The sequence below is a fragment of the Streptomyces sp. NPDC053493 genome (genome assembly GCF_044544825.1).
GTDB lineage: Bacteria > Actinomycetota > Actinomycetes > Streptomycetales > Streptomycetaceae > Streptomyces.
The window spans coordinates 168,764-619,546 of sequence record NZ_JBITXS010000004.1 but is presented as its reverse complement, the minus strand read 5'-3'; the positions used below and the strand labels follow the sequence as shown (position 1 = coordinate 619,546).

413 protein-coding genes, 6 tRNA genes, 2 pseudogenes and 2 riboswitches (2 of these 423 only partly in view) are annotated in these 450,783 nt (G+C 72.5%); of the genes and pseudogenes, 188 read left to right on the top strand and 233 right to left on the bottom strand.

Annotation, left to right across the window (positions count from 1 at the left end; translation table 11 throughout):
• The 4 genes from ilvD to ACIGO8_RS16190 all read right to left on the bottom strand — a co-directional run.
• Positions 1-1,761, bottom strand: partial view of a dihydroxy-acid dehydratase gene (ilvD, locus tag ACIGO8_RS16205; protein WP_399730000.1) — the 5' portion only. Its footprint begins 93 nt before the window's first position; 1,761 of the gene's 1,854 nt are visible here — the first part of the coding sequence; the start codon lies at positions 1,759-1,761; its stop codon lies off the left edge, out of view.
• A gap of 225 nt (positions 1,762-1,986) precedes the next feature.
• Positions 1,987-2,601, bottom strand: a complete 615-nt coding sequence (locus ACIGO8_RS16200) for a TetR family transcriptional regulator (RefSeq protein ID WP_399729997.1) — start codon at positions 2,599-2,601, stop codon at positions 1,987-1,989.
• Positions 2,598-3,422: a sugar phosphate isomerase/epimerase family protein gene (locus tag ACIGO8_RS16195; protein ID WP_399729994.1), complete on the bottom strand. Its 825-nt coding sequence runs from the start codon at positions 3,420-3,422 to the stop codon at positions 2,598-2,600. Before ACIGO8_RS16195 ends, ACIGO8_RS16200 begins: the two co-directional genes overlap by 4 nt.
• A 236-nt stretch (positions 3,423-3,658) precedes the next feature.
• Positions 3,659-4,585, bottom strand: a complete 927-nt coding sequence (locus ACIGO8_RS16190) for a Ppx/GppA family phosphatase (protein ID WP_399729991.1) — start codon at positions 4,583-4,585, stop codon at positions 3,659-3,661.
• A 130-nt stretch (positions 4,586-4,715) separates the two neighbouring features.
• On the opposite strand from ACIGO8_RS16190, the gene ACIGO8_RS16185 reads away from it, so the two are divergent.
• Positions 4,716-5,552, top strand: coding sequence for a hypothetical protein (locus ACIGO8_RS16185; protein WP_399730128.1), 837 nt, complete (start codon positions 4,716-4,718; stop codon positions 5,550-5,552).
• 8 nt (positions 5,553-5,560) lie between these two features.
• Here the strand turns inward: ACIGO8_RS16185 and ACIGO8_RS16180 are convergent, their stop codons facing one another.
• Positions 5,561-7,300, bottom strand: coding sequence for a hypothetical protein (locus ACIGO8_RS16180; RefSeq protein WP_399729988.1), 1,740 nt, complete (start codon positions 7,298-7,300; stop codon positions 5,561-5,563).
• A gap of 162 nt (positions 7,301-7,462) precedes the next feature.
• Between ACIGO8_RS16180 and radA the strand changes: the two genes are divergently transcribed.
• Complete coding sequence (gene radA, locus ACIGO8_RS16175) at positions 7,463-8,866, top strand: DNA repair protein RadA (protein WP_399729986.1); 1,404 nt, start codon at positions 7,463-7,465, stop codon at positions 8,864-8,866.
• A gap of 335 nt (positions 8,867-9,201) precedes the next feature.
• A complete protein-coding gene (gene disA / locus ACIGO8_RS16170) occupies positions 9,202-10,260 on the top strand; it encodes a DNA integrity scanning diadenylate cyclase DisA (protein WP_399730125.1) in 1,059 nt (352 codons plus the stop codon).
• Positions 10,261-10,374: 114 nt separating this feature from the next.
• Here the strand turns inward: disA and ACIGO8_RS16165 are convergent, their stop codons facing one another.
• Positions 10,375-11,193, bottom strand: coding sequence for a hypothetical protein (locus tag ACIGO8_RS16165; protein WP_399729983.1), 819 nt, complete (start codon positions 11,191-11,193; stop codon positions 10,375-10,377).
• 185 nt (positions 11,194-11,378) lie between these two features.
• On the opposite strand from ACIGO8_RS16165, the gene ACIGO8_RS16160 reads away from it, so the two are divergent.
• From ACIGO8_RS16160 to cseC, 6 genes are all read left to right on the top strand, one after another.
• Positions 11,379-12,041 (top strand): phosphatase PAP2 family protein, encoded by a 663-nt coding sequence (locus ACIGO8_RS16160; protein ID WP_399729980.1) that lies wholly within the window; start codon positions 11,379-11,381, stop codon positions 12,039-12,041.
• A 33-nt stretch (positions 12,042-12,074) separates the two neighbouring features.
• On the top strand, positions 12,075-13,064 hold the full coding sequence (locus ACIGO8_RS16155; RefSeq protein WP_399729977.1) for an A/G-specific adenine glycosylase: 990 nt from the start codon (positions 12,075-12,077) through the stop codon (positions 13,062-13,064).
• A gap of 175 nt (positions 13,065-13,239) precedes the next feature.
• Entirely contained in the window at positions 13,240-13,827 is a 588-nt protein-coding gene (locus ACIGO8_RS16150; protein WP_399729974.1) for a SigE family RNA polymerase sigma factor, read from the top strand.
• A 44-nt stretch (positions 13,828-13,871) separates the two neighbouring features.
• The gene (locus tag ACIGO8_RS16145; RefSeq protein ID WP_399729971.1) at positions 13,872-14,504 is read left to right on the top strand and encodes a hypothetical protein; all 633 of its coding nucleotides are present in this window, start codon (positions 13,872-13,874) and stop codon (positions 14,502-14,504) included.
• A 40-nt stretch (positions 14,505-14,544) separates the two neighbouring features.
• Positions 14,545-15,249 carry a two-component system response regulator CseB gene (gene cseB / locus ACIGO8_RS16140; RefSeq protein WP_399729968.1) on the top strand — a complete coding sequence of 235 codons (705 nt, stop codon included), beginning with the start codon at positions 14,545-14,547 and terminating at the stop codon, positions 15,247-15,249.
• Between the two features lie 53 nt (positions 15,250-15,302).
• Positions 15,303-16,622 carry a two-component system sensor histidine kinase CseC gene (gene cseC, locus ACIGO8_RS16135; RefSeq protein ID WP_399730122.1) on the top strand — a complete coding sequence of 440 codons (1,320 nt, stop codon included), beginning with the start codon at positions 15,303-15,305 and terminating at the stop codon, positions 16,620-16,622.
• A 61-nt stretch (positions 16,623-16,683) separates the two neighbouring features.
• Here cseC and ACIGO8_RS16130 read toward each other — a convergent pair whose 3' ends face one another.
• From ACIGO8_RS16130 to ACIGO8_RS16120, 3 genes are all read right to left on the bottom strand, one after another.
• Entirely contained in the window at positions 16,684-17,133 is a 450-nt protein-coding gene (locus ACIGO8_RS16130) for a VOC family protein (RefSeq protein ID WP_399729965.1), read from the bottom strand.
• A 25-nt stretch (positions 17,134-17,158) separates the two neighbouring features.
• Positions 17,159-17,587: a helix-turn-helix transcriptional regulator gene (locus ACIGO8_RS16125; protein WP_399730119.1), complete on the bottom strand. Its 429-nt coding sequence runs from the start codon at positions 17,585-17,587 to the stop codon at positions 17,159-17,161.
• A 245-nt stretch (positions 17,588-17,832) separates the two neighbouring features.
• Positions 17,833-19,410, bottom strand: a complete 1,578-nt coding sequence (locus tag ACIGO8_RS16120; RefSeq protein WP_399729962.1) for an MDR family MFS transporter — start codon at positions 19,408-19,410, stop codon at positions 17,833-17,835.
• 100 nt (positions 19,411-19,510) lie between these two features.
• Between ACIGO8_RS16120 and ACIGO8_RS16115 the strand changes: the two genes are divergently transcribed.
• Positions 19,511-20,074, top strand: a complete 564-nt coding sequence (locus tag ACIGO8_RS16115) for a TetR/AcrR family transcriptional regulator (protein WP_399729959.1) — start codon at positions 19,511-19,513, stop codon at positions 20,072-20,074.
• 37 nt (positions 20,075-20,111) lie between these two features.
• On the opposite strand, the gene ACIGO8_RS16110 is transcribed toward ACIGO8_RS16115, so the two are convergent.
• Entirely contained in the window at positions 20,112-20,810 is a 699-nt protein-coding gene (locus ACIGO8_RS16110; protein WP_399729956.1) for a M23 family metallopeptidase, read from the bottom strand.
• 483 nt (positions 20,811-21,293) lie between these two features.
• Between ACIGO8_RS16110 and ACIGO8_RS16105 the strand changes: the two genes are divergently transcribed.
• The gene (locus ACIGO8_RS16105) at positions 21,294-24,209 is read left to right on the top strand and encodes an NACHT domain-containing protein (protein WP_399729954.1); all 2,916 of its coding nucleotides are present in this window, start codon (positions 21,294-21,296) and stop codon (positions 24,207-24,209) included.
• 69 nt (positions 24,210-24,278) lie between these two features.
• Here the strand turns inward: ACIGO8_RS16105 and ACIGO8_RS16100 are convergent, their stop codons facing one another.
• A complete protein-coding gene (locus tag ACIGO8_RS16100) occupies positions 24,279-26,801 on the bottom strand; it encodes an ATP-dependent Clp protease ATP-binding subunit (RefSeq protein WP_399729951.1) in 2,523 nt (840 codons plus the stop codon).
• A gap of 464 nt (positions 26,802-27,265) precedes the next feature.
• On the opposite strand from ACIGO8_RS16100, the gene ACIGO8_RS16095 reads away from it, so the two are divergent.
• Entirely contained in the window at positions 27,266-27,910 is a 645-nt protein-coding gene (locus ACIGO8_RS16095) for an SCO3374 family protein (RefSeq protein ID WP_399729948.1), read from the top strand.
• Here ACIGO8_RS16095 and ACIGO8_RS16090 read toward each other — a convergent pair.
• The 10 genes from ACIGO8_RS16090 to ACIGO8_RS16045 form a co-directional block, all read right to left on the bottom strand.
• Positions 27,889-28,227, bottom strand: coding sequence for an Lsr2 family protein (locus ACIGO8_RS16090; RefSeq protein ID WP_399729945.1), 339 nt, complete (start codon positions 28,225-28,227; stop codon positions 27,889-27,891). The genes ACIGO8_RS16095 and ACIGO8_RS16090 overlap by 22 nt on opposite strands.
• Before the next feature lie 144 nt (positions 28,228-28,371).
• On the bottom strand, positions 28,372-28,893 hold the full coding sequence (locus tag ACIGO8_RS16085) for an amino-acid N-acetyltransferase (RefSeq protein WP_399729942.1): 522 nt from the start codon (positions 28,891-28,893) through the stop codon (positions 28,372-28,374).
• Between the two features lie 9 nt (positions 28,894-28,902).
• A complete protein-coding gene (locus ACIGO8_RS16080; RefSeq protein WP_399729940.1) occupies positions 28,903-29,391 on the bottom strand; it encodes a BlaI/MecI/CopY family transcriptional regulator in 489 nt (162 codons plus the stop codon).
• 167 nt (positions 29,392-29,558) lie between these two features.
• Positions 29,559-29,738 (bottom strand): hypothetical protein, encoded by a 180-nt coding sequence (locus ACIGO8_RS16075; RefSeq protein ID WP_399729937.1) that lies wholly within the window; start codon positions 29,736-29,738, stop codon positions 29,559-29,561.
• 14 nt (positions 29,739-29,752) lie between these two features.
• Positions 29,753-30,439, bottom strand: coding sequence for a hypothetical protein (locus ACIGO8_RS16070; protein ID WP_399730117.1), 687 nt, complete (start codon positions 30,437-30,439; stop codon positions 29,753-29,755).
• 156 nt (positions 30,440-30,595) lie between these two features.
• Positions 30,596-31,402 carry a type III pantothenate kinase gene (locus ACIGO8_RS16065; RefSeq protein WP_399729935.1) on the bottom strand — a complete coding sequence of 269 codons (807 nt, stop codon included), beginning with the start codon at positions 31,400-31,402 and terminating at the stop codon, positions 30,596-30,598.
• Entirely contained in the window at positions 31,402-32,418 is a 1,017-nt protein-coding gene (gene nadC, locus ACIGO8_RS16060; RefSeq protein ID WP_399729932.1) for a carboxylating nicotinate-nucleotide diphosphorylase, read from the bottom strand. The genes ACIGO8_RS16065 and nadC overlap by 1 nt, the downstream gene beginning before the upstream one ends.
• Complete coding sequence (locus ACIGO8_RS16055; RefSeq protein ID WP_399729929.1) at positions 32,415-34,160, bottom strand: L-aspartate oxidase; 1,746 nt, start codon at positions 34,158-34,160, stop codon at positions 32,415-32,417. Before ACIGO8_RS16055 ends, nadC begins: the two co-directional genes overlap by 4 nt.
• Positions 34,157-35,227, bottom strand: a complete 1,071-nt coding sequence (gene panC / locus ACIGO8_RS16050; protein WP_399729925.1) for a pantoate--beta-alanine ligase — start codon at positions 35,225-35,227, stop codon at positions 34,157-34,159. The genes ACIGO8_RS16055 and panC overlap by 4 nt, the downstream gene beginning before the upstream one ends.
• A complete protein-coding gene (locus tag ACIGO8_RS16045) occupies positions 35,224-36,252 on the bottom strand; it encodes a Rossmann-like and DUF2520 domain-containing protein (protein WP_399729922.1) in 1,029 nt (342 codons plus the stop codon). Before ACIGO8_RS16045 ends, panC begins: the two co-directional genes overlap by 4 nt.
• Positions 36,253-36,375: 123 nt before the next feature.
• On the opposite strand from ACIGO8_RS16045, the gene ACIGO8_RS16040 reads away from it, so the two are divergent.
• The gene (locus ACIGO8_RS16040; RefSeq protein WP_399729919.1) at positions 36,376-37,548 is read left to right on the top strand and encodes a threonine aldolase family protein; all 1,173 of its coding nucleotides are present in this window, start codon (positions 36,376-36,378) and stop codon (positions 37,546-37,548) included.
• A 74-nt stretch (positions 37,549-37,622) separates the two neighbouring features.
• Here the strand turns inward: ACIGO8_RS16040 and ACIGO8_RS16035 are convergent, their stop codons facing one another.
• Positions 37,623-37,832: a hypothetical protein gene (locus ACIGO8_RS16035; protein WP_399729916.1), complete on the bottom strand. Its 210-nt coding sequence runs from the start codon at positions 37,830-37,832 to the stop codon at positions 37,623-37,625.
• A 100-nt stretch (positions 37,833-37,932) separates the two neighbouring features.
• On the opposite strand from ACIGO8_RS16035, the gene ACIGO8_RS16030 reads away from it, so the two are divergent.
• Complete coding sequence (locus ACIGO8_RS16030) at positions 37,933-39,021, top strand: DUF5937 family protein (RefSeq protein ID WP_399729913.1); 1,089 nt, start codon at positions 37,933-37,935, stop codon at positions 39,019-39,021.
• A gap of 228 nt (positions 39,022-39,249) precedes the next feature.
• Here the strand turns inward: ACIGO8_RS16030 and ACIGO8_RS16025 are convergent, their stop codons facing one another.
• The 3 genes from ACIGO8_RS16025 to ACIGO8_RS16015 are packed head-to-tail and all read right to left on the bottom strand — an operon-like array spanning position 39,250 to position 41,752.
• Positions 39,250-39,858 (bottom strand): ATP-binding protein, encoded by a 609-nt coding sequence (locus tag ACIGO8_RS16025; protein WP_399729909.1) that lies wholly within the window; start codon positions 39,856-39,858, stop codon positions 39,250-39,252.
• Between the two features lies 1 nt (position 39,859).
• The gene (locus tag ACIGO8_RS16020) at positions 39,860-40,528 is read right to left on the bottom strand and encodes a response regulator (RefSeq protein ID WP_399729907.1); all 669 of its coding nucleotides are present in this window, start codon (positions 40,526-40,528) and stop codon (positions 39,860-39,862) included.
• A gap of 18 nt (positions 40,529-40,546) precedes the next feature.
• Positions 40,547-41,752, bottom strand: a complete 1,206-nt coding sequence (locus ACIGO8_RS16015) for a sensor histidine kinase (protein WP_399729904.1) — start codon at positions 41,750-41,752, stop codon at positions 40,547-40,549.
• 331 nt (positions 41,753-42,083) lie between these two features.
• Here ACIGO8_RS16015 and ACIGO8_RS16010 point away from each other — a divergent pair, with 331 nt between their 5' ends.
• Complete coding sequence (locus ACIGO8_RS16010) at positions 42,084-43,019, top strand: SAM-dependent methyltransferase (protein WP_399730114.1); 936 nt, start codon at positions 42,084-42,086, stop codon at positions 43,017-43,019.
• Positions 43,020-43,024: 5 nt separating this feature from the next.
• Positions 43,025-44,167, top strand: coding sequence for an NADH-quinone oxidoreductase subunit D (locus ACIGO8_RS16005; RefSeq protein ID WP_399729900.1), 1,143 nt, complete (start codon positions 43,025-43,027; stop codon positions 44,165-44,167).
• 103 nt (positions 44,168-44,270) lie between these two features.
• Here ACIGO8_RS16005 and ACIGO8_RS16000 read toward each other — a convergent pair whose 3' ends face one another.
• From ACIGO8_RS16000 to ACIGO8_RS15985, 4 genes are all read right to left on the bottom strand, one after another.
• Positions 44,271-45,374, bottom strand: a complete 1,104-nt coding sequence (locus tag ACIGO8_RS16000; RefSeq protein ID WP_399729897.1) for a hypothetical protein — start codon at positions 45,372-45,374, stop codon at positions 44,271-44,273.
• 130 nt (positions 45,375-45,504) lie between these two features.
• Positions 45,505-46,503 carry an ABC transporter substrate-binding protein gene (locus ACIGO8_RS15995; RefSeq protein ID WP_399729894.1) on the bottom strand — a complete coding sequence of 333 codons (999 nt, stop codon included), beginning with the start codon at positions 46,501-46,503 and terminating at the stop codon, positions 45,505-45,507.
• A 4-nt stretch (positions 46,504-46,507) separates the two neighbouring features.
• Positions 46,508-47,179, bottom strand: coding sequence for an ABC transporter permease (locus ACIGO8_RS15990; protein WP_399729891.1), 672 nt, complete (start codon positions 47,177-47,179; stop codon positions 46,508-46,510).
• Positions 47,176-47,871 (bottom strand): ABC transporter permease, encoded by a 696-nt coding sequence (locus ACIGO8_RS15985; protein WP_399729889.1) that lies wholly within the window; start codon positions 47,869-47,871, stop codon positions 47,176-47,178. Before ACIGO8_RS15985 ends, ACIGO8_RS15990 begins: the two co-directional genes overlap by 4 nt.
• 141 nt (positions 47,872-48,012) lie before the next feature.
• Here ACIGO8_RS15985 and ACIGO8_RS15980 point away from each other — a divergent pair, with 141 nt between their 5' ends.
• Positions 48,013-49,026: an ABC transporter ATP-binding protein gene (locus ACIGO8_RS15980; protein ID WP_399729886.1), complete on the top strand. Its 1,014-nt coding sequence runs from the start codon at positions 48,013-48,015 to the stop codon at positions 49,024-49,026.
• Here the strand turns inward: ACIGO8_RS15980 and ACIGO8_RS15975 are convergent.
• A complete protein-coding gene (locus ACIGO8_RS15975; RefSeq protein WP_399729883.1) occupies positions 49,013-50,125 on the bottom strand; it encodes an alpha/beta hydrolase in 1,113 nt (370 codons plus the stop codon). The two genes, ACIGO8_RS15980 and ACIGO8_RS15975, sit on opposite strands and share 14 nt — an antisense overlap.
• A 173-nt stretch (positions 50,126-50,298) precedes the next feature.
• Here ACIGO8_RS15975 and ACIGO8_RS15970 point away from each other — a divergent pair, with 173 nt between their 5' ends.
• The 7 genes from ACIGO8_RS15970 (at position 50,299) to ACIGO8_RS15940 (ending at position 55,539) form a co-directional block, all read left to right on the top strand.
• Positions 50,299-52,143 (top strand): phosphatidylglycerol lysyltransferase domain-containing protein, encoded by a 1,845-nt coding sequence (locus ACIGO8_RS15970; RefSeq protein ID WP_399729881.1) that lies wholly within the window; start codon positions 50,299-50,301, stop codon positions 52,141-52,143.
• A gap of 165 nt (positions 52,144-52,308) precedes the next feature.
• The gene (gene folP, locus ACIGO8_RS15965) at positions 52,309-53,169 is read left to right on the top strand and encodes a dihydropteroate synthase (RefSeq protein WP_399729877.1); all 861 of its coding nucleotides are present in this window, start codon (positions 52,309-52,311) and stop codon (positions 53,167-53,169) included.
• 62 nt (positions 53,170-53,231) lie between these two features.
• On the top strand, positions 53,232-53,630 hold the full coding sequence (locus ACIGO8_RS15960) for a nuclear transport factor 2 family protein (protein WP_399730111.1): 399 nt from the start codon (positions 53,232-53,234) through the stop codon (positions 53,628-53,630).
• A 166-nt stretch (positions 53,631-53,796) separates the two neighbouring features.
• Positions 53,797-54,156: a dihydroneopterin aldolase gene (gene folB, locus ACIGO8_RS15955; protein ID WP_356698728.1), complete on the top strand. Its 360-nt coding sequence runs from the start codon at positions 53,797-53,799 to the stop codon at positions 54,154-54,156.
• Complete coding sequence (folK, locus tag ACIGO8_RS15950) at positions 54,153-54,752, top strand: 2-amino-4-hydroxy-6-hydroxymethyldihydropteridine diphosphokinase (RefSeq protein ID WP_399729874.1); 600 nt, start codon at positions 54,153-54,155, stop codon at positions 54,750-54,752. Before folB ends, folK begins: the two co-directional genes overlap by 4 nt.
• 49 nt (positions 54,753-54,801) lie before the next feature.
• Positions 54,802-55,290, top strand: coding sequence for a DUF3180 domain-containing protein (locus tag ACIGO8_RS15945; RefSeq protein WP_399729872.1), 489 nt, complete (start codon positions 54,802-54,804; stop codon positions 55,288-55,290).
• Between the two features lie 54 nt (positions 55,291-55,344).
• Positions 55,345-55,539: a hypothetical protein gene (locus tag ACIGO8_RS15940; protein ID WP_399729870.1), complete on the top strand. Its 195-nt coding sequence runs from the start codon at positions 55,345-55,347 to the stop codon at positions 55,537-55,539.
• A gap of 222 nt (positions 55,540-55,761) precedes the next feature.
• On the opposite strand, the gene ACIGO8_RS15935 is transcribed toward ACIGO8_RS15940, so the two are convergent.
• From ACIGO8_RS15935 to dacB, 7 genes are all read right to left on the bottom strand, one after another.
• On the bottom strand, positions 55,762-56,754 hold the full coding sequence (locus ACIGO8_RS15935) for a hypothetical protein (RefSeq protein WP_399729868.1): 993 nt from the start codon (positions 56,752-56,754) through the stop codon (positions 55,762-55,764).
• 71 nt (positions 56,755-56,825) lie between these two features.
• Positions 56,826-57,431, bottom strand: a complete 606-nt coding sequence (gene folE, locus ACIGO8_RS15930; protein ID WP_399729866.1) for a GTP cyclohydrolase I FolE — start codon at positions 57,429-57,431, stop codon at positions 56,826-56,828.
• A 99-nt stretch (positions 57,432-57,530) separates the two neighbouring features.
• A complete protein-coding gene (gene ftsH / locus ACIGO8_RS15925) occupies positions 57,531-59,555 on the bottom strand; it encodes an ATP-dependent zinc metalloprotease FtsH (RefSeq protein ID WP_399729863.1) in 2,025 nt (674 codons plus the stop codon).
• 166 nt (positions 59,556-59,721) lie between these two features.
• Positions 59,722-60,261: a hypoxanthine phosphoribosyltransferase gene (gene hpt / locus ACIGO8_RS15920; protein WP_132917781.1), complete on the bottom strand. Its 540-nt coding sequence runs from the start codon at positions 60,259-60,261 to the stop codon at positions 59,722-59,724.
• A 42-nt stretch (positions 60,262-60,303) separates the two neighbouring features.
• Positions 60,304-61,353, bottom strand: a complete 1,050-nt coding sequence (tilS, locus tag ACIGO8_RS15915) for a tRNA lysidine(34) synthetase TilS (RefSeq protein WP_399729860.1) — start codon at positions 61,351-61,353, stop codon at positions 60,304-60,306.
• Positions 61,354-61,549: 196 nt separating this feature from the next.
• Entirely contained in the window at positions 61,550-62,698 is a 1,149-nt protein-coding gene (locus tag ACIGO8_RS15910; RefSeq protein ID WP_399729857.1) for a zinc-dependent metalloprotease, read from the bottom strand.
• Between the two features lie 60 nt (positions 62,699-62,758).
• Entirely contained in the window at positions 62,759-64,270 is a 1,512-nt protein-coding gene (gene dacB, locus ACIGO8_RS15905) for a D-alanyl-D-alanine carboxypeptidase/D-alanyl-D-alanine-endopeptidase (RefSeq protein ID WP_399729854.1), read from the bottom strand.
• Between the two features lie 105 nt (positions 64,271-64,375).
• Between dacB and ACIGO8_RS15900 the strand changes: the two genes are divergently transcribed.
• Positions 64,376-64,867: an inorganic diphosphatase gene (locus ACIGO8_RS15900; RefSeq protein ID WP_128984413.1), complete on the top strand. Its 492-nt coding sequence runs from the start codon at positions 64,376-64,378 to the stop codon at positions 64,865-64,867.
• A 137-nt stretch (positions 64,868-65,004) separates the two neighbouring features.
• Positions 65,005-66,663: a threonine/serine exporter ThrE family protein gene (locus ACIGO8_RS15895; protein WP_399730106.1), complete on the top strand. Its 1,659-nt coding sequence runs from the start codon at positions 65,005-65,007 to the stop codon at positions 66,661-66,663.
• A gap of 105 nt (positions 66,664-66,768) precedes the next feature.
• Here the strand turns inward: ACIGO8_RS15895 and ACIGO8_RS15890 are convergent, their stop codons facing one another.
• A complete protein-coding gene (locus ACIGO8_RS15890; RefSeq protein WP_399729851.1) occupies positions 66,769-67,491 on the bottom strand; it encodes a DedA family protein in 723 nt (240 codons plus the stop codon).
• 214 nt (positions 67,492-67,705) lie between these two features.
• On the opposite strand from ACIGO8_RS15890, the gene ACIGO8_RS15885 reads away from it, so the two are divergent.
• Positions 67,706-68,074: a YbjQ family protein gene (locus tag ACIGO8_RS15885; protein WP_399729848.1), complete on the top strand. Its 369-nt coding sequence runs from the start codon at positions 67,706-67,708 to the stop codon at positions 68,072-68,074.
• A 7-nt stretch (positions 68,075-68,081) separates the two neighbouring features.
• Here ACIGO8_RS15885 and ACIGO8_RS15880 read toward each other — a convergent pair whose 3' ends face one another.
• Complete coding sequence (locus ACIGO8_RS15880; protein ID WP_399729846.1) at positions 68,082-68,852, bottom strand: MerR family transcriptional regulator; 771 nt, start codon at positions 68,850-68,852, stop codon at positions 68,082-68,084.
• A gap of 112 nt (positions 68,853-68,964) precedes the next feature.
• Between ACIGO8_RS15880 and ACIGO8_RS15875 the strand changes: the two genes are divergently transcribed.
• Together ACIGO8_RS15875 and ACIGO8_RS15870 are read left to right on the top strand one after the other, a co-directional pair.
• The gene (locus tag ACIGO8_RS15875) at positions 68,965-70,233 is read left to right on the top strand and encodes an ion channel protein (protein WP_399729843.1); all 1,269 of its coding nucleotides are present in this window, start codon (positions 68,965-68,967) and stop codon (positions 70,231-70,233) included.
• Between the two features lie 35 nt (positions 70,234-70,268).
• Positions 70,269-71,684, top strand: coding sequence for a glutamate decarboxylase (locus ACIGO8_RS15870; RefSeq protein ID WP_399729840.1), 1,416 nt, complete (start codon positions 70,269-70,271; stop codon positions 71,682-71,684).
• A 14-nt stretch (positions 71,685-71,698) separates the two neighbouring features.
• Here the strand turns inward: ACIGO8_RS15870 and ACIGO8_RS15865 are convergent, their stop codons facing one another.
• The 7 genes from ACIGO8_RS15865 to ACIGO8_RS15835 form a co-directional block, all read right to left on the bottom strand.
• Positions 71,699-72,964 (bottom strand): WD40/YVTN/BNR-like repeat-containing protein, encoded by a 1,266-nt coding sequence (locus tag ACIGO8_RS15865; protein WP_399729838.1) that lies wholly within the window; start codon positions 72,962-72,964, stop codon positions 71,699-71,701.
• A 95-nt stretch (positions 72,965-73,059) separates the two neighbouring features.
• Positions 73,060-73,824 (bottom strand): ABC transporter permease, encoded by a 765-nt coding sequence (locus ACIGO8_RS15860; RefSeq protein WP_399729835.1) that lies wholly within the window; start codon positions 73,822-73,824, stop codon positions 73,060-73,062.
• Positions 73,825-73,856: 32 nt separating this feature from the next.
• On the bottom strand, positions 73,857-74,828 hold the full coding sequence (locus tag ACIGO8_RS15855) for an ATP-binding cassette domain-containing protein (protein WP_399729832.1): 972 nt from the start codon (positions 74,826-74,828) through the stop codon (positions 73,857-73,859).
• A 178-nt stretch (positions 74,829-75,006) separates the two neighbouring features.
• The gene (locus ACIGO8_RS15850) at positions 75,007-75,648 is read right to left on the bottom strand and encodes a PadR family transcriptional regulator (protein WP_399729829.1); all 642 of its coding nucleotides are present in this window, start codon (positions 75,646-75,648) and stop codon (positions 75,007-75,009) included.
• 41 nt (positions 75,649-75,689) lie between these two features.
• Positions 75,690-76,229: a DinB family protein gene (locus tag ACIGO8_RS15845; RefSeq protein WP_399729826.1), complete on the bottom strand. Its 540-nt coding sequence runs from the start codon at positions 76,227-76,229 to the stop codon at positions 75,690-75,692.
• A gap of 115 nt (positions 76,230-76,344) precedes the next feature.
• A complete protein-coding gene (locus ACIGO8_RS15840; protein ID WP_399729823.1) occupies positions 76,345-77,811 on the bottom strand; it encodes an aldehyde dehydrogenase family protein in 1,467 nt (488 codons plus the stop codon).
• A 95-nt stretch (positions 77,812-77,906) separates the two neighbouring features.
• A complete protein-coding gene (locus tag ACIGO8_RS15835) occupies positions 77,907-78,779 on the bottom strand; it encodes a helix-turn-helix domain-containing protein (RefSeq protein ID WP_399729820.1) in 873 nt (290 codons plus the stop codon).
• A gap of 325 nt (positions 78,780-79,104) precedes the next feature.
• On the opposite strand from ACIGO8_RS15835, the gene ACIGO8_RS15830 reads away from it, so the two are divergent.
• Positions 79,105-79,617, top strand: coding sequence for an ATP-binding protein (locus tag ACIGO8_RS15830; RefSeq protein WP_399729818.1), 513 nt, complete (start codon positions 79,105-79,107; stop codon positions 79,615-79,617).
• A 74-nt stretch (positions 79,618-79,691) separates the two neighbouring features.
• Here the strand turns inward: ACIGO8_RS15830 and ACIGO8_RS15825 are convergent, their stop codons facing one another.
• The 7 genes from ACIGO8_RS15825 to ACIGO8_RS15795 form a co-directional block, all read right to left on the bottom strand.
• Positions 79,692-79,904: a DUF397 domain-containing protein gene (locus ACIGO8_RS15825; RefSeq protein ID WP_399730104.1), complete on the bottom strand. Its 213-nt coding sequence runs from the start codon at positions 79,902-79,904 to the stop codon at positions 79,692-79,694.
• A gap of 214 nt (positions 79,905-80,118) precedes the next feature.
• Positions 80,119-81,003, bottom strand: a complete 885-nt coding sequence (locus ACIGO8_RS15820) for a hypothetical protein (RefSeq protein WP_399729815.1) — start codon at positions 81,001-81,003, stop codon at positions 80,119-80,121.
• Positions 81,000-81,674 (bottom strand): SigE family RNA polymerase sigma factor, encoded by a 675-nt coding sequence (locus ACIGO8_RS15815; protein WP_399729812.1) that lies wholly within the window; start codon positions 81,672-81,674, stop codon positions 81,000-81,002. Before ACIGO8_RS15815 ends, ACIGO8_RS15820 begins: the two co-directional genes overlap by 4 nt.
• Positions 81,675-81,757: 83 nt before the next feature.
• On the bottom strand, positions 81,758-82,366 hold the full coding sequence (locus ACIGO8_RS15810) for a hypothetical protein (RefSeq protein ID WP_399729809.1): 609 nt from the start codon (positions 82,364-82,366) through the stop codon (positions 81,758-81,760).
• Between the two features lie 101 nt (positions 82,367-82,467).
• Positions 82,468-84,516: an FUSC family protein gene (locus tag ACIGO8_RS15805; protein WP_399729806.1), complete on the bottom strand. Its 2,049-nt coding sequence runs from the start codon at positions 84,514-84,516 to the stop codon at positions 82,468-82,470.
• A 346-nt stretch (positions 84,517-84,862) separates the two neighbouring features.
• The gene (locus tag ACIGO8_RS15800; RefSeq protein WP_399729803.1) at positions 84,863-85,999 is read right to left on the bottom strand and encodes a DUF2786 domain-containing protein; all 1,137 of its coding nucleotides are present in this window, start codon (positions 85,997-85,999) and stop codon (positions 84,863-84,865) included.
• Positions 85,996-86,388 (bottom strand): winged helix-turn-helix transcriptional regulator, encoded by a 393-nt coding sequence (locus ACIGO8_RS15795; RefSeq protein ID WP_399729800.1) that lies wholly within the window; start codon positions 86,386-86,388, stop codon positions 85,996-85,998. The genes ACIGO8_RS15800 and ACIGO8_RS15795 overlap by 4 nt, the downstream gene beginning before the upstream one ends.
• Before the next feature lie 116 nt (positions 86,389-86,504).
• Here ACIGO8_RS15795 and ACIGO8_RS15790 point away from each other — a divergent pair, with 116 nt between their 5' ends.
• The 4 genes from ACIGO8_RS15790 (at position 86,505) to ACIGO8_RS15775 (ending at position 91,321) form a co-directional block, all read left to right on the top strand.
• Entirely contained in the window at positions 86,505-87,368 is an 864-nt protein-coding gene (locus tag ACIGO8_RS15790) for an NAD(P)H-binding protein (protein WP_399729797.1), read from the top strand.
• Positions 87,369-87,438: 70 nt separating this feature from the next.
• Positions 87,439-88,341 (top strand): ABC transporter ATP-binding protein, encoded by a 903-nt coding sequence (locus ACIGO8_RS15785; protein ID WP_399729794.1) that lies wholly within the window; start codon positions 87,439-87,441, stop codon positions 88,339-88,341.
• Complete coding sequence (locus tag ACIGO8_RS15780) at positions 88,335-90,635, top strand: FtsX-like permease family protein (protein WP_399729791.1); 2,301 nt, start codon at positions 88,335-88,337, stop codon at positions 90,633-90,635. The genes ACIGO8_RS15785 and ACIGO8_RS15780 overlap by 7 nt, the downstream gene beginning before the upstream one ends.
• A 203-nt stretch (positions 90,636-90,838) precedes the next feature.
• Positions 90,839-91,321 carry a DUF1877 family protein gene (locus ACIGO8_RS15775; protein ID WP_399729789.1) on the top strand — a complete coding sequence of 161 codons (483 nt, stop codon included), beginning with the start codon at positions 90,839-90,841 and terminating at the stop codon, positions 91,319-91,321.
• A 146-nt stretch (positions 91,322-91,467) separates the two neighbouring features.
• Here ACIGO8_RS15775 and ACIGO8_RS15770 read toward each other — a convergent pair whose 3' ends face one another.
• A complete protein-coding gene (locus ACIGO8_RS15770; RefSeq protein ID WP_399730101.1) occupies positions 91,468-91,944 on the bottom strand; it encodes a DUF4265 domain-containing protein in 477 nt (158 codons plus the stop codon).
• Positions 91,945-91,970: 26 nt separating this feature from the next.
• Complete coding sequence (locus ACIGO8_RS15765; RefSeq protein ID WP_399729786.1) at positions 91,971-92,888, bottom strand: NADP-dependent oxidoreductase; 918 nt, start codon at positions 92,886-92,888, stop codon at positions 91,971-91,973.
• Positions 92,889-93,065: 177 nt separating this feature from the next.
• Between ACIGO8_RS15765 and ACIGO8_RS15760 the strand changes: the two genes are divergently transcribed.
• Together ACIGO8_RS15760 and ACIGO8_RS15755 are read left to right on the top strand one after the other, a co-directional pair.
• Entirely contained in the window at positions 93,066-94,331 is a 1,266-nt protein-coding gene (locus tag ACIGO8_RS15760) for a LuxR C-terminal-related transcriptional regulator (RefSeq protein WP_399729783.1), read from the top strand.
• Between the two features lie 309 nt (positions 94,332-94,640).
• The gene (locus tag ACIGO8_RS15755) at positions 94,641-96,305 is read left to right on the top strand and encodes a bifunctional 3'-5' exonuclease/DNA polymerase (RefSeq protein ID WP_399730098.1); all 1,665 of its coding nucleotides are present in this window, start codon (positions 94,641-94,643) and stop codon (positions 96,303-96,305) included.
• Positions 96,306-96,476: 171 nt separating this feature from the next.
• Here ACIGO8_RS15755 and ACIGO8_RS15750 read toward each other — a convergent pair whose 3' ends face one another.
• Positions 96,477-97,799, bottom strand: a complete 1,323-nt coding sequence (locus ACIGO8_RS15750; protein ID WP_399729781.1) for a hypothetical protein — start codon at positions 97,797-97,799, stop codon at positions 96,477-96,479.
• A gap of 83 nt (positions 97,800-97,882) precedes the next feature.
• Positions 97,883-98,392, bottom strand: a complete 510-nt coding sequence (locus tag ACIGO8_RS15745; RefSeq protein WP_399729778.1) for a SigE family RNA polymerase sigma factor — start codon at positions 98,390-98,392, stop codon at positions 97,883-97,885.
• Positions 98,393-98,543: 151 nt separating this feature from the next.
• Between ACIGO8_RS15745 and ACIGO8_RS15740 the strand changes: the two genes are divergently transcribed.
• Together ACIGO8_RS15740 and ACIGO8_RS15735 are read left to right on the top strand one after the other, a co-directional pair.
• A complete protein-coding gene (locus ACIGO8_RS15740) occupies positions 98,544-98,933 on the top strand; it encodes a DUF6479 family protein (protein WP_399729775.1) in 390 nt (129 codons plus the stop codon).
• Positions 98,934-98,937: 4 nt separating this feature from the next.
• Positions 98,938-99,804: a sigma factor-like helix-turn-helix DNA-binding protein gene (locus ACIGO8_RS15735; protein WP_399729772.1), complete on the top strand. Its 867-nt coding sequence runs from the start codon at positions 98,938-98,940 to the stop codon at positions 99,802-99,804.
• A 44-nt stretch (positions 99,805-99,848) separates the two neighbouring features.
• Here the strand turns inward: ACIGO8_RS15735 and ACIGO8_RS15730 are convergent, their stop codons facing one another.
• The 14 genes from ACIGO8_RS15730 to ACIGO8_RS15665 all read right to left on the bottom strand — a co-directional run bounded on the left by ACIGO8_RS15730 (position 99,849) and on the right by ACIGO8_RS15665 (position 117,882).
• Positions 99,849-100,481 (bottom strand): pyridoxamine 5'-phosphate oxidase family protein, encoded by a 633-nt coding sequence (locus tag ACIGO8_RS15730; protein ID WP_399730095.1) that lies wholly within the window; start codon positions 100,479-100,481, stop codon positions 99,849-99,851.
• Positions 100,482-100,601: 120 nt separating this feature from the next.
• Positions 100,602-100,678: transfer RNA gene (locus tag ACIGO8_RS15725), tRNA-Thr, on the bottom strand.
• A gap of 96 nt (positions 100,679-100,774) precedes the next feature.
• Complete coding sequence (locus tag ACIGO8_RS15720) at positions 100,775-102,322, bottom strand: alpha/beta hydrolase (RefSeq protein ID WP_399729769.1); 1,548 nt, start codon at positions 102,320-102,322, stop codon at positions 100,775-100,777.
• Between the two features lie 164 nt (positions 102,323-102,486).
• Positions 102,487-103,689, bottom strand: coding sequence for a DNA polymerase III subunit delta' (locus tag ACIGO8_RS15715; protein WP_399729767.1), 1,203 nt, complete (start codon positions 103,687-103,689; stop codon positions 102,487-102,489).
• 147 nt (positions 103,690-103,836) lie between these two features.
• Complete coding sequence (tmk, locus tag ACIGO8_RS15710; RefSeq protein ID WP_399729764.1) at positions 103,837-107,103, bottom strand: dTMP kinase; 3,267 nt, start codon at positions 107,101-107,103, stop codon at positions 103,837-103,839.
• Between the two features lie 106 nt (positions 107,104-107,209).
• Positions 107,210-110,053, bottom strand: coding sequence for a type I DNA topoisomerase (topA, locus tag ACIGO8_RS15705; RefSeq protein ID WP_399729761.1), 2,844 nt, complete (start codon positions 110,051-110,053; stop codon positions 107,210-107,212).
• Positions 110,054-110,312: 259 nt separating this feature from the next.
• Positions 110,313-110,510, bottom strand: coding sequence for a hypothetical protein (locus ACIGO8_RS15700; protein ID WP_399729758.1), 198 nt, complete (start codon positions 110,508-110,510; stop codon positions 110,313-110,315).
• A gap of 242 nt (positions 110,511-110,752) precedes the next feature.
• On the bottom strand, positions 110,753-110,989 hold the full coding sequence (locus ACIGO8_RS15695) for an ABC transporter permease (RefSeq protein WP_399729755.1): 237 nt from the start codon (positions 110,987-110,989) through the stop codon (positions 110,753-110,755).
• Between the two features lie 427 nt (positions 110,990-111,416).
• Positions 111,417-111,638 carry a hypothetical protein gene (locus tag ACIGO8_RS15690; protein ID WP_399729752.1) on the bottom strand — a complete coding sequence of 74 codons (222 nt, stop codon included), beginning with the start codon at positions 111,636-111,638 and terminating at the stop codon, positions 111,417-111,419.
• A 94-nt stretch (positions 111,639-111,732) separates the two neighbouring features.
• On the bottom strand, positions 111,733-113,280 hold the full coding sequence (locus tag ACIGO8_RS15685; protein WP_399729750.1) for a methyltransferase: 1,548 nt from the start codon (positions 113,278-113,280) through the stop codon (positions 111,733-111,735).
• 154 nt (positions 113,281-113,434) lie between these two features.
• The gene (locus ACIGO8_RS15680) at positions 113,435-114,073 is read right to left on the bottom strand and encodes a small secreted protein (RefSeq protein WP_399729748.1); all 639 of its coding nucleotides are present in this window, start codon (positions 114,071-114,073) and stop codon (positions 113,435-113,437) included.
• 190 nt (positions 114,074-114,263) lie between these two features.
• Positions 114,264-116,618, bottom strand: a complete 2,355-nt coding sequence (locus ACIGO8_RS15675) for a sodium-translocating pyrophosphatase (RefSeq protein ID WP_399729746.1) — start codon at positions 116,616-116,618, stop codon at positions 114,264-114,266.
• 367 nt (positions 116,619-116,985) lie between these two features.
• Positions 116,986-117,450, bottom strand: coding sequence for an ATP-binding protein (locus ACIGO8_RS15670; protein ID WP_399729743.1), 465 nt, complete (start codon positions 117,448-117,450; stop codon positions 116,986-116,988).
• Positions 117,451-117,528: 78 nt separating this feature from the next.
• Positions 117,529-117,882, bottom strand: coding sequence for an STAS domain-containing protein (locus ACIGO8_RS15665; RefSeq protein WP_345487142.1), 354 nt, complete (start codon positions 117,880-117,882; stop codon positions 117,529-117,531).
• A 79-nt stretch (positions 117,883-117,961) separates the two neighbouring features.
• Between ACIGO8_RS15665 and ACIGO8_RS15660 the strand changes: the two genes are divergently transcribed.
• Positions 117,962-120,523, top strand: coding sequence for a DEAD/DEAH box helicase (locus ACIGO8_RS15660; protein ID WP_399729740.1), 2,562 nt, complete (start codon positions 117,962-117,964; stop codon positions 120,521-120,523).
• 202 nt (positions 120,524-120,725) lie between these two features.
• On the opposite strand, the gene ACIGO8_RS15655 is transcribed toward ACIGO8_RS15660, so the two are convergent.
• The 7 genes from ACIGO8_RS15655 to ssd are packed head-to-tail and all read right to left on the bottom strand — an operon-like array spanning position 120,726 to position 125,666.
• Entirely contained in the window at positions 120,726-121,136 is a 411-nt protein-coding gene (locus ACIGO8_RS15655; RefSeq protein WP_399729737.1) for an Rv3654c family TadE-like protein, read from the bottom strand.
• 35 nt (positions 121,137-121,171) lie between these two features.
• The gene (locus tag ACIGO8_RS15650) at positions 121,172-121,528 is read right to left on the bottom strand and encodes a TadE family type IV pilus minor pilin (protein WP_399729734.1); all 357 of its coding nucleotides are present in this window, start codon (positions 121,526-121,528) and stop codon (positions 121,172-121,174) included.
• Entirely contained in the window at positions 121,515-121,733 is a 219-nt protein-coding gene (locus ACIGO8_RS15645; protein WP_399730092.1) for a DUF4244 domain-containing protein, read from the bottom strand. The genes ACIGO8_RS15650 and ACIGO8_RS15645 overlap by 14 nt, the downstream gene beginning before the upstream one ends.
• A 45-nt stretch (positions 121,734-121,778) precedes the next feature.
• Positions 121,779-122,498, bottom strand: coding sequence for a type II secretion system F family protein (locus ACIGO8_RS15640; RefSeq protein ID WP_399730089.1), 720 nt, complete (start codon positions 122,496-122,498; stop codon positions 121,779-121,781).
• A gap of 41 nt (positions 122,499-122,539) precedes the next feature.
• Positions 122,540-123,409 carry a type II secretion system F family protein gene (locus ACIGO8_RS15635; protein ID WP_399729731.1) on the bottom strand — a complete coding sequence of 290 codons (870 nt, stop codon included), beginning with the start codon at positions 123,407-123,409 and terminating at the stop codon, positions 122,540-122,542.
• On the bottom strand, positions 123,406-124,557 hold the full coding sequence (locus ACIGO8_RS15630; RefSeq protein WP_399729728.1) for a TadA family conjugal transfer-associated ATPase: 1,152 nt from the start codon (positions 124,555-124,557) through the stop codon (positions 123,406-123,408). The genes ACIGO8_RS15635 and ACIGO8_RS15630 overlap by 4 nt, the downstream gene beginning before the upstream one ends.
• Positions 124,554-125,666: a septum site-determining protein Ssd gene (ssd, locus tag ACIGO8_RS15625; protein ID WP_399729726.1), complete on the bottom strand. Its 1,113-nt coding sequence runs from the start codon at positions 125,664-125,666 to the stop codon at positions 124,554-124,556. The genes ACIGO8_RS15630 and ssd overlap by 4 nt, the downstream gene beginning before the upstream one ends.
• Before the next feature lie 450 nt (positions 125,667-126,116).
• On the opposite strand from ssd, the gene ACIGO8_RS15620 reads away from it, so the two are divergent.
• On the top strand, positions 126,117-126,986 hold the full coding sequence (locus tag ACIGO8_RS15620; RefSeq protein ID WP_399729723.1) for an HAD family hydrolase: 870 nt from the start codon (positions 126,117-126,119) through the stop codon (positions 126,984-126,986).
• A 339-nt stretch (positions 126,987-127,325) separates the two neighbouring features.
• On the opposite strand, the gene ACIGO8_RS15615 is transcribed toward ACIGO8_RS15620, so the two are convergent.
• Positions 127,326-128,144, bottom strand: coding sequence for an oxidoreductase (locus tag ACIGO8_RS15615; RefSeq protein ID WP_399729721.1), 819 nt, complete (start codon positions 128,142-128,144; stop codon positions 127,326-127,328).
• Between the two features lie 102 nt (positions 128,145-128,246).
• On the opposite strand from ACIGO8_RS15615, the gene ACIGO8_RS15610 reads away from it, so the two are divergent.
• Positions 128,247-129,233, top strand: coding sequence for an ATP-binding protein (locus tag ACIGO8_RS15610; protein WP_399729718.1), 987 nt, complete (start codon positions 128,247-128,249; stop codon positions 129,231-129,233).
• A 7-nt stretch (positions 129,234-129,240) separates the two neighbouring features.
• On the opposite strand, the gene ACIGO8_RS15605 is transcribed toward ACIGO8_RS15610, so the two are convergent.
• Positions 129,241-130,542, bottom strand: coding sequence for a hypothetical protein (locus ACIGO8_RS15605; protein WP_399729715.1), 1,302 nt, complete (start codon positions 130,540-130,542; stop codon positions 129,241-129,243).
• A 256-nt stretch (positions 130,543-130,798) separates the two neighbouring features.
• Between ACIGO8_RS15605 and ACIGO8_RS15600 the strand changes: the two genes are divergently transcribed.
• The 6 genes from ACIGO8_RS15600 (at position 130,799) to ACIGO8_RS15575 (ending at position 138,854) form a co-directional block, all read left to right on the top strand.
• Positions 130,799-133,258, top strand: a complete 2,460-nt coding sequence (locus ACIGO8_RS15600; RefSeq protein ID WP_399729713.1) for a bifunctional SulP family inorganic anion transporter/carbonic anhydrase — start codon at positions 130,799-130,801, stop codon at positions 133,256-133,258.
• A gap of 194 nt (positions 133,259-133,452) precedes the next feature.
• Entirely contained in the window at positions 133,453-135,408 is a 1,956-nt protein-coding gene (acs, locus tag ACIGO8_RS15595; RefSeq protein WP_399729710.1) for an acetate--CoA ligase, read from the top strand.
• Between the two features lie 272 nt (positions 135,409-135,680).
• Positions 135,681-137,090, top strand: a complete 1,410-nt coding sequence (gene nhaA / locus ACIGO8_RS15590; RefSeq protein WP_399729707.1) for a Na+/H+ antiporter NhaA — start codon at positions 135,681-135,683, stop codon at positions 137,088-137,090.
• Between the two features lie 37 nt (positions 137,091-137,127).
• Entirely contained in the window at positions 137,128-137,622 is a 495-nt protein-coding gene (locus ACIGO8_RS15585; RefSeq protein ID WP_399729704.1) for a phage holin family protein, read from the top strand.
• Positions 137,619-138,566: an alpha/beta fold hydrolase gene (locus tag ACIGO8_RS15580; protein WP_399729701.1), complete on the top strand. Its 948-nt coding sequence runs from the start codon at positions 137,619-137,621 to the stop codon at positions 138,564-138,566. The genes ACIGO8_RS15585 and ACIGO8_RS15580 overlap by 4 nt, the downstream gene beginning before the upstream one ends.
• A gap of 99 nt (positions 138,567-138,665) precedes the next feature.
• Positions 138,666-138,854 carry a hypothetical protein gene (locus tag ACIGO8_RS15575; RefSeq protein WP_399729698.1) on the top strand — a complete coding sequence of 63 codons (189 nt, stop codon included), beginning with the start codon at positions 138,666-138,668 and terminating at the stop codon, positions 138,852-138,854.
• A gap of 99 nt (positions 138,855-138,953) precedes the next feature.
• Here the strand turns inward: ACIGO8_RS15575 and ACIGO8_RS15570 are convergent, their stop codons facing one another.
• The 3 genes from ACIGO8_RS15570 to nth are packed head-to-tail and all read right to left on the bottom strand — an operon-like array spanning position 138,954 to position 141,872.
• Positions 138,954-140,153 carry a MarP family serine protease gene (locus tag ACIGO8_RS15570; protein WP_399729695.1) on the bottom strand — a complete coding sequence of 400 codons (1,200 nt, stop codon included), beginning with the start codon at positions 140,151-140,153 and terminating at the stop codon, positions 138,954-138,956.
• Between the two features lie 49 nt (positions 140,154-140,202).
• Positions 140,203-140,901 carry an NUDIX hydrolase gene (locus tag ACIGO8_RS15565; RefSeq protein WP_399729692.1) on the bottom strand — a complete coding sequence of 233 codons (699 nt, stop codon included), beginning with the start codon at positions 140,899-140,901 and terminating at the stop codon, positions 140,203-140,205.
• A gap of 59 nt (positions 140,902-140,960) precedes the next feature.
• The gene (gene nth / locus ACIGO8_RS15560) at positions 140,961-141,872 is read right to left on the bottom strand and encodes an endonuclease III (protein WP_399729689.1); all 912 of its coding nucleotides are present in this window, start codon (positions 141,870-141,872) and stop codon (positions 140,961-140,963) included.
• 246 nt (positions 141,873-142,118) lie between these two features.
• Here nth and ACIGO8_RS15555 point away from each other — a divergent pair, with 246 nt between their 5' ends.
• Positions 142,119-142,793: a Crp/Fnr family transcriptional regulator gene (locus ACIGO8_RS15555; RefSeq protein WP_046910193.1), complete on the top strand. Its 675-nt coding sequence runs from the start codon at positions 142,119-142,121 to the stop codon at positions 142,791-142,793.
• 126 nt (positions 142,794-142,919) lie between these two features.
• On the opposite strand, the gene ACIGO8_RS15550 is transcribed toward ACIGO8_RS15555, so the two are convergent.
• The 5 genes from ACIGO8_RS15550 to ACIGO8_RS15530 form a co-directional block, all read right to left on the bottom strand.
• On the bottom strand, positions 142,920-143,804 hold the full coding sequence (locus tag ACIGO8_RS15550) for an SPFH domain-containing protein (protein ID WP_399729684.1): 885 nt from the start codon (positions 143,802-143,804) through the stop codon (positions 142,920-142,922).
• An 83-nt stretch (positions 143,805-143,887) separates the two neighbouring features.
• Complete coding sequence (locus ACIGO8_RS15545; protein WP_399729681.1) at positions 143,888-144,718, bottom strand: MBL fold metallo-hydrolase; 831 nt, start codon at positions 144,716-144,718, stop codon at positions 143,888-143,890.
• Positions 144,715-145,617, bottom strand: a complete 903-nt coding sequence (locus tag ACIGO8_RS15540) for an NUDIX hydrolase (protein WP_399729678.1) — start codon at positions 145,615-145,617, stop codon at positions 144,715-144,717. Before ACIGO8_RS15540 ends, ACIGO8_RS15545 begins: the two co-directional genes overlap by 4 nt.
• Before the next feature lie 84 nt (positions 145,618-145,701).
• Positions 145,702-146,178 (bottom strand): RidA family protein, encoded by a 477-nt coding sequence (locus tag ACIGO8_RS15535; RefSeq protein ID WP_399729675.1) that lies wholly within the window; start codon positions 146,176-146,178, stop codon positions 145,702-145,704.
• Entirely contained in the window at positions 146,175-146,336 is a 162-nt protein-coding gene (locus tag ACIGO8_RS15530) for a DUF4177 domain-containing protein (protein WP_005314434.1), read from the bottom strand. Before ACIGO8_RS15530 ends, ACIGO8_RS15535 begins: the two co-directional genes overlap by 4 nt.
• A gap of 142 nt (positions 146,337-146,478) precedes the next feature.
• Here ACIGO8_RS15530 and ACIGO8_RS15525 point away from each other — a divergent pair, with 142 nt between their 5' ends.
• The gene (locus tag ACIGO8_RS15525) at positions 146,479-147,441 is read left to right on the top strand and encodes an ArsA family ATPase (RefSeq protein ID WP_399729672.1); all 963 of its coding nucleotides are present in this window, start codon (positions 146,479-146,481) and stop codon (positions 147,439-147,441) included.
• Positions 147,438-148,745 (top strand): ArsA family ATPase, encoded by a 1,308-nt coding sequence (locus ACIGO8_RS15520; protein ID WP_399729669.1) that lies wholly within the window; start codon positions 147,438-147,440, stop codon positions 148,743-148,745. The genes ACIGO8_RS15525 and ACIGO8_RS15520 overlap by 4 nt, the downstream gene beginning before the upstream one ends.
• Before the next feature lie 59 nt (positions 148,746-148,804).
• On the opposite strand, the gene ACIGO8_RS15515 is transcribed toward ACIGO8_RS15520, so the two are convergent.
• Positions 148,805-149,149, bottom strand: a complete 345-nt coding sequence (locus ACIGO8_RS15515; RefSeq protein ID WP_046910200.1) for a WhiB family transcriptional regulator — start codon at positions 149,147-149,149, stop codon at positions 148,805-148,807.
• A gap of 361 nt (positions 149,150-149,510) precedes the next feature.
• On the opposite strand from ACIGO8_RS15515, the gene ACIGO8_RS15510 reads away from it, so the two are divergent.
• Complete coding sequence (locus tag ACIGO8_RS15510) at positions 149,511-151,748, top strand: transglycosylase domain-containing protein (RefSeq protein ID WP_399729665.1); 2,238 nt, start codon at positions 149,511-149,513, stop codon at positions 151,746-151,748.
• An 89-nt stretch (positions 151,749-151,837) separates the two neighbouring features.
• Here the strand turns inward: ACIGO8_RS15510 and ACIGO8_RS15505 are convergent, their stop codons facing one another.
• Complete coding sequence (locus ACIGO8_RS15505; protein WP_399729662.1) at positions 151,838-152,302, bottom strand: GatB/YqeY domain-containing protein; 465 nt, start codon at positions 152,300-152,302, stop codon at positions 151,838-151,840.
• 74 nt (positions 152,303-152,376) lie between these two features.
• On the opposite strand from ACIGO8_RS15505, the gene ACIGO8_RS15500 reads away from it, so the two are divergent.
• The 3 genes from ACIGO8_RS15500 to ACIGO8_RS15490 all read left to right on the top strand — a co-directional run bounded on the left by ACIGO8_RS15500 (position 152,377) and on the right by ACIGO8_RS15490 (position 154,844).
• Entirely contained in the window at positions 152,377-153,315 is a 939-nt protein-coding gene (locus ACIGO8_RS15500; RefSeq protein ID WP_399729659.1) for a metallophosphoesterase, read from the top strand.
• A 170-nt stretch (positions 153,316-153,485) separates the two neighbouring features.
• Positions 153,486-153,559 (top strand) — tRNA-Pro (locus ACIGO8_RS15495).
• Positions 153,560-153,725: 166 nt separating this feature from the next.
• Complete coding sequence (locus ACIGO8_RS15490; RefSeq protein WP_399729656.1) at positions 153,726-154,844, top strand: serine/threonine-protein kinase; 1,119 nt, start codon at positions 153,726-153,728, stop codon at positions 154,842-154,844.
• Between the two features lie 25 nt (positions 154,845-154,869).
• Here the strand turns inward: ACIGO8_RS15490 and ACIGO8_RS15485 are convergent, their stop codons facing one another.
• The 3 genes from ACIGO8_RS15485 to ACIGO8_RS15475 all read right to left on the bottom strand — a co-directional run bounded on the left by ACIGO8_RS15485 (position 154,870) and on the right by ACIGO8_RS15475 (position 158,298).
• Entirely contained in the window at positions 154,870-155,151 is a 282-nt protein-coding gene (locus ACIGO8_RS15485) for a hypothetical protein (RefSeq protein ID WP_399729653.1), read from the bottom strand.
• A 45-nt stretch (positions 155,152-155,196) separates the two neighbouring features.
• The gene (locus ACIGO8_RS15480; protein ID WP_399729650.1) at positions 155,197-156,210 is read right to left on the bottom strand and encodes a YdcF family protein; all 1,014 of its coding nucleotides are present in this window, start codon (positions 156,208-156,210) and stop codon (positions 155,197-155,199) included.
• A gap of 189 nt (positions 156,211-156,399) precedes the next feature.
• The gene (locus ACIGO8_RS15475) at positions 156,400-158,298 is read right to left on the bottom strand and encodes a hypothetical protein (protein WP_399729647.1); all 1,899 of its coding nucleotides are present in this window, start codon (positions 158,296-158,298) and stop codon (positions 156,400-156,402) included.
• Between the two features lie 157 nt (positions 158,299-158,455).
• Between ACIGO8_RS15475 and ACIGO8_RS15470 the strand changes: the two genes are divergently transcribed.
• The gene (locus ACIGO8_RS15470; RefSeq protein ID WP_399729644.1) at positions 158,456-159,481 is read left to right on the top strand and encodes an Lrp/AsnC family transcriptional regulator; all 1,026 of its coding nucleotides are present in this window, start codon (positions 158,456-158,458) and stop codon (positions 159,479-159,481) included.
• Positions 159,482-159,520: 39 nt separating this feature from the next.
• Here the strand turns inward: ACIGO8_RS15470 and ACIGO8_RS15465 are convergent, their stop codons facing one another.
• On the bottom strand, positions 159,521-160,363 hold the full coding sequence (locus tag ACIGO8_RS15465; protein WP_399729642.1) for a class I SAM-dependent methyltransferase: 843 nt from the start codon (positions 160,361-160,363) through the stop codon (positions 159,521-159,523).
• Positions 160,364-160,433: 70 nt separating this feature from the next.
• Between ACIGO8_RS15465 and ACIGO8_RS15460 the strand changes: the two genes are divergently transcribed.
• Complete coding sequence (locus tag ACIGO8_RS15460) at positions 160,434-162,323, top strand: prolyl oligopeptidase family serine peptidase (protein ID WP_399729639.1); 1,890 nt, start codon at positions 160,434-160,436, stop codon at positions 162,321-162,323.
• 23 nt (positions 162,324-162,346) lie between these two features.
• Positions 162,347-163,087, top strand: a complete 741-nt coding sequence (locus ACIGO8_RS15455; RefSeq protein ID WP_399729636.1) for an SURF1 family protein — start codon at positions 162,347-162,349, stop codon at positions 163,085-163,087.
• 446 nt (positions 163,088-163,533) lie between these two features.
• Here the strand turns inward: ACIGO8_RS15455 and ACIGO8_RS15450 are convergent, their stop codons facing one another.
• From ACIGO8_RS15450 to ACIGO8_RS15435, 4 genes and pseudogenes are all read right to left on the bottom strand, one after another.
• Positions 163,534-164,631, bottom strand: coding sequence for a hypothetical protein (locus ACIGO8_RS15450; RefSeq protein ID WP_399729634.1), 1,098 nt, complete (start codon positions 164,629-164,631; stop codon positions 163,534-163,536).
• Positions 164,628-165,386: a SigE family RNA polymerase sigma factor gene (locus ACIGO8_RS15445; RefSeq protein ID WP_399729630.1), complete on the bottom strand. Its 759-nt coding sequence runs from the start codon at positions 165,384-165,386 to the stop codon at positions 164,628-164,630. Before ACIGO8_RS15445 ends, ACIGO8_RS15450 begins: the two co-directional genes overlap by 4 nt.
• 327 nt (positions 165,387-165,713) lie before the next feature.
• Positions 165,714-166,933 (bottom strand): annotated as a pseudogene (locus ACIGO8_RS15440) (aspartate-semialdehyde dehydrogenase).
• A 1-nt stretch (position 166,934) separates the two neighbouring features.
• The gene (locus tag ACIGO8_RS15435; protein ID WP_399729628.1) at positions 166,935-168,206 is read right to left on the bottom strand and encodes an aspartate kinase; all 1,272 of its coding nucleotides are present in this window, start codon (positions 168,204-168,206) and stop codon (positions 166,935-166,937) included.
• Positions 168,207-168,609: 403 nt separating this feature from the next.
• On the opposite strand from ACIGO8_RS15435, the gene ACIGO8_RS15430 reads away from it, so the two are divergent.
• The 3 genes from ACIGO8_RS15430 to ACIGO8_RS15420 all read left to right on the top strand — a co-directional run bounded on the left by ACIGO8_RS15430 (position 168,610) and on the right by ACIGO8_RS15420 (position 171,217).
• Positions 168,610-169,509 carry an ABC transporter substrate-binding protein gene (locus ACIGO8_RS15430; protein WP_399729625.1) on the top strand — a complete coding sequence of 300 codons (900 nt, stop codon included), beginning with the start codon at positions 168,610-168,612 and terminating at the stop codon, positions 169,507-169,509.
• A gap of 137 nt (positions 169,510-169,646) precedes the next feature.
• Entirely contained in the window at positions 169,647-170,468 is an 822-nt protein-coding gene (locus tag ACIGO8_RS15425) for an amino acid ABC transporter permease (protein ID WP_399730086.1), read from the top strand.
• A complete protein-coding gene (locus ACIGO8_RS15420) occupies positions 170,465-171,217 on the top strand; it encodes an amino acid ABC transporter ATP-binding protein (protein WP_399729622.1) in 753 nt (250 codons plus the stop codon). The genes ACIGO8_RS15425 and ACIGO8_RS15420 overlap by 4 nt, the downstream gene beginning before the upstream one ends.
• 148 nt (positions 171,218-171,365) lie before the next feature.
• On the opposite strand, the gene ACIGO8_RS15415 is transcribed toward ACIGO8_RS15420, so the two are convergent.
• The 3 genes from ACIGO8_RS15415 to ACIGO8_RS15405 all read right to left on the bottom strand — a co-directional run bounded on the left by ACIGO8_RS15415 (position 171,366) and on the right by ACIGO8_RS15405 (position 173,104).
• Positions 171,366-172,028 (bottom strand): DUF5063 domain-containing protein, encoded by a 663-nt coding sequence (locus ACIGO8_RS15415; RefSeq protein WP_399729619.1) that lies wholly within the window; start codon positions 172,026-172,028, stop codon positions 171,366-171,368.
• Between the two features lie 65 nt (positions 172,029-172,093).
• The gene (recR, locus tag ACIGO8_RS15410; protein ID WP_399729617.1) at positions 172,094-172,693 is read right to left on the bottom strand and encodes a recombination mediator RecR; all 600 of its coding nucleotides are present in this window, start codon (positions 172,691-172,693) and stop codon (positions 172,094-172,096) included.
• Between the two features lie 72 nt (positions 172,694-172,765).
• On the bottom strand, positions 172,766-173,104 hold the full coding sequence (locus ACIGO8_RS15405) for a YbaB/EbfC family nucleoid-associated protein (RefSeq protein WP_399730083.1): 339 nt from the start codon (positions 173,102-173,104) through the stop codon (positions 172,766-172,768).
• A 265-nt stretch (positions 173,105-173,369) separates the two neighbouring features.
• Here ACIGO8_RS15405 and ACIGO8_RS15400 point away from each other — a divergent pair, with 265 nt between their 5' ends.
• Entirely contained in the window at positions 173,370-174,125 is a 756-nt protein-coding gene (locus ACIGO8_RS15400; protein WP_399730080.1) for an SLATT domain-containing protein, read from the top strand.
• 115 nt (positions 174,126-174,240) lie between these two features.
• Here the strand turns inward: ACIGO8_RS15400 and ACIGO8_RS15395 are convergent, their stop codons facing one another.
• The 4 genes from ACIGO8_RS15395 to ACIGO8_RS15380 form a co-directional block, all read right to left on the bottom strand.
• On the bottom strand, positions 174,241-174,894 hold the full coding sequence (locus tag ACIGO8_RS15395; protein WP_399729614.1) for a hypothetical protein: 654 nt from the start codon (positions 174,892-174,894) through the stop codon (positions 174,241-174,243).
• Positions 174,895-175,002: 108 nt separating this feature from the next.
• Positions 175,003-175,698, bottom strand: a complete 696-nt coding sequence (locus ACIGO8_RS15390) for a GntR family transcriptional regulator (protein WP_399729612.1) — start codon at positions 175,696-175,698, stop codon at positions 175,003-175,005.
• 76 nt (positions 175,699-175,774) lie between these two features.
• Positions 175,775-177,136 (bottom strand): aspartate aminotransferase family protein, encoded by a 1,362-nt coding sequence (locus tag ACIGO8_RS15385; protein WP_399729609.1) that lies wholly within the window; start codon positions 177,134-177,136, stop codon positions 175,775-175,777.
• Positions 177,137-177,405: 269 nt separating this feature from the next.
• Positions 177,406-177,867 (bottom strand): MarR family winged helix-turn-helix transcriptional regulator, encoded by a 462-nt coding sequence (locus ACIGO8_RS15380; RefSeq protein ID WP_399729607.1) that lies wholly within the window; start codon positions 177,865-177,867, stop codon positions 177,406-177,408.
• 210 nt (positions 177,868-178,077) lie between these two features.
• On the opposite strand from ACIGO8_RS15380, the gene ACIGO8_RS15375 reads away from it, so the two are divergent.
• Positions 178,078-178,488, top strand: coding sequence for a MarR family transcriptional regulator (locus ACIGO8_RS15375; protein WP_399730077.1), 411 nt, complete (start codon positions 178,078-178,080; stop codon positions 178,486-178,488).
• Positions 178,489-178,593: 105 nt separating this feature from the next.
• Here ACIGO8_RS15375 and ACIGO8_RS15370 read toward each other — a convergent pair whose 3' ends face one another.
• Positions 178,594-179,559 carry an NADP-dependent oxidoreductase gene (locus tag ACIGO8_RS15370; protein WP_399729604.1) on the bottom strand — a complete coding sequence of 322 codons (966 nt, stop codon included), beginning with the start codon at positions 179,557-179,559 and terminating at the stop codon, positions 178,594-178,596.
• 216 nt (positions 179,560-179,775) lie between these two features.
• On the opposite strand from ACIGO8_RS15370, the gene ACIGO8_RS15365 reads away from it, so the two are divergent.
• Together ACIGO8_RS15365 and ACIGO8_RS15360 are read left to right on the top strand one after the other, a co-directional pair.
• A complete protein-coding gene (locus tag ACIGO8_RS15365; protein WP_399729601.1) occupies positions 179,776-181,269 on the top strand; it encodes a substrate-binding domain-containing protein in 1,494 nt (497 codons plus the stop codon).
• Positions 181,270-181,295: 26 nt separating this feature from the next.
• Entirely contained in the window at positions 181,296-183,167 is a 1,872-nt protein-coding gene (locus ACIGO8_RS15360) for a serine/threonine-protein kinase (RefSeq protein WP_399729598.1), read from the top strand.
• A gap of 13 nt (positions 183,168-183,180) precedes the next feature.
• Here ACIGO8_RS15360 and ACIGO8_RS15355 read toward each other — a convergent pair whose 3' ends face one another.
• Entirely contained in the window at positions 183,181-184,080 is a 900-nt protein-coding gene (locus tag ACIGO8_RS15355; RefSeq protein ID WP_399729595.1) for a LysR substrate-binding domain-containing protein, read from the bottom strand.
• A 106-nt stretch (positions 184,081-184,186) separates the two neighbouring features.
• Here ACIGO8_RS15355 and ACIGO8_RS15350 point away from each other — a divergent pair, with 106 nt between their 5' ends.
• A complete protein-coding gene (locus ACIGO8_RS15350; RefSeq protein WP_399729592.1) occupies positions 184,187-185,017 on the top strand; it encodes an oxidoreductase in 831 nt (276 codons plus the stop codon).
• Between the two features lie 76 nt (positions 185,018-185,093).
• Here the strand turns inward: ACIGO8_RS15350 and ACIGO8_RS15345 are convergent, their stop codons facing one another.
• Positions 185,094-186,377, bottom strand: coding sequence for an adenylosuccinate synthase (locus ACIGO8_RS15345; protein ID WP_399729589.1), 1,284 nt, complete (start codon positions 186,375-186,377; stop codon positions 185,094-185,096).
• Positions 186,378-186,520: 143 nt separating this feature from the next.
• Between ACIGO8_RS15345 and ACIGO8_RS15340 the strand changes: the two genes are divergently transcribed.
• Together ACIGO8_RS15340 and ACIGO8_RS15335 are read left to right on the top strand one after the other, a co-directional pair.
• Complete coding sequence (locus ACIGO8_RS15340; protein ID WP_399729586.1) at positions 186,521-187,318, top strand: diacylglycerol kinase; 798 nt, start codon at positions 186,521-186,523, stop codon at positions 187,316-187,318.
• A 175-nt stretch (positions 187,319-187,493) separates the two neighbouring features.
• On the top strand, positions 187,494-188,162 hold the full coding sequence (locus ACIGO8_RS15335; RefSeq protein ID WP_399729583.1) for a hypothetical protein: 669 nt from the start codon (positions 187,494-187,496) through the stop codon (positions 188,160-188,162).
• A 79-nt stretch (positions 188,163-188,241) separates the two neighbouring features.
• On the opposite strand, the gene ACIGO8_RS15330 is transcribed toward ACIGO8_RS15335, so the two are convergent.
• Positions 188,242-188,748 (bottom strand): GbsR/MarR family transcriptional regulator, encoded by a 507-nt coding sequence (locus tag ACIGO8_RS15330; RefSeq protein WP_399729580.1) that lies wholly within the window; start codon positions 188,746-188,748, stop codon positions 188,242-188,244.
• Positions 188,749-188,810: 62 nt separating this feature from the next.
• Between ACIGO8_RS15330 and ACIGO8_RS15325 the strand changes: the two genes are divergently transcribed.
• The 3 genes from ACIGO8_RS15325 (at position 188,811) to ACIGO8_RS15315 (ending at position 191,964) form a co-directional block, all read left to right on the top strand.
• Entirely contained in the window at positions 188,811-189,707 is an 897-nt protein-coding gene (locus tag ACIGO8_RS15325; RefSeq protein ID WP_399729577.1) for an ATP-binding cassette domain-containing protein, read from the top strand.
• Complete coding sequence (locus ACIGO8_RS15320; RefSeq protein ID WP_399729575.1) at positions 189,704-191,278, top strand: ABC transporter permease; 1,575 nt, start codon at positions 189,704-189,706, stop codon at positions 191,276-191,278. The genes ACIGO8_RS15325 and ACIGO8_RS15320 overlap by 4 nt, the downstream gene beginning before the upstream one ends.
• A gap of 212 nt (positions 191,279-191,490) precedes the next feature.
• Positions 191,491-191,964 carry a YybH family protein gene (locus ACIGO8_RS15315; RefSeq protein ID WP_399729572.1) on the top strand — a complete coding sequence of 158 codons (474 nt, stop codon included), beginning with the start codon at positions 191,491-191,493 and terminating at the stop codon, positions 191,962-191,964.
• Here ACIGO8_RS15315 and ACIGO8_RS15310 read toward each other — a convergent pair.
• The 16 genes and pseudogenes from ACIGO8_RS15310 to ACIGO8_RS15235 all read right to left on the bottom strand — a co-directional run bounded on the left by ACIGO8_RS15310 (position 191,947) and on the right by ACIGO8_RS15235 (position 208,917).
• A complete protein-coding gene (locus tag ACIGO8_RS15310; protein WP_399729568.1) occupies positions 191,947-193,212 on the bottom strand; it encodes a cytochrome P450 in 1,266 nt (421 codons plus the stop codon). The genes ACIGO8_RS15315 and ACIGO8_RS15310 overlap by 18 nt on opposite strands.
• A 9-nt stretch (positions 193,213-193,221) precedes the next feature.
• Positions 193,222-193,884: a response regulator gene (locus ACIGO8_RS15305; protein WP_399729566.1), complete on the bottom strand. Its 663-nt coding sequence runs from the start codon at positions 193,882-193,884 to the stop codon at positions 193,222-193,224.
• Complete coding sequence (locus ACIGO8_RS15300) at positions 193,881-195,200, bottom strand: sensor histidine kinase (RefSeq protein ID WP_399729563.1); 1,320 nt, start codon at positions 195,198-195,200, stop codon at positions 193,881-193,883. The genes ACIGO8_RS15305 and ACIGO8_RS15300 overlap by 4 nt, the downstream gene beginning before the upstream one ends.
• Before the next feature lie 179 nt (positions 195,201-195,379).
• A complete protein-coding gene (locus ACIGO8_RS15295) occupies positions 195,380-196,231 on the bottom strand; it encodes an alpha/beta hydrolase family protein (protein WP_399729561.1) in 852 nt (283 codons plus the stop codon).
• Between the two features lie 94 nt (positions 196,232-196,325).
• Positions 196,326-197,648: a kynureninase gene (gene kynU / locus ACIGO8_RS15290; protein ID WP_399729558.1), complete on the bottom strand. Its 1,323-nt coding sequence runs from the start codon at positions 197,646-197,648 to the stop codon at positions 196,326-196,328.
• Positions 197,641-198,513: a tryptophan 2,3-dioxygenase family protein gene (locus ACIGO8_RS15285; protein ID WP_399729555.1), complete on the bottom strand. Its 873-nt coding sequence runs from the start codon at positions 198,511-198,513 to the stop codon at positions 197,641-197,643. Before ACIGO8_RS15285 ends, kynU begins: the two co-directional genes overlap by 8 nt.
• Before the next feature lie 112 nt (positions 198,514-198,625).
• Positions 198,626-199,195, bottom strand: coding sequence for a DUF3152 domain-containing protein (locus ACIGO8_RS15280; RefSeq protein WP_399729552.1), 570 nt, complete (start codon positions 199,193-199,195; stop codon positions 198,626-198,628).
• Positions 199,196-199,744: 549 nt separating this feature from the next.
• Positions 199,745-200,158: a DUF3151 domain-containing protein gene (locus ACIGO8_RS15275; protein ID WP_399729549.1), complete on the bottom strand. Its 414-nt coding sequence runs from the start codon at positions 200,156-200,158 to the stop codon at positions 199,745-199,747.
• A gap of 14 nt (positions 200,159-200,172) precedes the next feature.
• Positions 200,173-201,696: an MFS transporter gene (locus ACIGO8_RS15270; RefSeq protein ID WP_399729546.1), complete on the bottom strand. Its 1,524-nt coding sequence runs from the start codon at positions 201,694-201,696 to the stop codon at positions 200,173-200,175.
• A 48-nt stretch (positions 201,697-201,744) separates the two neighbouring features.
• Positions 201,745-202,938: a MalY/PatB family protein gene (locus tag ACIGO8_RS15265; protein ID WP_399729543.1), complete on the bottom strand. Its 1,194-nt coding sequence runs from the start codon at positions 202,936-202,938 to the stop codon at positions 201,745-201,747.
• Positions 202,939-203,011: 73 nt separating this feature from the next.
• The gene (fbaA, locus tag ACIGO8_RS15260) at positions 203,012-204,034 is read right to left on the bottom strand and encodes a class II fructose-bisphosphate aldolase (RefSeq protein ID WP_399729540.1); all 1,023 of its coding nucleotides are present in this window, start codon (positions 204,032-204,034) and stop codon (positions 203,012-203,014) included.
• Between the two features lie 232 nt (positions 204,035-204,266).
• A complete protein-coding gene (gene pyrE, locus ACIGO8_RS15255) occupies positions 204,267-204,806 on the bottom strand; it encodes an orotate phosphoribosyltransferase (protein WP_399729537.1) in 540 nt (179 codons plus the stop codon).
• Between the two features lie 24 nt (positions 204,807-204,830).
• A complete protein-coding gene (locus ACIGO8_RS15250; RefSeq protein WP_399729534.1) occupies positions 204,831-205,628 on the bottom strand; it encodes an aldose 1-epimerase in 798 nt (265 codons plus the stop codon).
• A gap of 28 nt (positions 205,629-205,656) precedes the next feature.
• Complete coding sequence (locus ACIGO8_RS15245; protein ID WP_399729531.1) at positions 205,657-206,556, bottom strand: SRPBCC domain-containing protein; 900 nt, start codon at positions 206,554-206,556, stop codon at positions 205,657-205,659.
• Positions 206,557-206,612: 56 nt separating this feature from the next.
• A pseudogene (locus ACIGO8_RS15240) lies at positions 206,613-208,301 on the bottom strand (polyamine aminopropyltransferase).
• Between the two features lie 97 nt (positions 208,302-208,398).
• Positions 208,399-208,917, bottom strand: a complete 519-nt coding sequence (locus ACIGO8_RS15235) for a DUF2617 family protein (RefSeq protein ID WP_399729528.1) — start codon at positions 208,915-208,917, stop codon at positions 208,399-208,401.
• Positions 208,918-209,560: 643 nt separating this feature from the next.
• Here ACIGO8_RS15235 and ACIGO8_RS15230 point away from each other — a divergent pair.
• From ACIGO8_RS15230 to ACIGO8_RS15220, 3 genes are all read left to right on the top strand, one after another.
• Positions 209,561-210,745: a pyridoxal phosphate-dependent aminotransferase gene (locus tag ACIGO8_RS15230; RefSeq protein ID WP_399729525.1), complete on the top strand. Its 1,185-nt coding sequence runs from the start codon at positions 209,561-209,563 to the stop codon at positions 210,743-210,745.
• A gap of 74 nt (positions 210,746-210,819) precedes the next feature.
• Positions 210,820-212,625, top strand: coding sequence for an NlpC/P60 family protein (locus ACIGO8_RS15225; protein ID WP_399729522.1), 1,806 nt, complete (start codon positions 210,820-210,822; stop codon positions 212,623-212,625).
• 127 nt (positions 212,626-212,752) lie between these two features.
• On the top strand, positions 212,753-213,895 hold the full coding sequence (locus ACIGO8_RS15220; RefSeq protein ID WP_399729519.1) for a glycosyltransferase family 39 protein: 1,143 nt from the start codon (positions 212,753-212,755) through the stop codon (positions 213,893-213,895).
• A gap of 46 nt (positions 213,896-213,941) precedes the next feature.
• Here ACIGO8_RS15220 and ACIGO8_RS15215 read toward each other — a convergent pair whose 3' ends face one another.
• Together ACIGO8_RS15215 and clpB are read right to left on the bottom strand one after the other, a co-directional pair.
• Positions 213,942-214,481: a YbjN domain-containing protein gene (locus tag ACIGO8_RS15215; protein ID WP_399729516.1), complete on the bottom strand. Its 540-nt coding sequence runs from the start codon at positions 214,479-214,481 to the stop codon at positions 213,942-213,944.
• Positions 214,482-214,694: 213 nt separating this feature from the next.
• Complete coding sequence (clpB, locus tag ACIGO8_RS15210; protein WP_399729513.1) at positions 214,695-217,295, bottom strand: ATP-dependent chaperone ClpB; 2,601 nt, start codon at positions 217,293-217,295, stop codon at positions 214,695-214,697.
• Between the two features lie 117 nt (positions 217,296-217,412).
• Between clpB and ACIGO8_RS15205 the strand changes: the two genes are divergently transcribed.
• A complete protein-coding gene (locus ACIGO8_RS15205; protein WP_399729510.1) occupies positions 217,413-217,826 on the top strand; it encodes a pyridoxamine 5'-phosphate oxidase family protein in 414 nt (137 codons plus the stop codon).
• 194 nt (positions 217,827-218,020) lie between these two features.
• On the opposite strand, the gene ACIGO8_RS15200 is transcribed toward ACIGO8_RS15205, so the two are convergent.
• Positions 218,021-218,353, bottom strand: coding sequence for a (2Fe-2S)-binding protein (locus ACIGO8_RS15200; RefSeq protein ID WP_356698506.1), 333 nt, complete (start codon positions 218,351-218,353; stop codon positions 218,021-218,023).
• Positions 218,350-218,601: a hypothetical protein gene (locus ACIGO8_RS15195; protein WP_399729507.1), complete on the bottom strand. Its 252-nt coding sequence runs from the start codon at positions 218,599-218,601 to the stop codon at positions 218,350-218,352. The genes ACIGO8_RS15200 and ACIGO8_RS15195 overlap by 4 nt, the downstream gene beginning before the upstream one ends.
• Before the next feature lie 133 nt (positions 218,602-218,734).
• On the opposite strand from ACIGO8_RS15195, the gene ACIGO8_RS15190 reads away from it, so the two are divergent.
• The gene (locus ACIGO8_RS15190) at positions 218,735-219,715 is read left to right on the top strand and encodes a helix-turn-helix transcriptional regulator (RefSeq protein ID WP_399729504.1); all 981 of its coding nucleotides are present in this window, start codon (positions 218,735-218,737) and stop codon (positions 219,713-219,715) included.
• Between the two features lie 157 nt (positions 219,716-219,872).
• On the opposite strand, the gene ACIGO8_RS15185 is transcribed toward ACIGO8_RS15190, so the two are convergent.
• From ACIGO8_RS15185 to dnaK, 4 genes are read right to left on the bottom strand one after another with little or no spacing between them, the layout of a single operon-like run.
• A complete protein-coding gene (locus ACIGO8_RS15185; protein WP_399729501.1) occupies positions 219,873-220,322 on the bottom strand; it encodes a heat shock protein transcriptional repressor HspR in 450 nt (149 codons plus the stop codon).
• A 4-nt stretch (positions 220,323-220,326) separates the two neighbouring features.
• Positions 220,327-221,505, bottom strand: a complete 1,179-nt coding sequence (dnaJ, locus tag ACIGO8_RS15180) for a molecular chaperone DnaJ (protein ID WP_399729499.1) — start codon at positions 221,503-221,505, stop codon at positions 220,327-220,329.
• Positions 221,506-221,535: 30 nt separating this feature from the next.
• Entirely contained in the window at positions 221,536-222,177 is a 642-nt protein-coding gene (gene grpE, locus ACIGO8_RS15175; RefSeq protein ID WP_399729495.1) for a nucleotide exchange factor GrpE, read from the bottom strand.
• Positions 222,177-224,021, bottom strand: a complete 1,845-nt coding sequence (dnaK, locus tag ACIGO8_RS15170; RefSeq protein ID WP_399729493.1) for a molecular chaperone DnaK — start codon at positions 224,019-224,021, stop codon at positions 222,177-222,179. Before dnaK ends, grpE begins: the two co-directional genes overlap by 1 nt.
• A gap of 217 nt (positions 224,022-224,238) precedes the next feature.
• On the opposite strand from dnaK, the gene ACIGO8_RS15165 reads away from it, so the two are divergent.
• From ACIGO8_RS15165 to ACIGO8_RS15155, 3 genes are all read left to right on the top strand, one after another.
• Positions 224,239-224,763 carry a sugar transferase gene (locus ACIGO8_RS15165; RefSeq protein WP_399729490.1) on the top strand — a complete coding sequence of 175 codons (525 nt, stop codon included), beginning with the start codon at positions 224,239-224,241 and terminating at the stop codon, positions 224,761-224,763.
• Positions 224,764-224,880: 117 nt separating this feature from the next.
• Complete coding sequence (locus ACIGO8_RS15160; RefSeq protein ID WP_399729487.1) at positions 224,881-227,145, top strand: (Fe-S)-binding protein; 2,265 nt, start codon at positions 224,881-224,883, stop codon at positions 227,143-227,145.
• A 186-nt stretch (positions 227,146-227,331) separates the two neighbouring features.
• Positions 227,332-228,192 (top strand): Yip1 family protein, encoded by an 861-nt coding sequence (locus tag ACIGO8_RS15155; protein ID WP_399729484.1) that lies wholly within the window; start codon positions 227,332-227,334, stop codon positions 228,190-228,192.
• Between the two features lie 104 nt (positions 228,193-228,296).
• Here the strand turns inward: ACIGO8_RS15155 and ACIGO8_RS15150 are convergent, their stop codons facing one another.
• Together ACIGO8_RS15150 and dcd are read right to left on the bottom strand one after the other, a co-directional pair.
• Positions 228,297-228,794 carry a phosphoribosyltransferase gene (locus ACIGO8_RS15150; RefSeq protein ID WP_352077073.1) on the bottom strand — a complete coding sequence of 166 codons (498 nt, stop codon included), beginning with the start codon at positions 228,792-228,794 and terminating at the stop codon, positions 228,297-228,299.
• Between the two features lie 13 nt (positions 228,795-228,807).
• Positions 228,808-229,383, bottom strand: coding sequence for a dCTP deaminase (gene dcd, locus ACIGO8_RS15145; RefSeq protein WP_399729480.1), 576 nt, complete (start codon positions 229,381-229,383; stop codon positions 228,808-228,810).
• Between the two features lie 403 nt (positions 229,384-229,786).
• On the opposite strand from dcd, the gene ACIGO8_RS15140 reads away from it, so the two are divergent.
• Together ACIGO8_RS15140 and ACIGO8_RS15135 are read left to right on the top strand one after the other, a co-directional pair.
• Positions 229,787-229,860, top strand: a tRNA-Gly gene (locus tag ACIGO8_RS15140).
• An 815-nt stretch (positions 229,861-230,675) separates the two neighbouring features.
• Positions 230,676-230,843, top strand: a complete 168-nt coding sequence (locus ACIGO8_RS15135) for a hypothetical protein (protein ID WP_399729476.1) — start codon at positions 230,676-230,678, stop codon at positions 230,841-230,843.
• A gap of 339 nt (positions 230,844-231,182) precedes the next feature.
• Here ACIGO8_RS15135 and ACIGO8_RS15130 read toward each other — a convergent pair whose 3' ends face one another.
• The 4 genes from ACIGO8_RS15130 to ACIGO8_RS15115 are packed head-to-tail and all read right to left on the bottom strand — an operon-like array spanning position 231,183 to position 233,250.
• Positions 231,183-231,656, bottom strand: coding sequence for a GNAT family N-acetyltransferase (locus tag ACIGO8_RS15130; protein ID WP_399730074.1), 474 nt, complete (start codon positions 231,654-231,656; stop codon positions 231,183-231,185).
• 23 nt (positions 231,657-231,679) lie between these two features.
• Positions 231,680-232,099, bottom strand: a complete 420-nt coding sequence (locus ACIGO8_RS15125) for an arsenate reductase ArsC (RefSeq protein WP_399729473.1) — start codon at positions 232,097-232,099, stop codon at positions 231,680-231,682.
• A gap of 27 nt (positions 232,100-232,126) precedes the next feature.
• Complete coding sequence (locus tag ACIGO8_RS15120) at positions 232,127-232,867, bottom strand: aquaporin (protein WP_399729470.1); 741 nt, start codon at positions 232,865-232,867, stop codon at positions 232,127-232,129.
• Complete coding sequence (locus tag ACIGO8_RS15115) at positions 232,864-233,250, bottom strand: ArsR/SmtB family transcription factor (protein ID WP_399729467.1); 387 nt, start codon at positions 233,248-233,250, stop codon at positions 232,864-232,866. The genes ACIGO8_RS15120 and ACIGO8_RS15115 overlap by 4 nt, the downstream gene beginning before the upstream one ends.
• 87 nt (positions 233,251-233,337) lie before the next feature.
• On the opposite strand from ACIGO8_RS15115, the gene ACIGO8_RS15110 reads away from it, so the two are divergent.
• The 3 genes from ACIGO8_RS15110 (at position 233,338) to ACIGO8_RS15100 (ending at position 235,131) form a co-directional block, all read left to right on the top strand.
• Entirely contained in the window at positions 233,338-233,847 is a 510-nt protein-coding gene (locus ACIGO8_RS15110) for an ArsI/CadI family heavy metal resistance metalloenzyme (RefSeq protein ID WP_399729464.1), read from the top strand.
• A 268-nt stretch (positions 233,848-234,115) separates the two neighbouring features.
• Complete coding sequence (locus tag ACIGO8_RS15105) at positions 234,116-234,463, top strand: transcriptional regulator (protein ID WP_399729461.1); 348 nt, start codon at positions 234,116-234,118, stop codon at positions 234,461-234,463.
• Positions 234,460-235,131, top strand: a complete 672-nt coding sequence (locus ACIGO8_RS15100) for a nucleotidyl transferase AbiEii/AbiGii toxin family protein (protein ID WP_399729459.1) — start codon at positions 234,460-234,462, stop codon at positions 235,129-235,131. The genes ACIGO8_RS15105 and ACIGO8_RS15100 overlap by 4 nt, the downstream gene beginning before the upstream one ends.
• A gap of 76 nt (positions 235,132-235,207) precedes the next feature.
• Here the strand turns inward: ACIGO8_RS15100 and ACIGO8_RS15095 are convergent, their stop codons facing one another.
• Entirely contained in the window at positions 235,208-236,482 is a 1,275-nt protein-coding gene (locus tag ACIGO8_RS15095) for a M23 family metallopeptidase (RefSeq protein ID WP_399729456.1), read from the bottom strand.
• A gap of 512 nt (positions 236,483-236,994) precedes the next feature.
• Here ACIGO8_RS15095 and ACIGO8_RS15090 point away from each other — a divergent pair.
• The 5 genes from ACIGO8_RS15090 to ACIGO8_RS15070 all read left to right on the top strand — a co-directional run bounded on the left by ACIGO8_RS15090 (position 236,995) and on the right by ACIGO8_RS15070 (position 240,569).
• Positions 236,995-237,198 carry a cold-shock protein gene (locus ACIGO8_RS15090; RefSeq protein WP_399729453.1) on the top strand — a complete coding sequence of 68 codons (204 nt, stop codon included), beginning with the start codon at positions 236,995-236,997 and terminating at the stop codon, positions 237,196-237,198.
• A 246-nt stretch (positions 237,199-237,444) separates the two neighbouring features.
• Complete coding sequence (locus tag ACIGO8_RS15085; protein WP_399729451.1) at positions 237,445-238,953, top strand: DEAD/DEAH box helicase; 1,509 nt, start codon at positions 237,445-237,447, stop codon at positions 238,951-238,953.
• Between the two features lie 115 nt (positions 238,954-239,068).
• Positions 239,069-239,386 (top strand): CBS domain-containing protein, encoded by a 318-nt coding sequence (locus tag ACIGO8_RS15080; protein ID WP_399729449.1) that lies wholly within the window; start codon positions 239,069-239,071, stop codon positions 239,384-239,386.
• Positions 239,387-239,437: 51 nt separating this feature from the next.
• Positions 239,438-239,749 (top strand): SCO5918 family protein, encoded by a 312-nt coding sequence (locus tag ACIGO8_RS15075; RefSeq protein ID WP_399729447.1) that lies wholly within the window; start codon positions 239,438-239,440, stop codon positions 239,747-239,749.
• Positions 239,750-240,227: 478 nt separating this feature from the next.
• Positions 240,228-240,569: a MerR family transcriptional regulator gene (locus ACIGO8_RS15070; RefSeq protein ID WP_399729444.1), complete on the top strand. Its 342-nt coding sequence runs from the start codon at positions 240,228-240,230 to the stop codon at positions 240,567-240,569.
• Between the two features lie 192 nt (positions 240,570-240,761).
• On the opposite strand, the gene ACIGO8_RS15065 is transcribed toward ACIGO8_RS15070, so the two are convergent.
• Positions 240,762-241,709 carry a zinc-binding alcohol dehydrogenase family protein gene (locus ACIGO8_RS15065; RefSeq protein WP_399729442.1) on the bottom strand — a complete coding sequence of 316 codons (948 nt, stop codon included), beginning with the start codon at positions 241,707-241,709 and terminating at the stop codon, positions 240,762-240,764.
• A 98-nt stretch (positions 241,710-241,807) separates the two neighbouring features.
• On the opposite strand from ACIGO8_RS15065, the gene ACIGO8_RS15060 reads away from it, so the two are divergent.
• Entirely contained in the window at positions 241,808-242,275 is a 468-nt protein-coding gene (locus tag ACIGO8_RS15060) for a MarR family winged helix-turn-helix transcriptional regulator (RefSeq protein ID WP_399729439.1), read from the top strand.
• A gap of 49 nt (positions 242,276-242,324) precedes the next feature.
• On the opposite strand, the gene ACIGO8_RS15055 is transcribed toward ACIGO8_RS15060, so the two are convergent.
• Positions 242,325-243,320, bottom strand: coding sequence for a LuxR C-terminal-related transcriptional regulator (locus tag ACIGO8_RS15055; protein WP_399729436.1), 996 nt, complete (start codon positions 243,318-243,320; stop codon positions 242,325-242,327).
• Positions 243,321-243,502: 182 nt separating this feature from the next.
• Between ACIGO8_RS15055 and ACIGO8_RS15050 the strand changes: the two genes are divergently transcribed.
• From ACIGO8_RS15050 to ACIGO8_RS15030, 5 genes are all read left to right on the top strand, one after another.
• Positions 243,503-243,826 carry a hypothetical protein gene (locus ACIGO8_RS15050; protein ID WP_399729433.1) on the top strand — a complete coding sequence of 108 codons (324 nt, stop codon included), beginning with the start codon at positions 243,503-243,505 and terminating at the stop codon, positions 243,824-243,826.
• A 165-nt stretch (positions 243,827-243,991) separates the two neighbouring features.
• Positions 243,992-244,165: a hypothetical protein gene (locus tag ACIGO8_RS15045; RefSeq protein WP_399729431.1), complete on the top strand. Its 174-nt coding sequence runs from the start codon at positions 243,992-243,994 to the stop codon at positions 244,163-244,165.
• A 161-nt stretch (positions 244,166-244,326) separates the two neighbouring features.
• Positions 244,327-245,790, top strand: a complete 1,464-nt coding sequence (locus tag ACIGO8_RS15040; protein ID WP_399729429.1) for an FG-GAP repeat domain-containing protein — start codon at positions 244,327-244,329, stop codon at positions 245,788-245,790.
• A gap of 176 nt (positions 245,791-245,966) precedes the next feature.
• Positions 245,967-247,091: an FG-GAP-like repeat-containing protein gene (locus ACIGO8_RS15035; RefSeq protein WP_399729426.1), complete on the top strand. Its 1,125-nt coding sequence runs from the start codon at positions 245,967-245,969 to the stop codon at positions 247,089-247,091.
• Between the two features lie 70 nt (positions 247,092-247,161).
• Entirely contained in the window at positions 247,162-249,738 is a 2,577-nt protein-coding gene (locus tag ACIGO8_RS15030) for an FG-GAP-like repeat-containing protein (protein ID WP_399729423.1), read from the top strand.
• 192 nt (positions 249,739-249,930) lie between these two features.
• Here the strand turns inward: ACIGO8_RS15030 and ACIGO8_RS15025 are convergent, their stop codons facing one another.
• The 5 genes from ACIGO8_RS15025 to ACIGO8_RS15005 form a co-directional block, all read right to left on the bottom strand.
• On the bottom strand, positions 249,931-251,280 hold the full coding sequence (locus tag ACIGO8_RS15025) for an MFS transporter (RefSeq protein ID WP_399730071.1): 1,350 nt from the start codon (positions 251,278-251,280) through the stop codon (positions 249,931-249,933).
• A 105-nt stretch (positions 251,281-251,385) separates the two neighbouring features.
• Complete coding sequence (locus ACIGO8_RS15020) at positions 251,386-253,332, bottom strand: glycoside hydrolase family 15 protein (RefSeq protein ID WP_399729421.1); 1,947 nt, start codon at positions 253,330-253,332, stop codon at positions 251,386-251,388.
• Between the two features lie 124 nt (positions 253,333-253,456).
• The gene (locus ACIGO8_RS15015) at positions 253,457-254,155 is read right to left on the bottom strand and encodes a DUF998 domain-containing protein (protein ID WP_399729418.1); all 699 of its coding nucleotides are present in this window, start codon (positions 254,153-254,155) and stop codon (positions 253,457-253,459) included.
• Between the two features lie 102 nt (positions 254,156-254,257).
• Positions 254,258-254,602: a hypothetical protein gene (locus tag ACIGO8_RS15010; protein WP_399729416.1), complete on the bottom strand. Its 345-nt coding sequence runs from the start codon at positions 254,600-254,602 to the stop codon at positions 254,258-254,260.
• Positions 254,603-254,760: 158 nt separating this feature from the next.
• Positions 254,761-256,203 (bottom strand): hypothetical protein, encoded by a 1,443-nt coding sequence (locus tag ACIGO8_RS15005; protein ID WP_399729413.1) that lies wholly within the window; start codon positions 256,201-256,203, stop codon positions 254,761-254,763.
• A gap of 174 nt (positions 256,204-256,377) precedes the next feature.
• Between ACIGO8_RS15005 and ACIGO8_RS15000 the strand changes: the two genes are divergently transcribed.
• Positions 256,378-256,782: an SHOCT domain-containing protein gene (locus ACIGO8_RS15000; protein WP_399729410.1), complete on the top strand. Its 405-nt coding sequence runs from the start codon at positions 256,378-256,380 to the stop codon at positions 256,780-256,782.
• A gap of 182 nt (positions 256,783-256,964) precedes the next feature.
• Here ACIGO8_RS15000 and ACIGO8_RS14995 read toward each other — a convergent pair whose 3' ends face one another.
• The gene (locus ACIGO8_RS14995) at positions 256,965-257,810 is read right to left on the bottom strand and encodes an alpha/beta fold hydrolase (RefSeq protein ID WP_399729407.1); all 846 of its coding nucleotides are present in this window, start codon (positions 257,808-257,810) and stop codon (positions 256,965-256,967) included.
• Positions 257,811-257,931: 121 nt separating this feature from the next.
• Between ACIGO8_RS14995 and ACIGO8_RS14990 the strand changes: the two genes are divergently transcribed.
• The 7 genes from ACIGO8_RS14990 to ACIGO8_RS14960 all read left to right on the top strand — a co-directional run bounded on the left by ACIGO8_RS14990 (position 257,932) and on the right by ACIGO8_RS14960 (position 266,819).
• Positions 257,932-258,573: a glyoxalase gene (locus tag ACIGO8_RS14990; protein WP_399729404.1), complete on the top strand. Its 642-nt coding sequence runs from the start codon at positions 257,932-257,934 to the stop codon at positions 258,571-258,573.
• Between the two features lie 202 nt (positions 258,574-258,775).
• Positions 258,776-259,261: a hypothetical protein gene (locus tag ACIGO8_RS14985; RefSeq protein WP_399729401.1), complete on the top strand. Its 486-nt coding sequence runs from the start codon at positions 258,776-258,778 to the stop codon at positions 259,259-259,261.
• Positions 259,261-259,908 (top strand): hypothetical protein, encoded by a 648-nt coding sequence (locus tag ACIGO8_RS14980; protein WP_399729398.1) that lies wholly within the window; start codon positions 259,261-259,263, stop codon positions 259,906-259,908. Before ACIGO8_RS14985 ends, ACIGO8_RS14980 begins: the two co-directional genes overlap by 1 nt.
• 3 nt (positions 259,909-259,911) lie before the next feature.
• Positions 259,912-264,636 (top strand): putative T7SS-secreted protein, encoded by a 4,725-nt coding sequence (locus ACIGO8_RS14975; protein WP_399729395.1) that lies wholly within the window; start codon positions 259,912-259,914, stop codon positions 264,634-264,636.
• A 5-nt stretch (positions 264,637-264,641) separates the two neighbouring features.
• A complete protein-coding gene (locus tag ACIGO8_RS14970; protein WP_399729393.1) occupies positions 264,642-265,241 on the top strand; it encodes a pentapeptide repeat-containing protein in 600 nt (199 codons plus the stop codon).
• 19 nt (positions 265,242-265,260) lie between these two features.
• Entirely contained in the window at positions 265,261-265,863 is a 603-nt protein-coding gene (locus ACIGO8_RS14965; protein ID WP_399729390.1) for a hypothetical protein, read from the top strand.
• Positions 265,860-266,819, top strand: coding sequence for a D-2-hydroxyacid dehydrogenase family protein (locus tag ACIGO8_RS14960; protein WP_399729387.1), 960 nt, complete (start codon positions 265,860-265,862; stop codon positions 266,817-266,819). Before ACIGO8_RS14965 ends, ACIGO8_RS14960 begins: the two co-directional genes overlap by 4 nt.
• Positions 266,820-266,922: 103 nt before the next feature.
• Here ACIGO8_RS14960 and ACIGO8_RS14955 read toward each other — a convergent pair whose 3' ends face one another.
• Both ACIGO8_RS14955 and ACIGO8_RS14950 read right to left on the bottom strand, forming a co-directional pair.
• Positions 266,923-267,786 carry a CbtA family protein gene (locus tag ACIGO8_RS14955; protein ID WP_399729385.1) on the bottom strand — a complete coding sequence of 288 codons (864 nt, stop codon included), beginning with the start codon at positions 267,784-267,786 and terminating at the stop codon, positions 266,923-266,925.
• Positions 267,787-267,801: 15 nt separating this feature from the next.
• Positions 267,802-268,032, bottom strand: a complete 231-nt coding sequence (locus ACIGO8_RS14950) for a CbtB-domain containing protein (RefSeq protein WP_399729382.1) — start codon at positions 268,030-268,032, stop codon at positions 267,802-267,804.
• Between the two features lie 58 nt (positions 268,033-268,090).
• Positions 268,091-268,173: riboswitch (cobalamin riboswitch) on the bottom strand.
• A 108-nt stretch (positions 268,174-268,281) separates the two neighbouring features.
• Here ACIGO8_RS14950 and ACIGO8_RS14945 point away from each other — a divergent pair.
• The 3 genes from ACIGO8_RS14945 to ACIGO8_RS14935 all read left to right on the top strand — a co-directional run bounded on the left by ACIGO8_RS14945 (position 268,282) and on the right by ACIGO8_RS14935 (position 271,246).
• Positions 268,282-268,848, top strand: a complete 567-nt coding sequence (locus tag ACIGO8_RS14945) for a histidine phosphatase family protein (protein ID WP_399729379.1) — start codon at positions 268,282-268,284, stop codon at positions 268,846-268,848.
• Positions 268,849-269,042: 194 nt separating this feature from the next.
• Positions 269,043-270,737, top strand: a complete 1,695-nt coding sequence (gene abc-f, locus ACIGO8_RS14940; protein WP_399729376.1) for a ribosomal protection-like ABC-F family protein — start codon at positions 269,043-269,045, stop codon at positions 270,735-270,737.
• A complete protein-coding gene (locus ACIGO8_RS14935; RefSeq protein WP_399729373.1) occupies positions 270,710-271,246 on the top strand; it encodes a hypothetical protein in 537 nt (178 codons plus the stop codon). Before abc-f ends, ACIGO8_RS14935 begins: the two co-directional genes overlap by 28 nt.
• A 1-nt stretch (position 271,247) precedes the next feature.
• On the opposite strand, the gene cobN is transcribed toward ACIGO8_RS14935, so the two are convergent.
• Positions 271,248-274,877: a cobaltochelatase subunit CobN gene (gene cobN / locus ACIGO8_RS14930; RefSeq protein WP_399729371.1), complete on the bottom strand. Its 3,630-nt coding sequence runs from the start codon at positions 274,875-274,877 to the stop codon at positions 271,248-271,250.
• A 59-nt stretch (positions 274,878-274,936) separates the two neighbouring features.
• A riboswitch (cobalamin riboswitch) is annotated at positions 274,937-275,017 on the bottom strand.
• 145 nt (positions 275,018-275,162) lie between these two features.
• Here cobN and ACIGO8_RS14925 point away from each other — a divergent pair.
• Genes ACIGO8_RS14925 through cobJ form a run of 3 tightly spaced genes read left to right on the top strand, consistent with a single transcriptional unit; the run spans position 275,163 to position 278,637 of the window.
• Entirely contained in the window at positions 275,163-276,473 is a 1,311-nt protein-coding gene (locus ACIGO8_RS14925) for a cobalamin biosynthesis protein CobG (protein ID WP_399729368.1), read from the top strand.
• Positions 276,470-277,123 (top strand): precorrin-8X methylmutase, encoded by a 654-nt coding sequence (locus tag ACIGO8_RS14920; RefSeq protein ID WP_399729366.1) that lies wholly within the window; start codon positions 276,470-276,472, stop codon positions 277,121-277,123. Before ACIGO8_RS14925 ends, ACIGO8_RS14920 begins: the two co-directional genes overlap by 4 nt.
• On the top strand, positions 277,120-278,637 hold the full coding sequence (gene cobJ, locus ACIGO8_RS14915) for a precorrin-3B C(17)-methyltransferase (protein ID WP_399729363.1): 1,518 nt from the start codon (positions 277,120-277,122) through the stop codon (positions 278,635-278,637). Before ACIGO8_RS14920 ends, cobJ begins: the two co-directional genes overlap by 4 nt.
• On the opposite strand, the gene ACIGO8_RS14910 is transcribed toward cobJ, so the two are convergent.
• A complete protein-coding gene (locus ACIGO8_RS14910) occupies positions 278,609-280,216 on the bottom strand; it encodes a serine hydrolase (RefSeq protein ID WP_399729360.1) in 1,608 nt (535 codons plus the stop codon). The genes cobJ and ACIGO8_RS14910 overlap by 29 nt on opposite strands.
• Positions 280,213-280,980: a cobalt-precorrin-6A reductase gene (locus ACIGO8_RS14905; protein WP_399729357.1), complete on the bottom strand. Its 768-nt coding sequence runs from the start codon at positions 280,978-280,980 to the stop codon at positions 280,213-280,215. Before ACIGO8_RS14905 ends, ACIGO8_RS14910 begins: the two co-directional genes overlap by 4 nt.
• 21 nt (positions 280,981-281,001) lie before the next feature.
• Between ACIGO8_RS14905 and ACIGO8_RS14900 the strand changes: the two genes are divergently transcribed.
• Positions 281,002-282,189, top strand: a complete 1,188-nt coding sequence (locus ACIGO8_RS14900) for a cobalt-precorrin-5B (C(1))-methyltransferase (protein WP_399729355.1) — start codon at positions 281,002-281,004, stop codon at positions 282,187-282,189.
• Positions 282,190-282,230: 41 nt separating this feature from the next.
• Positions 282,231-282,809, top strand: a complete 579-nt coding sequence (locus ACIGO8_RS14895) for a GNAT family N-acetyltransferase (protein WP_399729352.1) — start codon at positions 282,231-282,233, stop codon at positions 282,807-282,809.
• On the opposite strand, the gene ACIGO8_RS14890 is transcribed toward ACIGO8_RS14895, so the two are convergent.
• Positions 282,806-283,498 (bottom strand): hypothetical protein, encoded by a 693-nt coding sequence (locus ACIGO8_RS14890; RefSeq protein ID WP_399729349.1) that lies wholly within the window; start codon positions 283,496-283,498, stop codon positions 282,806-282,808. The two genes, ACIGO8_RS14895 and ACIGO8_RS14890, sit on opposite strands and share 4 nt — an antisense overlap.
• Positions 283,499-283,609: 111 nt before the next feature.
• Here ACIGO8_RS14890 and ACIGO8_RS14885 point away from each other — a divergent pair, with 111 nt between their 5' ends.
• Complete coding sequence (locus ACIGO8_RS14885) at positions 283,610-283,684, top strand: 50S ribosomal protein bL37 (protein ID WP_099895366.1); 75 nt, start codon at positions 283,610-283,612, stop codon at positions 283,682-283,684.
• Between the two features lie 21 nt (positions 283,685-283,705).
• Here the strand turns inward: ACIGO8_RS14885 and cobM are convergent, their stop codons facing one another.
• From cobM to ACIGO8_RS14870, 3 genes are read right to left on the bottom strand one after another with little or no spacing between them, the layout of a single operon-like run.
• Positions 283,706-284,455 (bottom strand): precorrin-4 C(11)-methyltransferase, encoded by a 750-nt coding sequence (gene cobM, locus ACIGO8_RS14880; RefSeq protein ID WP_399729347.1) that lies wholly within the window; start codon positions 284,453-284,455, stop codon positions 283,706-283,708.
• Positions 284,452-285,687, bottom strand: coding sequence for a precorrin-6y C5,15-methyltransferase (decarboxylating) subunit CbiE (cbiE, locus tag ACIGO8_RS14875; RefSeq protein WP_399729344.1), 1,236 nt, complete (start codon positions 285,685-285,687; stop codon positions 284,452-284,454). Before cbiE ends, cobM begins: the two co-directional genes overlap by 4 nt.
• 43 nt (positions 285,688-285,730) lie before the next feature.
• Positions 285,731-285,823, bottom strand: a complete 93-nt coding sequence (locus ACIGO8_RS14870; RefSeq protein WP_399730068.1) for a DUF6126 family protein — start codon at positions 285,821-285,823, stop codon at positions 285,731-285,733.
• A 194-nt stretch (positions 285,824-286,017) separates the two neighbouring features.
• Here ACIGO8_RS14870 and ACIGO8_RS14865 point away from each other — a divergent pair, with 194 nt between their 5' ends.
• The 3 genes from ACIGO8_RS14865 (at position 286,018) to ACIGO8_RS14855 (ending at position 288,319) form a co-directional block, all read left to right on the top strand.
• Complete coding sequence (locus ACIGO8_RS14865; RefSeq protein WP_399730064.1) at positions 286,018-287,097, top strand: LLM class flavin-dependent oxidoreductase; 1,080 nt, start codon at positions 286,018-286,020, stop codon at positions 287,095-287,097.
• 4 nt (positions 287,098-287,101) lie between these two features.
• On the top strand, positions 287,102-287,725 hold the full coding sequence (locus ACIGO8_RS14860) for an FMN reductase (protein ID WP_399729342.1): 624 nt from the start codon (positions 287,102-287,104) through the stop codon (positions 287,723-287,725).
• A 78-nt stretch (positions 287,726-287,803) separates the two neighbouring features.
• Positions 287,804-288,319, top strand: coding sequence for a universal stress protein (locus ACIGO8_RS14855; protein ID WP_399729339.1), 516 nt, complete (start codon positions 287,804-287,806; stop codon positions 288,317-288,319).
• Between the two features lie 189 nt (positions 288,320-288,508).
• On the opposite strand, the gene ACIGO8_RS14850 is transcribed toward ACIGO8_RS14855, so the two are convergent.
• Positions 288,509-289,597 (bottom strand): MerR family transcriptional regulator, encoded by a 1,089-nt coding sequence (locus tag ACIGO8_RS14850; RefSeq protein WP_399729337.1) that lies wholly within the window; start codon positions 289,595-289,597, stop codon positions 288,509-288,511.
• Between the two features lie 94 nt (positions 289,598-289,691).
• Between ACIGO8_RS14850 and ACIGO8_RS14845 the strand changes: the two genes are divergently transcribed.
• Together ACIGO8_RS14845 and ACIGO8_RS14840 are read left to right on the top strand one after the other, a co-directional pair.
• Complete coding sequence (locus ACIGO8_RS14845) at positions 289,692-290,063, top strand: VOC family protein (protein ID WP_399729334.1); 372 nt, start codon at positions 289,692-289,694, stop codon at positions 290,061-290,063.
• Between the two features lie 96 nt (positions 290,064-290,159).
• Positions 290,160-290,696, top strand: a complete 537-nt coding sequence (locus ACIGO8_RS14840; RefSeq protein WP_399729331.1) for a hypothetical protein — start codon at positions 290,160-290,162, stop codon at positions 290,694-290,696.
• Here the strand turns inward: ACIGO8_RS14840 and ACIGO8_RS14835 are convergent.
• Positions 290,654-291,058, bottom strand: a complete 405-nt coding sequence (locus ACIGO8_RS14835; RefSeq protein ID WP_399729328.1) for a hypothetical protein — start codon at positions 291,056-291,058, stop codon at positions 290,654-290,656. The two genes, ACIGO8_RS14840 and ACIGO8_RS14835, sit on opposite strands and share 43 nt — an antisense overlap.
• 164 nt (positions 291,059-291,222) lie before the next feature.
• On the opposite strand from ACIGO8_RS14835, the gene ACIGO8_RS14830 reads away from it, so the two are divergent.
• The 6 genes from ACIGO8_RS14830 to ACIGO8_RS14805 all read left to right on the top strand — a co-directional run bounded on the left by ACIGO8_RS14830 (position 291,223) and on the right by ACIGO8_RS14805 (position 297,609).
• Positions 291,223-291,666 carry a hypothetical protein gene (locus ACIGO8_RS14830; RefSeq protein WP_399729325.1) on the top strand — a complete coding sequence of 148 codons (444 nt, stop codon included), beginning with the start codon at positions 291,223-291,225 and terminating at the stop codon, positions 291,664-291,666.
• Complete coding sequence (locus ACIGO8_RS14825) at positions 291,663-292,118, top strand: FxLYD domain-containing protein (protein WP_399729322.1); 456 nt, start codon at positions 291,663-291,665, stop codon at positions 292,116-292,118. Before ACIGO8_RS14830 ends, ACIGO8_RS14825 begins: the two co-directional genes overlap by 4 nt.
• Before the next feature lie 55 nt (positions 292,119-292,173).
• Positions 292,174-292,410: a DUF2630 family protein gene (locus ACIGO8_RS14820; RefSeq protein WP_399729320.1), complete on the top strand. Its 237-nt coding sequence runs from the start codon at positions 292,174-292,176 to the stop codon at positions 292,408-292,410.
• A 293-nt stretch (positions 292,411-292,703) separates the two neighbouring features.
• A complete protein-coding gene (locus tag ACIGO8_RS14815; RefSeq protein WP_399729317.1) occupies positions 292,704-294,749 on the top strand; it encodes an FUSC family protein in 2,046 nt (681 codons plus the stop codon).
• Between the two features lie 298 nt (positions 294,750-295,047).
• Complete coding sequence (locus tag ACIGO8_RS14810) at positions 295,048-296,547, top strand: APC family permease (RefSeq protein ID WP_399729314.1); 1,500 nt, start codon at positions 295,048-295,050, stop codon at positions 296,545-296,547.
• A 54-nt stretch (positions 296,548-296,601) separates the two neighbouring features.
• Positions 296,602-297,609 carry a hypothetical protein gene (locus tag ACIGO8_RS14805; RefSeq protein ID WP_399729311.1) on the top strand — a complete coding sequence of 336 codons (1,008 nt, stop codon included), beginning with the start codon at positions 296,602-296,604 and terminating at the stop codon, positions 297,607-297,609.
• Positions 297,610-297,832: 223 nt separating this feature from the next.
• On the opposite strand, the gene ACIGO8_RS14800 is transcribed toward ACIGO8_RS14805, so the two are convergent.
• Positions 297,833-299,902 (bottom strand): PhoX family protein, encoded by a 2,070-nt coding sequence (locus ACIGO8_RS14800; protein WP_399729309.1) that lies wholly within the window; start codon positions 299,900-299,902, stop codon positions 297,833-297,835.
• Positions 299,903-300,115: 213 nt separating this feature from the next.
• Between ACIGO8_RS14800 and ACIGO8_RS14795 the strand changes: the two genes are divergently transcribed.
• From ACIGO8_RS14795 to ACIGO8_RS14755, 9 genes are all read left to right on the top strand, one after another.
• Positions 300,116-301,909: a VWA domain-containing protein gene (locus ACIGO8_RS14795; protein ID WP_399729307.1), complete on the top strand. Its 1,794-nt coding sequence runs from the start codon at positions 300,116-300,118 to the stop codon at positions 301,907-301,909.
• A 139-nt stretch (positions 301,910-302,048) separates the two neighbouring features.
• Positions 302,049-303,656: a methionine--tRNA ligase gene (metG, locus tag ACIGO8_RS14790; RefSeq protein ID WP_399729304.1), complete on the top strand. Its 1,608-nt coding sequence runs from the start codon at positions 302,049-302,051 to the stop codon at positions 303,654-303,656.
• A gap of 163 nt (positions 303,657-303,819) precedes the next feature.
• On the top strand, positions 303,820-304,011 hold the full coding sequence (locus tag ACIGO8_RS14785) for a hypothetical protein (protein ID WP_399729301.1): 192 nt from the start codon (positions 303,820-303,822) through the stop codon (positions 304,009-304,011).
• Positions 304,008-304,316, top strand: a complete 309-nt coding sequence (locus ACIGO8_RS14780) for a colicin immunity domain-containing protein (RefSeq protein ID WP_399729299.1) — start codon at positions 304,008-304,010, stop codon at positions 304,314-304,316. Before ACIGO8_RS14785 ends, ACIGO8_RS14780 begins: the two co-directional genes overlap by 4 nt.
• Complete coding sequence (locus ACIGO8_RS14775) at positions 304,313-304,816, top strand: Imm50 family immunity protein (protein WP_399729296.1); 504 nt, start codon at positions 304,313-304,315, stop codon at positions 304,814-304,816. The genes ACIGO8_RS14780 and ACIGO8_RS14775 overlap by 4 nt, the downstream gene beginning before the upstream one ends.
• Entirely contained in the window at positions 304,803-305,204 is a 402-nt protein-coding gene (locus tag ACIGO8_RS14770; RefSeq protein WP_399729293.1) for an Imm50 family immunity protein, read from the top strand. The genes ACIGO8_RS14775 and ACIGO8_RS14770 overlap by 14 nt, the downstream gene beginning before the upstream one ends.
• A gap of 21 nt (positions 305,205-305,225) precedes the next feature.
• A complete protein-coding gene (locus ACIGO8_RS14765; protein WP_399729290.1) occupies positions 305,226-305,669 on the top strand; it encodes a hypothetical protein in 444 nt (147 codons plus the stop codon).
• 175 nt (positions 305,670-305,844) lie between these two features.
• Positions 305,845-306,285: a hypothetical protein gene (locus ACIGO8_RS14760; protein WP_399729287.1), complete on the top strand. Its 441-nt coding sequence runs from the start codon at positions 305,845-305,847 to the stop codon at positions 306,283-306,285.
• 96 nt (positions 306,286-306,381) lie between these two features.
• Entirely contained in the window at positions 306,382-306,744 is a 363-nt protein-coding gene (locus ACIGO8_RS14755) for a hypothetical protein (protein WP_399729285.1), read from the top strand.
• A 66-nt stretch (positions 306,745-306,810) separates the two neighbouring features.
• Here the strand turns inward: ACIGO8_RS14755 and aspS are convergent, their stop codons facing one another.
• The gene (gene aspS, locus ACIGO8_RS14750; RefSeq protein WP_399729282.1) at positions 306,811-308,631 is read right to left on the bottom strand and encodes an aspartate--tRNA ligase; all 1,821 of its coding nucleotides are present in this window, start codon (positions 308,629-308,631) and stop codon (positions 306,811-306,813) included.
• 142 nt (positions 308,632-308,773) lie between these two features.
• Between aspS and ACIGO8_RS14745 the strand changes: the two genes are divergently transcribed.
• Positions 308,774-311,020, top strand: coding sequence for a SpoIIE family protein phosphatase (locus ACIGO8_RS14745; protein ID WP_399729279.1), 2,247 nt, complete (start codon positions 308,774-308,776; stop codon positions 311,018-311,020).
• A 237-nt stretch (positions 311,021-311,257) separates the two neighbouring features.
• Complete coding sequence (locus ACIGO8_RS14740) at positions 311,258-312,079, top strand: MBL fold metallo-hydrolase (protein ID WP_399729277.1); 822 nt, start codon at positions 311,258-311,260, stop codon at positions 312,077-312,079.
• Positions 312,080-312,117: 38 nt separating this feature from the next.
• Here the strand turns inward: ACIGO8_RS14740 and ACIGO8_RS14735 are convergent, their stop codons facing one another.
• The 3 genes from ACIGO8_RS14735 to ACIGO8_RS14725 form a co-directional block, all read right to left on the bottom strand.
• Positions 312,118-313,170: an AI-2E family transporter gene (locus tag ACIGO8_RS14735; protein ID WP_399729274.1), complete on the bottom strand. Its 1,053-nt coding sequence runs from the start codon at positions 313,168-313,170 to the stop codon at positions 312,118-312,120.
• Positions 313,171-313,318: 148 nt separating this feature from the next.
• On the bottom strand, positions 313,319-314,299 hold the full coding sequence (locus ACIGO8_RS14730) for a pirin family protein (RefSeq protein WP_399729271.1): 981 nt from the start codon (positions 314,297-314,299) through the stop codon (positions 313,319-313,321).
• Between the two features lie 187 nt (positions 314,300-314,486).
• A complete protein-coding gene (locus ACIGO8_RS14725) occupies positions 314,487-314,981 on the bottom strand; it encodes an SseB family protein (protein WP_399729269.1) in 495 nt (164 codons plus the stop codon).
• Positions 314,982-315,124: 143 nt separating this feature from the next.
• Here ACIGO8_RS14725 and ACIGO8_RS14720 point away from each other — a divergent pair, with 143 nt between their 5' ends.
• From ACIGO8_RS14720 to ACIGO8_RS14710, 3 genes are all read left to right on the top strand, one after another.
• A complete protein-coding gene (locus ACIGO8_RS14720) occupies positions 315,125-316,954 on the top strand; it encodes an acyl-CoA dehydrogenase (protein ID WP_399729266.1) in 1,830 nt (609 codons plus the stop codon).
• Positions 316,955-317,142: 188 nt separating this feature from the next.
• Positions 317,143-318,462: a M18 family aminopeptidase gene (locus tag ACIGO8_RS14715; protein ID WP_399729263.1), complete on the top strand. Its 1,320-nt coding sequence runs from the start codon at positions 317,143-317,145 to the stop codon at positions 318,460-318,462.
• 4 nt (positions 318,463-318,466) lie between these two features.
• Positions 318,467-319,042 carry a DUF6434 domain-containing protein gene (locus tag ACIGO8_RS14710; protein WP_399729260.1) on the top strand — a complete coding sequence of 192 codons (576 nt, stop codon included), beginning with the start codon at positions 318,467-318,469 and terminating at the stop codon, positions 319,040-319,042.
• A gap of 111 nt (positions 319,043-319,153) precedes the next feature.
• Here the strand turns inward: ACIGO8_RS14710 and ACIGO8_RS14705 are convergent, their stop codons facing one another.
• A complete protein-coding gene (locus ACIGO8_RS14705; protein WP_399729257.1) occupies positions 319,154-320,941 on the bottom strand; it encodes an NHL domain-containing thioredoxin family protein in 1,788 nt (595 codons plus the stop codon).
• 150 nt (positions 320,942-321,091) lie between these two features.
• On the opposite strand from ACIGO8_RS14705, the gene ACIGO8_RS14700 reads away from it, so the two are divergent.
• From ACIGO8_RS14700 to ACIGO8_RS14690, 3 genes are read left to right on the top strand one after another with little or no spacing between them, the layout of a single operon-like run.
• Positions 321,092-322,591, top strand: coding sequence for a hypothetical protein (locus tag ACIGO8_RS14700; protein WP_399729254.1), 1,500 nt, complete (start codon positions 321,092-321,094; stop codon positions 322,589-322,591).
• 20 nt (positions 322,592-322,611) lie between these two features.
• Positions 322,612-323,364, top strand: coding sequence for a hypothetical protein (locus tag ACIGO8_RS14695; RefSeq protein ID WP_399729251.1), 753 nt, complete (start codon positions 322,612-322,614; stop codon positions 323,362-323,364).
• Between the two features lie 19 nt (positions 323,365-323,383).
• Entirely contained in the window at positions 323,384-323,878 is a 495-nt protein-coding gene (locus ACIGO8_RS14690) for an LURP-one-related/scramblase family protein (RefSeq protein ID WP_399729248.1), read from the top strand.
• Between the two features lie 73 nt (positions 323,879-323,951).
• Here ACIGO8_RS14690 and ACIGO8_RS14685 read toward each other — a convergent pair whose 3' ends face one another.
• On the bottom strand, positions 323,952-325,160 hold the full coding sequence (locus ACIGO8_RS14685) for a trans-sulfuration enzyme family protein (RefSeq protein ID WP_399729245.1): 1,209 nt from the start codon (positions 325,158-325,160) through the stop codon (positions 323,952-323,954).
• Between the two features lie 73 nt (positions 325,161-325,233).
• Between ACIGO8_RS14685 and ACIGO8_RS14680 the strand changes: the two genes are divergently transcribed.
• Positions 325,234-326,763 (top strand): PLP-dependent aminotransferase family protein, encoded by a 1,530-nt coding sequence (locus tag ACIGO8_RS14680; protein ID WP_399729242.1) that lies wholly within the window; start codon positions 325,234-325,236, stop codon positions 326,761-326,763.
• Positions 326,764-326,774: 11 nt separating this feature from the next.
• Positions 326,775-327,383 carry a hypothetical protein gene (locus ACIGO8_RS14675; RefSeq protein ID WP_399729240.1) on the top strand — a complete coding sequence of 203 codons (609 nt, stop codon included), beginning with the start codon at positions 326,775-326,777 and terminating at the stop codon, positions 327,381-327,383.
• A gap of 86 nt (positions 327,384-327,469) precedes the next feature.
• Here the strand turns inward: ACIGO8_RS14675 and ACIGO8_RS14670 are convergent, their stop codons facing one another.
• Complete coding sequence (locus ACIGO8_RS14670) at positions 327,470-328,261, bottom strand: carbon-nitrogen family hydrolase (protein WP_399729237.1); 792 nt, start codon at positions 328,259-328,261, stop codon at positions 327,470-327,472.
• Between the two features lie 197 nt (positions 328,262-328,458).
• On the opposite strand from ACIGO8_RS14670, the gene ACIGO8_RS14665 reads away from it, so the two are divergent.
• The gene (locus tag ACIGO8_RS14665) at positions 328,459-329,286 is read left to right on the top strand and encodes a maleylpyruvate isomerase family mycothiol-dependent enzyme (RefSeq protein ID WP_399729234.1); all 828 of its coding nucleotides are present in this window, start codon (positions 328,459-328,461) and stop codon (positions 329,284-329,286) included.
• 52 nt (positions 329,287-329,338) lie between these two features.
• Here the strand turns inward: ACIGO8_RS14665 and ACIGO8_RS14660 are convergent, their stop codons facing one another.
• The 5 genes from ACIGO8_RS14660 to pdhA (ACIGO8_RS14640) form a co-directional block, all read right to left on the bottom strand.
• Positions 329,339-330,652, bottom strand: coding sequence for a nitrate/nitrite transporter (locus ACIGO8_RS14660; protein ID WP_399729231.1), 1,314 nt, complete (start codon positions 330,650-330,652; stop codon positions 329,339-329,341).
• Positions 330,649-331,323, bottom strand: a complete 675-nt coding sequence (locus ACIGO8_RS14655) for a GntR family transcriptional regulator (protein WP_399729228.1) — start codon at positions 331,321-331,323, stop codon at positions 330,649-330,651. Before ACIGO8_RS14655 ends, ACIGO8_RS14660 begins: the two co-directional genes overlap by 4 nt.
• Positions 331,324-331,413: 90 nt before the next feature.
• Complete coding sequence (locus ACIGO8_RS14650; protein ID WP_399730061.1) at positions 331,414-332,856, bottom strand: dihydrolipoamide acetyltransferase family protein; 1,443 nt, start codon at positions 332,854-332,856, stop codon at positions 331,414-331,416.
• A 31-nt stretch (positions 332,857-332,887) separates the two neighbouring features.
• A complete protein-coding gene (locus tag ACIGO8_RS14645) occupies positions 332,888-333,868 on the bottom strand; it encodes an alpha-ketoacid dehydrogenase subunit beta (protein ID WP_399729225.1) in 981 nt (326 codons plus the stop codon).
• Positions 333,869-333,870: 2 nt separating this feature from the next.
• Positions 333,871-335,046: a pyruvate dehydrogenase (acetyl-transferring) E1 component subunit alpha gene (gene pdhA / locus ACIGO8_RS14640; protein ID WP_399729223.1), complete on the bottom strand. Its 1,176-nt coding sequence runs from the start codon at positions 335,044-335,046 to the stop codon at positions 333,871-333,873.
• Positions 335,047-335,384: 338 nt separating this feature from the next.
• On the opposite strand from pdhA (ACIGO8_RS14640), the gene ACIGO8_RS14635 reads away from it, so the two are divergent.
• The 3 genes from ACIGO8_RS14635 to ACIGO8_RS14625 all read left to right on the top strand — a co-directional run bounded on the left by ACIGO8_RS14635 (position 335,385) and on the right by ACIGO8_RS14625 (position 337,731).
• Entirely contained in the window at positions 335,385-336,044 is a 660-nt protein-coding gene (locus ACIGO8_RS14635; RefSeq protein WP_399729220.1) for a response regulator, read from the top strand.
• A gap of 184 nt (positions 336,045-336,228) precedes the next feature.
• Positions 336,229-336,675: a pyridoxamine 5'-phosphate oxidase family protein gene (locus ACIGO8_RS14630; RefSeq protein ID WP_399729218.1), complete on the top strand. Its 447-nt coding sequence runs from the start codon at positions 336,229-336,231 to the stop codon at positions 336,673-336,675.
• Between the two features lie 15 nt (positions 336,676-336,690).
• Positions 336,691-337,731 carry a phosphotransferase gene (locus ACIGO8_RS14625; RefSeq protein WP_399729215.1) on the top strand — a complete coding sequence of 347 codons (1,041 nt, stop codon included), beginning with the start codon at positions 336,691-336,693 and terminating at the stop codon, positions 337,729-337,731.
• A 57-nt stretch (positions 337,732-337,788) separates the two neighbouring features.
• Here ACIGO8_RS14625 and ACIGO8_RS14620 read toward each other — a convergent pair whose 3' ends face one another.
• A complete protein-coding gene (locus tag ACIGO8_RS14620; protein ID WP_399729212.1) occupies positions 337,789-339,465 on the bottom strand; it encodes a protein kinase in 1,677 nt (558 codons plus the stop codon).
• A gap of 287 nt (positions 339,466-339,752) precedes the next feature.
• Here ACIGO8_RS14620 and ACIGO8_RS14615 point away from each other — a divergent pair, with 287 nt between their 5' ends.
• The 6 genes from ACIGO8_RS14615 to ACIGO8_RS14590 all read left to right on the top strand — a co-directional run bounded on the left by ACIGO8_RS14615 (position 339,753) and on the right by ACIGO8_RS14590 (position 347,682).
• Positions 339,753-341,384: a protein kinase gene (locus tag ACIGO8_RS14615; RefSeq protein WP_399729209.1), complete on the top strand. Its 1,632-nt coding sequence runs from the start codon at positions 339,753-339,755 to the stop codon at positions 341,382-341,384.
• Positions 341,385-341,720: 336 nt separating this feature from the next.
• Positions 341,721-342,437, top strand: coding sequence for a hypothetical protein (locus ACIGO8_RS14610; RefSeq protein WP_399729206.1), 717 nt, complete (start codon positions 341,721-341,723; stop codon positions 342,435-342,437).
• A 96-nt stretch (positions 342,438-342,533) separates the two neighbouring features.
• A complete protein-coding gene (locus ACIGO8_RS14605; RefSeq protein WP_399729204.1) occupies positions 342,534-343,217 on the top strand; it encodes a PadR family transcriptional regulator in 684 nt (227 codons plus the stop codon).
• 225 nt (positions 343,218-343,442) lie between these two features.
• Positions 343,443-344,180 (top strand): ABC transporter ATP-binding protein, encoded by a 738-nt coding sequence (locus ACIGO8_RS14600; RefSeq protein WP_399729202.1) that lies wholly within the window; start codon positions 343,443-343,445, stop codon positions 344,178-344,180.
• On the top strand, positions 344,177-347,044 hold the full coding sequence (locus ACIGO8_RS14595) for an FtsX-like permease family protein (RefSeq protein ID WP_399729199.1): 2,868 nt from the start codon (positions 344,177-344,179) through the stop codon (positions 347,042-347,044). The genes ACIGO8_RS14600 and ACIGO8_RS14595 overlap by 4 nt, the downstream gene beginning before the upstream one ends.
• An 80-nt stretch (positions 347,045-347,124) precedes the next feature.
• The gene (locus ACIGO8_RS14590; RefSeq protein ID WP_399729196.1) at positions 347,125-347,682 is read left to right on the top strand and encodes a bacterial proteasome activator family protein; all 558 of its coding nucleotides are present in this window, start codon (positions 347,125-347,127) and stop codon (positions 347,680-347,682) included.
• A 160-nt stretch (positions 347,683-347,842) separates the two neighbouring features.
• Here the strand turns inward: ACIGO8_RS14590 and ACIGO8_RS14585 are convergent, their stop codons facing one another.
• From ACIGO8_RS14585 to pdhA (ACIGO8_RS14555), 7 genes are all read right to left on the bottom strand, one after another.
• A complete protein-coding gene (locus tag ACIGO8_RS14585; protein ID WP_399729194.1) occupies positions 347,843-348,823 on the bottom strand; it encodes an NAD(P)H-quinone oxidoreductase in 981 nt (326 codons plus the stop codon).
• A 169-nt stretch (positions 348,824-348,992) separates the two neighbouring features.
• The gene (locus ACIGO8_RS14580; protein WP_399729192.1) at positions 348,993-350,078 is read right to left on the bottom strand and encodes a potassium channel family protein; all 1,086 of its coding nucleotides are present in this window, start codon (positions 350,076-350,078) and stop codon (positions 348,993-348,995) included.
• Positions 350,075-351,550, bottom strand: a complete 1,476-nt coding sequence (locus tag ACIGO8_RS14575; RefSeq protein WP_399729189.1) for a molybdopterin molybdotransferase MoeA — start codon at positions 351,548-351,550, stop codon at positions 350,075-350,077. The genes ACIGO8_RS14580 and ACIGO8_RS14575 overlap by 4 nt, the downstream gene beginning before the upstream one ends.
• Positions 351,547-352,455, bottom strand: a complete 909-nt coding sequence (locus ACIGO8_RS14570; RefSeq protein WP_399729187.1) for an NTP transferase domain-containing protein — start codon at positions 352,453-352,455, stop codon at positions 351,547-351,549. Before ACIGO8_RS14570 ends, ACIGO8_RS14575 begins: the two co-directional genes overlap by 4 nt.
• A gap of 185 nt (positions 352,456-352,640) precedes the next feature.
• On the bottom strand, positions 352,641-353,999 hold the full coding sequence (locus ACIGO8_RS14565) for a dihydrolipoamide acetyltransferase family protein (RefSeq protein ID WP_399729185.1): 1,359 nt from the start codon (positions 353,997-353,999) through the stop codon (positions 352,641-352,643).
• On the bottom strand, positions 353,999-355,030 hold the full coding sequence (locus ACIGO8_RS14560; protein WP_399729182.1) for an alpha-ketoacid dehydrogenase subunit beta: 1,032 nt from the start codon (positions 355,028-355,030) through the stop codon (positions 353,999-354,001). Before ACIGO8_RS14560 ends, ACIGO8_RS14565 begins: the two co-directional genes overlap by 1 nt.
• Positions 355,027-356,190 (bottom strand): pyruvate dehydrogenase (acetyl-transferring) E1 component subunit alpha, encoded by a 1,164-nt coding sequence (pdhA, locus tag ACIGO8_RS14555; protein WP_399729180.1) that lies wholly within the window; start codon positions 356,188-356,190, stop codon positions 355,027-355,029. Before pdhA (ACIGO8_RS14555) ends, ACIGO8_RS14560 begins: the two co-directional genes overlap by 4 nt.
• Before the next feature lie 193 nt (positions 356,191-356,383).
• Between pdhA (ACIGO8_RS14555) and ACIGO8_RS14550 the strand changes: the two genes are divergently transcribed.
• Complete coding sequence (locus tag ACIGO8_RS14550) at positions 356,384-356,944, top strand: Lrp/AsnC family transcriptional regulator (RefSeq protein ID WP_399730058.1); 561 nt, start codon at positions 356,384-356,386, stop codon at positions 356,942-356,944.
• A gap of 168 nt (positions 356,945-357,112) precedes the next feature.
• On the opposite strand, the gene ACIGO8_RS14545 is transcribed toward ACIGO8_RS14550, so the two are convergent.
• Positions 357,113-357,706, bottom strand: a complete 594-nt coding sequence (locus tag ACIGO8_RS14545) for a TetR/AcrR family transcriptional regulator (RefSeq protein WP_399729177.1) — start codon at positions 357,704-357,706, stop codon at positions 357,113-357,115.
• On the bottom strand, positions 357,703-359,268 hold the full coding sequence (locus ACIGO8_RS14540) for a 3-hydroxyacyl-CoA dehydrogenase (RefSeq protein WP_399729175.1): 1,566 nt from the start codon (positions 359,266-359,268) through the stop codon (positions 357,703-357,705). Before ACIGO8_RS14540 ends, ACIGO8_RS14545 begins: the two co-directional genes overlap by 4 nt.
• 124 nt (positions 359,269-359,392) lie before the next feature.
• Here ACIGO8_RS14540 and paaN point away from each other — a divergent pair, with 124 nt between their 5' ends.
• A complete protein-coding gene (gene paaN / locus ACIGO8_RS14535) occupies positions 359,393-361,090 on the top strand; it encodes a phenylacetic acid degradation protein PaaN (RefSeq protein ID WP_399729173.1) in 1,698 nt (565 codons plus the stop codon).
• A gap of 81 nt (positions 361,091-361,171) precedes the next feature.
• Here the strand turns inward: paaN and ACIGO8_RS14530 are convergent, their stop codons facing one another.
• Genes ACIGO8_RS14530 through ACIGO8_RS14520 form a run of 3 tightly spaced genes read right to left on the bottom strand, consistent with a single transcriptional unit; the run spans position 361,172 to position 364,067 of the window.
• The gene (locus tag ACIGO8_RS14530; RefSeq protein ID WP_399729170.1) at positions 361,172-361,849 is read right to left on the bottom strand and encodes a TrmH family RNA methyltransferase; all 678 of its coding nucleotides are present in this window, start codon (positions 361,847-361,849) and stop codon (positions 361,172-361,174) included.
• Positions 361,846-363,093, bottom strand: coding sequence for an HTTM domain-containing protein (locus tag ACIGO8_RS14525; RefSeq protein ID WP_399729167.1), 1,248 nt, complete (start codon positions 363,091-363,093; stop codon positions 361,846-361,848). The genes ACIGO8_RS14530 and ACIGO8_RS14525 overlap by 4 nt, the downstream gene beginning before the upstream one ends.
• The gene (locus ACIGO8_RS14520) at positions 363,090-364,067 is read right to left on the bottom strand and encodes a DUF5819 family protein (RefSeq protein WP_399729164.1); all 978 of its coding nucleotides are present in this window, start codon (positions 364,065-364,067) and stop codon (positions 363,090-363,092) included. The genes ACIGO8_RS14525 and ACIGO8_RS14520 overlap by 4 nt, the downstream gene beginning before the upstream one ends.
• A gap of 110 nt (positions 364,068-364,177) precedes the next feature.
• Between ACIGO8_RS14520 and paaA the strand changes: the two genes are divergently transcribed.
• The 6 genes from paaA to ACIGO8_RS14490 all read left to right on the top strand — a co-directional run bounded on the left by paaA (position 364,178) and on the right by ACIGO8_RS14490 (position 369,084).
• Positions 364,178-365,212: a 1,2-phenylacetyl-CoA epoxidase subunit PaaA gene (gene paaA, locus ACIGO8_RS14515; RefSeq protein WP_399729161.1), complete on the top strand. Its 1,035-nt coding sequence runs from the start codon at positions 364,178-364,180 to the stop codon at positions 365,210-365,212.
• Positions 365,209-365,496 (top strand): 1,2-phenylacetyl-CoA epoxidase subunit PaaB, encoded by a 288-nt coding sequence (paaB, locus tag ACIGO8_RS14510; RefSeq protein WP_399729158.1) that lies wholly within the window; start codon positions 365,209-365,211, stop codon positions 365,494-365,496. Before paaA ends, paaB begins: the two co-directional genes overlap by 4 nt.
• A complete protein-coding gene (paaC, locus tag ACIGO8_RS14505) occupies positions 365,493-366,218 on the top strand; it encodes a 1,2-phenylacetyl-CoA epoxidase subunit PaaC (RefSeq protein WP_399729155.1) in 726 nt (241 codons plus the stop codon). The genes paaB and paaC overlap by 4 nt, the downstream gene beginning before the upstream one ends.
• Positions 366,212-366,715, top strand: a complete 504-nt coding sequence (paaD, locus tag ACIGO8_RS14500) for a 1,2-phenylacetyl-CoA epoxidase subunit PaaD (RefSeq protein ID WP_399729153.1) — start codon at positions 366,212-366,214, stop codon at positions 366,713-366,715. Before paaC ends, paaD begins: the two co-directional genes overlap by 7 nt.
• Positions 366,716-367,804, top strand: coding sequence for a 2Fe-2S iron-sulfur cluster-binding protein (locus ACIGO8_RS14495; protein ID WP_399729150.1), 1,089 nt, complete (start codon positions 366,716-366,718; stop codon positions 367,802-367,804).
• A 146-nt stretch (positions 367,805-367,950) separates the two neighbouring features.
• Positions 367,951-369,084: an acyl-CoA dehydrogenase family protein gene (locus ACIGO8_RS14490; RefSeq protein ID WP_399729148.1), complete on the top strand. Its 1,134-nt coding sequence runs from the start codon at positions 367,951-367,953 to the stop codon at positions 369,082-369,084.
• A gap of 13 nt (positions 369,085-369,097) precedes the next feature.
• Here the strand turns inward: ACIGO8_RS14490 and ACIGO8_RS14485 are convergent, their stop codons facing one another.
• The 4 genes from ACIGO8_RS14485 to ACIGO8_RS14470 all read right to left on the bottom strand — a co-directional run bounded on the left by ACIGO8_RS14485 (position 369,098) and on the right by ACIGO8_RS14470 (position 373,513).
• Positions 369,098-369,442: a rhodanese-like domain-containing protein gene (locus ACIGO8_RS14485; RefSeq protein ID WP_399729145.1), complete on the bottom strand. Its 345-nt coding sequence runs from the start codon at positions 369,440-369,442 to the stop codon at positions 369,098-369,100.
• A gap of 69 nt (positions 369,443-369,511) precedes the next feature.
• Positions 369,512-370,318 (bottom strand): J domain-containing protein, encoded by an 807-nt coding sequence (locus tag ACIGO8_RS14480; RefSeq protein WP_399729142.1) that lies wholly within the window; start codon positions 370,316-370,318, stop codon positions 369,512-369,514.
• Positions 370,319-370,728: 410 nt separating this feature from the next.
• The gene (locus tag ACIGO8_RS14475) at positions 370,729-372,189 is read right to left on the bottom strand and encodes a DUF2252 domain-containing protein (RefSeq protein WP_399729139.1); all 1,461 of its coding nucleotides are present in this window, start codon (positions 372,187-372,189) and stop codon (positions 370,729-370,731) included.
• A gap of 124 nt (positions 372,190-372,313) precedes the next feature.
• Positions 372,314-373,513: a hypothetical protein gene (locus ACIGO8_RS14470; RefSeq protein WP_399729136.1), complete on the bottom strand. Its 1,200-nt coding sequence runs from the start codon at positions 373,511-373,513 to the stop codon at positions 372,314-372,316.
• 106 nt (positions 373,514-373,619) lie between these two features.
• Between ACIGO8_RS14470 and ACIGO8_RS14465 the strand changes: the two genes are divergently transcribed.
• Positions 373,620-374,075, top strand: a complete 456-nt coding sequence (locus ACIGO8_RS14465; protein WP_399729134.1) for a MarR family winged helix-turn-helix transcriptional regulator — start codon at positions 373,620-373,622, stop codon at positions 374,073-374,075.
• A gap of 67 nt (positions 374,076-374,142) precedes the next feature.
• On the opposite strand, the gene ACIGO8_RS14460 is transcribed toward ACIGO8_RS14465, so the two are convergent.
• The 3 genes from ACIGO8_RS14460 to ACIGO8_RS14450 all read right to left on the bottom strand — a co-directional run bounded on the left by ACIGO8_RS14460 (position 374,143) and on the right by ACIGO8_RS14450 (position 377,057).
• Positions 374,143-374,787 carry a response regulator gene (locus tag ACIGO8_RS14460; protein ID WP_399730055.1) on the bottom strand — a complete coding sequence of 215 codons (645 nt, stop codon included), beginning with the start codon at positions 374,785-374,787 and terminating at the stop codon, positions 374,143-374,145.
• A 114-nt stretch (positions 374,788-374,901) separates the two neighbouring features.
• Complete coding sequence (locus ACIGO8_RS14455; RefSeq protein ID WP_399730052.1) at positions 374,902-376,704, bottom strand: sensor histidine kinase; 1,803 nt, start codon at positions 376,702-376,704, stop codon at positions 374,902-374,904.
• 266 nt (positions 376,705-376,970) lie between these two features.
• A tRNA-Leu gene (locus tag ACIGO8_RS14450) sits at positions 376,971-377,057 on the bottom strand.
• A gap of 480 nt (positions 377,058-377,537) precedes the next feature.
• Here ACIGO8_RS14450 and ACIGO8_RS14445 point away from each other — a divergent pair.
• The 6 genes from ACIGO8_RS14445 (at position 377,538) to pknB (ending at position 385,699) form a co-directional block, all read left to right on the top strand.
• Entirely contained in the window at positions 377,538-378,434 is an 897-nt protein-coding gene (locus ACIGO8_RS14445; RefSeq protein WP_399729131.1) for an FhaA domain-containing protein, read from the top strand.
• Positions 378,435-378,444: 10 nt separating this feature from the next.
• Positions 378,445-378,969 carry an FHA domain-containing protein gene (locus ACIGO8_RS14440; RefSeq protein WP_399729128.1) on the top strand — a complete coding sequence of 175 codons (525 nt, stop codon included), beginning with the start codon at positions 378,445-378,447 and terminating at the stop codon, positions 378,967-378,969.
• Between the two features lie 182 nt (positions 378,970-379,151).
• Positions 379,152-380,639: a Stp1/IreP family PP2C-type Ser/Thr phosphatase gene (locus tag ACIGO8_RS14435; protein ID WP_399729124.1), complete on the top strand. Its 1,488-nt coding sequence runs from the start codon at positions 379,152-379,154 to the stop codon at positions 380,637-380,639.
• A 28-nt stretch (positions 380,640-380,667) separates the two neighbouring features.
• A complete protein-coding gene (locus ACIGO8_RS14430) occupies positions 380,668-382,110 on the top strand; it encodes an FtsW/RodA/SpoVE family cell cycle protein (RefSeq protein ID WP_399729122.1) in 1,443 nt (480 codons plus the stop codon).
• On the top strand, positions 382,107-383,573 hold the full coding sequence (locus ACIGO8_RS14425; protein WP_399729120.1) for a peptidoglycan D,D-transpeptidase FtsI family protein: 1,467 nt from the start codon (positions 382,107-382,109) through the stop codon (positions 383,571-383,573). Before ACIGO8_RS14430 ends, ACIGO8_RS14425 begins: the two co-directional genes overlap by 4 nt.
• Positions 383,574-383,743: 170 nt before the next feature.
• Positions 383,744-385,699: a Stk1 family PASTA domain-containing Ser/Thr kinase gene (pknB, locus tag ACIGO8_RS14420; protein ID WP_399729118.1), complete on the top strand. Its 1,956-nt coding sequence runs from the start codon at positions 383,744-383,746 to the stop codon at positions 385,697-385,699.
• A 78-nt stretch (positions 385,700-385,777) separates the two neighbouring features.
• On the opposite strand, the gene ACIGO8_RS14415 is transcribed toward pknB, so the two are convergent.
• The 6 genes from ACIGO8_RS14415 to ACIGO8_RS14390 all read right to left on the bottom strand — a co-directional run bounded on the left by ACIGO8_RS14415 (position 385,778) and on the right by ACIGO8_RS14390 (position 390,243).
• Positions 385,778-386,455 carry a class E sortase gene (locus ACIGO8_RS14415; RefSeq protein ID WP_399729115.1) on the bottom strand — a complete coding sequence of 226 codons (678 nt, stop codon included), beginning with the start codon at positions 386,453-386,455 and terminating at the stop codon, positions 385,778-385,780.
• Positions 386,456-386,497: 42 nt separating this feature from the next.
• The gene (locus ACIGO8_RS14410) at positions 386,498-387,856 is read right to left on the bottom strand and encodes a class E sortase (RefSeq protein ID WP_399729112.1); all 1,359 of its coding nucleotides are present in this window, start codon (positions 387,854-387,856) and stop codon (positions 386,498-386,500) included.
• Positions 387,853-388,491 (bottom strand): aminodeoxychorismate/anthranilate synthase component II, encoded by a 639-nt coding sequence (locus ACIGO8_RS14405; protein WP_399729109.1) that lies wholly within the window; start codon positions 388,489-388,491, stop codon positions 387,853-387,855. The genes ACIGO8_RS14410 and ACIGO8_RS14405 overlap by 4 nt, the downstream gene beginning before the upstream one ends.
• Positions 388,488-388,649, bottom strand: coding sequence for a hypothetical protein (locus tag ACIGO8_RS14400; RefSeq protein WP_399729107.1), 162 nt, complete (start codon positions 388,647-388,649; stop codon positions 388,488-388,490). Before ACIGO8_RS14400 ends, ACIGO8_RS14405 begins: the two co-directional genes overlap by 4 nt.
• A 63-nt stretch (positions 388,650-388,712) precedes the next feature.
• Positions 388,713-389,444 carry a class E sortase gene (locus ACIGO8_RS14395; RefSeq protein WP_399729105.1) on the bottom strand — a complete coding sequence of 244 codons (732 nt, stop codon included), beginning with the start codon at positions 389,442-389,444 and terminating at the stop codon, positions 388,713-388,715.
• Between the two features lie 31 nt (positions 389,445-389,475).
• Positions 389,476-390,243, bottom strand: a complete 768-nt coding sequence (locus ACIGO8_RS14390; RefSeq protein ID WP_399729102.1) for a DUF881 domain-containing protein — start codon at positions 390,241-390,243, stop codon at positions 389,476-389,478.
• 152 nt (positions 390,244-390,395) lie between these two features.
• On the opposite strand from ACIGO8_RS14390, the gene crgA reads away from it, so the two are divergent.
• Positions 390,396-390,653, top strand: a complete 258-nt coding sequence (gene crgA, locus ACIGO8_RS14385; protein WP_399729099.1) for a cell division protein CrgA — start codon at positions 390,396-390,398, stop codon at positions 390,651-390,653.
• 267 nt (positions 390,654-390,920) lie between these two features.
• Here the strand turns inward: crgA and ACIGO8_RS14380 are convergent, their stop codons facing one another.
• Positions 390,921-391,766 (bottom strand): rhomboid family intramembrane serine protease, encoded by an 846-nt coding sequence (locus tag ACIGO8_RS14380; RefSeq protein WP_399729096.1) that lies wholly within the window; start codon positions 391,764-391,766, stop codon positions 390,921-390,923.
• Between the two features lie 117 nt (positions 391,767-391,883).
• On the bottom strand, positions 391,884-392,411 hold the full coding sequence (locus ACIGO8_RS14375) for a peptidylprolyl isomerase (protein WP_399729093.1): 528 nt from the start codon (positions 392,409-392,411) through the stop codon (positions 391,884-391,886).
• Positions 392,412-392,576: 165 nt separating this feature from the next.
• On the opposite strand from ACIGO8_RS14375, the gene ACIGO8_RS14370 reads away from it, so the two are divergent.
• The gene (locus tag ACIGO8_RS14370; protein WP_399729090.1) at positions 392,577-393,248 is read left to right on the top strand and encodes a DUF5324 family protein; all 672 of its coding nucleotides are present in this window, start codon (positions 392,577-392,579) and stop codon (positions 393,246-393,248) included.
• 61 nt (positions 393,249-393,309) lie between these two features.
• Here ACIGO8_RS14370 and ACIGO8_RS14365 read toward each other — a convergent pair whose 3' ends face one another.
• The 3 genes from ACIGO8_RS14365 to ACIGO8_RS14355 all read right to left on the bottom strand — a co-directional run bounded on the left by ACIGO8_RS14365 (position 393,310) and on the right by ACIGO8_RS14355 (position 395,415).
• Positions 393,310-393,741, bottom strand: coding sequence for a DUF6344 domain-containing protein (locus ACIGO8_RS14365; protein ID WP_399729088.1), 432 nt, complete (start codon positions 393,739-393,741; stop codon positions 393,310-393,312).
• 154 nt (positions 393,742-393,895) lie between these two features.
• Positions 393,896-395,197, bottom strand: coding sequence for an MFS transporter (locus ACIGO8_RS14360; RefSeq protein ID WP_399729085.1), 1,302 nt, complete (start codon positions 395,195-395,197; stop codon positions 393,896-393,898).
• 145 nt (positions 395,198-395,342) lie between these two features.
• A tRNA-Ala gene (locus ACIGO8_RS14355) sits at positions 395,343-395,415 on the bottom strand.
• 132 nt (positions 395,416-395,547) lie between these two features.
• Between ACIGO8_RS14355 and ACIGO8_RS14350 the strand changes: the two genes are divergently transcribed.
• Together ACIGO8_RS14350 and ACIGO8_RS14345 are read left to right on the top strand one after the other, a co-directional pair.
• Positions 395,548-396,096, top strand: a complete 549-nt coding sequence (locus tag ACIGO8_RS14350; RefSeq protein WP_399729082.1) for a helix-turn-helix domain-containing protein — start codon at positions 395,548-395,550, stop codon at positions 396,094-396,096.
• A gap of 31 nt (positions 396,097-396,127) precedes the next feature.
• Positions 396,128-397,624: a protein kinase gene (locus tag ACIGO8_RS14345; RefSeq protein ID WP_399729079.1), complete on the top strand. Its 1,497-nt coding sequence runs from the start codon at positions 396,128-396,130 to the stop codon at positions 397,622-397,624.
• Here the strand turns inward: ACIGO8_RS14345 and ACIGO8_RS14340 are convergent.
• From ACIGO8_RS14340 to dnaA, 11 genes are all read right to left on the bottom strand, one after another.
• Complete coding sequence (locus ACIGO8_RS14340; RefSeq protein WP_399730049.1) at positions 397,611-398,972, bottom strand: hypothetical protein; 1,362 nt, start codon at positions 398,970-398,972, stop codon at positions 397,611-397,613. The two genes, ACIGO8_RS14345 and ACIGO8_RS14340, sit on opposite strands and share 14 nt — an antisense overlap.
• A gap of 153 nt (positions 398,973-399,125) precedes the next feature.
• Positions 399,126-399,260, bottom strand: a complete 135-nt coding sequence (locus ACIGO8_RS14335) for a DLW-39 family protein (RefSeq protein WP_003958712.1) — start codon at positions 399,258-399,260, stop codon at positions 399,126-399,128.
• A 146-nt stretch (positions 399,261-399,406) separates the two neighbouring features.
• Positions 399,407-399,480 (bottom strand) — tRNA-Ile (locus ACIGO8_RS14330).
• Positions 399,481-399,578: 98 nt separating this feature from the next.
• Positions 399,579-400,157 carry a DUF3566 domain-containing protein gene (locus tag ACIGO8_RS14325; protein WP_399729076.1) on the bottom strand — a complete coding sequence of 193 codons (579 nt, stop codon included), beginning with the start codon at positions 400,155-400,157 and terminating at the stop codon, positions 399,579-399,581.
• Positions 400,158-400,253: 96 nt separating this feature from the next.
• Positions 400,254-402,848 carry a DNA gyrase subunit A gene (gyrA, locus tag ACIGO8_RS14320; RefSeq protein WP_399729073.1) on the bottom strand — a complete coding sequence of 865 codons (2,595 nt, stop codon included), beginning with the start codon at positions 402,846-402,848 and terminating at the stop codon, positions 400,254-400,256.
• 41 nt (positions 402,849-402,889) lie between these two features.
• On the bottom strand, positions 402,890-404,920 hold the full coding sequence (gene gyrB / locus ACIGO8_RS14315) for a DNA topoisomerase (ATP-hydrolyzing) subunit B (RefSeq protein ID WP_399729071.1): 2,031 nt from the start codon (positions 404,918-404,920) through the stop codon (positions 402,890-402,892).
• Positions 404,921-405,175: 255 nt separating this feature from the next.
• Positions 405,176-405,739, bottom strand: a complete 564-nt coding sequence (locus tag ACIGO8_RS14310; RefSeq protein WP_399729068.1) for a DUF721 domain-containing protein — start codon at positions 405,737-405,739, stop codon at positions 405,176-405,178.
• Entirely contained in the window at positions 405,736-406,866 is a 1,131-nt protein-coding gene (gene recF, locus ACIGO8_RS14305; RefSeq protein WP_399729065.1) for a DNA replication/repair protein RecF, read from the bottom strand. Before recF ends, ACIGO8_RS14310 begins: the two co-directional genes overlap by 4 nt.
• Before the next feature lie 56 nt (positions 406,867-406,922).
• Positions 406,923-407,801 carry a phosphogluconate dehydrogenase (NAD(+)-dependent, decarboxylating) gene (gene gnd / locus ACIGO8_RS14300; RefSeq protein ID WP_399729062.1) on the bottom strand — a complete coding sequence of 293 codons (879 nt, stop codon included), beginning with the start codon at positions 407,799-407,801 and terminating at the stop codon, positions 406,923-406,925.
• Positions 407,802-407,900: 99 nt separating this feature from the next.
• Positions 407,901-409,031 (bottom strand): DNA polymerase III subunit beta, encoded by a 1,131-nt coding sequence (gene dnaN / locus ACIGO8_RS14295; RefSeq protein WP_399730046.1) that lies wholly within the window; start codon positions 409,029-409,031, stop codon positions 407,901-407,903.
• An 818-nt stretch (positions 409,032-409,849) separates the two neighbouring features.
• Positions 409,850-411,646 carry a chromosomal replication initiator protein DnaA gene (gene dnaA, locus ACIGO8_RS14290; protein ID WP_399729059.1) on the bottom strand — a complete coding sequence of 599 codons (1,797 nt, stop codon included), beginning with the start codon at positions 411,644-411,646 and terminating at the stop codon, positions 409,850-409,852.
• A 379-nt stretch (positions 411,647-412,025) separates the two neighbouring features.
• Between dnaA and rpmH the strand changes: the two genes are divergently transcribed.
• From rpmH to ACIGO8_RS14245, 9 genes are all read left to right on the top strand, one after another.
• Complete coding sequence (rpmH, locus tag ACIGO8_RS14285; protein ID WP_015659252.1) at positions 412,026-412,163, top strand: 50S ribosomal protein L34; 138 nt, start codon at positions 412,026-412,028, stop codon at positions 412,161-412,163.
• Between the two features lie 21 nt (positions 412,164-412,184).
• Positions 412,185-412,556 (top strand): ribonuclease P protein component, encoded by a 372-nt coding sequence (rnpA, locus tag ACIGO8_RS14280; protein ID WP_389654892.1) that lies wholly within the window; start codon positions 412,185-412,187, stop codon positions 412,554-412,556.
• Positions 412,553-412,879: a membrane protein insertion efficiency factor YidD gene (gene yidD / locus ACIGO8_RS14275; protein ID WP_376627304.1), complete on the top strand. Its 327-nt coding sequence runs from the start codon at positions 412,553-412,555 to the stop codon at positions 412,877-412,879. The genes rnpA and yidD overlap by 4 nt, the downstream gene beginning before the upstream one ends.
• Before the next feature lie 3 nt (positions 412,880-412,882).
• Complete coding sequence (yidC, locus tag ACIGO8_RS14270) at positions 412,883-414,214, top strand: membrane protein insertase YidC (protein ID WP_399729054.1); 1,332 nt, start codon at positions 412,883-412,885, stop codon at positions 414,212-414,214.
• 29 nt (positions 414,215-414,243) lie between these two features.
• Positions 414,244-414,756: a protein jag gene (locus ACIGO8_RS14265; protein WP_399729051.1), complete on the top strand. Its 513-nt coding sequence runs from the start codon at positions 414,244-414,246 to the stop codon at positions 414,754-414,756.
• Between the two features lie 117 nt (positions 414,757-414,873).
• Positions 414,874-415,590 (top strand): 16S rRNA (guanine(527)-N(7))-methyltransferase RsmG, encoded by a 717-nt coding sequence (rsmG, locus tag ACIGO8_RS14260; protein ID WP_399729049.1) that lies wholly within the window; start codon positions 414,874-414,876, stop codon positions 415,588-415,590.
• A 272-nt stretch (positions 415,591-415,862) separates the two neighbouring features.
• Positions 415,863-416,951 (top strand): ParA family protein, encoded by a 1,089-nt coding sequence (locus ACIGO8_RS14255; RefSeq protein WP_399729047.1) that lies wholly within the window; start codon positions 415,863-415,865, stop codon positions 416,949-416,951.
• Entirely contained in the window at positions 416,948-418,051 is a 1,104-nt protein-coding gene (locus tag ACIGO8_RS14250; protein ID WP_399729044.1) for a ParB/RepB/Spo0J family partition protein, read from the top strand. The genes ACIGO8_RS14255 and ACIGO8_RS14250 overlap by 4 nt, the downstream gene beginning before the upstream one ends.
• Positions 418,052-418,202: 151 nt before the next feature.
• A complete protein-coding gene (locus ACIGO8_RS14245; RefSeq protein ID WP_399729041.1) occupies positions 418,203-418,820 on the top strand; it encodes a GNAT family N-acetyltransferase in 618 nt (205 codons plus the stop codon).
• Positions 418,821-418,901: 81 nt separating this feature from the next.
• On the opposite strand, the gene trxA is transcribed toward ACIGO8_RS14245, so the two are convergent.
• The 7 genes from trxA to ACIGO8_RS14210 form a co-directional block, all read right to left on the bottom strand.
• Positions 418,902-419,237: a thioredoxin gene (gene trxA / locus ACIGO8_RS14240; protein WP_382539053.1), complete on the bottom strand. Its 336-nt coding sequence runs from the start codon at positions 419,235-419,237 to the stop codon at positions 418,902-418,904.
• Positions 419,238-419,290: 53 nt separating this feature from the next.
• Complete coding sequence (gene trxB, locus ACIGO8_RS14235) at positions 419,291-420,256, bottom strand: thioredoxin-disulfide reductase (protein ID WP_399729037.1); 966 nt, start codon at positions 420,254-420,256, stop codon at positions 419,291-419,293.
• 126 nt (positions 420,257-420,382) lie between these two features.
• A complete protein-coding gene (locus tag ACIGO8_RS14230) occupies positions 420,383-421,282 on the bottom strand; it encodes an anti-sigma factor family protein (RefSeq protein ID WP_399729034.1) in 900 nt (299 codons plus the stop codon).
• Entirely contained in the window at positions 421,279-421,983 is a 705-nt protein-coding gene (gene sigM / locus ACIGO8_RS14225; RefSeq protein ID WP_399729031.1) for an RNA polymerase sigma factor SigM, read from the bottom strand. The genes ACIGO8_RS14230 and sigM overlap by 4 nt, the downstream gene beginning before the upstream one ends.
• A gap of 26 nt (positions 421,984-422,009) precedes the next feature.
• Entirely contained in the window at positions 422,010-423,719 is a 1,710-nt protein-coding gene (locus ACIGO8_RS14220) for a serine/threonine protein kinase (protein WP_399729028.1), read from the bottom strand.
• A gap of 128 nt (positions 423,720-423,847) precedes the next feature.
• Positions 423,848-426,061, bottom strand: coding sequence for a murein biosynthesis integral membrane protein MurJ (murJ, locus tag ACIGO8_RS14215; protein WP_399729026.1), 2,214 nt, complete (start codon positions 426,059-426,061; stop codon positions 423,848-423,850).
• A 45-nt stretch (positions 426,062-426,106) separates the two neighbouring features.
• A complete protein-coding gene (locus tag ACIGO8_RS14210) occupies positions 426,107-428,503 on the bottom strand; it encodes a DUF6049 family protein (protein WP_399729023.1) in 2,397 nt (798 codons plus the stop codon).
• 225 nt (positions 428,504-428,728) lie between these two features.
• On the opposite strand from ACIGO8_RS14210, the gene ACIGO8_RS14205 reads away from it, so the two are divergent.
• Entirely contained in the window at positions 428,729-430,198 is a 1,470-nt protein-coding gene (locus tag ACIGO8_RS14205) for a CCA tRNA nucleotidyltransferase (protein ID WP_399729020.1), read from the top strand.
• Positions 430,199-430,282: 84 nt separating this feature from the next.
• Here the strand turns inward: ACIGO8_RS14205 and ACIGO8_RS14200 are convergent, their stop codons facing one another.
• From ACIGO8_RS14200 to ACIGO8_RS14190, 3 genes are all read right to left on the bottom strand, one after another.
• Positions 430,283-431,566, bottom strand: coding sequence for an MFS transporter (locus tag ACIGO8_RS14200; protein ID WP_399729017.1), 1,284 nt, complete (start codon positions 431,564-431,566; stop codon positions 430,283-430,285).
• A 79-nt stretch (positions 431,567-431,645) separates the two neighbouring features.
• Complete coding sequence (locus ACIGO8_RS14195) at positions 431,646-432,728, bottom strand: inositol-3-phosphate synthase (protein ID WP_399729013.1); 1,083 nt, start codon at positions 432,726-432,728, stop codon at positions 431,646-431,648.
• A gap of 47 nt (positions 432,729-432,775) precedes the next feature.
• Positions 432,776-433,465, bottom strand: a complete 690-nt coding sequence (locus tag ACIGO8_RS14190; protein WP_399729010.1) for a helix-turn-helix transcriptional regulator — start codon at positions 433,463-433,465, stop codon at positions 432,776-432,778.
• A 411-nt stretch (positions 433,466-433,876) separates the two neighbouring features.
• On the opposite strand from ACIGO8_RS14190, the gene ACIGO8_RS14185 reads away from it, so the two are divergent.
• Positions 433,877-436,612, top strand: a complete 2,736-nt coding sequence (locus ACIGO8_RS14185) for a transglycosylase domain-containing protein (protein WP_399729007.1) — start codon at positions 433,877-433,879, stop codon at positions 436,610-436,612.
• A 119-nt stretch (positions 436,613-436,731) separates the two neighbouring features.
• Positions 436,732-438,210 (top strand): glycosyltransferase family 87 protein, encoded by a 1,479-nt coding sequence (locus tag ACIGO8_RS14180; protein ID WP_399729004.1) that lies wholly within the window; start codon positions 436,732-436,734, stop codon positions 438,208-438,210.
• Between the two features lie 120 nt (positions 438,211-438,330).
• Here the strand turns inward: ACIGO8_RS14180 and ACIGO8_RS14175 are convergent, their stop codons facing one another.
• From ACIGO8_RS14175 to ACIGO8_RS14165, 3 genes are all read right to left on the bottom strand, one after another.
• A complete protein-coding gene (locus ACIGO8_RS14175; protein WP_399729001.1) occupies positions 438,331-439,362 on the bottom strand; it encodes an alanine racemase in 1,032 nt (343 codons plus the stop codon).
• 77 nt (positions 439,363-439,439) lie between these two features.
• Positions 439,440-440,558 carry a lipid II:glycine glycyltransferase FemX gene (locus tag ACIGO8_RS14170; RefSeq protein WP_399728999.1) on the bottom strand — a complete coding sequence of 373 codons (1,119 nt, stop codon included), beginning with the start codon at positions 440,556-440,558 and terminating at the stop codon, positions 439,440-439,442.
• A gap of 129 nt (positions 440,559-440,687) precedes the next feature.
• Entirely contained in the window at positions 440,688-441,002 is a 315-nt protein-coding gene (locus tag ACIGO8_RS14165; protein WP_399728996.1) for a hypothetical protein, read from the bottom strand.
• Positions 441,003-441,287: 285 nt separating this feature from the next.
• Between ACIGO8_RS14165 and rpsF the strand changes: the two genes are divergently transcribed.
• The 4 genes from rpsF (at position 441,288) to rplI (ending at position 442,990) form a co-directional block, all read left to right on the top strand.
• A complete protein-coding gene (gene rpsF / locus ACIGO8_RS14160; protein ID WP_004950685.1) occupies positions 441,288-441,578 on the top strand; it encodes a 30S ribosomal protein S6 in 291 nt (96 codons plus the stop codon).
• Between the two features lie 73 nt (positions 441,579-441,651).
• Complete coding sequence (locus ACIGO8_RS14155) at positions 441,652-442,230, top strand: single-stranded DNA-binding protein (protein WP_399728993.1); 579 nt, start codon at positions 441,652-441,654, stop codon at positions 442,228-442,230.
• A 58-nt stretch (positions 442,231-442,288) separates the two neighbouring features.
• Complete coding sequence (rpsR, locus tag ACIGO8_RS14150) at positions 442,289-442,525, top strand: 30S ribosomal protein S18 (RefSeq protein ID WP_128983236.1); 237 nt, start codon at positions 442,289-442,291, stop codon at positions 442,523-442,525.
• A gap of 18 nt (positions 442,526-442,543) precedes the next feature.
• On the top strand, positions 442,544-442,990 hold the full coding sequence (rplI, locus tag ACIGO8_RS14145; RefSeq protein WP_399728990.1) for a 50S ribosomal protein L9: 447 nt from the start codon (positions 442,544-442,546) through the stop codon (positions 442,988-442,990).
• A gap of 85 nt (positions 442,991-443,075) precedes the next feature.
• Here rplI and ACIGO8_RS14140 read toward each other — a convergent pair whose 3' ends face one another.
• A complete protein-coding gene (locus tag ACIGO8_RS14140; protein ID WP_399728987.1) occupies positions 443,076-444,413 on the bottom strand; it encodes an MATE family efflux transporter in 1,338 nt (445 codons plus the stop codon).
• 442 nt (positions 444,414-444,855) lie between these two features.
• Between ACIGO8_RS14140 and dnaB the strand changes: the two genes are divergently transcribed.
• Positions 444,856-446,319: a replicative DNA helicase gene (dnaB, locus tag ACIGO8_RS14135; RefSeq protein ID WP_399730044.1), complete on the top strand. Its 1,464-nt coding sequence runs from the start codon at positions 444,856-444,858 to the stop codon at positions 446,317-446,319.
• A 33-nt stretch (positions 446,320-446,352) separates the two neighbouring features.
• Here the strand turns inward: dnaB and ACIGO8_RS14130 are convergent, their stop codons facing one another.
• Positions 446,353-446,919 carry a dihydrofolate reductase family protein gene (locus ACIGO8_RS14130; protein WP_399728985.1) on the bottom strand — a complete coding sequence of 189 codons (567 nt, stop codon included), beginning with the start codon at positions 446,917-446,919 and terminating at the stop codon, positions 446,353-446,355.
• Between the two features lie 113 nt (positions 446,920-447,032).
• On the opposite strand from ACIGO8_RS14130, the gene ACIGO8_RS14125 reads away from it, so the two are divergent.
• Entirely contained in the window at positions 447,033-448,415 is a 1,383-nt protein-coding gene (locus ACIGO8_RS14125) for a serine hydrolase domain-containing protein (RefSeq protein WP_399728982.1), read from the top strand.
• Positions 448,416-448,463: 48 nt separating this feature from the next.
• On the opposite strand, the gene ACIGO8_RS14120 is transcribed toward ACIGO8_RS14125, so the two are convergent.
• From ACIGO8_RS14120 to ACIGO8_RS14105, 4 genes are all read right to left on the bottom strand, one after another.
• Positions 448,464-448,916, bottom strand: a complete 453-nt coding sequence (locus ACIGO8_RS14120; protein ID WP_399728979.1) for a GNAT family N-acetyltransferase — start codon at positions 448,914-448,916, stop codon at positions 448,464-448,466.
• 36 nt (positions 448,917-448,952) lie between these two features.
• Positions 448,953-449,411, bottom strand: a complete 459-nt coding sequence (locus ACIGO8_RS14115) for a MarR family winged helix-turn-helix transcriptional regulator (RefSeq protein WP_399728977.1) — start codon at positions 449,409-449,411, stop codon at positions 448,953-448,955.
• 82 nt (positions 449,412-449,493) lie between these two features.
• Positions 449,494-450,357 (bottom strand): GNAT family N-acetyltransferase, encoded by an 864-nt coding sequence (locus ACIGO8_RS14110; protein WP_399728975.1) that lies wholly within the window; start codon positions 450,355-450,357, stop codon positions 449,494-449,496.
• A 5-nt stretch (positions 450,358-450,362) separates the two neighbouring features.
• Positions 450,363-450,783, bottom strand: the 3' portion of a protein-coding gene (locus ACIGO8_RS14105) for a DUF2269 domain-containing protein (RefSeq protein ID WP_399728972.1). 134 nt of this gene lie beyond the right edge of the window; 421 of the gene's 555 nt are visible here — the last part of the coding sequence; the start codon falls outside the window, past its right edge; it ends in the stop codon at positions 450,363-450,365.

The following is a 450,783-nucleotide window of genomic DNA, read 5'->3' as shown; positions in this document are numbered from 1 at the left end:
GCGGTTCTTCGGGGCGTAGACGCCGCCCAGGGCCTCGCGGCGGGCGGCCAGGGTGGCCTCGTCGACCAGGAGCTCGATCGCCCGGCTCGGGATGTCGATGCGGATGCGGTCGCCGTCCTCGACCAGGGCGATGGTGCCGCCCGAGGCCGCCTCCGGAGAGGCGTGGCCGATGGAGAGGCCCGAGGTGCCGCCGGAGAAGCGGCCGTCGGTCACCAGGGCGCAGGTCCTGCCCAGGCCCCGGCCCTTGAGGAAGGAGGTCGGGTAGAGCATCTCCTGCATGCCGGGGCCGCCCTTGGGGCCCTCGTAGCGGATGACGACCACGTCGCCGTCCTTGACCTGCTTGTTGAGGATCTTCTCGACGGCCTCCTCCTGCGAGTCGCAGACGACCGCCGGGCCCTCGAAGGTCCAGATCGACTCGTCGACACCGGCCGTCTTCACGACGCAGCCGTCGACGGCGATGTTGCCGCGGAGCACGGCGAGGCCGCCGTCCTTGGAGTAGGCGTGGGCGCCGTCGCGGATGCAGCCGCCCTCGGCGTCCGTGTCGAGGGTGTCCCAGCGCTCGGACTGGGAGAAGGCCTCGGCCGAGCGGACGCAGCCGGGCGCCGCGTGCCACAGCTCGACGGCCTCCTCGGACGGCGAGCCGCCGCGGACGTCCCAGTTCTTCAGCCAGTCCCCGAGGGAGGGGCTGTGGACGGCGTGGACGTCCTCGTTGAGCAGGCCCGCGCGGTGCAGCTCGCCGAGGATAGCGGGGATGCCGCCGGCCCGGTGCACGTCCTCCATGTAGTACGTGCCGCGCGGGGCGACGTTCGGGGCGACCTTGGCCAGGCACGGGACGCGGCGCGAGACGGCGTCCATGTCGGTCAGGCCGTAGTCCAGCTCGGCCTCCTGGGCGGCGGCGAGCAGGTGCAGGATCGTGTTCGTGGAGCCGCCCATGGCGATGTCGAGGGCCATGGCGTTCTCGAACGCGGCGCGGGTGGCGATGCTCCGCGGCAGGACGGAGGCGTCGTCCTCGTCGTAGTAGCGACGGGTGAGGTCGACGACCGTGCGGGCGGCGTTCTCGTACAGCGCGCGGCGGGCGGTGTGGGTGGCGAGGGTGGTGCCGTTGCCGGGCAGGGAGAGGCCGATGGCCTCGGTCAGGCAGTTCATCGAGTTGGCGGTGAACATGCCGGAACAGGACCCGCAGGTCGGACAGGCGTTCTCCTCGATGCGGAGGATGTCCTCGTCGGAGACCTTGTCGTTGACGGCCTCGGAGATCGCGTCGACCAGGTCGAGGGTGCGGACGGTGCCGTCGACGAGGGTGGCGCGGCCGGACTCCATCGGGCCGCCGGAGACGAAGACCGTCGGGATGTTGAGGCGCAGGGCGGCCATCAGCATGCCGGGCGTGATCTTGTCGCAGTTGGAGATGCAGATCAGGGCGTCGGCGCAGTGCGCCTCGACCATGTACTCCACGCTGTCGGCGATCAGGTCGCGGGAGGGCAGGCTGTAGAGCATGCCACCGTGGCCCATGGCGATGCCGTCGTCGACGGCGATCGTGTTGAACTCGCGGGCGATGCCGCCGGCGGCCGTGATGGCCTCGGAGACGATCCGGCCCACCGGCTGGAGGTGGGTGTGGCCGGGCACGAACTCGGTGAAGGAGTTCGCCACCGCGATGATGGGCTTCCGTCCGATGTCCGCGCCCGGTACACCGGAGGCGCGCATAAGGGCGCGGGCGCCCGCCATGTTGCGGCCGTGGGTGACTGTGCGGGACCTCAGCTGGGGCATCGTCGCTCGCTCCTCGTGATGGGTGTGTCTGAAGTCGAGCGTACGCTTCGGCTCCAAGATCTGGACGCGTTGTCCGTATGGCGGACGCGCCGTTCAGCTTTCGGTCAGGCGGCCGTGCGGCCTGCGGACCCGGCGCGGAAGGCGGCGGGACCGGCGGGACCGGCGCGGAACCGGTGCCGGCTCAGGGCCGGCTCACGGCCGGCTCACGGCCGGCTCACGGCCGGCTCACGGCTGGGTCAGATAGCGCTGGAGGGTCGGCGACACCTGGGCGACGATCTCCTCCGGGTCCGCCGAGGCCAGCGGCTCCACCTGGATCACGTAGCGCAGGATCGCGATCCCGATCATGTGCGAGGCCGCCAGCTCGGCGCGGAGCTTCGGCTCCGGTACGTCCAGCTCGGCGGCGATCCGCTCCAGGAGCCGCCGCAGCACGAAGGCCCGCAGCACCTTGGCCGCCGCCTCGTGGGTGAGCGCGGACCGGACGACCGCGAGCAGCGGGGCGCGGGTCGCCGGGTTCTCCCACACGGAGATGAAGAAGCGGGCCAGGCGCTCGCCGATGGCCTCCCGCGGGCCGCCCACGATCAGCGGGACCGCGTTCGCCGGCTCGAAGGAGACCTCGATCGCCGCGGCGAAGATCTCGTCCTTCGTCCCGAAGTAGTGGTGCACGAGCGCCGGGTCGACGCCGGCGGCCTTGGCGATGCCGCGTACGGACGTCTTGTCGTAGCCGCGCTCGGCGAACTGCCCCCGCGCCGCCTCCAGGATCCGCTCGCGCGCGCCCGGTCCGCCGTCCTGCGTCGCCGTACGGGAGGGGCGGCCGCGCCGCCGGGGCGTCTCGTCGCTCACGCGTGCGTGCCCCGCGCGGCGGCGGCCAGGTGGAGCCGGGTGAAGGCGAGGGCCTCGGCGAGGTCGGCCTCGCGTTCGGCTGAGGACATGGCCCGGCGGGTGTTGACCTCGATGACGACGTGGCCGTCGTAGCCGTTGCGGGCCAGGCGCTCCAGAAGTTCGGCGCAGGGCTGGTTGCCCCGGCCCGGCACCAGGTGCTCGTCCTTGGCGGAGCCGCGCCCGTCGGCGAGGTGGACGTGGCCGAGGCGGTCGCCCATGCGGTCGACCATGGCGAGGGTGTCGGTGCGGGCGGTCGCGGTGTGCGAGAGGTCCAGCGTGAAGTGCCGGTAGTCGTCCTTGGTGACGTCCCACTCGGGCGCGTACGCGAGCATCTCGCGGTCCTTGTACCGCCACGGGTACATGTTCTCGACGGCGAAGCGGACGTCGGTCTCGTCGGCCATCCGCCAGATGCCGGTCACGAAGTCCCGCGCGTACTGGCGCTGCCAGCGGAACGGCGGGTGCACGACGACGGTCGAGGCGCCCAGCTTCTCGGCCGCCGCCTGCGCGCGCTGGAGCTTGACCCACGGGTCGGTGGACCAGACGCGCTGGGTGATCAGGAGGCAGGGGGCGTGGACGGCGAGGATCGGCACCTGGTGGTAGTCGGAGAGCCGGCGCAGGGCCTCGATGTCCTGGCTGACCGGGTCGGTCCACACCATGATCTCGACGCCGTCGTAACCGAGGCGCGCGGCGACCTCGAAGGCCGTCGCCGTCGACTCCGGATAGACCGAGGCCGTCGACAGCGCGACCTTCGCATCCGGGATGCGCACCGCTGGTTCTGCCACGGAGACAGCGTACGGGGCGGGCCGCGGGCCCGGGGCGTGGTTCCGGTCACCCCGGCCGCGACCGGCGAGGACCTGCCCGGCCCGGCCGGGCGCACCCGGAGCGCCCGAACCGCCGAACCGCGCCCGCACCGCGCCGCCCGCTCGCCGCGACCGCACCGCCCGCCCGCTTCGCCCAGACCGCGACCGCACCGCCCAGACCGCGACCGCACCGCCGGCCCGCGTCGTACGACCGGCGCCTACACCAGGTGGTCCAGGCGGCGCAGGATCACGCCCTCGCGCAGGGCCCAGGGGCAGATCTCCAGCTCCTCGACGCCGAAGAGGTCCATCGCGCCCTCGGCGACCAGCGCGCCGGCGAGCAGCTGGGCGGCGCGGCCCTCGGAGACGCCGGGCAGCGTGGCCCGGTCGGAGGCGGTCATCTCGGCCAGCCGCGGCACCCACTCCTCCAGCGACTTGCGGGACAGGTGCCGCGGCACGTAGAGGCCGAAGCCCGAGCCGGGTGCGCCGGCGATGCGGGCCAGCTGCTTGAACGTCTTGGACGTGGCCACCACGTGGTCGGGCCGGCCGAAGCGGCTGAACTCGCCGACCGTACGGGCGATCTGCGCCCGCACATGGCGGCGCAGCGACTTCACGTCGCTCATCTCCGGCGGGTCGCCCGGCAGCCAGCCGGTGGTGAGCCGGCCCGCGCCGAGCGGCAGGGAGACGGCCGCGTCGGGCTCCTCGTCGATGCCGAAGGCGATCTCGAGGGAGCCGCCGCCGATGTCCAGGAGGAACAGCTTGCCCGCCGACCAGCCGAACCAGCGCCGGGCGGCCAGGAAGGTGAGCCGGGCCTCCTCCGAGCCGGTGAGGACCTGCAGGGCGATGCCGGTCTCCTCGTACACCCGGGCGAGGACCGCGTCGGCGTTGCTGGCCTCGCGCACCGCCGAGGTCGCGAACGGCAGCACCTCCTCGCAGCCCTTGTCCTCGGCGGCGGTGAGCGCGTCGCGGACCGTGGCGACGAGGCGCTCTATCCCCGCCTCGGCGATCGCCCCGCGCTCGTCGAGGAGCTCGGCCAGCCGCAGCTCGGCCTTGTGGGAATGGGCGGGCAGCGGCCGGGCGCCGGGGTGGGCGTCCACCACCAGCAGGTGCACCGTGTTCGAACCGACGTCGAGGACTCCGAGTCTCATGGCGGAAACGCTACTGCGCGCGCCGCATACGCTTGGTGTTGTGCCAAAGACGAAAAAGGCGAAGCCGGGCAAAGGCAAGGCCGGCGAGAGCGCCACGAAGACGGCCAGGGCCGCACACGCCGCCAAGGCGGTGAAGGCCGTCAAGGCCGGGAAGAAGCGGGCCGAGGGCGAGGAGCCCGACGAGAAGGGCCTGGACTTCCCGCGCGCCTGGGTGGAGTTCGCCGACCCGGACGACGAGGAGCAGGTCTACCGCTGCGACCTGACCTGGCTCACCTCGCGCTGGACCTGCATCTTCGGCAACGGCTGCCAGGGCATCCAGGAGGGCCGGGCGGACGACGGCTGCTGCACGCTCGGCGCGCACTTCTCCGACGAGGACGACGAGAAGCGGGTCGCCGAGCACGTGGCGCGGCTGACGCCGGAGCTGTGGCAGTTCCACGACGTCGGTACGGAGACGGGCTGGGTGCAGGTCGACGAGGACGGCGACCGGCAGACCCGCCGCTGGCAGGGCTCCTGCATCTTCCAGAACCGCCCCGGCTTCGCGGGCGGCGCGGGCTGCTCGCTGCACATCCTGGCCATGCAGGAGGGCCGGGAGCCGCTGGAGACCAAGCCGGACGTGTGCTGGCAGCTGCCGGTGCGGCGCACCTATGACTGGGTCGAGCGCCCGGACGACACCAAGGTCCTCCAGGTGTCGATCGGCGAGTACGACCGGCGCGGCTGGGGCCCGGGCGGCCACGACCTGCACTGGTACTGCACGACCGCGAGCTCGGCGCACGTCGGCAAGGAGCCGGTGTACGTCTCGTACCGGCCGGAGCTCGTCGAGATGATGGGCGAGGCGGCGTACGAGGTGCTGGCCGGCCTGTGCGAGGCGCGGCTCGCGGCGCAGCTGCCGCTGGTCGCGCCGCATCCGGCGGACCCGGTCGAGCCGGCCGGCCCGGCGGACCGGGGCCCGACCGGCCCGGCCTCGTAACTCCTGCCTTACGGGGACGAGGGCGCCGGTTCGCCGCTCGGGGAGCCGGTCGTCGAGGAGTCGGTGGGCGCCGGCGTGGGCTCGGTGGTCGGGTCCGTCGTCGGCTCGCCGGTCGGCGGCGGGGTCGTCGGCCCGGTCGTGTCCGGCGGAGTGGTCGGCGGTTCGCTGGTGGGCGGCGGAGTCGTCGGCTCCGTCGTCGACGGCGGTGTGGTGGGCCGCGTGGTGGTGGGCGGCGGCGCCCCGTGGCCGTCGATCCGCACCACCGCGCCCGAGGGATTGACGCCGACCCGGGCGCTCCAGGCGCCGGCCGGCTGGTGGGAGCGGTCGACGAAGATCCGGACCGTGACCGACTCGCCGGGGCGCAGGGTGCCGGAGGCCTGGCTCACGTACAGCCAGGGCGCGTCGGACCAGAGCGACCAGGCGGCCGGCGAGCCGCCCTCGTTGGTGAGGGTGAGCAGGGTCGTCGCGCCGCTGCCGCGCGCGGTGACGGTGATCCGGGCGGGCGCGGGCTGTCCCGGCAGGGCCGGGGCGGCGGGCGCGCCGGGGCTGATCACCTCGACCGCGACGTCCGGGGAGCGGCTGCCGCGGGTGAACCGGGGATCGGGTGTGGTGCGGGCGTTGCCCGCGTTCTCGTAGCGCCCGCCCGGGCGGCCGTCCGTGGCGCCCCGCGAGCCGCCGGGCCCGTCCGCCTCCCGCGCGCTGATCCGGGCGCCGTCCTGGCCCTCTTGGGCGACCGGCGTGCCGCGGTACGAGGTCCACAGTGCGAGGACCGGGGCGGCGACGACCGCAGCGACCACCGTGGTGGTCACCGCGCGGGCCCGCATCCGGTCGCGGCGGGCCGCGTGGTCCTTGGGGTCGAGCGGGAAGCCGGTGGGGCCGAAGCGCGGGGCGGCGGCGCGGGCGCGCGGGACGTGCAGCATCGCCACGTACGCGGCGGCGCGCGGCGCCTCGACGACGGGCAGCCGGCCGGCGACGAGCCCGGCGGCGAAGCCCGCGCCGGCCGGGCCGGACGCGGTCGCGGAGCCCGGCCAGGGCCCGGCGGCGCCGGCGCGTTCGGCGACGCGGCGGCAGCGCGGGCAGTCGTCGACGTGCCGGACCAGCTCGGCGCGCAGCGCGGCGGAGAGCAGCACCTCGTGGTCGCCGGTGAGCCGGGCGACGGTGGGACAGTCGCCGGTCTCGACGACGGCGAGCGCGGCGCGGGTGCGCTCGACCTCGCAGCCCGCGGTGGCGAGCAGCTCGCGGGCGGCGATCGGGTCGAGGGACAGCACGGCGGCGACCTCGCGGTGGCCGAGGCCGTGGCGTACGGCGAGTTCCAGGGCCTCGCGCTGCTCGGGCGTGGTGCCGGCGGCCTCGGGCCAGGCGAGCGCGGCGAGCTCGGCCCGGCGCCGCTCGGCGACCTCGGGCGCGAGGCGGGGCGGCTCGGGCGCGGTGACGACCGGGCGTCCGGAGTGGGCGCCCTGCCGCTTGCGGCGCTGCTCGCCCAGGCTGCGCAGACAGGCCCAGCGGGCCAGCGCGTAGAGCCAGGCGCGGCGGCCGGTCCCGTCGGCGGGACAGCGGGCGTGGTGGCGCTCGGCGACGGCCAGGACGTCGCCGAGGACGGCGGTGGCCGTGTCGTGGTCGCAGAGCACCGAGAGGCAATAGGTGAACAGCCCGTCCAGGTACTCCTCGTACCGGGCGGGAGGCCGCCGGCCCAGGGTGCGGGGGCCGCCGTCGCTTCTCGTGGGGTGGTCCAGGCTGCTGCTCGTCACTGGGCGACCGTAGGGGGGCGCGAGGGGCGTCTTCGCACCGCTTGCACACTTTTAATCCATACGGGTGAAACCATCGCCCGAAAGGGGACACGAATCCGGTCCTCCGCCCGGTTCCGCCTCGGGCGGGCCGGGCTGTCAGTGGCGGCCGATACGGTGTCGCCCATGGCTGCTCGTACCAAAACCGCCAAGGACCGGCCGTCCTACCGCTGCACCGAGTGCGGCTGGCAGACCGCCAAGTGGCTCGGCCGCTGCCCCGAGTGCCAGGCCTGGGGCACGGTCGAGGAGTACGGTGCGCCCGCCGTGCGGACCACGGCGGCCGGGCGGGTGTCGACGGCCGCGCTGCCGATCGGCCAGGTCGACGGCCGGCAGGCGACCGCCCGCACCACCGGCGTCGACGAGCTGGACCGGGTCCTCGGCGGCGGGCTCGTGCCCGGGGCGGTGGTGCTGCTCGCCGGCGAGCCCGGCGTCGGCAAGTCCACGCTGCTGCTCGACGTGGCCGCCAAGGCCGCCAGCGACGAGCACCGCACGCTGTACGTGACGGGCGAGGAGTCCGCCAGCCAGGTCCGGCTGCGCGCCGACCGGATCGACGCGCTCAGCGAGCACCTCTATCTGGCGGCCGAGACCGACCTGTCCGCCGTCCTCGGCCATCTGGACGCGGTGAAGCCCTCGCTGCTGATCCTGGACTCGGTGCAGACCGTCGCCTCGCCCGAGATCGACGGCGCGCCCGGCGGCATGGCCCAGGTCCGCGAGGTGGCCGGCGCGCTGATCCGCGCCTCCAAGGAGCGGGGCATGTCGACGCTGCTCGTCGGCCACGTCACCAAGGACGGCGCCATCGCCGGGCCCCGGCTCCTGGAGCACCTGGTCGACGTGGTGCTGCACTTCGAGGGCGACCGGCACGCCCGGCTCCGGCTGGTCCGCGGTGTGAAGAACAGGTACGGGGCGACGGACGAGGTCGGCTGCTTCGAGCTGCACGACGAGGGCATCACCGGGCTCGCCGACCCGTCGGGCCTGTTCCTGACCCGCCGCGACACGGCCGTGCCCGGCACCTGTCTGACCGTGACGCTGGAAGGCCGCCGGCCGCTGGTGGCCGAGGTGCAGGCGCTGACGGTGGACTCGCAGATCCCGTCGCCGCGCCGCACCACCTCCGGGCTCGAGACCTCCCGGGTCTCGATGATGCTGGCCGTCCTGGAGCAGCGCGGCCGGATCAGCGCGCTCGGCAAGCGCGACATCTACAGCGCGACGGTGGGCGGCGTGAAGCTGTCCGAGCCGGCCGCCGACCTGGCGATCGCGCTCGCGCTCGCCTCCGCCGCCAGCGACACCCCGCTGCCGAAGAACCTGGTCGCGATCGGCGAGGTGGGCCTGGCGGGCGAGGTCCGCCGGGTGACGGGCGTCCAGCGCCGCCTCGCCGAGGCGCACCGGCTGGGCTTCACGCACGCGCTGGTCCCGTCCGACCCGGGCAAGGTGCCGCCGGGCATGAAGGTCACCGAGGTCGCGGACATGGGCGACGCCCTGCGGGTCCTGCCGCGCAGCCGCCGCGCCCGCGCGCCCCAGGAGCAGGAGGGCTAGCGCGCACGGCGGCGAGGGCCGGGCGGCCCCGGCGGCCGGGCGGCGGCGAGCGCCGTACCGCGGCGGGGCACGGCGCCGCGGCGGCCCGGCGGTGGGTACGGCCCGGCGGCCTGGCGGCGGCGCGACGGGGCACGGCGGCGGGCACGACGCCTTGGCGGGGCCCGGCGGTGGGTACGGCCCGGCGATAGGTACGGCGATGGATACGGGGCGGTGCTCGCCGTGGCTTGCGGCGCGCGGCGGAGGGCGGCGGGGCGGTGTCGCTAGACTTTGCCCTGGTCTCGCCCATCCGTACGAGCCGGAGGAGTGCAGTGGCAGCCAAGGACAACGAGGCACTGATGCGTGCGTCGCTCAGCGCCGTCGCCCCCGGCACCGCGCTCCGCGACGGGCTCGAACGCATCCTCCGCGGCAACACCGGCGGTCTGATCGTGCTCGGCATGGACAAGACCGTCGAGTCGATGTGCACCGGCGGCTTCGTCCTGGACGTCGAGTTCACCGCCACCCGGCTGCGCGAGCTGTGCAAGCTCGACGGGGCGCTCATCCTCGACAAGGACATCACCAAGATCCTGCGGGCCGGCGTGCAGCTGGTGCCCGACGCGTCCATCCCGACCGAGGAGACCGGCACCCGGCACCGTACGGCCGACCGGGTGTCCAAGCAGTGCGGCTTCCCGGTGGTGTCCGTCTCCCAGTCGATGCGCCTGATCGCCCTGTACGTCAACGGCGAGCGCCGCGTCCTGGAGGAGTCGGCGGCGATCCTGTCCCGCGCCAACCAGGCCCTCGCGACCCTGGAACGCTACAAGCTGCGGCTCGACGAGGTGGCCGGCACGCTCTCCGCCCTGGAGATCGAGGACCTGGTGACCGTCCGGGACGTGACGGCCGTCGCCCAGCGTCTGGAGATGGTGCGCCGGATCGCCACCGAGATCGCCGAGTACGTGGTCGAGCTCGGCACCGACGGCCGGCTGCTCTCGCTCCAGCTGGACGAGCTGATCGCGGGCGTGGAGCCGGAGCGCGAGCTGGTCGTCCGCGACTACGTGCCGGAGCCCACGGCCAAGCGGTCCCGCACGGTCGCCGAGGCGCTCACCGAGCTGGACGCGCTGACCCACGCCGAGCTCCTCGAACTGCCGATAGTGGCCCGGGCCCTCGGCTACAGCGGCTCGCCCGAGACCCTGGACTCGGCGGTCTCGCCGCGCGGCTACCGTCTCCTCGCCAAGGTGCCCCGGCTGCCCGGCGCGATCATCGAGCGGCTCGTGGAGCACTTCGGCGGCCTGCAGAAGCTGCTCGCGGCGAGCGTGGACGACCTCCAGACCGTCGACGGCGTCGGCGAGGCCCGCGCACGCAGCGTCCGCGAGGGCCTCTCCCGCCTCGCGGAGTCCTCGATCCTGGAGCGCTACGTCTAGGACCGCCCGAAGACGCGGCTGACGCACGGGCCCGGGCCGACGTGCCCGGCGTGCGGCCGCGCGTCGCGCGCGGCCCCGTGCCGCGGCTCCGTACCGCGGCTCCGGGCCGAGGCCTCAGTCCTTGTCCAGGCGGAAGGCGACCGGCGACACCGACATGCCCGGCACCGACGCCTCCGCCAGGTAGCTGCCCGGGCCGGCCGTGCCGGGTGGGGCGGTCGCGCACTGCGGGGCGCTGCGGTGGCGGTCCCACTCCACGGTGTGGGTGATGGCCGACCTCGCCGGGATCTTCAGGAGCAGCGGGCCGGTGCGCGGGCAGTCCTTGGAGGACCACAGCACGCCCTTGGCGTCACGGATCGTCAACACCGCGGTCCTCGGGCCGAGATCGGTCTTGCAGTCGACGGCCGAGGTGTTGGTGAGGACCAGCTGGAAGCGGGGCTTGGCGCCCGGCTCGTAGGCGACCTCGGTGCTGCGGAAGGTCAACTTCAGTTCGGCGGGTGCGCAGTTCGGCAGCGGGGAGCCGGCCGGGACCTGCTGTCCGGCGACCGTGCCCGCGCCGCCGTCGCCGCCCGCGCCGTCCGTGTCGCCGTTCTTGCCGCCGGCCGAGGCCCCGGCGTCGGTGCCCGCGCCCGCGTCCGTACCGCCGTCGCCGGCGCCCGTGCCGTCGCCGCCCTCGGTGTCGCCGGAGCCCGACTCGTCGCGGCCACCGGGCTGTTGGCTGATCGCGGGACCGGACCCGGACGGGCCGGGCGTGATCGAGGGCGCGGGAGAGGAGCCGTTGGCGGAGTCGTTCGTCTTCTTCTGGTCACCGCCGCCGGAGGTGACGGCCCACACGGCGAGCACCGCGAGCAGGGCGATCAGGCACAGCGCCACGGCCCTCCGACGCCAGTAGATGGAGGAGGGAAGCGGCCCGACCGGATTGCGCAGAGATCCCACGCCACGAACCTTACGAGAGATCGGGCCCAACTCCCGCCCCCCATGCCGCTCCAGGCGTCAAGTTTTGCCGATGATCACATCCGTCGGTTCCGGGAACTTCCGCCCCACCCCCTACTTCGGTCGGGGTCGGCTGTCGTCCTTCGGCCGGGGCGGAGCACTCCGGACGCCGGTTAACGTCGTTGACCATGGACAACCTGCCTCACCTCTCCGACGGCCTTTACCTCGACATCGCGGAGTTCGCCCACTCCACCCCGCACTGGTTCCAGAAACTCGCGGAGGTGTGGACCGAGCTCGGGCTGCTGCTCTTCGGGGTGCTGTTCGTGGCGGGCTGGTGGCGCACGCGCCGGGGCTCCTCCGACGCGATGGCGCTCGCGCTGCTCGCCCCGCTCGCGACGGCCTTCGGTTACGTGGTGAGCGAGGGCCTGAAGTCGCTGATCGACGAGGAGCGGCCGTGCCGGGCGGTGGCCGGGGCGCCCGTGTCGCTCGTCACGTGCCCGCCGCACGGCGACTGGTCCTTCCCCAGCAACCACTCGGCCATCGCCGGGGCCGCCGCCGTCGCGCTCGCCCTGTCGTGGCGCGGCCTCGGGTGGCTGACCGCCCCGATGGCGCTGCTCATGGCCTTCTCGCGGGTCTTCGTCGGCGTCCACTACCCGCACGACGTGACGGTCGGCCTGCTGGCCGGCGGCGCGGTCGCGTTCCTCGTCGTCAAGGCGGGCAGGCGTCCGGTTCGCTCGCTGGTGGACACCGCCCGGTCGAGCGGGAACGGCGCGGTGGTGTGGTGCGTGGGGCGCGGGGTGCGCTCGCGCGCCTCCGCGCGCCCCGAGGGCGTGCGCCACGGCGCGTACTGATCGTCTCGGGAACATGCCAGGATCGGAGATGCCATGACTACCGCTTCCCACGCTTCCCCCGATTCCCCCGAGACCTCCGCCGCGTCCGTCGCGGCGGCCTCCGGTCCCGCGGCCGCCGACATCTCGACGGCCGCCGACCTCTCCACGGCCCCGGCCGAGCTGCACGGGCCCGTCCTCGCCTGGTTCGACCGGCATGCCCGCGATCTGCCGTGGCGCCGGCCGGAGGCCGGGGCGTGGGGCGTGATGGTCAGCGAGTTCATGCTCCAGCAGACCCCGGTGGTGCGAGTGCTGCCGGTGTACGAGCAGTGGCTGGCCCGCTGGCCGCGCCCCGCCGACCTGGCCGGTGAGGCGCCGGGCGAGGCCGTCCGCGCCTGGGGCCGCCTCGGCTATCCGCGCCGGGCGCTGCGGCTGCACGCGGCGGCCGTGGCGATAACGGAACGGCACGGCGGTGACGTGCCCCGCGACCACGGGCAGCTGCTCGCGCTGCCCGGAATCGGGGAGTACACGGCCGCCGCGGTGGCCTCCTTCGCGTACGGGCAGCGCCACGCGGTGCTCGACACCAATGTGCGCCGGGTCTTCGCGCGGGCGGCGACCGGCGTGCAGTACCCGCCGAACGCCACCACGGCCGCCGAGCGCCGGCTGGCCCGGGCGCTGCTGCCGGAGGACGAGCCGACGGCGGCGCGCTGGGCGGCGGCCTCGATGGAGCTGGGCGCGCTAGTGTGCACGGCGAAGAACGAGGACTGCGGGCGCTGCCCGCTGGCCACGGTCTGCAGCTGGCGGCTGGCCGGGAAGCCGGCCCACGACGGGCCGCCGCGCCGCGGCCAGACGTACGCGGGCACGGACCGGCAGGTGCGGGGCAAGCTGCTCGCCGTGCTGCGGGAGGCCGTGGACCCGGTGCCGCAGGCGGACCTCGACGCGGTGTGGGACGAGCCGGTGCAGCGCGCCCGGGCGCTGGACGGCCTGGTCGCGGACGGGCTGGTGGAGCCGCTGGAGGACGGCCACTACCGGCTCCCACTGGCCTGAGTCACGTACCGCCTTCGATCCGAAGGATCCGGAACCTTTGGATCCGCTGTTACACAACCGATGGGCAGCCGTGCGTCCGCCGACGGCTGCCCCGCACAGCCCCGTGACAACCGCTCCGTAGCGTCGTCGACGTAACGGAAACAGAGCAGGTCACGGGGATCGGAGGCGGTTCGGGATGGCGCACGGCGAGGTGCTCGATTTCGAGGAGTACGTACGCACGCGGCAGGACGCGCTGCTGCGCAGCGCCCGCCGTCTCGTGCCCGACCCGGTGGACGCTCAGGACCTGCTCCAGACCGCGCTGGTCCGCACCTACGGCCGCTGGGACGGCATCGCCGACAAGTCGCTGGCCGACGCGTACCTCCGCCGGGTCATGATCAACACCCGGACCGAGTGGTGGCGGGCCCGCAAGCTGGAGGAGGTGCCCACCGAGCAGCTGCCCGACGCGAGCGTCGACGACGCCACCGAGCAGCACGCCGACCGGGCCCTGCTCATGGACATCCTCAAGGTGCTCGCGCCCAAGCAGCGCAGCGTGGTCGTGCTGCGCCACTGGGAGCAGATGAGCACCGAGGAGACCGCCGCCGCGCTCGGCATGTCGACCGGTACGGTGAAGAGCACGCTCCACCGCGCCCTGGCCCGACTGCGCCAGGAACTGGAGAGCCGGGCCGCCGACGGTGACACCCGGGCTCTGGACGCGGGTGTCCTGGGGCGGACGGCGACGGCCGTACGAGGCGACGAGCGGAAGCAGGAGCGGTGCGCGGCCTAAGACCGGCTTGGGGTGCCAGGGAGCGGGCGGCGAGCGTCACGGCGATGGCCGGGCTCGCCGCCGTCGGCGTGCTCGTGGCCGGCTGCTCGACCGGTGGCACCGGCTCGCGTGACGAGGGCGCGGCCCGCTCCGACGAGGCCGCCTCGACCGCCCCGGTCACTCCCACACCGTCGGCGTCGCTCGGCAAGGACGGCACCCGCGCCTTCAAGAAGGTCGACCCGATCGCGCTGCTCAAGTCCGACCCCAAGATCGGCGAGCGGGTCAAGGCCGACCTGAAGCCGTGCGCGGCGGACAGCTACCCGGTGGACACCTCCTACGGCAACCTCACCAACTCCACCGCACCCGACGTGGTCGTCAACCTGATGACCTGCGGTGACTCGGTGGGCATCGGCACGTACGTGTTCCGCGAGGAGAACGACCGGTACACGAACATCTTCATGGCCGAGGACGCCGCGGTGTACGCGACGATCGACCGGGGCGACCTGATCGTCACCAAGCAGGTCTACGCGAAGGGCGACCCGGTCGCGTATCCCTCGGGCGAGGACGTGATCACGTACCGCTGGACGGGGAACAAGTTCACCCAGCACGACTGGGTGCACAACGACTTCAGCAAGGCGGTGGGCGACGGCGGCATCGACGGGGCCGTCCCCGCGCCGAGCGAGTCGCCCTCGAACTGACCCCCTCCGACTTCGACGTACCCGGAAGGCGCACGCACCCATGGCCGAGACCCACGTCCTGTTCGTCGAGGACGACGACGTCATCCGTGAGGCCACCCAGCTCGCACTGGAGCGGGACGGCTTCACGGTCACCGCGATGCCCGACGGGCTGTCCGGCCTGGAGGCCTTCCGGGCCGACCGGCCCGACATCGCGCTCCTGGACGTCATGCTTCCCGGAATGGACGGCGTCAGCCTGTGCCGGCGCATCCGCGACGAGTCGACCGTGCCCGTGATCATGCTGTCCGCGCGGGCCGACTCGATCGACGTCGTCCTCGGCCTGGAGGCAGGTGCCGACGACTACGTCACCAAGCCCTTCGACGGCTCCGTGCTCATGGCCCGGATCCGCGCCGTGCTGCGCCGCTTCAACCACGCCGGCGACGCCGGCGCCGGTGACGGCGGGCGCGCGGAGGAGGCCGCCGGCGGCGTGCTGGCCTTCGGCGACCTGGAGGTCGACACCGAGGGCATGGAGGTGCGCAAGGGCGGGGCGACGGTCGCGCTCACGCCGACCGAGATGCGGCTGCTGCTGGAGTTCTCGTCGGCGCCGGGCACGGTGCTGTCCCGTGACAAGCTCCTGGAGCGGGTCTGGGACTACGGCTGGGGCGGCGACACCCGGGTCGTGGACGTCCATGTGCAGCGGCTGCGCACCAAGATCGGCCAGGACCGGATCGAGACGGTCCGCGGCTTCGGCTACAAGCTCAAGGGATGAGGCTCCGGACCGAGCGGGTCGGAGGTCGAGCAGGTCAGGCAGGTCAGCAGGTGGTGAAGGGGCTCGCCCTCCGTACGGGAGTCCGCTGGAAGATCGCCGTCGCCATCGCGGCGGTCGGCGCGCTCATCGCGGTCACGCTCAGCCTGGTCGTCCACAACGCGGCCCGCGTCTCCATGCTCGACAACGCCCGTGACGTCCAGATGTGGCGGCTGGTGTTCGCCCAGCGGGTGTACGAGACCTCCAAGCCGAAGGAGCCGCGCTTCGGCACCAAGGTCAACGACCCGGCGCTGCCGCCGCAGCTCGACGAGCTGATGCGCGACGGGCGCCGCGGCACGTACGTCCAGGAGCACCGCAGCGGCCCGCCGGACGTGTGGGCGGCCGTGCCGCTCGCCAACGGCGACGTGCTCTCGCTGCACGTGCCCTTCGCCGACCGCAGCGCCACGATCATGAAGGACCTCGACCGGGCCCTGATCATCGGCTCGGTGTCGGTGGTCTTCGGCGGCTGCGCGCTCGGCGTGCTCATCGGCGGCCAGCTCTCGCGCCGGCTGCGCAAGGCCGCCGCGGCGGCCGGCCGGGTCGCGCAGGGCAACACCGACGTGCGGGTGCGGGAGGCCATCGGCGGTGTCGTCCGCGACGAGACCGACGAGCTGGCCCGGGCGGTCGACGCCCTCACCGACGCGCTGCAGGAGCGGATCGAGGCCGAACGCCGGGTCACCGCGGACATCGCGCACGAGCTGCGGACACCGGTGACCGGGCTGCTCACGGCGGCCGAGCTGCTGCCGCCGGGCCGCCCGACCGAGCTGGTGCGCGACCGGGCGCAGGCCATGCGGACCCTGGTCGAGGACGTCCTGGAGGTGGCCAGGCTCGACAGCGCGTCGGAGCGGGCCGAGCTCCAGGAGATCGCCCTCGGCGAGTTCGTCGAGCGCCGGGTGCGGGCGCTCGACCCGGACGCGGTGGTCCGGGTCGTCCACGAGTCCTGGGTCAACACCGACCCGCGCCGCCTGGAACGCATCCTGGGCAATCTGCTCGCCAACGCCGCCAAGCACGGCAAGGGCCCGGGTCCGGTGGAGGTCACCGTGGAGGGCCGTGTGCTGCGGGTCAGGGACCACGGGCCCGGTTTCCCCGAGGCGCTGCTGCGGGAGGGCCCGAGCCGCTTCCGCACCGGCAGCAGCGACCGCGCGGGCCAGGGCCACGGCCTGGGCCTGACCATCGCGGCCGGCCAGGCCCGCGTCCTCGGCGCCCGGCTCACCTTCCGCAACGCGGCCCCCGAGGGCACGCCCGGCGGGGCGGGCGGCGCCATCGCGGTGCTGTGGCTGCCGGAACACGCGCCGACGGCCACCGGAAGCTTCCCGGTCCTGCGGCTCGCGGACTGACCTCCGCGGGCGCGCGGACGGACCTCCGGGGGCTCGGGGGCTGACCTCCGGGGGCTCGGGGTCACCGCTCGGGCGGGGCCGCGAACTCCTTGGAGAAGTCCAGCTCCTCGCTGCGCTGCGTCAGCGAGTACCAGTTGCCGTTGTCGTCACGGAAGATCGCCTCGATGCCGTACGGCCGCTCCTGCGGCTCCTGGATGAACTCCACCCCCTTCGCCTTGAACTCCTCGTAGTCCCCGCGGCAGTCGTCGGTGCGGAAGGCACCGGCGCCCAGCACGCCCTTGCTGACGAGCGTCTTCAGGGCCGCCGCGGACTCCTCGTCCATGGCGGGCCCTTCCGGGCTCATCAGCGCCAGTTCGACGTCCGGCTGGTCCTTGGCGCCGACGGTGATCCAGCGCATGGGTCCCATGGCGAGGTCGGTCCGCACCTCGAAGCCCAGCTTCTCGGTGAAGAACTTCCTGGTCCGCTCCTGGTCGAGCGTCCAGACGGTGGTGATGCCCAGTCCCTTGATCATGCGTCCACCGTAGGCAGCGAGGCCCTCACTCCGCTTCTCCGGAATTGCGCTCCTCGGACGCGCTCTCCGCGGAAGCCCGCACCTGCTCCGCGCCCGCGGGCCGGCGGCCGGGGAAGCCGCCCGCGTACAGCAGCGCGAAGCAGCCGGGTATGAGCGCGGCGCCCCGGCCCACGTGCCGGGCGCGGTACTCGGTCGGCGTGAGGCCGGTCTGCCGCTTGAAGCGGGCGGAGAAGGTGCCGAGGCTGCTGAATCCGACCAGGCCGCATATCTCGGTGACGGTCAGGCCGGCCGTACGCAGCATCTCCTCGGCCCGCTCGATGCGGCGCCGCGAGAGGTACTGCCCGGGCGTCTCGCCGTACGCCGTCTTGAAGGCGCGGACGAAGTGGAACCGCGAATAGCCGGCATGGGCGGCCACCGCGTCCAGGTCGAGCGGCTCGGCCCAGTCGCGGTCCATGGCGTCCTTGGCGAGGCGCAGCCGGCGCAGCAGGGCCAGCCGCGCACCCGCCGGGGTGCTGGTCTCCACGTACGCAAGAGTGGCACGCGGCACCGACAACGGCCCTCGTCGTCCACAGGACGTCGAGGGCCGTCGGATGATCGGATCATCAGGCCGTCGTGAGAGTGGCCGAGCCGCCGGGCCGCCGGGGCGGCGGCCGGCGGGCCGGCCTTCCGGGGCCGGCCTTGCGGGGCCGGCCTTGCGGGTCAGACCTTCTCGGCCAGCTGCGGGGCCGCGTCGGCGGCGGCCTCGTCCTTCTTCGGCAGGCCGGTGCCGCGCAGCGCGACCTCCTTGACGAAGAAGGCGAGCACGAAGCCGAGGACGGCGACGGCCGAGCCCACCAGGAAGGCGGAGTGGGTGCCGGCGGCGACCGCGTGCTGATAGGCCTCGCGGAGCGCGACCGGCAGCTTGGCGAGGCTGGCCGCGTCGAGCTGGGCCGAGCGCTCGGTCAGACCGGCGCCGCCGCGGGCCGCCATCTCGTCCTGGACCTGGCTGTTGAACAGCGCGCCCATGATCGCGACACCGAAGGAGGAGCCCAGGGTGCGGAACAGGGTGGTCGAGGAGGAGGCGACGCCCATGTCCTTCATCTCCACGCTGTTCTGCGCGACGAGCATCGTGATCTGCATCAGGAAGCCCATGCCGGCGCCGAGCACGGCCATGTAGAGGCCGGAGGTGAAGCGGGTGGTGTCGGTGTCCATCGTGGAGAGCAGGTACAGGCCGACGGTCATCAGCGCGCCGCCGACGATCGGGAAGATCTTGTACTTGCCGCTGCTGGTGGTGACGCGGCCGGCGACCATCGAGACGACCATCATCGACAGCAGCATCGGCAGGAGCAGCAGACCGGAGTTGGTCGCGGACGCGCCCTGCACGGACTGCTGGAACAGCGGCAGGAAGAGGACCGCGCCGAACATCACGAAGCCGGTGAGGAAGCCGATCACGGACATCAGGGTGAAGTTGCGGCTGCGGAAGATGTGCAGCGGCATGATCGGGTCGCTCGCGCGGGTCTCGGCGAAGAGGAAGGCCGCGAGGGCGAGGACGCCGCCGACCGCGAGGCCGACGATGGTGGCCGAGCCCCAGGCGTACTCGGTGCCGCCCCAGGTGGTGACGAGGACGATGGCGGTGATGCCGAGGGTCAGCAGGGCCGCGCCGGCGAAGTCGATCCGCGTGCCGGCGGTGCGCTCCTTCTTCGGCAGGTGGAGCACGGTGGCGAGCATCGCGAGGGCGACGACGCCGAGCGGCAGGTTGATGTAGAAGGACCAGCGCCAGCCCCAGTGGTCGGTGATGGTGCCGCCGACCAGCGGTCCGCCGATCATGGCGAGGGCCATGATGCCCGCCATCATGCCCTGGTACTTGCCGCGGTCCCGCGGCGGGATCAGGTCGCCGATGATCGCCATCACGCCGACCATCAGACCGCCGGCGCCCAGGCCCTGGACGGCGCGGAAGCCGATGAGCTGGCCCATGTCCTGGGCCATGCCGCTGAGCGCGGAGCCGATCAGGAAGATGACGATCGAGGTGAGGAAGACGCCCTTGCGGCCGAACATGTCGCCGAGCTTGCCCCAGATCGGGGTGGAGGCGGCGGTGGCCAGGGTGTAGGCGGTGACGACCCAGGAGAGGTGCTCCAGGCCGCCGAGCTCACCGACGATCGTCGGCATCGCGGTGCCGATGATCATGTTGTCCAGCATCGCGAGGAGCATCGCGATCATCAGGGCGAGGAGGACGACACGGACGCTGCGCGGCTGTTCCTTGTCCCCCGGGGCCGTCTGGGCTGTCTGTTTCGTCTCCATGTCATTCCCTTACTTGCCGCCCGGCTAGTTACTACACTGGGGAAAGTAGACCGGTAACTAGCCGGTCGTCAAGTAAGTTTTGTTGTGGAAGCGAGAGACCATGGCCCAGGCCCGAGGCAACACCCGCCAGCGCATCCAGGACGTGGCCCTCGAACTCTTCGCCGAGCAGGGCTACGAGAAGACGTCCCTGCGTGAGATCGCCGAGCGCCTCGACGTCACCAAGGCCGCGCTCTACTACCACTTCAAGACCAAGGAAGACATCATCATCGGGATCTTCCAGGACCTCACCCGCCCGATGGACGAGCTGATCGAGTGGGCCGCCGAGCAGCCGCGCACCCTGGAGACCAAGCGGGAGATCCTGCGCCGCTACCAGAAGGCCCTGCTGGCCGCGGCGCCGCTGTTCCGCTTCATGCACGAGAACCAGGCGACCGTGCGCGACCTGAGCATCGGCCTCACCTTCAAGGAGCGCTTCCTCGCGCTCAACGAGTTCATCCAGGAGCCGGACTCCTCGGTGAAGGACAAGGTCCGCGCCGTCAGCGCGGTCTTCGCGATGCACGCGGGCGCGTTCTTCATGGAGAACGTCGAGGGCGACCCCGAGGAGAAGCACGCGGCTGTCCTCGAGGTCGCCCTCGATCTGATCGAACAGGCCCAGTCGGGCCGGTGACTCCGGTGACCCGTCGGCCGGGTCAGGAGCGGTGGCGTCAGACGGAGACGCCGTGGGCGCGCAGGAACGCGACCGGGTTCACGGCGGAGCCGTAGTTCGGGGTCGTACGGATCTCGAAGTGCAGGTGCGGGCCCGAGGAGTTGCCGGTGTTGCCGGAGAGGCCGATGATCTGGCCGACGGTGACCTTCTGGCCGATGCTGACCTTGATCTTCGACAGGTGGGCGTACTGCGAGTAGGTGCCGTTGGCGTGCTTCACGACGATCGCGTTGCCGTACGCCGGGCCGTCGCCGCCACCGTAGGGGCCGGCCTTCACGACGGTGCCGGTGGCCGCGGCCTTGACCGGGGTGCCGACCGGGACGGCGAAGTCCTGGCCGGAGTGCTTGTGGGCCCACATGGCGCCGCCCTGGTTGAAGGTGGCGGACAGGGTGTAGGCGCTGACCGGCTTGACCCAGCCGGTGACCTTCTTGGCGGCCTTCTTGGCGACGACCGGCTTGGCGGCGGCCTTGGCGGCCGCGGCCTTGACCTGGGCGGCGAGCTGGGCGGCGGCCTTGGCCTGGACGTCGGCCTGCTTGGCGACGGCGGCGGACGCGGTGACGTGGGTGGCGCCCGCGACGGCGGCCTGGCCCTCGGCGGCGAACGCGGAGCCGGCTCCGGCCACCAGCGACGCTCCCAGACCCGCGGCGGCGAGGGCGACGGCGGTGGTACGGATGCTGGGCTTCATGACGCGCTTCGACATACGGGGGAGAACCTCCGGACAGAACGGGACCCGGCACCAGAGCGGTGGGCGCCGGGCTTGCTCATCCTTGGTAACCCGGACACCCATCCAGCCCAAAACACCCCATCTACGACATCACGTCGTAGCGATCTCGCCGAAAGTTCAGGTCTTGACGACCACCGACGGGCGGTTCGAAATCGGACAAAGCGGCCCACCGGATGCGGTTTAACCGCACGTCGGCCCCGCCCCGTACCGCCCGAATCGCAGCCGACCGCCCCCTTCGCCCGCTCCGGGACCAAAGTCCCGAAGGTTCCGTCCTGAACGTCCCGAATCACGACCAAAAGTCGCCACTATTCCGGCTAGTACCCTTCGAAACCCCTGTGCGCCTTGTCACCACGGCCCGCCCGCGAATGCGACCTGGGTCACGCGCCCGAGGCCTCCCATACGCCTCCGCGCACTACGCTGACGGCTCCGGGATCATCACGTGGAGCACAGGGGGACACCATGGATCCGGCGCTCATCGGCACCCGCCTCGCCTCCGGCGCGGCCGCCCCGCTGCTGAGGAAACTGCTGGCCGGCGACGGTCCCGGCGCCGGTCTGCCCGGCGGAGCGCGGCGCGTGCGGCTCTCCGGCCTGGTCTCCTTCCGCGGCGAGAAGCGCACCCTCACCGAGAAGGACGTCCGCCGCCTCGCCGCCACCCTGGTCGAACGGGCCGCCACCGGCCCCGGCGAGCCGCCGTTCCCGGCCGACGAGACCGAGGCCGTCACCGACGCCCTCGCCCGGACCCTGCTGGCCCTCGGCGACCTCGACATGGACGACGTCCAGGCCGTACGCCTCGGCCACCACGCCCTCGCCCAGCGCCTGCGCGCCGCCGCGCCGCCGGACGGGCTGGCCACGGCCTCCGTCCTCTTCCTCGACTCCGTCACCACCTGGGCCTGCCGCCACATCCTGGAGTTCTTCACCCAGCGCTCCACCTTCGTGGCCCGCACGCTCGTCGAGCAGTCCCGCGGCCAGGCCGGCCTCGAGGCCAAGGTCGACGCCCTGACCGCCCGCGTCCCGCACCCGGACGTGCGGGACGCCGACTTCGAGCGCCGCTACCTGGACCACCTGGCCAGGAAGCACGGCCGGCTGACCATCTACGGCATCGACCTGCACCACTCGCCCGACGAGTGGCCGCTGGACATGGCGTACCTCTCGCTGGAGGCGACCGGCGGGACGTCCGGGCCCTGGAGCACGACGCCCGACCCGGACTCCCCCGACGACCCCACCGTCGTCTTCGGCACCGCGTCCGTACGCGCCGACCGCGCCCTCACGCGGCACGACCGGATCCTCCTGCGCGGCCTCGCCGGCTCCGGCAAGACCACGCTCGTCCAGTGGCTGACCGTCTCGGCCGCCACCGAGGGCCGGACGGACGGCATGGCCTACCTCCACGGCCGCATCCCCTTCGTCCTCCCGCTCCGCACCCTCACCCGCCACGGCGAGCGGCTCCCCGCCGCCGGCCACTTCCTCTCCGCCGCCGGATGCCCGCTCACCGCGCCCGACGGCTGGGTCGACCGGGTCCTGAGCGCCGGGCGGGCGCTGGTCCTGATCGACGGCATCGACGAGATCCCCGAGGCCGAACGCGGCCGGGCCCGCGAGTGGCTCCGCGACCTGCTCGCCGCCTACGGCGAGGGCAACCGCTGGCTGGTGACCTCACGCCCCAGCGCCGTACGCGACGACTGGCTGGCCCCCGACGGCTTCACCGAACTCACCCTCGCCCCCATGTCCCGCGCCGAGGTCACCACCTTCGTGCAGCGCTGGCACAAGGCCGCCGGACCCGCGGCCGCCTCGTACGAGCAGCCGCTCCTCACCGCCCTGCGCACCGTCGAGGACGTCGCCCAGCTCGCCACCAACCCGCTGATGTGCGGCCTCATCTGCGCCCTCCACCGCGACCGACGCGGCTTTCTGCCGCGCGGCCGGAAGGCGCTGTACGAGGCCGCCCTGTCCATGCTGCTCAGCCGCCGCGACCGGGAGCGCGACATGGGCAGCCCGTCGGGGATCGAGCTCGGCGAGGCCGCGCAGGTCCAGCTGATCCAGCGCCTCGCCTACTGGCTGACGGTCAACGGCCGCACCGAGATGGACCAGCACCACGCGCGGACGACGATCGCCGAGGCCGTGCCCGCCGTGCCCGAGGCCGCCGCCTGCGGGGACCTGGAGAAGGTCTTCTCCCATCTGCTCCACCGCAGCGGGCTGCTGCGCCAGCCGACGGCCGAGACGGTCGAGTTCGTCCACCGCACCTTCCAGGACTACCTGGCCGCCAAGCACCTGGTCGACCGGTGGGACATCGGCGTGCTCGTGAACCACGCCGCCGACGACCAGTGGGAGGACGTCATCCGCATGGCCCTCGGCCATGCCCGCCCGCGCGAGTGCGACGAGCTGCTGCGCGAACTCCTGGCGGCCGCCGACGCCGCCCCGGACCGCCGGGCGCATCTGCGCGTCCTGGTCCTGGCCGCGACCGCGCTCGAGCAGGTGACCGAGGTGTCCCCGGCGGTACGGGAGGAGGTCTTGGCCCGCACCGCCGAGATCATTCCGCCGCGCACGCCGGAGGAGGCCAGGGAGCTGGCGAAGGTGGGCCGGCTGGTCCTGGACCTGCTGCCGGGACCGGAGGGCCTGAGCACCGTGGGGGCCCGCCTGGTGGTGACGGCCGCCACGCACGTCACGGTCGACGCGGCCATCCCGTACCTGGGCAGGTTCGCCACCCATGAGTCGCTGGAGGTCCGGTCCCAGCTGATGTGGGGCTGGAAGCGGTTCGAGCCACGGCCGTACGCGGAGGAGGTGATCGCCCGCCTCACCGCGGACGATCTCACCTTCACCGTCCCGGGAGACGCCCACGCGGCCGAGCTGCTCCGCCTTGGCATCCGCCCGGCTTCGCTCGACATCGCGAAGGACGTCTCCGACGAGTCCCTGAAAGCGCTGCTCGAGGCCACCGATCCTGTTCGGCTGACCCTGCGGCGGGCCAGGTCGTCGCCGACGCCGCTCCGGTCGTTGACGAGCGTGGGTGCCCTCCGGCAGCTGCAGAAGCTCGTCCTCGTCCAGGCCGGGGTGACGGCCGACGAATGGCGCGCTCTCGCAAGCCGGGAGACGCTCCGGGAGCTGCGAGTGGAGCTCGAGGACCTGGAGTCCTGCCCCGACGAGCTCTTCCTGCCGTCGGTCGACACGCTGTGGCTCGCTCTGGAGGTCGCCTCGGAGCCGTCGCTGGCGAGCGTCCCGCGCGCCTTCCCGGGGCTGCGCGTGCTCGTGCTCTACTCAACGTCGTCGCCCACCTCGGTCGACGTCGCGCCGCTGGCCGCGGCGAGCGGGCCGCTGGAGCTGCGCTACTCGCGCGTCGACCTGCGCGGGACCGAGCGCCTCCCCGCGTCCGTCGGCATCCTCGAAGTATGACCAAAGGGGCGGCTCCGGGACCTTCAGGTCCCGGGGCCGCCCCTTCAGCGCTACAGCCTCAGCGCGGCGTCACGCGTCCTTCGACAGGTTCGGGCCCGTGCCGCCGGCCGCCTCCACCGGAGGGACGTCCGGCAGAGCGGACTTCTCCTCGCCGCGGAAGGTGAACTTGCGCTCCTCGCCCTCGCCCTCCGTGTCCACGACCACGATGTGGCCCGGACGGAGGTCGCCGAAGAGGATCTTCTCCGACAGGGTGTCCTCGATCTCGCGCTGGATCGTCCGGCGGAGCGGACGGGCGCCGAGCACCGGGTCGTAACCCTTCTTCGCGAGGAGTTCCTTCGCGGACTGGGAGAGCTCGATGCCCATGTCCCGGTCCTTCAGGCGCTCGTCGACGCGGCTGATCATCAGGTCGACGATCTGCAGAATGTCGTCCTGCGTCAGCTGCGGGAAGACGATGATGTCGTCCACACGGTTGAGGAACTCCGGGCGGAAGTGCTGCTTCAGCTCGTCGCTGACCTTGGCCTTCATCCGCTCGTAGTTGGACTTCGTGTCGCCCTGGGCCGCGAAGCCGAGGTTGAAGCCCTTCGAGATGTCCCTGGTCCCGAGGTTGGTCGTCATGATGATGACCGTGTTCTTGAAGTCCACGACCCGGCCCTGGGAGTCGGTCAGACGACCGTCCTCAAGGATCTGGAGAAGGGAATTGAAGATATCGGGATGGGCCTTCTCGACCTCGTCGAAGAGGACCACGGAGAACGGCTTGCGGCGCACCTTCTCGGTGAGCTGGCCGCCCTCTTCGTAGCCCACGTATCCGGGCGGGGAACCGAAGAGACGGGAGACCGTGTGCTTCTCGCTGAACTCCGACATGTCGAGGGAGATCATCGCGTCCTCGTCGCCGAAGAGGAATTCGGCGAGCGCCTTGGACAGCTCGGTCTTACCGACACCGGACGGGCCGGCGAAGATGAACGAGCCACCGGGGCGCTTCGGGTCCTTCAGACCGGCGCGCGTACGGCGGATGGCGCGCGACAGGCCGATGACGGCGTCCTTCTGGCCGATGACGCGCTTGTGGAGCTCGTCCTCCATGCGCAGCAGCCGGCTGGACTCCTCCTCGGTCAGCTTGAAGACCGGGATGCCGGTGGCGGTCGCGAGGACCTCGGCGATCAGCTCGCCGTCGACCTCGGCGACGACGTCCATGTCGCCGGCCTTCCACTCCTTCTCGCGCTTGGCCTTCGCGGCGAGGAGCTGCTTCTCCTTGTCGCGCAGGGACGCGGCCTTCTCGAAGTCCTGCGAGTCGATCGCGGACTCCTTGTCCCGGCGGACGGAGGCGATCTTCTCGTCGAACTCGCGGAGGTCCGGCGGCGCGGTCATCCGGCGGATGCGCATCCGGGAGCCGGCCTCGTCGATCAGGTCGATGGCCTTGTCCGGGAGGAAGCGGTCCGAGATGTAGCGGTCGGCCAGGGTCGCGGCCTGGACGAGGGCCTCGTCCGTGATGGAGACCCGGTGGTGGGCCTCGTAGCGGTCGCGCAGGCCCTTGAGGATCTCGATGGTGTGCGGCAGCGACGGCTCGGCGACCTGGATGGGCTGGAAGCGGCGCTCGAGGGCCGCGTCCTTCTCCAGGTACTTCCGGTACTCGTCGAGCGTGGTGGCACCGATGGTCTGGAGCTCACCGCGGGCCAGCATCGGCTTGAGGATGCTGGCGGCGTCGATCGCGCCCTCGGCGGCGCCCGCACCCACCAGGGTGTGGAGCTCGTCGATGAACAGGATGATGTCGCCGCGGGTGCGGATCTCCTTGAGGACCTTCTTCAGGCGCTCCTCGAAGTCACCGCGGTAGCGGGAGCCGGCGACCAGCGCACCGAGGTCGAGGGTGTAGAGGTGCTTGTCCTTGAGGGTCTCGGGCACCTCGCCCTTGACGATGGCCTGGGCCAGGCCCTCGACGACCGCCGTCTTGCCGACGCCGGGCTCGCCGATGAGGACCGGGTTGTTCTTCGTGCGGCGGGACAGCACCTGCATGACCCGCTCGATCTCCTTCTCGCGCCCGATGACCGGGTCGAGCTTGGACTCGCGGGCCGCCTGCGTGAGGTTGCGGCCGAACTGGTCGAGGACCAGGGACGTCGAGGGAGTGCCCTCGGCGGGTCCGCCGGCGGTGGCCGTCTCACCCTTCTGGTAACCGGAGAGCAGCTGGATGACCTGCTGCCGGACCCGGTTGAGGTCGGCGCCCAGCTTCACGAGGACCTGGGCGGCGACGCCCTCGCCCTCGCGGATCAGGCCGAGCAGGATGTGCTCGGTGCCGATGTAGTTGTGGCCGAGCTGGAGGGCCTCGCGGAGCGACAGCTCCAGGACCTTCTTGGCACGAGGGGTGAAGGGGATGTGCCCGGACGGGGCCTGCTGGCCCTGGCCGATGATCTCCTCCACCTGCTGGCGGACCGCCTCGAGCGAAATCCCGAGGCTCTCCAGGGCCTTAGCGGCGACACCCTCACCCTCGTGGATAAGGCCCAGGAGGATGTGCTCGGTGCCGATGTAGTTGTGGTTGAGCATCCGGGCTTCTTCCTGAGCCAGGACGACAACCCGCCGCGCGCGGTCGGTGAACCTCTCGAACATCGTTTATCGCTCCTCAGAGCGGTCAGTCAGTTAGGGGTCGATCCCCTCCCTGTCCTTCCGCAGCTTAGTCCCGCAAGCGGGGACCGCTCATTCCAACTGCCGACATCCGTCCGGATCACCCCCTTACTTCTGAGGGGGACCTGCTGCCGAACAGCCGACAAATGCTCCAACTCGATGGTGCGAGACGATGTTCCCGCAGGCCAAGCAGTTACCCGCACCTCCAGTACGCCGATGGCGAACGTGAGACGCTTCTGCCCGCGAGACGCCCCTCCTCACATGGAATGTCTTACCCGTAAGCACCGACACTCCATGCGGCGCACCCCGGGTCCCTCCGCTACGGGCGAACAACCTTGCGCGCTCGAATGCACGCGTACGCCCTCATCACGGACACCCTGCGCACCGGGCCGGAGACTCTGCGTCACCGGCGGGCGTAACCCGGGTGCCCTCGCGGGCGTTCCTCCGGTATGGCCCTCACCGTCCCGCCTCCCCGCTCGCCGCTCGACGGCGACCACGCGACGGCGCGGTGGTACGAGCGTGAGCTCGGCTGGACGACGGTGCCCGGGCCGCCCGCGCAGCTGGTGACGGGGCTGCGGTTCGACGTCCTGGAGCTGCCGGCGACGGCCGGCCGGGGCGTGCTGCGGCGGCTGGGCCGGGCGACCGGTCCGGTGGCGCTCATGGGCCGGCGGATGCGGCTGCTCGTGGCCGCGGGGAGCGCTGAGGAGCTGCCGGGGCTGCTCGACTGGCTCGAGTGGGGCGGGATCTCACTGGATCTGGGGATGCTCGGTGCCGACGGCCGGATGACCGCGCCCGAACCGCCCGTACGGCCTGGGCCGCCCGTGCCGCCCGGCCGGCGGCCCGCCGGTCGGAGCGGTCCCGGCGCGCCGGGCGCCGCGGTGTGGCTGAGGGCCCCGGAGCCGGGGCGCGAGGTCGAGTCCTCGCTGCCGGCCCTGCGGCCCTCGCTGCGGGTGCGCGCCGCGGCCGAGGGGGAGGCCCCCTGTCTGGTGCGGCTGGTGGCCGCGGCCGCCGCCGAGTGCCATCGGGAGCGGCTGCTGAGTGCCGCCGGGGGCGCCGCCCGGCAGCGGGCGGTTCAGCGGTTCGCGTCCTCGTAGGCGGCCTTGATCTCGGCGGGCACGCGGCCTCGGTCGTTCACGTTGTAGCCGTTCTCCTTGGCCCACGCGCGGATCTTCGCGGTGTCCGGGCTGCCGCCGGAGGCGACGGCACGGCCCTTGCCGCGGGCGGTGGTGCTGCGCCCGCCGGTGCGGCGGCCACTCTTGGTGTACGGCTCGAGCAGGCCGCGGAGCTTGTCCGCGTTGGCGGTGGTGAGGTCGATCTCGTAGGACTTGCCGTCCAGCGCGAACGTCACGGTCTCGTCCGCCTCGCCGCCGTCGAGGTCGTCGACAAGAAGGACCTGAACCTTCTGTGCCACCGGATTTCCTTTCATCGAAAATGCAGTACGCGGAAAGGAAACCGCTTTTCCCGGAAAAACACAAACCCCTGGCAGAGGTTCAGAACCCCGGCAACGCGGGAAACGTGCGCGATTCGGACATAGGCCCTGCGATCCGTGCTCGGGTCACAGGTGCAGAAGCATCCGGCTGTTGCCCAAGGTGTTCGGCTTCACCCGTTCGAGACCGAGGAACTCGGCGACACCCTCGTCATAGGAACGCAGGAGCTCGCTGTAGACATCTCCGTCGACCGGAGTCTCGCCGATCTCGACGAAGCCGTGCTTCGCGAAGAAGTCGACTTCGAAGGTGAGGCAGAAAACGCGGCGCACACCGAGCCATCGGGCGGTGTGCAGCAACTTGTCGAGCACCTGATGTCCCACTCCGGCGCCCTTGAAGTCCGGGTCGACCGCGAGAGTGCGTACTTCGGCGAGGTCTTCCCACATCACGTGGAGGGCGCCGCAGCCGACGACCGTGGCGTCGTCGTCGCGTTCGGCGACCCAGAACTCCTGGATGTCCTCGAAAAGGGTCACGTTCGCCTTGTCGAGCAGGATGCCGCGGCGCACGTAGGGATCGACGAGACGGCGCAGTGCGGCGACATCGGAGGTACGGGCCCGGCGCACGGTGACGGCGTGAGAGGAAGCGGTTGACATGGAGGGACGTTATCGCCCGGAGCCCCCGCGGGCCTCGTCAGCCTGGTCGCCCGGCGCCTCCCGGCCGGCTTCGGCGGTCCCGCCGCCTTCGGTGACCTGGGCGGATTCCGCCGGGGCAGGGGCCGCCGCGGCGGCGGGCGGGGTGGCGGGCGCGACGGGCGGCGCCTCGGGGACGTCGCGCTGGACGATGCGGATGGCGTCGTTCAGCGCCTCGCGCTGTTCCTGCGACATCATGCCGAAGAAGGCGATGAGGGCCGCCGCGGGGTTGTCGCTCTGCGCCCAGGCCTCGTTCATCAGTGCGGCCGAGTAGGCGGCCCGGGTGGAGACCGCCGTATATCGATAGGCACGGCCTTCGACTTCCCTGCGCACCCAGCCCTTCTGATGGAGATTGTCCAATACCGTCATGACGGTGGTGTAGGCGATGGACCGTTCCTGCTGGAGATCCTCCAGGACTTCCCGGACGGTCACGGGGCGGTTCCATTGCCAGACGCGCGTCATGACGGCGTCTTCCAGCTCTCCCAATTGACGGGGCACAGCGCCACCTTAGTGCGAGAGGGCCGAATATTCGTCCATTTCTGGAGGAAACACCTCGGAGGGCAGCAAAAAGGACGCACGGCCGGGTGGCGGTCGTACGTCCTCGGGGGCAGGCCTGGGGCCGGGCCGGGTTACGGAGCGGTGCTGCCGCCCTGCCGCGGGGCGGCCTCGGCCCGGGCGAGGGCGGCGTCCACGGCCGCGTCCTCCTTGGCCTTGTTCGGCCCGCCCTGGCTCTTGACGATCGTGACGACGAGGCCGATGAAGAACGCGGCCATCACGACGGGGGGCAGGAGCGCGGATACGTAGTCCATGGCGTCCAGAGTAGCTAGCCGGCGGCGCGTTCCTCGGGCGGGGGCGGCGGTACGGGGCGTCGGCGTGGCGGGAACACCTCGGACGGCTTGGGCACCGGGCGCTCGCCGGGCGGCGGCGCGGAAGGCTTGGGCGCGGGCTTGCCGGGAGTGTTCGGCGCGGGCGGTTCGGGGCCCTCCTCGGCGGCCCGGCCGCCGGGCAGCGCGAGCAGCCGGACGCGGGCCGCCACGGGCCCGCGGGCCGGGCCGACGGCCGGGACCCGGGCCGCGGTACGGGCCGGCACCCGGGCCGCGGTGCGGGAGGCCGTATGGGCCGGGGCCTGGGCCTGGGAGACGCGGGCGAGACGGGCGCGGACGGATCGTTCCGCCAGCACCTGGCAGCGGGCCAGGAGCACGGCCGCCGCCGGGTTGCCGCGCAGGGCGCGGAGCGCGGCGAGGTCGTCGGCGCCGGGGTCGTAACCGGCGGCCAGGGCGTCCTGGAGGAGCGCCAGGTAGCCGGTGACCGAGCCGGGCAGGGCCTGCCGGTAGCGGCCCAGGTCGGCGTGGAGGAAGGCGCGCAGCCGGCCGGCCTCGTGGACCGCCTCGTCCACGGCATCGGCCAGACGCAGGCAGTCCTGGACGTCGTCGTCCTGAAGGGGGGCAGGGTTGAGTGCGGTGGCGAGGGCGCGGCGGAGCACACGCAGCTCGTCCGCGCTGAACGCCATGCCGCCGCGGGGTCCGTAGGGCGTGGGCATGGACCGACGATACGAGCTAATCGGACAATTCCGTCGCTTTTCGATCTTCCCGGCGGGTCGGTCCGCGGGCGGCCCGGCCCGTCGCCCCGAAGGGCCCCGGCCGGCCCTCACCGGTGCGGGCGGCGGCTACATCCGCGAGACGTTCCGCTCGTACACCAGCCGCAGGCCGATCAGCGTCAGCCACGGCTCGTGCTCGCCGATCTCCTGGGAGTCGGAGAGCACCATGGGCGCCAGGCCGCCGGTCGCGATCACCGTCACGGACGACGGGTCGCCGTTCGGGCCGGCCAGCTCGCGCTTCATCCGCGCGACCACGCCGTCCACCTGGCCGGCGTAACCGAAGACGATGCCGGACTGCATCGCCTCGACCGTGTTCTTGCCGATCACGCTGCGCGGGCGGGCCAGCTCGATCTTGCGGAGCATGGCGCCCTTCACGCCGAGCGCCTCGACCGAGATCTCGATGCCCGGCGCGATGGCGCCGCCCGCGTACTCGCCGCGCGCGGTGATCGCGTCGTAGGTCGTCGCCGTGCCGAAGTCGACCACGATCGCCGGACCGCCGTACAGCTCGACGGCGGCGACCGCGTTGATGATCCGGTCGGCGCCGACCTCCTTGGGGTTGTCCGTGAGGACCGGGACGCCCGTCTTGACGCCCGGCTCCACCAGGACGGCGGGGACGTCGCCGTAGTAGCGGCGCGTCACCTCGCGCAGTTCGTGCAGCACCGAGGGAACGGTCGCGCAGATCGCGATGCCCCCGATGCCGTCGCTCAGCTCGACGCCGAGCAGCGGATGCATGCCCATCAGGCCCTGCAGCAGGACCGCCCACTCGTCGGCGGTGCGGCGCGGGTCGGTGGAGATGCGCCAGTGCTCGACGATCTCCTCGCCGTCGAAGAGACCGAGCACGGTCTGGGTGTTGCCGACGTCGATGGTGAGCAGCATCAGACGGCCGCCTCGCGCAGGTCGAGGCCGATGTCGAGGATCGGGGAGGAGTGGGTGAGGCCGCCGACCGCCAGGTAGTCCACGCCGGTCGACGCGTACGCCGCCGCGTTCTCCAGCGTGAGCCGGCCGGAGGACTCGAGCATCGCCCGGCCGGCGACCAGGGCGACCGCCTCCTCGGTCTCGATCGGGGTGAAGTTGTCGAGCAGGATCAGGTCGGCGCCGGCGTCGAGGACCTCGCGGACCTGGTGCATCGTGTCGACCTCGACCTCGATCGGCAGGTCGGGGAACTGCTCGCGGACCAGCTTGAAGGCCTCGGCCACACCGCCGGCGGCGACCACGTGGTTGTCCTTGACCAGGGCCGCGTCCGACAGCGACATGCGGTGGTTGACGCCGCCGCCGCAGCGCACCGCGTACTTCTCCAGGGCGCGCAGGCCGGGCGTGGTCTTGCGGGTGTCGCGGACCTTGGCCCGGGTGCCCTCCAGGGCGTCGGCCCAGGCGCGCGTGGCGGTGGCGATGCCGGAGAGGCGGCACAGGATGTTCAGGGCGCTGCGCTCGCCGGTGAGCAGGTCGCGGGTGCGGGCGGTGACGCTGAGCAGCTTGTCGCCGGCCTCGACGCGCTCGCCGTCCTCGACGTGCCGCTCGACCTCGAACTCGTCGGTGCAGACGATCGACAGGACCGCCTCGGCGACCCGCAGACCGGCCACGACACCGGCCTCGCGGGCGGTGAAGTCGCCGGTCGCGACGGCGTCCTCGGGGACGGTCGCCACGCTCGTGACGTCCACGCCGCCGTCGAGGTCCTCGGCGATGGCCAGGTGCGCGATGTCCTCGACCTGGACCGGGTCGAGCCCGGCGTCGGCGAGGAGCTGGGCGAGCGCCGGGTCGAGGCCGCACTCGTACGCCTCGGCATCGCCGCAGGCGCAGCCGTCGCCGCAGCCGCCGCCGGTCTCGGCGGGCGCGTTGATGTGGATCAGCGGCACGTCCACGGGCTCCGGACGTGCTTCTTCGGGCGTGCTCACGGCTGCGGCTCCCTGGGTGCGTCGGGGTTTACGGCGTCGGGTGTCTCGGCGCCGGAGGTGAGGGCGCCGGGTGTCACGGGCGGAAAGTCTGCGCCGGTGGTGCGGTGCACCGCCAGTCGGCGGTCGGACGTCAGGCGTACGACGAGGTGGCGGCGCCAGTCCTGGTCGTCCCGGTCGGGGAAGTCCTCGCGCCAGTGGCAGCCGCGGGTCTCCTCGCGCTCGGCGGCGGCGGCCACCAGGACCCGGGCCACGCACAGGAGGTTGGTGGTCTCCCAGGCGTCGACGCCCGGCTCGGCGGCCTTGTGGTCCTCCTCGGCGCCGCGCCGCAGCAGGTCGAGGGCGCCGGCCGCCTCGGCCAGGCTCTCGGCGGAGCGCAGCACGCCCGCGCCGCGGGTCATGATCCGCTGGACGGCGCGGCGGGCCTCCGGGGCGAGCAGCGGCAGCACGGTGGCGGCGGCCGCGGCGGCCGGGACGGCGGGCCGGCCCTCGCGCTGCGGGCCGTGGGCCAGGATGTCGTCGACGATCCGCTCGGCGAAGACCAGGCCCTCCAGGAGGGAGTTGGAGGCGAGGCGGTTCGCGCCGTGCACGCCGGTGCAGGCGACCTCGCCGCACGCGTAGAGGCCCGGCACGGTGGTGCGGCCGTGCAGGTCGGTGCGCACGCCGCCGGAGGCGTAGTGGGCGGCCGGGGCGACCGGGATCGGCTCGGTGACCGGATCGATGCCGTGGGACCGGCAGGCGGCCAGGATCGTCGGGAAGCGGCTCTCCCACATCTCGGCGCCGAAGTGGCGGGCGTCGAGGTACATGTGCTCGGTGCCGCGCTCCTGCATCCGGCGGGTGATCGCCTTGGCGACGATGTCGCGGGGCGCCAGCTCGGCCAGCTCGTGCTGCCCGGCCATGAAGCGGACGCCGTCGGCGTCGACGAGGTGGGCGCCCTCGCCCCGTACCGCCTCGGAGACCAGCGGCTGCTGGCCCTCGGAGCCGGCGCCGAGGAAGAGCACCGTCGGGTGGAACTGGACGAACTCCAGGTCGGACACCTCGGCCCCGGCGCGCAGCGCCAGCGCGACGCCGTCGCCGGTGGACACGGCCGGGTTGGTGGTGGCGGAGAAGACCTGGCCCATGCCGCCGGTGGCGAGCACCACGGCGGGCGCGTGGACGGCGCCGACGCCGTCGTGCTGGCCCTCGCCCATGACGTGCAGGGTGACGCCGGCCGTGCGGCCCTCGGCGTCCTTGAGGAGGTCCAGGACGAGGGCGTGCTCGATGGTGCGCACGCCCCGGTCGCGTATCGCCTCCACCAGGGCGCGGGAGATCTCGGCGCCGGTCGCGTCGCCGCCGGCGTGCGCGATCCGGCGGCGGTGGTGGCCGCCCTCCCGGGTCAGGGCGATCTCGCCGTCGTCGGTGCGGTCGAAGTCGGCGCCGGTGGCGATGAGCCGCTGCACGGCGCCCGGGCCCTCGGTGACCAGGGCGCGCACGGCGTGCTCGTCGCACAGGCCCGCGCCGGCGACGAGCGTGTCGTCGAGGTGCTGCTCCGGGGTGTCGCCGTCGCCGAGGGCGGCGGCGATGCCGCCCTGCGCCCAGCGGGTGGAGCCGTCGTCGAGCCGGGCCTTGGTGACCACGACCGTGCGCAGCCCGGCGGCGGTGCAGCGCAGGGCCGCGGTGAGGCCCGCGACGCCGGAGCCGACCACGACGACGTCGGCGTCGACGGTCCAGCCGGGAGCGGGCGCGTGCAGCCGTATACCGGTCACTTGGTGGCTCCGAAGGTCAGGGGGACGTTGTCGATGAGCCGCGTGGTCCCCACCCGCGCGGCGACGGCGAGGATCGCCTCTCCGTCGTGGCCGTCGTCGACCTCGGTGAAGTCGGCCGGGTCGACCAGGGCCAGATAGTCCAGGACGAGCGGCGGCTCGGCCTTGGCCGCGTCGTCGAGCACGGCCCGGGCGGCGGCGCGCACGGCCTCGGCGCCGCCGGCCTCGGCCGCCTGGGCGACGGCGTGGGCGTCGGCGGCGGCCCGGGCCTCGCCGAGCCGGGACAGCGCCTCGGCGCGGGTCTCGGCCCGCCCGTGGGCGCCGGGCAGGGCGGCGGCGCGGGCGCGCAGCGCCTCCTGGGCGGCGAGCCGGTCGCTCGCGGCGAACAGGGCGCGGGACAGGGCGAGGGCGGTGCCGCGCTCCGCGGCCGACAGGTAGCGGTTGCGGCTGGACAGGGCCAGGCCGTCGGGCTCGCGGACGGTCGGCACGCCGACGATCTCGACCGGGAAGTTCAGGTCGCGGACCATGCGGCGGATCAGGGCCAGTTGCTGGGCGTCCTTCTGGCCGAAGAAGGCCAGGTCGGGCGCGGTGAGGTGGAGGAGTTTGGCGACGACGGTGAGCATGCCGTCGAAGTGGCCGGGACGGGAGGCGCCTTCGAGGCGCTCGCCCATGGGTCCCGCGGTGATCCGGACCTGCGGCTCGCCGCCCGGGTAGACCTCGTCGGCGGACGGCGCGAAGACGGCGCTCGCGCCGGCGGCGAAGGCCAGCTCGAGGTCGGCGTCGAGCGTGCGCGGATAGCGGTCGAGGTCCTCGCCCGCGCCGAACTGGAGCGGGTTGACGAAGACGGTGACGACGACGAAGCCGTCGGCCCCGACGCGCTCGCGGGCGGCGCGGATCAGGGTGGCGTGGCCCTCGTGGAGGGCGCCCATCGTCATGACCACGGCGTTGCGGCCGGGCACGCCCCAGCGGGCCGCCGCGGCGGCCAGGTCGCCGGCCGTGGGCAGGAGCTCGGCCGGCTGGTGCCGTACGGACCGGGCGCCGTCGGCACGGTCGGGGGCGGACAGGTTCATCGGTCGTCTCCTTGCGGGCCGTCGGTGGTCCCGGCGGCGCCCGCCGCCGTGCCGTCGGCGAGCACGCCCAGCAGGTCCTCGGCCAGCTCGGGCTTGAGCAGGCCGTGTGCGAGCGCCCGGTCGGCGGTGGCGCGGGCCATCGCGAGATAGCCGGCGACGGTGCCGGGCGCGTGCTTGTGCAGTTCGGCGACGTGGGCGGCGACGGTGCCGGCGTCACCGCGGGCGACGGGCCCGGTCAGGGCCGCGTCACCGGACCGGAGCGCGTTGTCCAGGGCGGCGCCGAGCAGCGGGCCGAGCATCCGGTCGGGCGCGCCGACGCCGGCCGAGCGGAGCAGGTCCATCGCCTGGGCCACCAGGGTGACGAGGTGGTTCGCGCCGAGGGCGAGGGCCGCGTGATAGAGCGGGCGGTTCTGCTCGGCGATCCACTCGGGCTCGCCGCCCATCTCGATGACCAGGGCCTCGGCGGCGAGCCGCAGCTCCTCGGGCGCGGTGACGCCGAACGAGCAGCCGGCGAGCCGCTGGACGTCGACGGAGGTGCCGGTGAAGGTCATGGCGGGGTGCAGGGCCAGCGGCAGCGCGCCGGCCCGGCGGGCCGGGTCGAGGACCCGCACGCCGTAGCGGCCGGAGGTGTGCACCAGGAGCTGGCCGGGCCGCACAGCGCCGGTGTCGGCGAGGCCCTCGACGAGGCCGGGCAGGGCGTCGTCGGGAACGGTGAGCAGGACCAGGTCGGCGAGGGCGAGCACGCGGGCGGGCTCGACGACGGGCACGTCCGGCAGCAGGGTCGCGGCGCGGCGCCGGGAGGCGTCGGAGACCGCGGAGACGGCCACCGGGCGGTGTCCGGCGAGCTGGAGGGCGGCGGCGAGTGCGGGGCCCACGCGGCCCGCGCCGACGACTCCGACGGTGAGCCGGGCGGGGCGGTCCTCGGCCCGCTCTGCCTGGGGGTGCCGGGGTTCTGGTGGTGCGTTCACGGTTCGGGGCGGCCTTCCGTTCCAGTCCGCGGGGGGTACCGGACGATTTCTGGTCATGCTACGCCAGCGTTCGGTGCCGTCTCGCGGCTGTCCACAGGGTGTGGGCGGCGGTATGACGATCGGTTCGGCGCTGGGGAAAACTCCGTGAGGGCGACCGGCCGGATGCCGCATGATCGGCCCATGGAATCCGATCAGCTCGACGACGAGCAGCGAACCGAGGAGCCCGACCGGGCGTACCGGGCCCGGGTGTGGGGCGGTGCGCCGCGCAGACTGTGGGACCACCCGGCGGACGGCACGGTGGGCGCCGGGCTGCGCGGGCTCGCCGACTGGGCCGCGACGTCACCGTTCGCGGACGGTCAGGTCGATCTGTACGGCGACGGGGTCGTCGAGGAGCTGGAGCGCCGGGTCGCCGCCGAGCTGGGCTTTCCCTCCGCCGTCTTCTTCCCCACCGGCACCATGGCCCAGCAGGTCGCGCTGCGCTGCTGGGCGGGGCGGACCGGCAACCCGGTCGTGGCGCTGCACCCGCTCGGCCATCCGGAGCTCCACGAGGACGGGGCCTTCGCAGCGGTCAGCGGCCTGCGCACGGTCCACCCGACCGACGAGCCGCGGCTGCCCACGGCCGAGGAGGTGCGGGCGTTCCCGGAGCCTTTCGGGGCGCTGATGCTGGAGCTGCCGCTGCGGGACGCCGGCTTCGTGCTGCCGGCCTGGGACGAGCTGGTCGAGGTGGTCGAGGCGGCCCGGGAGCGGGACGCGGTGGTCCACTTCGACGGGGCGCGGCTATGGGACTGCCCGACCTGGTTCGGCCGGCCGCTCGCCGAGATCGCGGGGCTCGCGGACAGCGTCTACGTGTCGTTCTACAAGTCGCTCGGCGGCCTCTCGGGCGCGGCGCTGGCCGGCCCCGAGGAGCTGGTGGAGGAGGCGCGGCTGTGGCGTCACCGGTACGGCGGCATGCTCTTCCAGCAGTATCCGGCGGCCCTCTCGGCGCTGCGCGGCCTGGAGACGGAGCTGCCCCGGCTGCCCTCGTACGTCGCGCACGCGCGGGTGGTGGCCGAGGCCCTGCGGGAGGCGTTCGCGGAGGCGGGCACGCCCTGGTTCCGGGTCCACCCGGAGGTCCCGCACACCCATCAGTTCCAGGTCTGGCTGCCGTACGGCCACGAGACCCTGACCGCGGCCTCGCTCGCCCTCACCGAGGACACCGGCGCGGCCCTCTTCCGCCGCTGGTCACCGGCTCCGGCGGGCGGTCCGCCGGGTGTGGCGGTGACGGAGGTGACGGTGAGCGCGCCGGGTCTGGAGTGGACCGCGGCGGACGTGAAGGAGGCGGTGGCGGCCTTCCTGACGCACCTGGGCTCCTGACGCACCCGGGCTCCCGACGCACCTGCGCCGAGCGGGCTTCGCCGCGCGGGCCGCTCCCGGCGGGCGGGAGGCGGTCAGCAGGCCCGGAGGTGGAGAAGGCGGCGCAGCGAGGTGCGCAGCCGGTCCACCGCCGGGCGCCGGCCGGCGAGGACCGCTTCGAAGCGGTGGTGGTCACGGACCGCGCGCAGGGCGGCGACGTCGTGGGCGCCGGGGACGGGCGGCGCCGGGTCGCCGTGCTGCGCGGCCCGGTAGCTGTCGAAGAGGTACTGGTGGAGTGCGTTCATGCCCTCACCGTGCGCCCGCCCCGGCCCGCCCGGCGCGCCGATTGACGGCCCTCGTCAAATGGCACGACACGAACCCCGCCGCGCCCCGCACCATAGGCGGGTGAGCGTGACCATCGACATCACCGGACTGCCGCACGAGCGGATCGCCTTCTGCCCCTCGCCGCTGGCCGAGCTCGGCAACGCCCTGCACGCCCTGGCCGAGCCGGCCCACCACGCCCGGCTGCACGCCTGGACGACCGCGACCTCCGCCGGCCTGAAGCCGGAGCTCGCCGACCGGCTCCACGAGGCCGACTTCATGTGGCGCTCCACCCGCTCCGACTTCCTGCTGCCCGCCCAGCCCCGCGAGACCCTCGCCGAGGAGCTGGACGACCTCGACCGCATGGACGACGAGACGTTCGTCGGCGCGGCCCTGGAGATCTCCTGCAGCAGCCGCTACACCGAGGGCATCCCGTCGCCGCTCGTCGACGAGCGGTCCCGCCGCCGCGCGCTCGACCTGGCCGCCGCGCGCGGCCCGCGCCAGGCCGCGTTCGTGGAGCGGATGCTGGCCGAGCCCACCGCCACCCGGGCGTGGATCCGCCGGCTCCTGGAGGACTGCGACGACGCGTTCTTCGCCGACACCTGGCGCCGGGTCCGCGTCCAACTCGCCGCCGACGCCCGCCACAAGACGGAGCTGCTGCGCCGCAAGGGCCTGGCCGAGGCGCTCGCGGCCGCCTCGCCCGCGCTGAGCCTGGACGAGGGGCCGCACGGCAGCCGGATCGTCGTCGACAAGCTCGTCCACGGCCGGACCGAGGCGCGCGGCGGCGCGGTGACGCTGGTGCCGACGGCGTTCGGCTGGCCGCACCTGTTCGCCACCAGCCAGCCCGGCTGGCAGCCGGTGATCCAGTACCCGGCGGCCGCCCGCGAGGTCGGCGGCGCCGAGCCCGTCGAGACGGTGAAGCTGCGCCTGGAGGCCATCGCCCACCCGATGCGGATGCGGCTGTGCCGGAACCTGGCGCGCGGCCCGTACTCGACGAGCGAGCTGGCCGACGCGTACGGGATCAGCGCGCCCGAGGTCTCCCGCCACCTGTCCGTCCTGAAGAAGGCCGGGCTGCTGACCACCCAGCGCCGGGGCCGCTACGTGCTGCACCAGCTGGACTTCTCGGTCGTCGCCCGCCTGGGCAGCGACTTCCTGGAGTCGGTCCTGCGCTGACCGGCGGCACGAATCCGGCGCCGCCCCGGCGACGGCCGCGGAGGCCGTGTCGACCGGCCCCGGCGGCGGCCGCGGCCCCGGTCACGGCGCGGCGGCCGCGGCGGCCGGCCCGGCGCACGCACCCTGCCTCCGACGGCCGTGACCACCGGCCGGGCGCGCGTACCCGACCCCCGACGGCCGTGGCCCCGGCCCCGGTCCGGTCGACGCGGCCTCTGCCCCGGCCCCGTGTCAGTCGAAGCGGAGGTGGGCGAGGCCGACCCGGATCCGGCGCAGCCGGTGCCGCAGCGGGCCGTCCGTGTTCGGCGCGAGCCGCAGCCCGGCCAGCTGCGCGATCCGGTCGGCGACCCGCGGCACGGTCAGATCGTCCGTACGGATGTGGTGGGCGAACTCCGGGGCCGAAAGCCGCTCCAGGCACTCGTCCAGCTTCCGCACGGCGAAGCTCTCCCGCTTCAGCCCGCGGCCCAGGCCCCGCTCCGTGAGCCGCTTCAGGACCGTCCCCCGGTCCGCGAGCAGCGCGAAGTGCCGCACCCGCTCCTCGCCGTGGGCCCGGCGCAGCCGGGCCACCGTCTCCGCGAAGTACACCGGATCCGTGACGGTCATCGGGACGAGGACCGGGCCCTCGTGGCGCCGCAGCGCCAGGTCGAGCACCTCGTACACGCCCTGCCGCCACGCGGGCAGGTCCTGGAAGTCGCCGCGCAGGCCCGGCGGCAGCGCCCGGTGCAGCCCGAAGCCGATGTGCTCCGGGTCGCAGACCACACCGCCCGGCAGCCGGCGGCGCAGCTCGTACGCGGTCTGGGTCTTGCCGCCGCCGAAAGGTCCGTTCAGCCAGAGCAGCACGTCAGCGCCCGCCGGCCCGGACCAGGCCCGTCTCGTACGCGAGGACGACGACCTGCACCCGGTCGCGCAGGTCCAGCTTGGTGAGGATCCGGCCCACATGGGTCTTCACGGTCGCCTCGGACAGCACCAGCCGGGCCGCGATCTCACCGTTGGACAGGCCCTGCGCCACCAGGAGCATGACCTCGCGCTCCCGTTCGGTGAGCCGGTCGAGCTCCGCGTGGCGCGGCTCGCGGCCGGACGACGGCAGCATCGGCGAGAAGCGGTCGAGCAGGCGCCGGGTCGTGGACGGGGCGACGACGGCGTCGCCGCTGTGCACGGACCGGATCGCGCCCAGCAGCTCGCCCGGCGGCACGTCCTTCAGCATGAAGCCGCTCGCGCCCGCCTTGAGCCCGGAGAACGCGTACTCGTCGAGGTCGAAGGTGGTCAGGATCAGCACCTTGGGCGCGTCGGGCTCCCCGCAGATCCGCCGGGTCGTCTCCACACCGTCCAGCTTGGGCATCCGCACGTCCATCAGGACCACGTCCACCGCGGTGCTCCGCAGGACCTCCAGGGCCTCCACCCCGTCGCCCGCCTCGGCCACGACCTCCATGTCCGGCTGGGCGGCCAGCACCATGCGGAAACCGGTGCGCAGCAGCACCTGGTCGTCGACGAGCATCACGCGGATGGACATGAAGATCCTTAAGGGTCGTCAGTGGGCGGGCTTGAGGGGAAGCAGGGCGCTGATGCGGAAGCCGCCGCCGGGGCGCGGACCGGCGTCCAGGGTGCCGCCGACCATGCCGACCCGCTCGCGCATGCCGATCAGGCCGTGGCCGCGCCCGTCGGCGCCGCCGTCCTCGTACATCTCCTGCGGCGCGCCCCGCCCGTCGTCCTCGACGAGCAGTCCGAGGCCGTCGTCGAAGTAGACCAGGCGGACGCTGGCGCCGGCGTCGGGACCGCCGTGCTTGCGGGTGTTGGTGAGGGCTTCCTGGACGATCCGGTACGCGGTGAGCTCGACGCCGCTGGGCAGCGGGCGCGGCGTGCCCTCGACCTTGAAGTCGACGGCGAGCCCGGCGCCGCGGACCGTGTCGACCAGGTCGCCGATCTGCTGGACGTCGGGCTGGGGCACGTACTCGCCGGCCTCCTGGTGCTCGCCGGTGCGCAGGATGCCCAGCAGCCGGCGCATCTCGGCGAGGGCCTGGCGGCCGGTGGAGGAGATGGTCTCCAGGGCCTGCTTGGCGGTCTCGGGCGAGGAGTCCATGACGTACGCGGCGCCGTCGGCCTGCACGACCATCACGGACACGTTGTGCGCGACCACGTCGTGCAGCTCGCGGGCGATCCGGGCGCGCTCGGCGGCGACGGCGACCTTGGCCTGCGCCTCGCGCTCCTTCTCCAGGCGGGAGGCGCGCTCCTCCAGCTGCGCGAAGTAGGCGCGGCGGGTGCGCAGGGAGTCGCCGAGGACCCAGGCGAGCGCGAAGGGCACGGTCATGATGACCGTGAAGAAGACCTTGGCCGCGGACGACGACTCGTTCTCGAGCGGCCAGCGCAGCTGGGAGAGCGTGGCGGCGCTCAGTCCGCCGGCCAGCGCGAGGCGGGAGGCCCAGCGGGGGCCGTCGTGCGCGGCGACGGTGTAGATGATCACGAGCATGGCGAAGTCGGCCATGAACGGCACGAGCCCGGCGGCGAGCTGGAGCAGTCCCAGCGCGACCGTGAGGACCAGCATCTTCTCCGGCATGCGCCGGCGCAGCGCGACGACCAGGGAGAACAGCGCGGCGACGGCCACATAGGCGAGGGCCGCCCCGCCGGTGGACGAGGGGGCCGAAACCACCCACAGCAGGGAGAACCCGAACAGGACGACGGCCCAGAAGGTGTCGACGCCCGTCGGGTGTCTGCGGAGGAAGTCGTAGAGACGCTGCACGTGACCCAGCGTAGGGAAAGCGGATAGGTGCAGGGGTCAACCGTGGGGTCGATCCTTCCCGTCAAGCCCCTACTCCGCAAGGTGGAGACTGGGGCGCGTGACGGATGAGACGTGTCAGTGGGACGGATCGGACGGGCGGGACGGCGCGGCCCGCGGCCCGGACAGGCGGGACGACGGCACCCGCGGTCCGCACGGGCGGCAGGGCGGGACGGGCGGCCGGGACGACCGGACCGGCGGGACGGACGGCCGGGACGACCGGACCGGCGGGACGGGCGGCCGGGACGACCGGACCGGCGGTACGGACGGCCGGTGGCGGGGCTGGCGGGCGGCGATGGAGCAGGCGCTGTACGGCCCCGAGGGCTTCTTCCTGCGCCCCGAGGGCCCGGCCGGCCACTTCCGCACCTCGGTGCACGCCTCGCCGCTCTTCGCGGGCGCCGTGGCCCGGCTCCTCGTGCGGGTCGCGGAGGAGCTCGGCACGGACGAGGTGGCCTTCGTGGACGTGGGCGCGGGACGCGGCGAGCTGCTGACCGGTGTCCTCGCGGCGGTGCCCGCAGGCCTGCGGGTACGGCCCTACGGCGTGGAGCGCGCCGCCCGGCCGGCGGGTCTGGACCCGCGGATCACCTGGACCGGGCGGGTGCCGGACGGGGAGCGGGGGCTGCTGTTCGCCAACGAGTGGCTGGACAACGTGCCGGTCGACGTGGCCGAGGCCGACGAGACGGGCACGGCCCGCTACGTCGAGGTGCGCGCCGACGGCACCGAACGCCTCGGCGCGGCCGTCACGGGGCCGGACGCCGCCTGGCTGGAGCGGTGGTGGCCGCTCGCCGGGCCGGGCGAGCGCGCGGAGATCGGGCGTCCGCGCGACGAGGCCTGGGCGGCGGCGGTCGGCGCGCTCGCGGCCGGCACGGCCGTGGCCGTCGACTACGCCCACCTGGCGCCCGCCCGGCCGCCCTTCGGCACCCTCACCGCCTTCCGCCGGGGCCGCGAGGTCCCGCCGGTCCCGGACGGCAGCTGCGACCTGACGGCGCACGTGGCGCTCGACGCGTGCGCCGCGCCCTGGCCCGGGGCCGCGATCGTCTCCCAGCGCGAGGCGCTGCGCGGGCTCGGCGTCAGCGGCGGCCGCCCGCCGCTCTCGCTCGCCTCCACCGACCCGGCGGCCTACGTCCGCGCCCTGGCGGCCGCCGGCGAGGCCGCGGAACTCACCTCTCCGGGCGGCCTCGGGGACTTCCTGTGGCTGATGCAGCGGGTCGCGGGGCCCGAGGGATACTGAGCGGCATGACGGAGACGACGGTCGGAATCGGCGGGGCGGCGGAGAGCACCGACATGGTGCTGAACATCGGGCCGCAGCATCCCTCGACGCACGGGGTGCTCCGGCTGCGGCTGGTGCTCGACGGCGAGGTGGTGCGCGAGGCCGAGCCGGTGATCGGCTACATGCACCGCGGCGCCGAGAAGCTGTTCGAGGCGCGGGACTACCGGCAGATCATCATGCTGGCCAACCGGCACGACTGGCTCTCGGCGTTCTCCAACGAGCTCGGCGTCGTCATGGCCGTCGAGCGGATGCTCGGCATGGAGGTGCCGGAGCGGGCCGTGTGGACGCGGACGCTGCTCGCCGAGCTGAACCGGGTGCTGAACCACCTGATGTTCCTCGGCTCGTACCCGCTGGAGCTGGGCGGCATCACGCCCGTCTTCCACGCCTTCCGCGAGCGCGAGGAGCTCCAGACGGTCATGGAGGAGGTCTCCGGCGGCCGGATGCACTACATGTTCAACCGGGTCGGCGGCCTCAAGGAGGACCTGCCGGCCGGCTGGCTGGGCCGGGCCCGGCAGGCCGTCGCGGACGTGCGGTCGCGGATGGACGTGTACGACCGGCTGGTGCTCGGCAACGAGATCTTCCGGGGCCGCACGCGCGGCGTCGGCGTGCTGCGGCAGGAGACCGTGCACGCGTACGGGGTGTCGGGGCCCATCGCCCGCGCCTCGGGCGTCGACTTCGACCTGCGCCGCGACGAGCCCTACCTGGCGTACGGGGAGCTCCAGGACACCCTGCGGGTGGTGACCCGCACCGAGGGCGACTGCCTGGCCCGCTTCGAGTGCCTGCTCGAGCAGACCCACAACTCCCTGGACCTCGCGGACGCCTGCCTGGACCGGATCGACGAGCTGCCGCAGGGGCCGATCAACCAGCGGCTGCCGAAGGTCCTCAAGGCGCCCGAGGGCCACACGTACGCCTGGACCGAGAACCCGCTCGGCATCAACGGCTACTACCTGGTCTCGAAGGGCGAGAAGACGCCGTACCGGCTCAAGCTGCGCTCGGCGTCGTACAACAACATCCAGGCGCTGACGGAGCTGCTGCCGGGGACGCTCGTCGCCGACATGGTGGCGATCCTGGGCTCGCTGTTCTTCGTGGTCGGCGACATCGACAAGTAGCGGCGGCGCGGGGCGCCCGGGGCCGGGGCGCCCGGCTGCTCGTACGGCGAAGGCGCCGGTGGACCTGGTCCACCGGCGCCTTCGCCGTCGCCACACGTGGCGGCTACGAGTTGACCGCTCCGCGCAGTTCCGCCACGTCGAGCTGCTCGGTCTCGTCGTGCGCCGTCAGGTCGATGACCTGGCCGATCGCGCGCGGTTCGGCGGGCCGCTCGGCGACCGCGGCGGCGAGGACCTCCTCGCCCACCACGTCGGCGAGGTCCGCGTGCTGCACGGCCTCGATCGCGGCCGCCGCCTTCTTCGCGCCCTGGGTGCCGAAGTAGTCGAAACCGCCCGTGGGACGCGGGGCGGGACGGCGGGAGGCGTACGGGGCGATCGCGGACGCGGCGGGGACGTGCCGCATGGCGGCGGCCGTGAGGTGCTGCCGGCCGTCCTGCGCCGTCGCGACCTCGGCCTCGGAGACCTCGGGCGCCTCGGGCGCTTCCGACGCCTGGGACTGCTGGTGCTGCTGGGATGCCTGAGGCGCGGTGGCCTCCGGCTCGGGCTCGTCGTCGGCGTCCGACGCGGCCTCCGCCGTCGCCTCGGCCTCCGCTTCCGCCTCCGGGCCCTTGTCCGCCTTCGCCGCCTTCACCGCCAGGTTCCGCAGCGCCTCCGCGGCCTTCCGGTACGCCTCCGGGCTCACGCCGGTCCCGCCGGTCGAGTCGGTCGCGCCGGAACCGGTCGCGGCCGGCAGCGCCTTCGGCTCCGGGGCGGCGGACGCCTCGAGCGCGAGCACGCGGCGGCCCTCCAGCGCGCTGGCCCGCTCGGTCTCGGCGGTGGCGTACCGGCGCAGCAGGTCGGCGTGCTCGCTGCGCAGGCCGGCCAGCTCGACGCGCTTGGCGCGCAGCTTGGCGTCGAGGCGGGCGCGCAGCTCGCGCGACTCCTCGAGGTCGGACTCCAGCTCGGCGATCCGCTCCTCGGTCTTCCACTGGTCCGCGGCGCGGGCCCGGGTCAGCTCGGCGACCTGGCGGCCCGCGCCGCGGTCCCAACTGCGCATGAGGACGGCGCCCGTGACGGCCGAGGCCGCCGCGGCCGCGACGAGCAGCCGCAGCACCAGGGCGTCACCGATCAGCCAGGCGCCCGCGGCACAGACGACCGACGCCCCGGCGACCGCGGAGGGCGGCAGGAGCTTGTGCAGTGGTGGGGAATGGCGGTGACGTCCACGTGGCATGGCCTGAAATTTACCGTGCGTAGGGGCCGAATGGGGGACCGCCCCGGCAATCTCTTGGCGAGTTCTCGCCGCCGCCGGGTGCGCCTCGCCGAATCCGGAGCGATTCCCTCCGACTCCCCTTGCCCGGCTCCTACTTCTTGAGCAGCCCCTTCGACTCCAGATAGGCCTTCGCCACGTCCTGCGGCTTCGCCCGCTCGGCGTCCACCTTGCGGTTGAGTTCGGCGAGATCCGCCGTCGTCAGGACCTTGGTGATCTTGTCGAGGGCGGCGGCTATCTCCGGGGATCCGGCGTCCTTGGCATTGACGACGGGCAGCACGTTGTCCGCGTTCTGCAGCTTCTTGTCGTCCTGCAGGAAGACGAGTCCGAAGGACTCCACGGTGGCGTCCGTGGTCGTGGTCAGGACGAGCTGGTCGACGCCGTCCTTCACGGCCTGCTTGGCCTGCGGCGTGCCGACTCCCTTGGGGTCCACACCGGCGACGTCGATCCCGTAGGTCTTCTTCAGGCCCGGCGCGCAGAAGGGCCGGATCTCGCATTCGTCACCGGCCGCGATCTTCACCTTGAGCTTCGCGCGGCCGAGATCGGAAAGCGTCTTCAGCTTGTTCTTCTCGGCGAATTCCCGGCTGACGGCGAAGGCGTTCTGGTCGACGGCCTCGCCGACCGCGAGCACCTTCAGGCCGCGCGGCTCGGCGAGCTTCTTCAGCGCCTCGGTGGTGGCGGCCGGGTCGCCGGAGGCGACCGGCTTCTCCTCGGGGGCCTTCGGGCCGTTCACCTTGGCGTTGAGGAATTCCGCGAGCGTGGCCGCGTATTCCGCCACGACGTCGATCTCGCCCTTCTCCAGGGACGGTTCGTACAGCTCGCGATTCTTCACGGTGGTGACGCTCGCGGAGTATCCGGCGTCGTCGAGGACCTGCGCGTACAGCTCGGCGAGCACCTTCGACTCGGTGAACGCGGCCGCGCCGACCACCACCGAGCCCTTCGCCCCGCCCGTACCGCCCGTGCCGCCCGTGCCGCCCGCCGAGGAGCCGGCGTCCTTCGACTTCTCCAGGCTGTCGCCGCCGCACGCGGCCAGCGAGACGGCCAGCGCCGCCGTGCCCAGTACCGCGCCCGTGATGCGCAAGGTCCTGCTCACAAGATCACCCTTTCAGTCGTCCGCCGCGGCCGAGGAGCCGGTCCGCGGCCACCAGCAGTGCCTCCACGAGGAGGGCGAGCAGGGCCACGAGCAGAGCGCCGGCGACCACCTGCGGTGTGTTGTACGTGTTGAATCCGGCGGTGATGATCCGGCCGAGGCCGCCCTGGCCGACCATGGCCGCGATCGTCGCGGTGGCGACCACCTGCACCGCCGCCGAGCGCAGACCGGCCATCAGCATCGGCCGGGCCAGCGGGAGTTCCACGCCGCGGAAGAGCTGTCCGCCGGACATGCCCATGCCCCGGGCGGCCTCCACGACCGCGCGGTCGACCTCCCGCACGCCCACGTAGGCGTGGGTGAGCAGCGGCGGTATCGCGAACAGGACGAGCGCGATCACCGCGGGCACGTCACCGGCGTTGCGCAGCGGCGACAGCATGAACAGGGCGAGCACCGCGAAGACCGGGATCGCCCGGCCGGCGTTGGAGACGTTGACGGCGACCGTGCCGCCCTTGCCCAGGTGGCCGAGCCACAGGCCCAGCGGCAGGGCCACGGCGCAGGCCAGCAGCAGCGCGGCCCCGCTCACGTACAGGTGCTCGGCGAGCCGGTGCCAGACCCCGCTCTCGCCCGACCAGTTGGCGCCGGTGGTCAGCCAGCTCCAGGCGTCCACGAGGACCGTCATCCCGCGGCACCTCCCGCCCGCCCGGCCCGGACCCGGGTCCAGGGTGTGAGGAGCCGCTGCAGGCCGAGGAGCAGCAGGTCGGCGACGATCGCGAGCAGCACGCACAGCACGGAGGCGGCGAGCACCTGCGCCTTGAAGAAGGTGGGCAGCGCGTCCTCGATCAGATTGCCCAGGCCGCCGCGGCCGACGATGGAACCGACCGTGGTGAGCGCGACCGTGGAGACCGTCGCGATCCGGACGCCGGCCATCAACGCGGGCAGTGCCAGCGGCAGTTCGACCTCCCACAGCAGCCGGCCCGCGCCGTATCCCATGCCCTTCGCGGCCTCCCGGGTCTCGGCGGGCACGGCGGCGAGGCCGGCCAGGATGCCGCGCACCAGGATCGTCAGCGAATACAGCACCAGGCCGGTCACGACCAGCGCCGACGACAGCCCCAGGAAGGGCAGGAGCAGCGAGAACATCGCGAGCGAGGGAACCGTGTAGAGCAGGGTGGTCAGCCCGAGGACGGGCCCGGCGAATCCCGGCCGCGCCCGCACGAGCAGGGCGAGCGGGAAGGCGACGAGGAGTCCGAGGAGCACCGACACGGCGGTGATTCCCACATGCTGGACGGTGGCGTCGGTCAGCTCCTGGGAGCGGGTGCGCAGATACTCGCCGCAGATCCAGTCGTTCGTCACCAGGCAGTTCGTCGCGGCCATGCCCACCCCCCGTCGCCAGCGCTCCGAACCTGTGTCTGACGGCGACCCTAACGCCCGCCACCGACAATCACCGGGGACCGCCACGATGTGGAAATACTTCCTTCACACAACGCGGCCGGCGAAGAGCCAGAATGGGGAACCATGATCCGGTTCGAGCACGTGACCAAGCGGTACGAGGACGGCACCACCGCCGTCGACGACCTCTCCTTCGACGTGGCCGAAGGCGAACTGGTCACGCTCGTCGGCCCGTCCGGCTGCGGCAAGACCACCACCATGAAGATGGTGAACCGGCTCGTCGAACCCACCGAGGGCCGCGTGCTGCTCGGCGGCGAGGACGTCGCCTCCGTCGACCCGGTCCGGCTGCGCCGCACCATCGGCTACGTCATCCAGCAGGTCGGCCTCTTCCCGCACCGCACCGTCCTCGACAACACCGCCACCGTGCCGGCCCTCCTCGGCTGGAAGAAGGCCAGGGCCCGCGAGCGCGCCGCCGAACTGCTCGACCTGGTCGGCCTCGACCCCGGCACGTACGGGCACCGCTATCCCGAGCAGCTCTCCGGCGGCCAGCGGCAACGGGTCGGCGTGGCCCGGGCGCTCGCCGCCGACCCGCCCGTGCTGCTCATGGACGAGCCCTTCGGCGCCGTCGACCCGGTGGTCCGCGAACGGCTCCAGACGGAGTTCCTGAACCTCCAGGCCACCGTCCGCAAGACGGTGCTGCTCGTCACCCACGACCTGGAGGAGGCGGTCCGGCTCGGCGACCGCATCGCCGTCTACGGAGAGGGCCGCATCGAGCAGTTCGACACGCCCGCCACCGTGCTCGCCGCCCCGGCCACCCCGTACGTCGCCGACTTCGTCGGCGCGGACCGCGGCCTGCGCCGGCTCGCCGTCACCCCGGTCACCGAGGCCGACCTGGAGCGGCCCGCCGCGGACGCGGGCCCGGCCGTCCCGCTCGGCGCCTCCCTCAAGGACGCCCTCGCCGCGCTGCTCCAGCACGACGCCGGACGGGTCACCGTGCACGCGCCCGACGACCCGGGCCGCGTGCTCGGCTCGCTCACCGCCGCGGGCGTCCACCGCGCCCTGCGCCGTACCGGCCCCGCGGAGGCGACGGACCCGGCGGACCGGGCGAGCACCGAGGACGAGGGCGTCAGTTCGCGCTGAGCCGCCCGCTCATCCACACCAGGCCCGGCGGGATCTCCCGGTTCCAGGTGTTGAAGTTGTGGCCGCCGCTCTCCAGCGTGATCGACGAGACCTTCGCCGGGGCCTTCACCTTCTTGATGAAGGCGAGCGTCCCCTTGAGGTTGCCCTCGCCGTGCTTCGACGTCGTCACCAGGAACGACGAATTCCCCTGCGGCAGATGGCCCAGGCTCCACAGCAGGTCGGCCCGCCTACGCGCCGCCTTGTCGCCGTGGAACAGATCGCCGGTCGTCACGTCGTCGGCCGCGTCGTAGTACGCCGAGAAGCCTGCGGCCGCCGCGAAGCGGTCCGGGTGGTGCAGCGCGATCTTCAGCGCGCAGTAGCCGCCGGTCGAGTTGCCCATGAAGCCCCAGTTCCGCGGCTTCGTGCCCACCCGGTACGTCTCCGAGACCGCCTTCGGCAGGTCCTCGGCGAAGAAGGTCTCCGTCTGCGGGCCGCCCGGTACGTTCACGCACTCGGTGTCCCTCGGCGGCGCGACCGTCGGCCGCAGCATCACCAGGATCATCGGCCGCATCTTCTTGTCCTTGGCCTGCTGATAGGCCGTCTTCGGGTACTTCAGGCCTTTCAGCAGGTTCTCCGCCGTGCCCGGATAGCCCGTCAGCACCACCGAGGCCGGGAAGGTCGACTTCGCGTACCGGGCCTGGAAGTACTCCGGCGGCAGATACACGTACGCCGGCGAGTCGATCCCCGACTTCTCGCCCGCTATGACGACCTTCTGTATCTGTCCGCCGACCGAGGGACGCCCGGCACCCGGCACGTCCAGCGCCTGCGTGCCGACGACCTTCACGTCCCTGGAGCCGGCCGAGTGGTCCACGACCACACCCATGTCCTGCTCCTGGCCGAACAGGTCCGCCCACGAGCCGTAGAACAGGAACGACTTGTTCGCCGCCAGACCGACCGAGGCGAACAGGGCCAGCTGGGTGGCGAGCAGCAGCCCGATCCGCCCCAGGACGGACCTCCAGCCGCCGCGCGCGAGCCGCGGCCACAGCCAGACCGTGGCGACGAACAGCACCACGGCCAGCGCAACCGCCACCGCGAGGACTTTGTTGCTGGTGAGACCCATGAGACGTCTGAGCTTTCTTCCTGATTTTTCCCTGAGATTTCCCCGAGAGCGAGTGAACCCGCCCCATCGCTGCTCCGTCCTAGAAGGCGCAAACCTCCGGCACGGCCCGCACACCAGCCGTGGCCCTGCCGGACCAACGATCTCTCGCGGAGCCACGGGAAGCACGGGAAGCGATGTCTGTCACGGTAGATGGGGACAAATCCGGATCGGTTCCGGGTCGCGCACGACGGATTCTGCGCGGCCCCCGACCTGAGCGGGTACCCGCACTCGTCGGTACGGCCTGCACGCTCATCGGCCTGATCGACATCGCCGCGGGCGTCTTCCCGCGGTTCCGCGCCAGCCGCATGCACAACCTCGCCGAGGTCCTCCCCGGCACCCTCGGACCGCTCTCCGCGGCCCTCTCCCTCAGCGCCGGCGTCCTGCTGCTGCTCCTCGCCCACGGCCTCAAGCGCCACAAGCGCCGCGCCTGGCGCGCCGCCGTCGTCCTGCTGCCGCTCGGCGCCCTCGCCCAGTTCGCCTGGCGCCACTCCGTCACCGGCGCCGTCCTCTCCCTCGCCCTGCTCGCCCTGCTCGTCCGGCACCGCGACCAGTTCGCCGCCCTGCCCGACCCGCGCAGCCGCTGGCGCGCCCTCGCCAACTTCGTCGTCATGGGCGCCGGATCCATCGCCCTCGGCCTCGTCATCGTCAGCGCCCACCCGCGCCGCGTCATCGGCAGCCCCAGCCTCACCGACCGCCTCGAACACGTCCTCTACGGCCTGTTCGGCTTCGAAGGCCCCGTCGCCTACACCGGCGGCACCGACTGGACCGTCGGCTACTCCCTCGGCGCCCTCGGCATGCTGACCGCCCTCACCACCATCTACCTCGCCTTCCGGCCCGAGCACCCGGCCGCCCGGCTCACCGAGGACGACGAGACCAAGCTCCGCGCCCTGCTCGACAAGCACGGCGCCCGCGACTCCCTCGGCCACTTCGCGCTCCGCCGCGACAAGGGCGTCGTCTTCTCACCCAGCGGCAAGGCCGCCGTCTGCTACCGCGTCGTCTCCGGCGTCATGCTCGCCAGCGGCGACCCCATCGGCGACGTCGAAGCCTGGCCCGGCGCCATCGAACGCTTCATGGACGAGGCCAAGGCCCACTCCTGGACCCCCGCCGTCATGGGCTGCTCCGAGACCGGCGGCCAGGTCTGGACCCGAGAGACCGGCCTCGACGCCCTCGAACTCGGCGACGAAGCGGTCGTCGACGTCGCCGGCTTCTCCCTCTCCGGCCGCGCCATGCGCAACGTACGCCAGATGGTCAAGCGCATCGAACGGAACGGCTACACCACCAAGGTCCGCCGCGTCGCCGACCTCAGCGACGGCGAACTCGCCCGCGTCCGCCGCGCCGCCGAGGACTGGCGCGGCACCGACACCGAACGCGGCTTCTCCATGGCCCTCGGCCGCATCGGCGGCCCCGGCGACGGCGAGGCGGTCATAGCGACCGCACACAAAGAGGACCCCGAAGACAGCGCCGACTCCCCCTACGGCGACCTGAAGGCGATCATCCACTTCGTCCCGTGGGGCACCGACGGCATGTCCCTGGAACTCATGCGCCGCGACCGCAGCGCCGACCCCGGCATGAACGAGCTCCTCATCGTCGCCGCCCTCCAGGACGCACCCCGCCTCGGCATCGAACGCGTCTCCCTCAACTTCGCCATGTTCCGGGCCGCCCTCGCCCGCGGCGAGAAGATCGGCGCCGGCCCCGTCCTGCGCGTCTGGCGCGGACTCCTCGTCTTCCTCTCCCGCTGGTTCCAGATCGAGTCCCTCTACAAGTTCAACGCCAAGTTCCAGCCACGCTGGGAACCCCGCTTCGTCGTCTACCGCACCAGCCGCGACCTGCCCCGCATCGGCTTCGCCGCCATGCAGGCCGAAGGCTTCGTGAACTTCACCCTGCCCCGCCCCTTCACCCGACGCCGCCGCGCAGCCGAGCCCCACCCCTGCGCCCACATCGTGCCCTCCCAGACCGAGCACGAGATCCGCGCCGCCTGAGCACCCGCCCCGCCCGGCCCGGCCCTGAGCGCCCGCCCCGCCCGGCCCGGCCCTGAGCGCCCGCCCCGCCCGGCTCCGCCCGGCCGCGCCCGCCCGGCCCGGCTCCGCCCGGCCCGACGCCGCACACACGGCACAAGGCCGGAAAGCACCCCCTACGCTGGAGGCATGAGTACGACGATCGGCCGGGGCACGGCACTCGGCCTGCCGGAGTGGGACCGCTGCGCGGTCATGGGCGTGGTCAACGTGACCCCCGACTCCTTCTCCGACGGCGGCCGCTGGTTCGACACCACGGCCGCCGTCAAACACGGCCTCGACCTCGTCTCCGAAGGCGCCGACCTCGTCGACGTCGGCGGCGAATCCACCCGCCCCGGCGCCACCCGCGTCGACGAGGACGAAGAACTCCGCCGCGTCATCCCCGTCGTCCGCGGCCTCGCCGCCGAAGGCGTCACCGTCTCCGTCGACACCATGCGCGCCACCGTCGCCGCCCAGGCCGTCGCCGCCGGCGCCGTACTCGTCAACGACGTCAGCGGCGGCCTCGCCGACCCCGCCATGATCCCCGCCGTCGCCGCCGCCGAGGTCCCCTTCGTCGTCATGCACTGGCGCGGCTTCAGCGACAACATGAACAGCCTCGCCGTCTACGACGACGTCGTCCACGAAGTCCTCACCGAACTGCGCACCCGCATGGAAGCCGTCGTCGACGGCGGCATCGCCCCCGAACGCATCGTCGTCGACCCCGGCCTCGGCTTCGCCAAACTCGCACCCCACGACCTCGCCCTCGTCGCCCACCTCCCCGAGCTGCGCGCCCTCGGCCGGCCCCTCCTCGTCGCCGCCTCCCGCAAGCGCTTCCTCGGCCACGTCCTCGCCCACGACGGCGCCGCACCGCCACCCGCCCGCGAACGCGACGCCGCCACCGCCGCCGTCTCCGCCATCGCCGCCCACGAAGGCGCCTGGGCCGTCCGCGTCCACGAGGTCCGCGCCACCGCCGACGCCGTACGAGTCGCCAGAGCCGTCGAGGGAGCCAGGTGACCCGCGCCCGCGAGGCCGACCGGGCGGCCGTCGAAGCCGCCAACACCGCCTTCTACGAGGCGATGGAAGAGGGAGACTTCGACCGCATCACCGAACTCTGGCTCGACGACGGCGCCACACCCGTCTCCTGCGTCCACCCCGGCTGGCCCGTCCTCAGCGGCCGCGGCGAGGTGCTCCGCTCGTACGCCCTGATCATGGCCAACACCGACTACATCCAGTTCTTCCTCACCGACGTCGAGATCTCCCTCACCGACGACGTGGCGATCGTCACCTGCACCGAGAACATCCTCAGCGGCGGACCCGCCGAGGACGGCGCCGAACTCGGACCCCTCGTCGGCCAGCTCGTCGTCGCCACCAACGTCTTCCGCCGCACGTCGGAGGGCTGGCGCGTCTGGTCCCACCACGGCTCGCCCGTCATCCCCGAAGGCGACTCCGAAGACGAGCCCGACACCGCCGACTGAGCCCCTCCACCCGCCCCTCACCCGCCGTGAACCCGCCCCGCACCGGCCCTCCGGCGGAGCCCCTCGGTCCGGCTGTCGGTGCCCGCAGGTAGATTCGATGGTGGACACCCGGCCGTCCGCACCCGGCTGCGTGGCCACCCGAACTACGACAGCAGGAGTGATTCGCGTGGATCGTGTCGCGCTGCGCGGCCTCAAGGCCCGAGGCCACCACGGCGTCTTCCCCAAGGAGCGCGAGGAAGGCCAGACGTTCATCGTCGACCTCACCCTCGGCCTCGACACCCGCGCCGCGGCCGCCGACGACGACCTGACGAAGACCGTGCACTACGGCGTGGTCGCCGAAGAGGTCGTGGACGTCGTCCAGGGCGAGCCCGTCGACCTCATCGAAACCCTCGCCGAGCGGATCGCCCAGCAGTGCCTCAAGCACGCCGGCGTCCAGGAGGTCGAGGTCGTCGTCCACAAGCCCGACGCGCCCATCACCGTCCCCTTCGACGACGTCACCGTCACCATCACCCGGAGCCGCGCATGAAGCCCCAGCACAGCGACCCCACCGTGCAGCCCGTACCGGCCGCGGTGACCGCCGCCGTCGACGCGGCCGACGTCACCCTCTCCAACCCCAAATGGGCCGTCCTCGCCCTCGGCGCCAACCTCGGCAACCGCCTGGAGACCCTCCAGGGCGCCGTCGACGCCCTCGAGGACACTCCCGGCCTCCGGGTCAAGGCCGTCTCCCCCGTCTACGAGACCGAGCCCTGGGGCGTCGACCCCGACAGCCAGCCCTCGTACCTCAACGCCGTCCTCCTCGTGAAGACCACCCTCCCGCCCGCCTCCCTCCTGGAGCGGGCCCACGCCGTCGAGGAGGCCTTCCACCGCGTCCGCGAGGAGCGCTGGGGCGCCCGCACCATCGACGTCGACATCGTGGCCTACGCCGACGTGGTCTCCGACGACCCCGTCCTCACCCTCCCCCACCCGCGCGCCCACCAGCGCGCCTTCGTCCTCGCCCCCTGGCACGACGTCGACCCCGCCGCCCAGCTGCCCGGCCACGGCCCCGTCGCCGACCTCCTCACCGGCGTCGGCCACGAGGGAATCGTGCCGCGCGTCGACCTGGAACTCCGGCTGCCCGAGTAATCGTTAGGCTCGTGGCAGACCACTGCACGGACCACACGAAGGACACCCGGTGAAACAACTGCGGCTCAAGGTTCTCGCCGGACTGTTCATCGCCGCCGGGGTCCTCTCCTGGGGCGCCGCCCGCCTGTGGGACGCCGTCGGCACGCTGCCCAGCGTGCCGCTCGCCGCACCCATCGTCCTGGCGGCCATCGCCGTGGTCCTCACCGCCACCGCCCTCTCCCTGCGCGCCCGCCTCAAGGCCCAGCGCGAACGCCGCCCCGGAGCCAAGGGCGTCGAACCCCTGATGGCCGCCCGCGCCGTCGTCTTCGGCCAGGCCAGCGCCCTCGTCGCCGCCCTGGTCGCCGGCATGTACGGCGGCACGGGCGTCTTCCTCCTCGGCTCCCTCGACGTCCCGGCCCGCCGCGACCAGGCCATCTACGCCGCCTTCTCCGTCCTCGCCGCCATCGGCGTCATCGCCGCCGCCCTCTTCCTGGAACACGTCTGCAAGCTCCCGGAGGACGAGGACGACAACGGCCCGAACCGCGCCCCCGTGAACTAGGCCCGTTCGTTCGAATCACCTCCGCCGGCCGAGGTCGTCGCTGATGATGTCCGTATGACTCACCGCATCAGCGCTCTGATCTCGGCCTTCGGCGTCCTTGCCAGCGTGATGCTGCTCGTTCTTGCCGTTCGTGAGTACCGCTCTGGGGCGTCGGTCCTCTGGCTCGTGGCTGGAGTTGTGATCTTCCTCGGCGCTTCGTACACGCTCGTGCGGGACGTGCGGCGGCTCCGTGCTGGGCTGACCGCCTGACACCGGCGCCGCTCCGGCCAGCCCTGCCGGTCGTTGTGGGTGTGCGCCGTTGACTGACGCGCAGGGGGTGCGGATCGAGCCGCTGCTGCCGGACCGAAGACCAGAGCGGGGCGGACGGTGGCGTGATCACCGGCAGAGTGATCAACGCGATCGCATGCTCATCCCGTCACCCACTCGCACTCTGCAACATCAGCGCGACCCACCTACGAGGCATGGTCTCCACTACCAGGGCTCACGCACCAGGTGCCCGTTGACCAGAAAGGTGGGGTGCGGGGCGAGCCGGTAGCTGTAGAAGGTGAAGGGCTTAGCACCGGCCGCGGGGCGCGGACGAACCTCGCGGACCTGGACCCAGGAACGCTCGGGCGGGTCCAGGCGGTGCCGCTCAGGGCTGAAGGTGCCGCGGTCTTGCCAGCGGTCCGAGATGCACAGCTGTGAGGCCAGGCCACGTCGCGACGGAGTGAACCGTGCTCCGATGATCAGAGCGAGATCGGCTAGGAACGGAACGTTGGCGCTCACAATCATCCGTCCCGACCACTGTTTGATCCGGCAACCGTCGCCTTCGACGTATCCGTCAAGGAACCCGCTGAATGTGTCGACGTCTCGGAGAACCACCCGCGGGAACCTTTGCCGCATGTGGTGAGCATCTCCGCCAACGTAGTGCCGCATCGCATCGGCGAGAAACGAGGACACCACCCGCACGCGAAAGCCCCGCAGGTTCCGCTTCAGATAGCCCGAAGGGCGGCTCACCGCCTCCAGCCGCGCGGGAAGCCCGGTGCAGGCAGTCAGAGCCGTCGCGTACCGAGTGGCGAAGTGCTCCTCGTTCACCACCAGCGACACATAGTTCTTGCCGACCGTGCCGTCGGCGCACGTGGCGCCGACGAAGTAGCCGAACTCGTATCCCGGCCGGATGGCGAATCGCTCCCGATGAAGCTTCCGCGCGGGCGTCCACGCGATCACCGCCCCCGCCGCGTCCCGCGCGTGCGTCCAGCCCTCCGGCGTCGCCAGCAGCAGATCCGGGCTGGCCGTGAACGTCATGTGGTCCGTGACCACGTCGACGGCCTGACGGCCCTTGACCGACGCCACCTCCACCACAGCGGTCCGCGCCGTGCGGTCGCCGTCCAGCGTCCACGTCACGCTGCCGGCTGCCACGTTCCTCGCCTGGACGCAGCCGTCCACCAGGTTCACCAGCATCTTGCTGGAAAGCCCGTAGCCCATACCGATCCCCCTTGATCAGCGATCAACTCCACTGATCGGGGACGGTATGGAGCAAGGCAGGCAGCTCGCTACTAACGGGCCAATATCAGGGACATAGCCTCGGCTCGTGTAGTAGCGTCACGAAGTTGCCCACGTACCGCCGAGGTCGTCGTTTTCGCCCCGGGCTTGCGGACGCCACGCAGCGCCATGCACATGTGCTCGGCCTCGATCACGACGATCGCGCCACGCGCGTCGAGAATCCTCATCAGCGAATCGGCGATCTGGGTCGTCAGGCGCTCCTGAACCTGCGGGCGGCGGGCAAAGACATCGACCAGACGGGCCAATTTCGACAGCCCGGTAATTTTGCCTGATTCAGCCGGAATGTAACCAATGTGAGCTACGCCATGGAATGGCAGCAAATGATGTTCACACTGAGATACCAGTTCGATATCCTTCACGAGCACCATTTCGTCGTGCCCGAGATCGAACGTCGTCGTCAGGACGTCTTCGGGCTTCTGCCAGAGCCCAGCGAAAAGCTCCTTGTACGCCCGCGCCACGCGCGCCGGCGTCTCTCGGAGGCCCTCGCGGTCCGGGTCCTCGCCGACCGCGATGAGGAGCTCTCGTACGGCGTTCTCGGCGCGCTTCTCGTCGAAATCGCCGATCGTGCCCTCGCCGTCCAGCGTCACCGGGTCGGTCATCTGTGCCTCGTTCCGTCTGTCTGACTTGGCGCGAAAATGCCGCGCCCCCACAGGCTAGAACCTGCGGGGGCGTGGCATCCATTCCGGGGCCCGTGGAGCCTACGGCTCCGGGGTGTCCTCCGGGGCGATCTCGATCGGCTTGGTGGTGTCGACCGGGGTCGTCGCCGAGGAGGAGCCGTTGGCGCTGTTGGTCAGGGCCAGCTCCTTCGGGGAGAGGACCGGCGGGCGGGTGGACGGGGTGCGGCGGGCCGAGCCCGTCCAGGCCGGGCGGGCCGGGCGCTTGACGATGGGCGCGAAGATCTCGGCGATCTCCTCCTTGCCCAGGGTCTCCTTCTCGAGGAGCGCGAGGACCAGGTTGTCGAGGACGTCGCGGTTCTCGACCAGGATCTCCCAGGCCTCGTTGTGCGCGGTCTCGATGAGCTTCTTGACCTCTTCGTCGACCAGCGCGGCGACCTCTTCCGAGTAGTCGCGCTGGTGCGCCATCTCACGGCCGAGGAAGGGCTCGGTGTTGTCGCCGCCGAACTTGATGGCGCCGAGCCGCTCGGTCATGCCGTACTGGGTGACCATCGCGCGGGCCGTGGCGGTGGCCTTCTCGATGTCGTTCGCGGCGCCGGTGGTCGGGTCGTGGAAGACCAGTTCCTCGGCGGCGCGGCCGCCCAGCATGTAGGCCAGCTGGTCGAGCATCTCGTTGCGCGTGGTCGAGTACTTGTCCTCGTCGGGGAGGACCATGGTGTAGCCCAGGGCCCGGCCGCGGGACAGGATGGTGATCTTGTGGACCGGGTCGGAGTTCGGCGAGGCCGCCGCGACCAGGGCGTGGCCGCCCTCGTGGTACGCGGTGATCTTCTTCTCCTTGTCCGACATGATCCGGGTCCGCTTCTGCGGGCCCGCGACCACGCGGTCGATCGCCTCGTCGAGCGCCTTGTTGTCGATCAGCTTCTTGTCCGAGCGGGCGGTCAGGAGGGCCGCTTCGTTCAGGACGTTCGACAGGTCGGCGCCGGTGAAGCCGGGGGTGCGGCGGGCGACGGCGCCGAGGTCGACGTCCGGCGCGACCGGCTTGCCCTTCTGGTGGACCTTGAGGATCTCCAGGCGGCCCTGCATGTCGGGGCGGTCGACGGCGATCTGCCGGTCGAAGCGGCCCGGGCGCAGGAGGGCGGGGTCGAGGATGTCGGGCCGGTTGGTGGCGGCGATGAGGATGACGCCGCCCTTGACGTCGAAGCCGTCCATCTCGACAAGGAGCTGGTTGAGGGTCTGCTCGCGCTCGTCGTGTCCGCCGCCGAGGCCGGCGCCGCGGTGGCGGCCGACGGCGTCGATCTCGTCGACGAAGACGATGGCGGGGGCGTTGGCCTTGGCCTGCTCGAAGAGGTCGCGGACGCGGGAGGCGCCGACGCCGACGAACATCTCGACGAAGTCGGAGCCGGAGATCGAGTAGAACGGGACCCCGGCCTCGCCGGCGACGGCGCGGGCGAGGAGGGTCTTGCCGGTTCCGGGCGGGCCGTAGAGCAGCACGCCCTTGGGGATCTTGGCGCCGACGGCCTGGAACTTGGCGGGCTCCTGGAGGAATTCCTTGATCTCGTGGAGTTCCTCGACCGCCTCGTCCGAGCCGGCGACGTCGGCGAAGGTCGTCTTGGGGGTGTCCTTGGTGATGAGCTTGGCCTTGGACTTCCCGAAGTTCATGACGCGGGAGCCGCCGCCCTGCATCTGGTTCATCAGGAAGAGGAAGACGACCACGATGAGGACGAAGGGCAGCAGGGAGAGCAGGACCGAGAGGAACGGGGACTGCTTCTCCGGGGAGACGGTGTAGCCGTCCTTGATCTGCCCGGCCTCGAACTTCTCCTGGAGCTTGTCGGCGAGGTCTGCGCCCTGGGTGCCGATGTAGCTGGCCTGGACCTTGCTGCTCTTGTCGATCTTCTGGCCGTCGGTGAGCTCGATCTTGACGACCTGCTCGTCACCGGTGGTGAGCTTTGCGGATTTGACCTGGTTCTTGTCGATCGCCTGGACGACCTTGCCGGTGTCCACCGTCTTGTAGCCCTCGGACGAGCCGACGACCTGCATCAGCACGACCACGGCGAGGACGGCCAGCACGATCCACATGACCGGCCCGCGGAAGTATCGCTTCACGTCCATCCATACGGGGCGTGCTCGACGCCCCGTCCCTCCTGCCCGTAGGTAAATGCTGCTGTGTGAGAAAAGAACTGTTCTTCGGACGGTACCCCAGCATTGTCACCCGTGGCCGTCTTCCCTTGCTTCAACGGAGGGAAGACGGGGCGGGTTCCCTGTGCCGGCTGTTGTGTCAGCCGCCGTAGACGTGCGGGGCGAGGGTGCCGACGAAGGGGAGGTTGCGGTACTTCTCGGCGTAGTCCAGGCCGTATCCGACGACGAACTCGTTGGGGATGTCGAAGCCGATCCACTTGACGTCGATGGCGACCTTGGCGGCGTCCGGCTTGCGCAGGAGGGTGCAGACCTCCAGGGAGGCCGGCTCGCGGGAGCCGAGGTTGGACAGGAGCCAGGACAGGGTCAGGCCCGAGTCGATGATGTCCTCGACGATCAGGACGTGCTTGCCCTTGATGTCGGTGTCGAGGTCCTTGAGGATGCGGACCACGCCGGAGGACTGGGTGCCGGCTCCGTAGGAGGAGACGGCCATCCAGTCCATGGTGACGGGGGTGGACAGCGCGCGCGCCAGGTCCGCCATCACCATCACGGCGCCCTTGAGGACGCCGACGATGAGCAGGTCCTTGCCCGCGTACTCCGCGTCGATCTTCGCGGCCAGCTCGGCCAGCTTCGCGTCGATCTCTTCCTTGGTGATGAGCACCGACTTGAGGTCGGTGCCCATGTCCTTCTCGTTCACCCGGGTCACTTTCGTTGCAGCCTTGCGTCAGCCTTGCCGAATGACCAGTCTGCCACCCTGGCGGCGTGCCTCGACGCGGCCGGGCAGGTTGATGGCTCCTTGGCCGCGCCAGCCGGTGATGAGCCGGTCGACCTCTTCGATGTGGCGGGCGAAGAGGGAGCCGGCGGGTGCGCCTTCGGCGATGACGGCGCGGCGCAGGACGCGGCGGCGGACGGCGGGCGGGAGTCCGTGGAGCTTGGCGCATTCGAGGCGGCCGGCTTCGTCGCGTACGGCGGCCTCGGCGTCGGCGGCCCAGGAGTCGAGGGCGTCGGCGTCGTCGCGGGAGAGCTGGGCGGTGCGGGCGAGGGCTTCGACGACGCCTTTGCCGAGGGCTTTCTCGAGGGCGGGGAGGCCTTCGTGGCGGAGCCGGGAGCGGGTGTAGGCGGGGTCGGTGTTGTGCGGGTCGTCCCAGACGGCGAGTTCCTGGGCGATGCAGGCCTTGCGTACGGTCTGCCGGTCGAGCTCCAGGAAGGGGCGGCGGTAGCGGCGTGCGGTGCCGGAGACGGCGGCCATGCCGGAGAGGGAGCGGATGCCGGAGCCGCGGGCGAGGCCGAGGAGGACGGTTTCGGCCTGGTCGTCGCGGGTGTGGCCGAGCAGGATGGCGGTGGCGCCGTGGCGTTCGGCGGCGGCGTCGAGGGCGGCGTAGCGGGCGTCGCGGGCGGCGGCTTCGGGTCCGCCGTCGCGGCCGACGGTGACGGCGACGGCTTCGACGGGGTCGAGGCCGAGGGCGGTCATGCGGTCGGCGACTTCGCGGGCGCGCTGTTCGGAGCCGGTCTGGAGGCCGTGGTCGACGGTGATGCCGCCGGCGCGGAGGTCGAGTTTGCGGGCTTCGAAGGCGAGCGCGGAGGCGAGTGCCATGGAGTCGGCGCCGCCGGAGCAGGCGACGAGCACGAGGGGGCGTGGGCGGCCTGTGTCGTCGGGGCGGGTGCCGTCGGCGCGGGTGCCGTCGGGGCCGGTGGTGGTGTGCTCGGTGAGGACGTCGTGGAGTACGCGGCGGACCGCCAGGCGTATCGCCGCGACCGCAGGATGGGGACCCATGTCCGGTGCCCTTCGTGGTGTGTGTGGGTGCCTCGGTCGGTGTCTTAACGGTCGGAAGTGGGGGTTCGGTCACTGAGAGTGCGTCGATGGTGACAGAACCTGGCCGTTAGCCGAGCATTGCACGCCTCACCCGCCGTCTACGGTCCCTCGGATGGGTGATTGGTGGGGTGTTCTTTCGTCATCCGACGCACCTGTCTCAGGAGTCTGCCTTACGGTGCACCCTCGCCACCCAGTCGGCCGGTTGGGCGATCTCGGCCTTGGTGGGGAGGGTGTTGGGCGAGGTCCAGACGCGGTTGAAGCCGTCCATGCCGACCTGGTCGACGACGCCGCGGACGAAGCGTTCGCCGTCGCGGTACTGGCGGAGCTTGGCGTCGAGGCCGAGGAGGCGGCGCAGGGCGAGGTCGAGGCGGGAGGCACCGCGGGCGCGGCGCTGCTGGAACTTCTCGCGGATCTCGGTGACGGAGGGCACGACGTCGGGTCCGACGCCGTCCATGACGTGGTCGGCGTGGCCTTCGAGGAGGGACATGACGGCGGTGAGGCGGCCGAGGATCTCGCGCTGTTCGGGGGTCTGGACGAGTTCGACGAGGGAGGGGGCGGGTTCGCCCTCTTCTCCTTCGGGCCGGCCGCCGACGAGGGTCTGGGCGGCTTCGCGGAGGCGTTCGACGACGGTGGAGGGGTCGACGTCGGTGGCGGCGAGGAATGACTGGATCTCGCCCTGGAGGTGGTCGCGGAGCCAGGGGACGGCGGTGAACTGGGTGCGGTGGGTCTCCTCGTGGAGGCAGACCCAGAGGCGGAAGTCGTGCGGGGAGACGTCGAGCTCGCGTTCGACGTGGACGATGTTGGGGGCGACGAGGAGGAGGCGTCCGCCGCCTTCGGTGCCGGCGGGCAGCTCGCGGGTGGCGGGCGCGAAGGTCTCGTACTGGCCGAGGATGCGGGAGGCGAGGAACGACAGGAGCATGCCGAGTTCGACGCCGGTGACCTTGCCGCCGACGGCGCTGAGGACGGTGCCGCCCGGGGTGGTGGCGCGGCGTTCGCGCATCTTCTCGAGGAGCGGGGAGAGCAGTTCGCGGAAGCCGGCGACGTTGGCCTTGATCCAGCCGGCCCGGTCGACGACGAGGACGGGCGTGTCGGGGGTTTCGGCGGGGTCGCGGTCCTCGGGGATCATGCGGGTGTAGCCGCGGACGTGTGCCTCGGCGGCTTTGGCGTGTTTGCGGAGCTCGGCGACGACGGCGCGGGCCTCGTCGCGGCTCACTTCGGGGCCCGGGCGTACCAGGCGGGTCGCCGTCGCGACGGCGAGATTCCAGTCGACCATCCCCGATGTGCCTGCACCACCGATGCTCGTCATGCGTCAACCGTACGTTCTCGACGCCCGTTCGGTGAGGGTTCGGGCGAGTATTCGCCGGGGTCAGGGGCGTGGCGTGGGTCGTTTCGCCGGGCCGGCGGCGAGGGCGGCGGAGAGCCGGTCGAGGGCGGCCTGGGCGGTGTCGGGCGAGCTGGTCCGGCCGGCGAGGAAGGCGAAGGCGAGGAGCCGGCCGTCGGCGGTGACGACGGTGCCGGCGAGGGTGTTGACGCCGGTCAGGGTGCCGGTCTTGGCGCGGACGAGGCCGGCGCCGGGTGCGGCGTCGGTGCTGTCGAAGCGGGTGGCGAGGGTGCCGCTGAAGCCGCCGACGGGCAGTCCGGTGAGGACGGGGCGCAGGGTGGGGCGGGCGGGGTCGGCCGCTCGGGTGAGGATGCCGGTGAGGAGGGCGGCGGAGACGCGGTCGCGCCGGTCGAGGCCGCTGCCGTCGGTGAAGCGGGCTCCGGCGAGGGGCAGGCCGAGGCGGGCGAGTTCGTCGTGGACGGCTTTGCCGGCGCCGGCGAAGCTGGCGGGCTGTTTGCGGGCGAGGGCGGTCTGCCGGGCGAGGGCTTCGGCGAGGTCGTTGTCGCTGTGGGTGAGGGTGCGTTCGACGAGGTCGGCGAGGGGCGCGGAGTCGGTACGGGCGAGGAGGGCGGTCTTGTCGCCCAGGGCGGCCTTGCCGTTCGTGGCGGTCTTGCCGTTCGCGGCGGTCTTGGGCGCCTTGCCGGGTGCGGGGGCGCCCTCGACGGTGATTCCGGCGTCGGCGAGGAGGCCGGCGAAGGTGCCGGCGGTGTCGGCGGCCGGGTCGGCGGCGCGCGGGGCGGGACCGCTGCGGCTGTCGTCGAGGCGGCCTTCGCGGGTCATGAGGGCGCTGACGGGCGCGAGGTTCTCGTTGGGTCCGATGGGGTGGAGCGCGGGGCCCTGGTAGAGGCTGGTGTCGTACGTGAGGCGGACGGGTGCGGTGGCGCCGCGGGCCTTGAGGGCGCGGGCGGTGGCGTCGGCGAGCGTCTTGAGGCGGGCCCGGTCGAGGGTGGGGTCGCCGCCGCCGACGAGGGTGACGGTGCGGCCGTCGGGACCGGCGAGGGTGGTGGTGGCGATGCGGTGGTCGGGGCCGAGGGCGGAGAGCGCGGCGGTGGCGGTGGCGATCTTGACGGTGGAGGCGGGTGTCATCGGGGTGGTGGCGCCTTCGCCGTAGAGCTGTCGGCCGGTGGTGGCGTCGACGACGGAGGCGGTGCGCAGCGGGCCGAGGCCGGGGTCGCCGAGCAGGGGGACGAGGACGGCGGCGAGGTCGTCACCCGCGCGGGTGGTCTGTGGGGTGCCGGGCGCGTCGGGTCCGGCGGGGACGCCGAGGGCGGGCAGGACGCCGGGAGCGCTGGGTGCGGGGGCCGGGCGGCGGGGCCCGGCGGCGGGGGCGGCGGCGTGATGTGCGCCACCTGTCGTTCCGGCGGCGACCGCGCGGGCCCGCTCGGCCTTACGCTGACCGTTGTCCCACGGGCCGGCCGCGGCCACCGCTCCGGCGGCCAGGGCCAGACCGAGTACGGCGGAGCCCGCCGCGAGCTGCCAGGTTCTCGGCTCCGGCATGTGATGACCAGCCCCTTTCGCGATCAGGACCCTGCGTGAGGGACACTTAACCACCGCGCGTCGTCGCGAGCATTGACATGTGTTGATTCAGGAGGAGATCCACCCGTGGAGTTCGACGTCACCATCGAGATCCCGAAGGGGTCGCGGAACAAGTACGAGGTCGACCACGAGACCGGTCGGATCCGCCTGGACCGCCGTCTCTTCACGTCGACGGCCTACCCGACGGACTACGGCTTCGTCGAGAACACGCTGGGCGAGGACGGCGACCCGCTGGACGCGCTGGTCATCCTGGACGAGCCGACGTTCCCGGGCTGCCTGATCAAGTGCCGCGCCATCGGCATGTTCCGCATGACGGACGAGGCCGGCGGCGACGACAAGCTGCTGTGCGTCCCGGCGACCGACCCGCGCATGGAGCACCTGCGCGACATCCACCACGTGGCCGAGTTCGACCGCCTGGAGATCCAGCACTTCTTCGAGGTCTACAAGGACCTGGAGCCGGGCAAGTCCGTCGAGGGCGCCGACTGGGTCGGCCGCGCCGAGGCCGAGGCCGAGATCGAGAAGTCGTACAAGCGCTTCAAGGAGTCGGGCGGCCACTGAGCCGGCTTGATCCCTGCTTGTGAGAGGGCGGCGCACCTGCTGAGGTGCGCCGCCCTTCGCGCGTCCATACTGGCCTTCAGCCGGGTCCGTATGGGGCCGGGACGTGCGGGTAGCAGGCCGGAATGAGGGCGAACAGAGTGGTGGCGATGCCGGACGGGCCCGAGGAGGCGCCGGAGGACCGGAAGCCGCCGTCGGACGAGGCGCGCAGCGCGTTCGCCCCGCCGCCCGGGGTGGAGCCGCCCGAGCCGCCGGAGGAGGAGCATCCGACCTCCGAGTTCGCGCTGCCGGAGGGCCTGGCGCCGGAGCCGCCGCCGGAGCAGGAAGGTTCCGCCTTCGCGCCTCCGTCGACCTACTCGGCGAAGACGTCTCCGCCCGCTTTCACTCCCGCGCACGGGATACCGCTGGTCAGGATGTCGCAGGACGCGCCGTGGCAGGACCGGATGCGGACGATGCTGCGGCTGCCGGTGGGTGAGCGGCCGGTGCCGGAGTCGGTCCGGAAGGCGGACGAGGGCGGGCCGCCGGTGCCGCGCGTGCTGGACCTGACCTTGCGTATCGGCGAGCTGCTGCTCGCGGGCGGTCAGGGCGCGGAGGACGTCGAGGCGGCGATGTTCGCGATCTGCCGGTCGTACGGTCTGGACCGCTGCGAGCCGACGGTGACGTTCACGCTGCTGTCGATCACGTACCAGCCGTCGCTGGTGGACGATCCGGTGACGGCGAACCGTACGGTACGGCGCCGGGGCACGGACTACACCCGGCTGGAGGCGGTCTACCAGCTGCTGGCGGACATCAACGACCCGGACCACGACGTGTCGGCGGAGGACGCCTACCGGCGGCTGGCGGAGATCCGGCGCAACCGGCACCCGTATCCGGGCTGGGTCCTGACGGGCGCGGCCGGGGTCCTCGCCGGGGCGGCGTCGGTGCTGCTCGGCGGCGGTCTGACGGTGTTCGTGGTGGCGGCGCTGGGCGCGATGCTGGGCGACCGGCTGGCGTGGCTGTGCGCGGGGCGCGGGCTGCCGGAGTTCTACCAGTTCCTGGTGGCGGCGATGCCGCCGGCGGCGGTGGGTGTGGCGCTGACGCTGCTGCACACGGATCTGCGGCCGTCGGCGGTGATCACGGGTGGCCTGTTCGCGCTGATCCCGGGGCGGGCGCTGGTGGCGGCGGTGCAGGACGGTCTGACCGGTTTCTACATCACGGCCTCGGCGCGGCTCCTGGAGGTCGGCTACTTCTTCGTGGCGATCGTGGTGGGCGTGCTGTCGGTGCTGTACCTGGCGGTGCAGTTCGGCGCCGAGCTCAATCCGGAGGGGGCGCTGAAGCCGGTCGAGCGGCCGGTGACGCAGATCGTGGCGTCGATGGTGCTGTGCGCGACCTTCGCGATCCTGTTGCAGCAGTCGCGGGCGACGGTGCTGTTCGCGACGCTGAACGGCGGTGTGGCGTGGGTGATCTACGCGTCGATCGCGGTGACGGCGGACGGTTCCGCGGTGATGGCGACGGCGGTGGCGGCGGGTCTGGTGGGTCTGTTCGGGCAGCTGATCGCCCGCTATCACCACACGTCGTCGCTGCCGTACGTGACGGCGGCGATCGGTCCGCTGCTGCCTGGTTCCGCGACGTACTTCGGGGTGCTCGCGATCGCCCAGAACAACCTGGACGACGGCTTCACCTCGCTGGCGAAGGCGGCGGCCCTGGCGCTGGCGATCGCGATCGGGGTGAACCTGGGTGGCGAGCTGGCCCGGCTGTTCATGCAGGCTCCGCGCGCGGCGGCGGCGCGCCGCGCGGCGAAGCGGACGAGGGGCTTCTGAGGCCCGGGCCCAAGGCCTGAGGGCCGGGCCCGAGGTCCGGGGGCCGGGCCGGGCCCAAGGCCCGAGGGCCGGGCCGGGGCGCCTCAGGCCCGGCCGGGGGCCGGGTCAGCGCTTGGCGTGGCGGCCGCGCTCGGCCGGCGGGTTCGGGGTGCCGGGGCCGTCGTGGTGGCCGCCGTCGCCGCCGCCGTTGCCGTTGCCGGGGTTCTTCTTGGACTGGGAGCGGGCCCGCAGCAGCTCGACGGCGACCGGGATCACCGAGATCAGCACGATGGCGACCAGGATCAGCTCGATGTGCTTGTGGACGAACTCGACCTTGCCGAGCGCGGAGCCCAGCAGCGTCACGCCCGCGCCCCACAGCAGGCCGCCGATGACGTTGAACGTGATGAAGGAGCGGTAGTTCATCCGGCTGACGCCGGCGATGATCGGCGTGAACGTGCGGACGATCGGCACGAAACGGGCCAGGATCAGCGACTTCGGGCCGTGCTTCTCGAAGAACTCGTGCGCCTTCTCGACGTTCTCCTGCTTGAAGAGCTTGGAGTCGGGGCGCTTGAAGAGGGCCGGGCCGACCTTGCGGCCGAAGAGATAGCCCACCTGGTCGCCGATGACCGCGGCGGCGACCACCAGCGTGCACACCATCCACAGCGGATAGTCCAGCTTGCCGGTGGTGACGAGCAGGCCGGTGGTGAAGAGCAGCGAGTCACCGGGCAGGAAGAAGCCGATGAGCAGTCCGGACTCGGCGAAGACGATGACGAGGACACCGATCAGACCAAAGGTCTGGATCAGATAGTCCGGGTCCAGCCAGCTCGGTCCGAGGGCAAGCGTGTTCACGGGTTCCGGGCTCCTGCGGTCGGTGGGGGCGGGGGATGTCGTACGGGACTGGCGCCCCAAGCTATCAACGCGAGGTGAACCCGCCGGGTTCCACCCGGCTCCGACCGGCCTCCGACCGGCCTCCGACCGGGCTCCGACCGGGCTCCGATCGGGCTTTGTCGGGATGCGGCCGGTCCCGCCGGGCCCCAGGCTGTGGGCCAGGAGGTGGATGCGCATGGGCATCGACGACTACGGCGGCGGCCAGACGTCCCCGTCGGACGTGCTGGTGGTCACGACCAACGACGTACCCGGCTACCAGGTGCAGCAGGTGATCGGCGAGGTCTTCGGGCTGACCGTGCGGTCCCGGCACCTGGGCAGCCAGATCGGCGCGGGCCTGAAGTCGATGGTCGGCGGAGAGCTGAAGGGCCTGACGAAGACCCTGGTGGAGACCCGTAACCAGGCGATGGACCGGCTGGTGGAGCAGGCGAAGGCGCGCGGCGCGAACGCGGTGCTGATGTTCCGCTTCGACGTCACGGCGGCCGCCGACGTGGGCACCGAGGTGTGCGCCTACGGCACGGCCGTGGTCATCGCGCCGCGCCCCTGACCCGCTCCTAGCGGTCCCGCACGCCCAGGCGCCGCGCGTTCGCGTGGATCGCGGCGCGCAGGTGCTCGGCGAGGCCCTCGTGGATCGACTCGTAGAAGGCCCGGTAGTTCTCGTCGGAGACGTACATCTCGGCGAGGCCCTGGTGGATCTTCGGGTGGCAGTCGAAGAACCACTTGGTGACGTGGGCGCGGTGGGCCTCGGCCAGCTCGGTCGCGGCCGCCGAGGCCGGGGCCTCGCCGGCGTCCATGAGGGCTCCGTAGGCGGCGCCCCAGGCGTCGATCTCCTCCTTCATGCGCTGCCAGTCGTCCTTGGTGTACGTCGCGACACGGGCCTGGGTCTCCTCGTACGTGTGGGTGCCGCCCCAGCGTCGGGCGGACTCCTCCGCGTACCGCTCGGGGTCCTTGTGGCCGAAGACCTCGAACTTCTCCTCGGGCGTGAGGTTGATGCCCATTCTTCTCGCCTCCATGGCGTGCTCGACGGCCGCCGCCATCCTTCGCAGTTCCCCGATGCGCGCGGTGAGCAGCCGGTGCTGCCGCCGCAGGTGCTCCTGCGGGTCGGCGCGCGGGTCGTCGAGGAGGACGGCGACCTCTTCGAGGGGAAAGCCGAGCTCCCGGTAGAACAGGATCTGCTGGAGCCGGTCGAGGTCCGCGTCGTCGTAGCGGCGGTGACCCGCCGCGCTGCGGCCGCCCGGCGAGAGCAGTCCGATCGCGTCGTAGTGGTGCAGGGTGCGCACCGTGACCCCGGCGAAGCCGGCGACCTGTCCCACGGACCAGCCCATCGGCCTCCCCCTTCCTCGTTGGTTCACCCGTCAGCCTGGGTCCTGACGCGACGTGAGGTGCAAGCCCTAATTTCGTCATGTTCTGCGGCATTTGCTCACTTATGGTGGAGCGGTGGCCACCGAGACACCCGCCTCCGAGGCGCCCGTGAGGGTCCTGCTGCCCCAGATCCTGCCCGCGCTCGTGGTGGGCGTGGGATCGGGGCTGCTGTTCCTGGGGATCAGCGCCGTCGCGGACCGGCTCAAGGACGTCCTGTGGGACACCCTTCCGGACGCGCTCGGCATCGGGCACTACTCCTCGCTGTGGATGATCGTGATGCTGACGGCGAGCGGCATCGCCGTCGGCCTGGTCGTCTGGAAGGTCCCCGGGCACGCCGGCCCGGACCCGGCCTCGGTGGGGCTCGGCGGACCGCCGATCGCACCCGTGGTGGTGCCCGGTCTGCTGCTGGCCAGCATCCTCACGCTCGCCGGCGGCGTCAGCCTCGGCCCGGAGAGCCCGACGATCGAGGCCGCCATCGCCCTGACCTACTGGGCGGGGCGCAAACTGCTGCCGGCCGTGCCGGGCCTGTTCTGGGTCCAGCTGGCCGCCGCCGCCACCCTGGGCGCCCTGTTCGGTACGCCGGTGGCGGCCGCCCTCGTCATCTCCGAGGCCCTGGTCGGCAAGCCCGGGCCCGGCTCGCTGTGGGACCGGCTGTTCGCCCCGCTGCTGGCCGCCGGGGCGGGCGCCCTCACCACCCAGCTGATCGCCCGCCCCACCTTCGCCATGGGACTGCCGGGGCTGGACGACACCGGATACGAGGACCTGCTCGCCGCGCTCGTCGTCGCGCCGCTCGCCGCCGCCTTCGGGCTCCTCGCCTGCTACGCCTTCCCGCTCGTCCACCGCGCCTTCGGGCGGCTGAGGCACCCGATGCTGGCACTGCCGCTCGGCGGTCTGGTCCTGGGGCTGCTCGGCGCGCTCGGCGGGTCCCTGACCCTGTTCAAGGGGCTGGACGAGACGAAGGAACTGGTCGCGTCGATCGGCACCCTCGGCTCGGGCGAGCTCGCCAGGCTCGCCGTGGTGAAGCTGGTGGCCCTGGTGGTCGCCGCCTCCTGCGGCTTCCGCGGCGGCCGGGTCTTCCCCGCCGTCTTCGTCGGCACCGCGTTCGGTCTGACGGCCCAGGCGCTCGTCCCCGAGATGAACCCCACGGTCGCCGTCTCCTGCGCCGTCCTCGGCATCGTGCTCGCCACCACCCGGCAGGGCTGGATCAGCCTGTTCATCGCCGCCGTGATCGCCTCCTCACCCTCGATGCTCGTCCTGCTGTGTCTCGCCTCCCTGCCCGCCTGGCTGGTCGTCACCGGCCGCCCCCAGCTCGAACTCGACGAACACGGCCACGCCCTGCGCTGAGCCGCATCCACCGTCCCGCACCGAAGGAGCCCACCGTGGCGCTGCACCAGGGTCCCGACCGGCCGAAGGCCGAACCCTCCCGCCGCCTCGCCCTCAACCCGTTCTACGGCGAGGCCAACCCGGTCGGCGGCATGACCGAGGCCCCGCCGCACCACCGGCTGCCGGACCGGCCGCTGCCGCCGATGAGCGCCTATCAGCTCGTGCACGACGAGCTGATGCTCGACGGAAACTCCCGCCTCAACCTGGCGACCTTCGTCACCACCTGGATGGAGCCGCAGGCCGGAGTCCTGATGGCCGAGTGCCGCGACAAGAACATGATCGACAAGGACGAGTACCCGCGCACCGCCGAGCTGGAGCGCCGCTGCGTCGCCATGCTCGCCGACCTGTGGAACGCGCCCGACCCCGCCGCCGTCGTCGGCTGCTCCACCACCGGTTCGAGCGAGGCCTGCATGCTCGCCGGCATGGCCCTCAAGCGCCGCTGGGCCGCGCGCAACGCCGACCGCTACCCGGGCGCCCGCCCCAACCTGGTGATGGGCGTCAACGTCCAGGTCTGCTGGGAGAAGTTCTGCAACTTCTGGGAGGTCGAGCCGCGGCTCGTGCCCATGGACGGCGACCGCTTCCACCTCGACGCGGCCTCCGCCGCGGCGCTGTGCGACGAGAACACCATCGGTGTCGTCGCCGTGCTCGGCTCGACCTTCGACGGCTCCTACGAGCCGGTCGCCGACATCTGCGCCGCCCTCGACGACCTGCAGGCCCGCACCGGTCTCGACATCCCCGTCCACGTCGACGGCGCCTCCGGCGCCATGATCGCCCCCTTCCTCGACGAGGACCTCGTCTGGGACTTCCGGCTCCCCCGCGTCTCCTCCATCAACACCTCCGGCCACAAGTACGGACTGGTCTATCCGGGCGTCGGCTGGGCGCTGTGGCGCTCGCCCGCCGAACTCCCCGAGGAACTCGTCTTCCGGGTCAACTACCTGGGCGGCGACATGCCGACCTTCGCCCTCAACTTCTCCCGGCCCGGCGCCCAGGTCGTCGCGCAGTACTACACGTTCCTCCGGCTGGGCCGGGAGGGCTACCGGGCCGTCCAGCAGGCCACCCGGGACGTGGCCCGGGGCCTCGCCGAACGCATCGACGCCATGGGCGACTTCCAGCTCCTCACCCGCGGCTCCCAGCTGCCCGTGTTCGCCTTCACCACCGCTCCCGACGTCACCTCCTTCGACGTCTTCGACGTCTCACGGCGGCTTCGCGAACAGGGCTGGCTCGTCCCCGCCTACACCTTCCCCGCGAACCGGGAGGACCTGTCGGTGCTGCGGGTCGTCTGCCGCAACGGCTTCTCCGCCGACCTGGCGGACCTCTTCGTCGAGGACCTGAGCCGCCTCCTTCCCGAACTGCGGCGCCAGTCACGCCCCTTCACCCACGACAAGGACGCCGCGACCGCCTTTCACCACTGACCGCCCGGCCGCGGCTACCCGCCGGCGCCGCCGTCCTCGCAGGCCAGCGAGAACTCCGACCAGCGCAGCCCGTCCCGGCTCGTCGCGTACCGGCAGCGGTCGCTCTCGCGCAGCAGCCCGACGCCGGTGCGCCGTATCCAGGACGTGCCCTCGCCGGCGGGCCGGAAGGTGCGGCCGCCGTCCGTGCTCACGTACGCCGACAGCTCGCCGTGCACCGTCACCCGGCCGCCCGGCCCCGGCACCGGCAGGCCCAGGAGCGTGCGCGGCTCCCCGGCCCGGCCCGTGGTCCGCATCCGGGTCCAGGTCCGGCCGCCGTCGAGCGAACGGTGCAGCGCCCGCACCGGGTTCTTCACCGGCTCGCCCGGCAGCTCGCCCAGCTCCGCCGCGTACACCGCGTCCGGCCCGACCGCCACCGACACACCCCGCCCCGGAGCGCCCCGGCCGGGCGCGCCGGCACCGTCGCCCGGCAGCCGGCTCACCGTCCAACTGCGGCCCGCGTCACGGGAGAAGGCGACCGCGACCCGGCCCGACGGGTCGGTGCCCGACACCCACCAGGAGCCGTCGGGCTCCGCCCCGGCCGCCGGCAGCGGCCGGTCCCCGAGCGCCGGCACCCGGGCCAGGGCCCGGCGCCGCCCGTCCTGCGGCGAGATCACCACCAGCCGCGCGCGGACGCACTCGTCCGGCGTGCCTCCGGCCGGCGCCACGCACTCCGTGGCGAGGGCCGCGCCCTCGGGTATCAGCGGGGCCGTGCCGACCGAGCGCCGCTCGACCGCGCGCCAGCTCCGGCCGCCGTCGCCGGTGAACCAGGTCCGCTCCGGCTCCTCCCCGCCGCCGTCCTCGATCACTGCGCGCCCCGGCCCCAGCACCGTGAGCCCCGCGGTGACACCTCGCGACGGCGGTATCTCGGGCAGCGGCGTGGCGCGCAGCGCCCATGCCCGCGCGCCCGGGTCCAGGGCGGCGACCTGCTGCCGGCAGAAGCCGTCCGCCGGCCGGGCCTCGTCCGTCACGCACCCGACGAGCAGCGCGAACCCGCTGCCGTCGGCGGCGAAGCCCACGCTGTGCGCCCAGCCGGGAAGCCCCGGCGCGGACGCTATCCGCGCCGGAGCGCCGAAGGCGCCGCCGGGCGACGGAGCCGCCGGCCGCGCGGGCGAGGACGCCCCCGGCCTCGACTCCGCCCCCGGCCCCGGCCCCGGGCGCTCGGACGGCGCCGTGCACGCCGCCGTCGCCGACATCACCATCAGAAGCAGAGCGGCCCAGGCCGCCGTGAAGGAACCGCGCATCGAACTCCCCCTGCTCTCCTCCGCGTTCTTCGTCTGCCTCTGTTACACCGCTCACCGCCTCCGGGTTCCCACCCGCGCCGCACCGATTTCCGCGATCACCTCCCGAGCCGCCCGAACCTCCGCACCGCCAGCGGGAAGAACACCGCGAACAGCGCCACCGGCCACAGGACCGCCGCGCCCACCCAGCCCGGCTCGCCGCCGGGCGAGCCGAACAGATCGCGCACCGCCGTCGCCGTCGCCGACATCGGGTTCCACTCCACGACCGCGCCCAGCCAGCCCGGCATGGCCTCGGGCGTGGCGAAGGCGTTGGAGAGGAAACCGGCCGGCCAGACCAGGATCTGCACCGCCTGCACCAGCTCCGGCCGCCCCGCGACCAGCGCCAGGAAGATCCCGATCCACAGCATCGCGAAGCGCAGCAGGAGCAGCAGCCCCAGCGCGCCCACGAACGCGCCGGCGCCGCCGTGCGCCCGCCACCCGATCGCGTATCCGACGCCGACCATCACCAGCAGCCCGACCGTCGACTGGAGCATGTCCGCCGCCGCCCGCCCGACCAGCACCGCGCCGTCGGTCATCGGCATGGCGCGGAAGCGGTCGATCACGCCCTTGTTCAGGTCCTGCGTGACCGCCGTCATCGTGCCCTCGAGCCCGAAGACCATGGTCAGCGTGAGCATCCCGGGCACGAGGAAGTCGACGTAGTCGCCCTCGATGCCGCGCCCTCCGCCGACCAGGTAGCCGAACATCAGCAGCATCATGACCGGGAAGACGAGCCCGACGACGACCTGCCCGGGCCGCCGCCCCCAGTGCGCCAGCTCCCGCCGGGTCATGGTCCAGCAGTCGCTCACCGCGTACGCCGCGCTCATGCGGCCACCTTCCCGACCCGCGTACGCCGCGCTCATGCGGCCACCTCCTCCTCGGCCCGTGTGCCGTTCGTCAGTCGCAGGAACACCTCGTCGAGCGTGGGCCGGCGCAGGGCCACGTCCTCCGCCTCGATGCCGGCCGCCTCCAGGGCCCGTACGGTCTGCGCCAGCGACGCCATCCGGTCCCGTACGGGCACGCTGATCCGCCGCCGGTCCCGGTCGACGTCCATCTCGGCGCCGTCCTGCGGCTCGCACGGCAGCAGCCGCACCGCCTCGTCGAGCCGGGCCCCGTCCCGTACGACGACGTCGATACGGTCCCGGCCGGCCAGGGCCTTCAGTTCGTCCGGCGTGCCGTCGGCGACCACCCGGCCGCGGTCGACGACCGAGATCCGGTCGGCCAGCTGGTCGGCCTCCTCCAGGTACTGGGTGGTCAGGAGCACGGTCGTGCCGCCGCCGACCAGGGACCGCACGGACTCCCACACCTCGCCGCGCCCGCGCGGGTCGAGCCCGGTGGTCGGCTCGTCGAGGAACAGCACCTCCGGGTCGGTGATCAGCGAGGCGGCCAAGTCGAGCCGCCGCCGCATGCCGCCGCTGTAGTGCCGTACGGACGTGCGGCCGGTGCCCGCGAGCCCGAACCGCTCCAGGAGCTCGTCCGCGCGCCGCCCCGCGCCCCGCGCGCCCAGGTGGTGGAGGCGCCCGAACATCTCCAGGTTCTGCCGCCCGGACAGCTCCTCGTCGAGCGCCGCGTGCTGGCCGAGCAGTCCGATCCGGCGCCGCACCTCGGCGGCCTGGCGCCGTACGTCGTGACCGGCCACCCGCACCACGCCCTCGTCGTGCCGGAGCAGCGTGGCCAGGACCCGGACGCTCGTGGTCTTGCCGGCGCCGTTGGGGCCGAGCAGGCCGTGCACCGTGCCGCGGCGGACGGCCAGGTCGAGGCCGTCGAGCGCGGGCTTGTCGCCGTAGCGCTTGCGCGCGCCTTCCATGAGGATCGCTTCGTCCCTTGACATTCGTTTCCTCCCGTAAACCACTTAGTCAAATTTGACCAGTCGCTCGGCGGAGAGGCTATGCCCACCACGACAGCTAGTCAAACTTGATTACGAGACGAGGACAGCGGGCGCCGACGGCCTGGGAGTCGGCCCAGGAGTCGGCCCAGGAGTCGGCCCAGGAGTCGGTCCAGGAGTCGGTCTAGGAGTCGAAGGAGTCGTCCTCGCGCCCCGTCGCGTACGGATTCTCCTGGCCCTCCGCCAGCACTCCCACGAAGGGCTCGCCCTCGCCCGCGAACACGTACGCCCCGCCCTCGATCCGCTCGATCAGGCCCAGCGTCCACTCCCGGCCCGCGTCCGCCGTGGACACCCAGAAGTGCATGATCTCGCCGATGTGGCCGAGCGGCTCCGGACCGCCCTCGGGCGTGTAGTACCCGGTCACCGCGGCCCGCCACTCGTCCAGGCCCCGCACCCGGGCCCGCAGCAGCTCCACCGCCTCCGCGCGCGGCAGGTCCACCACGAAGCCGAGCGCCGCCGACAGGACGTCCGTCGCCTGGTCGTACGTGGACAGGGCCTCGCGCAGCAGCCGGAGGTACTCCTCCCGCCCGGCGTCCGTGATCTCGTACTCGACCCGCGGCGGGCCGCCCGCCGTGCTCGGCGCGCTCTCGTCGGCGGTGAGCAGTCCCTGCTTCGCCATCTGCTTGAGCGCGTGGTAGATCGAGCCCGGCTTGGCGTTGGACCACTCGTGCGCGCCCCAGTACTCCAGGTCGTTGCGCACCTGGTAGCCATGGGCGCGGCCGTGCATCTTGACCGCGCCCAGGACGAGAAGGCGGATCGCCGACATCCCACGGACCTCCCTAGTCAATTTTGACAAGGGTAGATGCGCTATGCCCTGCTCTCCAGCTCGATCAGCTCGAAGGAGCCCTTGCCGTCCAGGGACTCCCGGACGATGTCCGCGTGCCCGGCGTGCCGGCCCATCTCCTGGACCAGGTGCAGCAGCATCCAGCGCACCGAGACCCGCCCGTCCTTGGGGAACCAGGGCGCCGGCGGCAGCGGGAAGGTGTCGTCCAGGCTGGGCACGCTCCGGACGAAGTCCTCCGTCTCCTTGGCCACGCCCCGCCAGAAGGCCACGGTCTCCTCGACCGTCTCGCCTTCGAGGAGCCGGAAGGCGTCGCCCCAGGTCTCCTGGCTGCGCTGCCGCTCGTTCGGCCGCTGCTGCGCGAGCCGCAGCCAGTTGAGCTCGACCTCGGCGACGTGCTTGATCAGGCCGGAGAGGCTCAGCTCGCTGGCGCTGGGGCGGCTCGCCGCCTGCTCCTCGGTGAGCCCGAAGGCCGCCCGGACGATCGCGGCGCGCTGCGCCTCGATGAAGTTGAGGAACGCGCCGCGCTCGTCGCCGGGGTTCTCCGGGGGAACAAGAGCAACCATGACTGCCGCCTTCCGTCGTACGTGGGTGTTCTCTTTCCGACACCGACCACGCTACGGACCCTTGCGGACAACTACGGTCCTCAACGCAGAAAAGGCGGTGAGGAAAGGCGGTGGCCTAGAAGGGGAACCTGCTGCGGCCGTGCTGGATGGAGATCCACTTGCGGGTGGTGAAGACCTCGATCATGGCGTCGCCGTTCAGCCGGCCGACGCCCGAGTGCTTCTCGCCGCCGAACGGCACGATCGGCTCGTCGTGCACGGTGCCGTCGTTGATGTGGATCATGCCGGTGTGGATGCGCTTGGCGATCCGTACGCCCCGCTCGACGTCGCCCGTGTGCACGGCGCCGCTCAGCCCGTACGGGGTGTCGTTGGCAATCCGTACGGCCTCGTCCTCGCCGTCGAAGGGCACGATCAGGGCCACCGGGCCGAAGATCTCCTGGCCGAGGACGGGCGCGTCGGCGGTGATGCCGGTGAGGACGGACGGCGACACCAGGCTGCCGTCGACCGAGCCGTGCAGGAGGGCGGTCGCGCCGTCCGCGACCGTCTGGTCGACGAGCGCCGAGACGGCCTCGGCCTGCTGGGAGTTGATCAGCGGACCGATGTGGGTCGCCGGGTCGGCCGGGTCGCCGACCCGCAGGCCCTTCACCTTCGCGACGAACTTCTCGGTGAACTCCGCCTCCAGGGTGCGGTCCACCAGGATCCGGTTGGCGGCCATGCAGACCTGCCCCTGGTGCACGAACCGGCTGAAGACGGCCGCGTCGACCGCGTAGTCGACGTCGGCGTCGTCGAGGACGATCAGGGCGCTGTTGCCGCCGAGTTCGAGCACGGCGTGCTTGAAGTGCTGGGCGCAGACGGTGGCGACGTGACGGCCGGTGCGGTCGGAGCCGGTGAAGGAGATGACCTTCGGGACCGGGTGGGTGAGCAGGGCGTCGCCGATCTCGGCGATGTCCGTGACGACGACGTTGAGCAGGCCGGCCGGGAGGCCGGCGTCCTCCAGCACCTTGGCGACGAGGGTGCCGCCGCAGATCGGCGTGTTCTGGTGGGGCTTGAGCACGACGGCGTTGCCGAGGGCGAGGGCCGGGGCCACCGACTTGAGGGAGAGGAGGAAGGGGAAGTTGAAGGGCGAGATGACGCCGACGACGCCGACCGGGAGGCGATAGACGCGGTTCTCCTTGCCGTCCACCGGCGAGGGCAGGATGCTGCCCTCGGGGCGCAGCGCCAGATGGACCGCCTCGCGCAGGAACTCCTTCGCCAGGTGCAGCTCGAAGGCGGCCTTCAGGCGGGTACCGCCGAGCTCGGCGACGATCGCCTCCGCGATCTCCTCCTCGCGCTCCTCGATGATCCGCAGCGCCCGCTCGAAGACGAGCCGGCGGGCGTACGGGTTGGTCTCGGCCCAGGCCGCCTGGGCGCGCTCGGCGGCCCGGTAGGCGCGGTCGACCTCGGCGACGGTGGCGATCGTGATGGCCGCCAGCTTCTCCCCGGTGTACGGGTTGAAGTCGATGATGTCCCAGGAGCCGCTGCCGGGCTTCCACTCGCCGTCGATGTACTGGTGGGCCAGTTCGGTGAAGTAGGACGAGGCAGCCATGGAACGAGACCCCTTACCCGCGGTGGCGGACGTCGGCACGGGACAGCTGACGCGTCCCAGCTGCCTCACTGATGTCCCGTCATCGTACTTATGTCTTACGAGAGTTGCAGGAGTCCTCGAAGGAGATCCCGGCTTTCCGCCGGGTCCGGGCTGTCCGCCTGCAGACGCTCCATCACGCGCCCGTACTGGCCGACCTCCTCGCGCTTGTCGAGGTACAGCGCGCTGGTCAGCTGCTCCAGGTAGACGACGTCGGACAGGTCGGACTCGGGGAAGCTCAGCATGGTGAAGGCGCCGCTCTCGCCCGCGTGCCCGCCGAAGCTGAAGGGCATGACCTGGAGCGTCACGTTGGGGTGCTCCGAGATCTCGATGAGGTGCCGCAACTGACCCCGCATGACGGCGCGGTCACCGTACGGGCGGCGCAGCGCCGCCTCGTCGAGGACGGCGTGGACGTGCGGGGCGTTCTCCGAGACGAGGACCTTCTGCCGCTCCAGACGCAGCGCGACCCGGCGCTCGATCTCGGCGCGCGGGGCGCCGGGCATGCCCCGGGTCACGACGGCCTGGGCGTAGGCCTCGGTCTGCAACAGGCCGTGCACGAACTGCACTTCGTAGAAGCGGATGAGGGAGGCGGCACCCTCGAGGCCGATGTACGTCTGGAACCAGCCCGGGAGCACGTCGCCGAAGCTGTGCCACCAGCCGGCCACGTTGGCCTCGCGGACGAGGCTGAGGAGCGCGCCGCGCTCGTTCTCCTCGCTGACTCCGTAGAGCGTGAGCAGATCCTCGACGTCCCTGGCCTTGAAGCTCACCCGTCCCAACTCCATACGGCTGATCTTGGATTCGGACGCCCGGATCGAGTAACCGGCGGCTTCCCGGGTGATGCCACGCGATTCGCGCAGTCGCCTCAACTGGGAGCCCAGCAGGATGCGGCGCACCACGCTCCCGCTTGCCCCGCTCGATTCGCCTGCCGTCACGGCTCCAGCCTCCCCTTCACGGTGCTGCTCCCACTCCCGAGCCCCCGTCGAGCCCCGGATTCTGCCACTAAACGCTTCAGCGCGTACACATTCGATTACGGATAGAGGGCGGGTTCCGGGCAGCTTCGGCAAGACGTGTGAACGACTTATCCACCGAATCGGCACGTGGCAGGACAGGTCCGGCGCGTGCACGTGCATCTGCCCTTGCATCCCTTCGGCGCATTCGGAACCATGGTGCTCGCGCCGCCCGCGTACTCGCGTGCTGCCGCACCGTTGTCGCACCGCCTTTGTCGCACCACCGCCGCGATTCCCGGGAGTGCCTCGCATGGGACCGAATGGATCGACCATGCTCGAGCCGTTACGGCAGGGGCTTCCGCCGATCGACCCGGCGACCGTCTCCAACTCGGCCTCCTGCGCACTGCCGCCCCGCTACGAAGCGGTGCGCGGCGCCCGGAAGTTCACGAGCCAGACGCTCGACAACTGGAATTTGGCCGACCGTTTCGACGACGTCGCCCTCGTCGTGTCCGAGCTCGTCACCAACGCGTTGCGGCACGCGCTGCCGAAGGAGTCGGCCGGAACGGACGCGGGCTTCGAGGAAGGCCTGAACCCGCCCGTCCGGCTGCACCTGATGCGCTGGGCCTCACGCCTGGTGTGCGCCGTGCGCGACCCCAGCAAGGAGAGCCCGGAGGCCCGCGAGGGCGCCGAGGACTTCGCCGCCGAGTCGGGCCGGGGCCTGTTCCTGGTGGAGTCGTTCAGCGACAGCTGGGGCTGGCACCCGCTCGCGGGGACGCTGCAGGGCAAGGTGGTGTGGGCGCTGTTCCGGCTGGGACCGGAGTAGGAGTGATGACGGGAAGGGGCCCCGGTGCGGTCGTCACCGGGGCCCCTTCGCGTACCGCCACGCCGCCACGGGCGTCACACCAGGTGGTCGAACTCGCCGGCCTTGGCGCCCGCGATCATGGCCTCGATCTCGGCGGGCGTGTAGACGAGCGCGGGGCCCTCGGGATGGCGCGAGTTGCGCACGGCGACGTTCCCGCCGGGCAGCTTCGCGAACTCCACGCACGCGCCCTGGGAGTTGCTGAGCCTGCTCTTCTGCCACACGACACCACGAAGCTCCGTGGCCGCCATGCCGTTGTACGCGTGGTCCGCGTGATGCACTGGTAGCTCCCCGAGATCTTGGTGCACGTGTCAACTTCCTCGGATCATAGCTGTGTTCATATGCCGATGCATGAGCAGATGCACGTGCACGAGGGGTGGCGTAGCGACTACACGACTCAGCGTGCTACCGGTCGGTAAGCCCGTGTCGGCCCGGGAGCTGAGACGCGCCGCGGGCCGATCCGGTTCACCTTCCGGCGAGTTGGGAGAGACGCGTGCCCGAGCGGTCGTAGAGGGCCACGCTCGGCGTCGGGTCCGGGCCTTCGACCCGGTCGCCCGGCGACGCCGGCGTGTAGACGTACCAGACGCCCCAGCCCGGCCGCCCCGGCAGCTCCAGGAGCGCGGCGGGGACGGTCCGGCCGTCCGCGTACCTCAGCTCGACCCGGCCCGCGGCGCGCGTGCCGTAGTAGAGGCCGGAATGGAAGGTGCCCTTCTGGTCGCCCTCCGACTGGTACGTGACGCCCGGCTCGGACGTCTCCACGTTGCCGTCCGTGACGCTGCGGGAGTTCTCGTAGCCGTCCGGCCCCGCCCAGTGCTTGCCCTCGCCCGTCAGCCACACCTTCCAGCCCCGGCCCACGTCCAGCCGCTGCCCCGGCTGCACCACGCGCACGGCCGTCACCGGAGGCGCGACGGGCGGTGCGGGCCGGCTCGGTGCGGCCACGGCGGTACGGGACAGGGCCGGCGGCGCCGCCGGCCCGGCCGCACCTCGCGAGCCGGGCAGCGACAGGGCCACGACCGTGGCCGCGCCCGAGACCGAGAGCACCGCGAGGGTCGCGAACGTGACGGCCCGGCGGCGCCGGTGGGCCCGGCCCCGACGGCGGACGGCCGCGAGCGGCACCGGCCCCGGCGTGACGTCGTGTGCGGCGCGCGCGAGCGCGGCGCGGAGCCGGCGCTCCACATCGGGATCGTGGTCGGACTCGGGGGCGGGGCCGTGCTCGGAGGCAGGGCCGTGCTCGCGGGCGCGGGCGGGATCGTCGTTTGGGCCGTGCTCGGAGGCGGGGGCGGGGCCGCGGTCGGGACCGCGGGCGGAGTCGTACGCGGGACCGCGGTCGGAGTCGTACGCGGGAGTCATCGGCGGGCTCCGGTGGGGATGTGGGGGCCGCTGGGGGCTGCGGATGCGCTGGAGGCGGGAAGGTCCGCGAGGGCGAGACCGGGATGGCCGCGCAGGGCCGCGAGGCCGCGCCGGGCATGCGTCTTCACCGTGCCGATCGAGCAGTTGAGCACCGTCGCGATCTCCTGCTCGCTCAGGTCCTCCCAGTACCGCAGCACCATCACCGCCCGCTGCCGCGCCGGCAGGTCTCCGAGCGCCGCCACGAGCGCGGTGCGCCGTTCGACCGCCTCGGCGTGACCGGCGTACGCGTGCCGCACCGACTCCGGAAGCACCGGCGTCAGCAGGTGGACCACGCGCTTGCGGCGCAGCCGGCTGAGGTTGTTGTTGACCAGGGCGCGCCGCACGTACAAGTCGATCTCGCCGCGCGGGACGCGGCGCCAGCGGCCGTACACCTTGGCGAGGGTCGTCTGCACCAGGTCCTCGGCCTCGTGGAAGTCGCCGGTCAGAAGTTGCGCCGTGCGGACGAGGCGCGGCCAGGCGGCGACCGCGAAGGCGGCGAAGCCGTCGTCCTCGTCGGCGGGCGCGAGGACGGGCGCCTGGGCGGGCGGCTGGACCGGTGGGAGGGCGGGTGCCGGTGTGGCGGGCTCGGCGGGCTTGGCGGGCTTGGCGGGCTCGTACGACTCGTACGACACGGTGACGGTCCTCGTACTCGCTGAGGGAAGGGGGCAGGGCCCGCCCCGTGCCGGGCCCTGCCAGGAGACACGCACGCTCGGGATCAGCCGTTCCGGCCGTCCCGGCCGTCCCAGCCCGGGAGTTCGGCGAGCAGCCGGCCCTGCCGGTCGTAGAGCGCGACGGCGGCTCCGCCCTTGCCCTCCGCTGCGGCGTGCGCGTACCAGACGCCCCAGCCGGGACGGCCGGGGAGTTCGAGCAGAACGGCCGTGGTCGTCGTGCCGTCCTGACCGGTCAGGACGACCTTCCCGGCCTTCCGGGTGCCGTAGTAGAGGCCGGAGTGGAAGACGCCGTTCTGGTCACCCTCCGACTGGTGGCTGACGCCGGGCTCGGAGGGGTCGATGTTGCCGTCGACGACGCTGCGGAAGTTCTCGAAGCCGTCGGGCCCGGCCCAGTGCTTGCCCTCGCGCGTCAGCCACACCGTCCAGCCGCGGCCTGCGTCGACGCGCTCGCCGGACCGGACGACGCGGACAGGCGACTTGGTGACGGCGGTGGTGGAGGTGGAGGCGGTGGGGGTGGAGGCGGTGGTGGCCGCCGGTTTCCCGGGCGCGGGCGCGAACGCGGGGGTGGCCATGGCCGTGGGCGCGGCGGTCGCGGCCACGGCCGCGAAAGCCACGGCGGCGGCCACGGCGACGGCCGGCAGGTATCTCTTCATTCGTCGGCTCCTGACGATGACGGACGGTCGAGCGGTGAGCGGTCCTCATCTCTTCCAACTCCCGCCGGCCCGCCGACGGATGACACGGCCGGCCGGGATTCTCAGCGCTCCAGCGCCGCCGACAGCTCGTCGAGCGCCTCCAGGAGCAGCACCGCTCCCTTGTGGAGCAGGAAGTGGTCCGGCGCGCCCTCGCCGCGGTCCCAGGCCTCGACCGTCTCCCGCAGCTCGCCCCAGCCCGGCACCTGGCGTTCCCGCAGCGCCTTCGCGCCCCGCTCCGTCGCCCGCCGCAGGGCCTCCGCGAGGGCCGCGGCGGCCGGTACGGGCGGGGCGCCGCGCTCCGGAAGATGGGCCTCCAGGAGCATCGCGACCCGCCCGAACTGGGCCATCGCGTGCTCCGCGTCGCCCGCCGCCGTGTGCGAGAGGCCGCGGTGCCGCACCGGTTCGTGGGTCGCCCGGGCCACGCCCTCCTGCCAGGCGATCCGGGCCGTACGGGTGTCCAGCAGGGCCTCGCGGACGTCGGGGCTGGCGGGGCCGCCGGCCGGTTCGGCGTAGTGGGCGACGACGCGGGCCGCGTACCGCCCGTTCGCCGTCAGCCAGTCCGCCAGGCGGCCTCGCAGCCGAGGTGTCTCCCAGGCCGGATAGACGGCGTACGACGCCATCGCGAGCACTCCGCCGAGCAGGGTGAGGAGCACCCGCTCGCGGACCGTCTGGGTGAGGCCCTCGCCGACCATGCCCAGGAGGAAGACGACGTACGCGGCGACGAAGGCCTGGCTCACCGCGTAACCCGTCCGCATGAACAGGTACATGCCGAAGGCGCACACCACCGCGAGCGTCGCCGACAGATACGTGCCCGGGTGGGCGGCCTGCACGATCCCGGTCGCCAGGGCCACCCCGACGAGCGTGCCGCCGAACCGGGCCACGGACCGCGCGTACGTCTGCGTGAAGTCCGGGCGCATCACCATGACGGAGGCCATGGGCGCCCAGTAGCCGTGGCCGAGCGGCAGGGCGGTGCCGAGGAGATAGCCGGAGGTGGCCACCGCCGTGACCCGCACCGCGTGCCGCAGGACCGGCGAGTCGTGCCGCAGCTCCGCCCGCATGCGGCCGAGCGCGACCGGGACGAGCCGGAGCAGGGTCGGGCGGGCGCGGGCCTCGGCCGCCGTCTCCGTACGCGGCTCCGCCGTCTCGACGACGTCGCCGAGCAGCGCGGCGAGCCGGGCGGCGGCACGGCGGGGCGCGCCGGCCAGGACGGCGCCGGTGTCGGGCGTACGGAGCGCGGCCACGGCCGGCGGCGGGAGGTCCACCGGTTCGCCGTGCCGGATGGCGTGCGCGCAGGCGTCCAGGACCTGGCCCGCCGCACCGAGCAGCTCCCGCACCCGGGCCCGCTGCGGACCCTCGGCCGGCGCCCCGACCGCCGGGTCCGCGAGCGAGGCGAGCACCGGCCTGATCCGCTCGGCCAGACCGCGCGCGCCGTGCAGTTCGCCGGGGCGGCGGCGGGCCTGGCGCGGGGTGACGGCGGCGGCGCTGCGGGCCGTCATCAGCGGGACGGGATCGAAGGGCGCGGTCGGGTCGTGGCGCAGCCGGCGGGCGTAGTCCGCCTCCGCGGCGAGCGCGTCGGCGAGCGCGTCGCGCTGGGCGCCCCAGCGGCGCACGGGCAGCAGCACGATCAGCACGGCCTGCACCAGGCCGCCGACCGCGATCATCGCGGCGTGGCCGGCGGCGGTGGCGACGGAGGTGGGCAGGGTGACCGTGACCAGCATGATCGCCACGTTGGACGAGGCGATGATGCCGACGGTCGGGCCCACGGCCCAGGCGAGCCCGGCGAGGAACGTCCACAGCGCGAGGAGCAGGAGGAACAGCACGAGGTGCGCGCCGGTCAGATAGCCGAGGAACGTCGACAGGGCGAGACTCGCGCCGGAGGCGAGGGCGAGGGTGGGGCGGGGGCGGTAGGAGCGCTGGAAGGTCGCGATGGCCGCCTGGAAGGCGCCGAACGCGGAGGAGGCCGCGACCGACGGGCCGAACAGGGCGAGCGTCGCTCCGACGACGAGCGCGAGGCCGAGGGCGCCGCGGGCGGCGACGAGCGGCTCGAGCCGGCGCCGCTCGAGGGCGAGCCCGGAACGGGCGGTCTCCTTCAACGCCCTGAGCCAACTCATGCGCCCGACCTTATCGAGGACCTGCACAAACCATCCGCTTCCACCACATCTGCGGTGCGGGCGCCGCCTGGGCGGCGCCCACCGTGTTGTGGGCATTCGTTCCGCTGGGGCGGAACGGGTGGGCACAACGGACGGCGCCCCTTGCCGGGCCTAGGCTCCCGCGCCTGGGCCCGCACCACGAGGGCGCCGCGCTCCGGGTGCGGGTTCAGGCGCAGGTGCGGAACGCGCCCGCAAGGGCGCCGTCCCGTGTGCCCACCCGTCCCGCCCCAGCGGGACGAATGCCCACACGGCGGGTGGGCAAGGCGCGCCGCGAGGGCAGGCGACGGGCCGCGCGGGCGCGGCGGGGCTACGGGTGGAGTTTGCGGCGGGCGGGTGGGGTCGAGAGGCCCGCGCGGTCGGCGGCCGACGTCCCGTGCGTCCACCCCGCCTCGTCCCACGCCCCCCGCACCCTCGTCGCCCGCGTCTCCGGAAAGAGCTCGTCCGTGCGCGCCGCGACCGCCACCTCGCGGGAGGCGAGCGCCGGCAGCAGCGTCGGTACCTCCGCGGCCACCCGCCGGCTCGTCGCGGCGAGCCGCGCGCCGAGCCGGTTCGCGTACGCGAGGAGGAAGGACTGCCGGAAGGACTTGGTCCGTTTGCGCCCGCCCGCCCGCTGTTCCGCCTCGGCCCGCGTCATCGCCGCCGTGCCCTGCACGAGCAGCGAGGTGTAGAGCAGCTCGACCGCTTCGAGGTCGGCCTCGAAGCCGACGACCGTCGAGAAACCGAAGGCCTCGTTCCACACCGCCCGGCAGTGGTTCGCGGTCGCGACCGCGTCGAGGAGGATCGCCTTGGCCTGCTCGTACGGCGGGTCCACGCCGATCCGCACCGCGCCCGGCGTCTCCGGCGACGGCGCGCCCGCGGCGAGCGTGGCCTCGTCGAGGCTGTGCCGGGCCATCAGCTCCTGGGCCTTGGCGGTCAGGGCCTCGGCCTCCTCCGCGTACGTCGTCGCCTCGGCCTTCGCCAGCAGCGCCCTGATCCTGGTCAGCGTCTTCGGCTCGCCCACGGCGGCGGGCGGCAGGGCCTCGCCGGGCACGGGTCCGACGGCGTCGAGGCGAGGCAGCCGGACCAGGAGCCGGTAGAGCTCCAGGACGGCCGTCGCGTACGAGAAGCGGTCGGGCGCCTTCCAGGCGGTGAGGTCGTCGAGCGCGTCGATCTGGGCCTGCCAGCGGTGCGGGAGGCGTTCGTAGCCGGCGGTCTGCGAGCGGACGAGGCCGGCCAGCAACCGCACGTGCTCGTCGGACAGTTCGCGGCGGGCCGTACGGACGAGGTCGGCCGGCTGCCAGCCGCGCGTCCACAGGGTGCGAACGAACTCCTCTCCTCTCCGCGCCAGTTCGGCGTCGACCGCGCCGGTGCGGTCCGCGGCGAGCAGGGAGGCGGCGGTGTCGAGGGCGTGGGCGTCGCCCTCGTCCGCGTACAGCGCCTTCAGAGCGTCGGTGACCGTGCTCATGCCGGGTGCCTCGCGTCCCACTCCTCGCGGGCGCGGCTGATGGTGGCGCGATGGTCGAGCGACCAGTCGATCAGCTGCTTGATCAGGTGGGTCATGCTGTGTCCGGTCTCGGTGAGGGCGTACTCGACCTGCGGCGGAATGGTGGGAAAGACCTCCCGGGAGACGAGTCCGTCCCGTTCGAGGCGGCGCAGGGTGAAGGTCAGCATGCGCTGCGAGACGCCGTCGACCAGCCGCTGGAGCTCCTTGAACCGCCGTGGCCCGGCGGCGAGTTCGACGACGACGTGGACCGTCCACTTGTCGCCGAGCCGGTCCTGGACGTCCCGTACGCCGCACTCCTCGGCGCAGCTGACCACCGGGGTGGTGGTTACGTCCGTGTGCCTCTCCGACATCAATGTGCCTCCTTCCGTGGTCGCGCCCGCCTCGTCACGATGGTCACCGGCACCTCGCCGTCACCACCGTCACCACTCTCACCACTGTCACCACCATTCATTCTCGGGGGGAAACCATGCTGCTCGTCACCGGAGTCTCCGGCGCACTCGGTTCGCTCGTCGCCGAGCGCCTCGCCGGCCGCGACGACGTCGTCCTCGGCACCCGCGCCGGACTGCCCGGCACCCGGCTCGTCGACTTCGACGACCCGTCGACCCTGCCGGACGCCTTCGCCGGGATCGACACGCTGCTGCTGATATCGGCCGGTTACGGGGAGGACGACGTCGTCGTGGCCCGTCACGAGGCCGCGATCTCCGCCGCCGAGCGGGCCGGTGTCGGGCACATCGTCTACACCAGCCTCTCCGGCGACGGCGACCACCTCACGTACGCCCTCGCCCACCGCTGGACCGAGCGGCGCCTGAAGCGCTCCGGCTCGAGCACGAACTGGACGATCCTGCGCAACGGCCTCTACGCCGAGCTCCTGACCTGGATCGCCTCGCCCGACGCCGACCACCGCATCACCGGGCCGCTCGGCGACGGCACGATCGCCGTCGTCGCCCGCGCCGACCTGGCCGATGTCGCCGTCTCCGTCGCGACCGACCCGGCGCCGCACGCGGGCCGCGTCTACGAGCTCGTCGGCGAGCGTCCACTGGGCGGCGCCGACCTGGCGGCGGCGCTGGGCGCCACGTACGCGCCGACGACGCTCGCGGAGGCCCGTACCGCGATCGCCGCGTCCGGGGCGCAGGCCTTCCAGGTGCCGATGCTGGCGAGCACGTACTCGGCGATCGCGCACGGCTTCCTGGACGGCTCCGGGGTGGCGAAGAGCGATCTGCGCGAACTGCTGGGCGGGCGGGAGCCGCGGGACCCGCTGGAGGTGTTCGTAGCGGCCGTACGGGAGTCCGCCGGGGAGTCCGTACGGGAGCAGTCGGTACGGGAAGGGTAGGGCCAGGCCTACCTGCCGGACGCCCGCTGGTGGTCGTGATCGGGGCGGGCGGAAACGGTTCGCTTGAGGCATGACCTCGAAGAACCCCACCTCGCCCGGCACGACCGCCACCGGCACGGCCTCCACCGGTGCGCACACCGTCGCCGTACGGCTCCGTGACCTGCGCCGGCACCACCGCAACGTGCGCGCCCTCGACGGCGTCGACCTCGACTTCCCCACCGGGACGTTCACCGCCGTCATGGGCCCTTCCGGGTCCGGGAAGTCCACGCTGCTGCGGTGCGCGGCCGGGCTCGACCGGCCGACGGCCGGCAGCGTGGAGATCGACGGCATCGCGCTGGCGGGTCTGAGCGAGCGGCGGCTGACCCTGCTGCGGCGGGACCGGATCGGCTTCGTCTTCCAGGCCTTCAATCTGCTCCCGTCGCTCACCGCCGCCCAGAACGTGGCCCTCCCGCTCCGGCTCGCCGGCCGCCGCCCTTCCCGTACGCAGGTGCGGGACGCGCTCGCCCGGGTCGGCCTCGCGGGCCGCGAACGGCACCGGCCGGGCGAACTGTCCGGCGGGCAGCAGCAGCGGGTCGCCCTCGCCCGCGCGCTCATCACCCGGCCCGCGGTGCTCTTCGGCGACGAACCGACCGGCGCGCTCGACTCCACCACCGGCCGCGAGGTCCTGGACATGCTGCGCGCCCTCGTCGACGACGACGGGCAGACGGTCGTCATGGTGACCCACGACCCGGTGGCGGCGGCCCGGGCCGACCGGGTGGTGTTCCTGGCCGACGGGCGGGTGCGCGGCGAGCTGACCGCGCCGACCGCGGAGGCGGTCGCCGCCCGGATGGCAGGCCTCGAGGCCCTCGATGCTCCGGACACCCTCGCGCCCGCCACGCCCGCCACGCCTGTCTCGCCCGCTGCGCCTGTCTCGCCCGCTGCGCCCGTCGCGTCCGCCGTGTCCGTCTCGCCCGTGGCCGGTGTCGCGTGCTGACCGTCGTCGTCGCCGGGCTGCGGGCCCGCTGGGCCTCCTTCCTCGGCGGTTTCACCGCGCTCGCGCTGGGCGTCGGGCTCGTCGCCGTCATGGGGCTCGGGCTGTCCGCCACCCTGGGCGCGCCCGAGCGCGCGCCGGTGCGATTCGCGTCCGCGCCCGTCGTCGTGCAGGGTCAGGACCGGCTCGCGGTGGAGGTGCGGCGCGGGCCGGAGAAGGTGGTCGTGACCGCTCCGCTCGACCGTCCACAGCCTGTGGACGACGAACTCCTGCGCGAACTGCGCGCCCGCTGGACCACCGTCACGGACAAAGCCGCTGGAACAGCCGGAGCCGGTGGCGCGGCTGGAGCAGCCGGAGCCGGTGGCGCAACGCCCGCCGGCCCCGACGCCGTCGGCGTCGACGGCCCGGCCGCCGAGGTCCGGGCCCTGGTCGGTGACCGGGCCCGGGTGCTCACCGGCGCCGAGCGGCGGGCCGCGGACCCGGAGGCCGCCCGCGACGACCAGGCCCTCGTCACCCTCAACGCCCTGCTCGGCACCGCCGGCGGCGTCACCGCCTTCGTCTCCGTCTTCGTCGTCGCCTCCACCTTCGCCTTCGCCGTGGCCCTGCGCCGGCGCGAGTACGGGCTGCTGCGCACCGCCGGCGCCACTCCCGGCCAGGTACGGCGGATGCTGCTGGCCGAGGCGGCGGGCGTCGGCGTCCTCGCCTCCGCCGCCGGCTGCCTGCTCGGCGCGTGGGGCGCGCCCCGGCTGGCCCGGGCGCTGGTGGACGGCGGGGTGGCACCGCCCTGGTTCACGATCGAGGCGGGCGGGGCGGCCGGGGGCGGGGCCGGCGCGGTGCCGTGGCCGTACCACGCCGCCTTCTGGACCGGCGTGACCGTTGCCCTCGTGGGCGCGGCCGCCGCCTCACGGCGCGCCGGGCGGGTCGGCCCGACGGCAGCCCTGCAGGAGGCGGACGTCGACACCGACGTCCTGCCCCGCGGCCGGGCCCTGTGCGGCGCGGCCCTGCTGCTCGGGGGCCTGAGCCTGCTGGTGTGGACGTACGCGACCGAGCCGGCCGAACTGCTCAAACGCAAGACGTACACGACCCAGCCCATGCTCCTGATCAGCGGCATCGCGCTGCTCGCCCCGCTCCTCGTGCGGCCGGCGGCCCGGGCGGTGCGGCTGCCCGGGGCGACCGGGATGCTCGTGCGCGCGAACGCGGCGGCCGCCGTACGCCGTACCGCCGCCGTCGCCGCGCCCGTCCTCGTGACGGTCGCCCTCGCGGGCACGCTCCTCGGCTCGGCGGCGACGGTGACGGCCGCGAAGGCGGCGGAGGCGCGGCAGCAGACGACCGCGGCGTACGTGACGACGGGCGGCGGCGGGCGGAGCCTGCCCCGGGCCGCCGGAGCCACGGGCGCGACCTCCGTGTTCGTACGGGACGGGGCCGAGGCCCTGGTCAAGTACGGCGCCCGCGCCGTGGCCGACCCCGTCGTCTGGGCCTCGCACGCCCGCCTGCCGGTCGTCGCGGGCGACCCGCGCGACCTCGACGACCGTTCGATCGTCGTCAACGAGGAGTTCGAGCGGCGGACGGTCGGCGAGACGGTCGAGGTCTGGCTCGCGGACGGCCGCGGCCCGGTCCAGCTGCGGATCGCCGCCGTCCTCGCCCCGGGCACCGGCTCCAACGGGCCCTACGTGACCTGGGCGAACGCCCCGGGCGCAACCGTGGACCGGATCGACACGGACCGCCGCCCGACCACGGCACCCGGCGACGGCCAGGCCCCGCCCGCCGCGACCGGCCGAACGACCGCCACCGCGACCGCGACCGCCCGAACCGTCGCGACCGCCCCGGCCGGCGCCGCCTCGCCGGGCGCCCCGCCCGCCCCCACCGCCGCAACCGTCCGGACCGTCGACGAATGGGCCGCGGCCACCCACCCGGCCACCACTCCGCAGACCCGGCTCGGCCTGCTCCTGGTCCTCGGCATCGCGCTCGTCTACACGGTGATCGCGCTCGCCAACACCCAGCTCATGGCCACCTCGGTCCGCGGCCCGGAACTGACCGCACTCCGCCTCGCGGGCGCCACCCGCGCCCAGGTGCTGCGGGTCGTCGCGGGCGAGGCGCTCCTCGCGGTCGCGGTCGGCGCCGTCCTCGGGCTCGCCGTCACGGCCGTCTGCCTCGGCGGCCTGGGCGCCGCGCTCGCGGCCCTCTCCGCGCCGGTCGCCCTGACCGTTCCCTGGACCACGATCGGCGCGGCGACGGCGGTGTGCGCGGGCGTCGCGACCGCGGCCGCCGTCCTCCCCGCGTGGCGGCTGGGCCGCTGAGGGGTGAGGCTGGGAAGTCGGGACGGGACAGGGACCGGGGTCGGAGCCGGGTCCCCGTCCCGGCCCGCCTCCGTGGCCGTCACCGGCTCCCGCCTCCGTCTGCATCGCCGCCTTCCGCCGCCGTCTCAGGCGCTGGCCGCCCGTCACTGTCAGTGGCGAGAGCTAGCTTTGCCTCATCCGGTGGAACACAAGGGGGAACCGGGATGCATCTGCACCTGAGGGCCGCGGCCGAGCGGGACATACAGGACGACCATGCGTGGCTCAGCGCGTTCATGGGCGCGTCCTGGGACCACATCGAGATCGAGCACGCGGCGGGTGTCGCCGACGCCGTCGAGAAGGACTTCTCCACGCTCCACGGGCTCTACGGGACGAGTCCCGACACGGACGCCGGCCTGCCGGTCCTCGGCGGCCGTCAGCCGGCCGGCGCGCCCGCGGACCGGTATCCGGACCCGCCGCTGATGCTGCTCGCGCCGGACGAGGTGGGCCGGGCGGCCGCGTTCCTCGCGGGCGCGTCGTTCGACGGCCTGTGGTCCCGTGCGGGCGCCGGGATCCACCGCTCGTTCGGCCCCGACTGGCCGGAGGAACAGGTGCGGAAGATATTCGAGGACCACCACGAGAGCCTGTCGGCGTTCTACGCGAGAGCCGCCGCCGCGGGCCACACGGTGATCAAGGCCGGCTGGTTCTAGACCGCCCCGCCTGCTCCGCCCGCCCGGCCCGGCACGCCGAGTCCCGCACACCCCGTCCCGGGCATACCCGGACCCGGTTCAAGCCCCGGCTCGCGGCCGGCCCACGCTCCAGGCCACGGGCCGGCTCACGGCCGTCTCCGCGCCCGTCACGCCGCCTGCCACGCGTCCGTCCCGCAGCCGGTCTCCCAGTGCCACCAGCCGTCCTCCGTGCCCCGGTCGAGCAGCGCCTTGATCTCGGTCATGGGCGCGTCGGCCGGGACGGTGAGGGCCACCAGCGGGAACTCCTCGCTGAACGACTCGCCGCCGAGACCGTACGGCGCGAGCCGTTCGTGGACGGCCCGGGCGCTCGGCCCGAGCGGGCCGGAGCGGACGGGCAGGACGCGGATCGTGACGTTGCCGGAGGCGTTGGTCCGTCCGGTGGCCCAGTGCAGGCCCTCGGCGTCCGTGCGGTAGCGCACGACGTCGCCTTCGGCCACGCCGTCCTGGAGGAAGGGCACGTTGGCCACCCGGGCCGTGTCCGAGCCCACGGGCTCGGCCCACAGGCCCTCCGTGTCCTGCGGGAGCCAGCCCTCGCGGGGGACGAAGCGGAACCAGATCTTGATGCGCTCGGGCACGGTCTCCATCACCCGGCGAGGGTAGCCTCCGGCGGCTACGGCAGCAGCACGAGCTTGCCCCGCACGTGGCCCGCCTCGCTCAGCTCCTGCGCGCGGGCGGCCTCCTTCAGCGGGAGCGTCTCCGCGATGTCGAGCCGGAGGCGGCCCTCCACCGCCAGCCGGGCGTGCTCCTCGAGCCCGCGGCGGGCGGCGGCCGGCTCCACGGTGACGCCGGAGAAGACGACGCCGTGGTCGGCCGCGTCGGGCGCGGCGATGGTGACGACGCGGGAGGTGTCGCCGCCCAGCAGCTCGATCGAGACCGGCAGGGTGTCGCGGCCGGCCGCGTCGAAGACCGCGTCGACGCCCTGCGGCGCCGCCGCGCGGACCCGGTCGCCGAGCCCCTCGCCGTACGTCACGGGAGTGACGCCCAGCTCGCGCAGGAAGGCGTGGTTGCGTTCCGAGGCCGTGCCGATCACGGTCACGCCCGCCGCCACGGCCAGCTGCGCGGCCACGGCGCCGACGGCGCCCGCGGCGCCGTGCAGGAGCAGGGTCTCGCCGGCGCGGACGCCGAGCAGGTCGAGGACCCGCTGCGCGGTCTCGCCGGCGACCGGGATGCTCGCGGCCCGCTCCCAGGAGAGGCCGGCGGGCTTGGCGGCGACGACGCCGGCGATGGCGTACTCGGCGTAGGAACCGGTCTTCGTCCAGCCGAACACCTCGTCGCCGACAGCGAGTTCGGTCACGCCCTCGCCGAGCGCGTCGACCGTGCCCGCGAACTCCAGGCCTGGGACGGCGGGGAAGGTCGTCGGGTAGAACTCCTCGACCCAGCCGTTGCGGCGCTTCCAGTCCACCGGGTTGACGCCGACGGCCGCCACCTTGACGCGCACCTCGCCGGCACCGGGCTCCGGGACCTCGACGCCCGACTCGTGGCGCAGCACCTCGGGGCCGCCGAACTCCTCGTACACGATCGCTTCCATGATTCCCCGTCTCCAAGTCCCTTGATCCGTGACCCGTAACCCCTGGCCCGTGATCCGTGATCCGTCGTTATGGATCAAGCTTCGGTCCCGCGGCACCGTCTCCCGGCCAGCCGAACGGACAGTCCCACCTGACCGAAAGGACGGCCGAACGGCCGACGTCCCGCCTAACCTGTCCTCATGGAACTCACCGCGACCGGCGCGCTGTTGGCCGCCTACGACGTCATCCGCCAGCCGCTGGGCGCGATCCTGCCCCGCCTCTCCGAGGTCCTGAACCCGCTGATCCCGCACCACACCGCCGCCGAGCTGTCCACGCACTGCGCGCACTCGCCGTTCAAGCGGACCGGCGATCCCGGACTGCTGGTCACCGCCACCGAACTCGCCCCGCTGCTCGCCGGCGGCACGCCCGGCCGGCCCCGGCAGGGCCGCGCGACGGTCGGCGGCGCGGAGCGCGAAGTGGTGTTGATACGGAGTGACGCCACGCCCCGCGGTTCGGTCCTGGTCCTCGTACGGGAGGACGGCGCCGCACCGGTCGGTGAGCCCGAACTGGCCCTGGCGCAGGCCCTGTGGGACCTGGTGACCAGCCACTTCGACCGGTTCGCGAGCGAGGCGCTGCCGGGCGCGCTGGCGCGTTCGCGGGCGGCGGCCGACACCCGGGCGCGGGTGACCGCCGAGCTGAACACCGCGCACGCCGCCGCGCTGTCCGGTGTCCTCGGCGTGCTGCGCAGCCGTTCGCTCGACGACGCGGCCGCCCGCGCGACCGCGACCGATCTCGCGGTGTCGGCGCTGATCGAGCTGCGGGCCGAGTCGCAGCACGACCGGTCGGTCGCCGAGGAGGAGGCCTTCGAAGCCTTCGCGCGGCTCGCGGACGGGCTGCGCCCGATGCTGCGGCACAGCCCCGTACGCCTCGAACTCGGGCCGCCGGACGGCCCCGACGCCACGCGCACGCTGCCGGCCGACGTCGCCCACGGCGTCCGGGCGATCGTCCGCGCGCTGCTGCTGGTGGTCCTGGAGCAGGAGTCGGTCTCCCGCGTCCACGTCGGCTGGTCGCTGACCGAACACGAGCTGCGCGCCGCCGTCCGGGACGACGGCCCCGGACTCCTGGATCCCTGCCCGCTGGGCGCGGGCAGCATCACCGACCGGCTGGGCGTCCTGGGCGGGCGCCTCGACGTCGACGCGGTCCCGGGCTGGGGCACGACGATCACCGCCACCGTGCCGCTGGCCATGCCCGAGGCCCCGGTCGCCGCGCTGAACCCGCTGAGCGGCCTCGGCGAACGCGAGATCGAGGTCCTCACCCACCTGGCCCTCGGGCACCGCAACCGGCAGATCGCCGCGGAGCTCCACATCAGCGAGTCCACGGTGAAGTTCCACGTCGCCAACATCCTGAACAAGCTCGGCGTGGGCTCCCGGGGCGAGGCGGCGGCACTTTTCCACAAGGCCGCGTGAGGCGCCGGGCCGTTGTCAGTGGCGGGTGCCAGACTCGCACCCGTGAACGAAAGGCCCGCCGAAAGGCCGGACGACAGGCCCGTGGGCGGACGGCCCGGAAGCGAAAGTCCCGCGCCGCACAAGCCCGCGTCCGACAGGCCCGCGCCCCACAGGGTCGCGTCCGACAGGCCCGGCAGCGAAAGTCCCGCGCCCGCCCAGCCCGGCAGCGACGAGCCCGCGCCCCACAGGGCCGCGCCCGCCCAGCCCGGCAGCGACAGGCCCAGGGGCGAGCGATGGGCCCTCGCGCCCGAGCCGGACGGGGACGGGGCTCTGCTCGTCCCGCTCGGGCCCGACGGGCTGCCCGCCGGTGAGGTGCGGCGCGAGCCGGACCTCGTCGCGGCCGTCCGCGCCCGCCCGCAGGCCGCGCGATGGGTCTGGCGCAGCACGGCCGAGGTGTATCCGCGGCTGCTCGCCGCCGGAGTGCGGGTCGAGCGGTGTTACGACGTGGAGGCGGCCGAGCAGCTCCTCCTCGGCCACGAGGGCCGGCTCGGCGAGCCGCGGTCGGCCGCCGCGGCCTGGGCCCGGATGCACCACGCGCCCGTGCCGCCCGACCCACCGCTGCGCGCCGCCGGGCCCACCACGCAGGACTCGCTCTTCGAACCGGCGGCCGCCACCGCCGCGCTTCCCTTCGCCGCGCTCCTGGAGGTCTACGCCGAGCAGCAGCGGCGCCACGACCGGGCCGAACACCCGGGCCGGATGCGGCTGCTGACCGCCGCCGAGTCGGCGGGCATGCTGGTGGCCGCCGAGATGCACCGGGCCGGCCTGCCCTGGCGGGCCGACGTGCACCGGGAGGTGCTGCACGGGCTGCTCGGCGAGCGGTACGCGGGCGGCGGCGAGCCGCGCCGCTTGGCGGAGCTGGCGGACGACGTGTCCGCGGCGTTCGGCCGCCGGGTGCGTCCCGACCTGCCCGCGGACGTGGTCAGGGCCTTCGCCCAGGCCGGGATCCGGGTGCGGTCGACCCGGCGCTGGGAGCTGGAGGGCATCGACCATCCGGCGGTCGCGCCGCTCCTCGCGTACAAGACGCTGTACCGGATCTGGACCGCGCACGGCTGGTCCTGGCTGGCCGACTGGGTGCGCGACGGCCGCTTCCGGCCCGAGTATCTGCCGGGCGGCACGGTCTCCGGCCGCTGGACCACCAACGGCGGCGGAGCGCTGCAGATCCCGAAGGTCATCCGGCAGGCGGTGGTCGCCGACGAGGGCTGGCGGCTGGTCGTGGCCGACGCCGACCAGATGGAGCCGCGCGTGCTCGCCGCGATCTCCCGCGACCCGGGCCTGATGGAGGTCGCCGGGCATCCCGACGACCTCTACACCCGGCTCTCCGACCGGGCCTTCTCCGGCGACCGCGACCACGCCAAGCTGGCGCTGCTCGGCGCGATCTACGGGCAGACCAGCGGCGACGGCCTGAAGAACCTGGCGGCGCTGCGCCGCCGCTTCCCGCGCGCGGTGGCGTACGTGGACGACGCGGCGCGCGCCGGTGAGGAGGGCCGGCTCGTACGGACCTGGCTCGGCCGCACCAGCCCGCGGGCGGCGGGCGGGGACGAGGACGGCGAGGCGGGCCTGCCGCAGGGCGGCGGGACGCGGGAGGACGGCTCCGGCGGCGCGGACGGCGCCGATCAGTACGTGCCCGGCTACGCGTCGACCGACGCCCGGGCGCGCGGCCGCTTCACCCGTAACTTCGTCGTCCAGGGCAGCGGTGCCGACTGGGCGCTGCTGATGCTGGCGGCGCTGCGGCGCGCCACCGCCGGGATGCGGGCCGAGCTGGTGTTCTTCCAGCACGACGAGGTGATCGTGCACTGTCCGGCGGAGGAGGCGGAGGCGGTCACGGAGGCGATCCGGGCGGCGGGCGACGAGGCGGGCCGGATCGCGTTCGGGGACACTCCGGTGCGGTTCCCGTTCACGACGGCGACGGTCGAGCGCTACTCCGACGCGAAGTGAGGTCAGAGGGCCGGGAAGAGGGAGGAAGAGAGAGGCGACGGGTGACGGTCCGGGTCCCCGCCGGGACCCGGACCGTCGCTCAAGGGCGCCCTCTCACGGCGCTGCTCGTCCCTTCGCGCTCTCCGTCCCTTCGCGCTCTTCGTCTCTTCGCGCTCTTCGTCTCTTCGCGCGCTACTTCCCGGTCAGCGCGCGCCACTTCGGGCTGAGGGCGATCGCCTTCAGCTGCTCCGTGGTCAGCGCCGGCTCGGCGCGGGTGGCCGCCTCGTGCTGCGTACCGGCGTTGAAGGCGGAGACGACGACCCGGAACCCGTCGGCGGCCAGGGTGTCGGCGCTCCACCAGACGACGCCCTGGCCGCCCTTCTCGCCGGGCTGCTTCGTCAGCTTCACGCGCGTGTCGTCGGGCATGACCTCGACGTCGCTGCCGGTGAAGAGCTCGCCGCGGATGTCGTCCATGTTCGGCTGGACGTTGATCTGGACGAGGCTGCGGCCCTTGCCGTCGTCGACGACCAGGTAGCCGTAGTCGCTCTGGCCGCCCTTGTCGACGACCTTGAGGCCCTGGCCCTTGGGCAGCAGCGAGCGCAGCGTCGCCTGGAGTTCGGCGGCGCTCGGCCCCGGCGGCGGCGCGACGTGGGAGGCGCCGGGCTTCAGCTGCACCGGCACGGGGAGCTTCTTGAACAGCGGGCGCCAGCCCTCCGCCGTGACCAGGGCCTTGAGCTGCGCCGGGTCGAAGGGCGGGTTCTCGCGGCTGATCTCGGCGTCCTTCTCGGCCGCCGCGTTGTACTCGCTCGCGTCGACGACGAAGCCGTCCTTGGTGAGCAGCACCGCGCGCCAGTTCTTGGTCTCGACGCGCTTGTCCGGGTACTCGTAGCCCTGGAGGACCATGAGGCGTCCGCCGCCCGGCAGCCGCTCGCTGGTGCAGTCGTCGTAGGGCACGGCCACCTTGTCGGGGCAGGTCACCTGGCCGACGCCCGACTCCTGGGTGTTGCCGGCGCGGTAGAGGCCGACGGAGACGCCGGCCTTGCCCTTGCCGTCGTCGTAGACGCCCGTGACGGCCTGGCCGACACCGTCCGCGCCGTCGATCTGCCAGGTGCCGGCGGGGGTGTTGGCCTTGAGGACGGCGGCGAGCTCGGCCACGGGGATCCGGGCCTCCTCCGGGGCCCCTTCCTTGGGGTTCCGGCCGCTCTGCCCGCTCTGGGCGCTCTGGCCGCCGCCGGACGGCTTGGGGCCCGCGACCGAGACCTGCTCCACGCCGCCGCCGGCGCCGAGCAGGGACCCGCCGTAGACGCCGCCGACGCCGATCGCGGCGAGGGCGAGCGCGCCGCCGACGGTGGCGACGCGGCGGCGCAGGAGCCTGCGGCGGCCGCGGGTGAGGCCGCCGGTGACGAGCTCACGGCGGTCGTCGGCCGCGAAGCCCTGGCCGGTGCGGCGCAGCACCGCGCCCAGTTCCTCCTCGAATCGTCCGTTCGTCGCTTCGTGCTCTTCGTGCTGAGGCATGGCGGAATCCCGTCTCCGGTCAGGTCGAAAAGAAAAGATCAAGGGTGCCGAGGGAGTGTGCGGCCGGTGCCGTGCGCGGCCCGTCAGCGCAGGGCGAACTCGGCGATGCTGCCGCCGAGGCCCGTCCGCAGCTTCGCGAGGGCCCGGGTCGAGCGGGTGCGGACGGCCGCGGAGCTGACGTGCAGCGCGGCCGCGGTCTCCTCGATGCTGCGGTCCTCCCAGTAGCGCAGCACCACCACCGCCCGGTCCTTGGGCGCGAGACCGGCGAGGGCGTCGAGCAGGGCGATGCGCAGGGCCGGGTCCTCGCCGTTCTCGGGCGCCCGGTCCGGCAGCTCGCCGAGGGGGCGCTCGGTGGCCGAGCGGCGCCTCTGCTGGCTGAGGAAGGTCCGTACGAGGACGGTCTGTGCGTAGCCCGCGGGGTTGCCGATCCGCGCGACCCGGCCCCACAGGGCGTACATCCGGCCGAGGGTCTCCTGCACGAGGTCTTCGGCGAGATGCGTGTCTCCGCTGGTCAGCAGGCATGCCGAGCGGAACAGATGGCCCGAGCGGGCCGTGGCGAACTCCAGGAACTCGTCCGCGCGGGACGTTCTCATGTCCCTCCCCTCCGTCGCGTCGCGCTTACACCTCACTGACGCGATGGCCCCGGAGAAATGTTTCAGACCGTTTTCCGGGTACCGGAGCAGTGCGCGCGAGACAGTCGGAGACAGGAGGCACATTCCGGTCGAAACGGGGTAATGCTGGAGTATGAACACTTTCCTCGTGGATTCGGCCCAGGTCACCACGGCGGCCGGTGTCTGGCAGTCGGGCCTGGCCCAGGTGCTGGGCGGACTGATCGTCGTCGCCGTGCTCATCGGCGCGTTCGCTCTCGGGATCAGGGTCAAGAACAAGGAGCTCCCGCCACCGGACCCGAAGTCCCAGCCGCATCGCCCGGAGGACGGCGGACTGCCCGGAGAGACGTCGGAGTACCGCCGGCCGGCGGAGATGCCGCAGACCGACGGTGAGCACCGGCTCATGCCGTACCAGCTGAAGGACGGCGGCGAGACCCAGCCGGACCCGCCGAGCGAGGAGAAGCGCAAGTGGGGCGGCATCTCCAGCGGCGGCTTCGGCAGCGGTGGTCCGGGCCACGGCGACTGAACCGGTGGAGGCGCACACCGCCCCGCCGACGGCGGAGGCGGTCGCGCACCGCCTGCTCGGCTCGTCCGCCGAGGCGGACGAGGCCGTGCGGGCGGTGACGCATGTCGTCACCGGAACGGCCCCGGGCGCGGGCACGGCTCCGGCTGCTGCTCCGGCCCGGTCCGCGGCCACGGGCTCAGGCGACTCAGCCCCGGCCTCGGGCGACTCGGCCGACGACCTGCTTGCCGTCGCCCGCTTCTGCCTGGACCGGTTGCGCTCGCGCGAGGCGATGCGCCCGGCGCCGCGCGATCCCTGGGACCAGTGGCCGGAGCGCGGCACGGACGGGACCGGCCAGGACGTCCTCGACACGCTGACGCCCTCCGAACGGGTCGCGTTCGTCCTGCACGAGGACTTCTCCCTGCCGTACGAGGAGATCGCCCCGCTCGTCGACCGCACGCCCACCGCCGCCCGCCGTCTGGTCGCCCGCGCCCGCCGCCGGGTCGAGGGCACGGAGGAGATGCCGGAACCGGATCTGCCGCGCCAGCGCGAGGTGGTCCTGGCCTTCCTGGCCGCCGCCCGCGCCGGCGGCACCGAGGCGCTGCTGGCGCTGCTCGACCCGGACGTGGTGCTGCGCGCCGACGCCGAGGCCGTACGCAACGGGGCGGCGCCCGCGCACGGCGCGCCGGCCGTGGCGCACCGCGTGGCGGGCCGCGCGCAGGAGGCCCGCCCGGCGCTCGTGGACGGCGCGACCGGCCTGATGTGGACCACGCCGGAGGGCGAACCGAAGGCCGTCCTGCGCTTCACCGTCCTGGAGGGCCACGTCACGGCGATCGACGCCCTCGCCGACCGCTCCCACCTGGACCGCCTGGACCTGCGCCCGACGGAGTCCTAGGCAAGCGGAGTCCTAAGCGGGCGGAGTCCTAGACGGTCGGAGTCCTAGGCGGGCGGGCCGCCGGCCACTCGCCCGGCCCGCTCCGCGATGTGCGCGGGCGGCTCGATCCCGGCGGGCAGGAGCGGATCGGCGACCGGCTCCCCGAACCGCGTGACCAGCGGCAGCACGCCGGCCCACACACCGAGCTCCGCGTCCGGCCCGTCCCCGTCGTCCGGCGGCCCGCTCGCGATCTTCACCGACGCCTCGGTCAGCTCCAGCGACACCAGCGCGGTCGCCGCGAGCTCCTTGCGGCTCGGCCGGCGCACGTACTCCCACTGCCCCGGCGCGGACTGCTCCGTGAGCGCCCGCAGGCCCCGCAGCTTCTCGTCCGGATCGGTCACCAGCCGCGGTACGCCGTAGATCATCGCGCTGCGGTAGTTCACCCCGTGCTCGAACACCGACCGCGCCAGCACGAGCCCGTCGACATGCGTCACGCTCACGCACACCACCCCGTCGGGCGCCTGCACCAGACTCCGGCTCGCGACGGACCCGTGCACGTATATCCGGTCGCCCTCGACCCCGTACACGGTCGGCACCACCATCGGCGCCCCGTCCACGACCACGCCCAGATGACACAGGAACCCGGCCGCCAGCACGGCGTCCAGATCCGCCCGCCGATGGCTCCCCTTCTCCTTCATCCGCCGCAACCGCGTCCGCTCCGTCACCCGAAGCTCCTCACCCACGCCGCTCCCCTCCCTCTCCTAGCCTGCGCAAACCAAAGAACCCCAGCTCAGACACGGTCTGAGCTGGGGTTCCAGTGGAGCCGCCTTCGGGATTCGAACCCGAGACCTACGCATTACGAGTGCGTTGCTCTGGCCAACTGAGCTAAGGCGGCATGCCGTGCGGTCCCATGGTGGGCGCAGCGGCCTCGCCAAGTCTACACAGTTTCCGGGGGTGCTCCGACCACCCCCGGATCGGCGGCGGGCACGGGCTATGAGCAGCGCTTTCCGTCCTGGGGCGCGGTGCCTTCGAGGAGGTAGGCGTTGATCGCGGTGTCGATGCAGTCGCTGCCGCGGCCGTAGGCGGTGTGGCCGTCGCCGTCGTAGGTGAGGAGGGTGCCGGAGGAGAGCTGGTCGGCGAGGGACCTGGCCCAGCGGTACGGCGTGGCGGGGTCGCGGGTGGTGCCGACGACGACGATCGGCGGGGCGCCCTCGGCGGTGATGCGGTGCGGGCGGCCGGTGGCCGGGGTGGGCCAGTAGGTGCAGTTGAGGGCGGCCCAGGCGAGGTTGCGGCCGAAGACCGGGGAGGCCTTCTCGAAGGACGGCACCGCCTTCTCGACGGCCGTCGGGCCGGCGGAGAAGGCGGGCGGCAGGTCGAGGCAGTTCACGGCGGTGTTGGCGAACATCAGGTTCGCGTACGTGCCGTCCGCCTCCCGCTCGTAGTAGCTGTCGGCCAGGGCGAGCAGGTCCGCGCCCTGGCCGCTCATCGCCGCCGTGAGCGCCTCCCGCAGCTGCGGCCAGGCGCCCTCGTCGTACATCGCGGCGATCACGCCGGTGGTGGCGAGGGACTCGCCCAGGGCGCGCTTCTCGCCGGTCGGCACCGGCTTGACGTCGGTGGCGCGGAAGAAGCCCCGGAGGGCTTCGAGGGCCGCCGGGACCGAGGACGAGCCGAGCGGGCAGTCCGTCTTCTTCACACAGTCGGCGGCGAAGGCGTTGATGGCGGTCTCGAAGCCGGCCGTCTGTTCGCGGTTGAGCTGCTCCGCGCTCAGCGACGGGTCCATGGCACCGTCCAGGACGAGCCGCCCGGTCCGCTGCGGGAACAGCTCGGCGTAGGTGGCGCCGAGGAAGGTGCCGTAGGAGGCGCCCACGTAGGTGAGCTTCTCGTCGCCCAGGGCCGCCCGGACAACGTCCATGTCGCGGGCCGCCTCCACGGTGGACACGTGCGGCAGGACCTTGGGCGAGCGCTTCTGGCAGGCCGCCGCGAAGTCCTTGTAGGAGGCGGCGAGGGCGTTCTGCTCGGCCGCGCTGTCGGGCGTCATGTCGACCTGGGTGTACGTGTCCATCTGCGGGCCCGTCAGGCACTCGACCGGCTCGCTGCGGGCCACGCCGCGCGGGTCGACGCCCACGATGTCGTAGCGCGCCCGGACCGGGGCCGGGTAGCCGATGCCCGCGTAACCCTGGAGATAGCCGACGGCCGAGCCGCCGGGACCGCCCGGGTTCACGAGGAGCGAGCCGAGCCGCTTGCCCGGGCCGGTGGCCTTGACCCGGGAGACGGCGAGCTTCACCTGCTCGCCGGCCGGCTTCGCGTAGTCCAGCGGGACGCGCACGGTGCCGCACTGGAAGCCCGGGACGCCGCAGTCCCGCCAGGAGATCTTCTGCTCGTAGAACTTCCCGAGGGCGGCCGAGCCGGCCGCGCCCGACGGGCCTGTCGGATGCGGCGAGGGCGCGGCGGCGCCGCTCCCGCCCGTGCACCCGGAGAGGACGAGGCCACCGACCGCGAGGGCGGTGGCGGAGATGCGAAGCAGCCGCCTGGAGTCCATTCCCGGAGCGTATCGGGCCGGGTACGGAACGTGTCCAATCGCGCCCTCGATCTGCGGACAACAGCCTGTGGACGACCACGCCTGGGTGCGGCGGCGCTCACGGACCGCCACGGCCCGGCCCCCGAGCAGCCGGGCCGCGGGCTCCGCCCGCCTCAGTCGCCGTCTCAGTCGCGCAGCGCCATCGTCATCGCCTCCACCGCGAGCAGCGGCGCCACGTTCCGGTCCAAGGCCTCGCGGCAGGCGAGCACCGCCTCGATCCGGCGCAGGGTGCGCTCGGGGGTGGTGTCCCGCGCGATCCGCTCCAGCGCGTCGCGCACGTCCTCGTTGGCCAGGGCCGTCGCCGCGCGCAGCTGCAGGGCGAGCACGTCGCGGTAGAAGCCGGTCAGATCGGTGAGCGCCAGGTCCAGGCTGTCGCGCTGGGTTCTCGTACGCCGCCGCTTCTGGCGCTCCTCCAGCTCCTTCATCGCCCCGGCCGTGCCCCGCGGCATCCGGCCGCCCTGGGCCGCACCGAGGGCCGCCTTCAGCTCGTCGGTCTCCTTGGCGTCGATCTCCTCCGCCATCTGCTTGGCGTCCTCGGCCGCCGCGTCGATCAGCTCCTGCGCCGCCCGCAGCCCGCCGCCGACGTCCCCGACCCGCAGCGGCAGCTTCAGGACCACGGCGCGCCGGGCGCGCGCCCGCTCGTCCGTCGCGAGCCGCCGCGCGCGGTCGATGTGGCCCTGGGTGGCGCGGGCCGCGGCGTGCGCCGCCTCCGGCTCGACGCCGTCGCGGCGGATCAGCACGTCGGCCACCGCGTCCACCGAAGGAGTGCTCAGCGTCAGGTGCCGGCAGCGGGACCGGATCGTCGGCAGCACGTCCTCGAGCGACGGCGCGCAGAGCAGCCACACCGTGCGCGGCGCGGGCTCCTCCACGGCCTTCAGGAGCACGTTGGCCGCGCCCTCGGTCAGCCGGTCGGCGTCCTCCAGGACGATCACCTGCCAGCGGCCGACGGCGGGCGACAGCTGAGCGCGCCGTACCAGGTCGCGGGTCTCCTTCACACCGATCGACAGCAGGTCCGTGCGGACCACCTGGACATCGGCGTGCGTACCGATCAGGGCCGTGTGGCAGCCGTCGCAGAATCCGCAGCCCGGCGCCCCGCCGAGCGCCCGGTCCGGGCTGACGCACTGCAGCGCCGCCGCGAACGCCCGGGCCGCCGTGTCCCGTCCCGAGCCCGGAGGGCCGGTGAACAGCCAGGCGTGCGTCATCTTCGACGCCTCGGGAGCGGGCTCGCCGGCGGCCTGGGCGGTCACGAGCGCGTCGGCGTCGCGCGCGGCGGCCGCCAGCTGCTCCTCGACCCGCGCCTGTCCGACCAGGTCGTCCCATACGGCCATGTCTGCTGCCCCTCCTCAGGTACGCCTCCCATTGTGGGGCACCCGACTGACAGCCCACGGCGACGAGCGCGGCGCACGGCGCACTTCCGCAGGGGCGACGACGCCGGCGGCCCGAGGCCTCTCGGGCAGCCGGCTCGCGGCAGGGCCTCAGCGGCGCGGGCCGCCGCGCCGCCGGTCGCCGTCCTCGTCGCCGTCGTCGAAGGAGCCCAGCAGTTCGTCGGCGAGCGTTGGCAGGTCGTCGAGCGGAGTCTCCTCGGCCCAGTCGGAGCGGCGCCGGGGCCGGCCCTGCTCGTCCAGCTGGGGCAGCTCGCGGGTCCGGTCGTCGGAGCCGGCCGGCTCCTCGTGTCCGCCCCGCTCCTCCCGCTCCTCGCGCTCCTCGCGGAAGAAGTCCTGCGGCACCCGGTCGGCCGGGTCGGCGTCGCGTACGGCCGGAAGCACGGCCGTCTCCTCGACGTCGCGGATCCGCGGGATGACGGTGGTCTCCTCGTCGAGCCGCACGATCGGCGTCGGGACGGTCACCTCGTTCGGCGACACGCCCGACGGCTCCTCCGGCTTCACCAGGGGCGTCGGGACCGTGATCTCGTTCGCCGACTCGGAAGCAGACGTCGACCTCGAAGCCGACGTCGACCCCGACGCGGATCCCCGCTCCGCAGCAGCCCGCGCCTCGGCCGCCTTCTCCGCAGCAGCCCGCGCCTCGGCGGCCTTCTCCGCGGCAGCCCTCTCCGCGGCGGCCTTCTGCTCCGCCGCCCGCGCCGCCGCCACCCGCCGGGCCTCGGCCTCAGCCGCCTCGGCGCGCGCGATCTCGGCCTCCTCCGCGGCAGCCTTGCGCGCCGCCTCCTCGGCGGCCTTCGCCGCGGCCGCCTCCGCGAGCCGGCGGGCCTCCTCGGCGCGGATCAGCGCCTCCTCGGCCTTGCGCTGCTTCTCCTTGCGCCGCTCCTCGGCCTCGGCCCGCAGCCGGGCCTCCTCCTCGGCCTGCTTGCGGCGCCGTTCCTCCTCCTCGCGGCGGGCCTTCTCCTCGGCCTCGCGCCGCCTGCGCTCCTCCTCGGCGGCGATCCGGGCCTCCTCGGCCCGCTGCCGGGCCTCCTCCGCCTGCCGCTCGGCCTCCAGACGGCGCGCCTCTTCCTCCTCGCGCCGCTTGCGCTCCTCCTCCTCGGCGCGCAGCCTGGCCAGCTGCTCCTGGCGCTCGCGCTCCAGGCGCTCCTCCTCGGCCTTGCGCGCGGCCTCTTCCTCGGCGCGCCTGCGCGCCTCCTCCTCGGCCTTGCGGCGGGCCTCCTCCTGGGCCTTCACCTCGGCCTCGGACAGCGGCAGCATCCGGTCGAGCCGGTGGCGTACGACGGTGGTGACGGCCTCGGGCTCCTGGCCGGCGTCGACGACCAGGTAGCGGCCCGGGTCACCGGCCGCGAGGGCGAGGAAACCGGCCCGCACGCGCGCGTGGAACTCGGGCGGCTCCGACTCGAGCCGGTCGGGAGCCTCGGTGAAGCGCTCCCGGGCGGTCTCCGGGGAGACGTCGAGGAGCACGGTGAGGTGCGGGACGAGGCCGCCGGTGGCCCAGCGGTTGATGCGGGCGATCTCGGTCGGGGAGAGGTCGCGGCCGGCGCCCTGATAGGCGACGGACGAGTCGATGTACCGGTCGGAGATCACCACCGCGCCCCGCTCCAGGGCGGGCCGGACCAGCGAGTCGACGTGCTCGGCGCGGTCGGCCGCGTACAGCAGCGCCTCGGCCCGGTTGGACAGGCCGGCGCTGGAGACGTCGAGCAGGATCGAGCGCAGCCGCTTGCCGATCGGGGTGGCGCCCGGTTCGCGGGTGACGACGACCTCGTGGCCCTTGGCGCGGATCCACTCGGCGAGCGCCTCGACCTGGGTGGACTTGCCGGCGCCGTCGCCGCCCTCGAGGGCGATGAAGAAGCCGGTCGGCGAGGGCGCCTGGGCCGGGTCGGCGCCGCGCAGCGCGTCGCGCAGGTCGCGGCGCAGCGGGACGCCCGAGCGGTCGTCGGTCCTGGCGAGGACGAGCGCGGCGACCGGCAGCAGCAGCGCGCCGACCAGCATCAGGGTGAAGGCCGCGCCGCCGTGGGCGAAGACGAAGCTGCCGGAGGCGAGCCGGTGCGGGCCGATCGCGGCGGCGAGCAGCGGGGCGCCGAGGGCGCCGACGCCGATGCCGACCCGGGCGACGGCCTGCAGGTGCTCGGTGACTCGGGGCCTGCGGGCCTCCTCGGTCTCCTGGTCGACGAGGCTGTGGCCGGTGCGGGCGGCGACACCGGCGGCGTAACCGGCCAGCGCGGCGAGCGCGAGGACGGTCGCGGTGTCCGGCACGAGGCCCATCGCGAGCAGCGCGACGCCGGTGACGGCGAGCGCGAGGGCCAGCAGGCGGCGCCGGGAGAGGACGGTGAGGACGGATCCGGCGGTGCGGATGCCGACGGCGGTGGCGCCGCTGAGCGCGAGGATCAGCAGGGCATACGTGACGGGCCCGCCGCCCAGGTCGAAGGCGTGGAGCACGGCGACGGCCGCGGCGGCGGCGATGGCGCCGGCGACGGTGGCGCAGGCCAGGACGAGCAGTCCGAGCGCGCCGGTGCGGCCCTTGTCGACGCCCTGGTCGGTCGACGGCCGGCGCAGGCCCTCCAGCGGCGAGCGGGGCCGCGGGGTGGCGTCGCCGGGCAGCTCGACGAACCAGAGCACGGAGACGGAGGCGGCGAACAGCCCGGCGGCGACGTAGGCGCCGAGGGCGGCCTGGTGCACGGTGAACCAGTCGATGCCGCTGCCGAGGAGGTTTCCGACGAGCGTGGCGAGCAGCAGCACGGCCGCACCGGCGGGCACCGCCAGGAAGCCGGTGCGCAGGCTGAGCGTGCGCAGCGCGGTCAGGTGGTCGGGCAGCGGCCGGACGGCGGCGCCCTCGATCGGCGGGGCGGGCAGCAGCGCGGGCGCGGCGCCTTCCCTGGCGATCGTCGACAGGCGTTCGGCGGCGCCGGCCACGAAGACGGTGCCGAGCAGGAACCACAGGGCGTTGTCGGCGGTCCAGTCGACCCACAGCGGTGCGACGACGAGCAGCGCGAGCCGCAGGCCGTCGGCGCCGATCATGGTCCAGCGGCGGTCGAGCGGGCCGCCGGGCGCGGTCAGCGCGGTGAGCGGACCGAGCAGGACGGCGCCGAAGAGGACCGCGGCGAGCATCCGGGCGCCGATCACGGCGGCCACGGCGAACGCGGCGCCGCGGTATCCGCCGCCGAGCGTCCCCGCGCCGACGGCCGCCTGGAGGCCGAGCAGGATCAGCGCGAGGAGGGCGAGGGCGTCGCCCGTACCTCCGACGGCCTGGGCGCTCCACAGCCTTCGCAGAGGCTGATGGCGCAAGAGGGCCCGTACGGCGCGTTCGCGGGAATCGGCGACGAGTGCGGCGTCGGTGTCTGGCTGCTCTGCTCGCGTCATCCGTCCACCCTATCCGGACGCCCTTGCTCCCCGCGGCGTTCGCCCGAACAAACAGACGGAGGGTGCGGGCCCCGCGGGCCCGCACCCTCCTGTCGTGCGACGAGCGTCACTCCGGCTTGGCGGCCGCCGTCTTCTTCGCCGCCGCGGCGGTCGTCTTCTTGGCCGCCGTCTTGGCGGTCGTGGTCTTCTTGGCCGCCGCCTTCTTGGTGGTGGTGGCCTTCGCGGTGGCCTTCTTCGCCGTGGTCTTCTTGGCGGCGGTCTTCTTCGCCGGCGCCTTCTTGGCCGTCTTCTTCGCCGGTCCCTTGGCCCGCTTCTCGGCGAGCAGCTCGTAACCGCGCTCGGGCGTGATCGTCTCCACGCTGTCGCCGGTGCGCAGGGTGGCGTTGGTCTCGCCGTCCGTCACGTACGGGCCGAAGCGGCCGTCCTTGACGACGACGGGCTTCTCGCTGACGGGGTCCGTGCCGAGCTCCTTCAGCGGCGGCTTGGCGGCCGCCCGGCCACGCTGCTTGGGCTGGGCGTAGATCGCCAGCGCCTCCTCCAGCGTGATCGTGAACAGCTGCTCCTCGTCGGTGAGGGAGCGCGAGTCCGTGCCCTTCTTCAGATACGGGCCGTAGCGGCCGTTCTGGGCCGTGATCTCGACGCCCTCGGCGTCGGCGCCGACGACGCGCGGCAGCGACATCAGCTTGAGGGCCTCCTCCAGGGTCACCGTGTCGATCGACATCGACTTGAAGAGCGAGGCGGTGCGCGGCTTGACCGCGTTCTTGCCGGTCTTCGGGGTGTCCTCGGGAAGGATCTCGGTGACGTACGGGCCGTAGCGGCCGTCCTTGGCGACGATCTTGTTGCCGCTGACGGGGTCGGTGCCCAGCTCGAAGTCGCCGCTCGGCTTGGCGAGCAGCTCCTCGGCGTAGGCGACGGTCAGCTCGTCGGGCGCGAGGTCGTCGGGGACGTCGGCGCGCTGGTGGCCTTCCTGGTCCTTCTCGCCGCGCTCGACGTACGGGCCGTAGCGGCCGACGCGCAGCACGATGCCGTCGCCGACGGGGAAGGAGGAGATCTCCCGGGCGTCGATGGCGCCGAGGTCGGTGACCAGCTCCTTCAGGCCGCCGAGGTGGTCGCCGTCGCCGTTGCCGGCGTCGGCGGCAGCACCGGAGCCCTCGCCCTCGCCGAAGTAGAAACGCTTCAGCCACGGCACCGCCTGGGCCTCGCCGCGCGCGATGCGGTCGAGGTCGTCCTCCATCCTGGCGGTGAAGTCGTAGTCGACGAGCCGCCCGAAGTGCTTCTCCAGGAGGTTGACGACGGCGAAGGAGAGGAACGACGGCACGAGCGCCGTCCCCTTCTTGAAGACGTAGCCGCGGTCGAGGATGGTGCCGATGATCGACGCGTACGTCGACGGGCGGCCGATCTCGCGCTCCTCGAGCTCCTTGACCAGGCTGGCCTCGGTGTAGCGGGCCGGCGGCTTGGTGGCGTGGCCGTCCGCGGTGATCTCCTCGGCGGTGAGCGCGTCGCCCTCGGAGACCTGCGGCAGACGCCTCTCACGGTCGTCGAGCTCCGCGTTCGGGTCGTCGGCGCCCTCCACGTAGGCCTTCATGAAGCCGTGGAAGGTGATCGTCTTGCCGGAGGCCGAGAACTCGGCGTCACGGCCGTCGGCGGCGGTGCCGGCGATCTTCACCGTGACCGAGTTTCCGGTCGCGTCCTTCATCTGGGAGGCGACGGTCCGCTTCCAGATCAGCTCGTAGAGCTTGAACTGGTCGCCGGTCAGTCCGGTCTCCGCGGGCGTGCGGAAACGATCACCCGAAGGCCGGATCGCCTCGTGCGCCTCCTGCGCGTTCTTGACCTTGCCGGCGTAGACGCGCGGCTGGTCCGGCAGGTACTGGGCGCCGTAGAGCTGGGTGACCTGCGCACGGGCCGCGGAGACGGCGGTCTCGGACAGCACCGTGGAGTCCGTACGCATGTAGGTGATGAAGCCGTTCTCGTACAGCTTCTGCGCGACCTGCATGGTCGCCTTCGCACCGAAGCCGAGCTTGCGGCTGGCCTCCTGCTGGAGGGTGGTGGTGCGGAAGGGCGCGTACGGCGAGCGGCGGTACGGCTTCGACTCGACCGAGCGGACGGTGAAGCGGGTGTCGGCGAGCGAGGCCGCGAGCGCGCGGGCCTTCTCCTCGTCGAGGTGGAGCACGTTCTCGCTCTTCAGCCGCCCGTCGGCGCCGAAGTCACGGCCCTGCGCGACCCGCTTGCCGTCGACCGCCGCGAGGCGGGCGGTCAGCGAGGACGGGTCGGACGGGTCGCCGGCGCGGCCGGTACCGAAGGTGCCGGTCAGGTCCCAGTACTCGGCGGAGCGGAAGGCGATGCGCTCGCGCTCGCGCTCGACGACGAGGCGGGTGGCGACGGACTGCACGCGGCCGGCGGACAGGCCGCGCATGACCTTCTTCCACAGGACCGGCGAGACCTCGTAGCCGTAGAGCCGGTCGAGGATACGGCGGGTCTCCTGGGCGTCGACCATCCGCTTGTTGAGCTCGCGCGGGTTGCGCACGGCCTGCTGGATCGCGTCCTTGGTGATCTCGTGGAAGACCATCCGGTGGACCGGGACCTTGGGCTTCAGGACTTCCTGGAGGTGCCACGCGATGGCCTCGCCCTCGCGGTCCTCATCGGTGGCGAGGAAGAGCTCGTCGGACTCGGCGAGCAGGTCCTTGAGCTTCTTGACCTGCGCCTTCTTGTCGGCGTTGACGACGTAGATCGGCTGGAAGTCGTGATCGACGTCCACGCCGAGCCGGCGCACCTCGCCGGTGTACTTCTCGGGCACCTCGGCGGCGCCGCTCGGGAGGTCGCGGATGTGCCCGACGCTCGCCTCGACGACGTAGCCGGGGCCGAGGTAGCCCTTGATCGTCTTCGCCTTGGCAGGCGACTCGACGATGACGAGTCGGCGGCCGCCCTGTGCGGTCTCGCTGGTCGGGGACAACTTCGCTCTTCTCTCCGGTCGACGCTCTCTGGCACGTACTGACGGCGTTGCGTACGGCGCGACGCACGCAACGGCGCTGGCACGCACGGCAGCGGCACGGACGGTGACACTGTCGTCGCTGCGGAGTGTGACGGTACAACCCGCCCCCGTGTCAAACGGCAAAAGCCCGCAACGGCCACTCGAACGGTAACCCGACTTCTGCCCTTCCTGCCGCCCGGACTCCCGGACGTGGCGGAACGCCCGTCCGGCCGGGCCCTCCTCACAGCCGCCCGAAGCACCAGATCCCGAGCAGCAGGAAAACGGCGCCGAACAGCGTCGTGATCACGGCGGCAGCGCGCGGCGCGACACCCAGCGCGACGGGAACGCCGTGCCGCACCCGGACGCCCGTCCAGAGCAGCAGCGCGGCCCCGAACAGCGTGAACGCCGCTCCCGCGAAGATCGCCGGCCCGCTCTCCATGCCCGTACCCCGTTCTTTCGCCGTTCCTCGCCGGTGGCTCGTGTGCCCCCGCAGCCGAGGCTGGCACCTCCCGGCGTCAGCAGGGCGAATTCCCGGTGAACGGCGCGGGCGGTCCCGAACGGTTTCACGAGGATGGCCGGTACTCCCCTCCCGATCCCCCGCCCCCACCCCCTCCCGCCCCCGTCCCTCCCGCTCGCTCCTCTTTCTCCTCCCTGCGGCCGTCTCCGCGCTTCTTCGTCACATCACGGCGAGTGTGGCGCGGCGCCCGCGGTGAGCCGGCGCGCCGCGTCCGCCGCGTGGATCAGCGGCACCAGCTCGCGGGCCGTGCGCATCCAGCCCGGCAGGGTCTCCCAGGGCACGGCGGCGCCCGTCAGGTGCAGCCGGGCCGAGCTCGCCACGTTCGACACCAGGAACACGTCGCGGAAGCGCAGCCCGAGCGCCCCGAGCGCGAGCCCGAAGGCCGAAGGCCGAGCAGGCACCGGCCCCGGTGAGCAGCGGGCGCGGGGCGAGAGCAGGACGGCGCCGAGCGTGCCGTACGGCGCTCGTTGGCGACGGCCAACGTGCAGCCGTACACGCAGGAGGCGGAAGCTGCGAGGACGGCGTTCCCGACAAGAGGGAAACGGTCGTCCGCGACGCCGAGTTCCCGTCCGAGAAAGACGAAGAAGAAAACCTTAAACAGCGGCCCCACCAGCGGAGTTCCGATGGACATGGGCGGGGTCGTCCAGTTGAACAGGGCGCGGTACGAGAGGGCTCCGCCGACGAGGACGAGCCGCGCGGAACCGAGGAAGCGGAACATCGCTGAGGCCTTCCGGACGAGGTGTCAGGCAGGTGCCGCCGGCGGCGAGATCCACGACGGTACGGCGCAGGTCGCGGGTGGCGACCGGGTCGACGCCGGCAGGTGCTTGGTCAGTTCCAGGACCGGCCGCTCCCAACGGGCCCAGCCCTCCAGGCCGCTGAACAGCGCGCGTCGACGCCCGCGGTGGCGAAGGTCCTGGCCCGGACGAGCACCTCGTCCTCGACGAGCCGGCGCATGACCGGCCAGTACGGGGCGACGGCCTCCTCCCGCCAGGCGGCGTACGCGTCGGCGAGCGCGGCGCACGCGGCCTGCGGGTCCGTCAGATAGGCCACCGGAGCTGCGGGTACAGGGCGCGGAAGGCGTCCCGCAGCGGGCTCGTCGCGATCCGGGTCGCGCCGCGCGCGGCCTCGTCCGGTTCGATCCGTGTCAAGCGGTCTCCTCCGCGGCGGCGGGCAGCAGGAAGCCCTCCTCGACCAGGAGCCGGATGGCCTGCGGTGTGCGGTCCCGCAGCACCACCGGGTCCTCGCCGGTGAGCTGGGCGATGGCGTCGAGGATGCGCCCGGCGCTCAGCGAGCCGTCGCACACGCCCGCGAACCCGGCGGCGACGTGGTCGACGCGGGTGGCCCGGCGCATGCCGCGGTTCTGCCGCAGCAGCACGTGCTCGGGGTCCTCGGCGCCCGGCAGTCCGACCTGTTCCTGCACGACCTCGGGCGCGAGGACGAAGTGGTCGGCGAGCAGGGCGGCGTCGTCGCGGCCGCGCAGATAGTCCTGGCGCTCGAAGTGGGCCCGTACGGTGTCGCCCAGCGGCTGCTCGACGGGGTGCGGCCACTCCTCCAGGACGACGGACGGCTCGACGGCGCCGGAGGCGACGGCGGGATTCCGGCGCAGGGTGATCCAGCCGAAGCCGATCGCCTTCGTCTTGCGGGCCTCGAACTCGTCGAGCCAGCGCTCGTACGCCCGGCGGTACTCCTCCGGGTCGCCGCGGTGCTCGCCGCTGTCGCGCAGCCACAGCTCGGTGTACTGGGTGACGTCCTGGACCTCGCGCTGCACGATCCAGGCGTCGCAGCCGCGCGGCACCCAGGAGCGCAGCCGGTCCTGCCACTCCTCGCCCTCGACGTGCTGCCAGTTGGCGAGGAACTGGGCGTATCCGCCGTCGTTGAGCCGCTCTCCGGCCTGCTGCACGAGCGTGCGGCACAGGTCGTCGCCGCCCATGCCGCCGTCGCGGTAGGTGAGCCCGGCGCCGGGCGAGATCACGAACGGCGGGTTGGAGACGATCAGGTCGTACGTGTCGCCGTCGACGGGCTCGAAGAGCGAGCCCTGGAGCAGTTCGGCCCCGCGCGCGCCGGACAGGGCGAGGGTGAGGCGGGTGAAGTCGAGAGCGCGCGGGTTGAGGTCGGTGGCGGTGACCAGGGTGGCGTGCTGGGCGGCGTGCAGCGCCTGGATGCCGGAGCCGGTGCCGAGGTCGAGGGCGGTGGCGACGGGGACGCGGACGGTGATCCCGGCGAGGGTGGTGGAGGCGCCGCCGACGCCGAGGACGACGCCTTCGTCCTTCTTCCCGATCCCGCCCGCGCCGCCGACGGCGCACCCGAGGTCGGAGACGATGAACCAGTCCTCGCCGTCCGGCCCGCCGTACGGCCGTACGTCGACCGTGGCCCGCACCTGGCCGTCCTCCCGGACGACCCACCCGTCGGCGAGCGCGTCCTCCAGAGGCAGCGCGGCGGCGGCCCGCTCCTCCGCGACGGCCTGCTGGAGCAGGAAGACGCGGACGAGCGTCTCCAGCGGGGAGTCCCCGCGGGTGGCCCGCAGCGCGGGCACGGTCTCGCTGCGGGCGAGCGCGGCATAGGCCTGCGCACCGAGCAGTTCGAGCAGCCCGTCGGCGGTGAAGTCGGCGGCGAGCAGTGCCTCGCGCACTCGTGCGGCGTGCGTGGGCACCGGAAGGCTGGGGGTCGTGCTGGTCGTACTCACGTGCCCCATTGTGACGGCCGCCACCGACAACGCCCGCCACCGACATCGGGCGGCCGCCTCGGCGGGTCCGGACACGGCCGGCCCCGGACGGATGACGGCCGCGACCGACGACGGCCGCGACCGACGGCCAAGGCTTGGCGGAGGCCTAAGCCTTGACGGAGGCCTAAGGCTTGGCGGAGGCGGAGGGCTTGGCGGAGGGCGAGGTCGCCGGGGTGGTCGCCGGTGCGCCGGCCTTGGGAGAGCCGCTCGGCGGCACGGAGCCCTTCGGCGTCTGGCAGCCCGGCTGTTTGGCCATGGCCTGTCCGAGCTCGCCGGCCTGGAGCTTGGCCACGGCGTCCTGGTCCATGTTCTGGATCTTCGCCAGGTTGTCGGAGACGACCTTGAGGCCGTCGGCGAACTTCTGCTGGTTCGACGTGTCGAGCGCGTCGACCTGCTTCTTCAGCCCGTCGTAGGCCACGGCCGTGGCGTTGAGCTCCTTGATGGCGTCCTGCTGGACCTTCTCGCCGTTGTCGACGGGCGGCGCCCCGGCGCTCTCGACGGCCTTGGCGAGGGCCCGGTCGGCGGCGGCGATGTCCTGGAAGGCCTTCGAGTCGGCGGCCTGGATCGTGGCCGGCTTGCTGTCGGCGGCCGTGGAGATGATCAGCTGGTTCGCGTTGGCCCGCTTCTGGATCTGTGGCTGCGCCTGGTCGCAGAACGTCTTGGCCCAGTCGTTCACCTTGTCGCCCTCGTCGTCGCTGCAACCGGACAGCACGAGCACCATCACCGCGCCGCCAGACAGCGCGGCCGCAAGCTTCTTGTTCACCGGATCGGTCCCTTCCAAGGCTCTCGGCCCCGGAACATACACGCCGCACGCGCATCATCCACCGATCGTGCGACCGATTCATCCGATATTGCAGCCGTTTGACCCAAGCAGACAGGGGCGGACGTCACGTCAGAACGTGCCGCCCGCCCCCTTTTTGACGCGACCTCAACAAGGCTGTCGCTTCACACACCTAGTGCGTGGCCGTCGCGTCCGCCGAGGAACCGTTTCGCTCCGCCGAACCCTCGCCGACGGCCACCGACCGCCGCTTCGAGACGCGCACCGCCGCCACGATCACGACGATCGCCACGACCGCGACCAGCGCCCGCAGCCAGGGGCTCGCGTCGTCCCCGTAACTGAACTGCACGACCGCCGGCGCGATCAGCAGCGCCACCAGGTTCATCACCTTCAGGAGCGGGTTGATCGCCGGGCCCGCGGTGTCCTTGAACGGGTCGCCGACGGTGTCGCCGATCACGGTCGCGGCGTGGGCGTCGCTGCCCTTGCCGCCGTGGTGCCCGTCCTCGACCAGCTTCTTCGCGTTGTCCCATGCACCGCCCGAGTTGGCGAGGAAGACGGCCATCAGCGCACCGGTACCGATGGCGCCCGCGAGATACGAGCCGAGAGCGCCGACACCGAGCGTGAAGCCGACCGCGATCGGGGCCATCACGGCGAGCAGCCCGGGCGTGGCGAGTTCGCGCAGCGCGTCCTTGGTGCAGATGTCGACGACCCGTCCGTACTCGGGCGTCTCGCTGTAGTCCATGATCCCGGGATGCTCGCGGAACTGCCGCCGCACCTCGTAGACCACCGCACCGGCCGACCGGGAGACGGCGTTGATCGCGAGCCCGGAGAACAGGAACACCACCGCGGCGCCGAGCACCATCCCGAACAGGTTGTTGGGCTGGGAGATGTTCATGGACAGATTCGTCTCGGTCGCCTTCGCCCCGACGTCGGCGACGGCGGTCGCGATGGCGTCCCGGTAGGAGCCGAAGAGGGCGGAGGCGGCCAGGACGGCCGTGGCGATCGCGATGCCCTTGGTGATCGCCTTGGTGGTGTTGCCGACCGCGTCGAGGTCGGTGAGGACCTGCGCGCCGGCGCCCTCGACGTCGCCGGACATCTCGGCGATGCCCTGCGCGTTGTCCGAGACCGGCCCGAAGGTGTCCATGGCGACGATCACGCCGACCGTGGTGAGCAGACCGGTGCCGGCGAGGGCGACCGCGAACAGCGCCAGCATGATCGAGGCGCCGCCCAGCAGGAACGCGCCGTAGACGGCGAGGCCGATCAGCAGCGCCGTGTAGACGGCGGACTCCAGGCCGATGGAGATGCCGGCGAGGACGACGGTGGCGGGACCGGTCAGCGAGGACTTGCCGATGTCCCGGACGGGGCGCCGGCCGGTCTCGGTGAAGTAGCCGGTGAGCTGCTGGATCAGGGCGGCGAGCACGATGCCGATGGCGACGGCGACCAGGGCGAGGATCCGCGGGTCGCCGCTGTGGGTGGGGATGCCGGGCTCGGTGACGCCCTTGAGGTCGGCGTAGGAGGACGGGAGGTAGGCGAAGACGGCGACGGCGACCAGGGCGAGCGAGATCAGCGCGGAGAGGAAGAAACCGCGGTTGATGGCGGTCATCCCGCTGCGGTCGGCGCGCCGCGGGGCGACCGCGAAGATCCCGATCATCGCGGTGACCACGCCGATCGCCGGCACGATCAGAGGGAAGGCGAGGCCGAGGTCGCCGAAGGCCGCCTTGCCGAGGATGAGCGCGGCGACGAGCGTCACGGCGTACGACTCGAAGAGGTCGGCGGCCATGCCGGCGCAGTCGCCGACGTTGTCGCCCACGTTGTCGGCGATGGTGGCGGCGTTGCGCGGGTCGTCCTCGGGGATGCCCTGCTCGACCTTGCCGACCAGGTCGGCGCCGACGTCGGCGGCCTTGGTGAAGATGCCGCCGCCGACCCTCATGAACATCGCGATGAGGGCGGCGCCGAGGCCGAAGCCCTCCAGCACCTTGGGCGCGTCGGCGGCGTAGACGAGCACGACGCAGGACGCGCCGAGCAGGCCAAGGCCGACGGTGAACATCCCGACGACGCCACCCGTACGAAACGCGATCTTCATCGCCCGGTGGGAGACATCCGTCAGGTCCTTCGCCGGCTCGCCCTCCGCGGGCGTGGCCTCCCGGGCCGCCGCGGCGACGCGTACGTTCGCGCGCACCGCGAGCCGCATGCCGATGTATCCGGTGACCGCCGAGAAAAGCGCGCCCACCAGGAAGAACAGTGAACGTCCGGCCCGCTGCGACCAGGTGTCGGCCGGCAGCAGGAACAGCAGGAAGAACACGACGATCGCGAAAATTCCGAGAGTGCGCAGCTGCCGGGCGAGATACGCGTTCGCGCCCTCCTGCACGGCTGCCGCGATCCTCTTCATGGCGTCGGTGCCCTCTCCTGCCGCCAGGACCTGGCGTACGAGGAGCTGGGCCACGACCAGCGCCGCGAGCGCGACGGCCGCGACGACGACCACGATCACGCGGTTCTCCTGAGTGAGCACCGCGGCTGCAAGACCCGCCATTCCGTCCTCCTTGACGTCGCGTGGTCAAGACAAGCCGGATTGTAAGGACGGATAACTGATCAAAACAGGTCGCGGCATGAGGAATTCCCGAATACCTCACAAGTACCGCCGAATGCGGTAATGGCCCCAAAGCATTCGCGTCCGATCGAGGTCCGATCGAGGTCCGGCCGAAGGTGCGGTCGAGCGGCGTCCGGAAGTCGTCGGGACATGAAAAAGAGGCCCTGCGGATGCAGGGCCTCTTTTTCGGGATCTACGGCGTGGGGCGGGGTCGGGGCGTGGGACCACGGGCCACGTACGGCGCGGCGCGGTCCGTCCCGCGGTCGCTACGTGGCTCGGGTGCCGCGGTCGCTCGGACCCGCGCGGGGCGTCAGGCGAGCGCGGCGTCCGGGTTGGCCGGCCAGCTCATCCTGATGGTGCCGCCGTCCTCGCCTGCGCTCACCTCGACGTCGTCGACGAGCCCGCGGATCACCGCGAGCCCCATCTCGTCCTCGCCGCCGGCGTCGTCGAAGTCCTCGGCCGGGGCCGGGGCCGCGTCGCGCTCGCCGGGCACGCCGACGGCGTCGGCCGCCGCCACGCCCGCGCCCGGCACCTCGTCGCCGACCGCGATGGAGAAGCTCTTCTCCTCCTCGATCAGCACGACCCGGACGGGAGTGGTGACGCCGTTGCTGCGGTGCAGCCCGACCGCGCGGGAACAGGCCTCGCCGACGGCCAGCCGGACCTCGTCGAGGACCGCCTCGTCGACCCCGGCCCGGCGGGCCACAGCGGCCGCCACCAGGCGGGCCGTGCGGACGTGCTCGGGCTGGGCGCTGAAGAGGAGTTCAACGGTGGCCATGCGATCCCCCTGGGACGGTCGGCGGCTGCACGGAGCGACGACGCCGCGACGACGGCGCGGCGTCGGCTGGGCGTGGCCTCAGTCGGCGGCGTTGATCGCCTCGTCGACCGAGGTGTGGATCGGGAACACCTTGGTCAGTCCGGTGATCCGGAAGATCTTCAGGATGCGCTCCTGGTTGCAGACCAGACGCAGCGATCCTTCGTGCGCGCGAACGCGCTTCAGTCCGCCCACCAGCACGCCGAGGCCGGTCGAGTCGAGGAAGTCCACGCCTTCCATGTCGACAACCAGGTGGTAGCTGCCGTCGTTCACCAACTCGACCAACTGCTCGCGCAGCTTGGGCGCGGTATACACATCAATCTCGCCACCGACCTCGACGACCGTACGGTCGCCGTTGGGGCCGGGCACAGTGCGAGTCGACAGAGACAGGTCCACGGGTCCTCCAGCACCTAGCTATCGAGCGGCCGTCCCTCGGGACTCCCGTGCGGAGCCACGGGACGGATCGCCGGCCGCGATGGCATTCAATCACTTACCGGCAGCGATGCACGACGCCTTGGAGGCATTGTCCGTCACGCCGGTGACACACTCGGTGCCGATGGCAAAGAATCACCGCCCCAGCCGACCCACCGGAGACACGGGCATGCGCCCCTCTCCCGGCGAGGTCCTTGACCGGCTCTCCCGAGGCGAGAGCCGGGCCTCGCGCATCACTCATACGGAGCATCTGCCCGCCCGTGCGGGTCGGCATGCCGTCTGGCCGCACCGCATCCGCGCGGAAGTGATCGACGCCATCCAGCAGGCCGGGATCGAGCATCCCTGGGCCCACCAGGCGGAAGCCGCCGAGCACGCCCTGGACGGCACGTCGGTGGTGATCGCCACGGGAACGGCCTCGGGCAAGTCGCTCGCCTATCTCACGCCCGTCCTGTCCACCCTCCTCGACGGCGCCGAGGCCGCGAACGGGCGCGGCGCCACCGCCCTGTACCTGGCCCCCACCAAGGCGCTCGCCGCCGACCAGCGGCGCGCCGTGCGCGAGCTGGCCGCCCCGCTCGGCAACCGGATGCGGGCCGCCGTCTACGACGGCGACACGCCGGTCGAGGAGCGCGAGTGGGTCCGCCAGTACGCGAACTACGTGCTCACCAATCCCGACATGCTGCACAGGGGCATACTTCCCTCCCATCCACGCTGGTCCTCCTTCCTTCGCTCGCTGCGCTACGTCGTCATCGACGAGTGCCACACCTACCGCGGCGTGTTCGGCTCCCACGTCGCCCAGGTGCTGCGGCGGCTGCGGCGGGTCTGCGCCCGCTACGGCTCCGAGCCGGTGTTCCTGCTCGCCTCGGCCACCTCCGCCTCGCCGGCCCTCGCCGCCGGCCGGCTGACCGGCCTGCCCGTCACCGAGGTCTCCGACGACGCCTCCCCGCGCGGCGAACTGGTCTTCGCCCTGTGGGAGCCGCCGCTGACCGAACTCCACGGCGAGCAGGGCGCCCCGGTGCGCCGCACAGCCACCGCCGAGACGGCCGACCTGCTGACCGACCTGACGGTCCAGGGCGTCCGCTCGGTCGCCTTCGTGCGCTCCCGGCGCGGCGCCGAGCTGATCTCGGTGATCGCCCAGGAACGCCTGGCCGAGGTCGACCGCTCCCTGGCCCGCCGGGTCGCCGCCTACCGGGGCGGCTACCTGCCCGAGGAGCGCCGCGCCCTGGAGCGGGCCCTGCACTCCGGCGAACTCCTCGGCCTGGCCGCGACGACCGCCCTGGAGCTCGGCGTGGACGTCTCGGGCCTCGACGCCGTGGTGATCGCCGGCTATCCGGGCACCCGCGCCTCCCTGTGGCAGCAGGCGGGCCGCGCCGGCCGCTCCGGCGAGGGCGCGCTCGCGGTGCTGGTCGCCCGGGACGACCCGCTGGACACCTTCCTGGTCCACCACCCGGAGGCGATCTTCCGGCAGCCCGTCGAGTCGACCGTCCTGGATCCCGACAATCCCTACGTCCTCGCCCCCCATCTGTGCGCCGCCGCCGCGGAGCTGCCGCTGACCGAGTCCGACCTGAGGCTCTTCGGCCCGGCCGTGCCGGAACTGCTGCCCCAGCTGGAGTCCGCCGGCCTGCTGCGCCGCCGCTCCACCGGCTGGTACTGGACCCGCAGGGAGCGGGCCGCCGACCTGACCGACATCCGGGGCGGCGGCGGCAGCCCCGTGCGCATCGTCGAGGCCGGCACCGGCCGGCTGCTCGGCACGGTCGACGAGGCCGCCTCCCACGCCTCCGTCCACGAGGGCGCCGTCCACCTCCACCAGGGCCGCACCTATCTGGTCCGCGAGCTCGACCTGAAGGACTCGGTGGCCCTCGTCGAGGAGGCGAACCCGCCCTACTCCACCACCGCCCGCGACACCACCTCCATCTCCGTCCTGTCCACCGACACCGAGATCCCCTGGGGAGCCGGCCGCCTCTGCTACGGCTCCGTCGAGGTCACCAACCAGGTCGTCTCCTTCCTCCGCCGCCGGCTGATCACGGGCGAGGTGCTCGGCGAGACCAAGCTCGACCTGCCGCCCCGCACGCTGCGCACCCGGGCCGTGTGGTGGACGGTCACCGAGGACCAGCTCGACGCCGCCCGGATCCACCCGGAGATCCTCGGCGGCGCCCTGCACGCCGCCGAACACGCCTCCATCGGCATGCTGCCGCTGTTCGCCACCTGCGACCGCTGGGACATCGGCGGCGTCTCCGTCCCCCTGCACCCCGACACGCTGCTCCCGACCGTCTTCGTCTACGACGGCCACCCCGGCGGCGCCGGCTTCGCCGAGCGCGCCTTCCACACCGCGCGCGCCTGGCTCTCCGCCACCCGCGAGGCGATCGCCTCCTGCGAGTGCGACGCGGGCTGCCCCTCCTGCATCCAGTCCCCCAAGTGCGGCAACGGCAACGACCCGCTCCACAAGCGCGGCGCCGTCCGCCTCCTCACGGAACTCCTCCGCGCAGCCCCCGAGGACGACAAGCCCGAGGAGGAGAACGCGGTGACGGAGGGCGGCTCCGGGTCCGGAAAGGCCCGTCCGGGGCGCCCGGGGCGAAGCTCCGGGCAGGAGGCGGGCCCCGACCACTGAGCCGCAGGGCGGGCCGGTACGTGGTCACGGCGAGCCCGCCGGGGCCGGGAGGCCTGGGTGACCTGGGCCTGGGAGGTCGCCAGGAGCGGCCGGCGTACGTGCCTGCCGGGACGGCGGTGTACGGGTCACGGCCAGCCCGCCGAGGCCGGGAGGCCCGGGAGGCCGTCCGGAGCGGCCGGCGCGCCGGACGGCGCTGTACGGGTCACGGCCAACCTGCCGGGGCCTGGAGGCCCTGGGGGCCCGGGAGGCCCGGGAGGCCGTCCGGAGCGGCCGGCGGGCCTGCCGAGGTTTGGAGGCCCGGGAGGCCGTCCGGAGTGGGCGGGCCGGCGCGGGAGCGGGATTCAGGGGCCCAGGGGCCGGCGGTGGCGCGGGCGGTGACGTCCGCGATGTCCTGACGGACCCGGCAGCCGACCAGGGTCGCGCCCTGGGCGGCGGCGACCCGGGCCGCGGCCGCGCAGGCGTCCGGCTCGCCCCACAGGGCACGGTCGGCCGCCGCGAGGGCGGCGAGGTCCGCGGCGGCGCCGGCGCGATGCCGCGCGGTCACCGCCTGGCCGAGCGCGAGCACGGCGCCGAACACCACGCACAGGGCGCACGCCGCGACCGCGGTCCACACCGTCGCCGCTCCTCGATCGGCCGTCCGGCGGCGCCTCACGGCGTCACCTCCCCGACCGTGTCCTCGGCGAGCGCCGCCGCCCCGGCCCGCAGCGTGAGTCCCAGGCCGCCGGGGCCGGGCGCCGTCGCCTCCACGGTCACCCGCCACAGCTCGCCCTCCCGGACCACGGTGACCCTGCTGCCCTCCGGTGCGGCGGCCCTGGCCGCGGCCTCGGCCGCCGGGACCGGCTCGGACCGGGCCACCACCCGAGCCCCGGCCCTGGCCGCGTCCACGCACCGGATCTGTGCGGCGGCCGCGGCCAGCCCCCACAGCAGGGCCGCCGTGAACAGGACCAGGGCCGGCAGCGCGACCGCCGTCTCCGCGGTGACCGAACCCCGGTCAGAACGGCGCATCGAGGGCCTTCCCGATCACCGACTCCAGCGCCTTGCTCACCGTGCCGCTCGTGAGGACCTTGTAGAGCACGGCCGCAAAGGCCGCCGCCGCGATCGTGCCCATGGCGTACTCCGTCGTGCTCATTCCGGTGTCCCTCCGGGCCGCAGCCCTCCGAACCCGCCACCATCCGCGCACGCGGACCGCGGCCTTCCTCGCCACCGTCATCTCCGAACCTTCCTTGTGTCGTTCGCTCTTGTCTTCGTTCACCGCTCACCGGCCGCCGAGCAGTCCGCTCGCCAGACCGATCACCACCGGCGCCACGCCCACCGCCAGGAAGGCCGGCAGGAAGCACAGCCCGACCGGGGCGGTGATCAGCACCTGCGCGCGCTGTGCCCGGGCCGACGCCTCACGGGCGCGGGCCGCCCGCAGGGCCTCGGCGTGACGGGCCACGGCCTCGGCCGCCGGTGCTCCCGAGGAGGCGGCCCGTTCCAGGCAGCGGGCCAGCGCGGCCGCTCCGGGTATCGCGCCGAACCTCCGCCACACCTCGGCCGGTTCGCCGCCGAGCCGCAGTTCCGCGGCCGTACGGATCAGCCGCTCCCCGACCGGCCCGCCCAGGGACCGCCCGACCGCCTCGGCCGACTCCTCCGGCCCGGCCCCGGCCGAGGCGCAGGCGGCCAGCAGATCCGCCGCGAGCGGCAGCTGACGCGCCGTCTCGCCCTCGCTCCCGCCACCCGGGCCCGTGTTCGGGGTCCGGCGCGCCTGCCACCGTCGGAGCGCCCAGGCGGCTCCGGCCCCCGCGAGGAGGCCGAGGAACCCGCCGAGCAGCACGTATCCGGCGAGTCCTGCCGCGCCCGGCACGCTCCAGGCACGCAGCCGGGCCGGAATCACCACCGGCGCGCGTCGCCTCGCGGACGTCGCCGGCTGCGGACCGAGCAGTTCGCCGACCCGCCGCCGCTCCCGACCTCTGCGGCGCCGGTCGGCCACCGTCATGATCGCGGCCGCGAGGGCGCACAGCACCGCGAGCAGCGTCGTCACGGCCGCTCACCGCCCCGGACGATCCGGGCCGCCCACCACAGTCCCAGGGCCTCCAGCACGCCGCCGGCCACCAGGCACCCCAGTCCTGCGGGCGTGTGGAGCAGCACCCACAGCGGGCGGGCGCCGAGCGCCGCGCCCAGCCCGAGCCCGGCCAACGGCAGGACGGCGAGGACGGCGACCGTCGCCCAGGCTCCGGCCAGTTGGGCCCGCAGCCGCTCCCGCTGCTCCTGCTGGGACCGCAGCGCGGCCTCCAGCCGGTCGAGGCCGGCGGCCAGACCCGCCCCGCCGTCGACGGCCACCTGCCAGCAGGCGGCCATCCCGGCCAGGCCGTCCGCTCCGTCCTGGCGGGCCGCCCGGCGCAGCGCCTCGGGCACGTCGCCCCCGAAGCGGGCAGCCGCGACGACCGCGGCCTCCCGGTCGCCGAGCGCGCCCGTCGTGCGGGCCGCGAACGCCAGCGCCTGCGCGGGCTGCCACCCGGCTCTCAGCTCTCCCGCCACCGTCCCGCACAAGGCCACCACTCCGTCGGCGCGCGCCTCCCGCTCCTTGCGCGCCCGGGCCGCCCGCAGTCTGCGCCCGACCAACGGCACGGCAAGCGCACCGGCGAGCAGGGGCAGCGGAGAGGCGCCCCAGAGCGCGAACACCGCCGACACCGGCAGACAGAGCCATTCGCGCTTTCCGCGCACCGACGCCCACCAGCGCCCGGCCGCCGCCGGACGAAGCACCCCCGGGCCGGCCGGCAGCGCCAGGACGGACCGCGCCCGGCGGATCGTCCTTTGCCGATCGGCCGTCCACCACAGCGCCAGCACCGCGCACAGGGCCGCCGCGCCCTGCGCGGGAAGGCCGGCCGCCACCGTCGTCGCCGTCACCGCTCTCCTCCGATCAGCGACCTCAGCCGCTCCCAGCCCCGCTCCCTTTCGAACTCGTCCGCCGTCCAGCGCAGCGCGGGCACGGTCACCACGAGCCCGTCCCGGTCCCGTTCGAGGACGTGCACCTCGGCGATCCGCCGGCGCCCCGACCGGTCCCGCACCAGGTGCAGCACCGCCGAGAGTCCGGCGCCCAACTGGCTGTGCAGGGCGGCCCGGTCGAGCCCCGCCGCCGTCCCCAGCGCCTCCAGCCGGGCGGGCACGTCCGCCGCGGTGTTGGCATGGACGGTGCCGCAGCCTCCTTCGTGGCCCGTATTAAGGGCGGCCAGCAGGTCGACGGCCTCGGGCCCGCGCACCTCGCCGACGACAAGACGGTCCGGCCGCATCCGCAGCGCCTGCCGCACCAGATCCCGCAGGGTCACGAGCCCGGCGCCCTCCTGGTTGGGCGGGCGTGCCTCCAGGCGCACCACATGCGGGTGGTCGGGGCGCAGTTCGGCCGAGTCCTCGGCGATCACGATCCGCTCCCGCGGGCCCACGAGTCCGAGAAGGGTGCTCAGCAGGGTCGTCTTGCCCGATCCGGTGCCGCCGCTGACGAGGAACGACACACGGGCCTCGACGAGCGCCCGCAGCACCGGCTCGCCGCCCGGCGGGACGGTGCCGGCTTCGGCCAGTTCGCCCACGGAGAAGGCCCTGGGCCGGACCACCCGCAGCGAGAGGCAGGTCGATCCGACGGCGACCGGCGGGAGCACGGCGTGCATCCGGGTGCCGTCCGGCAGCCGGGCGTCCACCCAGGGCCGGGCGTCGTCGAGCCGGCGTCCCGCCACGGCCGCGAGGCGCTGTGCCAGCCTCCGTACCGCTGCCGCGTCCGGGAAGGTGACGCCGGTCGCTTCGAGACCGGCGCCGCGGTCCACCCAGACCCGGTCGGGTGACGAGACGAGGACGTCGGTGACGAGTGGGTCGGCGAGCAGTGGTTCCAGCGGGCCGGTGCCGATCAGTTCGCAGCGCAACTCCTCGGCCGCACCGAGGACTTCGGTGTCGCCCAGCAGCCGGCCCTGGGCCCGCAGCGCCGCCGCGACCCGGGCCGGAGTCGGCTCGGCCCCGCTCTCGGCGAGCCGCTGGCGGACGGCTTCGAGCAGTCCCGCCCCGCTCATGCCGCACGCTCCGGGACGAGCACGCGCTCCCAGAAGGCGGTGCAGAACCGGGCCAGTGCGCCGCGGGCGTCGGCACCCGGCGGTCCGCCGTCTCCGCTGTCCGACATCCCGGGGTCGTAAGGGAGTTCGCCGACGAGTGGCAGCCGCAGGGCGTCGGCGATCCACCGTTCGTCGAGTCCGGGCGCGTACGGCCCGCGCACGACGGTGCGCAGGTCGCGCAGCACCGTGCCGACCGCGCCGGCCACCCGGTGGGCGGCGGCGACGGCCCGCAGCTCGCCGGGAACGAGCAGCAGCCCGAGGTCGAGCTGGGCGAGGGCCTCGGCAACCGTGTCGTCGAGCCGCCGCGGCAGGTCGACCACGACGACACCGTCGCGCCGGCGGGCGGCGGCGAGGACCGAACGCATCGCCTCGGGCGGCACGAGGACGGGATCGCCGCGGTCCCAGCTGAGCACGCGGAGGCCTCGCACCGAGGGCAGCGACTCCTCCAGCGCCGCGCCGGCCACTCGTCCCTTCGACGTGGCGAAGTCGGGCCAGCGGCGGCCTTCGGCGCGCTCGCCGCCGAGCAGTACGTCGAGTCCGCCGCCGAGCGGGTCGCCGTCGACGAGGAGGGTGCGCCGGCCGGCGCGGGCGGCGGCGAGCGCGAGCGCGCAGGCGAGGGTGGAGGCGCCGGCTCCGCCGCGCCCGCCGATGACGCCGACGGTCAGCGCCTGTCCTCGGCGGCCTTCGACCGCGTCGGCGATCAGGTCGACGAGCCGGCTCTCGGCGGCGGGCAGGACCAGGACCTCTTCCGCTCCGGTTTCGACGGCGCGCCGCCACACGCCGGGATCGTCGGGCTCCCGGCCGACCAGCAGCACGCCGGGCCTGCGGACGGCGACGCGGCAGCGGGCCGCCGCGTCGTCGCCGACGAGGACGAGCGGCGGATCGCTCCAGGCCGCCCGCCGTTCGGGCACGGTGTGGTGCACCTCGGGCTCGGCGCCCGCGGCGGCGCACAGCCGCAGCAGGTCGTCGAGGAGCACGAGATCCTCGGTGACGATCAGCGGCCGGGCCGGCCGCGCTCCTTCCGCCGTTCCGCCTCGCACCGGCGTTCCGGAAGCCTTCGGTCCTTCCACGGCACACACCCCTCACGTGATTCCTGCGGGCCGCGAACTTCGCGACCGGAATCACCGTGCAGCCGTCTCGGAAATCTTGTGGATCTTGGTGAAAAACTGTGGATAACCCGGCGCCTGTGAATAACTTCGCCACCCAATCAGGTACTGCCCGGAGAGCAGCCTGTCGACTACGCTGAGTGACGAAACGGGTGGCGCGCGGCCGCCCGTGCGACGCCCGTGCGCGGGCGGAGAGGAGAGGCGGAGATGGTGCAACCGCGGACCAAAACGGGTCCGGACATGCGACGACCCCCGCCGGGGGGGAGAGCGGGGGTCGTCTCTCCGGCCGACTCGGGGGGGGAGGAGCCGGTCCGGGTTAGCACGGTCGCGAACGATCCGTGACTTCCATGGTGTACCCGAGAGCCTTCTCAGGCAAACCCACGCGCCCCAGCGTACGCCGAATGGCGGGCACCTATGCTCGGGCTCGTGGAAAACCACTCGATGCCGCGCTCAGCCGCCTTCTTTGACCTGGACAAGACGGTCATTGCGAAGTCCTCGACGCTGACCTTCAGCAAGTCCTTCTACCGGGGCGGACTGATCAGTCGCCGTGCCGCACTGCGGACGGCGTACATCCAGTTCGTGTACCTGGTGGGCGGAGCCGATCACGACCAGATGGAGCGGATGCGCGAATATCTTTCCGCGCTCTGCAAAGGCTGGAACGTCGCGCAGGTCAAGGAACTCGTCGCGGAGACCCTGCACGATCTGATCGACCCGCTGATCTACGACGAGGCGGCCTCGCTCATCGAGGACCACCACGCCGCCGGCCGCGATGTCGTGATCGTCTCCACCTCCGGGGCCGAGGTGGTGGAGCCCATCGGCGAGATGCTCGGCGCCGACCGGGTGGTCGCCACCCGCATGGTGGTCGGCGAGGACGGCTGCTTCACCGGCGAGGTGGAGTACTACGCGTACGGACCGACCAAGGCCGAGGCGGTCCGCGAGCTGGCGGAGTCCGAGGGATACGACCTGTCCCGCTGCTACGCGTACAGCGACTCCGCCACGGACCTGCCGATGCTGGAGGCCGTGGGCCACCCGTACGCGGTGAACCCCGACCGGGCGCTGCGCCGCGAGGCGGTCGCCCGGGACTGGCCGGTCCTGGCCTTCGAGAAGCCGGTCCGGCTCAAGCAGCGGCTGCCGGAATTCCGTATGCCGCCGCGTCCGGCACTCGTCGCCGCGGCGGCCGTGGGAGCGGCGGCCGCGACCGCCGGACTCGTCTGGTACGCCAGCCGACGACGGCAGGCCGCGCAGTCCCGAGACGCTCTTGCCGATGCCTTTGCCCGGATTTGAGACGAAAGCAAAGAAGCGGAGTCAGCACTTTCGCTTCGATCGGGACAGGAGTAGAAAGGAATCAGGCCCGCGAGACCTGGGACATCCGAGAGGATCACCTGTTGAGCAAGAAGGCCCCACGGACCTAAGCACAGAAACCTGGCACCCACGCGACGTCGACCCTTCGATTAAGGGCCAGCCGCACCAGGCGACGGGCAAAGTTCCCCGCCTGATGGGCACATATCGAGGACGCTTGGTAACTGGGTAGACGTGCCAGCGGCGGTACCGAAGTCTGGTACCGCCGCAACCCATGTCAGGGCCCTCCGCCCGAGAGCGGCGAAGGCCTCCGAGGCGCTGGGCTCAGGCCGCGCCGCGCTGGAGCGCCTCACAGACGGCCGTCGACTCACGGACACCGAGCTCCACCGCGCGCCCGCAGTGCGCGATCCAGGCGGCCATGCCCTCCGGCGTGCCGGAGAGGTATCCGTCGAAGGCGGCCAGGTAGGCCGCGCGCCCCAGCTCCGCGTGGCCGACCTCGGCCGGGCAGATCGCCTTGGGGTCGAGGCCGCTGCCGACCAGCACGATCCGCTCCGCGGCCCGCGCGACCAGGCCGTTGCGCGAGGTGAAGGGCCGCAGCGCGAGCAGCTCGCCGTGCACGACGGCGGCCGTGACCAGGGCCGGTGCCTCGCCGCCCGCGATGATCAGCTCCGCGAGTCCGTCGAGCCGGCCCGCGACCTCCGCCGGATCCGGCAGCGGCGCCTCGATCAGAGGCTCGTCGACGGTCTCGCCCGCCTGCCGCGGCCGGCCCGTCGAGTCACGCGGCTCGCCCTCCGCGACCAGGTGCAGCCTCGCGAGCACCCGCAGCGGCGACTGGCGCCAGATGGAGAGCAGCTGCCCGCACTCCGCGCCCAGCCGCAGGGCCGCGCCGACCGTGCGCGCCTCCGGGTCCGCGCTGAAGTCGGTACGCCGGCGGACCTCTTCCAGGGCCCAGTCGGCACCCGCGAGGGCGGCGGAACCGCGCGCCCCGCGCAGCGCCGCCTCGGAGGTGATCTCGTTGCTGCGGCGGCGCATCACGCGGTGGCCGTAGACCCGGTCGACGGCCTTGCGTACGGAGTCCACCGATTCGGCGACGCCCGGGAGCGAGCCGAGGGCGGCCAGGGGGTCAGAGGCGTGCGTACTCATAAGTAGGGAGGCTACGCGTCCGGGGCCCGGGCCCCACCTTGGAGTGGTCTTCTTCACGCACCTTGACCACACGCCGCACACGTGCCACTACGCTAGGTGAACATGAAGATCGCTTTCGTGGGGAAGGGCGGCAGTGGGAAGACCACGCTGTCCTCGCTTTTCATCCGACACCTCGCCGCCGCCGGGGCTCCGGTCGTCGCGGTCGACGCCGACATCAACCAGCACCTCGGGGCGGCGTTGGGCCTCTCCGACGACGAGGCCGCGGCGCTGCCCGCGATGGGAGCGCACCTGCCGCTGATCAAGGAGTACCTGCGCGGCTCCAACCCGCGGATCGCCTCCGCGGACACCATGATCAAGACGACTCCGCCCGGGGAGGGCTCGCGGCTGCTGAGGGTCCGCGAGGACAACCCGGTCTACGACGCCTGCGCCCGTCCGGTGGCGGTCGACGACGGCCAGGTCCGGCTGATGGCCACCGGCCCGTTCACCGAGTCGGACCTCGGCGTGGCCTGCTACCACTCGAAGGTCGGCGCGGTCGAGCTGTGCCTGAACCACCTGGTGGACGGCCCGGACGAGTACGTCGTCGTCGACATGACCGCGGGCTCCGACTCGTTCGCGTCCGGCATGTTCACCCGCTTCGACATGACCTTCCTGGTCGCCGAGCCGACCCGCAAGGGCGTGTCCGTCTACCGCCAGTACAAGGAGTACGCGCGGGACTTCGGCGTCGCGCTGAAGGTCGTCGGCAACAAGGTGCAGGGCCCGGACGACGTGGACTTCCTGCGCGCCGAGGTCGGCGACGACCTCCTGGTGACGGTCGGCCACTCCGACTGGGTCCGCGCCATGGAGAAGGGCCGCCCGCCCCGCTTCGAGCTCCTGGAGGCCACCAACCGCACGGCCCTGCAGACCCTGCGGAACGCGGCCGACGACTCGTACGCGCACCGGGACTGGGAGCGCTACACACGCCAGATGGTCCACTTCCACCTGAGGAACGCGGAGAGCTGGGGCAACGCCAAGACCGGGGCCGACCTGGCAGCGCAGGTCGACCCCGGCTTCGTCCTCGACGAGCGCCTGGCGATGCCGCAGCCTTCGTGACAGAGGCTCAGCGCCCCGCAGCCGGCTTGGCCGGGGATGCCGGGGCGCCGGCCGGGGCGGCCGGCTGGGGGGACAGGAAGGCCTTCCAGCCGGCTGGCGGGGCCTCGCCGACCTTCAGGGTGCGGAGCTTGGCGACGACCTCCGGGTCCTGGGCGTCGAGCCAGTCGGCGAGCTGGCGGAAGGAGACGCACTTGACGTCCTTCTGGACGCAGACCGTGGCGATCGTCTCCTCGACGGCCCGCATGTAGGTGCCGCCGTTCCAGGACTCGAAGTGGTTGCCGATGATCAGCGGCGCGCGGTTGCCCCGGTACGAGCGCTCGAAGGCCTGCACCAGGCCGTCGCGCATCTGGTTGCCCCAGTACTCGTGCCGGGACGGGTCGCCCTGCGTCGTACCGGACTGGTTGACCAGGAAGTTGTAGTCCATGGACAGGGTCTGGAAGGCGCGGCCCGGGACCGGGACGAGCTGCATCGACAGGTCCCACAGGCCCTTGTCCTTCTTGGGCCAGATCTGGTCGTTGACGCCGCTGGTGTCGTAGCGGAAGCCCATCTGGGCCGCCGCCTTGACGAAGTTCTCCCGGCCCTCAAGGCACGGCGTGCGGGCGCCGACCAGTTCCTTGTCGTAGTCGAACGGAAGCGACTTCTCCGCCTTCAGCCCGGCGTTGGTCCGCCAGTTCTTGACGAAGGACTTGGCCTGGTTGATCTCGCTCTTCCACTCCTCGACCGACCAGGTGCCCACGCCCCCGTCCTTGCCGCAGAAGTGCCCGTTGAAGTGCGTGCCGATCTCGTTGCCCTCCTCCCACGCGCCGCGCAGCTCGCGCACGGTGTCGCGGATGCCCTGGACGTCGTTGAAGCCGATGTCCGAGCGGCCCGGGGAGTGCTGCGGGGGGTCGTACAGCTCGCGCTTCTCCTCCGGCAGGAGGTACACGCCGCTGAGGAAGTACGTCATCTTCGCGTCGTACTTCTTGCCGACCTTGCGGAAGTGGGAGAAGAGCTTCTGGCTGTCCTCTCCCGCGCCGTCCCAGGAGAACACCACGAACTGCGGCGGCGTCTGACCTGGCTTCAGGCGCTGCCAGGTGGGCTGGTGCGGCTGCGCGCCGGTGAAGGAGGTGGAGCCGTCGCCGATCAGGCGCACCGCGCTCCGCGGTGCCGCGGCCTGGCCCTTCTTCGCCGGGGCGCCGCCCTGCGCGCCCTTCGAGGTGGCGTCGCCGGAGTCCGAGCAGCCGGCGAGGCCGGTGGCGAGGGCAAGAGTGAGGGCACCGGCGGCGAGCGCTCTCCTCGGGGCTGTGGTCGTTCTTCCGGCGGCTGACATCCGCGCACCTTTCCTCGGATCCTCGGATTTCCGTACAAGCGGCGTCAAGGTCGCACCACAGCGCGCGGAGCGCGACAACGACAAGCGGCATGCACACGTTCTGTCACCGGATCCGGTGAATCATTGCCCTGTTTGCCCCGAAAATAATGCCGCAGTCTTTACTCTCCATTACTATCCATTTACCGAGCGTTGATCGGTGTCCCGCCGCTGCACCCCGCACGAGCCGCGACCGCGCTGCCCCGGAGGAGACGGGAACATGACCCTCTGCACCCCTGCCCGCACGCCCAACCGACCCCGCGTCCAGCGGCCCCACAGCCCGCCGGACGGCCCGGAAGGCCCTCGCCGCCGCTTCCGAGTGGCCGGCGCGGACGTCTCCGCGTCCGTCGCCGTCTTCCTGATCGCGCTGCCGCTCTCCCTCGGCATCGCCCTCGCCACCGGCGCCCCGCTCCAGGCCGGCCTGGTGGCCGCCGCCGTCGGCGGCATCGTCGCCGGCCGGCTCGGCGGCTCACCGCTCCAGGTCAGCGGACCTGCCGCCGGACTGACCGTGGTCACGGCCGAGTTGATCCAGCGCTACGGCTGGCGCACCACCTGCGCCATCACGGTCCTCGCGGGCCTCGCCCAACTCGGACTCGCCGCCCTGCGAGTGGCCCGCTCCGCACTCGTCGTCTCGCCCGCGATCGTCCACGGGATGCTCGCCGGCATCGGCGTCACGATCGCCCTCGCCCAACTGCACATCGTGCTCGGCGGCAGTCCTCAGAGCTCCACCGTCGACAACGCACTGGGGCTGCCCGCCCAGTTGGCGGACGCCTCCGCGGCCGCGCTGGTGGTCAGCGGCCTCACCATCGCCCTGCTGCTGCTCTGGCCGCGCCTGCCCGGCCGTACGGGACGGCTGCTGCGCACGGTGCCCGCCGCGCTCGCCGCGGTGGCCGCCGCCACCGCCGTCGCCGCACTCGCCGGACTCGGCGTGCCGCGGGTCGACCTGCCCTCGTGGAGCAGCCACGCGCTGCCCGGGCTCCCGGACGGGCCGGTCCTCGGGATCGCGGCCGGAGTGCTCACCATCACGCTGGTCACCAGCGTGCAGTCGCTGCTGTCCGCCGTCGCCGTCGACAAGCTGGTGGCGAAGCGCGCCGCCGACACCGGTTCCGGCAGCGCGCCCCGCTCCCGGCTCGACCGCGAACTCGCCGGCCAGGGCGCGGCCAACATGGTCTCCGGAGCGCTCGGCGGCCTGCCGGTGGCCGGAGTCGCGGTGCGCAGCGTCGCGAACGTCTCGGCCGGCGCCGTGAGCCGCAACTCCTCGATACTGCACGGCGTATGGATCGTGCTCGCGGCCCTCTTCCTGGTGCCGGTCCTCGACCTCATCCCGCTGTCCGCGCTGGCCGCGCTCGTCATGGTCGTCGGCATCCAGATGGTCAGCATCACCCACATCCGTACGGTCACCCGTCATCGTGAAGTGCTGGTGTACGTGGTGACGCTGGCCGGAGTGGTCTTCGTCGGAATCCTGGAGGGCGTGGGCCTGGGGATCGCGGTGGCGGTCGCCGTCGCGATGCAGCGCCTGGCCCGCACCCGGATCACCCGCGAGGAGCGGGACAGGCGCCAGGTGGTGCACATCCGCGGCCAGTTGACCTTCCTCGCCGTGCCGAGACTGAGCCGCGCCCTGCACCAGATCCCGGCCGGTTCCGACGTCGTGGTGGAGCTGGACGGCTCGTTCATGGACCACGCCGCCTACGAGACGCTGCACGACTGGCAGAACGCCCATCTGGCCCACGGAGGCGCGGTCGAAATGACCGGCCCGCACGGCGGCCGGATCGCCGAGCCGGCCGAGGCGCAGACCGGACCGGCCGCCGCCGCGGCGGACGACGCGCGCGCGGGCGTACGGGCGGGCGCGCACACCGGTGCGCACTCCTGCTGCCGGCCCTGGACTCCCTGGCGCAACCACCAGTGCGGCGAGCAGCTGCCCGCCGAGGAGGTCGCCGAGGACGAGGAGACGCGCGGCGCCACCGGGCACCGGCTGGTCAGCGGCATCGGCGCCTTCCAGCGGGACACGGCCCCGCTGGTCCGGGACGAGCTGGCACGGCTGGCCCGGGAAGGACAGCGTCCCTCGCAGCTCTTCCTGACCTGCGCCGACTCCCGTCTGGTCACGAGCATGATCACATCCAGCGGCCCGGGTGACCTGTTCACGGTGCGCAACGTCGGCAATCTGGTGCCTCTGCCGGGTGAGGAGAGCGGGGACGACTCGGTGGCGGCGGCGATCGAGTACGCGGTGGAGGTGCTGCGGGTCGAATCGATCACGGTCTGCGGCCACTCCGGCTGCGGCGCGATGCAGGCCCTGCTGAACAGCGGCCCCGAGGACGCGTCGGTCCCGGCGAGCCCGCTGCGGCGCTGGCTGCGGCACGGCCGGCCGAGTCTGGCGCGGATGGCGAGCCGCCGGCACGCCTGGGCGAGGATCTCGGGGCGGCTGCCCGCCGACGAGGTCGAGCAGCTGTGCCTGACCAACGTGGTGCAGCAGTTGGAGCACCTGCGGGCGTACGAGTCGGTGGCGCGGCGGCTCGCGGAGGGCACGCTGACGCTGCACGGGATGTACTTCCACGTGGGCGAGGCGCAGGCCTATCTGCTGGCCGGCACCGACGAGGTGCACAGCTACGACGACGTGTTCACGCGGGTGCCGCCGAGCATCGGTCCGGAGATCCGGCCGCTGGAGGTCGCCCGCGCGTCCTGAACCCTTCCTTCCGTTCGTCCGTGACAGTGTGTGGCCGCCCGTTCCTCTCCGCTCGGGGAGCGGGCGGCCGCCGCCGTACGCCCCTCACAGGTCTAAACCAATTTCCCGGAGGCTCTTGTCACCCGGGCATCGGCCTGATGAGCTATGACGCGGGACACACAGGCACGTAGGACGCCCTGGGAATGGGAGATGTCGTGAGCAACGAATCCTTGGCCAATCTGCTTCGCGAGGAGCGGCGGTTCGCGCCGCCCGCCGAGCTGGCCGCGCACGCCAACGTCACGGCGGAGGCGTACGAGCAGGCCAAGGCGGACAGGCTGGGTTTCTGGGCCGAACAGGCCAAGCGGCTCACCTGGGCCACCGCGCCGACCGAGACGCTCGACTGGTCGAACCCTCCGTTCGCCAAGTGGTTCGCCGACGGTGAGCTGAACGTCGCGTACAACTGCGTGGACCGGCACGTCGAGGCCGGCCACGGCGACCGGGTCGCCATCCACTTCGAGGGCGAGCCGGGCGACAGCCGGGCCATCACCTACGCCGAGCTCAAGGACGAGGTGTCCCGGGCCGCCAACGCCCTGACCGAGCTGGGCGTCCGCAAGGGCGACCGGGTGGCGGTCTATCTGCCGATGATCCCCGAGGCCGCGATCACGATGCTGGCCTGCGCCCGGATCGGCGCCGCCCACTCGGTCGTCTTCGGCGGCTTCTCGGCCGACGCGGTCGCCTCCCGCATCCAGGACGCCGACGCCAAGCTGGTCGTCACCGCCGACGGCGGCTACCGCCGCGGCAAGCCGTCCGCGCTCAAGCCCGCGATCGACGAGGCCGTGGCCCGCTGCCCGCAGGTCGAGCACGTCCTCGTGGTCCGCCGCACCGGCCAGGACATCGCCTTCACCGAGGGCCGCGACGTCTGGTGGGACGAGATCGTCTCCCGCCAGTCCGCCGAGCACACCCCGGAGGCCTTCGAGGCCGAGCACCCGCTCTTCATCCTCTACACCTCCGGCACGACCGGTAAGCCGAAGGGCATCCTGCACACCTCCGGCGGCTATCTCACCCAGGCCGCCTACACCCACCACGCCGTCTTCGACCTCAAGCCGGAGACCGACGTCTACTGGTGCACCGCCGACATCGGCTGGGTCACCGGCCACTCGTACATCGTCTACGGGCCGCTGGCCAACGGCGCGACCCAGGTCATGTACGAGGGCACGCCGGACACCCCGCACCAGGGCCGGTTCTGGGAGATCGTGCAGAAGTACGGCGTCACCATCCTCTACACGGCGCCGACCGCGATCCGCACGTTCATGAAGTGGGGCGACGACATCCCCGCCAAGTTCGACCTGTCGTCGCTGCGCGTCCTCGGCTCGGTCGGCGAGCCGATCAACCCCGAGGCCTGGATCTGGTACCGCGAGCACATCGGCGGCAACACGTGCCCGATCGTGGACACCTGGTGGCAGACCGAGACCGGCGCGATGATGATCTCGCCGCTGCCCGGAGTCACCGAGACCAAGCCCGGTTCCGCCCAGCGCCCGCTGCCGGGCATCTCCGCCACCGTCGTCGACGACGAGGCGAACGAGGTCCCGAACGGTGGCGGCGGCTACCTGGTCCTCACCGAGCCGTGGCCGTCGATGCTCCGCACCATCTGGGGCGACGACCAGCGCTTCATCGACACGTACTGGTCCCGCTTCGAGGGCAAGTACTTCGCCGGTGACGGCGCGAAGAAGGACGACGACGGCGACATCTGGCTGCTCGGCCGGGTCGACGACGTCATGCTCGTCTCGGGCCACAACATCTCCACCACCGAGGTCGAGTCCGCGCTCGTCTCCCACCCGTCGGTCGCCGAGGCGGCCGTCGTCGGTGCCGCCGACGAGACGACCGGCCAGGCCATCGTCGCCTTCGTGATCCTGCGCGGCACGGCCAGCGAGGACGAGGGTCTCGTCGCCGACCTGCGCAACCACGTCGGCGCGACCCTCGGTCCGATCGCCAAGCCGAAGCGCATCCTGCCGGTAGCCGAACTGCCCAAGACCCGGTCCGGCAAGATCATGCGCCGGCTGCTGCGGGACGTCGCCGAGAACCGCGAGCTGGGCGACGTCACCACGCTGACCGACTCGTCCGTCATGGACCTCATCCAGACGAAGCTGCCGGCCGCACCCAGCGAGGACTGAGCGCGCACCGAGCGCGGGCTGAGCGGCGAAAGCGCAGGTGGGCGCCCGTTCCGGGGTTCCGGGGCGGGCGCCTCCGCGTTGTCCACAGGTGGTTTTCCACAGGGCGTGCCCGAGGCCGCGAATCCACCTAAAGTGAAGATCACCGGACACCACCGAGGCATCTTTAGGTAAAGTAAGGATCGCGCGTCAGAAACGCGACAGGAAAACCTAGGTGCGCCGGGAAGTCTGGTCGGCATGTGCTCTGTGCTGCCCACCGACCGGAGGTTCTCACCGTGCCCGCGCCCGTACGCACCCCGACCACCACCCGCCGCAGGTTCCTCGGCCGTCTTTCGCTGCCCGAGCGCCGGTACGTCGCCGACGCGCTGCGCACCGAGACCGTCGGCGGAGTGCTGCTGCTGGTCGCCGCCGTCGCCGCGCTCGTCTGGGCCAACACGCCCGTCAAGGAGAGCTACGCGGCGATACGCGACTTCCACCTGGGGCCGGCCGCACTCGGGCTCGACCTGTCGATCCAGCACTGGGCCGCCGACGGGCTGCTCGCCGTCTTCTTCTTCGTCGCCGGCATCGAGCTCAAGCGCGAGCTCGTCGCGGGCGAGCTGCGCGAGCCCAAGGCCGCCGCGCTGCCCGTCATCGCCGCCCTGTGCGGCATGGCCGTGCCCGCCCTGGTCTACGCGCTGGTCAACACGGTCGGCGACGGCACGCTGGACGGCTGGGCGGTGCCCACCGCCACCGACATCGCCTTCGCGCTGGCCGTCCTCGCCGTGATCGGCACCTCGCTGCCCTCGGCGCTGCGGGCCTTCCTGCTCACCCTCGCCGTCGTCGACGACCTGTTCGCCATCCTGATCATCGCGATCTTCTTCACCAGCGACCTGAACTTCGCCGCCCTCGGCGGCGCCTTCGCCGGCCTCCTCGTCTTCTGGCTGCTGCTGCGCAAGGGCGTCCGCGGCTGGTACGTGTACGTGCCGCTCGCCCTGGTCATCTGGGGCCTGATGTACAACAGCGGCGTCCACGCCACCATCGCCGGCGTCGCCATGGGCCTGATGCTGCGCTGCACCACGCGCGAGGGCGAGGAGCACTCCCCCGGCGAGCACATCGAGCACCTGGTCCGCCCGCTCTCCGCGGGCCTCGCCGTGCCGCTGTTCGCGCTGTTCTCGGCCGGCGTCACGGTGTCCGGAAAGGCCATCAGCGACGTCTTCACGCAACCCGTCACCCTCGGCGTGGTGCTCGGACTCGTGGTCGGCAAGGCCGTCGGCATCTTCGGCGGCACCTGGCTCGCCGCCCGCTTCACGAGAGCGTCGCTCAACCCCGACCTGACCTGGCCGGACGTGTTCGCCGTCGCCTCGCTCGCCGGCATCGGCTTCACCGTCTCGCTGCTCATCGGTGAACTGGCCTTCGCGGGCGACGACGTGCTGACCGACGAGGTGAAGGCCGCCGTCCTCATCGGCTCGCTGACAGCCGCCGTGCTCGCCTCCGTCCTGCTGAAACTGCGGGTCCGCAGGTATCAGGCGCTGGTCGTCGAAGAGGAGCGGGACGAGGACCAGGACGGCATCCCCGACGTGTACGAGGAGCACAACCCGGAGTACCACCTGAGAATGGCCGAGATCTACGAGCGGAAGGCCGCCGAACATCGGGAACGGGCTCAACTGGCGGGGGCACCGCGCGACGAGGCCGACCGTCCGGCATGATCTGAGGTCAGACGAAAACGGAGAAGAGGGAGCAGCCATGAGCGACCCGTTCGACGGAACCGAGCGCAGCCTCGGCCAGCTGGTCGCCTCGGCGACAGCCGAGATGTCCGCACTGGTGCACGACGAGATCGCCCTGGCCAAGGCCGAGATCCGACAGGACGTGAAGCGCGGCGCGATCGGCGGCGGCGCGGCCACCGCCGCCGGTGTCGTGCTGCTGTTCTCCCTGCCGATGCTGAGCTTCGCGCTCGCCTACGGCATCAACACCTGGACCGGCGGGCACAACGGCGAGGGCGGCTGGAACCTCGCCTGGTGCTTCCTGCTGTCCTTCGCGGCGAACGTGCTGCTCGCGGGCCTGCTCGGGCTGTTCGCGGTGGCCAAGTTCAAGAAGGTCAAGAAGCCCGAGAGGACCATCGCCTCGGCCAAGCAGACCGCGGCGGTCATGCAGAACGTCAAGCCGCACCCGCGCCCGGTGGCCGACGCGGCCCCGCTCGCCCTGGAGAAGGCCGCGACTGTGGGACGCTCGTCTGCATGACCGTCCCTGAGAGCAGCAGCGCCAACGGCGGAAGCCCGGTCCGCATCGACGGACCGTGGACCCACCGCGACGTGGCGGCCAACGGTGCCCGCTTCCACATCGCCGAGATGGGCGACGGCCCGCTGGTGCTGCTGCTGCACGGCTTCCCGCAGTTCTGGTGGACCTGGCGCCACCAGCTGCCCGCGCTCGCCGAGGCCGGATTCCGCGCCGTGGCCATGGACCTGCGCGGCGTCGGCGGCAGCGACCGCACGCCGCGCGGTTACGACCCGGCCAACCTGGCCCTCGACATCACCGGCGTGGTCCGGTCGCTCGGCGAGCCGGACGCGGCGCTCGTCGGGCACGACCTCGGCGGCTACCTCGCCTGGACGGCGGCCGTGATGCGGCCCAAGCTGGTGCGCCGGCTCGTGGTCTCCTCGATGCCGCACCCGCGCCGCTGGCGCTCGGCGATGCTCTCCGACTTCGCGCAGACCCGCGCCGGTTCGTACGTGTGGGGCTTCCAGCGGCCGTGGCTGCCGGAGCGTCAGCTCGTGGCGGACGAGGCGGCCTTGGTGGGCCGGCTGATCGAGGACTGGTCCGGGCCGAACCCGCGCTCGGCCGCCGACGAGGAGGCCCTGGCGGTCTACCGGCGGGCGATGTGCATCCCGTCGACCGCGCACTGCTCGATCGAGCCGTACCGCTGGATGGTGCGCTCGCTGGCCCGCCCGGACGGCATCCAGTTCAACCGGCGCATGAAGCGGCCGGTGCGGGTGCCGACGCTGCATCTGCACGGTTCGCTCGACCCGGTGATGCGGACCCGCAGCGCGGCCGGCTCCGGGCAGTACGTGGAGGCGCCGTACCGCTGGCGGCTCTTCGACGGCCTGGGACACTTCCCGCACGAGGAGGACCCGGCCGCGTTCACCACGGAGCTCGTCAACTGGCTGCAGGATCCCGAGCCGGACCGCTGAGGCACAGGCGTCCTTCGAACTGCCATGTGCCTCGCGCATACGCCAATTGGCGGGCCCCGGGGCGGTTACCGACCTTGGGCCCCGGGCAGAGGTCCCGGTATGGGCTGGACGCACGACTACGGTGACACAGCACGCGACCGCCGCTCGATCGGCGGACCCGACGCCCCGGAGGGGGGCGGGGCGCAGGACCAGGGCCACCCGCATCCCGCGGGAGCCGTGGGGATCTCGCGCATCCTCCGCCGCCGGGCCCGCTGGGTGTCGGCCCGGCTGCGGCACACCCGTACGTAACGCTCCGGAACGCTCCGCGCCAGAGGCCCTCGCGAGCGAGGGCCTCTGGCGGGTGTCTCGCCGGTCATGCCGGGCTCGGCCCGATCGACAGAGCACTCCCTAGAGCGCGCAGCCCTGGCTGTCGACCTGCTGGTTGGCGGCGCGGCCCCGGGTGATGTCGTCCCGGATCTCGTCGACCGTCAGCGCGTAGCCGGTGTTCGCGTCGTCCAGGGAGCGGGCGAAGATCACGCCGTACACCTCGCCGTCCGCGGTGAGCAGCGGGCCGCCGGAGTTGCCCTGACGGACCGTCGCGTACAGCGAGTACACGTCCCTGCGCACCTCGCCGCGGTGGTAGATGTCGGGACCGTTGGCGGTGATCCGGCCGCGGACGCGCGCGGAGCGTACGTCGTAGGCGCCGTTCTCCGGGAAGCCGGCCACGATGGCGTTGTCGCCGCTGCGGGCGTCGTCGTCGGTGAACCGGAGCGGCGTGGCGTCCAGGTTCGGCACGTCGAGGACGGCGATGTCGCGCTTCCAGTCGTAGAGCACGACCTTGGCGTCGTAGAGCTTGCCCTGGCCGCCTATCTGCACGGTCGGCTCGTCGACTCCGCCGACGACATGGGCGTTGGTCATGACGCGGCGGTCGGCGAAGACGAAGCCGGTGCCTTCGAGGACCTTGCCGCAGCCGGGAGCCGTGCCGACGACCTTGACGATGGAGCGCTGGGCGCGGGCGGCGACCGGGCTGCCGGCGAGCGCCGGGTCGGGCGGCTGCACCTCGGTGATGGGCTCGTTGGCGAAGGGGCTGAAGACCTGCGGGAAGCCGTTCTGGGCGAGCGCGGAGGTGAAGTCGGCGAACCAGCTGGGCGCCTGATCCGGCATCACCCGGGAGACGCCGAGCAGCACCTTGGAGCTGCGGACCTCCTTGCCGAGCGTGGGCATCGCGGTGCCGGCGAGCGCGGAACCGATCAGCCAGGCCACCAGGAGCATGGCGACCACGTTGACCAGCGCGCCGCCGGTGGCGTCCAGGGCCCGCGCGGGCGTCCAGGTGATGTGCCGGCGCAGCTTGTTCCCCAGGTGGGTGGTGAAGGCCTGCCCGACCGAGGCGCAGACGATGACCACCATCACGAAGATCACTGTCGCCGTCGTCGTGACCTGGCTGTGGTCGGTCAGCTGGTTCCAGATGACCGGCAGCAGCAGGACGGCGACGAGACCGCCGCCGAGGAAGCCGATCACCGACAGGATGCCGACGACGAAGCCCTGGCGGTAACCGATGATCGCGAACCACACGGCGGCGAGCAGCAACAGGATGTCCAGCACGTTCACCGTCAATAGCCTCGCAGATTCGTCTTCGGTCGCCCCGGGGGCCAGCCTGTCATGCCCTCCAGTCGAGCGGGACCCGCTTGGACCGGTCCCAGGGGCGCTCCCAGCCCGCGTAGTGCAGGATCCGGTCGATCACGCCGGCCGTGAAACCCCAGACCAGCGCCGATTCGACGAGGAAGGCGGGGCCTTCGTGGCCAAGCGGGTGGACGGCCATGGCGCGGTTCTCGGGATCCGTGAGATCCGCCACGGGGACGGTGAAGACCCGGGCGGTCTCGGCGGGGTCCACGACGCCGACCGGGCTGGGGTCGCGCCACCAGCCGAGCACGGGCGTGACGACGAAGCCGCTGACCGGGATGTAGAGCTGGGGCAGCACGCCGAAGAGCTGGACGCCGGCCGGGTCGAGTCCGGTCTCCTCGCGGGCCTCGCGCAGCGCCGCGCGCAGCAGTCCGCCCTCGGCCGGGTCGCCGTCCTCGGGATCGAGGGAGCCGCCGGGGAAGGAGGGCTGCCCGGCGTGCGAGCGGAGGCTGCCGGAGCGCTCCATCAGCAGCAGCTCGGGGCCGCGCGGGCCCTCGCCGAAGAGAACGAGCACGGCGGACTGGCGCCCTCCGCCGTCCGCGGGCGGCAGGAAGCGGCTCAGCTGCTCGGGCGCGACCGTGCGGGCCGCGCTGTCGACCGGGGCCAGCCAGTCGGGCAGGCCCTCGCGGTCGAGCAGCCCGCCCGTCCCGTAGATCTCTTCACCAGTGCGCGTCATAGGCACCCCCGTGTTTCACAACGCGGTCGACGTACGGCTTCGTTCCCAGGAAGGCTCGCTCACGCCTCGCCGCCCAGGGGCGGGGCGGGCCGGCCGGGGTAGTCCGGCGGCGGGTTGAGCCGCTGGCCGGGGAAGCCGCCCTTCTCGTACTTCAGAAGCTTCTTCGCCTTCTCCGGGTCGGTCTCGCCCTCTCCGTACGCGGGGCAGAGGTGGGCGATCGGGCAGGCGCCGCAGGCGGGCTTGCGGGCGTGGCAGATGCGGCGGCCGTGGAAGATCACCCGGTGCGAGAGCATCGTCCACTCGCTCTTCGGGAAGATCTCGGCGACCTCGGCCTCGATCTTCACCGGGTCGTCGGACTCGGTCCACTTCCAGCGCCGGGCGAGGCGCATGAAGTGGGTGTCGACGGTGATGCCGGGCACGCCGTAGGCGTTGCCGAGGACGACGAAGGCCGTCTTGCGGCCGACGCCGGGCAGCTTGACCAGGTCGTCCAGGCGGCGGGGCACCTCGCCGCCGAAGTCGTCCCGGAGGGCGGCGGCCAGGCCCATGATCGACTTGGTCTTGGCGCGGAAGAAGCCGGTCGGTCTGATCAGCTCCTCGACCTCCTCGGGGACGGCGGCGGCCAGGTCCTCGGGCGTCGGGTACTTCGCGAAGAGGGCGGGCGTCGTCTGGTTCACCCGCAGGTCGGTGGTCTGGGCGGAGAGGACCGTGGCGACCAGGAGCTCGAAGGGATTGCGGAAGTCGAGCTCGGGATGGGCGTACGGGTAGACCTCGGCGAGCTCCCGGTTGATCTTGCGGGCGCGCCGGACCATGCCGAGACGCGACTCGGGCTTGCCGGCCTTGGCAGGCGCCTTGGCCGGAACCTTGGCCGGCGCCTTGGCAGGTGCTTTGGCAGGCGCCTTAACCGTCTTCGCCGGCGCCTCGGCCGTCTTCGCGGGCGTCCCGACCGCCCCCTTCGGTGCGCGTTTCGTCACTTTCGTCTGTTTCGACACGCCGTGTTCGCCCACAGCGGAATTACCCTCTTCCCGCACTCTTCCAGCCCCCTTGGCCTGTGCTCTCACCGGCGAGTTGGACACCCGGCCAGCCTAGGGGCCGCCACCGACATCCGCCCCGCGCGCACCGGATCGCGACCCAATCGGGCCCCTGACGTACGGAAAGGCCGTCCGGTGAGTCAAACTTGTTGTGATTGATCGCACTGAGGTCGACATAGGAGAGAACTCGTGGACGACGTTCTGCGACGCGCCCCGCTGTTCGCGGCGCTCGACGACGAGCAGGCCGCCGAGCTGCGCGCCTCGATGAGTGAGGCGACGCTTGCCCGTGGCGACGCGCTCTTCCACGAGGGCGACCCGGGCGACCGGCTCTACGTGGTCACCGAGGGCAAGGTGAAGCTGCACCGGACCTCGCCCGACGGCCGCGAGAACATGCTGGCGGTCCTCGGCCCCGGCGAGCTGATCGGCGAGCTGTCCCTGTTCGACCCGGGCCCGCGCACCGCCACCGCGACCGCGCTGACCGAGGTCAAGCTGCTCGGCCTCGGCCACGGAGACCTCCAGCCCTGGCTGAACGCCCGCCCCGAGGTGGCCAGCGCCCTGCTGCGGGCCGTCGCCCGCCGTCTGCGCAAGACCAACGACCAGATGTCCGACCTGGTCTTCTCCGACGTGCCGGGCCGTGTCGCCCGCGCGCTCCTCGACCTGTCGCGCCGCTTCGGCGTGCAGTCGGAGGAGGGCATCCACGTCGTCCACGACCTGACCCAGGAGGAGCTGGCCCAGCTCGTCGGCGCCTCCCGCGAGACGGTCAACAAGGCGCTCGCCGACTTCGCCCAGCGCGGCTGGCTGCGCCTGGAGGCGCGCGCCGTGATCCTGCTGGACGTGGAGCGCCTCGCGAAGCGCTCGCGGTGACCTGCGCGTCCATGACGCCGTAACGCCGTCACGCCGTACGTGAAGGGGCCGCCCGGTTCGACCGGGCGGCCCCTCGCGTCGTCCGTCCGCCTCCGGCGGCGGCCGGGCTGATCCGAAGGAGACGGGCTAGCGCTTCGTGCCGTCCACGATCAGCGGGTTCGAGCCGCCGCTGCCGCACGGCACCGCGTAGACCGGGTTCTTCGCCGACGCCTCCTTGTAGGCGTCGATGCACTGGTTCATGAGGACCTTGTCGGTCAGGGACTCGTTGAGGATCTTGTTGGCGCGGGCGATGCCCTCCGCCTCGATCCGGCGCCGGTCGGCCTCCGCCTTGGCGGTCCGGGACGCCTCGAGGGCCCGCTCGGTGGCCTGCTGCTGCTGGATCTTGCGGTCGATCTGGTCCTGCAGGGCCTGCGAGGGCTTCACGTTCCGCAGGTTGACGGTGGTGACGTCGATCCCGCGCGGGGCGAGGCGCTCCTTGATGAGGCCGGCGATCTCCGCGTTGATCTTCTCGCGGTCGGAGGCGTAACCCTGCTCGCTCGTGTAGCGGGCGAAGACGTTGCGGACGATCTCGCGGCTGTCCGGGTAGACCAGGCGCTGCTGGATGGCGTCCTCGCTGCCGGCCAGCTTGTACAACTCGACGGCCTTGGAGGGGTGCACCGCCCACTTCACGGTGACCTCGGCGTACATCACGCCGCCCTGCGAGGAGCGGACCTCGACGACGTCCTTGTCGGAGAGGTTGAGGTCCACGGGGCGCGTCGAGAAGGTCGTGACGTTCGTGAACGGCGACGTCAGGTGCATGCCGGAGGTCATCGGCGTGCCGACCTTGCCGAACGCGACCGGGACGCCGACCTCGTACGCGCTGATCACGTAGGTCATGCTCGCGACCAGCGAGAACACGCCGGCGAGCACGGCACCGAGGGCTCCCAGCTTGAGGCCGCGGCTGTCGTTCGCGCGGCCGATGAAGTAGAGCACCGCTGCCGTGATGACCAGCAGGATGGCTATGACGAACACGGGCTTCCCCCCAAGAGCTACAGCCAGATGTAAGCGGAGCGTAAGACACCTGGCGGAGGCTCCCGGTTGCGGGGTGTCCCCGGTCAGATCAGGCCGTGCTCCCTCAGATAGTCCAGCTGGGCCCTTACGGACAGCTCCGCGGCCGGCCACAGCGAGCGGTCCACGTCCGCGTACACATGGGCCACGACCTCGGAGGCCGTCAGATGGCCGTTCTCGACGGCGGTCTCCACCTGGGCGAGCCGGCTGGCCCGGTGCGCCAGATAGAACTCCACGGCGCCCTGGGCGTCCTCCAGGACCGGGCCGTGCCCCGGCAGGACGGTGTGCACGCCGTCGTCGGTCGTGAGCGAGCGCAGCCGCCTGAGCGAGTCCAGATAGTCGCCGAGCCGCCCGTCCGGATGCGCCACCATCGTCGTGCCGCGCCCCAGGATCGTGTCCCCGGTCAGCACCGCCCCGTCGGCCGGGAGGTGGAAGCAGAGCGAGTCCGAGGTGTGCCCGGGCGTGGGCACGACCCGCAGCTCGAGGCCGCCGGTGGTGATCACGTCGCCCGCCGCGAGGCCCTCGTCGCCGAGGCGGAGCGCCGGGTCGAGCGCCCGCACGGTGGACCGGGTCAGCTCGGCGAACCGCACCGCACCCTCGGCATGGTCCGGGTGGCCGTGGGTGAGGAGGGTGAGCCCGATCCGCTTGCCGAGCTTCTCGGCGGTCTCCACGACCCGCCGCAGATGGCCTTCGTCGAGCGGACCGGGATCGATGACGACGGCGAGGTCGGAGTCCGGCTCGGCGACGATCCAGGTGTTGGTGCCGTCCAGGGTCATCGCGGACGGGTTGGGCGCGAGGACGTTGACGGCCCGGGCGGTCGCGGGCCCGGAGACCACCGCGCCGCGCGGCTGGCCGGGAAGGAGGGCGGCGTCGCTCATGAGGCACCCCCTGTGGGGCCGGAGGGAATGTGCTTCGTGAACTCCTCGTGCCCCGGCCAGCTCAGAACAAGCCGGTCGCCCTCGAGGTGGGCCCGGGCGACGACGGGCGTCATGTCCTGGCCGCCCGCCGCGGCGAGGGCCTCGTCGGCGGTGGCGTACCGCTGCAGGACCCGGAGGGTCGCGATGGTGGGCGGCATCATCGTCAGCTCGCCCCGGTCGTAGCCGGCGGCGGCGTCGGCCGGGCGGATCCAGACGGTCCGGTCGGCCTCGGTGGAGGCGTTGCGGGTCCGCTGGCCGGCCGGCAGGGCGGCCACGAAGAACCAGGTGTCGTAGCGTCGCGGCTCGAACTCGGGCGTGATCCAGCGGGCCCAGGCGCCGAGCAGGTCGGAGCGCAGCACGAGGCCGCGCCGGTCGAGGAAGTCGGCGAACGACAGCTCGCGCGCGACCAGGGCCGCCCGGTCCTTCTCCCAGTCCTCGCCGGTGGTGTCGCCGACGACGGTGTCGGCGGTCTCCCCGGCGAGCAGGACGCCCGCCTCCTCGTACGTCTCGCGCACGGCGGCGCAGACGACGGCCTGCGCCTCGCCCGGGTCCGTCAGGCCGAGGCGGTCCGCCCACTCCTCGCGGGAGGGGCCGGCCCAGCGCACGGGGTGCTCGTCGCGCGGGTCGACACCGCCGCCCGGATAGGCGTACGCGCCGCCGGCGAAGGCCATGGAGGCGCGGCGGCGCAGCATGTGCACGGCCGGGCCCTCGGCGCCGTCCTTCAGCAGGAGCACGGTCGCGGCCCGCTTGGGAGTCGCGGGGACGAGCTCGCCGGCGGCGAGGGCGCGGATGCGGTCGGGCCATTCCGGTGGGTACCACTGACCGTTCGGCTGCTGACCGTTCGACTGACCATTCGACATGGCCGGATGCTATGCGCAAGCATCGAAATGCACGAGAGCCGATTCCCCACGCCTGTGGAAAACCGGCTCTGCGGGCGGCGGGACTCAGGCCTGCTCGAGCTCCACCTGGACCTCGACCTCGACGGGCGCGTCGAGCGGCAGGACGGTGACGCCGACGGCGCTGCGGGCGTGCACGCCCTTGTCGCCGAGGACCGCGCCGAGCAGCTCGCTGGCGCCGTTGACGACGCCGGGCTGGCCGGTGAAGTCGGGGGCGGAGGCGACGAAGCCGACCACCTTCACGACGCGCTTGATCCGGTCCAGGTCACCGGCGACGGACTTCACGGCCGCGAGCGCGTTGAGCGCGCAGGTGGCGGCGAGCTGCTTGGCCTCCTCGGCCGTGACCTCGGCGCCGACCTTGCCGGTGACGGGCAGCTTGCCCGCCACCATCGGGAGCTGGCCCGAGGTGTAGACGTACACGCCCGACTGGACGGCCGGCTGGTACGTGGCGATCGGCGGCACGACCTCCGGCAGGGTCAGGCCGAGCTCGGCGAGCTTCGCCTCGACGGCGCCGGCGCCGCTCACGAGGACTTCTCCCGCTTCAGGTAGGCCACGAGCTGCTCGGGGTTGTTCGGGCCGGGCACGACCTGGACGAGCTCCCAGCCGTCCTCGCCCCAGGTGTCAAGAATCTGCTTCGTCGCGTGCACCAGCAGCGGCACAGTCGCGTACTCCCACTTCGTCATGGGGCGACTGTAGCCGCTGCCGCGGGCCGGTCCGCCGAGCCGGCCTCCGGGTGCCCCTTAGGTGACCGAGGGGGCGCGTTGGGGGGCGCGTCCGGGGCGGCCCTCTGATTGGCCCGGGCCGCCAGTGGTTAGGCTCGAAGACGTGAGCAGGCTCCAGGTCGTCAGCGGCAAGGGCGGTACCGGTAAGACGACGGTCGCCGCCGCACTCGCGCTCGCCCTCGCGACCGAGGGCAAGCGGGCCCTCCTGGTCGAGGTGGAGGGCAGGCAGGGCATCGCGCAGCTCTTCGAGACGGAGGCGCTGCCGTACGAGGAGCGGAAGATCGCCGTCGCGCCGGGCGGCGGCGAGGTCTTCGCGCTGGCGATCGACGCCGAGCGCGCCCTCCTCGACTACCTCCAGATGTTCTACAAGCTGGGCAGCGCGGGCCGGGCGCTGAAGAAGCTCGGCGCGATCGACTTCGCGACGACGATAGCGCCGGGCGTGCGGGACGTGCTGCTGACCGGCAAGGCGTGCGAGGCGGTCCGCCGGCGTGAGAAGCACGGCGGCTTCACCTACGACTACGTGGTGATGGACGCGCCGCCGACCGGCCGCATCACCCGCTTCCTGAACGTCAACGACGAGGTGGCCGGCCTGGCGAGGATCGGCCCGATACACAACCAGGCCCAGGCCATCATGCGCTTCCTGAAGTCGCCGGAGACGGCCGTGCACCTGGTGACGCTCCTGGAGGAGATGCCGGTCCAGGAGACCGCGGACGGCATCGCGGAGCTGCGCGCGGCCGAACTGCCCGTCGGTCATGTCGTCGTGAACATGGTCCGTCCGCACCTCCTGGACGAGGCGGCGGTACGGGCCGCCTCCGGCGACCATCGGGACGCCATCGCCGGGACCTTGGCGTCCGTCGGCGTCAAGGGCGGCACGAAGCTGGTGGAGCCGCTGCTGGAACAGGCCGCGGAACACGCCCAGCGGGTCGAGCTGGAGCGGGCCCAGCGGGAGGCGCTGGACGGCGTCGGCGTGCCGACGTACGAGCTGCCCTTCCTGGGCGACGGGGCGGACATCGCCGGCCTGTACCGGCTGGCGAAGGAGCTGCGGAGGCAAGGGGTGGGTGCGTGACGGAGAAGACGGCGGCCTCGAACGGGCTCGACACCGCGCCCGTCCTGGAGCTGGATCCGCTGATCGACGACCCGGGCACCCGCATCATCGTGTGCTGCGGCGCGGGCGGTGTCGGGAAGACGACGACGGCGGCGGCCCTCGGCGTCCGGGCGGCGGAGCGCGGCCGGCGGGTGGTGGTCCTCACCATCGACCCGGCGCGCCGGCTGGCCCAGTCGATGGGCATCGACTCGCTGGACAACGTGCCGCGCAAGGTGGAGGGCATCAAGGGCTCCGACGGCGGCGAGCTGCACGCGATGATGCTCGACATGAAGCGGACCTTCGACGAGATCGTCGAGGCGCACGCGGACGCCGACCGGGCCCGGGCGATCCTGGAGAACCCGTTCTACCAGTCCCTGTCGGCCGGTTTCGCCGGTACGCAGGAGTACATGGCGATGGAGAAGCTGGGCCAGCTGCGGGCCAGGGACGAGTGGGACCTGATCGTGGTCGACACGCCGCCGTCCCGTTCGGCGCTGGACTTCCTGGACGCGCCGAAGCGGCTGGGTTCCTTCCTGGACGGGAAGTTCATCAAGCTGCTGATGGCGCCGGCGAAGGTGGGCGGCCGGGCCGGGATGAAGTTCCTCAACGTCGGCATGTCGATGATGACGGGGACGCTGGGCAAGCTGTTGGGCGGTCAGTTCCTCAAGGACGTGCAGACGTTCGTGGCGGCGATGGACACGATGTTCGGCGGTTTCCGGACCCGCGCGGACGCCACGTACAAACTGCTCCAGGCCCCGGGCACGGCGTTCCTGGTGGTCGCGACGCCGGAGCGGGACGCGCTGCGCGAGGCGGCGTACTTCGTGGAGCGGCTGGCCGCGGAGCACATGCCGCTGGCCGGTCTCGTCCTCAACCGTGTCCACGGCAGCGGCGCCGCCCGGCTGTCGGCCGAGCGGGCGCGGGCCGCCGCGGAAAATCTTGACGAGGGCCGCATTGTGGATCAGGAGGGCGGGAAGACAAGTGGGCGTGGCTCCCGAGCCACCTCTCCCGAGTCGCCCCACCTCGCCACCGCCGCCGACGCACTGCCCGGGTCCGAGGCTGCCCCCACAGCCGAAGCGGACGCGGATGTCAAGGAACTGACCGCGGGCCTGCTCCGTCTCCATGCCGAGCGGATGCAGGTGCTCGCGCGTGAGCAGCGCACACGCGATCGCTTCACCGCGCTCCACCCGGAGGTGGCGGTCGCCGAAGTGGCCGCCCTGCCGGGTGATGTGCACGACCTGGCGGGACTCCGCTCCATCGGTGAGCGTCTGACGCTCGGCCGTATGCCCTGACCGGCGGGCTGCCGTGAGGCACCCGCGGGCGCGGTCCGCCGACCGGCCTGACGGTGGCCCTAGCCGACCGCCGCGTACGTCTCGTACGTCGCGTCGTCGTCCATCGCCACGGGCAGCAGGCCCGCGCCCCGCTCGTACTCCGTGCGCGCGGTCTCCAGGAGCCGGCGCCACGAGGTGACGGTGGGCCGGCGGCGCAGCAGGGCGCGTCGCTCGCGCTCCGTCATGCCGCCCCACACGCCGAATTCCACACGGTTGTCGAGGGCGTCGGCGAGGCACTCGGTCCGCACCGGGCATCCGGTGCACACCGCCTTCGCCCTGTTCTGCGCCGCGCCCTGCACGAAAAGTTCATCCGGATCGGTAGTGCGGCAGGCCGCCTGCGCACTCCAGTCAGCTACCCAGCCCATACCGGCGCCGTCCTCTCCCGAATCGAGGCTCCCCCACGGCGGTAGCGGCATATTCACCGCTGCCAGTTGGGACGTTACGGAAGGTGGGGACAGCGCAACACCCCCTTCGGGCCCAATCTTGAATGGCCCGAACGGACTATGCGTGCGCGGCAGATCACCCAGGGGAGTGACCCGAGGACATCACGACCTTTTCGGACATGAGCCGGATTCAGGCATGAACCGCCCGCGCTTCGGGTACGCGGAAATTCACGCCGACGTCACGCACGGGTCTTGATGCGGGACCCCACTGCTGTGACAGTTGGGAGCAGCTTAGGCCAAGGCATATACGTGTGTCCGGCGAATGAGAACGTAGGCTGCCCCCATGGCAAAGAAGCGCTCGGGCGGTGGTCTGACCGGGACCCAGCAGGCCGCCAAGTTCCTCGGGGTCAGTGTGCTCTCCGGAGCCGTGCTGGCGGGCATCGCCCTGCCCGCGGCCGGAGCGCTGGGGCTGGCGGCGAAGGGCACGGTCGAGGGGTTCGACGAGATCCCGTCCAACCTGAAGACGCCGCCGTTGAGTCAGCGCACCACGATCCTCGACTCGACCGGCGGCCACATCGCCACCGTGTACTCGCGTGACCGCAAGGTCGTGCCGATCGAGAAGATCTCGCCGTACATGCAGAAGGCGATCGTCGCGATCGAGGACTCGCGCTTCTACGAGCACGGGGCGATCGACCTCAAGGGCGTGCTGCGCGCCATCAACCGCAACGCGCAGTCGGGCGGCGTCGCGCAGGGCGCGTCGACGCTCACCCAGCAGTACGTGAAGAACGTCTTCGTCGAGGAGGCCGGCGACGACCCCGAGAAGGTCGCCCAGGCCACCCAGCAGACCATGGGCCGCAAGGTGCGCGAGCTGAAGTTCGCCATCCAGGTCGAGGAGGAGCTGGGCAAGAAGAAGATCCTGGAGAACTACCTCAACATCACGTTCTTCGGGCAGCAGGCGTACGGCATCGAGGCCGCCGCCCAGCGCTACTTCTCCAAGCACGCCGCCGACCTCACCCTGCCCGAGTCCGCGATGATGGCGGGCCTCGTGCAGTCGCCGAGCCGTTACGACCCGGTCAACGACCTCCAGGAGGCCACCAAGCGCCGGAACGTCGTCCTCCAGCGCATGGCCGACGTCAAGGACATCAGCCAGGCGGAGGCCGACAAGGCGAAGGCCACGCCGATCAAGCTCAAGGTGAAGTCGCCCAAGAACGGCTGCATCACCGCCGTCGACGGCGCCGGCTTCTTCTGCGACTACGTCCGCAAGACGATCCTCAACGACCCGGTCTTCGGCAAGACGCCCGAGGAGCGCCAGAAGCTGTGGAACCTGGGCGGTCTGACCATCCGGACCACCCTCGACCCGCGCGCGCAGGCCGCGGCCAACGAGGCCGCCGTCGCCCGGATCGACAAGGACGACAAGGTCGCCGCCTCGGTGGTCCAGGTCCAGCCCGGCACCGGCAAGATCCTGTCGATGGGCCAGTCCCGTCCGTACGGCCTCGACCAGAAGCTGCACCAGACCACCCTGAACCTCGCCGTCGGCAAGAAGATGGGCGGCACGACGTACGGCTTCCAGGTCGGTTCGACCTTCAAGCCGATCACGGCCGCCGCGGCCCTGGAGAAGGGCCTGAGCCCCGCCCAGTCCTTCTCGACGCCGTGGAAGATCTCGGTGCCGATGAACTCGTACCGCACCTGCGCGGGCGGCCCCGCCGGCGGCGGCAACTGGGACCTGCAGAACGAGATGCAGTCCGAGGCCGGCAGCTGGGACATGACCAGCGCGCTCGGCAAGTCCATCAACACCTACTTCGCGCAGCTGGAGCAGATGACCGGCCTGTGCGAGACGGTCAGCATGGCGAAGAAGATGGGATACGAGAAGGAGCTCGGCAAGACGCTGAAGGAGCTCCCCTCCATCACCCTCGGCGGCCAGGAGTCGACCCCGCTCGACATGGCGTCGGTCTACGCGACCTTCGCCAACCGCGGCACCTACTGCACCCCGGTCGTCATCGAGTCCATCTCGACCGCGAACGGCGAGAAGCTGAAGGTCCCGCAGACCGAGTGCTCGCGGGCCATGACCGAGAAGACCGCCGACACGGTCAACCAGATGCTGAAGGGCGTCGTCGAGGACGGCACCGGCACCAAGGCCGGTCTCAGCGACCGCGACAACGCGGGCAAGACGGGTACCACCAACGACCGCAAGGACGCCTGGTTCGTCGGCTACACGCCGAACCTGTCCACGGCCGTGTGGGTCGGTGACGACGTCGGCGAGAAGACCTCGATGTACAACATCACCATCGGCGGCCAGTACTACGACAAGGTCTGCGGCGGCTGCCTCCCGGGCCCGATCTGGAAGATCGCGATGACCGGCGCGCTGAACGCCGGCGAGACCCCGTCCTTCGTCCCGATCAACGTGCCGCGCGGCGCGACGGGCGAGGACAAGGAGAAGGACAAGAACAAGCAGCGCCCCGGCGGGGGCGACAACAAGCCGGACCCGGGCACCACGCTCCCCGGCGGCATCACCCTCCCGCCGGACCTGATCGGCGGGACCAACGGCCGGCCGGGCCACGGCAACGGCGGCCGGCACGGCTGACCCGGCGCCCCAGGCGTACGACAGCGGAAGGCGCCCCTACCGGATCTCCCAGTAGGGGCGCCTTCCGCTGTGTGCCTGGATGCGGGTGGTCAGCCGGCGAGCAGCTTCTTCACGACGGCGGCGACGCGGCCGCCCTCCGCCTGCCCGGCGACCTTCGGGTTGACGATCTTCATGACGGCGCCCATGGCCCGCGGGCCCTCGGCACCCGCGGCCTTCGCCTCCTCGACGGCGCCGGCCACGACGGCCTCGAGCTCCTCGTCGGACAGCTGCTTCGGCAGGTACGCGTCGAGGATCTCGCCCTCGGCGCGCTCCCGCTCGGCCTGCTCGGCGCGACCGCCCTGGGTGAAGGCGTCCGCGGCCTCGCGGCGCTTCTTCGCCTCCTTCGCGATCACCTTCTGCACCTCGTCGTCGGAGAGCTCGCGCTTGGTCTTGCCCGCGACCTCCTCCTTCGTCACGGCGGCGAGGGTCAGCCGCAGGGTCGAGGAGCGCAGCTCGTCGCGCTCCTTGATCGCGGCGTTGAGGTCGTCCTGAAGCTTGGCCTTGAGCGTGGTCATGGGGTCAAGTGTGTCAGGTGCCGGGCCCCTACCGCCCGCGCATTTCCGCTCAGCGGGTCTGCGACGATAAGGGAATGCGCGCACGGTACGGGATCCCCCTGAAGATCACGGCAGGCCTGACGGCGACGGCCGCGGCCGGACTCCTCTACTCGGCGGGCTTCGAAGCCCGCTCCTTCCGACTGCGCCGGGTGACCGTCCCGGTGCTCCCCCGGGGCATGCGCGACCTGCGGGTCCTCCAGGTCTCCGACATCCACATGGTCCGCGGCCAGCGCAAGAAGCGCGCCTGGCTCCAGTCGCTCGCCGGGCTGCGCCCCGACTTCGTCGTGAACACCGGCGACAACCTCTCCGACACGGAGGCCGTGCCGGAGGTCCTGGACGCGCTCGGGCCGCTGATGGAGTTCCCGGGCGTGTACGTCTTCGGCTCCAACGACTACTACGGGCCGCGGCTGCGCAATCCCGCGCTCTATCTGAAGGAGAAGGTGCAGGGCAAGCACGGCCTCAACGGCAACCCGCCGGTGGTCGGCGCCGTGCACAACCCGTGGGAGGACCTGCGCGACGCGTTCGACGCGGCGGGCTGGGTGAACCTGACCAACACCCGGGGCCTGCTGAAGCTGTCCGACCTGGAGCTCGCCTTCACCGGTGTCGACGACCCGCACATCAAGCGGGACCGGTACGAGCGGGTGGCGGGCGGCCCCGACCCGGACGCCGACTTCACGGTGGGCGTGGTCCACGCGCCGTATCTGCGCGCCCTGGACGCCTTCACCGCGGACGGCTACGAGCTGATCCTGGCCGGCCACACCCACGGCGGGCAGCTGTGCGTGCCCTTCTACGGGGCCCTGGTCACCAACTGCGACCTGGACACCGACCGGGTGAAGGGCCTGTCCACCCACACGGCGGACGGCCACACCTCCTATCTGCACGTGTCGGCCGGCTGCGGCACCAACCGCTACACCCCGGTCCGCTTCGCCTGCCCGCCCGAGGCGACACTCCTGACGCTGACCGCCCGCGCCTGAACCGGGGCGGGGCGTGCCGGGCCGGGGCAGCCGGGCGGGTGCCCGGGCCTCGTCGCGGCGTACCGCTTCCGACCTGCGGCGGGGCCCCGCGAAAACCGGATTTCGTCTCTGGGCGCGGGTGGGCTAAAGTAATCGATGTCGCCGCGACGTGAAGAGCAGAGCAGCGACATCGGGGTGTAGCGCAGCTTGGCAGCGCGCTTCGTTCGGGACGAAGAGGTCGTGGGTTCAAATCCCGCCACCCCGACAGCCGAAATACCAGGTCAGGGGCCTGATCCGCACGAGCGGGTCAGGCCCCTGACTGGTTTTCCCGGACGGTCACAGGCGGCTCGCGCAGCGTGACCGGATGCGACGCAAGGACCTTGCGAAACCCGCTCTACGATGAGGCGTCCAGAGGGAAGGGTGGGTCACAGGTGCTGGTCGCGGACCGATATCGGCTCCAAGTGTGCGTCGGGCGTGGCGGCATGGGCGAGGTGTGGCGCGCGACCGACGAGGTGCTCGGGCGCGATGTGGCCGTGAAGTTGATGCTGGGACACGAGCACGATCCCTCGGCGGCCGACCGGTTCCGGATGGAGGCGCAGACCGCGGCGCGGCTCAGCCATCCGCATGTGGTGGGCGTCTTCGACTTCGGGACGTGGGACGGAAAGCTGTTCCTGGTCATGGAGTTGGTGCACGGAGACAGCCTGGCCGGTGACCGGGCGCGGCCCGTGGTGCTGTCCGCCGAGCAGGTCGCGACGGTGGCCGCGCACGCGGCGGCCGGGCTCGCGGCGGCGCACCGGCAGGGCGTGGTGCACCGGGACATCAAGCCGGGGAACCTGCTGATGGACGGCGACGGGACCGTGAAGCTGGCCGACTTCGGCATCGCGCGGTTCGTCGACGATCCGTCGGCCGCGCTCACCACGACCGGGCAGATCGTCGGCACCGGCCTGTACCTCGCGCCCGAGCGGGCCCTCGGGAAGCCGGCCTCGCCGGCGTCCGACGTGTACTCGCTGGGCTGTGTGCTCTACCAACTCCTCAGCGGGCAGCCGCCGTTCCGCGGCGACACCGCCACCGCGCTGCTCTACCAGCACATCGACACACCGCCGGCGCCGCTGCGGCAGCTCGGCGTGCCGATACCGGCCGCCTTCGAGGCGTATCTGCTGTCGCTGCTCGCCAAGCAGCCGGAACAGCGGCCGACGGCGCAGGCCATCGCCGACTGGTTCTCCTCCGGTTCGTGGCGCGACCGGCCCATGCCGCTGCCTCAGGCCGTCCCTCAGCCCGCGCCCCCGACGATGCCCCGGGCCGTTCCTCAGGGCGGCCCCCAGGCGATGCCTTCGGCGCCTGCTCCGGCGCCCGGGCCGGCGCCGATGCCGGGAGGTGTCGCCGGCCGGGCTCCGGCGCCCGCTCCTGTGCGGTCCCGGCGGGCGGCTCCGGCGGCCGCGGAGAACCCGCTGGCCAAGATCTCGCGGCGGCGGCCTCGGCGGACCGCGGCGGTCGCCGGGATCGTGGCGTTCGTCGTCTTCCTGTTCATCGGGATGGCCTGGCTCAGCTGAGCGGGGGGCCTCAGCGGGGAGGGCGTCAGTAGACGCGGGGGGCCATCACATGGCCCTCCTGGTCCTCCGGGCCGAGCAGCAGGCAGCGCGGCACTCCCGGGCCCGGGGTCGCGCGGACGCTGACGGCGATCGGCGGGTCGCCCGGCAGCTCGACGTGGACCGTGACCGGGCGGTCGTCACGGGTCGTGGCGTGGGCCGTCTCCTTGCCGTCCACCAGGATCTCGACTACCGGGGTGTGGCCCGTCTGGACGGTGGCGCTGATCGAGTGGCCCCGGTAGTCGATGTGGAAGTGGTGCCGCGCTCTCATGACATCGCCTCCGCCCTGGCAGCCTTCCTCCAGCGTAGGCCGATGTCAGGAGACGGCCCATGCCAGGAAGCCCATGAGGACGAGCCCGCCGCAGATCCCCAGGTTCACCGCCTTGTACTCGAGGAAGACCGCGACGAACTCGCGGATGGTCGCGCTCGGCCAGAAGTACGCGGCGGTCGGCGAGCCCACGACCTGGCCGTTCACTCCCGCCTTGCGGGCGAGCAGGGCGGCCCGGAAGGCGTGGAAGTTGTTGGTGACGATCACGCACTCGGAGCCTGGCCGCTCGGCCTCCATCAGGGCCTTGCTGAACAGCATGTTCTCCTCGGTCGTGCGCGAGCGGTCCTCGCGGACGATCCGGTCGGCCGGGAAGCCGCGCTCCACCAGATAGTCCGCCATCGCGTGCGACTCGGGCAGCTCCTCGTCGGGGCCCTGCCCGCCGGAGGTGATCAGCAGCGGCGTCCGGTCCACCTCACGGCGCTCGGCGAGCGTCCCGTACACCTCGCGGCCCCGGTCGAGCCGGCTCGCGAGCAGCGGTGGGACGCGGCGGCCGCCGATCAGGCCGGAGCCGAGGACGACGACGTAGTCGGCGTCGCGCCGGATGCGCATCCGGCCGTAGAGGAAGGCGTAGCCGACGAAGCAGAGGAAGAGGAAGGAGACGTAGGCGAGGACCATCACGAGGGTGCCGACGACGATGCCGAGCACCGTGGAGTGGGTGACGACGGCGGCCGCCATCAGGCCTATGACGCCGAAGATGCCGAGGCCGGCGAGGAGCGAGAGCAGGTTGGCGGGGCGTCTGCCCTCCTTGCGGACCATCTTGACGCCGTTGGCGCACAGCAGCGCGGCGAGCGCCACCGGGCCGAGAGCGAGCGCGAGCAGCAGGACGACCGTCACCGTCACGGCGATACCGCGCGGTGCGTCGTCGAGGCGTGCGAGCAGGCCGAGGCCGAAGAAGGTGACGGCGAGGCCGAGATACACCGCGTTGCCGAAGCGGCGCCGGTCTCGCAGCACACCGGCTCCGAACAGCAGCAGGAAGACGGCGGCCACGGCGTAGGCGATCATGCGGTCATCGTAGACATCGGCCGTGACGCCGCCGCCGGTTTTCCACAGGCCCCGGCGCCGGATCGGGAGCGGTTCAGGGCCCGTTCGGGGTCGGTACGGGGTTGGTGCGGGGTCGGGTCAGGGTCCGGCCCACGGGGCCCGGTCCGGGTCGGGCCAGGGGGGCCCGGTGGGGGCCCGGTCCGGGTCGGGTCAGGGTTCGGCGGCGAGGGCCGGCAGGCCGCGCCGTGCGCCCTCCTCGTAGGCGCGGCGCAGTTCGCCGGCCGAGAGGTAGCCGCGCAGGGCGGTCTCGCTGCGTTCGCGGGCGGGCGCGCAGAAGTGGGCCGGCTCGTAACCGGTTTCGAAGGCCGTGGACCGCAACAGATCGACGGCGCCCAGGAGATGGGCGGCCGCGGCGGGACGGCCGCGCAGGATCCGCATCTGGGCGAGGAGTTCGGCGGCGCAGGCGGCTCCGGTGACGTTGCCGAGCCGCAGATGGCCGCGCAACGCGCGCGTGGCGTGGTCGGCGGCGCGGGCCGCCTCGCCGTCCCAGTAGAGGAGTTCGGCGCGGGCGTACTGGGCCCATCCGTCGGCCCAGACGTCCCGTCCGGCCCAGCTGTGCGCGGCGGCGCGGTCCAGGGCCTCCTGGGCGGCCTCGGGATCGGTACGGATCAGGGCGAGGGCCAGCGCGGTCCAGCACAGCTGGCGGGTGGGCCCGGCGTCCGGACACTCGCCGAGCACGTCGAGCGCGTCGCGGAACTCGTCCGCGGCCGCCTCCGTCCGCCCCTGGTAGAGGGCGGTGGCGCCGCGCAGATGAGCCAGCATGCCCAGGCAGCGGTCGTCGCCCTCCCGTACGGCCGCCGCCCAGGCCTGGACGAGGAGCGGGTCGGCGTCCTGGGGCCGGCCGGCCTCCAGCTCCAGGTAGGCGGCGAGCCACAGCGCGCGGGCCGGGGCGGCGCCGGGCAGCAGGGCGAGGGCGTGACGGAGCCGGGCGCGGCCCTCGGTGACCCGGCCGCACGGCACCCACAGGAACCACAGCGCGACCGCGATCTCGACGGCGGCGGCCGCCTCGGCGCTCGGGGACTCGGGCGCGGTGGTCGGGTCCATGGCGGCGGCCAGGTCGGGCATTTCGCGCAGGGCGAGGGCGCGGGCGTCGAGCTGGCGGCCGCCGTGCCACCAGTCGGCGGCCCGCCGGGCCAGCTTCACGTACCAGGCGCGGTGGTGGAGGACGACGGCCGGGCGTTCGCCGCGCTCGCCGAGCCGGCGGGCGCCCACGGCGCGCATCGGCGGCGGCATCCAGTAGCGGGCCTCGCCGGAGCCGCCGTCCTCGACCGGGAGCAGGGCGAGCGGGGCGAGCCGGTCCAGGACGTCGAGGACGTCGGCGGCGGGCAGCGTCTCCGAGGCACAGACCTCCTGGACGGCCTCGCGCCCGAAGGCGCCCTCGAAGACGGAGAGCCGCTCCCACAGGAGCCGTTCGAGGGCGCCGCAGCGGTCGTAGCCGCGCTCGGCGGCCGCGACCTGGGCGGCCGATGGCTCCTCGTCCGGCTCCTCTTCGAGCCCTTCGGCCCGCCCCCTGTGGGACCCGTCCGTCGCCTCTTCCCGGTCGGGCACAGGCGCCTCTCCCCGGTCCCCCGCCACCTTCTCCGTCGGCTCCTCCGCGCGCGTGTGCAGCCGCAGGCGCGATACGGCACCCGCCAGCGGCCGGGTGCGCGGGCCGACCCGTACCGCCGTCTCGCCCTCCAGGCACAGCGGATGCAGGGCCGTGACCAGGACCGTCAGGTGCGGGGCGTCGGCCGGCACCTCGTGGAGGAGGCGGGCGACGACGGCCGTGCCGCTGCCGCCGAGGCGTTCCCAGCCGTCCAGGACCAGGACGGGCGGCGACGCCGGGTCGGCGAGGCCGCGGCGGAGGCGGGCGGCGAGGGCCGGGAGGTGTTCGGGGCCGAGCCGGCCGGCCGGTTCCCAGCGGGCCTCGACGCCCTCGTGCCGTACCGCTTCCCGGATCAGCCGGGTCTTGGCCGCGCCCGGTGGCCCGGTGAGGGTCACGAGCCGTGCCCCGTCGCGTATCCGGCCGCGCAGTGCCGCGAGTTCCTGGTCCGGTCCCGTTTCCGTCATCTGCCCCTGTCCCACCCGGTGGTGATGCTGTGACTTCCGTCCGACTTCTCGTGGTGGGGCGACGCCTCGGCCGCTTGAATGCATATGCCCCAGGGCAAATCCTGAGGTGCTGGCAGGAATCGGCCAGAGGATTGCCGTGATTCGGCCAAGGAGGGGAATGCAGACCGGGGAATCCGTCCTGGCAGAGGCGGATCTGACGCTGATTCACGCGTTGCAGATCGCACCGCGCGCCAGCTGGACCCAGCTCTCCGCCGTCCTGGGCGCGAGCCCCGACACCCTGGCCCGCCGCTGGGAGCACCTGACAGCCGGCGGCCATGCCTGGGCCGCCTTCCTGCCCCGCCACCCGGGGCCGGAGGGACCGCTGTACGCGTGGGTGGAGGTCGACTGCGCGGCCGGGCGGTCGGAGGAGACCGCGCTCGCGCTCACCGGCGACGCCTGCACCCTCGGCGTGCACCAGGTGACCGGGGACACCGATCTGGTGCTCCTGGTGCGCTGCCCGGGCCTGTCCGCGCTGGACGACTACCTCGTCAGACGGGTGCAGCGGCTGTCCGGTGTGACGCGGTCACGCACTCAGGTCGTCACGGCGATGCACGGCGTCCGCAATCCGTGGCGGCTGGACCAGCTCACCTCGCGCCAGGCTCAGCAGCTGGGCGCCCGGGACCCGAAGGCGCCCCGGCGCCGGCCCTCCCGGCAGCTGGGCGAGCTCGACGAGGCGCTGATCCTGGAGCTGGCCGGCGACGCCAGGCGCAGCGCGGCGGAGCTGGCCCGCACCTGCGGAGCGAGCGAGTCGACCGTACGGCGCAGGCTCGACGCCCTGGTGGGCAGCGGGTCGCTGGTGCACCACTGCGTGCCGGCGCCGCGTTTCTCGGGGCGGCCGGTGTGGGCGCTGATCAAGGCGGACGTGCCGCCGTCCGACATGGCCACGACCGCGGCGGCGCTGTCCCGGATGCGTCAGACGCCTCTGGTCACGTCGGTGACCGGCGGGCACAACCTGGCCGTCGGGGTGTGGCTGCGCTCGGTCCGCGAGTTGCACGACGTCACGGCCGGCATGGGGCGGGCGGCGCCGGCGATCCGGATCGCCGGGACGTCGCTGTCGCTGCGGATCCACAAGGCCGGCGCGCAGGTCCTCGGGCCGGACGGCCGCCGGACCCATCACGTGCGCCCCGACATCCGGCGCGCCTGACCCTGGTGGACCCGACGGGCGGGCGCGCCGTCGTCGGGCTCAGTCCGTCCGGGCCGGCTTCGAGGCCTTGACGGAGTACATCAGCGGGAAGCGAGGGCGGTCGGCGGGGAAGCGGTAGTAGGCGTCCTCGTGCCGCTTCAGGGTGCCGTAGCGCCCGATGAGCGAGACGTCGTGCTCGTGCAGGAACTCGATGCGCAGACCGGCCTTGGCCAGCGCCGTGACGACCTCGCCGATCGGGTGCTGCCACTCGACGCTGACGTTGTGGACGGTGGCGGCCCCGGCGTCGGCGTAGGTGCCGGGCGAGGTGTCCACCCAGACGTCTCTGGTGAAGTAGTCGTTGATCACCCGTGATCCGGTCTCGTCGTCGAAGACGTCGGTGAGCGGATGGAATTCGGAGAGGTAGAGGAATCCGCCGGGCGACACCAGCGACGCGGCGGTCTCCGCCCAGCGGTCGATGTCGGGCAGCCAGCACAGCGCGCCGACGCCGGTGTAGACGATGTCGTACGAGGAGTCCGGCACGGCCTCGGCCGCGTCGTACACGTCGGCGGCGACGAACGTGGCCTGCTCCGGCGTCAGTCCGAGGTCGGCCGCGAGGGAGCGGGCGGCCTCGACGGCGGGCTCGGAGTAGTCCAGGCCGACGACCCGGGCCGCGCCGTGACGCGCCCACGACAGGGTGTCCTGGCCGAAGTGGCACTGGAGGTGGAGGAGGGAGCGGCCGGTGACGTCACCGACCTCCGCGAGCTCGAAGTCGCGCAACGGGTCCTTGCCGGACCGGAATGCCTCCAGGTCGTAGAACTCGCTGGCGGTGTGGATCGGGACCCGCTCGTCCCAGCGGGCGCGATTGGCTTCGTACCAGTCTTCGGGCGGCGTGGATGCGTACATGCCCGGGAGGTTATCCACAGGTTGGGGGCGAGGCGATCGAATTGTCTGCCGCGCGGAGCATCATGGCTGCATGACCGATGAGATCAAGGACGCAGACGTCAAGGACTTCGCGGCGGCGCCCGCCTGGGAGCAGCGGTTCCGCGCGCCGCGGGTCTCGCTGCCCGAGTGGGCGGAGGAGGCGCCGGACCGCTCGCTGTTCGTGTCGAACGCGACGGGGACGTACGAGCTGTACGCGTGGGACCGCGCGACGGGCGAGCAGCGGCAGGTCACCGACCGGCCGAACGGGACGACGGACGGCACGCTCAGCCCTGACGGGCGGTGGGTGTGGTGGTTCGCGGACACCGACGGCGACGAGTTCGGCGTGTGGATGCGGCAGCCGTTCGACAGAGGCGAGGGCGCCGAGGACGGCGCGGGCGGCGCGGACGAGCCGGCGGTGCCGGGGCTCGCCCCCTCCTATCCCGCGGGCCTCGCCCTCGGCCGGGACGGCACGGTCGTGGTGGGCCGCTCGACGGACGAGGAAGGCTCGACGGTGCACCTGCTGCGCCCGGGCGCCGAGGAGCCGGTGGAGATCTACCGTCACCGCGAGTCGGCCGGCGTCGGCGACCTGTCGCACGACGCGAGTCTGATCGCCGTCGAGCACACCGAGCACGGCGACGCGATGCACTCGGCGATCCGGGTGCTGCGCGCGGCCGACGCCTCGGTGGTGGCCGAGCTCGACGACACCAAGGGCGGTACGGAGGAGCTGGGCCTGAGCGTCCTCGGCTTCGCCCCGGTGGCCGGCGACACGCGGCTGCTGGTCGGGCACCAGCGGCGCGGCCGCTGGGAGCCGATGCTGTGGGACGTGGCGACGGGCACCGAGACCGACCTGCGGCTGGACCTGCCGGGCGACGTGTCCGCCGAGTGGTATCCGGACGGCTCGGGGCTGCTGATCGTGCACAGTTTCGAGGCCCGCAGCGAGCTGTGGCGGTACGAGATCGCCACCGGCGCGCTGGTCCGGGTGGAGACGCCGGCCGGGACGGTGTCGAGCGCGACGGCCCGGCCGGACGGCTCCGTCGAGTATCTGTGGTCCTCGGCCGCCCACCCGCCGGTGGTGCGCTCCACGGACGGCTCGGTCGTCCTCGACCCGCCCGGCCCGAAGGCGCCGTCGTCGGTCCCGGTGGCGGACGTGTGGGTGGAGGGCCCCGGCGGCCGCGTGCACGCCCTGGTGCAGCGCCCGGCGGAGGGCGAGGGCCCGTTCCCGACGGTCTTCGAGGTGCACGGCGGACCGGCTTGGCACGACAGCGACGCCTTCGCCTCCGGCCCGGCGGCCTGGGTCGACCACGGATACGCGGTGGTGCGGGTGAACTACCGCGGCTCCACCGGCTACGGCCGGGAGTGGACGGACGCGCTCAAGCACCGGGTCGGCCTGATCGAGCTGGAGGACATCGCGGCGGTCCGCGACTGGGCGGTGGCCTGCGGTCTCGCCGACCCGGAGCGGCTGGTCCTCGCCGGCGGTTCCTGGGGCGGCTATCTCACCCTGCTCGGCCTCGGCACCCAGCCGGACGCCTGGGCGGTCGGCCTCGCCGCGGTGCCCGTCGCCGACTACGTGGCGGCGTACGAGGACGAGATGGAGGCCCTGAAGGCGCTGGACCGCACGCTGCTCGGCGGCTCGCCCGAGGAGGTGCCGGAGCGGTTCGCGGCCTCCTCGCCGCTGACGTACGTGGACGCCGTGAAGGCCCCGGTGCACATCTCGGCCGGCGTCAACGACCCGCGCTGCCCGATCCGCCAGATCGACAACTACGTGGACCGGCTGGCAGCCCGGGGCGCGGTGCACGAGGTGTACCGGTACGACGCGGGGCACGGCTCGCTGGTGGTGGAGGAGCGGATCAAGCAGGTCAGGCTGGACCTGGACTTCGCGGAGCGGCATCTGAAGAAGGGCGGCGCGGCGCGGACGTCGGGGACCCGGGAGGAGGTGGTCTGAGCGGCCTTGCGTACCGTGGGGGTGTGTACCGGTTCCTGAGAACGCCCCGCTGGTGGGGGATCAACGTCTTCGTCCTCCTCGCCATCCCGTTCTGCGTGTTCATGGGGACCTGGCAGCTGGGCAAGTTCGAGGACCGGGTGGACTCGCACCGGGAGGCGGAGCGCCGGCCGGACCCGTCGACGCAGCGCGCGGAGGCGCTGGACGCGCTGCTGCCGGTGGACACGGAGACCTCGGGCCGGATCGCACGGGCCAGCGGGCGGTACGGGGAGCAGTTCCTCGTGCCCGGCCGTGAGCTGGACGGCCGCTCGGGCTCGTACGTGCTGACACTCCTGAGGACCGACGGCGGCAAGGCGCTGCCGGTGGTCCGGGGCTGGCTGCCCTCGGGCGGCCGGGCACCGGCCCCGCCGACGGGCGAGGTCACCGTCACGGGCGCGCTCCAGGCCTCGGAGAGCCCGGGCTCGAAGGGCGTCCAGGCGGCCGGCGGGCTGCCGCAGGGACAGCTCGGCATGATCAGCGCCGCGTCGCTGGTGAACGTGGTGTCGTACGACGTCTATGACGCCTGGGTCACCGTGACCGACTCGCCCGCCGGGCTCACGCCGGTGCCGGCGACGGCAGCGGCGGGCACGGGCCTGGACATGAAGGCCTTCCAGAACCTGGGCTACACCGCCGAGTGGTTCGTCTTCGCCGGCTTCGTGGTCTTCATGTGGTTCCGCCTCCTGCGCCGCGAAGCCGAGGCCTCCCGGGACGCCGCGCTGGGCTTGTAGGCCGGGAGGTTTGGCGGGGCGCCCGCGCCCGCCGGCCCGCCTGGGGTTGGCCCGCGGTCCGTCGGGGCCTGGCGGTGGGCCCGTGGCTTGGGCCGGCCTGGCCTGGGGGCCCTGTGGCCCGCCGGCGAGCCCTTGCGGTGCCTGGGGCCCGTGGCTCGCGCCCCGCGGTCCCGCGACCCGTGGCCGTCCGCCGAGCCTTTGCCTGCCTGGGGCCCGTGGCCTGGGCCGGCCCCGCCTGGGGCCCGTGGTCCTGGCGCGCCCGCCGGGCCCTTGCGGTGCCTGGGGCCTGTGGCCCTGGCGCGCGCCCGCGGTCCCGGGCGGCCCGAGGCCCCGGAGGCCCGCCGGTCGCTGGCGCTGCCTGGGGCCCATGGCCGGGCAGCCCCCCGCCGCGCCCACCCGCGGCCTCACCGGCGCCACCGCCTGGCCCGCCGGCCCGGCGCCGCCGTTCAGGAGGCGTCCAGGACTCCCGTGCGGTAGATGGTGCCCGCGCAGGCGTTGGGGACGGTGGCGGTGGCGGTCGGGCCACCGGCGTCCGCGGTGTGGGTGACCTCGACGCTGCCGTCGGCCGGGGTGCCGTCGGTCACCAGTTGGGTGGTGGCGGTGTTGTCGGACGGGCCCGTGCCGGCCGACCCGCCGCCCGCGCCGGTGCCCGTCGTCGGGGACGGGGTCGGGCTTGGCGTCGGCGTGGTGCCGGTGGTGGGGCAGGTGTCGCTGGGGACCCAGGCGAACCGCACCTCGTAGGCGTTGTCCGGGGTCAGCAGCAGCGAGGCCGACTCCTGCGACGGGTCGGGCAGCCCGCTCGCCGCGTCACCGCTGCGGTGATCGACGACCGTGATCTTCGACGCGTCGGCCGCGCCCCGGGCCGTGAAGGCGACCCGCCCGGCACCGCCGACCCGGCAGTCGCGCTTCGAGACGTTGGAGATGCGGAAGGAGCCGTAGACCTTCCCGGTGGCGTCGGGCGCGCCCGTCTGCACCGTGCTGACGCCCAGTTGGGCCGCCTCGCAGACCGGCTGGGAGGCCGGGACGCCGGCCGGCGTGCTCTGGCCGTCGGAGCCCTCGCCCGGCCCGGTCGCCGAGGCGGTGGGCTTGCCCGCGCCCTCGGCCCCGCCCTGGCTGGGCGCAGCGGTGCCCGGCACCGGCGTGGCGCTCTTCTGGCCGCCCTCGATGCCGGTCTCGGTGCCCGTGCCGCCCTGGGCCTGCTCGCCATGGCCGGCGTTGACGGCCTTGTCGGTGCTGATCCCGTCGGAGGAGGCGACGTGCACCAGGGCCGGTACGGCCGTGCCGACGAGCACGATCGCGGCGGCCATGCCGACGACCGCCTGCCGCTTGCGGGCCCGGCGGACGGGCACGGCCCGGCGCAGGTGCTCGAGCGCGCCGTCGGACGGCTCGAGACCGGACACCGCGCCCTGGAGCAGCCGCCGCAGCGCCAGCTCGTCGGGCGTGCCGGTCTCCGGCGCTTCGTTCACCATCCCGCGTCCACTCAGGTCGTTCCGGTCGTCGTGCTCGCCGTGCCCGTCCGGCCCGGCGTCGAACGGCCCCCTCATGACGTCGCCTCCATGGCGACGCGCAGGGCCGCGATACCGCGGGAGCCGTAGGCCTTGACGGAGCCGAGGGATATCCCGAGGGTCTCGGCGACCTGCGCCTCCGTCATGTCGGCGAAGTAGCGCAGCACCAGGACCTCGCGCTGGCGCCGCTGGAGCCCGCGCATGGCCTTGATGAGCGCGTCCCGCTCCAGCTGGTCGTAGGCGCCCTCCTCCGCGCTGGCCATGTCCGGCATGGGCTTGGACAGCAGCTTGAGGCCGAGGATGCGCCGACGCAGCGCGGAGCGCGAGAGGTTGACGACGGTCTGGCGCAGATAGGCCAGGGTCTTCTCGGGGTCGCGCACCCGGCTGCGTGCCGAGTGGACGCGGATGAACGCCTCCTGCACCACGTCCTCGCAGGAGGCGGTGTCGTCGAGGAGCAGCGCGGCGAGCCCGAGCAGCGAGCGGTAGTGGGCGCGGTAGGTCTCGGTGAGGTGGTCGACGGTGGTGCCCGCAGCCATCGTGTCGTCAGCGCCCTCGCGGGGCGCCGGGATGCCGATGGCGGTGGGCTGTCCGGCCGCCGGCTGACCGGTCGACGGTCCGGGCTGCTGTCCTGCGGGTTGTCCGGCGGGTTGCCCGGTGGGCTGTCCGGCTCGGCGGGTCCTGATGGGCACGGGCGCGATCACCGGCATGCCGCCGACCGGGCGCGGCCGCCTGAGCGGGCGCACCGCGGTGCTGTGCAGCGGGATGACCGCCGCGATGTCGAGTACCTCTGCCACGCCTGTTGGACACGCTTCCCCCCGTCAGGGTTGTACGCGTACGCCACCGTTTTTGACGGTGCGTCGTTTGCCCTCATGCGTACCCGTTCTCCCCGATGCCCCGCTGGTGCGGCGTGCTCCGCAACACATCGTCCTGGGTGCACGCGAAGACGCTCCCGCCCCGACCACTGGTTGCGGAAGGGAGGGAAGAGCATCGTCGTCCAGGACATCTGACCTGATCAAGAGGCTGCCGACGCCGATTTGCTCACAGAGTGTTCACAGATCCTACAAACATGAGCGGTGCCGCGATGCCGATTTCCGGACAGCGAGGGGAACTAGCGAGGGGAACTACGGACGACGTTCTCCCCCGGAGCCGCCCACGGTCCGCTCCGCGACCTGGTCCGCGACCCGTTCGGCGAGCGGTTCCGCGACCTGTTCCGCGACCTGGTCCGCGACTTGTTCGGGGACCTGTTCCGCGTCCCGTACGGCGACCTGTTCCGCGATCTGCTCGGCGATCTGTTCCGCGATCTGTACGGCGTTCAGCGCGGCTCCCTTGCGCAGGTTGTCGCCGCACACGAAGAACTCCAGGGCCCGCTCGTCATCCATCGACCGCCGCACCCGCCCCACCCAGGTCGGGTCGGTGCCGGCCACGTCCGCCGGCGTCGGGAAGTCGCCCGCCGCGGGATCGTCGTACAGCACCACCCCGGCGAGGTGGCCAGGATCTCGTGGGCGCGGGCGACGGTGACCGGCCGCTCGAAGCGGGCGTGCACGGAGGCGGAGTGCCCGGTGACGACGGGCACCCGGACGCAGGTGGCGGCCACGCGCAGGCCCGGCAGGCCGAGGATCTTGCGGGTCTCCTCGCGGATGCCCAGCTCCTCCGTGGACCAGCCGTCGGCCGCGGGCTCGCCGGACCAGGGCAGCACGTTGAGGGCGAGCGGCCCGGGGAAGGGCCCGGTGCGGTCGCCGACCGCCCGTCGTACGTCTCCGGGATGGACGCCCAGCTCGCTGCCGGTGACCAGGGCCAGCTGGTGGCGCAGCGCGGCGGTGCCCGCCCGGCCGGCGCCGCTGGCGGCCTGCTGGGCGGTGACGACGAGGTCGGTGAGCCCGAACTCGGCGTGCAGCGCGCCCACGGCGACGATCAGGGCCAGGGTGGAGCAGCCGGGGCTCGCGACGATGCCGCGCGGCCTCACCCGTACGGCATGCGGATTGACCTCGGGAACCACGAGCGGCACGTCGGGATCGGCCCGGAAGGCCGTCGAGGTGTCCACGACCACGGTGCCCTTGGCGGCGGCGATCGGCGCCCAGCGCGCGGCCACGTCGTCGGGCACGAGGAAGAGGGCGAGGTCGGCGCCCTCAAGGTTCTCCTCGCTCAGCGCGAGGACCTCGCTCTCCACTCCCCGTACGGCCAGCTTGCGGCCGGCCGAGCGGGGAGAGGCGAGGAGGCGGATCTCGCCCCAGACGTCCGCGTGGTGCGAGAGCGCCTGGAGCAGCACCGCGCCGACGGCCCCGGTCGCTCCCACGACCGCGAGCGTCGGCCCGGTGCCTAGCGGCGCAGCGGGCTGCGGCACGTCACCGGCCGGTGCCGCCGTAGACGACGGCCTCGTCCGAGTCGCTGTCCAGGCCGAAGGCGGTGTGGACGGCGCGCACGGCCTCGTTGACGTCGTCGGCGCGGGTGACGACCGAGATGCGGATCTCGGAGGTCGAGATCAGCTCGATGTTGACGCCCGCGTCGGACAGCGCGCGGAAGAAGTCCGCGGTGACGCCCGGGTTGGTCTTCATACCGGCGCCGACCAGGGAGATCTTGCCGATCTGGTCGTCGTAGCGCAGCGAGTCGAAGCCGATGGTCGACTTCGTCTTCTCCAGGGCGTCGATGGCCTTGCGGCCCTCGGCCTTGGGGAGCGTGAAGGAGATGTCCGTCAGGCCCGTGGAGGCGGCGGACACGTTCTGCACGATCATGTCGATGTTGATCTCGGCGTCCGCGACGGCCCGGAAGATGGCCGCGGCCTCGCCCGGCTTGTCCGGCACGCCGACGACCGTGATCTTGGCCTCGGAGGTGTCGTGGGCGACACCGGAGATGATGGCCTGCTCCACCTTCAGATCCCCTGTCGGTTCGTTGCTGACCCACGTGCCCTGCAGCCCCGAGAAGGAGGAGCGGACGTGGATCGGGATGTTGTAGCGGCGTGCGTATTCCACGCACCGGTGCAGCAGCACCTTGGAGCCGGAGGCGGCGAGCTCCAGCATGTCCTCGAAGGAGATCCAGTCGATCTTCTTCGCCTTCTTCACCACGCGCGGGTCGGCGGTGAAGACGCCGTCGACGTCCGTGTAGATCTCGCAGACCTCGGCGTCGAGCGCGGCGGCCAGGGCGACGGCGGTCGTGTCGGAGCCGCCGCGGCCCAGGGTGGTGATGTCCTTCTTGTCGGCGGACACGCCCTGGAAACCGGCGACGATGGCGATGTTGCCCTCGTCCAGCGCGGTGCGGATGCGGCCCGGCGTGACATCGATGATGCGCGCTTTGTTGTGGACCGAGTCGGTGATGACACCGGCCTGGCTGCCCGTGAACGACTGGGCCTCGTGGCCCAGGTTTTTGATCGCCATGGCCAGCAGGGCCATGGAGATCCGCTCTCCGGCGGTCAGCAGCATGTCGAACTCGCGGCCGGCCGGCATCGGGGATACCTGCTCGGCGAGATCGATCAACTCGTCCGTCGTGTCGCCCATCGCGGAAACCACGACGACCACCTGGTGGCCGTTCTTTTTGGCTTCCACGATCCGCTTGGCGACGCGCTTGATGCCCTCGGCATCGGCAACGGAGGAGCCTCCGTACTTCTGCACGACAAGGCCCACGTGCGCTCCTCGCTCAGTCTCTGCCGCAGTGAACACTGCGGTCGGCTCAGTTTAACGAGCGGGCCGGAATCGCCGACCGTATATCACATCCTGAGATGTCCCGCTCAGAGCGTGATCACGTGACGGAGATTCCGGCCCGTCCCGGCGTCCGCCTGCCCGGGCCGGACGGTTGTACGCGACGTGTGGGCGGCCTCACACGCGGCGGGCCCCGGCCCACGCCCTTCCCCACGCCCTTCTCCGCGCCGCCCTCGCACGTCTCCGCGCCGCCCTCGCCCTTCCCCACGCCCTTCTCCGCGCCGCCCTCGCACGTCTCCGCGCCGCGCTCACGCTCCGTCATGAAAACCTGATGTCCAGGCATGGACACGCCTGGACACACCCCCCGCGCGGCTGTCAGTCTCCCGCCATGCGTTCTGCCCTCGCTCCCGCCACCCTGATCGCCCTCGCGGCCGTCGCCACGCTCGCCGCGTCCGGCTGCGCGCCCCAGCCGGCCACCAACGCCGACGCCCCGAGCGCCGCCGGCCCGTCCGCGTCTGCCTCCTGCGCGCCCGGCTCGCTCGCCACCAAGGCCAAGGGGAAGCTGACGGTCGGCACGGACACGCCCGCGTACGCGCCCTGGTTCCAGGACGACACACCGGCGAACGGCAAGGGCTTCGAGTCCGCCGTCGCCTACGCCGTGGCGCGCAAGCTCGGCTTCGCCCAGGGAGACGTGGTCTGGCAGAAGGTCGCCTTCAACAACGCCTTCGCGCCCGGCGAGAAGACCTTCGACTTCGACATCAACCAGGTCTCGATCAACGAGGACCGCCGCAAGGCCGTGGACCTGTCCACCGGCTACTACGACGTCCGCCAGGCCGTCATCGCGCTCAAGTCCTCCAAGGCGGCCAAGGCCACCACCCTCGCGGACCTCAAGGGCGTCAAGCTGGGCGCCCAGGTCGGCACGACCAGCCTCGACGTGATCAACGAGCAGATCAAGCCGGACCAGCCGGCCGCCGTCTTCCAGAAGAACGACCTGGCCAAGGCCGCGCTCAAGAACGGTCAGGTCGACGCGATCGTCGTCGACCTGCCCACCGCGTTCTACATCACGGGCGCCGAGGTCCCCGAGGCGAAGGTCGTCGGCCAGTTCGACACCGCCGGCGGCGCGGGCGGCGCGGTCGCCAAGGAGCAGTTCGGCCTGGTCCTCGACAAGGGCTCCGCCCTGACCTCCTGCGTCTCCCAGGCCGTCGACGCCCTGCGCAAGGACGGGACCCTGGCCGCCATCGAGAAGCAGTGGCTGTCCGAGGCGGCGGGCGCGCCGGTGCTGAAGTGACCGTCACGAAGCAAGACAGGGAAGACCGGGACGGCCGGGAAGACCGGGAAGACCGGGAAGACCGGGGAGTCCGGGAAGACGGCGGCGGTACGGGCGGGAGCGCGGGCGCGGCGGCGTACACGCCGTCCGCGCGGCGGATCGAGCGCGAGCGCTACAAGCGCTCCCGCGCCCGCCGCGCCACGGCCGTCGCCGCCCTCAGCACGGCCCTCACCCTGGCGGTGCTCTACTTCGTCGTCACCGGCTCGCCCGGCTGGCCGCGCACGAAGGAGACCTTCTTCAGCGCGGAGTACGCCCGCCAGGCGCTGCCGCTGGTCCTGGACGGCCTGTGGCTGAACCTGCGGCTGCTCGTGGTCTGCGGCGCCGTCACGCTCGTCCTCGGGCTGCTCCTCGCCGTCGCCCGCACGCTGCGCGGCCCGGCCTTCTTCCCGCTCCGCGCCCTCGCCACCGCGTACGTCGACTTCTTCCGTGGCCTGCCGCTGATCATCTGCCTGCTCGCCGTGATCTTCGGCGTGCCCGCGCTGCGCCTCCAGGGCGTGCCGACCGACCCGGTCGTCCTCGGCGGTACGGCGCTGGTGCTGACGTACTCGGCGTACATGGCCGAGGTGTTCCGGGCCGGCATCGAGAGCGTGCACCCGAGCCAGCGGGCCGCCGCCCGCTCGCTCGGTCTGTCGAGCGCGCAGACCATGCGCTACGTGGTGCTGCCGCAGGCCGTACGCCGGGTCGTGCCGCCGCTGCTCAACGACCTGGTCTCGCTCCAGAAGGACACCGGCCTGGTCTCCATCGCGGGCGCGGTCGACGCCGTGTACGCGGCGCAGATCCTGTCCAGCAAGACCTTCAACTACACCCCGTACGTCGTCGCGGGCCTGGTGTTCGTCGTGCTCACCATCCCCATGACCCGGCTCACCGACTGGGTCACGGCACGCATGAACCGGCGCCAGTCGCAGGGAGGCACGGTATGACGCCCACCCCGGTCCTCCGCCTCGCATCGGTACGCAAGACCTACGGCCACACCGTCGTGCTGCGCGACGTCGACCTGGAGGTCCCGCAGCACACGGTCACCGTGCTAATCGGCGCGTCCGGCTCCGGCAAGTCGACGCTGCTGCGTTGCGCCAACCTCCTCGAGGAGGTGGACGACGGCGCCATCTATCTCGACGGCGAGGAGATCACCGACCCGCGGGCCGACGCGGACGCGGTACGGCGCCGGATCGGCGTCGTCTTCCAGGCGTACAACCTCTTCCCGCACATGAGCGTGCTCGACAACATCACGCTCGCGCCGCGGCGCGTCCACAAGACCGAGCGCCGGGAGGCCGAGGAGCGGGCCCGGGAGCTGCTCGGCCGGCTCGGGCTCGGCGACAAGGCCGGCGCGTACCCGGACCGGCTCAGCGGCGGCCAGCAGCAGCGGGTGGCGATCGCCCGGGCGCTCGCGGGCCGGCCGCGGCTGCTGCTCCTGGACGAGGTGACGGCGGCGCTGGACCCGGAGCTGGTCGGCGAGGTCCTGAACGTCGTCCGGGACCTCAAGGAGGAGGGCATGACGATGGTCGTGGCCACGCACGAGATGGGCTTCGCGCGGGAGGTCGCCGACCAGGTGTGCTTCCTGGAGAACGGTGTCGTCCTGGAGCGCGGCACGCCGGCCGAGGTCTTCGGCGCACCGGCGCACGAGCGGACGCAGCGCTTCCTGTCCCGGATCGTGGAGGCCGGCCGCCTTTAGGGGGACCCGCACGGGCGCCTCTAGAGGGACCCGTACGGGCCGGCGGACCCGCGCCCGTACGGGACGGAGCCGACGGGCGCGCGCCCGTGCAGCCCGCGTAAAGCCCCCGCACGGCCCCGTGCAGCCCCCGTACCGCCTCGTCCGGCGCTCAGACCTTGCGGCGGCCCAGGCCCAGCGGGCCCGCGATCTCCTGGATCATCACGCGGCCCGCCTCCTCCGCGAGGTCGTCCTCCGTCAGGTCCTCGTCCGTGTCGAGACCGTCGAGCTCGGCCAGCGGCTGGTCCAGGCGGACGTGGGCCACCAGGGACTGGAGGGCGCGCAGGGTGGCGGAGGCGGTGGGGCCCCAGTTGGAGAAGTACGAGAACTGCCACCACCACAGCGCCTCGGTGGTCCGGCCGGCCCGGTAGTGGGCGAGGCCGTGCCGCAGGTCGGAGACGATGTCGGCGAGGTTGTCGGAGATCCGGGCCGGGACCGGCGCCTTGCGCGGCTCGTACGGGTCGAAGACCTCGGAGAAGACGTCCACCGGCTCCAGCATGACCGCGAAGCGCTCGCGCAGGTCGTCCATGTCCATGTCGGGACCGGCGTCCGGCTCGTAGCGCTCGTCGGGAACGATGTCCTCGTGCGCGCCGAGCCGCCCGCCCGCGAGCAGCAGCTGGGAGACCTCCAGGAGCAGGAACGGCACCGCGCTGTCCGGCTCGTCGCCCTTGGCGACCTCGGTGGTCGCCACGATGAAGCTCTCGATCGAGTCGGCGATCTGGACGGCGAAGTCGTCCGGGTCCTGGGTGATGGAGTGCAGCGTGGGGTCAGACATCGAGGAGCCTCCCTGAGAGTGCGCCGTCGGTGCGCACGGACCCGGTCGTCCGGAACAGGTCGTCGTCATACATCTAGCAGCCGCCGCCCCTCGAAGGCACGCCCCAGGGTGACCTCGTCCGCGTACTCGAGGTCGCCGCCGACGGGCAGGCCGCTGGCCAGTCGGGTCACCTTCAGACCCATGGGCTTGATCATCCGCGCCAGGTACGTCGCGGTGGCCTCGCCCTCCAGGTTCGGGTCGGTGGCCAGGATCAGCTCCGTGACGGTGCCGTCCGCGAGGCGCGCGAGCAGCTCCCTGATGCGCAGGTCGTCCGGGCCCACGCCCTCGATGGGGCTGATGGCGCCGCCGAGCACGTGGTAGCGGCCGCGGAACTCCCGGGTCCGCTCGATCGCGACGACGTCCTTCGGCTCCTCGACCACGCAGATGACGGTCTGGTCCCGGCGCGGATCGCGGCAGATGGTGCACTGCTCCTGCTGGGCCACGTTCCCGCAGACCGCACAGAACCGGACCTTCTCCTTGACCTCCAGGAGCGCCTGGGCGAGCCGCCGCACGTCGGTCGGCTCGGCCTGCAGGATGTGGAAGGCGATCCGCTGCGCGCTCTTGGGACCGACGCCGGGCAGTCTGCCCAGTTCGTCGATGAGGTCCTGAACCACGCCTTCGTACAACGCCAGCGCCCTTCTCGGAAGTGCTTGATTCTTACGGTAGTGGCTGGAAACCAGTCACAGAAGGTGTACGGATCAGAAGCCCAGGCCCGGCATGCCGCCGCCCAGGGCCTGCGTCAGCGGGCCGAGCTTCTGCTGCTGGAGCTGCTGGGCGTTGTCGTTGGCGGCCTTCACGGCGGCCACGACCAGGTCGGCCAGGGTCTCGGTGTCCTCCGGGTCGACCGCCTTCGGGTCGATCACCAGGGCGCGCAGCTCGCCGGAGCCGGTCACGGTGGCGGTGACCAGACCGCCGCCCGCCTGGCCCTCGACCTCGGTCGCCGCGAGCTCCTCCTGGGCGCGGGCGAGGTCCTGCTGCATCTTCTGGGCCTGCTGGAGGAGCTGCTGCATGTTGGGCTGGCCACCACCGGGGATCACGGTCACTCACTCCAAACGTTTCGGTGTCTCGGTAAGCCGAGCCTACGTGGTCGCCGACCGGGCTGCCGACGCAACACTTTCGAGTGAGAAACTGCGTGCTCCTCTACCTGATCAACACCCTCTTGCGGGCGGAAAACCCGGGATTCCGGGCCCACAGCCCACCATTCGGCGGTAGGAAGGGCAGGCACCACGTGCACCGCACGTCACAGAAGGACACGAGCGCTGAGCTGAACAGAGGAGTTCCCCGGTGAGCCAGCAGCCGGACATGCAGCCGCAGCCGGGGAATCCCGAAGGCTCGCGTGGCCCCCGAGGGCCCGAGGGCCCGCACAGGCCCAAGGGTCCGGCCGCGCACCGCGATCTGACCGGATCGCCCTTCCCGCTGGGCGACTGGGGCGAACCCGCCGAGCGCCTCGACGAGCTCTACCGCTGGGTCGAGTCCAACGCGCTGCGCACCGCGGAGTGGTATCTCTCCGACCGGGTCTGGAAGCGGCGCTGCGCCCGCGCGCTGCGCGTCGGCACGGCCCTCGGCGTGATCGCGGGCGCCGCGCTGCCGCTGCTCGACCTGACCGGGGCGGCCGAGGGCACGGCCGGCTGGGGCTATCTGTCGCTGCTGCTCGGCGCCGCCTGCCTGGCCTGCGACCGCTACTTCGGCCTGACCTCGGGCTGGATAAGGGACGTGGCCACCGCACAGGCCGTGCAGCGCCGGCTCCAGGCGCTGCAGTTCGACTGGGCCTCGGAGAGCGTCCGCGAGGTCCTGGGCCCCACGGAGGGCACGGCCAGCGAGGCCGCCGAGCGCTGCCTGGGCGTGCTGCGCCGCTTCTCGGAGGACGTGACCGAGCTCGTACGGGCGGAGACCGCCGACTGGATGGTCGAATTCCGCTCGGGGCCGGCGCCGCTGGCACTGCAGTCGGTCGGCACCGCCGCGCCACGGCCCGAGACCGGTCACCCGGCGAGCCGCTTCCCGCTGCCTCCGGGCACCCGCCCGAACATGCCGCGCCAGCGGCCGCCGGAGCCGCGCTGACGGCCGTCGGCCCCAGGGGCCCTGCCGACCTGCCGACGGGCGGCCGGCCCGCCGGAGTGGTCCTGACGGCCGCCGCGAGGGCCGTCGGGCGGCGCGGGGGCCGTCGGGCGGCGCCTCAGCTCAGGATGATCATCGAGCCCTGGCCGAGGCTCCGGGTCGCCGCCGCGTGCAGGCCCAGCCAGACGTGCCGCTCGCGGGCGAAGGGACTGTCGTCCTGGTACGCGGCCGGGGCGGCGGGTTCCTCCAGGGCGGTGGGCCGGTCCGGGGGCCGCGGGGCGGCGGGCGGGTTGGCGGGGTCGATGCCGATGGCGGGCGCGACGAACTCCAGTTCCCGCAGCAGCCCCTGCGAGGAGCCGAGCGGGCCGCCGCCGGCGAGCAGGTCGTCGTTGGAGAGCGGCGCGGGGAAGTCGACCGGCACGTAGGCGCCGGCGTGGTCGTAGTGCCAGACCAGGTGGGACTGCTGGGCGGCCGTCTCGAACATCTCCAGGAGCTGTTCGTAGTCGCCGCCGAGCTCGCCGACCGGTTCGACGGGCAGCCCGCAGATCTGGAGCAGATAGGCGCGGCGCAGGAAGTGCAGGGCCTCGTAGTCGAAGCCGGCGATCGGGGCGACGTCTCCGGACAGCCCCGGCATGTACGCGTAGACGGGCACGGTGGGCAGGCCGGCCTCGGTCAGGGCGTGGTCGTAGGCGGCGATCTCTTCGGCGAACGGGTTGTCGGCGCTGTGGCACAGCACGTCGACGAGGGGGACCAGCCACAGGTCACAGGCCAAGGGAGGCTCGCTCTCCGTCAGTTGCGGGGTCGGGTGCAGGGACGGCCAGGTTAGTAGGGGCGTGCCGCCCCGCACACCCGCTGGGTGCCTGCCCTGGGAACGGCCTCCTCAACCCGTACGGGGCTCCAGCCGGTCGGCCCACTCCAGCGACCGCGCGTTGTACTCGCGTACGACCGTGATCGCCGCCTGCGCGTCGCCGCGGGTGATCGCGTCGACCAGGTCCACGTGGCCGCTCCACAGCCAGCCCACGAGATCGCGGTCGGAGCGCAGGTACGGCACGGAGAAGACCCAGGCCTGCACGCGCAGGCGGTGCAGGAAGTCGGCGATGTGGTCGTTGGCGGCGACCAGGCGCCCCAGCTCGCGCCAGTAGCGGATGTCGTAGCCGATGAGGACGTCCAGGTCGCCGGCCCGGGCGGCGCGGGCGGCGGCCTCGCCGCGGCGCCGTATCGACACCAGGGTGACCCCGTAGTGGAGGTCGGGCTCGGCCGGCGGGGTGCGGGGCGCGTCGCGGCGGAAGATACCGTCGACGACCAGCATCCGGGCCTCGACCATGCCCCGGTAGTCGTCCACCGAGAACTGGTGCACCCGGAAGCCGCGGTGCTGGTCGGAGTCGAGGAGCCCCTGGGCGCACAGGTCCACCAGGGCCTCGCGGACGGGCGTCGCGGACACGCCGTACTGCTCGGCGATCTGCTTGACCGTGAACTCCTGGCCCGGCTGGAGACGCCCCGCGAGGACTTCGTCACGCAGCGCGTCCGCGATCTGCTGTCGCAGGGTGTTGCGGGTGACAGCTCCGCTCGCGGGCATGTGTGCGGCCCCCTCCGTCCGGTTCCGGGACACCCTAGTCCAGGCCACGGAGGGGGCCGATCCGGTCACGCTCCGGTCATACGGTGTGCTCGTCGGCGACCGAGAGCGCCGCGTCGAGGGCCGCCAGGCCCTCCTTCGCCTCCGCCTCGGTGACGTTGCAGGCGGGCACGGCGTGGGTGCGGTTCATGTTGACGAAGGGCCACAGGCCGTTCTTCTTCGCCGCGGCGGCGAAGGCCGCCATCGGCGCGTTGGCCTCGCCGGCCGCGTTGTACGGCACGAGCGGCTCGCGGGTCTCCTTGTTCCTGACCAGGTCGAGCGCCCAGAAGACGCCCAGACCGCGCACCTCGCCGACCGACGGGTGGCGCTCGGCCAGCTCGCGCAGGCCGGGGCCGAGGACGGTCTCGCCGATGTGGGCGGCGTGCTCGACGACCTTCTCGTCCTCCATCACCTCGATGGTGGCGACGGCGGCGGCGCAGGCCAGCGGGTGGCCGGAGTAGGTCAGACCGCCCGGGTAGGGGCGGGTGGCGAAGGTCGCGGCGATCTTCTCGCTGATGGCGACGCCGCCGAGCGGCACGTAGCCGGAGTTCACGCCCTTGGCGAAGGTCATCAGGTCGGGCACGACGTCGAAGTGCTCGGCGGCGAACCACTTGCCGGTGCGGCCGAAGCCGGCCATGACCTCGTCGAGGATGAGGACGATGCCGTACTTGTCGCAGATCTCGCGGACGCCGGCGAGGTAGCCGGGCGGCGGCGTCATGATGCCGGCGGTGCCCGGGACGGTCTCGAGGATGATCGCGGCGACGGTCTGCGGGCCCTCGAAGGCGATGGTGTCCTCGAGGTGGGCGAGGGCGCGCTGGCACTCCTCCGCCTCGGTGGTGGCGTAGAACGGCGAGCGGTAGAGGAACGGCGCCCAGAAGTGCACGACGCCGGCGGAGGCGGTGTCGGAGGCCCAGCGGCGCGGGTCGCCGGTCAGGTTGATCGCGGTGGAGGTGGCGCCGTGGTACGAGCGGTAGGCGGAGAGCAGCTTCGTACGGCCCGTGTGCAGACGGGCCATGCGGACGGCGTTCTCGACGGCCTCGGCGCCGCCGTTGGTGAAGAAGATCTTGTTCAGGTCGCCCGGCGTGCGCTCGGCGATGAGGCGTGCGGCCTCGGAGCGGACGTCCACGGCGAAGGCGGGCGCGAAGGTCGCGAGCTTGCCGGCCTGCTCCTGGATGGCGGCGACGACCTTGGGGTGCTGGTAGCCGATGTTGGTGTAGACGAGGCCGCTGGTGAAGTCGAGGTAGCGGTTGCCGTCGTAGTCCCAGAAGTACGAACCCTCGGCGCCGGCGACGGCGAGCGGGTCGATCAGGCCCTGGGCGGACCAGGAATGGAACACGTGCGCGCGGTCGGCGGCCTTGACGGCAGCTCCGGCCTGGGGGTCGGGTTCGACATGAGGGGTCATGGCTCCGAGGGTAAGGAACCGCAGGTGGGGCGGGCCATGACCATCTTGTCCACCGAGACCGGGAGCGACGAGACAGAGTGCCGGGAGGGCGTGGCACGACGGATTCCGCGGGCCGGCCGGCCGGCCGCGAGCCGGACCGCCCGGCGCACGGCCGCGGGGTGCTGCGGGAGCCGGGGCACGGTCGCGCCGCCGAGCTGCGCGAGCCGGCCGGGGGCGGTCGCGGGGTGCTGCGGGAGCCGGCCGGGGGCGGTCGCGCCGCCGTCCGCCGCTCAGCTCGACAGGACGCGCTCCAACAGGCCCACGAGCAGGGCGCGTTCGGCGACGGAGAGCGGGTCCATCAGTTCGTTCTGCGCGTCCGCGACGAGCCTGTCGAGGCGCTCGAGGTGTTCGCGGCCCCGCGGGGTGAGGGAGACGACGTTGCGGCGGCGGTCGTCGGGGTCGGGGGTGCGGGCGACGTGGCCGCGCTCCTCCAGTTCGTTGATCACGGCGACGAGGTCGCTGCGGTAGACGCCGGTGCGCCGACTGAGGCCGGCCTGGCTGGCCGGGCCGTGCTCGTCGAGGGAGACGAGCACGGCGTAGTGCCACTTGCGGGCCCCTTCGGCGGCGAGGCGCTCGCTCACCACCCGGTCGGCCCGGGCGGCGGTCATGGCGAGGAGGCGACTGGGCAGGCCGCGGAGGCGGCCGGGCGTCTCCGCCTCGTCCATCTCGGCGCTCCGAGGGCTTTCTGTCATGCGGAGCAGATTACCTCTTGCGTTAGTGCCCCGAACGATCTAATGTCGTTCGTGCGACAAACGTTAGTGTCTCGAACGTTAGAGGAGTGAACGAGCATGTCCGCGAACACCACCACGTCCGCCACCGCTGCCACCGCTGCCGGCTCCGCCACCGCCGCGACCGCCGCCGCCGTCGCCAGCCCTGCCGCCGCGCCTCTCGCTGACGCCCGCATGCTCGGTCTGGCGCACTACGCCGCCCGAGGCGTGCTGGAGCACGTCCTGGCCCAGCACGGCACCACGTTCCAGCAGCAGATCGCGCTGCGCGCCGCCGTCACCGCCGAGGCCCCGCAGACGCCTGAGGAGCTCGTCGCCCAGGTCCGGGGCTCGCTCAAGGCCGACCCGGCCGACATCCGCGCCACGCTCGACGAGCTGAAGGCCAGGGAACTGCTCGTCGAGGACGGCGCGCACCTCCGCCCGACGGAGGCGGGGCGCGAGCTGCTCGCCACCCTCGCCGCGACGACCGCCCCGCTCTCCGCCCGGGTCTGGAGCGGCATACCGAAGGAGGACCTCGCCGTGGCCGGCCGCGTGCTCGCGCTCGTCACCGAGCGCGCCGACGCGGAGCTCGCGGCGCTGACGGCGTGACGCCACCGCGGGGTGAGGGGGCGGGGAATCGGCGGGACGGCCTGAGGATCGGCGGGACGGCGTGGAGAACGGCGGGGCGGGTGCGGCTCGGGCGGGGTGAGGGGCTCAGATCATCAGGATGATCCGGCCGGGCCGGCGGCCGGCCTCCGCGCGGCGGTGGGCCTCCGCGACCTCCTCCAGGGGCATCACGTCGGCCACCCGGGTGACCAGCTCACGGTTCGACACCTTCTCCAGGGCGTCCGTCAGACGGGCGGCGTCGGGCTTGGCGCGGACGAACTCGACCCGGATGTCCCGCTCGGACGGCGGGATACGGTCCGGGGCGAAGGAGAGGAACACGCCGCCGTTCCGCACGGCGGGCAGCACCGCGCTGCCGGCCAGGGCGCCGTCGAAGACGCCGTCGACGCCGCCGGGCGCGAGCCGCAGCGCCTCGCGGACCACCTGGTCCGCCTCGCCGCGCGGGAAGCACTCCTTGGCGCCCAGGATCTTCAGCTCGCTCTCGTCGCCCTCGTAGGCGACCGCGAGGACCCGCAGCCCGGCCGCGGAGGCGAGCTGGACCGCGAACCGGCCCACCACTCCGCTCGCGCCCGTCACGAGCAGGGTCGCTCCCGGCGGGAGCGCGAGCTGGTCGAGGCCCTGGCGGGCGGTGATCACGGCCAGCGGGACGGAGGCCGCGGTGGTGAAGTCGACGTCGTCCGGGATCGGCGCCAGCCACGCCGGGTCGGCCCAGATGACCTCCGCGTAGGTGCCCTCTCCGGTCAGCAGGTCGTACCAGGGCAGGAAACCGGCCACCCGGGTGCCGGCGGCGAGTCCGGACGCCTCGCCGGGCGCCGGGTCGAGCAGCTTGCCGGCGAAGTCGGTGCCGAGAACGAAGGGAGGACGGAGATCACCCATCTGGTCGACGTAGAGACCGGCCCGGATCCTGAGGTCCGCGATGGTGATGCCGGCCGCCTTGAGCTGGACCCGGACCTTGCCGGGCACGGCCCCGGCCTCGGGCCTGGGGCGGCGGGCCATGGACAGGACCTCGGGTCCGCCGAAGGCGGTCACTTCGACGACACGCATGACGTCACGCATGGGGTTCTCCTCCTGCGGAAGCCCCCCGCCTCGTGGCCATTACACCCACGGCCGCCGGACCCGGCAACAGGGGTGAGGAGCCCGGGGGAACGGGGGCGCGGGCGCGGCGGGGGCGGGGGCAGGGGGCGGGGGCGGGAGCTGGCGGAAGGGCGAACACCGGATGGCGGGAAACCGACTCACGTCCGGAACCGCACACACGTCCGTACGGTGGCGTCCGTGGACTGGGTCAGCCCTGAGAACGTCATCGCCGTCCTCACCGCTGTGCTCGGTGTGGTCGTCACCTTCGCCGTGCTCGTGATCGAGCGTCGGGTGCCACGCCGCAAGCGGATCGGGTACCGCGTGCAGCTCGACACTCCCGTGGGAGACCGGGACGACCCGCGGCTCGGGCTGTTCGACGAGCAGCCGGACATGGCGGACGCCACCCTCGTCCTGCTGCGGATCGAGAACGACGGCGGCGTCTCGATCGGCCGCGAGGACTACAACTGGGAGACCCACGGCCTCACCGTCTCCTTCGACGGCCGTACGGTCCGCGCGGCGGCCGTCACCCACGCGCCGTTCGGCACCGCCGCGCTCACCCGGCACGGCTCCGAGATCAGACTGCCCAAGGCCCCGCTCAACCGGGGCCAGTACTTCAAGCTGCTCACGCTGCTCACCGGCGGGCCCGAGGGCAGCCCGGTCACCGTCACCGGCGAGATCCGCGACGGCACCATCCACGTCAACCACAGCGCCACCTTCGACGACAAGCCGGCCCTGTTCAGCCGCGCCGCCCGGCGCGTCACCGTCGCGCTCACCGCCTGCGTCGTCGTGCTCGCCTCGATCATCGTCTTCCGCGACGACGCGCCGCCGCCCATGGGCTGTGCCCGCGGCACGCTCACCGTCACCGGGTCCACCGCCTTCGAGCCCGTCGTCCGCGACCTCGCCCGGCAGTACGAGGACGCCTGCGAGGGCGCCACCGTCGTCGTCGACGCCCGGGGCTCCACCGCCGGTATCCGCGCGCTCGCCGACGCGGGAAAGGCGAGACCCAAGGGCTCCCCGGCCCTCGTCGCCCTCTCCGACGGCCCGAAGCCCGCCGGTTACCCGCAGCTGCGCGAGACCATGGTCGCCGTCTCCCTCTTCACCCTCGTCCTCAACGACCACGTCCGCCTCGACGACCTCACCCGGGAGGAGATCCGCGCCCTCTACCGCGGCGACATCACCAACTGGAAGACGCTCGGCGGCCCCGACCTGCCCGTACGGCTGGTCAGCCGGGACGCCGACTCCGGCACCCGGGAGGTCTTCCAGCGCCGCGTCCTCGGCCGCAACGAGCCCGCCAACTCCTCCCGTAACTGCGCCTCCAAGGACGATCCCGACGCCCGCGTCATCCGCTGCGAGCTCGACAGCACCGACCAGGTCCTGTCCACGGTCGCCGCGCTGCCCGGCGCCGTCGGCTACACCGAACTGCGCGCCGGCACCGGCCTGAAGGGCCTGCACCGCGTCGCCGTCGACGGCCGGCGCCCGAACGTCGACGAGATCGGCTCCTCGCCCTACCCGTACCGGGAGACCGAGTACGCCTACACCTGGGGCCAGCCGCCCGCCGACTCGCTGACCTCCAGTTTCCTGACCTTCCTCCGCCAGGGCGGCGGCCAGAGCGTCATCGTCACCCACGGCCATCTGCCCTGCACCACGCCCAAGGGCCTGCGCGTCTGCGGCGCGACACCACCGCTGGGATGAGGGCACGTCTGGCATCCTCTTGCGACGTGGATCCCTTGAACGCGGAAGACCCGGCCACCATAGGACCGTTCCGGCTGCTCGGCCGGCTCGGCGTGGGCGGCATGGGCCGGGTGTACCTGGCCCGTTCGGCCGGCGGACGCGCCGTCGCGGTGAAGGTCGTGCACCCGGAGCTGGCCACCCAGGACGAGTTCCGGCGCCGCTTCGCGCGCGAGGTCGCCGCACTCGAACGGGTCGGCGGCGCCGGCACCGCGCCCGTGCTCGGCGCCGACACCGGGGCCGAACTCCCGTGGGTCGCCGTCGGCTACGTCCCCGGGCCCAGTCTGCGTACCGTCGTCGCCGAGGAGTACGGGCCGCTGCCGCCCGCGAGCGTGCGCACCCTCGCCGCCGGGCTCGCCCGCGCCCTCACCCACGTCCACGCCGCGGGCCTGGTGCACCGCGACCTGAAGCCGTCCAACGTGCTGCTGACCGTCGACGGCCCGCGGATCATCGACTTCGGCATCGCCCGCGCCCTGGACGCCGTCACCGTCACCGACGGCGGGCTGACCAGCACCGGCGCGGTCGTCGGCTCGCCCGGCTTCATGTCGCCCGAGCAGGTCCGCGGCGAGCGGGTCACGCCGGCCTCCGACATCTTCTGCCTGGGTTCGGTCCTGGCCTATGCGGCGACCGGCCGTTCGCCGTTCGGCTCGTCCGACAGCGGTGTGCACGCCACCATGTTCCGCATCGCCAACGAGGAGCCGGACCTCGCCGGGCTCGCGCCCGAGCTCGCCGGGCTGATCCGGGCCTGCCTCACCAAGGACCCCGAGGGCCGCCCGTCGGCCGCCGAGCTCGTCGACACCCTCCAGGTCACCGACCCGTGGCTGCCCGCCGACGTGCTCGTCCGGCTCGGCCGGCACGCCGCCAAGGTCCTGGAGGCCGAGGGCAGCGCGGCCGCCGGGACGGGCGACCCGACGCCCGCGACGCCGCTGCCGCCGGGCCCCACCGCCGCGCCGCCCCGGCGACGGCGCCGCGGCGTGCTGGTGGCCGCCGTGACCGCGCTCGTCGTCGCGGCCGCCGGCGCGCTCGCGTACACGTACTGGCCCGGCCCGGGCACCGCGGGCGGAGCGGGCGGTCAGGGCGACAAGACGCGCGGCGGCGCCGGCACCACCGCCGCGCGGCCGTCCGGAATCGTGCCCGCCGCCTTCCTCGGCGCCTGGGAGGGCATCCTGCAGGGCTCCGTCAGCCATCCCCGCGAGACCCTCCGGCTTGAGATCACCCAGGGCGCGGCCGGCAGCAAGTCCGCCGTCTACGTCCACGTCACCGACGAGCGCCTGTGCATGGGCCGCTCCCGGCTGGTCTCGGCCGACGAGGACAAGGTCGTCCTCGGCGAGTCCGACGTCACCACCAGCGTGCCCGCCCAGCGCTGCACGCCGTCCGCCCAGCAGACCCTCACCCTGCGCTCGCCCGAGGTCCTGGAGTGGACCTCCGGCGCCGCGAAGGCCACCTTCCGCAAGGGGCGGACCGGTTCCGAGATCCTCCCGGCGAAGTTCCTCGGCAGCTGGCGGATGAAGAACGACCCCACCGTGTTCGGGAAGAACGTCGACCGCTACACCGACGAGGTGACGCTCACCCAGGGGCCGATCGGCTCCGCCGTCTTCCGTTACGAGCAGGGCTATCCGCGCACCGACGAGGAGGGCAATCCCACCTCCGAGTCGGTCCACTGCACCTTCACGGCCCTGCTCGCGGGCTCGGGCACGCCGCTGGTCGTGGGCCCGCAGACCGCCGAGCCGGGCTCGGACCCCGAGTGCGGCCCCACCGGCGGCATCGCGGGCTATCTGGACGTCGTCCGCTACCAGGGCGAGGACCGGCTCCTGGTCTATCCGATGACGGACGCCGAGCCGGGCGAGTTCCACAAGCAGTAGGGACCGTCCCGCGCTAGGAGGTGGCCGCCACCACCTCCGCCGCCGCGCGGGCGCAGGCCTGGGTCAGCGGGCGGGTGTCGGTGCTCCGCCAGGCGAGGGCGAAGCGGGCGGTCGAGACGCCGTCGACGGGACGGGTGACGACGCCGTCGCGGGCGACGAGCGGGGCGTTGCCGGTGGCGACCAGGCAGACGCCGAGGCCGCCGACGAGGGCCTCGTACGTCTCGTCGGTGGAGGCGACGACGGCGCCGATCCGGGGCGGGCGGCCGCCGCGGGCCTCCGTGGCCAGCCAGTAGTCGCGCAGTTCGGGCGTGCCTTCGGGCAGGGCGAGGAAGGGCTCGTCGAGGAGCTCGGTGAAGGCGATCCTCTCGCGGCCGGCCAGCGGATGGGTCTCGGGCAGGGCCACGAGGCGCGGTTCGGTGGCGACGACGACCCAGCGGTAGCGGTCGGCGTCGGCGAGCGGCAGCCAGACGAAGGCGACGTCGCTGCTGCCGTCGGCGAGGCCGGCGGTCGGGTCGTCCCAGCCGACCTGGCGCAGCCGGAGGCGGGCGCCCGGGTGGTGTTCGGTGAGGCGGGAGCGGATCGCGGGGAGGAGGCCGCCGCGGCCGGGGCTGGTGGACATGCCGATGACGAGCGTGGTGTCCCGCGCGGCCCGCGCCTCGCGTACGGCGCCGGCCGCCTCCTCCCAGGCGGCGAGGACCGCCCGGGCGTGCGGCAGCAGGGCCGTACCCACGTCGGTGAGGGCGACGCCCTGGCGGTCGCGGTCGAAGAGCGGGGCGCCGAGCTGCCGTTCGAGGGCCCGGATCTGTTTGCTGAGCGACGGCTGCGACACGTACAGCCGCTCGGCCGCCCGGGTGAAGTGGAGCTCCTCCGCCACCGCGAGGAAGTACCGCAGGTCTCGTCCGTGCACGTCCATGCCCGTTGGCTATCACGACGGATCTTGGACGGGCAACGTCCTTGTGGCGCAAGCTTGTTCATGTCACCGAGTACCGACGGGCACCACCCATGAGGGGGATACGGACATGAGCAGGGTCTGGCTGATCACCGGCGCGAACAGCGGCTTCGGACGCGCCTTCGCCGAGGCCGCGGTCGGGGCCGGCGACGTCGTCGTCGCGGCCGCCCGCCGCGCGGGCACCCTGGACGAGCTGGTCGCCGCCCACCCCGACCAGGTCGAGGCCGTCACCCTCGACGTCACCGACCACGCGGCCGTCGACCGGGTCGTCCGCGAGGTGGCCGAGCGCCACGGCCGGATCGACGTCCTGGTCAACAACGCGGGCCGTACGCACGTCGGTTCGGTCGAGGAGACCTCCGACGCCGAGCTGCGCTCGCTCTTCGACGTGCACGTCTTCGGGCCGGCCGCGCTGACCCGCGCCGTCCTGCCCCACATGCGGGCCCGCCGCTCCGGCGCGATCGTGCAGATCAGCAGCATGGGCGGCCAGATGTCCCTGCCCGGCTTCGGCGCCTACAGCGCGACCAAGTTCGCCCTGGAGGGCCTCTCCGAGGCCCTCGCCACCGAGGTCCGCCCGCTCGGCATCGACGTCCTCATCGTCGAGCCCGGCGCCTTCCGCACCAGCCTCCTGGGATCGGGCGGCGTCAGTGGCGGCGGCATCGACGACTACGCCGACACCGTCGGCGCCACCCGCACCTACGTCGAGACCGGCAGCGGCACCGAGGACGGCGACCCCGCCAAGGCCGCCGCGGCCGTCCTCGCCGCCCTGGACGCCGACGAGACCCCGCTGCGCCTGGCCCTCGGCTCCGACTCCATCGACGCGATCCACGCCCACCTGGACCAGGTCCGCGCGGACCTGACGACCTGGGAGAAGGTGGGCCGGGACACGAAGGTGGACGGCTAGGCGCGCATGCGGAAGGGCCCGCGCCCCGGTTTTTCCGGGGTGCGGGCCCTTGCGCGTGTGCCGTGCGGCGGGACGCCTACAGGAACGAGTTGATCTCGATCGTCTCGTCGCGGCCCGGGCCGACGCCGATCGCGGAGATGGGGGCGCCGGACATCTCCTCCAGCGCCTTCACGTACGCCTGCGCGTTCTTCGGCAGGTCGGCGAAGGTCTTGGCCTTGGTGATGTCCTCGGACCAGCCCGGCAGCATCTCGTAGACGGGCTTCGCGTGGTGGAAGTCGGTCTGCGAGTACGGCAGCTCCTCGACGCGCTTGCCGTCGATCTCGTACGCGACGCAGACCGGGATCTGCTCCCAGCCGGTCAGCACGTCGAGCTTGGTCAGGAAGAAGTCGGTCAGGCCGTTGACGCGGGTCGCGTAGCGGGCGATGACCGCGTCGAACCAGCCGCAGCGCCGGTCACGGCCGGTGGTCACGCCGCGCTCGCCGCCGATGCGGCGCAGCGCCTCGCCGTCCTCGTCGAACAGCTCGGTCGGGAACGGGCCGGCGCCGACGCGGGTCGTGTACGCCTTGAGGATGCCGATGACCCGGCTGATCTTCGTCGGGCCCACGCCGGCGCCGGTGCAGGCACCGCCGGCGGTCGGGTTCGAGGAGGTGACGAAGGGGTACGTGCCGTGGTCGACGTCGAGCAGGGTGCCCTGGCCGCCCTCGAAGAGCACGACCTTGTCCTCGTCGAGCGCCTGGTTGAGGATCAGCGTGGTGTCGGCCACGAAGGGCTTGATCTGCTCCGCGTACTGGAGCATCTCCTCGACGATCTGCGCGGCGTCGATGGCGCGGCGGTTGTAGAGCTTGGCGAGGAGCTGGTTCTTGCCCTCGAGCGCCGCCTCGACCTTCTGGGTGAGGATCGACTCGTCGTAGAGGTCCTGGACCCGGATGCCGACGCGGTTGATCTTGTCGGCGTACGTCGGGCCGATGCCGCGGCCGGTGGTGCCGATCTTGCGCTTGCCGAGGAACCGTTCCGTCACCTTGTCGAGGGTGACGTTGTACGGCGTGATCAGGTGGGCGTTACCGCTGATCAGCAGCTTCGACGTGTCGACGCCGCGCTCGTTCAGTCCGCTCAGCTCGGAGAGCAGGACCGCCGGGTCGACGACGACGCCGTTTCCGATGACCGGGGTGCACCCCGGGGAGAGGATTCCGGAAGGGAGCAGGTGCAGCGCGTACTTCTGGTCGCCTACGACGACCGTGTGGCCGGCGTTGTTGCCGCCCTGGTAACGCACCACGTAGTCAACGGACCCACCGAGCAGGTCGGTGGCCTTTCCCTTGCCCTCGTCACCCCACTGAGCACCGAGCAGCACAAGTGCGGGCACAGGCGTACACCCCTTCCGGGCGGGGCATGTCCAAGGTCAGGGGGCCGACGCCGCCTCACCGGTGTGCCCCGGAATAGACGAAGCCCCTGGCGCAATAGCGCAAGGGGCTCTTGCACAAAGAGACTACCCGAGGAAGGACCGAGGTGTCGGATCACGACCAGCTGCTGGTCATCATCGACCCGGTCGCCCGCCGAATGGACGGCGAGTCCGTGCGTATCGCGAAGGATGTCCTGTCAGCGGGCGCGGAAGCGAAGATCTGTCTGCCGGACGGTCCTGAGGAATTCGCCCGCGCCCTGGCCCGGCGCGGCTCGAGGCGCCCCGTCGTCCTCGGCGACGACCGCGCGCTGCTGCGCACCGTCGCCCTGCTGCACCGCGAGCGGGAGGCGGACGGCGGGGCGCTGGCCCTGGTCCCGATCGGTGCGCCCGACCGGGTGGCGACGGCCCGCGCGCTCGGTGTGCCGGCGGGCACGGTGGCGGCCGCCCGGGCGGTCCTCGACGGCGTCGTACGCCGCCTGGACCTGCTGGTGGACGACAGCGGCGGGCTCGTGCTCGGCGATCTGGAGATCCCGGCGGTCCGGATGCCCTCGGTCGACCCGCCCACGGTCTGGGGCACCTGCCGGTCCCTCGTCCGCACCCTGGTCCGCCCGGCCCCGGCCCCGCTCGCGGTGCGCCTCCACCCGCTGCGGGTCGAGGCGGACGGGGTGCTGCTCGCCGACGTCGGCGTCCCGGTGGAGGGCGTGACGGTCCGCCGGGCCGCCGGTACGGCGGAGGTGACCGTGCACCCGCACGCGACGCCGCCGCGGCAGACCGGCGCCCGTACGCTCACGGTCACCGGCCCGGACTTCCGCTACCGCGCCGACGGACGGGTCGCGGGCCCGGTGCGCCGGCGCACGTGGACGGTGCGGGCGGAGGCGTGGGGGCTGACGCTGCCGAAGGAGTGAGGACGGGCACCGCCGCCGGCGAGACCTGAGCCCCGTGGAGCGGTCCAGGGGCTCACGGGCCGCCGGTGACGGCGGGCCGGGCGAACCGGGTCCGGGCCTCGCCTCCAGGCAGGGCCCTAAGCTGCCCGGGGGCTCGGCGGACGAGGGGTGGGGATCAGGCGTGGACGGTGAGTCCGTGGACCAGGCGCAAGGCCCGGACCGGGCGTCGAGGGCGGGCGGGGCGGCCCGGGCGGCCCGGGCGTCCGGGGCGGGCGGGGCGGCCGCGGGCGTCGGGCTCGATCTGCCGGCCGTCGCCCGCGCGCTGAGGACCTATCGGTGGCGGGCCGGGGCCTGGGCCGGCGGCGGGCTGGCCGCGATCGTGGCCGGCGGGCTGCTGACCGGCCTGGCCGAGGAGCCCCGCACGGCGGTGCCGCCCCTGGACCTGGGGCCGGCGCTCCTCGGGGTCGGCCTGGTCACGTGCGTGCTCGGGCTCGGCTCCCTGGTCATCGCGCGCCGGATGCGGCGGGCCCTCTCCGCCCGGCCCTGGTCGGCGCACCCGGCTCTCCTCGTGCCGCGCGGGCTGAACGCGGCCCGTGTCGTCCTGGCGGATCCCGCGACGGGCGAGGCGTGGCCGCTGGCCGTCGTGGCCACCCAGCAGCGCATCCACCTCGCCCGGCCGGGCGCCGGCGGCGTGCTGTGGTGGTGCGGCGACCCGCGCCGGGGCGGCGTGCTCGCCCCGCCCGGCGGCGGCGCGCTGATCTGGACGCGGCCCGTGCGCGGCGCCCAGGAGCGGCGGCTGCTCGCCCGGCGCGCGGCGCAGGCGGGCCTGCTCGGCCCCGCCGCGCCCGAGGCCCTGCGTCCCTGAAGGTCGCTCGCCGATCATGCGGGCGCGGGACGCCCGCCACGCGCGCCCGCTGGTCCGGCCTGATCGGCGAGCCGCTCCCCTAAGCCGCCCCGTTCGCCTTCCTGTGGGCGGCCCAGCGGTCCATGATCCCGCTCATCTCGCGGTGCAGGAACGCGAAGAACTCGGCCGTCTCCGCGGTGCGGCGGCCGCCGGGGCTGTCGGGGCCGAGGAGCCGGGTGCCGTCGAGGAGGACCTTCTCCCAGCGGGCCAGGACCTGGTCGCGGCGGGTGAAGGTCTCGTACCAGAGTTCGTTGTGCAGGACGTACCGCTCGCGGCGGGTGCCCGGGTCGCGTTCGCGGCTGACCATGCCGACCTGGGTGAGGTAGCGGACCGCGCCGGAGACGGCGGCCGGGCTGATGCGGAGCTGTTCGGCGAGTTCGGCCGAGGTCATGGAGGCCGTGTCGGAGGCGAGCAGGGCCGCGAAGACCCTGCTCGCCATGCGCTGCATGCCCGCCGCCGTCAGTTCGGCCGCGAAGCGCTCCACGAAGCGGGAGATCCTGTCGTCCTCGTCGCCCTCGCCCGGCGTCGCCGTCGTCATCTCGCTCATCCTCCGACTTTATACGCTTCCTTAACTTCACAAATTTGTGAAAGTAGCGTACGTTCTGAAGCATGACGAAGGCCATCAGCATCGCCGGGCTCCACAAGGCGTTCGGGCGCACCCACGCCCTGGACGGTCTCGACCTCGCCGTCGAGACCGGCGAGGTCCACGGCTTCCTCGGACCCAACGGCGCCGGGAAGTCCACCACCATCCGTGTCCTGCTCGGACTGCTGCGCGCCGACTCCGGCGCCGCCCAGGTCCTCGGCAAGGACCCCTGGGCCGATGCCGTCGAGCTGCACCGGCGCATCGCCTACGTCCCCGGCGACGTCACCCTGTGGCGCAACCTCTCCGGCGGCGAGGTCATCGACCTGTTCGGACGTCTGCGCGGCGGCCTCGACCGGGCCCGCCGGGCCGAGCTGATCGAACGCTTCGAGCTCGACCCGACCAAGAAGGGCCGGACCTACTCCAAGGGCAACCGGCAGAAGGTCGCGCTCGTCGCCGCCTTCGCGTCCGACGTGGACCTGCTCGTCCTCGACGAGCCGACCTCCGGCCTCGACCCGCTGATGGAGGAGGTCTTCCAGGACTGCGTCGCCGAGGCGCGCGACCGCGGCCGGACGGTCCTGCTCTCCAGCCACATCCTCAGCGAGGTCGAGAGCCTCTGCGACCGGGTCAGCATCATCCGCAAGGGCCGCACGGTCGAGTCCGGTTCGCTCGCCGAGCTCCGCCACCTCACCCGTACCAGCGTCAGCGCCGAACTCGCCGGCCCGCCCAACGGACTGGCCGGCCTTCCCGGCGTCCACGGCCTCGACGTCCAGGGCGCCAGGGTGCGGTTCCAGGTCGACACCGACAAGCTCGACGCCGTGCTCCGCTCGCTCACCGCGTCCGGCGTGCGGAGCCTCACCTCCACCCCGCCCACCCTGGAGGAGCTGTTCCTCCGCCACTACGAGGACGCCGAGGTGGCCTCATGAGCACCGTCCTGCCGGCCGGCACCGGCTCCCTCACCCGGCTCGCCCTGCGCCGCGACCGGCTGATGCTGCCGGTCTGGGCCCTGGTCACCGGCGGCATGGTCGCGAGCGGCGCGGGCTCGCTCGAGAGCCTCTACGGCACCGCCGCCGAGCGTGCCGAAGCCGCCGCGTCCATGACCGCCAACAGCTCGATGCGCTCGCTCTACGGGCCGGTCTTCGGCGACTCCCTCGGCGGTCTCGTCGCCTGGCGGTTCGGCACCTTCGCCGCCGTCCTGGCCGCCGTCATGAGCCTGCTCGTCGTGATCCGGCACACCCGCGAGGAGGAGGAGACGGGCCGTCAGGAGATGCTGTCCGCAGGTGCGGTGGGCCGCCGGGCCCCGCTCACGGCCGCGCTCCTCGCCGCCCTCACCGCCAACACCGCCGTCGCCCTGATCGTCACCGCGGGACTCGCCGGGCAGGACGCGGCCGGTGCGCTCGCGCTCGGCCTCGCGATCGGCGGCATCGGCATGGTCTTCGCGACCATGGCGGCGATCGTCGCCCAGCTCACCGAGAGCGCCCGGCTCGCCAAGGGCCTGACGGCGGGTCTGCTCGGCCTCGCCTTCGTGCTGCGGGCGGCCGGCGACGCCGGCACGGCCGACGGCGGCAGCGTCCTGACCTGGCTGTCGCCGCTCGGCTGGGCCGAGAACGTCCGCGCCTTCGCCGGCGAACGCTGGTGGGTGCTGCCGCTGCTCGCCGCCGCGGCCCTGGTTCAGACGGCCGTCGCGTACGGGCTGACCGCGCGCCGCGACGTCGGCATGAGCTTCCTGCCCAGCCGTCCCGGCCCCGCCGCCGGCCGGCTCGCGACGGCGGGCGCGCTCGCCTGGCGGCTCCAGCGCGGGACGCTGCTCGGCTGGTCGCTCGGCTTCCTGGTCGGCGGGCTCGTCTTCGGCGGGATGGCCGAGGGCGCGGCCGACATCGTCGGCGACAACGAGCAGGCCCGGCAGATCTTCGAGCGGATGGGCGGCCAGAGCGCCCTCACCGACGCCTTCCTCGCCACGCTGGTCGGCCTGTTCGGGATGGTCGCGGCGCTGTTCGCGGTCGGCTCGGTGCTGCGGCCGCACGGCGAGGAGACCTCGCAACGGGCCGAGCCCCTGCTCGCCGCGCCCGTCGGGCGGCTGCGCTGGGCGGCCGGGCACCTCCTCGTGGCGTTCGCCGGCTCGGCGCTGATCATGCTCCTGAGCGGCGCCGGTCTGGCCCTCTCGTACGGCAAGGACACCGGCGCGCTCCTCGGCGCCTCGCTCGCCCAGCTCCCCGCCGTCTGGACCCTGGCGGGTCTCGCGGTCCTGCTGTGGGGCGCGTTCCCGAAGGCCGCCGCGGCGGCCTGGGGCGTGGCGGGCGTGTGCCTGGCGCTCGGCTGGATCGGCCCGGCGCTCGACCTGCCGCGGCCGGTCCTGGACCTCTCGCCCTTCGCCCACCTGCCCAAGCTGCCCGGCCAGGACATGGCCTGGACGCCGCTCCTGGCCCTGACCGCCCTGGCGGCGGCCCTGGTCGCGGCCGGCCTGGCGGGCCTGCGGCGGCGCGACCTGCTCAGCTGACGACCTGCTCAGCCGAGCCTCGGGCGTACGCGTCCTGGAAGCGGATCCTCCCGCGTACGCGCCCTCGGAGCGGGCCCTCTCGCGTACGCGTCCTCGGAGCGGGTCCTCGCCGGCGAGTCCGGCCGGGGGCCCGCGCCTGACGTTCCGGGGCCCTGCGCCGTCGTAGGAGTGGGCCGCGCACCGCCGGCCCGGAACTCTTCGAGGGGACAGCGATGACCGACACGTACGACTCCGACGTCCACGCGCTCCTGGCGCGCCGCGCCGAGGCCCAGCAGTCGAAGGACATCGACCGGCTCATGTCCTTCTACGCGCCCGACATCGTCTACTACGACGTCGTTCCGCCGCTCCGGTTCACCGGGCTCGACGAGGTGCGGCGCAACTTCCGGCGCTGGTTCGACGGTTACGAGGGGCCGATCACGCTGGAGACGCACGACCGGACCGTCGTGACCGACGAGGCCGGCGGCGTGGCCTTCGCCCATATGCTCCACCGGGACACCGGGCAGCGGAAGGGCGGGCTCCAGCCGTCGGTCTGGGTGCGCGAGACCGTCTGTCTGCGGCGGTCGCCGCAGGGCGTCTGGTCGATCGTGAACGAGCACGTCTCCGTCCCGGTCGACCCCACGACCCTCACGGTCTGGCTCCCGGCCGACAAGGACGAGGCCGGGCCGGGCTCAGACCTCCACCAGTAGCTCCGTGAACCCCCGGATCACGTAGCCCGGCTTCCGCTCCGGCTCCGCCGCGAGCCGGAGACCGGGCGCCTGGCGCAGCAACTCGCCGAAAACGGCGCTCAGTTCGAGGCGGGCGAGCGGGGCGCCGAGACAGTAGTGGATGCCGGCGCCGAAGGTGAGGTGGGGATTGTCGGCGCGGGTGAGGTCGAGCCGGCCGGCGGTGGGGCCGAAGCGGGCCGGGTCGCGGTTGGCGGAGCCGAAGAGCAGGGCGACCTCGGCGCCGCGCGGGATGACCACGTCGCCGAGCTCGATGTCGTCGAGGACCCAGCGCTCGAACATCTGCAGCGGGGTGTCGTAGCGCAGCAGCTCTTCCACAGCTGTGGACAGACCGACGGGCCCGGGATCCGGGCGGACGCCCTCACGCAGCAGCGTCCACCAGCCGTTGACGGTGGTGTTCACCGTCGCCTCGTGGCCGGCGTTGAGCAGCAGCACACAGGTGGAGACCATCTCCTGCTCGGTCAGGTCCGCCACCCCGACGAGCGCGGAGATCAGGTCGTCGCCGGGCCGTGCGCGCCGGCGGGCGATCAGCTCCCGCAGGTAGGCGGAGAACTCGACGGAGGCCCGGACCGCGCGGCGGGCCGTCTCCTCGGAAGGGTTGAGCTCGAACATCCCGCAGATGTCCGCCGACCAGGGCCGCAGCCGGCCCCGCTCCTCCTCGTCCGCCGGGATGCCGAGCATCTCGGCGATCACCGCCACGGGCAGCGGCTCGGCCACCCGGGCCATCAGGTCGCCGCCGCCGTCCGCGACCAGTCCGCCCACCAGCTCGGCGGCGAGCCGCCGTACCGTCGGCGCCAGGTTCTCCACCGTCCGCGGCGTGAACGCCTTGGACACCAGGCGCCGGATCCGGGTGTGGTCGGCGCCCTCCAGGTCGAGCAGCCCGTGGTCGTTGAGCGTGTGGAACGGCTCGTGGGCCGGGTCCGGTGCCTCCCGGCCGAACTCCGCGTGGGTGAAGCGGTGGGTGTACGTACGGCCCAGGCGCCGGTCACGGAGCAGCGCGGAGACGTCCTCGTGGTGCGGGACCAGCCACTGCCGGGTCGGCGCGTACCAGTGGGCGCGGCCGGCGGCCCGCAGCCGCTCGTACGCGGGATACGGGTCGGCGACGAACTCCGGCGACCAGGGATCGAAGGCGACGTGAGGGGCTTCGGCGGCGTGCGGGGCTTCGGCGGCGTGCGGGGCTTCGGTGGCGTGCGGGGCTTCGGCGGCGTCCATGACCGGACGCTACCCGCCGACCCGCACCAGCCGCGCCTCGTAGGCGAAGACCGCCGCCTGTGTCCGGTCCCGCAGGCCCAGCTTCACCAGGACGCGGCTCACATGGGTCTTGATGGTGGACTCGGCGACGACGAGGTGGTCGGCGATCTCGGCGTTCGACAGGCCCTGCGCGATCAGCACGAGCACCTCCGTCTCGCGCTCGGTCAGCTCGCCGATCCGCGCGATCGCGGGCGGGCGCGGCGACACCGCGGCCGACTTGGCGAACTCGGTGATCAGCCGCTTGGTGACGGTCGGCGCGAGCAGCGCCTCACCGGCCGCGACCACCCGGACGCCCTCGGCGAGCTGCCGGGCCGAGGCGTCCTTGAGGAGGAAGCCGGAGGCGCCGGCCCGCAGCGCCTGGTAGACGTACTCGTCGAGGTCGAAGGTGGTCAGGACGAGGACCTTCGCGTCGGCGTTGGCGGCGACGATCTCGCGGGTGGCGTCGATGCCGTTCATCTCCGGCATGCGGATGTCCATGAGGACGACGTCGGGGCGGAGCGCGGCGACCTGGGCGACGGCCTCGCGGCCGTCGACGGCCTCTCCGACGACCTCGATGTCCGGCATCGCGCCGAGCAGCACGGAGAAGCCCTCGCGGACCATCATCTGGTCGTCGACGATCAGTACCCGGATCACGGCTGCGGCTCCTCTCGGTCACGGCTGACGGGCACGAAGACGGTGACCTCGTAGCCGCCGTCCTCGGTGGGCTCGGCCGTCATCTCGCCGCCCAGCATCGTGACCCGCTCCCGCATGCCGGTGATGCCGTGGCCGGCGCCCGGGGACTGCTTGACCAGGCCGCGGGCCGGGCCGTTGGCGATGCGCAGGCCGAGGCCGCCGAGGACGTAGCCGATCTCGACCCGGGCGGCCGCGCCGGGCGCGTGCCGCAGCACGTTCGACAGGGCCTCCTGGACGATCCGGTACGCGGAGAGCTCGACGCCCTGCGGCAGCTCGCGCACCGCGCCGGTGACCGTCCGCTCCACGTCGAGACCGGCCTCGCGGACGTTCGCGAGCAGGGCGTCGAGGTCGGCGAGCGTGGGCTGGGGCGCGTCGGGCGCCTCGTAGTCCTCGGCCCGTACGACACCGAGGATGCGGCGCAGCTCGGTGAGCGCGGCCACGGCGTTCTCGCGGATGGTGACGAAGGCCTGCTCCAGCTCCGGCGGCGGGTTCTCGACCCGGTAGGGCGCGGCCTCGGCCTGGATCGCGACCACCGACATGTGGTGGGCGACGACGTCGTGCAGCTCGCGGGCGATGGTGGTGCGCTCCTCCAGGAGCGTGCGCCTGGAGCGTTCGGCCTCCGTCACGGTCTGCTGGGCGGTGACCTCGCGGGCGGCGTCGCGGCGGACCTGGCGCATCGCGACGACCAGCAGGAACAGGGCGGCGGTGAAGAGCAGCTGCGGCGCGTCGGTGTCGTATCCGTGGCTGAGGCCGAAGGAGACGAGGAAGGCGTACGCGGCGGTGATCAGCCACATCCAGCCGGCGGCGCGCGGCCGGGTCCGCAGCGCGACGACGACGAGCACGACGAGGTGGGTGAGGAACATGTTCGGCGGCCAGGGCCAGCCGTCGCCGGAGCCGCCCAGGTAGACGAGGAAGGGCGTGGCGGTGAGCGACGCCCAGAAGGCGAGGACCGGGCGGACGAGCGTGAGCAGCACGACGGCGGCCGGCGCGCAGGCGTAGACGGCCACGACCGGGCCGAACGCGTGGTGCACCTGCTCGTAGCCGAGCATGAACACGATGAAGGCGAGGAAGCCGACGAGGACGTGCGGGAGCAGGCCGGCGTGCACCCGTATCCGCTCCGGCAGGAAGCGGACCGGGCCCCGTCCGACGTCCATGCGGGGCAGCGGGCGGTAGGCGAAGGCGTCGTGGAAGAGATCGGCGCGCAGACCGCCGAGCGCCTTCAGCGTCAGGCGGAGCTCGGGGCTGCGGCTCGTTTCGGTGGTCCGGGTCGAAGTCACGCGTCCACGGTACGGGCGGCCGCCGACGCGTTCGTCCGGCTCGGTAGGGACCTTGCGGGATCCGCCTTGAGTACTACGGACGCCCGCCCGCGTGGCCGGCGGGCCGCCCTCGCGCCGGGCCTCGGCCCCGACCCGGGCCCCGGCCCCGACCGCCCTGGTCCCGACGCCCCGGCCCCGGCCTACCAGGCGAGCTGGGCGATCTCCTCCGCCACCACCGCGCAGGCGTCCGCCGACGGGTCGATCAGCGGGAAGTGGCCGACGGCCTCCAGGAGCGTGAAGCCGACCGTCTCGCCGGCCCGCGCCGCCGCGTCGACGTACGCCTCGGCGACGGAGGCCGGGACGACGATGTCGTCACGGCCCTGGACGACCGTGGTGGCGATGCCGGTGGGCAGCAGCGCCGCCGGGTCGGCGACAGCGGACCGGTCGGCGAACTGCTCGTGGCCGCCGAGGAGTTCGGTCACCGCGCCGCCGCACACGTCGAGCTCCACCGCCCGCTCGAAGTGGGCGATCGGCGCGAGGGCGACGACACCGCGCAGGGCGGGAGCGTCGGGCAGGCGCCAGGCGCAGCCGGCGGGCAGCACATGGCGGGCGGCGGCCCACAGCGCGAGGTGGCCGCCGGCGGAGTGGCCGGTGAGGACGGTGCGCCGCGGATCGGCCTGCGGAAGGTGCTCGGCGGCGAGGTCCGCTACGGCGTCCAGGGCCGCCGCGATGTCGTCGAAGGTCTCCGGCCAGCGCCCGGCCACCTTGTCGCCGTCGCCGCCGCGGCGGTACTCGACGTTCGCCACGGCGAAACCGCGCCGGGCCAGGAAGTCCACGAAAGGAGTCAGATGCGCCCGGTCGTAGGGCGCCCGCCACGCGCCGCCGTGCAGGGCGACGACGAGCGGTGCCCGCTGCCCGCCGTCACGCGGGGCGTAGAAGTCGACGACCTGGTCGGGGTGCGCGCCGTACGCTGCGGAGGCGTCCGGGGCGACGGCCGGGTGCGAGAAGGCCGATGACTCTTCGGCGGCGTCGCGCGCGGCGGGGTCCGGCATGCTGCTTCCAACCTCTCCTCAGGCAGGGCCGGTTGGCCTGACCTGCGGGGACGGTACCAGGAGTACGGCCCCCGCCGATCAAGTGATCAGGAGATCATCGGGCCCGTGCCGGAGAGACCGCCGGAGGGAGGTCCGCGGCGCCGTCCGAGGTGCCGGCCGGCGGGAAGTCCGCGGTGCCGGCCGGCGGGATGTCCGCGAGCACCTCCGCGAGGACCCGCGCCGCCCGCTCCGCGTCCGCGAAGCCGACGTACAGCGGAGTGAAGCCGAACCGCAGGATGTCCGGGCGGCGCAGGTCGCCGACCACTCCGCGGCGGATCAGTTCCGCCATGACCGCCGGGGCCTCGGCGCAGCGCAGGGCGACCTGGCTGCCGCGTTCGCCGTGCGCCTCGGGCGTCACGGACTCGACCCGGCCGGCGGGCGCGTACGCGCGTACGCACTCCAGGAAGAAGTCCGTCAGGGCCAGCGACTTGGCCCGGACGTCCTCGATCCGGACGCCGTCCCACACCTCCAGCGCCGCCTCCAGGGCGAGCATGGACAGGATGTCGGGCGTCCCGACCCGGCCGCGCAGCGCCCCGTCGGCGGCCCGGTAGCCGGAGGTCATGCCGAACGGGTCGGCGTGCGAGTTCCAGCCGGGCAGCGGCGAGTCGAACCGGCCCTGGTGGCGCTCGGCGACGTAGAGGTACGCGGGCGCGCCGGGGCCGCCGTTGAGGTACTTGTACGTGCAGCCGACGGCCAGGTCGACGCCGTGCTCGTCCAGGCCGACCGGCAGCGCGCCGGCGCTGTGGCACAGGTCCCAGACGGCGAGCGCGCCCGCCGCGTGGAGCGCGGCGGTGACGCCGGGCAGGTCCTGGAGCCGTCCGGTGCGGTAGTCGACGTGGTTGACCAGGGCGAGAGCGGTGCGCTCGCCGGCGGCGGCGGGGATCTCCGCCGGGTCGAGTGCCACCAGCCGGTGACCGGTCAGGCGGGCGGCGGACTCGGCGATGTACCCGTCCGTGGGAAAGGTCGTCGCGTCGACGAGGATCTCGTCGCGGCCCTCCCCGGCCATCCGCGCACCGGCGACGACCGCCTTGAAGACGTTCACGCTGGTCGAGTCGCCGACGACGATCTGTCCTGCGGCGGCGCCGACGAGCGGGGCGATGCGGTCGCCGATCCGCTCGGGCGCGGTCCACCAGCCCGACTCGTCCCAGGAGCGGATGCGCAGCTCGCCCCACTGGCGGGAGACCACGTCGGCGACCCGGTCGGGGACGTGCGCGGGCAGCGCGCCGAGCGAGTTGCCGTCCAGGTAGACGCCCGCGGGAACGGCTGAGGCGCCGGACGCGGTGTCGGGGGCGGTGTCGAGGACGAACTTCTCGCGGTGCTTGGCGAGTTCGTCGGCGGTGTCGAGGCGGGCCGCCTTCTCCATGAGCTCGTCAGACATGGCTGCGCGCCGTCCACAGCTCGGGGAACACGTTCTTCTGCGCCCGCTTCTCCAGCCAGGCCACACCGGCCGAACCGCCGGTGCCGGTCTTGGCGCCCATGGCGCGGCGGGTGGCCACCAGGTGGTCGTTGCGCCAGCGCCACACCAGCTCGGCGACGTCGCTCAACGCCTCGCCGAGGCGCACCAGTTCGGCGGTCCCGGGGTCCCGGTCCGGCTCCGCGTAGAGGCCGGCCCAGATCCGCTCGACCTCGGCGGAGGGCTCGTAGCGCAGCGCCGGGTCGCGGTCGAGGACCTCGGCCGGGACCGGCAGGCCGCGCCGGGCGAGCAGGCGCAGCGTCTCGTCGTAGAGGCTGGGCTCCTGGAGCGCCTTCTCCAGCTCGGCGTGGACGCGGGGCGCGCCGCGGTGCGGCACCAGCATGGACGCCGACTTCTCGCCGAGCAGGAACTCCATGCGCCGGTACATCGCCGACTGGAAGCCCGAACCCTCGCCGAGCGCGCCGCGGTAGGAGTTGAACTGCCCGGGCGTGAGCTGGGCGAGCGGCCGCCAGGAGTGGTTGAGCGCCTCCAGCTCGCGCACGGAGCGCTTGAGGGCGTCCATGGCGACGGGCAGGTCGTCGCGGCGCAGCGCGTGGCTTGCGGTCTCCCACTCGTGGACGATCACCGTGAACCACAGCTCCATGACCTGGGTGGTGACCAGGAAGACCATCTCGCCCGGGTCGTCGGAGCGGAGGTGCTGGAGGTGGGTGAGGACGTCCGCCTGGACGTAGTCCTCGTACGGCGTCGTGCCCGCGAAGTCGAGGTTCGGTGCGTCTTCGGCGACCGCACCGGCTCCGGAGGCATCGGGAGAACCTTGGAAGGCTGACATTTCTGTCTCCTCGATACGTACTTCCGGGTAGCGGTCCGCTCCTCTCGGCCCATCCGGCACGGGAGCCCCGGTCCCCTCAGGAGGCCCGCTTCGTCGCGGCCTCCCAAGCGCATCATGACACGAGCGGACCCGTGATGTAGATCCCGTCTTCGTCATACGGATAGGCGTTCGAACGGCAGCCGTTCAGTCCCTTGATCTGCTGCATCATGACCGGCGCGAGCCTGCCCGGGCCCGGGCAGGCCATGTGCTGCCGGAGGCCGATCTCGTGCCCGACCTCGTGGTTGATGATCAGGTGCCGGTACTCGGAGGCCGGTCCCGCGAAGGTCGGCGAGCCCAGCAGCCAGCGCTTGAGGTTCACCACGACACCGGTGGTGGTCTCGCAGTTCAGCTCGCCGTGGGTGTTCATCCCCTCGGCGGCACAGAGCCGGTCGGCGGTGTCGGGAGTGGCGATCCGGATGACGAAGTCGGCGTTCTCGGTGACGAGCTGGAAGCGGCCGCGGCCGTGCGCGGCCCAGCCGCGCGGATGCGCCAGGATCCGCTCGATCTCTCCGGCGGCCTCGGTGGCGGAGACGTCGACGCCGTCCTCGACCTGGACGCGGTAGCGGCGCAGCTCGCCGCCGGTGCCGACGGCCGTGCCGGTGGTCCGGGCGGTGGTGAAGGTGCCCGCGCCGGACTGCGGCACGGTGGTCTTCCGGGGCGTCGTCCTCGTGGGTGTGGGCTTGGGGGCCGGCTTGGGCCCGGGCTTCGGCTTCCGGGTGGGCGTGGGCCGTGGTTCCGGCGGCGGCGTGGGCGCCGGGGCGGCCGGCGGGGCCGCCGCGGCGGCGGTGCCGGCACCGTCCGCGCGGCCCTCGAAGTGCGCGATCGCGGCGCCGCAGCCGAGCGAGACCAGGGTCAGCGTGAGGACGGTTAACGCGAGCCTCGTGCGGCGGGAGGGCCCTTTTCCGCGCTTCCGCCGGCGGCTCTGCCGCCCACCACCCTGCTGCCCACGGCTCTGGTGCCCACGGCTCTGCTGTGCGGCCCGCTTGCCCAAGACAGACTTCTCCCCCTGCGTGCGCCGGGTGGGGGGAGAGGAAGCTGGGGCCTCCGCGCCGGCGCGTCCGTACAACGGTCCGGAGGATCGTACCCAGCCGTTCGAACCCGCTCGAACGGCTTCGGGCAGCTGTTACAGCATGGGTGCATTCGCCTCCGCGGGCCGCGAGGGCCCGCGGAAGCCGTCAGCGGGCGGGGCCGGTCAGCCCAGGGTGTCGGCGGCCGTCTGCGACGAGTCCCGCAGGAACGTCGTGCAGCGCTCGTACTCGTCCTTCTCGCCGATCTCGCCGGCCGCCCGCGCCAGCGCGTGCAGCGCGCGCAGGAAGCCGCGGTTCGGCTCGTGCTCCCACGGCACCGGGCCGTGGCCCTTCCAGCCGTTGCGGCGCAGCGCGTCGAGGCCCCGGTGGTAGCCGGTACGGGCGTAGGCGTACGACTCGATCACGTTGCCGCGCTCGTACGCGTCGTCGGCGAGCTGCGCCCAGGCGAGCGAGGAGGTCGGGTACTTCGCCGCGACGTCGGCCGGCGCGGTCCCGCCCGCCAGGAGCTCACGCGGCTCCGGGTCGTCGGGCAGGTGGGTGGGGGGCGGTCCCCCCAGCAGGTTCTCGTGGATGGCCATGGGGCCAGTCTGCCTCAGCTCTTCCCCGGCGGGCTCGGACGCCCTTCGGGCCGCTCGCCCGGCGGTGCCTCCGGCGCGCTCTCGCCCGGCTCCAGCGGCGGCGCCGAGACGCCGCAGTGCACCTTGCAGCCGGGATGGCAGCCGGGCCGGACCGGGCCGCGCAGGGTGGTCCAGGCCAGGACCGCGCCCAGCACCAGCACGCCCGCGCAGATCGGCATCGCCCGCCGGAACGTGGCCCCGAACTCCTCCGCCGAGCGGTACGCCTCCGGGCCCATGCCCACGAGCAGCGGCAGCGCCGCGACCGCGACCAGGCCCGCCGCCCGGGCGGCCGCGTTGTTGATGCCGCTGGCCAGGCCCGCCCGGGAGACGTCCACGGAGGCGAGCACGGTCGCGGTGAGCGGGGCCACCAGGGCCGTCATGCCGAGCCCGAGGACCAGCAGCGCGGGCAGCACCTCCGTGAGGTACGAGGCGTCCTGGCCGACCCGCAGCATCAGCAGCATCCCGGCGGCACACAGCAGCGGCCCCACGGTGAGCGGCAGCCGGGGCCCGGTCTTCTCGCCCAGCTCGCCGGACTTCGCGGAGAACAGAAGCATCAGCACCGTCGTCGGCAGCAGCGCGGTGCCGGCACCGAGCGCGGAGTAGCCGGCGACCACCTGGAGCTGGAGGGCGGACAGGAAGAAGAAGCCGGAGAACGCCGCGTACACGCAGAGCGTCACCAGGTTCACCGCCGTGAAGGCCCGGGAGCGGAAGATCGACGGCGGCACCATCGCGTCCTCGCCGCGCCGCCGCTCGACGAGCACGAACCAGCCGCCGACCAGGATCCCGGCCGCGCCCGCCCACCAGACCTGGGCGATCAGCGCGTACGTCACCAGGGCGAGCCCGGCCGCGCCGAGGACCGCGCCCAGCACGTCGAACCGGCCGTGCGCGACCTGGTCGCGGGACTCGGGCACGTGCCGCAGCGCCACGGGCACGCAGACCAGCGCGAGCGGCACGTTCAGCAGGAAGACCCAGCGCCAGCCGGGGCCGTCGACCAGCCAGCCGCCGACGAACGGCCCGATCGCCGCGCCCACGCCGCCGAAGCCGGACCACAGCCCGACCGCCCGCGCCCGGTCGTCGGCGTGGAAGCTCGCCTGGATCAGCGCGAGCGAGCCCGGGGTGAGCAGCGCGCCGCCGACGCCCTGGAGGGCGCGGGCGGCGACGAGCACGGCGGCGTTCGGCGCGAGGCCGCACAGCAGCGAGGCGGCCGCGAACCACACCACGCCGATCACGAACACCCGCCGCCGCCCGTAGCGGTCGCCGAGCGCGCCGCCGAGCAGGATGAGGCCCGCGAGCGTGACCATGTAGGCGTTGACGGTCCACTGCAGGGCGGCCAGGTCGGTGCCGAGGTCCTCGCCGATGTGGGGCAGGGCGACGTTGACGACGGTGGAGTCGAGCAGCGCCATCCCCGAGCCGAGGACGGTGGTGAGCACGATCCACCGGCCGGTCCCGGAGGCGAGCCGGATGCCCAGGCCCGGTGCCGCGCCCGCCGTGTCGCTCATGCCCGCGCGCCCGCCGTGTCGCTCATGCCCGCGCGCCCGCCGTGTCGCTCATTCCTGCATGGTCCCGCGAACCGGCCGGCTCCGCAGCCGGGTCGCCGCGCGGATCAGGGCGTCCACGCCCCGCTCGGCCTTGGCGCGCGGGCAGCCGACGTTCAGCCGGACGAAGCCCGGCGTGCCGTACACGCCGCCGGGCATGATCGCGACCCGCTCGGCGCTCACCAGCTCCTCCTGGAGGGCGGCCTCCTCGATGCCCAGCGGGCGCAGGTCGATCCAGGCGAGGTAGCCGGCCTGCGGCGGGTTCCAGTCGACCTCCGGGAGCCCGGCGGCGAGCCGTTCCCGGATCAGGGCCATGGTGCCGTCGACGTAGCCGCGCAGGGCGTCCAGCCAGGGCGCGCCGTGCCGGTAGGCGGCGATGTGGGCGGTGAGGGACAGCACGGCCGGGGAGGCGAGGCCCTCGCCGGTCTCCATGCGGCGCGTGAACGCGCCCCGCTCGTCGGGATCGCCGATGAAGCCGTACGAGCCGGAGAGCGCCGGGAAGTTGAACGCCTTGGTGCCGGAGGTGATCAGCGCCCAGCGGTGGCCGCGTCCGGGCGGGGCGATCGCCGTCCACGGCACATGGCGGTGGCCGTCGCCGGTCAGGTCCGCGTGGATCTCGTCGCTGACGACGGCGACGCCGTGCCGCTCGGCGAGCCGGGCGAACTCCTTGAGCTCGTCCTCCCGCCAGACCCGGCCGGTCGGGTTGTGCGGGGAGCAGAGCAGCAGCATCCGGCTGTCGGGCCGGGCGAGCTCGCGTTCCAGGAGCTCGGGGGCGTCGGGGCCGTCGACGGGGACCGGGCGCAGCTCGCGGCCGAGGCCGGTGACGGCCTTGCGGAAGCCGTCGTAGGTGGGTGTGTGGACGACGATTCCGTCGCCGGGCTCGGTCCACATCTGGAGCAGCTGGGAGAGCTGACTGAGCACCGAGGGCGCGTAGACCATCGTCCCGGTGTCGACGGCGGCGCCGTAGCGGCTCGCGTACCAGTCGCCCACGGCCTCCCGGAACTCACCGAGCCGCCAGTCGGTGTAGCCGAAGACGCCGTGGTCGACGCGCTCGCGCAGCGCGTCGAGGACGGCCGGCGGGGAGGCGAAGTCCATGTCGGAGATGGTGAAGGGCAGCAGGTCAGCGACGCCGAAGCGGTCGGCCGTGCCGTCCCACTGGACCGACCAGGTCCCGCGCCGGTCTACCTCGCGATCGAAGTCGAACACCACGCCTCACTTCCGCGTACGCCGATGGGCCCGGCACCACTCTCGTGGTGCCGGGCCCATCGGACAACAGCGCTTACTTCAGCTTCTGGCCGGCCGAGCGCAGCGCGGCGCACGCCTCGCCGACGCGCTGGGCCATGCCGGCCTCGGCCAGCTTGCCCCAGGTGCGCGGGTCGTAGGTGGACTTCTTGCCGACCTCGCCGTCGACCTTCAGGACACCGTCGTAGTTCTTGAACATGTGGTCCGCCACCGGACGCGTGAAGGCGTACTGGGTGTCGGTGTCGAGGTTCATCTTCACCACGCCGTTCTCGATGGCGGTGGCGATCTCCTCGGCGGTGGAGCCGGAGCCTCCGTGGAAGACGAAGTCGAACGGGGAGGCCTTGCCGAACTTCTCGGAGACACCCGCCTGGAGGTCCTTGAGCAGCTCGGGACGGAGCACGACGTTGCCCGGCTTGTAGACGCCGTGGACGTTGCCGAAGGACGCGGCCAGCAGGTAGCGGCCCTTCTCGCCCAGGCCGAGGGCCTCGGCGGTGCGGATGGCGTCGTCGACGGAGGTGTACAGCTCGTCGTTGATCTCGTGGCTGACGCCGTCCTCCTCGCCACCGGTCGGGGTGATCTCGACCTCGAGGATGATCTTGGCGGCGGCGGCCTTGGCGAGCAGCTCCTGGCCGATGGCCAGGTTGTCGGCCAGGGTCTCGGCGGAGCCGTCCCACATGTGCGACTGGAAGAGCGGGTTGCGGCCGGCCTTGACCCGCTCGGCGGAGATGTCGAGCAGCGGGCGGACGTAGCCGTCCAGCTTGTCCTTCGGGCAGTGGTCGGTGTGCAGCGCGACCGTGATGTCGTACTTCGCGGCGACGATGTGCGCGAACTCGGCCAGGGCGACGGCGCCCGTGACCATGTCCTTCTTGTGCTGGCCGCCCAGGAACTCGGCGCCACCGGTCGAGATCTGGATGATGCCGTCGCTCTCGGCCTCCGCGAAGCCGCGCAGAGCGGCGTGGAGGGTCTGGGACGAGGTGACGTTGATGGCCGGGTAGGCGAACTTGCCTGCCTTCGCCCGGTCGAGCATCTCGTTGTAGACCTCGGGGGTTGCGATGGGCATTCGTCCGCTCCTTGTGATGTGCGGGTGTGTGCGTTGCTATGGCCCTGACCTGGGGGCGACGTCATCGTCGTCGCCCATCTTTCCAGACTCCCGTGCGGGCTCCCATGGCCGTTTCACGACAGAAGGCGGGGTGTTTCACGTGAAACACCCCGCCTTCCGGCAAAACCCCAGGTCAGGACGGTATGCGCGCACCGTCACGACCTACGTCACGACTTGGAAGCGGCGCCTCCGATTACGCCAGGCCGAGATCCGCCAGCTGGTAGCCGGTGAGGTAGGTCAGACCCGCCTCGGCGATCGCGTCCGCGGCGCCGCGGTCCACGATCGTCGCCACGGCGACGACCTCGCCGCCCGCCTCGCGCACCGCCTCGACCGCGGTCAGCGGCGAGCCGCCGGTGGTGGAGGTGTCCTCCACCACCAGGCAGCGACGGCCCTTGACGTCCGTGCCCTCGATCCGGCGCTGCATGCCGTGCGCCTTCTGGGCCTTCCGTACGACGAAGGCGTCCAGGCGCTCGCCCCGCGCGGCCGAGGCGTGCAGCATCGAGGTCGCGACCGGGTCCGCGCCCAGCGTCAGACCGCCCACGCAGTCGAAGTCCAGGTCCTTGGTGAGGTCGAGCATGACCTGACCGACCAGCGGCGCGGCCTCACCGTCGAGCGTGATCCGGCGCAGGTCGATGTAGTAGTCGGCCTCACGACCCGAGGAGAGGGTCACCTTGCCGTGCACCACGGCCTTGTCCTTGATCTGCTGGAGCAGGTCAGCGCGTACGTCAGTCATGCTCACGAGCTTAAGGGCGGCCGGTCACAGCCTGCGCCAGGTCCAGGTCGTCGCGACCTCCAGCGGGTCGATGGGCGTGACCAGGCGCGGGTGGGTGTTGAGCCCGTTCGGCGGACCGGACTGCGGCTCGACGCACACCGCGTCCGCCGGCTCGTCGTAGATCACCACCCACTGCGCCCGGCTGGTGATCCTGAGCTCGAGGCGCTCCGGCCAGGTGAGCGTGACGTCCACGCCGTCCGGCATGCCGAAGCAGTCGTCCCACGGACGCGGAGTCGGCTCGATCCGCCGGCCGGTGGGCAGGTGGTCCTCGCCGCGCTCCTCCTGCCAGGCGGGACGGAAGCCGAGCTCCACCTCGCGGTCGTCGCCGTCGAGCCTGCGGTGGAACCACGGATGCCAGCCGGCCTGCGCCGGGAAGGAGTCGCCGGCGGTCTCGACGCCGAGCTGGAGGGTGAGCGCGTCCTCGGTCAGCTCGAAGACCTGGGTGACCATGCCCGTGTACGGCCAGGGCTCGCCGAGATCGGCGGTGAACGCGGCCGTCGTCTCCGTCACCCGGGCGGTCTTCCAGGCGACGTCACGGACGGTGCCGTGCAGCGCGTGCGGGGCCGCGTGCTCGCTGACGGGAAGCTGATGGACGGTGCCGCCGTTGCGGAAGCGGCCGTTCCCGGTCCGGCCCGCCCAGGGCGCCATCACGAAGGAGCCGTGGCGCGGTCCCTGGAGCAGCAGTTCGGTGCCCGCGATGCGCAGGCTCTCGATACGGCAGCCGTGCTCCGGGTCGATGGTCAACTCGGCGTCGCCGGCCGTCAGTCGCGTCAGATTGGTCACGACCCGACCCTAACCGGGCAGGCGCGCCTCAGCGGCGGCGGCGCAGGGCGCGGCCCACGACGACCGCGGAGGCGATGGCGAGCGCGGCGGCCGGGGCGATCCAGCGCAGCGTCGCACCGGCGCCGGAGGTCTCGGCGGCGGGGACCGGGGCGTAACGGCCGCGCGGCGGCGCGTGGTCGACCTCCTCCGCGCTCCGGCCGATCATGGTCCGCCGGGCGTGGGCGGCCTCGGCCGGCTGCCCGCCGGAGCGCCCGCCCGCACGGTCGCCCTCGTCCTCGCCGGCGCCGCCCGCGCCGAAGGCGTCCTCGGTGTTCCCGGCCTCGTCGGCGTCCTCGGCGTCGAAGGCGTCCTCGGCGTCGAAGGCGTCGTCGGCCGACGGGTCGAGGGACGGCGGCGGGACGGGCGTGTCGAAGACCGACGGACGGCCGGGCTCCTCCACCCCGTCGTCGACACCGTCGTCGTCGCTGTCGCGCTCTCCCGCCGCGATCTCCGCCTCCACGTCGGCGACCGCGACCAGCGCCTCCGCGAACCGGTCGAGCAGCCGCGCGGCCGCCGCGGTCCGCGCCTCGGGCTCCGCGTCCGCGAGCCGGCCGGTGGCCGTCACCTCGCCGGTGAAGCCGATCGTGGTGCCCTCGGCCACCGGGGTGAGCGCGAAGACCAGCGCCAGCGCGGCCGTGCCCTTGCCGCGCACCTCGCTGCCCTCGCCGTCGACGGTGAAGCGGTCCGCGCCGCGCGCGGTGATCCGCAGCGTCCCGCGGTAGGTGATGGTGTTGCCGCCGACGCGGACCTTCAGCCGGCCCGCGAGCGGATCCTCCGCGCCGTCGGCGTCCGACTGGAAGCCGGGCACACAGCGCGCCACCCGCGCGGGGTCCGTCAGCGTGTCGCGCAGGACCTCGGCCGGAACCGGAACGAACACCTCATGCTCCATGACAACCGAGCCTACTCAGCCACGGCCCACCCGTCGCCTGTTCGCGCCACGGGCCCTCAATACCGCGGGTGCACCAGGGTCGACGCGGGCAGGCCGCCCGCCGAGGCGGCCCGGCGGGTACGGACGAGCCGGGACTCGGACGCGGTCAGGGCGGCGGAGGTCAGGGACCGCAGCACCGGAGGGTGCTCGGGGAGGGCGAGGACCGGCAGGCGCGGCCCCGGAACGGCGAGGAGAAAGCTCCATTCGGCGGCTCCCGGGCCGGCGGACCCGGCGGACCCGGCGGACTCGCGGCCGCCCGCCGATCCGGCCGGGGCCCGGCCACCGGAGGCGCCGGTGTCGCGGCCGCCGGTGCTGTAGGGGCGGGTGGTGAAGCCGGCCGCGCGCAGGGTGGCGTCGACCGTCCAGTACGCACGGGGCCGGGCGGTGGCCGAGCCGGCGTGCACGACGAGCCGCCCGCCGTCGGCGAGGACACCGGCCGCGAGCCCGTAGAACTCCTCGGAGTAGAGCGTGGCGCCGGTCGTGGCGCCCGGCTCGGGAAGGTCGGAGATCACCACGTCGAACCGTTCCCGCACCGGCCGGGCGGCCCGCAGCCAGCGGAAGGCGTCGCCGTAGGCGACGGTCACCCGGCGGTCCCGGAACGCCTGCCGGTTGAGCGCCGCGAGGCCCGGATCGCTGCGGGCGAGCCGTACGACACCCGGGTCGGCCTCGACGACGGTGACGGCCCGGACGTCCCGGTAGCGCAGCACCTCGCGGGCGGCGAGCCCGTCGCCGCCGCCGAGGATCAGCACCCGCGCGTGCCGCCCGTTCATCGCCGGGTGCACCAGGGCCTCGTGGTAGCGGTACTCGTCGTGGCCGCCGACGCGCAGCCGCCCGTCCACGAACAGGTCCGGCGGCCCGCCGCGCTCGCCGGTGAGCACCACCTCCTGCAGCTCGGTGTGGACGGCGACCCGCACGCTGTCCCCGTACACCGCCCGGCGCGCCGCCTGCTCGAAGTCGTCGACCAGCACCGTCGCGGTGGCGAGGACGGCGAGGACCGAGAGGTTGACGCCGACCAGCAGTGCCCGCGAACGGACCGTCAGATCGCGCCGGAACAGCCACAGGACGAGCCCGCCGCCCGCCACCGCGTTCACCGCGCCGGTCACGAGCGCGCCGGTGAGCTGCCCGAGCCAGGGCAGCAGCAGGAACGGAAAGGCGAGCCCGCCGACGAGCGCGCCCACGTAGTCGGCGGCGAACAGCTCGGCGACCGTCCCGGCGGCGTCGTGCTCCCTCCTGCCCGGCGTCCCGCGCCGCCGGCCGCGGCCCCGCCACCGGTCGCGCTGGTCCGCCCGCTGGATCAGCGACATCAGCAGCGGGATCTCCGCACCGGTCAGCACGCCGATGGCCAGCGAGAACGCCACCAGCACCCAGCGCGGCTCGCCGAGCCAGGCGAAGGCCGCGTACAGCACCATCGCCGAGCAGCCGCCGACCAGCGCGAGACCGCCCTCGACCAGGCCGAAGCCGACCGCCGCGCGGCAGCGCAGCCGCTTGGCGAGCAGCGAGCCGACGCCCATCGCGAAGACCATGACGGACAGCACGACGGACGCCTGGGTGACCGAGTCGCCGAGCAGATAGGAGGCGAGCGCGACCAGTTCGAGCTAGTAGACCAGGCCGCAGGCGGCGCACACGAAGACCACCGCCAGGACCGGATACCGCACCGCGCCGGGCCGCTCGGGCAGCCGCGCCGCCCGCTCGGACGGCCGGGTCATGGTCAGGGGCGGCTCGGTCATGCGGTAACGCTACGTCACACGCGTATCGCGTCCTGTCACCCGCACGAGTGCACCTGAGGCATGTGTGCGTGTGAGGTCAGAGCGTCGCGGGCATACGCGCGCCGATCTGCGTTCTCGTCACCACCAACTGCCCCTCCTGCGGGTAGGCGTGCCAGGTGCGCCAGCGCACCTGCCCTTCGTGGCGCTGCGCCAGCATCGCCGTGAAGGCGTGCGGCGAGCCGGGGAAGGTCCCCGCGAGGCCGTGCGGATGGTCGGCGACGAGCGCGAGCAACTCCTGCGCGCGGCCCGCGAACGAGCCCTGCGTCAGGGTCTCGACGCGGGCCGCGAACTCGTACTCCCATTCGCCCACCCGCTTGGACACGCCCAGCGGCAGCGGTGTGCTGCTGCCGGGCATGCAGGCGACGGTCTCCGAGCAGTTGCGGTCCTCCTCCTCCAGAAGCACCTGGTGGGAGGCGCCGAGCAGCCGCAACTGCAGCTTCGCCCCGGCGAGTTCGAGGTCGAGTACGGCCAGCGCGGGCAGCGGGTCGCGCCCCAGCGCCCAGGCCAGGTCGGCCGCACGCGTATCGGTGTAGGAGGTTTTCAGGGTCGTGAGCATGGGTCGGCTCCGCAAACACGGTTTGACGGGTGGGCCGGGGCGTCCCGGTGAAGGGTTTCGACCAGGAGTGGGGATCGCCGGCTCGGGTCCACACACGGTCCGAGGGCTGGATGTTCTCAACAGCGAGGGAATCATGAACCGTGGGTGGGTCACAGCGTTTTTACCCAACTTGACGTGGTTTCCATCCCCTCGGGGGCCCCACGGTTCAACTGTTCAGTACGAATCGATCGCGTGGTTCCCACAAATGCCCAACAGAACCGCTAGCGACGGCCGTTGCCCGTCATGCGCAGGTGCCGGTCAGTCGCCGCCCCCGCCACCGCCGCCGCAGCCGCCGCCCCCGCACGACGAGCCGCAGGACGAGGAGCCGCACGAGGACGAGCCGCAGCCACCGCTTCCGCCGCTCCCGCCGCTCGACCAGCCGCCGCGCCGCCGGCGGCGGCGCCGCTTGCTCGAACCGCCCGAGGCCGCCGAGAAACCGACGACCACGAGGATGATGAGCCCGAAGATCAAGAAGACTTCCATGTCGTCCCCCGTGAGTGAACGGAGCCCGGTCGGCTCCTGGCCCGATGGGCTGTGCGAGGGGGATGCCCGGCCCGTGTCGCACCCAAAGCGCACTTGAGCAAGTCCAGAGCTTCGCCCCAGGATGGCGGGCATGACACGACCGCTGCTCAATCGCCGGCTCGCGGAGTTCGGGACGACCGTCTTCGCCGAGATGTCCGCGCTGGCCGTCCGGACCGGTGCGATCAACCTGGGCCAGGGCTTTCCCGACACCGACGGCCCGGAGGAGATCCGCGAGGCCGCCGTGCGGGCGCTGCGCGACGGGCGCGGCAACCAGTACCCGCCGGGCCCGGGCGTCCCCGAACTGCGCACCGCCATCGCCGAGCACCAGATGCGCCGCTACGGCCTCGCCCACGACCCGGACACCGAGGTCCTGGTCACCGCCGGGGCCACCGAGGCGATCGCCGCCGCGCTGCTCGCCCTGGTCGAGCCCGGCGACGAGGTCGTCGCCCTGGAGCCGTACTACGACTCGTACGCCGCCTGCATCGCGATGGCCGGCGGCACCCGCGTCCCGGTCACGCTGCGCCCGCACGAGGGCGCGTTCGTGCTCGACCTGGACGAGCTGCGGGCCGCGGTCACCGACCGGACCCGGCTGATCCTCCTCAACACGCCGCACAACCCCACCGGCACCGTGCTCAGCCGCGCCGAGCTGACCGCGATCGCCGAACTCGCCCAGGAGCGCGACCTGCTCGTCGTCACCGACGAGGTGTACGAGCACCTGGTCTTCGACGGCGCCGAGCACGTCCCGATCGCCGGCCTGCCCGGCATGCGGGAACGCACCGTCACCATCGGCTCGGCCGGCAAGACGTACTCCTTCACCGGCTGGAAGGTCGGCTGGATCACCGCCACGCCCGAGCTGACGAGCGCGGTCCGCTCCGCCAAGCAGTTCCTCACCTACGTCTCGTCCGGGCCCTTCCAGTACGCGGTCGCCGAGGCGCTGCGGCTGCCCGACACGTACACCGACGGGCTGCGCGCCGAGCTCCAGGCCAAGCGGGACCTGCTGAGCGAGGGCCTGGCGGCGGCCGGCTTCGGCGTGCACCGCCCGGCCGGCACCTACTTCGTCACCACCGACATCCGCCCGCTCGGCGAGACCGACGGCTTCGCCTTCTGCCGCTCGCTGCCCGAACGCGCGGGCGTGGTCGCGATCCCGAACGCCGTCTTCTACGACCACCGCGAGGAGGGCGCGCCCTTCGTCCGGTTCGCGTTCTGCAAGAGGACCGATGTGCTCGAGGAGGCGGTGCGGCGGCTGAAGGGACTGGCGGCGGGCTGAACGGGCGGCGCGGATAGGGTCCCCCTCGGCCTGATCACCGGATCGGGCCTCGTTCGCCCTTGGGGGGTATCCGCATGTCCGGACCGACGTTCTCACCGAGCCGCAGAGCGACGCTGCTCGCCTTCGCCGGAGCGGCGGCGGGCGGCACGCTGCCGCTCGCGGCCGCGCCCACGGCCGCCGCCGCGACGGCCACCACTCCGACGGACACGCCGCCGGCCGCGCCCGAGCCCTACGTCCCGCAGGTGCCCGGCGCCCGGTGCCCGATGCTGATCGACCCGACCGATCCCTGGCACTTCACCGCCCACCCGTCGGGCCCGCTGACCACCCGGACGATCGCCGGCGGCCTGGAGGTCTCGGACGGCAAGGGCGTGCTCGCGACCCTGACCACCGGGGCGCGGACGGTGACGCTGCGCGGGCCGAGGCGCTGGTTCACCGAGCAGAAGCGACGGGTCGAGGACGCCTTCGACCGGGACCTGCCGGCCGCGGGCAAGCAGGGCTGGGGCATGTCGCCCGACGGCGGCTCGTGGTGGCCCAACTCCGCGGGCGACTCCCACGTCGAGGACTACGCCGTGGTGGACGGCCGGGGTGTCATCACGCTGTCCGAGACCGGTTCGAGCCGCCACGCCACGCTCTCCGACAAGGAGCTCGGCGACGTCCGCGCCCGCGCCCGTTTCTCCTTCAACCAGGTGCCCGCCGGCGCACCGCTCTCGCTCGCCCTCACCTTCGCCCTGGCCGACCTGGAGAACCACTACCGGGCCCGGCTGATCGTCACGCCCGCCGGCGAGGTCCAGCTGGTGCTCGAGAAGGCCCGGGACAACACGGTGAGCGTGCTGGGCGCCGCCGTCACGGTCGGCAGCGGCTTCGCGGCCTTCGACCACTGGTGGGTCCAGGTCGAGAAGACCGGCAACGTGCTGCGCGCCCGCGCCTGGAAGCACGGCCTGGCCGAGAACCAGCTCCCGGACTGGGCCTTCAGCCTGCGCGACCCCGACGCGAACACCGCCCACGACAAGGGCACCGTCGGCGTCCGGGCCTACGCCGCCACCGGCGCCGCGAAGGGCGTGGAGGCCCGGGTCTACGACTTCGTCGTCGAGGAGGCGGCGTGGGTCGACCCGCCGGTCGTCACCCACGACACCTGGGTACGGGTCCTGCCGGAGAACTTCACCGGCACCTGGACGCCCGGCCTGGAGCAGCAGATCCGCGCCTGGGCGGGCGACACCTCGCCGGACGCCCTGGCGTACGCGGCGATGTTCCTGCCGTTCGCGCCCGCGGTCACCGACCCGGCGCGGGGCGGTGCGCGGGTGCTCGGCACGTCCCTCTACAGCCGGCCGGACACGAAGACCGGGCTGCGCGACGTGGGGGCCGACTTCTTCCACTACATGTGGATCACGTGGACCTTCGACGCGACGGCCGCACGGACCGAGCTGACGCCGACCAACGAGAGGTACAAGGGCGGCCTCGACTGCTCGGGCTTCGTGCGGATGGTCTACGGCTACCACATGGGCATCCCGATGGTCCTCAAGGACGAGGCGGACTACAGCGACCGCGTCCTGCCCCGTAGGTCGACGGCCATCGCTTCCTCCGGCGCCGGAGTGAAGATCGCCGACGGCGGCGACGCGGCACCGCCCCTCGACGGACTGCGCATCGGCGACGCGGTCTACTTCGACACCGACGTCGACCCTGACCTGGGCGGCCACATCGGCATCTACGTCGGCGTGGACCAGCACGGCAAGAAGCGCTTCGTCTCCAGCCGCAAGACCCCCAACGGCCCCACCATGGCCGACGTCGGCGGCAGGTCGGTCCTCAACGGCGACCCGTACGTCGACAAGGACCACCCGGGCGACACCTACACGACGAAGCTCCGGGTGATCCGCCGCTTCTGACGGGCGCGCCCCCTCCGTGCCGCAGCGCCGGTCAGGTAAACCGACTTGTCGGGTATAGACCGGATTCCCGCGCGCACGGAGGTGCCCCCTGTCCGCCGAGACCCTCGACCGACCGGCTTCCGCCGCCGTGCCCGGCCGGCGGGTGCCCCGCTGGCGGGCCTCGCTGCACCGGGCGGCGCCCGCGCTCGGTCTCTTCGCCGCCGCACGGCTCACCGGCATGCTGGTGATCGCCGCGTGGGCCTGGCACGTCGGCCGGTCGCCGCGGGCGCTGCTCGCGAAGTCCTGGGACGCGGAGTGGTACGTCCGGATCGCCGCCCACGGCTACGGCCGGACGCTGCACTGGCCCGACGGCGGCCCGGTCCAGTCCGACCTGGCGTTCTTCCCGCTCTATCCCTGGCTCGTCCGGGCCGTCGGCGGCGTGCTCCCGGTCGCCTACGGAACGGCCGGACTGCTGCTGTCCTGGCTCTCCGCCGCGGTGGCGGCCTGGGGCGTCTACCTGGTCGTGGAGCGGCTGTGCGGGCGGCCGGCCGCCGTGCTCACCGTGCTGCTGTGGGGCCTGCTCCCGCACTCGTTCGTGCTGTCCATGGCCTACACCGAGCCGCTGATGACCGCGTTCGCGGCCTGGTCGCTGTACGCGGTCATGACCCGGCGCTGGCTGTGGGCGGGGACGCTCGCCACGCTCGCCGGGCTGTCCCGGCCCAACGGCGTGGCCGTCGCCGCCGCCGTGCTCGCCGCCGCCGCCCTGGAGCTGTGGCGGCGGCGCGGCCGGACCGGCCGGCGGGTGTGGGCGGGCGCCGCCCTCGCGCCCGTCGGCTGGCTGTCGTACCTGCTGTGGGTCGGCGCCCGGCGCGGCGACCTGCTGGGCGGCTACTTCGCCGTCCAGGACGGCTGGACCTCCCGCTTCGACCTGGGCATCGGCGCGCTGCGCACCGTACGGGGCATGCTGACCGGCACCACCCAGTTCGGCTTCGCGATGGCCCTGGTGATCACGGCGGCCGGGGTGCTGCTGTTCGCGCTGCTGTGCGTCGAGCGGCCGCCGCTGCCGGTCCTCGTCTACACCGCCGTCCTGGTGCTCATCACCGTCGGCGGCTCGGGCTTCTTCGAGTCGAAGCCGCGCTTCCTGCTGCCGGCCTTCCCGCTGCTGCTGCCGCTCGCCCGCGCCATGACGAGAGCCCGGCCGGGCGCCGCGATCGTGGTGATCGCGGGCCTGGCCGGGCTCTCCTTCGCCTATGCGCCGTACGCGCTCACGCTGGCGCGCATGGCCGTGTGACGGGGCGCCGGGCGCGCACCGTGCGACGGGGCGCCCCGCTCCTCGGCTACTCGCCGTCGGAGTCGCCGGACTCCTTGCCCTCGCCGGACTCCAGGCCGAACTGCTCGACGATCCACTTGTCGAACTCGATCGACGCGCGCACCCAGCTGACGGTGGAGGACACGAAGTGCTCCAGCGCCACACCGGTGCCGATCAGCATCTGGGCCTCACCGATGAGGCGGAGGGTGGCGGAGCCGTCCTCCTCCTCGTGCAGGTGGGTGTAGACCTTCGGCCACAGCGTGCGGCGGTTCCAGTCGTCGATCGCGTCGAGGATCCGGGCACGGTCGTCCGCGGCGTGCGGGCGGTCGTAGAACGTGCGGACCGAGAAGACCTGCTGCTCGTCCTCGCCGCGGAACATGAAGTACGTGCGGAAGTCCTCCCACGGCGCCGCGAGGTCACCCTCGTCGTCGACGACGTACTTCAGCTCCATCTGGTCGAGGAGCTGCTTGACGAGGTCCTGGTCGGGAACGACGGGGCCCGCCGGTCCTGCCGCCTGGGGCTGGGGCTGGGCCCCGAAGTTCGGAATCGAGGACGGGTCGATGGTCACCGTGATTTCCCTTCGTACGGATGCCCGCCATCCTCCCCCATGCCGGGCGGTCGGTGGCAAGTCCCCACGACGCGATCAGCTGCGGGCTGACACGATCTCGTTCCCCCGGCGGACAGAACCGGCCCGAGCGCGCGGGGGGAGGCAGGGGCGGCCCGAGGCGCGGGCCCGGACCGGTCCGAGCGCGCGGGCCGGCCGGCGCCCCTCCTTACGACGCTACCGCCCCTCCTCGGCGCGGCCCACGATCAGGCCCTCCTCGAAGCGGTCCACCCGGACCGTGTCGCCGTCGCGGACCTCGCCCGCCAGGATCTCCTTGGCCAGGCGGTCGCCGATCGCGGTCTGGATCAGACGGCGCAGCGGCCGGGCGCCGTACGCCGGGTCGTTGCCCTCGTCCGCGAGCCAGGCCAGCGCCTCGGGCGTGACGTCCAGCGTGAGGCGGCGGTCGGCGAGGCGGCGGGCCAGCCGTTCGATCTGCAGCCGGGCGATCCGGGCCAGCTCGGCCTTGTCCAGGGCGGAGAAGACCACGATCTCGTCGAGGCGGTTCAGGAACTCGGGCTTGAAGCTCGCCCGGACGACCTCCAGGACCTGCTCCCGCTTCACGTCCTCGCTGGTCAGCGGTTCGACGAGGAACTGGCTGCCCAGGTTGGAGGTGAGGATCAGGATCGTGTTGCGGAAGTCGACCGTGCGGCCCTGGCCGTCGGTCAGCCGGCCGTCGTCCAGGACCTGGAGCAGGACGTCGAAGACCTCCGGATGCGCCTTCTCCACCTCGTCCAGCAGGACGACGGAGTACGGGCGGCGGCGCACGGCCTCGGTGAGCTGGCCGCCCTCCTCGTAACCGACGTAGCCGGGCGGCGCGCCGACCAGGCGGGCGACGGAGTGCTTCTCGCCGTACTCCGACATGTCGATGCGGACCATGGCCCGCTCGTCGTCGAAGAGGAAGTCCGCGAGCGCCTTCGCCAGCTCGGTCTTGCCGACGCCGGTCGGGCCGAGGAAGAGGAAGGAGCCGGTGGGCCGGTCGGGGTCGGCGATGCCGGCCCGGGTGCGGCGCACCGCGTCGGACACGGCCCGCACGGCCTCGCCCTGGCCGATCAGGCGCCGGCCCAGCTCCTCCTCCATGCGCAGCAGCTTCTGCGTCTCGCCCTCCAGCAGCCGGCCCGCCGGGATCCCGGTCCAGGAGCCGACGACGTCGGCGATGTCGTCCGGGCCGACCTCCTCCTTGACCATGGTGTCCTTCTGGGCCTCCTGCCGGGCCTCGGCCTCGCTCGCCGCCTCCAGCTCGCGCTCCAGGGCCGGGATCTCGCCGTAGAGCAGCTTGGACGCGGTGTCGAAGTCGCCGTCGCGCTGGGCGCGCTCGGCCCGGCCGCGCAGCTCGTCGAGCTGCTCCTTCAGCTCGCCGAGCCGGTTGAGGGACTGCTTCTCCTTCTCCCAGCGGGCGGTGAGGCCGCGCAGCTCCTCCTCGCGGTCGGCGAGGTCGCGGCGCAGCTTGTCCAGGCGCTGCCGGCTGGCCTCGTCGGTCTCCTTGGAGAGGGCGAGCTCCTCCATCTTCAGCCGGTCGACGGTCCGCTGGAGCTCGTCGATCTCGACCGGCGACGAGTCGATCTCCATGCGCAGCCGGCTGGCGGCCTCGTCGACGAGGTCGATGGCCTTGTCGGGCAGGAAGCGGGAGGTGATGTAGCGGTCGGACAGGGTCGCGGCGGCCACCAGGGCGGAGTCGTTGATCTGCACCTTGTGGTGGGCCTCGTAACGGCCCTTGAGGCCGCGCAGGATGGCGACGGTGTCCTCGACGCTCGGCTCGGCCACCAGGACCTGCTGGAAGCGGCGCTCCAGGGCGGGGTCCTTCTCGATCCGCTCCCGGTACTCGTCGAGGGTCGTGGCGCCGACCATGCGCAGCTCGCCGCGGGCCAGCATCGGCTTCAGCATGTTGCCGGCGTCCATGGCGGAGTCGCCGCCGGCGCCCGCGCCGACGACGGTGTGCAGCTCGTCGATGAAGGTGATGATCTGGCCGTCGCTCTCCTTGATCTCGGACAGCACGGTCTTCAGCCGTTCCTCGAACTCGCCGCGGTACTTCGCGCCGGCGACCATCGCGCCGAGGTCGAGCGAGACGAGCCGCTTGTCGCGCAGCGACTCGGGCACGTCGCCCTTCACGATCCGCTGGGCGAGGCCCTCGACGACGGCGGTCTTGCCGACGCCGGGCTCGCCGATGAGCACCGGGTTGTTCTTGGTGCGGCGGGACAGGACCTGGACGACGCGCCGGATCTCGTGGTCGCGGCCGATGACCGGGTCGAGCTTGCCCTCGCGGGCGGCGGCGGTGAAGTCGGTGCCGAACTTCTCCAGCGCCTTGTACGAACCCTCGGGGTCGGCGGTGGTCACCCGGCGCGATCCGCGGGTCTGCTCGAAGGCGGCCTGCAGGCGGCTCGCCGTGGCGCCCTGCCGGTCGAGGACCTCGCCGGCCCGGCCGCCCTTGGCGGCGATGCCGATGAGCAGGTGCTCGGTGGACAGGTACTCGTCGCCCAGCTTCCGGGCGCGCTCGCCGGCGTCGGCGATGACCGCGAGCAGCTCGCGGCTGGGCTGCGGCGGCGCGACCGTGGACCCGGTGACGCTGGGCAGGGCGGCGAGCAGCCGCTCGGCACCGCTGCGCACGGCGGCCTGGTCGGCCTCGACGGCGGCGAGCAGGTCGGTGATGTTCTCGTTCTCCGCGCCCGCCAGCAGGGCCAGCAAGACGTGCGCGGGGGTCAGATCGGCGTGTCCCTGGGACACGGCGCGGCTGCTCGCCGCGTTCAGCGCGTCCCGGCTCCTGTTGGTCAGTTCGGCGTCCACGGGCGGGGTCTCCTCCTGCGATGTCCTCTGGCTCCTATGACTCTTCCAGCGTACACAAAGTTGAGTCCATTCCGCTCAAGGTATCGGAGGGAGGCCGGCCAGGAGTAGGTTCCGGGCATGGCTATCGACCCGAGCAGGCCCAGCGAGTCGTACCTCGGCTTCTGGCGCGAGTACCACATGTGCACCCTGACCACGCCGCGCCCGGACGGCACGCCGCACGTGGTGGCGGTCGGTGTCACGTACGACCCTGAGGGCGGCGAGAAGGGCATCGCCCGGGTCATCACCAACAAGCACAGCCGCAAGGTCGCCAACGTGCTCGCGGCGGGCGCGGACGGCGCGCGGGTGGCGGTCTGCCAGGTCGACAAGGGGCGCTGGGCGACCCTGGAGGGCGTCGCCAGGATCCGTACCGAGGCGGAGGTCGTCGCGGACGCCGTGGAGCGCTACGCGGCCCGCTACAACCGGGTGCCGACGCCGAACCCGGACCGGGTCGTGATCGAGATCGCGCTCACGCGCGCGATGGGCCGGGCCTGAGCGGCGTCCGGCAGACGTACGCGCGGTGGGCGTACGCGCGCGGGGCGTACGCGCGGCAGGCGTACGTGCGGTGGGCGCCCGGGCGGCGGAGCGCCGGGCGGCGAACGCACAGCGGCGCCATCGCGTTTCAGGTCCGCGATGGCGCCGCTGTGTGGGGGAAGCACCTGAACGATCTACAACGACGGGGGAATCGTTCAGGCACTGCGGGGGGTGGCGGTGATGGTCTCGGGCTCGACCAGGTGGGGTTCGACCAGTTGATGGTCGCGCTGGTCGAGATTGACGAAGATCATGCCGTACCTGATGGCACAGCGAACGGGTTGGGGGGCGCCGCGCGGGCGGCGAAGACACCGGTAGGCGCGAATGTCCTCGTCGTCCTCGCGCACGACGACGATCGGCTCCCCGAAGAGGGTGACCATCAACGACTCGCCACGGCGCGGCACCGCGGTGACGAGATCGATGAAGTGCCACCCGGACCGGTAGGCGCTCGCCATCTCGCGTCGGAAACGAGGATCTTCGGGAACCGTCATGCCCCCACGGACTCCCATCCCGGGTCGCCGGGAGCGACACCCCAGCCGGGGTCGCCGGCGACCGCCGGAGCCACTCCCCAGCCCGGATCGGCGACGTCGGCGGCCGGAGTCAGCCCCCAGCCCGGGTCGGCGTTGACGACCCTCGTCTGCGAACCCCACCCCGGGTCCTCGGTTGCCGTAACCGCTCCCACAGCGGCAGCAGCCAACAGTGCGACACCGGCTACGGTGCGTATGAGCTTCTTGGACATGACCGAGCAACCTCACTTGAAGGTGTGTAACAACCTGCTCCCCCGCAAGTCACGACGATGGCTCACTCATCCCGTTTCCACCACTCGCTCAATGCATCATGTTCCTGTAATGCAAAAGCCTGGGGGTGTACGTATGCGGATAGAACCCGACAATATCGGGCATTCTCACACGCACGCAGACCTGTGCGAAGCGGGCACTCGGCTCTATGCCGAGGCCCTTCGAGCAGGCCGAATAGCCCGTTCCGACATCGGGTCGGCCCCCTGTCTCATGGACCTCGATCTGCTGCGTCCCGACCCCGATGACGTGGAATGGCTCGTTCCTGTCGCTCCGTCGGCCGCGCTGGCCCGGCTGCTCCTTCCCATCGAGAAGGAGATCCAGGAGCGCAGACGTCTCACCATGACACTCGCCGACGCCTTCGAGCCGTTCATGGCCCTCGGCGCCCGCGATCCCTCGATGACCCACGCGATCACGGTCCTCGAAGGCCTTGAACGGATCAACGCCAACCTCGACCGCGCCGTCGCCGAGTGCACCTCGGAACTGCTCACCGTACAACCGGGAAAGGGCCGCAGCGCCCATACGTTCGGCGAAGCCCTGCGCCGGGTCCGTCCGTTGCTCGGCCGCGGCATCAAGATGCGCACGCTCTACCAGCACACCGCGCGCCACCAGCCCATCACGCTCGCCTACTTGGAGCGCATCGGATCCGAGGTCGAGGTCCGCACCCTCGAGGAGATCATCGACCGGCTCATCATCGTCGACCGCAAGGTCGCCTTCGTGCCGGCCAGCCGCGACCGCACCATCGCGCTCGAACTGCGCCACCAGGGGCTCGTGGAGTACCTGGGCGGCGTCTTCGACCAGTTCTGGCTCCAGGCCACCCCGCTCGACGCCCCGGTCACGTACGAGCCGATGCTCAGCGGCATCAGCGGCGTCCAGCGCTCCATCGCCAAACTCCTCGTCGAGGGCCACGTCGACGAGGCCATCGCGCGCCGCCTCGGGATGAACGTCCGCACCTGCCGGGCCCACATCGCCAAGCTCGCCGCCGCCCTCGGCAGCGGCAGCCGCGCCCAGCTCGGCTATCTCATCGCCCAGTCCGGCATCCTCGAACGCGACAACTGACGCGGCACCTGACGCGACGACCGCGGGCGCGCGCACCGGAGCGCGGACCGACACCCGCGCCGACGCGCGTCGACCCGCCGGGACGCGTGAGGCCCCCGCCGCCGGAGCGGAAGGGGCCTCGTCGCGTCGGGCACGCGCCGGAGAAGAGCGGGAAGGGCTACTCGCCGCGCTTGTGGGCCGGCCGCCAGACCACCAGCGCGCTCGCCTGCTGCACGTCCGTGTACGGCACCAGGTCACGCCGGTACGAGGCGTGCACCTGGGCCTCGCGCTGGCGCATCGCCGCCGCCGCGCCCTCGACCGCGGTCGACAGCTCGGCGACCCGCTGCTGGAGCGCCGCGACCTGGTTCTCCAGCTCGATGATGCGCTTGATACCGGCCAGATTGATGCCCTCGTCCTGGGACAGCTGCTGCACCTGACGGAGCAGCTCGATGTCCCGGGCCGAGTAGCGGCGGCCTCGTCCGGCTGTGCGGTCCGGAGAGACCAGGCCGAGCCGGTCGTACTGACGGAGCGTCTGGGGGTGCAGGCCGGAGAGCTGGGCCGCCACCGAGATGACGTACACCGGGGTCTCGTCGGTCAGCTGGTAGGGATTACGACGACGGCCTTCCATCTCCTCAAGCTCCCTTCGCGGCCTGGAACAGCTCTGCCCTCGGGTCCTCGCCCGCGGTGGCCTGACGGAACGTCTCCAGTGCCTCGCGGGCCTTGTCGTCCAGCTCCGTCGGCACCGCGACCTCCACCGTGACGAGGAGGTCGCCGCGGGTGCCGTCCTTGCGGACCGCGCCCTTGCCCCGGGCGCGCATGGTGCGCCCGTTGGGAGTGCCCGCGGGCAGCTTCAGCGTCACCGCGGGGCCGCCCAGGGTCGGCACCTTGATCTCGCCGCCGAGGGCCGCCTCGTCGAACGTGACGGGCACCGTGACGGTCAGGTTGTCGTCCTTGCGGCCGAACACCGGGTGGGCGTCGACGTGCACGACCACGTACAGGTCGCCGTGCGGCCCGCCGCGCTCGCCCGGCGCGCCCTTGCCGCGCAGACGGATCTTCTGGTTGTCGCTCACGCCGGCCGGGATGCGGACCTGCATGGTGCGCGAGGACTTGGCGCGCCCGCTGCCCTTGCAGACCTCGCACGGGGTCTCGGCGATCAGGCCGCGTCCCTTGCAGTCCACGCACGGGTCGGTCAGCGAGAAGCCGCCGCCGCTGCCGCGCGAGACCTGGCCGGTGCCGACACAGGTCGGGCACACCCGCGGCGTGCCGTTCTTGTCGCCGGTGCCCGAACAGGCCTTGCAGGGCTGCTGGCTGGACATCCGCAGCGGGACGGTCGCGCCCTCGATGGCCTCGGTGAAGCTGAGCGTCACCTCGGACTCGATGTCCTGGCCGCGGCGCGGCTGCGTGCGCGTGCCCGCGCCGCCGCCCCGGTTGAAGAGGCCGCCGAACACGTCCCCGAGCCCGCCGCCGAAGCCGCCGGCCCCGCCGGGGCCGCCCTGGGCGCCGCCGAAGAGGTCGCCCAGGTCGAAGTTGAACGAGCCGCCCGCGCCCGGGCCGCCGGCCCGGAAGCCGCCGTTGCCGAACAGCGCGCGGGCGTCGTCGTACTCCTTGCGCTTCTTCGGGTCGCCGAGGACGTCGTTCGCCTCGGAGATCTCCTTGAAGCGCGCCTCGGCGCCGGTGTCGCCCTTGTTGGCGTCCGGGTGGTTCTCGCGGGCGAGCTTCCGGTACGCCTTCTTGATGTCGGCGTCGGTGGCGTCCTTGGGGACGCCGAGAACCTTGTAGTAGTCCTTCTCCACGAAGTCCTTCGTGCTCATCGACGTCCCTCCTTCCGGACGGTCACTGCGTCACCCCTCTTCGGGGGCACCGCTCTCCTCGTCGGCCTTCTTCTCTTCCTTGGCGGCCGGAGCCGCGCCCGGCTGGGGCTCGGCGACGGCCACGCGGGCGGGCCGGATGGTCCGCTCGCCGATCCGGTACCCCGGCTGCAGGATCGCCACGCAGGTCGTCTCGGTGACGTCCGGCGCGTAACTGTGCATCAGGGCCTCGTGGATCGTCGGGTCGAAGGGCTCGCCCTCCTTGCCGAACTGCTGCAGACCCATCTTGGCGGCGACGGTCTCCAGCGACTCGGCGACCGACTTGAACCCGCCCACGAGCTCGCCGTGGTCCCGGGCCCGGCCGATGTCGTCGAGCACGGGCAGGAGCTCGGTCAGGAGGCTCGCGACGGCGATCTCCTTGACCGTGACCCGGTCCCGCTCCACGCGGCGGCGGTAGTTCTGGTACTCGGCCTGCAGCCGCTGGAGGTCCGCGGTGCGCTCGGAGAGCGCGGTACGGGCCTGGTCCAGCTGGGCCAGCAGGGCTACGTCCGTAGCGTCCCCGGCCGGGGCCGCTCCCTCCGCCTGCGCGGCGGAGTCGGCGGCCTCGGTCTCCTCGGGCGTGCCGTCGGCGGGGACGTCGGGCTTCTCCTCGAAGCCCGGGGTCTCCTCCGACATCAGGCAGCGCCACCCTTCGGCTTGTCCTCGTCGACGATCTCGGCGTCGACGACGTCGTCGTCGGCCTGGGCCTGGCCGGCACCGGCGGCACCCTCGGCGCCCGCGGCACCCTGGGCGTCGGCGTACAGCGCCTGGCCGAGCTTCTGGGAGACGGCCGCGACCTTCTCGGTGGCGGTGCGGATCTCGGTGGTGTCCTCGCCCTTGAGCTTCTCCTTCAGCTCGGCGACGGCGGCCTCGACCTCGGTCTTGACGTCACCGGGGACCTTGTCCTCGTTGTCCTTGAGGAACTTCTCGGTCTGGTAGACGAGCTGCTCGCCCTGGTTGCGGGTCTCGGCGGCCTCGCGGCGGCGGTGGTCCTCCTCCGCGTACTGCTCGGCCTCCTGGCGCATCCGGTCGACCTCGTCCTTCGGCAGCGAGGAGCCGCCGGTGACGGTCATCTTCTGCTCCTTGCCCGTGCCCAGGTCCTTCGCGGTCACGTGCATGATGCCGTTGGCGTCGATGTCGAAGGCGACCTCGATCTGCGGGACGCCGCGCGGGGCCGGCGGGAGGCCGGTCAGCTCGAACATGCCGAGCTTCTTGTTGTACGCCGCGATCTCGCGCTCGCCCTGGTAGACCTGGATCTGCACGGACGGCTGGTTGTCCTCGGCCGTCGTGAAGATCTCGGACCGCTTGGTGGGGATCGTGGTGTTGCGCTCGATCAGCTTGGTCATGATGCCGCCCTTGGTCTCGATGCCGAGGGACAGCGGGGTGACGTCGAGGAGCAGGACGTCCTTGACCTCGCCCTTGAGGACACCGGCCTGCAGGGCGGCGCCGATGGCGACGACCTCGTCCGGGTTCACGCCCTTGTTGGCCTCGTTGCCGCCGGTCAGCTCCTTGACGAGCTCGGCGACGGCCGGCATGCGGGTCGAGCCGCCGACGAGGACGACGTGGTCGATCTCGGAGAGGGCGATGCCCGCGTCCTTGATGACGTTGTGGAACGGCGTCTTGCAGCGCTCCAGGAGGTCCGCGGTCAGCTGCTGGAACTGGGCGCGGGTGAGCTTCTCGTCCAGGTGCAGCGGGCCCTCGGCGGAGGCCGTGATGTAGGGCAGGTTGATCGTGGTCTCCGTGGAGGAGGAGAGCTCGATCTTGGCCTTTTCGGCGGCCTCGCGCAGACGCTGCAGGGCCATCTTGTCCTTGGACAGGTCGACGCCGTGGCCGTTGGCGAACTGCTTCACCAGGTAGTCGACGACGCGCTGGTCCCAGTCGTCACCACCGAGGTGGTTGTCACCGTTGGTGGCCTTCACCTCGACGACGCCGTCGCCGATCTCCAGGAGGGACACGTCGAAGGTGCCGCCACCGAGGTCGAAGACGAGGATCGTCTGGTCGTCCTTGTCGAGGCCGTACGCCAGGGCGGCGGCGGTCGGCTCGTTGACGATGCGCAGGACGTTGAGGCCCGCGATCTCGCCGGCCTCCTTGGTGGCCTGGCGCTCGGAGTCGTTGAAGTAGGCCGGGACGGTGATGACCGCGTCGGTCACCTTCTCGCCCAGGTAGGCCTCGGCGTCGCGCTTCAGCTTCTGGAGGATGAAGGCGGAGATCTGCTGCGGGTTGAAGTTCTTCCCGTCGAGCTCGATCTTCCAGTCGGTGCCCATGTGGCGCTTCACGGACCGGATGGTCCGGTCGACGTTGGTGACGGCCTGACGCTTGGCCACCTCGCCGACGAGCACCTCGCCGTTCTTCGCGAAGGCGACGACGGACGGCGTGGTCCTGGCGCCCTCGGCGTTGGTGATGACGGTGGGCTCGCCGCCTTCCAGAACGCTGACGACGGAGTTAGTCGTGCCCAGGTCGATGCCGACCGCACGTGCCATTTCGATTCCTCCAGCTGACTGACTTGAGTGGAACTGACTCAAGGATGCACGACGGCCGGGTGAGAGTCAACAGACCTGAGTGGACCCGACTCAACTCTTCGCGCTTCGCCTCACTCAAAGAACGCACCTGAAGGGCGCGTCGTTCCCCGCTCCGGCGGTCCATCTCATGAGAGAGTCCGGACATATCCCATGATGCTCGCCCGGAAGGCAGGGGTGCATGACGGCGAAGCGCGCGTTCGACCTGGCGGGCGGACTGCTCCTGCTCGTCGTCCTCTCCCCGCTGATCGCCGCTCTCGCCCTGTCCCTCACGCTCGGCAGCGGCAGCGCGCGCGGCGCGCTGCGCCGCCGGCCGGTCGCGGGCCGCGGCGGCCGCACCTTCACGATGCTGTCCTTCCGCACGAAGAGCCCGCTGGCCGCGCTGCCGCAGCTGCTCCACGTCGTACGCGGCGAGATGTCACTGGTCGGGCCGTGCCCGCTGGCGCCCGGACACCGGGAGTCCACCGGGGACGGGCGCCGACGGCTGTCCGTACGGCCGGGAATGACCGGCCCGTGGCAGATCAGCGGCCGTTCGGAGCTGCCCTGGGAGGAGCGCGAGCTGCTCGACCTCCACTATGTGGACCATCATTGGCTGGGCATGGATCTGTCGATCCTGGCGCGTACGCTTCCAGCAGTCCGTAAACGTCACTCGGCGACCCGTGCGGCGGCAGGCCGGACGCCGGCTCGCCCGGCAAGGGTTGCCTGAGCGACACAGATCACCGTGAGCTCCGCTACAGTGCGGCGGCCGCAACGGGTAATCTCGGCACGGACTGAATAAGTTACCGCTTAGTAGGCCCGCCTGGCCCCGCCCGAGGAGCCCCTCATGCAACTCGCCGCGATCGTCGTATCGATCGTCATCACGGTGGTAGCCGTCGCGCTGTTCGGCCGCGCCACTGCGCAGATCTACCGCTTCGTGCGGCTCGGTCAGCCGGTCCCCGCGGGCACGCGCACCGGCGACCCCAAGCAGCGCACGATCACGCTGGTCAAGGAGTTCCTCGGCCACACCCGGATGAACCGCTGGGGCGTCGTCGGCGTGGCGCACTGGTTCGTGGCGGTCGGCTTCTTCTCGCTGCTGCTCACCATCGTCAACGCCTTCGGCCAGCTCTTCCAGGCCGACTGGCTGATCCCGATCATCGGCGACTGGCTGCCGTACGAGATCTTCACCGAGTTCCTCGGCCTGATGACCGTGCTCGGCATCGTCACGCTCATCGTGATCCGGCAGCTCAGCAAGCCGACCCAGGCCGGCCGCAAGTCGCGCTTCGCGGGCTCCAAGACGGGCCAGGCCTACTTCGTCGAGGCCGTCATCCTGATCGTCGGCGTCTGCATCATGACGCTGCGCGCGCTCGAGGGCGTCCAGCACCACGTGACCGGCTGGGAGCCGGGCTTCTTCGCCTCGTACCCGCTGATCGCGCTGCTCGACGGCGCCGACACGAGCACGATCCAGAACCTCACGTACTTCTTCGCGGCGCTCAAGATCATCACGTCCTTCACCTGGATGATCACGGTCTCGCTCAACACCAACATGGGTGTGGCCTGGCACCGCTTCCTCGGCTTCCCCAACATCTGGTTCAAGCGCAACGCCGACGGCTCCACCGCCCTCGGCCCGCTGCAGCCGATGACCTCCGGCGGCAAGCCGATCGACTTCGAGGACCCGGGCGAGGACGACGTCTACGGCGTCTCCCAGGTCGAGCAGTTCTCCTGGAAGGGCATCCTCGACTTCTCGACCTGCACCGAGTGCGGTCGCTGCCAGTCCCAGTGCCCCGCCTGGAACACCGGCAAGCCGCTCTCGCCGAAGCTCCTCATCATGTCGCTGCGCGACCACGCCCACGCCAAGGCGCCGTACCTGCTCGCGGGCGGCGGCAAGACCATGGAGGGCGAGGAGAAGGCCACCGAGGAGCAGCTGAAGGACGTCCCGGCCGCCGCCCTGGCCGAGGCCGAGCGCCCGCTGATCGGCACCGCCGAGGAGAACGGCGTCATCGACCCGGACGTCCTGTGGTCCTGCACCACCTGCGGCGCCTGCGTCGAGCAGTGCCCGGTCGACATCGAGCACATCGACCACATCGTCGACATGCGCCGCTACCAGGTCATGATCGAGTCCGCCTTCCCCAGCGAGGCCGGCACGATGCTGAAGAACCTGGAGAAGAAGGGCAACCCCTGGGGCCTGGCCAAGAAGCAGCGCGTCGAGTGGACCAAGGAGGTCGACTTCGAGGTCCCGATCGTCGGCAAGGACGTCGAGGACCTCACCGAGGTCGACTACCTCTACTGGGTCGGCTGCGCCGGCGCCCTCGAGGACCGCGCGAAGAAGACCACCAAGGCCTTCGCCGAGCTGCTGCACATCGCGGGCGTCAAGTTCGCGATCATGGGCGGCGAGGAGAAGTGCACCGGTGACTCGCCGCGGCGCCTCGGCAACGAGCCGCTGTTCCAGCAGCTCGGCCAGGAGAACGTCGCGATGCTGAACATGGCGTTCGGTGAGGACGACGAGGACGAGTCGACGAAGAAGCCGAAGTCGGCCAAGAAGATCGTCTCGACCTGCCCGCACTGCTTCAACACCATCGCCAACGAGTACCCGCAGCTCGGCGGCGACTACGAGGTCATCCACCACACCCAGCTGCTCCAGCACCTCATCGACGAGGGCAAGCTGATCCCGGTGACGCCGGTCGACGGCCTCATCACCTACCACGACCCGTGCTACCTGGGCCGCCACAACAAGGTCTACACGCCGCCGCGCGAGATCATGTCGGCCGTCCCGGGCCTGCGCCAGCAGGAGATGCACCGCCACAAGGAGCGCGGCTTCTGCTGCGGCGCCGGCGGCGCGCGGATGTGGATGGAGGAGCGGATCGGCAAGCGCATCAACACCGAGCGCGTGGACGAGGCGCTGTCCCTCAACCCCGACATCGTCTCCACCGCCTGCCCGTTCTGCCTCGTCATGCTCACGGACTCCGTGAACGGCAAGAAGAACGACGGCAAGGCGAAGGAGAGCCTGCAGGTCGTGGACGTGGCGCAGTTGCTGCTCGACTCGGTCAAGACGCCGGTGGAGCCGGAGGCCCCGGAGCCGGCCGACGAGCCGGAGCCGGAGCCGGCCGCGTAAGCACCGCCCGTACGTGCCGAAGGGCCGCCCCGCGTGACGCGGGGCGGCCCTTCGCGCTCACCCGCCTCTCCCGCGACCGTGAAACCCCTAGTGGAGGCCCTGGTGGAAGCCCTAGGGGATGTCACAGATCTGCCGCACTCCGCCGCACGGGCGCGAGCCCGCCGCCGGACCGGGTACGTTCATGAGGTGGCTGGATTCAGGAACGGACGCGGCCGGGCCGGCGGCCCCCCGCAGCAACGACCGCAGCAGCAGGCGCCGTACGGGTACAACGCGCCCCCGCCGGCGTACCCGCAGCAGCAGCATCCGCAGCAGCAGTGGTCTCGGCAGCAACAGCAGGCGCACGGCGAGCCGGAGTACTTCGGCGACCCGTACGCCCCGCAGGCGCCGCACCCGCAGCAGCACTACGCCGCGAACAACCCGGGCCACACCCAGGTCTTCAGCGTCCACGACGACCCGTACGGCGACGGCGCCACCTACCAGGCGGGCGCGGCTCCCGTACCGACCGGCCCGCGGCTGCCCTGGAAGGGCCTCCTGAGCGGCATCGTGCTGCGCCCGGCGGACACGTTCCTGCGGATGCGCGACCACGCCGTGTGGGGCCCCGCGCTGATCGTCACCTTCCTCTACGGGCTGCTCGCCATCTTCGGCTTCGACCAGGCGCGCGAGGAGGCCATCAACGCGACGCTGTCGGCGGTCGTGCCGTACGTCCTGCTCACCGGCCTCGGCTTCGTCGTCGGCGGACTGATCCTCGGCGCGGTCACCCACACCCTGGCGCGCCAGCTCGGCGGCGACGGCTCCTGGCAGCCCACCGTCGGCCTCTCCATGCTGATCATGTCCATCACGGACGCCCCGCGCCTCGTCTTCGCGCTCTTCCTGGGCGGCGAGAACGGCCTGGTCCAGGTCGTCGGCTGGCTGACCTGGCTGGCCGCGGGCGCGCTGTTCACGACGATGGTGAGCCGCTCGCACGACCTGCCCTGGCCGAAGGCGCTGGGCGCGTCGGCGATCCAGCTGGTGGCGCTGCTGAGCCTGATCAAGCTCGGCACGCTGTAGCGCGTACGGACGCGTCCGTACGGCGTACGTACGACGAAGGGCCCCCACCGAGCGCGGTGGGGGCCCCTTCTGCGTACGCGTACGGGTGCGGGTGCGCGTGCGGGTCAGGCGTCGAGGACCTGGCCCTCGCGGCGGACGACGGGCGGCTCGACCGACCAGGGGAAGTTGATCCAGTCGTCGGTCTTCTTCCACACGTACTCGCACTTCACGAGCGAGTGCGACTTCTCGTAGACGACGGCGGAGCGGACCTCGGCGACGTGGTCGACGCAGAAGTCGTGCACCAGCTTGAGGGTCTTGCCGGTGTCGGCGACGTCGTCGGCGATCAGCACCTTCTTGTCGGAGAAGTCGATCGCGTTCGGCACCGGGGCCAGCATGACCGGCATCTCCAGCGTCGTGCCCACGCCGGTGTAGAACTCCACGTTCACGAGGTGGATGTTCTTGCAGTCCAGGGCGTAGGCCAGGCCGCCGGCGACGAAGACGCCGCCGCGGGCGATGGAGAGCACGATGTCCGGCTCGTAGCCGTCGTCGGCGATGGTCTGGGCGAGCTCGCGGACGGCGCGCCCGAAGCCCTCGTACGTCAGGTTCTCGCGTACTTCACTCATGCCGGCTACCGCCTCACACCTGGGTCCGATGGAAGTTCATGTACGAGCGGGAGGCCGTCGGGCCCCGCTGGCCCTGGTAGCGGGAGCCGTAGCGCTCGCTCCCGTACGGGTGCTCGGCCGGCGAGCTCAGCCGGAACATGCACAGCTGGCCGATCTTCATACCGGGCCAGAGCTTGATCGGCAGGGTCGCGAGATTGGACAGCTCCAGGGTCACGTGCCCCGAGAAACCGGGATCGATGAACCCGGCGGTCGAGTGGGTGACGAGGCCGAGCCGCCCGAGCGAGCTCTTCCCCTCGAGGCGGGAGGCGATGTCGTCCGGCAGCGTGATGACCTCGTAGGTCGAGGCGAGCACGAACTCGCCCGGGTGCAGGATGAACGCCTCGTCGCCCTCCGGCTCGACCTCGCGCGTCAGGTCGTGCTGCTCGACGGCGGGGTCGATGTGGGGGTAGCGGTGGTTCTCGAACACCCGGAAGAAGCGGTCAAGCCGCACGTCGATGCTCGAGGGCTGCACCATGGATTCGTCGTACGGGTCGATGCGCACCCGTCCGGCGTCGATCTCGGCCCGGATGTCCTTGTCTGAGAGAAGCACGCTCCCACGATACGCAGAGGGCGCGAAGCTCCTCACATCGGGAAGACCTTCGCGCCCCGCACCTGACCGCCCTCGTCAGCGCCGCTCGAGCTCCACGGGCACGGCCTGCCTCAACCGCGCACACCGCGGACACCGAATGAGCCGCCCTGGCCCGATCCGCCCGGCACCGAGTTGCTGCAACGGGAACGAAGCGGTGCTGAAAACGTGCCCTTCGGCACAACGGACGACGGTGCGCTCCATCGAACCCATCAAGTCCCTTCCCCGACAAGTGGTGGACGAGACAGCCACATTAGGGGATCGCCACCAGCCACCCGCGAACGGCACTCCGGAGGAACGCGATGCGCCCCGGATGCGGGATGGGGTACAGTGTGCAACGATGCCGCATCGATCTTCGATGGGCTGCGCGGATGTAGTTTAATGGTAGAACATGAGCTTCCCAAGCTTATAGCGCGGGTTCGATTCCCGTCATCCGCTCCATAGCAAAGCCCCAGGTCAGCGACCTGGGGCTCTTGTGTTGTCCAGACCTGTCTAGGGCTCGCGTGCCAGATCCGTGCCAGAAGCCTTGGCGCGGAGCGCCCGCACTCGGGCGTCGATCCCGGCCGCCACTTCCCGCTGCCGCTCCAGGTTCAAGGCACCCGGCTGCGCTCCGCTCCGCCGGGCGGGCTTCCCGGCTCCGCTCCGCGCGACGCTCCTGCCTCCGGCCCGCTCCGCGCGCGCTGCGCCGACGCCCGCCCCTGCAAGACGGGATAGGCCCAAGGGCATGAGTCGAGCACCGACGGCCCGCGGTTCCATCTGTCACCGACATGCCTCCGGCGGAGACCTCAGGCTCCGGGATGGCGAGGGGACCGTGCGCGGGTGCCGGCCGGTGGGGTGTGGCGGTGGGGAACTCCCATCCCGCCTGCCGTCGACCCAGGACAAGCCGAGCGGCCACGGCGCCGGCTCCACGGTGTGTGGGCCGACGGCAGACGGGATGGGAGTTGGGGGTGAGTGGTGGGCGAGGCACACGGACGACGGCCGGCTCAACACCCCATCAATCCACTACATCTAGTGGGCGGTAGAGCGGCATTACCCCATGGCTAGTGCCAGAACCCACGGACTGTCAGTGGTGGCGTGTACGCTTCTTTTTGAGCACGACAAGACCCCGGCTCGGAGGTGCCGAGTTGAGGTCGACACATGCCCGGAACCGGGGTCGAAGAGCGCTTGGGAACGCACCTCGACCTTACAGCCCCTACCGGCGTCATCGCCAAGGGGGGGTTCTGGCCATGGTCCAGCTCGGAATCGAGGTGAGGAACATGGCAGACAAGGCCAAGCCGGGAACGCCGGCGCCGAAGTCCGGTCAGTACAAGACCCCGGGCAGCAAGACGGAGATCACGGCCGTCAAGGGCAAGCCGCTTCCGCCGACGCCCAAGGCAGGGCAGTCGTGGACGTTGGTGGACGCGACCAAGCACAAGAAGAAGTAATGCAGTTGCTGCGGCGGTTCATCACGTGTGCCCGCCGCAGCAGTCGCAATGGCCGTGCCACTCACGTGCCAGACCGAGCGGTAAACGGCGATCAACGACGGGTGCCATGGGGAGCAGGAAAGTTCGACATGGCACCCGTATACGCAGGTCAGCGGCCTACAGAAGGCTCAAAGATCGGTGATTCCCAAGCTTATAGCGCGGGTTCGATTCCCGTCATCCGCTCCATAGCAAAGCCCCAGTTCAGCGACCTGGGGCTTTTGTGTTGGCTGGCAGGGAACTCCCATCCCGCCTCTCGGTGACTCCAGGCACACCGGAAGTGCCAACGAATCATGGGCCCCTCTAGCTCACGACCGGGCTCCGGCGCTCGATCAGGACGACGTCTCGCCAGGTTCCGTGATGACGACCCAGGCGTTCGCGCGTTCCGACCGTACGAAACCCAGCTCGCCGGTGAAGGCACAGGCTCGCCGTATTCTCCGGGAAGACTCCCGACTGGACCGTCCAGATGCCGGCAGCATCTGTGGAGGCGAGGAGGGCTTCAAGGAGGTGAAGACCGACTCCTTGGCCTTGCGCGGAAGGGTGGACGTAGACCGAGTGCTCGACGACGCCCGCATAGGCGCAGCGATCGGAGACAGGAACGACAGCGGTCCAGCCGACCACAGCGCCCGCCTGGTCCAACGCGACGAAGCGGTGTTCCGGCAGGCGAGAGGAGTCGAACTCCGCCCACGTGGGCGCGCGGGTCTCGAAGGTGGCGTGCCCGGTGTCGATTCCGAGCTGATAGATCTCCAAGATCTGTTCTGCTTGTTCGGGCCGCATGGTGACGATGCGTGCGGTGGTGTTCACGGGCGCGGCTCGATCCCGAGTTCGGCCAGCAGGCCGCGGATGCGCTGCTCGATGGCGTCGCGGATCGGGCGGACGGCGTCCACGCCCTGGCCGGCCGGGTCGTCCAGCTTCCAGTCGAGGTAGCGCTTGCCGGGGAAGTACGGGCAGGCGTCACCGCAGCCCATGGTGACGACCACGTCGGACGCCCGCACGGCTTCGGTGGTGAGGACCTTCGGCGTCTCGGCCGAGATGTCGACGCCGACTTCCGACATGGCCGCGACGACGGCCGGGTTCACCGTGTCGGCGGGGGCGGAACCGGCGGACCGGACCTCGACCCGGTCGCCGCCGAGGTGGGTGAGGAAGGCGGCGGCCATCTGGGACCGGCCCGCGTTGTGGACGCAGACGAACAGGACGGACGGGATTTCGGCAGTGGTCACGGGTGGACTTCCTGGGTCGGGGGTGGTTCAGCGGCCGGCGGTGGCGAGTCCGGGTTCGCCGGTCGAGGCGGGCGCCGCCTCGGGCGTGGGCGCGGAACGGCCGAAGAGGGCGACCACCAGGGCGACGCCGACACCGGCGCCGACGAGCTGGGCGACGACGAAGGGCGGTACGGAGGCCGGGGCGATCCCCGCGAAGGTGTCCGAGAAGGTCCGCGCGATGGTCACGGCCGGGTTGGCGAAGCTGGTGGACGAGGTGAACCAGTAGGCCGCGCCGATGTACGACGCGACGAGGACCGGGCCGAGACGCTGCTGGGCCGTGCGTCCCAAGGCGAGCACCAGGATGACCAAGCCGGTGGTGGCGACGACTTCGCCGAGCCACAGATGACCGGCGGACCGGTCGTGGGTGGAGAGCCGGACGAGGGGTTCTGCGAACATCGCGTTCGCCAGGACCGCACCGATGATGCCGCCGGCGATCTGCGCGGGCACGTACGCCCCTACCGCGCGCAGGTCCATGCCGCCCCTGTCACGGCGTCCGGTCCACCACACGGCCAGCGTCACGGCCGGGTTGAAGTGGGCCCCGGAGACGGGTCCGAGCGCAGCGATGAGCACGCCGAGGCCGAAGACCGTGGCCAGCGAGTTGGCGAGCAACTGGAGTGCCACGTCGTGGGTCAGCTCGGTGGCCTGGATGCCGGAGCCGACCACGATCGCGACGAGGGCTGCGGTACCGATCAGCTCCGCCAGGACGCGGCGCCCGAGGGACGGCGTCATCCGACCACTCCGGCCGGTACGGCTTCGGCCGGCGTCTGGAGGAGCGAGGAAAGCCGGGCCAGGGCGGCGGGCACTACCCAGTAGTAGACCCAGGTTCCGCGACGCTCCGAGCCCACCAGACCGGCCTCCCTCAGCACCTTCAGATGGTGGGAGATCGTCGGCTGAGACACGTCGAACGGCCCGGTCAGGTCGCACACGCAGGCTTCTCCCCCCTCGTGCGAGGCGATCAGCGAGAGCAGGCGAAGCCGGATCGGGTCGGACAGGGCCTTGAACATCTTGGCCAGGTCGACCGCGTCTTCCTCGCCCAGTGGTTCACGGACCATCGGCGAGCAGCACGCCACCTGGCCGTCCTCCCCGATCACCAGCAACCCTGATTTCGACATGCGTCTATGTTGACAGCCATCTAATCCAGTGGCAACGTCGACCTCACCAAGCTGTATCGATATCCATCGAATCAACAGGAGCCCGCCATGTCCCGCGTTCAGCTGGCCCTCCGCGTCGCCGACCTCGAAGGCTCCGTCGCGTTCTACTCGAAGCTGTTCGGCGTCGAACCCGCCAAGCGTCGCCCCGGATACGCCAACTTCGCCGTGATCGAGCCCCCGCTCAAGCTCGTCCTCATCGAGGGCGAGGCAGGCGAGGACACCCGGCTCGACCACCTGGGCGTGGAGGTCGAGAGCACCGACCAGGTCACCGCGGCCACCACACGCCTGAAGGACGCCGGACTGACCACCTTCGAGGAGAACGACACCGCGTGCTGCTACGCCCTCCAGGACAAGGTCTGGGTCACCGGCCCGGGCAAGGAGCCCTGGGAGGTCTACGTGGTCAAGGCCGATGCCGGCACCCTCACCAAGGCTGCCGAGACCACCGCGGACGCCTGCTGCGGCACCACGGCCTGCTGCGCGCCCGAGGATCACGCTGTCGACCCGGAGCAGACTCCGGAGCAGGCGAAGGTAGCTGCCGGCTGCTCGTGCGCCGCCTGAGCAGCAGCGAGCCGTCGTGGAGGAGTCCCGGACGGGCCTTCACCAGGAACCTCGACGAAGCGGCCCGACGTCGCCGGGGCGGCCGGTGACGACGGCTGTCTGCGGTGGGTCATGGCGGTCCCGCTGGTGCCCCTCCACGCGATCGCCGCATGGTTCGCCTACACGGCCCTCACGATCCGGCCCGCAGGCAGGGAGGGCACGAACCCCGCCAGGTGTTACCAGTTCGGGAATCGCCAGCCGCCTCGCCCTCCTGCGGAATAATCAAGGCATGGCAGCCACGCCCAGTGTCCCCGAGCTCCGCCGCACCAGATTCGCCAGGCGGCTTCCCGCCAAGCTCTCGGAGCTCGGCGGCCCTGCCCACGGTCACGTCGACCTTCCGCTCCATCTCGCGTGGTCCGGCCTGTCCCGCTTCGACCTCGACCAGCCTCGATTGCGGATGAGCTGTTACCGGATCGTCCTGGCCGAAGGGCAGCGCGACGACCTGGTCCGCTACCTGAACCGGGAATTGCTCGTCGCCATGTGGCCTGTCCTGCGCACACTGATCAGCCGGGACATCCGTGACGTCTGGGAGAGTGCCTTCGACGAACTGCCCCCTGACGCCCGGGCCGCTGCGTGAATCTCACGGAACTGCACCGGCGACTCCTCGCGGATGTCCTCGCCGTGGGTGAGGTCTACCCGCTCGTGCTCACGGGTGGCTACGCCGTCCAGGCGCACGGACTGGTCGACCGGCTCAGCAAGGACCTCGATGTCGCCACCGAGAACCCCGAGCCGATGGAGAAGATCGCCACCGCCGTGCGCGTGGGGCTGGAGCAACGCGGCTGGCACGTGCGAGCGTTGGAAACCGACCCGCTGTCCGCGCGGCTGATCGTCACCGACACCACCACCGGTGAGGAGTGCGAAGTCGACGTCCTCAAGGAAGCACTCTGGCGTCCGCCCGTGAGGACTCAGCACGGCTTGGTGCTTTCCCTGGAGGACGTGGTGGGCACGAAGGTCCGTGCACTGGCAGACCGCGGCCTGGCGCGTGACCTGATCGACGTCCGGGCGGCCGCAGACCGATGGAGCCACCCCGAGCTCGAAGAACTCGGCCGCCGCCACGCCCGCGACGCCTTTGACCTCTGCGAGCTCCAGGCCCGGCTCGCCGGCGCGGACTGGATCGATGACACCGAGTTCGCCGCGTACGGACTCGACGAGCACCAGACCTTCGAGCTGCGCCGATGGGCTCAGGAGTGGGCCGATGACATCGCCGAAAGACTCCAGGAAACGGAAGGCCCAGCGGACGATTGATCGCCGTGCACGGCCAGGGGGCGCCGCGCTTCCGCGTTTGTCGTTGCCTCGGCCGTCGGCACGACCGGGGAGCCCGTCAGAACTCCAGGATCTCGCGGTCGAGCGGGTACCGCGCGCGATGAGGGCCCTCGTGCGGCGAGGGGGTGATCGGCAGGATGCCGGTCGGCTGGAGGCCCAGGTTGTCGTCCCAGATGCGGGGGTCGACCTGTCCCACGACGCGGAACTCCCGGAAGGTGAACGGCGGGCTGTCGGTCGGGAAGAACTCGGGGGTGGTCATCACCTGGAAGTGCAGGTGCGGCGTGGTCGAGTTGCCGCTGTTGCCGATCAGGCCGAGGACCCGGCCGGGTTCGACGTGGTCGCCTAGCCGGACCCTGAGCGAGCCCGGCGTCAGGTGGGCGTAGAGCAGATAGCGGCCCGGCGCGACCTCCAGGGTGACGTGGTTGCCGACGGTCTCCTCGATCGGCGGGACCGGCGGCGCGACGGGCGGCGTGTTGTCCGGGATGCCGTCCTGGACCTCCACCACTCTGCCGCCGGCCGCGGCGACGACCGGCTGCCGGTAGCTCAGGTAGCTGGTGAGCCGCGCGGGGTCGCCTTCCCAGGTCTGTCCCCGCTCGCCGACCTTGTACCAGTCGATCGCGAAGCGCTGCGGGACGTCGAAGCGACCGTTGATCGGGGCGAGGCCGCGCCGGTGGTGGGTGTTGCCGCAGCACGACTCGCTGGAGTACCAGGTGCCGGGGCGGACCGGCGGGTTGAGGTTCAGCGGCGCGGTGCGGCCGGTCGGGGTGATCTGAACCGTCTCCTCGAACGGGGAGGAACCGGAGGCGGTGACGACGGCACCCGACAGATGGTGTTCGAGGACCTTGGGCACCCGCTGACCTCGGTCGAGAGCCAGGTCGAGCCAGACGACCCACTCCTGGGAGCCCGGGATGACGGTCGGCGTCGGCCCCGGGGGCGCCGGGGTGTACCCGTCCGCGCCCGGCAGGGGATCACCCACGGGGTTGGCGGCATCCGCCAGCGCCTGGCCGCTCAGCGAGCCCACCACCAGGTGGGTGCGGGCGTCCCGGACCTCGACGCGGTCGAGGCGTACCCGCGTGCTGCTCGGCAGTGCGTTGGTGGTGAGCAGTTCGTACGAGAGGTGCGTCCTGCCGTCCGTGGCACGGAACGGCGTCGGTTCGGTCATCACCGCCGCCGTCAACGGCGTGAACTGCGGGCCGGGTGCCGGACCGGCCGCGTCGGTCCCGTATCCGGGTGCCGTGGAGGCCGTCAGCATGCCGGCCGCGAGCACGGCGGTGACGAGCCCGCGACGTAGCGGGCTCCGGCCGGTGCGGTTGCGAGGGTCGCGCTCTGCCATGGTGCTCTTCCGTCGTCTCCGTCGTCGGATCCCGGGCCGTGAACGGCACCGGCTCGCCCCGCGCCGAGGCGCAGCCCATGTGTAACGCGGCGACGCGCCGCCCGGGGCGAAGGCACCGGAGCCACGTCCGGACTCCACCCGTCCAGCCCCAACGACCGGCGAGCCCGGCGCCGACACCACCCGAGCCGGTCGACCACCTGATTCCGGAGCGCTTCATTCGGCGTGAACGGATACCTGCGTTCGCGGCATGAGGATTTAGCCGCTCCCGCTCGGAGAGTTTTTATCGGCACCACGCAGGGGAAAAAGTCCGTCGCGCACAGGCGGCGGCGACGTGCTACTGTCGAAATCAGTTGCAGTTTTGGTACCCAAAAAACTTCAGGCGCCTCCCGCCGGCCGCGTGCCGCACGGAAGCGCTTTGTATTTCCGGTCATTTTTCCGGGCAGGGCATCATCGCGGCGACACGGCGTCCGTAGGGTACGGATTCCGGCGTACTGCCCCAAAGGAGATATGACATGGCTGTCGGCACCGTGAAGTGGTTCAACGCGGAAAAGGGTTTCGGCTTCATCGAGCAGGACGGTGGCGGCCCTGACGTGTTCGCCCACTTCTCGAACATCGCCGCCCAGGGCTTCCGCGAGCTCCGGGAGGGCCAGAAGGTCTCCTTCGACATCGCGCAGGGCCAGAAGGGCCCGACGGCCGAGAACATCGTTTCGGCCTGACACGACGCGTCTTACGTAGCTGGGGCCCGCATCCTTCGGGGTGCGGGCCCCAGCTGCATGCATTTCGCAGGGTTCTCGCACGCATCCGCGCCCTCGCGTCCCTTTCACCCGGCCGCTCGCCCCGGTTCCTCACCCTGAGCCAAGGCGTCCGCCGTTCGCATTTCATTCGGCCCGTGCCCGTGATTTCCGACGCATTTCATCCGGCGCCGGAATTCCTCGATACGCGCCGTATCAAGGAAGGTTCCCATGAACCCCACACGCAGGAACGGCCGTTCCTCCCGCACCCGCGGCAACGGCGGCCGTGCGTACGGCTCCGCCGCCGGTTCGGGTCTGAGCAGCCGCTTCGGGTCGTCCGCTCCGAGCCGATCAGGAGCTCAGGGCCGCTTCAGCGGAGGTGGCCGGCGCGCCGTTCCGGCGCAGGGCGAGTTCGCCCTGCCGAAGACGGTCACCCCGGCCCTGCCCGCCGTCGAGTCCTTCACCGACCTGGCCCTGGACCGGCGCCTCCTGGCCGCGCTCACCGCGCAGAGCGTGGCCGTCCCGTTCCCCATCCAGGGCGCGACGCTGCCGAACTCCCTGGCCGGCCGGGACGTACTCGCCCGCGGCCGGACCGGCTCCGGCAAGACCCTCGCCTTCGGTCTGGCCCTGCTTGCCCGCACCGCGGGCCAAGTGGCCGAGCCCCGTCAGCCGTTGGCGCTCGTCCTGGTCCCCACCCGGGAACTCGCGCAGCAGGTCGCCGACGCCCTCACCCCCTACGCCCGCGCCGTGAGGCTGCGCCTGGCCACCGTCGTCGGCGGCATGCCGATCCGCCGGCAGGCGAACGCGCTACGCGGGGGCGTCGACGTCCTCGTGGCCACCCCCGGCCGCCTCAAGGACCTCATCGACCGCGGCGACTGCCGACTGGACCGGGTCTCGGTCACCGTCCTGGACGAGGCCGACCAGATGACCGACATGGGCTTCATGCCGCAGGTCACGGCGCTTTTGGATCAAGTCCGCCCCGACGGCCAGCGGATGCTGTTCTCCGCGACGCTGGACCGCAACGTCGACCTCCTGGTCCGCCGCTACCTCACCGATCCCGTCGTTCACTCCGTGGACCCCTCCCAGGGCGCGGTCACCACGATGAAGCACCACGTCCTCCATGTGCACAGTGCCGACAAGCACCGGCTGACGACCGAGATCGCGGCGCGCGACGGCCGGGTGATCATGTTCCTGGACACCAAGCACGCGGTGGACCGCCTCACCGAGGACCTCCTCGGCTGCGGCGTCCGGGCCGCCGCCCTGCACGGCGGGAAGTCGCAGCCGCAACGCACCCGCACCCTCTCCCGGTTCAAGTCCGGGCACGTCACCGTCCTGGTCGCGACGAACGTGGCCGCGCGCGGCATCCACGTCGACCACCTCGACCTCGTCGTCAACGTGGACCCGCCGACCGACCACAAGGACTACCTCCACCGCGGCGGCCGTACCGCCCGGGCGGGCGAGTCCGGCAGCGTCGTCACCCTGGTCACCGCCAATCAGCGCCGCGACATGACCCGCCTCATGGCGAGCGCCGGCATCGTGCCCGAGACCGCCCAGGTCCGCTCGGGCGAGGAGGCACTCTTCCGGATCACCGGCGCGCGGACCCCGTCCGGCATCCCCGTGACGATCACCGCGCCGCCCGGCGAGCAGCGCACGCGGGACGCGGCCTCCCGCGGTCGACGCCGTCCCGCCTCGGCAGCGCGGCGCGCCGGCGCGCCGCGCTCCGCCGGCGCGGCGGCCTGAGCTCCACGTGATCCGGAAGCCGCCCCATCCCCTCAGGAGGCACGTTGTGACACCGGTCCAGACTCAGCCCCGTTCGGCCCCTGCCCTCCCGCCGGCCAGGACGCTGACCGACACCGTGGACAGGGGAGGACTCCAGGTCGGGGACCACATGACCGTCGAGGTGGCCCTGGCCGTCATGGCAGGTGCCCGCGCCGGACGCCTGCTCGTCTGCGACGACGACGGCCTGTGCACCGGGCTTGTCACCCCGGGCCAGCTCACCGCCGTCCGCGAAAGCCCCGCGTATACGGACCGCCTCCGGCTGCGCGATCTGCCCGGCAACGGGGCGCCGCTCGCCGGACACGCCGGGAACCATGTCCGGCTTCCCGTCCCGTGCGTCGTGGACGAACGGCCCGGCGGCCCGGGCACCCCGGGGCCCGCCCTCACTCTCGCCTGAAACCCCGCGCCCTCGCGGAAACCGACCTCTTCCTCTCACCTGTGAGGCATCGTGCGCTGTGTCATCGCCCGCTTCCCCTTCGAACTCACCAAGAGCGGTGTCCTGGACTCCATGAAGGGCGTCGCGCCCGAGGAGATCACCGGCGAGTCCGTGATCATCGGCCGTCGCGCCTACCCCGTCAAGCAGGTCGGCCAGGTCGTCACCCGACAGGACCGCCGCGACTTCACCGCCAGGGAGGTCGTCCTGGCCATGACCAAGCTCGGTTTCACCTGCCGCGACCTTCCCCGGGCGCCCGCACCGCTCCGCGCCCCCGACCCTCTCCGGCACGCCTCCGCGCTGCTCGGCGCCCCGACGGAGGCCTGACCCCGCCCACCCCTCGTCTTCGCCCCGCCGGTTCATCCGGCGGGGCGAAGTGCTGTCGGGCGTACCCCAAAATCTATCGCGGCGAAGGTAGACATCAGGCTCCGACGTAGCTAAATTTCTTCTCGTAACCCAGAGAGACAATGAGGCCTGGCAGAGATGGACTGCCGGCCGGCAGCACCCGGGGTCGCGGTACGGAGACCCCGTGAGAAGTGGTCGATCACCGAGGAAGAACGGAGGAACCCACGCCATCAGGATCGCCCGGGTGAGCTTCTGAGCCCGGGTACCGCAGGACATCGATAGTGAGGTGGTCTCCGGTCAGGCAACCGCGATCCCCGCGCCCCCGACAGCAGCCGGGTCGGGGCGACGGACACAGGAGGCCGGCGCGATATCAGGGCCGGCAGATGGTGTAGTAGTTCCTTCGGGGCCCTGGTGCCGTACGGCACCAGGGCCCCTCGACGCGTTCCGCAGAGAGGTGCAAATGACAGCAGACGACTCGTACGACCGTCTCGACGACGACGACTACCCCGCCTACACGATGGGCCGGGCCGCCGAAATGATCGGCACCACCCAGGGCTTCCTCCGTGCCATCGGAGAAGCACGCCTGATCACCCCGCTGCGCTCCGAGGGCGGCCACCGCCGCTACTCCCGCTACCAGCTGCGCATCGCCGCCCGCGCCCGGGAACTCGTCGACCAGGGAACCCCCATCGAGGCCGCCTGCCGCATCATCGTCCTGGAAGACCAGCTCGAAGAAGCCCAGCGCATCAACGCCGAGTACCGCCGCGCAGCGGCTCAGCAGTCCGACAGCCCCGCTGCCGACTGAAGCGGTTCCAGGCGATCGGCGATCGGTTCCGGGCGATCGGTTCCGGGCCGAGAGTCAGTGATTCCCAGGCTTATGGCGCGGCTTCGAGTCCCGCCCTCCGCTCTTCTTGCAAAGCCCGGGTCAGCGACCTGGGCTTCGTCGCTGTCCGGCCCTGTCCCGACGCCTTGCACCGGCTTTGGGCAGGAGATCGCGTCAGCCGATGCGGACGACGGCCTTGCCTCGGGTGCCTCCTGCCGCGAGGCGCCGGATGGCGGTGGGGACGTCGGCGAGTTCGTACGCGGCGGAGATGTCGATGTGGACCTGTCGGTCGGCCAGCAGCCGGAGGGCCTCGGTCGCGGACGCGGCGAGGCGTTCGGGATGGGTCCGGCTGAGGAGGTTGCTGTTGTAGGCCAGGACGGACGTGCCGTTCATGAGCAGGTCGTTGGCATCGAGCCGTACGGGTTCGAAGGTGGCCATGTTGCCGTAGAGGGCGAGGCGGCCGTGCGGGGCGAGGCGGTCGAGGTGGGCCAGGCGGGCCGGGCCGCCGACGGGGTCGAGGATGACGTCGAACTGCTCGTCGGCGAGCGCGCCGGGGAAGTCGGTGCGAGGGATCAGCTGGTCGTAGCCGAAGTCGGGCGCGCTGGCGGCCTGTTCGGGGCCACCACCGACGCCGACGACGCGGGCGGCGCCGGCGGCTCGGGCGAACTGGGCGGCGAGCGAGCCGACGCCTCCGAGCGCCGCGTGGATGAGCACGCGGTCTCCGGCGCGGACCCGGGTGACGTTGTTGATCAGGTCGTACGCGGTCGGTGTCGCCCAGCCGAAGGCTGCCGCGGTGCGGAGATCAAGGTCCTCGGCGGGGAAGGCGAGCACGGCCGGGGCCGTGACGAACTCGGCGAAGGCGCCGGAGGCGGTGAGCGCAGTGACGGGCCGGCCGATGCGTGCGGCATCGACGCCCTCGCCGACGGCGACCACGTTCCCGGCGGCTTCGAAGCCGGGGACGAAGGGCCGCGGCAGCGGGAAGTGGCCGCCGGCGGCGAGGACGTCACCCCACTGCAGGCCCGCGTACCGGACGCGGATGAGCACCTCGCCGGGGCCTGGCGTCGGGACCTCGGTGGTGGCGAGGGCGAGTCGGTCGTCGGAGCCGAGCACGAGGGCCTTCATCCATACGCTCCCTGGGTTGAATCAGTATCCTGATACTCGAACGCTATGAGTATCAGGTACCTGAGTCAAGCCAGGTAACTGAGTAGGGAGTGAGCGGCGTGGCGGAGATCCCCGTCGAGGAGCACCTGTGCACGCGCATCCGGCGCACGGAGCAGGCGTTGATGGCGCACCACGAGGCGGTGCTGCGCGGTTACGGCCTGACGATGACCCAGTACACGGTGCTGCTGACCCTCTCCAGGGAACCCGGCGGCCTGTCCGGGGCGCAGCTGGCACGCGCCTGCGGCGTCACCCAGCAGACCATGGCCCAGGTGCTCACCGGACTGCAGAACAAGGGACTGATCAGGCGGGAGAACTCCCCCGTACACGCGAAGGTCCTCATCGCCTCCCTCACCGAAGCCGGCGGCGACCTGCTCGACCGCGCCTACCAGGAGGTGATCGTGCTCGAGCGCGCCCTCTCGGCGGCCTTCACACCAGCCGAGCACACCGCCCTGTGCGACCTCCTGGAACGCGCCCGCTCCGTACTCACGGAACAGACCCACCAGGCCGCGGAACGCAAGGAGACGTGACCGAAGGCCCAGGTCGCTGACCTGGGCCTTCGTCTGTGTCCGGGGCCTGTCAGGCCGTGTGCGGGAGCCAGCCCTCCTGGACCGCGCGGGCGCCCGCTTCGAAGCGGCTGCGGGCGCCGAGGCGGTCCATGAGGTCGGTGGCGATGCGCCGGGCCGTGCGGGAGGAGACTCCCAGACGCTTGGCGATGGCGTCGTCCGTGTGGCCGGCGGCCAGGAGCTGGAGCGTCGCGCTCTGCTGGGGCGTGAGGCCGTGTTCGTCATGCACGGAGCCGCTGCCGAGAGGCTGGGCCGTGGACCAGATGGTCTCGAAGAGCGCGCAGAGGGCCGTGACGATGCCGTCGCTCGTCAGCACCACGGCTCCGACCGCGGTGTCCTGACTGGCGAGCGGGATGACCGCGGTCTTGCGGTCGATCACGATCATCCGGGTCGGCAGCATCGGTGCCGTGCGCACCTGAGCGCCACGGGTGGTGAGCCAGTCCGCGTATCCGAGGGTCGGTTCGTCGTTGCGGACGCTGTCGAGGTAGACCGTGCGCATGCGGACGCCTCGGTCGAAGAGCTCCTGGTCCAGCGGACGGGAGGCTTCCATGGCTTCGGCGGTCTGGGCGCCGTCGGTGTTGAGCCCCAGCACCTCCTCCCGTACCTCCCGGGTGAGGAGGGCGAGGCGTTCGCGGATCTGGTCGAGGCCGACGAGCTCTTCGACCCCGTGTCCGCTGACGGTGGGCGTCAGGGTCGCGTAGTCGGCGATGAGGCGGGCCGCTGCCGCGCGGGAGGCCTCCAGACGCTGTTGACGGGCGGCGAGTTCGGCTTGTTGACGTGCCATCAGGACTTCCATGCCCAAGGCCGGCGGCACGGCCCGTAGCTGGTTGCCGGAATCGTACGAGGGCCGGACGAGCGTCAGTTCACTGAGGGTGTCCAGGGCTTCGCGGACCTTGTCCTCGGGCAGGTCCAGGCTCTGCGCGAGGGCGCGCACACCGTGCTGAGGGCGGGCAAGCATGGTCCGGTAGACAGCCTCGGCCGTGCTGTCCAGGCCCAGTTCGACGAGCATCGTTCACATCCCCCCCGGAATGTCTTCGACAGGTAGCCAATGGCCGAAGGATGTCAGGTGCGCGTCCAGAGTCGCCAGGCAGTAAAAAGGGTGCGCGGATTCGCTGGACGGTTCCGGCCGTGTCCTGAACCGTCCAGGCTTCCGGCCCCCCACCGGGCTCCGGCCCTGGAAGCCTGAGTGACATGTATCTGGTCCACGTCCACATGCGCCGGCCCGTGGGTGCCTCCGTTCCCGAGGAGATCGGCACCTGGGTGGGCGCGATGGCCGCTCCCGGCCACGTCGAGCACGTCGCCGTCCACGCCACCACGCGCGTGTACCCGGTCCTGGGCGTCTACCTGCTCGCCGACGGCCTGGAGGAGGCGGAGAAGGTGGCGTTGACCGCCTGTCAGCGGATGCTGACGAGCCGGCCCGAGCTGAGGGGCTGGGAGGTCATGGAAGGGTTCGTACCGCTCCTCGCCCCCGTCTACGACGCGCTCGCCGGCGGCGGCCCGGCCGCCGTGGACTGATCCGTCCACGGCCGATTCCGTCCACACCGAAGCTCTTCTCCCAGGCCTGAGCTGGAGGAAAGCTAGAACTCGCCGCCGGGGAAACCCGGTCGGGCCACCGGATGCGGCATCACCGCGGGATGCGATCCGGAGTCGTCACGCCCACTCAGGAAAAGGAACCTCGTCATGCTGCGTACCCGTATCGCCGAGACCGCCGCGGTCGCCGTCGTCGCCCTCGGCGCCCTCTTCCTCGGCACCGCCGCCACGGCCGCCACGGCGGACTCCGGGTCGGTCGTCGCCGAGGCGACGGCCACGGACGCCGCTCCGGTCACGGGGACCGACAACATGACCTGGCAGTAGCAGGACCCGCCCGAGACGGGCGGCAGTCGACTCTCCCGCAGGGACGCCGGCAGGCGGTGCGACACGTGCGCCGCCCCAGGCCCTCGCCTTCCTCGCTCGTTCCTCCTTCCTTCTTCTTCGCCTTCTTCCTTGCCTTCTTCTTCGCCGTCAGGAGCTTTGCCATGCCCATGTCTGCCGCCTCCCGCCGCAGCCGCTTCCTCACGCTCTCGATCGCCGTCGCCGCCGGCGCCGGCCTCGCCCTCCCGGCCGCCTCGGCCCACGCCGCCGAGTCGTCGGCAGCGCCGCTCGCGGCTGTCGCGTCGTCGTCGACGCAGGGATACGACACGCCGTTCACGCCCACGGTGTCCAACCCCACGACCGCCACGTCGGCGGAACTCGCCGCCGCCGCGCCGGCCGCGAAGCCGACGAACACCCTGTCGGCGGCCGCGGCCACGTCGGCGGCGGATTTCCAGCCCGGTGACCCGATCACCCGCGACGAGGTGATGCGCCGCGCCCAGAGCTGGGTCGACCAGGGTGTGATGTACAGCCAGACGTCGTACCACACGGACAGCAACGGCACGTACCGGCAGGACTGCTCCGGTTTCATCTCGATGGCCTGGGGCCTGCCGGCGAGCTCGGCCAACAACTACGGCGAGACCACCTGGACCCTGCCCAACTTCGCCAACCAGCTCGGCAGTTACGACGACCTGAAGCCGGGCGACATGCTCGACAACATCGACAGCCACGTCGTGCTGTTCAAGGGCTGGAAGGACTCCGCGCGCACCACCGCGATCATCCAGGAAGAGGCCAGGTCCGGCATTCCCGCCCGGGAGGAGAGCAGCTTCTACACCCGGAGCTACATGTCGGCGAACGGGTTCAAGCCCTACCGGTACAAGAACATCATCGACGCGCCGGCCGCGGTGTTCACGCAGACCGCGGCCGCGGACTTCAACGGCGACGGCGCCGCCGACATCATCGCCCGCGACACCACCGCGACCCTGAAGATCTGGACCCACAACCCCGCCGGCTACTTCAACGCCCCCGTCAACGTCACCGGCGGATGGGACTTCACCCAAACCGTCGCCGCCGACTTCAACGGCGACACCAAGGCCGACATCATCGCCCGCGACACCACCGGCACCCTCAAGCTCTGGACAGGCCGCGGCAACGGCACCTTCAACACCGCCGTCAACGTCACCGGCGGCTGGAACTTCACCCAGACCGCAGCCGCCGACTTCGACGCCAACGGCAAGACCGACCTCATCGCCCGTGACACCGACGGCAACCTCAAGATCTGGGCCGGCCGCGGCGACGGCACCTTCAACACCCCCGCCCACCTCTCCGCCGGCTGGAACTTCACCCAGACCGCAGCCGCCGACTTCAACGGCGACGGCGCCGCCGACATCATCGCCAAGGACACCGACGGCACCCTCAAAATGTGGACCCACAACCCCGCCGGCTACTTCAACACCCCCGTCAACATCACCGGCGGATGGAACTTCAGCCAGACCACCGCAGCCGACTTCGACGCCAACGGCAAAGCCGACCTCATCGCCCGCAACGACACCACCGGCGACCTCACCATCTGGGCCGGACGCGGCGACACCACCTTCACCACCCCCGCCAAGCTCACCAGCGGCTGGTAACCACCACCCACCAGCGCCGTACGGCATCGCCCGCACGGCACCGGGCCGGGGCGCCGGCCCCGGCACCGGCACCGGCACCGATCCCGCCGGGGGCACCGCCCCTGACGCCGTCCCGGATCCCGTCCCCGCCGGGTCTCGACTCCTCTCACCCTCCCTGACTGGAAGGTCACTTCGTCATGCCCTCCCGCACCCCCGCCGTCCGCCGCCGGGCCCTCGCCCTCGCCCTCGCGACCAGCTCCGCGATCGTCGCGCTCGGAGGCACGTCGGGCACCGCCCACGCCGCCTCGCTCAGCACGTGGGAGAAGCTCGCCCAGTGCGAGAGCGGCGGCGACTGGACCAGCAACGTCGACGGCCGTTACTTCGGCGGCCTCCAGTTCAGCCTCGCCACCTGGCAGTCCGTCGGTGGTACGCAGTACGCGCCCTATCCGCACCAGGCCACCAAGAACCAGCAGATCCTCATGGGAGAGAAGCTCCTCGACGCCGAGGGCGAGGGCCAGTGGCCTCACTGCGGTCCTCTGGTGGGACTCGGTTCGGACCCGGCCGATCCCTTCCCCGTGGACGTACCGCCGGCCGCGGTGTTCACGCAGACCGCCGCCGCCGACTTCAACGGCGACGGCGCCGCCGACATCATCGCCCGCGACTCCTCCGCGACCCTGAAGATCTGGACCCACAACCCCGGCGGCTACTTCAACGCCCCCGTCAACGTCACCGGCGGATGGGACTTCACCCAAACCGTCGCCGCCGACTTCAACGGCGACACCAAGGCCGACATCATCGCCCGCGACACCACCGGCACCCTCAAGCTCTGGACAGGCCGCGGCAACGGCACCTTCAACACCGCCGTCAACGTCACCGGCGGCTGGAACTTCACCCAGACCACAGCCGCCGACTTCGACGCCAACGGCAAGACCGACCTCATCGCCAAGGACGCCGACGGCAACCTCAAGATCTGGGCCGGCCGCGGCGACGGCACCTTCAACACCCCCGCCCACCTCTCCGCCGGCTGGAACTTCACCCAGACCGCAGCCGCCGACTTCAACGGCGACGGCGCCGCCGACATCATCGCCAAGGACACCGACGGCACCCTCAAAATGTGGACCCACAACCCCGCCGGCTACTTCAACACCCCCGTCAACATCACCGGCGGATGGAACTTCAGCCAGACCACCGCAGCCGACTTCGACGCCAACGGCAAAGCCGACCTCATCGCCCGCAACGACACCACCGGCGACCTCACCATCTGGGCCGGACGCGGCGACACCACCTTCACCACCCCCGCCAAGCTCACCAGCGGCTGGTAACCACCACCCACCGGCGCCGTACGGAAGCAGTCTTCCCACGTCGACGAAGTCAGGAAAGGCAGTTCCTCTCATGCCCCGCACCGCATTCGGGTCCACCAGGCCTAGAGTTCTGGCGACCGCCCTCGTCCTCGGGCTGGCCACCACCGGTCTCGCGGCGGCCCAGGCGAGCGCCGCCGAGACCACGTACGCCACGTTCGGCAGCGCCTTCAACAACGCCGGCATCGCCACCCAGGCCAACCCCGGCGTCGCGAACCTCGACGGCAGCGGCGACAGCCTCTCCGCCGACGCGCTGAACGCCGCCGGGTGGACGCAGGGAGCGCGCGTCACCGTCAACGGCACCACCTACACCCGGCCCGACGTGGCACCCGGTCAGCCCGACAACATCCTCGCCGACGGCCAGCGGGTGCCCGTGTCCGGTGCCGGCAACGCGCTCGGATTCCTGGTCACCGCCACCGGCGGCGCGGTGACCGGCTCCGGCACGGTGCACTACAGCGACGGCAGCACCTCCGCGTACACGTTGGACGCCGTCGGTGACTGGGAGGCGGGCAACCCGCTCGCCGCGGCCGTCGTCCTCGACCGCTCGGCGCGCGGCACCACCCCCGTGAAGCTGTTCGCGGTCACCGTCCCCGTCACCGCCGGCAAGACGGTCGCCTCGGTCACCCTGCCCGCCGCGTCCACCGGCGGAAAACGCCTCCACGTCTTCTCCGTGGCGGTACGCAGCACGCCGGCCGCGCCCGGCGGCGCCTCCTGGACCGGCAGCTGGGCCACGTCCTTCGGTCACGCCGGACCCACCACCATGCTTCCCGATCATCCCGACTGGACGAACCAGACCTTCCGGATGGTCGTCAACCCCCACACCAGCGGCAGCACGGTCCGGCTCCGGTTCGCCAACACCTTCTCCGGCGACCCCGTGAAGCTCGGCCACGTCACCCTCGCCGTCCAGTCGAGCGGAGCCAACGCCGCCCAGACCCCCGTCACCGTGACGTTCGGTGGCGGCCAGCAGACCACGCTCCCCGCGGGCGGTGAGGTCTTCAGCGACCCGGTCGCCCTGCCCGTCACCGCGGGACGGAACCTCCTCGTCAGCTACCACCTGCCCGGTACGGTGACGACGGCTCCCCAGCACCCGGGCGCCCGCGCCACCTCGTACACCACCGCCCGGCTCGCCGGCGACCGGTCGGGCGTCGTGAACGGCCTCGACTTCACCAAGGAGGTCTCCTTCTGGAGCCTGGTCAGCGGAGTCGACGTCGCCACCACGGACTCCCAGGGCACCGTCGTCGCACTCGGCGACTCCCAGACCGACGCCGGCCGCACCACCCCGAACACCAACCGGCGCTGGCCCGACTTCTACGCGTCCTTCCTGAACGGCGCGTCCTCCGTGCCCGGTGTCCTCAACGCGGGGCTCAGCGGGAACCGGCTCGACCGGGACGTCGTCGGGGGACAGGGGCCCAGCGCGCTCAACCGCCTCGACCGTGACGTCTTCGCCCAGCCCAACGTCCGCGAGGTCATCCTCTACGAAGGCGTCAACGACATCGTCGACGGCGCGTCGGCGGCCACGATCACCACCGACATCCAGAAGATCGCGGCGCGCGCCCGCGCCCGAGGGCTCCGGGTCACCGTCGCCACCATCCCCGGCTTCTCCGGCTTCGCCGCGACCGCCCCGTCCTTCCGCGTCCGTGAGGCCGTCCGACAGGCGGTGAACCACTACATCCGGACCACGGACGACATCGACGACTACGTCGACTTCGACGCCGTCACCAAGGACCTCGACGACCCGTACGCCATCCGGTCCTCGATCTCGGACGCCGACAGGCTCCACTTCGACGACGCCGGCACCGAACTCCTCGCCCGCACCATGGCCGAGCGCGTGACCAGGCCGTCGCTTCCCATGGGAGAGACCACGTCCGCCGACTTCAACGGCGACTCGATCTCCGACCTGCTGGCCCGGCACGACCCCACCGGCACCTTGAAGGTGTGGTTCGGCCGCGGCGACGGCACCTTCTCCGCCGCGAAGGACGTCACCGGCGGCTGGCAGGACTACTCGCAGACCGTGGCCGGAGACTTCACGGGCGACGGCAAGGCCGACATCATGGCCCGCTACGAGGGTCCCGCCGACGAGAGCCGTCCTCCCCGGGACACGCTCCGCCTGTGGGTCGGCCGAGGCGACGGCAGCTTCCTCGCGCCCACGAACGTGACTGGCGGCTGGGACTTCACCCAGACCACCGCGGCCGACTTCGACGCCAACGGCAAGACCGACCTCATCGCCAAGGACGCCGACGGCAACCTCAAGATCTGGGCCGGCCGCGGCGACGGCACCTTCGGCGCCCCGGCCCACCTCACCGCCGGCTGGACCTTCGCCCAGACCACCGCAGCCGACGTCAACGGCGACGGCGCCGCCGACATCCTCGCCCGCGACCCCGCCACCAACACGCTCAAGATGTGGACCCACAACGCGGGCGGCTACTTCAACGCCCCGATCAACGTCACCGGCGGCTGGAGCTTCTCCCAGACCGCCGCGGCCGGCGACATCGACGGCGACGGCAAGGCGGACATCCTCGCGAGGGACAACACGACCGGCACGCTGAAGGCATGGTCGGGCCGGGGCGACACCACCTTCACCGCGGCCCGCAACGTGACCGGCGGCTGGTAGGCCGGAACGGAAAGGGTGGAGTGCGCGAGTTCGATTCCCGCCCCGCCATCCGCTCGTGCGTGAAAGGCCCAGGTCCGAGACCTGGGCCTTTCGCTGCTCGAGCGGCGCGGTGGACGCCGCAGCCCCGGACGGGGCCGGCCGCCCTGACCGCGGCGGCATGCGGGCGGCGCCGGTGCCGGAGTGGCGGGTGGATCAGGCGTCCGCCGACGGGGTGGGGCGGGTGCGGGGCAGGCGGGCGGCGGTGGCGAGGCCGGCGAGGCTCGCCAGGGCGAGCGTGGCCATGGCCGCGGCGTACGCGTTCTTGGTGAGCTCGGCGACCAGGATCGTGCCGGCGATCGCGGTGCCGAAGGTGGAGCCGAGGTTGGAGACGCTTCGGGAGAGGCCGGAGATCTCGCCCTGCTGCTCCTCGGGGAAGGCGGACTGGACGACGTTCACGGACGGGGTCAGCATGACGCCGAGCCCGAGGCCGATCAGGAGAAGGCCGGGCGCGAAGGCCCAGGGGCTGGGCGTGCCGGCGACCAGGGCGATCAGGACGCCGACGCCGACGGCCGCGAGAGCGAAGCCGGCCATGATGAGTGTCCGCTGTTCCAGCCGTCTGGCGAGACGTTCCGCCGCGAGCGAGGAGGCGAGCAGGCCGAGGGTGGCGGCGGTGAAGATGACGCCGGTCTCGATGGCGTCGTAGCCGCGGACCACCTGGAGGTAGGTCGCCACGGTGAAGGACGTCCCCATGAGCAGCAGCCACTGGGCGTTCTGGGTGATCAGCCCGAGGTTGGAGGCGCGCTCGCGGAAGAGGCCGGTGGACAGCAGCGGTTCCCGTCCGGTGCGTTCCTCGGTACGGATCCAGTGGAGGAACCAGGCCAGTACGAGGATTCCGCCGGCGATCAGGCCGATCATCAGGGCCAGGTTGTCGTCGGCGGCGAGGATGCCGAGGACGAGCAGGACCAGGCCGCCCGCGGACAGGACCGCGCCCTTGACGTCGAAGCGGCGGCCGGGTTCGGGTGGCAGAGGGTCCTCGACGGCGCGGCTCAGGACGATGATCAGCAGGATCACCAGGGCCTGGAAGCCGAACGCGGCGCGCCAGCTGATCGCGGAGGTGATGAGCCCGCCGATCAGCGGCCCCGCGGCCGCGCCGATGCCTCCGGCCGCCATGATCACTCCGAAGGCGCGGGCGCGGGAGGTGAGGTTGGTGAAGAGCAGGGTGGTGAGGATGTAGACGGGTGGGATGAGGAGGGCCGTACCGATGCCTTCCAGGATCGAGTTGCCCAGGATCAGCACGCCGAGTCCGGGTGCCACGGCGCTGAGGACGGCGCCGACGCCGTAGACCGCCAGGCCGGCGAGGAAGCAGCGCTTGCGCCCGAAGCGGTCGGTCGCCTTGCCGCCGGGAATCATGAGCGCGGCCATCACCAGCAGGAAGACGGTGATCGCGACCTGCACGCCCTGGACGGTGGTGTCCAGGTCACGGCTGATGTCGTTGATCATCACGTTCATGTTGGAGCCGGCGAAGCTGCAGATGAACTGCGCCAGCGCGAGGGGCGCGAGCATCCGCGATCCGGCGGGCGCGGGGCGCGCGGGGTGCGCGGGGTGCGCGGGTCCGTTGACGGCGGCATCCTCGGTCACGGGGCGTGGCCTCCCTTCGCGGCCGGCGGCTCAGTCACCCGCCCGGCCGGTCCGGTCGGCCGGGTCGGCGCCGCCCGCCTGGCCCGTCCGGTCGGTCCGCTCGGCCGGGGCAGCCCGGTCGGTCCGGTCGGTCCGGTCGAGTTCCTCGTCCAGGGCCAGGGCGGCGGCGACGAGCGCGAGGTGAGTGAACGCCTGCGGGAAGTTGCCGAGTTGCTCTCCCGACGGGCCGATCTCCTCGGCGAACAGCCCGACGTGATTGGCGTAGGTGAGCATCTTGTCGAAGGCGTAACGGGCCTGGTGCACGCGGCCGGAGCGGGCGAGCGCCTCGACGTACAAGAAGCTGCACAGGCTGAAGGTGCCCTCCGATCCCTGCAGGCCGTCGGGCGAGGCGGCCGGGTCGTAGCGGTAGACGAGGCTGTCGCTGACCAGTTCCTCCCCCATGGCGTCGAGCGTGCTGAGCCAGTCCGGGTCCGTGGGCGACACGAACCCGACCCGGGGCATCAGCAGCAGCGAGGCGTCGAGGACGTCGGTGTCGTAGTGCTGCACGAAGGCCGAGCGCCGCTCGCTCCAGCCCCGCTCGGTGATCTGCTGGAGCACCGCGTCACGGGCCTCGTGCCAGCGGGAGAGGTCGGCCGGACGGGAATGGGCGACGGCCAGCCGGATCGCACGGTCGAAGGCGACCCAGGTCATCAGGCGGCTGTAGGTGAAGTTCTGGCGTCCGCCGCGCGTCTCCCAGATGCCCTCGTCCGGCCGGTCCCAGTGGTCGCACAGCCAGTCGACGAGCCCCGCGAACACGCGCCAGCCCCGGATGCCGCCGATGTCGCTCGACTGGGCGAGGGCGTAGGCGGCCTCGCCGTAGATGTCGAGCTGGATCTGGTCGGCGGCGGCGTTGCCGGCCCGGACCGGGGCGGAGCGCCGGTAGCCCTCCAGGTGGTCGAGCACCTCCTCGGTCAGGTGCGGCTCGCCGTCGATGCGGTACATGATCTGCAGCGGTTCGCCGGAAGCGGTCCCGCCGGCCTCCAGGCGCTCGCGCATCCAGTGGCGGAACGCTTCCGCCTCGGCGGTGAAACCGAGGTCCATCAGGGCGCGTACGGACAGCGACGCGTCCCGCACCCACGTGTAGCGGTAGTCCCAGTTGCGTTCGCCGCCGATCTCCTCGGGCAGGCCCATGGTGGCCGCCGCGATCGGCGCCCCGGTCGGCGCGTAGGTGAGCAGCTTGAGGGTGATCGCGGAGCGCACGACCATCTCGTGCCAACGCCCTTCGTAGCGGCACGACTTGAGCCATCCGAGCCAGAAGTCGCGGCAGCGGTCCAGTCGTTCGACGATCTCCTCGGTCGTCGGCGGCGGCCCTCCCGGAGGTCCGCCGCGGGCCTCGGCGGCACCCGCGCCCGCGCCCGTACCCGTACCGCTTGTGAGGATCACCGCGGCGTTCTCGCCGGCGCTCAGGGTGAACCGGCCCGTGACGTCCACACCGTCCGCGTGCAGCCGGACGGCCCCGGAAGCCTGGAGGTGCAGGTCCGTGCCGGGGCCGTGGAAGAGCACGCTGTCGTCGTCGAGGCGGCTGAGGGTGTGGGAGGCCCGGCCGTAGTCGAAGCGGGGACGGCACACCAGCTCGAACGGGAGCCTCCCGCGCACCACCCGGGCCACGCGGATGAGCCGATGCGTGGCGGCGGGGAGGCGCGAGGTGATGGGCTCCATGAAGTCGATGACTTCTCCGACGCCCTGCGGGGCCATGAAGCGGGTGATCAGGATCGGCGTGTCGGGCATGTACAGCTGGCGGACGGCGCCCTTCTCCTCGAAGTCCACGGCGAGGCGGCAGTGGCCGCCGCGATCGCTGTCGAGGAGGGAGGCGAAGAGGCTCGGCGAGTCGAAGCGCGGTGTGCACCACCAGTCCACCGTCCCGTCGGACGAGATCAGAGCGGCGGTCTGCAGGTCGCCCACGAGCCCGTGGTCCGCGATCGGAGGGTAGTCGTTCATGACCTCTCCCGCCTGTGAGGCGTCGGCCACCGCCCGGAGGCCCGGCCGGGCGCACCGATCACGACGAGGCCGCCCGTCCGCACCCGGCGGACAGTCACCCTCCATGGTCACCGCTGCCGCCCGCTCACCGCATCTCGACGGCGGGTACGGCCGCGCCGGCGGACCGGGTCAGGCGGAGGGCCAGGGTGCTCAGCCACAGGAGGCCGAGGCCGGCGCCGGTGGTGAAGGCCAGGACCGAGGCGGCCGAGGCCATGAAACCGGCGAGGACGGCCACCGGTGCGACCCGGGACGCCACGGCCCAGCCGCGCAGGCCGCGGGCGGCGAGCGGGCGGGCCAGGACGAGGAACGCGGCGCACAGGGCGAGGTAGCCGGCCATTCCGCCGAACATGTGGACGGCGCCGTGCCCGCTCATCACGGTCGCCTCCGGCGCCCCGGCGGGGAAGCCCGCGCCCGCGTCGGCCGGGAAGGCCGCCGCGACCCAGAAGGAGACGCCGAAGACGCCGACGAGCGCCGGACCCCACGTGCCACCGGGCCCGCCGCGCAGCGCCCGCCGCAGGCCCGTCGCGCCGGTGACCAGCAGTGCGCCGGTGAGCAGGAAGCTCACCGTCTGGATCCAGCCCGCCTCGCCGAGGGCGAGCTGGCTGATCGCGTTGCGGGTGAAGTCGAATCCCTCGCGCGTGAATCCCCCGGCGAGCCCGACCGCGAGGAACAGCGGACCCGCCGCCGCGCCGGCGGCCACGGCCCACGTCCCGGCGGGACGCGGCACGGAGGCGTCGGAGGCGTCGGGAAGGACGCGGCGGGGCGTGGTGAGCATCTCGGTCATGGCGGCGGGCCTTCCTCGCTTCGTCGGTGTCGCCCTGATGACCGACGGCGAGGGGCGGAGTCATCGCCGTCGGTCATGTGCGCCGCGTCACACCTGGCAACGTCAGCCGAAGACGACCGACCGCACCTTCAGGCGTTCCGAAGCGCCGCCGGTGTGCGGGCGGAGGACGAAGGAGTCGCCCTGGCAGTGCGGCTCGCTGTAGACCGTCGCCCAGGCGTCGGTGCGGTTCTTCGGCGAGTGACCGGGTACGGGGTTCTCCTCGCCGACGCCGGGCAGGTCCACGCACTCGCCGTTGGGCGGGTTGTTGAGGAAGCCGGTCGCCTCGTAGCCCTCGACGGTCACGTAGTCGTAGCGGAACTGCCCCGTAGCGGCGGCGGCGGACGCGGGAACGGCGGCGAGGAGCAGCGCGGCGCCGAGGGCGGCGGTGAGAGCGGAGCGGAGACGCATCAGCGGGTCTTTCTGCTGGTGGGAGGTTTGCCGTGGCCATCTGTGCCCGGCGCCCGGACCCGTATCCGCAGCTCACCCGCATGGATGAGGACGAAACGATCTTGCACTCGTCCGAACGGCTCCCCGCCCGGCGGCCGGCCGGTACGGAGGCAGCGAGGTCACCGCTCCTTCGCGAGGGAGTCCGGATCCTCCGGCCGATCCGGCGGCTCCGGCCGATCCGGCCGATCCGGCGGCTCCGGCGGCTCCGGCGGCTCGTTCGGCGGCTGGTCCGGCTGCTCGTCCGGCGCGTCGGCGGCCAGGAAGGTGGTCACCGCGAAGGCGAGGAGCAGGACGAGGACGATGGCGAGGACGGTCCAGGCGGTGGGGTGGTCCCAGAGGACGTACGCGAGGACGGCCGCCGCCGTCAGGAGCCAGGTGATCAGGGTGCGGTGGCGGCGGACGAAGGGGCCGGCCGGGCCCGTGCGCAGGCCGGCGCGGGACGCGGCGCCGCGGGCGGCCGCGAGGCCGGAGTTCCAGACCGTACGGGTGACGACGGCCGGGCGGGAGGGGCCGGAGAGCCAGGCGGCCAGGGCCACCACCAGGCCGAGCGTGACGACCGTGCGGACCGTGGTGCGCAGGAAGTGGACCAGCGCGTCGTAGACGGACCCGGCGGCCGGCTGGGAGACGGTGTCGGGCAGGGCGTTCAGATAGACGGCGCGGAAGACGGTGAGACCGATGCCGAGCACCAGGACCGCGGCGGCGAGCCCGAGTGCCGAGGCGATCAGGACGCGACGGCGGTGGGCGGAGAGCAGGACGCCGGCGGCGACGAGGAGCACGGCGAGGACCGGCAGCCAGACCCCCATGATCTGCAGCAGGCGGAAGCCGGTCTTGACCTTGGCGAGGTCGTCGGAGCGGACGACGGTGAAGTCGGTGTGGACCTCGGGGATCTTGCCGGCGGCGGTGAGGCCGGCGTCGACGAGCCGCTGCTTGACGCGGTCGATCACGGGCGCGAGGTCGATGGTGACCGTGTTGTCGGTGATCCGGACGGCGCCTTCGTCGCTGCCGGTCAGCGCGCGGACGACGGCCGCGTGCACGCCGCGGTTCGCCTCGGTCCACAGGTTCTCGAAGGCGTCGGAGGCCACGACCTCCTGCGCCTTGTCGTGGACGAAGCTGCCGACGGCGCCCTCCAGGGAGTCGCCCAGCTTGCCCAGCGCCTTGGCGAGCCGCGGGCGCTCGTCGGGAGCCACGTCCTCGAGGAGGGCGTTCAGGTCGAGGCGGTCCGTGACGGCGGCCGTCACCCGGTTCGCGATCGCCGCCTGGACGTCCTCGTCGGAGGCGAGCGGGGCCATCGTGGAGACGTAACGGTCGGTGTCGCCGACGATGTCGGCGGTCCAGGCGGCGACGACGCCGAGCGGGGCGAGCAGGCAGCCGATCACGATGAGCACGGCCGCCAGGAACGAGCGGCCGCGGTGGCGCCGCCGGCGCCCGGGCCCGGCCCCCGCCTTCTCTTCCGCCGCCGGCTCCGGCCCCGGCCCTGTTCTCGCCTCCGCCTCCGCCTCGAGGGCCGCGATCCGGGCCCGTAGGACAGCGAGTTCGTCTCTCGTCGGCTCGTCGTCCGGCACGGACGCCTCCTCGCGGTCGAACGGGCGGTCGCGACCAGAAGAACGCGCGGATCCCGCTCCGGCCAGGTGGAGCGGGCCGGACGGGTGAGGCCCGTACTCGACTCGCCGATCCGGACAAATCCGCCAATACTGCTCGCAGTGAACAGCGGAACGTGAGCAGAGCCGGAGGCGACGATGGACGATTACCCGCTGCTGAACGTCTTCTGGACGATGCTGTGGTTCTTCCTGTGGATCATGTGGTTCTTCCTGCTGTTCAAGATCGTCACCGACATCTTCCGGGACGACGAGATGAGCGGCTGGGGCAAGGCCGGATGGCTGATCTTCTGCATCGTCCTGCCCTTCCTCGGCGTGCTCGTCTACGTCATCGCCCGCGGCAGCGGCATGACCCGACGCGACGTCAAGCAGGCGAAGGCGTCCGAGGCGGCCTTCCAGGACTACATCCGCAAGACGGCCGGCACGGCTCCCGGCGGCGGCCGGGGCGGCAACGTCGAGGAACTCGCCCGGCTCGCCGAGCTGAAGGACAAGGGCGTGCTCACGGAGGAGGAGTTCCAGCAGGCGAAGACGAAGCTGCTGGCCTGAGCGGCCGCCGGGGAGGCGGACGGGCCGAGTCGGGCGGGCGCGGCGTCAGCCGGGCGGTGGCCCAGGTGTCAGTCGGCCGAGGCGGCCGGGGCGTCAGGCGGCCGAGCCGGCCGGCGCGTCAGTCGGCCGAGGCGGCCGGGGTGGCCGGGCCTTCGGCCGAGGCGGCCGGGGTGGCAGGGGCGTCAGTCGGCGGCGGCGGTCTGGCCGGGCGGCCGTTGCACCTCGGCGACGAACTCCGCGAGGTCCCTGGCCAGGCGTTCCGGCCGCTCCCAGTACGGGACGTGGCCCACGCCCTCGTACACGATCATCCGGGAGCGGGGCACCGCGTCGAGGATCGTCTGCTGGTCCTCACGGCCGAGGACGGGATCCTCGTCGCCCCAGACGAGCAGCGTCGGTACGAGGATTCCCGCCAGGGTCGCGCGCAGATCGGTCTCCAGCAGGCCGCGCAGGCTCTCCCGCCACACGCGGGCCGGCGACTTCAGGTTCTCGTCGACGACGGTCGCCAGGAAGCCGGGCGGCACGGGCTCGGCCGTCAGACCCGCCGCGAACTCCTCGGCGAACGCCCGGTCCACCGGGTCCCGGAGCCCTTCCACGATCTCCCGTACCCGCGCGATGCCCGGCTTGTCGGCGAGCGTCGCCGGCACGCCGAGGAGGACGAGCCCCGCCACGCGGTCCGGATGGCGTCCCGCGACGATCCGGGCCTGGACCCCGCCGCTCGATCCGCCGGCGAGCACCGCCCGGCCGATGCCCACGCCGTCCATGAAGCGCACGAGGTCGGTGGCGAAGTCCTCCGGGAGATAGCCGTCCGCGGGTCCGGCGTCCCGGTGGCCGCGCTGGGTCGGCGCGTACACGTGCAGCGAGGACGGCAGGCGGCGCAGCAGCGGCTCGAAGGTCCACCAGGAGTCCACGTAGCCGTGGACGAGAACGAGGACGGGCTCGCCGGGCCCGCCGGGCCGGCCGGCCTCGGCGTACGGAAGTTCCGGGCCCCCGTCCCGCAGGACCGCCCGTCGGACGGCGATCGTGGACACGGCGGCCCTCCTCACCTCGCCCACACCTTCCAGCGTAGATTCCGGGCGGCGGCCGGGCGCGGCGCCCATCGGTCAGGATCGAAGAAGCACCGGCGGGGCCCCGGTCCCTAACGTGAAGGACATGACTTCCTCTCTCGCGAACCTCACCCTCGAGGTGGCCGATCTCGCGGCCGCCGAGCGCTTCTACTCCGCCTTCGTGCCCGGCCTCCCGGTGGCGCTGCGGGCCTCGCAGGAGGCGACGGACGGCTTCCGCGGCTTCGCGGTGGCGCTGACCGTCGCGCAGCCCGCCGACGTACGCCGGCTCGTCGACGCCGCCGTCGACGCCGGCGCCACCGTCCTCAAGCCCGCCACGAAGTCCTTCTGGGGCTACGGCGGCGTCGTCCGGGCGCCGGACGGCACGATCTGGAAGGTCGCGTCGTCCGAGAAGAAGGACACCGCCCCGGCCACCGGCCGGATCGACCGGATCGTGCTGCTGCTCGGCTGCGCCGACGTGGCCGAGACCAGGGCGTACTACACCGAGCGCGGCCTGACCGTGGCGAAGAGCTTCGGCCGCAAGTACGTGGAGTTCGACGCGCCGGAGGGCGCGGACGCGGTCGTGCTCGCGCTGTACGGACGGAGGGCGCTCGCCAAGGACCTCACCGTTCCCGTCGACGGCACCGGCTCCCACCGGCTCGTCCTCGGCGGCACCGGCGCGGCCGGCGGCCCGGCCACCGACCCGGACGGCTTCGTCTGGGAGCCGGCGCAGGCGCGCGCGGCCGCCTGACGCCGCCCAAGGGCCCTTCGGGGCCCGCGCGTGAGGCCCGGTGAGGCCCGCGCATGAGTCCCTCCGGGACCTTTCCGGCCGCCCTCCGGTCGCCTTGCGGCCTACTCCGGGACCCTCCCGTGCCTGCGAGGCGGCCTTGCGGAACCGCACCCGCTCCAGTAGGCGTGTAGATGCTCGACACCCGAGGGAGCGGGAGGAAGTCGTGAGCGACGGAACGGCATTGGCGGAGCGCATCGCCGAGCGGCGGTCCGGGCAGGGCGATCCGCGGGACATGGTCGGCGAGTTGCGGCGGGCCGTCGTGCTCGTCCCCGTCGACGCGGGCGGCCTGTGGACGGCAGAGCTGGGCGGAGTGCGCTGGATCTGCGCCTTCACGGGCGAGGAGGCCCTGGCGCGGTTCGCCCGCGCACGCGGCGGCCACCGGGACGCGCACGACGGGGCGGGGCAGCCGGACGAGTGGGAGTACGCGGCGCTGCGCGGCGCGCGGCTGCTGGACGAGATCGTCCCGGCCATGGGCGTACCGGCCGGTGTCGCCGTCGACATCGCGGAACCGGAGGGCTCGATGTTCTTCCCGCCGGTCGTCGGCATCGTCCCGGACGCGGTCGCCGTCGACGCACCCGCCACAGGCGGGTCGCCCACCACAGGCGCGCCCACCACCGCCCCCACCACCCACGCCGAAGGCGGTGTCTGATGGGCGGCGGCGGTCCCGAGGACCTGAAGTTCGACCAGGAGAGCATCAAGCAGATCACCGAGGGCATCCGCTCCGCCACCGCCGAGCTGCGCGACATCGGCACCGGCACCGGCGCCGTGCTCGGCAAGGGCTTCTCGGATCTGTCGCTCACCGGGATGGAGGCCGGACACCACGGTCTGTCCACGGACTTCGAGGACTACTGCGAACGCTGGGAGTGGGGCGTACGGGCGCTGCTCCAGGACGCCAACACCCTCGCCAAGACGCTCGGCCTGTCCGCCGGGCTCGTCTGGGAGGAGGACCAGTACCGCCAGGGCACCTTCAAGGTCGCGATCAACTCGGTGATCGGCAACCCGCACGCCTCCGAGGCGGACGTGGTCAAGCAGAGCTGGGGCGACGTGTTCACGCCCGACTACCTCAGCCCCGACTGGAGTCCGGAGTCCTTCGAGAAGGCCCGCGACGAGATGGGACAGACCTGGAAGGACACCGGCCGGGCCCTGCTGACCGAGGGCAACGGCGGCCGGCAGTCCCGGATCCTGAACGAGATGCTCGGCGTGGACCAGGGCGCCTTCGACCGGGCCGTGGACGACACCTTCGGGCCCTCTCCCGAGGAGCGGGCCCGCAACCAGCAGGGCAGTGGGGGGAACTGATCCGTGGGCATCGGGGACTTCATCAGCGACATCACCCCGGACGTCGTCGAGGACGCGGTCGAGGACGGCGTCGAGTGGCTCGGCAACCGGGTCGAGGACGCCGGCAACTGGACCGCCGACCGGCTGGAGGACGTCGGCTGGGAGTCGGGCGCCGACTGGGTGCGCGAGCAGTCGCGTTCGGTCGCCAACCGGATGGGCGCCGAGGTCGACGAGATGGACCTCGGGCAGACCGAGGACAAGACCAAACTCATCTACGGCAGCCCGTCCAAGCTGCGCGACACCGCCCAGCACCTGCGGGACCTGCAGTCCGCGTTCGAGAAGGTCGGCGGCGGACTCAAGGGCCTCGACTCGTCGGCCGTGAAGGGCGAGGCGGCGGACGTCTTCCGCGAGACGGTGGCCCAGCAGCCGCCGAAGTGGTTCAAGGGCGCGGACGCCTTCGGCAAGGCCGCCGACGCGCTGGCGAGCTTCGCGCTCACGGTGCAGTGGGCGCAGGGCCAGGCGCAGACGGCCATCGACAAGTGGAAGGAGGGCACCAAGGCCTCCGAGGACGCGGCGAACGCGCACCAGAAGAAGGTCGAGGACTACAACAAGGCGGTCGAGCAGTACAACGCCAAGCCCGCCGACAAGCGCGACCCGTCGTCCCTGCCGCCCAAGCCGGGCACCTTCACCGACCCGGGCAAGGCCCTGATGGCGGAGGCGCAGGAGATCCTCGCCGAGGCCCGCAAGCAGCGCAACTCGGCCGCCGAGACCGCCCGCAAGGCCGTCCAGGCGGCCCGGGACGAGGCGCCGCCGAAGCCCTCGTACGGCGAGCAGCTGAAGGACGGTCTCGACGAACTCGAGATCATGCAGGACCACTTCGCGGGGGGCATCGTCAAGGGCACGGCGGGCCTGCTCAGTTTCGTCCGCAGCGTCAACCCGACCGACCCGTACAACATCACCCACCCCGCCGAGTACGCCACCTCGCTCAACAGTCTGGCCGCGGGCCTCGTACAGGTCGCCAACGACCCGTGGGGCGCGGGCAAGCAGATGCTCGACAACTTCATGAAGGACCCGGCGGAGGGCCTCGGCCGGCTGGTGCCCGACGTGGTGCTGACGGCCGCGACCGCGGGCGGTGGGGCGGCGGTCAAGGGCGCGCGGGTCGCGGAAGAGGCGGCGGACCTGGCCAAGGACGCCAACCGGGCGCGCAAGCTGCTCGACGACGCCCCGAACGGGACCCACAACCGGACCGACGCCCGCCGGCTCGTCGACGAGACCGACCCGGTCGACCTGGCGTCGGGCCGGATGTTCCTGCCGCAGACCGATCTGGTGCTGCCCGGCACGCTGCCGCTGGCCTTCACCCGGCGCGTCGAGTCCGGCTACACCGCCGGCCGCTTCTTCGGGCCGTCGTGGTCGTCCACCGTCGACGAACACCTGGAGGTCGACGCCCGTGGCGTCGTCCACGTCACCGACGACGGCCTGCTGCTCGCCTACCCGCACCCGGTGCCCGGTGTCCCCACGCTGCCCGCGTCCGGCGCCCTGCGCCGTACCCTCACCCGGGACGCCGCCGGCGACTACACGATCACCGACCCGGACACCGGCCTGACCTCGCACTTCGCCGCGCCCGTGGGCGCCGAGCCGGGCGGTGACGGAGAGGCCTGGCTGGTCCGGCTCACCGACCGGGGCGGCCGGCACACCGTCACCGTCGAGCGCGCCGACGACGGCACGCCGCTGGCCCTCGTCCACTCCGCCGGTCACCACGTGACGCTCGACACGGACGACGACGGCCGGGTGACCCGGCTCGCGGTCCGGCTTCCCGACGGCACCGCGCAGGAGGTGCGGCGCTACGGCTACACCGATGGCGACCTGACCAGCGTCACCAAGCCCTCCGGCGCCACCCTGGCCTTCGCCTACGACGAGCGGCACCGGATCATCACCTGGACCGACTCCAACGACAGCCGCTACGACTACGCCTACGACGACCAGGACCGGGTGATCGGCGAGGGCGGCCAGGCCGGCCACGTGCAGATCACCCTCGCCTACGGCCTGCCCGACCCGGCCACCGGCCACCGCACCACCACGCTCACCACCGCCGACGGCCGCGTCACCCGCCATCTCGTGGACGACGCCTGCCAGATCGTGGCCACCACCGACCCGCTCGGCCACACCACCCGGCTTCGCCACGACGCCCGCGGCAATCTCGTCGCCCGCACCGACGCCCTCGGCCGCACCACCGTCTTCGGCTACGACGACGCGGGCCGGCTGCTGTCGGTGCTGCGCGCCGACGGAAGCCGCCTCGAGACCGTCCGCGACGCGCGCGGGCTGCCCGTCGAGTTCACCGACGCGGACGGGCGGACCACGCGCCAGGAGTTCGACGCGCACGGCGATCTCGTCGCCGTCACCGACCCGGCCGGCCACACCACCCGCTACGCGTACGACGAGCGCGGCCACCTCGTCTCCTCCACCGACCCGACGGGCGCCGTCACCACCTTCCGCTGCGACCCGGCCGGGCTGCCGCTGGAGGTCACCGACCCGCTGGGCGGCACCACGCGGTGCGTGCGGGACGCCTTCGGCCGGCTCGTCCGCATCACCGATCCGCTCGACGCCGTCACCACCTTCGAGTGGAACGCCGACGGCGAACTGGTCCGGCGCACCCGCGCGGACGGCGCGACGGAGACGTGGACGTACGACGGCGAGGGCAACTGCGTCTCGCACACCGACGCGGCGGGCCTCACCACCCGCTTCGAGTACACCCACTTCGACCTGCTCACCGCCCGCACCGGGCCCGACGGCGCCCGCCACACGTTCACGCACGACGCGTCGCTGCGGCTCACCGAGGTCACCGACCCGCAGGGCCTGACCTGGACCTACACCTACGACCGGGCCGGGCGCACGGTGTCCGAGACGGACTTCGACGGGCGCACCGTCGACTACGTCCTCGACGCCGTCGGCCGGCTCACCGCCCGCACCACGCCGCTGGGCGAGACCGTCCGCTACGAACGGGACGCGCTCGACCGGGTCGTCCGCAAGGACGCGGCCGGCGCCGTCACCACGTACGCCTACGACACCGCCGGGCGCATGATCCGCGCCACCGGGCCGGACGCCGAGCTGATCCGGCAGTACGACCGGCGCGGCGAGATCAAGGCCGAGCTGGTCGACGGGCGCCTGCTCACCTACGCGTACGACGAGGCCGGGCGCCGCACCCGCCGCGTCACGCCCACCGGGCACGTCACCACCTACGCGTACGACCCGGCAGGACGGCTCACCGAACTGACCAGCGGCACCCGCCGGATCGGCTTCGAGCACGACGCCGCGGGCCGCGAACGGCGCCGGGTCTTCGGCGGCTCGCTCGCCCTCGCCTCCGCCTGGGACGAGACCGGCCGGCTCACCGGCGAGCACCTCACCGCCGGCGCGCGCACCCTCAACCGCCGTGCCTACACCTACCGGGCCGACGGCCACCTCACCGCGCTCGACGACGCCCTGCGCGGCGCCTTCCGCTACGACCTCGACGCCACCGGGCGGGTGACGGCGGTGACGGCGCGGGGCTGGACGGAGACGTACGCGTACGACGCGGCCGGCAACCAGACCGCGGCCTCCTGGCCCGAGGACCATCCCGGCCACGAGGCGACCGGCCCCCGCTCCTACACCGGCACCACCGTCACCCGGGCCGGCGCGGTGCGCTACGAGCACGACGCCGCCGGCCGCATCACCGTGCGCCGCAAGACCCGGCTGTCGCGGAAGGCCGACGTCTGGCGCTACACGTGGGACGCGGAGGACCGGCTCACCGCGGTCGTCACCCCCGACGGCACCCGCTGGCGCTACCGCTACGACCCGCTGGGCCGCCGCACCACGAAGCAGCGGCTCGCCGAGGACGGCGAGAGGGTGGCCGAGGAGGTGCTGTTCACCTGGGACGGCTCGACGCTGTGCGAGCAGACCGCCGGCGGCCCCGGGCTGCCCCGGCCCGTCGCCCTCACCTGGGAGCACCGCGGCCTCGGCCCGCTGACCCAGACCGAGCGCGTGCTCACCGAGGACGCCGCCCAGCGGGTCGTCGACGAGCGCTTCTTCGCCATCGTCACCGACCTCGTGGGCACGCCCACCGAACTCGTCGACGAGACCGGCGCCCTCGCCTGGCAGAGCCGCTCCACGCTGTGGGGCACCACCGCCTGGAACCGCGCCGCCACCGCGTACACCCCGCTGCGCTTCCCCGGCCAGTACTACGACCCCGAGACCGGCCTGCACCACAACTACTTCCGGCACTACGACCCGGAGACCGCGCGCTATCTGACGCCCGACCCGCTCGGGCTCGCCCCGGCGCCGAACCCGGCCGCCTACGTCCACAACCCGTTCACCTGGGCCGACCCGCTGGGCCTGTCGCCCTACCGGGGCCTCGGACTCAGCGACGAGGCGATGGGCGCGATCCAGAAGCTGGAGAACATCAAGGCCGACCCGATCGGCCGCATCAACTCCGAGCCCAACCACAACCACTACGCGGCGGCCCGCCGGGAGGCGAACGGCGAGGTGGTGGCGCGCAAGCCGGACGGCACGCCCTTCGACCACGTCCAGGACCTGACGCAGGCCCAGCAGGGCCTGGAGAACGTCCGCAAGATCCTGTGGAAGGAGATGGAGCGGCTGCCGGAGGGAATGACCGAACGCGGCCTGGAAGTCCTCCTGAAGAAGCACGACGAGACCGTCTACCACCTCGACCGTGTGAAAGGCTTCCTCCACCAGATCAAGAACGGGAACGGAGGCTGACGGGCATGAGCGAGGAGAACGGCCACGCCGCCGAGGTACGGGACCGGTGGGCCCGGCCGGAGAACGCCGCCGTCCTCGCCGAGCTCCGCGCCGCCCTCACCGGCGGCGGGGACTGGCGCGCGCTGGTGCGGGAGTGGACCCTGCCGTGGGGCACGGAGAACGACCTGGCCGGGATCCCGCTCGCCGGCGCCGGCCTCGGCGGCACCGACCTGACCGGTGTCCACCTCAGCTACGCCGACCTGCGGGGCTGCGACCTGGCCGGCTGCGACCTCACCGACGCGCAGCTCACGGGCACGGACCTGACCGGCGCCGGCCTGGCGAACGCCACCCTGACCCGGGCGAACGCGGGCCTGGCCGACCTGACGGACGCCGACCTCACCGGCGCCCGCGCCGACGACGCCGTCCTCTCCCGCGCCCGGCTGACCCGGGCCACCCTGCGCGGGGCGAGCCTGCGGGCCGCCCGCCTGGTCGGCGCCGACCTCACGGACGCCGACCTGACCGACGCGGACCTGACCGACGCGGTCCTGATCGCGGCCACGACCGACGGCGCGAACCTGACCGGCGCCCGCCTGGACGGCGCCCGCCGCGGCACCCTGCGGCCCTGACGGCGGGAGGCGGGCGGGCATGCGGGCCAACCGGTGGATGCGGGACCTTCTGGCGGAGGCCGACCTGACGGGTCTGTCGCCGGCGGACGTGCCGCCCGGCTTCCGTGACGTCGTGGCAGGCGGCTGGTCCGTGACGGCAAGCGGCGCGCGGGTGCTCACGGCGCTCCACGCCGGCCCGGGCGGGGCCTTCTTCGACCGGCTGGCCGAGGAGACCACGGTCAACGGGCGGGGCATGACGGATCACGACCTGCCCGCCGGAGCGGACACCGGAGACGGCACCGGCGACGGACCCGGCACCGGCGACGGCGGGGCAGTCGGTGCGGCGGTCGGTGCGGCGGTCCGCGCGCACACGCTGCTGCGCCGGTGCCTCGCGTACGCCGCCGGCTGCCTGCGGGCGGCCGAGGAGACGTTCGGCGACGACGCGGTCCGCGCCTACGTCGTGCTCTCGCCGGACGGCACGGACGACGGGCTGCTCACCGCCACCGTGACCTTCTGCACCCCGCTGCCGGACGTCCCGCCGTACATCGCGGACCTGGAGGAGGCGCAGGACGCCGCCGTGGCGGAGATCTCCGTACGGGACCGCCCGGGCCCGGCACCTGATGCGCGATCATGCGCTGCATGAAGCTGCGTTGTGCGATTCTCGACGACTACCAGGGCGTCGCCCTGTCCAGCGCCGACTGGAGCCCGCTCGAGGGGCGGGTGGAGGTACGGGTGCTGCGGGAGCATCTCGGCGACCGGGAGGCGCTCGTCGACGCCGTCGGGGACTGCGAGATCCTGGTGGTGATGCGGGAGCGGACGCCGGTGGACGCCGGGCTGCTGGAGCGGTTGCCGCGGTTGCGGCTGATCGTGACGTCCGGGATGCGCAACGCGTCGGTGGACGTGGCCGCGGCCCGGGCGCGGGGCGTGGTGGTGTGCGGGACGGCCAGCGGGTCGGAGCCGCCGACCGAGCTGACGTGGGCGCTGATCCTGGGACTGGCCCGGCAGGTGCACACGGAGAGCCTTGCGATGCACGAGGGCGGTCCGTGGCAGTCGACGGTCGGCGCGGATCTGGCGGGCCGGACGCTCGGGCTCGTCGGGCTCGGGAAGATCGGCGGGCGGGTGGCGCGGATCGGGCTGGCCTTCGGCATGGACGTGGTGGCCTGGAGCCCGAACCTGACCGACGAGCGGGCCGCCGAGCACGGCGTACGGCGGGCCGCGAGCCTGCGCGAGCTGCTGGCCGCCGCCGACTTCGCCTCGCTGCACCTGGTGCTGTCCGACCGCACCCGCGGTCTGGTCGGCGAGGCGGAGCTGCGGGCGATGCGCCCGGACGCGTACCTCGTCAACACCTCGCGGGCCGGTCTGGTGGACGGGCCGGCGCTGCTGCGGGCGCTGCGCGAGGGCCGGATCGCGGGCGCGGGACTCGACGTGTACGAGACGGAGCCGCTGCCGGCCGACGACCCGCTGCGGAGCCTGCCGAACGTGCTGGCGCTGCCGCACCTGGGCTATGTGACGCGGGCCAACTACGGCCGCTACTTCGGGCAGGCGGTCGAGGACATCGAGGCGTTCCTGGCGGGCGCGCCGGTCCGCGAGCTGGCCTGAGCGGCCACACCTCCCGGGAAGCCGGAAAGAAGCCGGGAAAGACGCGCCGGCCCCTCGTCCTGTCGTCAGGACGAGGGGCCGGCGCGGTGGTACGGGGCGGGGCTCAGGCGGCCGGAGCCGCCCGGACCGACTGCTCCACGGCCGGCTTCGGCGCGAGCAGGCGTTCCGCGAGGAGCCCGAAGGCGAGGGCGAAGGCCGCCCACAGGAGGGCCTGGATGCCCAGGCTCGCGAGCCGGAAGTCCCAGAGCACGGCGGCCGGGAAGTCCGCCTTCACCGCGTCCTCGTTGGCGGGCAGGAACGCGCAGGCGATGCCGGTCGCGGCGACGAAGCCGAGGCCGGCGACGACGGTCGCGTTCCAGTTGCCGAGGCGCGGCGCGAGCCGGCGGCCCGCGATGACCGCGGCGACGCCGAGCAGCACGCTGAGCAGGATCATCAGGAAGAAGAGCGTGGTGCGCTTCCCGATGGTGTCGGGGTTTCCGACGGCCGGCGGGGTCGCCGGGTACTTCAGGAACGGCACGAGGTAGACCGTGGTGAAGGCCGCCGCCGCGACGAGCGCCGCGGTGGCCTTCGGCGTGAACCGGCCCACCCGTCCGAGGACGAAGCAGAACGCCAGCGACGCGATGCCGCCGAGCGCGACGCCGTAGACGAGCACGCCGGTGGCGAGACCCGCCGTGGACTGGAGGTCCCGGCTGACGACCTCCTCCTCGGCGGCCTCCTCGTGACCGGCCCCGGCGTGACCGGCCTCGGCTCCGCCGCCGTGCGTGTGGCTGTGCGCGGCGGCGTGCTCCGCCTGGGCGGCGGCCTCCTCGACGGCGATCGAGGCGTTGACGGACGGCTCACCCGCGACGTACGCGAAGCCGAAGGCGAACAGTCCGGCGATCAGGCCCGCGAGCATGCCGCGGAGCAGGAGCCTTCCCACGAGCGAGCCCGTGGGCGCGGCCGGGGTCGGGACGGGTGGTGCTGACATGTGCGCGGATACCCCTCAGTGGCAGGGGAAGCCGAGCAGGTGACGGCCGTCGTGCACCCACTCGTGCACGTCGCTGCCGGCGAACAGGGACGTGGCGCCCTGCTCGGCACCGACGAAGTAGAGCGCGACGAGCATCAGGACACCGGCGAACAGCGCCCACGGCAGCACGGCGCGGACCGGCAGCGAGAGCGGGACCGTGACGGCGGGGGTGGACGGAACGGCGGGCGACGCAATGGCCTCGGCCATGGTGGAACCTCCTCGGGAACGCGCGTCCCATACGGTGGTGCGCGACGACGGTCGTCGGGTCTGACTCGCCGTCCCCGGAGTCCTGTTGGACCGGGGGCGGCTCACAGTGGCGCGACCGTGCCGGACTTGCACCGGACTTCCGTCTCGCCGTCGTCGTTCTGTGGAAATGTCGCCTGACGGTACCGCGCCGGTCACTCCGCGCCAAGGGCGCACGGGCCGCCGCCTGATGAATTGAGGGATGAATCACCCATGACCGTGCGGCTTTCGCTGATCGCGCCCGCCATGAACGCGGCCCTGCGCGAGGCCCGGTTCGACGACTCGGGACCCGTCGAGCCGGTGCCGGCGGGCCTGTTGACGCCTGCCGCGGGCGTACGGGTGGTCAGTTCGCCGTCGGGGCGGTGCCGGGCCACCGCGGAGGCGCTGGGCCTCGGGCCGGACGTGCCGGTGGCCGAGGCGCTCGCGGGCTGCGGCATGGGCCGCTGGCGGGGCCGGCGCCTGGACGAGGTGAGTGCCGAGGACCCGGCGGGGGTGGGCGCGTGGCTGTCGGACCCGGACGCGGCGCCGCACGGCGGCGAGTCGCTGGGCGCGCTGCTGGGGCGGGTCGCCGGCTGGCTGGAGGCTCTGGAGCCGGACGTCGCGGTGCTCGCCGTCGCCGAGCCGGACGTGATCCGCGCGGCGGCCGTCCACGCGCTCGGCGCGCCGCCGTCGGCGTTCTGGCGCCTCGACGTGCGGCCGCTGTCGCGGACGACGCTGAGTGGACGGTCGGGCCGCTGGAACCTGCGCCTTGGCGAGCCGCTCGGGCCGGCGGCCGGCTGAGCCGGTTCTCGAGCTGACGAGACGGAACGTCTTGCGGGAGGCGACGGCAGGGCGTACCGTCCTCGCATACGCAGGATGCGAGACGGACCGTCTCGTCTAGTGCCACCTCGGCCAGGTCGTCTCGTCCAGGTCGTCTCGTCCAGGCGTCGTCCCGCCGTCCTGCCGTCCCGCTGTCGAGCCATCGGAGGCCGCCCTTGTTCCGTGTCCAACTCACCGACGTCACCAAGCGCTACGACGACCGGCACGTCCACGACCGGCTCGTCCTCGACCGGGTCTCCCTCACCGTCCGCGCCGGCGAACGCGTCGGCGTCGTCGGCGACAACGGATCCGGCAAGTCCACCCTGCTGCGCCTGCTGGCGGGCCAGGAGGCACCCGACAACGGCACCGTCACCGTCGCGTCACCCGGCGGCGTCGGCCATCTCGCCCAGACCCTGGACCTGCCCGAGGGCGCCACGGTCGGCGACGCCGTCGACCGCGCGCTCGCCGACGTACGGGAGCTGGAGCGGCGCATCCGGGAGGCCGAGGCCACGCTCGACACCACCGGCGCCGCCCCCGGCACCACCGGCGCCGCCGCCGACGTCGGCGCCGGCCACGACGCCGGCCACGACTCCGGCCTCGACGGCAGGCTCGACGCGTACGCCGCGCTGCTCGCCGCCTACGAGGCGCGCGGCGGCGCGGACGCCGACCGGCGGGTCGACGCGGTGCTCCGGCGGCTCGGCGAACGCGCACCGCTCGACCGCTCCCGCCCGCTCGCCACCCTCTCCGGCGGCCGGCGCTCCCGGCTCGCGCTCGCCGCGACCCTCGCCGCCGATCCCGAACTGCTGCTGCTCGACGAGCCCACCAACGACCTCGACGACCAGGCCGTCGGCTGGCTGGAGGAGCGGCTGCGCGGCCACCGCGGCACGGTCGTCGTCGTCACCCACGACCGGGCCTTCCTCGACCGGGTCACCACCGCCGTCCTGGAGGTGGACCACGAGACCCGTACGGTACGGCGCTACGGCGACGGCTACGCCGGCTACCTGGCCGGCCGGGCCGCCGAACGGGCCCGCCGGGAGCGGGAGTACGAGGAGTGGAAGGCCGAGACCGCGCGCCACGCGGCCCTCGCCGACCACGCGATCGACCGCTTCTCCGCGATCCCGCGCAAGGCGCCCGCGTCCTTCAGCGGCGCCGGTGCCTTCCGCGCCCGCTCGCGGGCGCACGGCGCGATGAGCCGCATCCGGGCCGCCCGCACCCGGCTGCGGGAGCTCGCCGAGCGGCCGGTGCCCAGGCCGCCGGACCCGCTGCGGTTCACCGCCCGGATCGAGGGCGGGGCGGCCGGGGCGGCGGCGGCCGGCCTCACCGACGTACGGGTCGAGGGCCGGCTGCGGCTCGACGCCCTGCGCCTGGAGCCGGGCGAACGGCTCCTGGTCACCGGGCCCAACGGCGCCGGAAAGACGACCCTGTTGCGGGTCCTGGCGGGCGAACTGGCGCCGGACGGCGGCACGGTGAGCATCCCGGAGCCGTCCCGGGTCGGGCTGCTCCGGCAGGACACCGGCGGGGCCGACGACCCGCGCACCGTGGCGGCGGCCTTCGGCGCGGGCCGCGAGGAGGAACTGCTCGCGCTCGGCCTGTTCACCGCCCGGGACCTCACCGTCCCGGTCCGGTCCCTGTCGGCCGGCCAGCGCCGCAGGCTGGAACTGGCCCGGCTGGTGACCCGGCCCGTCGACCTGCTCCTGCTGGACGAGCCCACCAACCACCTGTCGCCCGGCCTGGTGGAGGACCTCGACGCCGCCCTCGCCGCCTACCCGGGCACGCTGGTCGTCGTCAGCCACGACCGGCGGCTGCGGGCCGGGTTCCGGGGCCGGCGGCTCGCCCTGGAGCCGTGGGTCAGCGCACCGTGTCCGGCGTGAACGGCGGCTGCTCGAAGGTCGGCACCGGGACCACGGTCACCGGGTCACCCGGCCGGTACGCGGGCGGCGGCGTGTACGGAGGCGGCGTCGGGCGCGGCGGCGCGGGCGGCGGGTTCGGGCCCGCGTACGCGTTCTGCGGCTCGGCCGCCGTCCGCTTGGTCACACCGCTCTTCGCCGCCGGCTTGTACGGCTTCGCGGAGCCGCCGATCGTCGGCGGCGTCCGCTGCCCCGTCGGCGTGGCGGAGGGCTTCGGCGACGGCGGGGCCGACGGCTCGCCGGACGGGCTGCCCGAGGCGGTCGGCGACGCCGTGGGCGTCGCCGGCTTCGTACCGCCCGGCTTCCCGCCCGTACCGCCGTCGCCGTCACCCGAGCCCGAGCCCGAGCAGGCCCCCAGGGCCAGGCTCAGGCCGAGCACCACCGACACCGTCACAGCTCCGCGGGCACGCATGCCCACCACCCCACCCCTGGTCACGTCCTCGATCCGCACCACCGTGCGGCCGGGATCGTAACTCAGTCGTCCTCGCCGCCCTCCAGGTCGCCCTCGGTCTCCAGGAAGACCTGCCGCAGCGCCGCCAGCGTCTGCGGGTCCGGCTTCTCCCACATGCCGCGGGACTCCGCCTCCAGCAGGCGCTCCGCGATGCCGTGCAGCGCCCACGGGTTGGCCTCCTTCAGGAAGGCCTGGTTCTCCGGGTCGAGGACGTACGCCTCGGTCAGCTTGTCGTACATCCAGTCCGCGACGACGCCCGTCGTGGCGTCGTAACCGAAGAGGTAGTCGACCGTCGCCGCCAGCTCGAACGCGCCCTTGTAGCCGTGCCGGCGCATCGCCTCGATCCAGCGCGGGTTGACCACGCGGGCCCGGAAGACCCGGGAGGTCTCCTCCACGAGCGTGCGGGTGCGGACCGTCTCCGGGCGGGTCGAGTCGCCGATGTACGCCTCCGGGGCCGTGCCGCGCAGCGCGCGGACGGTGGCCACCATGCCGCCGTGGTACTGGAAGTAGTCGTCGGAGTCGGCGATGTCGTGCTCGCGCGTGTCGGTGTTCTTCGCCGCGACCGCGATCCGCTTGTACGCCGACTCCATCTCGGCGCGGGCCGGCCGGCCCTCCAGCCCGCGGCCGTACGCGTAACCGCCCCACACCGTGTACACCTCGGCCAGGTCGGCGTCCGTACGCCAGTCCCGCGAGTCGATCAGCTGGAGCAGACCGGCGCCGTAGGTGCCCGGGCGGGAGCCGAAGATACGGGTGGTGGCGCGGCGCTCGTCGCCGTGCTCGGCCAGGTCCGCCTGGGCGTGCGCCCGGACGTAGTTGTCCTCGGCCGGCTCGTCCGCGAGGCCCGCGACCAGCCGCACCGCGTCGTCGAGCAGCCCGATGACGTGCGGGAAGGCGTCCCGGAAGAAGCCGGAGATGCGCAGCGTCACATCGACGCGCGGGCGGCCGAGTTCGGCGAGCGGGATCGCCTCGATGCCCTTCACCCGGCGCGAGGCGTCGTCCCACACCGGGCGGACGCCGAGCAGCGCGAGGGCCTCGGCGACGTCGTCGCCGGCGGTGCGCATCGCGCTCGTGCCCCACAGGGACAGGCCGACGGAGGTCGGCCACGTGCCGTTGTCGGTGCGGTAGCGCTCCAGGAGCGAGTCGGCGAGCGCCTGGCCCGTCTCCCAGGCCAGCCGGGACGGCACGGCCTTGGGATCGACCGAGTAGAAGTTCCGGCCGGTCGGCAGCACGTTGACCAGGCCGCGCAGCGGCGAGCCGGACGGGCCGGCCGGGACGAAGCCGCCGTTCAGGGCGTGGACGGCGTGGTCGAGCTCGTCGGTGGTGGCGGCCAGCCGCGGCACGACCTGCTCGCAGGCGAAGCGCAGCACCGCGCGCACGTCCTCGCCGTACGCGCCGGCCACGGAGCCGATGGCGTCCACGGACCAGTCCGCGGCCTCCATCGCCTCGACCAGCTCGCGGGCCTTGGCCTCCGCCTCGTCGGCGGTGGTGCGGGTCGCGGCCGACTCGTCCAGGCCGAGCGCCTCGCGCAGACCCGGCAGCGCCTGCGTGCCGCCCCAGATCTGGCGGGCGCGCAGGATCGACAGGACCAGGTTCACCCGCGCCTCGCCGGCCGGCGCGCCGCCGAGGACGTGCAGACCGTCGCGGATCTGGGCGTCCTTGACCTCGCACAGCCAGCCGTCGACGTGCAGCAGGAAGTCGTCGAAGCCGTCGTCGTCCGGCCGGTCCGCCAGGCCGAGGTCGTGGTCGAGCTTCGCGGCCTGGATCAGCGTCCAGATCTGGGCGCGGATCGCCGGGAGCTTCGCCGGGTCCATGGAGGAGATCTGCGCGTACTCGTCGAGCAGCTGCTCCAGGCGCGCGATGTCGCCGTAGGAGTCGGCGCGGGCCATCGGCGGCACGAGGTGGTCGACGAGCGTGGCGTGCACACGGCGCTTGGCCTGGGTGCCCTCGCCCGGGTCGTTGACGAGGAACGGGTAGACCAGCGGCAGGTCGCCGAGGGCCGCGTCCGGGCCGCAGGCCGCGGACAGGCCGGCGTTCTTGCCGGGCAGCCACTCCAGGTTGCCGTGCTTGCCCAGGTGGATCATCGCGTCGGCGCCGAAGCCGCCGTCCTCGGCGCGGGCGGCGATCCAGCGGTAGGCGGCCAGGTAGTGGTGCGAGGGCGGCAGGTCGGGGTCGTGGTAGATCGCGATCGGGTTCTCGCCGAAGCCGCGCGGCGGCTGGATGAGGACCAGCAGGTTCCCGCGGCGCAGCGCCGCCAGGACGATGTCGCCCTCCGGGTTGCGCGAACGGTCCAGGAACATCTCGCCGGGCGCCGGGCCCCAGTGCTCCTCGACCTGCTCGCGCAGCTCGGCCGGCAGCTCGGCGTACCAGCGCTTGTAGTCGGCGGCCGGGATGCGGACCGGGTTCTTCGCCAGCTGCTCCTCGGTGAGCCAGTCCTGGTCGTGGCCGCCGGCCTCGATCAGGGCGTAGATCAGCTCGTCGCCGTCGCCGGAGACCAGGCCCGGGACGTCCTCGACCGGGCCGAAGTCGTAGCCCTCGGCGATCAGGCGGTTGAGCAGCGAGACGGCGGAGGCGGGCGTGTCCAGGCCGACCGCGTTGCCGATCCGGGAGTGCTTCGTCGGATACGCGGAGAGGACCAGCGCCAGCTTCTTCTCGGCGTTCGGGATGTGCCGCAGGCGGGCGTGGCGGACGGCGATGCCGGCGACGCGGGCGGCGCGCTCGGCGTCCGCCACGTACGCCGGGAGACCGTCCTCGTCGATCTCCTTGAAGGAGAACGGGACGGTGATCAGGCGGCCGTCGAACTCGGGCACGGCGACCTGGCTCGCGGCGTCCAGCGGCGACAGGCCCTCGTCGTTCTCCTCCCAGGCCGCGCGCGAACCGGTCAGGCACAGCGCCTGCAGGATCGGCACGTCGAGCGCGGCGAGCGCGCCCGCGTCCCACGCCTCCTCGTCGCCGCCGGCCTGCGCCTCGGCCGGCTTGGTGCCGCCGGCGGCCAGGACGGTGGTGACGATCGCGTCGGCGCCGCGCAGCGCGTCCAGCAGCTCCGGCTCGGGCGCGCGCAGCGACGCCACGTACAGCGGCTCGGCCCGCGCGCCCTGCGCCTCGATCGCGTCGCACAGGTCGGCGACGAAGGCGGTGTTGCCGCTCATGTGGTGGGCGCGGTAATAGAGCACGGCGACGGTGGGGCCGTCGCCGGCCGCCTTCGCGGTGCGCTCCAGCGGGCCCCAGGTGGGCGCGGGCGCCGGGGCCTCGAAGCCGTGGCCGGTCAGCAGCACCGTGTCGGACAGGAACCGGGCCAGCTGCGTGAGGTTCGCGGGGCCGCCGTGCGCCAGGTAGGCGTGGGCCTCGGTGGCGACGCCGACCGGGACGGTGGAGGCCGACATCAGCTGGGCGTCGGGCGCCTGCTCGCCGCTGAGCACGACCACCGGCTTCCCGGCGGCGAGGACCGTGTCGAGGCCCTCCTCCCAGGAGCGCACACCGCCGAGGAGGCGTACGACGACGAGGCCGGCGCCGTCGAGGAGGGCCGGCAGGTCGGCCTGCGGGAGCCGGGCGGGGTTCGCGAAACGCCATTCCACCGGGTTGTCGGCGGGCGCGGCGGCGTTCGCCGCACGGGCGCTGAGCAGGTCGGTGTCGGAGTGCGACAGCAGCAGGAGCATGGCGAGCTCAGGCCCTTCCTCGGGGTTGTCCGCGCCCCGGGTGGTCGTGTGGACGGCGGGAGTTCCTGACTCACCGGGCCCGGACGCCCGGAGCCGGCTCACAGTGGCGGGACCGCGCCGGATTCTCACCGGGCTTCCTCCCCGGGGTGCTTCGACCCCATGCCGGTCTGCATCCTAGATCGTGCGGGTCGGACGGTGGGGCGGTGCGCGGGAGTAGGCCTGATCACACCGGATCACACCGGCTCCGGCGCCGTGAGGCCGGCGGCCGGGGCAACGGCCGTCGGTATGCTCGCCGCCATGCCGGCCACCCCACGCACCTCGCCCGAACCGGGCGAACCTCTCATACGGGACCGTGGTGACGCATGCCCCGGGGCGCTGCGTCTGCACGCCGCCGACGACGGCTTCCTGGCCCGACTCCGCCTGCCCGGCGGGCGTTTGACCGGCCGTCAGGCCGAGGCGCTGGCCCGGGCCGCCGAGACGCTCGGCGACGGCGGCGTCAGCGTCACCTCGCGCGGCAACGCCGAGCTGCGGGGCCTGCGCGAGGGCTGCGGCGGTGAACTCGCCGCGCTGCTCGACGAGGCCGGGCTGCTGCCCTCGCCCACGCACGAACGCGTCCGCAACATCGTCGCCTCGCCCGCCTCCGGCCTCGACGGACTCGGCCGCGCCGACGCCCAGTTGTGGGCGCGCGAGCTGGACGCCCTACTGTGCGCCGAGCCCTGGGCGGCGTCCCTTTCGGGACGTTTCCTGTTCGTCCTGGACGACGGCCGCGGCGACGTGGCCGGGCTCGGCGGCGATGTGACCTTGGTCGCAGCGACGGGCCCTCAGGGCGGCGAGGTCCACGCGCTGCTGCGCCTCGGCCGGCAGGTCTTCCGGGTCGCGGGCCGGGACGCGCCGCGGGCCGCGCTCGTCGCGGCCGGCGCGTTCCTCGACGCCGCCCGCGCGGCGGGGAACGGCGCCTGGCGGGTGCGGGAGCTGCCCGACGGGCACGTGCCGGACCTGGCCGGGGCGCTGGCGCGGGCCGGGACGGGCGCGGAGCCCGTACCGGAGTCCGAGGCGCCGCTGCCCGAGGGCCCGCCGCCCGCGCCCGGCCCCGTCGGCGAGCACGCCCTCCACGTCCTCGCCCCGCTCGGCCGCCTGACCACCGCCCAGCTCCGGGCCCTGCTCCCGGCCCGGGAGCTGCGGCTGACGCCCTGGCGCGGCGTGATCACGACACCGCCCGCCGACCACCCCGGCAGCACCGCCGAGCACCCCGCGACCGGCGCCGGCAGTGAGCGCCCGGACGTCGGGCGGCGGCTCGTGGCGCTCGCGGCGGTCGGGCTGATCACGCGGGACGGGGACGCCGGTGCCCGGGTCACCGCCTGCACCGGGCGGCCCGGGTGTGCCAAGTCGCTCGCCGACGTCCGCGCCGACGCCCGGCACGCGCCCGCCGGCGCCCTGCCCGTGCACTTCTCCGGATGCGCACGGCGCTGCGGGCACCCGCACGGCACCTGGGTCGACGTCCTCGCCGCCGACGACGGCGGCTATCTCGTGGACCGCGTCCCCACACCCCGTACCTCCCTGACCGAAGCCGTCGCCACGGCCCGCACCCCGAGATGAGCGAGAGCAACAGGATGTTCGAGTACGAGAAGGACGGCACGGAGATCTACCGCCGCTCCTTTGCCACGATCCGCGCCGAGGCGGATCTCGCCGCCCTGCCCGCCGACGTCGCCACGGTCGTCGTACGGATGATCCACGCCTGCGGCATGACCGACCTCGTCCAGGACGTCGCGTACTCACCCGGTGTCGTCGCCGCCGCCCGCGCCGCCCTCCAGGCCGGCGCGCCGATCCTGTGCGACGCGCAGATGGTCGCCAGCGGCGTCACCCGCAAGCGGCTGCCGGCCGGCAACGACGTGGTGTGCACGCTCTCCGACCCGGCCGTGCCCGCGCTCGCCGCCGAACTCGGCACCACCCGGTCCGCCGCGGCGATGGAGCTGTGGCGGGACCGGCTGGAGGGCTCGGTCGTCGCCGTCGGCAACGCGCCCACCGCCCTCTTCCACCTCTTGGAGATGGTCGCGAAGGGCGCCGGCCGGCCCGCGGCCGTGCTCGGCATCCCGGTCGGTTTCATCGGCGCCGCCGAGTCCAAGGACGCCCTCGCCGCCAACGACCTCGGACTCGAGTACCTGGTGGTCCGCGGCCGCCGCGGCGGCAGCGCGATGACCGCGGCCGCCCTCAACGCCCTCGCGCACGAAGCGGAGATCCAGGCATGAGCGTCGTGAAGGGCATGAACGTCGTGAAGGGCAAGCTGTACGGCGTCGGGCTCGGCCCCGGCGACCCGAACCTGATGACCGTCGCCGCCGTCAAGGCCATCGCCGAGGCCGACGTCGTCGCCTACCACTCGGCCCGGCACGGCCGTTCCATCGCGCGGGCCATCGCCGCCGAGCACATCCGCGAGGACCACGTCGAGGAGCGGCTGATGTACCCGCTCACCGTGGAGACCACCGACCATCCCGGCGGCTACCGCGGCGCGCTCGACGACTTCTACGCCGAGGCCGCCGCGCGGCTCGCCGCGCACCTCGACGCCGGCCGCACCGTCGCCGTCCTCGCCGAGGGCGACCCGCTGTTCTACGGCTCGTACCAGCACATGCACAAGCGGCTCGCGCACCGCTACGACACCACCGTCATCCCCGGCGTCACCTCGGTGAGCGCCGCCGCGGCCCGGCTCGGCGAGCCGCTGTGCGAGGCCGAGGAGGTGCTGACGATCATTCCCGGCACCCTGCCGGAGGACGAGCTGACCGCCCGCCTCGCGGGCACCGACTCGGCCGTCGTCATGAAGCTCGGCCGCACCTTCCCGACGGTGCGGCGCGCGCTCGAGCGGGCCGGCCGGCTCGAGGACGCGCGGTACGTGGAGCGGGCGTTCATGGCCGGCGAGCGCACCGAGCGGCTGGCCGAGGTGGACGCCGGGACCGTCCCGTACTTCTCGGTCGCCGTCCTGCCGTCCCGTATCGACGCCGTCGTGCCCGAGTCCCGGGAGACCGGCGGCGAGGTCGTCGTGGTCGGCACCGGGCCGGCCGGCGCGCCCTGGCTGACGCCCGAGTCGCGCGGCGCGCTGGTCAACGCCGACGACCTGGTCGGCTACACCACCTACCTCGACCGCGTACCGGCCCTGCGGCCCGGGCAGCGGCGGCACGGCTCCGACAACAAGGTCGAGTCCGAGCGCGCCGAGTTCGCCCTCGACCTGGCCCGGCGCGGGCGGCGGGTGGCCGTCGTCTCCGGCGGCGACCCGGGCGTCTTCGCGATGGCGACGGCGGTCCTGGAGGTGGCGTCGGAGGAGCGGTACGCGGACGTGCCCGTCCGGGTGCTGCCGGGCGTGACCGCCGCCAACGCCGCCGCGGCGGCCGCGGGAGCCCCGCTCGGCCACGACTACGCGACGATCTCGCTGTCCGACCGGCTCAAGCCGTGGGAGGTGATCGCCGGCCGGCTGCGCGCGGCCGCCGAGGCCGATCTGGTCCTCGCGATCTACAACCCGGGCTCCCGGTCCCGTACGCACCAGGTGGCCGCCGCGCGCGACCTCCTCCTGGAGGTCCGCTCGCCCGAGACGCCGGTGGTCGTGGCCCGTGACGTCGGCGGCCCGGAGCAGTCGGTGCGCGTGGTGACCCTGAAGACCCTGGAGCCCTCCGAGGTCGACATGCGCACCCTGCTGCTCGTCGGCTCCTCGCAGACCCGGGTCACCGAGCGGGCCGACGGCCGCACCCTCACCTGGACGCCTCGCCGCTACGGGTGAAGGTGCCCAGGCCCTCGCCGTTCAGGTACTCGACGGTGAAGGATTTTCCGTCCGGGGTGAAGGTGACGCCGGTCAGGCCGACGGCGTTCTCGCCGCGGGTCGGGAAGCTGAACGTGTCGCCGTCGTAGTGGGTGAGCTTGTACGTCTGGGGCTCCGGCCCCAGACGGAGCGTCAGCGTCCCGTCCGCGCCGGCGACGACCTCGGCCCGCCCGTAGTAGTCGTTGTCGAAGGTGCCCGCGTAGGTGTCGGCGGCCTTCGCGGGCTTCGCGCCGGACGGCGGGTGGGCGTAGTCCGTCTTGGACACGCCCTCCTGCGCCTCCTGCTGGTAGAGCGCGTCCACCAGCGGGATCCAGTCGCGGCTGATCTTGCCGGTCTGCGCGATGTCGAAGAAGTCGAGCGCGACGGCGTCGGCGACGCCGACCGGTGAGGTGTTGGTCAGCACGACGATGCCGAGCTCCTCGCCGGGCAGCATCGTCACGTTGGTGTGCGCGCCCTCGGCGAAGGCTCCGGTGTGCGAGAGCCTGAGCCGGCCCTCGTCGTCGTAACTGACGTTCCAGCCCAGGCCGTAGAAGCCGGCGCGGGCGGCGGGCGCGCTGGGCGGGCCGGAGACGATCTCCGGCCAGTGGGTGCGCTCCAGGGCCTCGGCGCCGATGATCTGCTTGCCGTCGAGCTTGCCGTTCGCCAGCTGGAGCCGCAGCCAGGTCGCCATGTCACGGGCGGTGGAGCTGACGCCGCCGGCCGGCGACTGGGCGTCCGGGTCGCGGACGAACTCCGGCTTCCAGGCGCCGTCGACCTTGACGTGGCCCCAGGCCCGGTCGGAGGCCTTCGCGAAGTCCTCGAAGCGGGAACTGGTGTGGTTCATGCCGGCCGGCTTGTAGAGGGTGTCGGCCGCGAGCTTCTCCCACGGCACGCCCTTCTCGTCGGCGACGGCCTGGGCGGCCGCCGTGAGGCCGAAGTTGGTGTAGGCGTAGCTCGCGCGGAACGGCGTGAGCGGCTCGTAGCGCAGGTGGGAGAGGATGTACGCCCGGTCGTAGCCGAGGTCCTCGAGCAGGTCGCCGGCGTGGTCGGGCAGGCCGCTGCGGTGCGAGAAGAGGTCGGCGACCGTCACGTGGGAGGTGACCCACGGGTCCTTGAGGGCGAAGTCCGGCACGTGGGGCGCGACGGGCTTGGTCCAGCCGTCGACGCCGACGGCGCCGGACACGACGGTGGAGGCGATCGGCTTGGAGACGGACGCGAGCTGGAAGACGGTGTCGGCGTCCACGGCGGCCTTCTCACCGGCCTTGCGCACGCCGTAGCCCTTCAGGTGCAGCACCTTGCCCTTGTGGACGACGGCGACGGCCACGCCCGGCGCCCCGGTGCGCTTCATCGCGTCCCGCACCACCGCGTCGAGCCGGGCGACGGCCCGGTTCACGTCGGCGTCGTCGAGCTGCGGCGGCGGCTGCGGAGGCGGCGGCTGGGGCGGCGGCGAGGGCGGCGGCGGCGAGGGCCCGGAAGCGGCGGCGGCGGTTCCGACGGCGGGCGCGGTGGCACCGAGCAGTGCCGCGAGCCCGACCGCGGCGAGCCGGCGAACGGTACTCATTCCTCCATTGAAAGGCCGGTGCCGGTGTCTGTCGCGCTGTGCCGCCCGGCCAGCCACACCGCCGCCTCCGCCGGGCTCGCGACCGTCTCGACGCCGTCCGGGACCGGCGGGCGGCGGACGACGACGACCGGAATGCCGGCCTCGCGGGCGGCGGCGAGCTTGGGTGCCGTGGCGGCGGCGCCGCTGTCCTTGGTGACGAGGACGTCGAGACGGTGACGGCGGATCAGCTCGCGCTCGCCGTCGAGGGTGAACGGGCCGCGGTCCAGGAGGACTTCGGCGCGGGCCGGCATCGGGGCCTCGGGCGCGTCGACGGAGCGGACCAGGAACCACTCGGGGCGGTCGGCGAAGGCCGCGAGACCCATGCGGCCGGTGGTCAGGAAGACGCGGTCGCCGAGGCCGTCGAGCGCGGCCGCCGCCTCCGCCAGGGAGGCCACCGGACGCCAGTCGTCGCCGTCGACCGGGACCCAGCCGGGACGGCGCAGCGCGAGCAGGGGAACATGGGCGGTGGCGGCCGCCCGGGCCGCGTTGAAACTGATCCGCTCGGCGAAGGGATGGGTGGCGTCGATGACCGCGTCCACGGCGTGCTCCCGCAGCCACGCGGCGAGCCCGTCGGCCCCGCCGAAGCCGCCGATCCGGACCTCGCCGGCCGGCAGCCGCGGCGCGGCGACCCGCCCCGCGAGGGAGCTGGTGACGCGGAAGCGCGGATGCAGCAGCCCGGCCAGGGAGCGGGCCTCGCTCGTCCCGCCGAGGATGAGTACGTGCATGGGAATCCTGGGAGTCCGTTCATGAGTTCCGGCGGGCGTGCGGCCCAACTCAAGCACACCGGTCTGCGCCCCGGCTGGACGACCGGCGCCTGCGCGACGGCGGCCACGACCGCCGCGTACACGGCGCTGCTCACCGGCGACTTCCCGGACCCGGTCACGATCACGCTGCCCAAGGGCCAGACGCCGTCGTTCGCGCTCGCCATGGAGTCCAGGGGCCCGGACTCGGCCACCGCCGGGGTGGTGAAGGACGCGGGCGACGACCCGGACGTCACCCACGGCGCGCTGATCCGCTCGACGGTACGGCTCCTGCCGGCCGGCTCCGGCGTGGTCTTCCGGGCCGGCGAGGGCGTCGGCACCGTGACCCTGCCGGGCCTGCCGCTGGAGGTCGGCGAGCCGGCGATCAACCCGGTGCCGCGGCAGCTGATGCGCGAGCACGTGGCGAAGGTCGCGGCGGCCCACGGCGGCACGGGCGACGTGGAGGTGACGATCTCCGTCGACGGCGGCGCCGAGATCGCCCGCTCCACCTGGAACCCGCGGATCGGCATCCTCGGCGGCCTGTCCATCCTCGGCACGACCGGCGTCGTGGTGCCGTACTCCTGCTCGGCGTGGATCGACTCGATCCGGCGCGGAGTCGACGTGGCGCGGGCGGGCGGGCTCACGCACGTCGCCGGCTGCACCGGCTCGACGTCCGAGCGGACGGTCACGCAGCTGTACGACCTGCCGGAGATCGCCCTGCTCGACATGGGCGACTTCGCGGGCGCCGTCCTGAAGTACATCCGCCGGCATCCCGTGGACCGGCTCACGATCTGCGGCGGCTTCGCGAAGCTGTCCAAGCTCGCCGCCGGCCACCTCGACCTCCACTCGGCCCGCTCCCAGGTCGACAAGCCCTTCCTCGCCGACCTCGCCCGCACGGGCGGCGCGCCGGAGCCGCTGGCCGAGGAGATCGCCACCGCCAACACCGGCCTCGCCGCCCTCCGCCTCTGCGAGTCCGCCGGCGTCCCCCTCGGCGACCTCGTCGCCACCCACGCCCGCGACGAGGCCCTGACGGTGCTGCGGGGCGCCCCGGTGGCGGTGGACGTGATCTGCATCGACCGCGCGGGCACGGTGGTGGGCCGCTCTGCTCCGGCGGGGCCGGCGGGGCCGGGGCCGGTGGGGCTGCCGGGGCCGGGGCCGGTGGGGCTGCCGGGGCCGGGGTCGACGCCGACGTAATCCGGGCGACAGAGGGCGCCCCGGGCGCCGAGACTCGCCGCATGGCCCACTCCGCGTACGACTTCTCGCACAAGCCCACCCTCGTCGGCGAGCGCGTCACCCTCCGTCCCGTCACCGAGGACGACGTTCCCGCGCTGCTGCCGATGTTCGAGGATCCCGAGATCGCTCGGCTGACCGGCGGGCACAGCCGTTTCGACGAGCCGGCCCTGCGGAGGTGGTACGGCTCGCGGGCGGTGCAGGCCGACCGGCTCGACCTCGCGGTGGTGGAACGGGCGACGGGGCGGGTCGTGGGCGAGGCCGTCCTCAACGAGTGGGACCCGGACAACGAGAGCTGCGCCTTCCGGATCTGCTTCAGCCCGGCCGGCATCGGCCGTGGCCTCGGGACGGAGGCGACCCGTCTGATCGTCGGCCACGCCTTCGAGGGCCTCGGGCTGTACCGCGTCTGGCTCGAGGTGTACGCCTTCAACCCGCGCGCCCGTCGCGCCTACGAGAAGGCCGGCTTCCGTACGGAGGGCGTGCTGCGCGGCGCTCTGCGGTGGGAGGGCGAGCGGGTGGACGCGACGGTGATGGCGATGCTGGCGCCGGAGTGGGCGGCGAGCGCGGGGCGAGACACCCGCTAGGCGGTGCCGGCGCCCCCAAGGTGCGGATAGCCGATCTCCGCGATGTCCTCGGCGAGGTCAGCGAGCGACAGTTCGGGGTTGAGTGCCGCGACGACCTCCGGGGTGAGGGGGCGCAGGGCGAGGACGTGGCGGACGGCCTCGGCGTCGGCCTCCGTCTCGTAGTAGTCGGCGGCCCACTGCGCGTACGCCTCCGGCGAGCGGTCGACGAGCAGGGCGAAGAGGTGGTCGGCACCGTCCGGATCGCCGTCGCCCTCGGTGGGGAAGTCGACGGTGCCGGTCCGCCAGGCGGCGTCCGTCGTCTCGCGCCACAGGCAGGCGGTGACGGTCGGGACCCCGCCCTCCTCGCAGAACGCCGGCTCCGTCACGTACGCGCGGAAGACCGCCGGCACCGGCTCCAGGACACCCGGCCACACCTCCGGCACGTCCATCCGCGCCCACGGGCTCATCAGGGACTCGTGGTCGAAGCCCCGGACATAGGCGCCGGCCGCCGAGAAGACGACGGAGTACTCGTCGCCCGAGCCGTTCCGCATCGAGGCCGTCTCCTCGCCCTCGGCCCAGTGGGCGTCGAACGAGTAGTACCGGCCGTCCCACTCCGGGCTCAGCACGGCGTCCAGCATCGCGAGCCCACGGCAGTGGTCGCGCAGTTCCTCGATGCCCGGCAGCGCCCGGGCCACGTCGTAGACGGTCACCCGCCCATTGGAGCGCACGGCACCGACAGTCGACGTGCGCGGCCCCCGGCCCGACCCTAGGCTCGACACGGCACGACACGGCACACACCCACGACCGAGGGAGGAATCGCCATGGCGAAGCGCGGCAACAAGAAGCGGGCCCGTAAGAAGAAGAAGGCCAACCACGGCAAGCGGCCCAACGCCTGAGGCACGGGCCGGACGGGGCCGTCAGCAGGTGTGGCGGTCCCGGGCCGGGTCGTAGAGGTGGCTGTCGCGGAACTCGGAGGCCGCCAGCGTGCGGCCCACCACGATCACCGCGGTCTTCGTGATGCCGGCCGCCTTCACCTGGCCGGCGATGTCCTCCAGGGTGCCGCGCAGCACGATCTCGTCGGGCCGGCTGGCCATGGCGACGACGGCGGCGGGGCAGTCGGCGCCGTAGTGGGGGACGAGCTCGGAGACGATCCGGTCGGCGTAGCGGGCGCCGAGGTGGAGGACGAGCAGCGCGCCGCTGCGGCCGAGGGTGGCCAGGTCCTCGCCCTCGGGCATGGGCGTGGCCTGCTGGGCGATGCGGGTGAGGATGACGGTCTGGCCGACGGTCGGCACGGTCAGTTCCCGCTTGAGCGCGGCCGCGGCGGCCGCGAACGCCGGAACGCCCGGCACGACCTCGTACGCGATTCCCGCCGCGTCCAGGCGCCGCATCTGCTCGGCCATCGCGCTGAAGACGGACGGGTCGCCGGAGTGCAGCCGCGCCACGTCCTGGCCGGCCTCGTGCGCGGCGGCGATCTCGGCGACGATCTGGTCGAGGTCCATCTTCGCCGTGTCGACGAGCTTCGCGTCCGGCGGGTACTCGGCGAGCAGCTCGGTCGGGACGAGGGAGCCGGCGTAGAGGCAGACGCCGCACCGGGCCAGCGTCCGGGCGCCGCGCACGGTGATCAGGTCGGCCGCGCCGGGGCCCGCGCCGATGAAGTAGACGGTCATTGCTGTGGAGAACCCTTCGTTACGGACCATTGCGTGACGGGCATGGCCTGGCGCCAGCCGGTGAATCCGCCGACCGGCACGGCCGTGGCGACCGCGAGCCGGACCAGCTCGCCGCCGTGGCGCCGGTAGCGGTCGGCGAGCAGCGCCTCGGACTCGAGGGTCACGGTGTTGGCGACGAGCCGCCCGCCGGGCGGCAGGGCCTCCCAGCAGGTGTCGAGCAGGCCGGGAGCGGTGAGGCCGCCGCCGATGAAGACCGCGTCGGGGGCCGGGAGGCCGGTGAGGGAGGCGGGCGCCGGGCCGGTGACGACCGTCAGGCCCGGTACGCCGAGGGCGGCGGCGTTGCGGGTGATCCGGGCGGCGCGCTCGGGCGACTTCTCGACCGCGACGGCCCGGCAGGAGCGGTGCGTCCGCATCCATTCGATGCCGATGGAGCCGGAGCCGCCGCCGACGTCCCAGAGCAGTTCGCCGGGCGCCGGTGCGAGCGCGGCGAGGGTGGCGGCGCGCACGTGGCGTTTGGTGAGCTGGCCGTCGTGCTCGTACGCCTCGTCCGGCAGTCCGGGCGTGCTGCCGAGCCGCAGGGTGCCGGGGTCGCGGACGCAGTCGAGGGCGAGGACGTGGAGGGCGTCGGTCCGCTCGTGGGGCCAGTCGGCGGCGGTGCCGTCGAGGATCCGCTCGCGGGGGCCGCCGAGCTGTTCGAGGACGCGGACGCGGGTGCCGCCCCAGCCGCGTGCGCGCAGCAGCGCCGCGACTCGCGCGGGGCTGTCGGGGCCCTCGCCGAGCAGCAGCAGGCGGCGGCCGTCGTGGAGGGCGGCGGTGAGGGCGTCGAGGGGCCGGGCGACGAGCGAGACCGTCTCGGTGGCGTCCAGGGGCCAGCCGAGCCGGGCGCAGGCGTACGAGACGGAGGACGGGTGCGGCAGGACGTGGAGCCGGTCCGGGCCGAGGATCTCGGTGAGGGTGCGGCCGATCCCGTAGAAGGACGGGTCTCCGCTGGCCAGGACGGCGACGCGGCGGCCCTCGTGGGCGGCGAGCAGGCCGGGGACGGCGGGGCGCAGCGGGCTGGGCCAGGGCACGCGGGTGCCGGGGCAGTCGGCGGCGGGCAGCAGGTCGAGCTGGCGGGTGCCGCCGATGAGCACCTCGGCGTCGCGCAGGGTGCGGCGGGAGGCCTCGGGGAGCCCGTCCCAGCCGTCGGCGCCGATGCCGACGACCGACACCACCGATATCGCAGCGTTCACGTCGGGGACTCTACGTGAGGCGGGCCGGGGCCTTACCAGACGGTCACTTCTGGGCGTGCTGCCCCACGTAGAAGAGCAGCCAGACGAAGCCGGCGAAGGCGTGGGTGGCGAAGACGTAGACGAAGACGCGGAGCATCACGCCCCGCTCCTTCCACCGCTCGGTGTCGTGCGCATCGCCCGCCTCGTGCGCGTCCCCCGCCTCACGCGCCTCCCCGGTCTTCTCCTTCGCCATGTCCTCCAGCGTACGGGCGGAATACGGGGGTGGGGTGCACGGTTGGACGGGATGGTTTAAGATTCAACCAACAGACGGAAAGGCGAGAGGTGAGCACGATGCAGTTCGGGATCTTCACCGTCGGCGATGTGACGACCGACCCCACCACCGGCCGCACCCCGACCGAGCACGAGCGGATCAAGAACACCGTCGCCATCGCGCTCAAGGCCGAGGAGGTCGGTCTGGACGTCTTCGCGACCGGCGAGCACCACAACCCGCCGTTCGTGCCGTCCTCGCCCACCACGCTCCTCGGGCACATAGCCGCCCGCACCGAGAACCTCATCCTGTCGACGTCCACCACCCTCATCACCACCAACGACCCGGTGAAGATCGCCGAGGACTACGCGACGCTCCAGCACCTCGCCGACGGCCGCGTCGACCTGATGATGGGCCGCGGCAACACCGGCCCGGTCTACCCGTGGTTCGGCCAGGACATCCGCCAGGGCATCCCGCTCGCCATCGAGAACTACGCGCTCCTCCACAAGCTGTGGAGGGAGGACGTCGTCGACTGGGAGGGCAAGTTCCGCAGCGCGCTCCAGGGCTTCACCTCCACCCCGCGCCCGCTCGACGGCGTCCCGCCGTTCGTCTGGCACGGCTCCATCCGCTCCCCGGAGATCGCCGAGCAGGCCGCCTACTACGGCGACGGCTTCTTCGCCAACCACATCTTCTGGCCCAAGCAGCACACCGAGAAGATGGTCCGCCTCTACCGGCAGCGGTACGCGCACTACGGCCACGGCACCGCCGAGCAGGCGATCGTCGGCCTCGGCGGCCAGGTCTTCATGCGGAAGAACTCGCAGGACGCGGTACGGGAGTTCCGCCCGTACTTCGACAACGCACCCGTCTACGGCCACGGCCCGAGCCTCGAGGAGTTCAGCCGCGAGACGCCGCTGACCGTCGGCTCGCCGCAGGAGGTCATCGAACGCACCCTGTCCTTCCGCGACTACGTCGGCGACTACCAGCGCCAGCTCTTCCTGGTCGACCACGCCGGACTGCCGCTGAAGACCGTCCTCGAACAGCTCGACATCCTCGGCGAGGAGGTCGTCCCGGTGCTCCGCAAGGAGTTCGCCAACCTGCGGCCGGCCGGCGTGCCGGAGACCGCCCCGCTCCACCCCGCCGTACAGACGAAGCAGGAGGTCTGAGGTCATGCAGACGTTGAAGCTGGTCGCGGTCTCCGCCGGACTCAGCAGCCCCTCCTCCACCCGGCTGCTCGCCGACCGGCTGCTCCAGGCCGCCCGCTACCGGCTGGCCGAGCAGGAGTACGCCGTCGACGTCGAGGTCGTCGAACTGCGCGACCTCGCCGTCGACATCGCCAAGAACTTCGTCACCGGCTTCCCCTCGGAGAAGCTGGACGCGGCGATCGGCGCGGTGACCCGCGCGGACGGCGTCATCGCGGTCACGCCGGTCTTCACCGCCTCCTACAGCGGCCTGTTCAAGTCCTTCTTCGACCTGATCGACCCGGCCGCGCTCACCGGCACGCCCGTCCTGATCGGCGCGACCGGCGGCACCGCCCGCCACTCGCTCGTCCTCGACCACGCCCTTCGCCCGCTCTTCGCCTACCTGCGCGCCCTCGTCGCCCCGACCGCCGTCTACGCGGCCTCGGAGGACTGGGGTTCGGGCGGCGACGAGTACACCGAAGGCCTGCCGTCCCGGATCACCCGGGCCGGCAACGAATTCGCGGACATGGTCGCGGCGCGGCCGGGCAGGCGTACCGAAGAGGACGAGGTCGTCCCGTTCGAGCAGCAGTTGGCCGATCTGCGCCTTGACTGACGATTCGTCACGGTTCGGACGGCCGGCCGGCTTCGCGGACGGCAGGGGACGGCCTGACCGACGAGACGGAGGTCTGCGATGACCGGCGTGACCGGCGTGAAGGGCGTGGAGGCCGTGCGGGGCGAGAACGGCGGCAGGATCGTGGTGGGCGTGGACGGATCGGAGCCGTCCCTGAAGGCGCTCCGGTGGGCGGCCGGACAGGCCGCCCTGACCGGGGACGCCCTCCACGCGGTGATCAGCTGGGAGTACCCGGCGACCTGGGCGACCGCCCTGCCGGGCGTGCCGCCCGAGTTCGAGCCGGAGCAGATCGCCAAGAAGATCCTGGACGAGTCCCTCGCCAAGGCCCTCGACCCCGACACGGCCGCCGCGACCACCCGCACCGTCGTGCCCGGCAACCCGGCCCAGACGCTGATCGAGCTGGCCGAGGGCGCCTCGCTCCTGGTCGTCGGCGACCGCGGCTACAGCGGCTTCAAGGCGGCGTTCATGGGCTCCGTGTCCACCAACGTCGCCCAGCACGCGCCCTGCCCCGTCGTCGTGGTCCGCGGCCGCACGGCCGACGCCCCGCCGACCACCTGCCACCCGACGGCGGCGTAGTCGGCATCGGGCGCCACGCCTGCGGCAACGGGTGCTCGCGGGCGCCGGGTCCAGGCGGCCGGGCCAGGGTGACCTAGGCGACCGCGGGGCCCGCGCCGACGCACCACGTCCGCGACCGGGCGACGGTGGCCCAGGAGACCGCGGGCGCCGCGCCGACGCACCACGTCCGCCTCGCCGGGCGGCGGCGACCTAGGCCGCCGCCGGCACCACGTCCGCGACCACGCATGCCACGTTGTCCGGGCCGCCCGCCTCGTGGGTCAGGGCGATCAGGACGCGGGCGGTGGGCTCCGGGGCGGTGCCGGCGGCGAGCGCGCGGCGGATCTCCTCGGCCGGCACGACCGCCGACAGCCCGTCCGTGCACAGCAGCAGCCGGTCCCCGGCCCGCACCTCGCGCACCGCGAGCTCCGGCTCCGGCGGCACTTCCCCGCCGTCGAGCGCCTTCAGGAGCAGCGCCCGGTCCGGGCGGCCGGCCGCCTCGGCGGGATCGAGCTCGCCGGCGTCGACGAGCGCCTGGACGACGGTGTCGTCCCGGGTGAGCCGGACCAGCGCCCCGTCGCGCAGCAGATACGCGCGCGAGTCGCCCACGTGGGCGAGGGCGAGCCGGGTGCCGGTGAGCATCGCGGCGGTGAGCGTCGCCCCGGAGTCGGCCAGGCCCGCGACGGCGTCGTTCGCCGTCCGCAGCCCGTCGTCCAGGGCGTTGAGAACGTCTCCGGCGCGGGCCGGCCGCGGCACGGAGGCCAGCGCGGCGACGGCCGCCCGCGCGGCCCGCTCGCCGTCGGGGCCGTAGCCGTCGGCGACGGCCAGCAGCCGCGGCCCGGCGTGGGCCGCGTCCTGCTGGGAGCCGCGGACCAGACCGCGGTCCAGCAGGACGGCGGCCCGCAGGGCGAGAGCGGCGGCGGAGGCAGACGAGGTCATGGCGGGGTTTCCCTTCATCCGGTCGACCAGGGAGGCCGCGAGATCGCGCCGCGCCGCCGTCTCCGACTCGACGCGCGCCCAGTACGCGCGGATCGCGCGGGCCGCGCCCGCCGGGTCCGTCTCGTACAGCGCGCAGACCCGGCCGACCTCGGCCAGCGGCATGTCGATCCGCCGCAGCCAGCCCACCAGCCGGGCCCGTTCCACCTGCTCCTCGGTGTAGTACCGGTAGCCGGTGAACGGGTCGACGCGGGCGGGTCGCAGCAGGCCCGACTCGTCGTAACGGCGCAGCGCCTTGGCGGAGAGCCGGCTGGCGCGGGCGAAGTCCCCGATGGTCAGCACGGACGTGGGCTCGGTGTCGCGCACGGCTTTCTCCTCGCCGTACCGGGCCGTCCGCCCGGCACACCCGATGCTGGGGCTTCCCCGCGCGGGAAGGTCAACCCGGGCGCATCCTGCCCCCATGGACATCAAGCTGGAACTGGTCGGCGTCCCGGTCACCGACATCGACCGGGCCAAGGCCTTCTACGAGCGGGTCGGCTTCCACGCCGACCACGACGTCACCGTCAGCGAGGAGATCCGCTTCGTGCAGATGACCCCGCCCGGTTCGGCCTGCTCGATCGCCTTCGGCAAGGGCATCACCGCGATGGCCCCGGGCTCGCTCGACAACATGCAGGTCGTCGTCACCGACATCGAGGAGGCGCACGCCGACCTCACCGGGCGGGGCGTCGAGGTGAGCGCGATCGACGACCGGCCGTGGGGCTCGTTCGTGTACTTCGCCGATCCCGACGGCAACCGCTGGGCGGTCCAGCAGACCTCGCCGCGCGGGGCATAGGCGCCGCAGGGCGTAGGCGCTCCTCCGCCGTGCGGCGGAGGAGGCCGGGACGTACGGCCGACGGCACGGGACCGGTCCGGGCGGGAGGCTGGCCGCATGCTGAAGACGAAGGCCCTTCCCACCGTGCCCCGTTGGGCCGCCCTGGCCGCCCACGCCGTCCCGCTCGTCGTGCTGCCCTCCGGGCTGTGGCGGCTCGCGCTGGTGGCGGGGCTCCCCGTCACGAGGGACGCCGGGGCGGCGTCCCTCGGGCTCGGGCAGTCGGTGTACGTCGTGTCCCTCACCGTCGTCTCCGAGCTGCTGGCGTTCCTGACGCTCGGACTGGTCCGGTCCTGGGGCGAGGTGTTCCCGCGCCGGCTGCCGTTCCTCGGCGGGCGGCCGGTGAACCCGGCCGCCGCGACCGGCGCGGCGCTCGCCGGCGCCGCCGGACTGTGCGCGCTGGCCGGCTGGTTCGCCTACGCCTCGTACGCCGGGCTCGGGCCGGGCGTCCCGGCCTCACCGGCTCAGGACGCCCTGCTCCTCGCCTGCTATCTGCCGCTGCTCGCCTGGCCGCCGCTGCTCGCGGCGGTGGCCCTCGCCTACCGGCGGCGGCGTCAGTACGGCGCGGGCCGGCCGGTCGCGTCCTCGTGCGTGTAGAAGAGATAGAAGGCGGCGGCGGACGTGGCGCCGGCGACGATCAGCCCGAGCATCGACGACGAGAAGACGCTGTGGTCGGAGAGGCTGAAGAGGAAGCCGATCGCGATGCCGGCGAGGCCGCCCCACGCCACCGCGCGCACCTCGCGGCGCAGGACGTGGCCGTAGCGGCGCAGCGCGTACACGGCGACGGCGAGGACGACACCGCTGATCAGGCCGAGCCAGAACTGGCCCCAGGACGGCTCGCCGCCGCGACGGGCGTTGGTCGGGGCGTACAGGCCGTACGCGAGGCCGAGGGTGAGGGGCAGCCCCCACCCGTGCAGGCTCAGCTGTCTGCGGGCGGGTACCGCGGCGTGTGCGGCCATGGCCGGCTCCTTTCCACGCACGGTGGGTGCACCCTCCAGGGCACACCCGCGCCCAGGGCCCCGCAAGTGGATCAGCCGCCTGGGCCGCGCGCGGGCGGCCCGGCCCTCACCCGAACGGATCGGCCGGGGATTCGCCGCGCGGCGGACCCTCCCACGATGGGGCCATGAGCCAGAACACCGCGGCACCTCAGAAACCACCGCAGCAGTCCGCCCGTGGCGCCTGGGCCTCCGGAGGCACCCTCTTCGCGGGTGTCCTCATGCTGGTCACCGGCGTCATGGACATCCTGCAGGGCATCGCGGGCATCGCCGAGGACGACGTCTTCGCCCGCGTCGGCGACTACGTCTTCGAGTTCAACCTGACCGCCTGGGGCTGGATCCACCTGTGCCTCGGCATCGTGGTCGCCGTCGCCGGCTACGGCATCCTCACCGGCACCGAGTGGGGCCGGGTCGCGGGCATCGCGCTCGCCTCGCTGAACGTCCTCGCCCAGTTCCTGTTCCTGCCCTACCAGCCGTGGTGGGCGCTGTTCTCCATGGCCGTGTCCGTCTTCGTCGTCTGGGCGCTGGCCACGGACCACTCCTACGGCGCGGCAGGCGGCGACCGCCGATGACCCGCCACCGGATCCCGGACCGGCCCCGAGCCCGGGCCCGTACGGCCGGCGCCGCCGTCGCCCTGCTCGCCGCCCTCGCCCTCACCGCCACGGGCTGCGAGGAGGCCCAGCAGAAGGCCGGCGACATCCTCTCCTCCGCCACGGCCGAGGCGGCCGAGCAGATGAACCGGATCAAGGACGGCGTCGACGCGAAGGACGAGGTCAAGGCCGGGCCCGCCGGCCAGGACGGCGACCGGACGGTCGCCGAGATCACCGCGACCAACCCCAAGGACAAGACCGCCGACTACACCGTCCGCGTCGACTTCCGCGACGCCGGCGGCAATCTGCTCGACACCGTCGTCCTGAACATCGACGACGTGCCGCCCGGGCAGTCCAGGACGGGACGGGCGCGCAGCAACCGCAGCCTGGGCGGCGACACCACGGCCGGCGTCGCGCAGGCGCTCCGGCACTGAGCCCGGGCACGGTCTCGACCTGCGCGCCCGGCGCCGATCGGCCACGCTGGGAAGCATGGACAACGACGAGATCCTCGAGAACATCGGCGCCCTCGTCGAGGAGGAGCGCGCGCTGCGCCAACGCTCCGGCGGTCTCCTCGACGAGGAGCGGTCCCGCCTCGCCGAGCTTGAGGTCCGGCTCGACCAGTACTGGGATCTGCTGCGCCAGCGCCGCGCGAAGGCCGAGTACGGCGAGGACCCGGACACGGCGGCCGTCCGCCCGGCGGTGGAGGTCGAGGGCTACCGCAGCTGACTCGCGGCCCTGGCGGACTCTGCGGCGGTGTCGCACATGGCGCCCGCGGCCGGCCCTGGTCCGGTGACGCGCTCGGCGCCCCGGCCGGCCCGCCGACCCGGCGAGGTCCCGCACCCGCGCCCGCAGCTGACAGTCCTCCGGGCCCGACGGGACCTCCTCCCCCGACGCGCCCCCGCGCCCCACGCGCCTCCGTCCCCGACGAGACCTCCGCGCCCGACGGGCCCGAACGCCCAACGGGACCTCCCCGCCCCGCTTGGCCGGACGCCGCCCGTGCGTTGCGTACGTTGGGACGCATGGCGAAATCCCCAGGAACCCCCCGGCTCTCCCCGCCCTCCTGGCTGACCGCCGGGCTGCGCCCGCAGCGCACGCCCATCGCCTGGCCGGCCGTGCTGCGCGCCTCCGTCGCGCTGTCCGCGCCGCTGGCCGTCGGATTCGCGGCCGGACAGCCGGCCTACGGCGCGCTGGTGTCGATGGGCGCGCTGTCCGGAGTCATCGGCGACACCGCCGACGCCTACCGGATGCGGATCCTGAACATCGCCGTGCCCCAGTTCTTCGGCGCCGTCGGCGTCACCCTCGGCACGCTCGTCTTCGGCGAGGGTTGGGCCGCCGTCGCCGTGGTCACGCTCGTCGCGCTCGTCTCGGGCATGATCTCCTCGATCGGCGCCGTCGCCTCCGTCTCCGGCCTGCTCCTGCTGCTCAACGCCGTCGTCGGCGCCGGTCTGCCGATGCCCCAGCCCTGGTGGAAGGCGCCGCTCCTGCTCGGCCTCGGCGGAGTCGTCGTGCTCGCCCTGACCCTGCTCGGCTGGCCGCTGCGCGGCGGCGCGCCGGAACGGTCGGCCGTCGCCGGGACCTATCGTGCGGTCGCCGAACTCTTCGAGGCCGCCGGCTCCCTCGCGTACGACGAGAAACGGCAGGCGGTCACGGCCTCGCTCAACCAGTCGTACGACCTCGTACTCGCCCGCCGCGCCCGCCAGCACGGCCGGGCGCCGACCCTGGTGCGGCTGCTCGCCCAGCTGAACGCGCTGATCCCGCTCCTGGAGGCCGCGCCCGCCGCCCACTTCGCGGCCCGGCGCTTCCACCGGCCGCTGCCGCCGGAGATCGCGGCCGCGGTACGGGCGCTCGCCGACGCGGTCGACGAGGGCCGGGCCGGCACGCCGGAGCTGACGCTGCCCGAGGCCCGCCGCCCGTCCGAGAAGGCGGTGGACGAGGCGCTGCGACACGCGGCGGTCGTCGTGCACCGGGCGGAGCCCAGCCCGTTCAACGTGGACGACCGGCTCGGCCGGCCCGCCGCCCTGCGCGTACGGGTGCGCCGCGCGGCCCGCACGATGCTGCTGTCCCGCTCGTCCTGGCATTACGGCCTGCGGCTCGCGCTGTGCATCGGCCTCGCCCAGGCGCTGGTCTCGCTGGTCGCCGTGCCCCGTTCGTACTGGGTCGCGCTCACCGTCACGTTCGTGATGAAGCCGGACTTCGGCTCGGTGTTCTCGCGCGCCGTGCTGCGCGCGTTCGGCACCGCCGCCGGGCTGCTGATCGCCGCGCCGGTGCTCGCCGAGGTGCCGCGCGGATGGTGGGACGTGCCCGTGATGATGCTGCTCGGCGCGCTGATCCCGGCGCTCTCGGCGAAGGGTTACGCCTTCCAGACCGCGGCCATCACGCCCGTGATCCTGCTCCTGTCGGACCTGCTGAACCACCAGGGCTTCGGCCTGGTCCTGCCGCGGCTGTACGACTCGCTCGTCGGCTGCGGGATCGCGCTGGTCGCCGGCTATCTGCTGTGGCCGGAGTCCTGGCACACCCGGGTCGCGGACCGGCTCGCCGACGCGGTCGCCGACACCGCGGGATACGTCCGCCTCGCCTTCGCGCCCGGCACGGGCGGCGGGGGCGCGCCCGGAACCGGCCCCGCGGGCGGCGCGGGTGAAGCAGGCGGCGCGGGCGGCGGTGATCCGGCCGCGCGGGCCCGGGCCCGCCGCAAGCTGTACCGGGACATGTCCAGCGTGCGCTCGGAGTTCCAGCGCGCGCTGACCGAACCGCCGCCCGCCGGCGACCTGGCCGCCGCCTGGTGGCCGCTCGCCATCGCCGTGGAGCGGATCGTGGACGCGACGACCGCCGCCCGGATCCGCGTCGACCACGGCGCGCCCGCGCCCGAACCGACCGAGGTCGCCGCCGTGGAGCGGCAGTTGCGAGAGCTCGCGGACGGGCTGCGCTCCAGCGACGTCCTGGTGCCGGTGCGCGCCGAACTCCTCGGCGACGAGGACGGGGTGCTCGCGCCGCTGCGGCAGGAGGTGCGGGCGGCGCGGGCGATCGCGACGCCCGGCGCGGACTCGCACCACGACGACGACGCGTAGACGCGTAGAGGCCTAGAGGCGTAGACGGGCCGCCGCGTCTCCGGGGTGCACCGAGCAGCCGCGCAGGCGCGCCGCCGCGCCGCCGCCCCACCGCGTAACGACCCTCGTAAACCTCGCCAATGGGGCGTACGGAAGCCCTTACCGGCGGTTGCGGAATCGAACCCTCCCACCGCCGTTACCGGATCCCACATGTGCGACTACGATGCGCTCGAATTCACCGTGATCGCGCCGTCACGTCCCCGAAGCACCCTGATGGCACGGTCGCTCCCCCCACCCCTCCCGCCCCGAGGACATCGCCATGCGCACGACTCCCGGCAGAGCACCCGGCAGAGCACCGGGCAGAGGTCTCCAGCCCAATGCCCTCGGCGTCTTCGACACCATCGTGATGGCCGTGGCCGGCAGCGCCCCCGCCTACTCGCTCGCCGCCACCACCGCCGTCCTCTTCGGCGCGGTCGGCCTCGCCGGGCCCGCGGCGCTGCTGTACTGCGCGATACCCATGCTCGGCATCGTCCTCGCCTACGCCCGCCTCGGGCGGATCGACGTCAACGCGGGTGCCGGATACTCCTGGGTGGGCCGCACCCTCCACCCCTTCCTCGGCTTCCTCTCCGGCTGGGCCCTGGTCTTCGCCGCCACCGTCTTCATGGTCGCCGGCTCGCTGCCCGCCGGCTCCCTCACGCTCTCCCTCTTCGACCCGGATCTCGCCGAGAACACCGCGCTGGCCAGCGTCGTCGGCGCCGGCTGGTTCCTGATGATGCTGCTCGTCGTCCTCGGCGGCGCGCGGCTCACCGTCCGCGCCCAACTCGTCCTGTCGGGCGTCGAGATGCTGATCCTGGTCGTGTTCGTGCTCGGCGCGCTCGTCCACCGCGGGCACGCCACCGCCTTCGACTGGTCCTGGTTCGGCCTCGGCCACTTCGACGGCGCCTCCGGCTTCGCGTCGGGCGCGCTGATCGCCGCCTTCTACTACTGGGGCTGGGACGTCACCAGCAACCTCAGCGAGGAGACCCGCGACAGCCGCCGCACCGCCGGCCTCGCCGCGCTCGTCGGCATCGGCGTGGTCTTCCTCCTCTTCGAGGCGTTCACCGTCGCCGTCAACGTGCTGCTGAGCGCCGAGCAGATCGAGCGGGGCGGCGCGAACGTGCTCGCCGTGCTCGGACAGGAGATCTGGCCCGGCGTCGGCGGCAAGATGCTGATCCTCGCCGTCCTGCTGTCGACCGTCGCGACCCTGGAGACCACCCTCATCCAGGTCACCCGCTCGCTCTTCGCGATGGGCCGCGACCGCACCCTGCCGGCCGCGCTCGGCACCGTCCACCGCCGCTGGAACACGCCGTGGGTCGCGATCGCCGCGGTCGGCGCCGCCGCGCTCGTCATGTTCGCCGCCGCGGCCGCCGCCGGCTCCGTCCAGCAGGTCCTGGGCGACGCGGTCAGCGCGATCGGCCTGCAGATCGCGTTCTACTACGCGCTCGCCGGCATCGCCGCCGTCGTCGCGTACAAGAAGCTCCTGCTCGCCTCCGTACGGGACTTCGTCCTGGGCGGGCTGTGGCCGCTGCTCGGCTCGGCGTTCATGCTGTGGGCGTTCGTCGACTCGCTCGGCGAACTGTCCGGGAACGCGCTGACCATCGGCCTCGGCGGGCTCGTCGCCGGACTCGTGCCGATGCTCCTGTACTGGCGCAAGGGCAGCGCCTACTACCGGCCGGCCAGGCTCGACGCGGCCCGTGTGCTCGCCGCCGCCGAACCCTTCGCCTCGCCGCACTCGCCGCACGCCCGGCGGGCGGACGAGTCGCTCGCCACCGACTTCTGACGGCCCAAAGCTTCGATTCCGACGGCCCGGACCGTCTTCGAGGGAGGTACGTGGATGGCCGCACTCCGCCGCCCGTCACGCCAGGCCCGCCAGGCCCGCTCCTCGCGCACCGCGCGCTTCTCACCCGACTTCGACCCGGACTTCGGCGACCGCGCGCTCACCGAGGCCCGGCACGACATGGTCATCGGCCGCTGGCAGGGCGTACGGGACCTGCTCACGGCCACCGGCGACGACTGGACCCGCCGCACCCACCGGCTGCGGCTCCTCTCGCACGCCGCCGCCGGCAGCTCCACCGTCGAGGCGTGGCGGGCCGCCGAACCGGGCAACCCGGACGTGGCCGTGCTGCGGGCGGCGACCGAGGTCGTACGGGTCTTCGACACGGCCATCGCGGCCGGCCGGGGCGCCACGGTCGACCGCGGCCGGATCGACGCCGCCGTCGAGACCTGCCTCACCGCGGCCGAGGCCGCGCCCGCCGACCCGATGCCCTGGGTGTCACTGCTCTCCGTCGCCCGGCTGTACGAGGGCGGGGTGCAGCGCCGCCAGCTGCGCCACTGGTTCGACGAGCTGCGCCGCCGCGACCCGTACAACACCGAGGGCCACACGCAGGTCCTGCGCTACTGGTCGGCCCGCTGGCACGGCACCCACGGCGCCATGTACGACTTCGCGCGCGACGCGGCCGGCGTCGCCCCGCCCGGCTCGCCGCTGCCGGTCCTGGTGCAGATCGCCCGCGTCGAGGAGTACCGCTACATCGCCGACGGCGCCCTCGGCCGGGGCCCGGTGCGCGGCTTCGACCAGCACTGGAAGCACGAACTCGCGGTCACCGAACTCCGCCGCACCCACGCCCGCTGGATCGGCGGCCGCGCACCGGACGCCCCGGTCCGGCCGGAGGAGGTGGCGGAACTGAACTACCTCGCGCACGCGGCCTGTTACGCCGGCCAGGTGGACCTCGCCCGGGAACTGCTGGGCCTGCTGGGCACCCGGGCGGCGTGGGTGCCGTGGGCGTACACCGGGGAGCCGGAGGAGCAGTTCGTACGCTTCAGGGAGGGCCTGGGAGTGAGCTGACCCGGCTCGGGGCGGGGCAGAGGAGCGGGCTGGGCCGGGAGCGCGGGGCCGAGGAGCGGGCGGGCCGGGCCCGTCGGTCCAGGACCGGGGCCGCCGGTCCGTGGCCGGGGCCGCCGGTCCGTGGCCGGGGCCGCCGGTCCGTGGCCGGGGCCGCCGGTCCGTGGCCGGGGCCGCCGGTCCGTGGCCGGGGCGGCCCGGGGCCCACTCTCCCCTCTCGCCTGCGTCAGACGCCGATGTCACCACCGTCCGTGCGCCAGACCGACACGACGGCCGGGCGGACGATCTTGCCCGGTCCGTCGGGCCAGACCGAGGCCGGCTTCTCGACCGATGCCCCGTCCACCTCACCCGGGTGCTGGACGGCCACCAGGACGCGGCGGTCCTGGACGATCGGGCCGCAGGTCTCGGCGCCGGTCGGCACCGTCAGGAACTGCTTGAGCTCACCGCGCCGCTCGCCGTGCGTCGCGACACCGAACAGACCGTCGTGCGAACCGAGCTGGTTGCCGTCCGTGGAGATCCACAGGTTGCCGTGCGGGTCGAAGGCGACGTTGTCCGGGCACGAGATCGGGGACACCTTCTCCTTCGGGAAGCCGGAGAAGTAGGTGGCCGGGTCGTTCGGGTCACCGGCGACGAGGAAGAGCCGCCAGGCGAAACCGTCGGAGGCCGGGTCGTCCCAGTGCTCGGCGAGCTCCAGGATCTGGCCGTGCTTGTTGAGGTTGCGCGGGTTGGCCTCGTCGGCCGCCGCCTTGCCGGCCTTGCCGCGGTCGGCGTTGTTGGTCAGCGCGACGTAGACGCGGCCGGTGCGGGGCGAGGGCTCGATGTCCTCGGGGCGGTCCATCTTGGTGGCGCCGACCTTGTCACCGGCGAGGCGGGTGAAGACGAACACCTCCTCCGCCGTCATGCCGTCGACGTGCGAGACGGCGGTGCCGTCCGGGCCGGCCGTGGCCAGCGGGATCCACACGCCCGAGCCGTCGAACTCGCCGTCGGCGGGCAGCTTGCCGGTGCCGTCGATCTGGCCGGCCGGGCTGTCGCCGGTCAGCTTGGCGACGTAGAGGGTGCCCTCGTCGAGAAGGGTGAGGTTGTGGGCGTGGGCGGCCCGCGAACCGCCCTTCTTCATCCGCTTCGACGAGACGAACTTGTAGAAGTAGTCGAAGCGCTCGTCGTCGCCCATGTAGACGACCGGCCGGCCGTCGGCGGTGAGGCGGGGCTGCGCGGCCTCGTGCTTGAAGCGGCCGAGGGCGGTGCGCTTGCGGGGCGTGGAGTCCGGGTCGTACGGGTCGAGCTCGACGACCCAGCCAAAGCGGTGGGCCTCGTTGGGCTCCTGCTTGAGGTCGAAGCGCCGGTCGAAGCGCTCCCACTTGCGCTCGGTGGCGCCGGTGCCGATGCCGTAGCGCTTGTCGGTGGCGGAGGAGCCGTTGGCGAAGTACTGGTTGAAGTTCTCCTCGCCGTGGAGGGTGGTGCCCCACGGGGTGGTGCCGCCCGAGCAGTTGTTGAGCGTGCCGAGGACCGTACGGCCGGCCGGATCGGCGGAGGTCTTCACCAGGTCGCTGCCGGCGGCGGGGCCGGTGAGCTCGAACTCGCTGGTCGCGGTGAGGCGGCGGTTGAGGTGGTGGCGGGTGACGGGCGTGAGCCTGCCGTCCCGGTGCTGCTCCTGGACCACGACGACGGACAGGCCGTGCGCCGCCCAGGCGGTCTCGACCTGCTCGCGGGTCGGGTTGGCGGGGTCGTAACCCCGGAACATCAGCACCTCGTCGGTGTACTCGTGGTTCGCCACGAGCAGCTGGCGGCCGTGCTCGCGGTGCAGCGGGAGCAGCGAGAGGAAGTCGTTGTTGTAGCCGAACTGCCCGGCCTGCGCCTTCGCCGACTGCTTCTCGGCGTCGAAGGCGGGCGCGCCGCGCAGGATGGGCTCGCCCCAGCGGATGACCACGTTCTGGGAGTAGCCGGCGGGAACGGTGACCTGGTCGGCGGTGTTGGGCGCGACGGGCTCGAAGCGCAGGCCCCGGGCGCCGGAGGCCTTGCCGCCCCGCGGCGTTCCGTGGCCCTCGTGCGCCTCGGCCGCGGGTACGTCCCCGAGCGCGAGCGCGGAGCCGGCGGCGGAGGCGACGGTGACGACGGCGGCGGCGCGCATCACGGAACGGCGCGAGAGCGCACCGGCTATGACGTCGCCGACGTACTCGTTGTCACTGGTGTTGGGCACCTCCTGGAAGCAGGCGTCGCCGCACCGGAACCGGCAGGTCATGGCGGAACGGCCGCCCTGGTGTGAGTGGTTGCTCAGCATCGGCAGCAGTTTGCGCACGTCGTCCTCCGTGATTCGGCTCTCGTCAGGCGGTGACGTTATGTGCGCACATCTGCACGGTGGAGGCGTCGGGATGAACGCACGATGAATGCGCGGCGTCCGGGGGCGACGGGGTCGTAGGGCGGGCGCGGCCCGGCCGCTAACCTTACGTGTCCGCCCTGGCCAGGGATGAAGGACGCATACCGCACCCAACTCATGCGAAGGGGTTCGCCCATGGGTATTCGGAGCTTGCTGCGCAAGGTATTCGCCCGCGACCGCGCGGACATCGCCGCCCCCGACACCCCGGCACCCTCCGTCCCGCCCCAGTCGGCCGCCCGCACCCCGGACCGCCCGACCACGGGAGCGACGGAGCCGACGAAGCCGACGGGCGAGCCGAGCGCCACCGACGGGGCGGCCGACGCGGCCACTGCTGCGGCCGGCGCGGGTGGCGCGGCCACGCCGGAGCCCTTGCCCGAGTCCGCCGCCGAACGCGCGGCCGCGGACCTGGTGGCGGCAGCCTTCGACAACCCGCAGATCCCGGCGGCCCGCCGCGCGTCGGAGGGCGGGGACGAGGCGGGTGCGGCGGACGCCACGGACGAGGTGAAGGCCGCGGACGAGGTGAAGACCGCGGACGAGGGTGCGGCGGACGCCGAGCCGACGGCGAAGGCGGCCGAGGTGGAGGCGGAGGCGGCCGAGGTGGAGGCGGAGGCGGAGAGCCCGGCGTCGGCCGAGGACTCCAGCGCCGCTGACGCGCAGGCGGCGGCTCCCGCGGAGGCGGAAGGGCCCACCGCGTCGACCGACGACGCCCAGGCGGAGGCCACGGCGGCAGCCGAGGCCGACGAGGACGAGCCGGCCGCCAAGGCTGAGCCGACCGAGACCCCGGCGACAACCGAAGACGAGACCTCCGCCGAGGCGGAGGAGCCCGCCGCGTCGACCGACGACGCCCAGGCGGAGACCACGGCGGCAGCCGAGGCCGACGAGGACGAGCCGGCCGCCAAGGCTGAGCCGACCGAGACCCCGGCGACAACCGAGGCCGCGACCTCCGCCGAGGCGGAGGAGCCCGCCGCGTCGACCGACGACACCGCGGCAGAAGCCCCGGCGGCAACCGCCGACGACGAGGCGGAGCCCGCCGCCGGCGACGCCGAGGCAGTCGCAGCGGCGGACGAGCCGACCTCCGAGGAGGCCGCGGCGGACGAGGTTCCGGCCCGGGCGGAGGCCGAGACGGAGGCCGAGGCCGAGCCGGCCGCCGAGCTGGAGCCCGCTGCCGCCGCGGCGGAGCCGGAGCCCGCGGCCGCCGCACCGGCGGAGGAGCCCAAGGAGGCTCAGGAGGTCCAGGAGCCCCAGGTCAAGGAGCCCTCCAGCCCCGCTCTCCCCCTCGCCCGGCTCAAGGCCGACGCCCCCCACCTCGTCGACGCCTACAAGGCCGCCGGCACCGTGCTCAAGAAGCAGGGGCTCGCGGACGCCCGCGCCGCCGTGTACCTGGTCGTCGACCGGTCCGGGTCGATGCGGCCGTACTTCAAGGACGGCTCCGTGCAGCGGCTCGCCGAGCAGACCGTCGCGCTCGCCGCGCACCTCACTCCCGACGCCGCCGTGACCGCCGTCTTCTTCTCCACCGACATCGACGGCACCGCCGAGCTCCGCCCCGCCGACACCACGCCGACCCGTGTCGAGGAGCTGAACGCGACCCTCGGCCGGATGGGCCGGACCAACTACCACCGCGCGGTCGAGGAGGTCCTCGCCCTCCACCAGAAGTCCGAGGACCCGGCCCGCCCGGCCCTGGTCGTCTTCCAGACGGACGGCGCGCCGGAGTCGAAGACGGCCGCCACCCAGGCCCTGACCGACGCGGCGGACGGGCCCGTCACCGCGCACTGGCGGTTCACCGTCTGGGGCGACGAGGACAACAAGGCCTTCGACTACCTCCGTAAGCTCGCCACTCCCCGTACCGGCGTCCACTTCGCCGGCCCGGCGCCCGCGGCCACCCCGCACGCCGCCTTCTACCGGGAGCTGCTCGCCGGCTGGTCCCTCTGACCTCCGGCCACTGACCTCTCTGACCGACATCTCCGACCGGCATCTCCGGCCGGAAAAACCCGGGGCCGGGCCGTATGCGCCACCGGCCCCGGGTTTAACCGTGTGAGAGGGACTCTTCCCGGCCGTTAAAATTCGCACCATGGCGGCCACTGGATCCGAGAAGCAGGGCTCGAAGGCGTACTACGTCTCGACCCCCATCTACTACGTCAACGACGCTCCTCACCTGGGCCACGCCTACACGACCGTCGCAGGCGACGTGCTCACCCGCTGGCACCGTCAGCGGGGCGAGAAGGTGTGGTACCTCACCGGCACGGACGAGCACGGTCAGAAGATCATGCGCACGGCCGAGGCGAACAACGTCACGCCCCAGGCCTGGTGCGACAAGCTCGTCGAGGAGGCGTGGAAGCCCCTCTGGGAGCACCTGAACATCGCGAACGACGACTTCATCCGCACCACCCAGAAGCGTCACACCGACCGCGTCCAGGAGTTCGTGCAGGACCTGTACGACAAGGGCGAGATCTACAAGGGCGGCTACGAGGGCCCGTACTGCGTGGGCTGCGAGGAGTACAAGCTCCCGGGCGATCTCATCGAGGCGGAGGACGGCACGAAGCTGTGCCCGATCCACAAGAAGCCGGTGGAGATCCTCAAGGAGGAGAACTACTTCTTCAAGCTGAGCGAGTACGGCCCGAAGCTGCTGGAGTTCTACGAGGCGAACCCGGGCTTCATCCAGCCCGAGTCGGCCCGTAACGAGGTCGTGAACTTCGTCAAGCAGGGCCTGCAGGACCTGTCGATCTCCCGCTCGACCTTCGACTGGGGCATCCCGATCCCGTGGGACGACAAGCACGTGATCTACGTGTGGGTCGACGCGCTCCTGAACTACGCGACGGCCGTCGGCTACAACGAGAACCCGGCGAAGTTCGAGGAGACGTTCCCGGCGAACGTGCACCTGGTCGGCAAGGACATCCTGCGCTTCCACGCGGTGATCTGGCCGGCGATGCTGATGGCGCAGGGCCTGCCGGTCCCGGGCCGGGTGGCGGCGAACGGCTGGCTGATGGTCGGCGGCGAGAAGATGTCGAAGTCGAACCTGACCGGCATCAAGCCGCAGGACCTGACCTCGCACTTCGGCGTGGACGCGTACCGCTGGTACTTCCTGCGGGCGATCGCGTTCGGCAGCGACGGCTCGTTCTCGTGGGAGGACTTCTCCGCCCGCTACACCTCCGAGCTGGCCAACGACTACGGCAACCTCGCCTCGCGCGTGGCGGCGATGGTCGGCAAGTACTTCGGCGGCGAGCTGCCGGCGGCGACGGCGGACGGCGACGCGGAGAAGGCGATCCACGAGGGCCTGGCGAAGGCCGTGGCGACGGCCGACGCGAAGATCGGCGAGGAGCTGGACTTCCAGGCCGGCATCCTGGCGATCTTCGACTTCGTGAAGCAGGTCAACGGCTACATCACGGAGCAGGAGCCGTGGAAGGTCGCCAAGGACGAGTCGGAGGAGGGCCGGGCCCGCCTGGCGACCATCCTCTACACGGCCGCCGAGGCCCTGCGCGCCGTCGCGGTCCTGCTGAACCCGATCATGCCGGAGACCTCCCAGAAGCTCTGGGAGTCCCTGGGCGCCGAGCCCGCCCTGGGCGCGCTCCCGGCCCAGCTGATCGAGGACGCGGCCACCTGGGGCCGCCTCCCGGCCGGCGCGACGGTCACGAAGGGCGCGGTCCTCTTCCCGCGCCTGGAGGACCCGAAGAAGGACTGAGCCCCGGCCCGGCCCCGTACGCGACCGAAGGCCGCCGCCCCCTCACCGGGGCCGGCGGCCTTCGCCGTACCCAAGCCGCCCGACCTGACACTTTCAGCCGACCCGATTGCAGTCGAGAACGGCAGCGTGTGACGATCGCGCGACTGTGCGAAGGGGGAGGCACATGACGCGCTCGGACAACACCGACGGGTTCGCCGTGCTGCTGGGCGCGTTCCGGCGCACGACGGTGCTGGCGCCCGTGGATCCGTATGAGGAGACACTCACCCGCTTCGCACGCGCACAGGGCGAGCCCGACCGTGAGTGGGAGTACCACACGGTCCTCGGCGCCCGGCTGCCCGACGGGCTCTTGCGGTGACACCCGCCACGGCGCGGCTGCTCTCGCTGCTCGACTCCTTCACCAGGGAAACGGCTACCGCGGCCGAGTTCGCCCACGGCTGGCGGGAGTTCCGGAGGTCCGCCCAGTCGAACGGAGAACGCGTCGGCGGAAAGCTGGCGGACATCTTCGACCAGGTGTTCATGATGCTTGAGGCCTACACACCCGACCCCGAGCTGAGGGAACCCGAGGACCTCACGGACACCCAGCTGCTCGAGAGCGTCCGTGCCCTCGTGGCAGAGACCGGCTGGCGGGGTCCGGGCGCAGACGGGTCACGAAAACGATGACCGACAGCCTGACTCTTCTGAACGCAGAGGTTCTTACGTCTCTGTACGGAGGAGTCCCTCGCCTGGACGGATTCCGTCTGCGCTCCATCAACCTGAACTGGCGCGGCCCGACCGTCACCCTGCGGATCGACCTGCCCGACTTCCCCGAGAACGTTCCCGGTGAATGGGAGGGATCGGATGTCGACACCGTTCAGTGCCATCTGCAGTTCCTGGCAGTGGCGGACTTCTCCTTGTCGACGTGGGAGCCGCCCGTTCCCCGGGTCTCCTTCCGCGTGACCTCGCTGGCCGATGGAGCACGGGTGCGAGCGGAAGCGGTCGCCTCCGGACTCCGTCTCGGTTTCACCAGTAGCCGATCCGCGCTCGTCGGACACGTCAGCGCCTTCGGAACCCAGCCCGACGGATCGGACGCCGGCCCGCATCTGTTCACGAAGAGGATGGACGGCATGCGCTACACATCCCTCCCCGAGCCTAGTGAAAAGACGTTCTATGAACGCCTCTGACTGGACTTCTCTGGTCGATCCCGAGAATGTTCTGAGCCGCCTCTACGACACGCCTCCCGCTCTGGACGATTGCGTTCTGCTCTGCGTTCAGATCGACGAGAGAGGGTGTTCGGTGACGATGGGATTCGAGACGTTCCGCGTCCCCACGACTCCACCGGCCGCATGGGACAGGCCGTACAACACCCTGGAGTTCTCCATCGGTTTCACCGGCGTCGAAGGGCTTTCGATTTCAGGCTGGAACTCGGCCGTGCGTGAAGGCGTGAGGTTCAGCGCTCACGGGAGCGAGTCCGTGCGGGTGTCGCTCCACCACGTCGACTCGCGGCTGGCCTTCACCGCGACAGGAGCGTCGGTGACCCGACTGCACCCCTATCTCGCCGGCAAACCGTAGGCCGCGATGAGGGACGCGCGCATGACTGAGCCGTCGAGAGAGGCCTGGTTGGGTCGCATTGAGCGAACCGGTCTGGAGGTTTCACCCGTTCCCGCTCCGGACGGCATTCCAGGCGTGCAGGAGGCTCTGCGAAGCGTCGTCCACTGGGAGGTGCATCCAACGGCGACGGTTCCTCTCAGTCACCCCGAGGCCCTGCACGAAGTGGACCGTCAGTGGCACGCACACGCTGAGCGCAACGGGTTGTTCAGCGGGGACGGTTCCTTCCTGCTCGGTATTTCCGGCCCTGGGGTCTCGCGCTTCGGCTGGGCCGTGGTGCGATGGGCCCCTGCCGTCGAGCTCGCGCCCCGTCTCTCGAAACCGGAGGAGGGACTGGACTTCCTGGCCATGTCGAAGGACGGAAAGGTGGTGTGCGCGGTGACCGAGGAGGAGGACGCCTATTGGGTCGTCGTCGCGCATCTTTCGTAGAGGGAGCAGAGGCGTCCGCTCCTCCTCAGTCCTCGGGGACATCCTGTGGAATGCAAAGCCCTGACGGCACCCGCGGGTGGCGGACCGGCGCGGACACGACTACTGGCGGCGCCGAGGGCGACTACCTGGCTGTTCTTGAGCACTACCCGCACACGTAAGGGGTTGACCGACTCACATGCACATCAGAGCATCGCACGTCGCCGAATGGCTCGCGGATCATGAACACTGGGTTCTCGACGCCGAATCCTCTCGGGAGTTCGATCGTCTTCTGGGCGAGTTTCCGTGGGCACCAAGTCGCGTCAGATGGTCGCACGTTCCTCATATTCACATAGATCTTCCGGAGAACGAGACGGACAACGAGTTCTGGGAGCGGTTCCGCGAGACACCGGCCGGTCGCCATGAATACGTTTTCCTGATGTATTCCGCCAGGGAACCGGGAGTTGTGTGCAAAGCACGGGAGGCCATCCCCGACCTCGACCTCCTCTATTCGGGCGCCCCGGGCTCCCGTTACTTCTGCGGCGCAGAAGCGGAAGAAGGCGGCCCCACTCCTCATTTCATGGATTTCGCCGAGTACGACGGGCTCGATCTCGTCACGGCGTACTCCCCTGCCTCCTGAGCGGTGTTCGCCGAACGGGGCCTGCCTTCCGGCGCTGCGGGGGCTGCCGGGGCGCTGGGTCGGGCCCTCACCCGGGTGGGTGAATATGCCGGATGCATGGGACCCGGGCAGGTGGTCGTCTCTACGCTCGTCGCGACCGCAGACCACCGGAAGAAGGACCTTCCCGTGCCCGAGCACGACACCTACGCCACCCACCACGACGACGACCTCGACGTCGGCTACGTCCTGAGCGACAAGATCGGCGACCTCACCGGCGGCTTCACCCTGGTGCCCAACCGGCTTCTGGCCGATCCGACGTTGTCCGGGGTCGCGCTCGGGATCGCCCTGTACATCCTGTCGTCGCCCGCCGGGACGCCCTACGACGCCGAGAGCCTCGCCGCGAAGTCCCGGGAGGACGTCGCCGTGGTCACCGCCGCGCTCGAGCAGCTGAAGGCTCGAGGGCACCTGCCCCGTCGGTGAGTCACCGAGGGGATACGCCGAAGGGCCCGGAGCCGTGCGGGACGGTTCCGGGCCCTTCGGGGTGGGTCAGCGGGCCGCGTCGGGGTGGACCGACTCGGAGACCGGGCGGTCCTCGGTGGGCTTGGTGGAGGCGACCGGCTTGCGGAGCTGGATGTTCAGCTCGCGCAGGCGCGCCTCGTCCAGCTCGGTCGGGGCGCCCATCATCAGGTCCTGGGCGTTGCCGTTGAGCGGGAAGGCGATGGTCTCGCGGATGTTGGGCTCGTCCGCGAGGAGCATCACGATGCGGTCGACGCCCGGGGCGATGCCGCCGTGCGGCGGGGCGCCGAACTGGAAGGCGCGGAGCATGCCGGCGAACTCGGTCTCGACGGTCTCGCGGCTGTAGCCGGCGATCTCGAAGGCCTTGAACATGATGGCGGGCTCGTGGTTCCGGATGGCGCCGGAGGACAGCTCGATGCCGTTGCAGACGATGTCGTACTGCCAGCCGAGGACGTCCAGCGGGTCCTGGGTCTCCAGGGCCTCGAGGCCGCCCTGCGGCATGGAGAAGGGGTTGTGCGAGAAGTCGATCTTGCCGGTCTCCTCGTCCTTCTCGTACATCGGGAAGTCGACGATCCACGCGAAGCGGAAGACGTTCTCCTCGAACTGGCCCGCGCGCTTGGCGGCCTCGACGCGGACGGGGCCCATGATCTTGGAGACCTCGTCGAACTCGCCGGCGCCGAAGAACACCGCGTGGCCGGGCTTGAGGCCCAGGCGCTCGGTGAGGACCTTGACGTTCTCCTCGGTGAGGAACTTGGCGATCGGGCCGGTCAGCGCGTTCTCCTCGCCGACGCGGACCCAGGCCAGGCCCTTCGCGCCGAGCGAGACGGCGTAGTCGCCGAGGCCGTCGAAGAACTTGCGCGGCTGGTCGCCGGTGTCCGGGACGGCGAGCGCGCGCACGTGCTTGCCCGCGAAGGCCTTGAACTCGGAGTTCTCGAAGACGTCGGAGATGTCGACCAGCTCGAGCGAGGTGCGCAGGTCCGGCTTGTCGTTGCCGTACTTCAGCATCGACTCGCGGAACGGGATCCGCGGGAACGGCGAGCTGACGGGGCGGCCGCCGCCGAACTCCTCGAAGAGCTCGGTCATCAGCTTCTCGATCGGCTGGAAGACGTCCTCCTGCTCGACGAAGCTCATCTCGACGTCGAGCTGGTAGAACTCGCCCGGCGAGCGGTCGGCGCGGGCGTCCTCGTCGCGGAAGCAGGGCGCGATCTGGAAGTAGCGGTCGAAGCCGGAGATCATCAGCAGCTGCTTGAACTGCTGCGGGGCCTGCGGCAGCGCGTAGAACTTGCCCGGGTTCAGACGGGACGGGACGACGAAGTCACGGGCGCCCTCGGGCGAGGTCGCGGTGAGGATCGGGGTCGCCATCTCGTTGAAGCCGAGGGCCACCATCTTGGAGCGGATGGCGGCGATGACGGCGGAGCGCAGCATGATGTTGCGGTGCATGCGCTCGCGGCGCAGGTCGAGGAAGCGGTACTCGAGCCGCCGCTCCTCGTTGACGCCGTCGTCGGTGTTGATGGTGAAGGGGATCTGCTGGGCCGCGCCGAGCACCTCGACCTCGGCGGCCTCGATCTCGATCTCGCCGGTGGCGAGGTCGGGGTTGACGTTCTCGGCGCCGCGGGAGACGACCTTGCCGTCGACGCGGACGACGGTCTCCTTGGTCAGCTTGTCGAGGACCTCGGCCGCGGCGGTGCCGGGGCGGGCGACGAGCTGGGTGATGCCGTAGTGGTCGCGCAGATCGATGAAGAGGATGCCGCCCAGGTCGCGCCGATTGTGCAGCCAGCCGCTCAGCCGGACGTCGGTGCCGACGTCAGAGGCGCGGAGCTCGCCGCAGGTGTGGGACCTGTACCGATGCATCGTCGTTCATCCAGTTCTTCGGGATCCTTGGTGGGCGCCGGACACACACACGTCCAGCCGTCCCAGGGTACCGGGACACCCAAGATCGCGATTCGAATACTCTCGGTGGCGACCCGCTGTCCGATATTCATAAAGTAGGGCAATGCGCACCGAGGACGTCCTGGCCGCGATCGCGACCGGCCTGTGGCGCTGGGACAACGCCTCCGGGATCGTCACCCTCGACGCCGAGGCGGCCCGGCTCCTCGGGCTGCCCGCCGAGCCCGTGCAGCTCAGCGAGGCGGCGGTGCGCTCCCGCTTCCACCCCGTCGACTGGAACGAGATCGACGGCGTCGTGAACCTCGCCGTCGCCGAAGGGACCCTGGCCGAGGCCCGGCTGCGGATCATGGACGGGCAGGGCCGGGTGCTGCGTACCGTACGGAGCAGGTCGAAGCCGCTGATCGAGGGAAACGACTACCAGCTGGTCGGCACCCTCCAGGAGGTCGCCGAGCCGCAGCCCGGCACCGCCGCCCGCACCCCGGTCACCGGCGACTGGCGCCGCTCGCGCGAGGCGTTCCTGCTGGACGCGGGCCGGGCGCTGGCGGAGGCGCGGTCGACGGCCGAGGTGCTGCGGGTGGCGGCGTCGCTGTCGATGCCGGGCTTCTCGCCGGACGGGCTCGCGGTCTTCGGGATGTCGGGCGAGCGGCTCACCGTCATCGGCCATCACGGGCACGGCGACGGCGAGGAGGGGCCCTTCACCTCGATGACGCTGGACACCGACTATCCGGCGGCCGAGGTGGTGCGGACGGGGCGGGCGATCTATCTGCCGACGCCGGAGGAGTACGGGCGCCGCTACCCGATGACGTGGCCGCTGGCCCAGCGCTTCGGGCGCCGCTCGTGGGCGTTCGTGCCGCTCGTCGTCGCCGGGCGGACGATGGGCGCGTGGATGGCGGCGTTCAAGCATCCGGTGGCCTTCACTCCGGACGAGCGCAGCGTCCTGACGACGGTCGCCCGGATGCTGGCGCAGGCGCTGGCGCGGGCGGGCGTGGCGGAGTCGGAGCGGGAGCTGTCGCTCGGGCTCCAGCGCACGATGATGCCGGTGCTCGGGCCCGGGATCCCGGGCATCCAGGTGGCCGCTCGGTACGTGCCGACGGGCGGCGGTCTGCAGGTCGGCGGCGACTGGTACGACGTGATCCGGCTGCCGGGCGGTGCCGGCGCGGGCCGGATCGCGCTGGTCATCGGCGACGTGCAGGGGCACGACGTGCGGGCGGCCGGGCTGATGGGGCAGCTGCGGATCGCGCTGCGGGCGTACGCCTCCGAGGGCCACCGGCCGGACGCGGTGCTCTCGCGGGCCTCCCGCTTCCTGTACGGGATCAACGACGGTGCGGAGGACGCGTACGGCGGCGACGGCGACGGCGACGGTCCGCTCCGGGGGAGCGTCCTGATGGCGGACGGGAACGGCGGGCGCGGCGGACACGGCGGGCGCGGCGGGAGGGGCCAAGGAGCCGGCGGCGACGGGAACGGGAGCCGGAGCCGGAACGGGATCGACGGCGGGCCCCGGTTCGCGACCTGCCTGTACCTGGAGGTCGACCTGGAGTCCGGCACGGTCGACATCGCGCGGGCCGGGCATCCCGATCCGGCGGTACGGATGACCGACGGAACGGTCCTGCTGAGGCCGACGGCCGGCGGCCTGCCCCTCGGCATCGACCCGGACACCGACTACCCGACCACCCGCCTCACCCTCGAACCCGGCGACACCCTGATGATCTGCACCGACGGCCTCCTGGAGACCGGCGGGCACGACCTCGACAGCGGCTGGGAACGGGTGCGCGCGCTGCTCGAGGCCGACGACGGCGGCGACCTGGAGGCGCTCGCCGACCGTCTCGTCGAGGCCGTCCACGGGCCCGGCTCGCACCACACCACCGGCCCGCTCGCCGACCGCCGCGAGGACGACATCGCGGTGCTGCTGCTCTCCCGGCAGGGCACGGCCGTACGGGAGGCGCCGCGCCGCACGATGATGACGGTCGCCCAGGCCGAGCCCGAACGCATCGCCGCCGCCCGCGAGCAGGTGCGCCAGCTGCTGCACGACTGGAAGGACGAGGACCAGGTCGACTCGGCGGTCCTGATGGTCTCCGAGATGGTCACCAACGTCCTGGTGCACACGGACGGCGACGCCCTGTTGGTGGCCGAGGTGATGTGCCTGGAGAACGCGCGCCGGCTGCGCGTCGAGGTCGCCGACGCCAGTGACGAGCTGCCGCACAAACGGCACCCGGGCGAGATGGCGTCCAGCGGGCGCGGGCTGCTGCTGATGGAGATGCTGGCGCACGCGTGGGGCGTGGACCCGCGGGGCGAGGGCAAGGCGATCTGGTTCGAGCTGCACGAGAGCCCGCCGGCCGGCGGCACCTGTTCCTGACCGGCCCGGCCGCCGGGCCCCGACGGCCGGGCCCCGGCAGCCGCGCCCTGAGGCCCGGAGCGCCGCTCCCGGAGCGCCGGACCCCACCTCCCGACCCTCCACGCCCCGGCCCGCCCGGCTTCGGCGCGCGCCGCTCCCGCCCCGGGCAGAGACTGGTGTCGTACGGCCGCCGGGCGGGCGCCGGGGCGCGGACGGCGGGGGACGGGACAAGGACGAACAAGGACTCCGGAGCGCGCCATGGACACCCACAAGGTCGGCAGCGACACCACCGTCCTCGCCGACAGCCTGCCGATCCCGGGCATCGGCCACATCCCCGTCAACGCGTACGTCCTCACCGCCCGCGAGCCGGTCGTCGTCGACACCGGTCTGTCGGTCTCCGACCGCGACTTCGTGGAGACGCTCGGCTCGGTGACCGACCCGGCCGACGTGCGCTGGATCTGGCTCACGCATCCCGACCGGGACCACACCGGCGGGATCTTCGACCTGCTGGTCGCGGCGCCGCGGGCGCGGGTGGTGACCACGTTCCTCGGCGCCGGGATCATGACGACCGAGCGCCCGCTGCCGATGGACCGGGTCTACTTCCTCAACCCGGGCCAGGGCCTGGACGTCGGCGACCGCGTGCTGCACGCCTTCCGGCCGCCGCTGTTCGACAACCCGGCCACGGTCGGCTTCTACGACGACAAGACCCGGATCTGCTTCAGCTCGGACTGCTTCGGCGGGCCCATGCCGACGGCCGAACTCGCCGAGAGCGGGCACGCGAACGACCTCAGGCCGGACGAGCTGCGGGCCGCGCAGCTGCTGTGGGCGACCCTCGACAGCCCGTGGGTGCACATGGTCGACCGGGCGAAGTACCGGGCGTGGATCGAGCCGGTGCGGGAGATGAACCCGGAGATCGTGCTGTGCACGCATCTGCCGCCGGCGGTGCGGATGACCGAGGGCCTGCTCGACACGATCATGATGGCGCCGGACGCGGACCCGTTCGTCGGCCCGGACCAGGCGGCGCTCGAGGAGATGCTGAGGTCCTTCGAGCCGGGCAGCACACCGGCGGCGGCCACCTGACCGGCCCGGCGCCGCTCCTTGCCTTGGGGGCTCGGCTCTTACGGGCCCGCCGCGTCGCCTCCGTACCGCTCGCGCAGCACTCCGATCACGCCGAAGGCCGCGGCCGTGAGCGGGACGGAGAGGAGCATGCCCAGGATGCCGGCGACGGACGCGCCGGCGGTGATGGCGAGCATGACGACGGCCGGGTGCATCTGCACGGTCCGGCTCTGGATCATCGGCTGGAGCACGTGCCCTTCGAGGACCTGGACGGCGAGGACGACTCCGAGCGCCCACAGCGCGATCACGAAGCCGCGGTCGGCGAGGGCGACGAGCACGGCGACGGCGCCGGAGAGGAAGGCGCCGAGGTACGGGATGTAGGCGGTGACGAAGACCAGGGCGCCGAGTCCGACGGCGCCCGGCACGCGCAGGATCAGCAGTCCGACGGTGATGCAGACGGCGTCGATGAGGGCGATGAAGGTCGTGCCGCGCATGAAGCCCTCGACGGCCTCGAAGGCACGCCGGCCGATCGCCTCCGCGGTGTCGCCGGTGGAGCGGGGCACCACCGAGCGGAGCGCGCCGACGGCGCGGTCGGAGTCGCGCAGGAAGAAGAAGATGAGGAACAGCGCGAGGACGGCGGTGGCGATCATCTCGCCGACGACGCTGAGGCCGGAGATCACGCCGGAGGCGGCGGTCCCGCCGAACTTCTCCAGGAGCTGTCGGCCGTTCTTGGCGAGGTCGTCGAGGGAGGTGCCGGCCGCGCCGAAGTGCCGGGCGATGTCCTTGGCCGCCTGTCGCAGCGAGGCGACGATCTGGTCGCCGGTGTCGACGAGCGCGGCGACGACGATGTACGTGGCGCCGCCGACGACCACGAGGACGGCGAGGACGGTCAGCGCGGCCGCGAGCGACCTGCGCACCCGCATGCGGAGCAGGCGGCGGTGGAGGGGGCCGAGGAGCGCGGTGCCGAGGAGGGCGAGCAGGACGGGTGTGACGGCGGTCTTGAAGACGCCGCACAGGTAGACGAGGACGGCCGCGACGCCGGCGACGAGCAGCGCGACGGCGCACCAGGCGGCGGTACGGCGGGCTCCCTCGGGCAGCAGCGGTCGTTCGGGCACCTTTCCACCGGATCACGGGGTGCGGCGCGCCGTCGCGCGCTGGACGCCGTACGGGTGACGCCGCGTCAGCCAGGACGCGGTTACGGGAACGGGCCCGGCGGCCTCGTCCCCGTACCCCTGCCTCCCCGTAACCGTCCCGCCCGGGCCGTTACTCGCTCTCCGGCCCGGCCTCGCCCATGCCGTGGACGGCCGGGACGGTGCCGAGCCGGCCCGCCTGGAAGTCCTCGAAGGCCTGGCGGAGTTCGGCCTGGGTGTTCATGACGAAGGGGCCGTAGTGCGCCATCGGCTCGCGGATCGGGCGGCCGCCGAGGAGGACGACCTCCAGGTCCGGGGTGTTGCCGTCCTGCTTCTCGTCGGCGCGCACGGTCAGCGCGCCGCCCTTGCCGAAGACGGCCGTCTGGCCGGTGTGGACGGGGCGCCGCTCGGCGCCGGCGGTGCCGCGGCCGGCCAGGACGTAGGCGAGGCCGTTGAAGTCCTCGCGCCACGGCAGGCTGATCTCGGCGCCGGGACGCAGGGTGGCGTGGATCATCGTGATGGGCGTGTGGGTGATGCCGGGGCCCTGGTGGCCGTCCAGCTCGCCGGCGATGACGCGCAGCAGGGCGCCGCCGTCGGGCGAGGTGAGCAGCTGGACCTGGCCGCCGCGGATGTCCTGGTAGCGGGGCGCCATCATCTTGTCGCTGGCGGGCAGGTTCACCCACAGCTGGAGGCCGTGGAAGAGGCCGCCGCTGACGACGAGGTGCTCCGGCGGGGCCTCGATGTGCAGCAGGCCGGAGCCGGCGGTCATCCACTGGGTGTCGCCGTTGGTGATGGTGCCGCCACCGCCGTTGGAGTCCTGGTGGTCGAAGATGCCGTCGATGATGTAGGTGACGGTCTCGAAGCCGCGGTGGGGGTGCCAGGGCGTGCCCTTGGGCTCGCCGGGCGCGTACTCCACCTCGCCCATCTGGTCCATCATGATGAACGGGTCGAGGTACTGGTAGTTGATGCCGGCGAACGCACGGCGCACCGGGAAGCCCTCGCCCTCGAAGCCCGAGGGGGCCGTGGTCACGGCGAGCACGGGGCGGGCGGCGGCCTCGGCGGGCGCGGCGACGCGGGGCAGGGTGAGCGGGTTCTCGACAGTCACGGCGGGCATGACGGGCCTCCTTGTGCGACCTTGTACGTCCACTTTAGTTGAACAATGAACTTCCTGCCACCCGGAACGCGGAACGCCCGGGAGGAATTCCTCCCGGGCGCTCTCCTCGCGTACGAGCGTGCGTGCGAGTGTGCGTACGAGCGTTACTCGACGAGCCTCGACGAGCGTGGGCTCGTACGAGCGTGACTCAGCCGTACATCCGGCGCATCGCGAAGTCGACCATCTGCTCCACGGCCTTGGCGTCGAAGACCATCCGGTGGTCGCCCTCCATGTCGAGCACGAAGCCGTAGCCCGTCGGCAGCAGGTCGATCACCTCGGCGCCGGTGATCACGAAGTACTTGGACTCCTTGCCCGCGTAGCGCCGCAGCTCCTTCAGCGAGGTGAACATGGGGATCACCGGCTGCTGGGTGTTGTGCAGGGCCAGGAAGCCGGGGTTGTCGCCGCGCGGGCAGTAGACCTTCGAGGTCGCGAAGATCTGCTGGAAGTCCTCGGCGGCGAGGGTGCCCGTGGTGAACGCCCGCACCGCGTCCGCGAGCGACGGCGGCGACGGCTCCGGATACAGCGGCGCCTGCTGCTGCCCGTACGCGCCGGCCGGCATGCCGGACTGCGGGGCGGCGTAATGCCCCTGCTGGGGCGGCGCGTACTGCTGCTGGGCACCCGGATTCTGCTCGTAGCCGTACATGGGCCCTGAGCCTACTGCGTCACAGATGTCCCGAGAGGGGTTGCTCTTATTACCGACGGGTAGCATCATCGGAGAGAGCGTGTTGCTACTCGCTGGTACGTGTACAGGAAACTGACCTCCCCGAGCCTTACGGAGCCGTCGCCATGGGGCACTACAAGTCGAATCTCCGCGACATCGAGTTCAACCTCTTCGAGGTGCTCGGCCGCGACAAGGTGTACGGCACCGGTCCGTTCGAGGAGATGGACGTCGAGACCGCGAAGAGCATCCTCGACGAGATCCGCCGCCTCGCCGAGAACGAGCTCGCGGAGTCCTTCGCCGACGCCGACCGCAACCCGCCGGTCTTCGACCCGGAGACCAACACGGCCCCGGTCCCGGCCTCCTTCAAGAACTCGTACAACGCCTTCATGGAGTCCGAGTACTGGCGCCTGGGCATCCCCGAGGAGATCGGCGGCACCGTCTCCCCGCGCTCGCTCATCTGGGCCTACGCGGAGCTGCTGCTCGGCTCGAACCCGGCCATCTGGATGTACTCCTCCGGCCCGGCCTTCGCCGGCATCCTCTTCACCGAGGGCAACGAGGCGCAGAAGAAGGTCGCGAAGATCGCCGTCGAGAAGCGCTGGGGCTCCACCATGGTGCTCACCGAGCCCGACGCGGGCTCGGACGTCGGCGCCGGCCGCACCAAGGCGGTCCAGCAGGAGGACGGCTCCTGGCACATCACGGGCGTGAAGCGCTTCATCACGTCCGGTGAGCACGACATGGAGGAGAACATCCTCCACTACGTCCTCGCGCGTCCCGAGGGCGCCGGCCCCGGCACCAAGGGCCTGTCCCTCTTCCTCGTCCCGAAGTACGAGTTCGACTGGGAGACCGGCGAGCTCGGCGCCCGCAACGGCGTCTACGCCACCAACGTCGAGCACAAGATGGGCCTGAAGGCCTCCAACACGTGCGAGATGACCTTCGGCGACAAGCACCCCGCCAAGGGCTGGCTGATCGGCGACAAGCACGACGGCATCCGCCAGATGTTCCTCATCATCGAGTTCGCCCGCATGATGGTCGGCACGAAGGCGATCTCCACCCTCTCCACGGGCTACCTCAACGCCCTGGAGTACGCCAAGGAGCGCGTCCAGGGCACCGACCTGGCGAACTTCATGGACAAGAACGCGCCCAAGGTCACCATCACCCACCACCCCGACGTCCGCCGCTCGCTGATGACGCAGAAGGCGTACGCCGAGGGCATGCGCTCCCTCGTCCTCTACACGGCCTCCGTGCAGGACGCGATCCAGCTCAAGGAGGCGGCGGGCGAGGACGCCAAGGCCCTGCACGGCCTGAACGACCTGCTGCTGCCGATCGTCAAGGGCTACGGCTCCGAGAAGGGCTACGAGCAGCTCGCCCAGTCGCTGCAGACCTTCGGCGGCTCCGGCTTCCTGCAGGAGTACCCGATCGAGCAGTACATCCGGGACTCCAAGATCGACACCCTCTACGAGGGCACCACGGCCATCCAGGGCCAGGACTTCTTCTTCCGCAAGATCGTCCGCGACCAGGGCGCGTCCCTGAACGCGCTCGCCGAGGAGATCAAGAAGTTCCTCGCGGTCGGCACCGGCGGCGAGGAGCTGGCCGACGCCCGCGACGCGCTCGCCAAGGCGGCCGTCGACCTGGAGGGCATCGTCGGCGCCATGCTGACCGACCTCACCGCCACCGGCGAGGACGTCAAGAACATCTACAAGGTGGGCCTCAACACCACCCGCCTGCTCATGGCCTCCGGTGACGTCGTCGTCGGCTACCTGCTCCTCAAGGGCGCGGCCGTCGCCGCCGAGAAGCTGGCCGCCGGCGCCTCCGGCAAGGACGCCGCCTTCTACCAGGGCAAGATCGCGGCCGCGAAGTTCTTCGCCGCCACCGTCCTGCCCGGCGTCTCCACCGAGCGCGCGCTCGCCGAGAACGTGGACGGCGGACTGATGGACCTGGACGAGGCCGCGTTCTGAGTACCGCACAGGTACGCGACTTCGTCCGCTAGAGGAACGGCTCGCTCCCGGGGAGGGGAGCGGGCCGTTCCGCCTTTTCCGGCGTCCCGCCTTTCCGGTGTTCCGCCTTTTCCGGCGTCCCGCGGGTTGTCCACAGGGCGTCCGGCACCCCCGTGTCCGCATTCCGAGACCTGCGTAAGGTGAACGGCATGAGTAGCGCACCCTCAAGCCCGGCGACCGCCCGGAACGCCCGCTTCGACCGCGGCCACACCGATGACCTCATGACCTTCCTCGCGGCCTCGCCCACGCCGTACCACGTCGTGGCGAACACCGCCGAGCGGCTGGAGAAGGCCGGCTTCCGCAGGGTCGAGGAGACCGACGCCTGGGAGGGGACGGCCGGCGGGAAGTACGTCGTCCGCGGCGGCGCGATCATCGCCTGGTACGTGCCGGAGGGCGCCGCCCCGCACACCCCGTTCCGGATCGTCGGCGCCCACACCGACTCCCCGAACCTGCGGGTCAAGCCGCAGCCGGACTTCGGGCGCGAGGGCTGGCGCCAGGTCGCCGTCGAGATCTACGGCGGACCGCTGCTCAACAGCTGGCTCGACCGCGACCTCGGCCTGGCCGGCCGGCTGACCCTGCGGGACGGCTCCCAGCACCTGGTCAACGCCGACCGGCCGCTGCTGCGCGTGCCCCAGCTCGCCATCCACCTCGACCGGCAGGTCAACGAGGGCATGAAGCTGGAGCGCCAGCGCCACATGCAGCCGATCTGGGGCCTCGGCGACGTCCACGAGGGCGACCTCGTCGACTTCGTCGCGGGCGAGGCGGGCCTCGACGCCGAGGACGTGGCCGGCTGGGACCTCATGGTCCACTCCGTCGAACCGCCCGCCTACCTGGGCCGCGACCGCGAACTGCTGGCCGGCCCGCGGATGGACAACCTCCTGTCGGTGCACGCCTGCGTCGCCGCGCTGACCGCCGCCGTCGCGGGCGGCGCCGACCTCCCGTACATCCCGGTGCTCGCCGCCTTCGACCACGAGGAGAACGGCTCCGAGGCCGACACCGGCGCCCAGGGCCCGCTGCTCGGCAACGTCCTGGAGCGCTCGGTGTACGCGCGGGGCGGCGGCTACGAGGACAAGGCCCGGGCCCTGGCCGGCTCGGTCTGCCTCTCCTCCGACGTCGGCCACGCCGTCCACCCCAACTACAGCGAGCGGCACGACCCGACGCACCACCCGCGCCCCAACGGCGGCCCCATCCTCAAGGTCAACGTCAACCAGCGCTACGCCACCGACGGCAGCGGCCGGGCCGTGTTCGCGGCCGCCTGCGAGAAGGCCGGCGTGCCGTGGCAGTCGTTCGTCTCCAACAACGACATGCCGTGCGGCACCACGATCGGCCCGATCACCGCCGCCCGCCACGGCATCACGACGGTCGACATCGGCGTCGCCTGCCTGAGCATGCACAGCGCCCGCGAACTGTGCGGCTCCGACGACCCGCACCACCTCGCGAACGCGCTCGTCGCCTTCCTGGAGGGCTGAGCCCGTGCCCGCCGTGCCCGTGCCCGCCGTGCCCGCCCCGGCCGGACGGCCCGCGCTCACGGCGGACCTGCCGGGCGCCGAACTGCTGCGCTGGTACTGGACGCTGGCGGAGCTGACCGGGCTGGCCCGCGCCATGGGCCTGCCCGCGGGCGGCGGCAAGGCGGCCCTCACGGAGCGGCTCGCCGCGGCGCTCGACGGCCGCCCGCTGCCGCCGGCCCCCGTCCGGAGGCGTCCGGGCGGCGCCGGACAGCTGACCGCGCCCGTCGACGGCGACACGGTGATACCGGAGGGCCAGCGGTGCAGCCAGGTGCTGCGCGGCTGGTTCCGGGAGGAGCTCGGGCCCTCGTTCCACTTCGACGCGTTCATGCGGACGTACATCGCCGAGAACGCCGGCCGGACGCTCGCCGACGCCGCCCGCCACTGGCGGGAGACCCGCGGCGAGGCGGCCCGGCCGCAGGAGATAGGCCCGCAGTTCGAACTGAACCGCTTCCTGCGGGACTGGCACACCACCCACCCGGCGAGCAGCCGGACCGAAGCCCTCGCCGCCTGGCAGGAGCACCGGTCACGGCCGCGGGACTGAGAGGGGGGCGGGGGCGGAGGGCCGGGGGCCGGGGCCGGCTGGCCCGGGCCGGGGCCCTTCGGGCCCGGGGGCAGAGGCCCGGCAAGGCCCCGGCCCTCCAAGGGAAGGACGTCAGCCGTCCATGCCCGCCAGGATCAGCGGCAGCCGGGCCGCGCCGCCCTCCGTGAGGCGGACCGGGACGCCCCAGTCCTGCTGGTGGACGTGGCAGGCCGGGTACTCGTTGGCCGGGTCGTCGTCGCAGGAGGCGGCCATCGCCGACACGTGCAGGACGCCCTCGGTGAGGTCCGGGTTCAGCTCCAGGTCGCGGAAGAGGTCCGTGCCCGTGCCCTCGCCGGCCAGCAGCAGCTCCGGCGGCGTCGAGGAGACCAGGAGCCGGGTCGAGGGGCCGTAACGCTCGTCCAGCTTCTGGCCCTTCGGCGCCTGGAAGACCACGTCGAGGCGGAGCCGGCCCGGGGCGACCTCGGTGGCCTCGCGCTGCGTGCGGTGCGCGACCGCCTCGACCTGCACGGCCTCCTCGGGCAGCCGCAGCCGGGTGAGCCGGTGCCGGGCCGACTCGACGACCACGACGTCCTCGCCGACGACGACCGCGTCGCTGGGCTCGCGCAGATCGGTGGCGAGCGTGGTGACCTCGCCGCTCGCCGGGTCGAAGCGGCGCAGCGCGTGGTTGTAGGTGTCGCTGACGGCGACCGAGCCGTCGGGCAGGGCCGTGACGCCCAGCGGGTGCTGGAAGAGCGCCTGGCCGGCGGCGCCGTCGCGGTGGCCGAAGTCGAAGAGCCCGGTGCCGACGGCCGTGTGGACCACGCCCTCGGTGTCGATGTACCGCAGCGCGCTCGTCTCCGAGTCGGCGATCCACAGCCGGTCCCCGGTGGCGGCGAGCCCGGAGGGCTGCGCGAACCAGGCCTCGGCGGCCGGACCGTCGACGAGGCCCTCGTTGGTGGTGCCGGCCGCGACCTCCACCGTCCCGGTGGCCGGGTCGTACGCCCAGATCTGGTGGACGCCGGCCATCGCGATCCACACCTTGTCCTGCCACCAGGCCACGTCCCACGGCGAGGACAGGTCGACCTCGAGGGCCGGCCCGGAGGTGGGCGAGCCCTGCCACCACTGGCGCCCGGTGCCCGCGACGCGCTCGACCGAGCCGTCGGACAGGTCGAGCAGCTTCAGCGCGTGGTTGACGGTGTCGGCGACGACGACCTTGCCGTCCGGCAGCAGCGCGAGGCCCTGCGGCTCACGGAACTCGCCCTCGCCGCCGATCCGCCGCACCACGGTCTCGCCGTCCGGCTCCAGCTCGACGAGCTGGTGGCGGGTGGTGTCGGAGACCAGGAAGTTCCCGGACGGCAGCAGCACGGCCTTGCCGGGGAAGCGCAGATCGGTCGCGACCGGCTCCGGCGGCACGTACGGTCCGTCGCCGCGCCGCAGCGTGCCCTTCGCCTCGTGCTCGGCCTCCAGCTCCTCCACGAGCGTCGCCAGCGCGCCCGCGTGGCCCTCGCCCGCGTGCTGGGCGACGACGTATCCCTCGGGGTCGATGACGACGAGCGTCGGCCAGGCCCGTACGGCGTACTGCTTCCAGGTCGCGAGCTCCGGGTCGTCGAGCACGGGGTGGTGCACCTCGTAGCGCTCGACGGCGTCGACGACCGCCTGGTGCTCGGCCTCGTGGACGAACTTCGGCGAGTGCACGCCGATGATCACGAGCGTGTCGCGGTGCTTCTCCTCCAGCTCCCGGAGCTCGTCGAGGACGTGCAGGCAGTTGATGCAGCAGAAGGTCCAGAAGTCGAGCAGAACGATCTTGCCCCTCAGGTCGGTGAGGGTCAGATCGTCTCCGCCGGTGTTGAGCCAGCCGCCCTTGCCGATCAGCTCGGGGGCACGGACACGGACGCGAGCGCGCGCGGAGTCGTCGTTCATGGCTCAAGGGTGCCGCACGGATCGCCGGACGGGTGAAAGAGGGGTCCGGGTGGCGGGATGGGCGCGTGTCTTGGCGGGAGGAGAGGCGGCGGGCGTGGCGAGCATGGCGGGCGGAACGATCATCCGACTACTGGGCCGGAAGGAGGCGTCATGCGGTCGTCGCGGTTCCTTTCGCCGCGGTCCCTCCTGTCCCGGTCCCTCCTGTCCCGGTCCCTCCTGTCCCGGTCGCTGCTGTCCCGGTCGCTGCTGTCCTCGTGGTTGCCGGCGCTGTTGGTGCTGCTGCCGGCGCTCCTCCTCGTCCCGCCGCGGGCCGCGCTCGCCGGCGGGGCCGGGGACGGGGCGCTGGAGATGAGCGTCACCGTCGACGGTGTGCCCGGCGGGCGCGGCGTCGAGGTGCGGGCCGGACAACCGGTCCTCAAGCGCTATCGGCTGGTCAACCGGGGCGAGGCGGACCTCCACCAGGTGCAGGTCACCGATCCCGGAGTGCCCGGCGGGCAGGCCGGGTGTCCGGCCGGGCCGCTCGCGGCGCTGCGCTCGACGGAGTGCGTCGCGCGCTTCCCGGCCTCGCCCGGGCCCCACGCCGGGACCGCCCGCGCGAGCGGCGACATCCCCTCGCTCGGCCGCCGGCTCACGGCGACCGCGTCGTCGCGGTACGAGGGCGTCGCCGGCGCCCTCGCCCTCACGGAGGCGGTGGCCGTGCGACCGGGCCGGGCGGACCTGCGCTACACCGTCACCAACCACGGCAACCGGCCGGTCCACGCGATCCGGCTCACCGACCCGCTGGTGGGCTCCGTGTGCGTCGTTCCGCTGCTCGCGCCGGGCGTGTCCGCGGTCTGTACGGCGACCGTACGCAAGCCTCCCGGCACCTACCGGAGCGCGGGGCTCGCCGTCGGCAGCGACCGGGTGACGACGCTGGGCGAGCACGGCGAGCGGCTCGCGGCTCCGGAGCTGACGGCCCGCGCGTCCGCCGTCTTCCGGCTGGACGCGCCCAGGGCCGTACCTCCGCCGCCCTCGCCCGTTCCGACGGTCCAGCCGCAGCCGCAGCCGCAGACCACGGTGGGGCCGGGCGCGGGACCGGGCCCGGGACCGGGTGCGCCGGGCGCCGCCGGAGCGCCGGGAGCCCTCGGAGCCGTACCACCAGGAGGTACGGGCACGGGTACGGGCGGGGCCACCGGCGCGGGTGCGGCGGCAGCGGCGGCGGCCCAGGCCGCGCAGGCAGCCCAGGCGGCCGCCGCGGCCGAGGCGGCGGCCCTGGCCCAGGCGGCTCTCGACGCCGTGGGCGCCGCGGCCCTGCCGCCCGGAGCCGCCGCACCACCGGGAGCCGCACCGCCCGGCGCCGCCCCACCGCCCGGCGCCGCCCCACCGCCCGGCGCGGCCCCTCCAGGAGCCCCGCCACCCGGGGTCGCCCTGCCGCCCGGCGCGGCTCAGCCGCCCGCCGCCGTCGGTGAGGTGCCCGTCGGCCGGCAGCCCGCCGTCCAGCCGCCGCCCGCCGTCCGACCGCCCGCCGCGGCCGCCGGTGACGAGGGCCTGCTGCCCCGGATCCGCCGCCGCGCCCACGAACTGCCCCGGCTCGGCGTCGTCCTGACGCTGCTGCTGATCCTCGTACCCGCCGCCGTGGCCGCCGCCGTGTTCGGCTCCCGGCACCACTGAGAGACGGCTGAGACCACGTCATGGCCCTGCTGGAAACCCTCGTCGTCGTCTTCTCCGTCGCCCTGATCGCCGCGGTCGCCGTCCACGTCAAGACCAAGCTCTTCCCGCTGCGCGAGGGCGACGAGCCCCGCGAGGACGTCGCCGAGTACATCTCGATGATGGTGTCGGTCTTCTACGCCCTGGTGCTCGGCCTGTGCCTGGTCTCGGTCTGGGACAACCGGGCCACCGCCGACGACCGCGTCCAGGCCGAGGCCAGCGCCCTGCACCAGACCTACCTCCTGGCCGACGCCCTGCCCGCCGGGCAGCGCGGGCCCGTGCGGGACGCGGCCCGCGCGTACGCCGCCCACGTCGTCGAGGTCGAGTGGCCCAGGATGGCCGACCGGGAGCCGCTCGGCGAAGAGGGCTGGGCGCTGCTCGCCCGGCTGCGGGTCGCCGGCGAGCTGGACGGCAAGGGCTCGACGGCGCAGCAGATCGCCGCCCAGGAGATGCTGGCCCAGCTGGGCTACGTGGACGACGCCCGCCGCGGCCGGGAGGCGGCGGCGGAGGAACGTCTGTCCGTGGTGCTGTGGACCGGGCTCGTCATCGGCGGCGTGCTGACCGTGGCCTTCATGTTCCTGTTCGGCCTCAACCGCAGCAGCACGCACGTGATCCTGGTGATGGGCCTGTCCGGCTTCATCGCCTTCACCGTGCTGCTGATCCACCAGCTCGACGCGCCGTTCGGTACGTCGCTGGGCATCGAACCGGACCCTTTCACGCGCTACTTCTCCCTGTGACGGGGAAGGGATGGACGCCATGAAATACCTCGTACGGGACAAGATCCTCGCGATCGGCGACGACTACTGGATCGAGGACGAGCGGGGCCGGCACGCCTTCCTCGTCGACGGCAAGGCGATGCGGCTGCGCGACACCCTGGAGCTGAAGGACCCCGCCGGACAGGTCCTCGTCACCCTGCGGCAGAAGATGTTCGCCCTGCGCGACACGATGACGATCGAGCGGGGCGACGAGCCGCTCGCGACCGTCCGCCGCAAGCGGCTCTCGCTGCTGCGCAACCACTTCCGCGTCACCCTGGTCGACGGCACCGAGCTCGACGTCAGCGGGCGGATCCTGGACCGGGAGTTCACCGTCGAGTACGACGGCGAACTCCTCGCCCACATCTCGCGCCAGTGGTTCCACGTCCGCGACACCTACGCCGTGAACGTGGTCCGCGAGGACGCCGACGCGGCCCTCCTCATCGCCGTCGCGGTGTGCGTGATCCGCATGGCGGAACGGGACCGGGACGGGGACTGACCCAAGGACCGGGCCCGAAGGACCTCCGTGCCCGAAGGTCCTCCGGGCCCGCGGGAGGGACCGGGAGGGACGGTCAGGAGGCCGCCGCGGCCTTCTCCAGGGCCTGCTCCAGGTCCGTCCACAGGTCCTCGACGTGCTCGATGCCGACCGAGAGGCGGACCGTGCCCGCCGCGATGCCCGCCGCCGCGAGCGCCTGCTCGTCCAGCTGGCGGTGGGAGGTCGAGGCCGGGTGCATGACCAGGGTCTTCACGTCGCCGAGGGAGACGCTGAGCGAGGCGACGCGGACCGCCTCCACGAAGGCCCGGCCCGCCTCGCGCCCGCCCGCCAGGTCGAGCGAGACGACTCCGCCGCCGCCGCGCGGCAGCAGCCGGCGCGCGACCTCGTGGTCCGGGTGGTCCGCGAGCGCCGGGTGCCGGACGGCGGCGACCGCCGAGTGGGCGGCGAGCCGGGCGGCGAGGTCGGCGGCGCTCGCGCTCTGCCGCTCGATGCGCAGCGGCAGGGTCTGCAGGCCGCGCAGCGTCAGCCAGGCGGCGAACGGGTCGGTGACCGCGCCCTGTTCGACCGCGTAGTGGCGGACCTGGCGGTGCAGCGCGGTGTCCCGGAAGACGGCGACGCCGCCGAGCACGTCGGCGTGGCCCGCGAGGTACTTGGTCGCCGAGTGCACGACGACGTCCGCGCCGTACTCGATCGGCCGGCACAGCAGCGGCGAGGCGAAGGTGTTGTCGACGACGGCCGGTACGCCGGCCTCCCGGGCGGCGGCGATCAGGGCGGGCAGGTCGGAGACGCGGGTGGTCGGGTTGGCGATGGTCTCCAGGTAGAGCAGCCGGGTCTCGGGGCGCAGCGCGGCGCGCACCTCGTCGGCGTCGGTGCCGGAGACGTAGGTGACCTCGACGCCCCAGCGTGCGGCGAGGTCGGTGAGGACGGCGTACGTGCCGCCGTACAGGCAGCGCTGGGCGACGACGTGTCCGCCGGTGGAGAGCAGGGCGAGCAGGACGCCGTTGACGGCCCCCATGCCGGAGGCGTACGAGAGGGCGTCGGCGCCGCCCTCCAGCCGGGCGACGGCCGTCTCCAGGGCGCGGACGGTGGGGTTGCCCATGCGGCTGTAGAGGAAGGCGTCGGGCGAGCCGAAGGCCTCGGAGAGCGCGTCGGCGCTGTCGAAGGCGAAGACGTGGCCCTGGTGGATCGGCACGCCGAGCGGTCGGCTGCCGTGGATCTCCGGCTGCGGGGGGTGGACGGCGAGGGTCTCGGGGCGGGACGTGGCGGAGAGGAAGTCGGCGCTCATGCTGCCCAGTCTGTGGACGCGGGACTTGTGTCCACAGGACCAATCCCGGCAGATTGGTCCGCCGATGGATCCAATGGCGCCTTCCCTGGACGAACTCGTCGCCTGGCTCGGCCGCTGGTCGGCCGGCCGCGGCCCGCTGTATCTGCTGCTCGCCGCCCGCGTACGGCAGTTGATCGACGACGGGCTGCTGCCGCCGGGCGCGCTGCTGCCGCCCGACCGGCGGCTGGCCGGCGCGCTGTCGGTGGGGCGGACGACGGTGGTCGCGGCCTACGACACGCTGCGGCAGGAGGGACGTCTGGTGCGCCGGCAGGGCAGCGGTACGCGGGTGGCGCCGGCCGCGCTCGCACCGCCGCCCGGGGCCGGCCCGGGAGCAGGGCCAGGTGCGGGATCCGGGAACGGGTCCGGGACCGGGTCGGGGTCCGGGTCGGGGCTCCGGGTGACGGAGACGTCGAACCCGATGTTCCTGCATCTGCTCGAACCCGCCGACGACGTCATCCTGTTGAGCTGCGCCGCGCCGCCCTCCCCGCCGCCCGCGCTGGCCCGGGCGTACACCGGTCTCGTCCTGCCGGAGACCGACCTCGGCTACCACCCGGCCGGGCTGCCCGCGCTGCGGGCGGCGGTCGCGCGGCGCTACGCGGCCCGCGGCGTGCCGACCTCGGCCGGGCAGATCCTGGTCACCACCGGCGCCCAGCAGGGCATCGGGCTGCTCACCCGGCTCCTGGTGGCGCCGGGCGACGGCGTGCTCGTGGAGGCGCCGAGCTACGCGGGCGCGCTGGACCTGTTCCGGGAGGCGGCGGCCGTGCCGTATCCGGTGGCGGTGGGTCCGGACGGCCTCGACGTGCCGGAGGCGATCCGGGTGATGGAACGTCACCGCCCGGTCCTGGCCTATGTCATCCCGCGCTTCCACAATCCGACCGGAACGGTGCTGCCGCCGCTGCTCGGGCGGCGCCTGGTGGCGGCGGCGGAGGCGTACGGGACGCTGCTCGTCGACGACGAGGTGCTGGGCGAACTCGGCTTCGCCGACCGCTCGGGCACACCGCCGCCGCTGTCCTCGTACGGTACGGAGGTCGTCGCCGTGGGCTCGCTCAGCAAGGCGGTCTGGGGCGGGCTGCGGATCGGCTGGGTGCGCGGCCCGGCCCCGCTGATCGCGCGCCTGGCCCGGCTGAAGGCGCTGCACGACCTCGGCAGTGACGTGCCGGGGCAGCTGGTGGCGGCCCGGCTGCTCGACGCCTTCGACCCGCTCGTACGGGAGCGGGTGGCCGAGCTGCGGGCCGGGCACGACCTGCTGCGGGCCGAACTGGCCCGCCGGCTGCCGTCCTGGGACTGCCCGCCGGCCGCGGGCGGCCAGACGCTGTGGGTCCGCCTGCCGTACGGTGACGGCGTCGCCTTCGCGCAGGTCGCGCTGCGCCACGGGGTCGCCGTGCTGCCCGGCTCCACGATGGACGCGCTGGGCGGCAGCGCCCGCAGGCTGCGCCTGCACTTCCTGCTGCCGCACGACACGCTCGTGGAGGCGGTACGGAGACTGGCGGCGGCGTGGGCGGAGTACGCGCCGTCCGGCGACCGCGCGGCGCGGCCGGCCTCGTTGAACGCCATCACCGTCTGAGGGAGCCGCCGTTGCACACCACCGTCACGCCGTTCGTCCTGCACGCCTGGAAGGAGGGCAGGCGGCCCGCCGTCCGCTCCGGCTGGCGGGGCGTGTCGCCGGAGTTCGGCGAGATCACGCTGACCTGCCCGCTGACCCGTACGGCCCACCAGGCGGTGGTGTCCGAGGCGCGCGGCGGGCTGATACCGACGGCCACGTTCGAGTCGCGCGGGATCCACGCCGAGAACCTGCGGCTGCCGACCCTGAACCGGGCGACGCTGCGGGTCGGCGACCGGCTCGTGCGCATGACGCGGAACCGCTGGGGCGCCACGCTGGAACAGCGCGCCGTGATGCTCGGCCACGCGGGCGACCGTTACCGGCTCGCCGCCGTCGACGGGCGCGGCTACGTCCTGACCCGCGCCGCCGACGACGAGGACCCGGGTGTCACGGTGCGCGTGCGCGAGTCCGGGCGCGGCGCGGGCCGGCACCTGTCCGTGCACGTCACGGGGCGCGCGGAGGGCGGTGACATGGCGCTCGCGCTGATCTTCGCGGGCGTGGACCGCTCGGCCCTGACGCGGGTCGGGGCCGTGCGGTCCGGGGTGCGCCGGGCGGTCGAGCTCTGGGCGGACGCGAACGCTTAGACGAGTCCCGGCGGGCCGGCTCGGGACCGGTCCTGGCGGGAGGGCTCGGGACCGGTCCTGACGGACCGGCTCGGGCGGGACGGGTCCTAGCGGGCGTCGCCGCGGCCGAGGACCCGGTCCTTGAGGGCCGGGAACTGTTCGCGGGTGTCGGTCACCTTCGCCGGGTCGAGGACGACCCGCAGGGTCTCCTCGCCGGGTCCGGCCTCCGCCAGGACCTCGCCCCACGGGTCCACGACGATCGAGTGGCCGGCCTGCTCGACGCCCGCGTGGGTGCCGGCGGTGCCGCAGGCCAGGACGTACGCCTGGTTCTCGACGGCGCGGGCCCGGGCGAGCAGCGTCCAGTGCGCGCGGCGGCGGGCGGGCCAGCCGGCCGGGACCACGAACGCCTGGGCGCCGGCGTCGAGCAGGCCCCGGAAGAGCTCCGGGAAGCGCAGGTCGTAGCAGGTGGCGACGCCGACGGTGAGCTGCGGCAGGTCGACGGTGACCGGGTCCTCGCCGGCCGCCATGAGCACGGCCTCGCCCTTGTCGAAGCCGAAGCGGTGGATCTTGCGATAGCTCGCGGCGAGCTCGCCGTCGGGCGAGAAGACCAGCGAGGTGTTGTAGAGGGCGCCGGCGGCGGCCTCGACGACCGAGCCGGCGTGCAGCCAGACCTCGGCGTCGCGCGCGGCGGCGGCCATCGCCTCGTAGGTGGGTCCCTTGAGCGGCTCGGCCTCGGCGGCGAACGCCTCGTAGGCGAAGGCTCCCGTGGGCCACAGCTCGGGCAGCACGACGAGGTCGGCGGCGCCCCGCTCCTCCCGTACCAGGCGGGCCACGCGCGCCCGTCTCGTTGCGACCGGTTCGTCCGGGTCTACCGCGATCTGGATCAGCGAGGCGCGCACACTACCACCGTCCTGGTATTCGAGCCGTCAACACCGGCCTACGATCGTCACACGAAAGCACTGCCGGGGTGCCTTCGGGCAGCGTAACTTAGCGACCGAACCTCCCACGCCGTCATGTTTTCGGCCCGACAGCCGCTTTCAGCCACCCGCCCGACCAGCCAAGCCCGCCAGTCTCACCAGCGCCGCCGAGGGGTCCCGTGACCGTCCATCCCAGCCTCCAGAACTACGCCGACGCCTGGACCCACTCCGTGGAAGCGATAGCCGAGCTGGTGCAGCCGCTCGTCGAGGGCGAGTGGAACCGCGCCACACCGTGCCCGGGCTGGTCGGTCCGCGACATCGTCTCCCATGTCATCGGCATGGAGACCGAGATGCTCGGCGACCCGCGGCCGATCCACAGCCTGCCCCGTGACCTCTACCACGTGCGGACGGACTTCGCCCGCTACATGGAGATGCAGGTCGACGTGCGGCGGCACCACACCGCGCCCGAGATGACGGCCGAGCTGGAGTACGTGCTGATCCGCCGGGCCCGCCAGCTGCGCAACGAGAACCGGAAGCCCGACACCCTGATCCGCGCCCCGCTCGGCGCCGAGCAGACCCTGGAACTGGCCTATCGCATGCGCGCCTTCGACTGCTGGGTGCACGAGCAGGACCTGCGCACCACCCTCGGCGTCCCCGGCAACCTGGACTCGCCCGGCGCGTACGTGACGCGTGACGTGCTCCTGGAGGCGCTGCCGCACGTGGTGGCGAAGGAGGCGGGCGCGCCGGCGAGTTCGGCGGTGGTCTTCGACGTGACCGGGCCGGTGGAGTTCCTGCGGACGGTCCGGATCGACGCCCAGGGCAACGGCACCGTCGACGGCGCGCCCTCGCTCGGGCCGGCCGTGACGCTGGCGACGGACTGGGAGACGTACGTCCGGCTGGCCTGCGGTCGGGTCCGACCGGCCGAGGTGGCCGACCGGATCAAGACCGAGGGCGACGAGGAGCTGGCGCGGGCGATCCTGGACCACTTCGCGGTGACGCCGAACTGACTTCCGGGCACGGTCTCGACGCGGCTCGCGCCGGCACGGGCACGGCCCCGGCTCAGACCGGTACGTGCACGGCCTCGACGCGGCTCGCGACGAGGCGTTCCCGCTCCCGGCGGGCGGAGCGGGCCTTCAGGCGCAGGATCTGCACCACGCCGAGGGCCTGGAGGACGAACACGGACGAGAACGCGACCCGGTAGTCGTCGCCGGTCGCGTCGAGAAGCACGCCGACCGCGAAGAGCGTCGTCATCGAGGCCACGAAGCCGCCCATGTTGACGATGCCCGAGGCGGTGCCCTGCCGTTCCGGCGGGTTGGCGGGCCGGGCGAAGTCGAAGCCGATCATCGAGGCGGGTCCGCAGGCGCCGAGGACCGTGCACAGCGTGACGAGCAGCCACATCGGGGCCCGGTCGGCCGGGTAGGCGAGGGTGGCGCCCCACAGCAGGGCGGTGGCGGCGACCGTGCCGAGCGCGAGCGGCGCGCGGGCCGCGTGGTGGCGGGCGATGATCTGCCCGTAGGCGAGGCCGACGGCCATGTTGGAGAGCACCACGAGGGTCAGCAGCTCGCCCGCGGTGCCGCGGTCCAGGCCCTGGTCCTCCACCAGGAACGGCAGGCCCCACAGCAGCAGGAACACCATGGCCGGGAACTGGGTGGTGAAGTGCACCCACATGCCGAGCCGGGTGCCGGGCTCCCGCCAGGACTCGGCGATCTGCCGGCGGACGAACGCGGCGCCGGCGTGCGGGGCGGGCGCGGGCTCGTAGCCCTCCGGGTGGTCGCGCAGGAACAGCAGCAGCAGGACGAGGACCACCACGCCCGCGAGCGAACTGCCGACGAAGGTGGGCGTCCAGCCCATGCCGTGCAGGGCGCGGGAGAGGAAGATCGTGGAGACGAGGTTGCCGGCCATGCCGAAGAGCGCGGCGACCTGGGCGACCAGCGGTCCGCGGCGGGCCGGGAACCAGCGGCTGCCGAGCCGCAGCACGCTGATGAAGGTCATCGCGTCGCCGCAGCCGAGCAGGGCGCGGGCGGCGAGCGCCGTGCCGTACGAGGGCGCGAGGGCGAAGCCCAGCTGGCCGAGGGTGAACAGCAGGACGCCGATGGTCAGCACCTTCTTGGTGCCGAGCCGGTCGACCATGAGGCCGACGGGTATCTGCATGCCCGCGTAGACCAGCAGCTGGAGGATAGAGAAGGTGGAGAGGGCGGAGGCGTTGACGTCGAAGCGGTCGGCGGCGTCGAGTCCGGCGACGCCGAGCGACGTGCGGAAGATGACGGCCACGAAGTAGACGGCGACGCCGACGCCCCAGACGAGGGCGGCGCGCCGGCCGCCGGGCGGGTCGCCGGGCAGGCTGACGGCCGGGCCGCGTCCGTCCCGGCTCATCGCTCCTCACCCCGCACCAGGACCTTGACCCAGCTGAGGTGCTGGCGCACGCAGTGCGCGGCGCCCTCGACGTCACCGGCCTTGATCCGCCGCAGGATCTCGGCGTGCTCGGTGATGTTCTTGGCGATCCGGTCGGGCTGGGACTGCATCACGGCGACGCCCATCCGCAGCTGCCGGTCGCGCAGCTGGTCGTAGAGCCGCGCCAGGATCTGGTTGCCGGCGTGCCGGACGATCTCGGCGTGGAAGCAGCGGTCGGTGACGGCCACCTGGGCGAGGTCGCCGGCCTCGGCCCGCCGCTTCTGCTCCTCCAGGAGCTCCTCCAGCCGCGCCACGAGCCCGGCCGGCGCGGGCACCGCCCGGCGCACCGCGAACTCCTCGACGAGCAGCCGGGTCTCGACCACGTCCGCGATCTCCTGCGCGGAGACGGCGAGCACGAGGGCGCCCTTCTTCGGGTACAGCTTGAGCAGCCCCTCCATCTCCAGCTTCAGCAGCGCCTCCCGCACGGGCGTCCGCGACACGCCCACGGCCTGCGCGAGCTCGCCTTCGGTGAGGAGGGTCCCTCCTTCGTAACGGCGGTCGAGGACCGCCTGCTTGACGTGCATGTAGACGCGGTCGGCGGCGGGCGGCTGCCGGGTGGGCTGCTCGGCGGGGCGGGAGGGCGCTGATGGCATGCACACAGCTTAGATACAAGTCAGGTGCAACAAACAGGCCCGTCCGCGATGCGGACGGGCCTGTTTCACGTGAAACGGTCACATGGGGTGTTACGCCCAGGTGATGAGCCGCTTCGGCTGCTCCAGGATCGCGGCGACGTCCGCCAGGAACTTGGAGCCGAGCTCGCCGTCGACCAGGCGGTGGTCGAAGGACAGCGCCAGGGTGGTGACCTGGCGGGGCTTCACCTTGCCCTTGTGGACCCAGGGCTGGAACCTGATCGCGCCGACCGCGAGGATCGCGGACTCACCCGGGTTGATGATCGGCGTACCGGTGTCGACGCCGAAGACGCCCACGTTGGTGATGGTGAAGGTGCCGCCCTGCATGGCCGCCGGGGTGGTCTTGCCGTCGCGGGCGGTGGCGACGAGCTCGCTCAGCGACTGCGACAGCTGGGGCAGCGTCTGGGCGTGCGCGTCCTTGATGTTCGGCACGATCAGACCGCGCGGGGTGGCCGCGGCGATGCCCAGGTTGACGTAGTGCTTCTGCACGATCTCCTGGGCGGCCTCGTCCCAGGCGGCGTTGATGTCCGGGTTGCGCTTGATCGCGACCAGGACCGCCTTGGCGATCAGCAGGAGCGGGTTGACCCGCAGGCCCGCCATGTCCTTGTCGGACTTGAGCTCCTCGACCAGCTTCATCGTGCGCGTGATGTCGAAGGTGATGAACTCGGTGACGTGCGGCGCGGTGAAGGCCGAGCCGACCATCGCCGCCGCCGTGGCCTTCCGTACGCCCTTGATCGGGATACGGGTCTCCCGGGCGTCCGACGCGGCCGCGGGCGCCTGGGCCGGCACGGCCGCCGGGGCGGGAGCCGGGGCCTCGGTGACCGGAGCCGCGGGCGCGGCCGGAGCGGTCGGCGCCGGGGCCGCCGCGCGGTGGACGTCCTCACGGGTGATGACGCCGTCCGGGCCGGTCGGGGTGACCGCCGCCAGGTCCACGCCGAGGTCCTTCGCCAGCTTGCGCACCGGCGGCTTCGCCAGCGGGCGGCCGGTCGCGTGACCGTGGCCGTTCAGCTGCTCGGGAACGGCCGGGACCGGGGCGGGTGCGGCGGGTGCCACGGCCGGGGCGGGCGCGGCGGCCGGGGTGCCCGGCGTCGCCTTGCGGGCCCGGCGCTTGGTGGAGCTCGCGGCCACGCCGTAACCGACGAGGACCGGCTGGCGGCCCTCGGGCTCCGCAGCCTCGGCCGGGGCGGCCGGCGCGGCCGGCGCGGCCGGCGCGGCCGGCTCCGGCTCGGCGACCGGCTCCTGGGCCGGGGCCGCGGGCGCCGCGGGAGCGGCGCCGCCGCCCACGTTCACCGAGATGATGACCTGGCCGACGTCGACCGTGGTGCCCTCGGGGAAGACCAGCTCGTGGACCGTGCCGTCGAACGGGATCGGCAGCTCGACGGCCGCCTTCGCCGTCTCGACCTCGCACACGACCTGCCCGTCGGTGACGGTGTCACCGGGCTGGACGTACCACTTGAGGATCTCGGCCTCGGTCAGGCCCTCGCCCACGTCGGGCATCTTGAATTCGCGGATCGTCACGGTGCTCTCCTCAGAACGCCAGCGAGCGGTCGACGGCGTCGAGCACGCGGTCCAGGCCCGGCAGGTACTCCTCCTCCAGGCGCGCCGGCGGATACGGCGCGTGGTAGCCGCCGACCCGCAGGACGGGGGCCTCCAGGTGGTAGAAGCAGCGCTCGGTGATGCGGGCGGCGATCTCCGCGCCGGAGCCGAAGAAGACCGGTGCCTCGTGCACCACGACCAGACGGCCGGTCTTCTCCACCGACGCCTGGATGGTGTCGAAGTCGAGCGGGGAGATCGAGCGCAGGTCCACGACCTCGAGCGACTTGCCCTCCTCGGCGGCGGCCGCGGCCACCTCCAGGCAGGTCTTCACCATCGGGCCGTAGGCGACCAGGGTGAGGTCCGTGCCCTCGCGGGCGACGCGGGCCTTGTGCAGCTCGCCGGGGATGGCCTCGGTGTCGACCTCGCCCTTGTCCCAGTAGCGGCGCTTGGGCTCGAAGAAGATCACCGGGTCGTCGCTCTGGATCGCCTGCTGGAGCATCCAGTAGGCGTCGGAGGAGTTCGCCGGGGTGACGACCTTGAGGCCCGCGACGTGCGCGAAGAGCGACTCGGGGGACTCGGAGTGGTGCTCGACCGCGCCGATGCCGCCGCCGTACGGGATGCGGATGACGACCGGCATCTTGACCGTGCCGAGCGAACGGGCCCGCATCTTCGCCAGCTGGGTGACGATCTGGTCGTACGCCGGGAAGACGAAGCCGTCGAACTGGATCTCCACGACCGGCCGGTAGCCGCGCAGCGCGAGGCCGATCGCGGTGCCGACGATGCCGGACTCGGCGAGCGGGGTGTCGACGACCCGGTCCTCGCCGAAGTCCTTCTGCAGGCCGTCGGTGATCCGGAAGACACCGCCGAGCTTGCCGACGTCCAGGCCCATGATGACGACCTTGGGGTCGGTCTCCAGGGCCTTGCGCAGCGACTCGTTGAGCGCCTTGGCGAGGGGAAGCTTCTGAACAGCCATGATTACTCGGCCTCTCCGTTCGCGAAGGACGCCTGGTAGGCGGCGAACTGCGCGCGCTCCTCGTCGACGAGCGCGTGCCCGTCCGCGTACGTGTGGTCGAACATCGCCATGTGCTCCGGGACGGGCATGGCGCGGACGACCTCGCGGACGTGCTTGCCGAGCGCCTCGCTCTCGGCCTCCAGCTCCTCGAAGAAGGCGGCGTCGGCGTGGCCCTCGTTCTCCAGGTACGCCTTGAGACGCAGGATCGGGTCCTTGGCCTCCCACGCCTCGCGCTCCGCGTCGCGGCGGTAGCGCGTCGGGTCGTCGGAGGTGGTGTGGGCGGCCATGCGGTAGGTGAACGCCTCGATCAGCGTCGGGCCCTCGCCGCGGCGGGCGCGCTCGAGAGCCGACCGGGTCACGGCCAGGCAGGCGAGGACGTCGTTGCCGTCGACGCGGACGCCGGGGAAGCCGAAGCCGCGGGCGCGCTGGTAGAGCGGGACGCGGGTCTGCTTCTCGATGGGCTCGGAGATGGCCCACTGGTTGTTCTGGCAGAAGAACACGACCGGGGCGTTGTAGACCGCGGAGAAGACGAACGACTCGTTGACGTCGCCCTGGCTGGAGGCGCCGTCGCCGAAGTAGGCGAGCACGGCGGAGTCCGCGCCGTCCTTGGCGACGCCCATGGCGTAGCCGGTGGCGTGCAGCGTCTGCGAGCCGAGGACGATCGTGTACAGGTGGAAGTTGTTGCTGCTGGGGTCCCAGCCGCCGTTGTTCACACCACGGAACATCCCGAGCAGGTTGGTCGGGTCGACCCCGCGACACCAGGCGACGCCGTGCTCGCGGTAGGTCGGGAAGACGTAGTCGTCGTCCCGCAGGGCGCGGCCGGAGCCGATCTGGGCGGCCTCCTGGCCGAGCAGCGAGGCCCACAGGCCCAGCTCGCCCTGCCGCTGCAGGGCGGTGGCCTCGGAGTCGAAGCGGCGGGTGAGGACCATGTCGCGGTAGAGACCGCGCAGCTCCTCCGCGCTCAGGTCGATGTCGTACTCGGGGTGCTGGACGCGCTCACCCTCGGGCGTCAGCAGCTGAACGAGCTCGGGCTCGGCGCTCTGCGCCGCCGGTGCCTTCTTCGCGCTGGCACCGGTGGTGCGCTTGGTGCCGCTGCTGCGTCGCGTCGTCTTGCGCGCGGCAGTGCTCTCCACGGTCACGTGCGTGCTCCTCCGTCGGTCCGGCCTCCGGGTTCGCCGGCAAGGCCAGTGCGGCTCCGCCTTCTCCGTACCCTTCGCACGGGGTGGGTGCGACGCGGCCGGGGTCGGGCGTGAAAGATGCCCCGGCGAGCGCCGTCATAGGCACGTTACCCACCGCGCAACATTTCTGCGAAACCCCGCTTGACCTGCGATTTTGCTTGGATTTCCAAGTAAATCGAGAAAGCGGGTCCCGTCGCTGGTCAGCGCATGGACAACGGCCCGACGCCCTCGTCGGAACACCCGGCACGTTATCCCGGTCACCCCGGGCGCGGGAAGAGCCAATATGTGAGACTGACCGCGTGCGCGAAGAAGGAAAAATCCGGGTATTTCTGCTGGACGACCACGAAGTGGTCCGGCGCGGCGTCCACGAGCTGCTGTCCGTGGAGCAGGACATCGAGGTGGTCGGCGAGGCCGGTACGGCCGCCGACGCCCTGGTCAGGATCCCCGCCACCCGGCCGGACGTGGCCGTGCTCGACGTCCGGCTCCCGGACGGCAGCGGCGTCGAGGTGTGCCGGGAGATCCGCTCGCAGGACGAGTCGGTCAAGTGCCTGATGCTGACCTCGTACGCGGACGACGAGGCCCTCTTCGACGCGATCATGGCCGGGGCCTCCGGCTATGTCCTCAAGGCCATCCGCGGCAACGAACTGCTCGGCGCGGTCCGGGACGTCGCGGCCGGCAGGTCGCTGCTCGACCCGGTGGCCACCGCCCGGGTCCTGGAGCGGCTGCGGGACGGCAACGGGTCGAAGGGCGACGACCGGCTCGCCCACCTCACCGAGCAGGAGCGCAGGATCCTCGACCTGATCGGCGAGGGCCTGACGAACCGGGCCATCGGCGAGCGGCTCCACCTCGCCGAAAAGACGATCAAGAACTACGTCTCCAGCCTGCTGTCGAAACTGGGCATGGAGCGCCGTTCGCAGGCCGCCGCCTTTGTGGCCAGAATGCAGGCCGAGCGCCACTGAATTCCGGCACGTTTCCGCAGGTCGGCGGCCATATCCGGTTCCGGCGGGCCCGGCTCGGGCCCGGGAATGCGGCCCCGGCGCCGGCTCGGGCCCGGGAATCCGGCCCGGTTCGGGACCAACGTCCTCGTGCGCCGGGCCCGGCGCCCCTTCTCCGGCCCGACGGCGGTGGCGGAGAGTGGTGACCATGTCGTCCTGCGAGGAGATCCGCGCCGTCGAGCTGCTGCACCGCGTGCCGTACGGGCGGGTGGCCACGAGCATGCGGGCGATGCCGTTCGTCGCCCCGGCCCGGCACGTCGTGGCCGGCGGCCGCGTCCTGATCCGGCTGCACCGGGGCCTCGGCTACCACCGGGCCTGCGACGGCAGCGTCGTCGCCTACGGCGCGGACAACCTCGCCTCCGGTGCCGACCTCCTGTGGTCCGTGCAGGTCACCGGCACCGCGGAGATCGTCGAGCCGACCGAGGAGCAGCTCGCGGCCTTCGGCCCGGCACCGCGGTCCGTGGACGGCGCGCCCTTCGAGCCGGTCCACCTGCGCATCGAGCCCCAGTTCGCCACCCTGCACACCTTCGGCCACGCGTCCGAACGGCCCGCGGGCGCACACTCCTTCGAGCGACGTCTCCACCACGTAGCGTGATCTAACATCTGGGGAGTGCCGCGCTCATCTGCACCCCTGGCCTCCTGCCCCGCCGCGCCCCTCGCCCCACCCGTCGGCGCCCTGCTGCGCCGCTACACGGACGCGGGCGAGCCGCTCTCCTGCCAGCCCGTCGCCCAGGGCCTGCTCAACCGGGGCTACCGGCTCTCCACCACCCGCGGCGCCTACTTCCTCAAGCAGCACCTCGACGCCCGCACCGCCGACCGGGACACCATCACCCGCCAGCACCGGGCCACCGAGCGCCTGCACGCCCTCGGCCTGCCCGTTGCCCCGCCGCTGCCCGACGCCGCCGGCCGCACCGTCGCCGTCATCGGCGGCCACTGCTACGCCCTGCACCCGTGGGTCGACGGCCGCCACCGCGACGGCGCCCAGCTCTCCGCCGCCGGCTCCCGGCGCCTCGGCAGCCTCCTCGGGCACGTCCACACCTGCCTGGACCGGGTCATGGGCGCCACACCGCCCGGCACCGGCCACGAGAGCGCCCGTCCCGAGGACACCTACCGGCTCATCGACGACCTGCTGCGGCTGGTCCGCGCCCGCCGCTGCCGCGACGGCTTCGACGAGCTCGCCGAACACCGGCTGCGCGAACGCCGGGTGCTGCTCGCCGCGCACGCCCACCGCCGGCCGCCCGCGGCCGCCGCGACCGGCTGGGTGCACGGCGACTTCCACCCGTTCAACCTGCTCTACCGGGGCGCCGAACCGGCGGCCATCGTCGACTGGGACCGGCTCGGCGTCCGCCCGCGCGCGGAGGAGGCGGTCCGGGCCGCCGCCATCTTCTTCGTACGGCCGGCCGGCGAACTGGCCCTGGACAAGGTCCGGGCCTACGCGCGCGCCTACCGCCGGGCGGCGGGCGCGGACGGCGCCGAACTGGCCGCGGCGGTGGACCGGGTGTGGTGGGAGCGGCTCAACGACTTCTGGACCCTGCGCTGGCGCTACCAGCGGCACGACCGCAGGGCCGACCCGCAGTTTCCCGCGGTGTCGGCCCTGGTGGTGTGGTGGACCCGTGAGTACGAGGCGGTGCGCGACGCCTTCACGGGCTGAGCCGGCCCCCAGGAGCCGGCCCCTAGGAGCCGGCCCTTGAGGATCAGGCGCCGGGCCTCAGCCGGTCGTCCCGGTCGTGACGCCGGTGCTGCTACCCGCCGACGTGCCGGTGGTCGTGCCCGTCGACGTACCGGTGTTCGTGCCGGTCGAGGTGCCCGAGTTGCCGCTGGACGTACCGGAGTTGCCCGCGGACGTGCCGGTCGAGGTGCCCGTCGAGGTGTTGCCGTCGGTCGTGCCCTCCGTGCCGCCCTCGGTGGTGCCCTGGTCCGTGCCCGTGCCGCCGTCGGACGAGTCCGTCGGGTCGGTGGTCGGCGGCGGCGTGGTCGGCGGCGCGGTCGTCGGGTCGTACGTCGGCCGCCTGGTCGGCGTCCACGGCTGATCGTTGCCGCCGCCGGTCGAGGTGTCCGGCGTCTCCGGGTCGTCCGACGGCTCGTCGGACGGCGGCGGCGAATCGTTCTTCGTGGACGGCGAGTTCGAGATCGTGGGCTGCTTGTCGGTGCCGTTGCCGCCCTTGTCGCCGGCCTTGTCGAGCGCGTACACCACGCCCGCGACCATCGCGACCAGCGCGAGCGCCACGAACAGCAGCAGCTTGCCGCGGCCGCCGGACTTGCCGCCGTCCGGCCCGTAGCCGCCGGGACCGCCGTGGCCGCCGTCGTAGCCGCTGAAGCCGCCGTCGTCGGGGTTCATCGCGGGCAGGATCGGGCGCTGCGCGGTGTCGTGGTGCACGGGATGGCCGAGCACGGCCGTGGCGGCGGCGCCGCCGGGCGGCGTGTGGAAGCCGTCGTGCACCTCCACAGGACCGGTGTTCCACATGCCGGTGTGGCCGCCCTGCTCCTGGAGCATCTGCAGCCCGTACTGGATCAGGCCGCGCATCTCCTCGGCGCTCTGGAAGCGGTCGTCCGGGTCCTTCGCGAGCGAGCGCATGACCAGGCCGTCGAGCTCCGGCGGCGCCGCCTGGGCGACCTCGGACGGCGGGATCGGCGCGTCCTGGACGTGCTGGTACACCACCGACAGCGGCGTCTCGCCGGTGAACGGGGGCCGCAGCGCGAGCAGTTCGTAGAGCAGGCAGCCCGTCGCGTACAGGTCGGAGCGGTGGTCGACGGCCTTGCCGAGCGCCTGTTCGGGGGAGAGGTACTGCGGCGTGCCCATGACCATGCCGGTCTGGGTCATCGTCGACTGCGCGCCGTGCAGGGCGCGCGCGATGCCGAAGTCCATCACCTTGACCGCGCCGCCGTGGGTGATGATCACGTTGGCCGGCTTGATGTCCCGGTGCACGATGCCGTGCTGGTGGGAGTAGGCGAGCGCCTCCAGGACGCCGGAGACGATGATGAGCGCCTGCTCGGGCCCGGGCGCCTCGGCACTGATCAGCAGGTCGCGGATGGTGCGGCCCTCGACCAGCTCCATCACGATGTACGGCACGGACTGGTCGCCGACCACGTCCTCGCCCGAGTCGTAGACGGCCACGATCGCGTGGTGGTTGAGGCCCGCGACGGACTGCGCCTCGCGCGTGAAACGGGCCTTGGAGACCGGGTCCTCGGCGAGATCGGCGCGCAGCAGCTTCACCGCGACGGTGCGCCCCAGGCGCACGTCCTCGGCCGCGAACACCTCGGCCATGCCGCCGCGGCCCAGACGATGGGTCAGCCGGTAACGACCGTCACCGACGACCCCGCCGACGCCCCAGGACTCGGCGGACGCGTCCGGCACACCGCCACCTGCTCCGGATTCGGGTGCCATCAGTCCTCGCCGTCGTCTCTCGTGCCGTCTCCAGTCGTCACGCTACAGGCTCCGTACGACATCCCGGTCCGCGATGCGGGCGCGACGGACCGGTCGTGCCACTCCCCTGACGTACGCCTGTGCAAATTCCGTGCCGTTCCGGTCACGCTCACGGAACACTTTCCGTGCGGAGGGTCACGGAACGGGCACCGAACCGGTGCCCGGCTTGACGTGTCACTGCCCTCGGGCAGACTTGGCCAGGAAATTCCGGATCAGCGCCGCCACGCGCGCGTATGGGGGAAGCACAAATGAGCCAGGACGGCGCACAGGGCCGCTATGCGGGCGGTTCGGTCGCGGGCGGCCGGTACCAGCTGCGCGACCTGCTCGGCGAGGGCGGCATGGCGTCGGTGTACCTGGCGTACGACAGCGCGCTCGACCGCCAGGTCGCCATCAAGACGCTGCACACCGAGCTGGGCCGCGAACAGTCCTTCCGCGAACGGTTCCGGCGCGAGGCGCAGGCCGTGGCGAAGCTGTCGCACACCAACATCGTCTCGGTCTTCGACACCGGCGAGGACACCCTCGACGGCGCCGTCATGCCGTACATCGTCATGGAGTACGTGGAGGGCCAGCCGCTCGGCTCGGTCCTCGGCGCGGACATCCAGGCCTACGGCGCGATGCCGGCCGACAAGGCGCTGAAGGTGACGGCGGACGTGCTCGCCGCGCTCGAGGTCAGCCACGAGATGGGCCTGGTCCACCGCGACATCAAGCCCGGCAACGTGATGATGACCAAGCGCGGCGTGGTCAAGGTCATGGACTTCGGCATCGCGCGCGCCATGCAGTCCGGGGTCACCTCGATGACCCAGACCGGCATGGTCGTCGGCACCCCGCAGTACCTGTCGCCCGAGCAGGCCCTGGGCCGCGCCGTGGACGCCCGCTCCGACCTCTACTCGGTCGGCATCATGCTCTTCCAGCTGCTGACGGGCCGTCTGCCGTTCGACGCCGACTCGCCGCTCGCCATCGCCTACGCGCACGTCCAGGAGGAGCCCGTCGCGCCCTCCTCGGTCAACCGCTCGGTGACGCCGGCCATGGACGCGCTGGTCGCCCGCGCCCTGAAGAAGAACCCGAACGAGCGCTTCCCCAGCGCCGCCGTCATGCGCGACGAGTGCCTGCGGGTCCTGGCCGCCGGCCAGACCGGCGCGCCGGTGATCGTCGCGGGCGGCCCGGTGCAGAGCGGCTCCGGTGTCGGCTCGGCCGTCTTCCCGCCGGTCGGGCAGACCCCGCCGCCGGCCACGCACGGCGTCCAGACGCCTTACCAGCCGACGCCGCAGCCCGGCCCGTACGGCGTTCCGACGCCGGCCCCGACGCCCGCGCCCTCCTACGGCTACCCGCAGCACCCGACGCCGGCCCCGGCGCCCGTCTACCAGACGCCGGCGCCCGTGCCCGGTCCTTACACGATGCCGCACCAGAGCGCGCCGGCCGTCGCGGGCGGCGGCGCCCAGTCGAACCGGAACAAGATCGCCATCGGCGCCGTGGCCCTGCTGCTCGTGGCCGGTGTGATCACGGGCATCTCGCTGATGAACCGCGACGGAGGCGACGACCGGGCCGGCGGCGACGACCCGAGCCAGAGCACGAGCGCCGTGCCCGGCCACAAGGGCCCGGACCTCACCAAGACCATCGACTCCAAGAAGTGCACGGAGCCGCGCGAGTCGAGCGACGACCCGGACAAGTTCGAGGTGCCGGACTTCACGTACAAGAACATCCAGTCCGTGAAGGACTGCATCCGGGCCGCGGGCTGGAAGATCAAGGGCGAGACGTCGGTCGACGAGGTCACCTACGGCCAGGGCACGGTCATCACCCAGTACCCGCGCCAGGGCACGGAGATCGCCAAGGACGACGCCGAGTTCAACCTCGAGGTCTCGACCGGCAACCCGGCGCAGTAGCGATCCGTAGAGGTCTACAAGGGTCTATAGGGGTCCGTAGGGGTCCTATAGAGGTCCCAAGGGGGCCTACAGGGTCCGTCCAGGCGGGCCGGGGCTCGCGCTCACGGGCGGGGCCCTCGGCCGGACCCGTCCGGGATGCCGGGATTGTCCCGTCATGTGACGCTGAGTCGAACGATTCGGCGGCTCGGTACGGGAGGGGGTCACCCCGTGACTCCAGGACCAGGTCCTCGTGCGCGGGCGTGCGCGCCCGCCCTCGGCTGCCGGCTGCTGGCCTTGCTGTACATGGGGGCGGCCGGATACCTCGGATGGGCCGGCTGGGGAGGAACGCCGGGCGCCGTGGCGTACGGAGCGCCGGCGCCGCCCGCCGCCACGGGCAGCCCGTCCGCGGCGGCTCCCTCACCGCTCCCGCGGCTCGCGATGTCGCCCACGGCACCGGCCGGCGCCTCCCGCTCGTCCTCGCCGTCCGCGACCGTCTCGCCCGCGCCCGCGCCGAGCGGCTCCGCCGCCGGTCCCGGCCGGCCGTCGACGCCGGCCCGGCCCTCCCACCCGTCAGGCCCCTCCGACCCCTCCGACCCCTCCGACCGTGACGACCCGTCCGACCGCGACGACCCGTCCGACCCGGACGAGCCGGACGGCGGGGGCACCGGGGGCGGGCCCTCGCGGCCGGGCGAGCCGTCAGAGCCGCCGGCGCCCAGCCGCTCCGCCTCGCTCGCCGGACGCCCTGCGGGCGAGGGCAGGGCGCGGCCCGGACGGCCCGCCGACACCTCCGTGCCGCCCGCCGACGCGGACCCGGCGGCGCCCGCTCGTACCAAAACGGCAACAGAGGACGAGCCGGAGGGCGACCCGGACGACACGGCCGGCGTCGTACCCGGGACGGACGCCACGGACGCCGAGCGCCCGCCCGCCGACCTTCCCGCGGCCGCGCCGGGGATCGGCGCCGAGACCGCGACCACCCTGTCCGACCGGCGGATTCCCGTCCTGACCCTGGGCGTGGGGCTCGCCCTGGTGGGTCTCGGCATCGGGTTCCTCGGCCTGCGGATGCGGCGCCGCTGACCGCTTCCCGAGCGCCCGGGTCCTCCTTGAGTCGGACCTCCGGGGTCCGTCGCAGGGCGCTTGTCCCGCCCGACTTACTCGGTATACATACTCGGTATGTCCATCCGCCACGGGCTTCTCGCCCTCCTCGAACGCGGCCCGCGCTACGGCTCGCAGCTCCGTACGGAGTTCGAGTCCCGCACCGGCTCCACCTGGCCGCTCAACGTGGGCCAGGTCTACACGACCCTCAGCCGCCTCGAACGCGACGGCATGATCGTCCAGGACGGCGAGGACGAGGGCGGCCACGCGCTCTACGCGATCACCGACACCGGTCGCGCCGAGCTGCGCAGCTGGTTCGAGAACCCGGTCGACCGCACCAGTCCGGCCCGTGACGAGCTGGCCATCAAGCTGGCGATGGCGGTCGGGGCGTCCGGCGTCGACATCCGCGACGTCATCCAGTCCCAGCGCCGGCACACGGTGCAGGCCATGCAGGACTACACCCGGCTCAAGGCGCAGGCGATCACCGCCGTCGAGAAGAACGGGGCGCGGGAGCGCGACGACGTCGCCTGGCTGCTCGTCCTGGAGCAGCTGATCTTCCAGACCGAGGCCGAGGCGCGCTGGCTCGACCACTGCGAGGCCCGGCTGATCCGCCTCTCCGCGACCGCCGCCACGGAGGCGACGGCACAGGCGGCGACCGGCACGGCTCCGCAGCCGCCGACGGCGGCCGGGGCCGGGAGCGGCTCCGGGAGCGCCCCGGCCGCGGCTCCCGCCGCCGGCGCCGCAGCCCGGCCGCGCCGCTGACCGACAGAACCACCGACCAGGTCCAGCGAACAGAACCACCGGCCGGCCCGGAAGACCGGGAGCCGGCCCGCACCACCGGCCGGCCCGGAACACCCGGAGCCGGCCCGCACCACCGACAGACCCGTCCACCGTCCCTGATCACGACCCAGGCCCAGACCCGTACGCGCGGCACCACCGACGGCCGCACCGCACAGCGCCGTTCCCGCGTACGCCCGAGGGGGATTCATGTCCACACAGCAGCAGCCCGTGCTGCGTCTGCAGAACCTGACCCGCGTCCACGGCGCGGGCGCCACCGAGGTGCACGCCCTGCGCGGCGTCGACCTCGACGTCCATCCCGGTGAACTCGTCGCCGTCATGGGCCCGTCCGGCTCCGGCAAGTCGACGCTGCTCACCATCGCCGGCGGCCTCGACACCCCCACCTCCGGCCGGGTCGTCGTCGAGGGCACCGACATCACCGCCGTGAGCGCCAAGGAGCTGGCCGCGCTGCGCCGCCGCAGCATCGGCTACGTCTTCCAGGACTACAACCTCATCCCGGCCCTCACCGCCGCCGAGAACGTGGCCCTGCCCCGCGAACTGGACGGCGTCTCCGCCCGCAAGGCCCGGGTCGAAGCCCTCGCCGCGCTCACCGAGATGGACCTCGGCCACCTCGCCGACCGCTTCCCCGACGAGATGTCCGGCGGCCAGCAGCAGCGCGTGGCCATCGCCCGCGCCCTCGTCGGCGACCGCCGGCTCGTCCTCGCCGACGAGCCCACCGGCGCCCTCGACTCCGAGACCGGCGAGTCCGTGCTCGCCCTGCTGCGCTCCCGCTGCGACGCCGGCGCCGCCGGCATCCTGGTCACCCACGAGCCCCGGTTCGCCGCCTGGGCCGACCGCGTGGTGTTCCTGCGGGACGGCTCCGTCGTCGACCAGACCGTACGCAGCGACGCCGACTCGCTCCTGACCGGCCGGGCGGCCCAGCAGTGACGACCTGGTTCCACTCCTGGCGGGCCGCGGTCCGCATCGCCCGCCGTGACGCCTGGCGCTCCAAGGGCCGCAGCTTCCTCGTCCTCGCCATGATCGCGCTGCCGATCCTCGGCGTGAGCGCCTTCGAGCTGACGATACGCAGCTCCGAACTCACCACCGAGCAGCAGCTGGAGCGGTCCATCGGCGCCGCCGACGCCCGCCTGACCGACGCCCAGGTCTCCGGTGTGCCGATCCTCCAGGATCCCCAGGGCGAGCAGAACGCCCCGGCCGAGGACTACGAGAAGTCCAACAAGCCCTGGCCCAGCGGCCCGACCGACGTCGCCAAGGCCGTCCCGGCCGGCTCGACGGTCCTCACCGACAGCAGGGGCAGCGCCAAGCTGACCACCACGCACGGGCTGCTCCAGACCGAGGTCCGCGAACTGAAGGCCGACGACCCGGTCGCCCGGGGCATCATGCGGCTGCGCGAAGGCCGCTTCCCGGAGAAGAACGACGAGATAGCCGCGACCACGCGCTTCCTGGAGGACAGCGGGCTGACCGTCGGCTCGACCCTCACCGCGCGCGGCTTCGACCGCGAGTACCGGATCACCGGCGCCTACGAACTGCCCAGCGACCTCAAGACCCAGCAGGTCAACGCCCTGCCCGGCGCCTTCCTCGCGCCCTACGGCAAGGCCGTCGAGAAGGCCGGCAGCCAGAAGCCCGACGTCTCCGTCACGTACCTCGTGAAGAAGACCGGTGGTTTCACGTGGAACACCGTCCAGCAGATCAACGCCAAGGGCGTGCTGGTCACCTCGCGCGCCGTGATCCTGAACCCGCCCGCCGACTCCGAGGTGCCGCTCTTCCAGCGGGAGGGCTACCGCGACTACGCGAGCAGCGGGGCCGCCGAGGCCGCCGCGCTCGCCGCCGCGGGCACCGTGGTGGGTCTCGCGATGCTCGAGATCTGCCTGCTCGCCGGGCCCGCGTTCGCCGTCGGCGCCCGCCGCTCGCGGCGCCAGCTCGGCCTGGTCGGCGCCAACGGCGGTGCCCGCAGCCACATCCGGGCCATCGTGCTCAGCGGCGGTCTCGTCATCGGTGTCGCCGCGGCCGTCGTCGGCACGGTCCTCGCCCTGATCCTGACCTTCGCGCTCCGGCCGCTCCTGGAGGAGTACCTGGGGCAGCGGTTCGGCGGCTTCACCATCCGGCCGCTGGAACTGCTCGGGATCGCCGCGCTCGCCGTCCTCACCGGCCTGCTCTCCGCGATCGTCCCGGCCGTCACCGCCTCCCGCCAGACGGTCCTCGCGTCCCTCACCGGCCGCCGCGGTGTGCGCCGCAGCAGCCGCGTCCTGCCGCTGGTCGGCCTCGGCGCCGTCGTCGTCGGCGCCGCGATCGCCCTGTACGGCTCGGTCTTCTCCGACCAGTTCGTCATCGTCGCGGGCGGCTCCGCGATCGCCGAACTGGGCGTGGTCGCCATGACGCCGGCCCTGGTCGGCCTGTTCGGCCGCAGCGGCCGCTGGCTGCCGCTCTCGCCGCGCCTCGCCCTGCGCGACGCGGTGCGCAACCGGGGCCGCACGGCGCCCGCCGTCGCCGCCGTCCTGGCCGCCGTCGCCGGCACCGTCGCCGTCTCCACGTACACCGCCAGCCGCGACGCCCAGAACCTGGCCTCCTACCAGCCGAAGCTGCCGCACGGCGCCGTCGCCGTCCTCGTCACCGAGGAGGGCGGGCGGGACGCCCCGGCCGTCCGCGACGCCGTCGCCCGCACCTATCCCGTCGACCTGCGCGCCGACATCTCCCGCGTCGCCGTCGGCAAGCCGGGCTGCGACCCCTGGGGCGGCGCACCGGGCTGCGGCCGCTTCGAGATCGTCATCCCCAAGGCGAACGAGTGCCCGCTGTGGGCCTCCACGCCGGACGGCTCCGATCCCTCGGAGAGGTTCACCAAGGAGCAGCGGCGCAAGCTCCAGCAGGACGACTGGCGCTGCCAGTCCTCCGCGGGCGACGGTGTGTACGTCGAGGGCGGCCTGGTCGTCGCCGACGCCGAGGCCCTGAAGATCCTCGGCATCACCGACCCGGGCGCCGCCAAGGCCCTGGCCGACGGCAAGATCGTCAGCTTCTCCAAGCCGCAGGTCGACAAGAACGGCAAGGTCGGCATCCGGCTGATCACCGACACGGACGCCTACGACCGCGCCGCCGAGCAGCACAAGCCGCTCCCCGGTGAGATCAAGGCCTTCCCCGCCTACCAGGTGCCCGGCAACCCGCCCTCGTACGGCGTGCAGAGCATGCTCAGCCCCGCCGCCGCCCGGGCCGCCGGACTGACGACCGTCCCGCTGGGCGCGTACTTCCGCACCGACCACCTGCCGAGCAGCGAGCAGCGGCAGAAGCTCGACGGCGAGATCGCCAAGCTCGGCAGCACCGTCGAGCTCACCCTGGAAGAGGGCTACGTCAGCACCTACAACATCGTGCTGCTGGCGCTGACCGTCTTCGCCGGCCTGGTCACCATCGGCGCGGCCGGTATCGCCACCGGTCTCGCCCAGGCCGACGCCGAGGCCGACCTCAAGACGCTCTCCGCCGTCGGCGCGCCGCCGCGGGTGCGCCGCACCCTCAGCGGCTTCCAGTGCGGCGTCGTCGCGGCGATGGGCGTGGTCCTCGGCTCCGCCGCGGGCGTCCTGCCCGCCGTCGCCCTGCGGCTCACCGAGGAGCGCGAACAGCTGCGCTTCTACCGGCAGAGCGTCGACGAGGGCTGGGGCGGCATGGTCGAACCGCCGGTCGTACCGATCGTCGTCCCCTGGGCGACGCTCGCCGCCCTGCTCGTGGCCGTCCCGCTCGGCGCCGCCCTCCTCGCGGCCCTGGTGACCCGCTCCCGCGGGGCGCTGGCCCGCCGCGCCGCGCACTGAGCACTTCCCTGGAGGAGGGTGGATCACCCTCCTCCAGGGGCACACCGTGTGATGAGGCGTATGTGCGAGAGAATGGCGGCATGGAGATGCCGAGGAATGAAAGGTCGCAGGAGAGCCCCCAGGTCCTCATCGTGGGCCAGGACGGGATGGCACTCGGCGGCGCTCAGGGTGACGACGAATCCCGCGAGGTCCCGGTGACGGAAATGGTCGAGCAGCCTGCGAAGGTCATGCGCATCGGCAGCATGATCAAGCAGCTGTTGGAGGAGGTCAGGGCGGCACCTCTGGACGAGGCCAGCCGCGTTCGGCTCAAGGAGATCCACGCCAGCTCGGTGAAGGAGCTGGAGGACGGGCTCGCCCCGGAGCTGGTGGAGGAACTGGAGCGGCTCTCGCTGCCGTTCACCGACGAGGCGATTCCCTCCGAGGCGGAACTGCGCATCGCGCAGGCCCAGTTGGTGGGCTGGCTCGAAGGCCTTTTCCACGGCATCCAGACGGCGCTGTTCGCCCAGCAGATGGCGGCCCGCGCCCAGTTGGAGCAGATGCGCCGGGCGCTGCCGCCGGGCGCCGGACACGACGACGACGACGATCACGGCCCCGGCCCGGGCCGGGGCCGCGCGGTCGGCTCGGGGCCGTACCTGTAGGCCCCGCGCCTACGGGCCTGTCGGGCAGTCAGAAAGGCCCGGTGCCGGCGGCGGAAGCCGCGGGCACCGGGCCTTTTCGCGTCGGTACGGTGCTGCGGGGCAGCGCCTCGGGGCGGGCTTCGGAAAGGGACGTCCCGAAGCCAGCGCCTCGGGGTCAGCGTTACGGCGCGAGGAGGAGCACCTTGCCGACGTGGCCGCTCGCCTCGACGGCGCGGTGGCCCTCGGCGGCGTCCGTCAGCGGCACGGTGCGGTCGACGACCGGGGTGACCCGGCCCGCGCCGATCAGCGGCCAGACGTGCTCGCGGACGGCGGCGACCACGGCCGCCTTCTCGTTCAGCGGACGGGACCGCAGCGTCGTCGCCAGCACGGCGGCGCGCTTGGCCATCAGGGCGCCCAGATTCAACTCGCCCTTCACACCGCCCTGGAGGCCGATGACGACCAGGCGGCCGTTGACGGCGAGGGCCTTGATGTTCCGGTCCAGGTACTTCGCGCCGACGATGTCGAGGATGACGTCGGCCCCGGCTCCGTCCGTCGCCTTGTGGAGCTCCTCGACGAAGTCCTGCTCGCGGTAGTCGATGAGGATGTCCGCGCCCAACTCGGCGCAGCGGGCCAGCTTCTCGGCGCTGCCGGCGGTCACCGCGACCCGGGCGCCGACCGCCTTGGCCAGCTGGATCGCCATGGTGCCGATGCCGCTGGAACCGCCGTGCACGAGAAGCGTCTCGCCGGGCCGCAGATGCGCCAGCATGAAGACGTTCGACCAGACCGTGCAGGCCACCTCGGGCAGCGCCGCCGCCGTCACCAGGTCCACGCCCTCCGGACGGGGCAGCAACTGGCCCACGGGGACGGCCACCTTCTCCGCGTAACCGCCGCCGACGAGCAGCGCACACACCTCGTCGCCGACGGACCAGCCCGAGACGCCCGGGCCGAGCCCGGTGATCCGGCCCGAGCACTCGAGGCCGGGATAGGGGGAGCTGCCCGGCGGCGGGTCGTAGAAGCCCTGCCGCTGGAGCAGATCGGCACGGTTGACGGCGCTCGCCACCACCTCGACGAGTACCTCGCCCTCGGCGGGGACGGGGTCGGGCACCTCGGCCCAGACCAGCGCCTCGGGCCCGCCGGGTTCCGGAATCGTGATCGCATGCATGTCGGCGAGGCTACCGCCGCGGGGCCGACGGGGCGCGGGAGCGACCGGACGGAGGCCGACGGGGCGCGGGGGCGAGCGGGCGCGGGACCAGCTGTCCGCGGGTCAGCCGTCCCCGGGTGCCAGCCGTCCCCGGGTGTCAGCCGTCCCCGGGTGTCAGCCGTCCCCGGCGTCAGTCCTCCGACGGCGTGGTGAGCGGCGTGATGGGCGCCGCGCGCACGATCGTGATCACCCGGTCGGTGAGCTGGAGCGGGCTGGCGGCGGGATCGTCGTAACCGAGCAGCCGGTGGCCGCGGAGCACGCTTACCACCAGGTCGTCCGTCTCGCGTACGCTGCGACCCGCCTCGGCCTTGGTCACCGGGCGTTCCACGAGATCGAGCCCCGAGCCCTGCTGGATCAGGTCCTCCATCACCGTGCCCGCGCTGGGGCTGAGCACGGACAGGCCGAGCAGCCGGCCGGCGGCGCTGGCGCTGGTGATCACGGCGTCGGCGCCGGACTGGCGCAGCAGCGGCGCGTTCTCCTCCTCGCGGACCGCGGCGACGATCTTCGCGCCACGGTTGAGCTGGCGGGCCGTCAGGGTCACGAGGACGGCGGTGTCGTCGCGCTGGGTGGCGATGACGATCTGACGGGCCTTCTGCACCTCGGCGCGCAGCAGCACGTCGCTGCGAGTCGCGTCGCCGACGACGCCGACGAATCCGTCGGCGTTGGCGGCCTCGATCACCTTGTTGGACGGATCGACGATGACGATCTGCTCCTTGCGCAGACCGGTCGCGCACAGCGTCTGGATCGCCGAGCGCCCCTTGGTGCCGAAGCCGACGATGACGGTGTGCTCGCGCAAGGCGGCCCTCCAGCGGTTGAGCCGGAACTCCTCCCGGGTCCGTTCCGTGAGGACCTCGAGGGTGGTACCGACCAGGATGATCAGAAACAGCACGCGCAGCGGCGTGACCAGCAGGATGTTCGCGAGCCGGGCGGAGTCGCTGTACGGGACGATGTCGCCGTAGCCGGTGGTGGAGAGGGTGACGGTCGCGTAGTAGACGCTGTCGAGGAAGTCGACCTGCTCGTCGGCGTTGTCGTGGTAGCCCGACCGGTCGAGGTAGACGATGAGCACGGTCACGACCATCACGGCGAGCGCCATGAGCAGCCGTTTGGCCACCTGCCGCAGGGGCCTTTCGACCACGGGGCGCGGCAGCCGGAGGCGCGGACCCGCGACCTTCTCGTCCGCCTGGCGCGCCATCACGTCGCGGCTGGGAAGTTTCACGTGAAACACACTCCTTCGCCGGACACGGCCGGGTCGGACCCGGCGGCCGGCCAGGGAAGGTCGAGGACGTCGAGCGCCTGCCCGGCCCTGGCGCCGCCGGGCGGGACCACGGCCATGCCGTCGGCGGCCGCGATCCCGCGCAGCATCGCGGGCCCGTTGTAGTGCAGCGGCACGGCCTCGTCGCCGCGCAGCACCACGGGGACGAGCCGGGTGTCGTACGGGTGGCCCTGGATCTCCTGGCGTACGGGGACGCGGTACGGCTCCGGGGACGGCCGGCCCGCCAGGGTGCGCAGCAGCGGCTCGGCGAGCGTGAGCAGCCCGGACACGGCCGCGAGCGGATTGCCGGGGAGGCCCACGAGGTGCCGGGGAGCGAAGGGGCCGGTGGGCCCGGTGGAGTCGGTGGCGCTGGTGGGGCCGGGGGCGCTCGGCGCTGAGGTCTGGTCCGTGGTCGGGGGGACTGGTGCGGGCGCGCCGCCCAGTTCGGCGAGGAGCATCGGGTGTCCCGGCCGGACCTTCACGCCGTCGACGAGCAGGGCCGCGCCGGCCTTGGCGAGGACCGGGTGGACGTGGTCGACGGGTCCGGCCGCCGTGCCGCCGGTGGTGACGACCACGTCGGCCGCGGAACCGGTGACGGCCGCGTACAGCTCCTCGGCGTCGTCGCCGATCCGGCGGGTGCCGAGCACCTCGGCGCCGAGCGCCCGGAGCCAGGGACCGAGCAGCGGGCCGAGGGCGTCGCGGATCAGGCCCTCGCGGGGAAGCCCGGTGGTGAGCAGTTCGTCGCCGAGGACGAGCACCTCCACGCGGGGACGCGGGTGCACCGTCAGTTCGTCGTAGCCGGCCGCGGCGGCGAGGCCCAGGACGGCCGGGGTGACGGTGCTTCCGGCGGGCAGCAGCCGGTCGCCGGCGCGGCACTCCTGGCCACGGGGACGGATGTCCTGCCCGTGGACGACCTCCCGCCGGGCGTGCAGCTGCCCGGCGCTGTCGGCGCGGGCGTGCTCGCCGCGGACGACGGCGGTCGCCCCGGCCGGCACCCGGGCGCCCGTCGCGATCCGCACCGCGTCGCCGTCGACGAGTTCGCAGGCGGCCGCATGACCGGCGAGGACGGCCTGCTCGGGGGCGATCCGCCAGGGCCCCGGGCCGGCCACCGCCCAGCCGTCCATGGCGGAGGTGTCGAAGGAGGGCAGGTCGGTGAGCGCGTGCAGCGGGCCGGCCAGGATCCGGCCGAGCGCCCGGTCGAGCGGTAGGGTGCCGGGCCGGCGGGCCGCCGCCGCCCTCGCTCCGGCCCGCGCGGCGGCGGTCCGGGCCTCGGGCCAGGCGGTGGCGCGGTGCCGGCCGGTCTCGTGAGCGGCGGCCTTGCCGGGAGCGGGCTCGCCGCGGGCGGGCTCGCGGGGGGCCGGGTCCGGCCGGCGCCGGCCGACGAGGGCCAGGGCGTCGTCCACGCCGTCGTCGGGCACGCGCTCCTGCATGGTCATCCGGCGTCGTCCTGCTCGGCGGCCCAGCGCAGGGCGAGCGCGGTGGCCTTGCGCGCCGCCTCCGCCACGGCCTCGGGGCCGCCCTGGCCGTCGGCGGCCTTGGCCGCCGCGTACCCGACCAGGAACGTGGTCAGCGGCGCGGCGGGCCGTGCGACGCCGTGCGCGGCGTCACGGGCCAGGTCGAGCAGCACGCCCGTGTCGACGTCCAGGTCGATGCCCAGTTCGTCCTTGACTGCGGTGATCCATTCATCCAGCACGTTCCCATGCTCCCTGATCCGCGCCCGGGCCGTGGCGATGTCCTCCCAGGTGTCGCAGTCGAACGACGCCGCCCGCTCGGCCGCGACCCGGGCGACGCGCAGCCGCCCGACGATCCGCCGCAGCGCGAGCCCGTCCAGACTCCCGTGCTCGGCCGCCGCGGCCGTCACCTCCCGTCGCAGCGCCGCGCTCCGGTACACCGCGACGAGCGGTTGCTCCCTGCCCTCGCCGTCGACCGTCACCACCGCCTCGGCCTCCTCGTCCCCGGCGAGCGCGTCCACCAGCCGCCGCGCGGCCGCGCGGTCGAAGAACGGCAGGTCGGCGGAGAGGACCAGGACGAGGCCGGCGCCCTGCTGGGGTGTCGCGGGGTCGCCGGGGACGTCACCGGCCGGCGGGCCGGCCAGGCGGCCGAGGCCCGCGGCGAGGGCGGCGACCGGGCCGCCGCCGGGCGGGTCCTCGCGGGTCCACTCGACGGGGCGGGCGGTGGGCCGGGGCGGGGCGACGACCACGGTGCGGGCGGCGTCGCGGCAGCCGGCGAGGACCCGGTCGAGCAGCGGCCGCCCACCGACCCGTACGGCGGGCTTGTCGGTCCCGCCGAGGCGCCGGGCGGCGCCGCCGGCGAGCACGAGGGCGTCGTACGCGGGCGTCATCCCAGCAGTATGGTCCGCGCCGGCCCTCGAACGGCCGAGCCGGACCGTTCGTCTCACGGAGGGAGACGGACGGCCCGGTCAGGTCGAACGCGTCCGGGACCCGGCGTGGGGTTGGGTCCCGGACAAGGCCGCCGGGAACCGCCGGGGCCCCGTGCCCCGGCCGGTGTGCACCCGGCGGAGTCCTCTCAGAGCGTGCGCAGCAGCACCGCCGGGTTCTCGACGCAGTCGGCCACGTGGCGCAGGAAGCCGCCGGCCGTACCGCCGTCGCACACCCGGTGGTCGAAGGTGAGCGACAGCTGCACCACCTGACGCACCGCCAGCTCGCCCTGGTGCACCCACGGCTTGGGGACGATCCGGCCCACGCCGAGCATGGCCGCCTCGGGGTGGTTGATGATCGGCGTGGAGCCGTCGACGCCGAACACCCCGTAGTTGTTCAGGGTGAACGTGCCGCCGGTCAGGTCCGCCGGCGTCAGCGTGCCCTGCCGCGCGGACTCCGTCAGGCGCGCGAACTCCGCGGTCAGCGACTCGGCCGTGCGGCCGCCCGCGTCCCGTACGACCGGGACGACCAGGCCGCGGTCGGTCTGGGCGGCGAACCCGAGGTGCACGGACGGCAGCCGGACGATCTCCCGGGCGGCCGTGTCGACCGTGGAGTTGAGCTCGGGGAAGCGGGCCAGCGCGTGGGTGCAGATCCGGGCGAGCAGCGCGAGCACGGAGATCTTCGGTCCGCCCGCCGCGTTCATCGCGGCGCGCGCCGCCATGAGTTCGGTCGCGTCGGCGTCGACCCAGCAGGTGGCGTCCGGTATCTCGGTGCGGCTGCGCGACAGCTTGTCGGCGACGGCGCCGCGCACACCGCGCAGCGGTACGCGCTCGCCGACGGCGGCCACGGCGGCCGGGGCCTGGGCGGGCGCGGCCTGCGGGGCCGGTGCGGGCCGGTCCCTGAGGGCGAGGGCCGTCTCCACGTCCGCCCGCAGGATCAGGCCTTCGGGTCCCGAGCCGCGGACCTGCCGCAGGTCGAGTCCCTTGTCGCGGGCGAGCTTGCGCACCAGCGGCGAGATCACGGGCACCGGCCCGAGAGGCTCGGCGACGGCCACCGCGGCGGGCGCGGGCGCGGCCTGCGCCGGGTCGGCGGTGGGCGTCTGGTGCCGGACCCGGCGGCGCCGGGCGGCGGGCCCGGCGGTGCCGTAGCCGACGAGCACGTTGCCCGAGTACTCCGAGGACTCCGCCGAATCCGCCGACTCGGCGGCCTGCGCGGGCGTGGCGCCGGTCGTCGCCGCGGGCGCCGCCGGGGTGCCCGGCGCGCCGCCGACGGCGACCGTCAGAAGCGGTGCGCCGACGGGCAGTTCGGTTCCCTCGTCGCCGAACCGGGCGGTGACCACACCGCCGTACGGGCAGGGCACCTCCACCATCGCCTTGGCCGTCTCGACCTCGACGACCGGCTGGTCGATGGCGACGACGTCGCCGACGTCGACGAGCCAGCGCACGATCTCGGCCTCGGTGAGGCCCTCGCCGAGGTCGGGCAGCTTGAATTCGAGCACCTGCGCCATCAGCTGCCCGCCTCCCACTGGAGCCGCGCGACCGCGTCGAGGACCCGGTCCACGCCCGGCAGGTGGTGCCGCTCCAGCATCGGCGGCGGGTAGGGGATGTCGAAGCCCGCGACCCGCAGCACCGGCGCCTCCAGGTGGTGGAAGCAGCGCTCGGTGACCCGGGCGGCGATCTCGCCGCCGGGCCCGCCGAATCCGGTCGACTCGTGCACGACGACGGCCCGCCCGGTGCGCTTCACCGACGCGCACACGGTCTCGTCGTCGAACGGCACGAGCGAGCGCAGGTCGACGACCTCCAGGTCCCAGCCCTCCGCCTCGGCCGCCTCGGCGGCTTCCATGCACACCGGCAGCGACGGGCCGTAGGTGATGAGCGTGGCGCTGGTGCCGCGGCGGCGCACGACCGCCTTGCCGATCGGCTCGACGGCCGCCGGCGCCTCGGGCGACCAGTCGGACTTCGACCAGTAGAGCCGCTTGGGCTCCAGGAAGACCACGGGGTCGTCGGAGGCGATCGCGGCCCGCAGCAGGCCGTAGGCGTCCTCGACGGTCGCCGGGGTGACGACGTGGAGGCCCGGCGTCGCCATGTAGTAGGCCTCGGAGGAGTCGCTGTGGTGCTCGACGCCGCCGATCCCACCGCCGTACGGCACACGGACCACGATCGGCATCGGCATCGTGCCGCGGGTGCGGTTGCGCATCCGCGAGACATGGCTGATCAGCTGCTCGAACGCCGGGTAGGCGAAGGCGTCGAACTGCATCTCCACGACCGGGCGCAGCCCGTACATCGCCATGCCGACGGCCGTGCCGAGGATGCCCGCCTCGGCCAGCGGCGTGTCCGTACAGCGGTCCTCGCCGAACTCCTTGGCCAGGCCGTCGGTGACGCGGAAGACGCCGCCGAGGGTGCCCACGTCCTCGCCCATCACATGGACGGTGGGGTCCTCGGCCATGGCGTCGCGCATGGCGCGCTGCAGGGCCTGCGCCATGGTGGCGGGCTTGGCGGCCGCCTTCGCGGCCGGCCGCGCTGTCGCGTGGGTGGTCATCCCGCCTCGCTCTCGGCGTCGAGCTCCGCCTTCAGCTGCGCCGCCTGCTCGCGCAGCTGCGCGGTCCTGTCGGCGTAGACGTGGGCGAACAGGTCCATCGGGTCGAGCACGGGGTCGGCGTTCATCCGCTCGCGCAGCCGCGCCGCCATCGTCTCGGCGTCCTCCGCCGCCGCGCGGCGGGCCTCCTCGTCGAGGATGCCGCGCTCGGTCAGCTCCCGCTCCAGGATCAGGATCGGGTCGTGCGCCCGCCAGGTCTCGACCTCGCTGTCGCCGCGGTAGCGGGTGGCGTCGTCGGCGTTGGTGTGGGCGTCGATGCGGTAGGTGATCGCCTCGACGAGCGTGGGCCCGCCGCCGCGCCGGGCGCGGGCGACGGCCTCGGTCAGCACCTGGTGGACGGCGACCGCGTCGTTCCCGTCGACGAGCCGGCCGGGCATGCCGTAGCCGACGGCCTTGTGGGCGAGCGACGGGGCGGCGGTCTGCTTGGCGAGCGGCACGGAGATCGCGAAGCCGTTGTTCTGCACCAGGAAGACGACCGGGGCCTGCCAGACGGCGGCGAAGTTCAGCGCCTCGTGGAAGTCGCCCTCGCTCGTGCCGCCGTCGCCGACCATGGCGAGCGCCACGACGTCGTCGCCCTTGAGCCGGGCGGCGTGGGCGAGCCCGACCGCGTGCGGCAGCTGGGTGGCGAGCGGGGTGCTGAGCGGGGCTATGCGGTGCTCGTGCGGGTCGTAGCCGGTGTGCCAGTCGCCGCGCAGCAGGGTCAGGGCCTGCACGGGGTCGAGGCCGCGGGCGACGGCCGCGAGGGTGTCGCGATACGAGGGGAAGAGCCAGTCCCGCTCCTCCAGGGCCAGCGCGGCCGCGACCTCGCTGGCCTCCTGGCCGGTCGTGGAGGGGTAGACGGCGAGCCGGCCCTGCTTGGTGAGGGCGGTCGCCTGCGCGTTGTACCGGCGGCCGCGGACGAGCTCGCGGTAGAGGCGGAGCAGCAGCTCGGGGTCGGCGTCGGCCACCGCGTCGGTGCCGAGCACACGCAGCGGCTCCGCGTCCGGCAGCAGCGGCGCCGGGTCGGTGCGCGGCTGCCAGGCGGGGGGCGGGGTGGGCCGGTAGGCGCGGACGGCACCGGGGGGCTCTTGGACTGTCGAACTGCGCTGTCGCAACGAGTCCACCTCCTCGTGGGAGCGGGCATAACACCCGAAGGCGGGGGGCGCGGAATGTGGCGCGCCTCACCTACCGATTGTTCGGTCGTGGAGGCATTTTGGCTACAGGCACCTTCAGCCTGTGGACAAACGGTTCTCCACAGCTTGGGATGGGTGCAGGTCGTCCACTGGAGAGAGGCGGGGGGACATGGCGGATGAACAAATGGCCGACGTCGAGGAGCGCTCCGATTCAGCGCCCCTGAACGCGCCCCCGGGCGCCGCCCTCCCGGCCGGCCCTGCCATCGTCTCCCCGATGGCGCCCGCCCGCCCGCTGGACGCCGTCGACCGGGACATCCTGCGGCTGCTGCAGGCCGACGGACGCGCCTCGGTCCGCTCGGTCGCCGAGCGGGTCCACGTGTCGCGCGCCAACGCGTACGCGCGGATCAACCGGCTCATCGACGACGGCGTGATCCGGGGCTTCGGCGCCCGCGTCAACCACGAGCGCGCCGGGCACGGCGCCTCCGCCTACATCACGCTCAAGATCGTCCAGAACTCCTGGCGCACCGTGCGCGAGCAGCTCCAGGCGCTGCCGGGCGCCGCGCACATCGCGCTGGTCAGCGGCGACTTCGACGTCCTGCTCCTGGTGCACACGCCGGACAACAGGACCCTGCGCGAGCTGGTGCTCACCCGCCTCCAGTCGATCCCCGAGGTGCTCTCGACCCGCACGCTGCTGGTCTTCGAGGAGACCGACCTCGACCCGTACCCGGCGGACCGCCGCGGCTGACCCACGGGCCCCCGGCCAGCGGGCCCGCCCGGGAGGGCCCGCCAGGCGCCCGCCAGGGGCCGGCCGCGGATCTGCCGGATGCCTGCCAGGGCCGGAAGACGCGACCGCCCGCCCGGGAGGCCCGGGCGGGCGGTCGAGGAACGGCGGAAGAACGCGCGGGCGCGCGGCTCAGCGGGGCGTGCGCAGCCCGTCGAAGGCGAGCCGGACGACCGTGTCCACCAGCTGCTCGCGCTCGGCCACGGTGTCGTGGTGCGGCCGGTACCACTCCACCAGCGAGTTGACCATGCCGAAGAGCAGCCGGGTGGCGAGCCGGATGTCCATGTCCGCCCGCAGGTCTCCCTCGGCCGCCGCCGCCTTCAGGAGGTCGGCGACCCGGTGGTCGAACTCGCGCCGCCGCTCCAGGGCCCACCGCTCGGTCGTGGTGTTGCCCCGCACGCGCAGCAGCAGCGTCACGTACGGCAGCTCCTCCATCAGCACCTCGACGGTGCGCCGGGTCACGTACTCGACCCGGTCGACGGCCCGGCCGCGGTTCGCGGCCGGCTCGTCGAGGACGGCGAAGAGCCCGTCGAGCGCCCGGCTGACCGCCCGCCGCAGCAGCTCCTCCTTGCCCGCCACGTGGTGGTAGATCGACGACTTGGAGATCCCCGCCGCCTTGGACAGGTGCTCCATGGAGGTGCCGTCGTAGCCGCGGTCGTTGAAGACCCGCACGGCGACCGAGAGCAGGGTCTCCGGCGTGTACGTGTCGCGTCGCGCGGTGGTCATCTCGCCTCCTCGGCTTCCTCGGCGTAGGCCCGGCGCATGAGGCCCGGGCTCGGCGCGTACCGCCCCGTCGGACACCGGTCGTGCATCGCCTTGAGCAGGCCGCACGCGCGCCGGTGGCCGAGGCGCCCGGCCCACTCCAGCGGGCCGGCCGGATAGTTGACCCCGAGGCGCATCGCCGTGTCCACGTCCTCGGCGGTCGCCACGCCCCGCTCGACGGCGTCGGCCGCCAGGTCCGCGAGCATCGCGACCGTACGGGCCACGATCATGCCGGGCACGTCGCCGATCACCGACACCTGCTTGCCGGTCGCCTGGAAGAGGCCCACGGCCTCGGCGAGGCCCTCCGGAGAGATGCCCTCACGCGCCGACAGGACGATCCGGCCCGCCTTCTCGTAGTCGAGCGCGAGGTCGAAGTAGACGACGTCCTCCTGGTGGTACTCGAAGGAGGTCTCGCCGTCCGCCAGGCAGAGCCGGGCACCCGACGGCAGGTCCACGAATCCGTCGCCCTTCTTGCGCCGGACGACGACGCCGGCCTGCTCGAAGAGATCCACGAGCGGCTGGGCGGGCCCGAGGTCCCCGCGCACGGTAATCCGCGCGGGCGCCTTCTCCGGCGCCGCGGTGTGCGGCTCGGGGCGCTCGGCGCCCTCCGCGTACGAGAACCAGCCGTGGCCCGACTTCCGGCCGAGCCGGCCCGACTCGACGAGCCGCCGCTGCGCGAGCGAGGGCGTGAACTTCGGGTCCTGGTAGAAGGACTCCCACACGGAGCGGGTCACGGCCTCGTTGACGTCCTGGCCGATGAGGTCGGTCAGCTCGAACGGGCCCATCCGGAAGCCGCCGGACTCGCGCAGGGCCGCGTCGATCGTGGCCGGGTCGGCGGCGCCCTCCTCGTAGAGGCGCAGCGCCTCCGCGTAGAAGGGGCGGGCGACCCGGTTCACGATGAAGCCGGGCGTGTCGGTGCAGCGCACCGGCGTCTTGCCCCAGCCCTTGACCGTCTCGTACGCGCGCGTGGCGGTGTCCGGGCCGGTGGCGAAGCCGCTCACGACCTCGACCAGCGGCAGCAGCGGCGCCGGGTTGAAGAAGTGCAGTCCGACGAAGCGGCCGGGGCGCTTCAGGCCGCCCGCGATCGCGGTGACCGAGAGCGAGGAGGTGTTGGTGGCGAGGACGGTGTCCGCGCCGACGACGTCCTCGAGCTCGGCGAACAGCCGCTGCTTGACGGAGAGCTGCTCGACGATCGCCTCGACGACCAGGGCGGCGTCGGAGAGCTCGGCGAGGGCGCCGGCCGCGTGCAGCCGGGCGACCGCCGCGTCCCGGTCGGTCTTGTCGAGCCGGCCCTTCTCGACGAGCCGGTCCAGGCGGCCCGCGACCGCGGTCACCGCCTCCTCGGCCCGGCCGGGCGCGCTGTCGTAGAGACGTACGGGGTGGCCCGCGACCAGGGCCACCTGGGCGATGCCCTGGCCCATGGTGCCCGTGCCGACGACGGCGACGGTGCGGCTCGGATCGATCGGCCCGGCCCCGTCGGCCGACACCTCGTCGCTCCCCGGGCGGACGTTCGCGTTGGCGGTCATAGGAGTGATCCTCCCCGATGGGTTTTCCACAGGATCGTCGGACCCCCTTGTCCCGACCGATCGTTCGGTTACTCTAACTCCGTACGCGTCTCCCTGCCCAGCTCGACGAGGAGTTGGTCCATCCATGGCCACCGCTCAGCTGACCACCGACCGTCTGGCCGACAAGCACCGGTCCACGCTCGATCAGGCACTCGCCACGATCCGCACCCGTGCTTACTGGTCCCCGTTCCCGGAGCACCCCAAGGCCTACGGAGAGAACGGCTCGCTGGACGCCGCCGCCGGCCTCGCCGCCTACGAGGGCCTGCTCGGCAAGCGCTTCGAGCTCGACCAGCCCGGCACCGACGGCTGGACCGACGGCGAGACCTCGCCCTACGGCCCGGCCCTCGGCGTGGAGTATCCGCACGCCGACATCGACGTGCTGCTGCCCGCGATGCGCGCCGGCACGGCCGCCTGGCGGGACGCCGGGCCCGAGACCCGCGCCCTGGTGTGCCTGGAGATCCTCGCCCGGATCTCCGCCCGCACCCACGAGTTCGCCCACGCCGTCATGCACACCAGCGGCCAGGCGTTCATGATGGCCTTCCAGGCCGGCGGGCCGCACGCCCAGGACCGCGGCCTGGAGGCCGTGGCGTACGCGTACGAGGAGCAGACCCGCACCCCGGCCGGCCGCACCGCCTGGTCCAAGCCGCAGGGCAAGCGCGAGCCGCTGGAGCTGGCCAAGGAGTTCACGCCGGTCGCCCGCGGCATCGCGCTCGTCATCGGCTGCAACACCTTCCCCACCTGGAACGGGTACCCGGGCCTGTTCGCCTCCCTGGCCACCGGCAACCCGGTCCTGGTCAAGCCGCACCCGCGCGCCGTCCTGCCGCTGGCCCTCACCGTCCGGGTCGCCCGCGAGGTCCTCGCCGAGGCCGGCTTCGACCCCAACCTGGTGGCGCTGGCCGCCGAGCGGCCCGGCGAGGGCATCGCCAAGACGCTGGCCGTCCGCCCCGAGATCCGGATCATCGACTACACCGGCTCGACCGCCTTCGGCGACTGGCTGGAGGCCAACGCCCGCCAGGCCCAGGTCTACACGGAGAAGGCCGGCGTCAACACGGTCGTCGTCGACTCCACCGACGACTACAAGGGCATGCTCTCCAACCTGGCCTTCTCGCTGTCCCTCTACAGCGGCCAGATGTGCACCACCCCGCAGAACCTGCTGATCCCGCGCGACGGCATCAGCACCGACCAGGGCCCGAAGTCCTACGACGAGGTCGTCGCCGACCTCGCCGGCGCGGTCGGCGGCCTGCTCGGCGACGACGCCCGCGCGAACGCCCTGCTCGGCGCCCTCGTCAACCCGGACGTCAAGGCCCGCCTGGAGGCCGCGGCCGGCCTGGGCGAGGTGGCCCTCGCCTCCCGCGAGGTCGTGAACCCCGACTTCCCCGAGGCCGTCGTCCGCACGCCGGTCATCGTGAAGCTGGACGGCTCCAAGCCCGACTCCGAGGCGGCCTACTTCTCCGAGTGCTTCGGCCCGGTGTCCTTCGCCGTGTCCGTCGACTCCACCACCGACGCCCTGGAGCTGCTCCGCCGCACGGTCCGCGAGAAGGGCGCGATGACCGTCGGCGCGTACACGACCTCGCCCGAGGTCGAGCGCGCCGTGGAAGAGGTGTGCCTGGAGGAGTCGGCCCAGCTGTCCCTGAACCTCACGGGCGGCGTCTACGTCAACCAGACCGCCGCCTTCTCCGACTTCCACGGCTCCGGCGGCAACCCGGCCGCGAACGCCGCCCTCTGCGACGGCGCCTTCGTGTCCAACCGCTTCCGCGTCGTCGAGGTCCGCCGCCAGTCCTGACGCCCTCCGCGACGCTCCTTCACCCGTCCTTCGCCCTCGACGCCCTCAGGCGTCGGGGGCGAAGGACCGTCCGGGCGACGCTCAGTCGATCTCCGCGTACCGCTGCACCCAGGCGTGCATCGCCACCGCCGCCGCCGCGCCCGCGTTGATCGACCGCGTCGAACCGAACTGGGCGATCGAGCAGACCATCGCCGCGTGCGCGCGGGCCTCCTCCGTGAGGCCGGGACCCTCCTGCCCGAACAGCAGCACACACCGCCGCGGGAGCACCGTCCGCTCCAGCGGCACCGCGCCCGGCAGGTTGTCGATGCCGATGATCGGCAGGTCCTCGGCCGCCGCCCACGCGGTCAGGGCCGCCGTGTCCGGGTGGTGACGCACATGCTGGTAGCGGTCGGTGACCATGGCCCCGCGCCGGTTCCAGCGCCGCCGCCCGACGATGTGGATCTCCTTCGCCAGGAAGGCGTTGGCGGTCCGCACCACCGAACCGATGTTGAAGTCGTGGCCCCAGTTCTCCACGGCCACGTGGAAGTCGTGGCGCCGGGTGTCCAGGTCCGCGACGATCGCCTCGCGCGTCCAGTACCGGTAGCGGTCGACGACGTTGCGCCGGTCGCCGCCGGCCAGCAGCTCCGGGTCGTAGTGCTCGCCCTGCGGCCACGGCTCCGGATGCGGCCCGACGCCGACCTCGGAGCCGTAGCCCTCGTCGTACTGGACGGGCTCGGTGCCCTCGACGGGCGGCACGGCGTGTTCTTCGGTGGTGCTCACCCGACGAGGGTACGGCTGCTTTCCGCGTCACCCGAACGGCTCTGCCGCGGCACCCGCGCCGCGCCGTCCACCGGCGCCGCCCGCCCCAGCAGCCGGTCCCGGCCCCGCGCCGCCCGCGCGCCGAGCCAGACCAGGAACGCCGTCGGCAGGAACACCGCGTCCGCCGCGATCATCGCGAGCGAGAAGAACGGCAGCCCGAGCAGCGCGGCGATGCCGGCGTGTTCCAGGATCATCGCGACCAGCAGCACGTTCTTGACCTTGCGGTTGAAGAGCGTGAAGGGGAACGCGACCTGGACGATCACGGTGCCGTAGGTCAGCAGCAGCACCATCAGCCCGCTCGCGCCGAGCAGGGCGGACAGCTCCGGCCAGGGCGCGAAGTAGTCGAGCTTGAGCGGGTAGTACAGCGCGGTGCCGTCCTGCCAGCGCGAGCCCTGGACCTTGTACCAGCCGGCCGTGGCGTAGATCAGGCAGACCTCCGCCATGATCACGACGAGGGCGCCGTTGTGGACCAGGTTGGCGACGACGTCGAGGAGGACGCGCGGCTCGTCGGCGGCGTAACGGCTCACCAGCCACCACAGTCCCTGCCCCAGCCACAGCACCCACATCAGCACCAGCAGCCACCACTCACCGGTGACGCCGGAGAAGTACGTGGCGGCCATCAGGAGCCCGCCGAGCACCGTCCACAGCAGCGGCCCCACGATCCCGTCCTCGCCCCGGCCTTCCCGGCCTTCCCGGGCGGCGCGGGTGGCGCGCCGGGCGTCGAGCGACCAGACCTGGGCGCAGCGGGTGAGGACGAGGTAGAGCGACATCAGGTGGACGACGTTGTCGCCGCCGTCGCCCATGAAGATGGAGCGGTTCTGCAGGGACATCACGCCGGCCATGAACACCACGGAGACGGCCCGGGTGTGCCAGCCGAGCAGCATCAGGACGGCGGAGAGGATCGCGAGGCCGTAGACGATCTCGAACCAGAGCCGGCCGTCCGACCACATCAGGACGGTGAAGGAGCGGTTGTCGGTGATCAGCCGCCGGCCCATCTCCCAGGACCAGGGGCCGTCGGGGCCGTACAGCTCGAGCCGGTGGGGCCACTCGCGCACCAGGAACAGCAGCCAGGTGAAGGAGAAGCCGATCCGGACGATCGCCGTCTGGTACGGGCCGAGGGCGTGGGCCGTGACCTTCTGGACGCCGGCGGCCAGCCGCCGGTCGAAGGGCACGCGGGGCCGCGGGGCGGCGGGGGTCTGCGTCATCGGGCCGTCTCCGTCCTGGCCTGGGCCGTGGTCTCGGCGGATCCGGCGGGCCGGTCGGCACCGGAGGCTTCGGCAGCTTCGGCGGAACCCGCGGGCCGGTCGGCGTCGGTGATCCGCCACCACGGATAGTCGCGGACGACCGGCCGCGTGTCGGTCCGCTCGGTGCTCCACGCGGGCGACGGGACGGGCCGGGAGACGGAGCGCAGCTGGATCTTCTCGACCGTGCCGCCGAGCGCCCGCTCGTCGAGCCGCAGCATCACGATCCGCCGCATGTACTGCCCGGAGAGCTCCCCGCGCAGCCCGTTGGGGCGGTGGTCGTCGGTGTGGGAGTTGAGATAGAAGTCCCAGGCCCTGCGCAGCTCGTTCTGCGCGGTGTGGCTGGGCAGGACGTTGCCGCGGATCCGCGCCGTGTCCTGGGCGGACAGGTCGATCCAATCGGTGGTCGTGCGGCCGCCGCCCTTCCCGGCGATCTCGGCGCGGACCTCGACGGAGATGTTCTGCTGGAGCGGGTTGGGGGCGAAGAGCTTCCAGTTCTGCTCGAACTCGGGATAGACCCAGTCGTCGACGGCCTCGCCGTGCTTCTTGGTGACCGTGTTCGACGGCGCGACGTGCAGGAAGACCATCGCGAGGTGGACGCAGGCGAAGACGCCGAGGACGGCGAGGGCGACGGCCGCGGCCACCTGGTACGGCATGGAGAGCGCCGCGATCCCGGCCCGCGCGCCCTCCGCGCTCCCGTTCGGGCCCGGGTCGGCGGCTTCCCGCCCGGCGTCCGGCTCGACGTCCCGCTCGACTCCTCGTTCGGCGCCCGGCTCGACCTCTGCCTCGACGTCCTGCCCGGTCTCCGGTTCGGCGTCCGGTCCTCGTCCGGCTCCGGCGGAGTCGGCCACCCGTTCGGGTCCGGCAGGTCTGCCCACCCGTTCGGGCGAACGCCCCGGACCGGGCTCGCCCACGCCCTCGTCCTCGTACGAGTCCATCGCGCCCCGCTCCCGATCGGCTCAACGGTTATCCACAGGGTTGACACCATACGGGCCGCCGAACGACCATTGAAGTCATTCAACCGAACGATCGGTCGGTAGGGGGTCCGATGACCGCAGGTACGGCAGAGACGACAGCGACAGCGGAGTCGGCGGTGCCCGAGTCCGCCCTTGAAGCGGTGTTCGACGCGGCCATCGCCGCCGACGAACGCATCGAGCCCCGCGACTGGATGCCCGACGCCTACCGGGCCGGGCTGGTCCGCCAGATCGCGCAGCACGCCCACTCCGAGATCATCGGCATGCAGCCGGAGGCCAACTGGATCACCCGCGCGCCCTCCCTGCGGCGCAAGGCGATCCTCATGGCCAAGGTCCAGGACGAGGCCGGCCACGGCCTGTATCTGTACAGCGCCGCGGAGACCCTCGGCACGAGCCGCGACGAGCTCCTCGACAAGCTCCACTCCGGCCGCCAGAAGTACTCCTCGATCTTCAACTACCCCACGCTGACCTGGGCCGACGTCGGCGCGATCGGCTGGCTCGTCGACGGCGCCGCCATCACCAACCAGGTCCCGCTCTGCCGCTGCTCCTACGGGCCGTACGCGCGCGCCATGGTCCGCGTCTGCAAGGAGGAGTCCTTCCACCAGCGCCAGGGGTACGAGGCCCTCCTCGCCCTCTCCCGCGGCACCGAGGCCCAGCACGCCATGGCCCAGGACGCGGTCGACCGCTGGTGGTGGCCCTCGCTGATGATGTTCGGTCCGCCGGACGACGAGTCGACGCACTCGGCCCAGGCGATGGCCTGGAAGATCAAGCGCCACTCCAACGACGAGCTGCGCCAGCGCTTCGTCGACATCGCCGTCCCGCAGGCCGAGGCCCTCGGCCTCACCCTCCCCGACCCCGACCTCAAGTGGAACGAGGAGCGCGGGCACTACGACTTCGGCCCGATCGACTGGGACGAGTTCTGGGACGTCCTCAAGGGCAACGGCCCTTGCAACGAGCAGCGGCTCGCCAAGCGCCGCCAGGCGCACGAGGACGGCGCCTGGGTCCGGGACGCCGCCGCGGCGTACGCCGAGAAGCACGCCGACAAGCACCACCAGCACATCACCGGCGAAGGCGCCGGACCGCACACGGACGGGGAGGCACGGGCATGACCACCGACGGATGGCCGCTGTGGGAGGTGTTCGTGCGCTCGCGCCGCGGACTGTCCCACACCCACGCCGGCAGCCTGCACGCGCCGGACGCCGAGATGGCCCTGCGCAACGCCCGCGACCTCTACACCCGCCGCAACGAAGGCGTGTCGATCTGGGTCGTCCCCTCCGCCGCGATCACCGCCTCCTCGCCCGACGAGAAGGACCCCTTCTTCGAGCCCGCGGCCGACAAGCCCTACCGCCACCCCACCTTCTACGAGATCCCGGACGGGGTGAAGCACCTGTGACCGCCGAAGCCACCACCGTCCCGGCCGCGACGCTCGCCCTCGGCGACGACGCCCTCGTCCTCGCCCAGCGCCTGGGGGAGTGGGCGGGCAACGCACCCGTCCTCGAAGAAGAGGTCGCCCTCGCCAACATCGCGCTCGACCTCCTCGGCCAGGCCCGCGTCCTGCTCTCCCTCGTCGGCGACGAGGACGAACTGGCCTACCTCCGCGAAGAGCGCGCCTTCCGCAACTGCCAGCTCGTCGAACAGCCCAACGGCGACTTCGCCCACACCATCGCCCGCCAGCTGTACTTCTCCACCTACCAGCGCCTCCTCTACGGACAGCTCGCCGGCACCGACGGCCCGCTCGCCGGCCTCGCCGCCAAGGCCGTCAAGGAAGTCGCCTACCACCAGGACCACGCCGAGCACTGGACCCTGCGCCTCGGCGACGGCACCGACGAGAGCCACCGGCGCATGCAGCAGGCCTGCGACGCCCTCTGGCGCTACACCGGCGAGATGTTCCAGCCCCTCGACGGACTCGACCTGGACACCACCGCGATGGACGGCGCCTGGCTCGACTCCGTCACCACCGTCCTCGAACGGGCCGGACTCACCGTCCCGTCCGGGCCGCGCACCGGAGCCTGGCGCGCCGGAGCCGGCCGCCAGGGCCTGCACACCGAGCACTTCGGCCGGATGCTCGCCGAGATGCAGCACCTCCACCGCAGCCACCCGGGGGCGACATGGTGACCACGGCACCCACCGCCCTCGAGGAGGAGCTGGCCCGCATCGCCGGCGCCGTCCCCGACCCCGAGCTGCCCGTCCTCACCCTCGCCGACCTCGGCGTCCTGCGCGGCGTCCACGTCCAGGGCCCCGGCCGCGTCGAGGTCGAGCTCACCCCGACGTACACCGGCTGCCCGGCCGTCGAGACGATGTCCACCGACATCGAAAAGGCCCTCCACGAGCACGGCGTGCCCGAGGTCAGCGTCGTCACCGTCCTCAGCCCCGCCTGGTCGACGGACGACATCACCGAGGAAGGCCGCCGCAAACTCGCCGAGTTCGGCATCGCCCCGCCCCGGCCCCAAGGCCCCGCCGGCGGCCCCGTCGCGCTCACCCTCGCGATCCGCTGCCCCCACTGCGGCTCCACCGACACCGAGCTCCTCAGCCGCTTCTCCTCCACCGCGTGCAAGGCACTGCGCCGCTGCACCGCCTGCCGCGAACCGTTCGACCACTTCAAGGAGTTGTAGATGCCGTCCTCCAGCGCCGGACGGGCCGGGTTCCATCCGCTCCGGGTGAGCGAGGTCGAGCAGCTCACCGACGACTCCGTGGCCGTCACCTTCGCGATCCCCGCCGAGCTGCACGACGCCTACCGCCACACCCCGGGCCAGCACGTCGCCCTGCGCCGCACCGGCCCGCACGGCGAGGAGATCCGCCGCACCTACTCCATCTGCGCCCCGGCCGCCGCCGCGGGCGAGCCGCCCGTCCTGCGCGTCGGCATCCGCCTCGTCGACGGAGGCGAGTTCTCCACGTACGCCCTCAAGGAACTCGCCGTCGGCGACACCGTCGACGTCATGGAGCCCACCGGCCGCTTCGTCCTCGCCCCGCGCCCCGGACACTTCGCGGCCGTCGTCGGCGGCAGCGGCATCACCCCGGTCCTCTCCATGGCCACCACCCTGCTCGCCCGGGAACCCGAAGCCCGCTTCTGCCTCGTGCGCAGCGACCGCACCGCGGCCTCCACGATGTTCCTCGACGAGGTCGCCGACCTCAAGGACCGCTTCCCCGGCCGCTTCCAGCTGGTCACCGTGCTCTCCCGCGAGGAACAGCAGTCAGGCCTCCCCTCCGGGCGGCTCGACCACGAGCGGCTCAGCGCCCTGCTGCCCGCGCTCCTCCCGGTCGGCGACATCGACGGCTGGTTCCTGTGCGGGCCGTTCGGCCTGGTGCAGAGCGCCGAGCAGGCCCTGCGCGACCTCGGCGTCGACCGCGCCCGCGTCCACCAGGAGATCTTCCACGTCGACGACGGCTCCGCACCCGCCCCGGTCCCCGCGGCGGACGCCCCGGCCCACGCCACACTGACCGCCACCCTCCACGGCCGGTCCGGCAACTGGCCGGTCCAGCAGGGCGAAACGCTGCTGGACACCGTGCTGCGCGCCCGGGCGGACGCCCCGTACGCCTGCAAGGGCGGCGTCTGCGGCACCTGCCGCGCCTTCCTCGTCTCCGGCGAGGTCCGCATGGACCGCAACTTCGCCCTGGAGCCCGAGGAGACCGACGCCGGCTACGTCCTGGCCTGCCAGTCGCACCCCGCCACCCCGGAGGTCGAGCTCGACTTCGACCGCTGACCCGGACCGCTCACTCCGGCCACCGGCCCGGACCACCGCCGAGCGGGCCCGTCCTCGCCCGTCCCCGTCCATTCCCTTCCGGTAGAACCTGTTCTATCTTGACGACCCGTCAGACGCGATGCCAGCGGGCCGGAAGGGACAGGACAGTGGACTTCACCTTCACCGAAGAACAGCAAGCGGCCGTCGAAACGGCCAAGGCCGTCTTCGCCGACGTCAGCCCCGACGCCGTACCCAGCCCCGCCCTCACCCAGGGCGCGGTCGCCGACGACCTCGACCGCGCCCTCTGGACCCGCCTCGCCGACACCGACCTGCTCGGCCTCGTCCTCGACCCCGCCCACGGCGGCGCCGGACTCGACCCCATCGCCCTCTGCCTCGTCCTGCGCGAATCCGCCCGCGCCCTCGCCCGCGTCCCACTCCTCGAAACCAGCGCGGTCGCCCTCACCCTCCAGCAGTACGCGCCCGCCACCACCGCCGACGCCCTGCTCCCCCGCATCGCCCGCGGCGCACTCGTCCTCACCGCCGCCGCCCACGGCCGCACCGGCCACGACCCGGCACCCCTCGCCGTCACCGCCCGCCGCGACCACACCGGCTGGACCCTCGACGGCCACACCGGCACCGTCCCCTGGGCCCACACAGCCGACCTCATCGCCGTGCCCGCCCACACACCCGACGGCCGCGCCGTCATCGCCCTGCTGCCCCGCACCCACCCCGGCCTCAGCCTGGCCGACCAGTACGGCACCCACGGCGAACACCTCGCCGCACTCCACCTCGACGACGTCCGCCTCGAACCGGCCGACGTCATCGACACCGAAGGCGCCTGGGAACGACTCCACGCCCTGCTCACCACCGGGACCTGCGCCCTCGCCCTCGGCCTCGGCGAACAGGTCCTCGCCATGACCAGCCGGTACACCGGCAAACGGGAACAGTTCGGCCACCCCGTGGCCACCTTCCAAGCCGTCGCCGTCCAGGCCGCCGACCGCTACATCGACCTACGCGCCATGGAAGCCACCCTCTGGCAGGCCGCCTGGCGCATCACCACCGACGCCGCCGGACCCCTGCCCGCCGCCGCGGACATCGCCGTCGCCAAGATCTGGGCCTCCGAAGGCGTACGCCGCGTCGTCCAGACCGCCCAGCACCTCCACGGCGGCTTCGGCGCCGACACCGACTACCCGCTGCACCGCTACCACGCCTGGGCCAAACACCTCGAACTGTCCCTCGGCCCGGCCGCCCGCCACGAGGAGGAACTCGGCGACCTCCTCGCCGCCCACCCCCTCGCGTAAGAACACCGCGCTGCTACAGCACGTACGCGGGGCTCCCGCCGTCCGCCACCATCGGGCGCCCCGCACCCTCCCAGGCCAGCATCCCGCCGTCCACGTTCACCGCGTCGATGCCCTGCTGCACCAGATACTGCGTGACCTGCGCCGACCGGCCACCCACCCGGCACATCACGAACGCCCGACGCCCGTCGGCCACCGCCTCGGTCACCTCACCGAACCGCGCCACGAAAGCACTCATCGGCACGTGCAGCGCACCCTCGACATGACCGGCCGCCCACTCGTCGTCCTCACGGACGTCAAGAACCAGAGCGTCCGCCGGCACGGAAGCCGCGTCGACCGACGGCAGCGGGGCGAAATTCATGGACCTGGCCTTCCCTCTGAGAACTCGGCGCCCACACGGGCGCACCACTGTCGAACCTACTGCACCGACTCAGCCGACGAGCCCCGCCAGCTCCGCCTCACGCTCCGCGACCTGCGCGAGCAGTTGCTCCGCGATCTCCTCCAGCAGCCGGTCCGGATCGTCCGGCGCCATCCGCAGCATCGCGCCGATCGCGCTCTCCTCCAGCTCCCGCGCGACCACCGACAGCATCTCCTTGCGCTGCGCCAGCCACTCCAGACGTGCGTACAGCTCCTCGCTCTCGCTGAGCCGCGACTCCGGCGCCGGCCCCGCGGCCCACTCCTCCGACAGGTCCCGCAGCAGACCCTCGTCACCACGGGCGTAGGCCGCGTTCACCCGCGTGATGAACTCCTCGCGCCGCTTGCGCTCGTCCTCGTCCCGCGCCAGATCCGGGTGCGCCTTGCGCGCCAGCTCCCGGTACAGCCGGCGCACCTCGTCGGAGGGCCGTACGCGCTTGGGCGGCTGCACCGGCCGGTCCGTCAGCATCGCCGCCGCCTCGGCGGACAGCCCGTCGGAGTCGACCCAGTCGTGGAACAGCTCCTCCACGCCGGGCATCGGCATGACCGCCGCCCGCGCCTCCTGGGCCCGCCGCAGGTCCTCGGGATCCCCACTGCGCGCCGCCCGGGCCTCGGCGATCTGCGCGTCGAGCTCGTCGAGCCGCGCGTACACGGGGCCGAGCTTCTGGTGGTGCAGCCGGGAGAAGTTCTCCACCTCGACCCGGAAGGTCTCCACCGCGATCTCGAACTCGATCAGCGCCTGCTCGGCCACCCGCACGGCCTGGTCGAGCCGCGCCTCGGGCCGCTCCTCGGACCCGCCATCCACGCCCTGGTCCACGCTCACGTCACGCCCGCCCACGTCCTCGTTCCGGCTGTCCCACCCACCCTACGATCCTCCGGGGGCCCCTCCCCCCTCCCTCCCCCTCCCCTCCCCCCGTGAACTGCGGTGCGTGCGCCGTCCAGCTCGCGCCAAGCGGGCTCGCGCCGTCGGCGCGCTCGCCGCGACCGCGCCCGCCCCAGCCGGGCTCGCGCCGTCGAGCGGGCGCCCGTCGCCCCGGGTGGCCGGCCCAGGCCAGACCCCTGAGGTCACACGCCTGAGGTCGGACCCCGAGGCCAGACGCCCGAGGTGAGACACCCGGGGTCAGACACCCGAGGCGAGACACCCCGCGGTCAGACACCCGCGGTCAGACACCCGAGGCGAGACACCCGGGGTCAGACACCCGGGGTCAGACACCCGCGGTCAGACGCCCGGGGTCAGACGCCCGGTTCGGCCGCTATGCGGCCGGTGCGGATCGCCGACAGGAGGTCGGCGTGGTCCGCGGTGGTGCGGTCGGCGTAGGCGACGGCGAAGGACGCCATGGCCTCGTCGAGTTCCTCGTTCTTGCCGCAGTAGCCGGCTATCAGGCGCGGGTCGGCGCTGTGGGCATGCGCGCGGGCGAGCAGGGCGCCGGTCATGCGGCCGTAGTCGTCGAACTGGTCGGCGGTGAGGGCGGCCGGGTCGACGCTGCCCTTGCGGTTGCGGAACTGCCGGACCTGGTAGGGCCGCCCGTCGACGGTGGTCCAGCCGAGCAGGATGTCGCTGACGACCTGCATCCGCTTCTGTCCGAGCACCACGCGTCGCCCTTCGTGCCCCGCGTCCGCCGCCGTGAAGCCGGCGGCCGGGAGGTGGGGCAGCAGGACGGAGGGTCGGGCCTCCTTGACCTGGAGGACGAGCGGCTCGCCCCGGTGGTCGAGCAGCAGGACGACGTACGACCGGGTGCCGACGCTGCCGGTGCCGACGACGCGGAAGGCCACGTCGTGGACGGCGTAGCGGGCGAGCAGCGGCAGCCGGTCCTCGGAGACGGTCTCCAGGTAGGGGCCGAGGGAGGCGGTGACGGCGGCCGCCTCCGCGTCGGGCACGCGGCGCAGGACCGGCGGTGCGTCGACGAATCGTCTGCCGCCGCCTTCCGTCTCGGGCACGGGCTCGGTCGAGCGGGCGGCGAAGCGGGCGCTGGTGTTGTTGCGGGCCTTGGCCGAGACGCGTTCGAGGGTGCCTATGAGGTCGCGGGCGTCGGTGTGGGAGACGAGTTCCTCGTCGGCGATGGCGTTCCAGGCGTCGAGTGCGGGGAGCCGGGCGAGCAGGCGCATGGTGCGCCGGTAGGCGCCGACGGTGTCGAAGGCGGCGGCCCGGCAGGTGTCCTCGTCGGCGCCGGCTTCGCGTCCGGCGAGAACGAGGGAGGTGGCGAGTCGTTTGAGGTCCCATTCCCAGGGGCCGACGACGGTCTCGTCGAAGTCGTTGAGGTCGATGACGAGCCGGCCGCGGGCGTCGCCGTAGAGGCCGAAGTTGGCGGCGTGCGCGTCTCCGCATATCTGGGCGGCGATGCCGGTGACGGGTGTGCCAGCGAGGTCATGGGCCATGAGCCCGGCCGAGCCGCGCAGGAAGGCGAAGGGGCCGGCGGACATCCTGCCGACGCGGATGGGTGTGAGTTCGGGGACGCGGCCGCGGCTGGACTCCTCGACGGCGCGGACGGCGTCGGGGCGGTCTGCCGGAGCGTCGACGAGGGCGTGGGCGGCGCGGGGCACGAGGTCGCGGAGTGCTTTTCCGCGCTGCTTGGCGGAGGCGGCTCCGCCGGTGCCGCGCCGGGCGAATCCGGGCACGTGCGGCACGCGCACGTGGCCCTCGCCGGTCGTGGTGTGGTCGCGCTGTTCCGGTACCGCTGTCATGGTCTCGCCCATGGGACGCCCCCCGCCGTTCGCTGCTCTCGTCAACATCAACTCTGTCGACTGGGCATGACGGTACAGGCGGAGCGGGAGGCCGTCTCCCCCTGTGGAAAACGGCCTGTGGACAACTCTGTCGACGTCAGACGCCGACCGCTTCCTCCATCTCCTCCTCGGCGTCCGCGTCGGCCGTGGCGCCGGCCCGGTGCCGGGCGCCGGCGGCGGGAACGGTGGCGGGAACGGCGGCGGGGTGCGCGGCCGAAGGGGCTGCGGCGGCGACCGCCCGGCGGCGGGTCTCGGTGATGCCGGCGACGGCGGCCAGGGCGATGCCGGCGAGGAGCCAGAGCGTCAGGACGAGGACGTTGCCGCCGAGGGCGTGGCCGTCGAAGTAGACGTGGCCGCGGACGCCCTCGACGAATCCGGCGCCGTTCCAGAAGGCGTGCAGCGAGCCGAAGAAGCCGGGCTGGAGTTCGGGCCGGTAGATGCCGCCGGAGCTGGTGAAGTTCAGCATCACGAACAGCACCATGACGCCGAGGGTGGTCCAGCGCTTGAGGAAGGTGTGGAGTCCGACGCCGATCAGCAGGATGCCGGCGCAGTAGAGCCAGGACAGGGCCCAGACGCCACCGAGTCCGTGGTCGACGAGGTGGAAGAGGGGTCCGGCGAAGACGGCACCGATGGCGCTGACGACGAGGGACATGCCGGCGGCGAGCAGGGCCCTGATCCGCATGGGCAGGACGGCTCCGGCGCCGCCGATGACGGCGACGGAGGCGTAGGAGCCGATGCTGAGGGCGACGAGGAGGAAGAAGACGCCCTGGCCGGTGGGGTCGCCGGAGGAGACGGGAGCGACGTCGGTGATCTTGAGCGGCTGGCCCTGGGTGGCGGCGACCTTGGTGAAGACCTTCTCGACGGCCATGGCGCTGGTGTCGGAGGAGGCGGAGGCGACGAGCAGTTCGGGCCGGCCGGCGGCCGCACCGGCGGCCGCCCCTCCGGCGTCACCGGCGTGGTCCGCGGAGCCGGCGTGGTCCGCGGAGCCGGTGTGGCCGGGGATGTAGGCGCCGAAGCTGGAGCGGTCGCGCAGGGCGTCGGTGGCGGTGGCGCGGTCGGGAACGGTACGGACGTCGAGCGCGCCCGCGCCCTTGTCCTGGAGGGTCTGGGCGAGGACCTGGGCCTGGGGCCCGGAGCCGACGACGTCGACGCGCAGGTCGTGGGGTTCGGGCGCGTGAAAGGCGCCCAGGTAGGCGAGGCCCATGCCGATGCACATCAGCAGGGGCGTGAGCAGGTGGCCGAGGACGTGGCGCAGTGCTCCCTTGGTGTGCGGTCCTACGGACGGTCCTGCGGACACCGGAACCTCCATGGTTGGCTTTTACAACTAAACAACCGTTGTACTATACAACCGACAGGGAAGGTCCGGCCAGCGGAGTCCGGCCTGCGGCGACAAGGAGCGCACCATGAGCGGCGGCGCGCGGGAGACATCCCTCGACACCATCCAGCGGGAACTGACGGCGTTCGCCCGCCGGGCCAGGGCCGCCGCGGCCCGCCTCCACCCGGAGCTCCCGCTGGTCTCGTACACGCTCCTCGCCCACATCGACGACCGGCACGGCTGCCGGGCCACCGATCTCGCGGCGCACTACCTGCTGGACAAGTCGACGGTCAGCCGCCAGATCGCGGCCCTGGAGAAGCTCGGCCTGGTGGAACGGCGCCCCGACCCGGAAGACCACCGCGTCCAGGTGCTGCACCCGACCGACGCCGGCACCCAGCTCCTCGCCTCGACGCAGGCGAGCCGGCTCGCCGCGTACGAGGAGCGCCTCAAGGACTGGTCGGCCGACGACCTGGCCGCGTTCGCGTCGTATCTGCTCCGCTACAACGCGGCGGGCGACGCCGGTCTGCCCGGCACCAAGCCGTAACCACCCAAGGGCGGCGGCCCTCCCGGCCGCCGTCCGCCGCACGCCGTCCGCCGCACGCCGAGCGGGCCTACAGGCCGGCGTCGCGGGCGAGCAGCGCGGCCTGCACCCTGTTCTCGCAGCCCAGTTTGGCCAGGATCCGGCTCACGTACGTCTTCACCGTGGCCTCGCTCATGTGCAGGCGCCGCCCGGCGTCGGCGTTGGAAAGGCCCTCACCCAGCAGGGCGAGCACCTCGCGCTCCCGCTCGCTGAGCGCGGTGAGTCGGGAGCGGGCCTGCTCGGCGCGCGCCGCCTCCCGGCCCGAGGCGAGCTGTTCGACCACGTGCCGGGTGGCGGCGGGAGAGAGATACGCGTCGCCGGCCGCCGCGGCCCGCACGGCGCCGATCAGCTCAGCCGGCGCCGTGTCCTTGAGGAGGAACCCTGCCCCGCCGTGTTCGAGGGCCCGCAGCACGTTCTCCCGTTCACCGAAGGTCGTCAGCACGATCACCCGTGTCGAGGGCGCGGCCCGGCGCAGCTCCGGCAGGGCGGACAGGCCGTCGAGCACCGGCATCTGGATGTCGAGCAGCACCACGTCGGCGGCGTGCGCGCGGGCCAGGTCGACCGCCTCGCGGCCGTTCACGGCCTCGGCGACGACCTCGATCTGCGGGTCGGAGGTGAGGATCATCCGGATCCCGGCCCTGATCAGGGGCTCGTCGTCGGCGATGACGACCCTGATCCTCCTGCCCGCCGCCGCGGACCCGGCCCTCGTTCCGGCCCCGGCCCCGACCCCAGCCCCTGCCCCAGTCACAGCCACTCCCCAACGGCTACCGATACGACCGCTACGACGCGCCTAGCGCACGACGTCGTACGCCTTCTTCTCGATCAGCTTGCCGTCCTTGAAGCAGAACCGGAAAACCGGCTCCTTCTCCGGGTCCTCGCCCATGTCGGAGCTCATCAGCACCAGGCACGCGGATCCCTCGGGTTCCTTGGGGCCCTTGCCGTGGAGTCCGGTGGTGGCGATGCTGTCGCCCGAAGGGAGGCGGTCGCGGACCTCCTTCTCGCTCTGCCCGACCTTGACGGCGTCGTACTGCCCCGGGTCGATCATGCCGTCGCCCAGCGAGCCAACCATGTACCAGACGCCGAAGCCGCCCGCCACGAGCAACAGGACGAGCGCCGCGAACGCGATCCCGCATCCCACGGCTATTCCGCCGCCCGTGCTGCCCCTGCCCGCCTGCATCGCCATCGCCAGCTCCCGCTCGGTCACCGTCCAGTCGGACGGTCCGACTGCGACCCGACCACGGTGGCCGCGCCGGGGCCTCTTCGACTGCTGCCGGAAGTCGTCGGCGGCATCGACGAAAGGCGCGGCGTACGGGTTGGCCGACGGACCGGCCGGGGCGTCCGCGAACGGATCCGGGAACGGGTCCACGTACGGCGCGGCCTCGACCGCCCCGTACGGCAGGACTCCGGCGACCCGGAAGCCGCCGCCGTCCGCCGGCCCGGCGTGCACGATGCCGCCGACCAGGCGGGCCCGCTCGTGCAGTCCGGTCAGGCCCTGCCCGCCGCTGACGACGGCCTCCGGCCGCTCGGCCGTCTCCTCGTTGAGGACCTCGACGACGAAGGCGTCCGGTTCGTAGCGCACCTCGACCGTGATGGGGGCGCCCGGCGCGTGCTTGTAGGCGTTCGTGAGGCCTTCCTGGACGATCCGGTACGCGGCGTGGTCGACGGCCGGCGCGAGCGCGCGGGTCTCGCCGCTCCGGCTCAGGCCGATCGTGGTCCCGGCCGACCGCGCGGCCGCCACCAGCCCCTCGATGCCGGCGGTGCCTCGCGCCGCCCGGCCCGTCTCGTCGCCGGGCGGCACCGCCTCGCCGCCCGCCCCGTCGTCCGGGGCCTCCACACCGTCGCGGAGGATGCCGACCACCTCGCGCAGCTCGTGCATGGCGTCCATGGAGGCGTTGCGCAGCACGGCGACGACCTCCCGCTGGCGGTCGGTCAGGTTCGGGTCCACTTCGAGGGCGCCGGTGTGCACGGAGATCAGGGCCAGTTGGTGGCCAAGGCTGTCGTGCATGTCCTGGGCGATGCGCTGCCGCTCCCGCATCCTGGCCTGGCCGACGACCATGGCCCGCTCGCGCAGCAGCTGCACGTTGCGCTCCTGGAGCGCGTGCAGCAGCGTGCGGCGCTGGGTCCAGTAGCGGTTGGCGAGGCCGGGCGCGAGCGTCGTCCCCAGGAAGTACAGCGTCGAGATGAAGGCGATCGTCAGGATCCGGTTCAGGTCCCACGACTCGACGACGGTGCCCGCGATGTTGAGCACGTACGCGGCCGTGTACGCGGCCAGGGCCCGCCCGGCGCCGGCGATGTACCGCCCGGAGGACCAGCCGACGAGGATCAGCAGCGCCAGGAAGCCGGGGACGAACGGGGCGAGGAGCGAGGTGACGACGAGCACGGCCGACGGCAGCCGGCGCCGCAGCAGCGACAGCACGGCCGTGGCGAGGGCGACGGCCGGGAGGGCCGGGCCGTGGCCGCCGAGCATGTCCTGGCTTCCGGCGGCCAGCAGTGCCAGGACGAGGGCGAGCACGATCTCGCCGGCGGTCCTGCGCCGCGACCACTGCCCGGGCACCGCGAACCAGCGCCACGCGGCGCCCGGCCAGGTGCGCACCGTCCCGGCGGCCGGCCACGCACGGACGGTCCCGGTGCCCGCACCGGCGCCCGCACCGGCGGCTTCACCAGCGCCCGCACCGGCGGTCCCGATCTTCGTAGGAGCTTCCACGCCGGCACGATAGGCGCGCGGTCCGCCCGCCCGCCGTCCTCTTTCGTCGCGCAGCTCATCGACGAACGTCGACGAGGTGTGCGACGAAGCTCCCTGCGAGATACACCACAACAACGCGGAAGCCCCGTAGGTCGATGACCTACGGGGCTTCCGTCTGGTGCGCGAGGGGGGAGTTGAACCCCCACGCCCTTGCGGGCACTGGAACCTGAATCCAGCGCGTCTGCCTATTCCGCCACCCGCGCATTGGGTGATCTCCCGGCTCCCTCACCTTTTCGGTTCGTTCGCCTGGCGACATCTGAAGATTAGCACGTCGCAGACCGTGGATTCACATCCGTTCCCGCGGCCCCGGTTTCGACCCCTGTCTCGCGGACGAGGAGAGAGGAGGAGAACGAGGCCGGTGAACCAGGCCGGTGAACCAGGCCGGTGAGCGAGCCTGAGACTCAGGCCTGAGAACCAGGCCTGAGAACCAGGCCTGAGACCGAGCCGGGGAACAGGAAGAGGAAGAGGAGTGGGCGACGTGACGCGAGGGCCCCTCCTGCTCCGCTCCCGCGTGCGGGACACTGTCCGCAGGCCACCTCTACGATCCGTCTCTGACGGACCGCGGAAGGCCTGTGAGAGGTGACACTCGTCCACAGGGCAGAGAAGGGGAACCAGCCGATTTCCCGACGCGTGGATACGATCAGTAAGCAGTACCAGGACGACAACGACGGAGGAGGTGCCCCATGGGAGTCCTGAAGCGGTTCGAGCAGCGACTCGAAGGTCTGGTCAACGGCACCTTCGCCAAGGTCTTCAAGTCCGAGGTCCAGCCCGTCGAGATCGCCGGCGCGCTCCAGCGCGAGTGCGACAACAACGCGACGATCTGGAACCGCGAGCGGACGGTCGTCCCCAACGACTTCATCGTGGAGCTGAGCGCGCCGGACTACGAGCGCCTCAGCCCCTACTCGGGTCAGCTCGGCGACGAGCTCGCCGGCCTGGTCAGGGACTACGCCAAGCAGCAGCGGTACACCTTCATGGGCCCGATCAAGGTCCATCTGGAGAAGGCCGACGACCTCGACACCGGTCTGTACCGGGTGCGCAGCCGCACGCTCGCGTCGAGTACGTCACAGCCGCAGCCGCCCGCCGCCGGCCACCTCCAGCACCCGGGCCAGCATCCGGGGCAGCATCCGGGCCAGGGTCACCAGCAGCCGCCCCGCGGCGGCTACGGCTACCCGCCGGCCGGTGCCCCGCCGATGCCCGCGGCCCCGCCGCCGGGTGCCCCGGCCATGCCCGGGCACCGTCCGACGGCTCCGGCCGCCGGCCGCCCCGGCGGCCCTGCTCCGGCGCCCGCCGCCGGCGGCCAGGTCCGCCGCTGGATCGAGATCAACGGCACCCGTCACCAGATTTCCCGCCCGACCCTGGTCCTCGGCCGCAGCACCGAAGCGGACGTGAGGATCGACGATCCCGGCGTCTCGCGCCGGCACTGCGAGATCCGGACCGGAACGCCCTCGACGATCACGGATCTCGGGTCCACCAACGGCATCGTGGTGGACGGGCAGCACACCACCCGCGCTACGCTCCGCGACGGCTCGCGGATCGTCGTGGGCAGCACCACCATCGTTTACCGGCAAGCCGAAGGGTGAAGCGGGGGCAATGTCAGAGCTGACCCTGACGGTCATGCGGCTGGGTTTCCTGGCCGTTCTGTGGCTGTTCGTCATCGTGGCCGTCCAGGTCATTCGCAGCGACCTGTTCGGCACGCGGGTCACCCAGCGCGGTTCGCGCCGCCAGGAGGCGCGGTCCCAGCAGGGCGGGCGCCAGCCTGCCGCGCCCCCGCAGCAGCGGGGTGGCCAGCAGGCCGCGGGCGGCGGCCGCCAGCGCCGCGGCGCCCCGACCAAACTGGTCGTCTCGGAGGGCACCCTCACCGGCACGACGGTCGCCCTCCAGGGCCAGACCATCACGCTGGGCCGGGCGCACGACTCGACGATCGTGCTGGACGACGACTACGCCTCCAGCCGGCACGCCAGGATCTACCCGGACCGGGACGGCCAGTGGATCGTCGAGGATCTCGGGTCCACCAACGGCACGTATCTCGACCGGACCCGCCTCACCACCGCCACACCGATTCCGCTGGGCGCGCCGATCCGCATCGGCAAGACCGTCATCGAGCTTCGGAAGTAGTGCTACATCATGAGTAAGCGCGAGCGGAGCGAGCGCGGCGGGACGGTCCCCACGAAGGGCCGACCCGAGGACCGCGCGGCAGCCAGGGCAGCGGGCCAGGGCGCGTGCGGGCTCCCGACCGGAGGGTGGGCAGTGTGGCTCGAGACCGGCGGCACCCCGAGGCGCCGACAGGGCAGGTGGGCATGAGTCTGTCACTGCGTTTCGCCGCGGGCTCGCACAAGGGCATGATCCGCGAGGGCAACGAGGACTCGGGTTACGCCGGTCCGCGGCTGCTCGCGATCGCCGACGGCATGGGCGGCCAGGCCGCCGGTGAGGTGGCCTCGTCCGAGGTGATCTCCACCCTGGTGACGCTCGACGACGACGTCCCGGGCTCCGACATCCTCACCTCGCTCGGTACGGCGGTGCAGCGCGCCAACGACCAGCTGCGGATGATGGTCGAGGAGGACCCGCAGCTCGAGGGCATGGGCACCACGCTCACCGCCCTGCTGTGGACGGGCCAGCGCCTCGGCCTCGTCCACGTCGGCGACTCGCGCGCGTATCTGCTGCGCGACGGCGTCCTCACGCAGATCACGCAGGACCACACCTGGGTGCAGCGGCTCGTCGACGAGGGCCGGATCACCGAGGAGGAGGCGACCACCCATCCGCAGCGTTCGCTGCTGATGCGGGCGCTCGGCAGCGGCGACCACGTCGAGCCGGACCTGTCGATCCGCGAGGTGCGGGCCGGCGACCGCTATCTGGTCTGCTCCGACGGCCTGTCGGGCGTGGTGTCGCACCAGACGCTCGAGGAGACCCTCGCCAGCTACCAGGGCCCGCAGGAGACGGTGCAGGAGCTGATCCAGCTCGCGCTGCGCGGCGGCGGCCCGGACAACATCACGGTGATCGTCGCCGACGTCCTCGACGTCGACGGCGGCGACACCCTCGCCGGTCATCTCAGCGACACGCCGGTGATCGTCGGCGCGGTGGCCGAGAACCAGGCGCAGCTGCACGACGGCGGTGCGATGCACACGCCGGCGGGCCGCGCCTCCGGGCTCGGCCGGCCCGCGCCGCACCAGCAGCCGCCCGCGGGCGGTTTCGGCCCGCCCGGCAGCGGCGAGGACCACGGCTACGGCGGGATGCCGCCGCAGGGTTCGTTCGGCTCGTACGCGGACGAGGACTTCGTGAAGCCGCGCAAGGGTCGCAGGTGGCTGAAGCGCTCCTTCTTCCTGGTGCTGGCGATCGCCGTGGTCGGCGGCGGGCTGTACGGCGGGTACCGCTGGACGCAGACCCAGTACTACGTGGGTTCGAAGGACGACCACGTGGCGCTGTACCGGGGCATCAGCCAGGACCTGGCGTGGGTGAAGCTGTCGGAGGTCGAGACGGACCATCCCGAGATCGAACTCAAGTACCTGCCGACGTATCAGCGCAAGCAGGTCGAGGACACGATCACGAGCGGCAGCCTCGCCAAGGCGCGGACCAAGATCTCCGATCTGGCGTTGCAGGCCTCGGCCTGCAAGAAGACCGAGCAGCGCCAGAAGGCCGCCGCCGACGCCGCGGACAAGGCGAGCACGCCGCCGCCGGCCTCGGAGGGTGCCGCCGCGCCGAACCCCAAGCCCACCACAGCCGCGCCGTCCCCCGGACCGACCCTGTCGTCGGAGGAGCAGAAGCTGGCCTCGAACTGCGGCAAGCAGTAAGCAGACCCGTAGGGGGCCTTTCACCACCATGAGCGTTGTCACCAACACGACCACCATCGGCGCCATCGAGGCGCCGAGCCGCCGTAACACCGAGCTGGCGCTGCTCGCTTTCGCCGTCGCCATCCCGGTGTTCGCGTACCTGAACGTCGGTCTGGCGATCGACGGATCGGTGCCGCCGGGCATGCTCGGGTACGGGGCCGGCCTGACCCTGCTCGCGGGCGTGGCGCACCTGGTGGTGCGCAAGTTCGCCCCGTACGCGGATCCGCTGCTGCTGCCGCTGGGCACGCTGCTGAACGGGCTGGGTCTGGTACTGATCTGGCGGCTGGACCAGTCGCCGCGGCTGATCCAGCGGGCGACGAGCGCGTACGGCTCGTTCAGCCCGGACGCTCCGAAGCAGATGATGTACTCGGCGATCGGCATCGCCATGTTCGTGGGCGTGCTGCTGATCCTGAAGGATCACCGGGTGCTGCAGCGCTACACGTACATCTCGATGGCGGCGGCGCTGGTGCTGCTGCTGCTGCCGCTGGTGCCGGGCCTCGGCTCGGACGTGTTCGGCGCCAAGATCTGGATCAACGTCGCGGGTTTCTCGATCCAGCCCGGTGAGTTCGCCAAGCTGGTCCTGGCCGTGTTCTTCTCCGGCTATCTGATGGTGAAGCGGGACGCGCTGGCGCTGGCGAGCCGCCGTTTCATGGGGCTCTATCTGCCGCGTGGCCGTGACCTGGGCCCGATCGTGACGATCTGGGCGGTCAGCCTCCTCATCCTGGTCTTCGAGAACGACCTCGGTACGTCGCTGCTGTTCTTCGGCATGTTCGTGATCATGCTGTACGTGGCGACGGAGCGGACCAGCTGGATCGTGATCGGTCTGCTGATGTCCGCGGGCGGTGCGGTGGTCGTGGGTTCGACCGCCAGCCACGTGCAGTCGCGTGTGGCGGCCTGGCTCGACCCGTTCGGCTGTCTGAAGACGGCTCCCGAGGGCTCCAACATGGCCAACGCCTGTGACCAGATGACGCAGGTGCTGATGTCGTTCGGTTCCGGCGGCATCCTCGGCACGGGTCTCGGCCAGGGCAACTCGGACCTGATCGGCTTCGCCGCCAACTCCGACTTCATCTTCGCCACGGTCGGCGAGGAGCTGGGTCTGGCCGGCGTCATGGTCTTCCTGCTGCTGTACGGCCTGATCATCGAGCGCGGTGTGCGTACCGCGCTCGCGGCCCGCGACCCGTTCGGCAAGCTGCTGGCGATGGGCCTGTCGGGCGCGTTCGCGCTGCAGGTGTTCGTCGTCGCCGGCGGTGTGATGGGCCTCATCCCGCTGACCGGTATGACGATGCCGTTCCTCGCCTACGGTGGTTCGTCCGTGATCGCCAACTGGGCGCTGATCGGTGTGCTGATCCGGATCAGCGACACCGCGCGCCGTCCCGCGCCCGCCCCCGCCCCGAATCCCGACGCCGAGATGACGCAGGTGGTCCGTCCGTGAACAAGCCGCTGCGCCGAGTCGCGATCTTCTGCGGCCTGCTGGTCCTCGCCCTGCTGCTGCGCGACAACTGGCTCCAGTACGTCCGCGCCGACGAGCTGAACGCGCACCCGAAGAACAAGCGGGTCACGATCGAGCGTTACGCCAGCCAGCGCGGCAACATCATCGTCGACGGCAAGCCGATCACCGGTTCCGTCGACTCGGGCGACACCTTCTACACGTACAAGCGCACCTATGTCGACGGCAAGATGTGGGCGCCGGTGACCGGTTACGCCTCGCAGGCCTTCGACGCCAACCAGATCGAGAAGATCGAGGACGGCATCCTCACCGGCAACGACGACCGGCTGTTCTTCGACCGCACGATGGCTATGTTCACGGGCGAGAAGAAGAAGGGCGGCGACGTCGTCACGACCCTGAGCGGGGCGGCGCAGAAGGCCGCGTTCAAGGGTCTCGGCTCCAAGACGGGCGCGGTCGTCGCGATCGAGCCGTCGACCGGCAAGATCCTGGCGCTGGCCTCGACCCCGTCGTACGACCCGGGTTCCTTCGCCGGCTACCACGACAAGGACGCCAAGGCCTGGCAGGCGCTGGAGAAGGACAAGAACAAGCCGAAGCTGAACCGCGCGCTGCGCGAGATCTACCCGCCCGGTTCCGTCTTCAAGGTCGTCACGGCCGCGGCGGCGCTGGAGAGCGGCAAGGTCAAGGACATCAACGCGGCCACCGACACTCCGGAGGGCTGGAAGATCCCGCTGTCCCGGGTGCCGATGAAGAACCACGCGAACGGCTGCGCCAACGCCAGCCTGAACGAGGCGCTGCGGATCTCCTGCAACTCGGTGTTCGCGAAGCTCGGTGACGACGTCGGCCGCGACAAGATGGTCGAGATGGCCGAGAAGTTCGGTTTCAACGCCGAGCAGTTCACTCCGGTCCGCTCCGCCGCGTCCGTGTACGACAAGACCGCCGACCGCGGTGGCAACGCGCTGTCGTCGATCGGCCAGTTCAACACGGCGACCACGCCGCTGCAGATGGCGATGGTGACGGCCGCGATCGCCAACGACGGCAAGCTGATGAAGCCGTACATGATCGACGAGCTGCGGGCGCCGAACGTCGACCTGATCAAGAAGACCGAGCCGGAGGAGCTGAGCCGTCCGGTCTCGCAGGGCACCGCGCAGCAGCTGCAGGCGATGATGGAGAACGTCGTCGAGAACGGCACCGGTGCCAACGCCGATCTACACATGGACGGCGTGAAGGTCGGCGGCAAGACGGGTACGGCCCAGCACGGCGAGAAGAACTCCAAGCGGCCCTACGCGTGGTTCATCTCGTACGCGAAGACCGACCAGGGTTCGCCGGTCGCGGTCGCCGTGATCGTCGAGGACTCCGAGGGCACCGACCGCGAGGACATCAGCGGTGGCGGCCTGGCGGCGCCGATCGCCAGGGCCGTGATGAAGGCGGTGCTGAACAGCAGGAGCTGATCTTCTCGGCCGGTGGGCGGGCGAGCGGGCGGGCCGCATACCGGTCGGGTATCAGGTGGCGGTCGGCGGACGAAGCGCCCTGCCGCGGCCGGTAGCGTATGCGCGGACAGCACACACCGCCGGACCACACACGGGTGCGGTCGGGACAGACGGAGAGGGCTGGAGAAGCTATGGAAGAGCCGCGTCGCCTCGGCGGCCGGTACGAGCTGGGCTCGGTGCTCGGCCGTGGTGGCATGGCCGAGGTCTACCTCGCGCACGACACCCGGCTCGGCCGCACCGTCGCCGTGAAGACGTTGCGGGCGGACCTTGCCCGTGACCCGTCCTTCCAGGCCCGGTTCCGCCGTGAGGCCCAGTCCGCCGCCTCGCTGAACCATCCGGCGATCGTCGCCGTCTACGACACCGGCGAGGACTACGTCGACGGTGTCTCCATCCCGTACATCGTGATGGAGTACGTCGACGGGTCGACCCTGCGTGAGCTTCTTCACTCCGGGCGCAAGCTGCTGCCTGAGCGCACGCTGGAGATGACCGTCGGCATCCTGCAGGCGCTGGAGTACTCCCACCGCGCCGGGATCGTGCACCGCGACATCAAGCCGGCGAACGTCATGCTGACGCGCACCGGTCAGGTCAAGGTCATGGACTTCGGCATCGCGCGCGCCATGGGCGACGCGGGCATGACCATGACGCAGACGGCCGCGGTGATCGGCACGGCCCAGTACCTCTCGCCCGAGCAGGCCAAGGGCGAGCAGGTCGACGCCCGCTCCGACCTGTACTCCACCGGTTGCCTGCTGTACGAGCTGCTGACGGTCCGGCCGCCGTTCATCGGCGACTCGCCGGTCGCCGTCGCCTACCAGCACGTGCGCGAGGAGCCGCAGCCGCCGAGCTCCTTCGACCCCGAGATCACGCCCGAGATGGACGCCATCGTCCTGAAGGCGCTGGTCAAGGACCCCGACTACCGCTACCAGTCCGCCGACGAGATGCGCGCGGACATCGAGGCCTGCCTCGACGGCCAGCCGGTCGCGGCGACCGCCGCGATGGGCGCGGTCGCGTACGGCGGCGGCTACGGCGGTTACGCGCCGGAGGACCAGCCGACGACGGCCCTGCGCCAGGCGGACCCGGGCGGCCAGACGACGATGCTGCCGCCGATGAACCCGGACGACGGCGGCTACGGCTACGACGACCGTCCGGACCGCCGCCGCCAGAAGAAGTCGAACACCTCGACGATCCTGCTGGTGCTCGCCGGTCTGCTGGTGCTCGTGGGCGCGATCCTGATCGGCCGCTCGATCTTCGACACCAAGGACGGCGCCGAGCAGGTGCCGGTCCCGTCGTTCGTGGGCAAGTCGCTCAAGGACGCCGAAAGCCTGGCCCAGAACTCGCAGGTCAAGGTGCAGCAGTCCGGCACCGAGCGCTGTGACCAGCCGAAGGGCCTGATCTGCAGCCAGACGCCGGCGGCGGACGGCACGGCGAAGATGGACGTCGGCGAGACGATCTCGGTGGTGGTCTCCGAGGGCGCTCCGCAGGTCGAGGTCCCGGACGTCACGGACAAGTTCCAGGACAAGGCCGAGGAGCTCCTGAAGGAGAAGGGCTTCAAGGTCACCGTGGTGACGGAGGAGTCCGACCAGGAGCCCGGCCGGGTGCTCAAGCAGTCCCCGGACGGCGGCACGCCGGCGGAGAAGAACTCCGAGGTCAAGATCACCGTGGCCAAGAAGGAGAAGTCGCAGCTGCCTGACGTCACCGGCCGCAGCTACGACGTCGCCGTCCAGCAGCTCCAGACGCTCGGCTTCAGCAATGTCGCGCGGCAGGACGTGGACTCCGACCAGCCCGCCGGCACGGTCATCGGCCAGACGCCGAACGGCCAGACCGACCAGGCCAAGGACGTCCAGATCACGCTGAAGGTCTCCAAGGGCCCGCAGCAGACGCAGCAGCCGGTCCCGCCGGTCACGGGCATGACCGTCGACCAGGCCCGGGCGACCCTCGCGGCCTTCGGCTACCAGCTCGGCACCGTGGACGGCCCGAACGGCGGCGACGCCCGCGTCAAGGAGCAGGACCCGCAGCCCGGCACGCCGGGCCAGCCGAACCAGGTCGTCAACGTGAAGACCGAGAAGAACGGCGGCGGCTGGTTCAACTGACGGCCCCGCCCGTCACCGACGCAGGTAAGCCCCGGCATCCAGGATGCCGGGGCTTACATGTGCGCTGCTTCGTCCGGGTCAGCGCAGCTCCGCCGGCGGGGTGCGGCGGGCGTCGACCTTCTCGGTGCGGGCGAGCTCGCCCCAGACGATGAAGCGGTAGTCCGAGGTGTACATCGGGGTGCAGGTCGTCAGGGTGATGTAGCGGCCCGGCTTGGTCCTGCCGGACTCCTTGGGGACCGGCTGGAGGACGTCCACGTTGTACTTGGTGGTCTCCGGGAGGGTCTTGTAGACCTTGTAGACGTACCAGGTGTCCCTGGTCTCGAAGACGATCGGATCACCGGTCTTCAACTTGTGGATGTTGTGGAACTTCGCGCCGTGCCCGTCGCGGTGGGCGGCGAGCGTGAAGTTGCCCCGCTTGTCCTGCGGCAGGGCGGACCTGACGGGCTCCGTGTAGTAGCCGGCGACGCCGCCGTTGAGGATCTCGGTGTCGGTGCCCTTCTTCACGAGCACCTCGCCGCCGCCGAAGGCCGGCACGTGCAGGAAGCCGATGCCGTCCTTGGTGTCGAGCGCGCCGGGGCCGCTGCCGGCCCAGTGGTCACGGACCTGGTCGCCTTCCTTGTCGGCGGCCCGGTCGGCGAGGACGTTCGTCCACCACAGCGAGTAGACGACGAAGAGGCCGAGCACCAGGCCCGCGGTGATGAGGAGTTCGCCGAAGACGCTGATGATCCCGGCGATCCGGTTGCGCGCACGTGCCACTAGGTCTTCCCGTCCGAAGGTGGGTGGTCTCGGTACCGGGGATCAGCCTACGAGCGCCTCGGGCTTTCCCTTGCTGCGCGGGCGTTCCTCGACGAGCTTTCCCCACACGATCATGCGGTACGTGCTCGTGAACTCGGGCGTGCAGGTGGTCAGCGTGATGTAGCGGCCGGGCCCGGTGAAACCGGAGGCCTTCGGCACGGGGTCGATGACCGACACGTTGGACGGCGAGGTCTGCGGGAGGATGCTCGTCATCTCGTACGTGTAGTAGGCGTCCCCGGTCTCGACGACGATCGGGTCGCCCGGCTGGAGCCGGTTGATGTACCGGAACGGTTCGCCGTGGGTGTTGCGGTGGCCGGCGACGGCGAAGTTGCCCTGCTTGTCGGAGGGCATGGCCGTCTTCAGCTTGCCCTCGCCGTAGTGGCCCACCATGCCCTTGTCGAGGACCTTCGTCTTGCTGATGCCCTCGGCGACGGGCACGACGACGTCGAGCTTGGGGATGTACATGATGGCGAAGCCCTTGCCGGGCTCGAAGGCCTCGGGCGCGCTGTCCTCGTGGGTCCAGGAGTTCTCGATCTCCTCCTTGGCCTTGTCGGTCTCCTGCCCGGCGCGGACGTTGGTCCACCACAGCTGGTAGGTGACGAAGAGCAGCATGACGACGCCGAAGGTGATGAACAGCTCGCCGACGACACGGCTGAGGACGACGCCGACGCTGTCCTTGGCGGCGCGGGCGGCGCGGCGGGCCTCGACCCGGGAGAGCGGCGCGGCGGGCGAGGGCGGGGCGGCCGGCTCGGGCGCGGTGCCTCGTCCCTTGCGCCGGGCGGCGCGGCGGCGCTCGGCCCGGCCGGGGCCGGGCAGCGGCGTGGTCCCGGAGGCGGCCGGGCTCTCCTCGACGCTGCGCAGGGCCATGGTCTCGTCGTCGGGCACGGTGACCGGCCCGGCACCGGGCGGGCCGCCGGGACCGGCGTCCGGGCCGGCGACCGGGCTCGCGACCGTCGGCCCTGCCTCGTAGGAGTCGTACGTCTCTCCGTACGCGGGCCCGTAGGCCGAGGCCGCCTCGGGGGCAGGCCCGGGGGCCGGTGCGTAGGCCGCCGGGTCGTACGGCGCCTGGTAGGCCTCGTACGGCGTCGGGGACGGCTGGGCAGGCTCGTACGGCGTCGGGGACGGCTGCGCGGGCTCGTAGGGCGCGGGGGACGGCTGCGCGGGCTCGTAGGGCGCGGGGGCTGGCTGGGCGGGCTCGTACGGCGCGGGGGCTGGCTGGGCGGGCTCGTAGCCGCCCGGGCCGGGTATCGGCTCGTAGACGGCCGTCTCGGCCTCGTCACGGGGCTGCGGAGGCCGGGGCTCGTGTTCCGGCTCCCCCTCCGGCAGGCTCGCCGCCCGGAACCACGGCGACCCGCTCGTCACGCGACGGCCTTGCCCACCACCGGCGCGAGTCCCTCCGACCGCGCGACCGCTCCCTTGTCGCCGCACCGCTCCAGCCAGTTGGCGAGCATGAGGTGGCCGTGCTCGGTGAGCACGGACTCGGGGTGGAACTGCACGCCCTCCACGGCCAGTTCGCGGTGGCGCAGCCCCATGATGATGCCGTCCTCGGTGCGCGCGGTGACCTCCAGCTCGGCCGGCAGGGCGGCCGGCTCGGCGGCCAGCGAGTGGTAGCGGGTGGCGGTGAACGGCGAGGGCAGGCCGGCGAAGACGCCCTTGCCCTCGTGGGTGACGAGGGAGGTCTTGCCGTGCAGCAGCTCGGGCGCGCGGTCGACGACACCGCCGTAGGCGACGGCCATGGACTGCATGCCGAGGCAGACGCCGAAGACGGGCACGCCGGTCGCGGCGCAGTGGCGCACCATGTCGATGCAGACACCGGCCTGTTCGGGCGCGCCGGGGCCGGGCGACAGGAGGACGCCGTCGAAGCCGTCCTGGGCGTGGCTCAGCTCCACCTCGTCGTTGCGGAGCACCTCGCACTCGGCGCCGAGCTGGTAGAGGTACTGAACGAGGTTGAAGACGAAGCTGTCGTAGTTGTCGACGACGAGAATTCGTGCGCTCACTGGCCGTCCACCGTCACATCGTTGAACGGAAGCAGCGGCTCCGCCCAGGGGAACACGTACTGGAAGAGGACGTAGACGACCGCGAGGACCATCACGACCGAGATGATCGCCTTCAGCCAGGCGTTCCCCGGCAGATGCCGCCAGATCCATCCGTACATGACGTCCGCTGCCCCTTCCGTTCGTTACGGCACCAGAGTACGGGTCGCCGGGGCGGTCGGGGGTCAGCTGTCCAAAGCCTGTGGACGGCCGGCCGTGACGGGCCGGGTGGCGTCCAGATGCGCCCAGACGATCAGCCGGTGGCTGCTGCCCCACTCGGGGTCGCAGGTGGTGAGGGTGAGATAGCGGCCGGGGCCCTGATAGCCGGACTTGCGCGGGACGGGGTCGACGACGGCGACGTCGGTGGGCACGGTCCGGTAGGGCGCGCGGTCGATCCGGTACGTGTACCAGGTCGTCCCGTCGGTGAGGACGACGGCGTCACCCGGGCGCAGCCGGGGGAAGTCCTTGAACGGGTCTCCGTACGTGCGGCGGTGGCCGGCGACGGCGAAGTTTCCGGTCTCGCCGAGGCGGGCGGTGCCGGTGTAGTGGCCGAGGCCCTTCTTGAGGGTGCCGGCGCCGGTGCCCTCCAGGACGGGCCACTCCCAGCTCTTGCCGAGGCGGGGCACGTACATGACGGCGAAGCCCTTGCCGGGGCTGTACGGGGTGGGGCGCGGGCCCGGCGTGGCGCGCGGTGCGCCGGCGGTCCCGGTCCCGCTCCCGGCTGTGGTCCCGGTCCCGGGAGCGGGCTCGACGGGCCGGTCCACCCATTCCCGCTGGAGGAGGTCGAGCTGGCCGGCGGTGGCGCCTTGGGCCTGCACGCCCGTCCAGTACATGACGTACACGACGAAGAGGACGATCAGGGCGCCGACGGTGATGCACAGCTCGCTGAGGCTGCGTACGACCAGTCGCACCGTCACGGACCCGGCTCCCCTCCCGGTCAGCGCATGCTCAGCCCACAGGCTTGGCGTAGTGGAGGTCCACTGTGCCCGAGTAGCCGGGCAGAGTCACCGCCCTGTGCTCGTCGACTTTCCAGCCGAGGCCGTAGGCCTTCACGTACAGCCGGTAGTTCTGGATCGCGGGGGAGTCGGCGAGGGCCTTGGTGAGCCGGTCGCGGTCACCGACAGCGGTGATCCTGTAGGGCGGCGAGTAGACGCGGCCCTGGAGGATCAGGGTGTTGCCGACGCAGCGCACGGCGCTGGTGGAGATGAGCCGCTGGTCCATGACCTTGATGCCCTCGGCGCCGCCCTGCCACAGGGCGTTGACGACGGCCTGGAGGTCCTGCTGGTGGATGACCAGGTCGTTGGCCTGGGGCTCGGGGTAGCCGGGCGCGGCCTGCGCGTTCGGCGGGGCGTCGTTGAGGGTGACGGTGACGCCGGGGCCCTTGGTCTCGGTGGTGCCGGCGGCGGTCTCCAGGGCGCGCAGCCGCTGGTCCTGGGCCTCGGTGGAGCCGTCGTCACGGGCGGCGAGGGAGTCGACCTGGCGGCGCAGGCCGGCGGCGGACTCGTCGAGGACGGCGTTCTTGTGGCTGCGTTCCTGGATCAGGTCGGAGAGCCGCAGGAGCGAGGCGTCGGTGCGGAGGTTGGTGCCCTTGGCGGTGTTGAAGCTGGTGACGAAGATCAGCCCGGCCAGCGCGAAGACGGCAGCGGTGAGCACCCGGACCGGGCGCCACCTGAGGCTTCGGCCCGGCTCTGCGGGAGTGTCGGCGGAATTGCTCAACGTACCCTGATCCCCTTCGGTGCCGCGGAACCACTACGCTAACGGACGCCCGGGGGACGCAGCGGTCCTGTGTGTCACATCCCGTACGTCTCGTCCCGGCGCCAGCCCAGTTCCCTGCGCGGTCACGCAGCGCATCGACAGGAGAGTCCCTCGTGCCGAAGTCACGGATCCGCAAGAAGGCCGACTACACGCCGCCGCCCGCCACCAAGCAGGCCGCGTCCCTCAAGCTGTCCAACCGCAGCTGGGTGGCGCCGCTGATGCTGGCGCTGTTCGCGATCGGGCTCGTGTGGATCGTGGTCTTCTACGTCACCGACGGCACGCTGCCGCTCAAGTCCCTCAGCAACTGGAACATCGTGGTCGGCTTCGGTTTCATCGCCGCCGGCTTCGGTGTGTCCACGCAGTGGAAGTGACCGGGCAAGCTCTGCCCTGAGTTATCCACAGTGTTGTGCACAGCACTGGATAACTTACGAAGATCTGTGGATAACTCCCACGGTGTTGACGCCGGTACGACCGCGAGAACGCCTGTGCGGGAACACTTCGCCCCTCTCCTCCGACAGAGAACGCCTGGTCGGAGGCGGGGGGCGTGGTCATGTCCACACCAGCGTGGCAAGGCCACCACACACTGTGGATAACTCTGGGGAAAGCTTCCCCTGAAGCTCGTCCACAGCCCTGTGCGCTCAGGTGAGCACGGCGCTGCGGCCCAGCACGATCCCCAGATCCACGAGCAGCATCAGCCCGCAGACCGCGTACTGGGCGAGGTCGCGCCGGGCCCGCGGCGCGTGCACCAGGCCGTACGTCACCACCGCGCCCGCCACCAGTCCGCCGATGTGCGCCTCCCAGGACACCCCGGGCCGCGCGAACGTGAACACCAGCGAGATCGCCACGAACAGCAGCACCGGCCGCATGTCGTAGCGACGGCGCCGGGCGAGCACCACCCAGGAGCCGATCAGGCCGTAGACGATGCCCGACGCGCCGAGCGAGGCCTGGTTCGGGGCGTCGAGCAGATAGACGAGCGCCGAGCCGGAGAGTCCGGAGAGCAGGCACAGGACGGCGTAACGGATCCGGCCGAGCTCCGGCTCGACGATCCCGCCGATCACCCACAGACCGAGCATGTTGAAGACGAAGTGCGCGGCCTCCTGGTGCAGGAAGGCCGAGGTGATCAGCCGGTACCACTCGCCGTCCGCGACGCCGACCACCTCGCCGAGCAGCGGGTTGTAGGCGTAGCCGATCATGACCAGCTCGTCGACGAACCGGTCGCCGGCCACCTGGGCGGCGATGAACAGCGCGAGGTTCACCGCGATCAGGATCTTGGTGACGAAGCGCCCGTCCTTCGCGACCCGGCCACCCGCGAGGGTCCGCGGCTGGTTGGCGTCCGGGGCGTGGCCCGTGCCCGAGCCGTTCCGGACGCAGTCGGGGCACTGGAAACCGACGGACGCGGGGATCATGCACTTCGGGCAGATCGGCTTCTCGCAGCGGGTGCAGCGGATGCCGGTCTCGACGTCCGGGTGCCGATAGCAGTGCATGAGTTCCTCCGAGGACGGTCGGCGAGCACGGATCAGCACATCGCCCCGCCCTCCTGACGGACGGGCGGGGCGCGAAGGTTCCCGGGGCGCGCCACCCGAACGGGCGACCGGCCGGGGTCAGCGGCTCTCGATCACGACGCTCTCGACGACGACGTCCTCGACCGGGCGCTCCGTGCGCGGGTTGGTCTCCACGGCGGCGATCGCGTCCACGACCTTCTTGCTCGCCTCGCCGACGACCTGGCCGAAGATCGTGTGCTTGCGGTTGAGCCAGGTCGTCGCGCCGACCGTGATGAAGAACTGCGAGCCGTTGGTGCCCGGCCCGGCGTTGGCCATCGCGAGCAGATAGGGCTTGTCGAAGAAGAGCTCGGGGTGGAACTCGTCGGCGAACTCGTAGCCCGGGCCGCCCGTGCCGTTGCCCAGCGGGTCGCCGCCCTGGATCATGAAGCCCTTGATCACGCGGTGGAAGACCGTGCCGTCGTAGAGCGGCGCCTTCGACACCTCGCCGGTCGCCGGGTGGGTCCACTCGCGCTCGCCGCGCGCCAGCTCGACGAAGTTCCTGACCGTCTTCGGAGCGTGGAACGGCAGCAGCCGGATCTCGATGTCACCCTGGCTGGTCTTCAGAGTCGCGTACAGCTGATCGGCCACGATCCGCCCTTCTCACATGTCGGCACGGCGCGCTCGCACCGGCACGTCCGATCCTCGCATGCCCCGGATGCCCGCCCCGCATGCCGGAGCGTGGTCGGACAGGCATGATTCCGAAGAGGATGGAAAGGTGAAAAACCGACATCGCCACCGAGGAGGAGGAATCCCGTGACCCGCATGGACAGCGTGCGCGCCGCGACAGGTTCGGCGAAGGAGAGCGTCCTGCACGCCGCGGAAGTGGTGGCGCCGTACGCCGGCACGGCCCGTGACCAGGCCGTTCACTATGCACACGAGGCGCGCTGCAAGCTCGCCCCGAAAGTCTCGAAGGCCGCTTCGCAGGCCCGTGTTCAGGCACGTCAGCAGTACGACACCCTGGTCGCACCCCATGTGCCACCGCGGGTCGACGAGGCCGCTCAGCGTGCCGCGGCCATGACCCGCAAGGCCGCCCGTCAGGCGACCGACTACACCGTTCCGCGTGTCGAGCACGCGGTCGCGGTGACCGGTCCCGTCCTGGAGGAGGCCGGATCGCGTTCGACCGCCGCCTGGGCCGCGCTGCGCGGACAGGTGACGCCGAAGGACGTTCAGAAGATCGTGAGGAAGCACCAGCGGCGGGCCAGGGCCGGTCGCCTCGCCAAGGGACTCGTCATCCTCGGCGTGGTCGTCGGCGGCGCGTTCGCCGCGTGGAAGTGGTGGGACAAGCAGGCCAACCCCGACTGGCTGGTCGAACCGCCCGCTCCCACCGAGGTGGACGAGGAGACGGCGGTGTCGTCCCTCGATCCCGAGGTGGTGGCCAAGGAGGCCGAGGCGGAGGCCACGGACCGCGACGAAGGCCGTCGCTGATCATCGGCCGGTCGCTCTACGGGGTACGGGCACAGGGCGCGGCGGAATCCTCCGCCGCGCCCTAGACGGCCTGCGCGGCCTTCGTGGCGCCGACGGCCTCACCGGCGCCGGCCGTCGTGGCGGCGGTCTTCGTGGTGAGCGCGGGGCCCGTCAGGTCGGCCGGGGCGTCCAGGGCGGCCGGGGCGTCGGCGCGCAGGTGGCGTACGGACGGGGAGGAACCGTGCGCCTCGGCGCTGATGCGCTGCTTGATGGTGGGCGGCAGGGCGCGGTCCCGCGCCGCGTTCCAGCGCGGTGCGCTCCGCTGTGCCGGTACGGAGACGGCGGGACGCGCGGCGATGGCCTCGGGCGCACCGGCGGCGGCCGGCTCCTCGCCCTGGCGGAGGGCGGGCGCGGCGGCGGCGGTGGCGGGAGACGCCAGGCCGAGGGAGGCGAAGAGGGCGAAGAGGACGGAGACGAAGGCGGTCCAGATCTGCTTGACCTTGGCGGTGGCCATGACCTCTCACTTTCGTGACGTTGCGGGCGTTCTCGAATGGTTCATTTCGGATTGCGCGTTTTTCGTACCTTCCTCATGATGGGGACGCGCATCCGCGATCCCGGGAGGCACGCAGCCGCCGTGCAGTTCTTCCGATGAACACCACCCGTCCGGCTCAGCAGGACTTGACCGTCTCCTCCGCCGCCGGCTTCTCCGCCACGGGCTTCTCGGCCACGGGCTTCTCGGCCGCCGGTACCGCGGCCGCCGCGGCGCGGGAGCGCTCCGCCCAGCGCACCGCGGGTCCGGTCGCGAGCCCGGCGGCCACGAAGATCCCGCCGAGGACGAGCCAGCCCGCCACGCCCCAGCCGATCAGCAGCGTGGTGACGAGCAGCGGCCCCAGGGTCCTCGCGACCGGCACGCCCGTGCCGTAGAAGCCCTGGTACTGGCCGATCCGATCGGCCGGCGCGAGCGCGAAGCCGATCTGCCACGAGCCCGCGGAGTGGCGCATCTCGGCGATCACCTGGAGCACGGCGCCCAGGACCAGGACCGCGACCGTCGGCCAGGTCCCGAAGCCGGCCGCCGTCGCCGCGAACACCGCGCAGGAGGCGAGCATCACGAAGCCGGCGCGGCCCACCGCCCGGGTGGCCTCGGGCAGCCCGGTCACCGCACGGGCGGCCCGTACCTGAAAGAGCATCACCGCACCGGTGTTGAGCACGAAGAGCGCCGAGACCGTCCAGCCGGGCGCCGCCGTCCGCTCCACGATCCACAGCGGCAGGGCCAGGCTGAGCAGCGGCAGCCGGAGCAGCAGCAGCGCGTTGAGGACGGTCAGCACGGCGTACGGGCGGTCGCGCAGCACCACGAGCCGCGGCTCGCCGCCGGCCGGAGCCGGGGCGCCGGGCAGCGCCGGAAGCCCGCGCAGCACCAAGGCGCAGACCAGGAAGCCGAGCGCGTCCAGGGCGAGGACGGCGAGATAGGCGGTGCGGGTCCCGGCGCTGAGGGCGAGGCCGCCGAGCGCGGCGCCCACGGCGAGGCCGGCGTTGAGCGTGGCCTGGAGCCTGGCCAGTGTGCCGACCCGCTCGGCCGGCTCGACGAGGCCCGCGAGCAGGGCCTGGCGGGCGGCGGCCAGCCCGCTCTGGGCGGTGGCGTAGACGGCGGCGGCGAGCAGGAAGGGCACGAAGGAACGGATGAGGAGGAAGGAGGCGACGGCCGCCGAGGTCGCGAGCGCGAGCAGGACGGCGCTGCCGCGCGCCCCGCGCCGGTCGGCGAGGTGCCCGAGCGGCACGCCGGCGAGCGAGCCGATGCCCCAGGCCACGGCGAGCCCGGCGCCGATCTGCGGGGCGGACAGGCCGACGATCCGGGAGAAGTAGAGGGCGGAGGTCACATAGAAGGCTCCGTCGCCGACGGAGTTGCCGAGCTGGGCGGCCAGCAGCGCCCGCCGGACCGTCCCCGGGTCCACCTTCGTCTTCGTCTTCGTCATGCACACGACGTTATGGCGGGGTGGCCCATGGCCTCTGGTCCATTCCGGCACGGTGGCACTGGGCCAATCCGCCGGCCCGCGCCACCCTTCGCACGAAAAAGCTCCCTGCCCGCGTTTCCGCAGGTCAGGGAGCCTCTTTCCGGAGTGGAGCCTAGGGGAGTCGAACCCCTGACATCTGCCATGCAAAGACAGCGCTCTACCAACTGAGCTAAGGCCCCGGAACGACAACAGAGTACCGGGTCACCCCCCGTATCCCGCAAAAGGATTGGGACTCCCCGTAAACGACCACCCTCCGTAAGATGCTGATCGGGGTTCGCAGTGGCGAACCCAAGGGATGGGGAGAAGTAGTAATGGATACAGCGCAGCAGGAAGCCACGGCCAGAGCCCGCGAGCTTCAGCGCAGTTGGTACGGGGAGCCGTTGGGGGCGCTCTTCCGTCGGCTGATCGACGATCTCGGGCTGAATCAGGCCAGGCTGGCGGCCGTGCTCGGGCTCTCGGCACCCATGCTCTCCCAGCTGATGAGCGGCCAGCGGGCAAAGATCGGCAATCCCGCTGTCGTCCAGCGCGTCCAGGCCCTCCAGGAGCTCGCCGGCCAGGTCGCCGACGGCAGCGTCAGCGCCGCCGAGGCCACCGACCGGATGGACGAGATCAAGAAGTCCCAGGGCGGCTCCGTCCTGACCGCCGGCAGCCAGACCACGACCAGCAGCGGCGCGCCCACCGTGCGCCGGGTCGTCCGCGAGATCCAGTCCCTGCTGCGTTCCGTGGCCGCGGCCGGCGACATCATCGACGCGGCCGACTCCCTCGCGCCCGCACACCCCGAACTGGCAGAGTTCCTCCGGGTGTACGGCGCCGGGCGGACCGCCGACGCGGTCGCCCACTACGAGTCGCACCAGAACTAGACCGGCACGAGGGGGAGCGGGGCGCGGCGCCATGGGTGAGGTCTTCGCTGGTCGGTACGAGCTGATCGACCCGATCGGCCGCGGCGGGGTCGGCGCGGTCTGGCGCGCCTGGGACCACCGGCGGCGCCGCTATGTGGCGGCCAAGGTGCTCCAGCAGAGCGACGCCCACACCCTGCTCCGCTTCGTCCGGGAGCAGGCGCTCAGGATCGACCACCCGCACGTCCTCGCCCCGGCCAGCTGGGCCGCGGACGACGACAAGGTCCTCTTCACCATGGACCTCGTGGCGGGCGGTTCCCTGGCGCATGTGATCGGGGACTACGGCGCGCTGCCGCCCCGCTTCGTGTGCACCCTGCTCGACCAGCTGCTGTCCGGTCTCGCCGCGGTGCACGCGGAGGGGGTCGTGCACCGCGACATCAAGCCGGCCAACATCCTGCTCGAGGTCACCGGCACCGGGCGGCCGCACCTGCGGCTGTCCGACTTCGGCATCTCGATGCGCAAGGGCGAGCCCCGCCTCACCGAGACCAACTACGTGATGGGGACGCCCGGTTACTTCGCGCCCGAGCAACTGATGGGTGCCGAGCCCGACTTCACGGCCGACCTCTTCGCGGTCGGCCTGGTCGGGCTCTATCTGCTCCAGGGCCGCAAGCCGGACTCCCAGGCCCTGGTGGAGTACTTCAGGGCCAACGGCACCCCGGGCGCCCCGCAGGGCATCGCGGAGCCGCTGTGGCAGGTCCTGGCCGGTCTGCTCCAGCCCGACCCGCAGGCCCGGTTCCGTACGGCCACGGGCGCGCGGAAGGCGCTGCACGCGGCGGTCGAACTGCTGCCGCCGGCCGGGCCCGACGAGGAGCCGGTCGAGATCTTCGACCAGATCGGCCCGCTGCCCGCCGGCTTCGGCCCGGCCGGCCCCGGCGACACCGGCGGCCCTGGCGACACCGGCGTGCCGGGCGGCCCGGGTGCCGAGCGAGCGACGCACCCGGCCCGGCCCGAGGAACAGGCCCGGCCCGAACAGCCCCAGCAGCAGGCGCAGCCCGCCCAGCAGACCCACCGTCAGAGCCGGCCGAACCCGTCGACCTCGTCGGTCCCTTCGGACCCGTCGGAGCCGCCGACACCCTCGGACCAGTCGAGCCGGCCAGGCCCTTCCGGTCCCTCCAGCCCCTCCAGCCCTTCCGGTCCGTCGAGCGCGTCCGGGCCCTCGGACCCGTCCCGTACCGGCAGCTTCCACCTGCCGCCTCCGGCGCCGCCGGCGGCCCCGGCCGCCGCCCGGACGCCCACCCAGCGGGTCGCCCCACCGCTCCCGGGCCCCTCGGTCCCGGTCTCCACCCCGGCTCCCCCGCATGTCCCCGCCTCCCTCGCCCAGGCCCCCACGGCCGCGGTGCCGCACGAGCAGTTCTCTACTCGTCCATACACCGCTCAGGCCGTTCAGGTTCCCGCCCGGCGCCCGGGACCACCCGCGAAGGTGGCGATCCCGGTGCTCCTCACCGCGGCCGTCTGCTTCGCCGTGGGCATCTGGGCGCTCATCCAGGCGTAGGCCCGCCGCCCGCGCCCGTCGCCGCCCGGCGGGCGAGCAGCCACCAGGCGCCGAGCCCGAGGACCAGGACCGTGCCGAGGCCGATCCCGGCGAACCCGACCGTCCGCCAGGTGCCGCTCGCGACCTCCGTGGCCGCCGTCGCGGACCCGCGCGCGCCGCTGGCCGCCGCGTCCCGGTCGGCCTCGCTGACGGCGAAGGGCCCCGGCGACCCGTCGTACGCGGGCGGCGCCTTCGGCTGCCCGGTCACGTCGATCCGTACCGTCATCGGCAGCGGCTTGTCCCCGTACGCCGTGGCGACCTCCGGGCTGAGCGTGGCCGACACGTAGTACCAGCCCGCGAAGCGCAGCGCGCTCGTGGCGCCGTTCGAGGAGAAGCGGTTCTCGAAGGCCACCGGCCGGTACGGCTCCAGGCTCACGGTGGCGGGTTGGCCGTCGTAGTTCAGGGTGTTCCGGTCGACGTGGCCGCCGGCCGGGTTGGCGAGCGAGAGGACGAGCGCGTTGCCGATGTACGTGTCGCTCACCGGGCTGCTGCCGAGCTGGGCGCCGGCGAAGATCTGCTGTCCCCAGTCGACCGGCACCCGGTAGAACACCGTCTGGCCGGGCCGGATGTCCGTCCGCCACTCGCCCGGCTTCAGCGCGGTCGCGCCGTGGAAGCCGGCGCCGCCGTCCCGTCGATTCGGGCCGCCGGTGGGCGGCGCGGGCGTGCCGGAGGGCCAGTTCTCGGGCAGCGCCGTCGGGCCGGTCGTCCGCACGCCCGGCTCGGTGAGGTGAAGGATCTCCAGGTCCCAGTCCCCGGCGTCGGCCCCGGGGCTCGACGTCCGTTCGACCAGGACGTAGTAGGCCCCGGCCGCCTGGCAGGTGGTGCTGCCCGGCTCGATCGTCCGGTCGGCGTAGGCGGTGAGGGGCCGGGCGACCTCGGAGGCGCCGAAGTTCACGTCCTGGTAGCCGCATCGGGCGCCGGAGGCGTCCTGCAGGGTGACCTTGACGCCGTCGCCGTACCCGACCGCGGCCGTGGCCGCCCTGGGAATCGCCACGACCGAGACGTAGGCGTTCTGCTGGGCGTCGAGGTCGACGCGGTAGTAGAGCTTGCCGTCCTTCTTGATGGCGTCGCGATAGCTCTGCCCGGGCGTCAACAGCTCGGCGTCCAGGTTGGAGACGGCGCCCTTCACCCGCCGGGCGCTGCCGTCGAAGGCGTAGCCGACGTCCGTGCCGGCCCCGTCGGCCGCCCACGCCGTGCCCGGCAGCAGGGCGGCCACGCAGACCGCCGCGGCCAGCGACCCGGCCGTCCGCGCTGCCGCCGTACGCCCTCCTGCCGTGCGTCCGGCACCCCGTTGCCTCGTCACGCTCATCCCCTCGTCGAGTCCGTGCCGGGCCATCCTGCCCGCCCGGCCGGCCGAGACCCTACAGATTTGCGAGAGCAAGCCTTCTGTTCGCTGCGGCGAACAGAGCGAGGCCCCGGCCGCATGTCGCGGCCGGGGCCTCACCCTTGGACGATCTTCGTCTCACACACCCGAACCTGCGGGCACGGAGTCGGTCGCCTCCGTCCACAGATCCTGCTCGGCGCGATCCGCCTGGATCTGGCGGTACACGAGGAGCCCGCCGATGGCGGCCAGTGCGACCAGGAGAAGCTTCTTCACCGCGCGACCTCGTCTTTCGTTGACGTAGGAGACTTCTGACGCCCACTCTACACACCGGTCGATACCGATCAGTGACCTAGGCCGACAACGCGTCCGGACAAAGCAATCGGCCCGGACGGGTGAACCGTCCGGGCCGATCTTCGATGTGGGGCTAACAGGATTTGAACCTGTGGCCTCATCCTTATCAGGGATGCGCTCTAACCAACTGAGCTATAGCCCCGCCGCGCTTTGCGGTGTGTGTCCCGCGCGCTGACTCCTGAAGATTAGCGCACGTGGGGGCCAGTCCCAAAATCGGTTCCCGACCGGCCCCCGCGCAGGTCACTCGTCCTCGGCGAGCGTGAGCTCGACACCGCCCACGAAACCGGCCGACAGGTTGTAGATGAACGCGCCCAGCGTGGCCAGAGCGGTCATCAGGACGACGTCGATCACCGCGATGACCGAGGTGAACATCAGCACCCGCGGCAGCGACAGGAAGGACTGCAGGTCGAAGCCGTTCGACTCGTTGGAGCCGGTCGCCTCGCTGATCGTGCCGCCGACGGTCGAGAAGACGCCCATGGCGTCCATGACCATCCACAGCACCGCCGCGGCCACCACCGTGCAGATGCCGAGCGCGATGGAGAGCAGGAAGCTCACCTTCATCACCGACCACGGGTCGGCCTTCGCGACCCGCAGCCGCGCCTTGCGCGTACGCGGCGTGGTGCGCGCTCCCGTACGCGGCTTGCGCGCGGCGCTCTGGCCGCCGGCGGGCACGCCCTGGGCGGGAGTGCCCTGCGCCGGGGCGCCGTAGGCCTGCGGCGGGTGGTAGGGCCCGCTCTGCGGCTGTGCCCCTCCGCGGTCGCCGGGCAGCGGCCCGCTGTACGTCTCGTACGAGGGCCCCTGCCCCCGAGTGTCCGTCACCGTAACCCCCTGGGAGTCCGTGGCGGAGCCACGGGCACCGCTCGATCCTGCGGACCGGCCGTCGGCCGAACCGGCGCCCGTGGCTCCACTCACGCTCTACTCCTCGTGCTCCCCGGTCGCGGGCTCCGTGCCCTCGACCGCCTCGGCCGTCTCGACCGCCTCGGATGCGTCGATCGCGTCCTCGGCGTCCTCGTCCTCGCTGCCGGCCTCGGCGTTGCGCGCGATGCCGACGACGGCATCACGCTTGCCCAGGTTGATCAGCTGGACGCCCATGGTGTCACGGCCGGTCTCCCTGACTTCGTTGACTCGCGTACGAATCACACCGCCGGACAGCGTGATGGCGAGGATCTCGTCGGTCTCCTCGACCACCAGCGCGCCCACGAGCGAGCCGCGGTCCTCCACGATCTTGGCGGCCTTGATGCCGAGGCCGCCGCGACCCTGGACGCGGTACTCGTCGACCGGGGTGCGCTTGGCGTAGCCACCGTCGGTCGCGGTGAAGACGAACGTACCGGGCCGGACGACATTCATCGAGAGCAGCTCGTCGTCCTCGCGGAAACTCATCCCCTTGACGCCGGACGTGGCGCGTCCCATCGGGCGCAGCGCGTCGTCCGTCGCGGTGAAGCGGATCGACTGCGCCTTCCTGGAGACGAGCAGCAGGTCGTCCTCGGCCGACACCAGCTCGGCGCCGATCAGCTCGTCGTCGCTGCCGTCCTCCCGCTCCCGCAGGTTGATGGCGATGACGCCGCCGGAGCGCGGCGAGTCGTAGTCCTTCAGCGCGGTCTTCTTCACCAGACCGGCCTTGGTGGCGAGCACCAGGTACGGCGCGGCCTCGTAGTCGCGGATGGCGAGGATCTCGGCGATCTGCTCGTCCGGCTGGAAGGCGAGCAGGTTGGCCACGTGCTGGCCGCGGGCGTCCCGGCCGGCGTCCGGCAGCTCGTACGCCTTGGCCCGGTAGACCCGGCCCTTGTTGGTGAAGAAGAGCAGCCAGTTGTGGGTGGTGGTGACGAAGAAGTGGTCGACGATGTCGTCCTGCTTCAGCTTCGTGCCGCGCACGCCCTTGCCGCCGCGCTTCTGCGAGCGGTAGTCCTCGGTCTTCGTCCGCTTCACGTAGCCGCCGCGGGTGATCGTGACGACGATGTCCTCCTCGGCGATCAGGTCCTCGATGGACATGTCGCCGTCGAAGGGCACGAGCGCGCTGCGGCGGTCGTCGCCGTACTTGTCGACCAGCGCCGCGAGCTCCTCGCTGACGATCGCCCGCTGCTTCTCGGGCGAGGCCAGGATCGCGTTGTACTCGTTGATCTTCGCCTGGAGCTCGTCGTGCTCGGCGACGATCTTCTGGCGCTCCAGGGCGGCGAGCCGGCGCAGCTGCATCTCGAGGATGGCGTTGGCCTGGATCTCGTCGATCTGGAGGAGGCCCATCAGGCCCTCGCGGGCGACCTCGACCGTGTCGCTGCGCCGGATGAGGGCGATGACCTCGTCGATGGCGTCGAGCGCCTTGAGCAGGCCGCGCAGGATGTGGGCGCGCTCCTCGGCCTTGCGAAGCCGGAACTTCGTCCGGCGGACGATGACCTCGATCTGGTGCGTCACCCAGTGGCGGATGAAGGCGTCGATCGAGAGGGTGCGCGGCACGCCGTCGACGAGCGCCAGCATGTTGGCGCCGAAGTTCGTCTGCAGGTCGGTGTGCTTGTAGAGGTTGTTGAGGACGACCTTGGCGACGGCGTCCCGCTTGAGCACGATGACCAGGCGCTGGCCGGTGCGCGAGGAGGTCTCGTCGCGGACGTCGGCGATGCCGCCGATCTTGCCGTCCTTCACCAGGTCGGCGATCTTCTGCGCGAGGTTGTCCGGGTTGACCTGGTAGGGCAGCTCGGTGACCACCAGGCACTGGCGGTTCTGGATCTCCTCGACCTCGACGACCGCGCGCATGGTGATGGAGCCGCGGCCGGTGCGGTACGCCTCCTCGATGCCCTTGCGGCCGACGACGAGCGCGCCGGTGGGGAAGTCGGGGCCCTTGATGCGCTCGATGAGCGCGTCGAGGAGCTCCTCGTGGGTGGCCTCGGGGTGCTCCAGGTACCACTGGGCGCCGGAGGCGACCTCGCGCAGGTTGTGCGGCGGGATGTTGGTCGCCATGCCGACCGCGATGCCGGCGGAGCCGTTGATCAGCAGGTTCGGGAAGCGGGAGGGCAGGACGGTCGGCTCCTGGGAGCGGCCGTCGTAGTTGTCCGTGAAGTCGACGGTCTCCTCGTCGATGTCGCGGACCATCTCCATCGACAGCGGCGCCATCTTGCACTCGGTGTAGCGCATGGCGGCCGCCGGGTCGTTGCCCGGGGAGCCGAAGTTGCCGTTGGAGTCCACCAGCGGCATCCGCATGGCCCAGGGCTGGGCGAGGCGGACGAGGGCGTCGTAGATCGAGGTGTCGCCGTGCGGGTGGTAGTTGCCCATGACGTCGCCGACGACGCGGGCGCACTTGTAGAAGCCCTTCTCGGGCCGGTAGCCGCCGTCGTACATCGCGTACAGGACGCGGCGGTGCACCGGCTTGAGGCCGTCACGGACGTCGGGCAGCGCGCGGGACACGATGACGGACATCGCGTAGTCGAGGTACGAGCGCTGCATCTCCGTCTCGAGCCCGACGGGCTCGATCCGCAGCTGCGTGTCTTCTTCTTCGGTCGTGGCGGGAGTGTTTTCGTCGGCCATTGCTGGTCGTCAGTCCTTTCGTACGGTCAGCTGAGACCGACTCAGATGTCGAGGAAGCGAACGTCCTTGGCGTTGCGCTGGATGAACGAGCGCCGCGCCTCGACGTCCTCGCCCATCAGCACCGAGAACAGGTCGTCGGCCTGGGCGGCGTCGTCCAGGGTGACCTGGCCGAGCACGCGGTGCTCGACGTCCATGGTGGTGACGCGCAGCTCCTCGGCGTTCATCTCGCCGAGACCCTTGAAGCGCTGGATCGAGTCTTCCTTGATCCGCTTGCCGTTCTGCTTGCCCAGCTCGACGAGCGCGTCGCGCTCGCGGTCCGAGTAGGCGTACTCGAAGTCGTCCCGGCCCCACTTGATCTTGTAGAGCGGCGGGCGGGAGAGGTAGACGTGACCGGCCTCGACCAGCGGACGCATGAAGCGGAAGAGGAAGGTCAGCAGCAGGGTGTTGATGTGCTGGCCGTCGACGTCGGCGTCCGCCATCAGGATGATCTTGTGATAGCGGAGCTTCTCGATGTCGAAGTCCTCGTGGACACCGGTGCCGAAGGCGGAGATCAGCGCCTGGACCTCGGTGTTCTGCAGGATCTTGTCGATCCGGGCCTTCTCGACGTTCAGGATCTTGCCGCGGATCGGCAGGATGGCCTGGTACATCGGGTTGCGGCCGGACTTCGCGGAGCCGCCGGCGGAGTCACCCTCGACGATGAAGATCTCGCACTTGGTCGGGTCGTTCGACTGGCAGTCCGAGAGCTTGCCGGGCAGCGAGGCCGACTCCAGCAGGCCCTTGCGGCGGGTCAGGTCGCGGGCCTTGCGCGCGGCAACGCGCGCGGTGGCGGCGGTGATGCCCTTGCGGACGATGTCCGCGGCCTCGTTCGGGTTGCGGTCGAACCAGTCCGTGAGGTGCTCGAAGACGACCTTCTGTACGAAGGTCTTCGCCTCGGTGTTGCCCAGCTTGGTCTTCGTCTGGCCCTCGAACTGCGGCTCGCCGAGCTTGACGGAGATGATCGCGGTCAGACCCTCGCGGATGTCGTCGCCCGTGAGGTTGTCGTCCTTCTCGCGGAGCAGCTTCTTGTCGCGCGCGTACTTGTTGACGAGCGTCGTCAGCGCGGCGCGGAAGCCCTCCTCGTGCGTACCGCCCTCGTGGGTGTGGATCGTGTTGGCGAAGGAGTACACGCCCTCGCTGTACGACGAGTTCCACTGCATCGCGATCTCGACCGAGAGCATGCGCTCCTTGTCCTCGGCCTCGACGTCGATCACGGTGGGGTGGATCAGGTCGCCCTTGCGCGAGTTGAGGTACTTCACGAAGTCGACGATGCCGCCCTCGTAGTGGTACTTCACCGTGCGCGCGGTCGGCTCCGCGGCGGCCTCGGCGTCCGGGTCGTCGGCGCCCACGGTCGCCTTGGCGGACTCGCGCTCGTCGGTGAGCGTGATGGTGAGGCCCTTGTTGAGGAAGGCCATCTCCTGGAAGCGGCGCGAGAGCGTCTCGAAGGAGTACTCGACCGTCTCGAAGATGTCCGGGTCGGACCAGAACGTGACGGAGGTGCCGGTCTCGTCGGTCGCCTCGTGCTTGGCGAGGGGCGCGGTGGGAGCCCCCATCTTGTAGTCCTGCGTCCAGCGGTAACCGTCGGTCTTGACCTCGACGGCGACCTTCGTGGACAGGGCGTTCACGACCGAGACGCCGACGCCGTGCAGACCGCCGGAGACCGCGTAGCCGCCGCCGCCGAACTTGCCGCCCGCGTGCAGCACGGTCAGCACGACCTCGACGGCCGGCTTGCCCTCGGAGGGGACGATGCCCACCGGGATGCCGCGGCCGTTGTCGACGACGCGCACGCCGCCGTCGGCCAGGATCGTCACGTCGATGGTGTCCGCGTGGCCCGCCAGGGCCTCGTCGACGGAGTTGTCGACGACCTCCTGCACCATGTGGTGCAGACCGCGCTCACCGGTCGAGCCGATGTACATGCCGGGGCGCTTGCGCACCGCATCCAGACCCTCGAGTACCTGGATGTTGCTGGCGGTGTACTGGTTGTTCTCGTTGGGGTTGCCGGAATCGGCCACGAAGCGCCCTTTCTGGCACAGCACAGGCCGTTCTCCGGGCATACGGGAGCGGCTGCGTCGTTCGACATGTTCCGCAGGGTGGCGGGATTGTCTTCCAGTCTACCGGTACCACTGACACTCATGGGGGTTTGCCGGTACCTGAATGCTCATGTGCCGCCCTCGACGGGCGCGAGACGACTCCCCATATCCGGGAAGGGGCTCCAGAGGCCGTAGACGGCCACCTAGCGCTTCGGGTGGTGACGGCGCGTGGGCGCCTCGCCCTGAGCCGCCGCCGCGGGGCTACCCGTAGGTATCGCCGGGCCCGGTCGACCCGGGCGCGCGCAGCGGTCCGTAGCCCCGGCGCGGGCCCCCGGGGCCGAGGACCTTGATCATCCGGACCGTGCCGTGGCCCAGGTCCTCGTTGAGCCGGGCCACCAGCCGCGGCGCCAGGAGCCGCAGCTGCGTCGCCCACGCCGTCGAGTCGCACTGCACGGTCAGCACCCGCTCCTGCGGGTCCTCGTCGTACTTCAGCGGTACGCAGTGCTTGGCGAGGTCCTCGCCCACGATCTGGGGCCAGCGGCCCATGACACCGCCGACCGCGGCCGGCGTCTCCCAGCCCCGCTCGGTGATCAGCCGGTTGATCGCGGCACCGAGCGCCATCGGGTCGCGCCCGTCGGCGCGCGCGCCGGAGCGCAGGCCGCCGCCGCGCCGGGCCTGCTTCTTCTGCGCCGCCGCCGCGCCGCGCGCCTTCGCCTGCTCCTTCGCGGCGCGCAGCGCGACCCGGGCGAGATCCACACCGGACGGCTCGGGAGCCGCGGGCTTGTCCACAGGCTGTGGGGAAGTTTCGCCGCTCGCGCCCGTCATGCCTGCGCCACCCTCTCCACCGCGCCGTCGGCCACCGCGTACCGGGTGCCCGCCAGCACTCCCGGCACGTCGTCGTCCACCGCCGCCGTGACGAGCACCTGCTCGCCGGGGGCCACCAGCTCCGCGAGCCGCTCGCGCCGGCGCGCGTCCAGCTCGGCGAAGACGTCGTCGAGGACGAGGACCGGCTCGTTGCCCTCCGCGCGCAGCAGGTCGTACGAGGCGAGCCGCAGCGCGAGCGCGTACGACCAGGACTCGCCATGGCTCGCGTATCCCTTGGCCGGCAGGTCGCCGAGCTTGAGGAGCAGGTCGTCGCGGTGCGGCCCGACGAGGGTCACGCCCCGCTCGATCTCCTGCTTGCGTACGTCGGCGAGCGCGGCGATCAGCTGCCCGTACAGCTCCTCGCGGGTGTGGCCGGAGCCGGGCGCGGACGGCTTGTACTCCAGCTGGACCGGGCCGCCGCCCGGCGCCAGCTGCTCGTACGCCTTGTCGGCGAGCGGGCGGAGCACGGCGATGAGGTCGAGGCGCTGGGCGAGCAGCTCGGCGCCGGCCCGGGCCAGGTGCTGGTCCCAGACGTCGAGGGTGGACAGGTCCATGCCGCGGCCGCCGTGCCGCCGGGCCATGGCGGCGGACTTCAGAAGCGTGTTGCGCTGCTTCAGCACCCGCTCGTAGTCGGAGCGCACGCCCGCCATGCGCGGCGCGCGCGCCGTGATCAGTTCGTCGAGGAAGCGCCGGCGCTCGCCGGGGTCGCCCTTGATCAGGGCGAGGTCCTCGGGCGCGAACAGCACCGTCCGTACGATGCCGAGCACATCGCGCGGCCTGACCTGCGAGGACCTGTTGATGCGGGCGCGGTTGGCGCGGCCCGGGTTGAGTTCGAGCTCGACCAGCTGGGAGCGCTCGCCCTGGGTGACGGCGGCGCGGATGACGGCCCGCTCGGCGCCCATCCGCACCAGCGGGGCGTCGGAGGCGACGCGGTGGCTGCCGAGGGTGGCGAGATAGCCGACGGCCTCGACCAGATTGGTCTTGCCCTGGCCGTTCGCCCCGACGAAAGCGGTGACGCCCGGATCGAGAGGGACCTCGACCCGGGCGTACGAGCGGAAGTCGGCCAGCGACAGATGCGTGACATGCATGGTGGGCGCCGACCTTCCCCCGGCTGCTGTGCACCGCGGGGTGCACAGCCTGTGGATTACTTCTTCGTCTCGACCGCGTGGCCGCCGAACTGGTTGCGCAGCGCGGCGATCATCTTCATCTGCGGCGAGTCGTCCTGACGCGACGCGAACCGGGCGAACAGCGACGCGGTGATCGCCGGCAGCGGTACGGCGTTGTCGATGGCGGCCTCGACGGTCCACCGGCCCTCGCCGGAGTCCGACGCGTAGCCGCGCAGCTTGTCCAGGTGCTCGTCCTCGTCGAGGGCGTTGACCGCGAGGTCGAGCAGCCAGGAGCGGATGACGGTGCCTTCCTGCCAGGAGCGGAAGACCTCGCGGACGTCGGTGACGGAGTCGACCTTCTCCAGGAGCTCCCAGCCCTCGGCGTAGGCCTGCATCATCGCGTACTCGATGCCGTTGTGGACCATCTTCGCGAAGTGGCCGGCGCCGACCTTGCCCGCGTGGACCGAGCCGAACTCGCCCTCCGGCTTCAGCGCGTCGAAGATCGGCTGGACCCGGGCCACGTGCTCGGCGTCGCCGCCGTACATCAGCGCGTACCCGTTCTCCAGGCCCCAGACGCCGCCGGAGACACCGCAGTCGACGAAGCCGATGCCCTTGGCGGCCAGCTCCTCGGCGTGCTTCTCGTCGTCGGTCCAGCGGGAGTTGCCGCCGTCCACGACGACGTCGCCGGGCGAGAGCAGCTCCGCCAGCTCGTCGATGGTCGACTGGGTCGCCTGGCCGGCGGGGACCATGACCCACACGACGCGCGGACCCTTGAGCTTGCCCACAAGCTCTTCGAGGCTGTGGACATCGGCGAGGTCCGGGTTGCGGTCGTATCCGATGACGGTGTGGCCGGCGCGGCGAATGCGCTCGCGCATGTTGCCGCCCATCTTGCCGAGACCGACGAGACCGAGCTCCATCAGAGATTCCTTTAGCGTCGTGTGCGGTTCGTACCCGGGTCCGAGCCTACGCCCGGACCTCGGTGCACACCTGTGGGGTCAGCCGCTCAGTCGACGCCGTCAGCCGCTCAGACGCACCGGCATGATCAGGTACTTGTAGGCCTCGTCCGCCTCCGCGTCGACCGCCGGCCTGCCGCTGAGCAGCGCGGGCTTGGTGGAGGTCGTGAAGGAGAGCTGCGCCACCGGGGAGTCGATCGCGCTCAGGCCGTCCAGGAGGAAGGTCGGGTTGAAGGCGATCGAGATGTCGTCGCCCTCCAGCTGCGCGTCGACCCGCTCCACAGCCTGTGCGTCGTCGCTGGAGCCGGCCTCCAGGATGAGCACGCCCTGCTCGAAGCTGAGCCGGACCGGGGTGTTGCGCTCGGCCACCAGGGCCACGCGCTTGACGGCCTCGACGAACGGCGCGGTCTCGATCACCGCCACCGAGTTGAACTCGGTGGGGAACAGCGTCCGGTACTTCGGCAGGTCGCCCTCGAGCAGCCGGGTGGTGGTGCGGCGGCCGGCGCCCTCGAAACCGATCAGGCCCTCGCCCTTGCCGGAGCCGGACAGCGCCAGGGTGACCGTGTCGCCGCTGGTCAGGGACTTGGCCGTGTCCAGGAGCGTCTTGGCGGGCACCAGGGCGACCGCGGAGGCGTCCGGGGACTCCGGCTTCCACAGGAACTCGCGGACGGCGAAGCGGTAGCGGTCGGTGGAGGCCAGGGTGACCGTGTCGCCCTCGATCTCGATGCGCACACCGGTGAGGACGGGCAGCGTGTCGTCACGGCCGGCGGCGATGGCCACCTGGGCGGCGGCCGCGGCGAAGACCTCGCCGGGGACGGTGCCGGTCGCGGTGGGCATCTCCGGAAGCGCCGGGTACTCCTCCACAGGCAGGGTGTGGAGGGTGAAGCGGGAGGAGCCGCAGACCACCGTCGCCCGCACACCGTCCGTGGAGATCTCCACCGGGCGGTTGGGCAGGGCGCGGCAGATGTCGGCGAGCAGGCGGCCGGAGACCAGGACGGTGCCGTCCTCCTCGACCTCCGCCTCGACGGAGACGCGGGCCGAGACCTCGTAGTCGAAGCTCGAGAAGCTCAGCGCGCCGTCCTCGGCCTTCAGCAGAAGGCCCGCGAGCACGGGCGCCGGCGGACGGGCCGGAAGGCTGCGGGCCACCCACGCCACCGCCTCCGCGAGTACATCGCGCTCCACCCGGATCTTCACCGGAACCGCCTCCTGCATGTTGCTGGCTCTTCGTCGACTGAGGGAACCAGTCTGACGCACGCCACCGACACTCGGTGCGGCTCGGGGTCAAGTCGCGACAAGAGGTCGCCGAGGCTCCGGGCTCGAGTTGTGCACAGGCCCCACTTCGAAGCGGATTCCGGGCTAACTATGAGTGGGAGTAGTAGTAGGGCCTGTGGAAACCGTGGATAACGTCGTCTGCGCAGGTCAGTGCCTGTTTTTTGTCCACCGGTCCTGTGGGCGGAGCCGGTGGACAACCGGGGTGTTCTGTGGACACCCGAAAGTTCTGCACACCCGATTCACAGGGCATGGGGAGTTCTCCCCAGTGCTGTCCCCAGCTTTCCCCAGGTTCCCCACAGCCCAAACGTCTCCCTTGGTGTGACCGCTTTCACTCGGCCCGGTGAGCGGGTGCGTTTCGTTGCCGAACAGTGGACAGCGGTGTGGAGAAGCTGTGGGCAACCACCGCCGCCCTGTGGGTTGCCGGTGGACAACCGAGTCGGCCGCCTGTGGACGGATCTTTCGTCCACAGCCTGTGGAGATCGTTTGCCAACAATTCCACACCCCGGTGACCTGGGATGATGATCTGTCACCCGACCGGCCTGTGGACACAATCCGGATAACTCGGCAGTCCCCACCCTGTGGACGGAAGATCATCCCCCAATCTGTGGAGAACCCGCCACCGCAACGGCGTAATCGAACAGCGGCCGCTCGTACACGGGTGTGCACCGTCACCCGGGAACGCTGAAGGGCGCCCCGGGAGGTGTCCCGGAGCGCCCTTCGTGAGGCCGGCGGAGGCGTTCTCAGCCGTTCTTGATGCGGTTGGTCAGCTCGGTGACCTGGTTGTAGATCGAGCGCCGTTCGGCCATCAGCGCGCGGATCTTGCGGTCCGCGTGCATGACGGTGGTGTGGTCGCGGCCGCCGAACTGCGCGCCGATCTTCGGCAGCGACAGGTCCGTGAGCTCGCGGCACAGATACATGGCGATCTGCCGGGCGGTGACCAGGACGCGGCTGCGCGAGGAGCCGCAGAGGTCCTCCACCGTGAGCCCGAAGTAGTCGGCCGTCGCCGCCATGATGGCGCCGGCGGTGATCTCCGGCGCCGAGTCCTCGCCGCCCGGGATCAGGTCCTTGAGGACGATCTCGGTGAGCCCGAGGTCCACCGGCTGCCGGTTGAGGCTCGCGAACGCGGTCACCCGGATCAGCGCGCCCTCCAGCTCACGGATGTTCCGCGAGATGCGCGAGGCGATGAACTCCAGCACCTCCGGCGGGGCGTTGAGCTGCTCCTGCACGGCCTTCTTGCGCAGGATCGCGATCCGCGTCTCCAGCTCCGGCGGCTGCACGTCGGTGGTCAGGCCCCACTCGAAGCGGTTGCGGAGCCGGTCCTCCAGGGTCATCAGCTGCTTGGGCGGCCGGTCGGAGGACAGCACGATCTGCTTGTTGGCGTTGTGCAGCGTGTTGAAGGTGTGGAAGAACTCCTCCTGCGTCGACTCCTTGCTCGCGAGGAACTGGATGTCGTCGACCAGCAGGATGTCCACGTCCCGGTAGCGCTTGCGGAACGCGTCGCCCTTGCCGTCGCGGATCGAGTTGATGAACTCGTTGGTGAACTCCTCCGAGCTCACGTACCGCACCCGGGTGCCCGGGTAGAGGCTGCGCGCGTAGTGGCCGATCGCGTGGAGCAGATGGGTCTTGCCGAGGCCCGACTCCCCGTAGATGAACAGGGGGTTGTAGGCCTTCGCGGGTGCCTCGGCCACCGCGACCGCCGCGGCGTGCGCGAAGCGGTTCGAGGAGCCGATGACGAAGGTGTCGAAGAGGTACTTCGGGTTCAGGCGCGCGTGCTGCTCGCCGGGCGCGCCGGCTCCGCCGCCCTGCCCGGAGGAGGAGCCGCCCAGGCCGGTGCCGGGGACCGGTCCGCCGCCCGGACGGTGGCCGGGGCCGGCGCCGGGACCCTGCGGATCCGGCAGTTCGGCCCGCTCCGGGCGCTGCGGCTGCTGCTCGTAGGAGGGGCGCTCGTCGTAGCGCGGCGGCGGGGACTGCGGCCGGGCCGTCGCGTACGGGTCGCGCTCCTGGAAACCGGCGAGCCGCTGCTGCTGCCAGGACAGGTCGTCCTGGGCGCGCGGCCAGGAGCCCGGTTCGGGGCGCTGCTGCTGGTAATCGGGGTAGGCGGGGCGCGCGGTCGGCAGGCCGTCGTCCGGCATCGGCCGACCGTACTCGTCGTACTTCTCGTACTTCTCGTAGGAGCCGTACGCCTCGGGTGAGGGGCGCTCGTCGTAGCGCGGCTGCTGGGGCTGCGGCGCGGGCCGGGCCGGCGGCGCCGGCGGGGAGGGCTCGCCGACGGAGTCGTCGACGGTGATCGCGATCCGGATCGGCCGGCCGCAGGCGTGGGTGAGCGCCTCGCCGATCAGCGGGGCGAGCCGGCCCTCCAGGACCTGCTTGCCGTACTCGTTGGGGACGGCGAGGAGCGCGGTGTCGGCCACCAGTGCCAGCGGCTGGCAGCGCTCGATCCACTGCTTGTCCTTGGGTTCGACACCCTGGCCCTCGCCCAGGAGCTGATCGAGGACGCGCGGCCACACTGCGGCAAGATCGGCAGGTACGTCAGCCACGGGGCACGCTTCCTCGCAGGTCCCACGAATGTGTGGTTCTCGGGACGGTGGGTCGAAGTCCGTAAGGACAGGTAAGGACAGAACGGAAAAGATTGCGGAGTCCAGCCACGGTAGTCGCGGCGGCTGACCAGGTTCAAGTTGTTGTCCACAGCCTGTGCACAGAGGGCCCCGGCGTGCGGTCGGTTTGACCGGATGGCGTAGCCGCGCGTACCGTAACCAGGTCGAGTTGTCGATGGCTGCTGCCGCCTGCCTCCGATGGGCGAAGATCACCATATGTGATCGCGAAGCGGTGCACTCGGGCGTATGCGAGCTACTCGTGGGCGCACGGTGACAGCCAGGCGATGTCCCGCCACCAACGAATCATTTCTGGAGCCCCCGAGTGAGCAAGCGCACCTTCCAGCCGAACAACCGTCGTCGCGCCAAGACCCACGGCTTCCGCCTGCGCATGCGTACCCGTGCCGGCCGCGCCATCCTGGCGAACCGCCGTGCCAAGGGTCGCGCGAGCCTGTCCGCCTGATCTGTCTAAACAGGTCATGACGTGCTGCCTACCGAGAATCGGCTGAGGCGGCGCGAGGACTTCGCGACCGCGGTACGCAGAGGACGCCGGGCTGGCCGCCCGCTCCTCGTCGTCCATCTACGCAGCGGTGCAACGGACCCGCACGCGCCTGGGGAGAGCGCTCCCCCGACGCGTGCGGGTTTCGTCGTGAGCAAGGCCGTAGGCGGCGCGGTCGTCCGCAACCAGGTCAAGCGTCGCCTGCGCCATCTCGTGCGCGAGCGGCTCACCGAGCTGCCCCCCGGTAGCCTGGTGGTCGTACGGGCGTTGCCCGGAGCCGGCGACGCCGACCACGCTCAGCTGGCCCGAGACCTGGATGCCGCTCTCCAGCGGTTGCTGGGAGGGGGCACGCGATGAAGTACCCGCTGCTGGCTCTCATCAAGCTGTACCAGTGGACGATCAGCCCGCTTCTGGGTCCCGTCTGCCGGTACTACCCGTCGTGTTCCCACTACGGATTCACGGCCATCGACCGGCATGGCGCGATCAAGGGCACTGCCCTGACCGCCTGGCGCATCCTCCGGTGCAACCCGTGGTCGCCGGGCGGCGTGGACCATGTTCCCCCGCGCAAGCGACCGCGCTGGCACGAGATGCTGCGCAACGCCCTGCGCGGAGACAAGGGCGGGTTCTCCGCCGAGACGAGCCCGGCCGCAGAGACCTCGCCCAATGCTCAAGGAGCCTGATTAGTGGACACGATTGCCAGTCTGTTCAGCTTCATCACCACACCTGTCTCATGGGTGATCGTCCAGTTCCACAAGATGTACGGGGCGATCTTCGGCCCTGACACGGGCTGGGCCTGGGGCTTGTCCATCGTGTCCCTGGTGGTGCTGATCCGTATCTGCCTGATCCCGCTCTTCGTGAAGCAGATCAAGTCGACGCGGAACATGCAGGCGCTCCAGCCGAAGATGAAGGCGATCCAGGAGCGCTACAAGAGCGACAAGCAGCGTCAGTCCGAAGAGATGATGAAGCTGTACAAGGAGACGGGCACCAACCCGCTCTCCTCGTGCCTTCCCATCCTGGCGCAGTCCCCGTTCTTCTTCGCCCTGTACCACGTGCTCTCCGCGATCGCCTCGGGCAAGGAGATCGGCGTCATCGACGGCCCGCTCCTGGAGAGCGCCCGTCAGGCCCACATCTTCGGCGCCCCGCTGGCCGCCAAGTTCATGGACAGCCCGGAGAAGGTCGAGGCGCTCGGTGCCTCGATCACCGATGTGCGCATCGTCACCGCGGTGATGATCGTCCTGATGTCGGCCTCGCAGTTCTTCACCCAGCGCCAGCTGATGATGAAGAACGTCGACCTCTCGGTGAAGACCCCGTACATGCAGCAGCAGAAGATGCTCATGTACATCTTCCCGCTGATCTTCGCCGGCATGGGCATCAACTTCCCCGTCGGTGTCCTCGTCTACTGGCTGACCACCAACGTGTGGACCATGGGCCAGCAGATGTACGTGATCAACCAGAACCCGACCCCGGGCAGCAAGGCCCAGGACGCCTACCTGCAGCGTCTGCTCAAGAGCGTCACGCACCACGGTGAGGTCCGCGGCCGCCGCCGGAAGAACGTCATCAAGGCGATCGTGGCCAAGGGCAGCGACCGCAACGAGAACGAGCGCCGCTTCTTCGTGGGCCTGGCCAAGGCGGGCTTCGCGGCCCAGACCGACGGCACCGTCCTCAAGAGCGACACCGTCTCCGTCGAGGCCGAGGGCGGCGCCGCCACCCGGCGTCAGCAGCCCAAGCGGCAGACCAAGGCCCAGCGTCAGGCCGCCGCGGCCCAGCAGACGGCGGGGAAGGAGGCCGAGCAGTCGGCCGAGTCCTCCGACGACAAGGCCCAGGACAGCGCTGCTCCCTCGCTGGAGAAGAAGCCCCAGTCGCAGGCCAAGGGCACCAAGGCCGGTTCCCAGGAGGCGGCCGACAAGCCGGCGCGGCCCAGCCGGGCCAACTCCGGTGGCTCCCGCCAGGGCCAGGGCAAGGGCCAGCAGCGCAAGGGCCAGCAGCGGCCCAAGCACCCCTCCTCCAAGAAGTAAGCCTCCACGAAGCAAGAAGGAGTCCATCCGTGACGGAAGGCACCACCTCCGCCGCCGCCGAGGGTGGCGACACCCTGACCCGCCTGGAGCAGGAGGGTGAGATCGCGGCCGACTACCTCGAGGGCCTGCTCGACATCGCCGACCTGGACGGCGACATCGACATGGACGTCGAGGCGGACCGGGCCTCGGTCTCGATCATCAGCGATTCCGGCAGCCGTGACCTGCAGAAGCTGGTCGGCCGCGACGGAGAGGTGCTGGAGGCCCTTCAGGAGCTGACGCGGCTCGCCGTGCACCGGGAGACCGGTGACCGCAGCCGTCTGATGCTCGACATCGCGGGCTTCCGGGCCAAGAAGCGGACCGAGCTCGCCCAGCTGGGCGCCAAGGCCGCCGACGAGGTCAAGGCCTCCGGAGAGCCGGTCAAGCTGGACCCGATGACGCCGTTCGAGCGCAAGGTCGTGCACGACGCGGTCGCCGCCGCCGGTCTGCGCAGCGAGTCCGAGGGCGAGGAGCCGCAGCGCTTCGTCGTCGTGCTTCCTGCCTGAACCCTCTCGTAGTGTCGGCCCCGTCTGTTCGCAGGCGGGGCCGAACTTTGTCAGCCTGATAGTCAGCCACCACAGTGCGTCGCACGGAACGCGTGCGGTACGGAAGGACGGTTCCCCGTGACGGAGGCAGCGGAGCTTCCCCAGGCGCCGGAGCAGGCGCGGACAGTCTTCGGCGAGTACTTCCCGGAGGCGGTCCGGTATGCGGAGCTCCTGGCGGACGCCGGGGTCAAGCGCGGTCTGATCGGCCCGCGCGAGGTTCCCCGGCTGTGGGAGCGCCATCTCCTGAACTGCGCCGTGCTCTCCGAGGTCGTCCCCGAGGGCGTCACGGTCTGCGACGTCGGCTCCGGCGCCGGCCTGCCCGGCATTCCGCTGGCCCTGGTCCGGCGGGATCTGAAGATCACCCTGCTCGAGCCGCTGCTCCGCCGGACGAACTTCCTCCAGGAGGCCGTCGAGCTGCTCGGCCTCGACCATGTGACCGTGGTCCGCGGCCGCGCCGAGGAGATGCTCGGCAAGCTCCAGCCCGTGCATGTCGTGACCGCCCGTGCCGTGGCGCCGCTCGACCGCCTGGCCGGCTGGGGCGTTCCGCTGCTCCGTCCCTACGGCGAGATGCTCGCCCTGAAGGGCGACACGGCGGAGGAGGAGATCGACGGCGCCCGTTCCGCGCTGTCCAAGCTCGGTGTGGTGGAGGCCTCCGTGCTTCAGGTCGGCGACGGCGTCGTCGATCCGCTGACCACGGTGGTCCGGGTCGAGGTGGGTGAGAGCCCCGGCGGTGTGAGGTTCGCCGCGAAGCGCGCCAAGGCGGCCAGGACCAGTCGGCCCCGCCGTCGCCGCTGATTCGGCCTCGCCGATTCCTTCCACTGATCCGTACAAGCTGCGATACGTACAGATTTCGGAGTGTCGAGCGGTCCCGGCCCTGCGGCGCGTGCATCGTGTTTCACGTGAAACGTCGCTCACTGCTGCAGGGGATCATCAGCCGCGGCCGCGCGGCTGCCACGCCCAAGGACCGCACGCCGCCGCTGAAGCCCCCCGTGAGGGTGAGGGGGTTGTCCACAGAGGTGGATTCATCCACAGAACCACGGGCCTCGCTGGTTCACGACCCCGAAAGCATGGCAGGCTCTGTGCATCGCGAGCCTGAAGCCGAGGAGAGTGAATCCTTGCGGTCCGACGCCAACATCGCGGGACCGATGACCGATCCGGTCCCCGGTCCCCGAACCGAATCGGTAGGGGCGGATGTTTCACGTGAAACACCGCCTCCGATGGACGACACCCCCATCGGTCGTGCTGCCCAGCTGGCCGTAGAGGCCCTGGGCCGTGCCGGTGAGGGACTTCCCCGGCCTGCGCAGACCCGTGTGATGGTCGTCGCCAACCAGAAGGGCGGCGTGGGCAAGACGACCACGACGGTCAACCTTGCTGCCTCCCTGGCGCTGCACGGCGCCCGTGTCCTGGTCATCGACCTCGACCCGCAGGGCAACGCCTCCACGGCGCTCGGCATCGACCACCACGCCGAGGTCCCCTCGATCTACGACGTCCTGGTGGAGAGCAAGCCGCTCTCCGAGGTCGTCCAGCCCGTCCGGGACGTCGAGGGCCTCTTCTGTGCGCCCGCCACGATCGATCTCGCCGGTGCGGAGATCGAGCTGGTGTCGCTGGTGGCCCGGGAGAGTCGCCTGCAGCGAGCGATCCAGGCGTACGAGCAGCCGCTCGACTACATCCTGATCGACTGCCCGCCCTCGCTCGGTCTGCTGACGGTCAACGCCCTCGTGGCGGGAGCCGAGGTGCTGATCCCGATCCAGTGCGAGTACTACGCGCTGGAGGGCCTCGGTCAGCTGCTGCGGAACGTCGATCTGGTGCGGGGGCACCTCAACCCCACGCTGCATGTCTCGACGATCCTCCTCACCATGTACGACGGCCGGACGAGGCTCGCCTCGCAGGTCGCCGACGAGGTGCGCAGCCACTTCGGCGAGGAGGTCCTGCGGACCAGCATCCCGAGATCCGTACGCATCTCGGAGGCACCGAGTTACGGGCAGACCGTGCTCACCTACGACCCGGGCTCCAGTGGTGCCCTGTCGTATCTCGAAGCGGCGCGCGAGATCGCCCTGCGCGGTGTCGACGTCCGCTATGACGCCACCCAGGCCCACGGAGCACACCCGCACATGGGCCACCAGAACAGCCAGCGAATGTCGGAGGGGATGCAGTGAGTGAGCGACGAAGGGGGCTGGGGCGTGGGCTCGGTGCGCTGATCCCCGCTGCTCCCCAGGAGCGACCGGCGTCGGCCGTCGGAGTGGGCGCCGCCTCGGCCACGAGTTCTCCCGGCGCCCTTCCGGCGCTCGGCTCGGACCGGGGCGTGGCCGCGGCGAAGCTGGCGACCCTGCCGTCCAGCCCGCAGTCTCCCGACTCCGTGGTGCCCGCGGTCGAGCCCGAGCCGGTGGCCGAGCCGGAGTCGCCGGCCGGTGCGCACTTCGCCGAGCTGCCGCTGGACTCCATCACGCCGAACCCGCGTCAGCCGCGCGAGGTGTTCGACGAGGACGCCCTGGCCGAGCTGATCACCTCCATCAAGGAGGTCGGTCTGCTCCAGCCGGTCGTCGTCCGTCAGCTCGGTCCCGAGCGCTACGAGCTCATCATGGGCGAGCGCCGGTGGCGGGCCTGCCGTGAGGCCGGCCTGGAGCGGATCCCGGCCATCGTCCGGGCCACTGAGGACGAGAAGCTGCTCCTCGACGCCCTTCTGGAGAACCTGCACCGGGCGCAGTTGAACCCGCTGGAAGAGGCCGCTGCCTACGACCAGCTCCTCAAGGACTTCAACTGCACCCACGACCAGCTGGCGGACCGCATCGGGCGCTCGCGTCCGCAGGTCTCCAACACGCTGCGTCTGCTGCGTCTGTCGCCGCCCGTGCAGCGCCGTGTCGCCGCCGGTGTGCTCTCGGCCGGTCACGCCCGCGCGCTGCTGTCCGTGGAGGACCCGGAGGCTCAGGACAAGCTGGCCTACCGGATCGTCGCCGAGGGACTGTCGGTGCGGGCGGTGGAGGAGATCGTGACGCTGATGGGCTCGGAGCCCTCGTCTCCGGTCAAGCCCAAGGGACCGCGGGCGGGAGCCCGGGTGTCGCCGGCCCTGCGCGATCTGGCGACGCGGCTCTCCGACCGCTTCGAGACCCGGGTGAAGGTCGACCTGGGCCAGAAGAAGGGCAAGATCACGGTCGAGTTCGCCTCGATGGAGGACCTGGAGCGGATCCTGACGACGCTGGCCCCGGGCGAGGGACGCGTTCTGGAGCAGGGCGGCTCCGAGCAGGACTCCGAGGACTGATCTCTCTTCGCCTCGAGGGCGGAGCGCGTTGCGGCATTCACCGGAACGCGCTCCGCCCTTTGCCTCTCCGCGGTATCGCCCTGTTCGGCCCGTCGTTACGATCGGAAGGGCGAATGCGTACAGCGATGGCCGAGGGAAGCGAGGAACAGCCGTGGGGCGTCGGCTCGTACCGCTCACGCTGGACAACCTTCCGGATCTGCCCAAGCGATGCCGCTCCTGTGTCTTCTGGGAGCTCGATCCGGTGAGTGGAGAGGCCGCGGTCAAGGCCGGCCGTCCGGAGCTGGAGAAGGAGGCCTGGATCTCCGCCGTGCTCCTGGAATGGGGTTCCTGCGGCCGGGTGGTCTATGTCGACGACGTCCCCGTCGGCTTTGTGCTGTACGCGCCTCCGGCGTATGTGCCCCGCTCCACCGCCTTTCCCACGAGCCCGGTCGCCGCGGACGCCGCGCAGTTGATGACGGCCTGGATCATGCCGGGCTACCAGGGGCAGGGGCTGGGCCGGGTGATGGTGCAGACCGTGGCGAAGGATCTGCTGCGGCGGGGATTCAAGGCGATCGAGGCCTTCGGCGACGCCCGTTGGAAGGAGCCGGCCTGTGTGCTGCCGGCCGACCATCTGCTCGCCGTGGGCTTCAAGACCGTGCGGCCGCATCCGACCTTTCCTCGGCTGCGCCTGGAGCTGAGGACGACGCTCTCCTGGAAGGAGGACGTCGAGATGGCCCTCGACCGACTCCTGGGCGCCGTGCAGAAGGAGCCCGTGCTGCGGCCGCTCTGACGGACGAGGACACAGACGACGACGGCCCGCCCCTTCGGAAAGGGGCGGGCCGTCGCTGTTTCACGTGAAACAGCGGAGGCGTCAGGCCTTCGCCTCGACGAAGCCCTCGAGGTCGCGCAGGATCGCGGCCTTGGGCTTGGCGCCGACGATCGTCTTCACGACCTCGCCGCCCTGGTAGACGTTGAGCGTCGGGATGGACATGACGCCGTACTTGGCAGCGGTGGCCGGGTTCTCGTCGATGTTGAGCTTCACGACCTCGATCTCACCGTGCTCGGCGGCGATGGCCTCGAGCGACGGGGCGATCTGGCGGCACGGGCCGCACCAGGCAGCCCAGAAGTCCACCAGGACGGGCTTGTCGCTCTTGAGGACGTCCTCTTCGAAGGAAGCGTCGGTCACGTTCTTCAGGGCGCCGGCCACGGCGGCCTCCTTAATTCACAAACGGGGTGTGGGCTGAGGGGAGTAGAGAGCGGTCAGACCGCAGGGGTCTCGGCCAGCTTCTCGCTGTCGGCGAGGGCGGCCAGGAAGCGCTCGGCGTCGAGCGCGGCGGAGCAGCCGGTGCCGGCGGCGGTGATCGCCTGACGGTAGGTGTGGTCGACGACGTCGCCGGCGCCGAAGACACCCGGGAGATTGGTCCGCGTCGACGGGGCGTCGACCTTCAGGTAGCCCTCCGCGTCCAGCTCCAGCTGGCCCTTGAAGAGCTCGGTGCGCGGGTCGTGGCCCACGGCGATGAAGAGGCCCGTCACCGGGAGCTCGCTGGTCTCGCCCGTCTTGGTGTTGCGCAGGGTCAGACCGGTGAGCTTCTGGTCGCCGTGGATCTCGGCGACCTCGCTGTCCCAGGCGAACTTGATCTTCGGGTCGGCGAAGGCACGCTCCTGCATCGCCTTGGAGGCGCGCAGGGTGTCCCGGCGGTGGACGATCGTGACCGACTTGGCGAAGCGCGACAGGAAGGTGGCCTCCTCCATCGCGGTGTCGCCGCCGCCGACGACGGCGATGTCCTGGTCCTTGAAGAAGAAGCCGTCGCAGGTGGCGCACCAGGAGACACCGCGGCCGGAGAGGGTGTCCTCGTTCGGCAGGCCGAGCTTGCGGTGCTGCGAGCCGGTGGTGACGATGACGGCCTTCGCGCGGTACACGGTGCCGGCGGTGTCCGTGACGGTCTTGATCTCGCCCGTGAGGTCGACGGCGACGATGTCGTCCGGGACGAGCTCGGCGCCGAAGCGCTCGGCCTGGGCGCGCATGTTGTCCATCAGGTCCGGGCCCATGATGCCGTCACGGAAGCCCGGGAAGTTCTCCACGTCGGTCGTGTTCATCAGGGCGCCACCAGCGGTGACGGCACCCTCGAAAACGAGCGGCTTCAGCGACGCGCGGGCCGTGTAGAGCGCAGCGGTGTAACCCGCGGGCCCGGAGCCAATGATGATCACGTTACGGACGTCGCTCACGGGTTTCTTCCTCGTCTCTGCAGACTGCCTACTGCCTACGGGGCGATCGGATCGGGACTTTCACCCCACCCAACCGATCCTACGGGCCCAGCATTCCCGAGACCGCCGCTTGGCGCGGCGTCGAGGTCACGAGCGAGGCACGGACTCCTGAAGCAGCACCTCGGCCGGGGTGTTCCCGCCTCCGGAGGCGCAGGAGGCATCGATCACATAGGCCTGGACCCGTGTGCCGTCCGTGGTGTCGGGGAGGACGAGAAGGTAGGCAGGCGTGCCCTGGTAGTCGCCCTTCTGGAAGGCGAGGACCGCCTCGGGGCGGCCGGTGCCGGCCTTGACGCAGTCCGGCAGGGCCTCCGTGGACCGCTGGCGGCCGTCGCCGCCGCTTTCCGCGGTGAGCGGCGCGGGCGAGCCGCCTCGGTCCTGAGGGGCCTTGAAGGTGCTGTCCTGGCGCAGGAGGCTCTGCACCGTGGAGTCGACGGTCCGGCCGTCGAACTGGGCGGCGGCCGAGGAGACCGCGACATCGGACTTCTTGTCACCGGACGCGGTGGCGCCGCCGAGGTCCAGAGCTCCTGACTGGACGAAGAAGAGGCCCAGACCCAGAGCGGCGGCGCCGAAGGCCGCGCCGACGACCGCGACCCGGCGGCGGGACCTGCGAGGGCGGCCCGGGCCGGTGGCGGCGGAGGAGTGGCCGGCCGGCCGGTCGGCGGTCGACACGGATGCCGCGGGACGGCTGCGCGATGTTTCACGTGAAACGGCGGCATCGGTGTCCGGGGCGGTCGCGCTCAGCAGTGCCTCGGCGGCGAGTGCGGCATCGATCCGCCCGGCGATCTCGGCGGGCATCCGGGGCGGCCCGGGAAGAGTGCCCAGGAGGGCCCGGATCTCCTCCAGGGAGGTCCGCACGTCGGCACACAGCGGGCAGCCGTCGAGGTGCTGCCGTACGGCCGCGCTGCGGGAGGGTGAGAGCAGTCCTTCGGTGAGGTCGGAGATCTCCGAGACGTCCGGGTGCTGAGTCATGTCGGCCGTGGAAGTCACGCGCGCCCACCTCCGCCCTTCACAGCCGCTGGATTGCTCGGTCCGGTATCCGTCGGTCCCGGCACCGGTGGGACGGATGCCCCCCGCGTCCGGTTCCTTCCCCGGTCGAGGTCTTCGTTATCCACCGTGTCACCGCGCAGATGAGTGAGCATCGGCAGCAGTCGGGCCCGTCCTCGGGCGCACCGGCTCTTCACCGTTCCGGTGGGGACATCGAGGATACGAGCGGCCTCGGCCACCGGATATCCCTGCATGTCCACGAGGACGAGGGCCGCGCGCTGCTCCGTGGGCAGCGTGGCGAGGGCGGCGAGCAGCTGGCGGTGGAGGTCCTGGCGCTCGGCGGGCGCCTCGGCGGACTCGTGCGGTTCGAGGAGCTGCTCGAAGCGGTCGGTGTCGTCCACGGGTGAGGTCCGGCGAGAGGCGGTCTTGCGGGCCCGGTCGAGGCAGGCGTTCACGGTGATGCGGTGGAGCCAGGTCGTGACGGCCGACTGGCCCCGGAAGGTATGGGCGGCCCGGAAGGCCGACACCAGGGCGTCCTGGACGGCGTCAGCGGCCTCCTCGCGGTCGCCCAGCGTTCGCAGGGCGACCGCCCACAGCCGGTCTCGATGGCGTCGGACGAGCTCACCGAAGGCGTCCGGATCGCCGGCCACATGGCAGGCCAGCAGTTCCTGGTCACTGCGCTCGTCGTGTGCGGCGTTGTCCAACGGTGAGCCCCTCCCCCCGTGTCGCGTCAGCTGGTGATCTTGATGTTGGAGATCTGGGCCTGGTAGCCGCCTCCGCCGACGGGCAGGTCGGTCAGCCAGACGAGGACGTATCGCGTCGTGACCGCCTTGGCGGGCTGGAGCGACACCTGGGTGCCGGATTTCGAGTCCTGCGTGGCGTAGGCGCCGGGCTGGTCCGGATACGACGAGGCGCTCTCGGGCGCCGTCCGCAGCTGGACCGACGTCGAGCCCTGGAAGGTGACCTCGACCTTGGCGACCTGCTGGACCTTGCCGAGGTCCAGAACGATGCCCACGCCGTCCTTGAGATTGCCGAACTTCGAGGACCCGTCGTACCGCATGGTCTTCCACGAGGTGCTCGGGTCGCCGTCGTAGGCGTTCTTTATCTGGTCGTGGTTCTCGGCACCGTCGCCGAGCGGGTCGAAGTCGTGCGCGTCGACGATCGCGATCGGCTTCCCGTCGGCCGCCGGCTCCTTCTCGTCCTGCTCCTGCTGCGGCTGGATGTTCTGCGGGCTCTCCGGCGCCTTGTTCTGGTCCAGGAGACGGTCCGCGATCTGCCAGCTGCCCAGGCCCAGGGCGGCGATGAGCAGCGCCGAGACGGCCCACTTCAGCGCCTTGCCGGCACGGCTCTGCAGCGGAGGCGGCGGGGTCACGATCGGCTGGGTCACCACCGGGCGCGGCTGAGGACGCCCGTACGTGCCCTGCTGGTACGTGGTGCGCTGGTACTCCGGCGGCGCGGGGAGCGGGAACTCCGGCTCGGGCGGCCGGATGCGCGGCATCGCCGCGACGGCCTTCGCGAGCTCGTCCGGGGTGGTGCAGGGCGGTTCCTGGCGCGATGCGGTGGCGCCGTCGTTCGCCAGGGCCCGCATGGCGATCTCCGAAAGGCCCCGGTGGACGCCCGCGCGCACCTGGTCGGGCGGAAGCAGCCCGACGCCCTTGGGGAGGCCGGTGAGGCCGTACGCGTCGTTCTCGTACGGCCAGCGCTGGGTGAGCGCCGCGTAGAGCAGGGCGCCGATGGCCTCGGTGTCCGTGCGCTGCGGGCGCTCCGCGCTGATGCCGCGCAGGGCGGCGTTCACGGCGAGGCCGCGGATGCGGTACTGGCCGGTGGAGCTGCGCAGCACCGCGCTCGGGGTGAGCCGCAGGTGGGAGAGCCCCTCGCGGTGGGCGGCGGCCATGGCCTGCGAGACCTGGCTGACGAGCTGATAGGCGTCGTGCGGTTCCATCGGGCCGGCCGCGAGCAGCGCGGTGAGCTCGGTGGAGTCGGGCAGCCACTCGTGCACGACGTAGACCAGGTCGTTCTCCTCGACGGCGTCGAGGACCTGCACGAACCGCGGATCGCCCAGGAGCGCGGCGGAGCGTGCGGCGGCCAGCACGGACCGGGCCCGGCTGTGGTCGGCGGGAAGGATGTGGACACCGACGGCCCGGCGGAGTTTCTCGTCCACGGCACGCCAACTGCTGAATCCGTCCAGTCGGGTGACGCACTCCTCCAGCCGGTACCTCCTGGCCAGCTTGTGGCCGCTGTGCAGCTCCGGTGCCGTGATGGAGGGCTGTTCGCCGTTCTGTCGTTCGACCGCCTTGCTCGTCGTGGCCTCGGCGGGTGTGCCCGCCTTCTTCTGCGCTTCCGCCACCCCGTCGGTCGCGGCCTTGTCCGCCTTGGCGGTCAGCGGGTCGTCACCGCTGTTGTCGGCCACGTCGACGGCAGCCGTGCTACGTTCCGCCACCGTCGTTCCTGCCTCCCCATCCGTTGCGCCACATCCAACAGCCATGCCAATTGTGCCCACAGTCCGGCCCTATGCACGACACGCGTCGGCAGGCGATGGTTGTGCGAACCCCGCGCGCCCGTGTCCGACTAGCGTCCCAGGCGCCCGCGCACCATGCCGACCATGGAGTTGAGCTCGGCGATCCGCATGCGCTTGGCGGCGACGAAGAAGACGCCGAGCAGGACGGCGCCGCCGGCCACCAGGGCGACGAGCGAGCCCAGGGCGCCCTCGCCGAGCACCTTCAGCAGGCCGAAGCCGGCCGCTCCCGCGACGATCGCGGCCGGCACGGAGGCCAGGCACAGCCGGGCGTAGGTGCGCATCACGTGGGCGCCGTCCAGGTCGCCGCCGAGGCGCTTGCGCAGCCGGCGCCAGGCCACGCCGACGCCGACCGCGTAGGCCAGGCCGTAGGAGGCGGCCATGCCGACGACGGCCCACTGGGCGGGCAGCACCACGTAACAGACGGCGGAGGCGGCCGCGTTGACGGCGGCCACGATCACCGTGTTGTAGAAGGGCGTCCGGGTGTCCTCGTAGGCGTAGAAGCCGCGGAGCACCACGTACTGCACGGAGTAGGGGATCAGGCCGAGGCCGAAGGCCATCAGGATGAAGCCCATGCCTTGGGCGGCCTCGACGCCGCTGGAGGCGTAGAGCAGGGTGCACATCGGCACGCCGAGCGCGAGGAAGGCGAAGGACACCGGCACGATCGCCACGGCCGAGTTGCGCAGGCCCTGCGAGATGTCGTCGCGGACGGCGCCCGGGTCGTCGTCGGACGCGGCGCGGGAGATGCGCGGCAGCAGCGCGGCCATGACGGAGACGGTGATGATGGCCTGCGGCATGCCCCAGATCAGCTGGGCGTTGGAGTAGGCGAGGAAGCCGGCGCCGTTCTTGCCTGACTCCTCACCGGCCGCCGTGGCGAGCTGAGTGACCACCAGGACACCGGCCTGGTTGGCGAGGACGAAGAGGACGGTCCACTTGGCCAGCTTGACCGTCTTGCCGAGGCCGTGGCCCTTCCAGTCGAACCGGGGACGGAAGCGGAAGCCGGTCTCACGCAGGTACGGGATCATCGCCAGGGCCTGCACGGCCAGGCCGAGCAGGGTGCCCACGCCGAGCAGGCGGACGCCCTCGTCCGGGATCGTCTGGACGCCCATGTGGGACTCGGCGGAGGTGCCGTAGACCCAGATGAACAGGCCGAACGTGGCGATCATGACGATGTTGTTGAGGACCGGGGTCCACATCATCGCGCCGAACTTGCCGCGGGCGTTGAGGATCTGACCCATCACCACGTGCACGCCCATGAAGAAGATGGTGGGCAGGCAGTAACGGGCGAAGGTGACGGCGACGCTGTTGGCCGCCGCGTCGTCGGCGATGGTGTTCGACATCAGCCGGACCAGCAGCGGGGCCGCGAAGACGGCGAGGGCGACGATCGCGCCGAGCGCGACCATCACGAGGGTCAGCAGACGGTTGGCGTAGGCCTCGCCGCCGTCCTCGTCGTTCTTCATGGAGCGGACCAGCTGCGGCACGAAGACAGAGTTGAGGCCGCCGCCGACGGTGAGGATGTAGATCATCGTCGGCAGGGTGTAGGCGACGGTGAAGGTGTCACCGAGGAGCGCGGCACCGAGGGCACCGGTGATCACCAGGCTGCGGACGAAACCGGTGAGGCGGGAGACGAGCGTGCCGGCCGCCATCACGGCGCTCGACTTGAGCAGCCCGGAGGCGCGGCCGCTCTTCTTCGGGGCGGGCGCGGGCATGGGGTTCGGCTCCGGGGCGGGTGGAGGCACCTGGCCGGGCGTCTGCTGGTCGCGGTAGAGGTGGGCGAAGGCGTCGGGCTCCGGCTCCTCCTCTCCCGCGCGGGTCACCAGGTCGTCGACGCCGGTGAACTGGACGGTCCGGGCGTCGTCGCCGTACGGAAGGTGGCGCGAGGGCCCGTCGGGCTCGGGAGCGGGCGTCTGGGCCCACACACGGGGATCCGGAGCGTGCGGAGGCACCGCCGGCTGCTGGTAGAGCGGCTGCGGCTCGGCGTAGGTGCCGGGCGGGGGCGGCGGGTGGGCGGCGCGGTCGTAGAGCGCCTCGGTGACCGGATCCTGCGCGGACAGGTCACGTCCCTCGAAGGGGTCGTGGGCGTAGGCGTCCTGCACGTAGGGATCCTGGGCGTACGGGTTCTGCTGGTCAGGTGCGTACGGATCCGGGGCGGCCTGCTGCGGCGGCGGCACCGGCGGGTGGCCGGGTGCCGGTGCCGCGGGCGTGTCACCGGACGGCGCGTTGCCGCCCACGCTCTGGCCGCGGTCACCGTCGTACGGCGCGTTCATGGTTACCCCACCTCATCGTCCCCGGCCGACCGGCCACGACATCGCTCAACGGTCCACTTTCTCACCCGGGCCCGACGGGTTGCCGCTTTCGGGCCCGGTGTCCGGTGTCGGGTCACTCGGCTGCTCGGGATCCGGCCCGGGCCCGGCGTCCGGCACGCCGTCCGCCTCGTCCCGGGTCCTGGCCCCGGGCTCCGAGGCCGTCTCGTCGCCGGCCTCGGCTTCCTTCTCCGCCTCCGCGTCGGTCTCCGCGTCCGTCTCCGCCTCGGCGTTCCGGGCGGCGGCACGCTTGCGCTGGCTGTACATCCGGACGCCGGCGAGGACGAGCAGCAGCACACCGCCGGCGATCACCAGCATCACCGTGGGAGTGATCTCGGAGACCTTCACGGTGAACGTCATCGGGGCCCCGTAGGGCGTGCCGTCCTCCGTGTACAGCTGGGCCTTCATCGGGACCGGGCCGTTGGCGTTGGCCGAGGCGGGGAACTTCACCGACTGGCTGTGGCCGCCGTTGATCTTCACCGGCAGCTCGGCGATCGCCGCGCCGTCGTTCAGCTGCAGGCGGGTCTTGTTGCCCGAGGTCAGCCGCAGCACCAGGTGGTCGGCACCCTGAAGCAGCCGGTTCTGCACGGTCACCGGGATGGTGGCGCTGCGGCCGGACAGGGTGAGGTCCGACTTCTTGATCAGTTGGACTTCCTCGGTGAGGCCGCCCAGGTAGCGCTGGACCTCGGCGCGGTAGAAGGCGGCCGACGGGGCCTGGCCGCGCCACGAGGTCGACATCTCCCGGCTGATCGCGTTGCTGAAGGGCGGCACCACGCGGTCCGGCGCCGTGAGGATCACCTTGAAGTCGTCCAGCTCGTCCCGGGTGTCCTTCATCTGCTCGAAGGCCGTGGTGTCGAGCTCCTGGGCGCGCAGCTTCTTCGGGTACGAGCCGCTGCCCGGCACCCGGGTCGACGCGTCCGGGTCGCGCGTGGCCGTGGCGGCGGCCAGCAGGTCCTGCGGCTGCGTCCAGCGCTGGGCGGCGAGGCCCTTCAAGGCCGTGGCGATGCTCTGGGCCTGAGCGGTCGTGGGCATGCGCTGCGGCGCGACGACGACGCTGCGCTGCTCCTCGGGCAGCTCCAGGGTGACGGCCAGCGACTGGGCGAGGAAGGACTGGACGGCAAGGGTCGCGTTCTCGGCCCGGATGAGGTCGCCCTGGAAGGCCTTCGACAGGACGGCGTCGCTGACGATCGCGGTGGTGCCGCCGCCGATGGGACGGGCCGAGGTGGGCGTGTACGAGAGGTCGTCGCGGAAGCTGTCGCTGCGCGCGATCACGTTGCGCGCGCCCGCGGAGGTGGCCACGGCCATGATCGAGGGATCCACGGCGCCGTCGACGGGCCAGGCGAAGTCGGTGGACGGCTTCACGTGCAGGATGGTCTCGACCGTGGTGGAGGCGAGCGCGGTCGCCTGCTGGAGGTGGCTGAGAGACCCGGGGACCGACTTGCCGTGGTGGGCGAGGGAGGCCAGATCCGGGTCGGCGAAGGGCAGGGCGACGACCTTGTGGCCCTGCACGGCCTTCTCCAGGGCGTCCAGCCACCGCTCGGCCACGTCCTGGTTCCTGCCCGGCACCTCGGTCGTCCCGCTCTTGACCATGTACGGCTCGGTCATGGCGTTGACGCTGGCCAGCAGGTCCGGGTCGATCACCCAGGTGACCGGGAGGTCCTTGCCGAGCGCGACCATCTCGTGGAGCCGGCCGCCCGGGGCGAGCTCGGCGGCGAGGTCGTCGTTCTCGAAGACCGGCGTCTGCTGAAGATCGGCACCCGTCTCGGCGGAGACGTGGGCGGTGGAGATCAGCGGCCAGAGGTAGGTGAGCTGGGTCTTCTTCTCGGTGTCCTCGGGCTGGTACGGCAGGAAGGTCCGCTCGATGCCGAGGACCCGGCCGTACGGGCGGCTCGCGGTCTCGCCCGTGAGGGAGATCCCGAGCTGATAGACGCCGGCGTCGTCCAGTTCCAGCTTGGAGACGGGGACGGAGAGCGTGAACTCCTTGCTGAGTCCCGCTCCCAGCGACGGGATCTTGACGGCATAGGGCTCGCCGAGAGGCGCCGGGTCGCGGCCGTCGCGGTAGGCGCCGCGGCCGGAGACGTCCTCGATCTCGCTCCGGCTGGTCATCTGGGGGCCGACGCGGAGGTCGACCGTGGCATTGGTCACGGCCTGCTTGCCCTCGTTGGTGACCGTTCCCGTGATGGTGAGGGTGTCGCTCTCCACCGGAGCGCTGGGCGTCAGCGTGTCGACCGACACATCCACCGTCCCGGAGCCGCTGGGGCTCTCGGCGGCGGCGGCCGCGGGCGCCGGTGCGACCTGGACCAGGCCGGCCAGCAGCGGGGCCGCGACGGCGAGGGAGGCCATGCGCCGCAGCCAGCGGCGGGCAGGTGAGGGAACGGTCCCCTGGATAGCTGCCGCCTCGGCCACGCGTCGCCCGTCCTCGTCGTTGTCTGTGGTGTCAGTGGTGTCGGTGGTTCCCGGTTGCTGTGTCCAGGCATGGTAACGAGGCACGCGGGGGGCAAGTGCCGGGGACTGCTCCAGCCGGTGCGAGCGGACGTGGCCGTGAGCGGGCCCGCGGGGGCGCCGCCCGCCGGGCGCCCACGGGAAAACGGGGGACGTCGCGGTGAGCGGGGGCACGTACCCTTTTCTGTTGTGCCGAACGCCAACGAAGACAACCCGACTGCACTGAGCCAGGTGCAACGCCGCGCGGTCAGTGAACTACTGCGCGTGTCCCCCGTCGCCGACGACCTCGCCAACCGCTTCAAGGAGGCCGGGTTCAGCCTCGCGCTGGTCGGCGGATCGGTACGCGACGCTCTCCTTGGCCGTCTCGGCAACGACCTGGACTTCACGACCGACGCCCGCCCCGAGGACGTGCTGAAGATCGTCCGTCCGTGGGCCGACGCCGTCTGGGAGGTCGGGATCGCCTTCGGCACCGTCGGCTGCCAGAAGCAGGCCCGGGTCGGAGACGCTGTCCAGAACTTCCAGGTGGAGGTCACCACCTACCGCTCCGAGGCGTACGACCGCACGTCCCGCAAGCCCGAGGTCTCCTACGGCGACTCCATCGAGCAGGACCTGGTCCGGCGGGACTTCACCGTCAACGCGATGGCCGTGGCCCTCCCCGAGAAGGCGTTCATCGACCCGCACGGCGGTCTCGAGGACCTTGCCGCCCGGGTGCTGCGCACGCCGGGCACGCCCGAGGAGTCCTTCTCCGACGACCCGCTGCGCATGATGCGGGCCGCCCGCTTCGCTGCCCAGCTGGACTTCGAGGTGGCTCCCGAGGTCGTCACCGCCATGAAGGAGATGGCGGGCCGGCTGGAGATCGTCTCCGTCGAGCGCATCCGTGAGGAGTTCAACAAGCTCCTGCTCTCCGCCCATCCGCGCAAGGGCCTCGGGCTCCTCGTCGACACCGGCCTGTCCGCCTACGTCCTCCCGGAGCTTCCGGCGCTGCGCCTGGAGAGCGACGAGCACCACCGGCACAAGGACGTCTACGAGCACTCGCTCACGGTGCTCGACCAGGCCATCGACCTGGAGGAGGACGGCCCGGACCTGGTGCTGCGCCTGGCGGCCCTGCTCCATGACATCGGCAAGCCGCGCACCCGCCGCTTCGAGTCGGACGGGCGGGTCTCGTTCCACCACCACGAGGTGGTCGGCGCGAAGATGACCAAGAAGCGCATGACGGCGCTCAAGTACTCCAACGACATGATCAAGGACGTCTCGCGTCTGGTGGAGCTGCATCTGCGCTTCCACGGCTACGGCACGGGCGAGTGGACCGACTCGGCCGTCCGTCGTTATGTGCGCGACGCGGGACCGCTGCTGTCCCGGCTCCACAAGCTGACGCGCTCGGACTGCACCACCCGCAACAAGCGCAAGGCCGCCGCGCTCTCCCGGGCGTACGACGGTCTGGAGGAGCGCATCGCCCGGCTCCAGGAGCAGGAGGAGCTGGACTCGATCCGTCCGGACCTCGACGGCAACGAGATCCAGGAGATCCTGGGGATCCGTCCCGGTCCGGAGGTCGGCCGCGCCTACAAGTTCCTGCTGGAGCTGCGGCTGGAGAACGGGCCGATGGGGCACGACGCGGCTGTCGCCGCGCTCAAGGAGTGGTGGGCGACGCAGGCCGACTGACGCGAGGCCGGCGTTTCACGGTCGATGTTTCACGTGAAACATCGACCGGATCGCTCGGGCAGGGGTGATGTTTCACGTGAAACATCACCCCTTTTCGTCGGCCTCTCTGCGGGCGCTTCTCCTGGCGTGGACCAGGAAGAGCGCGGTGACGGCGTAGAGCGCGGACACCAGCGTCACGAGAGCGGCGGAACGGCCGTCCGGCGGCAGCATCAGCGCAGCGACTCCGGCGGCGCCGACGAAGGCGACGTTGAAGAGGACGTCGTAGAGGGAGAAGACCCGCCCGCGGTAGGCGTCGTCCACCGAGGTCTGAACGACGGTGTCCGTCGCGATCTTCGCGCCCTGGGTGATCAGGCCGAGCACGAAGGCGGCCACCAGGAACGGTGTGCGCGCGAAGGACAGGCACAGCGCGGGCGTCAGGACGGCGGCGGCACCCGTGCAGAGAGTCATCCAGCCGAGCGCGCCGAGCCTTCCGACCGCCCACGGAGAGAGCACGGCGGCGGCGAAGAATCCGGCGCCCGAGGCGGCGACGGCCACCCCGAGCACGGCGAGGCCGTCGGACTGTGTGGAACTCCAGGCGTACCGCGAGAGCATCAGCACCGTCACGAACAGGGCGCCGTAGCAGAAGCGCATGAGGGTGACCGCGGCGAGTGCCCGGGCGGCGAGCCGCCGCTGGGAGAGATGCCGCAGTCCGCCGACCAGTCCTCGTGCGGTGGAGGACAGGGCGGTGGCGAGCCGGGGATGGAGCAGCTCCGGGTCGGGACCGAGCAGCTCGCGCGACATCCGCAGAGAGGCGAGCGCGGAGCAGAGATAGAGGACGGCGCCCAGGAGGACGACGGCGGCGTCGGAGTCGTCGGCGATCAGCCGCACGCCGAAGGCCAGTCCGCCGCCCGCGGTGGCGGCGAGCGTGCCGGCGGTCGGGGAGAGCGAGTTGGCGATGACGAGCCGCTCGTCGTCGACCACGCGCGGAAGCGCGGCCGAGAGGCCGGCCAGGACGAAGCGGTTGACGGCTGTGACGGTGAGGGCGGAGGCGTAGAAGAGCCAGTCGGGCACCGAGAGCAGCATCAGCACCGCGGTGGCGCCGGCGAGGCAGGCGCGGAGCAGATTTCCGTAGAGGAAGACCTGGCGCCGCCGCCAGCGGTCGAGCAGGACGCCGGCGAAGGGCCCGACGAGGGAGTACGGGAGCAGCAGGACCGCCATGGCCGAGGCGATGGCGGCCGGGCTGGTCTCCTTCTCCGGTGAGAAGACGACGTACGTGGCCAGGGCGACCTGGTAGACGCCGTCGGCGCCCTGGGAGAGCAGGCGGACGGCGAGCAGGCGGCGGAAACCCTGCAGGCGCAGCAGGACGCGTAGATCACGCACGACGGGCATGGCAGCAAGATTCACATACGACGAGGGCCCCCGGGCAGTGCCACGGGGACCCTCGTCAGTGAGCGGCTGGACCGTCAGGTCAGCGCTCGACCTCGCCCTTGATGAACTTCTCGACGTTGGCGAAGGCCTCGTCGTCGAAGTACTGGACCGGCGGGGACTTCATGAAGTAGCTCGACGCGGAGAGGATCGGGCCGCCGATGCCGCGGTCCTTGGCGATCTTCGCGGCGCGCAGGGCGTCGATGATGACACCCGCGGAGTTCGGGGAGTCCCACACCTCGAGCTTGTACTCCAGGTTCAGCGGGACGTCGCCGAAGGCGCGGCCCTCGAGGCGCACGTACGCCCACTTGCGGTCGTCGAGCCAGGCCACGTAGTCCGACGGACCGATGTGGACGTTCTTCTCGCCCAGGTCGCGGTCGGGGATCTGCGAGGTGACGGCCTGCGTCTTCGAGATCTTCTTGGACTCGAGGCGGTCACGCTCGAGCATGTTCTTGAAGTCCATGTTGCCGCCGACGTTGAGCTGCATGGTGCGCTCGAGACGGACACCGCGGTCCTCGAACAGCTTCGCCATCACGCGGTGCGTGATGGTGGCGCCGACCTGGGACTTGATGTCGTCGCCGACGATCGGGACACCGGCCTCGGTGAACTTGTCCGCCCACTCCTTGGTGCCGGCGATGAAGACCGGGAGGGCGTTGACGAAGGCGACCTTGGCGTCGATGGCGCACTGGGCGTAGAACTTCGCCGCGTCCTCGGAACCCACGGGCAGGTAGCAGACGAGCACGTCGACCTGCTTGTCCTTGAGCACCTGGACGACGTCCACGGGAGCCTCGGAGGACTCCTCGATCGTCATGCGGTAGTACTTGCCGAGACCGTCGAGGGTGTGGCCGCGCTGGACCGTGACGCCCTTGTTCGGGACGTCGCAGATCTTGATGGTGTTGTTCTCGCTGGCGCCGATGGCGTCGGAGAGGTCGAGGCCGACCTTCTTCGCGTCCACGTCGAACGCGGCCACGAACTCCACGTCGCCGACGTGGTAGTCGCCGAACTGGACGTGCATCAGGCCGGGCACCTTGGACGCCGGGTCGGCGTCCTTGTAGTACTCGACGCCCTGCACCAGCGAGGCGGCGCAGTTGCCCACGCCGACGATGGCTACGCGAACCGAACCCATTTCCGGTTGCTCCCTGTGTGTCGTGGAAGCCCTGCGAACGCAGGGTTTCACTTGGCGGTGTCGTCGGACGGATCCGGCCGGGTACTGCCCCCGTGCCGGGGCAGGCCGCCCGTTTCTCCAGATTCCTTGTTCCGCTGAGCGGCGCCCTCGGGGGCGTCGGGGCCGGATCGCTGATCCCGTCCCGCCCGCTCGCTCTCGATGAGCTCGTTCAGCCAGCGCACTTCGCGCTCCACGGACTCCATTCCGTGGCGCTGCAGCTCAAGCGTGTAGTCGTCGAGGCGCTCGCGCGTGCGGGCCAGAGAGGCGCGCATCTTCTCCAGGCGCTCCTCCAGCCGGCTGCGACGGCCCTCCAGCACCCGCATCCGCACCTCGCGCTCGGTCTGACCGAAGAACGCGAAGCGGGCGGCGAAGTGCTCGTCCTCCCAGGCGTCCGGGCCGGCGTGGGTGAGGAGCTCCTCGAAGTGCTCCTTACCTTCGGCCGTCAACCGGTAGACGATCTTGGCGCGGCGTCCTGCGAGTGAAGCCGCCACGGCCTCCTCGGGCGCGCTGCCCGGCTCCTCGATCAACCAGCCGTTGGCGACCAGCGTCTTCAGGCAGGGATAGAGGGTGCCGTAGCTGAAGGCCCGGAAGATGCCCAGCGAGGTGTTGAGCCGCTTGCGCAGCTCGTACCCGTGCATCGGTGCTTCGCGGAGCAGGCCGAGAACGGCGAACTCGAGGATTCCTGAGCGCCTGCTCATGTGTCGCCTCCCTCCGCTCCGCGGGACTCGTCTGCCGGACCTCGTCGTGCACATCCATATGCCGAGCCGATGTGCCGCACTGATGTATCGACTCGATACATCCCGACGATAGAACGGCCCCACGGATGCGACAAGCGGGACTCGGGTGACCGGCGTCACATCGTCAATTCACAGGGCTCGAGTTGTCTGATTTGGGGTGAACTTCGGCCCTAGGCGGGTTTTGGCCGTGCGTAGTCTGTGCGGCATGCAGACCACCGGGAACCGAGCGAAGCCGCAGGGCGTCAGTGAACCGGGTGACCGGCTGCGGCACGGTGGGGTCTTGTCCGAGGTCCCGGCCGTGTGCATTTCGGGGGGACCGGAACTCAACTGCCGCTTCCAGGCGTACGCGCCTGCCCGAGGAGTAGTCGTTCGATGAGCGAGCATCGTCGCAAATTGCCGCAGCAGCAGCCGCCGACGGGCGGTCGTGCTGCGGCCCGGCGCGCCGCCCAGCAGCCCATGGGCCGCCGGTCGGTCCACGGCCGTGATGCCGGTACGGGGTCCCCTGAGGCGTCGTACGGGCCGCCGTCCTCCTACGGGGAGGAGCAGCGTCCCTACGGTGGCCGGGCCGAGGCGCGGCGCGCGGCCCAGCGAGGCGGGCGCAGGCGCGCGCCCGAGGCCGGCGGGGGTCCGGGCGGTCCCGGCGGACGGCGCGGCGGAGGCGGCGGACGGGGCGGCGGTCCCGGGCGGGGCCGGGGCAACGGCCGTCCGCCCGGCAAGAAGCGGATCATCGACTACCCGCGGTACGGCAAGTACGGCTGGCGCCGCTGGGTGCCCTCGTGGAAGCTCGTCACCGGCCTGTTCCTGACGTTCGCCGGCGGCCTCATGGGCGCGGCGACGATCGCGTACGCCATGGTGGGCATGCCCGACGTGGCGCTGAGCGCCAAGCAGCAGAACAACGTCTTCTACTGGGCCGACGGCACCCAGATGGCCGCGACCGGCGGTGACGTCAACCGGCAGATCATCGGCATCGAGCAGATCCCGATCGCCATGCAGGAGGCCGTGGTCTCGGCCGAGAACAAGACCTTCTGGACCGACTCCGGCATCGACCCCATGGGCATCGGCCGCGCGGTGTGGAACATGGCCAAGGGCGGCCAGACCCAGGGTGGCTCGACCATCACCCAGCAGTACGTGAAGAACAACCGGCTCGACGACCAGTCCCAGACGCTGACCCGCAAGGTGAAGGAACTCTTCATCTCCATGCGCGTCGGCAACGAGATGGACAAGCGCGACATCATGGCCGGCTACCTCAACACCTCGTACTACGGCCGGGGCGCCTACGGCATCCAGGCCGCGGCCCGCGCGTACTTCGGCAAGGACGCCAAGAACCTCAACCCGAGCGAGTGCGCGCTGCTCGCCTCCGTGCTGAAGGGCGCGACCTACTACGACCCGGCCGGCTATCCCGAGATCGACCCGGAGGCCACCCCCGAGAAGAACACCGCCCGCGCGCAGCTGCGCTGGAAGTGGATCCTCGACGAGATGGTCAACGACGGGAAGCTCAAGCCGGCCGAGCGGGCCAAGTACACGGAGTTCCCCACCACGAAGAAGCGCTCCCAGGGCGCCCAGCTGGGCGGCCAGATCGGCTACCTGGTGCGGACCGCCGAGGCGAACTTCCTGAACAACAACGACCGCGGCATCACGGCGCAGCAGCTGGCCAAGGGCGGTTTCGAGATCCACACGACCTTCAAGAAGGACAAGGTCAAGGCGCTCGAGACGGCCGTCTCGAAGGTCCGCAAGGAGTACATCGACCCGAAGAAGCGGCCGGACACGGACACCGACGTCCAGTTCGGCGGTGCCTCGGTGGACGCCGCGAGCGGTGCGATCGTCGCCATCTACGGCGGCGAGGACGCCACCAAGCACTTCACCAACAACGCCGACCAGACCGGTGCGCAGGTCGGCTCGACCTTCAAGCCCTTCGTGCTGGCCGCGGCCATGCGCGACGGCGTGCGGGACCCGAAGGGCCCCGAGGTCCAGGACGCCTCCACGCGCACGATCGTCGACCCGGACAAGAGCCGGTACAACGGTCAGAACAAGCTGGTGGTGAAGAGGTGGGACCGCTCGATCTGGCGTGACGAGAACGGCAACGAGTGGCTGCAGACCAACGACGACAACGCGAGCTACAAGAACATCAGCCTGCGTGAGGCCATGGAGCACTCGGCGAACTCGCCGTACGTGCAGCTGGGCATGGACGTCGGCATCGACAAGGTCCGCAAGGCCGCGATGGACGCCGGTCTGCTGGAGTCCTCGCTGGTGAAGTCGAACGTGCCGTCGTTCTCGCTCGGTATCTCCTCCCCGAGTGCCATCCGCATGGCCGGCTCGTACGCGACCTTCGCGAACCAGGGCGAGCAGAACGACCCGTTCTCCGTCACCAAGGTGATGCAGCGCGGCGAGGTCATCTACGAGCACAAGGCGGCGCCCAAGCGGGCGTTCTCCACGGCCGTGGCCAGCAACGTCACGGACGTGCTGAAGAGCGTCGTCAAGAACGGCACGGGTAAGAAGGCCGCGCTCGACGACCGCGAGGCAGCCGGCAAGACGGGTACGACCGACGGCAACAACTCGGCCTGGTTCGTGGGCTACACCCCGCAGCTGTCGACCGCGATCGACATGTACCGCTTCTCGGACGACGACACGAAGAAGAACCGCAAGTTCGAGTCCATGTACGGCACGGGCAACCAGCCCAAGATCCACGGTAATTCGTTCCCGTCGCGGATCTGGCACGACTACATGACCGAGGCGCTCAAGAACACCGAGCCGAAGAGCTTCCCCGAGCCCGAGGAGCTGGACGACGCCGAGGCGGTCTTCGGCGGCGGCGCGGTCAGCCCGACGCCGACGCCGACGGCGACCACGGCCCCGCCGACGCCCACCATGACCCCGTCCACCGAGGCGCCCACGCAGAAGCCGACCAAGACGGCGGACCCGGGCAAGACCTGCAGCGTGTGGGACTGGCCGTGCAACCAGAACAACGGCGGCACCAGCTCCGGCACGGACAACGGCGGGACCAATACCGGGCCCACCTCCACGCCGACGACTCCGACCACGACGCCGTCCACCGACAGCGGCGGTGGCGGTGGAAAACCCAACGGAGGCACCACCTGGGGCCTCGGCGGCTGACCCGCCGCCCGGCTCCTGAATCCTGAGAAGGGCCGTCGTGCCCGGTCCGTACCACCCGTACGGCACCGGACACGGCGGCCCTCCCCGTTTTCCCGGGCCCGTACGGCAGGATGTCCCCCATGCCCAGCCTCCAGAAGACGAGCCCTCCGCAGGACCCGGTCGTCTGCCCCACCCGCACCGACGAGGTGGCCGCCGCGGGCAGCGAGCTGATCGGCGGGCCGGTCGGACGACGGGCGCTGCTCGGCGCCGGGCAGCTCACGCCGGTGCGGGTCGTCGTCCTCGTCGCCCTCGGGATGTTCGCCCTCGGCATGGTGCAGAAGCTGCCCTGCTACAACTGGGCCTGGTTCCGGGGCTCGACCTCCCAGTACACGCACGCCTGCTACTCCGACATCCCGCACCTGTTCTCCGGGCGCGGCTTCGCGGAGGGCCTGGTCCCGTACTTCGACCGGCTGGGCGGCGACATACCGTTCCTGGAGTACCCGGTCCTGACCGGCCTCTTCATGGAGGTCGCCGCCTGGCTGACGCCCGGCGGCACGGACGCGTCGCAGCGCGAGCAGACGTACTGGCTGGTCAACGCCGGCATGCTCATGGTGTGCGCGGCTGTCCTCGCGGTCTGTGTGGCCCGTACGCACCGCAGGCGTCCCTGGGACGGCCTGCTCGTCGCCCTCGCGCCCGCGCTGGCGCTCACGGCCACGATCAACTGGGACCTGCTGGCCGTCGCCATAACGGCCGCCGCGCTGCTGATGTGGTCCCGGGGCCGGCCGCTCGGTTTCGGCGTCCTGATCGGGCTCGCGACCGCCGCCAAGTTCTACCCGATACTGCTGCTCGTCCCCGTCTTCCTGCTGTGCTGGCGGGCCGGGAAGTGGCGTGCCTTCGGTACGGCGCTGCTGGGCGCGGCCGGGGCCTGGCTGGTGGTGAACCTGCCGGTGATGCTGGCGGCGTTCGAGGGCTGGAAGCAGTTCTACGTCTTCAGTTCGAGGCGGAGCATCGACTTCGGCTCCTTCTGGCTGCTCATCAGCCAGATCACGGGCGAGTCGATCCGGCCGGAGACCGCCAACTACTGGGCACTGTTCCTGATGATGCTGGTGGTCGCCGGGATCGCGTACCTGGTGTTCAACGCGCCCCGCAGGCCCCGGCTGGCCCAGCTGGCGTTCCTGATCGTGGCCGCTTTCGTCCTCACCAACAAGGTCTACTCGCCGCAGTACGTGCTGTGGCTGATCCCGCTGGCCGCGCTCGCCCGGCCGCGCTGGCGGGACTTCCTGGTCTGGCAGGCGTGCGAGGTCATGTACTTCCTCGCCATCTGGATGTACCTCGCCTACACCAGCAGCGGCAACAAGCAGGGGCTGCCGACGGACGGCTACCAGTTCGCGATCGTCCTGCACCTGCTCGGGACGCTGTTCCTGTGCGCCGTGGTGGTGCGCGACATCCTGGTGCCCGACCGGGACCCGGTGCGCCGGGACGGCTCGGACGATCCCTCGGGAGGCGTCCTGGACGGCGCCGAGGACGTCGTCGTCCTGGGCAGGGCGGCGCACCCGGCACGGCACGCGGCGCCGGTGGTGGAGGGCCCGCGGGTGGACTGGGGTGTCCCGCGGGAGTGAGCCGCGCGAGGTGACCCTGTGAACGGCGAGCGGCCCCCGGGATGTCCCCGGGGGCCGCTCGCCGCGTGGTGGCCGTGCCGGCGCCGCGCCGGGCGGCGGCGGCACGGCAGCCGCGCCGGATCAGCGCTCGACGATCCGGTCGTACTGGGTCGTGGTGTGGCGCAGGTGGGCGACCAGCTCGTCGCCGACCCGCGGCTCCTGGGCGTCGGCCGGCACGAACAGGATCGACACCTGCATGTGCGGCGGCTCGGCGAACCAGCGCTGCTTGCCGGCCCAGACGAACGGAGAAAGGTTCCGGTTGACGGTGGCGAGGCCGGCGCGGGCGACGCCCTTGGCGCGCGGCATCACCCCGTGCATCGCCTTGGGCGCCTCCAGGCCCACGCCGTGCGAGGTGCCGCCCGCGACCACCACCAGCCAGCCGTCGGAGGCGGCCTTCTGCTGGCGGTAGCCGAAGCGGTCGCCCTTGGCGACGCGGGTGACGTCGAGGACCGCGCCGCGGTACTCGGTGGAGTCGTGGTCTCCCAGCCACAGCCGGGTGCCGATCCGGGCGCGGAAGCGGGTCTGCGGGAACTGCTGCTGGAGGCGGGCCTGCTCGTCGGCGCGCAGGTGGCTGACGAACATCGTGTGCAGCGGCAGCCGGGCGTTGCGCAGCCGGTCCATCCAGGCGATGACCTCCTCGACGGCGTCCGTGCCGTCGGTGCGGTCGAGCGGCAGGTGCAGGGCGAAGCCCTCGAGCCGTACGTCCTCGATCGCGGCCTGCAGCCGGCCGAGGTCCTCCTCGTGGACGCCGTGGCGCTTCATGGAGCTCATGCACTCGATGACGACGCGGGCACCCACCAGGGCGTGCACGCCGTCCACGGAGGACACCGAGCGGATCACCCGGTCGGGCAGCGGCACCGGCTCCTCGCCCCGCCTGAACGGGGTGAGGACGAGCAGGTCGCCGCCGAACCAGTCCTTGATCCGGGCGGCTTCGTACGTGGTGCCCACCGCGAGCATGTCGGCGCCGAACCGGGCGGCCTCCTCCGAGAGGCGCTCGTGGCCGAAGCCGTAGCCGTTGCCCTTGCAGACCGGGACCAGGCCGGGGAACTGCTCGATCACGGTCTTCTGGTGCGCCCGCCAGCGCGCGGTGTCGACATAGAGGGAGAGCGCCATGGGCCGGCCCGGAACCTTTCTGGTGGCTGCGGTGTATCAAAGGTGTGTACGAGACTACGCAAGCCTCGCGTTGGACGTCAGCGACGCGACATGTAGATGTCCAGGGCCTTGTGCAGGAGCTTGTTGAGCGGGAAGTCCCACTCGCCGAGGTACTCCGCCGCCTCGCCGCCCGTGCCGACCTTGAACTGGATGAGACCGAAGAGGTGATCGGTCTCGTCCAGCGAGTCCGAGATGCCCCGCAGGTCGTAGACGGTGGCGCCCATCGCGTAGGCGTCGCGCAGCATCCGCCACTGCATCGCGTTCGAGGGCCGGACCTCGCGCCCGATGTTGTCGGAGGCGCCGTAGGAGTACCAGACGTGGCCGCCGACGACGAGCATGGTGGCGGCGGACAGGTTCACGCCGTTGTGGCGGGCGAAGTAGAGCCGCATGCGGTTGGGGTCCTCGTTGTTGAGGACGGTCCACATGCGCTGGAAGTACGAGAGCGGGCGGGGCCGGAAGCGGTCGCGGACGGCCGTGATCTCGTAGAGGCGCTGCCACTCGGCGAGGTCCTCGTAGCCGCCCTGGACGACCTCGACGCCGGCCTTCTCGGCCTTCTTGATGTTGCGGCGCCACAGCTGGTTGAAGCCCTTGAGGACGTCGTCGAGCGAGCGGTTGGCCAGCGGGACCTGGAAGACGTAGCGGGGCTGGACGTCGCCGAAGCCGGCGCCGCCGTCCTCGCCCTGCTGCCAGCCCATCTTCCGCAGCCGGTCGGCGACCTCGAAGGCGCGCGGCTCGATGTGGGTGGCCTCGACGTCGCGCAGGCGCTTGACGTCCGGGTCCTGGATGCCCGACTTGATGGCGGCGGCGTCCCAGCGGCGGATGACGACCGGCGGGCCCATCTTCACGGAGAAGGCGCCCTGCTGCTTCAGGTGCGCGAGCATCGGCTGCAGCCAGTCGTCCAGGTTCGGGGCGTACCAGTTGATGACCGGGCCCTCGGGCAGATAGGCCAGGTAGCGCTTGATCTTGGGGAGCTGGCGGTAGAGCACCAGGCCGGCGCCGACGAGCTCGCCGGACTTGTCGAACCAGCCGAGGTTCTCCGAGCGCCACTCGGTCTTCACATCCGCCCACGCCGGGACCTGGCAGTGGCTCGCCGCGGGCTGGCTCTGGATGAATGCCAGATGCTGCTCACGGCTGATGGTCCTCAGGGTCAGGCTCATGCGGGGCGCTCCTCGGCAGGTGTGTCCCCATCGGTTCAGGGGCTCCGGCTCTCGCGCCGAAGCCTACTGCGACCTGGGAGCACCCCGAATGGGCGTGACGGTCCTGTCGGCCCGCGTGGCGGGGCCGGTCTAGTTGATCACGCCGTTGAAGAGCCCGCCGTGGGCCATGCCGAGGTAGAAGCCCACACCGGCGAGGCCGAGGCCGATGATCAGCAGGAAGCGCTCGCGGGTCGTGGCGGAGATGAACTGGCCGTATCCGCCGACGAGGATGCCGATGAGCCCCGTCCAGGAGCTGAGCAGATACAGGCTGTGGAACTGGGCGGTGATGAAGGAGACCGCACCGAGCACCAGGGTCACGACCATCAGGGTGTCCTGGAGCGGGTGGGGCTTGCCGTCCGTGGCGAAGAGGGAGTGGCCGGGTTCGGGTCGCATTGCCTGTGCCATGGGGCACCTCCTGGCGTGCCGTCCGGAGGGCGGCGCCTTGTGACACCGCCCACATCCGTTCCGTACAGATTGCGTCCCCCCACCACGGGATTTCAACCGCAGGGCGATGTGCGGGTACTCTGTACGGTCTGCACCGGTGTCTGCCCAGGTCCGTCCCGGACCCGACGGCGGCCCCCTCGCTCGTCGGGGGGACTGTCAGTGGCGGCCGATACCGTTGCTCACGCATCACGACCCTCCTGCCACGGAACGACCGTGGCCGCTGAGTCCAAAGGAGGTGGGTTCCACATGCGTCACTACGAGGTGATGGTCATCCTCGACCCCGATCTCGAGGAGCGCGCTGTCTCCCCGCTGATCGAGAACTTCCTCTCCGTCGTCCGTGAGGGCAACGGAAAGGTCGAGAAGGTCGACACCTGGGGCCGTCGTCGTCTCGCCTACGAGATCAAGAAGAAGCCCGAGGGCATCTACTCGGTCATCGACCTGCAGGCCGAGCCTGCGGTCGTCAAGGAGCTCGACCGCCAGATGAACCTGAACGAGTCGGTCCTCCGGACCAAGGTCCTCCGCCCCGAGACCCACTGAGCCTTCCGCTCAAAGGTTCTCGGGTCCGAGTAGCAGTAAGCAGCCAGAAGCAATCCCGCCGAGAGGTTCACCCATGGCAGGCGAGACCGTCATCACGGTCGTCGGCAATCTTGTCGAAGACCCCGAGCTGCGCTTCACCCCGTCCGGTGCGGCGGTCGCGAAGTTCCGCATCGCGTCCACTCCCCGCACCTTCGACCGGCAGACCAACGAGTGGAAGGACGGCGAGAGCCTGTTCCTGACCTGCTCGGTCTGGCGTCAGGCGGCGGAGAACGTCGCCGAGTCGCTCCAGAAGGGCATGCGCGTCGTCGTGCAGGGCCGTCTGAAGCAGCGGTCCTACGAGGACCGTGAGGGAGTCAAGCGCACGGTCTACGAGCTGGACGTCGAGGAAGTCGGCCCCAGCCTGCGGAACGCCACGGCCAAGGTCACCCGCACCACCGGTCGCGGTGGCCAGGGCGGCTACGGCGGCGGCCAGCAGGGTGGCGGCGGCGGTGGCGGCTGGGGTGGCAACTCCGGCGGCGGCCAGCAGGGCGGCGGAGCTCCCTCCGACGACCCCTGGGCCTCCAGCGCCCCGTCCGGCGGCCAGCAGGGTGGCGGCGGTGGCGGCTGGGGTGGCAACTCCGGCGGCGGCTACTCGGACGAGCCTCCCTTCTAGGGCTCAGGCCCCGGAAGCAGCTCGCACCCAAACTTCTTGATCACACAGGAGAAACACCATGGCGAAGCCGCCTGTGCGCAAGCCTAAGAAGAAGGTCTGCGCGTTCTGCAAGGACAAGGTCGCGTACGTCGACTACAAGGACACGAACATGCTGCGGAAGTTCATTTCCGACCGCGGCAAGATCCGTGCCCGTCGCGTGACCGGCAACTGCACGCAGCACCAGCGTGACGTCGCCACGGCCGTCAAGAACAGCCGTGAGATGGCGCTGCTGCCCTACACGTCCACCGCGCGATAAGGGAAGGGTGACCGAAAAATGAAGATCATCCTCACCCACGAGGTCTCCGGCCTCGGTGCCGCCGGCGATGTCGTCGACGTCAAGGACGGCTACGCTCGCAACTACCTGGTCCCGCGCGGTTTCGCGATCCGCTGGACCAAGGGTGGCGAGAAGGACGTGGCGCAGATCCGCCGCGCCCGCAAGATCCACGAGATCGCGACCATCGAGCAGGCCAACGAGATCAAGGCTCAGCTCGAGGGCACGAAGGTGCGTCTGGCCGTTCGCTCCGGCGACGCCGGCCGTCTCTTCGGCTCCGTGACCCCGGCCGACATCGCCGCGGCGATCAAGACCGCGGGTGGCCCGGACGTCGACAAGCGTCGCGTCGAGCTTGGTTCGCCGATCAAGACCCTGGGCTCGCACCAGGTGTCCGTGCGCCTGCACGCCGATGTCGCCGCGCAGGTCGGCGTCGAGGTCGTCGCCGGCTGACGCTGCCCCTGGGCAGTGCGCACACAGCAGTACGGAAGGACCGCACCCCTCGGGGTGCGGTCCTTCCGCCGTTTCACGTGAAACATCAGCGCGTGGCGCCGGTGACGATCCACCGGCCGGAGCGCGCCCGGAGCCAGAGCGTCGCCAGGCGCACGGTCATCATCAGGGTCATCGCTCCCCAGAGGGCGGTCAGGCCGCCTCCGAGCGCCGGGACCAGCAGGGCGGCGGGAGCGAAGACCACCAGGGTCAGCAGCATTGCCCAGGCGAGATAGGGCCCGTCGCCCGCGCCCATGAGGACCCCGTCGAGGACGAAGACCACCCCGGAGACGGGCTGGGAGAGGGCGACGACGACGAGTACGGGCAGCAGGGCGTCGCGGACCGCGGAGTCGTCGGTGAAGAGCGGGATGAACAGCGGCCGGGTGAGGACCAGCAGCAGTCCGAGGACCACACCGGAGACGACACCCCACTGGACCATGCGCCGGCAGACCTGGCGGGCGCCGTCCGCGTCGTCGGCGCCGAGATAGCGCCCGATGATGGCCTGCCCGGCGATGGCGATCGCATCGAGGGCGAAGGCCATCAGGTTCCACAGGGACAGGACGATCTGGTGGGCGGCGACCTCCACGTCGCCGAGGCGGGCGGCCACGGCCGTGGCGATCATCAGGACGGCCCGCAGCGAGAGCGTACGGATCAGCAGCGGGGCGCCTGCCTGGGCACTGGCCCGGATGCCTGCGGCGTCGGGGCGGAGGGACGCTCCATGGCGCCGGGCACCTCGGACGACCACGAAGAGATAGGCGGCGGCCATGCCGTACTGGGCGATGACGGTGCCCCACGCGGAGCCGGCGATGCCGAGCCCGGCTCCGTAGACGAGGCCGACGTTGAGGGCGCCGTTGACCGCGAAGCCGGCGATGGCGACGTAGAGCGGTGTACGGGTGTCCTGGAGGCCGCGCAGCACGCCGGTGGCCGCGAGGACCATGAGCATGGCGGGGATGCCGAGGCTGGAGATCCGCAGATAGGTGACGGCGTAGTCGGCGGCGGTGTCCGAGGCGCCGAAGACGTCGACGAGCCAGGGCGCGCCGGGCAGGGTGAGGGCAACCACGGCGGCGCCGAGCAGAAGGGCGAGCCAGATGCCGTCGACGCCCTGGCGGATGGCGGACCGGAGGTCGCCGGCGCCGACGCGGCGGGCGACGGCCGCGGTGGTGGCGTAGGCGAGAAAGACGAAGACGCTGACGGCGGTCGACAGCAGTGTCGAGGCGATCGCGAGTCCGGCGAGCTGCGGGGTGCCGAGGTGGCCGACAATGGCGCTGTCGGCCATGAGGAAGAGGGGCTCGGCGACGAGTGCGCCGAAGGCCGGGACGGCGAGCGAGAGGATCTCGCGGTCATGTTGCCGGCGGGCAGCCTTGGAGGGCGCGGGAGCCTGGTGCATGGGCTCAATCTAATCTTCCACAGGTAAGAGATGCAATGCTGCAATGACCCTTACTTAAGGTGGGTCGGGCCCTTCGGGTGTGCGCCGTTTGTTCTGATCTTGATCCAGGCGGCGAAGTTTTTCTCCCCCACAGCCAGTGGACGGAAAAGTCGCAGGTCAGAGGTGCTTTCCGCAGGTAGCTATGAGTTTGTCCACATCACTGTCCCCCGGTCCGTGCACAGGTTCCGGGGAGTTCTCCACAGCATCTGGGCCTTCACCCACAGGCCCTGTGGATAACCAGATTGGCTGAAGGTGCCCGCGGGCCTACCGTGGTCCGGCGCCCGACGCGTCAGAAGCGGAGTCAAAGCCTCTTGTTTGTCCGAGCCGTGGCGTAAGAAAAGAGTGGCACGGTGAGTCCGCGATGCGGACGGGAGGAGGTGGCCGGGTGAGCATTCCCGAGCCCATGGACGATCCTTGGGCCGACAGCGGACCCGGCGACCGGCTGCCCACCCGTACCCGTGCCGAGACACGTGGCCGCGGGCGCGGCCGTGAGGACCAGCACGAGCGCGGCAGCGACGGCGGCTGGGACGCCGGCCTCTCCGGCTTCGAGCGCGTTCCTCCGCAGGACCTGGACGCCGAGCAGTCCGTCTTGGGCGGCATGCTGCTGTCCAAGGACGCCATCGCCGACGTCGTCGAGATCATCAAGGGCCACGACTTCTACAAGCCGGCCCACGAGACGGTCTACTCCGCGATCCTCGACCTGTATGCCAAGGGCGAGCCCGCCGACCCCATCACGGTCGGTGCCGAGCTCACCAAGCGCGGCGAGATCACCCGGGTCGGCGGCGCCTCCTATCTGCACACGCTCGTCCAGTCCGTGCCGACCGCGGCCAACGCCTCGTACTACGCGGAGATCGTCCACGAGCGGGCCGTGCTGAGACGCCTGGTCGAGGCGGGCACCAAGATCACGCAGATGGGATACGCGGCCGACGGAGACGTCGACGAGATCGTCAACCGGGCGCAGGCCGAGATCTACCAGGTCACCGAGCAGCGCACGACCGAGGACTACATGCCGCTCGGCGACATCATGGAGGGCGCGCTCGACGAGATCGAGGCGATCGGCTCCCGCAGTGGCGAGATGACCGGTGTGCCCACCGGATTCACCGACCTCGACGCGCTCACCAACGGGCTCCACCCCGGCCAGATGATCATCATCGCCGCCCGTCCCGCCATGGGTAAGTCCACGCTCGCGCTGGACTTCGCCCGGGCCGCCTCCATCAAGAACAACCTGCCCAGCGTCATCTTCTCGCTCGAAATGGGCCGCAACGAGATCGCGATGCGTCTGCTCTCGGCCGAGGCCCGGGTGGCGCTGCACCACATGCGGTCCGGCACCATGACCGACGAGGACTGGACCCGGCTCGCGCGCCGGATGCCCGATGTCTCGCAGGCCCCGCTCTTCATCGACGACTCGCCGAACCTGTCGATGATGGAGATCCGCGCCAAGTGCCGTCGACTCAAGCAGCGGGCCGGCCTCAAGCTCGTGATCATCGACTACCTCCAGCTGATGCAGTCCGGCGGCTCCAAGCGCGCCGAGAGCCGTCAGCAGGAGGTCTCCGACATGTCGCGAAACCTGAAGCTCCTGGCCAAGGAGCTGGAGCTGCCGGTGATCGCGCTGTCCCAGCTGAACCGTGGCCCTGAGCAGCGCACCGACAAGAAGCCGATGGTCTCCGACCTCCGTGAGTCCGGCTCGATCGAGCAGGACGCGGACATGGTCATCCTGTTGCACCGCGAGGACGCCTACGAGAAGGAGTCGCCCCGCGCGGGCGAGGCCGACATCATCGTCGGCAAGCACCGTAACGGTCCGACGGCGACCATCACCGTGGCCTTCCAGGGCCACTACTCGCGCTTCGTGGACATGGCGCAGACCTGATCCACGCCGTGGCCGACGCCTGCGTGCTGCTGCTCAGCGCCTGGTCTCGTAGCGGGTCAGGACCACGCCGCCGGGCAACGTCCGCGTCTCCACCAGGTTCAGGTTCACCCAGCCGTCCAGCGCGGTGAAAAAGGGAGTGCCGCCGCCCACCAGCACCGGATGGGTGGCGATCACGTACTCGTCGATCAGCCCGGCGCGCAGGGCCGCCCCGGCGAGCGTCGCGCCGCCGATGTTCATCGGTCCGCCGTCCTCGGCCTTGAGCCGGGTGATCTCCGCGATCGCGTCGCCGGTGACCAGGCGGGTGTTCCAGTCGACCGCGTCGATCGTCGAGGAGAACACCACCTTCGGCGTGTCCCGCCAGTTCCGCGCGAACGCGATCTCCGCGGCGGTGGCGCCGGGCTGCTGGTCGCCGGTCGGCCAGTAGGAGCTCATCGTCTCCCACAGCTTGCGCCCGTACAGCGACAGGTCGCACGCCTGCTCGTGGTCGAGCCACCACTGGAACAGCTCCTCGCTCGGCGGTCCACCCCAGCTGATGTCGTCGCCGGCCGCGGCGATGTAGCCGTCCAGGGTCACGTTCATGCCGTAGATGAGTTTCCGCATGAGCCAGCCTTCCGTCCGTGGGTGTCCGGTATATACCGCGCGGCGCGGGACATCTCCTCAGCGCACCGCGAAACAGGAGCGACGGTGCGGCCGGGCGGAGCGAGGATGACCGCATGACCTCATCCTTCGAAGCCCTGCTGCCCAGCACCGAACGCGCCCTCACCCACCGCATCGCCGTCGCCCAGAGCGAGGGCCGCTCGCCCTCGTTCGCGGCCGGCCTCGTGCGGGAGGGGACCATGGCCTGGTTCGGGTCGCGCACCTGTGTCGACGGACACGCGCCCGACGCCGGGACGCAGTTTCGGATCGGCTCGATCACCAAGGTGTTCACCGCCGTTCTGGTGCTGCGGTTGCGGGACGAGGGGCTCCTCGGGCTGGACGATCCGCTGGAGAAGCACCTGAAGGGCACCGGCGTGGGCGAGGTGACGATCGCTCAACTCCTCGGGCACACCTCGGGACTGGCGGCCGAGACGCCCTCGCCGTGGTGGGAGCGGACGCCGGGGACGACCCGCCCCGAGCTTGCCGACGTGCTGGGGGAGCGGCCGGCGGTCCATCCGTCCGGGCGGCTCTTCCACTACTCCAACCCCGGCTACACCCTGCTCGGTTCGCTGGTCGAGGCCTTGCGGGGCGTCTCCTGGGAGGAGGCCCTGCGGACGGAGATCCTTGAGCCGCTGAGGCTCGGCCGGACGACGGTCTCTCCGGTCGCGCCGTACGCCGGCGGCTGGGCGGTGCATCCCTGGGCCGATGTGATGATGCCCGAGCCGTCGGAGGATCTCGGGATCATGGCGCCGGCCGGGCAGCTGTGGTCGACGGTCGAAGACCTCTGCCGGTTCGCCGCGTTCCTGGCCGAGGGCGACGACCGCGTGCTGTGCCGGGCGTCGGTCGAGGAGATGCGGGTGCCCTCGGCGCCTCCGGCGGCCGGTGACGGCGAGTGGGGCTACGGACTGGGGCTCCAGGTGTGGCGCAGTGGCGGTCGGACCCTGATCGGGCACACCGGCTCGCTTCCGGGCTTCGTCGCCGGCCTGTGGGTGAGCGTCGAGGACGGTCTGGCCGCGGTGGCGCTCGCGAACGCCACCTCCGGGCCCCTGACGTCCGCCGTGGCAGCCGATCTCGTGCGGATCGTGGCCGAGGCCGAGCCGCGTATCCCGGCGCCCTGGCGGCCCCTTCCCGAGGCGGAAGTGGACAAGGAACTGCTCGCGCTCACCGGCCCCTGGTACTGGGGCACCTACGCGTACGGTCTGCGGATCGGTGCCGGCCGCTCGGTGACCCTGGAGCCGCTGCGCGGTGTCGGGCGGCGGGCGACCTTCCGGGCCCTTCCCGAGGGCGGCTGGATCGGCCTCGACGGCTACTACCAGGGAGAGACGCTGCGGGTGGTGCGCCGCCCGGACGGCTCGGTGAGCCACCTCGACCTGGGTTCCTTCGTCTTCACCCGGGAGCCGTACGAGCAGGGCGACGCGGTGCCCGGCGGCGTGGACGAGGCGGGCTGGCGCGGGCTCTGACCGGTCGCGGTGACGCGCGCTGTTTCACGTGAAACAGCGCGCGTCTGGTCACAGGCTCAGCTTGAAGCCGACATGCGAGGGCTCGAAGCCGAGCCGTTCGTAGAACCGGTGGGCGTCGGTGCGGGTCACATCGGAGGTCAGCTGCACCAGGCGGCAGCCCTGAGCCCGGGACTGCTCGACGGCCCACTCGATGAGCCGGCTGCCGAGCCCGCTGCCGCGTTCCTCGGCGTGGATGCGCACGCCTTCGATGACCGAGCGCGTGGTGCCCCGGCGGGAGAGTCCGGGAATGACCGTGAGCTGGAGGGTGCCGACCACCTTCCCCGCCCGGACGGCGACGACCACGTGCTGGTTCGGGTCCTGGGCGAGACGCTCGAAAGCGGCGGTGTACGGAGTGAGGTCGTCGGGCGACTCGCGCTGCGCGCCCAGTGGGTCGTCGGCGAGCATCGCCACGATCGCGGGAAGGTCGCCCGGTGCGGCGGGCCGGATCTCAAGATCGCTCATGGAGGCAGGCTACGCGTCCGCCCGGGCGGATCGGCCTCAGACCGGGACGCCGAGCCCTTCGACGACGCGTACCAGCGGGGCCAGCTCCGGGTTCGTGGCGGCCTCGTCCAGGGCCTCGCGCAGGGCGGCGTCGTTGGTGGGGCGGGCCTCGGCAAGGAGCTTCAGACCGGCCTCGGTGACATCGGTGTAGATGCCGCGGCGGTCGGTGGCGCACAGATACCGGGTGAGCAGCCCGCGGTCCTCGAGCCGGGTGACGAGCCGGGTGGTGGCGCTCTGGCTGAGCACGACGGCGTCGGCGACCTGCTTCATCTGGAGGTGCCCGCCGGGCCCGTCGTGCTGCCGGCTGAGGACGTCGAGGAGCGAGAACTCGCGGACGCTGAGACCGTGGCGGGACTCCAGGGCTCGCTCGATGTGCGACTCGATCCTGCCGTGCAGCAGAGAGAGGGCGCACCAGCCCGGGGAGAGGGCCGTCAGGGCGGGATCCGTCGCGGTCATGGTCTCTCCTCGCTTCCTCGGCTCCTTCTCAGAGTAGTCGATGAAGCGCAAAAAGCCGCGTGTGCAATTAATTCTCTTCGGCTCATCCCGCGGCGACGGTCAGCGGCGCGAAGCGGCGGGTCCAGTCACCGGGCAGGTCGGGCAGCGAGCGGATCATGACGGCCGGAGTGGCGATCTGCTCCAGGCCGTTCGCCTTCAGCCAGGTGACCAGCGAGGAGTGGCGGGCGTCGACGTCGGTGCGCAGCGGTCGGTCGGTGGCGACGGCCAGGGAGGCCACCAGGGCTTGCGCGGTGGCGGCGTCGGCGGCGATCAGCGGGCCGACCACATGGGTGTCCATGTTGGGCCAGAGGGCGGCGAACCCGGAGATCTGGCCGTCCTGCTCCGCCACCCGCAGATGGTCGGCGAAGGCCGGCAGCCGGGCGATGAGGTGGGTCCGGTCGGCCCCGAAGATCTCGTGGTCGAGGCGCAGGACGTCCTGGAGGTCGTCCGCCGTGGCGGGCCGGACCGTGCGCGCGGGCGCCGGCTCCGTGAAGGTGAAGCGGCCCATGAGCATCTCCGACCGGCCGATGTCGGCGAATCCCAGCTCCTCGTAGAGCGGCTGCCCGTTGCTCGTGGCGTAGAGACTGAGCGGGAGATCTCCGGTCTCGGCGAGGACGTGCCGCATCAGCCGTCGTCCCACGCCCTGGCGGGCGTAGCGCTCGGCCACCAGGACCATGCCGATCGCGGCGAAGCCGGGCTCGTACGAGGTGAGGACGCAGGCCGTGAGCAGGCCGTCGCCGGACGGGTCGTCGATGCCGTATCCCGTTCCGGCGCTGAGCAGCAGACCCCACTTGTGCTCTTCCCGGGGCCATCCGCGGTTCTCCGAGAGATCGGCGCACGCCCCGAGGTCGTCGTGGGTGAGGCGTCGGATGGGCAGCTGGTCGAGCGCGGTCTGCGGAAGGGCCATGGAGGTCAGGCTGACCGAACGGACACCGACGCGTCCACCGCTTTACGGGAAGTCGCCAGACCCCGCTTTCCCCGCGGCCCGGCGGATTCCCGCAGGTGGCGGCCCCGCCTGGTCAGGCCCCACGGCTTGAGCACCGAGAGCGCGGTCATGAACAGATAGGCGGTCGTGGAGACCACGGGAGCGGCCACGAGGCTGCTGTCGGGCACCCCGGCCGCCGCCGCGTGGGCGATCTCGGGCCGGAGGGCGAAGATCGTGGCCGTGGCGGTGGCCAGGGTGATCCAGAACTTGATCCAGACCCATCGGTGCCGGGCGAGGCCCCATGGCGTACCGAGCGAGAGCACCAGGCCGCTGCCGAAGGTCACCAGGGCGACCGGAGCCAGGAGCCAGTCCGCGAACACCTTCATGGCCCGATAGGCCGCCTGTGTG

Excerpts from the sequence above, each read along its gene's own strand:
- ACIGO8_RS16190 (WP_399729991.1), bottom strand. The coding sequence starts at position 4,585 with ATGAGACTCGGAGTCCTCGACGTCGGTTCGAACACGGTGCACCTGCTG.
- radA (WP_399729986.1), top strand. The coding sequence starts at position 7,463 with ATGGCTGCTCGTACCAAAACCGCCAAGGACCGGCCGTCCTACCGCTGC.
- disA (WP_399730125.1), top strand. The coding sequence starts at position 9,202 with ATGCGTGCGTCGCTCAGCGCCGTCGCCCCCGGCACCGCGCTCCGCGAC.
- ACIGO8_RS16160 (WP_399729980.1), top strand. The coding sequence starts at position 11,379 with ATGGACAACCTGCCTCACCTCTCCGACGGCCTTTACCTCGACATCGCG.
- ACIGO8_RS16155 (WP_399729977.1), top strand. The coding sequence starts at position 12,075 with ATGACTACCGCTTCCCACGCTTCCCCCGATTCCCCCGAGACCTCCGCC.
- ACIGO8_RS16150 (WP_399729974.1), top strand. The coding sequence starts at position 13,240 with ATGGCGCACGGCGAGGTGCTCGATTTCGAGGAGTACGTACGCACGCGG.
- ACIGO8_RS16145 (WP_399729971.1), top strand. The coding sequence starts at position 13,872 with ATGGCCGGGCTCGCCGCCGTCGGCGTGCTCGTGGCCGGCTGCTCGACC.
- cseB (WP_399729968.1), top strand. The coding sequence starts at position 14,545 with ATGGCCGAGACCCACGTCCTGTTCGTCGAGGACGACGACGTCATCCGT.
- ACIGO8_RS16130 (WP_399729965.1), bottom strand. The coding sequence starts at position 17,133 with ATGATCAAGGGACTGGGCATCACCACCGTCTGGACGCTCGACCAGGAG.
- ACIGO8_RS16125 (WP_399730119.1), bottom strand. The coding sequence starts at position 17,587 with ATGGACCGCGACTGGGCCGAGCCGCTCGACCTGGACGCGGTGGCCGCC.
- ACIGO8_RS16120 (WP_399729962.1), bottom strand. The coding sequence starts at position 19,410 with ATGGAGACGAAACAGACAGCCCAGACGGCCCCGGGGGACAAGGAACAG.
- ACIGO8_RS16115 (WP_399729959.1), top strand. The coding sequence starts at position 19,511 with ATGGCCCAGGCCCGAGGCAACACCCGCCAGCGCATCCAGGACGTGGCC.
- ACIGO8_RS16110 (WP_399729956.1), bottom strand. The coding sequence starts at position 20,810 with ATGTCGAAGCGCGTCATGAAGCCCAGCATCCGTACCACCGCCGTCGCC.
- ACIGO8_RS16105 (WP_399729954.1), top strand. The coding sequence starts at position 21,294 with ATGGATCCGGCGCTCATCGGCACCCGCCTCGCCTCCGGCGCGGCCGCC.
- ACIGO8_RS16100 (WP_399729951.1), bottom strand. The coding sequence starts at position 26,801 with ATGTTCGAGAGGTTCACCGACCGCGCGCGGCGGGTTGTCGTCCTGGCT.
- ACIGO8_RS16095 (WP_399729948.1), top strand. The coding sequence starts at position 27,266 with ATGGCCCTCACCGTCCCGCCTCCCCGCTCGCCGCTCGACGGCGACCAC.
- ACIGO8_RS16085 (WP_399729942.1), bottom strand. The coding sequence starts at position 28,893 with ATGTCAACCGCTTCCTCTCACGCCGTCACCGTGCGCCGGGCCCGTACC.
- ACIGO8_RS16080 (WP_399729940.1), bottom strand. The coding sequence starts at position 29,391 with ATGACGCGCGTCTGGCAATGGAACCGCCCCGTGACCGTCCGGGAAGTC.
- ACIGO8_RS16075 (WP_399729937.1), bottom strand. The coding sequence starts at position 29,738 with ATGGACTACGTATCCGCGCTCCTGCCCCCCGTCGTGATGGCCGCGTTC.
- ACIGO8_RS16070 (WP_399730117.1), bottom strand. The coding sequence starts at position 30,439 with ATGGCGTTCAGCGCGGACGAGCTGCGTGTGCTCCGCCGCGCCCTCGCC.
- ACIGO8_RS16065 (WP_399729935.1), bottom strand. The coding sequence starts at position 31,402 with ATGCTGCTCACCATCGACGTCGGCAACACCCAGACCGTGCTCGGTCTC.
- panC (WP_399729925.1), bottom strand. The coding sequence starts at position 35,227 with ATGAACCTGTCCGCCCCCGACCGTGCCGACGGCGCCCGGTCCGTACGG.
- ACIGO8_RS16045 (WP_399729922.1), bottom strand. The coding sequence starts at position 36,252 with ATGACCAGAAATCGTCCGGTACCCCCCGCGGACTGGAACGGAAGGCCG.
- ACIGO8_RS16040 (WP_399729919.1), top strand. The coding sequence starts at position 36,376 with ATGGAATCCGATCAGCTCGACGACGAGCAGCGAACCGAGGAGCCCGAC.
- ACIGO8_RS16035 (WP_399729916.1), bottom strand. The coding sequence starts at position 37,832 with ATGAACGCACTCCACCAGTACCTCTTCGACAGCTACCGGGCCGCGCAG.
- ACIGO8_RS16020 (WP_399729907.1), bottom strand. The coding sequence starts at position 40,528 with ATGTCCATCCGCGTGATGCTCGTCGACGACCAGGTGCTGCTGCGCACC.
- ACIGO8_RS16010 (WP_399730114.1), top strand. The coding sequence starts at position 42,084 with ATGGAGCAGGCGCTGTACGGCCCCGAGGGCTTCTTCCTGCGCCCCGAG.
- ACIGO8_RS16005 (WP_399729900.1), top strand. The coding sequence starts at position 43,025 with ATGACGGAGACGACGGTCGGAATCGGCGGGGCGGCGGAGAGCACCGAC.
- ACIGO8_RS16000 (WP_399729897.1), bottom strand. The coding sequence starts at position 45,374 with ATGCCACGTGGACGTCACCGCCATTCCCCACCACTGCACAAGCTCCTG.
- ACIGO8_RS15990 (WP_399729891.1), bottom strand. The coding sequence starts at position 47,179 with ATGACGGTCCTCGTGGACGCCTGGAGCTGGCTGACCACCGGCGCCAAC.
- ACIGO8_RS15985 (WP_399729889.1), bottom strand. The coding sequence starts at position 47,871 with ATGGCCGCGACGAACTGCCTGGTGACGAACGACTGGATCTGCGGCGAG.
- ACIGO8_RS15980 (WP_399729886.1), top strand. The coding sequence starts at position 48,013 with ATGATCCGGTTCGAGCACGTGACCAAGCGGTACGAGGACGGCACCACC.
- ACIGO8_RS15975 (WP_399729883.1), bottom strand. The coding sequence starts at position 50,125 with ATGGGTCTCACCAGCAACAAAGTCCTCGCGGTGGCGGTTGCGCTGGCC.
- ACIGO8_RS15970 (WP_399729881.1), top strand. The coding sequence starts at position 50,299 with ATGTCTGTCACGGTAGATGGGGACAAATCCGGATCGGTTCCGGGTCGC.
- folP (WP_399729877.1), top strand. The coding sequence starts at position 52,309 with ATGAGTACGACGATCGGCCGGGGCACGGCACTCGGCCTGCCGGAGTGG.
- ACIGO8_RS15960 (WP_399730111.1), top strand. The coding sequence starts at position 53,232 with ATGGAAGAGGGAGACTTCGACCGCATCACCGAACTCTGGCTCGACGAC.
- folK (WP_399729874.1), top strand. The coding sequence starts at position 54,153 with ATGAAGCCCCAGCACAGCGACCCCACCGTGCAGCCCGTACCGGCCGCG.
- ACIGO8_RS15940 (WP_399729870.1), top strand. The coding sequence starts at position 55,345 with ATGACTCACCGCATCAGCGCTCTGATCTCGGCCTTCGGCGTCCTTGCC.
- ACIGO8_RS15935 (WP_399729868.1), bottom strand. The coding sequence starts at position 56,754 with ATGGGCTACGGGCTTTCCAGCAAGATGCTGGTGAACCTGGTGGACGGC.
- folE (WP_399729866.1), bottom strand. The coding sequence starts at position 57,431 with ATGACCGACCCGGTGACGCTGGACGGCGAGGGCACGATCGGCGATTTC.
- ftsH (WP_399729863.1), bottom strand. The coding sequence starts at position 59,555 with ATGGACGTGAAGCGATACTTCCGCGGGCCGGTCATGTGGATCGTGCTG.
- hpt (WP_132917781.1), bottom strand. The coding sequence starts at position 60,261 with ATGGGCACCGACCTCAAGTCGGTGCTCATCACCAAGGAAGAGATCGAC.
- tilS (WP_399729860.1), bottom strand. The coding sequence starts at position 61,353 with ATGGGTCCCCATCCTGCGGTCGCGGCGATACGCCTGGCGGTCCGCCGC.
- ACIGO8_RS15910 (WP_399729857.1), bottom strand. The coding sequence starts at position 62,698 with ATGACGAGCATCGGTGGTGCAGGCACATCGGGGATGGTCGACTGGAAT.
- dacB (WP_399729854.1), bottom strand. The coding sequence starts at position 64,270 with ATGCCGGAGCCGAGAACCTGGCAGCTCGCGGCGGGCTCCGCCGTACTC.
- ACIGO8_RS15885 (WP_399729848.1), top strand. The coding sequence starts at position 67,706 with ATGGGCATCGACGACTACGGCGGCGGCCAGACGTCCCCGTCGGACGTG.
- ACIGO8_RS15880 (WP_399729846.1), bottom strand. The coding sequence starts at position 68,852 with ATGGGCTGGTCCGTGGGACAGGTCGCCGGCTTCGCCGGGGTCACGGTG.
- ACIGO8_RS15865 (WP_399729838.1), bottom strand. The coding sequence starts at position 72,964 with ATGCGCGGTTCCTTCACGGCGGCCTGGGCCGCTCTGCTTCTGATGGTG.
- ACIGO8_RS15860 (WP_399729835.1), bottom strand. The coding sequence starts at position 73,824 with ATGAGCGCGGCGTACGCGGTGAGCGACTGCTGGACCATGACCCGGCGG.
- ACIGO8_RS15855 (WP_399729832.1), bottom strand. The coding sequence starts at position 74,828 with ATGTCAAGGGACGAAGCGATCCTCATGGAAGGCGCGCGCAAGCGCTAC.
- ACIGO8_RS15850 (WP_399729829.1), bottom strand. The coding sequence starts at position 75,648 with ATGTCGGCGATCCGCCTTCTCGTCCTGGGCGCGGTCAAGATGCACGGC.
- ACIGO8_RS15845 (WP_399729826.1), bottom strand. The coding sequence starts at position 76,229 with ATGGTTGCTCTTGTTCCCCCGGAGAACCCCGGCGACGAGCGCGGCGCG.
- ACIGO8_RS15840 (WP_399729823.1), bottom strand. The coding sequence starts at position 77,811 with ATGGCTGCCTCGTCCTACTTCACCGAACTGGCCCACCAGTACATCGAC.
- ACIGO8_RS15830 (WP_399729818.1), top strand. The coding sequence starts at position 79,105 with ATGGGACCGAATGGATCGACCATGCTCGAGCCGTTACGGCAGGGGCTT.
- ACIGO8_RS15825 (WP_399730104.1), bottom strand. The coding sequence starts at position 79,904 with ATGGCGGCCACGGAGCTTCGTGGTGTCGTGTGGCAGAAGAGCAGGCTC.
- ACIGO8_RS15820 (WP_399729815.1), bottom strand. The coding sequence starts at position 81,003 with ATGACTCCCGCGTACGACTCCGACCGCGGTCCCGCGTACGACTCCGCC.
- ACIGO8_RS15810 (WP_399729809.1), bottom strand. The coding sequence starts at position 82,366 with ATGAAGAGATACCTGCCGGCCGTCGCCGTGGCCGCCGCCGTGGCTTTC.
- ACIGO8_RS15805 (WP_399729806.1), bottom strand. The coding sequence starts at position 84,516 with ATGAGTTGGCTCAGGGCGTTGAAGGAGACCGCCCGTTCCGGGCTCGCC.
- ACIGO8_RS15800 (WP_399729803.1), bottom strand. The coding sequence starts at position 85,999 with ATGAGCACGGTCACCGACGCTCTGAAGGCGCTGTACGCGGACGAGGGC.
- ACIGO8_RS15795 (WP_399729800.1), bottom strand. The coding sequence starts at position 86,388 with ATGTCGGAGAGGCACACGGACGTAACCACCACCCCGGTGGTCAGCTGC.
- ACIGO8_RS15790 (WP_399729797.1), top strand. The coding sequence starts at position 86,505 with ATGCTGCTCGTCACCGGAGTCTCCGGCGCACTCGGTTCGCTCGTCGCC.
- ACIGO8_RS15785 (WP_399729794.1), top strand. The coding sequence starts at position 87,439 with ATGACCTCGAAGAACCCCACCTCGCCCGGCACGACCGCCACCGGCACG.
- ACIGO8_RS15775 (WP_399729789.1), top strand. The coding sequence starts at position 90,839 with ATGCATCTGCACCTGAGGGCCGCGGCCGAGCGGGACATACAGGACGAC.
- ACIGO8_RS15770 (WP_399730101.1), bottom strand. The coding sequence starts at position 91,944 with ATGGAGACCGTGCCCGAGCGCATCAAGATCTGGTTCCGCTTCGTCCCC.
- ACIGO8_RS15765 (WP_399729786.1), bottom strand. The coding sequence starts at position 92,888 with ATGGAAGCGATCGTGTACGAGGAGTTCGGCGGCCCCGAGGTGCTGCGC.
- ACIGO8_RS15760 (WP_399729783.1), top strand. The coding sequence starts at position 93,066 with ATGGAACTCACCGCGACCGGCGCGCTGTTGGCCGCCTACGACGTCATC.
- ACIGO8_RS15750 (WP_399729781.1), bottom strand. The coding sequence starts at position 97,799 with ATGCCTCAGCACGAAGAGCACGAAGCGACGAACGGACGATTCGAGGAG.
- ACIGO8_RS15745 (WP_399729778.1), bottom strand. The coding sequence starts at position 98,392 with ATGAGAACGTCCCGCGCGGACGAGTTCCTGGAGTTCGCCACGGCCCGC.
- ACIGO8_RS15740 (WP_399729775.1), top strand. The coding sequence starts at position 98,544 with ATGAACACTTTCCTCGTGGATTCGGCCCAGGTCACCACGGCGGCCGGT.
- ACIGO8_RS15730 (WP_399730095.1), bottom strand. The coding sequence starts at position 100,481 with ATGAAGGAGAAGGGGAGCCATCGGCGGGCGGATCTGGACGCCGTGCTG.
- ACIGO8_RS15720 (WP_399729769.1), bottom strand. The coding sequence starts at position 102,322 with ATGGACTCCAGGCGGCTGCTTCGCATCTCCGCCACCGCCCTCGCGGTC.
- ACIGO8_RS15715 (WP_399729767.1), bottom strand. The coding sequence starts at position 103,689 with ATGGCCGTATGGGACGACCTGGTCGGACAGGCGCGGGTCGAGGAGCAG.
- tmk (WP_399729764.1), bottom strand. The coding sequence starts at position 107,103 with ATGACGCGAGCAGAGCAGCCAGACACCGACGCCGCACTCGTCGCCGAT.
- ACIGO8_RS15700 (WP_399729758.1), bottom strand. The coding sequence starts at position 110,510 with ATGGAGAGCGGGCCGGCGATCTTCGCGGGAGCGGCGTTCACGCTGTTC.
- ACIGO8_RS15685 (WP_399729750.1), bottom strand. The coding sequence starts at position 113,280 with ATGGGGCACGTGAGTACGACCAGCACGACCCCCAGCCTTCCGGTGCCC.
- ACIGO8_RS15675 (WP_399729746.1), bottom strand. The coding sequence starts at position 116,618 with ATGGCGGGTCTTGCAGCCGCGGTGCTCACTCAGGAGAACCGCGTGATC.
- ACIGO8_RS15670 (WP_399729743.1), bottom strand. The coding sequence starts at position 117,450 with ATGGCCACCGTTGAACTCCTCTTCAGCGCCCAGCCCGAGCACGTCCGC.
- ACIGO8_RS15660 (WP_399729740.1), top strand. The coding sequence starts at position 117,962 with ATGGCATTCAATCACTTACCGGCAGCGATGCACGACGCCTTGGAGGCA.
- ACIGO8_RS15650 (WP_399729734.1), bottom strand. The coding sequence starts at position 121,528 with ATGCGCCGTTCTGACCGGGGTTCGGTCACCGCGGAGACGGCGGTCGCG.
- ACIGO8_RS15645 (WP_399730092.1), bottom strand. The coding sequence starts at position 121,733 with ATGACGGTGGCGAGGAAGGCCGCGGTCCGCGTGCGCGGATGGTGGCGG.
- ACIGO8_RS15640 (WP_399730089.1), bottom strand. The coding sequence starts at position 122,498 with ATGACGGTGGCCGACCGGCGCCGCAGAGGTCGGGAGCGGCGGCGGGTC.
- ACIGO8_RS15630 (WP_399729728.1), bottom strand. The coding sequence starts at position 124,557 with ATGAGCGGGGCGGGACTGCTCGAAGCCGTCCGCCAGCGGCTCGCCGAG.
- ACIGO8_RS15620 (WP_399729723.1), top strand. The coding sequence starts at position 126,117 with ATGCTCGGGCTCGTGGAAAACCACTCGATGCCGCGCTCAGCCGCCTTC.
- ACIGO8_RS15615 (WP_399729721.1), bottom strand. The coding sequence starts at position 128,144 with ATGAGTACGCACGCCTCTGACCCCCTGGCCGCCCTCGGCTCGCTCCCG.
- ACIGO8_RS15610 (WP_399729718.1), top strand. The coding sequence starts at position 128,247 with ATGAAGATCGCTTTCGTGGGGAAGGGCGGCAGTGGGAAGACCACGCTG.
- ACIGO8_RS15605 (WP_399729715.1), bottom strand. The coding sequence starts at position 130,542 with ATGTCAGCCGCCGGAAGAACGACCACAGCCCCGAGGAGAGCGCTCGCC.
- ACIGO8_RS15600 (WP_399729713.1), top strand. The coding sequence starts at position 130,799 with ATGACCCTCTGCACCCCTGCCCGCACGCCCAACCGACCCCGCGTCCAG.
- ACIGO8_RS15585 (WP_399729704.1), top strand. The coding sequence starts at position 137,128 with ATGAGCGACCCGTTCGACGGAACCGAGCGCAGCCTCGGCCAGCTGGTC.
- ACIGO8_RS15580 (WP_399729701.1), top strand. The coding sequence starts at position 137,619 with ATGACCGTCCCTGAGAGCAGCAGCGCCAACGGCGGAAGCCCGGTCCGC.
- ACIGO8_RS15575 (WP_399729698.1), top strand. The coding sequence starts at position 138,666 with ATGGGCTGGACGCACGACTACGGTGACACAGCACGCGACCGCCGCTCG.
- ACIGO8_RS15565 (WP_399729692.1), bottom strand. The coding sequence starts at position 140,901 with ATGACGCGCACTGGTGAAGAGATCTACGGGACGGGCGGGCTGCTCGAC.
- ACIGO8_RS15545 (WP_399729681.1), bottom strand. The coding sequence starts at position 144,718 with ATGAGCGACGCCGCCCTCCTTCCCGGCCAGCCGCGCGGCGCGGTGGTC.
- ACIGO8_RS15540 (WP_399729678.1), bottom strand. The coding sequence starts at position 145,617 with ATGTCGAATGGTCAGTCGAACGGTCAGCAGCCGAACGGTCAGTGGTAC.
- ACIGO8_RS15530 (WP_005314434.1), bottom strand. The coding sequence starts at position 146,336 with ATGACGAAGTGGGAGTACGCGACTGTGCCGCTGCTGGTGCACGCGACG.
- ACIGO8_RS15515 (WP_046910200.1), bottom strand. The coding sequence starts at position 149,149 with ATGGGCTGGGTAGCTGACTGGAGTGCGCAGGCGGCCTGCCGCACTACC.
- ACIGO8_RS15510 (WP_399729665.1), top strand. The coding sequence starts at position 149,511 with ATGGCAAAGAAGCGCTCGGGCGGTGGTCTGACCGGGACCCAGCAGGCC.
- ACIGO8_RS15505 (WP_399729662.1), bottom strand. The coding sequence starts at position 152,302 with ATGACCACGCTCAAGGCCAAGCTTCAGGACGACCTCAACGCCGCGATC.
- ACIGO8_RS15500 (WP_399729659.1), top strand. The coding sequence starts at position 152,377 with ATGCGCGCACGGTACGGGATCCCCCTGAAGATCACGGCAGGCCTGACG.
- ACIGO8_RS15485 (WP_399729653.1), bottom strand. The coding sequence starts at position 155,151 with ATGAGAGCGCGGCACCACTTCCACATCGACTACCGGGGCCACTCGATC.
- ACIGO8_RS15480 (WP_399729650.1), bottom strand. The coding sequence starts at position 156,210 with ATGATCGCCTACGCCGTGGCCGCCGTCTTCCTGCTGCTGTTCGGAGCC.
- ACIGO8_RS15475 (WP_399729647.1), bottom strand. The coding sequence starts at position 158,298 with ATGACGGAAACGGGACCGGACCAGGAACTCGCGGCACTGCGCGGCCGG.
- ACIGO8_RS15470 (WP_399729644.1), top strand. The coding sequence starts at position 158,456 with ATGCAGACCGGGGAATCCGTCCTGGCAGAGGCGGATCTGACGCTGATT.
- ACIGO8_RS15465 (WP_399729642.1), bottom strand. The coding sequence starts at position 160,363 with ATGTACGCATCCACGCCGCCCGAAGACTGGTACGAAGCCAATCGCGCC.
- ACIGO8_RS15460 (WP_399729639.1), top strand. The coding sequence starts at position 160,434 with ATGACCGATGAGATCAAGGACGCAGACGTCAAGGACTTCGCGGCGGCG.
- ACIGO8_RS15450 (WP_399729634.1), bottom strand. The coding sequence starts at position 164,631 with ATGAGGGGGCCGTTCGACGCCGGGCCGGACGGGCACGGCGAGCACGAC.
- ACIGO8_RS15430 (WP_399729625.1), top strand. The coding sequence starts at position 168,610 with ATGCGTTCTGCCCTCGCTCCCGCCACCCTGATCGCCCTCGCGGCCGTC.
- ACIGO8_RS15420 (WP_399729622.1), top strand. The coding sequence starts at position 170,465 with ATGACGCCCACCCCGGTCCTCCGCCTCGCATCGGTACGCAAGACCTAC.
- ACIGO8_RS15415 (WP_399729619.1), bottom strand. The coding sequence starts at position 172,028 with ATGTCTGACCCCACGCTGCACTCCATCACCCAGGACCCGGACGACTTC.
- ACIGO8_RS15400 (WP_399730080.1), top strand. The coding sequence starts at position 173,370 with ATGCAGCCGCAGCCGGGGAATCCCGAAGGCTCGCGTGGCCCCCGAGGG.
- ACIGO8_RS15390 (WP_399729612.1), bottom strand. The coding sequence starts at position 175,698 with ATGCCCGCGAGCGGAGCTGTCACCCGCAACACCCTGCGACAGCAGATC.
- ACIGO8_RS15385 (WP_399729609.1), bottom strand. The coding sequence starts at position 177,136 with ATGACCCCTCATGTCGAACCCGACCCCCAGGCCGGAGCTGCCGTCAAG.
- ACIGO8_RS15380 (WP_399729607.1), bottom strand. The coding sequence starts at position 177,867 with ATGACAGAAAGCCCTCGGAGCGCCGAGATGGACGAGGCGGAGACGCCC.
- ACIGO8_RS15375 (WP_399730077.1), top strand. The coding sequence starts at position 178,078 with ATGCTCGGTCTGGCGCACTACGCCGCCCGAGGCGTGCTGGAGCACGTC.
- ACIGO8_RS15370 (WP_399729604.1), bottom strand. The coding sequence starts at position 179,559 with ATGCGTGACGTCATGCGTGTCGTCGAAGTGACCGCCTTCGGCGGACCC.
- ACIGO8_RS15355 (WP_399729595.1), bottom strand. The coding sequence starts at position 184,080 with ATGGACGTGCACGGACGAGACCTGCGGTACTTCCTCGCGGTGGCGGAG.
- ACIGO8_RS15350 (WP_399729592.1), top strand. The coding sequence starts at position 184,187 with ATGAGCAGGGTCTGGCTGATCACCGGCGCGAACAGCGGCTTCGGACGC.
- ACIGO8_RS15330 (WP_399729580.1), bottom strand. The coding sequence starts at position 188,748 with ATGAGCGAGATGACGACGGCGACGCCGGGCGAGGGCGACGAGGACGAC.
- ACIGO8_RS15325 (WP_399729577.1), top strand. The coding sequence starts at position 188,811 with ATGACGAAGGCCATCAGCATCGCCGGGCTCCACAAGGCGTTCGGGCGC.
- ACIGO8_RS15320 (WP_399729575.1), top strand. The coding sequence starts at position 189,704 with ATGAGCACCGTCCTGCCGGCCGGCACCGGCTCCCTCACCCGGCTCGCC.
- ACIGO8_RS15315 (WP_399729572.1), top strand. The coding sequence starts at position 191,491 with ATGACCGACACGTACGACTCCGACGTCCACGCGCTCCTGGCGCGCCGC.
- ACIGO8_RS15310 (WP_399729568.1), bottom strand. The coding sequence starts at position 193,212 with ATGGACGCCGCCGAAGCCCCGCACGCCACCGAAGCCCCGCACGCCGCC.
- ACIGO8_RS15295 (WP_399729561.1), bottom strand. The coding sequence starts at position 196,231 with ATGCCGGACCCCGCCGCGCGCGACGCCGCCGAAGAGTCATCGGCCTTC.
- kynU (WP_399729558.1), bottom strand. The coding sequence starts at position 197,648 with ATGTCTGACGAGCTCATGGAGAAGGCGGCCCGCCTCGACACCGCCGAC.
- ACIGO8_RS15285 (WP_399729555.1), bottom strand. The coding sequence starts at position 198,513 with ATGTCAGCCTTCCAAGGTTCTCCCGATGCCTCCGGAGCCGGTGCGGTC.
- ACIGO8_RS15275 (WP_399729549.1), bottom strand. The coding sequence starts at position 200,158 with ATGGCCATCCACGAGAACCTGCTGGGGGGACCGCCCCCCACCCACCTG.
- ACIGO8_RS15270 (WP_399729546.1), bottom strand. The coding sequence starts at position 201,696 with ATGAGCGACACGGCGGGCGCGGCACCGGGCCTGGGCATCCGGCTCGCC.
- fbaA (WP_399729540.1), bottom strand. The coding sequence starts at position 204,034 with ATGCCCATCGCAACCCCCGAGGTCTACAACGAGATGCTCGACCGGGCG.
- pyrE (WP_399729537.1), bottom strand. The coding sequence starts at position 204,806 with ATGACTGACGTACGCGCTGACCTGCTCCAGCAGATCAAGGACAAGGCC.
- ACIGO8_RS15245 (WP_399729531.1), bottom strand. The coding sequence starts at position 206,556 with ATGGAGCATGAGGTGTTCGTTCCGGTTCCGGCCGAGGTCCTGCGCGAC.
- ACIGO8_RS15235 (WP_399729528.1), bottom strand. The coding sequence starts at position 208,917 with ATGCTCACGACCCTGAAAACCTCCTACACCGATACGCGTGCGGCCGAC.
- ACIGO8_RS15230 (WP_399729525.1), top strand. The coding sequence starts at position 209,561 with ATGGCGGGCATGACACGACCGCTGCTCAATCGCCGGCTCGCGGAGTTC.
- ACIGO8_RS15225 (WP_399729522.1), top strand. The coding sequence starts at position 210,820 with ATGTCCGGACCGACGTTCTCACCGAGCCGCAGAGCGACGCTGCTCGCC.
- ACIGO8_RS15205 (WP_399729510.1), top strand. The coding sequence starts at position 217,413 with ATGGCTATCGACCCGAGCAGGCCCAGCGAGTCGTACCTCGGCTTCTGG.
- ACIGO8_RS15200 (WP_356698506.1), bottom strand. The coding sequence starts at position 218,353 with ATGACGGTTCCCGAAGATCCTCGTTTCCGACGCGAGATGGCGAGCGCC.
- ACIGO8_RS15195 (WP_399729507.1), bottom strand. The coding sequence starts at position 218,601 with ATGTCCAAGAAGCTCATACGCACCGTAGCCGGTGTCGCACTGTTGGCT.
- ACIGO8_RS15190 (WP_399729504.1), top strand. The coding sequence starts at position 218,735 with ATGCGGATAGAACCCGACAATATCGGGCATTCTCACACGCACGCAGAC.
- ACIGO8_RS15185 (WP_399729501.1), bottom strand. The coding sequence starts at position 220,322 with ATGGAAGGCCGTCGTCGTAATCCCTACCAGCTGACCGACGAGACCCCG.
- dnaJ (WP_399729499.1), bottom strand. The coding sequence starts at position 221,505 with ATGAGCACGAAGGACTTCGTGGAGAAGGACTACTACAAGGTTCTCGGC.
- grpE (WP_399729495.1), bottom strand. The coding sequence starts at position 222,177 with ATGTCGGAGGAGACCCCGGGCTTCGAGGAGAAGCCCGACGTCCCCGCC.
- dnaK (WP_399729493.1), bottom strand. The coding sequence starts at position 224,021 with ATGGCACGTGCGGTCGGCATCGACCTGGGCACGACTAACTCCGTCGTC.
- ACIGO8_RS15165 (WP_399729490.1), top strand. The coding sequence starts at position 224,239 with ATGACGGCGAAGCGCGCGTTCGACCTGGCGGGCGGACTGCTCCTGCTC.
- ACIGO8_RS15160 (WP_399729487.1), top strand. The coding sequence starts at position 224,881 with ATGCAACTCGCCGCGATCGTCGTATCGATCGTCATCACGGTGGTAGCC.
- ACIGO8_RS15150 (WP_352077073.1), bottom strand. The coding sequence starts at position 228,794 with ATGAGTGAAGTACGCGAGAACCTGACGTACGAGGGCTTCGGGCGCGCC.
- ACIGO8_RS15135 (WP_399729476.1), top strand. The coding sequence starts at position 230,676 with ATGGCAGACAAGGCCAAGCCGGGAACGCCGGCGCCGAAGTCCGGTCAG.
- ACIGO8_RS15130 (WP_399730074.1), bottom strand. The coding sequence starts at position 231,656 with ATGCGGCCCGAACAAGCAGAACAGATCTTGGAGATCTATCAGCTCGGA.
- ACIGO8_RS15120 (WP_399729470.1), bottom strand. The coding sequence starts at position 232,867 with ATGACGCCGTCCCTCGGGCGCCGCGTCCTGGCGGAGCTGATCGGTACC.
- ACIGO8_RS15115 (WP_399729467.1), bottom strand. The coding sequence starts at position 233,250 with ATGTCGAAATCAGGGTTGCTGGTGATCGGGGAGGACGGCCAGGTGGCG.
- ACIGO8_RS15110 (WP_399729464.1), top strand. The coding sequence starts at position 233,338 with ATGTCCCGCGTTCAGCTGGCCCTCCGCGTCGCCGACCTCGAAGGCTCC.
- ACIGO8_RS15105 (WP_399729461.1), top strand. The coding sequence starts at position 234,116 with ATGGCAGCCACGCCCAGTGTCCCCGAGCTCCGCCGCACCAGATTCGCC.
- ACIGO8_RS15095 (WP_399729456.1), bottom strand. The coding sequence starts at position 236,482 with ATGGCAGAGCGCGACCCTCGCAACCGCACCGGCCGGAGCCCGCTACGT.
- ACIGO8_RS15090 (WP_399729453.1), top strand. The coding sequence starts at position 236,995 with ATGGCTGTCGGCACCGTGAAGTGGTTCAACGCGGAAAAGGGTTTCGGC.
- ACIGO8_RS15085 (WP_399729451.1), top strand. The coding sequence starts at position 237,445 with ATGAACCCCACACGCAGGAACGGCCGTTCCTCCCGCACCCGCGGCAAC.
- ACIGO8_RS15070 (WP_399729444.1), top strand. The coding sequence starts at position 240,228 with ATGACAGCAGACGACTCGTACGACCGTCTCGACGACGACGACTACCCC.
- ACIGO8_RS15065 (WP_399729442.1), bottom strand. The coding sequence starts at position 241,709 with ATGAAGGCCCTCGTGCTCGGCTCCGACGACCGACTCGCCCTCGCCACC.
- ACIGO8_RS15055 (WP_399729436.1), bottom strand. The coding sequence starts at position 243,320 with ATGCTCGTCGAACTGGGCCTGGACAGCACGGCCGAGGCTGTCTACCGG.
- ACIGO8_RS15050 (WP_399729433.1), top strand. The coding sequence starts at position 243,503 with ATGTATCTGGTCCACGTCCACATGCGCCGGCCCGTGGGTGCCTCCGTT.
- ACIGO8_RS15045 (WP_399729431.1), top strand. The coding sequence starts at position 243,992 with ATGCTGCGTACCCGTATCGCCGAGACCGCCGCGGTCGCCGTCGTCGCC.
- ACIGO8_RS15040 (WP_399729429.1), top strand. The coding sequence starts at position 244,327 with ATGCCCATGTCTGCCGCCTCCCGCCGCAGCCGCTTCCTCACGCTCTCG.
- ACIGO8_RS15035 (WP_399729426.1), top strand. The coding sequence starts at position 245,967 with ATGCCCTCCCGCACCCCCGCCGTCCGCCGCCGGGCCCTCGCCCTCGCC.
- ACIGO8_RS15030 (WP_399729423.1), top strand. The coding sequence starts at position 247,162 with ATGCCCCGCACCGCATTCGGGTCCACCAGGCCTAGAGTTCTGGCGACC.
- ACIGO8_RS15025 (WP_399730071.1), bottom strand. The coding sequence starts at position 251,280 with ATGCTCGCGCCCCTCGCGCTGGCGCAGTTCATCTGCAGCTTCGCCGGC.
- ACIGO8_RS15020 (WP_399729421.1), bottom strand. The coding sequence starts at position 253,332 with ATGAACGACTACCCTCCGATCGCGGACCACGGGCTCGTGGGCGACCTG.
- ACIGO8_RS15015 (WP_399729418.1), bottom strand. The coding sequence starts at position 254,155 with ATGACCGAGATGCTCACCACGCCCCGCCGCGTCCTTCCCGACGCCTCC.
- ACIGO8_RS15010 (WP_399729416.1), bottom strand. The coding sequence starts at position 254,602 with ATGCGTCTCCGCTCCGCTCTCACCGCCGCCCTCGGCGCCGCGCTGCTC.
- ACIGO8_RS15000 (WP_399729410.1), top strand. The coding sequence starts at position 256,378 with ATGGACGATTACCCGCTGCTGAACGTCTTCTGGACGATGCTGTGGTTC.
- ACIGO8_RS14990 (WP_399729404.1), top strand. The coding sequence starts at position 257,932 with ATGACTTCCTCTCTCGCGAACCTCACCCTCGAGGTGGCCGATCTCGCG.
- ACIGO8_RS14980 (WP_399729398.1), top strand. The coding sequence starts at position 259,261 with ATGGGCGGCGGCGGTCCCGAGGACCTGAAGTTCGACCAGGAGAGCATC.
- ACIGO8_RS14970 (WP_399729393.1), top strand. The coding sequence starts at position 264,642 with ATGAGCGAGGAGAACGGCCACGCCGCCGAGGTACGGGACCGGTGGGCC.
- ACIGO8_RS14965 (WP_399729390.1), top strand. The coding sequence starts at position 265,261 with ATGCGGGCCAACCGGTGGATGCGGGACCTTCTGGCGGAGGCCGACCTG.
- ACIGO8_RS14960 (WP_399729387.1), top strand. The coding sequence starts at position 265,860 with ATGAAGCTGCGTTGTGCGATTCTCGACGACTACCAGGGCGTCGCCCTG.
- ACIGO8_RS14955 (WP_399729385.1), bottom strand. The coding sequence starts at position 267,786 with ATGTCAGCACCACCCGTCCCGACCCCGGCCGCGCCCACGGGCTCGCTC.
- ACIGO8_RS14950 (WP_399729382.1), bottom strand. The coding sequence starts at position 268,032 with ATGGCCGAGGCCATTGCGTCGCCCGCCGTTCCGTCCACCCCCGCCGTC.
- ACIGO8_RS14945 (WP_399729379.1), top strand. The coding sequence starts at position 268,282 with ATGACCGTGCGGCTTTCGCTGATCGCGCCCGCCATGAACGCGGCCCTG.
- cobN (WP_399729371.1), bottom strand. The coding sequence starts at position 274,877 with ATGCTCCTGCTGCTGTCGCACTCCGACACCGACCTGCTCAGCGCCCGT.
- ACIGO8_RS14925 (WP_399729368.1), top strand. The coding sequence starts at position 275,163 with ATGCTCGCCGCCATGCCGGCCACCCCACGCACCTCGCCCGAACCGGGC.
- ACIGO8_RS14920 (WP_399729366.1), top strand. The coding sequence starts at position 276,470 with ATGAGCGAGAGCAACAGGATGTTCGAGTACGAGAAGGACGGCACGGAG.
- cobJ (WP_399729363.1), top strand. The coding sequence starts at position 277,120 with ATGAGCGTCGTGAAGGGCATGAACGTCGTGAAGGGCAAGCTGTACGGC.
- ACIGO8_RS14910 (WP_399729360.1), bottom strand. The coding sequence starts at position 280,216 with ATGAGTACCGTTCGCCGGCTCGCCGCGGTCGGGCTCGCGGCACTGCTC.
- ACIGO8_RS14905 (WP_399729357.1), bottom strand. The coding sequence starts at position 280,980 with ATGCACGTACTCATCCTCGGCGGGACGAGCGAGGCCCGCTCCCTGGCC.
- ACIGO8_RS14900 (WP_399729355.1), top strand. The coding sequence starts at position 281,002 with ATGAGTTCCGGCGGGCGTGCGGCCCAACTCAAGCACACCGGTCTGCGC.
- ACIGO8_RS14895 (WP_399729352.1), top strand. The coding sequence starts at position 282,231 with ATGGCCCACTCCGCGTACGACTTCTCGCACAAGCCCACCCTCGTCGGC.
- cobM (WP_399729347.1), bottom strand. The coding sequence starts at position 284,455 with ATGACCGTCTACTTCATCGGCGCGGGCCCCGGCGCGGCCGACCTGATC.
- ACIGO8_RS14870 (WP_399730068.1), bottom strand. The coding sequence starts at position 285,823 with ATGCTCCGCGTCTTCGTCTACGTCTTCGCCACCCACGCCTTCGCCGGC.
- ACIGO8_RS14865 (WP_399730064.1), top strand. The coding sequence starts at position 286,018 with ATGCAGTTCGGGATCTTCACCGTCGGCGATGTGACGACCGACCCCACC.
- ACIGO8_RS14860 (WP_399729342.1), top strand. The coding sequence starts at position 287,102 with ATGCAGACGTTGAAGCTGGTCGCGGTCTCCGCCGGACTCAGCAGCCCC.
- ACIGO8_RS14855 (WP_399729339.1), top strand. The coding sequence starts at position 287,804 with ATGACCGGCGTGACCGGCGTGAAGGGCGTGGAGGCCGTGCGGGGCGAG.
- ACIGO8_RS14845 (WP_399729334.1), top strand. The coding sequence starts at position 289,692 with ATGGACATCAAGCTGGAACTGGTCGGCGTCCCGGTCACCGACATCGAC.
- ACIGO8_RS14840 (WP_399729331.1), top strand. The coding sequence starts at position 290,160 with ATGCTGAAGACGAAGGCCCTTCCCACCGTGCCCCGTTGGGCCGCCCTG.
- ACIGO8_RS14835 (WP_399729328.1), bottom strand. The coding sequence starts at position 291,058 with ATGGCCGCACACGCCGCGGTACCCGCCCGCAGACAGCTGAGCCTGCAC.
- ACIGO8_RS14830 (WP_399729325.1), top strand. The coding sequence starts at position 291,223 with ATGAGCCAGAACACCGCGGCACCTCAGAAACCACCGCAGCAGTCCGCC.
- ACIGO8_RS14825 (WP_399729322.1), top strand. The coding sequence starts at position 291,663 with ATGACCCGCCACCGGATCCCGGACCGGCCCCGAGCCCGGGCCCGTACG.
- ACIGO8_RS14820 (WP_399729320.1), top strand. The coding sequence starts at position 292,174 with ATGGACAACGACGAGATCCTCGAGAACATCGGCGCCCTCGTCGAGGAG.
- ACIGO8_RS14815 (WP_399729317.1), top strand. The coding sequence starts at position 292,704 with ATGGCGAAATCCCCAGGAACCCCCCGGCTCTCCCCGCCCTCCTGGCTG.
- ACIGO8_RS14810 (WP_399729314.1), top strand. The coding sequence starts at position 295,048 with ATGCGCACGACTCCCGGCAGAGCACCCGGCAGAGCACCGGGCAGAGGT.
- ACIGO8_RS14805 (WP_399729311.1), top strand. The coding sequence starts at position 296,602 with ATGGCCGCACTCCGCCGCCCGTCACGCCAGGCCCGCCAGGCCCGCTCC.
- ACIGO8_RS14795 (WP_399729307.1), top strand. The coding sequence starts at position 300,116 with ATGGGTATTCGGAGCTTGCTGCGCAAGGTATTCGCCCGCGACCGCGCG.
- metG (WP_399729304.1), top strand. The coding sequence starts at position 302,049 with ATGGCGGCCACTGGATCCGAGAAGCAGGGCTCGAAGGCGTACTACGTC.
- ACIGO8_RS14785 (WP_399729301.1), top strand. The coding sequence starts at position 303,820 with ATGACGCGCTCGGACAACACCGACGGGTTCGCCGTGCTGCTGGGCGCG.
- ACIGO8_RS14775 (WP_399729296.1), top strand. The coding sequence starts at position 304,313 with ATGACCGACAGCCTGACTCTTCTGAACGCAGAGGTTCTTACGTCTCTG.
- ACIGO8_RS14770 (WP_399729293.1), top strand. The coding sequence starts at position 304,803 with ATGAACGCCTCTGACTGGACTTCTCTGGTCGATCCCGAGAATGTTCTG.
- ACIGO8_RS14765 (WP_399729290.1), top strand. The coding sequence starts at position 305,226 with ATGACTGAGCCGTCGAGAGAGGCCTGGTTGGGTCGCATTGAGCGAACC.
- ACIGO8_RS14760 (WP_399729287.1), top strand. The coding sequence starts at position 305,845 with ATGCACATCAGAGCATCGCACGTCGCCGAATGGCTCGCGGATCATGAA.
- ACIGO8_RS14755 (WP_399729285.1), top strand. The coding sequence starts at position 306,382 with ATGGGACCCGGGCAGGTGGTCGTCTCTACGCTCGTCGCGACCGCAGAC.
- aspS (WP_399729282.1), bottom strand. The coding sequence starts at position 308,631 with ATGCATCGGTACAGGTCCCACACCTGCGGCGAGCTCCGCGCCTCTGAC.
- ACIGO8_RS14745 (WP_399729279.1), top strand. The coding sequence starts at position 308,774 with ATGCGCACCGAGGACGTCCTGGCCGCGATCGCGACCGGCCTGTGGCGC.
- ACIGO8_RS14740 (WP_399729277.1), top strand. The coding sequence starts at position 311,258 with ATGGACACCCACAAGGTCGGCAGCGACACCACCGTCCTCGCCGACAGC.
- ACIGO8_RS14730 (WP_399729271.1), bottom strand. The coding sequence starts at position 314,299 with ATGCCCGCCGTGACTGTCGAGAACCCGCTCACCCTGCCCCGCGTCGCC.
- ACIGO8_RS14725 (WP_399729269.1), bottom strand. The coding sequence starts at position 314,981 with ATGTACGGCTACGAGCAGAATCCGGGTGCCCAGCAGCAGTACGCGCCG.
- ACIGO8_RS14720 (WP_399729266.1), top strand. The coding sequence starts at position 315,125 with ATGGGGCACTACAAGTCGAATCTCCGCGACATCGAGTTCAACCTCTTC.
- ACIGO8_RS14715 (WP_399729263.1), top strand. The coding sequence starts at position 317,143 with ATGAGTAGCGCACCCTCAAGCCCGGCGACCGCCCGGAACGCCCGCTTC.
- ACIGO8_RS14705 (WP_399729257.1), bottom strand. The coding sequence starts at position 320,941 with ATGAACGACGACTCCGCGCGCGCTCGCGTCCGTGTCCGTGCCCCCGAG.
- ACIGO8_RS14700 (WP_399729254.1), top strand. The coding sequence starts at position 321,092 with ATGCGGTCGTCGCGGTTCCTTTCGCCGCGGTCCCTCCTGTCCCGGTCC.
- ACIGO8_RS14695 (WP_399729251.1), top strand. The coding sequence starts at position 322,612 with ATGGCCCTGCTGGAAACCCTCGTCGTCGTCTTCTCCGTCGCCCTGATC.
- ACIGO8_RS14690 (WP_399729248.1), top strand. The coding sequence starts at position 323,384 with ATGAAATACCTCGTACGGGACAAGATCCTCGCGATCGGCGACGACTAC.
- ACIGO8_RS14685 (WP_399729245.1), bottom strand. The coding sequence starts at position 325,160 with ATGAGCGCCGACTTCCTCTCCGCCACGTCCCGCCCCGAGACCCTCGCC.
- ACIGO8_RS14680 (WP_399729242.1), top strand. The coding sequence starts at position 325,234 with ATGGCGCCTTCCCTGGACGAACTCGTCGCCTGGCTCGGCCGCTGGTCG.
- ACIGO8_RS14660 (WP_399729231.1), bottom strand. The coding sequence starts at position 330,652 with ATGAGCCGGGACGGACGCGGCCCGGCCGTCAGCCTGCCCGGCGACCCG.
- ACIGO8_RS14655 (WP_399729228.1), bottom strand. The coding sequence starts at position 331,323 with ATGCCATCAGCGCCCTCCCGCCCCGCCGAGCAGCCCACCCGGCAGCCG.
- ACIGO8_RS14650 (WP_399730061.1), bottom strand. The coding sequence starts at position 332,856 with ATGCCCGACGTGGGCGAGGGCCTGACCGAGGCCGAGATCCTCAAGTGG.
- ACIGO8_RS14645 (WP_399729225.1), bottom strand. The coding sequence starts at position 333,868 with ATGGCTGTTCAGAAGCTTCCCCTCGCCAAGGCGCTCAACGAGTCGCTG.
- ACIGO8_RS14630 (WP_399729218.1), top strand. The coding sequence starts at position 336,229 with ATGTCGTCCTGCGAGGAGATCCGCGCCGTCGAGCTGCTGCACCGCGTG.
- ACIGO8_RS14620 (WP_399729212.1), bottom strand. The coding sequence starts at position 339,465 with ATGGCACCCGAATCCGGAGCAGGTGGCGGTGTGCCGGACGCGTCCGCC.
- ACIGO8_RS14615 (WP_399729209.1), top strand. The coding sequence starts at position 339,753 with ATGAGCCAGGACGGCGCACAGGGCCGCTATGCGGGCGGTTCGGTCGCG.
- ACIGO8_RS14605 (WP_399729204.1), top strand. The coding sequence starts at position 342,534 with ATGTCCATCCGCCACGGGCTTCTCGCCCTCCTCGAACGCGGCCCGCGC.
- ACIGO8_RS14600 (WP_399729202.1), top strand. The coding sequence starts at position 343,443 with ATGTCCACACAGCAGCAGCCCGTGCTGCGTCTGCAGAACCTGACCCGC.
- ACIGO8_RS14590 (WP_399729196.1), top strand. The coding sequence starts at position 347,125 with ATGGAGATGCCGAGGAATGAAAGGTCGCAGGAGAGCCCCCAGGTCCTC.
- ACIGO8_RS14585 (WP_399729194.1), bottom strand. The coding sequence starts at position 348,823 with ATGCATGCGATCACGATTCCGGAACCCGGCGGGCCCGAGGCGCTGGTC.
- ACIGO8_RS14575 (WP_399729189.1), bottom strand. The coding sequence starts at position 351,550 with ATGACCATGCAGGAGCGCGTGCCCGACGACGGCGTGGACGACGCCCTG.
- ACIGO8_RS14570 (WP_399729187.1), bottom strand. The coding sequence starts at position 352,455 with ATGACGCCCGCGTACGACGCCCTCGTGCTCGCCGGCGGCGCCGCCCGG.
- ACIGO8_RS14565 (WP_399729185.1), bottom strand. The coding sequence starts at position 353,999 with ATGGCGCAGGTGCTCGAATTCAAGCTGCCCGACCTCGGCGAGGGCCTC.
- ACIGO8_RS14560 (WP_399729182.1), bottom strand. The coding sequence starts at position 355,030 with ATGACCACCCACGCGACAGCGCGGCCGGCCGCGAAGGCGGCCGCCAAG.
- ACIGO8_RS14550 (WP_399730058.1), top strand. The coding sequence starts at position 356,384 with ATGGCCGACGTCGAGGAGCGCTCCGATTCAGCGCCCCTGAACGCGCCC.
- ACIGO8_RS14545 (WP_399729177.1), bottom strand. The coding sequence starts at position 357,706 with ATGACCACCGCGCGACGCGACACGTACACGCCGGAGACCCTGCTCTCG.
- ACIGO8_RS14540 (WP_399729175.1), bottom strand. The coding sequence starts at position 359,268 with ATGACCGCCAACGCGAACGTCCGCCCGGGGAGCGACGAGGTGTCGGCC.
- paaN (WP_399729173.1), top strand. The coding sequence starts at position 359,393 with ATGGCCACCGCTCAGCTGACCACCGACCGTCTGGCCGACAAGCACCGG.
- ACIGO8_RS14525 (WP_399729167.1), bottom strand. The coding sequence starts at position 363,093 with ATGACGCAGACCCCCGCCGCCCCGCGGCCCCGCGTGCCCTTCGACCGG.
- ACIGO8_RS14520 (WP_399729164.1), bottom strand. The coding sequence starts at position 364,067 with ATGGACTCGTACGAGGACGAGGGCGTGGGCGAGCCCGGTCCGGGGCGT.
- paaA (WP_399729161.1), top strand. The coding sequence starts at position 364,178 with ATGACCGCAGGTACGGCAGAGACGACAGCGACAGCGGAGTCGGCGGTG.
- paaB (WP_399729158.1), top strand. The coding sequence starts at position 365,209 with ATGACCACCGACGGATGGCCGCTGTGGGAGGTGTTCGTGCGCTCGCGC.
- paaD (WP_399729153.1), top strand. The coding sequence starts at position 366,212 with ATGGTGACCACGGCACCCACCGCCCTCGAGGAGGAGCTGGCCCGCATC.
- ACIGO8_RS14495 (WP_399729150.1), top strand. The coding sequence starts at position 366,716 with ATGCCGTCCTCCAGCGCCGGACGGGCCGGGTTCCATCCGCTCCGGGTG.
- ACIGO8_RS14485 (WP_399729145.1), bottom strand. The coding sequence starts at position 369,442 with ATGAATTTCGCCCCGCTGCCGTCGGTCGACGCGGCTTCCGTGCCGGCG.
- ACIGO8_RS14475 (WP_399729139.1), bottom strand. The coding sequence starts at position 372,189 with ATGGGCGAGACCATGACAGCGGTACCGGAACAGCGCGACCACACCACG.
- ACIGO8_RS14465 (WP_399729134.1), top strand. The coding sequence starts at position 373,620 with ATGAGCGGCGGCGCGCGGGAGACATCCCTCGACACCATCCAGCGGGAA.
- ACIGO8_RS14445 (WP_399729131.1), top strand. The coding sequence starts at position 377,538 with ATGGGAGTCCTGAAGCGGTTCGAGCAGCGACTCGAAGGTCTGGTCAAC.
- ACIGO8_RS14440 (WP_399729128.1), top strand. The coding sequence starts at position 378,445 with ATGTCAGAGCTGACCCTGACGGTCATGCGGCTGGGTTTCCTGGCCGTT.
- ACIGO8_RS14435 (WP_399729124.1), top strand. The coding sequence starts at position 379,152 with ATGAGTCTGTCACTGCGTTTCGCCGCGGGCTCGCACAAGGGCATGATC.
- ACIGO8_RS14430 (WP_399729122.1), top strand. The coding sequence starts at position 380,668 with ATGAGCGTTGTCACCAACACGACCACCATCGGCGCCATCGAGGCGCCG.
- pknB (WP_399729118.1), top strand. The coding sequence starts at position 383,744 with ATGGAAGAGCCGCGTCGCCTCGGCGGCCGGTACGAGCTGGGCTCGGTG.
- ACIGO8_RS14400 (WP_399729107.1), bottom strand. The coding sequence starts at position 388,649 with ATGTACGGATGGATCTGGCGGCATCTGCCGGGGAACGCCTGGCTGAAG.
- ACIGO8_RS14380 (WP_399729096.1), bottom strand. The coding sequence starts at position 391,766 with ATGCACTGCTATCGGCACCCGGACGTCGAGACCGGCATCCGCTGCACC.
- ACIGO8_RS14365 (WP_399729088.1), bottom strand. The coding sequence starts at position 393,741 with ATGGCCACCGCCAAGGTCAAGCAGATCTGGACCGCCTTCGTCTCCGTC.
- ACIGO8_RS14360 (WP_399729085.1), bottom strand. The coding sequence starts at position 395,197 with ATGACGAAGACGAAGACGAAGGTGGACCCGGGGACGGTCCGGCGGGCG.
- ACIGO8_RS14350 (WP_399729082.1), top strand. The coding sequence starts at position 395,548 with ATGGATACAGCGCAGCAGGAAGCCACGGCCAGAGCCCGCGAGCTTCAG.
- ACIGO8_RS14345 (WP_399729079.1), top strand. The coding sequence starts at position 396,128 with ATGGGTGAGGTCTTCGCTGGTCGGTACGAGCTGATCGACCCGATCGGC.
- ACIGO8_RS14340 (WP_399730049.1), bottom strand. The coding sequence starts at position 398,972 with ATGAGCGTGACGAGGCAACGGGGTGCCGGACGCACGGCAGGAGGGCGT.
- gyrA (WP_399729073.1), bottom strand. The coding sequence starts at position 402,848 with ATGGCCGACGAAAACACTCCCGCCACGACCGAAGAAGAAGACACGCAG.
- ACIGO8_RS14310 (WP_399729068.1), bottom strand. The coding sequence starts at position 405,739 with ATGACGGGCGCGAGCGGCGAAACTTCCCCACAGCCTGTGGACAAGCCC.
- recF (WP_399729065.1), bottom strand. The coding sequence starts at position 406,866 with ATGCATGTCACGCATCTGTCGCTGGCCGACTTCCGCTCGTACGCCCGG.
- gnd (WP_399729062.1), bottom strand. The coding sequence starts at position 407,801 with ATGGAGCTCGGTCTCGTCGGTCTCGGCAAGATGGGCGGCAACATGCGC.
- yidD (WP_376627304.1), top strand. The coding sequence starts at position 412,553 with ATGAAGTACCCGCTGCTGGCTCTCATCAAGCTGTACCAGTGGACGATC.
- ACIGO8_RS14255 (WP_399729047.1), top strand. The coding sequence starts at position 415,863 with ATGGCAGGCTCTGTGCATCGCGAGCCTGAAGCCGAGGAGAGTGAATCC.
- murJ (WP_399729026.1), bottom strand. The coding sequence starts at position 426,061 with ATGAACGCGCCGTACGACGGTGACCGCGGCCAGAGCGTGGGCGGCAAC.
- ACIGO8_RS14200 (WP_399729017.1), bottom strand. The coding sequence starts at position 431,566 with ATGCCCGTCGTGCGTGATCTACGCGTCCTGCTGCGCCTGCAGGGTTTC.
- ACIGO8_RS14195 (WP_399729013.1), bottom strand. The coding sequence starts at position 432,728 with ATGGGTTCGGTTCGCGTAGCCATCGTCGGCGTGGGCAACTGCGCCGCC.
- ACIGO8_RS14190 (WP_399729010.1), bottom strand. The coding sequence starts at position 433,465 with ATGAGCAGGCGCTCAGGAATCCTCGAGTTCGCCGTTCTCGGCCTGCTC.
- ACIGO8_RS14185 (WP_399729007.1), top strand. The coding sequence starts at position 433,877 with ATGAGCGAGCATCGTCGCAAATTGCCGCAGCAGCAGCCGCCGACGGGC.
- ACIGO8_RS14180 (WP_399729004.1), top strand. The coding sequence starts at position 436,732 with ATGCCCAGCCTCCAGAAGACGAGCCCTCCGCAGGACCCGGTCGTCTGC.
- ACIGO8_RS14175 (WP_399729001.1), bottom strand. The coding sequence starts at position 439,362 with ATGGCGCTCTCCCTCTATGTCGACACCGCGCGCTGGCGGGCGCACCAG.
- ACIGO8_RS14170 (WP_399728999.1), bottom strand. The coding sequence starts at position 440,558 with ATGAGCCTGACCCTGAGGACCATCAGCCGTGAGCAGCATCTGGCATTC.
- ACIGO8_RS14165 (WP_399728996.1), bottom strand. The coding sequence starts at position 441,002 with ATGGCACAGGCAATGCGACCCGAACCCGGCCACTCCCTCTTCGCCACG.
- rpsF (WP_004950685.1), top strand. The coding sequence starts at position 441,288 with ATGCGTCACTACGAGGTGATGGTCATCCTCGACCCCGATCTCGAGGAG.
- ACIGO8_RS14155 (WP_399728993.1), top strand. The coding sequence starts at position 441,652 with ATGGCAGGCGAGACCGTCATCACGGTCGTCGGCAATCTTGTCGAAGAC.
- rpsR (WP_128983236.1), top strand. The coding sequence starts at position 442,289 with ATGGCGAAGCCGCCTGTGCGCAAGCCTAAGAAGAAGGTCTGCGCGTTC.
- rplI (WP_399728990.1), top strand. The coding sequence starts at position 442,544 with ATGAAGATCATCCTCACCCACGAGGTCTCCGGCCTCGGTGCCGCCGGC.
- ACIGO8_RS14140 (WP_399728987.1), bottom strand. The coding sequence starts at position 444,413 with ATGCACCAGGCTCCCGCGCCCTCCAAGGCTGCCCGCCGGCAACATGAC.
- dnaB (WP_399730044.1), top strand. The coding sequence starts at position 444,856 with ATGGACGATCCTTGGGCCGACAGCGGACCCGGCGACCGGCTGCCCACC.
- ACIGO8_RS14130 (WP_399728985.1), bottom strand. The coding sequence starts at position 446,919 with ATGCGGAAACTCATCTACGGCATGAACGTGACCCTGGACGGCTACATC.
- ACIGO8_RS14125 (WP_399728982.1), top strand. The coding sequence starts at position 447,033 with ATGACCTCATCCTTCGAAGCCCTGCTGCCCAGCACCGAACGCGCCCTC.
- ACIGO8_RS14120 (WP_399728979.1), bottom strand. The coding sequence starts at position 448,916 with ATGAGCGATCTTGAGATCCGGCCCGCCGCACCGGGCGACCTTCCCGCG.
- ACIGO8_RS14115 (WP_399728977.1), bottom strand. The coding sequence starts at position 449,411 with ATGACCGCGACGGATCCCGCCCTGACGGCCCTCTCCCCGGGCTGGTGC.
- ACIGO8_RS14110 (WP_399728975.1), bottom strand. The coding sequence starts at position 450,357 with ATGGCCCTTCCGCAGACCGCGCTCGACCAGCTGCCCATCCGACGCCTC.